The organism is Sphingopyxis yananensis, assembly GCF_020687785.1.
GTDB lineage: Bacteria > Pseudomonadota > Alphaproteobacteria > Sphingomonadales > Sphingomonadaceae > Sphingopyxis > Sphingopyxis yananensis.
On record NZ_JAJEWI010000008.1, the window covers coordinates 169,809 to 610,194 of the forward strand.

Annotated in this window: 415 protein-coding genes, 3 tRNA genes, 1 rRNA gene and 1 pseudogene (1 of these 420 running past the window's edge); 182 read left to right on the top strand and 238 right to left on the bottom strand. The window is 57.0% G+C overall.

Annotated elements, in window-relative coordinates; genetic code table 11:
• Positions 1–324, top strand: partial view of an acetyl-CoA acetyltransferase gene (locus tag LKO31_RS08970; RefSeq protein ID WP_320443488.1) — the end only. It extends 1,185 nt beyond the left edge of the window; 324 of the gene's 1,509 nt are visible here — the last part of the coding sequence; its start codon lies off the left edge, out of view; the stop codon is at positions 322–324.
• 161 nt (positions 325–485) lie between these two features.
• Positions 486–2,465 carry an acetate--CoA ligase gene (acs, locus tag LKO31_RS08975; protein ID WP_407699266.1) on the top strand — a complete coding sequence of 660 codons (1,980 nt, stop codon included), beginning with the start codon at positions 486–488 and terminating at the stop codon, positions 2,463–2,465.
• Positions 2,466–2,542: 77 nt separating this feature from the next.
• Here acs and LKO31_RS08980 read toward each other — a convergent pair whose 3' ends face one another.
• From LKO31_RS08980 to LKO31_RS08995, 4 genes are all read right to left on the bottom strand, one after another.
• Entirely contained in the window at positions 2,543–3,625 is a 1,083-nt protein-coding gene (locus LKO31_RS08980; protein WP_227689952.1) for a calcium:proton antiporter, read from the bottom strand.
• Between the two features lie 193 nt (positions 3,626–3,818).
• Complete coding sequence (locus tag LKO31_RS15085) at positions 3,819–4,748, bottom strand: energy transducer TonB (protein ID WP_227689953.1); 930 nt, start codon at positions 4,746–4,748, stop codon at positions 3,819–3,821.
• Between the two features lie 72 nt (positions 4,749–4,820).
• A complete protein-coding gene (gene secA, locus LKO31_RS08990) occupies positions 4,821–7,556 on the bottom strand; it encodes a preprotein translocase subunit SecA (protein WP_227689954.1) in 2,736 nt (911 codons plus the stop codon).
• Positions 7,557–7,667: 111 nt separating this feature from the next.
• The gene (locus LKO31_RS08995) at positions 7,668–7,937 is read right to left on the bottom strand and encodes a hypothetical protein (RefSeq protein WP_227689955.1); all 270 of its coding nucleotides are present in this window, start codon (positions 7,935–7,937) and stop codon (positions 7,668–7,670) included.
• A 233-nt stretch (positions 7,938–8,170) separates the two neighbouring features.
• Here LKO31_RS08995 and LKO31_RS09000 point away from each other — a divergent pair, with 233 nt between their 5' ends.
• Positions 8,171–8,968, top strand: coding sequence for an SDR family oxidoreductase (locus LKO31_RS09000; RefSeq protein ID WP_227689956.1), 798 nt, complete (start codon positions 8,171–8,173; stop codon positions 8,966–8,968).
• 38 nt (positions 8,969–9,006) lie between these two features.
• On the opposite strand, the gene LKO31_RS09005 is transcribed toward LKO31_RS09000, so the two are convergent.
• Both LKO31_RS09005 and LKO31_RS09010 read right to left on the bottom strand, forming a co-directional pair.
• Complete coding sequence (locus LKO31_RS09005) at positions 9,007–9,798, bottom strand: head GIN domain-containing protein (RefSeq protein ID WP_227689957.1); 792 nt, start codon at positions 9,796–9,798, stop codon at positions 9,007–9,009.
• Positions 9,799–9,820: 22 nt separating this feature from the next.
• Positions 9,821–10,594, bottom strand: coding sequence for a head GIN domain-containing protein (locus tag LKO31_RS09010; RefSeq protein WP_227689959.1), 774 nt, complete (start codon positions 10,592–10,594; stop codon positions 9,821–9,823).
• 263 nt (positions 10,595–10,857) lie between these two features.
• Between LKO31_RS09010 and LKO31_RS09015 the strand changes: the two genes are divergently transcribed.
• From LKO31_RS09015 to LKO31_RS09035, 5 genes are all read left to right on the top strand, one after another.
• Positions 10,858–11,334: a GreA/GreB family elongation factor gene (locus LKO31_RS09015; protein WP_227689961.1), complete on the top strand. Its 477-nt coding sequence runs from the start codon at positions 10,858–10,860 to the stop codon at positions 11,332–11,334.
• The gene (locus tag LKO31_RS09020) at positions 11,331–11,510 is read left to right on the top strand and encodes a hypothetical protein (protein WP_227689963.1); all 180 of its coding nucleotides are present in this window, start codon (positions 11,331–11,333) and stop codon (positions 11,508–11,510) included. The genes LKO31_RS09015 and LKO31_RS09020 overlap by 4 nt, the downstream gene beginning before the upstream one ends.
• 6 nt (positions 11,511–11,516) lie before the next feature.
• Positions 11,517–12,698, top strand: a complete 1,182-nt coding sequence (locus LKO31_RS09025) for a BaiN/RdsA family NAD(P)/FAD-dependent oxidoreductase (protein ID WP_227689965.1) — start codon at positions 11,517–11,519, stop codon at positions 12,696–12,698.
• A 56-nt stretch (positions 12,699–12,754) separates the two neighbouring features.
• The gene (locus tag LKO31_RS09030) at positions 12,755–14,647 is read left to right on the top strand and encodes a DEAD/DEAH box helicase (RefSeq protein WP_227689966.1); all 1,893 of its coding nucleotides are present in this window, start codon (positions 12,755–12,757) and stop codon (positions 14,645–14,647) included.
• A gap of 136 nt (positions 14,648–14,783) precedes the next feature.
• Positions 14,784–15,761: a quinone oxidoreductase family protein gene (locus LKO31_RS09035; RefSeq protein ID WP_227689968.1), complete on the top strand. Its 978-nt coding sequence runs from the start codon at positions 14,784–14,786 to the stop codon at positions 15,759–15,761.
• A gap of 57 nt (positions 15,762–15,818) precedes the next feature.
• On the opposite strand, the gene fghA is transcribed toward LKO31_RS09035, so the two are convergent.
• The 10 genes from fghA to LKO31_RS09085 all read right to left on the bottom strand — a co-directional run bounded on the left by fghA (position 15,819) and on the right by LKO31_RS09085 (position 26,412).
• Entirely contained in the window at positions 15,819–16,682 is an 864-nt protein-coding gene (gene fghA, locus LKO31_RS09040) for an S-formylglutathione hydrolase (protein WP_227689969.1), read from the bottom strand.
• A 32-nt stretch (positions 16,683–16,714) separates the two neighbouring features.
• Positions 16,715–17,218 (bottom strand): prolyl-tRNA synthetase associated domain-containing protein, encoded by a 504-nt coding sequence (locus LKO31_RS09045; protein WP_320443489.1) that lies wholly within the window; start codon positions 17,216–17,218, stop codon positions 16,715–16,717.
• Between the two features lie 8 nt (positions 17,219–17,226).
• Positions 17,227–17,604 carry a VOC family protein gene (locus LKO31_RS09050; protein ID WP_227689971.1) on the bottom strand — a complete coding sequence of 126 codons (378 nt, stop codon included), beginning with the start codon at positions 17,602–17,604 and terminating at the stop codon, positions 17,227–17,229.
• A 42-nt stretch (positions 17,605–17,646) separates the two neighbouring features.
• On the bottom strand, positions 17,647–18,492 hold the full coding sequence (gene purU / locus LKO31_RS09055) for a formyltetrahydrofolate deformylase (protein WP_227690592.1): 846 nt from the start codon (positions 18,490–18,492) through the stop codon (positions 17,647–17,649).
• Positions 18,493–18,583: 91 nt separating this feature from the next.
• Positions 18,584–19,696 (bottom strand): S-(hydroxymethyl)glutathione dehydrogenase/class III alcohol dehydrogenase, encoded by a 1,113-nt coding sequence (locus LKO31_RS09060; protein ID WP_227689973.1) that lies wholly within the window; start codon positions 19,694–19,696, stop codon positions 18,584–18,586.
• A gap of 78 nt (positions 19,697–19,774) precedes the next feature.
• Complete coding sequence (locus LKO31_RS09065; RefSeq protein ID WP_227689975.1) at positions 19,775–21,151, bottom strand: L-serine ammonia-lyase; 1,377 nt, start codon at positions 21,149–21,151, stop codon at positions 19,775–19,777.
• Between the two features lie 72 nt (positions 21,152–21,223).
• Complete coding sequence (locus LKO31_RS09070; RefSeq protein ID WP_227689981.1) at positions 21,224–21,838, bottom strand: superoxide dismutase; 615 nt, start codon at positions 21,836–21,838, stop codon at positions 21,224–21,226.
• Positions 21,839–22,073: 235 nt separating this feature from the next.
• Positions 22,074–23,594, bottom strand: a complete 1,521-nt coding sequence (locus LKO31_RS09075; RefSeq protein ID WP_227689983.1) for a UdgX family uracil-DNA binding protein — start codon at positions 23,592–23,594, stop codon at positions 22,074–22,076.
• Between the two features lie 15 nt (positions 23,595–23,609).
• On the bottom strand, positions 23,610–24,860 hold the full coding sequence (locus LKO31_RS09080) for a putative DNA modification/repair radical SAM protein (RefSeq protein WP_227689985.1): 1,251 nt from the start codon (positions 24,858–24,860) through the stop codon (positions 23,610–23,612).
• A 106-nt stretch (positions 24,861–24,966) separates the two neighbouring features.
• Positions 24,967–26,412 (bottom strand): HWE histidine kinase domain-containing protein, encoded by a 1,446-nt coding sequence (locus LKO31_RS09085; RefSeq protein WP_227689987.1) that lies wholly within the window; start codon positions 26,410–26,412, stop codon positions 24,967–24,969.
• 368 nt (positions 26,413–26,780) lie between these two features.
• Between LKO31_RS09085 and LKO31_RS09090 the strand changes: the two genes are divergently transcribed.
• Positions 26,781–27,572 (top strand): response regulator, encoded by a 792-nt coding sequence (locus LKO31_RS09090; protein ID WP_227689989.1) that lies wholly within the window; start codon positions 26,781–26,783, stop codon positions 27,570–27,572.
• Positions 27,573–27,630: 58 nt separating this feature from the next.
• Here LKO31_RS09090 and LKO31_RS09095 read toward each other — a convergent pair whose 3' ends face one another.
• Positions 27,631–28,224, bottom strand: coding sequence for a sigma-70 family RNA polymerase sigma factor (locus LKO31_RS09095; RefSeq protein WP_227689990.1), 594 nt, complete (start codon positions 28,222–28,224; stop codon positions 27,631–27,633).
• A 288-nt stretch (positions 28,225–28,512) separates the two neighbouring features.
• Between LKO31_RS09095 and LKO31_RS09100 the strand changes: the two genes are divergently transcribed.
• The 3 genes from LKO31_RS09100 to LKO31_RS09110 all read left to right on the top strand — a co-directional run bounded on the left by LKO31_RS09100 (position 28,513) and on the right by LKO31_RS09110 (position 30,829).
• Positions 28,513–28,779, top strand: a complete 267-nt coding sequence (locus LKO31_RS09100) for a NepR family anti-sigma factor (RefSeq protein WP_227689992.1) — start codon at positions 28,513–28,515, stop codon at positions 28,777–28,779.
• A gap of 8 nt (positions 28,780–28,787) precedes the next feature.
• Positions 28,788–29,432 (top strand): sigma-70 family RNA polymerase sigma factor, encoded by a 645-nt coding sequence (locus LKO31_RS09105; RefSeq protein ID WP_227689994.1) that lies wholly within the window; start codon positions 28,788–28,790, stop codon positions 29,430–29,432.
• 179 nt (positions 29,433–29,611) lie between these two features.
• Positions 29,612–30,829 carry a PQQ-dependent sugar dehydrogenase gene (locus LKO31_RS09110; protein WP_227689996.1) on the top strand — a complete coding sequence of 406 codons (1,218 nt, stop codon included), beginning with the start codon at positions 29,612–29,614 and terminating at the stop codon, positions 30,827–30,829.
• 76 nt (positions 30,830–30,905) lie between these two features.
• Here the strand turns inward: LKO31_RS09110 and LKO31_RS09115 are convergent, their stop codons facing one another.
• The 5 genes from LKO31_RS09115 to LKO31_RS09135 all read right to left on the bottom strand — a co-directional run bounded on the left by LKO31_RS09115 (position 30,906) and on the right by LKO31_RS09135 (position 34,439).
• A complete protein-coding gene (locus tag LKO31_RS09115; RefSeq protein WP_227689999.1) occupies positions 30,906–31,436 on the bottom strand; it encodes a GNAT family N-acetyltransferase in 531 nt (176 codons plus the stop codon).
• Between the two features lie 221 nt (positions 31,437–31,657).
• Positions 31,658–32,152 (bottom strand): GNAT family N-acetyltransferase, encoded by a 495-nt coding sequence (locus LKO31_RS09120; protein WP_227690001.1) that lies wholly within the window; start codon positions 32,150–32,152, stop codon positions 31,658–31,660.
• Positions 32,149–32,655: a GNAT family N-acetyltransferase gene (locus LKO31_RS09125; protein WP_227690004.1), complete on the bottom strand. Its 507-nt coding sequence runs from the start codon at positions 32,653–32,655 to the stop codon at positions 32,149–32,151. The genes LKO31_RS09120 and LKO31_RS09125 overlap by 4 nt, the downstream gene beginning before the upstream one ends.
• Positions 32,656–32,700: 45 nt before the next feature.
• Positions 32,701–33,129 (bottom strand): acyl-CoA thioesterase, encoded by a 429-nt coding sequence (locus LKO31_RS09130; protein WP_227690006.1) that lies wholly within the window; start codon positions 33,127–33,129, stop codon positions 32,701–32,703.
• A 62-nt stretch (positions 33,130–33,191) separates the two neighbouring features.
• Positions 33,192–34,439 carry a threonine ammonia-lyase gene (locus LKO31_RS09135; protein ID WP_227690008.1) on the bottom strand — a complete coding sequence of 416 codons (1,248 nt, stop codon included), beginning with the start codon at positions 34,437–34,439 and terminating at the stop codon, positions 33,192–33,194.
• A gap of 59 nt (positions 34,440–34,498) precedes the next feature.
• Here LKO31_RS09135 and LKO31_RS09140 point away from each other — a divergent pair, with 59 nt between their 5' ends.
• The 3 genes from LKO31_RS09140 to LKO31_RS09150 are packed head-to-tail and all read left to right on the top strand — an operon-like array spanning position 34,499 to position 38,321.
• The gene (locus tag LKO31_RS09140) at positions 34,499–35,377 is read left to right on the top strand and encodes an NAD(P)-dependent oxidoreductase (RefSeq protein WP_227690010.1); all 879 of its coding nucleotides are present in this window, start codon (positions 34,499–34,501) and stop codon (positions 35,375–35,377) included.
• Positions 35,374–37,077, top strand: coding sequence for an amidohydrolase (locus LKO31_RS09145; RefSeq protein ID WP_227690011.1), 1,704 nt, complete (start codon positions 35,374–35,376; stop codon positions 37,075–37,077). The genes LKO31_RS09140 and LKO31_RS09145 overlap by 4 nt, the downstream gene beginning before the upstream one ends.
• Complete coding sequence (locus LKO31_RS09150) at positions 37,074–38,321, top strand: NAD(P)/FAD-dependent oxidoreductase (protein WP_227690013.1); 1,248 nt, start codon at positions 37,074–37,076, stop codon at positions 38,319–38,321. The genes LKO31_RS09145 and LKO31_RS09150 overlap by 4 nt, the downstream gene beginning before the upstream one ends.
• Positions 38,322–38,544: 223 nt before the next feature.
• Here LKO31_RS09150 and LKO31_RS09155 read toward each other — a convergent pair whose 3' ends face one another.
• Positions 38,545–39,288, bottom strand: a complete 744-nt coding sequence (locus tag LKO31_RS09155; RefSeq protein WP_227690015.1) for a TorF family putative porin — start codon at positions 39,286–39,288, stop codon at positions 38,545–38,547.
• Between the two features lie 238 nt (positions 39,289–39,526).
• On the bottom strand, positions 39,527–40,291 hold the full coding sequence (locus LKO31_RS09160; protein ID WP_227690016.1) for a TorF family putative porin: 765 nt from the start codon (positions 40,289–40,291) through the stop codon (positions 39,527–39,529).
• A gap of 206 nt (positions 40,292–40,497) precedes the next feature.
• Between LKO31_RS09160 and ispG the strand changes: the two genes are divergently transcribed.
• Both ispG and LKO31_RS09170 read left to right on the top strand, forming a co-directional pair.
• Positions 40,498–41,649 (top strand): flavodoxin-dependent (E)-4-hydroxy-3-methylbut-2-enyl-diphosphate synthase, encoded by a 1,152-nt coding sequence (gene ispG, locus LKO31_RS09165; protein WP_227690018.1) that lies wholly within the window; start codon positions 40,498–40,500, stop codon positions 41,647–41,649.
• A gap of 54 nt (positions 41,650–41,703) precedes the next feature.
• Positions 41,704–42,183: a GNAT family N-acetyltransferase gene (locus LKO31_RS09170; RefSeq protein ID WP_227690020.1), complete on the top strand. Its 480-nt coding sequence runs from the start codon at positions 41,704–41,706 to the stop codon at positions 42,181–42,183.
• Between the two features lie 62 nt (positions 42,184–42,245).
• Here LKO31_RS09170 and LKO31_RS09175 read toward each other — a convergent pair whose 3' ends face one another.
• Complete coding sequence (locus tag LKO31_RS09175) at positions 42,246–44,999, bottom strand: TonB-dependent receptor plug domain-containing protein (protein ID WP_227690022.1); 2,754 nt, start codon at positions 44,997–44,999, stop codon at positions 42,246–42,248.
• Between the two features lie 284 nt (positions 45,000–45,283).
• On the opposite strand from LKO31_RS09175, the gene guaA reads away from it, so the two are divergent.
• The 4 genes from guaA (at position 45,284) to purT (ending at position 50,173) form a co-directional block, all read left to right on the top strand.
• A complete protein-coding gene (gene guaA / locus LKO31_RS09180; protein WP_227690024.1) occupies positions 45,284–46,867 on the top strand; it encodes a glutamine-hydrolyzing GMP synthase in 1,584 nt (527 codons plus the stop codon).
• A 77-nt stretch (positions 46,868–46,944) separates the two neighbouring features.
• Positions 46,945–47,658 (top strand): phosphoribosylaminoimidazolesuccinocarboxamide synthase, encoded by a 714-nt coding sequence (locus LKO31_RS09185; protein ID WP_227690025.1) that lies wholly within the window; start codon positions 46,945–46,947, stop codon positions 47,656–47,658.
• A gap of 237 nt (positions 47,659–47,895) precedes the next feature.
• A complete protein-coding gene (locus LKO31_RS09190) occupies positions 47,896–48,855 on the top strand; it encodes an NAD(P)H-dependent flavin oxidoreductase (RefSeq protein WP_227690027.1) in 960 nt (319 codons plus the stop codon).
• A 136-nt stretch (positions 48,856–48,991) separates the two neighbouring features.
• Entirely contained in the window at positions 48,992–50,173 is a 1,182-nt protein-coding gene (gene purT, locus LKO31_RS09195; protein ID WP_227690029.1) for a formate-dependent phosphoribosylglycinamide formyltransferase, read from the top strand.
• A 2-nt stretch (positions 50,174–50,175) separates the two neighbouring features.
• Here the strand turns inward: purT and LKO31_RS09200 are convergent, their stop codons facing one another.
• On the bottom strand, positions 50,176–50,793 hold the full coding sequence (locus LKO31_RS09200; RefSeq protein WP_227690032.1) for a nucleotidyltransferase family protein: 618 nt from the start codon (positions 50,791–50,793) through the stop codon (positions 50,176–50,178).
• 109 nt (positions 50,794–50,902) lie between these two features.
• Here LKO31_RS09200 and polA point away from each other — a divergent pair, with 109 nt between their 5' ends.
• The 3 genes from polA (at position 50,903) to LKO31_RS09215 (ending at position 55,217) form a co-directional block, all read left to right on the top strand.
• Positions 50,903–53,737, top strand: coding sequence for a DNA polymerase I (polA, locus tag LKO31_RS09205; protein WP_227690034.1), 2,835 nt, complete (start codon positions 50,903–50,905; stop codon positions 53,735–53,737).
• On the top strand, positions 53,737–54,300 hold the full coding sequence (locus LKO31_RS09210; RefSeq protein ID WP_227690036.1) for a hypothetical protein: 564 nt from the start codon (positions 53,737–53,739) through the stop codon (positions 54,298–54,300). Before polA ends, LKO31_RS09210 begins: the two co-directional genes overlap by 1 nt.
• A gap of 239 nt (positions 54,301–54,539) precedes the next feature.
• Complete coding sequence (locus LKO31_RS09215) at positions 54,540–55,217, top strand: CDP-alcohol phosphatidyltransferase family protein (protein WP_407699267.1); 678 nt, start codon at positions 54,540–54,542, stop codon at positions 55,215–55,217.
• 28 nt (positions 55,218–55,245) lie between these two features.
• On the opposite strand, the gene LKO31_RS09220 is transcribed toward LKO31_RS09215, so the two are convergent.
• A complete protein-coding gene (locus LKO31_RS09220) occupies positions 55,246–56,148 on the bottom strand; it encodes a prephenate dehydratase (protein WP_227690038.1) in 903 nt (300 codons plus the stop codon).
• A gap of 213 nt (positions 56,149–56,361) precedes the next feature.
• Between LKO31_RS09220 and LKO31_RS09225 the strand changes: the two genes are divergently transcribed.
• Both LKO31_RS09225 and LKO31_RS09230 read left to right on the top strand, forming a co-directional pair.
• Entirely contained in the window at positions 56,362–56,976 is a 615-nt protein-coding gene (locus LKO31_RS09225) for a c-type cytochrome (protein ID WP_227690040.1), read from the top strand.
• Between the two features lies 1 nt (position 56,977).
• Positions 56,978–57,427, top strand: a complete 450-nt coding sequence (locus tag LKO31_RS09230) for a c-type cytochrome (protein WP_227690041.1) — start codon at positions 56,978–56,980, stop codon at positions 57,425–57,427.
• 89 nt (positions 57,428–57,516) lie between these two features.
• On the opposite strand, the gene LKO31_RS09235 is transcribed toward LKO31_RS09230, so the two are convergent.
• Positions 57,517–58,386: an LOG family protein gene (locus tag LKO31_RS09235; RefSeq protein WP_227690043.1), complete on the bottom strand. Its 870-nt coding sequence runs from the start codon at positions 58,384–58,386 to the stop codon at positions 57,517–57,519.
• 84 nt (positions 58,387–58,470) lie between these two features.
• Positions 58,471–59,172 carry an extensin-like domain-containing protein gene (locus LKO31_RS09240; protein ID WP_227690045.1) on the bottom strand — a complete coding sequence of 234 codons (702 nt, stop codon included), beginning with the start codon at positions 59,170–59,172 and terminating at the stop codon, positions 58,471–58,473.
• Positions 59,173–59,340: 168 nt separating this feature from the next.
• On the opposite strand from LKO31_RS09240, the gene LKO31_RS09245 reads away from it, so the two are divergent.
• The 4 genes from LKO31_RS09245 (at position 59,341) to LKO31_RS09260 (ending at position 64,936) form a co-directional block, all read left to right on the top strand.
• Entirely contained in the window at positions 59,341–60,468 is a 1,128-nt protein-coding gene (locus LKO31_RS09245) for a phosphoserine transaminase (protein WP_227690047.1), read from the top strand.
• A gap of 89 nt (positions 60,469–60,557) precedes the next feature.
• On the top strand, positions 60,558–62,144 hold the full coding sequence (gene serA / locus LKO31_RS09250; protein WP_227690049.1) for a phosphoglycerate dehydrogenase: 1,587 nt from the start codon (positions 60,558–60,560) through the stop codon (positions 62,142–62,144).
• Between the two features lie 158 nt (positions 62,145–62,302).
• Positions 62,303–63,418: an ATP phosphoribosyltransferase regulatory subunit gene (locus LKO31_RS09255; protein WP_227690050.1), complete on the top strand. Its 1,116-nt coding sequence runs from the start codon at positions 62,303–62,305 to the stop codon at positions 63,416–63,418.
• 228 nt (positions 63,419–63,646) lie between these two features.
• Entirely contained in the window at positions 63,647–64,936 is a 1,290-nt protein-coding gene (locus tag LKO31_RS09260) for an adenylosuccinate synthase (RefSeq protein ID WP_227690052.1), read from the top strand.
• Positions 64,937–65,001: 65 nt separating this feature from the next.
• Here the strand turns inward: LKO31_RS09260 and LKO31_RS09265 are convergent, their stop codons facing one another.
• Complete coding sequence (locus tag LKO31_RS09265; RefSeq protein ID WP_227690054.1) at positions 65,002–65,901, bottom strand: haloalkane dehalogenase; 900 nt, start codon at positions 65,899–65,901, stop codon at positions 65,002–65,004.
• A 106-nt stretch (positions 65,902–66,007) separates the two neighbouring features.
• Here LKO31_RS09265 and LKO31_RS09270 point away from each other — a divergent pair, with 106 nt between their 5' ends.
• Positions 66,008–66,583: an NADPH-dependent FMN reductase gene (locus tag LKO31_RS09270; protein ID WP_227690594.1), complete on the top strand. Its 576-nt coding sequence runs from the start codon at positions 66,008–66,010 to the stop codon at positions 66,581–66,583.
• Positions 66,584–66,632: 49 nt separating this feature from the next.
• On the opposite strand, the gene LKO31_RS09275 is transcribed toward LKO31_RS09270, so the two are convergent.
• From LKO31_RS09275 to LKO31_RS09285, 3 genes are all read right to left on the bottom strand, one after another.
• The gene (locus LKO31_RS09275) at positions 66,633–67,949 is read right to left on the bottom strand and encodes a spinster family MFS transporter (RefSeq protein ID WP_227690056.1); all 1,317 of its coding nucleotides are present in this window, start codon (positions 67,947–67,949) and stop codon (positions 66,633–66,635) included.
• A 168-nt stretch (positions 67,950–68,117) separates the two neighbouring features.
• Positions 68,118–68,600 carry a DUF2721 domain-containing protein gene (locus tag LKO31_RS09280; RefSeq protein WP_227690058.1) on the bottom strand — a complete coding sequence of 161 codons (483 nt, stop codon included), beginning with the start codon at positions 68,598–68,600 and terminating at the stop codon, positions 68,118–68,120.
• Position 68,601: 1 nt separating this feature from the next.
• A complete protein-coding gene (locus LKO31_RS09285; RefSeq protein ID WP_227690060.1) occupies positions 68,602–69,822 on the bottom strand; it encodes an LL-diaminopimelate aminotransferase in 1,221 nt (406 codons plus the stop codon).
• 119 nt (positions 69,823–69,941) lie between these two features.
• Between LKO31_RS09285 and LKO31_RS09290 the strand changes: the two genes are divergently transcribed.
• From LKO31_RS09290 to clpS, 3 genes are all read left to right on the top strand, one after another.
• Positions 69,942–71,783 (top strand): PHA/PHB synthase family protein, encoded by a 1,842-nt coding sequence (locus LKO31_RS09290; protein ID WP_407699268.1) that lies wholly within the window; start codon positions 69,942–69,944, stop codon positions 71,781–71,783.
• 135 nt (positions 71,784–71,918) lie between these two features.
• Positions 71,919–72,689, top strand: a complete 771-nt coding sequence (gene phaP / locus LKO31_RS09295; RefSeq protein WP_227690062.1) for a TIGR01841 family phasin — start codon at positions 71,919–71,921, stop codon at positions 72,687–72,689.
• 260 nt (positions 72,690–72,949) lie between these two features.
• Positions 72,950–73,273: an ATP-dependent Clp protease adapter ClpS gene (gene clpS / locus LKO31_RS09300; protein ID WP_227690596.1), complete on the top strand. Its 324-nt coding sequence runs from the start codon at positions 72,950–72,952 to the stop codon at positions 73,271–73,273.
• Positions 73,274–73,333: 60 nt separating this feature from the next.
• Here the strand turns inward: clpS and LKO31_RS09305 are convergent, their stop codons facing one another.
• Positions 73,334–73,828 carry a winged helix-turn-helix transcriptional regulator gene (locus tag LKO31_RS09305; RefSeq protein ID WP_227690064.1) on the bottom strand — a complete coding sequence of 165 codons (495 nt, stop codon included), beginning with the start codon at positions 73,826–73,828 and terminating at the stop codon, positions 73,334–73,336.
• A 74-nt stretch (positions 73,829–73,902) separates the two neighbouring features.
• On the opposite strand from LKO31_RS09305, the gene LKO31_RS09310 reads away from it, so the two are divergent.
• Both LKO31_RS09310 and LKO31_RS09315 read left to right on the top strand, forming a co-directional pair.
• Positions 73,903–74,628, top strand: coding sequence for an SDR family NAD(P)-dependent oxidoreductase (locus LKO31_RS09310; protein WP_227690066.1), 726 nt, complete (start codon positions 73,903–73,905; stop codon positions 74,626–74,628).
• Positions 74,625–75,236: a 2-hydroxychromene-2-carboxylate isomerase gene (locus tag LKO31_RS09315; RefSeq protein WP_227690067.1), complete on the top strand. Its 612-nt coding sequence runs from the start codon at positions 74,625–74,627 to the stop codon at positions 75,234–75,236. Before LKO31_RS09310 ends, LKO31_RS09315 begins: the two co-directional genes overlap by 4 nt.
• Before the next feature lie 7 nt (positions 75,237–75,243).
• Here LKO31_RS09315 and LKO31_RS09320 read toward each other — a convergent pair whose 3' ends face one another.
• On the bottom strand, positions 75,244–76,338 hold the full coding sequence (locus LKO31_RS09320) for a DMT family transporter (protein WP_227690068.1): 1,095 nt from the start codon (positions 76,336–76,338) through the stop codon (positions 75,244–75,246).
• A gap of 171 nt (positions 76,339–76,509) precedes the next feature.
• Here LKO31_RS09320 and murA point away from each other — a divergent pair, with 171 nt between their 5' ends.
• Positions 76,510–77,793 (top strand): UDP-N-acetylglucosamine 1-carboxyvinyltransferase, encoded by a 1,284-nt coding sequence (murA, locus tag LKO31_RS09325; RefSeq protein WP_227690069.1) that lies wholly within the window; start codon positions 76,510–76,512, stop codon positions 77,791–77,793.
• Positions 77,794–77,852: 59 nt separating this feature from the next.
• Here murA and LKO31_RS09330 read toward each other — a convergent pair whose 3' ends face one another.
• The 3 genes from LKO31_RS09330 to LKO31_RS09340 all read right to left on the bottom strand — a co-directional run bounded on the left by LKO31_RS09330 (position 77,853) and on the right by LKO31_RS09340 (position 81,143).
• Complete coding sequence (locus LKO31_RS09330; protein WP_227690070.1) at positions 77,853–78,812, bottom strand: DMT family transporter; 960 nt, start codon at positions 78,810–78,812, stop codon at positions 77,853–77,855.
• Positions 78,809–79,819 (bottom strand): threonine aldolase family protein, encoded by a 1,011-nt coding sequence (locus LKO31_RS09335; RefSeq protein ID WP_227690071.1) that lies wholly within the window; start codon positions 79,817–79,819, stop codon positions 78,809–78,811. The genes LKO31_RS09330 and LKO31_RS09335 overlap by 4 nt, the downstream gene beginning before the upstream one ends.
• Positions 79,820–79,928: 109 nt before the next feature.
• Positions 79,929–81,143 (bottom strand): argininosuccinate synthase, encoded by a 1,215-nt coding sequence (locus LKO31_RS09340; protein WP_227690072.1) that lies wholly within the window; start codon positions 81,141–81,143, stop codon positions 79,929–79,931.
• Between the two features lie 196 nt (positions 81,144–81,339).
• Here LKO31_RS09340 and LKO31_RS09345 point away from each other — a divergent pair, with 196 nt between their 5' ends.
• Positions 81,340–83,412 (top strand): S46 family peptidase, encoded by a 2,073-nt coding sequence (locus tag LKO31_RS09345; RefSeq protein WP_227690074.1) that lies wholly within the window; start codon positions 81,340–81,342, stop codon positions 83,410–83,412.
• A gap of 63 nt (positions 83,413–83,475) precedes the next feature.
• On the opposite strand, the gene LKO31_RS09350 is transcribed toward LKO31_RS09345, so the two are convergent.
• Complete coding sequence (locus LKO31_RS09350) at positions 83,476–84,714, bottom strand: SAM-dependent methyltransferase (RefSeq protein ID WP_227690076.1); 1,239 nt, start codon at positions 84,712–84,714, stop codon at positions 83,476–83,478.
• A gap of 194 nt (positions 84,715–84,908) precedes the next feature.
• The gene (locus LKO31_RS09355; protein ID WP_227690078.1) at positions 84,909–86,615 is read right to left on the bottom strand and encodes a class I adenylate-forming enzyme family protein; all 1,707 of its coding nucleotides are present in this window, start codon (positions 86,613–86,615) and stop codon (positions 84,909–84,911) included.
• Positions 86,616–86,693: 78 nt separating this feature from the next.
• Between LKO31_RS09355 and lgt the strand changes: the two genes are divergently transcribed.
• From lgt to LKO31_RS09380, 5 genes are read left to right on the top strand one after another with little or no spacing between them, the layout of a single operon-like run.
• Positions 86,694–87,569 (top strand): prolipoprotein diacylglyceryl transferase, encoded by an 876-nt coding sequence (gene lgt, locus LKO31_RS09360; protein WP_407699269.1) that lies wholly within the window; start codon positions 86,694–86,696, stop codon positions 87,567–87,569.
• Positions 87,570–87,576: 7 nt separating this feature from the next.
• A complete protein-coding gene (locus LKO31_RS09365; protein ID WP_227690080.1) occupies positions 87,577–88,671 on the top strand; it encodes a class I SAM-dependent methyltransferase in 1,095 nt (364 codons plus the stop codon).
• Entirely contained in the window at positions 88,668–89,189 is a 522-nt protein-coding gene (locus tag LKO31_RS09370) for a GNAT family N-acetyltransferase (protein WP_227690082.1), read from the top strand. Before LKO31_RS09365 ends, LKO31_RS09370 begins: the two co-directional genes overlap by 4 nt.
• Positions 89,186–89,956 (top strand): peptidoglycan editing factor PgeF, encoded by a 771-nt coding sequence (pgeF, locus tag LKO31_RS09375; RefSeq protein ID WP_227690084.1) that lies wholly within the window; start codon positions 89,186–89,188, stop codon positions 89,954–89,956. Before LKO31_RS09370 ends, pgeF begins: the two co-directional genes overlap by 4 nt.
• Positions 89,956–91,362 (top strand): SLC13 family permease, encoded by a 1,407-nt coding sequence (locus LKO31_RS09380; protein ID WP_227690086.1) that lies wholly within the window; start codon positions 89,956–89,958, stop codon positions 91,360–91,362. Before pgeF ends, LKO31_RS09380 begins: the two co-directional genes overlap by 1 nt.
• Positions 91,363–91,430: 68 nt before the next feature.
• Here the strand turns inward: LKO31_RS09380 and LKO31_RS09385 are convergent, their stop codons facing one another.
• Positions 91,431–93,005 (bottom strand): DEAD/DEAH box helicase, encoded by a 1,575-nt coding sequence (locus LKO31_RS09385; RefSeq protein ID WP_227690093.1) that lies wholly within the window; start codon positions 93,003–93,005, stop codon positions 91,431–91,433.
• Positions 93,006–93,348: 343 nt separating this feature from the next.
• Here LKO31_RS09385 and LKO31_RS09390 point away from each other — a divergent pair, with 343 nt between their 5' ends.
• Positions 93,349–94,851, top strand: coding sequence for a glycerol kinase (locus tag LKO31_RS09390; protein WP_227690095.1), 1,503 nt, complete (start codon positions 93,349–93,351; stop codon positions 94,849–94,851).
• Between the two features lie 35 nt (positions 94,852–94,886).
• Here LKO31_RS09390 and rpmE read toward each other — a convergent pair whose 3' ends face one another.
• From rpmE to rpsB, 12 genes are all read right to left on the bottom strand, one after another.
• Positions 94,887–95,114 carry a 50S ribosomal protein L31 gene (gene rpmE, locus LKO31_RS09395; protein ID WP_227690598.1) on the bottom strand — a complete coding sequence of 76 codons (228 nt, stop codon included), beginning with the start codon at positions 95,112–95,114 and terminating at the stop codon, positions 94,887–94,889.
• A 155-nt stretch (positions 95,115–95,269) separates the two neighbouring features.
• Positions 95,270–95,749 (bottom strand): 3-hydroxyacyl-ACP dehydratase FabZ, encoded by a 480-nt coding sequence (fabZ, locus tag LKO31_RS09400; RefSeq protein WP_227690097.1) that lies wholly within the window; start codon positions 95,747–95,749, stop codon positions 95,270–95,272.
• An 8-nt stretch (positions 95,750–95,757) separates the two neighbouring features.
• A complete protein-coding gene (locus LKO31_RS09405) occupies positions 95,758–96,423 on the bottom strand; it encodes an OmpH family outer membrane protein (protein WP_227690098.1) in 666 nt (221 codons plus the stop codon).
• Complete coding sequence (gene bamA / locus LKO31_RS09410) at positions 96,423–99,074, bottom strand: outer membrane protein assembly factor BamA (RefSeq protein ID WP_227690100.1); 2,652 nt, start codon at positions 99,072–99,074, stop codon at positions 96,423–96,425. Before bamA ends, LKO31_RS09405 begins: the two co-directional genes overlap by 1 nt.
• Positions 99,075–99,163: 89 nt before the next feature.
• The gene (rseP, locus tag LKO31_RS09415; protein WP_227690102.1) at positions 99,164–100,297 is read right to left on the bottom strand and encodes an RIP metalloprotease RseP; all 1,134 of its coding nucleotides are present in this window, start codon (positions 100,295–100,297) and stop codon (positions 99,164–99,166) included.
• The gene (locus LKO31_RS09420; protein ID WP_227690599.1) at positions 100,290–101,450 is read right to left on the bottom strand and encodes a 1-deoxy-D-xylulose-5-phosphate reductoisomerase; all 1,161 of its coding nucleotides are present in this window, start codon (positions 101,448–101,450) and stop codon (positions 100,290–100,292) included. The genes rseP and LKO31_RS09420 overlap by 8 nt, the downstream gene beginning before the upstream one ends.
• Positions 101,451–101,452: 2 nt before the next feature.
• Positions 101,453–102,133 carry a phosphatidate cytidylyltransferase gene (locus LKO31_RS09425; RefSeq protein WP_227690104.1) on the bottom strand — a complete coding sequence of 227 codons (681 nt, stop codon included), beginning with the start codon at positions 102,131–102,133 and terminating at the stop codon, positions 101,453–101,455.
• Positions 102,133–102,819: a polyprenyl diphosphate synthase gene (uppS, locus tag LKO31_RS09430; protein WP_227690106.1), complete on the bottom strand. Its 687-nt coding sequence runs from the start codon at positions 102,817–102,819 to the stop codon at positions 102,133–102,135. The genes LKO31_RS09425 and uppS overlap by 1 nt, the downstream gene beginning before the upstream one ends.
• Positions 102,820–102,877: 58 nt before the next feature.
• Entirely contained in the window at positions 102,878–103,432 is a 555-nt protein-coding gene (frr, locus tag LKO31_RS09435; protein ID WP_227690108.1) for a ribosome recycling factor, read from the bottom strand.
• A 23-nt stretch (positions 103,433–103,455) separates the two neighbouring features.
• A complete protein-coding gene (gene pyrH, locus LKO31_RS09440; protein ID WP_227690109.1) occupies positions 103,456–104,178 on the bottom strand; it encodes a UMP kinase in 723 nt (240 codons plus the stop codon).
• Between the two features lie 123 nt (positions 104,179–104,301).
• Entirely contained in the window at positions 104,302–105,228 is a 927-nt protein-coding gene (gene tsf, locus LKO31_RS09445; RefSeq protein WP_227690111.1) for a translation elongation factor Ts, read from the bottom strand.
• A gap of 139 nt (positions 105,229–105,367) precedes the next feature.
• Complete coding sequence (gene rpsB / locus LKO31_RS09450) at positions 105,368–106,123, bottom strand: 30S ribosomal protein S2 (protein ID WP_227690114.1); 756 nt, start codon at positions 106,121–106,123, stop codon at positions 105,368–105,370.
• A 571-nt stretch (positions 106,124–106,694) separates the two neighbouring features.
• Between rpsB and LKO31_RS09455 the strand changes: the two genes are divergently transcribed.
• Positions 106,695–106,946: a hypothetical protein gene (locus tag LKO31_RS09455; RefSeq protein WP_227690117.1), complete on the top strand. Its 252-nt coding sequence runs from the start codon at positions 106,695–106,697 to the stop codon at positions 106,944–106,946.
• A gap of 94 nt (positions 106,947–107,040) precedes the next feature.
• Here the strand turns inward: LKO31_RS09455 and LKO31_RS09460 are convergent, their stop codons facing one another.
• The gene (locus LKO31_RS09460) at positions 107,041–107,838 is read right to left on the bottom strand and encodes a CDP-alcohol phosphatidyltransferase family protein (RefSeq protein WP_227690120.1); all 798 of its coding nucleotides are present in this window, start codon (positions 107,836–107,838) and stop codon (positions 107,041–107,043) included.
• A gap of 1 nt (position 107,839) precedes the next feature.
• Positions 107,840–108,574, bottom strand: a complete 735-nt coding sequence (locus LKO31_RS09465; RefSeq protein WP_227690123.1) for a phosphatidylserine decarboxylase — start codon at positions 108,572–108,574, stop codon at positions 107,840–107,842.
• 235 nt (positions 108,575–108,809) lie between these two features.
• Here LKO31_RS09465 and LKO31_RS09470 point away from each other — a divergent pair, with 235 nt between their 5' ends.
• Entirely contained in the window at positions 108,810–110,024 is a 1,215-nt protein-coding gene (locus tag LKO31_RS09470) for an NADP-dependent isocitrate dehydrogenase (RefSeq protein WP_227690125.1), read from the top strand.
• A 197-nt stretch (positions 110,025–110,221) separates the two neighbouring features.
• On the opposite strand, the gene LKO31_RS09475 is transcribed toward LKO31_RS09470, so the two are convergent.
• Genes LKO31_RS09475 through LKO31_RS09485 form a run of 3 tightly spaced genes read right to left on the bottom strand, consistent with a single transcriptional unit; the run spans position 110,222 to position 111,730 of the window.
• Entirely contained in the window at positions 110,222–110,656 is a 435-nt protein-coding gene (locus LKO31_RS09475; protein WP_227690128.1) for a hypothetical protein, read from the bottom strand.
• 44 nt (positions 110,657–110,700) lie between these two features.
• Positions 110,701–111,078 (bottom strand): hypothetical protein, encoded by a 378-nt coding sequence (locus tag LKO31_RS09480; RefSeq protein ID WP_227690130.1) that lies wholly within the window; start codon positions 111,076–111,078, stop codon positions 110,701–110,703.
• 31 nt (positions 111,079–111,109) lie between these two features.
• Positions 111,110–111,730, bottom strand: a complete 621-nt coding sequence (locus LKO31_RS09485; protein WP_320443490.1) for a helix-turn-helix domain-containing protein — start codon at positions 111,728–111,730, stop codon at positions 111,110–111,112.
• A gap of 343 nt (positions 111,731–112,073) precedes the next feature.
• Here LKO31_RS09485 and LKO31_RS09490 point away from each other — a divergent pair, with 343 nt between their 5' ends.
• The 4 genes from LKO31_RS09490 to LKO31_RS09505 all read left to right on the top strand — a co-directional run bounded on the left by LKO31_RS09490 (position 112,074) and on the right by LKO31_RS09505 (position 115,316).
• Positions 112,074–112,922 carry a metal-dependent hydrolase gene (locus tag LKO31_RS09490; RefSeq protein WP_227690132.1) on the top strand — a complete coding sequence of 283 codons (849 nt, stop codon included), beginning with the start codon at positions 112,074–112,076 and terminating at the stop codon, positions 112,920–112,922.
• A 79-nt stretch (positions 112,923–113,001) separates the two neighbouring features.
• Complete coding sequence (locus LKO31_RS09495) at positions 113,002–113,415, top strand: DUF2147 domain-containing protein (RefSeq protein ID WP_227690134.1); 414 nt, start codon at positions 113,002–113,004, stop codon at positions 113,413–113,415.
• Between the two features lie 199 nt (positions 113,416–113,614).
• Positions 113,615–115,111 (top strand): ABC1 kinase family protein, encoded by a 1,497-nt coding sequence (locus LKO31_RS09500; protein WP_227690136.1) that lies wholly within the window; start codon positions 113,615–113,617, stop codon positions 115,109–115,111.
• Positions 115,112–115,229: 118 nt separating this feature from the next.
• A tRNA-Leu gene (locus LKO31_RS09505) sits at positions 115,230–115,316 on the top strand.
• Between the two features lie 440 nt (positions 115,317–115,756).
• Here LKO31_RS09505 and LKO31_RS09510 read toward each other — a convergent pair.
• A tRNA-Leu gene (locus tag LKO31_RS09510) sits at positions 115,757–115,843 on the bottom strand.
• A 190-nt stretch (positions 115,844–116,033) separates the two neighbouring features.
• On the opposite strand from LKO31_RS09510, the gene LKO31_RS09515 reads away from it, so the two are divergent.
• The 5 genes from LKO31_RS09515 to gltB all read left to right on the top strand — a co-directional run bounded on the left by LKO31_RS09515 (position 116,034) and on the right by gltB (position 125,136).
• The gene (locus tag LKO31_RS09515; protein WP_227690137.1) at positions 116,034–116,948 is read left to right on the top strand and encodes a complex I NDUFA9 subunit family protein; all 915 of its coding nucleotides are present in this window, start codon (positions 116,034–116,036) and stop codon (positions 116,946–116,948) included.
• Positions 116,949–117,058: 110 nt separating this feature from the next.
• Entirely contained in the window at positions 117,059–117,859 is an 801-nt protein-coding gene (locus LKO31_RS09520; RefSeq protein WP_265104607.1) for an undecaprenyl-diphosphate phosphatase, read from the top strand.
• Between the two features lie 165 nt (positions 117,860–118,024).
• On the top strand, positions 118,025–119,467 hold the full coding sequence (locus LKO31_RS09525; RefSeq protein WP_227690140.1) for an NAD(P)-dependent oxidoreductase: 1,443 nt from the start codon (positions 118,025–118,027) through the stop codon (positions 119,465–119,467).
• Positions 119,468–119,480: 13 nt separating this feature from the next.
• Positions 119,481–120,536 carry a DUF2059 domain-containing protein gene (locus LKO31_RS09530; protein WP_227690143.1) on the top strand — a complete coding sequence of 352 codons (1,056 nt, stop codon included), beginning with the start codon at positions 119,481–119,483 and terminating at the stop codon, positions 120,534–120,536.
• Between the two features lie 64 nt (positions 120,537–120,600).
• Positions 120,601–125,136 (top strand): glutamate synthase large subunit, encoded by a 4,536-nt coding sequence (gene gltB, locus LKO31_RS09535; protein ID WP_227690145.1) that lies wholly within the window; start codon positions 120,601–120,603, stop codon positions 125,134–125,136.
• Positions 125,137–125,286: 150 nt separating this feature from the next.
• On the opposite strand, the gene LKO31_RS09540 is transcribed toward gltB, so the two are convergent.
• Complete coding sequence (locus tag LKO31_RS09540; protein WP_227690148.1) at positions 125,287–126,051, bottom strand: enoyl-CoA hydratase/isomerase family protein; 765 nt, start codon at positions 126,049–126,051, stop codon at positions 125,287–125,289.
• Between the two features lie 250 nt (positions 126,052–126,301).
• On the opposite strand from LKO31_RS09540, the gene LKO31_RS09545 reads away from it, so the two are divergent.
• Together LKO31_RS09545 and LKO31_RS09550 are read left to right on the top strand one after the other, a co-directional pair.
• A complete protein-coding gene (locus LKO31_RS09545; RefSeq protein WP_227690150.1) occupies positions 126,302–126,730 on the top strand; it encodes a hypothetical protein in 429 nt (142 codons plus the stop codon).
• A gap of 159 nt (positions 126,731–126,889) precedes the next feature.
• Complete coding sequence (locus LKO31_RS09550; RefSeq protein ID WP_227690602.1) at positions 126,890–127,561, top strand: glutathione S-transferase family protein; 672 nt, start codon at positions 126,890–126,892, stop codon at positions 127,559–127,561.
• Between the two features lie 108 nt (positions 127,562–127,669).
• Here LKO31_RS09550 and ubiG read toward each other — a convergent pair whose 3' ends face one another.
• Positions 127,670–128,392, bottom strand: a complete 723-nt coding sequence (gene ubiG, locus LKO31_RS09555; RefSeq protein ID WP_227690153.1) for a bifunctional 2-polyprenyl-6-hydroxyphenol methylase/3-demethylubiquinol 3-O-methyltransferase UbiG — start codon at positions 128,390–128,392, stop codon at positions 127,670–127,672.
• 155 nt (positions 128,393–128,547) lie between these two features.
• Here ubiG and LKO31_RS09560 point away from each other — a divergent pair, with 155 nt between their 5' ends.
• Positions 128,548–129,795, top strand: a complete 1,248-nt coding sequence (locus LKO31_RS09560) for an aspartate kinase (RefSeq protein WP_227690156.1) — start codon at positions 128,548–128,550, stop codon at positions 129,793–129,795.
• A 143-nt stretch (positions 129,796–129,938) separates the two neighbouring features.
• Here the strand turns inward: LKO31_RS09560 and katG are convergent, their stop codons facing one another.
• From katG to LKO31_RS15090, 3 genes are all read right to left on the bottom strand, one after another.
• Positions 129,939–132,155, bottom strand: a complete 2,217-nt coding sequence (gene katG, locus LKO31_RS09565; RefSeq protein ID WP_227690159.1) for a catalase/peroxidase HPI — start codon at positions 132,153–132,155, stop codon at positions 129,939–129,941.
• A 395-nt stretch (positions 132,156–132,550) separates the two neighbouring features.
• The gene (locus LKO31_RS09570; RefSeq protein ID WP_227690162.1) at positions 132,551–135,133 is read right to left on the bottom strand and encodes a TonB-dependent receptor; all 2,583 of its coding nucleotides are present in this window, start codon (positions 135,131–135,133) and stop codon (positions 132,551–132,553) included.
• 129 nt (positions 135,134–135,262) lie between these two features.
• Positions 135,263–135,559 (bottom strand): YezD family protein, encoded by a 297-nt coding sequence (locus LKO31_RS15090; RefSeq protein WP_320443491.1) that lies wholly within the window; start codon positions 135,557–135,559, stop codon positions 135,263–135,265.
• A 132-nt stretch (positions 135,560–135,691) separates the two neighbouring features.
• Here LKO31_RS15090 and LKO31_RS09580 point away from each other — a divergent pair, with 132 nt between their 5' ends.
• From LKO31_RS09580 to LKO31_RS09595, 4 genes are all read left to right on the top strand, one after another.
• Complete coding sequence (locus LKO31_RS09580) at positions 135,692–136,696, top strand: NAD(P)H-dependent flavin oxidoreductase (RefSeq protein ID WP_227690164.1); 1,005 nt, start codon at positions 135,692–135,694, stop codon at positions 136,694–136,696.
• A gap of 42 nt (positions 136,697–136,738) precedes the next feature.
• Positions 136,739–137,443 (top strand): hypothetical protein, encoded by a 705-nt coding sequence (locus LKO31_RS09585; RefSeq protein WP_227690168.1) that lies wholly within the window; start codon positions 136,739–136,741, stop codon positions 137,441–137,443.
• Between the two features lie 111 nt (positions 137,444–137,554).
• Positions 137,555–139,861 (top strand): phosphoenolpyruvate--protein phosphotransferase, encoded by a 2,307-nt coding sequence (gene ptsP, locus LKO31_RS09590; RefSeq protein WP_227690171.1) that lies wholly within the window; start codon positions 137,555–137,557, stop codon positions 139,859–139,861.
• Positions 139,862–139,941: 80 nt separating this feature from the next.
• Positions 139,942–140,364, top strand: coding sequence for a GFA family protein (locus LKO31_RS09595; protein WP_227690172.1), 423 nt, complete (start codon positions 139,942–139,944; stop codon positions 140,362–140,364).
• Between the two features lie 39 nt (positions 140,365–140,403).
• Here LKO31_RS09595 and LKO31_RS09600 read toward each other — a convergent pair whose 3' ends face one another.
• From LKO31_RS09600 to LKO31_RS09660, 13 genes are all read right to left on the bottom strand, one after another.
• On the bottom strand, positions 140,404–141,738 hold the full coding sequence (locus LKO31_RS09600; protein WP_227690174.1) for a replication-associated recombination protein A: 1,335 nt from the start codon (positions 141,736–141,738) through the stop codon (positions 140,404–140,406).
• A 6-nt stretch (positions 141,739–141,744) separates the two neighbouring features.
• A complete protein-coding gene (locus LKO31_RS09605) occupies positions 141,745–142,917 on the bottom strand; it encodes a glycosyltransferase family 4 protein (protein WP_227690175.1) in 1,173 nt (390 codons plus the stop codon).
• A gap of 79 nt (positions 142,918–142,996) precedes the next feature.
• Positions 142,997–143,941 carry a hemolysin family protein gene (locus tag LKO31_RS09610; RefSeq protein ID WP_227690176.1) on the bottom strand — a complete coding sequence of 315 codons (945 nt, stop codon included), beginning with the start codon at positions 143,939–143,941 and terminating at the stop codon, positions 142,997–142,999.
• Positions 143,942–143,962: 21 nt separating this feature from the next.
• Entirely contained in the window at positions 143,963–144,469 is a 507-nt protein-coding gene (gene ybeY, locus LKO31_RS09615) for an rRNA maturation RNase YbeY (protein WP_227690178.1), read from the bottom strand.
• A gap of 92 nt (positions 144,470–144,561) precedes the next feature.
• Positions 144,562–145,569 (bottom strand): PhoH family protein, encoded by a 1,008-nt coding sequence (locus LKO31_RS09620; protein WP_227690179.1) that lies wholly within the window; start codon positions 145,567–145,569, stop codon positions 144,562–144,564.
• Positions 145,569–146,918, bottom strand: coding sequence for a tRNA (N6-isopentenyl adenosine(37)-C2)-methylthiotransferase MiaB (gene miaB / locus LKO31_RS09625; RefSeq protein WP_227690181.1), 1,350 nt, complete (start codon positions 146,916–146,918; stop codon positions 145,569–145,571). The genes LKO31_RS09620 and miaB overlap by 1 nt, the downstream gene beginning before the upstream one ends.
• A gap of 7 nt (positions 146,919–146,925) precedes the next feature.
• Entirely contained in the window at positions 146,926–147,681 is a 756-nt protein-coding gene (locus LKO31_RS09630; protein WP_227690183.1) for a lysophospholipid acyltransferase family protein, read from the bottom strand.
• A 10-nt stretch (positions 147,682–147,691) separates the two neighbouring features.
• Positions 147,692–148,117, bottom strand: coding sequence for a Fur family transcriptional regulator (locus LKO31_RS09635; RefSeq protein WP_227690185.1), 426 nt, complete (start codon positions 148,115–148,117; stop codon positions 147,692–147,694).
• A 125-nt stretch (positions 148,118–148,242) separates the two neighbouring features.
• Positions 148,243–148,674 carry a MucR family transcriptional regulator gene (locus LKO31_RS09640; RefSeq protein ID WP_227690187.1) on the bottom strand — a complete coding sequence of 144 codons (432 nt, stop codon included), beginning with the start codon at positions 148,672–148,674 and terminating at the stop codon, positions 148,243–148,245.
• A 113-nt stretch (positions 148,675–148,787) separates the two neighbouring features.
• The gene (locus LKO31_RS09645; protein ID WP_227690189.1) at positions 148,788–149,264 is read right to left on the bottom strand and encodes a GNAT family N-acetyltransferase; all 477 of its coding nucleotides are present in this window, start codon (positions 149,262–149,264) and stop codon (positions 148,788–148,790) included.
• Positions 149,261–149,929: a tRNA (adenosine(37)-N6)-threonylcarbamoyltransferase complex dimerization subunit type 1 TsaB gene (gene tsaB, locus LKO31_RS09650; RefSeq protein ID WP_227690191.1), complete on the bottom strand. Its 669-nt coding sequence runs from the start codon at positions 149,927–149,929 to the stop codon at positions 149,261–149,263. Before tsaB ends, LKO31_RS09645 begins: the two co-directional genes overlap by 4 nt.
• 20 nt (positions 149,930–149,949) lie before the next feature.
• Positions 149,950–150,543 (bottom strand): malonic semialdehyde reductase, encoded by a 594-nt coding sequence (locus tag LKO31_RS09655; RefSeq protein WP_227690193.1) that lies wholly within the window; start codon positions 150,541–150,543, stop codon positions 149,950–149,952.
• 53 nt (positions 150,544–150,596) lie between these two features.
• Positions 150,597–151,175 (bottom strand): NifU family protein, encoded by a 579-nt coding sequence (locus LKO31_RS09660; RefSeq protein WP_227690604.1) that lies wholly within the window; start codon positions 151,173–151,175, stop codon positions 150,597–150,599.
• Positions 151,176–151,295: 120 nt separating this feature from the next.
• On the opposite strand from LKO31_RS09660, the gene LKO31_RS09665 reads away from it, so the two are divergent.
• The gene (locus LKO31_RS09665) at positions 151,296–152,174 is read left to right on the top strand and encodes a hypothetical protein (RefSeq protein ID WP_227690195.1); all 879 of its coding nucleotides are present in this window, start codon (positions 151,296–151,298) and stop codon (positions 152,172–152,174) included.
• Between the two features lie 19 nt (positions 152,175–152,193).
• Positions 152,194–152,269, top strand: a tRNA-Thr gene (locus LKO31_RS09670).
• A gap of 57 nt (positions 152,270–152,326) precedes the next feature.
• Here the strand turns inward: LKO31_RS09670 and LKO31_RS09675 are convergent.
• From LKO31_RS09675 to LKO31_RS09705, 7 genes are read right to left on the bottom strand one after another with little or no spacing between them, the layout of a single operon-like run.
• The gene (locus LKO31_RS09675) at positions 152,327–153,388 is read right to left on the bottom strand and encodes a tyrosine-type recombinase/integrase (RefSeq protein ID WP_227690197.1); all 1,062 of its coding nucleotides are present in this window, start codon (positions 153,386–153,388) and stop codon (positions 152,327–152,329) included.
• Entirely contained in the window at positions 153,378–153,563 is a 186-nt protein-coding gene (locus LKO31_RS09680; RefSeq protein ID WP_227690199.1) for a hypothetical protein, read from the bottom strand. The genes LKO31_RS09675 and LKO31_RS09680 overlap by 11 nt, the downstream gene beginning before the upstream one ends.
• Complete coding sequence (locus LKO31_RS09685; protein WP_227690201.1) at positions 153,560–153,751, bottom strand: hypothetical protein; 192 nt, start codon at positions 153,749–153,751, stop codon at positions 153,560–153,562. Before LKO31_RS09685 ends, LKO31_RS09680 begins: the two co-directional genes overlap by 4 nt.
• 2 nt (positions 153,752–153,753) lie before the next feature.
• On the bottom strand, positions 153,754–153,942 hold the full coding sequence (locus LKO31_RS09690) for a hypothetical protein (protein ID WP_227690204.1): 189 nt from the start codon (positions 153,940–153,942) through the stop codon (positions 153,754–153,756).
• An 11-nt stretch (positions 153,943–153,953) separates the two neighbouring features.
• Positions 153,954–154,313, bottom strand: coding sequence for an ogr/Delta-like zinc finger family protein (locus tag LKO31_RS09695; RefSeq protein WP_227690206.1), 360 nt, complete (start codon positions 154,311–154,313; stop codon positions 153,954–153,956).
• Positions 154,310–154,780 (bottom strand): hypothetical protein, encoded by a 471-nt coding sequence (locus tag LKO31_RS09700; protein ID WP_227690209.1) that lies wholly within the window; start codon positions 154,778–154,780, stop codon positions 154,310–154,312. Before LKO31_RS09700 ends, LKO31_RS09695 begins: the two co-directional genes overlap by 4 nt.
• Entirely contained in the window at positions 154,777–155,121 is a 345-nt protein-coding gene (locus LKO31_RS09705; protein WP_227690212.1) for a transcriptional regulator, read from the bottom strand. Before LKO31_RS09705 ends, LKO31_RS09700 begins: the two co-directional genes overlap by 4 nt.
• Positions 155,122–155,204: 83 nt before the next feature.
• Here LKO31_RS09705 and LKO31_RS09710 point away from each other — a divergent pair, with 83 nt between their 5' ends.
• Positions 155,205–155,864, top strand: coding sequence for an XRE family transcriptional regulator (locus LKO31_RS09710; RefSeq protein ID WP_227690214.1), 660 nt, complete (start codon positions 155,205–155,207; stop codon positions 155,862–155,864).
• A 41-nt stretch (positions 155,865–155,905) separates the two neighbouring features.
• Positions 155,906–156,814 (top strand): DUF5677 domain-containing protein, encoded by a 909-nt coding sequence (locus LKO31_RS09715; protein ID WP_227690216.1) that lies wholly within the window; start codon positions 155,906–155,908, stop codon positions 156,812–156,814.
• A gap of 128 nt (positions 156,815–156,942) precedes the next feature.
• On the opposite strand, the gene LKO31_RS09720 is transcribed toward LKO31_RS09715, so the two are convergent.
• The 17 genes from LKO31_RS09720 to LKO31_RS09795 all read right to left on the bottom strand — a co-directional run bounded on the left by LKO31_RS09720 (position 156,943) and on the right by LKO31_RS09795 (position 173,438).
• On the bottom strand, positions 156,943–158,763 hold the full coding sequence (locus LKO31_RS09720; protein WP_227690219.1) for a response regulator receiver domain: 1,821 nt from the start codon (positions 158,761–158,763) through the stop codon (positions 156,943–156,945).
• Positions 158,756–161,731, bottom strand: a complete 2,976-nt coding sequence (locus LKO31_RS09725; protein ID WP_227690221.1) for an ATP-binding protein — start codon at positions 161,729–161,731, stop codon at positions 158,756–158,758. The genes LKO31_RS09720 and LKO31_RS09725 overlap by 8 nt, the downstream gene beginning before the upstream one ends.
• Positions 161,728–162,870: a DNA cytosine methyltransferase gene (locus tag LKO31_RS09730; RefSeq protein ID WP_227690223.1), complete on the bottom strand. Its 1,143-nt coding sequence runs from the start codon at positions 162,868–162,870 to the stop codon at positions 161,728–161,730. The genes LKO31_RS09725 and LKO31_RS09730 overlap by 4 nt, the downstream gene beginning before the upstream one ends.
• A 196-nt stretch (positions 162,871–163,066) precedes the next feature.
• Positions 163,067–164,128, bottom strand: a complete 1,062-nt coding sequence (locus LKO31_RS09735; RefSeq protein WP_227690225.1) for a contractile injection system protein, VgrG/Pvc8 family — start codon at positions 164,126–164,128, stop codon at positions 163,067–163,069.
• The gene (locus LKO31_RS09740) at positions 164,125–164,502 is read right to left on the bottom strand and encodes a phage tail protein (RefSeq protein WP_227690227.1); all 378 of its coding nucleotides are present in this window, start codon (positions 164,500–164,502) and stop codon (positions 164,125–164,127) included. The genes LKO31_RS09735 and LKO31_RS09740 overlap by 4 nt, the downstream gene beginning before the upstream one ends.
• A gap of 12 nt (positions 164,503–164,514) precedes the next feature.
• On the bottom strand, positions 164,515–166,689 hold the full coding sequence (locus LKO31_RS09745) for a phage tail tape measure protein (RefSeq protein ID WP_227690229.1): 2,175 nt from the start codon (positions 166,687–166,689) through the stop codon (positions 164,515–164,517).
• A 10-nt stretch (positions 166,690–166,699) separates the two neighbouring features.
• Positions 166,700–166,906, bottom strand: coding sequence for a GpE family phage tail protein (locus LKO31_RS15095; RefSeq protein ID WP_320443495.1), 207 nt, complete (start codon positions 166,904–166,906; stop codon positions 166,700–166,702).
• The gene (locus LKO31_RS09755; RefSeq protein ID WP_227690231.1) at positions 166,834–167,166 is read right to left on the bottom strand and encodes a phage tail assembly protein; all 333 of its coding nucleotides are present in this window, start codon (positions 167,164–167,166) and stop codon (positions 166,834–166,836) included. The genes LKO31_RS15095 and LKO31_RS09755 overlap by 73 nt, the downstream gene beginning before the upstream one ends.
• Positions 167,167–167,289: 123 nt before the next feature.
• On the bottom strand, positions 167,290–167,796 hold the full coding sequence (locus tag LKO31_RS09760; RefSeq protein WP_227690233.1) for a phage major tail tube protein: 507 nt from the start codon (positions 167,794–167,796) through the stop codon (positions 167,290–167,292).
• 55 nt (positions 167,797–167,851) lie between these two features.
• Positions 167,852–168,988, bottom strand: a complete 1,137-nt coding sequence (locus LKO31_RS09765) for a phage tail sheath C-terminal domain-containing protein (RefSeq protein WP_227690235.1) — start codon at positions 168,986–168,988, stop codon at positions 167,852–167,854.
• Positions 168,989–169,002: 14 nt separating this feature from the next.
• The gene (locus LKO31_RS09770; protein WP_227690237.1) at positions 169,003–169,344 is read right to left on the bottom strand and encodes a GPW/gp25 family protein; all 342 of its coding nucleotides are present in this window, start codon (positions 169,342–169,344) and stop codon (positions 169,003–169,005) included.
• Positions 169,341–169,856: a phage baseplate assembly protein V gene (locus LKO31_RS09775; protein WP_227690239.1), complete on the bottom strand. Its 516-nt coding sequence runs from the start codon at positions 169,854–169,856 to the stop codon at positions 169,341–169,343. Before LKO31_RS09775 ends, LKO31_RS09770 begins: the two co-directional genes overlap by 4 nt.
• Before the next feature lie 128 nt (positions 169,857–169,984).
• Positions 169,985–170,113 (bottom strand): hypothetical protein, encoded by a 129-nt coding sequence (locus LKO31_RS14985; protein WP_265104608.1) that lies wholly within the window; start codon positions 170,111–170,113, stop codon positions 169,985–169,987.
• A 3-nt stretch (positions 170,114–170,116) separates the two neighbouring features.
• Entirely contained in the window at positions 170,117–170,503 is a 387-nt protein-coding gene (locus LKO31_RS09780) for a tail fiber assembly protein (protein ID WP_227690242.1), read from the bottom strand.
• Between the two features lie 4 nt (positions 170,504–170,507).
• The gene (locus tag LKO31_RS09785) at positions 170,508–171,983 is read right to left on the bottom strand and encodes a gp53-like domain-containing protein (RefSeq protein ID WP_227690244.1); all 1,476 of its coding nucleotides are present in this window, start codon (positions 171,981–171,983) and stop codon (positions 170,508–170,510) included.
• A gap of 1 nt (position 171,984) precedes the next feature.
• Entirely contained in the window at positions 171,985–172,551 is a 567-nt protein-coding gene (locus LKO31_RS09790) for a phage tail protein I (RefSeq protein WP_227690246.1), read from the bottom strand.
• A complete protein-coding gene (locus tag LKO31_RS09795) occupies positions 172,548–173,438 on the bottom strand; it encodes a baseplate assembly protein (protein ID WP_227690606.1) in 891 nt (296 codons plus the stop codon). Before LKO31_RS09795 ends, LKO31_RS09790 begins: the two co-directional genes overlap by 4 nt.
• Positions 173,439–173,549: 111 nt before the next feature.
• On the opposite strand from LKO31_RS09795, the gene LKO31_RS09800 reads away from it, so the two are divergent.
• From LKO31_RS09800 to LKO31_RS14995, 5 genes are read left to right on the top strand one after another with little or no spacing between them, the layout of a single operon-like run.
• Positions 173,550–173,894, top strand: a complete 345-nt coding sequence (locus LKO31_RS09800) for a hypothetical protein (protein WP_227690248.1) — start codon at positions 173,550–173,552, stop codon at positions 173,892–173,894.
• Positions 173,891–174,016, top strand: coding sequence for a hypothetical protein (locus tag LKO31_RS14990; protein WP_265104609.1), 126 nt, complete (start codon positions 173,891–173,893; stop codon positions 174,014–174,016). The genes LKO31_RS09800 and LKO31_RS14990 overlap by 4 nt, the downstream gene beginning before the upstream one ends.
• Positions 174,013–174,471: a D-Ala-D-Ala carboxypeptidase family metallohydrolase gene (locus LKO31_RS09805; RefSeq protein ID WP_227690250.1), complete on the top strand. Its 459-nt coding sequence runs from the start codon at positions 174,013–174,015 to the stop codon at positions 174,469–174,471. Before LKO31_RS14990 ends, LKO31_RS09805 begins: the two co-directional genes overlap by 4 nt.
• On the top strand, positions 174,468–174,863 hold the full coding sequence (locus LKO31_RS09810) for a hypothetical protein (RefSeq protein WP_227690252.1): 396 nt from the start codon (positions 174,468–174,470) through the stop codon (positions 174,861–174,863). Before LKO31_RS09805 ends, LKO31_RS09810 begins: the two co-directional genes overlap by 4 nt.
• Before the next feature lie 19 nt (positions 174,864–174,882).
• On the top strand, positions 174,883–175,005 hold the full coding sequence (locus LKO31_RS14995) for a hypothetical protein (RefSeq protein ID WP_265104610.1): 123 nt from the start codon (positions 174,883–174,885) through the stop codon (positions 175,003–175,005).
• On the opposite strand, the gene LKO31_RS09815 is transcribed toward LKO31_RS14995, so the two are convergent.
• The 11 genes from LKO31_RS09815 to LKO31_RS09865 form a co-directional block, all read right to left on the bottom strand.
• Positions 175,002–175,229 carry a hypothetical protein gene (locus LKO31_RS09815; protein WP_227690253.1) on the bottom strand — a complete coding sequence of 76 codons (228 nt, stop codon included), beginning with the start codon at positions 175,227–175,229 and terminating at the stop codon, positions 175,002–175,004. The two genes, LKO31_RS14995 and LKO31_RS09815, sit on opposite strands and share 4 nt — an antisense overlap.
• A 120-nt stretch (positions 175,230–175,349) precedes the next feature.
• Positions 175,350–175,598 (bottom strand): hypothetical protein, encoded by a 249-nt coding sequence (locus tag LKO31_RS09820; protein WP_227690254.1) that lies wholly within the window; start codon positions 175,596–175,598, stop codon positions 175,350–175,352.
• Positions 175,588–176,238: a hypothetical protein gene (locus LKO31_RS09825; protein WP_227690255.1), complete on the bottom strand. Its 651-nt coding sequence runs from the start codon at positions 176,236–176,238 to the stop codon at positions 175,588–175,590. Before LKO31_RS09825 ends, LKO31_RS09820 begins: the two co-directional genes overlap by 11 nt.
• 192 nt (positions 176,239–176,430) lie before the next feature.
• The gene (locus tag LKO31_RS09830) at positions 176,431–176,601 is read right to left on the bottom strand and encodes a hypothetical protein (protein WP_227690256.1); all 171 of its coding nucleotides are present in this window, start codon (positions 176,599–176,601) and stop codon (positions 176,431–176,433) included.
• A gap of 235 nt (positions 176,602–176,836) precedes the next feature.
• A complete protein-coding gene (locus LKO31_RS09835; protein ID WP_227690257.1) occupies positions 176,837–177,511 on the bottom strand; it encodes a phage virion morphogenesis protein in 675 nt (224 codons plus the stop codon).
• Complete coding sequence (locus LKO31_RS09840) at positions 177,511–178,050, bottom strand: phage tail protein (RefSeq protein ID WP_227690260.1); 540 nt, start codon at positions 178,048–178,050, stop codon at positions 177,511–177,513. Before LKO31_RS09840 ends, LKO31_RS09835 begins: the two co-directional genes overlap by 1 nt.
• Before the next feature lie 4 nt (positions 178,051–178,054).
• The gene (locus LKO31_RS09845; RefSeq protein ID WP_227690262.1) at positions 178,055–178,276 is read right to left on the bottom strand and encodes a tail protein X; all 222 of its coding nucleotides are present in this window, start codon (positions 178,274–178,276) and stop codon (positions 178,055–178,057) included.
• A complete protein-coding gene (locus tag LKO31_RS09850; protein ID WP_227690264.1) occupies positions 178,276–178,752 on the bottom strand; it encodes a head completion/stabilization protein in 477 nt (158 codons plus the stop codon). The genes LKO31_RS09845 and LKO31_RS09850 overlap by 1 nt, the downstream gene beginning before the upstream one ends.
• 102 nt (positions 178,753–178,854) lie before the next feature.
• On the bottom strand, positions 178,855–179,883 hold the full coding sequence (gene gpM, locus LKO31_RS09855; protein WP_227690266.1) for a phage terminase small subunit: 1,029 nt from the start codon (positions 179,881–179,883) through the stop codon (positions 178,855–178,857).
• Between the two features lie 89 nt (positions 179,884–179,972).
• Entirely contained in the window at positions 179,973–181,010 is a 1,038-nt protein-coding gene (locus LKO31_RS09860) for a phage major capsid protein, P2 family (RefSeq protein WP_227690267.1), read from the bottom strand.
• Between the two features lie 51 nt (positions 181,011–181,061).
• A complete protein-coding gene (locus LKO31_RS09865) occupies positions 181,062–181,907 on the bottom strand; it encodes a GPO family capsid scaffolding protein (protein WP_227690269.1) in 846 nt (281 codons plus the stop codon).
• Positions 181,908–182,058: 151 nt separating this feature from the next.
• Between LKO31_RS09865 and LKO31_RS09870 the strand changes: the two genes are divergently transcribed.
• The 7 genes from LKO31_RS09870 to LKO31_RS09900 all read left to right on the top strand — a co-directional run bounded on the left by LKO31_RS09870 (position 182,059) and on the right by LKO31_RS09900 (position 187,610).
• Positions 182,059–183,885 carry a terminase large subunit domain-containing protein gene (locus LKO31_RS09870; RefSeq protein WP_227690272.1) on the top strand — a complete coding sequence of 609 codons (1,827 nt, stop codon included), beginning with the start codon at positions 182,059–182,061 and terminating at the stop codon, positions 183,883–183,885.
• A complete protein-coding gene (locus LKO31_RS09875) occupies positions 183,882–184,901 on the top strand; it encodes a phage portal protein (RefSeq protein WP_227690274.1) in 1,020 nt (339 codons plus the stop codon). The genes LKO31_RS09870 and LKO31_RS09875 overlap by 4 nt, the downstream gene beginning before the upstream one ends.
• A gap of 168 nt (positions 184,902–185,069) precedes the next feature.
• Entirely contained in the window at positions 185,070–185,873 is an 804-nt protein-coding gene (locus LKO31_RS09880) for a DNA adenine methylase (protein WP_227690276.1), read from the top strand.
• A gap of 391 nt (positions 185,874–186,264) precedes the next feature.
• Positions 186,265–186,471, top strand: a complete 207-nt coding sequence (locus tag LKO31_RS09885; RefSeq protein WP_227690278.1) for a cold-shock protein — start codon at positions 186,265–186,267, stop codon at positions 186,469–186,471.
• Positions 186,472–186,725: 254 nt separating this feature from the next.
• Positions 186,726–186,992, top strand: coding sequence for a translation initiation factor IF-1 (infA, locus tag LKO31_RS09890; RefSeq protein WP_227690607.1), 267 nt, complete (start codon positions 186,726–186,728; stop codon positions 186,990–186,992).
• A 34-nt stretch (positions 186,993–187,026) separates the two neighbouring features.
• Positions 187,027–187,179 carry a hypothetical protein gene (locus LKO31_RS09895; protein WP_227690280.1) on the top strand — a complete coding sequence of 51 codons (153 nt, stop codon included), beginning with the start codon at positions 187,027–187,029 and terminating at the stop codon, positions 187,177–187,179.
• A gap of 77 nt (positions 187,180–187,256) precedes the next feature.
• The gene (locus LKO31_RS09900) at positions 187,257–187,610 is read left to right on the top strand and encodes a DUF6481 family protein (protein WP_227690281.1); all 354 of its coding nucleotides are present in this window, start codon (positions 187,257–187,259) and stop codon (positions 187,608–187,610) included.
• A gap of 155 nt (positions 187,611–187,765) precedes the next feature.
• Here LKO31_RS09900 and LKO31_RS09905 read toward each other — a convergent pair whose 3' ends face one another.
• Both LKO31_RS09905 and LKO31_RS09910 read right to left on the bottom strand, forming a co-directional pair.
• Positions 187,766–187,996 carry a hypothetical protein gene (locus LKO31_RS09905; RefSeq protein ID WP_227690283.1) on the bottom strand — a complete coding sequence of 77 codons (231 nt, stop codon included), beginning with the start codon at positions 187,994–187,996 and terminating at the stop codon, positions 187,766–187,768.
• 1,080 nt (positions 187,997–189,076) lie between these two features.
• Positions 189,077–189,862: a replication protein A gene (locus tag LKO31_RS09910; RefSeq protein ID WP_227690285.1), complete on the bottom strand. Its 786-nt coding sequence runs from the start codon at positions 189,860–189,862 to the stop codon at positions 189,077–189,079.
• Between the two features lie 638 nt (positions 189,863–190,500).
• Between LKO31_RS09910 and LKO31_RS09915 the strand changes: the two genes are divergently transcribed.
• Positions 190,501–190,812: an EthD domain-containing protein gene (locus LKO31_RS09915; RefSeq protein WP_227690287.1), complete on the top strand. Its 312-nt coding sequence runs from the start codon at positions 190,501–190,503 to the stop codon at positions 190,810–190,812.
• A 150-nt stretch (positions 190,813–190,962) separates the two neighbouring features.
• Here LKO31_RS09915 and LKO31_RS09920 read toward each other — a convergent pair whose 3' ends face one another.
• Complete coding sequence (locus LKO31_RS09920; protein WP_227690289.1) at positions 190,963–191,721, bottom strand: glucose 1-dehydrogenase; 759 nt, start codon at positions 191,719–191,721, stop codon at positions 190,963–190,965.
• A gap of 237 nt (positions 191,722–191,958) precedes the next feature.
• Between LKO31_RS09920 and LKO31_RS09925 the strand changes: the two genes are divergently transcribed.
• From LKO31_RS09925 to LKO31_RS09940, 4 genes are all read left to right on the top strand, one after another.
• Complete coding sequence (locus LKO31_RS09925) at positions 191,959–192,348, top strand: group III truncated hemoglobin (protein ID WP_227690291.1); 390 nt, start codon at positions 191,959–191,961, stop codon at positions 192,346–192,348.
• The gene (locus LKO31_RS09930) at positions 192,345–192,644 is read left to right on the top strand and encodes a DUF1971 domain-containing protein (RefSeq protein WP_227690292.1); all 300 of its coding nucleotides are present in this window, start codon (positions 192,345–192,347) and stop codon (positions 192,642–192,644) included. The genes LKO31_RS09925 and LKO31_RS09930 overlap by 4 nt, the downstream gene beginning before the upstream one ends.
• A 183-nt stretch (positions 192,645–192,827) precedes the next feature.
• Positions 192,828–193,073 (top strand): hypothetical protein, encoded by a 246-nt coding sequence (locus LKO31_RS09935; RefSeq protein WP_227690295.1) that lies wholly within the window; start codon positions 192,828–192,830, stop codon positions 193,071–193,073.
• Positions 193,074–193,116: 43 nt separating this feature from the next.
• Positions 193,117–193,692: a glucosamine inositolphosphorylceramide transferase family protein gene (locus LKO31_RS09940; RefSeq protein WP_227690296.1), complete on the top strand. Its 576-nt coding sequence runs from the start codon at positions 193,117–193,119 to the stop codon at positions 193,690–193,692.
• On the opposite strand, the gene LKO31_RS09945 is transcribed toward LKO31_RS09940, so the two are convergent.
• The 4 genes from LKO31_RS09945 to LKO31_RS09960 all read right to left on the bottom strand — a co-directional run bounded on the left by LKO31_RS09945 (position 193,658) and on the right by LKO31_RS09960 (position 197,614).
• Positions 193,658–194,755, bottom strand: coding sequence for a glycosyltransferase family 4 protein (locus LKO31_RS09945; protein ID WP_227690298.1), 1,098 nt, complete (start codon positions 194,753–194,755; stop codon positions 193,658–193,660). The two genes, LKO31_RS09940 and LKO31_RS09945, sit on opposite strands and share 35 nt — an antisense overlap.
• Before the next feature lie 34 nt (positions 194,756–194,789).
• Complete coding sequence (locus LKO31_RS09950; RefSeq protein ID WP_227690608.1) at positions 194,790–195,986, bottom strand: hypothetical protein; 1,197 nt, start codon at positions 195,984–195,986, stop codon at positions 194,790–194,792.
• A 328-nt stretch (positions 195,987–196,314) separates the two neighbouring features.
• Positions 196,315–197,091, bottom strand: a complete 777-nt coding sequence (locus LKO31_RS09955) for a glycosyltransferase family 2 protein (RefSeq protein ID WP_227690299.1) — start codon at positions 197,089–197,091, stop codon at positions 196,315–196,317.
• 166 nt (positions 197,092–197,257) lie between these two features.
• Positions 197,258–197,614, bottom strand: coding sequence for a hypothetical protein (locus LKO31_RS09960; protein ID WP_227690301.1), 357 nt, complete (start codon positions 197,612–197,614; stop codon positions 197,258–197,260).
• Between the two features lie 256 nt (positions 197,615–197,870).
• Here LKO31_RS09960 and LKO31_RS09965 point away from each other — a divergent pair, with 256 nt between their 5' ends.
• Positions 197,871–198,326 (top strand): Lrp/AsnC ligand binding domain-containing protein, encoded by a 456-nt coding sequence (locus tag LKO31_RS09965; RefSeq protein ID WP_227690304.1) that lies wholly within the window; start codon positions 197,871–197,873, stop codon positions 198,324–198,326.
• A 64-nt stretch (positions 198,327–198,390) separates the two neighbouring features.
• On the opposite strand, the gene LKO31_RS09970 is transcribed toward LKO31_RS09965, so the two are convergent.
• The 3 genes from LKO31_RS09970 to LKO31_RS09980 all read right to left on the bottom strand — a co-directional run bounded on the left by LKO31_RS09970 (position 198,391) and on the right by LKO31_RS09980 (position 204,546).
• Positions 198,391–200,028 carry an amidohydrolase family protein gene (locus tag LKO31_RS09970; RefSeq protein ID WP_227690307.1) on the bottom strand — a complete coding sequence of 546 codons (1,638 nt, stop codon included), beginning with the start codon at positions 200,026–200,028 and terminating at the stop codon, positions 198,391–198,393.
• A gap of 97 nt (positions 200,029–200,125) precedes the next feature.
• Positions 200,126–201,805, bottom strand: coding sequence for an amidohydrolase family protein (locus LKO31_RS09975; protein ID WP_407699278.1), 1,680 nt, complete (start codon positions 201,803–201,805; stop codon positions 200,126–200,128).
• Positions 201,806–202,035: 230 nt separating this feature from the next.
• Complete coding sequence (locus LKO31_RS09980) at positions 202,036–204,546, bottom strand: TonB-dependent receptor (RefSeq protein ID WP_227690310.1); 2,511 nt, start codon at positions 204,544–204,546, stop codon at positions 202,036–202,038.
• 363 nt (positions 204,547–204,909) lie between these two features.
• Between LKO31_RS09980 and LKO31_RS09985 the strand changes: the two genes are divergently transcribed.
• Positions 204,910–206,811, top strand: a complete 1,902-nt coding sequence (locus LKO31_RS09985; protein ID WP_227690312.1) for a M1 family metallopeptidase — start codon at positions 204,910–204,912, stop codon at positions 206,809–206,811.
• 87 nt (positions 206,812–206,898) lie between these two features.
• On the opposite strand, the gene LKO31_RS09990 is transcribed toward LKO31_RS09985, so the two are convergent.
• Positions 206,899–208,551, bottom strand: a complete 1,653-nt coding sequence (locus tag LKO31_RS09990; RefSeq protein ID WP_227690313.1) for a sulfatase-like hydrolase/transferase — start codon at positions 208,549–208,551, stop codon at positions 206,899–206,901.
• A gap of 131 nt (positions 208,552–208,682) precedes the next feature.
• On the opposite strand from LKO31_RS09990, the gene LKO31_RS09995 reads away from it, so the two are divergent.
• Positions 208,683–209,297 (top strand): TetR/AcrR family transcriptional regulator, encoded by a 615-nt coding sequence (locus LKO31_RS09995; RefSeq protein ID WP_227690315.1) that lies wholly within the window; start codon positions 208,683–208,685, stop codon positions 209,295–209,297.
• Positions 209,298–209,362: 65 nt separating this feature from the next.
• On the top strand, positions 209,363–210,316 hold the full coding sequence (locus tag LKO31_RS10000; protein ID WP_227690317.1) for an SUMF1/EgtB/PvdO family nonheme iron enzyme: 954 nt from the start codon (positions 209,363–209,365) through the stop codon (positions 210,314–210,316).
• On the opposite strand, the gene LKO31_RS10005 is transcribed toward LKO31_RS10000, so the two are convergent.
• Positions 210,266–212,263, bottom strand: coding sequence for an arylsulfatase (locus LKO31_RS10005; protein ID WP_227690319.1), 1,998 nt, complete (start codon positions 212,261–212,263; stop codon positions 210,266–210,268). The genes LKO31_RS10000 and LKO31_RS10005 overlap by 51 nt on opposite strands.
• A gap of 128 nt (positions 212,264–212,391) precedes the next feature.
• Here LKO31_RS10005 and LKO31_RS10010 point away from each other — a divergent pair, with 128 nt between their 5' ends.
• Positions 212,392–213,252 carry an FAS1-like dehydratase domain-containing protein gene (locus tag LKO31_RS10010; RefSeq protein WP_227690321.1) on the top strand — a complete coding sequence of 287 codons (861 nt, stop codon included), beginning with the start codon at positions 212,392–212,394 and terminating at the stop codon, positions 213,250–213,252.
• A 12-nt stretch (positions 213,253–213,264) separates the two neighbouring features.
• Here LKO31_RS10010 and LKO31_RS10015 read toward each other — a convergent pair whose 3' ends face one another.
• The 5 genes from LKO31_RS10015 to LKO31_RS10035 form a co-directional block, all read right to left on the bottom strand.
• On the bottom strand, positions 213,265–214,056 hold the full coding sequence (locus tag LKO31_RS10015) for an enoyl-CoA hydratase/isomerase family protein (protein WP_227690323.1): 792 nt from the start codon (positions 214,054–214,056) through the stop codon (positions 213,265–213,267).
• Complete coding sequence (locus LKO31_RS10020) at positions 214,053–214,829, bottom strand: SDR family NAD(P)-dependent oxidoreductase (RefSeq protein WP_227690325.1); 777 nt, start codon at positions 214,827–214,829, stop codon at positions 214,053–214,055. The genes LKO31_RS10015 and LKO31_RS10020 overlap by 4 nt, the downstream gene beginning before the upstream one ends.
• A 5-nt stretch (positions 214,830–214,834) precedes the next feature.
• Complete coding sequence (locus tag LKO31_RS10025) at positions 214,835–215,776, bottom strand: NAD(P)H-dependent flavin oxidoreductase (RefSeq protein ID WP_227690327.1); 942 nt, start codon at positions 215,774–215,776, stop codon at positions 214,835–214,837.
• A gap of 523 nt (positions 215,777–216,299) precedes the next feature.
• Entirely contained in the window at positions 216,300–217,055 is a 756-nt protein-coding gene (locus LKO31_RS10030; protein ID WP_227690329.1) for a CsgG/HfaB family protein, read from the bottom strand.
• A 166-nt stretch (positions 217,056–217,221) separates the two neighbouring features.
• A complete protein-coding gene (locus LKO31_RS10035) occupies positions 217,222–218,130 on the bottom strand; it encodes a LysR family transcriptional regulator (RefSeq protein WP_227690331.1) in 909 nt (302 codons plus the stop codon).
• 117 nt (positions 218,131–218,247) lie between these two features.
• Between LKO31_RS10035 and LKO31_RS10040 the strand changes: the two genes are divergently transcribed.
• The gene (locus tag LKO31_RS10040) at positions 218,248–218,964 is read left to right on the top strand and encodes a CoA transferase subunit A (RefSeq protein WP_227690333.1); all 717 of its coding nucleotides are present in this window, start codon (positions 218,248–218,250) and stop codon (positions 218,962–218,964) included.
• Positions 218,964–219,599: a CoA transferase subunit B gene (locus tag LKO31_RS10045; protein ID WP_227690335.1), complete on the top strand. Its 636-nt coding sequence runs from the start codon at positions 218,964–218,966 to the stop codon at positions 219,597–219,599. Before LKO31_RS10040 ends, LKO31_RS10045 begins: the two co-directional genes overlap by 1 nt.
• Before the next feature lie 78 nt (positions 219,600–219,677).
• On the opposite strand, the gene LKO31_RS10050 is transcribed toward LKO31_RS10045, so the two are convergent.
• Complete coding sequence (locus tag LKO31_RS10050; RefSeq protein ID WP_227690337.1) at positions 219,678–220,196, bottom strand: sterol desaturase family protein; 519 nt, start codon at positions 220,194–220,196, stop codon at positions 219,678–219,680.
• Positions 220,197–220,336: 140 nt separating this feature from the next.
• Here LKO31_RS10050 and leuC point away from each other — a divergent pair, with 140 nt between their 5' ends.
• The 5 genes from leuC (at position 220,337) to LKO31_RS10075 (ending at position 224,067) form a co-directional block, all read left to right on the top strand.
• Complete coding sequence (gene leuC, locus LKO31_RS10055) at positions 220,337–221,767, top strand: 3-isopropylmalate dehydratase large subunit (protein WP_227690609.1); 1,431 nt, start codon at positions 220,337–220,339, stop codon at positions 221,765–221,767.
• Complete coding sequence (leuD, locus tag LKO31_RS10060; protein ID WP_227690338.1) at positions 221,764–222,357, top strand: 3-isopropylmalate dehydratase small subunit; 594 nt, start codon at positions 221,764–221,766, stop codon at positions 222,355–222,357. Before leuC ends, leuD begins: the two co-directional genes overlap by 4 nt.
• Before the next feature lie 47 nt (positions 222,358–222,404).
• Positions 222,405–223,400, top strand: coding sequence for an NADPH:quinone oxidoreductase family protein (locus tag LKO31_RS10065; RefSeq protein WP_227690340.1), 996 nt, complete (start codon positions 222,405–222,407; stop codon positions 223,398–223,400).
• Positions 223,397–223,678: a DUF167 domain-containing protein gene (locus tag LKO31_RS10070; RefSeq protein WP_227690342.1), complete on the top strand. Its 282-nt coding sequence runs from the start codon at positions 223,397–223,399 to the stop codon at positions 223,676–223,678. Before LKO31_RS10065 ends, LKO31_RS10070 begins: the two co-directional genes overlap by 4 nt.
• A gap of 101 nt (positions 223,679–223,779) precedes the next feature.
• Positions 223,780–224,067, top strand: a complete 288-nt coding sequence (locus LKO31_RS10075; RefSeq protein ID WP_227690343.1) for a hypothetical protein — start codon at positions 223,780–223,782, stop codon at positions 224,065–224,067.
• A gap of 119 nt (positions 224,068–224,186) precedes the next feature.
• Here LKO31_RS10075 and sdhA read toward each other — a convergent pair whose 3' ends face one another.
• From sdhA to ald, 5 genes are all read right to left on the bottom strand, one after another.
• On the bottom strand, positions 224,187–225,989 hold the full coding sequence (gene sdhA, locus LKO31_RS10080) for a succinate dehydrogenase flavoprotein subunit (RefSeq protein ID WP_227690345.1): 1,803 nt from the start codon (positions 225,987–225,989) through the stop codon (positions 224,187–224,189).
• Positions 225,986–226,375 carry a succinate dehydrogenase, hydrophobic membrane anchor protein gene (gene sdhD, locus LKO31_RS10085; protein WP_227690347.1) on the bottom strand — a complete coding sequence of 130 codons (390 nt, stop codon included), beginning with the start codon at positions 226,373–226,375 and terminating at the stop codon, positions 225,986–225,988. Before sdhD ends, sdhA begins: the two co-directional genes overlap by 4 nt.
• Positions 226,376–226,377: 2 nt before the next feature.
• Positions 226,378–226,812: a succinate dehydrogenase, cytochrome b556 subunit gene (gene sdhC, locus LKO31_RS10090; protein ID WP_407699270.1), complete on the bottom strand. Its 435-nt coding sequence runs from the start codon at positions 226,810–226,812 to the stop codon at positions 226,378–226,380.
• A gap of 141 nt (positions 226,813–226,953) precedes the next feature.
• A complete protein-coding gene (locus LKO31_RS10095; protein ID WP_227690349.1) occupies positions 226,954–227,181 on the bottom strand; it encodes a hypothetical protein in 228 nt (75 codons plus the stop codon).
• A gap of 84 nt (positions 227,182–227,265) precedes the next feature.
• Entirely contained in the window at positions 227,266–228,381 is a 1,116-nt protein-coding gene (gene ald / locus LKO31_RS10100) for an alanine dehydrogenase (protein ID WP_227690350.1), read from the bottom strand.
• Positions 228,382–228,643: 262 nt separating this feature from the next.
• Here ald and LKO31_RS10105 point away from each other — a divergent pair, with 262 nt between their 5' ends.
• Together LKO31_RS10105 and LKO31_RS10110 are read left to right on the top strand one after the other, a co-directional pair.
• Positions 228,644–229,693 (top strand): MBL fold metallo-hydrolase, encoded by a 1,050-nt coding sequence (locus LKO31_RS10105; RefSeq protein WP_227690351.1) that lies wholly within the window; start codon positions 228,644–228,646, stop codon positions 229,691–229,693.
• The gene (locus tag LKO31_RS10110) at positions 229,690–230,661 is read left to right on the top strand and encodes a 50S ribosomal protein L11 methyltransferase (RefSeq protein WP_227690353.1); all 972 of its coding nucleotides are present in this window, start codon (positions 229,690–229,692) and stop codon (positions 230,659–230,661) included. Before LKO31_RS10105 ends, LKO31_RS10110 begins: the two co-directional genes overlap by 4 nt.
• Before the next feature lie 42 nt (positions 230,662–230,703).
• Here the strand turns inward: LKO31_RS10110 and ligA are convergent, their stop codons facing one another.
• From ligA to LKO31_RS10135, 5 genes are all read right to left on the bottom strand, one after another.
• Entirely contained in the window at positions 230,704–232,848 is a 2,145-nt protein-coding gene (ligA, locus tag LKO31_RS10115) for an NAD-dependent DNA ligase LigA (protein WP_227690355.1), read from the bottom strand.
• Positions 232,845–233,243: an antibiotic biosynthesis monooxygenase gene (locus LKO31_RS10120; protein ID WP_227690357.1), complete on the bottom strand. Its 399-nt coding sequence runs from the start codon at positions 233,241–233,243 to the stop codon at positions 232,845–232,847. The genes ligA and LKO31_RS10120 overlap by 4 nt, the downstream gene beginning before the upstream one ends.
• Positions 233,243–234,928, bottom strand: coding sequence for a DNA repair protein RecN (gene recN / locus LKO31_RS10125; RefSeq protein WP_227690359.1), 1,686 nt, complete (start codon positions 234,926–234,928; stop codon positions 233,243–233,245). The genes LKO31_RS10120 and recN overlap by 1 nt, the downstream gene beginning before the upstream one ends.
• A gap of 108 nt (positions 234,929–235,036) precedes the next feature.
• On the bottom strand, positions 235,037–235,831 hold the full coding sequence (locus LKO31_RS10130) for an outer membrane protein assembly factor BamD (protein WP_227690361.1): 795 nt from the start codon (positions 235,829–235,831) through the stop codon (positions 235,037–235,039).
• A 114-nt stretch (positions 235,832–235,945) separates the two neighbouring features.
• Positions 235,946–236,677, bottom strand: a complete 732-nt coding sequence (locus tag LKO31_RS10135) for a peptidylprolyl isomerase (RefSeq protein ID WP_227690362.1) — start codon at positions 236,675–236,677, stop codon at positions 235,946–235,948.
• 133 nt (positions 236,678–236,810) lie between these two features.
• Here LKO31_RS10135 and LKO31_RS10140 point away from each other — a divergent pair, with 133 nt between their 5' ends.
• Entirely contained in the window at positions 236,811–237,266 is a 456-nt protein-coding gene (locus tag LKO31_RS10140) for a GNAT family N-acetyltransferase (protein ID WP_227690364.1), read from the top strand.
• A 66-nt stretch (positions 237,267–237,332) separates the two neighbouring features.
• Here LKO31_RS10140 and pnp read toward each other — a convergent pair whose 3' ends face one another.
• The 16 genes from pnp to LKO31_RS15000 all read right to left on the bottom strand — a co-directional run bounded on the left by pnp (position 237,333) and on the right by LKO31_RS15000 (position 256,439).
• A complete protein-coding gene (gene pnp / locus LKO31_RS10145) occupies positions 237,333–239,636 on the bottom strand; it encodes a polyribonucleotide nucleotidyltransferase (protein ID WP_227690366.1) in 2,304 nt (767 codons plus the stop codon).
• Positions 239,637–239,843: 207 nt separating this feature from the next.
• Positions 239,844–240,113 carry a 30S ribosomal protein S15 gene (rpsO, locus tag LKO31_RS10150; protein WP_227690368.1) on the bottom strand — a complete coding sequence of 90 codons (270 nt, stop codon included), beginning with the start codon at positions 240,111–240,113 and terminating at the stop codon, positions 239,844–239,846.
• A 24-nt stretch (positions 240,114–240,137) separates the two neighbouring features.
• Entirely contained in the window at positions 240,138–241,046 is a 909-nt protein-coding gene (gene truB, locus LKO31_RS10155) for a tRNA pseudouridine(55) synthase TruB (protein ID WP_227690370.1), read from the bottom strand.
• 51 nt (positions 241,047–241,097) lie between these two features.
• The gene (locus tag LKO31_RS10160; RefSeq protein ID WP_227690372.1) at positions 241,098–242,267 is read right to left on the bottom strand and encodes an acyl-CoA dehydrogenase family protein; all 1,170 of its coding nucleotides are present in this window, start codon (positions 242,265–242,267) and stop codon (positions 241,098–241,100) included.
• Positions 242,268–242,402: 135 nt separating this feature from the next.
• Positions 242,403–243,008 carry a thymidine kinase gene (locus LKO31_RS10165; protein WP_227690374.1) on the bottom strand — a complete coding sequence of 202 codons (606 nt, stop codon included), beginning with the start codon at positions 243,006–243,008 and terminating at the stop codon, positions 242,403–242,405.
• Positions 243,009–243,164: 156 nt separating this feature from the next.
• On the bottom strand, positions 243,165–243,569 hold the full coding sequence (rbfA, locus tag LKO31_RS10170) for a 30S ribosome-binding factor RbfA (protein ID WP_227690611.1): 405 nt from the start codon (positions 243,567–243,569) through the stop codon (positions 243,165–243,167).
• A gap of 142 nt (positions 243,570–243,711) precedes the next feature.
• Complete coding sequence (gene infB / locus LKO31_RS10175; RefSeq protein WP_227690376.1) at positions 243,712–246,603, bottom strand: translation initiation factor IF-2; 2,892 nt, start codon at positions 246,601–246,603, stop codon at positions 243,712–243,714.
• 17 nt (positions 246,604–246,620) lie between these two features.
• Positions 246,621–247,406, bottom strand: coding sequence for a DUF448 domain-containing protein (locus LKO31_RS10180; RefSeq protein WP_227690378.1), 786 nt, complete (start codon positions 247,404–247,406; stop codon positions 246,621–246,623).
• Positions 247,387–249,000, bottom strand: coding sequence for a transcription termination factor NusA (gene nusA / locus LKO31_RS10185; protein ID WP_227690379.1), 1,614 nt, complete (start codon positions 248,998–249,000; stop codon positions 247,387–247,389). Before nusA ends, LKO31_RS10180 begins: the two co-directional genes overlap by 20 nt.
• Positions 249,000–249,548 (bottom strand): ribosome maturation protein RimP, encoded by a 549-nt coding sequence (rimP, locus tag LKO31_RS10190; RefSeq protein ID WP_407699279.1) that lies wholly within the window; start codon positions 249,546–249,548, stop codon positions 249,000–249,002. The genes nusA and rimP overlap by 1 nt, the downstream gene beginning before the upstream one ends.
• A gap of 340 nt (positions 249,549–249,888) precedes the next feature.
• Positions 249,889–251,529, bottom strand: a complete 1,641-nt coding sequence (locus LKO31_RS10195) for an ATP-binding protein (protein WP_407699280.1) — start codon at positions 251,527–251,529, stop codon at positions 249,889–249,891.
• 157 nt (positions 251,530–251,686) lie between these two features.
• The gene (locus LKO31_RS10200) at positions 251,687–252,448 is read right to left on the bottom strand and encodes a TIGR02186 family protein (protein WP_227690382.1); all 762 of its coding nucleotides are present in this window, start codon (positions 252,446–252,448) and stop codon (positions 251,687–251,689) included.
• Between the two features lie 20 nt (positions 252,449–252,468).
• Complete coding sequence (locus LKO31_RS10205; RefSeq protein ID WP_227690384.1) at positions 252,469–253,377, bottom strand: sulfite exporter TauE/SafE family protein; 909 nt, start codon at positions 253,375–253,377, stop codon at positions 252,469–252,471.
• A gap of 149 nt (positions 253,378–253,526) precedes the next feature.
• Positions 253,527–254,744 (bottom strand): hypothetical protein, encoded by a 1,218-nt coding sequence (locus tag LKO31_RS10210; RefSeq protein WP_227690386.1) that lies wholly within the window; start codon positions 254,742–254,744, stop codon positions 253,527–253,529.
• The gene (locus tag LKO31_RS10215; protein WP_227690388.1) at positions 254,741–256,192 is read right to left on the bottom strand and encodes a glycosyl transferase family protein; all 1,452 of its coding nucleotides are present in this window, start codon (positions 256,190–256,192) and stop codon (positions 254,741–254,743) included. Before LKO31_RS10215 ends, LKO31_RS10210 begins: the two co-directional genes overlap by 4 nt.
• Positions 256,193–256,310: 118 nt before the next feature.
• Positions 256,311–256,439 (bottom strand): hypothetical protein, encoded by a 129-nt coding sequence (locus tag LKO31_RS15000; RefSeq protein WP_265104629.1) that lies wholly within the window; start codon positions 256,437–256,439, stop codon positions 256,311–256,313.
• Between LKO31_RS15000 and nhaA the strand changes: the two genes are divergently transcribed.
• Positions 256,390–257,634 carry a Na+/H+ antiporter NhaA gene (nhaA, locus tag LKO31_RS10220; protein WP_227690613.1) on the top strand — a complete coding sequence of 415 codons (1,245 nt, stop codon included), beginning with the start codon at positions 256,390–256,392 and terminating at the stop codon, positions 257,632–257,634. The genes LKO31_RS15000 and nhaA overlap by 50 nt on opposite strands.
• Entirely contained in the window at positions 257,631–258,989 is a 1,359-nt protein-coding gene (locus LKO31_RS10225) for a hypothetical protein (RefSeq protein ID WP_227690390.1), read from the top strand. The genes nhaA and LKO31_RS10225 overlap by 4 nt, the downstream gene beginning before the upstream one ends.
• Positions 258,990–259,089: 100 nt before the next feature.
• Here LKO31_RS10225 and LKO31_RS10230 read toward each other — a convergent pair whose 3' ends face one another.
• A complete protein-coding gene (locus LKO31_RS10230; protein ID WP_227690614.1) occupies positions 259,090–260,100 on the bottom strand; it encodes a zinc-dependent alcohol dehydrogenase family protein in 1,011 nt (336 codons plus the stop codon).
• Positions 260,100–261,839, bottom strand: coding sequence for an N-acyl-D-amino-acid deacylase family protein (locus LKO31_RS10235; RefSeq protein WP_227690392.1), 1,740 nt, complete (start codon positions 261,837–261,839; stop codon positions 260,100–260,102). The genes LKO31_RS10230 and LKO31_RS10235 overlap by 1 nt, the downstream gene beginning before the upstream one ends.
• A gap of 133 nt (positions 261,840–261,972) precedes the next feature.
• Between LKO31_RS10235 and LKO31_RS10240 the strand changes: the two genes are divergently transcribed.
• Positions 261,973–262,284 (top strand): alkylphosphonate utilization protein, encoded by a 312-nt coding sequence (locus LKO31_RS10240; RefSeq protein WP_227690615.1) that lies wholly within the window; start codon positions 261,973–261,975, stop codon positions 262,282–262,284.
• 67 nt (positions 262,285–262,351) lie between these two features.
• Here the strand turns inward: LKO31_RS10240 and LKO31_RS10245 are convergent, their stop codons facing one another.
• The 11 genes from LKO31_RS10245 to pabB all read right to left on the bottom strand — a co-directional run bounded on the left by LKO31_RS10245 (position 262,352) and on the right by pabB (position 276,436).
• Positions 262,352–262,876, bottom strand: coding sequence for a cupin domain-containing protein (locus tag LKO31_RS10245; RefSeq protein WP_227690393.1), 525 nt, complete (start codon positions 262,874–262,876; stop codon positions 262,352–262,354).
• A 51-nt stretch (positions 262,877–262,927) separates the two neighbouring features.
• Positions 262,928–264,223 carry an acyl-CoA dehydrogenase family protein gene (locus tag LKO31_RS10250; RefSeq protein ID WP_227690395.1) on the bottom strand — a complete coding sequence of 432 codons (1,296 nt, stop codon included), beginning with the start codon at positions 264,221–264,223 and terminating at the stop codon, positions 262,928–262,930.
• Positions 264,224–264,253: 30 nt separating this feature from the next.
• A complete protein-coding gene (locus tag LKO31_RS10255) occupies positions 264,254–265,585 on the bottom strand; it encodes a phosphotransferase family protein (RefSeq protein ID WP_227690397.1) in 1,332 nt (443 codons plus the stop codon).
• Between the two features lie 104 nt (positions 265,586–265,689).
• Entirely contained in the window at positions 265,690–266,472 is a 783-nt protein-coding gene (locus tag LKO31_RS10260; protein WP_227690399.1) for an enoyl-CoA hydratase, read from the bottom strand.
• A 129-nt stretch (positions 266,473–266,601) separates the two neighbouring features.
• Positions 266,602–267,963 carry a DUF389 domain-containing protein gene (locus tag LKO31_RS10265; RefSeq protein ID WP_227690401.1) on the bottom strand — a complete coding sequence of 454 codons (1,362 nt, stop codon included), beginning with the start codon at positions 267,961–267,963 and terminating at the stop codon, positions 266,602–266,604.
• A gap of 16 nt (positions 267,964–267,979) precedes the next feature.
• Positions 267,980–268,909 (bottom strand): electron transfer flavoprotein subunit alpha/FixB family protein, encoded by a 930-nt coding sequence (locus LKO31_RS10270; protein ID WP_227690403.1) that lies wholly within the window; start codon positions 268,907–268,909, stop codon positions 267,980–267,982.
• 28 nt (positions 268,910–268,937) lie between these two features.
• Positions 268,938–269,687, bottom strand: coding sequence for an electron transfer flavoprotein subunit beta/FixA family protein (locus LKO31_RS10275; RefSeq protein WP_227690406.1), 750 nt, complete (start codon positions 269,685–269,687; stop codon positions 268,938–268,940).
• A 124-nt stretch (positions 269,688–269,811) separates the two neighbouring features.
• Positions 269,812–271,023, bottom strand: coding sequence for an ADP-forming succinate--CoA ligase subunit beta (gene sucC / locus LKO31_RS10280; protein WP_227690408.1), 1,212 nt, complete (start codon positions 271,021–271,023; stop codon positions 269,812–269,814).
• A gap of 422 nt (positions 271,024–271,445) precedes the next feature.
• Entirely contained in the window at positions 271,446–272,588 is a 1,143-nt protein-coding gene (locus LKO31_RS10285; protein ID WP_227690410.1) for a serine hydrolase, read from the bottom strand.
• Between the two features lie 605 nt (positions 272,589–273,193).
• On the bottom strand, positions 273,194–274,405 hold the full coding sequence (locus tag LKO31_RS10290) for a pyridoxal phosphate-dependent aminotransferase (RefSeq protein WP_227690411.1): 1,212 nt from the start codon (positions 274,403–274,405) through the stop codon (positions 273,194–273,196).
• Between the two features lie 192 nt (positions 274,406–274,597).
• Complete coding sequence (gene pabB / locus LKO31_RS10295) at positions 274,598–276,436, bottom strand: aminodeoxychorismate synthase component I (protein WP_227690413.1); 1,839 nt, start codon at positions 276,434–276,436, stop codon at positions 274,598–274,600.
• Between the two features lie 357 nt (positions 276,437–276,793).
• Here pabB and LKO31_RS10300 point away from each other — a divergent pair, with 357 nt between their 5' ends.
• From LKO31_RS10300 to LKO31_RS10320, 5 genes are all read left to right on the top strand, one after another.
• The gene (locus LKO31_RS10300; protein WP_227690415.1) at positions 276,794–278,461 is read left to right on the top strand and encodes a long-chain-fatty-acid--CoA ligase; all 1,668 of its coding nucleotides are present in this window, start codon (positions 276,794–276,796) and stop codon (positions 278,459–278,461) included.
• A 272-nt stretch (positions 278,462–278,733) separates the two neighbouring features.
• Positions 278,734–279,378, top strand: a complete 645-nt coding sequence (locus tag LKO31_RS10305) for a TetR/AcrR family transcriptional regulator (protein WP_227690417.1) — start codon at positions 278,734–278,736, stop codon at positions 279,376–279,378.
• 150 nt (positions 279,379–279,528) lie between these two features.
• Positions 279,529–279,978 (top strand): MerC domain-containing protein, encoded by a 450-nt coding sequence (locus LKO31_RS10310; protein WP_227690420.1) that lies wholly within the window; start codon positions 279,529–279,531, stop codon positions 279,976–279,978.
• A 145-nt stretch (positions 279,979–280,123) separates the two neighbouring features.
• Positions 280,124–280,606, top strand: coding sequence for a Fur family transcriptional regulator (locus tag LKO31_RS10315; RefSeq protein WP_227690422.1), 483 nt, complete (start codon positions 280,124–280,126; stop codon positions 280,604–280,606).
• A 120-nt stretch (positions 280,607–280,726) separates the two neighbouring features.
• Positions 280,727–282,250 carry a fumarate hydratase gene (locus tag LKO31_RS10320; protein WP_227690424.1) on the top strand — a complete coding sequence of 508 codons (1,524 nt, stop codon included), beginning with the start codon at positions 280,727–280,729 and terminating at the stop codon, positions 282,248–282,250.
• 77 nt (positions 282,251–282,327) lie between these two features.
• On the opposite strand, the gene LKO31_RS10325 is transcribed toward LKO31_RS10320, so the two are convergent.
• Positions 282,328–283,449, bottom strand: a complete 1,122-nt coding sequence (locus LKO31_RS10325) for a DUF481 domain-containing protein (protein WP_227690426.1) — start codon at positions 283,447–283,449, stop codon at positions 282,328–282,330.
• Between the two features lie 139 nt (positions 283,450–283,588).
• Between LKO31_RS10325 and LKO31_RS10330 the strand changes: the two genes are divergently transcribed.
• Positions 283,589–283,858, top strand: coding sequence for a hypothetical protein (locus LKO31_RS10330; protein ID WP_227690429.1), 270 nt, complete (start codon positions 283,589–283,591; stop codon positions 283,856–283,858).
• An 18-nt stretch (positions 283,859–283,876) separates the two neighbouring features.
• Here the strand turns inward: LKO31_RS10330 and LKO31_RS10335 are convergent, their stop codons facing one another.
• From LKO31_RS10335 to LKO31_RS10345, 3 genes are all read right to left on the bottom strand, one after another.
• The gene (locus LKO31_RS10335; protein ID WP_227690430.1) at positions 283,877–285,007 is read right to left on the bottom strand and encodes an MBL fold metallo-hydrolase; all 1,131 of its coding nucleotides are present in this window, start codon (positions 285,005–285,007) and stop codon (positions 283,877–283,879) included.
• Positions 285,008–285,673, bottom strand: a complete 666-nt coding sequence (locus tag LKO31_RS10340; protein ID WP_407699271.1) for a cell cycle transcriptional regulator TrcR — start codon at positions 285,671–285,673, stop codon at positions 285,008–285,010.
• 229 nt (positions 285,674–285,902) lie between these two features.
• Positions 285,903–286,898: an NAD(P)H-quinone oxidoreductase gene (locus LKO31_RS10345; RefSeq protein ID WP_227690432.1), complete on the bottom strand. Its 996-nt coding sequence runs from the start codon at positions 286,896–286,898 to the stop codon at positions 285,903–285,905.
• A gap of 145 nt (positions 286,899–287,043) precedes the next feature.
• On the opposite strand from LKO31_RS10345, the gene LKO31_RS10350 reads away from it, so the two are divergent.
• The 10 genes from LKO31_RS10350 (at position 287,044) to argJ (ending at position 301,439) form a co-directional block, all read left to right on the top strand.
• Positions 287,044–287,241, top strand: coding sequence for a DUF1192 domain-containing protein (locus LKO31_RS10350; protein ID WP_227690433.1), 198 nt, complete (start codon positions 287,044–287,046; stop codon positions 287,239–287,241).
• 300 nt (positions 287,242–287,541) lie between these two features.
• Positions 287,542–288,903: an NADP-specific glutamate dehydrogenase gene (gdhA, locus tag LKO31_RS10355; RefSeq protein WP_227690435.1), complete on the top strand. Its 1,362-nt coding sequence runs from the start codon at positions 287,542–287,544 to the stop codon at positions 288,901–288,903.
• Between the two features lie 349 nt (positions 288,904–289,252).
• Positions 289,253–291,592, top strand: a complete 2,340-nt coding sequence (gene clpA, locus LKO31_RS10360) for an ATP-dependent Clp protease ATP-binding subunit ClpA (protein WP_227690437.1) — start codon at positions 289,253–289,255, stop codon at positions 291,590–291,592.
• A 185-nt stretch (positions 291,593–291,777) separates the two neighbouring features.
• A complete protein-coding gene (gene map, locus LKO31_RS10365; RefSeq protein ID WP_227690438.1) occupies positions 291,778–292,617 on the top strand; it encodes a type I methionyl aminopeptidase in 840 nt (279 codons plus the stop codon).
• Between the two features lie 149 nt (positions 292,618–292,766).
• Positions 292,767–294,938: a PQQ-dependent dehydrogenase, methanol/ethanol family gene (locus LKO31_RS10370; protein ID WP_227690440.1), complete on the top strand. Its 2,172-nt coding sequence runs from the start codon at positions 292,767–292,769 to the stop codon at positions 294,936–294,938.
• Between the two features lie 355 nt (positions 294,939–295,293).
• Positions 295,294–295,632, top strand: coding sequence for a P-II family nitrogen regulator (locus tag LKO31_RS10375; RefSeq protein ID WP_227690442.1), 339 nt, complete (start codon positions 295,294–295,296; stop codon positions 295,630–295,632).
• An 85-nt stretch (positions 295,633–295,717) separates the two neighbouring features.
• Complete coding sequence (gene glnA / locus LKO31_RS10380) at positions 295,718–297,130, top strand: type I glutamate--ammonia ligase (protein ID WP_227690444.1); 1,413 nt, start codon at positions 295,718–295,720, stop codon at positions 297,128–297,130.
• A gap of 158 nt (positions 297,131–297,288) precedes the next feature.
• Positions 297,289–298,599, top strand: coding sequence for a M20/M25/M40 family metallo-hydrolase (locus tag LKO31_RS10385; protein WP_227690445.1), 1,311 nt, complete (start codon positions 297,289–297,291; stop codon positions 298,597–298,599).
• 93 nt (positions 298,600–298,692) lie between these two features.
• Positions 298,693–300,126 (top strand): aldehyde dehydrogenase family protein, encoded by a 1,434-nt coding sequence (locus LKO31_RS10390; protein ID WP_227690447.1) that lies wholly within the window; start codon positions 298,693–298,695, stop codon positions 300,124–300,126.
• A gap of 83 nt (positions 300,127–300,209) precedes the next feature.
• Positions 300,210–301,439: a bifunctional glutamate N-acetyltransferase/amino-acid acetyltransferase ArgJ gene (gene argJ / locus LKO31_RS10395; RefSeq protein WP_407699272.1), complete on the top strand. Its 1,230-nt coding sequence runs from the start codon at positions 300,210–300,212 to the stop codon at positions 301,437–301,439.
• Between the two features lie 79 nt (positions 301,440–301,518).
• Here argJ and trxA read toward each other — a convergent pair whose 3' ends face one another.
• From trxA to ahcY, 8 genes are all read right to left on the bottom strand, one after another.
• Positions 301,519–301,839 (bottom strand): thioredoxin, encoded by a 321-nt coding sequence (trxA, locus tag LKO31_RS10400; RefSeq protein ID WP_227690449.1) that lies wholly within the window; start codon positions 301,837–301,839, stop codon positions 301,519–301,521.
• Between the two features lie 79 nt (positions 301,840–301,918).
• On the bottom strand, positions 301,919–305,437 hold the full coding sequence (locus tag LKO31_RS10405) for a UvrD-helicase domain-containing protein (protein ID WP_227690450.1): 3,519 nt from the start codon (positions 305,435–305,437) through the stop codon (positions 301,919–301,921).
• A complete protein-coding gene (gene addB, locus LKO31_RS10410; protein ID WP_227690452.1) occupies positions 305,434–308,421 on the bottom strand; it encodes a double-strand break repair protein AddB in 2,988 nt (995 codons plus the stop codon). The genes LKO31_RS10405 and addB overlap by 4 nt, the downstream gene beginning before the upstream one ends.
• A gap of 8 nt (positions 308,422–308,429) precedes the next feature.
• The gene (locus tag LKO31_RS10415) at positions 308,430–309,155 is read right to left on the bottom strand and encodes a nucleotidyltransferase family protein (protein WP_227690454.1); all 726 of its coding nucleotides are present in this window, start codon (positions 309,153–309,155) and stop codon (positions 308,430–308,432) included.
• Positions 309,155–310,144 (bottom strand): aminoglycoside phosphotransferase family protein, encoded by a 990-nt coding sequence (locus LKO31_RS10420; protein ID WP_227690456.1) that lies wholly within the window; start codon positions 310,142–310,144, stop codon positions 309,155–309,157. The genes LKO31_RS10415 and LKO31_RS10420 overlap by 1 nt, the downstream gene beginning before the upstream one ends.
• On the bottom strand, positions 310,144–310,593 hold the full coding sequence (gene tsaE, locus LKO31_RS10425; RefSeq protein ID WP_227690458.1) for a tRNA (adenosine(37)-N6)-threonylcarbamoyltransferase complex ATPase subunit type 1 TsaE: 450 nt from the start codon (positions 310,591–310,593) through the stop codon (positions 310,144–310,146). Before tsaE ends, LKO31_RS10420 begins: the two co-directional genes overlap by 1 nt.
• Positions 310,590–312,953 (bottom strand): PAS domain-containing sensor histidine kinase, encoded by a 2,364-nt coding sequence (locus LKO31_RS10430; protein ID WP_227690460.1) that lies wholly within the window; start codon positions 312,951–312,953, stop codon positions 310,590–310,592. The genes tsaE and LKO31_RS10430 overlap by 4 nt, the downstream gene beginning before the upstream one ends.
• Positions 312,954–313,195: 242 nt before the next feature.
• A complete protein-coding gene (gene ahcY, locus LKO31_RS10435; RefSeq protein WP_407699273.1) occupies positions 313,196–314,599 on the bottom strand; it encodes an adenosylhomocysteinase in 1,404 nt (467 codons plus the stop codon).
• Between the two features lie 471 nt (positions 314,600–315,070).
• Here ahcY and LKO31_RS10440 point away from each other — a divergent pair, with 471 nt between their 5' ends.
• On the top strand, positions 315,071–315,481 hold the full coding sequence (locus tag LKO31_RS10440) for a hypothetical protein (RefSeq protein WP_227690462.1): 411 nt from the start codon (positions 315,071–315,073) through the stop codon (positions 315,479–315,481).
• Between the two features lie 56 nt (positions 315,482–315,537).
• On the opposite strand, the gene LKO31_RS10445 is transcribed toward LKO31_RS10440, so the two are convergent.
• The gene (locus tag LKO31_RS10445) at positions 315,538–316,101 is read right to left on the bottom strand and encodes a YqgE/AlgH family protein (RefSeq protein WP_227690463.1); all 564 of its coding nucleotides are present in this window, start codon (positions 316,099–316,101) and stop codon (positions 315,538–315,540) included.
• Positions 316,102–316,280: 179 nt separating this feature from the next.
• On the opposite strand from LKO31_RS10445, the gene LKO31_RS10450 reads away from it, so the two are divergent.
• On the top strand, positions 316,281–316,763 hold the full coding sequence (locus tag LKO31_RS10450) for a peroxiredoxin (protein WP_227690465.1): 483 nt from the start codon (positions 316,281–316,283) through the stop codon (positions 316,761–316,763).
• Positions 316,764–316,970: 207 nt separating this feature from the next.
• The gene (locus LKO31_RS10455; protein ID WP_227690466.1) at positions 316,971–318,452 is read left to right on the top strand and encodes an AMP nucleosidase; all 1,482 of its coding nucleotides are present in this window, start codon (positions 316,971–316,973) and stop codon (positions 318,450–318,452) included.
• Between the two features lie 75 nt (positions 318,453–318,527).
• On the opposite strand, the gene LKO31_RS10460 is transcribed toward LKO31_RS10455, so the two are convergent.
• The 3 genes from LKO31_RS10460 to LKO31_RS10470 form a co-directional block, all read right to left on the bottom strand.
• Complete coding sequence (locus LKO31_RS10460; RefSeq protein WP_227690468.1) at positions 318,528–320,390, bottom strand: M2 family metallopeptidase; 1,863 nt, start codon at positions 320,388–320,390, stop codon at positions 318,528–318,530.
• 74 nt (positions 320,391–320,464) lie between these two features.
• On the bottom strand, positions 320,465–321,223 hold the full coding sequence (locus LKO31_RS10465) for an alpha/beta fold hydrolase (protein WP_227690470.1): 759 nt from the start codon (positions 321,221–321,223) through the stop codon (positions 320,465–320,467).
• A complete protein-coding gene (locus tag LKO31_RS10470) occupies positions 321,220–321,867 on the bottom strand; it encodes a 2-hydroxychromene-2-carboxylate isomerase (RefSeq protein WP_227690471.1) in 648 nt (215 codons plus the stop codon). The genes LKO31_RS10465 and LKO31_RS10470 overlap by 4 nt, the downstream gene beginning before the upstream one ends.
• A 128-nt stretch (positions 321,868–321,995) precedes the next feature.
• Here LKO31_RS10470 and LKO31_RS10475 point away from each other — a divergent pair, with 128 nt between their 5' ends.
• From LKO31_RS10475 to LKO31_RS10485, 3 genes are read left to right on the top strand one after another with little or no spacing between them, the layout of a single operon-like run.
• Positions 321,996–322,439 carry a MarR family winged helix-turn-helix transcriptional regulator gene (locus tag LKO31_RS10475; protein WP_227690472.1) on the top strand — a complete coding sequence of 148 codons (444 nt, stop codon included), beginning with the start codon at positions 321,996–321,998 and terminating at the stop codon, positions 322,437–322,439.
• 20 nt (positions 322,440–322,459) lie between these two features.
• The gene (locus LKO31_RS10480) at positions 322,460–323,536 is read left to right on the top strand and encodes an HlyD family secretion protein (protein ID WP_227690473.1); all 1,077 of its coding nucleotides are present in this window, start codon (positions 322,460–322,462) and stop codon (positions 323,534–323,536) included.
• A gap of 11 nt (positions 323,537–323,547) precedes the next feature.
• Positions 323,548–325,110 carry an MDR family MFS transporter gene (locus tag LKO31_RS10485; protein ID WP_227690474.1) on the top strand — a complete coding sequence of 521 codons (1,563 nt, stop codon included), beginning with the start codon at positions 323,548–323,550 and terminating at the stop codon, positions 325,108–325,110.
• Between the two features lie 62 nt (positions 325,111–325,172).
• Here LKO31_RS10485 and LKO31_RS10490 read toward each other — a convergent pair whose 3' ends face one another.
• From LKO31_RS10490 to ffh, 6 genes are all read right to left on the bottom strand, one after another.
• The gene (locus LKO31_RS10490; RefSeq protein ID WP_227690475.1) at positions 325,173–326,198 is read right to left on the bottom strand and encodes an aspartate-semialdehyde dehydrogenase; all 1,026 of its coding nucleotides are present in this window, start codon (positions 326,196–326,198) and stop codon (positions 325,173–325,175) included.
• A 255-nt stretch (positions 326,199–326,453) separates the two neighbouring features.
• Positions 326,454–326,831, bottom strand: a complete 378-nt coding sequence (gene rplS, locus LKO31_RS10495; protein WP_227690476.1) for a 50S ribosomal protein L19 — start codon at positions 326,829–326,831, stop codon at positions 326,454–326,456.
• Between the two features lie 270 nt (positions 326,832–327,101).
• Positions 327,102–327,863, bottom strand: coding sequence for a tRNA (guanosine(37)-N1)-methyltransferase TrmD (gene trmD / locus LKO31_RS10500; protein WP_227690477.1), 762 nt, complete (start codon positions 327,861–327,863; stop codon positions 327,102–327,104).
• Complete coding sequence (gene rimM / locus LKO31_RS10505) at positions 327,860–328,354, bottom strand: ribosome maturation factor RimM (protein WP_227690478.1); 495 nt, start codon at positions 328,352–328,354, stop codon at positions 327,860–327,862. Before rimM ends, trmD begins: the two co-directional genes overlap by 4 nt.
• A gap of 3 nt (positions 328,355–328,357) precedes the next feature.
• Positions 328,358–328,804: a 30S ribosomal protein S16 gene (gene rpsP / locus LKO31_RS10510; RefSeq protein WP_227690479.1), complete on the bottom strand. Its 447-nt coding sequence runs from the start codon at positions 328,802–328,804 to the stop codon at positions 328,358–328,360.
• Between the two features lie 45 nt (positions 328,805–328,849).
• Positions 328,850–330,331 (bottom strand): signal recognition particle protein, encoded by a 1,482-nt coding sequence (ffh, locus tag LKO31_RS10515; protein WP_227690480.1) that lies wholly within the window; start codon positions 330,329–330,331, stop codon positions 328,850–328,852.
• 334 nt (positions 330,332–330,665) lie between these two features.
• Between ffh and LKO31_RS10520 the strand changes: the two genes are divergently transcribed.
• The 6 genes from LKO31_RS10520 to LKO31_RS10545 all read left to right on the top strand — a co-directional run bounded on the left by LKO31_RS10520 (position 330,666) and on the right by LKO31_RS10545 (position 336,658).
• Positions 330,666–332,282, top strand: coding sequence for a putative bifunctional diguanylate cyclase/phosphodiesterase (locus tag LKO31_RS10520; RefSeq protein ID WP_227690481.1), 1,617 nt, complete (start codon positions 330,666–330,668; stop codon positions 332,280–332,282).
• Positions 332,283–332,347: 65 nt separating this feature from the next.
• On the top strand, positions 332,348–333,154 hold the full coding sequence (gene dapF / locus LKO31_RS10525) for a diaminopimelate epimerase (RefSeq protein WP_227690482.1): 807 nt from the start codon (positions 332,348–332,350) through the stop codon (positions 333,152–333,154).
• Positions 333,151–334,380: a MiaB/RimO family radical SAM methylthiotransferase gene (locus LKO31_RS10530; RefSeq protein WP_227690483.1), complete on the top strand. Its 1,230-nt coding sequence runs from the start codon at positions 333,151–333,153 to the stop codon at positions 334,378–334,380. Before dapF ends, LKO31_RS10530 begins: the two co-directional genes overlap by 4 nt.
• Complete coding sequence (gene ftsY / locus LKO31_RS10535) at positions 334,377–335,303, top strand: signal recognition particle-docking protein FtsY (RefSeq protein WP_227690484.1); 927 nt, start codon at positions 334,377–334,379, stop codon at positions 335,301–335,303. Before LKO31_RS10530 ends, ftsY begins: the two co-directional genes overlap by 4 nt.
• Positions 335,300–335,986, top strand: a complete 687-nt coding sequence (locus LKO31_RS10540; RefSeq protein ID WP_227690485.1) for an inner membrane-spanning protein YciB — start codon at positions 335,300–335,302, stop codon at positions 335,984–335,986. The genes ftsY and LKO31_RS10540 overlap by 4 nt, the downstream gene beginning before the upstream one ends.
• Before the next feature lie 99 nt (positions 335,987–336,085).
• Complete coding sequence (locus LKO31_RS10545) at positions 336,086–336,658, top strand: urate hydroxylase PuuD (protein WP_227690486.1); 573 nt, start codon at positions 336,086–336,088, stop codon at positions 336,656–336,658.
• 85 nt (positions 336,659–336,743) lie between these two features.
• Here LKO31_RS10545 and LKO31_RS10550 read toward each other — a convergent pair whose 3' ends face one another.
• The 4 genes from LKO31_RS10550 to LKO31_RS15100 form a co-directional block, all read right to left on the bottom strand.
• Complete coding sequence (locus LKO31_RS10550; protein WP_227690487.1) at positions 336,744–337,298, bottom strand: gamma carbonic anhydrase family protein; 555 nt, start codon at positions 337,296–337,298, stop codon at positions 336,744–336,746.
• Positions 337,295–339,508, bottom strand: a complete 2,214-nt coding sequence (locus tag LKO31_RS10555; RefSeq protein WP_227690488.1) for a spermidine synthase — start codon at positions 339,506–339,508, stop codon at positions 337,295–337,297. The genes LKO31_RS10550 and LKO31_RS10555 overlap by 4 nt, the downstream gene beginning before the upstream one ends.
• 19 nt (positions 339,509–339,527) lie before the next feature.
• Positions 339,528–340,526: a porphobilinogen synthase gene (gene hemB, locus LKO31_RS10560; protein ID WP_227690489.1), complete on the bottom strand. Its 999-nt coding sequence runs from the start codon at positions 340,524–340,526 to the stop codon at positions 339,528–339,530.
• A gap of 105 nt (positions 340,527–340,631) precedes the next feature.
• Positions 340,632–342,269: a M23 family metallopeptidase gene (locus LKO31_RS15100; RefSeq protein WP_320443492.1), complete on the bottom strand. Its 1,638-nt coding sequence runs from the start codon at positions 342,267–342,269 to the stop codon at positions 340,632–340,634.
• Between the two features lie 314 nt (positions 342,270–342,583).
• Between LKO31_RS15100 and LKO31_RS10570 the strand changes: the two genes are divergently transcribed.
• From LKO31_RS10570 to LKO31_RS10595, 6 genes are all read left to right on the top strand, one after another.
• Positions 342,584–345,739, top strand: coding sequence for a helicase-related protein (locus LKO31_RS10570; RefSeq protein WP_227690490.1), 3,156 nt, complete (start codon positions 342,584–342,586; stop codon positions 345,737–345,739).
• Positions 345,740–345,752: 13 nt separating this feature from the next.
• Positions 345,753–346,094, top strand: a complete 342-nt coding sequence (locus LKO31_RS10575) for an RNA-binding S4 domain-containing protein (RefSeq protein ID WP_227690491.1) — start codon at positions 345,753–345,755, stop codon at positions 346,092–346,094.
• Between the two features lie 186 nt (positions 346,095–346,280).
• Complete coding sequence (gene fdxA, locus LKO31_RS10580; protein WP_227690492.1) at positions 346,281–346,619, top strand: ferredoxin FdxA; 339 nt, start codon at positions 346,281–346,283, stop codon at positions 346,617–346,619.
• Positions 346,620–346,880: 261 nt separating this feature from the next.
• On the top strand, positions 346,881–347,531 hold the full coding sequence (gene clpP, locus LKO31_RS10585) for an ATP-dependent Clp endopeptidase proteolytic subunit ClpP (RefSeq protein ID WP_320443493.1): 651 nt from the start codon (positions 346,881–346,883) through the stop codon (positions 347,529–347,531).
• A 224-nt stretch (positions 347,532–347,755) separates the two neighbouring features.
• Positions 347,756–349,027: an ATP-dependent Clp protease ATP-binding subunit ClpX gene (clpX, locus tag LKO31_RS10590; protein WP_227690493.1), complete on the top strand. Its 1,272-nt coding sequence runs from the start codon at positions 347,756–347,758 to the stop codon at positions 349,025–349,027.
• Positions 349,028–349,397: 370 nt separating this feature from the next.
• Positions 349,398–351,923: a TonB-dependent receptor gene (locus LKO31_RS10595; RefSeq protein WP_227690494.1), complete on the top strand. Its 2,526-nt coding sequence runs from the start codon at positions 349,398–349,400 to the stop codon at positions 351,921–351,923.
• Between the two features lie 134 nt (positions 351,924–352,057).
• Here the strand turns inward: LKO31_RS10595 and LKO31_RS10600 are convergent, their stop codons facing one another.
• The 8 genes from LKO31_RS10600 to LKO31_RS10635 all read right to left on the bottom strand — a co-directional run bounded on the left by LKO31_RS10600 (position 352,058) and on the right by LKO31_RS10635 (position 355,297).
• Entirely contained in the window at positions 352,058–352,468 is a 411-nt protein-coding gene (locus LKO31_RS10600) for a SufE family protein (protein ID WP_227690495.1), read from the bottom strand.
• 118 nt (positions 352,469–352,586) lie between these two features.
• On the bottom strand, positions 352,587–352,907 hold the full coding sequence (locus tag LKO31_RS10605) for a hypothetical protein (RefSeq protein ID WP_227690496.1): 321 nt from the start codon (positions 352,905–352,907) through the stop codon (positions 352,587–352,589).
• A gap of 40 nt (positions 352,908–352,947) precedes the next feature.
• Entirely contained in the window at positions 352,948–353,223 is a 276-nt protein-coding gene (locus tag LKO31_RS10610; RefSeq protein ID WP_227690497.1) for a hypothetical protein, read from the bottom strand.
• Between the two features lie 48 nt (positions 353,224–353,271).
• Positions 353,272–353,577, bottom strand: a complete 306-nt coding sequence (locus LKO31_RS10615; RefSeq protein ID WP_227690498.1) for a hypothetical protein — start codon at positions 353,575–353,577, stop codon at positions 353,272–353,274.
• 63 nt (positions 353,578–353,640) lie between these two features.
• Positions 353,641–354,021 (bottom strand): envelope stress response membrane protein PspC, encoded by a 381-nt coding sequence (gene pspC / locus LKO31_RS10620; RefSeq protein ID WP_227690499.1) that lies wholly within the window; start codon positions 354,019–354,021, stop codon positions 353,641–353,643.
• Between the two features lies 1 nt (position 354,022).
• Positions 354,023–354,307: an envelope stress response membrane protein PspB gene (gene pspB / locus LKO31_RS10625; RefSeq protein WP_227690500.1), complete on the bottom strand. Its 285-nt coding sequence runs from the start codon at positions 354,305–354,307 to the stop codon at positions 354,023–354,025.
• A gap of 20 nt (positions 354,308–354,327) precedes the next feature.
• A complete protein-coding gene (gene pspA / locus LKO31_RS10630) occupies positions 354,328–355,008 on the bottom strand; it encodes a phage shock protein PspA (RefSeq protein ID WP_227690501.1) in 681 nt (226 codons plus the stop codon).
• A 118-nt stretch (positions 355,009–355,126) separates the two neighbouring features.
• Entirely contained in the window at positions 355,127–355,297 is a 171-nt protein-coding gene (locus LKO31_RS10635; protein WP_227690502.1) for a hypothetical protein, read from the bottom strand.
• Between the two features lie 171 nt (positions 355,298–355,468).
• On the opposite strand from LKO31_RS10635, the gene pspF reads away from it, so the two are divergent.
• A complete protein-coding gene (pspF, locus tag LKO31_RS10640; RefSeq protein WP_227690503.1) occupies positions 355,469–356,539 on the top strand; it encodes a phage shock protein operon transcriptional activator in 1,071 nt (356 codons plus the stop codon).
• A gap of 79 nt (positions 356,540–356,618) precedes the next feature.
• Here the strand turns inward: pspF and LKO31_RS10645 are convergent, their stop codons facing one another.
• The gene (locus LKO31_RS10645) at positions 356,619–357,131 is read right to left on the bottom strand and encodes a hypothetical protein (RefSeq protein WP_227690504.1); all 513 of its coding nucleotides are present in this window, start codon (positions 357,129–357,131) and stop codon (positions 356,619–356,621) included.
• 221 nt (positions 357,132–357,352) lie between these two features.
• Between LKO31_RS10645 and rplU the strand changes: the two genes are divergently transcribed.
• The 3 genes from rplU to LKO31_RS10660 all read left to right on the top strand — a co-directional run bounded on the left by rplU (position 357,353) and on the right by LKO31_RS10660 (position 358,832).
• Complete coding sequence (gene rplU / locus LKO31_RS10650) at positions 357,353–357,649, top strand: 50S ribosomal protein L21 (protein ID WP_227690505.1); 297 nt, start codon at positions 357,353–357,355, stop codon at positions 357,647–357,649.
• Between the two features lie 67 nt (positions 357,650–357,716).
• The gene (gene rpmA, locus LKO31_RS10655) at positions 357,717–357,986 is read left to right on the top strand and encodes a 50S ribosomal protein L27 (protein WP_227690506.1); all 270 of its coding nucleotides are present in this window, start codon (positions 357,717–357,719) and stop codon (positions 357,984–357,986) included.
• A 237-nt stretch (positions 357,987–358,223) separates the two neighbouring features.
• On the top strand, positions 358,224–358,832 hold the full coding sequence (locus tag LKO31_RS10660; RefSeq protein ID WP_227690507.1) for a GNAT family N-acetyltransferase: 609 nt from the start codon (positions 358,224–358,226) through the stop codon (positions 358,830–358,832).
• 109 nt (positions 358,833–358,941) lie between these two features.
• Here the strand turns inward: LKO31_RS10660 and LKO31_RS10665 are convergent, their stop codons facing one another.
• Positions 358,942–359,514 carry a DUF937 domain-containing protein gene (locus tag LKO31_RS10665; protein ID WP_227690508.1) on the bottom strand — a complete coding sequence of 191 codons (573 nt, stop codon included), beginning with the start codon at positions 359,512–359,514 and terminating at the stop codon, positions 358,942–358,944.
• A 151-nt stretch (positions 359,515–359,665) separates the two neighbouring features.
• Here LKO31_RS10665 and LKO31_RS10670 point away from each other — a divergent pair, with 151 nt between their 5' ends.
• On the top strand, positions 359,666–360,058 hold the full coding sequence (locus LKO31_RS10670; protein ID WP_227690509.1) for a DUF3597 domain-containing protein: 393 nt from the start codon (positions 359,666–359,668) through the stop codon (positions 360,056–360,058).
• 97 nt (positions 360,059–360,155) lie between these two features.
• Here the strand turns inward: LKO31_RS10670 and LKO31_RS10675 are convergent, their stop codons facing one another.
• Positions 360,156–361,757, bottom strand: a complete 1,602-nt coding sequence (locus LKO31_RS10675; protein WP_227690510.1) for a phosphoenolpyruvate carboxykinase — start codon at positions 361,755–361,757, stop codon at positions 360,156–360,158.
• A gap of 358 nt (positions 361,758–362,115) precedes the next feature.
• Here LKO31_RS10675 and LKO31_RS10680 point away from each other — a divergent pair, with 358 nt between their 5' ends.
• From LKO31_RS10680 to LKO31_RS10720, 9 genes are all read left to right on the top strand, one after another.
• A complete protein-coding gene (locus tag LKO31_RS10680; protein WP_227690511.1) occupies positions 362,116–362,844 on the top strand; it encodes a response regulator transcription factor in 729 nt (242 codons plus the stop codon).
• Positions 362,810–364,426, top strand: a complete 1,617-nt coding sequence (locus LKO31_RS10685) for a sensor histidine kinase (protein ID WP_407699274.1) — start codon at positions 362,810–362,812, stop codon at positions 364,424–364,426. Before LKO31_RS10680 ends, LKO31_RS10685 begins: the two co-directional genes overlap by 35 nt.
• A 3-nt stretch (positions 364,427–364,429) precedes the next feature.
• The gene (locus LKO31_RS10690; RefSeq protein ID WP_227690513.1) at positions 364,430–364,915 is read left to right on the top strand and encodes an HPr kinase/phosphorylase; all 486 of its coding nucleotides are present in this window, start codon (positions 364,430–364,432) and stop codon (positions 364,913–364,915) included.
• A complete protein-coding gene (gene rapZ, locus LKO31_RS10695) occupies positions 364,912–365,880 on the top strand; it encodes an RNase adapter RapZ (protein WP_227690514.1) in 969 nt (322 codons plus the stop codon). Before LKO31_RS10690 ends, rapZ begins: the two co-directional genes overlap by 4 nt.
• Positions 365,867–366,292: a PTS sugar transporter subunit IIA gene (locus LKO31_RS10700; RefSeq protein ID WP_227690515.1), complete on the top strand. Its 426-nt coding sequence runs from the start codon at positions 365,867–365,869 to the stop codon at positions 366,290–366,292. Before rapZ ends, LKO31_RS10700 begins: the two co-directional genes overlap by 14 nt.
• The gene (locus tag LKO31_RS10705) at positions 366,292–366,570 is read left to right on the top strand and encodes an HPr family phosphocarrier protein (RefSeq protein WP_227690516.1); all 279 of its coding nucleotides are present in this window, start codon (positions 366,292–366,294) and stop codon (positions 366,568–366,570) included. Before LKO31_RS10700 ends, LKO31_RS10705 begins: the two co-directional genes overlap by 1 nt.
• Positions 366,571–366,577: 7 nt before the next feature.
• Positions 366,578–367,444, top strand: a complete 867-nt coding sequence (locus tag LKO31_RS10710; protein WP_407699275.1) for a TrmH family RNA methyltransferase — start codon at positions 366,578–366,580, stop codon at positions 367,442–367,444.
• 212 nt (positions 367,445–367,656) lie between these two features.
• On the top strand, positions 367,657–368,391 hold the full coding sequence (locus LKO31_RS10715) for an META domain-containing protein (protein ID WP_227690517.1): 735 nt from the start codon (positions 367,657–367,659) through the stop codon (positions 368,389–368,391).
• Between the two features lie 107 nt (positions 368,392–368,498).
• Positions 368,499–368,933, top strand: a complete 435-nt coding sequence (locus LKO31_RS10720) for an META domain-containing protein (protein WP_227690518.1) — start codon at positions 368,499–368,501, stop codon at positions 368,931–368,933.
• Between the two features lie 147 nt (positions 368,934–369,080).
• Here LKO31_RS10720 and rmuC read toward each other — a convergent pair whose 3' ends face one another.
• The 4 genes from rmuC to LKO31_RS10740 all read right to left on the bottom strand — a co-directional run bounded on the left by rmuC (position 369,081) and on the right by LKO31_RS10740 (position 372,398).
• Positions 369,081–370,589 (bottom strand): DNA recombination protein RmuC, encoded by a 1,509-nt coding sequence (rmuC, locus tag LKO31_RS10725; protein ID WP_227690519.1) that lies wholly within the window; start codon positions 370,587–370,589, stop codon positions 369,081–369,083.
• Between the two features lie 119 nt (positions 370,590–370,708).
• Positions 370,709–371,335: a hypothetical protein gene (locus LKO31_RS10730; protein WP_227690520.1), complete on the bottom strand. Its 627-nt coding sequence runs from the start codon at positions 371,333–371,335 to the stop codon at positions 370,709–370,711.
• A 61-nt stretch (positions 371,336–371,396) separates the two neighbouring features.
• Positions 371,397–371,876: a vgr related protein gene (locus LKO31_RS10735; protein WP_227690521.1), complete on the bottom strand. Its 480-nt coding sequence runs from the start codon at positions 371,874–371,876 to the stop codon at positions 371,397–371,399.
• A gap of 15 nt (positions 371,877–371,891) precedes the next feature.
• Positions 371,892–372,398, bottom strand: coding sequence for a copper chaperone PCu(A)C (locus LKO31_RS10740; RefSeq protein WP_227690522.1), 507 nt, complete (start codon positions 372,396–372,398; stop codon positions 371,892–371,894).
• Between the two features lie 167 nt (positions 372,399–372,565).
• Here LKO31_RS10740 and dnaK point away from each other — a divergent pair, with 167 nt between their 5' ends.
• Both dnaK and dnaJ read left to right on the top strand, forming a co-directional pair.
• Positions 372,566–374,464: a molecular chaperone DnaK gene (gene dnaK, locus LKO31_RS10745; RefSeq protein WP_227690523.1), complete on the top strand. Its 1,899-nt coding sequence runs from the start codon at positions 372,566–372,568 to the stop codon at positions 374,462–374,464.
• A gap of 64 nt (positions 374,465–374,528) precedes the next feature.
• The gene (gene dnaJ / locus LKO31_RS10750) at positions 374,529–375,659 is read left to right on the top strand and encodes a molecular chaperone DnaJ (protein ID WP_227690524.1); all 1,131 of its coding nucleotides are present in this window, start codon (positions 374,529–374,531) and stop codon (positions 375,657–375,659) included.
• 135 nt (positions 375,660–375,794) lie between these two features.
• On the opposite strand, the gene LKO31_RS10755 is transcribed toward dnaJ, so the two are convergent.
• Positions 375,795–378,131 (bottom strand): patatin-like protein, encoded by a 2,337-nt coding sequence (locus LKO31_RS10755; protein ID WP_227690525.1) that lies wholly within the window; start codon positions 378,129–378,131, stop codon positions 375,795–375,797.
• A 54-nt stretch (positions 378,132–378,185) separates the two neighbouring features.
• Between LKO31_RS10755 and LKO31_RS10760 the strand changes: the two genes are divergently transcribed.
• Positions 378,186–380,354 carry a primosomal protein N' gene (locus LKO31_RS10760; protein WP_227690526.1) on the top strand — a complete coding sequence of 723 codons (2,169 nt, stop codon included), beginning with the start codon at positions 378,186–378,188 and terminating at the stop codon, positions 380,352–380,354.
• 46 nt (positions 380,355–380,400) lie between these two features.
• Here LKO31_RS10760 and LKO31_RS15105 read toward each other — a convergent pair whose 3' ends face one another.
• A complete protein-coding gene (locus LKO31_RS15105) occupies positions 380,401–380,964 on the bottom strand; it encodes a methylated-DNA--[protein]-cysteine S-methyltransferase (protein ID WP_320443494.1) in 564 nt (187 codons plus the stop codon).
• 134 nt (positions 380,965–381,098) lie between these two features.
• On the opposite strand from LKO31_RS15105, the gene LKO31_RS10770 reads away from it, so the two are divergent.
• Positions 381,099–382,655, top strand: a complete 1,557-nt coding sequence (locus LKO31_RS10770) for a S1C family serine protease (RefSeq protein WP_227690527.1) — start codon at positions 381,099–381,101, stop codon at positions 382,653–382,655.
• Positions 382,656–382,704: 49 nt separating this feature from the next.
• On the opposite strand, the gene LKO31_RS10775 is transcribed toward LKO31_RS10770, so the two are convergent.
• Positions 382,705–383,436 (bottom strand): dienelactone hydrolase family protein, encoded by a 732-nt coding sequence (locus LKO31_RS10775; protein ID WP_227690528.1) that lies wholly within the window; start codon positions 383,434–383,436, stop codon positions 382,705–382,707.
• A gap of 276 nt (positions 383,437–383,712) precedes the next feature.
• On the opposite strand from LKO31_RS10775, the gene LKO31_RS10780 reads away from it, so the two are divergent.
• From LKO31_RS10780 to LKO31_RS10805, 6 genes are all read left to right on the top strand, one after another.
• Positions 383,713–384,279, top strand: coding sequence for a F0F1 ATP synthase subunit delta (locus tag LKO31_RS10780; protein WP_227690529.1), 567 nt, complete (start codon positions 383,713–383,715; stop codon positions 384,277–384,279).
• 3 nt (positions 384,280–384,282) lie between these two features.
• Positions 384,283–385,812 (top strand): F0F1 ATP synthase subunit alpha, encoded by a 1,530-nt coding sequence (gene atpA / locus LKO31_RS10785; RefSeq protein WP_227690530.1) that lies wholly within the window; start codon positions 384,283–384,285, stop codon positions 385,810–385,812.
• A 55-nt stretch (positions 385,813–385,867) separates the two neighbouring features.
• Positions 385,868–386,743: a F0F1 ATP synthase subunit gamma gene (locus tag LKO31_RS10790; protein ID WP_227690531.1), complete on the top strand. Its 876-nt coding sequence runs from the start codon at positions 385,868–385,870 to the stop codon at positions 386,741–386,743.
• 14 nt (positions 386,744–386,757) lie between these two features.
• The gene (gene atpD, locus LKO31_RS10795) at positions 386,758–388,224 is read left to right on the top strand and encodes a F0F1 ATP synthase subunit beta (protein ID WP_227690532.1); all 1,467 of its coding nucleotides are present in this window, start codon (positions 386,758–386,760) and stop codon (positions 388,222–388,224) included.
• Positions 388,225–388,278: 54 nt separating this feature from the next.
• Positions 388,279–388,536, top strand: coding sequence for an ATP synthase F1 subunit epsilon (locus LKO31_RS10800; RefSeq protein WP_227690533.1), 258 nt, complete (start codon positions 388,279–388,281; stop codon positions 388,534–388,536).
• Between the two features lie 249 nt (positions 388,537–388,785).
• Positions 388,786–390,258 (top strand): CpaF family protein, encoded by a 1,473-nt coding sequence (locus LKO31_RS10805; protein ID WP_227690534.1) that lies wholly within the window; start codon positions 388,786–388,788, stop codon positions 390,256–390,258.
• Between the two features lie 6 nt (positions 390,259–390,264).
• On the opposite strand, the gene LKO31_RS10810 is transcribed toward LKO31_RS10805, so the two are convergent.
• Positions 390,265–390,471 (bottom strand): hypothetical protein, encoded by a 207-nt coding sequence (locus tag LKO31_RS10810; RefSeq protein WP_227690535.1) that lies wholly within the window; start codon positions 390,469–390,471, stop codon positions 390,265–390,267.
• A 113-nt stretch (positions 390,472–390,584) separates the two neighbouring features.
• Between LKO31_RS10810 and LKO31_RS10815 the strand changes: the two genes are divergently transcribed.
• The gene (locus LKO31_RS10815; RefSeq protein WP_227690536.1) at positions 390,585–391,400 is read left to right on the top strand and encodes a class I SAM-dependent methyltransferase; all 816 of its coding nucleotides are present in this window, start codon (positions 390,585–390,587) and stop codon (positions 391,398–391,400) included.
• Between the two features lie 11 nt (positions 391,401–391,411).
• A complete protein-coding gene (gene aat, locus LKO31_RS10820) occupies positions 391,412–392,236 on the top strand; it encodes a leucyl/phenylalanyl-tRNA--protein transferase (protein WP_227690537.1) in 825 nt (274 codons plus the stop codon).
• A 35-nt stretch (positions 392,237–392,271) separates the two neighbouring features.
• Here the strand turns inward: aat and LKO31_RS15110 are convergent.
• From LKO31_RS15110 to LKO31_RS10835, 3 genes and pseudogenes are all read right to left on the bottom strand, one after another.
• A pseudogene (locus LKO31_RS15110) lies at positions 392,272–392,625 on the bottom strand (DUF2155 domain-containing protein); the annotation flags it as partial.
• A 56-nt stretch (positions 392,626–392,681) separates the two neighbouring features.
• The gene (locus tag LKO31_RS10830) at positions 392,682–393,068 is read right to left on the bottom strand and encodes an NADH:ubiquinone oxidoreductase subunit NDUFA12 (RefSeq protein ID WP_227690621.1); all 387 of its coding nucleotides are present in this window, start codon (positions 393,066–393,068) and stop codon (positions 392,682–392,684) included.
• Positions 393,069–393,231: 163 nt separating this feature from the next.
• Complete coding sequence (locus LKO31_RS10835; protein ID WP_227690538.1) at positions 393,232–393,849, bottom strand: regulatory protein RecX; 618 nt, start codon at positions 393,847–393,849, stop codon at positions 393,232–393,234.
• 192 nt (positions 393,850–394,041) lie between these two features.
• Here LKO31_RS10835 and LKO31_RS10840 point away from each other — a divergent pair, with 192 nt between their 5' ends.
• The 3 genes from LKO31_RS10840 to LKO31_RS10850 all read left to right on the top strand — a co-directional run bounded on the left by LKO31_RS10840 (position 394,042) and on the right by LKO31_RS10850 (position 399,073).
• A complete protein-coding gene (locus tag LKO31_RS10840) occupies positions 394,042–395,793 on the top strand; it encodes a fatty acyl-AMP ligase (RefSeq protein ID WP_227690622.1) in 1,752 nt (583 codons plus the stop codon).
• 300 nt (positions 395,794–396,093) lie between these two features.
• Entirely contained in the window at positions 396,094–398,301 is a 2,208-nt protein-coding gene (locus tag LKO31_RS10845; protein ID WP_227690539.1) for a putative bifunctional diguanylate cyclase/phosphodiesterase, read from the top strand.
• Positions 398,302–398,500: 199 nt separating this feature from the next.
• Positions 398,501–399,073, top strand: a complete 573-nt coding sequence (locus tag LKO31_RS10850) for a CHAP domain-containing protein (protein ID WP_407699281.1) — start codon at positions 398,501–398,503, stop codon at positions 399,071–399,073.
• A gap of 202 nt (positions 399,074–399,275) precedes the next feature.
• Here the strand turns inward: LKO31_RS10850 and LKO31_RS10855 are convergent, their stop codons facing one another.
• The 4 genes from LKO31_RS10855 to LKO31_RS10870 all read right to left on the bottom strand — a co-directional run bounded on the left by LKO31_RS10855 (position 399,276) and on the right by LKO31_RS10870 (position 403,234).
• A complete protein-coding gene (locus LKO31_RS10855; protein WP_227690540.1) occupies positions 399,276–399,566 on the bottom strand; it encodes a DUF3297 family protein in 291 nt (96 codons plus the stop codon).
• Positions 399,567–399,596: 30 nt separating this feature from the next.
• Entirely contained in the window at positions 399,597–400,172 is a 576-nt protein-coding gene (locus LKO31_RS10860) for a hemerythrin domain-containing protein (protein ID WP_227690541.1), read from the bottom strand.
• Between the two features lie 221 nt (positions 400,173–400,393).
• A complete protein-coding gene (gene typA, locus LKO31_RS10865) occupies positions 400,394–402,223 on the bottom strand; it encodes a translational GTPase TypA (protein ID WP_227690542.1) in 1,830 nt (609 codons plus the stop codon).
• A gap of 348 nt (positions 402,224–402,571) precedes the next feature.
• A complete protein-coding gene (locus LKO31_RS10870) occupies positions 402,572–403,234 on the bottom strand; it encodes a 5'-methylthioadenosine/S-adenosylhomocysteine nucleosidase family protein (protein WP_227690543.1) in 663 nt (220 codons plus the stop codon).
• 64 nt (positions 403,235–403,298) lie between these two features.
• Here LKO31_RS10870 and LKO31_RS10875 point away from each other — a divergent pair, with 64 nt between their 5' ends.
• The 4 genes from LKO31_RS10875 (at position 403,299) to LKO31_RS10890 (ending at position 407,097) form a co-directional block, all read left to right on the top strand.
• On the top strand, positions 403,299–404,255 hold the full coding sequence (locus tag LKO31_RS10875; protein WP_227690544.1) for a bile acid:sodium symporter family protein: 957 nt from the start codon (positions 403,299–403,301) through the stop codon (positions 404,253–404,255).
• A gap of 75 nt (positions 404,256–404,330) precedes the next feature.
• Entirely contained in the window at positions 404,331–405,548 is a 1,218-nt protein-coding gene (locus tag LKO31_RS10880; protein WP_227690545.1) for a toxic anion resistance protein, read from the top strand.
• Positions 405,549–405,556: 8 nt separating this feature from the next.
• A complete protein-coding gene (locus tag LKO31_RS10885) occupies positions 405,557–406,267 on the top strand; it encodes a hypothetical protein (RefSeq protein WP_227690546.1) in 711 nt (236 codons plus the stop codon).
• 134 nt (positions 406,268–406,401) lie between these two features.
• Positions 406,402–407,097 carry a hypothetical protein gene (locus LKO31_RS10890; protein ID WP_227690547.1) on the top strand — a complete coding sequence of 232 codons (696 nt, stop codon included), beginning with the start codon at positions 406,402–406,404 and terminating at the stop codon, positions 407,095–407,097.
• Here LKO31_RS10890 and LKO31_RS10895 read toward each other — a convergent pair whose 3' ends face one another.
• From LKO31_RS10895 to LKO31_RS10905, 3 genes are read right to left on the bottom strand one after another with little or no spacing between them, the layout of a single operon-like run.
• Positions 407,098–408,297 (bottom strand): HlyD family type I secretion periplasmic adaptor subunit, encoded by a 1,200-nt coding sequence (locus LKO31_RS10895; RefSeq protein WP_227690548.1) that lies wholly within the window; start codon positions 408,295–408,297, stop codon positions 407,098–407,100. It abuts the gene before it with no gap.
• Positions 408,294–410,456, bottom strand: a complete 2,163-nt coding sequence (locus LKO31_RS10900) for a type I secretion system permease/ATPase (protein ID WP_227690549.1) — start codon at positions 410,454–410,456, stop codon at positions 408,294–408,296. The genes LKO31_RS10895 and LKO31_RS10900 overlap by 4 nt, the downstream gene beginning before the upstream one ends.
• Positions 410,453–411,781: a TolC family protein gene (locus LKO31_RS10905; protein ID WP_227690550.1), complete on the bottom strand. Its 1,329-nt coding sequence runs from the start codon at positions 411,779–411,781 to the stop codon at positions 410,453–410,455. Before LKO31_RS10905 ends, LKO31_RS10900 begins: the two co-directional genes overlap by 4 nt.
• Positions 411,782–412,194: 413 nt before the next feature.
• On the opposite strand from LKO31_RS10905, the gene LKO31_RS10910 reads away from it, so the two are divergent.
• A complete protein-coding gene (locus tag LKO31_RS10910; protein WP_227690551.1) occupies positions 412,195–414,291 on the top strand; it encodes a transglycosylase domain-containing protein in 2,097 nt (698 codons plus the stop codon).
• A gap of 129 nt (positions 414,292–414,420) precedes the next feature.
• Here LKO31_RS10910 and LKO31_RS10915 read toward each other — a convergent pair whose 3' ends face one another.
• Positions 414,421–414,720: a hypothetical protein gene (locus LKO31_RS10915; protein ID WP_227690552.1), complete on the bottom strand. Its 300-nt coding sequence runs from the start codon at positions 414,718–414,720 to the stop codon at positions 414,421–414,423.
• Positions 414,721–414,802: 82 nt separating this feature from the next.
• Between LKO31_RS10915 and LKO31_RS10920 the strand changes: the two genes are divergently transcribed.
• Both LKO31_RS10920 and LKO31_RS10925 read left to right on the top strand, forming a co-directional pair.
• Positions 414,803–415,741: a LysR family transcriptional regulator gene (locus tag LKO31_RS10920; protein WP_227690553.1), complete on the top strand. Its 939-nt coding sequence runs from the start codon at positions 414,803–414,805 to the stop codon at positions 415,739–415,741.
• A gap of 181 nt (positions 415,742–415,922) precedes the next feature.
• A complete protein-coding gene (locus LKO31_RS10925; RefSeq protein ID WP_227690554.1) occupies positions 415,923–416,690 on the top strand; it encodes a sulfite exporter TauE/SafE family protein in 768 nt (255 codons plus the stop codon).
• Between the two features lie 97 nt (positions 416,691–416,787).
• Here LKO31_RS10925 and LKO31_RS10930 read toward each other — a convergent pair whose 3' ends face one another.
• Positions 416,788–417,348, bottom strand: a complete 561-nt coding sequence (locus LKO31_RS10930; protein ID WP_227690555.1) for a hypothetical protein — start codon at positions 417,346–417,348, stop codon at positions 416,788–416,790.
• A gap of 327 nt (positions 417,349–417,675) precedes the next feature.
• On the opposite strand from LKO31_RS10930, the gene LKO31_RS10935 reads away from it, so the two are divergent.
• The gene (locus LKO31_RS10935) at positions 417,676–418,815 is read left to right on the top strand and encodes a beta-ketoacyl-ACP synthase III (RefSeq protein ID WP_227690556.1); all 1,140 of its coding nucleotides are present in this window, start codon (positions 417,676–417,678) and stop codon (positions 418,813–418,815) included.
• A 57-nt stretch (positions 418,816–418,872) separates the two neighbouring features.
• Here LKO31_RS10935 and hisF read toward each other — a convergent pair whose 3' ends face one another.
• From hisF to hisB, 4 genes are read right to left on the bottom strand one after another with little or no spacing between them, the layout of a single operon-like run.
• A complete protein-coding gene (gene hisF, locus LKO31_RS10940) occupies positions 418,873–419,637 on the bottom strand; it encodes an imidazole glycerol phosphate synthase subunit HisF (RefSeq protein ID WP_227690557.1) in 765 nt (254 codons plus the stop codon).
• On the bottom strand, positions 419,634–420,368 hold the full coding sequence (gene hisA, locus LKO31_RS10945) for a 1-(5-phosphoribosyl)-5-[(5-phosphoribosylamino)methylideneamino]imidazole-4-carboxamide isomerase (RefSeq protein ID WP_227690558.1): 735 nt from the start codon (positions 420,366–420,368) through the stop codon (positions 419,634–419,636). Before hisA ends, hisF begins: the two co-directional genes overlap by 4 nt.
• Complete coding sequence (hisH, locus tag LKO31_RS10950; protein WP_227690559.1) at positions 420,356–420,964, bottom strand: imidazole glycerol phosphate synthase subunit HisH; 609 nt, start codon at positions 420,962–420,964, stop codon at positions 420,356–420,358. The genes hisA and hisH overlap by 13 nt, the downstream gene beginning before the upstream one ends.
• 8 nt (positions 420,965–420,972) lie before the next feature.
• Positions 420,973–421,560 carry an imidazoleglycerol-phosphate dehydratase HisB gene (hisB, locus tag LKO31_RS10955; protein WP_227690560.1) on the bottom strand — a complete coding sequence of 196 codons (588 nt, stop codon included), beginning with the start codon at positions 421,558–421,560 and terminating at the stop codon, positions 420,973–420,975.
• A gap of 86 nt (positions 421,561–421,646) precedes the next feature.
• Between hisB and LKO31_RS10960 the strand changes: the two genes are divergently transcribed.
• The 5 genes from LKO31_RS10960 (at position 421,647) to gmk (ending at position 425,087) form a co-directional block, all read left to right on the top strand.
• Positions 421,647–422,138: an SspB family protein gene (locus LKO31_RS10960; protein ID WP_227690561.1), complete on the top strand. Its 492-nt coding sequence runs from the start codon at positions 421,647–421,649 to the stop codon at positions 422,136–422,138.
• Between the two features lies 1 nt (position 422,139).
• The gene (locus tag LKO31_RS10965) at positions 422,140–422,469 is read left to right on the top strand and encodes a hypothetical protein (protein ID WP_227690562.1); all 330 of its coding nucleotides are present in this window, start codon (positions 422,140–422,142) and stop codon (positions 422,467–422,469) included.
• Positions 422,470–422,546: 77 nt separating this feature from the next.
• Positions 422,547–423,977: a class II fumarate hydratase gene (fumC, locus tag LKO31_RS10970; protein WP_227690563.1), complete on the top strand. Its 1,431-nt coding sequence runs from the start codon at positions 422,547–422,549 to the stop codon at positions 423,975–423,977.
• Between the two features lie 23 nt (positions 423,978–424,000).
• Positions 424,001–424,309, top strand: coding sequence for a hypothetical protein (locus LKO31_RS10975; RefSeq protein WP_227690564.1), 309 nt, complete (start codon positions 424,001–424,003; stop codon positions 424,307–424,309).
• A 121-nt stretch (positions 424,310–424,430) separates the two neighbouring features.
• Positions 424,431–425,087, top strand: a complete 657-nt coding sequence (gene gmk / locus LKO31_RS10980; protein ID WP_227690565.1) for a guanylate kinase — start codon at positions 424,431–424,433, stop codon at positions 425,085–425,087.
• Between the two features lie 74 nt (positions 425,088–425,161).
• Here gmk and LKO31_RS10985 read toward each other — a convergent pair whose 3' ends face one another.
• The 5 genes from LKO31_RS10985 to LKO31_RS11005 all read right to left on the bottom strand — a co-directional run bounded on the left by LKO31_RS10985 (position 425,162) and on the right by LKO31_RS11005 (position 429,665).
• Entirely contained in the window at positions 425,162–425,716 is a 555-nt protein-coding gene (locus LKO31_RS10985; protein WP_227690566.1) for a DUF1993 domain-containing protein, read from the bottom strand.
• 15 nt (positions 425,717–425,731) lie between these two features.
• On the bottom strand, positions 425,732–426,175 hold the full coding sequence (locus LKO31_RS10990) for an acyl-CoA thioesterase (protein WP_227690567.1): 444 nt from the start codon (positions 426,173–426,175) through the stop codon (positions 425,732–425,734).
• A gap of 190 nt (positions 426,176–426,365) precedes the next feature.
• Positions 426,366–427,148, bottom strand: a complete 783-nt coding sequence (locus LKO31_RS10995; RefSeq protein ID WP_227690568.1) for an SDR family NAD(P)-dependent oxidoreductase — start codon at positions 427,146–427,148, stop codon at positions 426,366–426,368.
• 130 nt (positions 427,149–427,278) lie between these two features.
• Positions 427,279–428,448 (bottom strand): acetyl-CoA C-acetyltransferase, encoded by a 1,170-nt coding sequence (locus LKO31_RS11000; RefSeq protein ID WP_227690569.1) that lies wholly within the window; start codon positions 428,446–428,448, stop codon positions 427,279–427,281.
• 62 nt (positions 428,449–428,510) lie between these two features.
• Complete coding sequence (locus tag LKO31_RS11005) at positions 428,511–429,665, bottom strand: acyl-CoA dehydrogenase family protein (protein ID WP_227690570.1); 1,155 nt, start codon at positions 429,663–429,665, stop codon at positions 428,511–428,513.
• Between the two features lie 200 nt (positions 429,666–429,865).
• On the opposite strand from LKO31_RS11005, the gene LKO31_RS11010 reads away from it, so the two are divergent.
• The 5 genes from LKO31_RS11010 to purH all read left to right on the top strand — a co-directional run bounded on the left by LKO31_RS11010 (position 429,866) and on the right by purH (position 437,481).
• Positions 429,866–430,750 (top strand): SMP-30/gluconolactonase/LRE family protein, encoded by an 885-nt coding sequence (locus LKO31_RS11010; RefSeq protein ID WP_227690571.1) that lies wholly within the window; start codon positions 429,866–429,868, stop codon positions 430,748–430,750.
• 232 nt (positions 430,751–430,982) lie between these two features.
• The gene (locus LKO31_RS11015; RefSeq protein WP_227690572.1) at positions 430,983–433,097 is read left to right on the top strand and encodes a M3 family metallopeptidase; all 2,115 of its coding nucleotides are present in this window, start codon (positions 430,983–430,985) and stop codon (positions 433,095–433,097) included.
• Positions 433,098–433,285: 188 nt separating this feature from the next.
• Positions 433,286–433,957 carry a ribulose-phosphate 3-epimerase gene (gene rpe, locus LKO31_RS11020; RefSeq protein ID WP_227690573.1) on the top strand — a complete coding sequence of 224 codons (672 nt, stop codon included), beginning with the start codon at positions 433,286–433,288 and terminating at the stop codon, positions 433,955–433,957.
• Positions 433,958–433,972: 15 nt separating this feature from the next.
• Positions 433,973–435,739, top strand: a complete 1,767-nt coding sequence (locus tag LKO31_RS11025) for a heparinase II/III family protein (protein ID WP_227690574.1) — start codon at positions 433,973–433,975, stop codon at positions 435,737–435,739.
• Positions 435,740–435,888: 149 nt separating this feature from the next.
• The gene (purH, locus tag LKO31_RS11030) at positions 435,889–437,481 is read left to right on the top strand and encodes a bifunctional phosphoribosylaminoimidazolecarboxamide formyltransferase/IMP cyclohydrolase (RefSeq protein WP_227690575.1); all 1,593 of its coding nucleotides are present in this window, start codon (positions 435,889–435,891) and stop codon (positions 437,479–437,481) included.
• 132 nt (positions 437,482–437,613) lie between these two features.
• Here purH and LKO31_RS11035 read toward each other — a convergent pair whose 3' ends face one another.
• The 3 genes from LKO31_RS11035 to rrf form a co-directional block, all read right to left on the bottom strand.
• A complete protein-coding gene (locus LKO31_RS11035; RefSeq protein WP_227690576.1) occupies positions 437,614–437,991 on the bottom strand; it encodes a hypothetical protein in 378 nt (125 codons plus the stop codon).
• Between the two features lie 246 nt (positions 437,992–438,237).
• Positions 438,238–440,127: an ABC-F family ATP-binding cassette domain-containing protein gene (locus tag LKO31_RS11040; RefSeq protein WP_227690577.1), complete on the bottom strand. Its 1,890-nt coding sequence runs from the start codon at positions 440,125–440,127 to the stop codon at positions 438,238–438,240.
• Positions 440,128–440,294: 167 nt separating this feature from the next.
• Positions 440,295–440,386 (bottom strand): 5S ribosomal RNA (rrf, locus tag LKO31_RS11045); the annotation flags it as partial.

A 440,386-nucleotide genomic window follows, 5' to 3' on the forward strand; every position in this document is an offset into this window, starting at 1 on the left:
CCCATTGCCGCAGCCAGCTTCCCGCAAGATTTCGACTATCAGGCCGAGGCCGAAGAAAAACGTGGCCCCGTCCCCCCGTTAAACAAAGGCTATACCGGACCAGCCACCATCGAAAGCTATACCATCTTTTATGGCCGCGACGGAGCGCCGCGTGCCGGCGTGGTGGTGGCCCGCACCCCAGCGGATGAGCGCAGCTTGGCCCATGTCGATATCACGGATGCCGCGATGTTGGATTTCCTCACCAGCGCCAGCGCCAATCCGGTCGGCACCACGGGCCAGATCATCAGCATGGGTGAAAAAGGGAGTTTGTGGCAAGCCGCATAGACACAGCATCATTGCCATCTGTCATGGCGCGAAACGCCATCGCGCCATGACCAACTCGGCCGTTGCCATTCCACAGGGCAACGCCTTATATCCCTTTGCAATTTTCGGCTTCAGCGATAGGCTGTTGCCCTGAGTTTTCTGGTGCGTTTCATTTTCGCACCATGGGGAGAGAATATTTGTCCGACGTTCCTGTGTCTGAACCCTTTGTTTCCATTCCCGAATCGGCTGCGGCCCAAACCCATTGCAGCGCGGGGGACTATGATCGACTCTATGCCCAAAGCATAGATGACCCAGATGTATTTTGGGCGGAACAAGCCAAACGTCTGGACTGGGTGAAAGCGCCAACGAAAATCGCGGGTTGGTCCTTTGACCCCGTCGATATCAAATGGTTTGAAGATGGTCAGTTGAACCTGTGCCACAATGCCGTCGACCGGCATGTTGCGGCGGGGCACGGCGATCGCACCGCCATTATCTTTGAACCAGATTCACCGGACACGCCGTCGCGCATCATCAGCTATGCCCAATTGCAGGCCGACGTCATTCGCTTTGCCAACACGCTCAAGAAAATGGGCGTCAAAAAGGGCGACCGCGTCACCATCTATATGCCCATGGTGCCCGAAGGGGCCTTTGCCATGCTTGCCTGCGCCCGTATCGGTGCGGTGCATAGCGTCATTTTCGGCGGATTTTCGCCCGACGCGATTTTGGGCCGCATTCAGGATTGCGGCAGCGATTGGGTAATTTGCGCCGACGAGGGCAAGCGCGGCGGCAAGGTTATTCCGCTGAAAGCCAATGTCGACAAGGCTTTGGAACGGGTGGATGTCAAGGCCGTGTTGGTTGTCGCCCACACCGGCGGCGCAGTCGCGATGGAAGATGGCCGAGATCATTATTATCACGATATCAGCCAAGATGTGGGGACCGACTGCCCCTGCGAGCCGATGAGTGCCGAAGACCCGCTGTTCATCCTCTATACGTCCGGATCGACCGGCACCCCCAAGGGTGTATTGCACAGTGTCGGCGGCTATGCCGTCTGGACCGCCACCACTTTCCATTATGCGTTTGATTATCGCGCTGGTGAAATTTTCTGGTGTACCGCCGATATCGGCTGGGTTACCGGCCACAGCTATGTTGTTTACGGGCCGCTACAAAATGGCGCGACAAGCTTGATGTTCGAAGGCGTGCCCAACTATCCCGATCATGATCGTTTCTGGCAGATTGTGGATAAATATGGGGTCAACATCCTCTATACCGCCCCCACCGCCATCCGTGCCTTGATGCGCGAGGGCGATGATTATGTGAGGCGGCATGACCTGTCCTCCATCCGCTTGCTGGGCAGCGTGGGCGAACCGATCAACCCCGAAGCGTGGCGCTGGTATCATGACGTCGTCGGCAAAGGCCGCGTGCCGGTGATCGACACATGGTGGCAAACCGAAACGGGCGGCATTATGATGACCACCCTGCCCGGCGCGCATAAAATGCAGCCGGGCAGCGCGGGCAAACCTTTCTTTGGTATCCGCCCGCAATTGGTTGATGCCGAAGGCGCAGTGTTGGTCGATGAACAAACGGGCGGCGCGTCCGAAGGTAATTTGGTCATCACCCACAGTTGGCCGGGTCAAGCCCGCACGGTTTACGGCGATCATGACCGCTTCATCCAAACCTATTTCGCCACATATAAGGGCAAATATTTCACCGGCGACGGGTGCCGCCGCGATGCGAATGGCTATTGGCGCATCACCGGCCGCGTCGATGATGTGATCAACGTATCGGGCCACCGCATGGGCACCGCCGAAGTGGAAAGCGCGCTGGTTCTGCATGATCTGGTCGCCGAGGCGGCGGTCGTCGGCTTCCCGCATGATATCAAAGGCCAGGGCATTTACAGCTATGTTACGCTGAATGCGGGCGTTGAGCCAACGGACGAAATCCTTGCCGCGCTCAAGCAGCAAGTCCGCAAGGAAATCGGCCCCATTGCCACACCCGACCATATCCAATTCACCCCCGCTTTGCCCAAGACGCGTTCGGGCAAAATCATGCGCCGCATTTTGCGCAAGATTGCGGAAAATGATTTTGGGTCCTTGGGTGATACCAGCACCTTGGCTGACCCCAGCTTGGTCGATGGCTTGATCGAGGGTCGCCAAAACCGTTGATCGCGGCGTCCTGACAAAAAAGGGGGGAGCATGGCACCTTGCGCCTGCTCCCCTTTCTCTTGCCCTTCGCCGCGCGTTTATGGGCTGAAACTGAAAAATAAATAGGCCGCGAACAGCAGCAAATGAATGATCCCCGGCTGCATATTGGTCTTGCCGGTCCGCAACGACAGCGCGACAACAAATAAAGACAGCGCCAATAGCAGGATGGATTTGCTATCCAGCCCCAATTCCAGCGGCCAGCCCATCACCACCGCCAAAACCGCAACCGTGGGAATGACCAAACCGATGCTGGCAATGGCGGAACCAATGGCCAAGTTCAGGCTGGCCTGAATGCGATTTTGCGCCGCCGCCCGCATCGCCGCCCCAAATTCCGGCATCAAGACGATGGTCGCAATCACAATCCCCAACACGGACGCGGGTGCCCCCAGCCGGTTCAAGATGACCTCTAGGGACGGCGAAATCCCCTTGGCGCTCAGCACGACAACCACCAAGGACAAGAGCAGCATCATCAAACTGGCCATCGCCGTGCCACTATCGGGGCGTGGACCGTTATCCTGCCCATCCTCCCCAACAACCGCTGCGGCGAAATATTCGCGGTGCCGCATCGTCTGAAACAAGGTGAAGGCCGCAAACATCAACAAGGTCATCGCCGCCACAAATAGCAATTGCGGCGGGCTGAAAGTCGGGCCAGCAGAACTGGTCAGGAAATTTGGCAACACCAACGCGATGACGACGATCACCGCCATGGTTCCCAGCGCATCCGTCATGCCTTCGACATGAAATATCTGTTCCCGATGCTTCAACCCACCGACAATCAAGCTGCACCCAATGATGGCGTTCAAGATGATCATCACGGCGGCAAACACCGTATCACGCGGCAAGCCCATCGCCTCTGGCCCGCCCGACAGCATCATCGATATAATCAGCGCCACTTCGATGATCGTCACCGATAGCGCCAGAACCAAGGTGCCAAATGGCTCCCCCACCTTATGAGCGATCACCTCGGCATGGTGAACGGCAGCCACCACAGCCCCGATTAACCCGAAACAAAGCGCAGCGACCGTCAATGGCGAGGGTGCTAGCCAATATAGCAACAATATGGCCACGCTTGCTGCTGGTACCATGAACACCCAGCGCGGATTCCATTCTGCCACCAACATCCCATCTCCCTTCTTTCAAGGGTGGATACGCCCCAACGGTCCGGACGGTTCACAAATTGGTGTAATATTTTGAATGAATCTGCGGTCGATTCTGCAGCCAACCATACCGCTGCAACACAGCACGCAGAAAAGCATGATTTTATTCCAAAACCATATCCCCAACGGGGCAATTTCCGCCCGTCCCCGCGCGCCGCTAGTCCGGTATTTGCCAGCGTATGCGGTTATAATATTGGCTGCGCACCGCTTCTCCTTTGGCATTTTTAGCGGGATGAAATTTCGCCCGCTCCATGGTCAAGGCACATGTTGCGGTGTCCAAATCATCATTATGGGATGTGCCAACAATGTGACAGTCTGTCACACTGCCGTCGTCCGCGATCATCAGCAAAAATGACGCCGTCCCCTCCGCTCCGTTATATAATGCCTGCGACGGATAATCATCATTCGTCGCCCACTGCCCTGGATTGATAACCGGTTTCGGTTTTTGCACCACCGCCTCATTCCACCCAAGCGCCCCGCGCTGGCGCAGCGCACATTTCGCCAGTTCCGCGCTCCCTTGGGCCAATTTCCCACGGTCCAACACAAAGGGCGGCAAATGCGCAGCTTCAATTTCCAACGCGTCTATGCCATCAAGGTTTGGCGGTATGGCCTCATCATCCCAGCGCCACTCCGCTGTTCCATACCAATCGGTCCACGCCGCCTTGGCGGTGAATATCTTGCCCTTTTGCGATGCAGGCCGCTTTGTGACGCGCAGCATCAAATCAGCGGGCGCATCCCCCATTGGCTTGCCAACCACGCTCCAATTCGCGTGGCCCATCACAACAGATTGGTTCAGATGCAACGTGATCGTCTGATCACCAGCGCCATAAACTTGGCTTAACTGGCACGAAAGGCGGTCTGATTGGATCGTCCAAGGTTGAGCGCGCAGCATCCGGCTCTGTTGCACCGACGCCGCCAGCGTTCCCGTTTGATCTGGCACCATCGCTTTGGCTGGCTCCACCAGCCCGCCGATGGCTACACAGATGCGCACGCCAAACAGCACCGCCATTTTCCCCTGTCGCCGCATAATATCCCTTATCTTGGGTGCACCAAAGCCATCCACCAAACCCATGCTCCGGCCAGCCACGAAAAACCCCGCGCTATCACGGTTGGATAGCGCGGGGTCTGATCGCTGTCACGCGGTGTCGGCTGGCCTATATTACACGGCGCCGTGGCAATGTTTATATTTGCGGCCCGACCCACAAGGGCATGGATCGTTGCGGCTGATCTCCATCCCCGCATAGGGGTTGTCGCCCGCACCCGCAGGGGCATGGGCTACCTGACGCGGCGGCAAGCTGTCAGAAATCAATCCGCGCGTGCCCGCGTCAATATCCGCGCTATTATCCTCGCCCGTGAACGGGTCGATGTGGGTGGTCAAGAAATCGGGCAGTTCCGGCAACGGCATCGGCTCCGGCTCTTCGGTGCGGAATTCGATGCGCGCTATGGTGCGGGTCACGTCTTCGCGAATATGTGTCAACATCCGCTCAAACAGGCCGAACGCTTCTTGCTTATATTCGTTAATCGGCTGTTTCTGGGCATAAGCGCGCAGGAACACAGCCTGACGCAGCGCATCCAGCGTCGCCAAATGCTCTTTCCAATGATGATCCAGCGTTTGCAGCAGCACCGATTTCTGCACGCTGCGCCATGTCTCAGCCTCAACGCTGCCAGCCTTGGCGGCGACATGTTCTTCGGCCAAGGCTTGCAGACGCTCTTCAAAGATTTCCGGCTCAACCGCATCTTCTTGCATCCACGCGTCAATCGGCGGGGTCAGGTCGAGGACATTTTCAACCCGCGCCTTCAGCCCTTCGATATCCCATTGCTCAGGATAGCTTCCCGGCGGGCAGGCTTCGCCCACCAAAGCATTGACGGTTTCGATCCGCATATCGTCCATCACTTCGGCAACGGTTTCGCTGTCGATGATTTCGCCGCGCTGTTCATAAACAACCTTACGCTGGTCGTTCATGACGTTATCATATTCGACGACCTGCTTACGCACGTCATAGTTGCGGGCTTCGACCTTGCGCTGGGCTTGCTCAATTGCTTTCGACAACCATTTGGACCCAATGGCTTCGCCTTCATCCAGCGTCTTGTTCATCATCTTGCTGAACAAGGTTTCTGGACCAAAGATGCGCAGCAGATCATCGTCCAAGCACAGATAGAATTTCGACAGGCCAGGGTCACCCTGACGGCCCGAACGACCGCGCAGCTGGTTATCGATGCGGCGGCTTTCATGGCGTTCAGTAGCCAACACGAACAAACCGCCCGCCGCGCGAACCTTTTCACGCTCTTCGCTCACTTCGGCGCGAATACGGGCGATACCGGCATCACGTTCCGGCCCCTCGGGCAGGTCAGCCAATTCCGCGTCGATGCGGAATTCTTCGTTACCGCCCAGCTTAATGTCCGTGCCGCGGCCCGCCATATTGGTGGCGATGGTCACCGCGCCCAACCGGCCCGCCTGCGCGACAATGCCCGCTTCGCTTTCGTGGAAACGCGCGTTCAAAACGCTGTGCGCCACGCCTTCTTTTTCCAAATAGGACGACAGCAATTCCGACTTTTCAATCGACACCGTGCCGACCAGCACGGGCTGACCACGCTCATTGGCATCGCGGATGGTGCGCGCAATGGCGATGAATTTGTCGGTGATATTGCGGTAAAATTCATCCTCATCATCGCGGCGCGCAATCGGGCGATTGGTGGGGATGGTGACGACATTCATCTTGTAAATGTCAAAAAATTCCGCCGCTTCGGTCGCCGCGGTGCCGGTCATGCCCGACAATTTGGGGTACATGCGGAAATAATTTTGGAAGGTGATCGACGCCAATGTCTGGTTTTCCGGCTCGATCTTCACGCCTTCTTTGGCTTCAACGGCTTGGTGCAAGCCATCGGACCAACGGCGGCCATCCATCATACGGCCCGTAAATTCGTCGATAATCACGACCTTGCCGTCTTTCACGATATAATCCGTGTCGGCGCGGAACATGATGATCGCCTTCAGCGCCTGATTGACATGATGAACAACCTGCGTGTTCTCAATGTCATACAGGTTTCCGCCATGCAGCAAACCAGCCTCGGCCAGCAATTGCTCGACATGTTCGGTGCCGTCCTCGGTCAGGTTGATCGATTTGGACTTTTCGTCCTTTTCATAATCATCCTCACCCAATTTCAGCACGACGTCGTTGACGCGAATATACATTTCCGTCTTGTCGTCGGTCGGGCCAGAAATGATCAGCGGGGTGCGCGCTTCGTCGATCAAAATCGAGTCGACTTCGTCCACGATGCCAAAGTTAAATTGGCGGTGGACCATTTGTTCCCGATCAAACTTCATATTATCGCGCAGATAATCAAAGCCCAATTCATTGTTTGTGGCATAGGTGATGTCGCAATTATAGGCGGCGCGGCGTTCCATCTCGTTCATATTGGGAACGATGATGCCGGTGGTCAGCCCCAAAAAGCTGTAGAGTAGGCCCATCTGCTCCGCGTCGCGGCGGGCCAGATAGTCGTTCACCGTCACAACATGAACGCCCTTGCCCTCAATCGCGTTCAAATAACAGGCCAGCGTCGCCATCAAGGTTTTGCCTTCGCCGGTCGCCATTTCGGCAATTTCCCCGCGATGCAGCACCACGCCGCCGATCAACTGAACGTCGAAATGGCGCATCCCCAAGACGCGCTGCGCCCCTTCGCGCACGGTCGCAAAGGCTTCGGGCAAAATTTGCTCTAATGTTTCACCAGCCTGCAAACGGTCGCGGAACAATATGGTCTGCCCCTGCAACGCTTCATCACTGAGCGCTTGCATTTGCGGTTCCAACGCGTTGATTTTATCCACAATCTTGCGGATGCCAGCGACATAACGTTCGTTGGATGAACCAAAAAGATTCTTCACCAAGCCAGAAAACATTCGGATATCCTTGGAAATAATATTCAGTTTATGCGGACATGCCGCGCACGGCCAATCGGCCAAATTTCGATGAAAAAAGCACCGCCCGATGGGGCAGTGCGCAAGCCGCAGCTATTCGATCGCGCGGTCAACACCGGGCAACAGGCCAGGCAAATGCATGGGGGCCGCGCTGCGGCCAGAACGGGGCGAAACACTCGCCTTGCGTCGGTCCGCTTTGACATCGGGCGCGCGGCGGCGTGCGGCTTGATTTTCGGCTTGCCCTGCGGTGTCGGCCAGCAACACCATCGCACCCATTGTTGCGGGTGACACCGGCGCAGCAACAGCACGGTCCGATACACTCAGACCGGACAGCAATGCCAACAGGGTTAACAAAAACCGCAAGAATCGCCCCTCTCGATAGCCATAAAATTCAGCTTATGGCATGATCGTCGATGAATATAGGGTGAAACCACCATCAGTGTCCAGTGCCACGCCCATTTCGCGGCCACGCTTCCATCGCCTCGCCCCCTCATTTCTTGGGCCTTCATGCCGCAGCGAGCGACAATAAAGGTTGATTGACAGCCATCACCCGCCGATTCAATATACAAATATGTCAGTAGCGGGGGAGCAGGGTCATGACAGCCAAAGCCATTTTCATCACCGGTGCGGGGTCCGGCATTGGCCAAGCCACGGCGCGCTATTTTGCGCAGCGGGGTTGGTTTGTCGGCTTGGCGGACATTAACGCCGCATCCTTGGATGATACCGCATCATCGTTGCAACTGGGGCAATTTTCCCGCCATGTCATGGATGTGCGCGACCGCGATCAATGGGCGCTGGCGCTGCGCGATTTCCATTCGGCATCAGGCGGACGCTTTGACGCTTTGTTCAACAATGCAGGCATTGGCACAGGCGGACAATTTGCGGATATGCCCGCCGAAGAAGCGGACCGCTTGATCGCCATCAACTTTAACGGGGTGGTCAATGGCGTCATCATGGCCCTGCCCTATTTGCGGGCTAGCAAGGGCGTGATTTTGAACACCGGTTCGGCATCCGGATTTTATGGCACCGCTGGCCTCGCACTTTATTCCGCCACAAAATTTGCAGTGCGCGGCCTAACTGAGGCGCTGAATGTCGAATTCGCCAAATATGATGTGCATGTCTGCTCGCTCATGCCCGGCTTTATCGACACGCCCTTGCTCGATCAGGTGACGGGCGACAGCAACGAAACCGCATCGGAAAAATTACGGTCCAGCGGCATGGAAATCAGCCCCGTCAGCTCGGTCGCCGAAGCCGCGTGGAAGGCCGTGCACAGCAACAAAGTCTACACCCCTGTCGGCAAATTGGCCAAGCGCCTGAACCTGCTTTCGCGTTTCTTCCCATCCTTGCTGGTCCGTAAATCCAAACAGATGGACGCCGCGTCAAACGCCCTTTGAAATACGCTCATCATCCACGAAACGGGCAAACCGCCGCATCATTTGCGGCCGCAAATCACGCTGCCTATGCCCATATTTTCCACAGCGCAGCTAGGCCGTCCGTCGATTGCGATGCGCCCTGCGCCGCGTGACGTGATTTTGGCGCGTTTCAGGACCGTCAAATGATGATCGCCCGCGCCTTCATTTTGCAAGGTCACATCGTCCACCAGCAAAGCCGCGCCCTGTAACTGGCTGGCCCCTGCCAAATTCATCTGGGCTTGCTTCACCTTGCCCGCCGCGCGAATACGGCCATTGCCAACCATGTTCAGCGCCAACTGATCGGCCGTAATATCGGCCACATCAATGCTGCCCGGCCCTTGCAGCGCAATCATCACCCGCTGGCCGCGCAATCGGCCCACCCGCACCGTCCCTGCGCCCACCACCGATATGGAACGCAAGCTTGGCGCATAAAGGCGTAGATGCAGCGGCCCCGAACGCGCCACCCGCTTGTCATCACCCGCATAGCGCCGCATGGAAATGACCAATCGGCCATCCCGCGTCTCCATCACCAAACGGTCCAAGGCGTCTTGATCGCCGGTCGCCAGCGCTGACACTGGGGCCTCGGGGATAATCTCAACATTCGCATCGACCAGCAATTCGACCCGTTCAAAACTGGTCAAGCCAAAGCGTTTTTCGGCGGCGACACTGGGCACCGCCAAGCCCGCCGCCAGCAACGCCGCAGCGCCCAACGTCCAGCGCGCCAGCCCCGCCCCGCCTATCTTAGCGTTGCCCAGCGCAGCAGGTCGGGCGACATAGGAAAGCAAGCCGCCCGCTGTCACATGCTGCGTCATATATGTCATTTTTAACAATGGTTTAACAACGAACTGTGCCAACCCCTTGCTTCGTGGTCTGGCATTTGGCGCCGCCTGTCACGGTTACGTCCCCAACGCCCAGCAAGCTGACCTTGGCCGCACCGCTCGCATGGGCCGTCACGGAACCGACACCCGATGAGGTCACGGCTATTTGCTTGGCTTGCAATTTTTCGGCGTCCAAATTCCCCGCGCCCGTCAGGCGGTAATCACCCGTGTCGATAGTGCCAGCGTCAATTTCCAAATCCCCGGCGCCGCTGATCGACAGAGCGGCACTTTTGGCGGTGACGCGGTCAATGCTAATTTCGCCGGCCCCAGCCAAAAGCGCCGACACCGTGTCACCCGACAAAATGTCCACATCCACATCCCCCGTACCGCGCAGCGCGATGCTGCTCAGCTTGGGCATGGTCACCAATATGTCGACACCCTTGCCATTGGTGGTCAGCTTGGATTTGCGCGCTACGATCAACTTGCCGTTTTCCACCCGCAAATCCAGCAGGTCCAAATCTTGCTGCCGCCCCTTGGCCTGCACCGCAAAATTGGCCCCTTGGCGCACCTTCACCTCGTCAATTCCCAATTGTTCAATATGGGTAAAATTGCTCAGGCTGAAATCACGCACAATGTCATCGCCGCTGGCCATTGGGCCTGATGAGCTGGCGCCATTTTGGTTCGCCGTGTCTTGATTGGCCGCCTTGTTGGGCGCATCGGGCTGACAGGCTGTCAAAGTCACCACCGCCAAAGCGCCGGTCATCAGCGCGCGTGCAAAATATCTGCTCATAACTGCTCCTCGCTATGGCCACCCTATGGACCGATACTCAGCGAACCTGCCGATCATAGACATGGTTCCCTTTGGGGGCACCATAGAAATTAGCGTGAGGAAATTATAGGCGCGGAAAATCGCGGACACAGGCCAGCGTTGCGCATTGGGCGCAGCCTTTATATATACAGCCTGTCCACGGCGCGCGCCGCGTGTCGGCGATGAACGCCGCCGCAATTTGGCCGCGCTGTCCCCCCGACGACCAAGATGGCAGAGTATAAACCATGAGCGTAGCCTTTCGCCGCGAAAGCGACGATGAACATATGGAACCCCAATATGAGCTGCCCATTCCGGTCGGCCCCAATTTGGTGACTCCGCGCGGACTGCGCTTGATTGTTGAGAAACTGGCGGCCCTCAAAGCATCGGCCGAAGCGGAAACGGATGAGGAAGCGCGCAAGAAAATTCTGCGCAGCATCCGCTATTTCGCCACGCGCCAGTCCACCGCCGATGTTCAGCCCACGCCCAAGGACGGCCATGTCGGCATCGGCAGCCGCGTCACCTTTGTGCTGGATGGGCGCGAGCGCAGCCTGACCATCGTTGGGCATGACGAATCCGAACCCAATCAAGGCTTGATCGCCTTCAGCGCGCCGCTAGGACGGGCGCTGATGAATGCGGAGGCAGGGGATTTTATGTCCTTCCAAGGCCGCGACGATGTGATTGAAATTTTGTCGGTACAGGCCGACCCAAAGGTGCAGGCATGAAAGAAAAATTCGAACGCCATAAACAGCCGTGGACCACGGCGGAAATCCAGAAACTGCATATGCTGGCCAAAAAAGGGGCATCCTTAAAAGCCATTGCCAAGGCGCTGACCCGCAGCGAAGAAAGCGTGAAAAATCGAGCAAAGGATGATGGCCTGCCCATCGCCAAGCTACGCTGAGATTTTATGACCCCTGCCAATCATTATGACGCCATCGTGCTGGGCGCTGGCGCAGCAGGCTTGATGTGCGCCGCCACCGCTGGCCAGCGCGGCAAGCGTGTGCTGCTGCTGGACCATGCCGATCAAGTGGGGAAGAAAATCCTCATTTCCGGTGGTGGTCGGTGCAATTTCACCAACATCCATGCGCGGCCTGAAAATTATATCAGCGCCAATCCGCATTTCGTCAAAAGCGCATTGGCCCGCTATACGCCCGCCGACTTTATCGAAATGGTCGATGCCTATGGCATCGCTTATAATGAAAAAACGCTGGGTCAGCTATTCTGCGATGGCAGCGCCAAGCAAATCGTCGCCATGCTGATGGAAGAATGCGCCAAGGGTCAGGTGGATATCCGCTTGGGCCATGACGTACGCGATGTGCAGTACGCCGACGAAATTTACTGCCTGACCTTCGGTCCCAGCCGCTTCACCGCCGACGCCCTTGTTATTGCCACGGGCGGGCCGAGCATTCCCAAAATGGGCGCAACGGGTTTCGCTTATGATCTGGCCCGTCAATTTGGGGTCAAAATCGTCGAACCGCGTCCCGCCTTGGTTCCCCTGACCTTGGGCGGCGATGATGTGTTGTTCCGCGACATCAGCGGCGTCGCCGCCCCTGTCGAAGCATCATCCGGCAAAACCAGTTTCCGCGAAGCCGCCCTGTTCACCCATCGCGGCTTGTCCGGTCCAGTGATTCTTCAAATCAGTAGCTATTGGAAATCGGGCGAATCTATTGCCATTAACTTCCTGCCCGATACGGAAAAAGACTGGCTGGTCGCGGCAAAACAGGCCCGACCACGTGCCCAATTCTCCACCATCATGGGGCAAATGTGGCCCGATCGACTGGCCCAAATCTTGGTCCAGCGTTTGGGCCTAAACGGCGAATTATCCACGATAACCGACGCAAAATTGCGCGATGCCGAAGCAAAGTTACGCCGCTGGACCTTCCACCCGAATGGCACCGAAGGCTATGCGAAAGCAGAGGTCACCGTGGGCGGAATTGCGACGGCTGCATTATCTTCGCAAACAATGATGGTAAAAGCTGTAAAAAACCTCTATGCGGTCGGGGAAGCCGTGGACGTCACCGGGTGGCTGGGCGGCTATAATTTTCAATGGGCCTGGGCCAGCGGATACGCGGCAGGCCAGGCGATATAACCTCTCCCCCAGCGTTTTCCGCCAATTTCGGTGGAGCGCCACTATTTGGAACGACCATGTCATTCGATCATCTTCCGCCCCTGCTCGCAGAGGCCGTCACGGCTCGCGGCTATGAGGCGCTTACCCCCGTTCAACAACAGATCAGCGAGCTTGAAACCGCAGGACGTGACCTGTTGGTATCGGCACAAACCGGTTCTGGCAAGACCGTCGCATTCGGCTTGGCGATGGCCAATGAATTGCTCGAAGACGGCAAATTGCCTTTCGCAGCTTCGCCGCTGGCTCTGGTTATTGCGCCAACCCGTGAACTGGCCCTGCAAGTCAGCCGGGAGTTGACATGGCTTTATGCCAAAGCCGGTGCGCGCATCGCCACCTGCGTTGGCGGTATGGACGCCAGCCGTGAACGCCGCAGCCTGAACCAAGGTGTGCACATTGTTGTCGGCACCCCGGGCCGTTTGCGTGACCATTATGAACGCGGCGCTTTGGACCTCAAGACTTTGCGCGTGGCCGTGCTGGACGAAGCCGACGAAATGCTGGACATGGGCTTCCGCGAAGATTTGGAAGAATTGCTGGATGGCACGCCCGAAACGCGCCGCACTTTGCTGTTCTCGGCCACCATGCCCAAGCAGATCGCCCAGCTTGCCAAGCGTTACCAAAAGGATGCCCTGCGCATTTCGACCGTTGGTGACGACCGTGGCCATGGCGACATCAGCTATCAATGCATCACGGTTGCCCCTTCGGACATCGAAGGCGCGGTGATTAACCTGCTGCGTCTGCACGAAGCCGAAACCGCTATCTTGTTCTGCGCCACGCGCGACAATGTTCGCCGCCTGCACAGCAGCCTGATCGAACGCGGCTTTGCTGCCGTGGCTTTGTCGGGTGAGCATAGCCAGTCGGAACGCAACCATGCGCTGCAAGCCCTGCGCGACCGCCGCGCCCGTGTTTGCGTTGCGACCGACGTTGCCGCACGCGGCATCGACTTGCCATCGCTGACGCTGGTTGTGCATGTGGAAATCCCCCGTGACGCCGAAACCCTGCAACACCGTTCGGGCCGCACGGGCCGTGCCGGTAAGAAGGGCACCGCCGCAATCATCGTGCCTTACCCACGTCGTCGCCGCGTTGACGGCTTGCTGCGCGGTGCACGCATCGAAGCAGAATGGATGAACGCCCCGACCGCCGAAGAAGTGCGCGAAAAGGACCGTGAACGCCTGCTCGAAAAGCTGCTGACGCCGGTAGAGCATGAAGAAGCCGATCTGGAACTGGGCAAGAAGCTGCTGGCGGAACGCACCCCAGAAGATATCGCCGCCGCTTTGGTTGCTGCGGCACGCGGCACCATGCCCCCGCCCGAAGAATTGATCGACGGCGGCAAGCGCGGCGAACGCCCAGAGCGCGGCGAGCGTCCTGAGCGCCGCGAACAATTTGAAGATAGCGTCTGGTTCCGTATGGACATTGGCCGCCGTCAGAATGCCGACCCACGTTGGTTGCTGCCTTTGCTGTGCCGCCGTGGTCATGTCACCAAGAATGAAATTGGCGCCATTCGCATTGGCCCCAATGAAACAATGTTCAACATCCCCATCGCCATTGCCGACCGTTTCGCCGAAGCGATTCAGCGCACCGCCAATGTCGATGGTGACGAAGAAAGCGGCGTCAACATCGCCCCAGCCCCCGAAGGCCCCACCTATCCCCCGCGCCGTGATAATGGCCCACGCGGCGGTGATCGTGGTGATCGCGGCGGCTATGCAGGCCGTGGCGGCGACCGTGATCGCGGTCCGCGTCCGCCGCTGCGCGCGCGCGAAGGTGGCCGTGGTGAAGGTCGTGATTTCGGTGCCCGCGAACGCAGTGATCGTGCCCCCCGTGGTGATCGCCCCAGCTTTGGCGGCAAGCCCGGCGGCTTCAAGGGCGGCCGTGCCCCCTTTGGCGGCAAGGGCAAGCCTGCACGCGGTCGTGGCTAAGGCTTAACATTTTACGCTTAGCACGTAACACCGCGCTTGCCGCTTATCCGGCAAGTGAACGATAAATTGGAACAGGCAGCCCAGCTTTTTGCTCGGCTGCCTTTTCTTTTGGGTTTGGCATCGGCAGGATGGGCAAATGCAAATTCAACAAGCCATTGTCGCCGCCCCCGGTGGGCCAGATGTCATCCAATGGCACAGCGTCGACCTGCCGCCGCTCAAAAGCGGCGAGGTGCGCGTGCGCCATCAGGCGGTGGGGGTCAATTATATCGACACCTATCACCGCGACGGCACCTATCCGATGCGCATGCCGACCGGCCTTGGCCGTGAAGCAGCGGGGGTCATCACCGACATCGGCCCCGATGTCACAGGCTTTGCGGTGGGCGATGCGGTCGCCAGTTTTGCTTATGCGGGCGGGTCTTATGCCAGCGGGGCCAACCTGCCCGCCAACACATTGTTCAAATTGCCTGCCAGCATCAGCCCCGATATTGCCGCCGCTAGCTTGCTAAAAGCCTGTACCACCGAAGCCTTGGTGGACCGCTGTGCCAAGGTCCAAGCGGGCTGGACGGTGCTAGTCCACGCTGCGGCGGGCGGTGTCGGCCTGATCATGGTGCAATGGCTGAAAGCGATTGGCGCGGTGATGATCGGCACGGTCAGCACCCTTGAAAAAGCCGCCGCCGCCAAAGCAGCGGGTTGCGACCATGTGATCCTGTACCGCGACGAAGATGTCGCCGCCCGCGTGCGCGAAATCACCCATGGCAAGGGCGTGCCGGTGGTGTTCGACGGCATCGGCAGGGCCACATGGGACATTTCGTTAAAATCACTGGCGCGGCGCGGCTTGCTGGTCAGCTATGGCAACGCGGGCGGCGTGGTGACGGGCGTTAATTTGGGCAGTTTGGCGGCCCATGGTTCCTTGTTTGTGACACGGCCATCCTTCTTTGACTATTATCTGGAACCGGATGATCGCGCCCTTGGCTCAGCCCGCGTGTTCGACATGATCGGCAGCGGCAAGGTGCAGATCCACATCAACCATCGCTATGCCCTGACCGACGCCGCACAAGCACATGCGGATTTGGAAGCAGGCCGAACCAGCGGTTCGATCATATTGGTCCCATGAAAGGCGAAAGCGGGCGCGCCGAAAGGCCGCCCGCTTTTATATCAAACTGCCCGAAATTTATGCGTTCAAGCGTTCGCCATGCCAAGCGACATGGTCGGCCATAAAGGTCGAAATGAAATAATAGCTATGGTCATAGCCAGCCTGCATCCGAATGGTGGCATCCATCCCCGCATCACGGCAGGCATCAACCAGCAAATGGGTTTTCAACTGATTTTCCAGAAAATTATCGGCGTCCCCCTGATCGACCAACAGATGGTTCAGCCGCGCGCCCGCCGCAATCAGCGCACAGGCATCATATTCCACCCATGCGGCGCGATCTGGCCCCAAATAGCCCCCCAATGCCTTGTCCCCCCATGGGCAATTCAGCGGCGATACAATGGGGGAGAAAGCCGACACAGACCGAAAGCGTGATGGATTGCGCAGGCCCATGGTCAGCGCGCCATGCCCGCCCATGCTATGCCCCATGATCGACTGACGCCCCATATCCGCTGCGGCAAATTCTGCGCCGATCAAGGCTGGCAGTTCATCCTCAATATAATGGCGCATCTGATAATGTTTGGCCCATGGCTGCTGGGTCGCATTGACATAAAATCCGGCACCAAGGCCGAAATCCCATGCCCCTTCGGCATCGTCAGCAACATCGGCGCCGTCCACATCGGGTCCGCGCGGGCTGGTGTCTGGCGCAATAAAAATCACGCGTTGCAGGGCGCAAGCCGCGCGATATTCCCCCTTTTCCATCACATTGGCATGGGTGCAGGTCAGCCCCGACAAATACCATAGCACGGGCAATTCTTCGCCCTCGGCGTGATCTGGAATGAAGATGGCAAAGGTCATCGGTGTGTGCGTTGCATCGCTGTTATGGCGATAGACCGCCTGCACGCCGCCATGGCTGCGGTTGGACGAAAGCAATTCGATGGTCATGACAGGCCCTATTTTGGCGAAATGGCCGCTGCTTAAGCTGCGGCAGGAATGGCGATAATTTGGGGATCATGGCCCCAATGGCGCAGCAATTGCAAGATCGACGAACCAGACAAAGCCAGCGTCCCCGTGTTGCGCAGCGGGTGAACATTCACCACATCTGCCACCGCTAAGGACTGGTCCAGCACAATGTTGATACGGCCCACCGTTGCATTGATCGCTGCCAAGGGCGTGACGGACCCCGGCTCTACGCCAAGCAAAGCGTGCATATCCGCCGCTTTGCCAAAGCTGACTCGCTTGCTGCCCATGGCGGCGGGCAAGGCCTTCAGGTCCACACGCTTGTTGGCGGGCACCGTGACCAACCAAAAAGCACCGACCTGATCTTTTAAAAACAGATTTTTGCTATGTTCGCCCATAAGGTCGGCGTTCACCAATTCGCTTTGTGCGACCGTAAACACCGCCTCATGCTCATGCGCGGTAAAGGGGATGGACAGGCTGTGTAAATCCGCCAGCAACCCAGCCTCACCGCGCATCATCATCTTATATCTTACATCCGGTGCAAAGCGCACAGCTTGTTGCCAGCGGGATCACGCAGATAGGCCAAATACATGGACATACCGCCGCCATCGCGCACGCCCGGCGGATCTTCGATCGCCGTGCCGCCATTTTCCAGACCCGCCCGGTGCCAAGCATCCGCCTGTTCCGGATTTTCCATGGCAAAACCGATGGTGCAGCCATTGCCAGCCGTCGCGGGCTGGCCGTCGATGGGGGCGGTTACCAGAAACAATCCACCATTGTGCATGTAAATCACGCGGCCCTTGGGATCTACGATACCTGGCTTGCCGCCAATGGCGGTAAATAGCGCGTCATAGAATTTCTTCGACGCGTCGATGTTATTCGCACCGACCATATTATGACTATACATTGTCGATCTTCTCCCACCTAATATTGGGGTTTATTCCCCAATTTAACGAAATACGACGGTCTTGCGGCCATCAATCAGCACGCGCTGTTCCGAAACCCAGCGCACCGCGCGGGCCAGAACCTGTGCCTCAATATCGCGGCCCGTGCGGATCAAATCCTCGATGCTGCTACGATGGTCCACACGGTCCACAGCCTGCTCGATAATCGGTCCTTCGTCCAGATCGCTGGTAACGAAATGCGCGGTGGCACCGATCAGCTTTACGCCGCGCTCATGCGCGCGGTGATAGGGCTTGGCACCCTTGAATCCGGGCAAGAAGCTGTGATGGATATTAATACAGCGCCCCGCCAATTGTTGCGACAGGTCCGCCGACAACACCTGCATATAACGCGCCAATACCAAATATTCCGCGCCGCCCCGTGCCATCAAATCCAAAATCGCCGCTTCTTGTGCTTCGCGATTGTCGTTGTTCACCGGCAAATAATGGAAGGGAACACCATGCCATTCAGACAGGCGGCGCTGGGTTTCATGGTTGGACACCACGCCCACAATATCAATCGCCAAATTACCGGTCGACCAGCGGTGCAGCAAATCGTTCAAGCAATGGCTACCCTGCGACACGGCAATCACAAAGCGCGGCTTTGTTTTGCCATCGCTGATCCGTGCGTCCATAGCAAAGCGCCCGATGATGGGAGCAAACGCCGCCTCGACGCCCGCCAAATCGGCTGGAAATTTGTCGCCCGCCCCGCGAAATTCGACGCGCATAAAGAAACGACCGCTGTCCAGATCGGCATATTGCTGGCTGTCCAAAATAAAGCCGTCACGCTCTGCGAGCAGGCCGGTGACAGCCGAAACAATACCCACCGCATCGACGCAGCTAAAGGTCAGCACATATGCCAAAATCAATATCCCCAAATTCTATTTTGGCGGGGCATCCCATGGCCCCGCACATTATAACGTCCCCGATGCGGTTGGTGATGCCCTAGAACACCACCACGCTACGGATGCTTTCGCCCGCATGCATCAGGTCAAAACCCTTGTTGATTTCGTCCAAGGTCAGCACATGGGTAATCATCGGGTCAATCTCGATCTTGCCGTTCATATACCAATCGACAATTTTCGGCACATCGGTGCGGCCCTTGGCCCCGCCAAAGGCTGTGCCTTTCCACACACGGCCCGTCACCAGTTGGAACGGGCGGGTGGCAATTTCCTTGCCGGCTTCGGCGACGCCGATGATGATGCTTTCGCCCCACCCACGGTGGCAACATTCCAGGGCGGTGCGCATCACTTCGGTGTTGCCCGTCGCGTCAAAGCTATAATCCGCGCCGCCATCAGTAATCTTCAGGATCTCGGCCACGGTTTCGTCGCGTGACAGGCCTTTGCTGTTGACGAAATGGGTCATGCCGAACTTGCGGCCCCATTCTTCGCGGTCGCCGTTGATGTCGATGCCGATAATCTTGTCCGCGCCGACCATCTTCGCGCCTTGAATGACGTTCAGACCAATACCGCCCAGACCAAAGACAACAACATTTTCGCCCGCCTGCACCTTGGCGGTATTAACCACCGCGCCAACACCCGTGGTGACACCGCAACCAATATAGCAGCTCGTTTGGAATGGCGCGTCTTCGCGGATTTTCGCCACCGCAATTTCGGGCAAAACCGTGAAGTTCGAAAAGGTCGAGCAGCCCATATAATGGAAAATCGGCTGACCCTTATAGCTGAAACGCGTCGTTCCATCGGGCATCAAGCCCTTGCCCTGTGTTGCACGAATGGCGGTGCACAGGTTGGTTTTGCCCGACAAGCAGCTTTTGCATTGGCGGCATTCGGGCGTGTAGAGCGGGATCACATGGTCGCCCGGCTTGACGCTGGTCACGCCCGCGCCCACTTCGCGCACAATGCCCGCGCCTTCATGGCCCAAAACGCTGGGGAATATGCCCTCGCTGTCAAAGCCGTCGAGCGTATAAGCATCAGTGTGGCAAATGCCGGTGGCCATAATTTCCACCAACACTTCGCCAGCCTTGGGGCCTTCCAAGTCCAGTTCCACAATTTCCAATGGCTTTTTGGCTTCAAATGCCACGGCGGCGCGCGTTTTCATGGGCGTCTTCCTTGTTGAAAAAAACTCTTACCCCAGCCTCTACACACAAGCGTCACGGGATAAAATCTTTATTCACCCTCAACATTCCACCACATTGACGGCCAAACCGCCTTTGGATGTTTCTTTATATTTATCGCGCATATCGCGGCCCGTTTGCAGCATTGTCGCGATCACATTGTCCAAACTGACAAAATGTTCGCCGTCGCCAATTAAGGCGATGCGGCTGGCGTCAATCGCCTTGACCGCGCCCATCGCATTGCGTTCAATACACGGGATTTGCACCAAACCGCCGATCGGGTCACAGGTCAGGCCCAAATTATGCTCCATGCCAATTTCGGCGGCATTTTCAATCTGGGCATTGCTGCCGCCCAGCGCCGCCGTCAAACCCGCCGCCGCCATGGAACAGGCCACGCCCACTTCGCCTTGGCAGCCCACTTCTGCGCCCGAAATCGACGCATTGCGTTTATATAAGGTGCCAATCGCCGCCGCCGTCAGCAAGAAAGTGCGCACCCCCGCCGCATCACCGCGATAACAGCGGCGATAATATCGGATCACAGCCGGAATAATGCCCGCCGCGCCATTGGTCGGGGCGGTCACGACGCGGCCGCCCGCGGCATTTTCCTCATTCACCGCCATGGCCCATAGGTTGATCCAGTCCAGCATCACCATCGGATCGGCCAAGTCATTTTCTTGCCGCGCCCGAATGCCCGCCGCAATTTGCGGAGCGCGGCGTTTGACCTTTAAGCCGCCCGGCAAAATCCCCTCGGATGAACAGCCTGCCTGAATGCTCTCATCCATCGCCGCAGCAACAGCGTCAATCCCCGCCTCCACCGCATCAAGACTTTGAAAGGACAGTTCATTTTCCAGCATCATCTGCGCGATGCTCAGGCCCGACGCCTGCCCCATGGCCAGCAGGTCCTTCCCGCTGGTAAAAGCATAAGGCACGGGACGACCAGCGTCCGCCAAACTATTGCGCCCAGCCTCATCTTCATCGACGACAAAGCCGCCGCCGACCGAAAAATACATGCGCTTGGCCAAAATCTCGCCATCATCACCGCGCGCGGTAAAGCTGAGGGCATTGCTGTGAAAGGGTTGGCGCTGGCGCATTTGAAAATGCAAATCGCGTTGGGGCTGAAACAACACATCCTGCCCACCCGCCAAAGTCAGACGCCCTTCATCCTCGGCGCGCTGCCAATGGGATAGGATCGCGGACAGGCTGGTTTCCGCCGGAATTTCGCCCGCCAATCCGGCCACGGCCGCGGTATCCGCCGCATGGCCTTTGCCAGTCAGGGCCAGTGACCCATAAAGGTCAATTTCAATATGATGGGTCTGGCGCAGCCAATGCTGATCATCCAGCCACAAAGCGAAACGCCGCGCTGCCACCATCGGTCCCACCGTGTGGGAACTGGATGGGCCAACGCCAATTTTAAACAGGTCAAATAGGCTGATCGTCATGGCGGCGCTATATCCCAAGCGCCGCCGATAACCTAGGACAACAGTCCCTTATGTTTAGCAAATTTCGCTAAATTATGCAGGATAAGCCCAAACGCCATCACGGGCGTAATTTTCGGCTGCGAAATCCCAGTTCAACAGTTGGTCAACAACCGCATTCACATAGTCCGGACGCACATTCTTGCGGTCGATATAATAAGCATGTTCCCACACGTCGATCACGACCAACGGCTTTCCACCATCAACCGCTTCGGTGCCAGCGTCGTGGCTGTCGGTGACTTCCAGCTTGCCGTCCTTGGAAACCAACCAAGCCCAGCCCGATGCGAAGTGATTGACGGCTGCGTCCTTCAGCTTGGTGTTCAGCGCGTCGAGCGAACCGAAATCACGCTCAATTGCCGCCAACAGGTCGCCCTTGGGCTCGGTCTTCGAAGGCGACAGGCTTTCCCAATAAAAAGCGTGGTTCCACGATTGCGCAGCATTGTTGAACAGGCCCTTGTTGCCAGTTTCTTGCGCGTGACGAATCAGTTCTTCTACCGATTTGTCGGCCAGATCGGTGCCGTCAATGGCGGCATTGGCCTTGTCGACATAGGTTTTGTGATGCTTGCCGTGGTGCGTCGCCAGCGTTTCCGCCGAAATATGCGGGGCCAAGGCGTCCTGAGCATAAGGCAAAGGGGGATGAGCAATGGTCATGGCAGTCTCCTGTTATTGTTGAATTCCTTGTGTAACTCGGCATCTAGCGGCTCAGTTGCAAGCCCTTTGGCACGCAATTTTTCCTTATACCGCCCAAATCTGGGTAAATTCGGGCAAACTGCGCTGATAAATATCGTTATTCTGGTCAGCCATTGCCGATACAGACGGGCAAAAAAGATCGGCAGCGCTGTTTTCGTCCCGATCAGGGCGGGATCGCAAACGCCGCAAGCCATGATCACCCTACTCCCGCCGCGGCCAAATGCTGGGCCGCCCGCCGCAAATCAGCGGCGAACATCGCGCGTTCTTCCGCCGCTTTTTCTTTGTCCGGCAGGCGAAGCAAATAGGATGGGTGAATGGTTGGAAACAGCACGGCCCCATCGGATAAGGGGATGACCTGCCCGCGCAGGTCCGCCAATTTACCCTTGGGGCCCAGCACGCCGCGCAGCGCCGTCGCGCCCAATGTGATAATGAATTTCGGGCGCACCATCTGCCGTTCCAAATCCAACCACCAACGGCACTTATCAATTTCCCCCGCCGTCGGGCGTTGATGCAAACGCATTTTTCCGCGCGGCTGGAATTTGAAATGTTTAACGGCGTTGGTCATATAAATATCGCTGCGGGTCAGGCCATTTTGGGCCATCATCTCAGTCAGCAATTGCCCCGCTGGCCCCACAAAGGGTCGCCCCGCCAAATCTTCCTGATCGCCCGGTTGCTCGCCGACCATCATCAAGGCCGCATCCACCGGCCCCTCCCCCCGCACCGCCTGTGTGGCCGCACAATGCAAGGAACAGCGTCGGCATTGGTCCAAGCTGCGCCCCAATTGCTCTAAATTTTCCGGCGCATCCAGCCCATCCCCCGCCCCGCCCAATACATCGGCCAAGGCAGCTTGCGCATTTTTCTGCCATTTCTCGGTCCGCTTGTTCGGCGTTTGATGTTCGGCGGCCTGCATCATCGCTACCCGCTGCTCTGCGCCCGCCAACAAGGATGCGATATCCTGTGCCTCTGGCAGATTATGCCAATATTTCTTGGGCATCTCCGACCGCATGGCACTGATCTTGACCCGCGCCGGATTGAATATCGCGCCATAATAAGCGCGCCATTGCTGTTCCACCACATCATGGTCCGGCACATCGTCCCGCTGGCCGCCCTCCCCCATGACCAGCCGTTGCCCGTCCCAAATGGCCCGCGCATCCGGCGTGATAATGGCCCAATTCATGCCCGAAAAGCGCCGCTGGAAAAAAGGCGCACCCAACCGCAAGGTCAAATGTTCCGGTTCAAACCATGCAGCGTAATTTTCCCGCCCATCATCACCCACACCCAAATGGCGAAAGCGCACAAAGGCGTGCATTTTGTGAATATCGCGGCTGATGTTTTTGACCATCTTCCGCGCCCAATGGACATCATCGTCCGTCTTGCGGCCCAGCAAATATCGGTCTGCTTGCACCCGCCAGAACAGACGATAGAGACGCGCTGGAACATCGGCGCTGCGGTGGCAGATAATATGATCCGCCATATCGACCAACTCACGGGGCAAGGAGATGGTGGGCGCGCGCCCTTCCGCTTTCTCCTGCCTTATCGGCGCCGCCCCAAGTTGATCACCGAACAAGCTCATATCATTATCCGGCCCGCGCCAATCCACTTGGTGCGGGGGAATATGCTGCGCCAACAGGTGCCGCGCTGCCGCCCGCCACTCGGCAAAATCTCCCTTTTTATCCAAACGAACAACCGTCATCGCAGCGGGCTCAAGGTCGGTCATATCTCTGCCCTCCGCTTATAATGCCAAAGATAATTGCTCGGGCGGCGGAGCAAAGCGGGCGCGCAGATGTTCGCTGTCCGTCAAGCCGCCCGGCCGCCAATCCCCCGCAACGATAAAGGGCAGCAATTTTTTAACCGATGTCGTGACCCGCGCCAAATCCGCCAAGCGCAAACGGGTTCCGCGCCGCGCCGCCAATATTCGCTCCACTGCTCTTGTGCCAAGGCCCGGTACGCGCAACAGCAATTCCTTCGGCGCACGGTTCACATCAACGGGAAACAAGTCGCGCCGTTGCAGCGCCCATGCCAATTTGGGGTCAATCGCCAAATCCAGCATCTCGTCGGACGCCCCTTCCATAATCTCGGTCTGATCAAAGCCGTAAAAGCGCATCAACCAATCCGCCTGATAGAGTCGATGTTCGCGCATCAAGGGTGGGCGCACCAACGGCAGATCCTGACTGCTATCGGCAATCGGGCTGAAGGCGGAATAATAAACCCGCTTCAAACGATAGCCGGAATATAAATGACTGGATGTTTTCAAAATATCACCGTCCCGCGCATCATCCGCGCCGACGATCATCTGGGTTGATTGCCCAGCGGGGGCAAAGCGCGGCGGCTTGGCCTTGGTGAGCAACCGCCCTTTGCGGGCCTCCTTTGCGTCCTCTTGGCGCAAGCGCACTTCCGCCATGGTTTTGCGGATCACTTCTGGCCGTTTTTCGGGCGCGAAATTTTGCAAGCCGCGTTCGGTGGGCAATTCCACATTGGTGGACAAGCGATCGGCATAAAGGCCCGCCAACGCCAGCAATTGTGGGTCAGCCCCAGCAATGGTTTTCAAATGAATATAACCGCGAAAGCCATGATCCTCACGCAGGCTGCGCGCCACCGCGATCATTTGTTCCATCGTATAATCTTCGGACCTGATGATGCCCGACGACAAAAACAGACCCTCAATATAATTGCGCTTGTAAAAATCCAATGTGATTTGAACAACTTCAGCGGGTGAAAATCGCGCCCGTTCCACATTGCTGGACGCCCGATTGATACAAAAGCGGCAGTCGTAAATACAAAAATTGGTCAGCAAAATCTTCAGCAAAGACACACATCGGCCGTCGGGGGTATAGCTGTGACAAATGCCCATCCCTTCCGTGGACCCAATACCGCCCGATGCAAGCGAATTGCGCTTGGATGTGCCCGACGATGAGCAACTGGCGTCATATTTGGCGGCGTCGGCAAGCAATTTCAGCTTTTGTAAGATCGTCTGTTGGGCCATGAAATGACCTCAGCACAAGTCGAACAAAAAGTGAACATATTTTATAATCGGCTCATCGCATCGTCAGGCTTCTGCGCCGAAAACCATGCTGCGAGCTAGGCCATTCCTAAGCCGTTTCCCGCCAACGGGCTGGCAAATATACGTCGCAAATCAAACCGCCACTGTCCCAGCTTCGTTCAATCCGGCCACCCAGATTGTTGCGGACGCTGCGCTCCATCAGCAATGTTCCAAATCGCGTGCGCTCCGGTGGACCGATCGGATTGCCCAAACCGCTCTCCGTCCATCGCAAATGGAACATTCGCTCACCATCCGCATCATTTTCATGCCCCCAATGGACCGTCACCTCCCCGCTGTCATACATAAGGGCGCCATGCTTGACCGCATTGGTCGCCAATTCATTGATCAGCAACGCCATTGAAACCAAGGCATTTTCTGGCAAATCCAAATCAAGGCCCGACCATTTAATGCGTGGAAATCCGGCCTCTACTTCGCGCATAAGAGCATGCATCGAACCGGTCATGAAATTCGCGCTCAACAACACATTTTGGGCCCGGTTCAACGCTTCTAAACGGTGTGTAATCCGTTCATAATAATCATCAATATTTTCCGCAGACTGGCGGGTTAATGATACGATAGCGCCGACGGTCGCGAACAAATTGCGCATACGATGATGCAATTCGCGCATCAATAAAGTGGAATGTTCCTGCCGATTCTTTTGATCCGTGATATCCGCGTTGATGCCGATCAAAAAATCTTGGTTGTTCAGCACATCCCAGTCGCTTTTCGCTGCCAACCAGCGCACCCCGCGTTCTGGGTTGACCACCCGAAACTCGATCTGAAGCGGGGTTTTATGTTGGGTGGCATATAATAAAGCGGCACGCACATTTTCTTGGTCTTCGGGGTGAATACGCTGGATGACATCCGCGCTGGTCTGTAATTCCTCGACCGCGCCCGCCCCCCATATTTCCTCAACCGCGCCGCTCAGCAGCGCACGGTCGTTGACAGGGTCCAATTGCCACATCACCATTTCGGAAAAATCCACCGCCCGTTCCAAGAATAGACGGGATTCATCGCGCTGTCTGGCCATGCGATGCAAATTGGCTTCGTTGATGATAATGGCGGCGAAATCTTTCAGCCGGTCAACCTCGCGTTCCGTCAACGGAGCCCGCGGTTCAGCGCTGAGGATGCACAAGGTGCCAAGAATGATACCCTCGCTGGTGCGCAGCGGAACACCCGCATAGAAACGAACCGCCTGTGGATCATCGCCAGCCAAACTCGCGAATCGGGGGTCCTGTCGAATGTCCGGCACGACCAAGGCGCTATCGCTCTCGACAATATGGTTGCAAATCGCCGCTTCCCGCGCGGCGACGGGCGATGCTAGGCCGGTTTCATCGTGAAACCATTGATATTCTGCATCGATCAAAGAGATAAAGGCTTTGGGAACGTCAAATATTTCAGCGACCAATCTGGTAATCCGCCCATAGCTGGGTTCGGACGATGGGGACAAAAAGCCATAGTCGCGCAAGGCCTCAGCTCGCGCGGCACTTTTCACCTCAACCTGTCCAAAATGGCCGAACACCAATTCTCCAACCTTCCGTCGCAACCTGCCGCTAAACTTTGCCTATGCGCCGAATTGCGCGAAACATGATGGTCATTTTGATGTCATATTAAGCAGCAAATCCTATCATTCCACTTCAAATATTTTGCATTTCTATATTCGCTATATTCATCAACTGCGGTGGCCCTTTTATAAGGACCAAACTCCAAGCTGCTCCCTTGGTGATCCCACATGTGCCGCGCCGCCGTTCCTCTAACGCTTCAAACGGCGCGATGTTTCCGCAAAACAAATGTTTTTTTACATGGCGCGAATGCGGAACAAAAAATCGCGTTTAATCGTTGCTACAAGGACGGGAGGGTCAGATGTCTTTGAGCGAACAAATCCGACAATATTTGCCGTTGCTGCGGCGCTATGCGCGGGCGCTGACCGGCAGCCAAAGCCATGGCGACGCCATTGTGCGTATGACCCTTGAAGCCATTGTGGCGGCCCCCAACGAATTTTCCAGCCATTATGGAACGCGGGTCAGCCTCTATCGCTATTTCCATCGCATTTGGAGCAGCGCCAATTTGCCCGATATCGATCTGGATATGGAAGAAGACCCCTATGTGCGCGATGCGCATCGCCGCTTATCCATCGCAACATCATCCGGACGGCAGGTTTTGCTGTTGAATGCGCTGGAAGGTTTTACCTTAAGCGAAACGGCGATGATCATGGACTGCGCGCGTGATGATGTCGAAATGTGGCTGCGCGAAACTATTGCCGAGGTGGATCGGGAATCCCGCACATCGGTGTTGATCATCGAAGACGAACCATTAATTGCCATGGAATTGGAACGCATCGTGACCAGCTTGGGCCATCATGTGTCTGGTATCGCAACCACATTGAGCGATGCTGTCACCGCCTTTGCCCGGTCCGATGCCTCTTTGGTCTTGGCTGATATACAATTGGCCGATGGGTCCTCGGGTATTGACGCGGTTCAGGAAATTTTGGCGATCGCGCCGGTTCCGATTGTCTTTATCACGGCATATCCCGAACAATTGCTGACGGGCAGCCGCACAGAGCCGTCTTTTCTGATCGCCAAACCTTTTCATGAAAATAGCGTTCGGGCCGCCATCAGCCAAAGCCTATATTTCGACACATTGCTGGCAGCTTGAGCTAGGCCTGCGCAAACATAAGCCAGCCCGAAACCCCATTCATGGGATGTAATGCAGGTTATTTGCGCGCCATTTGCGCGCCGCCGGTCAATTCGTTCACACTGTCCATAATGGCACCAAAGGCTTCGCTTGACGCCAGTTGGTCTTCGCTACGTAGCGGCATTGCGCCGCCTTCCAAAATCGCCTGCAATGCTGTCCGCGCCCGCGACACGCGGCTTTTCATCGTTCCCACGGCGCAATCGCAAATCTCTGCGGCTTCCTCATAGGATAATTGCCCCGCGCCAATCAGCACCAACGCCTCGCGCTGGTCGATGGGCAGCATCAGCAAGGCCCGCTGCACATCGCCCAAATGCAAGCTATCATCCTGATCATCCGGTGCGACCAACAACCGTTCGGCGGCTTGCTCGTCATATTCGCCCGTGAATTTCCGGCGCCGAACCTGTGATAAAAAGCAATTGCGCAAAATCACAAAGGCCCAGCTTTTCATGGTCGCGGGCCCGGGAATATAGGTTTCACGGGCATTCCATGCTTTCAACATGGTTTCTTGCACCAAATCGTCAGCCATGTCGGGATTACCGCATAGGCTTCGCCCAAAAGCGCGCAAATGTGGCAGCATCGCCGCCAATTGGCGTTTGAATTCTTGGCTATCCATTGGCTGGCCCGTTACGTTGCTGATAAAATACCCTTTGCAGATTTCCGATCAACCTACCGTAGAAGTAACGCGGCCCATCGAAACTGCAAGCGATAAGCCAAATTAACCGGAACAGCGGTTGGCCATCAGCATGCCTGCCCATGCGCCACCATGCGCCTGCGGCGATTTAACAATTTATTCCCAACATGATCCATCTGCTGTGCAACTGGTCGCAACAGCTACTGCGGCAGGGAACCACCGCCCTCGCTTGTCGTTGAAGAAGGCATGACTATGTGCGGCGACAGCGAAATGAAGATGAAATCCCTGCAAGACCAAATCCACAACGGCATGATCCAAAATCAGCCCAACCGCGCGCTTTCGCCGCGTCGGTCGGCCAATTTTGGCGAAATTAATCCGTCGTCGCAAATGGGGGACCATTGGCATCGCAGCCTGACGGGGCGGCAATCCCCCGAACCCGTCAGCGAAAAACTCAAGCTGATCTATGGCCGCGTGATTTCTGAAAAGCTGCCGCAAGACATGCTGGACTTATTGTCCGAACTCGAAACGAAAAGTTAAGAAAACTAATGCCAAATGACACAGCCGAACAAACGGGCGATCCTGAAAACACCCAATTGTCGGATGATGAATTCCGGCATTTGCTGGGCAGCGTCATTCCGCATCTGCGCGCTTATGGCCGCAGCTTGTCGGGAAATCCTGATTTGGCGGATGATCTGACACAAGACACGATGGTGAAAGCATGGGCATCTCGTGATCGCTTCGAACGCGGCACCTCGATCAAGGCATGGACCTTTGTCATTTTACGCAACACATTCCTGTCCCAAATGCGGCGTAACAAGTTTCGCGGCGAATATGATGAAGCATCGGTGGAGCGCACCTTATCATCGCCCGCTTCCCAAGAAGGGACCAGCGAAATGGCCGATTTGCAGCGCGCCCTGATGGAATTGCCACAGGACCAGCGCGAGGCGCTGATTCTCGTTGGCGCAGGGGGCATGTCCTATGATGACGCCGCGATTATCTGCAATTGCGCGTTGGGCACCATGAAAAGCCGTGTATCACGAGCGCGCACGGCGTTGGAGCAAATCATGGAACGGGGCGAGTTTAAACAAACCCGCGCCGAGTCCATTCCCGCGACCGAGGCGCTGGACGCCATTATGGACAGCGTAGAAACCATCACCGCGCGGCGCGAAGCGGATAATCTGCCCCGTTAACCCATTGACCCAGCGGGAACGCACTGTCCCAGCATTAACGTATGGCTTGGCGCCATCATGCGGTCACTTCTGTCAATCCTGATCTGTGCCTTGTTCTGGGCAGGGGTCGACAGAATGTGACCAAACAGACAAAGTCATGCGCCAAATCGCCCTCAATTCCGATGTTGAAAAGGCCCTGTATGACCCCGGCTCAAACCCTGCGCGCCCTTGCCCCCATCCTTTCCCTTGCCATGCTATTTTCGGCCTGTTCCGCCGCGCCTGTCCAAGCCGGCCCGAGCCCGTGGGACCATAAAGGCGAACATCCCGCCGCGCCGCTGGCCGATGCGCCCTTCACCTTAACCGAAATAGCATCGCTGAATGAACCATGGGCGATGGTCTTTCTGCCCGCTACGCCTTATGCGCTGATCACCGAAAAAAGCGGCCAATTGAAATTGTGGCAAGATGGTGGCCCCGTTCAGACGGTCCAAGGCGTTCCAGCCGTCAAATATGCGGGCCAAGGCGGTTTGGGCGATGTCATTTTGGCACCCGATTTCGCCGCCACCGGCACCATTTACCTTAGCTGGGCGGAAGCAGGCGACAATGAATCCGGCGGGGCTGATGTCGCAGGGGCCGTCGTAGCCAAGGCCAAATTGGTGCTGGGCGACAGGCCCGCCCTTGAAAATCTGGACATCATCTGGCGGCAAACACCCAAGGTCAGCGGCGGCGGCCATTTCAGCCATCGTTTGGCCTTTTCCCCCGACGGGAAATATTTGTTCATCGGTTCGGGTGATCGCCAGAAAATGGAACCTGCCCAAGATTTGAACAGCCAGTTGGGAAAAATCCTGCGCCTATACCCCGATGGGTCGGTGCCCGCCGACAATCCTTATACGGACCAAGGCGATGTCTCTGCGCTCATCTGGTCGCTGGGCCACCGCAATATTTTGGGCCTGACCTTTGACGCCAATGGCCAGCTATGGAACCAAGAAATGGGCCCAAAGCATGGGGATGAGGTGAATTTGGTTACCCCCCGCGCCAATCATGGCTGGCCGATTGTGTCCAACGGCGATCATTATGATGGCCCCAACATCCCCGACCATGCCACCCGCCCCGACTTTGCCGCGCCGAAACTCTGGTGGAACCCCGCTGTGTCGCCTGGTGGCTTGGCCTATTATGGCGGCAATCTCTATCCGAACTGGCACGGCAGCCTGTTGATGGGGGCCTTATCCGGTCAGGGGCTCGTCCGCATGGCGATCAACGGCGACCAACTCAGCAAGGCCGACCGTTGGGATTTGGGTATGCGCATCCGCGAGGTTGAAGTGCGCGATGATGGCAGCGTCTGGTTACTGAGCGACGGCAAAGACGGCAAATTGTGGAAATTGACGCCCAAAAATACAGCCCCATCGCCGGCCAAATCTTAAACCTTAAACCGAAAGCAAAAGCCTATCTGCCGCCGCGCCCCTTGCCATTTAGTGGTGATGGGGCGCGGTCATGGCATCAGCATACATCAATACGCTGACTTGCATTGGCGGACCACATCAACAAACGGCGTCCCGCACGGCGGCCATCCAAGCCCATGGGCGCAAAACCAATGCGTCGAAGCAAGGCCCATGACCGTGTGTTGGCGGGCGCACATTCGGCCACCACCGCACATCCGGCGGCGGCCCCGACCAAATGGCGCACCACCGCTGACACACTGCGTCCGGCAAGGCCGCGTCCCCGCGCTTTTTGTGCAAACCAATATCCGGTTTCAAAGGCTGGCCCATCCCCGCCATCTTGAACATGCACGCCAATCACGCCAACCAAAGCCCCATCGCTGGTGCACCGCACGGCATGAAATATATGCTGGTCATTCATATCGGCGATCAACCGCTGAGCATCGGCCAGGTCAAATGTCTCGGGCAAGAAATCGACACGCTGGGTCACCGACGCATCCGTAATCTGGGCCAATTCAGCCGCATCGGCCATAGTCATACGCCGAATATGCGCGTCTGGCGTGGTCAGGGAAATTACAGGCACTTTCATCATCGCATCTTTCAATAAAGGCCGCGCATGACAGAAAAGTGATGATGGGTTTATATATATCCGATCGCCTTCCAGTCATGGCGGCGATGGGCATAAATACTGGCCAAGCCGCTCCTATCTAAAGGAGCGCCAATATAATGTAGACCCCGAAATGGTCTGGACAGGCAAAGCTTGCTTGGTCATCGAAGCGGCCATTACCATAGCATGTGCTTATGGGCAATGGGTCACAGCGTTTGATACAGCAGCAAGGCGTCCACAGGGCCATGGCTGGGATGGTCAAAGGCCGCAGGCATCCGGCCCATAATCTCGAAACCCATCCCCTGCCACAGGGCGATAGCGCGTTCGTTGGTGCTGATCACAAAGTTAAATTGCATGGCGCGAAATCCGCGTGTGCGCGCATGGTCCAGCGAATGGGCGCACATTTGCCGCGCCACGCCTTTGCCCGTGGCATGGGCCGCCGTCATATATCCGCAATTGCAAACATGGCGTCCGCCGCCCCCTTGATTGGCCCGAATATAATAGGTCCCCAAAATAGCCCCATCATATTCGGCGACAAAGGTTTCGCGGTCATCGCCCATCCAATAGGCCAAGGCGGCATCGTGGCCCATGTCCCGGTCCAGCGCATAGGTTTCGCCGGCCGAAATGGTCGGACCAATGATGGACCAAATCGCTGCCGCATCATCGCCGCGGGCAGGACGAATGGTTAAAGCCTGTGTCACATATCCCCCAAAATATATTCCATCACCATGGTGCCTTCGCCATATGGCGCATCATCCCCCACGCGGTGAAACGCTTTTTGCGCCCAATAACGGTCTGCGCCGTCCACCGCCGTCAACCAAATGCGGGAAAAACCGCCGCGCCGTGCCAAATCCATCAAATGGCGCAATGCCGCCCCGCCTGCTCCGCTGCCGCGCGCATCAGCCAAAATCGCCACATCATGCAAATAAAGCGCGTCGCTGTCTGGCATTTGGTCCACCAAAGCGCCCAAAGCGGGCGGTTCGCACTCCATCGGCCAAGGATGCGCGATCATATAACCCAGCGCGCGCGGGCCATCATCGCCCGCTTGTTCCAAGATCATGCACCCATCGGGATATTGCGCCTGCCGATTGGCGAACACAGCTTTGGGTTCGGGGAAATTCACATGGACCACCGCCGCAATCGCATCGACACTATCCACATCATCTGGGCGCATCGCCCGCCATTGCATGGGATTTTCCGTCATATCATATTGTCTTTCGGTAACCGTTCTCGCCGCACCACAACGCTTTCAGGCGGACGGATTGGATGGAATATCGCCCATAAAGGGCTGTGCAAATGGTGCCAAAATCGCCTCCGTCACCCGCAAGGGACGGCCGCTATTTTTGTCCAGCAAGGCCCAACTGGTTTTGGCGCGCACATGAATACGGCCATCGGCATCGACAAATTCGACAAAGCGGTCCGACTTTGCGCCGCTGGGTGTCAGAGACACCCACGTCCGGCCCGTCACCGATGCATCGGGTCCCAAGGCGCGCAAATAATCAATTTCATGCCGCACCACGACCCAAATATGCGCGGCCTTATGCGCATTGGGGGCCACGGCATCCCAATGGTCGGTCGATATTTTCTGAATCCACTGAACCCAAACGGCATTGTTCACATGACCCAATTCGTCAATGCTGTCCGGCACCGCGACAAATTTCTGCGTAAAGACCGTCATCTTTGCGCTTCCTTTCATCCCCCCCAAAAAACACCCCGAGAGCAGTGTTGTCGCCTCAAAGGTCAGGCCAGTTCCACCGCCGTGACCATATAGCCATTGTCCCGCAGCGACTGCACCAGCGCATCCAAATGTTCACGGTCGCGCGCTTCGCATTCAATGTCTGTGATCAGCCCCTTGGCGGGCAAGGTGGTGAAAATGCGCTGATGGTAAATTTCGATGATATTCACCTGATGCGCGTTAAACACTTCCATCACTTTGAACAAAGCGCCGGGGCGGTCCTGCAAACGAATACGCAGGCGCGCAATGCGGCCTGACCGCGCCAAATCGCGCAGCAACACATTGGCCAGCAAACGGGTGTCAATATTGCCGCCCGTCAGAACCAAACCAATTTTGCGGCCCGAAAATTGTTCCGGATGGGCTAGCAAAGCTGCCAAACCCGCAGCACCTGCCCCTTCGACCACCGTTTTTTCAATTTGCAGCAACAGGCTGACGGCGCGTTCCAAATGGCGTTCGGCGACCAGAACAATATCATCCTGCAAATCACGCACCAGTCGGCGGGTATATTCGCCCGGCTGCTTCACCGCGATCCCTTCGGCCAATGTATCGCCCTCGCACGCCATATCGACGCCGTTCAATTCGGCATACATGCTGGGGTATAATTCCGCTTGCACACCCACCAAGCGAATGTCGTTTTTCACGCCGCGCGCCGCTGTGCCCATACCGCTCAACAAGCCGCCGCCGCCAATTGGAACGATCAGCGTGTCGATTTCCGGCACATCTTCCAACATTTCCAAGGCCACCGTGCCCTGCCCCGCCGCCACATGCGGATGGTCAAAGGGGTGGACAAATACCAAATTGCGCTTTTCGGCCAATTCCAGCGCATGGGCCTGTGCATCGTCGAATTTTTCGCCAAACAACACAATTTGCGCGCCATGTCCGGCGGTTTGCGTAACCTTCACCTGCGGCGTGGTTTTCGGCATGACGATGGTGACAGGCACACCCAAACGCTTGCCATGATAGGCCAAGCCCTGTGCATGATTGCCCGCCGACGCCGCAATCACGCCGCGCTTTTTGGCATCATCGTCCAGCAACAACAGCGCGTTCAGCGCGCCCCGTTCTTTATAAGCCGCCGTAAATTGATGATTTTCAAACTTAATCCAAACATCCGCGCCCACCAATTGCGATAGGGTCTTGCTGTGCAAGGTCGGCGTGCGCACCACCGCGCCCTGAATTCGCTCAGCAGCAGCCTGAACGTCGGTCAAGGTGATGGCCGGCAATGCGGCCGCGGGCGTATTTTGTTGATCTGTCATATGAACAAGCGCCCTAGCCTATCTGGCGTCATGTGAAAACAATGCTTATGATTTAATCTATGCGTGATCATCCTTACCACATTAGCTTCATCGGAATGGGCGTCATGGGCGCCCCGATGGCCCGTCATTTGGCCCAAGCTGGGCACAAATTGTTCGTCTATAACCGCTCCCCCGAAAAGGCCGCCGCATGGGTCGCCGGCCATGGCGGGCGGCAGATTTTTAGTCCCGCCGAGGCAGGCGACGGCGCGGATGTCGTGATTAGCTGTGTTGGCAATGACGATGATCTGGCCGCCGTCACCATTGGTCCCGACGGGGCCTTTCACCATATGAAATCTGGCGCTTTGTTCATTGACCACACCACGGTTTCCGCCAAAATCGCACGGCAATTGGCACTGGACGCGGCCCAGCGCGGCATATTGGCACTGGACGCCCCCGTATCAGGCGGGCAAGCGGGCGCGGAAAATGGCGCCTTGTCGATCATGTGCGGCGGCGATGTTGCGGCCTTTCAGGCGGCGGAACCCATCATGCAGGCCTATGCCGCGCGCATGGTGCATATTGGCGAAGCGGGTGCGGGCCAGACCGCCAAAATGGTCAACCAAATTGCCATTGCCGGCGTGTTACAAGGCCTGTCCGAAGCCGTAAAATTTGCCGAAGCCGCCAATCTTGACAGCGGTAAAGTGTTTGATGCTGTCTCCGGCGGCGCAGCGTCCAGTTGGCAAATGCTCAATCGCTGGCACAGCATGGCCGAAGGGCGCTTTGATTTCGGCTTTGCCATTGACTGGATGCGCAAAGATTTGGGGCTGGCACTGGACGAGGCACGCAACAATGGGGCCAGTTTGCCCGTTACCGCCTTGGTGGACCAATTTTATGCAGAGGCGCAGGCGATGGGACACGGCCGTTCCGACACCTCTGCCCTGATCGAAAGGCTGGGTCGATGAGCTTTTCACGTCGCGGGCAGAACCGCTCTGCCCTCGGCTGGACGGGGATGGTGGCTGCACTATCCGTGACCATCGCCCCCGCCGCCCGTGCCGACACATTGATTGACAATGTGAACGGCATCACGCTGGACGATCATGGCAAAATGCTCCGTTTTACCGGTCTGCTGATCGGCAAGGACGGTCATGTCAAACAAGTGCTGGAACGCGGCGACAAGCGTCCCGAACGCCCTGATTACCGCGAAGATGGCAAGGGCCGCACGATGATCCCCGGCCTTATTGACAGCCATGGCCATATGATGGGGCTGGGCTTTCAACTCATGCTGCTGGACCTTAGCGAGACAAAATCCTTGGCCGAGGCACAGGCCGCCATCCGCGCCTATGCCGCCGAAAATCCGGAAATGCCGTGGATTGTCGGCCGCGGCTGGAATCAAGAAAAATGGGGTTTGGGCCGTTTTCCCACAGCCAATGATTTGGACGCCGCGGTGCCCGACCGCCCCGTCTGGTTGGCGCGGGTGGACGGTCATGCGGGCTGGGCCAACAGCGCCGCCATGCGCGCCGCAGGGGTGACAGCAACCAGCCAGTCGCCCGCTGGCGGACGTATAGAAATGGCCGGTGGCCAGCCCAGCGGTGTGTTTGTCGACAGCGCCATGGCGCTGGTTGAACGGGCCAAACCCCGCCCGCTAGCCCGCGACTTGGACCGCGCCTTTTTGCTGGCCCAGCGCCATTTGCTGGCGCAAGGCATCACCACCTTAACCGATATGGGAACCACCATCGAAGAATGGCAGGCCTATCGCCGCGCTGGGGACCGTGGGCAACTGGCAATGCGGATCATCAGCTATGCCGGCGACGTCGACAATATGGCGATCATCGGCGGCCCCGGCCCCACGCCATGGCTTTATGATGACCGTCTGCGGATGGTCGGCGTCAAATTGATGCTGGACGGGGCCTTGGGGTCACGCGGTGCATGGATGAAGCAAGCCTATTCCGACTTGCCCGCCAATGCGGCGAATAACAAAGGCTTGGCACTACTCAGCCCCGCGCAACTCCGCAACAAAATGGTCCGCGCATCCATGGACAAATTCCAAGTGGCGATTCACGCCATTGGCGATGCCGCGAACAGCGAAGCGATGGGCGCGATTGCCGATTTGAATGGCGATTTGCCCGGTGAACGCCGCTGGCGCATTGAACATGCACAGGTCATCGACCCCAGCGAAATCGCGCGCTTTGGCCAATTGAACATTATCGCGTCGATGCAGCCCATCCACCAACCCAGCGACCGCCAAATGGCCGACCTGCGCCTTGGGCCAGTGCGCGTGGCGGGGGCCTATGCATGGAACAGCTTGAAACAAGCGGGCGCGCGCTTGGCCTTTGGGTCGGACACGCCGGTCGAAAGCCCCAATCCCTTCGCGGGCCTAGCCGCCGCCATGTCGCGCACCGACGCCGATGGTCAGCCCTTTGGCGGCTGGCAACCCCAAGAAGTGGTGGACCGCGAAACGGCGCTGGACGGCTTCACCCGCAGCGCCGCTTATGCTGCATTTGCCGAAGATCGGCTGGGCAGCTTGACGGTCGGCAAGCGCGCCGATTTTCTGCTGATCGACATCGACCCCTTCATGGCCAATCCATCGGACATTTATTCGATCAAGCCGTTGGAAACATGGGTCAATGGCGCACGCCTGTATAAACAGGGGGATGGCCGTTGACCCTTGACCGCCGCCAATGGATGACCGGCCTCAGCGCGCTGGGCATCACCGCCGCCGCCCATGCGGCATCCCCCCTTTGGGCCGCAACCAGCAGCAAAAAACGCGAATCGCGCAAGCGCAGGGACGCCAAATCCCCCGATACCCATGTCGATGTGGCGATTATTGGTGCCGGTGCCTTGGGTGCGTGGACGGCGTGGCATTTGGTGCGGCGCGGGCAGAATGTGCGGATATTTGATGCTTATGGCGCGGGCAATGGCCGTGCCGCATCCAATTTGCAGACCATGTTCTTGGACCCGACACAAGGCGGCGACGCGCTTTATGCCAGCATGGCCCAACGCGCCTTGGATGGGTGGCAAAATCTGTCCAACAGCGCCAGCCTGCCGATTGTGACGCCCTGCAGCGTGCTGACCGGCCTTGGGGCCAGCGAAGCCGCCACCATCGCAGCCGCAGCCAATTCGTCCGCCCAGTCGGCGGACATGCTGCGCCGTTCCTATCCGCAAATGCTGTGGCAGGACGGCGAATATGCCATTGCCAACAGCGGCGGCGGGATGATTGCGGGACGCCGTGCGATATTGGAAACCTTGGCCGACGCGCGGCTGAGCGTGGAAGACATTGTGATGCCTGCCCCGCTGCAGGACAAGCGCCAGCAGCGCTATACTTTGCCGGATGGCGGCACCGCTACGCATTTACTCTATGCTTGCGGCGCTTGGTTGACCGAGGTTTTCCCCCAACTCATCACCCCCGCCAAATTATCCGCCGTGCGGCATCAGCTCTTTCATTTCGGTGCGGGCCAAGGCGATGTGCAATATCGCATGCCCGCCATGCCCGCCGTGGTTGACCGGCATTTCGGCTTTACCGCATTGCCCGACCTCGAAGGTCGCGGGGTCAGGGTGTGGAGCCACCGCCCGGATGCCAGCATCGACCCCGACAGTTTCGACCGCCGCAGCGACGACCGCGCTTTGGCCGCCTGTCGCCAATGGCTGGCGGCGCGCCTGCCACGGCTGGCCAATGCTCCGGTCGTCAACAGCCAAGCCGCCCATGATTGCCGCACCAACAGCGGGGATTTGTTGATGGATCGCTTCCCCAATCACAATCGCGTCTGGATGCTGAGTGGGGGTGCGGGGCGCGCATTTGGTCTGGCCCCCGCCATTGGCGAACGCATGGCCGATCATATTTTGGACGCCAACCGCGCGGTGGAACCGCGCTGGTCCCTGCCCAGCCTGACGGGCAGCATCATCAGCTAGGGTCAGGACCTATGTATTTCGCGATCGAGGTTTGAGGCGATATGCCGCAGGGCGAGGAGGAAAGACGAAGGAATATGATAATATTTCAAGGATTTTCGACGAAGCCATGGGGCCTATCGGTCAAATCCCTACGGGACGCCGAAATACATAGGTCCGGACCCTAGGGTCAATTGGGCAGGCCGTAACCAGACCTGCCCCCCCGACTTGTCGGTTACTTCCCCCGTTAAAATGACGCACCCAAGGAAAAAAGCACGGCGCCATCCGCGCCAACGCCTTCCTTAAACCCAAAGGCTCGCGGCGCATCGGTGTTCACATAAGAAACGCCCAAGGTCAGCATTTTATAGCTGAAATCGACCCCAACGGAATAATCCAAAACATCGCCGTCCAAGCCGCCCAAGGCGCTGTCGCTCTTGGAATAGCCAACATGGCCTTTCAGCGTCAGCGGCGTGTTGGTGATGCCCACACCCACATCGCTATAGACATAAACCGCGCTATAATCGCCCAGTGCCGTCTGGCCGCTGGGAGCCCATGCCACACCAGCCTTTACCGACGCAGGGCCAACATCCCCCGACAAAGAGAAATAGGGTTCCAGAATATTGGTGCCCGAACCACCACCAGGATAGAAATAGCTGGTCAGGCCAATATCAGCGGTCAAGCCCGACGTCACTTCGCGGGCATAGCCAGCAAAGACGTCAATTTCGGTGCCATTGGCAAATCCAATGCTGCTGCCCCATGTACCGATATATAATCCGCTGTCGTGGCTGACCGTCAAGCCACCCTGAATTGCGGCCTTTTCATTGCTTTGTGAAAATCCGCGAAAGCGGTAATCGCTGACCACCGTGGCGCTGCCCGAAATGGTGATGCCGTCACTATCGTCAGCCCCTGCACCATCTTGGGCCAAGGCGGCGACCGGAAAAGCGGCGACGGCCGCGAAAACAGCCAAGGCTGCATGTGCAATTTTTTTCATGGATGATCCTTTTAATCAAAAAGTGGATCGTCCCTGCCTGCTGCAAACCGGCCAGCCTCTTGTTGGGCTGAATCCTTGCCTGCCCGTTCATCTTGTCCAAAATTATTGCAGCGCACAATTTAAAAAAGTGCGGTTCCGAATTTGGAACATTGCGCTGCGATAAATATACAACAATGCGGTGCTGCTGGCGATGCTGCAAACCCATCAGCCGCAGCATCGCTATACTGGCCTTGTACGGTCAGAAAAATAATCCAAGCGACAAGATGATCTGCCCATCATAATATTTGTCCAGCGCCTTCACGCCCGTAGTGCGGACATTGGTGTCCACATAGCTCAGCCCTGCGGTGACTGGCCCAATATTGGCCGATGCCCCCAACGACCAATCCCAAACATGATCCTTGGGACCAAAACGGGCCAAGGCGCCGTCCGTATAGCCCGTCTGTGCCTTGATGGTCACGGGCGTATTGGGGATGCCCGCCGACACAGCAAAGGACGCATAAAGATTGTCGGATCCCAACGCCGACTGGTTCCACGCATAATCCAGCGATGCCTTGGCCTCGACCGGCCCAATCAAATAGCCGATCTGGCTGTTCAATTCGGCATAATCGCTATTGCCCATCGCCTGTTTTCCATCGGGATATAGATAATAGGTCAGGCCGACATCCAAGGTCGTTCCCGATGCAATTTCGCGGGCATAGCCGCCATATAATTGCGTTTCCAAGCCCCCCAGAATCGCCGTATCTTTGATGTTACTGGCCCAAGCCCCCGCATAGATGCCGCTATAATGTTGGACAGTGATTTGGGGCTGAAAGGCGATATCGCCGCCGGTTTGCGACAATCCACGATAGCGATAATCGCTGACCAGCACGGCCCCGCCCGTCACGCTGATATCGCCAGGGGCATCCGTCTGTGCGGACGCCGACGGCGCAGCAGACAGACCCACCGCCATGGCCAGCAGCAATTTCGCTGCCACTGGGAGTGATATATTTTTGCCCGCCATCATGCCTTCACCTCATTCTTGCACCACTTTTATCGCGTCATATGGCGGTTGCGGCACTAGGGATAATTTGGGCGTTTCTTAACCCGCAAATTCGACATATTCCACCCTATCCGCGTCAACTAACGTCCACGCCCTTTGCCATTTCATGGGGGCATTGCTACATAAGGCGGCGACATACCTCCCCTTCTGCATCACCGAGTTGAGCAAATATGAGCGATCACAACCCCAGCCTGCGTCCTTGGCGTGATATTGCGCGGCGCGAATGTCGCCAGATCATGGTTGGCAATGTCCCCGTGGGTGGCGGCGCACCGATCAGCGTGCAAACCATGACGAACACGCTGACCAGCGACGTAAACGCCACCATCAACCAAATCCGCCGATGCGAAGATGCGGGGGCCGATTTGATTCGGGTTTCCTGCCCCGACACCGATTCCACCGCCGCCTTGGGCGCGATTGTGAAGGCATCGAATATCCCAATCATCGCCGATATTCATTTTCACTATAAACGCGCCCTCGAAGCCGCAGACGCAGGTGCCGCCTGTTTGCGCATCAACCCCGGCAATATCGGGTCATCGCAGCGCGTGGCCGAAGTCGTGCGCGCCGCCAAAGCCAATGGCTGTGCCATTCGCATCGGCGTGAATGCAGGCAGCTTGGAATCCGACCTGCTGGAAAAATATGGCGAGCCGTGCCCCGATGCCTTGGTGGAAAGCGCGCTGGACCATATCAAGCTGCTGCAAGACCATGATTTTCATGAATATAAGGTCGCCGTAAAGGCCAGCGACGTGTTCTTGGCTGTCGCTTCTTATATGCAATTGGCGGAAGCGGTGGATTGCCCGCTGCATTTGGGCATCACCGAAGCGGGCGGCTTGATTGGCGGCACAGTGAAATCCGCGCTGGGCATTGGCAATATGCTGTGGGGCGGCGTGGGCGACACCATTCGTGTCAGCCTGTCGGCGGAACCAGAAGAAGAAATTCGTGTTGGCTATGAAATCCTAAAATCGCTTGGCCTACGCACGCGCGGTGTCCGCGTTGTGTCCTGCCCCAGCTGCGCCCGCCAAGGCTTTGACGTCATCCGCACGGTGCAAGCCTTGGAAGACGCGCTGCAACATATCAAAACCCCTATGTCACTGTCGGTGCTGGGATGCGTGGTCAATGGCCCCGGCGAAGCGCGCGAAACCGACATTGGCATTACCGGCGGCGGCAATGGCAAGCATATGGTCTATTTGTCCGGCGTCACCGACCATCATGTGCAGGACGATGATATGATTGCCCATATCGTCAAGCTGGTCGAATCCAAAGCCGCCGAAATTGATGCGGGCACAGCCATCAGCATGGACACCAAACATGGCAAGGCCGCCTGAACGGTGATGCGTCCCATAGGGTGGAAGGGCCATAGGGTGGAAGGGGCTGACCGGATGAGCGTGTCACTGCGCCCCGCCCACCGCGATGATTTGCCGCTGATCGCCAACTTCATTCGCGAATTGGCCGAATATGAAAAGCTGGCCCATGCGGTGCGCTTTTCCGATGCTGATTTGGACCATAACCTGTTCGGCCCACGCCCTTATGCCGAAGTGGTGATCGGTGAAGTGAACGGACAGGCACAAGGCTTTGCCTTGTTCTTCCACAATTTCTCGACCTTTGAAGGCAAAGCGGGAATCCACCTCGAGGATTTATATGTGCGCCCAAGCGCGCGCGGCCATGGTTTGGGTCTCGCGTTGCTGCGCCATTTGGCGACCGTCGCCGAGCAGCGCGATTGCGCAAGGCTGGAATGGAATGTGCTGGATTGGAACAGCCCCGCCATCGGCTTTTACGAAAGCCTTGGCGCGCAAATGATGACGGACTGGTCGGCCATGCGCGTCGATGGTCCCGCCTTGGCGGCGCTGGCGCGGCGCTAGGTCCTCAACCAACAACATTAAAAAGGGCCGCTTGCGACATCGCAAGCGGCCCTTTTTATGCCTTAGAAAGATTTGCGCCAGCTCAGCTCCACATAGCGGCCCAGCGGGTCGATATAGCCGGGCTGATAGTTCAGTGGCACCAGCCCGCTACCATCCGTCACCTTGCGCTGCGCATCAAAAATATTATTGAACGAGAAGCGCATACGGGAATTTTTCAAAAACGGCAGACTCTCCGTCACCTTGGGCATTTGGTTGAATTCCGCAAAGACGCGCAGATTAAAGGTCGCCAAATCATGGAATTTCAAATCCCCATTGGCCCCGCCAACAATCCGGCTGCCGCCATCATATTTGGCCGACAAACGCGTACCGATACCCTTGTAGAAAAAGCCACCGTTCAATTCGACCAAATGACGCGTACTGCCGCCGCCGCTGCCCGTGGCGTCGCCGTTCAGCAAATCCAATTCTGGCACGCCTTGCCCGATATTCACCGTATCGGTCAGCTTGATGGTATGGTTCAAATCGACATTCCAGCGGCCACCGCCGCCGCCGCCGCCCATCATACCACCTGGGCCGCGCGGCCCGCCGCCCATCATGCCCATGCCGCGCCCGCCGCTGCCGCCGCCAGCCATACGCTCAGGTGGCGGACCATCCATCGGCGGCCGGCCATCCATAGGCGGCACCGCATTGCCCTCACCCATCGGACGAGCAGGTGTCGTTCCATCCGCTGCCGCTTCGGGGTTGGGAATGAAACGCAGGCTCAGGCCATCGGGGCAGGTCAAACGTGGACGTTCGCCTTCTGCGCTTGGCGCGCCGCGCTGCGGCGCGACCGATCCGGCTATTTGTCCCTCCACAATGGGGCTGGTCATTTGGTCGGGCGTTACGCAAACCGGACGGCCCCTGCCCATACGCCGTTCGCCAGCTTCGCGCGGCGGCGCAACGCCGTCACCGCGCGTCCGCGCGCCTTCGGCTACGCCGCCCCCTGACGTAGCAGCACCAGCGCCAGCATTCTGCCCACGCCCCGACGTCGCGGCGCTGTTCGCCGCAATCTTGCCCGACATGCTAATGCCCCAGCGCAGCTGCGAGCTTTCGGAGCGTGCAAAATTCACTGGCCGCTGGTCAAAGCTCAGCAACGTGCCATCCGGCGCGCGGGTCACCCGATCAGGGAAAGCGGCCTCAATGGCCTCGGTCAGCAATGGAAAGCTGCTGGGCGTATCGCTGCTGCGCTTGCGATTATATTCGGCGGAAAAACGCATGCCTTCCACAAAGGGAACCTGCCAGTTCATGCCAAATTTCAACTGGCGGCGGGTTTCGGCCAGCAAGTCCGGATTACCGCCCGTAATGCTGGTGATTTCCACCGTTTCGCCCTGCTTCAAATCATAATAGGTCACATTCTCTGTCACCAATTGCGTCGCGCCCAATTGCGACATGGTTGGCGCTGCTTCGTCGACTTGATAGCTGGCGATGAAGGACAAGCGATCGGTCACGCCCCAATTCAGCGAGGAGCCCCAACTGGTCAGCCCCGAAAAATCGCTGGGCTTTTCCGCATTGCCATTCAGGGTCAACGACAAACGGCCAATTTTGCCAATATCATAATCGGGGTCCAATAATGGGATCGTCACCGACCCCAAAATGGACGGCGTATCGCGCGCCAAATCATTGCTACTTATGCCGGTGACATCTTCGGTCCGGCTATCAAAGCGTTGTCCGGCATAGCCTGCGGTCACCGATGCCCTAATGGGTCCGGCCCATCCCTCGACAATCGTGCCGGTGGCATTGGCATTGGCCCCAAATGTCTGCTGGCTGCTATCCACGCGGCTGCGCTGCGCGGCGTCTTGATCGGTCAAGGTGCGGGTGTCATCATCGGCATAATTGCCAGTCAGCGCCCATGTCCACGACCCCAGCATCCCGTTCACCGCCGCCGATGTGGAAAAATTCTGGTTGCGGCTGTTGCGGCGGCGCGCGGACACGCCGTCACCGGCGAGACCCAATAACCCCAGACTGTCTGTTTGTTCAAAGCTGCCGCTTAACGTCAAATCGGTCACACGGTCCAAGTTGCGAACAACCGTTCCCTCAACGACATAAGCATCGCTTTGCGACAATAAGCTGCGCGCTTCCGTGCTGGCCGATATGCCGTTGGTTGGGGTCAGGTCGCGTTCGCTTTCCAGCAACAATCCCTTATGTTCCCAGCCCGCCTTCATATTCAGGCGGCCATTTTCGCGGATGGCAATGAAATTGCCTTCCAATTCCGACTGCAAACGTCCGCCTTGGGTCGGCGTACCGCCCTCTATTTCGCCAGAAAATTGCTTGAAATTCGGCTTCAGAACAAAGTTCACCACGCGCTGGGTGGCGGCATAGCCATATTGCAAGGCCACTTCTTCTGGGAAAATTTCCATCTTCGCAATGGCTTCGGGCGGGATCGAACGGATACCGTTAAATCCGCTGATGCGCCGTCCATTGACCAGCATCACCGGCCGTCCGCTGCCGCCCCCCGAACGGGTTTGCGGTTCCAACGCCTCTAATAATTCTTCGATGCTGGATGCGCCATAGCTGCTGATGTCCGCCTCATCCAATTCGGCCAAGGCGCGCACATCGGTTTTCAACTGCCCTTGCAGGCGGGGGGCTGTGACAACAATGTCGGTATCATAAACCTCATCCTCATCGGACGTTTCACTCTGATTTTGATATTCCGCTTCCGCCGGATTTTCCAATTGTGCTTCCGCATAGGCCTGCGCAGGCACAATCCACAATGCGGCGCCAACCAACAAAGCAGTACGGGTGCTTCGGCCAAAAATAGGATCGGATACAAAAGGGGGCATGACGGGGAAAGCCTTTATTTATCTATATTCTTTCATCGCCATATGACCAAGCTTTGCTGAACAAAGCCTGTCCCATAGTGACGCTATTCACGCCAACTATGGGCTAATTGTCGCAACAATATGTCATTCACCCCCTTATGACACCACAAAGGCCATATCGTTCCTTCCACACCCAATAGCGCCCAGAGCCGAGGCAAAATCAGTCCCCAAACCAGACATAGAAAAGCTGGAAATTCAGCCTTGGGTCACTGGACATTTCGGGCCCCTTTCCTTATCGGCCAGCCATGGCGACTCCAGACAGCACTCAACCACCCGAATCCATCTTGATTGTCGATTTCGGCAGTCAGGTGACCCAGCTTATTGCTCGCCGCGTGCGCGAAGCTGGTGTTTACAGTGAAATCGTTCCTTTCAATGCAGCCGAGGCCGCTGTCGAACGGATGAAACCCAAGGGAATCATCCTGTCCGGCTCCCCCGCCTCTGTGCCTGCCGAAGGCAGCCCGCGCGCACCCCAAGCGGTGTTCGACAGCGGCGTTCCGATTTTGGGCATTTGCTATGGCCAACAGGTGATGACCCACCAATTGGGCGGCGAAGTGCGGCCTGGCCACGAAACCGGCGAAGGCGGCGAATTTGGCCGCGCCTTTTTGACCGTCACCAAGCAATGCAGCTTGTTCGATGGGCTATGGAATGTCGGCGACCGCCACCAAGTGTGGATGAGCCATGGCGACAAGGTCACCAAATTCGCCGACGGTTTTGAAATTGTCGCCACCAGCGATGGCGCACCTTTTGCCATTATCGCCGACGAAGCCCGCCAATATTATGGCGTGCAATTCCACCCCGAAGTGGTCCACACGCTGGACGGTGCCAAGCTGATTGCCAATTTTGTCACCAAAGTGGCGAAATGCTCTGGCGACTGGACGATGGCCGAATTTCGCGCCACCAAAATTGCGGAAATCCGCGCACAAGTAGGCGACCAGCGCGTGCTGTGCGGCCTGTCCGGCGGCGTCGACAGCGCGGTTGCCGCCGTCTTGATTCACGAAGCCATTGGGGAACAACTGACCTGCGTTTTCGTCGATCACGGCTTGCTGCGCATGAACGAGCGCCAACAGGTCGAAACCCTGTTCCGCGACCATTATAATATTCCTTTGGTGGTCGTTGATGCCGAAGCCCGCTTCATGGCAGGGCTGGAAGGCGTGACGGACCCTGAAAAGAAGCGCAAATTCATCGGTGCAGAATTTATCAATGTGTTCGAAGAAGAAGCGAAGAAAATCGGCGGCGCTGATTTCTTGGCCCAAGGCACGCTTTATCCCGACGTGATTGAATCGGTGTCCTTTACGGGCGGCCCCAGTGTCACGATCAAAAGCCACCATAATGTGGGCGGCTTGCCCGAACGCATGAATATGAAGCTGGTCGAACCCTTACGCGAACTCTTCAAGGATGAAGTGCGCTTGCTGGGCAAGGAATTGGGCCTGCCTGACGTGTTCGTTGGCCGCCACCCCTTCCCTGGGCCGGGTCTTGCCATCCGCATTCCGGGCGAAGTGAACAAGGAACGCTGCGACATTCTTCGCAAGGCTGACGCCATTTATCTCGAAGAAATCCGCAATGCGGGCCTGTATGACGAAATCTGGCAAGCCTTTGCCGTGTTGCTGCCCGTGAAAACCGTGGGCGTCATGGGCGACAGCCGCACCTATGACAGCGTGTGCGCCCTGCGCGCCGTGACATCGACAGACGGCATGACAGCGGATATTTATCCCTTTGAGGCGGCCTTTCTGTCGCGTTGCTCAACCCGCATCATCAACGAGGTACAGGGCATCAACCGCGTCGTTTACGACTATACCTCCAAGCCTCCCGGCACCATCGAGTGGGAATAAGGTGACGGACGGAACCTGCAACAAACTTCCGTCCTGCCACCATCCCCGACCTTGAGAAATCACCAGAAAGTCGATCCATGAGCATCAGTGAAAAAATCTATTCCGGCAAGACCAAAGACTTATACGCCCTAGAAAATGGCAATATACGTCTGATCTTCAAGGATGATGTCACGGGTGCTGATGGCGTTATCGATCCCGGTGCCAATAGCGTGATTGGTCAGGTTGCTGGCAAAGGCAATAAGTCGCTGGCGATGACGCAATATTTCTTCAAACTGCTGCATGTCGCCAATGTGCCAACCCATTTGGTGCAGATCAACCTTGAAGACAATGCGATGGAAGTGCGCCGCGCTGAGCCTTTGGGCAAGGATGTCGACGGCAAAGGCGGCTTTGAATTCATTTGCCGCACCCGTCCTTGGGGCAGCTTCGTTCGCCGTTTCCAAAAATATATCCGCGACACCCAAGCATCGCTCAACTATCTGGTGGAAATCACCGCCAAGGACGACGAGCGTGGCGATCCGTTGATGAACGACGACACCATCTTGACCCTTGGCCTGCTCAGCCCAGCCCATCTGACCGAAGCCAAGGACATGACCCGCAATGTCTGCCGCATCGTCGAAGCCAATCTCAAGGAAAAAGGCTTGGTCTTGATCGATATGAAGATCGAAATCGGTCTGGTGGACGATCAGGTCGTGGTTATCGATGAAATTTCTGCCGATGCCATGCGCGTGGCCGATACTGCTGGCAATGTGCTGGAGCATGGCATGGTTTATGAAAAGCTGATTAACGGATAAGCCTTTCTGATCCAAATGACATTCGCGGCAGCATGTCGGGAAAATATATCAAAACACCCCTTTGGCGGACGAAGCCGCCGGAGGGGTGTTTTTTTGTCCCACATCATCAGCGCATATCGCCGCCCCATATCAGCCACTCCAAACAGTCACCATGATATGGACATAAGCGCACAAAGGCCCAATCATAGCAGCCCCAGCCAGCACCCAAGCGGCAAGCGAGATTGACAAGGAACGCCGATGGCCATTCACACGCAATTGACGACTTTGCTGGATATCGATGCCCCGATAATCCTCGCCCCCATGGCTGGCGTGGCGGGCGGAGCCTTGGCAGCGGCGGTGACCCGCGCAGGCGGTTTGGGATTGATTGGTGGCGGCTATGGCGACCCAGCTTGGGTCGAGCGCCAGTGGGAATTGGCCGACGGCGCGGACGTGGGCATTGGTTTTATCAATTGGAAACTGAGCGAAGATGACCGCGCCTTGCGAAGCTGTTTGGAGCGCGGCGTCAAAGCGGTCCTGCTGTCCTTCGGCGATATCACCCCCTTTGCTAGCGCCGTGAAATCCAGCGGCGCAAAGCTGATCGCACAGGTGCAAACATTGGAAGACGCCAAGCGCGCCGCCGATGCGGGCGCAGATGTGATCGTCGCTCAAGGCACAGAGGCAGGCGGCCATAGCGGCCAGCGCGCCACCCTGCCCTTGGTTCCGGCCGTGGTCGATGCAGTAGGCAATATTCCGGTGGTCGCAGCGGGCGGTATTGCCGATGGGCGCGGACTGGCGGCGGCACTGATGCTGGGCGCGGCGGGCGTGATGTGCGGCTCGGCATTTTATCCCTGCGACGAAGCATTAAGCCATGATCATGCGAAAGACAGCGCCATCAGTGGCAAGGGCGACGACACTATTTACAGTGGGTTATTTGATATGGTGCGTGGGTTAAATTGGCCCAGCGAATGGAAAATCCGCACTTTGTCCAATAATTTTTCACGGCGTTGGGCCGATCAAGATCGGGCTTTGGCGGAACATCTGTCTAGCATTGCCGCAGAATATCGTGCGGCAGCCCCAGGCGACATGCAAACGGTTCCGACCATCGTCGGTGAAGCGGCAGATTTGTTAACGCAGCGGCGCAGCGCGGCGGACACCATGGCTGATATTTTGCTCACAGCCCAAGCCTTGCTTGGGCACCCGCCTGCGGCCTTGACGTAACAGCTTTGCAGTTCCGGCCCGCAAGTTCCGCAGCATCCATCACGGCGTTCCCAGCACCGATCACGCACCACATTGAAGATTGCATAGGCCGCGACTAAGGCTGGCATGATCTTCTCTTGAACAAAGGCCCGCTGCCATGACCCCCACTGCGAAAATCCTGTTGCTCGGTTCCGGCGAATTGGGCCGCGAATTTGTGATTTCCGCTAAGCGTTTGGGTTGTCAGCTGATTGCGTGCGACAGCTATGCTGGCGCGCCCGCCATGCAAGTGGCCGACGGGTTTGAAGTATTTTCGATGCTGGACGCCGATGCGCTGAAGGCCGCGATCATCAAGCATCAGCCCGACCATATCGTTCCCGAAGTCGAAGCCATTCGCACCGAAATTTTGGCCGAGGTAGAGGCTGAGGGTTTCCACGTTGTGCCGTCCGCCCGCGCGGCCCAACTGACGATGAATCGCGATGCCATTCGTGATGTGGCGGCGAGCGAACTGGGCCTCACCACCTCGCGTTTCGAATATGCGACCAGCCGCGAAGAATTGGCGGATGCGGCATCGCGCATAGGTTTCCCGCTGGTGGTCAAACCCGTCATGTCGTCGTCGGGCAAAGGCCAAAGCACCGTCAAGGATGCGGACGGCATCGACGCCGCATGGGATTATGCCGCTACTGGGATGCGCGGCGACCGATTGCGCGTGATTGCGGAGGCTTTCATTGATTTTGACTATGAAATCACGCTGCTGACCGTGCGCCACAAAGATGGCATCAGTTTTTGCCCGCCCATCGGCCACCGCCAAGAACGCGGCGATTATCGCGAAAGCTGGCAGCCAACCGCGATGTCCGACGCCGCCATTGCCAACGCGCAAGACATGGCCGCCAAGGTTGTGGATAATTTGGGCGGATATGGCCTGTTCGGCGTCGAGTTTTTCGTCAAGGGCGATCAGGTTATCTTCTCCGAGCTTAGCCCGCGCCCGCATGACACGGGCATGGTGACGCTGATTTCGCAAAGCCTGTCAGAATTTGACCTGCACGCCCGCGCCATTTTGGGCCTGCCCGTCCCCGCCGCCATCGCCGTGCCGCACGCCAGCGCATCCTCGGTGTTATTGGCGGACCGCGACGCCGAAGATTTTACCATCACCGGATTGGCCGAGGCCCTAAGCCCGCCAAACGCCGAAACCCATGTAGACGCCCGCCTATTTGGCAAGCCCATCACGCGCCCCTATCGCCGCATGGGCGTGACACTGGCCCGCGTCGACCATGGCACCACCGATGATGCGCGCCAAATCGCCAATGCAGCGGCGGCAAAACTTGGCATCTTATACCGCTAATTCTACGGCTGATCAGGATCACATATGATCAGCTTGGGCCAGTGATACAGCCAATTTTTGCTGGCCACTCGGGCATCGAACAGGCTGCGCTTATCACCCGTAAAAGACGGCGTGGGGCGCAGCAGCAAAGCCAATAAATCGCCCAAGCCAAAGGGTGCAGTAATATCGAGTTCGGCGTCCGGCGCGCGCATTCCATCGCCGCGCCGGACGGCAATAGCGGTGGCGGTTTCTGGCCAAAATCGCATGGCATCCACCGCGCTGGCATAAGGCGCATCGCCATTGCGGCCATGCATGCGTGCCTGATTTTTCACCGACCAGTGAATATGCGGCTCGCGCAGATGCAAAGCCTGTTCCACGGCGCGGTCGGCGCTGGGGTCGGTACGCAGCGGATCAAAATAAATCACATCCACATCCGTGCTCAGCGGTGTGGGATGCCGCCCATGCAATGCATCCCACACCGCGTTTCGCACAAAGCCCGCCGCAATCCAGCAATCGGGCAGGTTCAAGCCTTGGATTACGCCCAACAGATGCCAACGCAGCGGGTCGGTGCGCAGCAACCTAGCCAGCCACATTCCAAGCTCAGACCCCGCCCATTCCCCTGTCCCATCCCTCACCATCATTCTTCATCCTTTGGCGCATAGTTGGACCAGACAAAGCCCAGACTGGGCAAAGGCAAAATGAACGGAGCCCCACTCGCATGGCTGGCTTCCCCCTGCTACAGCATGGCCCATGTCCACCAAGAATCATCTCTATCTGGTCGATGGGTCCAGCTATATTTTCCGCGCCTATCACCGTCTCCCGCCGCTCACCAACCCGCAAGGTGTGCCTGTTGGCGCGGTATATGGCTACACCACCATGTTGTGGAAGCTGGCAAAAGACCTGAATGACGCCGAAGAACCCACCCATTTGGCGGTGATTCTGGATCATAGTGGTAAAAGCTTCCGCAACGATATTTACCCCGAATATAAAGCCAATCGCCCCGAAGCGCCGGAGGATTTGAAACCGCAATTCCCCCTGATCCGTGACGCGACCCGCGCCTTTTCCTTGCCCTGCATCGAGATGGAAGGTTTTGAGGCGGACGATCTGATCGCGACCTATACCGAATCCGCCGTCGCGGCGGGGTGGGATGTGACCATTGTGTCGTCCGACAAGGATCTGATGCAGTTGATCCGCAAGCCAGATAATGGCCCCTGCGTCGACATGCTGGACACGATGAAGAATATTCATCTTGGCCCTGATGAAGTGATGGAAAAATTTGGCGTCACCCCCGATCTGGTCGGTGATGTTTTGGCGCTGATGGGGGATAGCGTCGATAATGTCCCCGGCGTGCGCGGTGTTGGCCCCAAAACAGCGACCAAGCTGATCGTCGAATATGGCGATTTGGACGGCGTCTTGGCGGGCGCTGAGACGATGAAAAAGTCGAAGCTGCGCGAAAATCTGATCGAACATGCCGAAATGGCGCGCCTGTCGCGAATATTGGTCGACTTAAAGCGCGATATCCCCCTGCCCCAGCCCTTGGACGAACTGACGCTGGGCGATATTCCGCCCGACCCGCTGCGTGATTTTCTCGATCATCATGGTTTTCGTTCACTGGCGGCCAAGGTCAATAATGGCACCACGCCAGCTGGCCCCAAATTGCCCAGCCGCGCTGACAGCGCCGCCGCCATCACGGCGGCGGCCGGCCGCGCTGCGGCGACGCCATCGGCGGGCACGCCTTCCCTGCCCGCCATGCCGCCCATCGACCGCAGCCAATACGAATGCGTCACCACCATCGATGCCCTGCACCGCTGGATCGCGGCGGCGAAGGACAAGCATGTCGTGGCGGTCGATACGGAAACCGCGACGCTGGACAGCGTCACCGGCGAATTGGTGGGCTTCAGCCTTGCCACCGATGTGGGCAAGGCTTGCTATGTCCCGCTGGGGCATGGCGGCACCGATATGTTTGCCGAACGCCCCGTGCAGATTGAAAAATCGGCTGCGCTGGCGGCGTTGGGCGAATTGCTGGCCGACGACAGCGTGCTAAAAGTCGGTCATAATCTGAAATATGACATGAGCGTTTTGGCCCAGCATGGCCTGACCATCACGCCTTATGACGACACTTTGGTCATGAGTTTTGCGCTGGATGCTGGCAAACATGGTCATGGTATGGATGAACTGGCGAAAACCCATCTCGATCATATTTGCCTGTCCTTCAAGGATCTGTGCGGCACGGGCAAATCGCAGATCAGCTTTGCCGAGGTTCCGCTGGACCGCGCCACCGAATATGCAGCCGAGGATGCGGACGTCACGCTGCGCCTGTGGAAACTGGCGAAACTGCGTCTGCCCTTGGAAGGCGGCACGCGTATTTACGAAATGGTGGACCGCCCATTGGTCGCCACCCTTGAGGCGATGGAGCGCACCGGCATTTTGGTGAACCGCGATTATTTGGCGCGCCTGTCCAGCGAATTTGCCACCGAAATGGTGCGCATAGAAAGCGAGATTCACGACCTTGCCGGACAGCCCTTTGCGATAGGCAGTCCCAAACAATTGGGCGAAATTTTGTTCGACAAATTGGGCTATAAGGGCGGACGCAAGGGCAAGTCAGGCACATGGTCCACCGACCAGAGCGAGCTGGAGCGTTTGGAACGGGGAGGCGTACCGATTGCGCGCAAAATCTTGGAATGGCGCCAGCTTGCCAAGCTGAAATCCACCTATACCGATGCGCTGCAAGAACAAATTAACGCCAAAACGGGCCGCGTTCATACCAGCTACAGCCTGTCTGGCGCGCAGACGGGCCGCTTGTCGTCCACCGATCCCAATCTGCAAAACATCCCCATTCGCACCGAAACGGGCCGCCAAATCCGCGATGCCTTTATCGCACCAGCGGGCCGCGTACTGATCGCGGCGGACTATAGCCAGATCGAACTGCGCCTTGCCGCGCATATGGCCGATGTGCCGGAACTGAAGCAAGCCTTTGCCAATGGCGAAGACATTCACGCCGCCACCGCCAAAGAATTGTTCGGCGAAGTCACGCGCGACACGCGCGCCAAGGCCAAAACGGTAAATTTCTCCATCCTCTATGGCATTTCACGCTGGGGCCTTGCGGGCCGATTGGAAATATCGTCGGATGAAGCCCAAGCGTTGATCAGCCGTTATTTTGAACGCTTCCCTGGCATCAATAATTATATCCGTGAAACGCTCGAGGCGGTTCGGGAAAAAAGCTATACGGAAACGCTCTTTGGCCGCAAAACATGGTTCCCGCGCATCAAGGCCGCCAATGCCGCCGAACGTCAGGGGGCCGAACGCGCCGCGATTAACGCCCCCATCCAAGGCACCAGCGCCGACTTGATCAAACGCGCCATGGTGCGGATGCCAGGGGCCTTGGCCGAAGCGGGCTTGGCGGATGTCAAAATGCTGCTTCAGGTCCATGACGAACTGGTGTTCGAAGCCGCCGAAGATCAAGCACAGGCAGCAGGTGCGGTCATTCGCCGCGTGATGGCCGATGCAGCCCAGCCCTTGCTGGCATTAAGCGTTCCGCTGGATGTCGAAATTGGTGTCGGCAAAAGCTGGGGCGAAGCTCACTGATGATGACACTGGCTGTCATATGGGCCGCGTTAACGGCGGCAGCGCTGGTGCCGCCCGATGGCGCTGCGTCGGACCGTGCTGCCCCAGTGGTGGTGAACGGTCCGACGCTGGACCTTCCTGTGCCCATATCACCCACACCGCCGATAGCGCCGCCATCTGTCGCCGACAGTGACGTTCGCGAATTCATTGCCGTCGCCGCCCGCAAGCAAGTGGGCAAGCCCGCCTTTGGCGGCATCGGCCCTGTGGATAAGTTAATGGTCATCGCCCGTGGTCGCGCTGATTTTCCCGAAGTCATCGGCAGCGCCGGTGTCCCCGAACGCCAACAATTGATGCCGCCGCCAGAGGGCAGCGTCGCCTTGGTGCGTTTTCGCCAAAGCCGCGATGCCGTTCGGCCCGGTCCCACCGCCCAAGATTTAGCCTATGTCGCTGCCCATAAACTTCCGCTATTTGTGATTGGGGAATGGACCCGCGCCGCGCCCATGTGGGAAGTCGCATGGACCGGCGCGCATGTCCAATATCGCAGCATAGGCGATGTCGGTGAAATCGGTCCATGGCACGATTGACGCTTGCGCTTTGTCGGAGGCAGCCCTGTTCCGCACCATAGCCCAGCTATTGGGCGTATCGCACATCGCCACCCATTGGCGTGAATTCGGCACATTTCATCCCATCGCCTGCCTTGTACCGGCCAAGCAGACAAACACATGTCTATCGCAATCCATATGACAATATTATGATGTAAGTTTAACGCCGAAATTGCTGGCCACTCTCGCTGCAATAAAGCCAACAAAGGATATGCGTCACCATGGGCCATATGCCAAATAATCCGGTGACGCCGCCGCAGCGGATACAGCAAAATTTGCTGGCCCGAAAAGAACGACAATTGTTAAATTATTTATGCGCCCATATGCCCGCATGGGTCACACCGGATAAATTAACCAGCCTCGGCTTTGTGGGCGCGGCCATGGTGGCGGCAGGATATATCCTCAGTTGGCAAACCCCGCATTGGCTGACGCTCAGCGTGCTGGGATATTTTGTGAATTGGTTCGGCGACAGCTTGGACGGCAGCCTTGCCCGATGGCGGCGCATTGAACGGCCCGCCTATGGTTATTTTTTGGACCATAGCGTCGATGGCTTGGCGATTTTCTTGATGGTCGGCGGACTGGGCCTGACGCCCTATATGCGATTTGACGTCGCGTTAATTTGTGTCATTTGCTATTTATTATTGGCCATTCACACATTTTTGGCGGCCAAGGTTTTGGGAGAATTTCGCTTATCTTATATGGCGGGCGGCCCAACAGAGTTGCGGATCATGTTGATTGTGATGACCATGTTGATGCCCCTTGTCGGTGGGCGCGATATTGGCAGCAGCAACATGTCCGGCTTTGACATTTTCGCTTTGGGGGTTGCCGCTATCTTGCTGACATTATTTTTGTTCCAAAGCTTTGCCACCGCGCGGCATCTGCGCGCACGCGGTGGTTAAAGATATTTTCCAAAATCAGGTCCCAAAATCAGGTCGCGGTGGCTGGCCGCGCCCGTGCTTGGCGATAGCTGCCCAGCAAGGCGACAGATTTGGTCTGGAAATCCAATTCTTCCAAGGCCCTGTCCACCGCTGGCTCACCAGGGGCACCCACAATATCGGCAAAAAATTTGGTCGCCGAAAAACTGCCGCCCATTTGATAGCTTTCCAGCTTGGTCATATTGACTCCATTGGTCGCAAAACCGCCCAAGGCCTTGTACAGCGCCGCGGGAATATTCTTCACCTCAAAGACCAGCGTGGTCATCAGCGGTCCGTCACTGGGCAATTGCGCCAAGGGTTCACGAGCCAACACTACAAAGCGGGTCATATTATGGTCGGCGTCCTCGATGCCCGACTGGTGCAGCGTCAGCCCGTATAAATCCGCCGCATGGGGCGGCGCAATGGCCGCAAGGCCCACTTCGTCACTATCCGCAACCCATGCCGCCGCGCCCGCCGTATCGCTGTGCGCAACCGGCGCAATGCCATTGGCGCGCAGCCATTTGCGGCACTGCCCCAAGGCTTGCTCATGGCTCATCGCGCGCGTGATCGGGCCCAAATCCCGGCTCATCAGCCCGTGGCGAATCCGCAAGAAATGCTCACCAACAATCGACAGGCCAGATTCGGGCAATAGAAAGTGAATGTCGGCCACACGGCCATGCAGGCTGTTTTCGATCGGAATAATCGCACGGGCCACGCTGCCGTCCCGCACAGCTTCTATTGCATCTTCAAAGCTATAGCATGGCATGGCCAGGGCGCTTGGATCAAATTCCCGTGCGGCCAAGTCGCTGTTGGCGCCCGGTGCGCCTTGAAAGGCCAACCCCTGCGCTGGCTGTGCCAAAGCGGCGCGGCGCATTTTTTCCACCAAAACTTCTGCGGATGCTGAATAACTGCCCATTTCGACCCTCTCACGCACAGAATTGGTGCGTCTATGCGGCTCTAGCAATCGAAGCTAACATTGCAAGATAGAGTGAATATCACGGCCAATCCCGCAAAAGCATGACAGGAAGATGCTGCTTCCCCTTGCGCCTTCTCATGTCGCTCAGTAAGGGATCGACAAAATGTTTCGGGAGCGTCCACTACAGGGCGAAAAATAACGGGGCTGCAAAGCATGGACAATCGCTTCAATACTATCGCTGGCTGGGGCTTATTTGCTATGGCTTGTGCGTTGGGACTTTCCATCGGGTCGGGCATGATCTTTTCCAGCCACGCCCCAGAAACACCAGGCTATCCCATTGAAGATGCCGAAGCAGGCGGCGGCGGCGAATCCGCAGTCCCCTTGGCCAATCTGTTGGCCGCAGCCGACCCTGCAAAGGGTGAAACCATCTTTGCAAAATGTTCTGCCTGCCACACGATCAACCAAGGCGGTGCCAATGGAATCGGCCCCAATTTGTGGGGCGCATTGGGCAAAACCCATGGCCATGTTGCGGGCTTTGCTTATTCGGATGCTTTGAAATCGGTTCCAGGCAACTGGACGTTCGAGGGTATGGACGCTTGGCTGGCCAGCCCACGTAAATATGCCAATGGCACGAAAATGTCCTTTGCGGGCTTAAGCAACCCCGAAGACCGTGCAGCCGTGATCGTCTATATGAACAATCAAGGTTCGAACCTGCCTCTGCCCGCGCCTGAAGCGGTGCCTGCTGCGGGCGAAGCGCCAGCGGCTGATGCCCCTGCAACCGATGCAGCAGGCACAGATGCAGCCCCCGCTGACGCAGCAGCGAAATAAGATGAACAGGCGCGCTCCCGCCCTGTTTGCGGCGGGATTGATGCTGGCCGGATGCGGTTCGCCAGACACGGGGAACCAAACATCCGCTGCCAGCAACAGCGCGCCAACATCCACCGTCGCCGCACCAGCCCCCAATGTGGAGCCCAGCGTAAAAATCGGCCAAATGATCTTTCGCCGTTGCATGTCCTGCCACACAATTGAGGCGGGCGGCCGCAATGGCATTGGGCCCAATTTGCACGGTATTGTAAACCGCCCCGTCGGCAGCGTGGCCGGTTTTGCGTATAGCGGCGCGATGCGCGCCAAGGGCGGCATTTGGGACGAAGCTGCCCTCGATCATTATCTGGAACAGCCCATGAAGGCGCTGCCCGGCACGCGCATGGCCTTTGCCGGCATCATTGATCCCATTGATCGCAAATCTCTATATTTATATCTGCAAACGAACGGCGAATAAGCCCGTTCAACGGATTATGAAAAAGGGCTGGGAACACCGCGTCCCCAGCCCTTTTATATTATCTGGGCCAATGCCCGATCAACCGCCGATCATTCTGGGTCTTGATCGTAGAATTTTTCAAAAATGTCCCACGCCTCTTCGGCCGTTTCCACAAATTGGAACAGATTAAGATCGGGCGCGCTAATCACACCTTCGTCCACCAACGCGTCAAAATTGACCACGCGGTTCCAAAATTCCTTGCCGAACAACACAATCGGAATCGGCTTGACCTTGCCGGTTTGAATCAAGGTCAGCAGTTCAAACATTTCATCGAATGTACCGAAACCGCCGGGAAACACTGCGACGGCGCGGGCGCGCAGCAAGAAGTGCATCTTGCGCAGCGCGAAATAGTGGAATTGGAAGCTTAATTCCGGCGTCACATAACGGTTGGGCGCTTGTTCATGCGGCAAGACAATGTTCAAACCGATGGATTCGCAGCCCTTGTCACTGGCCCCGCGATTGGCGGCTTCCATGATCGAAGGACCGCCGCCGGAACACACAACAAAATGGCGCTGGCCTTTGTCGTCGGCGGGGTAACAACTTGCCATATTGGCCAGTTTGCGCGCTTCGTCATAATATCGCGCTTTGGCCTTGAGGTTGCGGGCAATGGTCCGCGACCGATCATCGCCTGCCGCAGCCTCCAGCCCTTCGGCGTCCTGCGGTTCGGGAATACGGGCAGAGCCATAAATCACCATGGTCGATGCGATTTTCGCTTCGTCCAGCAGTAGTTCCGGCTTCAGCAATTCCAACTGAAAGCGAACAGGACGCAAATCGTCGCGCAGCAGAAATTCTTTGTCCTGAAACGCTAGCTTATAGGCTTCGCTGGACGTTTGCGGCGTCGAACTGGCTTGTTTTGCAAATTGGGCGTCTTCCTTGGCTTTGTGGAAGCGCGTGGGATGTTTCGTCTTATCTTTTGTCATTCGACAATAGCTAATCACCGCTTGCCAATTTGCAAGGCCGCCTTGGCCCATCTCTTATCTATTTCCTTCAACCCCAAGCCTTTATTATCGGCAAAACCCATTTCCGTTCATTTCAAAATGAAAATGATCATGATGGGCGCGGTTATAATCCGGCCCCAGCACCGTGCCAAAGCGGCGACAGGCGGATTTATGCAAGGCCCGCAGAAAATCCTGCGCTTTACGATCCCCCTGCCAATCCTTCGTCACCGTAATCCGCCGCCCATCGCTCAGCACAAAGGCCGACACATCAATCGCATTGGCAGAGGCATGTTGCGACAAGCGACCGCTGGATGCCCCATTGATATTTCGGCAAGCATAGGTGCCCATGGTTTCAATCTTGACCACTTCCGCCCCGAAAAATTGTCGGGCCGCCGGACGAACGGCATATTGCGCCCATGCCGAAAAATTGCGCGCCAACGGGCAAGTCATCGCCCCCAAATTGGACACCGGCACGCCGATATCCAGCAGTTTCACCGAATCAATGGCCGAGCATCCGCCGCCAAAATATTGGTTATCCAGCGCGTCATAACGCACCGATGCTTGTTGCAACGAAACCAGACAGGCGCGCGAATCTTGCGTGCTGAACGCAGGCACGGCGCCGCGCGGTGGCGGAGCCTTTTGCGTCGTCGATGGCCGATCCTGCTTTTTGTTGCGCTTGACGTCTGGCTGACCAAAACAAGCCGACAACAACAGGGCCGATACACCCGCCATCGCTATCTGTGCGGTGAATTTCAGTCGCTTATTCATCGTTCTGAATATCACTTTCTTTCAAAACCATAGAATGACCCTATCGGAACAATTTGAAAATTTCACCCACCCCATTCATTTTATTTGACAGTTGCGCCCACTCCTCTACATGCAGCGACGGGCCACGCGGTCCCAACGCCGCGCGAGCTCTCTGTAAGGAGAGTCTATATGACTAATGTAGTGAAACCGCAGAATATTCCTGCGCGTCCGTTCTTCTCTTCCGGTCCATGCGCCAAGGCGCCGACTTGGGCACCCGAAAAATTAGCAACCGAATCGCTTGGCCGCTCGCATCGCGCCAAGATCGGCAAGAATCGCCTCGCTTATTGCATTGATTTGATGCGCGAGCTGCTGAATCTGCCAGACACGCATCGCATTGGTATTGTGCCCGGTTCGGATACCGGCGCCTTCGAAATGGCCATGTGGACCATGCTGGGCGCGCGTCCAGTAACGGCAATGGCTTGGGAAAGCTTCGGTGATGGTTGGGTCACCGATGCTGCCAAGCAATTGAAGCTGGACCCTACGGTCATCCGCGCAGATTATGGCCAATTGCCTGATCTGACCCAAGTGGACTGGTCGAATGACGTGCTGTTCACATGGAACGGCACCACCAGCGGCGTTCGCGTGCCGAATGGCGACTGGATTCCCGACGACCGCGAAGGCCTGACCTTCGCTGACTCGACCAGCGCTGTCTTCGCTTATGACATGCCTTGGGACAAAATCGACGTTGCCACCTTCTCTTGGCAGAAGGTTCTCGGCGGCGAAGGCGGCCATGGCGTCTTGATCCTCGGCCCCCGCGCTGTGGAACGTCTGGAAAGCTATACCCCCGCATGGCCTTTGCCGAAGGTTTTCCGCCTCACCAAGGGCGGCAAGCTGGTCGAAGGCGTGTTCAAGGGCGAAACCATCAACACCCCGTCGATGCTGGCTGTCGAAGACGCCATCTTCAATCTGGAATGGGCCAAGGAAGTTGGCGGCGCAGAAGGCCTTATGGCCCGCAGCAACGCAAACGCCGCAGCGCTGAACAAGATTGTGGAAGAGCGCGATTGGCTGGGCCACCTCGCCATCGACGAAGCCAGCCGTTCGACCACCTCGGTTTGCTTGACGGTTGAAGGCGCAGACGCAGACTTCATCAAGAAGTTCGCAGGCCTGCTGGAAGCCGAAGGCGCAGCTTATGACATCGCTGGTTACCGCGATGCCCCTGCTGGCCTGCGCATCTGGTGCGGCGCGACCGTCGACACCGCCGATATTGAAGCGCTCGGCCCGTGGCTCGATTGGGCCTACGCCTCGCTCAACGCCTGATTTTTTGCTCCGGCCTGATCTGGGCCGGAGCCATTTCCCCAGTTTCTGACCCGATCTGTGCCAAAGTGCCAGATTAAGGAGTTCGTAAAATGACTGCACCTAAAGTCCTTATCAGCGACAAGATGGACCCCAAAGCCGCGGAAATTTTCCGCGAGCGCGGCATCGACGTTGACGTCATCACCGGCAAGACCAAAGAAGAATTGATCGCCATGATCGGCGATTATCATGGCCTCGCCATCCGTTCGTCCACGAAAGTCACCGCAGATGTTTTGGCTGCTGCAACGAACCTGAAGGTTGTTGGCCGCGCCGGTATCGGTGTGGATAATGTCGACATTCCCGAAGCATCCAAGAAGGGTGTGATCGTGATGAACACGCCGTTCGGCAACAGCATCACCACCGCTGAACATGCCATTGCGATGATGTTCGCCCTCGCCCGCCAAATCCCCGAAGCTGATGTTTCGACGCAAGCTGGCAAGTGGGAAAAGAACCGCTTCATGGGCGTCGAACTGACATCCAAGACGTTGGGCCTGATTGGCTGCGGCAATATCGGCAGCATCGTTGCCGAACGCGCCATCGGCCTGCGCATGAAGGTTGTGGCTTTCGACCCGTTCCTGACGCCAGAGCGCGCCATTGAATTGGGCGTTGAAAAGGCTGATCTGGAAACCTTGCTCGCCAAGGCGGATTTCATCACCCTGCACACCCCGCTGACCGACCAGACCCGCAACATCCTGAGCAAGGAAAATCTGGCCAAGGCCAAGAAGGGCGTTCGCATCATCAATTGCGCACGCGGCGGATTGATCGACGAAGCCGCTTTGAAGGAAGCGTTGGAATCGGGCCATGTCGCTGGCGCAGCGCTCGACGTATTTGTCCAAGAACCACCCGCAGCCGATCACCCATTGTTCGGCACGCCCAACTTCATCTGCACCCCGCATCTTGGCGCGTCGACCGACGAAGCGCAGGTCAACGTGGCCATCCAAGTTGCGGAACAATTGTCGGATTATCTGCTGACCGGCGGCATCACCAACGCGCTGAACGTGCCCAGCCTGTCGGCTGACGAAGCACCAAAGCTGCGCCCCTATATGAGCCTTGCCGAAAAGCTGGGCAGCTTGATTGGCCAATTGGCCCATGACAACCTCACCACCATTTCGATCGAAGTCGAAGGGGCTGCGGCGGAACTGAACATCAAGCCGATCACCGCTGCGGTGCTGACGGGCCTGATGCGCCGTTATTCCGAATCGGTGAATATGGTCAACGCGCCGCATCTGGCCCGCGAACGCGGCCTTGATATCCGCGAAGTGCGTCATGACCGCGAAGGCGATTACCAGACCCTTGTTCGCGTGACCGTTGCGACGGAACAAGGCGATCGTTCGGTGGCTGGCACCTTGTTCGGCAATAATGAACCGCGCCTTGTCGAAATGTTTGGCATCAAGGTCGAAGCCGACCTCGACGGCAACATGCTCTATATTGTCAACGAAGACGCACCGGGCTTTATTGGCCGTATCGGTTCGGCTTTGGGCGACGCCGGTTTGAACATTGGCACCTTCCACCTTGGCCGCCGTGCGGCTGGCGGTGAAGCCGTGCTGTTGCTGTCCATCGACTCGGCTCTGCCCGAACCCATGCTGTGGCAGTTGTGCCAGCTTCCTGGCGTAAAAACCGTGAAGGGCCTGAAATTCTAAGGCCTTTCGCATAACCCCATCCGGCTGTTTGCGCCGACAGTTTGGCCCTTGGCTCTCCCGTCACGCCGCCTGCTTCGCAAACAGCCGCGATTCTTTTCCTATCGCTGGTTGAACAATGCTGGTTGAACAGCGCTTCCCATCCGCCTAAGGCAATCGCCATGATCAAGGCCCCAGCATTATTGCCCGAAGGCCTGCGCGACCGGCTTCCGGCGCAGGCAGAAGCTTCCTCGCGCGTGACCCGTGCATTGGTGGATGCTATGCGCGCCCACGGATATCAGCGTGTGTCCCCGCCGCTGGCCGAATTTCGCGAAACATTGGGCGGCGATGACGAACAGACCGCCCGTGAATTGTTGCGCTTCACCGATCCTGTATCCCAGCGCACCTTGGCTTTGCGCCCCGACATCACCCGTCAGGTTGGCCGTATCGCCAAATCCTTATTGGCCCATGCCCCCCGTCCGCTTCGCCTCTGCTATGCGGGCCAAGTCGTCAAATTAAAGGCCAGCCAATTGCGCCCCGCCCGCGAAATGCTGCAGGTCGGTGCGGAAATTATTGGCGTGGACAGCGTGGCTGCGGCCCGCGAAATCGTGCTGGTCGCCATTCAAGCCTTGGAAGCGGCGGGCATTGGTCCCGTAACCATTGACTTCACCCTGCCCGACGCGATTGATTTGCTGGCCGCGGGTCCCTTGCCGCTGGATGCCGATATTGTCGCCGTGCGCGAAGAATTGGACGCCAAGGATGCAGGCGCGCTGACGCGGCTTGGGGCATCGGCCTATTTGCCGCTGCTGAACGCGACCGGCCCCTTTGACGATGCTTTGGCCAAGCTGCGCGCTTTTGACACCAGCGGCGTGCTGGCCGAGCGGATTGCCGCACTCGAAGAAATTGCTGCGCCCATTCGCGGCCGCGCGACCTTAACGCTAGACCCCACCGAACGTCATGGCTTTGTTTACCATAGCTGGTTCGGCTTCTCGATCTTCGTTCCCGGTTTCGGCGACGCAGTGGGACGCGGCGGCAGCTATTCCATTCCCGTTGGCGAAACCAGCGAAGAAGCCGCAATGGGCTTCAGCCTCTATCCCGATCCGCTGATCGACGAGGGCTTGGGCCATATGTCGGACAAGGAACGCCGCTTATTCCTGCCGCTGGGCCATGACGAAGATGTCGCCGCTGGTTTGCGCATGGACGGTTGGCGCACAGTGGCCGCTTTGTCCGCGAGCGACGATGGCGCTTTGCTGGGCTGTGGTTATAGCCTGTCGGCGGACGGCCCCGTTCCGATCTGATTTGCAAACCAAGAATATCCTTCGCAGGAGCGAAACCGCCCCAGGGACGCCCCATTTTATGGGCGTCACCTGTCACTTTCATCTTTTGTCGGCTGGCGCATAATAATGTGTAACATTCCAACGCTTAGCCGCCAAATATGGTAAAAATCTGCCCTTTTGCTTGCCTCTTTTGTCAAATAGGCTAAGGCCGCGCGGGGCGAAATACCACCCATATAGCAGGACAGCATCATGGCAAATGTTACCGTCATCGGGTCGCAGTGGGGCGACGAAGGCAAAGGCAAAATCGTAGATTGGCTGGCAAACCGTGCCGACGCCGTTGTGCGTTTTCAAGGCGGGCATAACGCAGGCCATACGTTGGTTGTTGGCGACCAAGTTTATAAATTGTCGCTGTTGCCGTCGGGCATCGTCACTGGCACTTTGTCGATCATCGGCAATGGCGTGGTTTTGGACCCATGGGCTTTGCGCGCCGAAATGGAAAAGCTGCGAGCCCAAGGCGTTGAAATTAACGCAGAGAATTTCGCGATTGCCGACAATTGCCCGCTGATCCTGCCGTTCCACCGCGATCTGGACGCTTTGCGCGAACAAGCCGCTGGCGCCGGCAAAATCGGCACCACGGGACGCGGCATCGGCCCTGCATATGAAGATAAGGTTGGCCGCCGCGCGATTCGCGTTTGCGATTTGGCGCACCTTGATCTGCTCGATCCGCAAATCGACCGCCTGACCGCCCATCATGACGCCCTGCGCGCTGGCTTTGGACAGCCGCCGATTGACCGTGATCGCCTCAAGGCTGATCTGGCTGAAATCGCCGACTTCGTTTTGGAATATGCGCAGCCCGTATGGAAGCGCCTGAACAAAGTCCGCAAAGCCGGTGCCCGCATCTTGTTCGAAGGCGCGCAAGGCGTGCTGCTGGACGTCGATCATGGCACCTATCCCTTTGTCACCAGTAGCAACACCGTCAGCGGTACCGCCGCCAGCGGTTCGGGCCTTGGTCCTTCGGCTGTGGGATTTGTACTGGGCATCACCAAAGCCTATACCACCCGCGTTGGCAGCGGCCCCTTCCCCACTGAGTTGGACGATGAAACCGGCCAACGCCTGGGTGAACGCGGCCATGAATTTGGTACCGTCACGGGCCGCAAGCGCCGCTGTGGTTGGTTCGACGCCGTTTTGGTCCGCCAAAGCTGCGCGGTATCGGGCGTCACCGGCATCGCGCTGACCAAGCTCGACGTGTTGGACGGCTTTGACAAAATCCGTATCTGCACCGGCTATCGCCTGCGCGGCAAGGTATTGGATTATTTCCCCAGCCACGCCGCCGACCAAGCGGCTGTTGAACCGATTTACGAAGAAATCGACGGCTGGCAGGAAACCACGGCGGGGGCCCGCAGCTATGCGGAACTGCCAGCCCAAGCGATTAAATATATTCAGCGCGTGCAAGAATTGATCGAAACACCAATTGCCTTGGTGTCGACCAGCCCCGAACGCGAAGACACGATTTTGATCCGCGATCCCTTTACGGATTAATCCAACGCAAGATCACCCAATGATCACAAAAAGGCGGGGCATCAAACCCCGCCTTTTTTCATGCCCTAAGTGGAGCGATGGCGTCCGGCCTCTGCGACCATGGAAATGGCTTGCGCAAAGCCTGTAGGGTCGTCTTCTTGGATGAAATGCCCACCGTGCAGGGCGTGGTGCGGCATATCTTTGGTGCCCGGAACACGGCCAATAAAGGCCCGCTCGCCGCCGCGCGTGATGGGGTCACCGTCCGAAAAACAACATAAAAATGGCTTTTCATATTGTTCCAGCACGCGCCACGCGGCCTGCTGGTCCGGCACGGCAATATTCGGGCCCAAGGGAACCAACGCCGGATAGGCTCGTGGTCCGACCTTGGATGCACGGGTGGGAAATGGGGCGTCATAGGCCGCGATTTCCGCCGCGCTAAGGGTGCGTTTACAGCCTTGATTGACAATGCCGCCAATCGGGAAAATCGGGCTGTAACGCGCAAAATTTCGCCATATCGCAAAGGCGCGCGGCGCCGCCTGCCCTTCGGGCAGCCCACCATTGGCCAAGGCAACACCGGCGAAGCGATCGGGCATTAAGGCCAGCAAGCGCAGCCCAATCAACGACCCCCAATCTTGACACACCAAGATGATATTGCGCAGATCCAGTGCTTCCACCCATTGGCTCATCCACGCCACTTGCCCGGCATAGCTGTGAGCCCCCCGTCCCAAGGGTTTGTCAGATCGACCAAAGCCAATTAAATCTGGCACCAATACGCGAAATCCGGCGTCCGACACCGGACGAATCATATGACGATATAAATAACCCCATGTCGGCTCGCCATGCAGCATCAGCACAATTTGCCCGTCCGATGGCCCCTCATCCACATAATGCACCCGCAAGCCTGCGGGTAATGCTGTGTAATGCGGTGCAAAATCCCAACCCGCTAGGCCGTCGAAAACTGAATCGGGCGTGCGATAAATACGCATCTCCCTCTCTCCCCCTATGACATCATCCGTCCCGCGGCGGATCATGACGGGCTTTGCGTCGCTGCCAACCCTTTTGTTTCTGCGCGGTTCGTGGCAGCACAGCATGATGAGCAGACATATTCTTATCTTTTACGGCAGCTATCGTCAGAATCGCCAAGGCATTCACTTGGCGCAGTGGTTGGTTGATCAACTTCAAACATCGGGGGACACCGCCGAATTGGTCGACGCCAAGGCGGTCAACCTGCCCATGCTAGACCAGCGATATAGCGATTATGCCGAGGGGACAGCCCCGCCCGCCATGGCCGATCTTGCCAGCAAGATCAGCGCAGCAGATGCTTTTGTCTTTGTTGTCGGCGAATATAATGGCGGCATTCAAGCGGGTTTGAAAAATCTGGTGGACCATTATCTGCCCGAATTTCGGCGCCGTCCGACGGCCATTGCATCCTATTCCGCTGGGCCATTTTCCGGTCTGCGTTCGGCACAGGATTGGCGCATCATATTGGGCGCGCTGGGCATGGTGGTCACGCCCAACAGCTTGGGCCTTGCCCGTATCAACCAAGCCTTTGACGGCGATGGCACCCCGATTGGCGAAGATGGTGCCCGCTTGGAACGCGCCTTTGCTGCCTTTGCGGATGATCTCCATTTCTGGAGCGACGCCGCCAAGATGAAATCCGGTTCATAGCGGATGAGGAATTGGGGCGCATCATGGCATGCGCCCCGCCTATTCTTACTCAGCCCGCCTTCATTTCCGCGGACAAACGCAAGCTGGCCCGCCAGAAAAATAAAGCGGGGATTAAGCCCAAAAAGGCCGCGCCATACAGGACATAGCGCACGCTTTCTTGTCCAAAGCTGGGCATCAAGCTGTCGGACAAAACGCCAAACAAAAATGGCCCCATGCCCAGACCAATAAGATTTTGCGAAAATAACATGATCGATGCGGCAACGGCGCGGGCTTGGGGACGCACCAACCCCTGAACGCAAGCAAATGATGGGCCATAATAAGCAGAGTTCAGCACCGTGGGGAGGACCAGCAATGCTATCGCGATGCGCCAATCCTCCATATAATAACCCAAGAATAAAATGGGGGCCGCAATCGCCATGCCGACGGCTGGCAGTGTGAGCATATGACGCTTATCCCGCGCGCCATAACGGTCGGCCACTTTTCCGCCCAGCCATGTTCCCAAGGCACCAGCCACACCCAGAACCACGGCCATGGCCAAGCCCGCCTCAGTCGTCGACAAGCCATGGCTGCGAATGAAGAAGCTGATGGTCCATAATGATTTGCCATAACCAAGGAAGGCCGTGACCGACGTGGCGATCAGCAAATAAATATACGCCCGCGACGTGAATATTTCCCGCGCCGCTTCTTTGACGCTAAGCGATTGGACCGCATTATGCGTGTCTTGCTCTGCTTGGCTGCGGCGCAGGCGCGGTTCCTTCATCAGCGCCAGCAACACAATCGCCAATATCAATCCTGGCAGACCCACCAACATCAAGGCCACGCGCCAGCCATAAATGTCATTGACGACGCCGCCGATCACCAAGCCCAATAGCGACCCAATCGGCACGCCCATGCCATAGAAAGCGATGGCAGAGGCCCGTTTTTCGGGCTTTACGCTGTCACTAATCAGGCTGTGTGCCGCTGGCGTGCAACCAGCTTCCCCCACGCCCACACCGATGCGAGCCAAAGCAAGCTGCCAGAAATTCTGGGCCAATCCGCACACCGCCGTCATCGCCGACCAAATCGCCAAAGAAAGCGAAATGAGGCGGACGCGGTTGGCATTCGGCCTATCGGCGTATCGCGCAATCGGGATGCCCAAAACAGCATAGAAAACGGCAAAAGCAGGGCCGGCCAACAAGCCCAATTGTGTATCGCTCAGCGATAAATCAGCCTTTATTGGCTCGGCCAAAATATTAACGATCTGGCGATCCAGAAAGTTAAAAATATAAACGATCAACAGCAACCACAACATTGTACGGTTTTGCCGAGATATCAAAGCGGTATCATTTGCGTACACCGGTGGTGCCGCGCCGATTGCGTGTGTCATTATGCTCTCCCAGCTGAATGGTGACAGAGACTTATCCGGCGTGTCAACGCTCTCAGATGTGACAGTTTTGGGGTTCAGGACGCCGACGCTAGGGCTCGCGGGGATTTCTTATTCTATTTTTCTGACGCGCACCGCATAACAAGGTGCATCGATCCGGCGCTCACGCGCCTAGCCGCGTTTTTGCCGCCGCAGCCAGCCCAATTCTTCGGTTTCCAGCAATTCCATGGGCACCTGAATCGCCCGAATTGCCAAGCGCACTTCATAGAGGAACAGCAATAAGGATATCAGCAACAACAGCATCGCCACCGCAAAAGCACAGGATGTCGCGACCGCCAAGTTCATGCCGGTAAATGTCTGTGTGAACAGCAAGGCCACACAGACACATACCACAATGCCGCAGCCCACCGCCGCGCCAATGCTGTTGTTAATCACCTGCATCCGCCGATCCGCCAGCCCCAGTTCGTCGACCACCTTTTTATGGTCGATCCCTTCGGTCTTGGGCCACAAATCCATCAAGGTACGACTACGGTCCACGACGCGCGACAAACGCCCCATCAACACGTTCAGCAAACTGCCGGTCGCCACCAATAAAAATACAGGTGTGACCGACAATTGGATCGTTTGCGCGATGGCGCTGGCGCTCAGCGACAAATTAGGCTCCGTGCGTTCCAGTAGCGGCGGGGGCGTTTACCCCATGCATCGCCAGAAATTTGCGAATATTGCGGGCGGCTTGCCGGATGCGTTGTTCATTTTCGACCATCGCAATCCGTACAAAACCTTCGCCATCCTCACCATAGCCCACACCTGGGGCCACCGCGACTTTGGCGTGGGTCAGCAATTGCTTGGAAAATTCCAAGCTGCCCATGTCTTTCAACGCGGGTGGCAAGGGCGCCCATGCGAACATCGATGCCTTGGGGCTTGGGATGTCCCAACCTGCGCGGGCAAAGCTTTCGACCATCACGTCGCGGCGCTTTTGATATAATTCGCGGTTCTTCTCAACAATGTCTTGCGGACCATTCAGCGCCGCACAAGCCGCCGCCTGAATGGGGGTATAAGCCCCATAATCGAGATAGGATTTCACGCGGGTCATCGCGGCGATCAACCGCTTGTTGCCCACTGCAAAGCCCATGCGCCAGCCCGCCATGCTATATGTTTTGGACATAGAGGTGAATTCAATCGCCACATCCTTGGCACCGGGAACTTGCAAAATCGACGGCGTAGGGTTGCCGTCATAATAAAGTTCAGAATAGGCCAGATCGCTGATCACCCAGACCTTATTTTCCTTGGCCCACGCCACCAGCCGTTCATAAAATGCCAGATCGACAGATTCTGCCGTGGGATTGGATGGATAGTTCACGACCAAAATCGACGGACGAGGCACGGTGAACGCCATCGCCTTGTCCAGCGAACGCCAATAATTTTCATCGGGCGTGGTCGGCACGCTGCGGATGGTCGCACCAGCGATGATAAAACCAAAAGTATGGATAGGATAGCTGGGGTTCGGGGCCAGCACCACATCACCGGGACCAGTGATGGCGGTCGCAAGGCTGGCCAAACCTTCCTTGGACCCCATGGTCACCACAACCTCCGTTTCCGGGTCCAATTCCACATTGAATCGGCGTGCATAATAATTGGCTTGCGCACGGCGCAGGCCGGGAATGCCCTTGGACTGGCTGTAACCATGGGCGTCGGGCTTTTGTGCAACCTCGACCAGCTTTTCGATTACATGCGACGGCGGCGGCAAATCCGGATTGCCCATGCCCAAATCAATGATATCCTCGCCCGCGGCTCGCGCGGCCGCTCGCATCGCATTAACTTCGGCGATGACATAAGGCGGCAGACGCTTGATGCGGTAGAATTCATCTTCTGACATGGGAAACTAGTACAACCCCTTTGCGTTGGGAATTTTCGACATGACGACGGCGGACCCTCGCCAGCCGCGTCGTGGCTTGTTATAAAGACCGCATCACCGACTGACCAGCAGGAACAAGCATGAACAGCGCGGCTAGTGGTATCAATAATGGCAATTTTGGTGACTGGAGCGCATTCATGCCAGCCGCCGGTGATATGCAGGCATGGACAGAGGTGCTGCACAAGGCACAATCGATGATGCTGAGCTTTGCCGTGGGTCCCGATAGCCCTGCCTCTGCGTCCGAGTCGCACGACAGCGGGGCCGCCCTTTCCCCCTTATTTGACCCTGCCCAATGGATGACCACAGCCGCCGCCCAGCTATGGGCCGATCAAATGCAGAAAATGTGGCAACAGGGCATGGATTTCTGGTCCCAATTTTCGGGGGTCAATCCATCCGCCTTTCCGTCTTTTTCCATGACGACGAATGCTGAGGCGGCACCCACAAATAACGGCACGACCGATCGCCGCTTTGGCCATCCCGACTGGCACAATCACCCCGCTTTTATATTGCTGCGCGAAACCTATGGTTTTCTGTCAGACCAACTGATGAAAGCGGCCATGGACGTCAAAGGGGTGGACGACGCCACCAAGGTCAAATTGCAATTTGCCGCCCGCGCGGTGACCGATGCCATGTCCCCCAGCAACATCGCCATGATGAACCCCGAAGTGATAAAGCGCGCGGTGGAAACGCGCGGCGAAAGCCTGCTAAAGGGTCTACACAATATGCTGAACGACCTGTCGCGTGGGCAATTGACCCATGTGGACCGCAGCGCATTTAAAATTGGGGAAAATATCGCCGCGACGCCTGGCAAGGTCGTGCATGAAACCGACCTTTATCAGCTTATTCAATATAGCCCGACCACCAAAAATCTGCGCGCCATCCCCCTGCTTATCTTTCCGCCATGGATCAACCGTTTTTATATTTTGGACTTAAACCCCCAAAAAAGCTTTGTTCAATGGGCCGTGGAACAGGGGCTGAGTGTCTTCATCGTGTCGTGGAAGTCGGCGGACGAAAGCATGGCCCATATGGTTTGGGACGATTATGTCAGCGCGCAGGTCGACGCCATTCATATTGTCCGCGACCTATTATCCGTCCCCGCCGTTCACACCATTGGATATTGTGTCGCTGGCACCACTTTGGCCGCAACGCTGGCCATGTTGGCCGCGCGGGGTGAGGCGGATATTGTTCAATCCGTTACCTTTTTTACCGCCCAGGTCGATTTCGAACTGGCAGGCGATCTGAAAGTCTTTGTCGACGAAACCAGCCTTGCCTTGCTGCAACAGCTCAGCAGCAAAGGATATTTGGATGGCCGCTATATGGCCGCGACATTCAATGCCCTGCGTGGCCGCGACCTGATTTGGAATTATGTCGTGAACAATTATTTGCTGGGGCAGGATTATCCAGCCTTTGATTTGCTATATTGGAACGGCGACACCACCAATTTGCCAGCCAAATGGCATCAGCAATATTTAACCGACCTTTATCACCACAATCATTTGGTGGTGCCCAATGCGCTGACCATTTGCGGCACAGCGATTGACCTGCGCTTGATCCAAACCCCCGCTTTCATTCAAGCGGGCCGAGAAGATCATATCGCGCCATTGGCCAGCGTGTGGCGGATCATGGACCATTTGTCTGGTCCCAAGGAATTTATGATTGCTGGGTCCGGGCATATTGCGGGGGTGGTAAACCCCCCTGCGGCTGGAAAATATCAATATTGGACTGGCGACAGCCATGCCCCCTCGCTGGATGCATTTGAGGCGAGCGCACAAGAAACCAAGGGAAGCTGGTGGCCCTATTGGCTGGAATGGCTGGGCACCTATGACGACCAGATGGTGCCGGCCAAAGGGGCGCGCATTCCAGGCAAGGGAAAGCGTAAAGCCATAGAAGATGCGCCGGGACGCTATGTTCAAATGCCCTGAGGCGCAAATAATTTCCTTTATATTACTGATCACTACATTCAACGTTCGTCATTTTATGTTGCATCGCACAATTTTGACTTGAAACGCCGCAAATCACCCTATATTGTGCAGTGCGACATAAGGGAGTCGTCTTCTATGGCTAGCAAGCAAAATGATGCAGATCAGACATATGAAGCGGCTGCACCGGCTGTGCTTTCGGGCGCTTCGGTAACGGCAGCCCCATCGCCCGAGGTTCCGCCTGCGGCGAAAACTGCTGACACAGACGCATCCAAAGCCGCAGCGCCAGTCGACACGACCCGCGCCGCCAAAACCGCCAAGTCACCGGCCGCCAAGCCTGCGACAAAAGCGGCCAAGCGCCGGACCGCGTCCCCCAAGAATATATCTTCCAAAAGCCCATTCACGGCGGCTGCAGCCAAGCCTAAATTTCAGGCAGCTTCCGTCAGCAAAGGACAGTTGAACATGAAAGACATGGTCACAAAATTCGCTGAACAAGCCAAAGCCAATGCCGAAGCCTTTTCTGCTGAATTTGGTGCGCGCGCCCAAGACGCCATGGCTAAAAGCAGCAAATTGGCAGAAGAAGCCGCTGCCTTTAACAAGAGCAATGTTGAGGCCGTGGTGGAATCTGGCAAAATTGCCGTGAAAAACTTTGAAACGCTGCGCGACGAAAGCATCAGCTTTGCCCGCAAAAGCTTTGAAGATGGCAGCAACGCGATCAAGAGCCTGACCAGCGTCACCTCGCCAGCAGAATTTTTTAAGCTTTATGCCGAAAACAGCAAAAAAGCTTTTGATGCAGCGGCGGCACAGGCATCGAAAAACAGCGAGCTGCTGGTCAAAATGACCAATGAAAGCTTTGCCCCAATTTCCAACCGCATGTCGGTGATCAGTTCGCAACTGAAAGTCGCCTAAGCGATATCATTGCATAGGACAGTCGGGGTAACTTCTCCTCTCCCTCCCATCCTGACTGTCTGGACAAGACCGCCCGCCCCTTGCAATTGGCGGGCGGTTTTTCCATTTTCGGACCCATGCCTTGGCCTAGGCCAGAATAATCGCATCAAGATTTAGTCAAATCGGGCAAAATCATCCCGATCCCCTCTTGCGCAATGCGACCAGCCTACGATATCCTATCTATTATGCACCCCGCAATTTCTTCCGATCCCGTTCGCTTGATGGCGAATAAGGATGATGACATCGGCGCGCCAGGTGTTGGCGTTGCCACACGCACCCGCGCGAAGCCAAAAAAACCATCTATGTACAAGGTGTTGTTGCTGAACGACGACTATACACCGATGGAATTTGTCGTGATGGTGCTTCAGCGCTTTTTCAATATGGATATTGAACATGCGACACAGGTCATGCTGCATGTGCACCAGCAAGGCGTCGGCGTGTGCGGTATTTTCAGCTATGAAGTCGCGGAAACCAAGGTCGGTCAAGTGATGGACGCCGCGCGCCAACACCAACACCCCTTGCAATGCACGCTGGAAAAAGCCTGACAATTTCTAGCGGCGACTGGCGGCCCCTCAATCAATAATCTCTGAATCAATAATCTGGGGTCACACCGCTTGCTTGGCCAAGCGTTCCCGCGCCAAAGCGGGGGATAAAACAGCCTTGACGGTGCCAAATCCCAAACGCTCGCCGCACTGGGGGCAATGTATCTCGGTTCCCACATCCGCCCCGCAGCCACGGTGCAAATATTGCACCGCATAGTCCGCCTCCACCTCTTGCGGGGCATAGGCCCATTTTTCGGCCCAATTGCGCATCACATATAAAATATCGAATAAATCCTGCCCCTTGGGCGTCAGATGATAGGCATAGCGCAAAGGTCGCTGCTGATAGGGGCGGCGTTCCACCACATCATGCTGCTCCAGCATTTTTAGGCGCGCCGATACCAGTTGCGGCCCCAATCCCGTCCCACGGGTGATGGCGTCAAACCGCGCCGACTTAAAGAATAATTCCCGCAAAATCAGAATGACCGCGCGGTCCCCCAAAAACTCGGCCGTGCGGCCCAAGGGACAGAAAGTATCGGACAATTTGGTACGTGCCGGCATCAACGCTCATTTCATCATTTTGCTTGATACTATGATTATCATAGTTACGATGATTGCACTAGGGAGAGAAACGCATGAGCGCAGCCATGATCATCGGGGCAGGTGATGCCACAGGGGCCGCCATTGCCCGCGCCTTTGCCGCACAGGGCCTAACCGCCTGCATTAGCCGCCGCCCCCGCAGCCATGCGGCGCTAGAGACCCTAGCCGCCGACATTTGCGCTACAGGGCATCAGGCCCTACCCTTTCCCTGCGACGCGCGGGACGAAGCCAGTGTCGTGCAATTGTTTGAAACGGTGGAACGCGATGTCGGACCTATTGAGGCTTGCGTGTTCAACATCGGCGCCAATGTGCAATTTCCCATCATCGAAACCACGGCCCGCGTGTATCAAAAAGTATGGGAAATGGCGTGCTTCGCGGGTTTTCTAACGGGCCGAGAGGCAGCACGCCATATGACCCCCCGCGGCCGTGGCACCATCATTTTCACGGGCGCCACCGCCTCTTTGCGCGGCAGGGCAGGATTTTCCGCTTTTTCCGGTGCCAAAGCCGCCCTGCGGATGCTGGCGCAATCCATGTCGCGGGAATTGGGACCACAGGGCATCCACGTCGCCCATGCCGTCATTGATGGCCCAATTGATACCGATTTCATCCGGCAGCGGCACCCTGATTTCGACGCCGCCAAAGCGGAGCAATTGTTGCTGTCGCCAGACGCCATCGCCGCCAATTATGTGATGCTGCACCAACAAGAAAAAAGCGCATGGACCCACGAATTGGACCTGCGCCCTTGGGGAGAGAAATTTTGACCAAAGCCTTGGAACTCATCTTTGATTTCGGCAGCCCTAACGCCTATTTGATTATGGATATGGCCGCCGAATTGGCAGCGCGGCAAGGTGCCGAATTGCGTATTACGCCTTGCTTGCTGGGCGGCATATTCAAGGCAACGGGCAATAAAGCGCCCTTCATTCGCTATGCCGACGCCCCCGCCCGCATGGCCTATGAACAGCTAGAGATGCAACGATTTATTCAGCGTCACCATTTGACGAAATTTCGCATGAATCCGCATTTTCCGCTGAACAGCTTATTGGTGATGCGCGGCGCGATTGTTGCCCAGCAAGACGGGCGCTTGATGGACTATATTCACATAGTGAACCGCGCAATCTGGGAAGATGGCGCAAAGATGGATGACCCCGCAATCGTGCAACAAGTGTTGGACGCGGGCGGTTTTGACGGCACAGAAATATTGGCGCGCACCCAAGATGACAGCGTTAAAAATCAGTTGGCGCAAAACACCCAAGACGCCGTGCAACGGGGTGTATTTGGTATTCCAACCTTCTTTGTTGGCGATGATATCTTCTTTGGCAAAGAGCGGTTGACCCAAGTCGAAGAGGCACTGGCTAAGCTAGCGGGCTAACCGCCCATCATGGCTGTGGGCGGCGGGCACCAACCCCTTGCCCCGCCACCCCAATACCCAGCAAAGCCAGCAGCAATCCCGCCAGATGAAAGGGACGAAAACTCTCCCCCAAAAATAAGATCGCCAATCCTGCGCCCATCACTGGCATGATATTGACGAACAGTCCCGCTTGGGCCGAACCCAATAATTCAACCCCGCGATTGAAACATAAATAAGAGATAACCGACGGGAAAATACCGACATAGACGATGGCCAGCGCGCTGCCGACGCTGGCCTCGATCCGCGCACCGGATGCTAGTTCCATCATATATATCGGGAATATGCCGCACAGCCCCAGCCCAATCACCGCGATCAGGAAACTGAGGGGATGCACTATGGGGCGCTTGCGCAGCAAAACAGAATAAGTCCCCCAAGCCAGCAAAGCGGCCGCGATCAACGCATCCCCCGCATTCAAACGCAGGTTCAGCACATCCCCCAAATGGCCGCCCGTCAAAATGACCATCACACCCAATATCGACAAGCATAGGCCCAGCCACTGCCGCCAGCCAACCTGATCGCCCATGAACAAAATGCCCAGCCCCATGATCACGGCGGGTTGCGCCGATTGAATCAACAGGCCGTTCATCGCCGTCGTATGGTTCAGCCCCGTATAAAGCATCAGGTTAAAGGTGCAGATGCCCAGCAAGGCCATGGGTAGCATCAGCCGCCATGCGCGTATAATCGGCCGCCAATCGTAGCGCAAATGCGGCCATGCAAAGGGCAGCAGAACAGCAAAGGCCAGCGTCCAGCGCCAAAAAGCCAAAGCGGTGGGCGGAACCGCCCCATGGGCGGCGCGGCCGACAATCGAATTTCCGGCCCAAAATAACGCCGTAATGGTCAACAAAATATAGGCCCGCGACCACAGGCTGGAAATCAGCGCGGACAAGGCAAAAGGTCGGCCAACTGCGTTCTTATCATGCGGCGCGTCTATTGCGGGAATATTGGGCATTGTTGCATTGGCTGGCGCAGCGAGCATTTGCGTGTCCGTGGCGGGGTTATCAATCCCGCTCCTGCTTCCACTCTCGCCTTCCCCCTTTGCGCCCATGTTCAACGGCTTATCCATATCAACCAGCCTATCTCCCGTCCCTATCCCCATTCTGAACCAGCCCATGGTTGGGACTATGGCTGGTCACCCGCCATGCCTATTGGCTCCGTGCAACTTAACCGCGCTTTCTGGTTATCAAAGTGGCGATCACAATTGCAGCGTGAAAATCTTCGGTGTAAGGCCCAGACTATGGATCAAATCGTTATTCGCGGCGGCAATCGCCTCTCGGGCCGCATTCCCATCTCTGGTGCCAAAAATGCGGCACTGACCCTGCTGCCCTGTGCTTTGTTGACGGACGAACCGTTAACATTGCGCAATCTGCCCCGCTTGGCGGACGTCGACGGTTTTGGTCATTTGCTGAACCAATTGGGCTGTTCGACCACCATCGAAGGGTCGCGTCCCGAAGATTTTGGCCGCGTGATGACGGCGCGTGCCACGACGCTGAGCAGCACCGTCGCCCCATATGACATTGTCCGCAAAATGCGGGCCTCTATTTTGGTGCTGGGCCCATTGCTCGCCCGCGCAGGCGAAGCCACAGTGTCGCTGCCTGGCGGCTGCGCCATTGGCAACCGTCCCATTGACCTCCACCTCAAGGCGCTCGAAGCCTTTGGCGCCGAAATTGAACTGGCATCGGGCTATGTCAAGGCCGTGGCCCCCGGTGGCCGCCTAAAGGGCGGCAGCTATAGCTTCCCCGTCGTGTCGGTTGGCGCGACGGAAAATGCGCTGATGGCGGCGGTGCTCGCCAAGGGCACCTGTGTGCTGGAAAATGCGGCGCGCGAGCCGGAAATCGTTGATCTGTGCAACTGCCTTGTGGCGATGGGCGCGGAAATTAACGGCATCGGTACCGACCGCTTGGTCATCGAAGGCGTCGACCGTCTGCACGGCGCAACCTATGCCGTGATGCCCGACCGTATCGAAGCGGGCAGCTATGCCTGCGCCGCGGTCATCACACAGGGCGATGTCGAACTGGTCGGCGCAAACCCCGATGATATGGTCGCCACCCTTGCCGCGCTGCGCGAAGCGGGCGCGACGGTGGAAACCACCAAAAAGGGTATCCGCGTGGCGATGTCAGGCCGCCCACAGCCCATCACTTTGTCAACCGCACCGCACCCCGCCTTCCCCACCGACATGCAAGCCCAGATGATGGCGATGGCAACACTCGGTTCAGGGGCTTCGGTGTTCACCGAAACCATTTTTGAAAACCGCTATATGCATGTGCCGGAACTCACCCGCATGGGCTGTGACATTCAGGTCAAGGGCCGCACCGCCGTGGTGCGCGGTGTCGACAAATTGGTCGGTGCCCAAGTGATGGCAACCGATTTGCGCGCGTCGATGAGCCTGATAATCGCGGGTCTTGCTGCCGAAGGCGAAACGCAGGTCAACCGCATCTATCACTTGGATCGCGGCTATGAGCGTTTGGAAGAAAAGTTCCAAGCGGTCGGCGCGGATATTGAGCGTATCAGCGCAGACTGATTGCTCCATGGCCACAAAAAGAAAAGCGCCCGATTTTCGGGCGCTTTTCTTTTGGATCATCAGCCTTGCGGATCAACCGGCACAGACACCATATTGCCGTTAAGGCTGGGCTTTGCGGGCCGTTTGATCACCGCAATGATCAGGCCCACCATCGCCAGCGCGCCGCCATAGATGGAAAGGCTGGACCAGACATAGCCTTCCATCAGCGTCGAAATGCCCATGGCTATCACAGGGATTAACACGCCCGACCATGCTGCCTGCCCCGGCCCAACTTCGCGAATGATGTTGAAATACATCGGGAAGCTAATCGCGCTGCCGATAACCCCAAGATAAAAGACGCCCGCAATATAGCCCGCATTCACATGCAGCGTCGGCGCGCCCACGGTCACCAGCGCGAACAATGCATTGATAAGAGCGCCAATCAGCATCGCCCATGCCAGCATCACCACCATCGACTGACGGCGCGCAAATTGCGTCCCCTGCATGATATTAGCCGTAGAGGCGGACATTAATCCGGCCAGTGTCAGCGCAATGCCGATGATCACCGCCGAGGAACCCATCGATGCGGCGCGATATTCATGGATCAGCATCAAGGCCACCCCGACGATCGCCACGCCCGCCCCCATTAAAAATCGCCGTTCGAGCGGGGTTTTCAAAAATGCACGGCCCATGATGCTGTTTGGCACAATCATCAGCGCATAGATGACCGCAACCAAGCCAGAGGTAATGAAAGCCTCCGCCCGATAGACGAAATTAAAGTTCAACACGAACTGCGCCAAGCCAAGCAGTGCCGCAAAACCCAAGGCTTTACGTCCGACGATCAGCTTTTCCCCGCGCAGCGCGCCGTAAAGAAACATCGCAGCCGCAGCAATGAAGAAGCGGTAAGCGACCGACCAGGTCGGCGGAACAACACCTAGCTGGTCCTTAATGACAATCCATGTCGAACCCCAAATCAGGGTGATGATGATGAACGGAATGAGGACGCGGGGCGTCAACAATGTCGCCTGAGGCTGGTTCATAGCGCCGCAATCGCCGCAGCCAATTCGGCCACTGCCCTTTCATCTTGATCCCAGCTGGTCACCAAACGCGCCAAATCTTGCCCCCAATCATAAAAATCAAAACCCTGCGTCCGCAGAATCGCCGCTTCCTGTGCGGTTAACCGCAGAAATATCTCATTTGCTTCAACAGGATAGTACAAACGGTCGCCCGCTGCTGCTGCGATACACGCCGCTCCGCGATTGGATGCACGGGCATTTTGCAGCCACAGATCGTCTTCCAACATCGCCTGAATTTGCGCTGCGACGAACCGTCCTTTGCTGAGCAAATGACCGCCGCGTTTTTTCAATTCACGCACACCGGCCCCGCCGCTGTCGCCAAAAAAGACCATCGCCTCCGCTGTCATCGCACCATTTTTGGTGAAACCAAAGGACAGCGCATCCACACCGGCCCGCCATGTGACATCCGCAGGCGAACAACCCTGATGCGCCACCGCATTGGCAAAGCGCGCCCCATCCATATGCAATTTCAGACGATGCCTGCGCGCCACTTCGGCAATTGCGCCGACTTCGCTGGGCGACCAGCTTTGGCCATATTCGCTCGCATTGGTAATGCTGATCGCGGCGGGTTGGATTTGATGCACATCTTGGCGAATGCCCGCTAATTTGGCCTGCAACCCCTCGGCGCTGATCTTGGCCCCCGCCCCGCCCAAGGTCATCAGCTTGGCACCGCCCGCATAAAAAGCAGGCGCACCGCATTCATCCACCTCGATATGCGCTTCTTCGTGGCACAATACCGCCTGCCATGGCCGCACAAAATGGGCGAGAATGATGGAATTTGCCACCGTACCTGTCGCCACCCACACCACTTCTGCGGGGGTTTCAAACAGGTCGGAAAAGGCCGCGTCCAAAGACTGGCTGATCGCGTCACCATCATAAGCCGTGTCGACATGATTGGCGGCCATCATCGCCTCCATCACCTTGGGATGAACAGCGGCGGCATTGTCGGAGAAATAGCGTTTCGAAACCATATGCGCTCTGTAGCGCGAGCCGCCGCCCAGCGCACCCGCTTTTCCACACGAAAAAAGGGCGGCCAGACCAACGCCTGACCGCCCTTTTCAATGTCGCTGATTGCGCCTATTAAGCTTGCTTCGCCAACAATTTCAGGCGCAGAGCGTTCAGCTTGATAAAGCCTGCGGCGTCCTTTTGATCATAAGCGCCCGCATCATCTTCGAACGTCACATGGCGTTCGCTATACAGGCTGTGCGGCGACTTGCGGCCCACCACATTGGCATTGCCCTTATACAGCTTCAGACGAACCGTGCCCGAAACCTTGGCTTGGCTGTGGTCGATGGCCGCTTGCAGCATCTCGCGTTCGGGTGAGAACCAGAAACCATTATAGATCAGCTCGGCATATTTCGGCATCAGCTCATCCTTCAGATGGGCCGCGCCGCGATCCAGCGTGATGCTTTCGATGCCGCGATGCGCGCGAGCATAGATTTCGCCGCCGGGCGTTTCATACATACCGCGCGATTTCATGCCGACATAGCGGTTTTCCACCAAGTCCAAGCGGCCAATGCCATGTTTGCGGCCCAGATCATTGAGCGCGGCCAGCAAAGTTGCAGGCGACATGGCTTCACCGTTCAGCGCAACGCCATCGCCCTTTTCAAAGTCGATGGTGATATATTCCGGCGTATCCGGCGCGTCTTCGGGGTTTACCGTGCGCGAATAAACATAATCGGGGGTTTCTTCCCACGGATCTTCCAGCACTTTGCCTTCTGACGAGGTGTGCAGCAGATTGGCGTCGGTCGAAAATGGGCTTTCGCCGCGTTTGTCCTTGGGCACCGGAATCTGATGCTCTTCGGCAAAAGCGATCAAGGCCGTGCGGCTGGCCAAGTCCCACTCACGCCAAGGTGCAATCACCTTGATGTCGGGGTTCAGCGCATAGGCCGACAGTTCGAAACGCACTTGGTCATTGCCCTTGCCGGTCGCGCCATGCGACACGGCGTCCGCGCCCACTTCCTTGGCGATTTCAATCAAGCGCTTGCTAATCAGCGGACGCGCAATCGAGGTGCCGAGCAGATAATCCCCCTCATAACGCGCATTGGCGCGCATCATTGGGAAAACGAAATCGCGGACAAATTCTTCGCGCAGATCGTCGATATAAATATGCTCGGGCTTAATGCCCATCAATTCGGCCTTGGCACGGGCTGGTTCCAGCTCTTCGCCTTGGCCAAGGTCCGCCGTGAAGGTCACGACTTCGCAATTATAGGTGACTTGCAGCCACTTCAGGATAACGCTGGTATCAAGGCCGCCAGAGTAGGCGAGCACAACGCGCTTGATAGAATCGGACATTTCGACACCTTTTTGGTGGAATAGATAAAGTCGCGCGGCTAGCAGCATAGCCTGTTTCGCGCAACCTTATCGACAATAGAAACGGCCCAATTCGACCTTTCTGAATAAGATAACATGTATTTTAAGATAGAAATGCGTTTGCCCACAGCAAATTTTGAAATAGGGCTTATCGCAACCAACCTTCCAAGGATATTTTATGCGTAGAGCATTATTTTTGGCGGCTGCGGCTGCCGCTCCTTTTATCATCACCCTGTCCACCCCTGCCGCCGCTGAAGAAGGCATGTGGACCTTTGACGCCGTACCAACCCAGCAAATGACCAAAGAATATGGCTGGGCACCGGACCAAAAATGGTTGGACGACCGCCGCGCCGCTGCGCTGCGCCTGACCAATGGTTGCTCGGCCTCCTTTGTATCCGCCGAAGGTCTGATCCTGACCAACCATCATTGCATCGTGTCCTGCCTGCAAGACCTGTCCTCGGCCGATCAAGACTATGTCGCCGCCGGTTTTAATGCCGCCACCCGCGCCGAAGAAAAGGCTTGCCCTGGCCAACAGGCGGAAACCGTCACCAGCATCACCGACGTTACCAAAGATGTGCAGGGCGCGATTGGCACGCTGACCGGCGCTGCCTTGGTCAAGGCCCGCGATGCCCGCATTGCCGACATTGAAAAGGCCAATTGCACGGATTTGAACACCACGCGCTGCCAAGTCGTCACTTTGTTCGGCGGCGGCCAATATAAGCTGTATCAATATCGCAAATATAGCGATGTGCGCATTGCTTGGGCCCCCGAATTCCAAGCCGCTTTCTTTGGCGGCGACCCCGATAATTTCAACTTCCCGCGCTATGCGATGGATGCGGCTTTCTTGCGCGCCTATGACAGTGGCAAGCCCGTGGCATCGCCCCAGCATTTGCAATGGAGCCCCCGCGCGCCGCAGGCCGGCGAAATCACCTTTGTCATCGGCAACCCTGGCAGCACCCAGCGCCTGTGGACAGAAAGCCAGCGGGAATTTCAACGCAGCCAAGCCCTGCCGATGCGCCTGATCTTGATGAGCGAATATCGCGGCCAATTGCTGCGCGCCATGAAGGAAAGCGCCGACAAAAACCGCGAAGCGGGCGACACATTGTTCGGCATTGAAAATAGTTTCAAAGTGTTCAACGGACAATTGCGCGCACTAAACGACAGCGCTTTCAAAGCCAAGCTGGCAGCCGGTGAGGCGGACCTTCGCGCCCGCGTCAATGGCGACGCCAGCATTGGCGACCCTTGGGCCGATATTCAGGCCGCCGTCGACCAGCGCTTGCCCACCTATTTGGACGCCAATTTCCTGTCGAGCGGCCCCGCCAGCTATAGCAGCACCGCTGGTTTTGCCCGCACCTTGGTGCGCGCCGCCAAGGAACGCGCCAAGCGCAACGCCGACCGCAAGCCCGGCTATACGGACAGCGCCCTGCCCTTGACCGAAAAACGCTTGCTGGCCGACACCCCCAGCTATGGTTGGCTCGAAGAATTGGGCGTGGAATTTTGGGCCAGCAAAGCCCGCGAATATCTGGGCAACGACAATGCGCATATCGCCGCCCTGCTCAAGGGCCAAAGCCCCGCAGCCTTTGCCAAGGCCTTGGCCGCCAGCAAACTGAGCGACCCTGCCGTTCGCAAGCAATTATGGGATGGCGGCGCCGCGGCCATTGCCGCGTCCAACGACCCGATGATCGCATTTTATCGCACGCTCGACCCGATCAGCGAGCAGATTGAGGCCGATTTCGACCAAAATTACGATGCCCCCGTCACGGCGGCGCAGTCGAAATTGGCACAGGCGCGTTTCGCGGCCTATGGCGATACCAATTATCCCGACGCCACCTTTACGCTGCGCTTATCCTATGGCCGCGTAGCAGGATGGAAAGAACGTGGCGCGGACGTTACCCCTGTCACCCATATGGGCGGCACCTATGACCGTGCAACGGGCCAATTCCCCTATAATATGGCCAAAGCCTTTGAAGCGAAAAAGGGCAAGTTCGACGCCAACACCGTCTATGACTTTGTCACCACCAATGACATTATTGGTGGCAACAGCGGTTCACCCGTCATCGCCAAGGATGGCAGCGTCATCGGCGCAGCTTTTGACGGCAATATCCATTCGCTGGGCGGCAGCTTTGGCTATGATGGCGCGCTGAACCGCACCGTTGCGGTGTCCACCGCCGCCATTCAAGTGGGTCTGGACACGCTGTGGCCTGCCCCTGCCCTGTCGCGGGAACTGAACGCCAAGCGCAAGAAACGCTAAACATTTGGTCGGGCGGGTTCGCTGCTACAGGCTCCCGCCCGATCCCCATTTCAAAATCGGGGTTTAGCCCAAATAAGCAGCCTCATGCGCCGCCATATAATCACGGATCAGCGGCAAGGCATGGCGGCTGCGGGCATATTGGATTTGATAATTGCCCATGCCCCCGCTTTCAAAAGCAGCGGTCGCGCCCGCCAAATAAAATGTCCACATGCGATAGAATTTCGCGCCCATCATCGCCTCAATCTCCGCCCGTTTTTCAACGCAGCGCGCATACCACTGACGCAGCGTCAGCGCATAATGCAGGCGTAGCGTTTCGACATCGGTCACAATCAAGCGGCTGCGCTCCGATGCCGCCACGGTTTCACTCAGCGCCGGAATATAACCGCCAGGGAATATATATTTGCGGGTGAACGCATCGGTCGCCCCCGGTCTGCCAAAGCGGCCGATGGTGTGAATTAACATCACCCCGTCGGCGGTCAGCAAATTGGCGGTGCAGCGGAAAAATTCTTCGAAATTGCGTGCGCCCACATGTTCAAACATGCCGACCGATACGATGCGGTCATATTGCCCCACATCGCGCACGGCCAAATCCCGATAATCGATCAATTCAAATGTCACGCGGTCCGCCAGCCCTTCGGCCTGTGCGCGTTGCTGCGCCATCGCCAACTGTTCTTCGGACAAGGTGATGCCATGCACACGGACATTGGCAAATTTGGCCAAGCTTATGGCCATCCCGCCCCAGCCACAGCCAATGTCCAACACCCGCTGCCCGTCTTGCAGCGCCAATTTCGCGGCAATATGCGCCTTTTTCGCCTGCTGCGCTTCGTCCAAACTGATGTCGGGGCGCGGCCAGTAAGCGCAGCTATATTGCATGTCGCTGTCCAGAAACAGGCGATACAGGTCATTACCAATGTCATAATGATGCGCAACATTGGCCTTGGATTCCCGCCGCCGATTGATGCTGTTCAGCCGCGTCTTAACCCAATCCAGCGCCTCTCCCACCGCTGTTAAGTCTTTTAACTTTTCGCCCCTATCCCATGGCGTATTGGCGCGCAGCAAATGGATTAAATCCATAATATCGCCATTTTCGATGATCAGATCGCCGTCCATAAAGGCTTCGGCTGCGCCAAGGCGTGGGTCCAGCACCACATGGCGCATCGCCCGCTTGCTGGTAAAGCGCACCGTCAAATTGGCATATCCCGCTGTAGGGACGCCGAAAACCTCTTCGCCGCCGTTTGGTGCCAATATGGTCAATTGCCCATAGCGAATAACGCGCGATAAAAATGGGCGAAGAATGGACATGCTTGCTCCCTTGCCAAAGAATTTTTCGGCATGGGCGCGCGGTCAATTGGCCCTGATGACACGCCCCCACCCTTTCAAATAATCGATGGTCTGCGCTACGGTTCCCCCACCATCATATTCGGCACGATTATGTCGCCATATATGATGGACGCGTCAGGCGGCATTACAACCGGCTGCGCGTCCATGATCCTGTCTTATGCGGCGGTTTCCAAGGCATATTGCCCACGATAGAAATTTCGCAGCGACACTTTGTCGATTTTCTCACTGCCCAATTTGGGCAGCGCCGATGGCGCCAGCCAAATTTTCAGCGGCACCTTAAAGGCAGCCAAACGCTCGCTCAGAAAGGCGGTCAAAGCTTCGGCATCCACGCGGCTGTCGGGTGTCATCCACACCACCGCGCCGACCACTTCGCCCAAACGTTCGTCCGGCAAACCAAAGACCGCGCATTCCTTGGCGTCAGGATGCTCGTAAATTGCGGCTTCCACTTCTTGGCAGCTAATATTTTCACCGCCGCGAATGATGATGTCTTTTTTGCGATCAACGATGAACAAATATCCATCCTCGTCCAAATATCCCAAGTCACCGGTGCGGAAATAATGGTCTTTGGTAAAGGCATCGCGCGTGGCGTCGGGCCGGTTCCAATATCCTTCGAAATTGGCGATGGAGCGGATACACACTTCGCCAATTTGTCCTTGGGGCAAGGCATCCCCCGCATCATCCATAATCGCCAAATCGACCAATGGCTTGGACGCGGGGCCAGTGGACAAGGGCTTTTCCAGATAATTGTCACCCAAATTGCCGCAGCCAACCCCATTGGTTTCGGTCAGGCCATAGCCCAGCAATGGCTGGCCGCCGCCCATGCCGTCCGCGATGCGTTTGACATGTTCGGGTGGTCGCGGTGCGCCGCCCGCCGCATAGCTGGCGCAGGTCGACAAATCATATTTTGAACGGTTCGGGTGCACCAGCATTTCATAGCTCATCAGCGGAACGCCAACGAAATAGCTGATTTTCTCCTGTTCAATCAGGCGCATGGCTTCTTCGGCGTCCCATTTGGGCATCAACACCAATTTCCGGCCAATCGCAAAGCTTTGCAGGAACACCGGAACTTCGGCCGTCACATGGAACAAGGGCGTGCAAATCAATGTCGCGGGCTGAAGGTCCGACGTGATGCCATCTTGCGCCATTAAATAAGCCATGGATACGGACTGGGCGACATAGTTGAATGTCCCCTGCGTCACGGCCCGATGACGCGAATAGGCCCCCTTGGACTGTCCGGTGGACCCCGATGTGAACAAAATCGTTGCCAGATCATCGCCCGTCAATTTGGGCAGCGCCGTATCGGGATTGGCACCTGCCGCCAGCAAGGGCGATATGGCCTGATCAATATCCAAGCTGATATCGAGTTCGATCACCGGTACCTTGTGCCCCGCCTCTGCTAGCCGAGCGGCGCGGGGGCTGTCGGCAATCACCAGCGACACTTCGGTTTCGTCAATCGCCGCGACCAATTCACCGCCCTGCCACCATCCATTCAGCAAGGTGGCGCATCCGCCCGCCATTAAAATGCCAATATAGGCCACACACCAAGCATTGGCGTTGCGCATTGCCAAACCGACGCGGTCACCCCGCTGGACCCCATGCCCATCCACCAAACCAATGGCGACTTGGCGGGCGGTGGCATAGAGTTCAGCAAAGCTCAGCCGCTTGTCACCTTCGACCAAAAAGGTGGCGTCCCCGTGCTGTGCACAGAAAAAAGCGACATAATCCACCAGATTGTCGGGCGCATTGCTGATATAAGGAAAGCTGCGGCCGTCGCTATCAATGGTGCCAAGCTGGATCGGCCCGCCCGCTGCGGTAATGGCTTGATAGGCCGCGTCTATGCGCAAATCGAGCGCTGATGGCATCTTTCATCTCTCCTCTTGGTCTCTTGGCCCGAAACCCTTATGGGTTATGTCCTCTCCCCGGGAAGGACAGAGACTTTCATGTTATTCACAGATATACTAGCCCAAGCTTCATCCTATGTGAATTTTCACGACCTGATGGGGTCGAACAGCGAAGTGGCGTTCAGCATTTTCGGCCTGCCAATCCGTTGGTATGCCTTGGCCTATCTGGCTGGAATCTTTATCGGTTACTGGTATTTGCTGCGCCTTATCGCCCAGCCCGGTGCGCCTATGGCCCGACGCCACGCCGATGATATGATTTTTTACGCGATGCTGGGCATCATCATTGGTGGCCGCATTGGCTATGTGCTGTTTTACAATTTGGGGGCCTATTTGGACAATCCGCTGGCGGTATTCCGCCTGTGGGATGGCGGTATGTCCTTCCACGGCGGTTTAGTCGGGGTGTTGGTCGCCATTTATTATGTCACGCGCAAGGAAAAGCTCAGTTTTCTGCGCTTTGCCGATTATGTCGCCTGTGTTGCGCCCTTTGGCTTGCTTTTTGGTCGCTTGGCCAATTTCGTCAATGGCGAGCTTTGGGGCCGTGCCACGACGGTTCCTTGGGCGGTGATTTTCCCAGACAGCGGCAGTATGGACCCACGCCACCCCAGCCAATTATATGAAGCCGGCCTCGAAGGCCTGTTGATGCTGCTGGTGTTGGCCTATTTATTCTGGCGCACCAAGGCCCGTTACAAGCCCGGCCTGATGACCGGAACGGCATCCCTCATTTATGGCCTCAGCCGCTTTTTCGTCGAATTTTTCCGCGAGCCCGATGCCCAATTGGGAACCTTGGGTTGGGGGTTGACCATGGGCCAAACCTTGACCTTGCCGATGATCATCATCGGATTGTGGTTGATCATGACCGCCAATGGCCGCCGCCAGCGGATTGAACCGATTGCGGGGCCAGATAGCATTGCCTGATAATCCCATGTCTGACGGCCAAAATTTTGACGCCCCGCCACTGTCCGGCGCGCTGCCCACTCCCCAAGAATTGGCCGCGCAAATCGCGGCCCAGCGGGTCACTAGCATCGCCGATTATATGGGCGCGATGAACGCCCATTATTACGCCACCCGCGACCCCTTGGGCGCGGCGGGGGATTTTACCACCGCGCCGGAAATCAGCCAATTGTTCGGCGAAATGATCGGCATTTGGATAGCCGACATCTGGACCCGCGCGGGCCGTCCCGAATTTCGCTATGTCGAATTGGGGCCAGGGCGCGGCACCTTGGCGGTAGATGCCTTGCGCGTCATGGCACGGTTTCAAGCGGTTCCGCAATCGGTGCATTTGGTGGAAACCAGCCCGACCTTGGCCGCCGCCCAATTGGCGCGCATCCCCCATGCCCAGCATCATGATGATGTCGACGCCTTGCCCGATGACCTGCCGCTGATCATCATCGCCAATGAATTTTTCGATGCCCTGCCCATCCACCAATATATTCGCACGGAAAATGGTTGGCGCGAACGGGTGGTGGTGCGCCAAGATGATCGCCTGCAAGCCGCAGCGGGCGATACCGCTGCCGATGAATTGGTGCCGCCATCGCTGCGCCAGCATGACGTGGGCACCATTGTTGAAACCACGCCCCTGTCCGCCATGATTATGCACAAATGCGCCGCCCGTCTGGTGCGCGGCGGCGGGGCTATGTTGGCGATTGATTATGGTTATAGCGGCCCAGCAGCGGGGGACAGTTTGCAAGCGCTCCACCGCCACCAATTTGTCGATGTCTTTGCCCAGCCAGGCGAAGTCGACGTCACCGCTCACGTGGATTTCACCTGCCTGCGCGATGCCGCTGCCCATGCTGGAGCGCGGGCCACCGGCCCCGTTCCGCAGGGCCAATGGTTACAACATATGGGCATTGATACCCGCCTAGGCAGCTTGCTGCGCGCCGCCCCTGACCGCCAGACAGAGTTGATCAGCGGGCGCAACCGCTTGGTCGAAGACAAAGAAATGGGCCAATTATTCAAAATTTTGGGCGTCACCGCCCCCCATTGGCCCGCCCCCGAAGGATTTATAATTACCCCATGACCATCGCTATAACCCCCGCCACGCCGCAGGATGCCGACGCCCTGTCCGCCTTTGCGATTGCATCGTTTAAACACACATTCGCCCATTTATATGACCCCAAAGATTTGGCGATGTTTCTGGACGAGTGGAACCGTCCCGATGATCTAGCGGCGCAAATTAACGCAGCGGATTGGGCCGTGGCTTTGGTGCGCGATGATGCGGGCGACATTTTGGGTTTTGTGAAAACCGGCCCTGCCGACCTGCCCTTGCCGGACGACCAACCCCGCGACCATATTACGGAATTACACCAGCTTTATGTTCATGAACGCGCCAAAGGCCAAGGCGTAGCAGCTGCCTTGATGGACTTTGCCATTCACTGGGCCCGCCAACGCGCCCAGACTTTTTATCTGTCCGTATTCAGCGAAAACCCCCGCGCCCAGCGTTTTTACAGCCGCTATGGATTTTACGATGTGGGCCGCAACCCGTTTCGCGTCGGCAACCATATTGACGAAGACCGTATCTGGAGGCTGGATCTGTGACATCCCATCCCCCCTTTGTGACCGCCCCGACATTGGCAGGCGTCGCCCATGGTTTTTTTGGTCGCCAAGGCGGCGTGTCGACCGGCGATTTGGCATCGCTCAACACCGGTATCGGGTCCGATGACGACCCCGCCCTGATCCAAGAAAACCGCCACCGTGTGATCGCCAGTCTGTCGCCCCAAGCGGCACTGGCGGGCCTATATCAGGTGCACGGCGCCGACTGTGTGATCATCGACGAACAAAGCGACCTTGGCCAGCGGCCACAGGCCGACGCCATGGCCACGCGCACAGCGGGTATCATGCTGGGCATATTAACCGCCGATTGTGTGCCCGTCTTGTTTTGGGATGCCAAAGCCGGTGTGATTGCCGCCGCCCATGCGGGGTGGAAGGGCGCGCTGGCCGGTGTGACGGACAACAGCATAGCCGCCATGCAAAGCCTTGGCGCATCGCCCGACAATATCTGCGCCGCCATCGGGCCGTGCATTGGCCGCGCATCCTATGAAGTGGATGACAGCTTTGTCGCCCGCTTCACCGCTGCCGACCCCGCCAATGAACGGTTTTTCGTGGCCCATAAACAAGGCCATGCAATGTTCGATATTGCGGCCTATGTCGCGGCACGGCTGGCGCAAGCGGGCATCAAACGCATTGCCATGACCGGCCAAGATACTTACGCTGCGCCCACAGAATATTTCAGTTACCGCCGTGCGTGCCACCAAAATGAAAATAGCTATGGCCGCCAATTATCGGTGATCGTTTTGGAGAGTTAATGGATAAAACACGCCTGTTCGGCCTTGGCGGCGGATTGATAGCCTTTATCATCATGCTGATCCTGCCACCGCCGACAGGCATGGAGCCCATGGCATGGCGCATTGCCGCCATGACCATGTTGATGGCTATTTGGTGGATGACCGAGGCTTTGCCCCTGACGGTCACCGCGCTCATCCCCTTTTTGCTGGTCCCGATATTTGGCGTGATGAGCGCCAACGACATCGCGCAAGAATATTACAGCCCCATTTTATTCCTGATTTTGGGCGGGGCCTTTTTGGCGCTGACCATCGAACGGGTCGGCCTGCACCGCCGTATTGCGCTGGCGCTGCTAAACCGCGCTCGGCCCACGCCCACGGGCCTGTTATTCGCTTTTATATCTGCAACCACCACCATTGGCCTGTTGGTATCCAACACCTCTACCGCGCTGATCATGCTGCCCATCGCCTTGGCGGTCATCCAAGCCGCCGGCATCAAAGAGGGAGAGACAGAGGGCTTTGCTGGCGCAGTGGTGATGGGCACCGCCTTTGCCGCCACCATCAGCGGCTTTGGCACATTGGTGGCCAGCCCCACCAACGCCATTGCGGTCGGCCTGATCAACAAAAGTCTGGGCACCGACATCGGATTTTTGGACTGGTTGAAATTTGGTATGCCGATTGTGCTGATTTCTGTGCCGCTGGCGACATGGGTGTTGGCCCGCGTCCACCGGCTGGATCAACATGATTTCGATCCCAATGCCGCCCGCGCGGCCTTGGGCCATGCCGAACCATGGTCGGCGGCGGAAAAGCGGGTGGTGCCCATTGCTGTCGCCGTCGTCGCGACATGGATCGCCCAGCCGTGGATCGCGCCCTATTTCCCCAATGGTTCGCTGACCGACGGCACCATTGCCATTGCGTTCAGCATATTACTGTTTCTGGTGCCCGATGGCACGGGCCGCCCGCTGCTGAATTGGCGCGAGGCCGACAAAGCCCCTTGGGCGGTCATCATGCTATTCGGCGGCGGCTTGGCCTTGGCCGCCGCGATCAGCGACAGCGGGCTGGCGGCATGGCTGGGCGTGGTGCTGGCCCCGCTAACCAGCATGCCGCTCTTCCTATTGGCACTCATCATTGTGGCGCTGACCATCTTGGTCACAGAATTTGCCAGCAATGTCGCCACGGCCAGCGGCATTATGCCGGTGTTAACCGCGCTGATCGCGGCCACAGGGGCGGACCCGATATTGATGGCGATGCCCGTCGCCATGGCCGCCAGTTGGGGCTTTATGATGCCCGCTGGCACCGGTCCCAATGCCTTGGCATGGTCAACCGGTCATATCGCCCTGCCCCGCATCTTAAAAGCAGGGTTTATCTTGGACCTGATGGGCGCGCCCTTGTTGGTCGGCGTGATTTGGGCGGTCGCCAGCATCGGCTAAGTTCGCCATGAAAAAAGGCGCAGCCCCTTGGGTGCTGCGCCTTTTTTCATAAAGGTTTATAGGACAGATTAGCCCAAACGCGTCACCGCGCCCTTATGCTTGCCCACGCCGCCATTGCGGGGGCGGAAGCGGCGTTGTTCGCCCTGTCCTTCGCCACCACGCGGAGCGCCACCACGATTGTCGCGGTGTTGCGCGGGACGGCCTGCGCCTTGGCCTGCACCGTGGCGGGGATCTTGTCCGCCATCACGGCCTTGGCCTTCAACGCTCTGATCGCGCCACTTGCCATCGCGGCCCTGACCGCCCCGGCCCTGACCACCGCGACCCTGACCGCCATTACCACGGCCGCCGCTTTCGCTGCGCTGTCCACCATCACGGCGCTGGCCCCCGTCACGGCGTTCACCGCCGCCCGACTTGCCGCGCAGCGCATCGTCGCGCTGACGCTGCGGGTCGCGGCCACGGCTGCCGGTATCGCGGGGCGGAGCCGCAGGCTTGGGCAGATTGCGCACCATTTCGCCAAAATTATCTGGCAGCTTTTCGGGTTCAGCGCGGGTGCGGGTTACACGCTCAATATCGCGCAAATAGGCCTTTTCATCCGGCGCAACAAAGCTGATCGCCTGACCCTCGGCCCCAGCTCGTGCAGTGCGGCCAATGCGGTGAACATATTGTTCTGGCACATTGGGAATTTCAAAATTGATCACATGGCTGACGCCCGACACGTCAATGCCGCGTGCCGCAATGTCGGTGGCCACCAGCAATTTCACTTGGCCGGCGCGAAACGCCTGCAAAGCGGTGGTGCGCTGCGCTTGGCTCTTGTTGCCATGAATCGCAAAGGCTTGGATGCCCGCGCCCGCCAAATGGCGCACAACACGGTCCGCGCCATGTTTGGTGCGGGTAAAGATCAACGCACGGTCAATATCTTCGGTGCGGACGATATGGTGCAACAGCGCTTGCTTTTCCTTTTGTTCGACAAAGGTAATGCGCTGTTTAATCTTTTCGGCGGTGGTGGCTTGCGGCGCGACAGACACGGTTACCGGATCGTTCAAAAACTGGTTGGCCAGCGCCGCAATTTCCTTGGGCATGGTGGCCGAAAAGAACAGATTCTGACGCTCGGCAGGCAGGATTTTTGCCACGCGGCGCAGGCTGTGGATAAAGCCCATGTCCATCATTTGGTCGGCTTCGTCCAAGACGAAAATTTCCACATCATCCAAACGCAAGGCGCGCTGGTCGATCAGGTCGAGCAAACGGCCTGGGGTGGCGACCAAAATATCGACACCGCCCGCCAAATCCTTGATCTGGCGATTGATCGGCACGCCGCCGAACACAGTCGACACGGCCAATTTCGCAAAGCGCGCATAATCGCGGCAATTTTGCGCAATTTGGGCGGCCAATTCGCGGGTCGGCGACAGCACCAACATACGGGTTCCGCGCGGCGAGCGCGGCTTGGGGTTGCTCAGCAGATAATGCAGCGACGGCAGCGAGAAAGCCGCCGTTTTACCCGTGCCGGTTTGCGCAATACCGCACAAATCACGACCTTGCAGCAACACCGGAATGGCTTGCGCCTGAATGGGGGTGGGTTCGCTATAGCGTTTGGCAACCAACGCACGCTCAATATCAGCGTGCAGGCCAAAGTCTTTAAATTCCATTTTTCATTTTTCCACAACTGGCCGCGCAGCACGTTCGGATCGACCAAACGCACCAAAGCGGGTTCGAAACGACCCGCGTGAAAGGGTGCCTCAAGAGACATGCACAGCCGGCTAGCCCATATGCTTGTGGATATGGATATCACGCTGCCACGAAATTTAAGCGGATCTGTGCCGCTCATCTGCGCTGGCGGTGCCTATGGCAGAAAATGCGGTGAATTGCAAATCTGATAGCCAATGGTGCCGCATGGCTCCATTCCCTCCCTCTTGCCCCCATTGCATTTTCAGCACATCCTTTCCGCACAGCGGCAGCCCATCATATGGGCGTCGATGGTGGAGGATTGGCATGGCCCAGAAAATCATCGTCATTGACGAAGGCACAACATCGACCCGAACTTTGCTATTTTCCGCCAAAGGAAAGGTCTTGGCCGCCAGCCAGCGCGAACTGACCCAGCATTATCCCGCCCGCGGTTTGGTGGAACATGATGCCGACGAAATATGGAAAGCCACGCTGGCGACCACCAAAGACATGGTCAAAAAGGCAGGCGGCGCCGCCAAAATCGCGGGCATCGGCATTACCAATCAACGCGAAACCATTATATTCTGGGATCGCAAAACCGGAAAACCCCTCGCCCCCGCTATCGTCTGGCAAGACCGCCGCACCGCCGATATCTGTGATGCTTTGCGGGCGGATGGCCATGAAGATATGGTCCAAAGCAAAAGCGGTTTGATCTTGGACCCATATTTTTCCGGCAGCAAAATCGGCTGGGCGCTGAAACATTGGCCCGAACTGCGCAAGGCGGGTGATCGCTTGGCGGTCGGCACCGTGGAATCTTATTTGATCTATCGCCTGACGGGCGGTCTACATGTCACCGACGCCACCAATGCCGCCCGCACCCAATTGATGGATATTCGCACCAGCAAAAACGGCCAAGGCGGCTGGGACACTGACTTATGCGATTTGTTCGGCGTCCCCCCATCCATCTTGCCGGAAATTGTTGGCTGCACCGAAAATATCGGCGTGACGGACAGCAAGCTATTCGGCGCGCCCATCCCCATTTGCGGCATGGCGGGCGACCAACAGGCCGCTACCATTGGCCAAGCCTGCCTGAAAAAGGGGCAAAGCAAAGCAACCTTTGGCACTGGCGCCTTCATCCTAACCGCCACCGAGGGGCAGCAGATCCGGTCAAAAAATCGCCTGCTATCCACCATTTTGGTGCAGGACGGCGACACCCGCCATTATGCGATGGAAGGGTCGGTCTTTGCTGCGGGCAGCTTGATTAAGTGGCTGCGCGACGGATTGGGCTTGCTGGCCAATGCCGCAGAGAGCGAGGCATTGGCCCGTTCCGTTCCCGACAATGGCGGTGTCTATTTGGTCCCCGCGCTGTCCGGCCTTGGCGCGCCCCATTGGCGGCCCACCGCGCAAGGCGCTATTTCCGGCCTCAGCTTTTCCACCAGCAAAGCCCATGTGGCGCGGGCGGCGCTGGAATCCATGGCCTATCAGATGCGCGACCTAAAAGACGCCTTTGCCGCCGACGGCATGAAATGGAAGGAATTGCGGATTGACGGCGGCATGGCAGCCAATGATTGGATGGCGCAAGATCTGGCCGATATATTGAACCTGACGGTCGAACGGCCTGATATGATCGAAAGCACCGCTTTGGGCGCGGCCATGTTGGCGGCGACGGGCGCGCGACTTTACCTCAATTTGGCCAGCGCGGTCGATGCCATGCACGGGGGCGGTAGCCGCTTTACTGCCAATATCACGCCCCAGATACGCAAAACGCGCCTTGCCGGTTGGCAAAGCGCGCTTGCAAAGATTTTGGATGATGCGGCCTCTAGCGGCTGAAATGTCCTTCAAGCGCGAAGCCGCAATAGTCCAAATTAACGCTTCAGCGACAGGCCGCCGAAACGCTTGTTGAACTTGGCAACCTGACCACCTGCGTCCAACATACGGCCCGTGCCGCCGGTCCATGCGGGGTGAGCGGTGGGGTCGATTTCCAGCGCCATCACGTCGCCTTCTTTGCCCCAAGTCGAACGGGTCTGATATTCCGTGCCATCGGTCATCTTGACGGTGATGGTGTGATAGTCGGGGTGAATGCCAGCTTTCATTTTATTCGCTCCAATACCACTGGTTTCCGACCAGCAGCGTAGGTTTAAGTCCGAAGACATGAAGATCGGCCCTGTAATGGCCAAATCCAGAAAATGCAACCATCCTTCCCCGTCCCACCATCAGGCGGGGCGGGAAAGATATGGCCGAGATCAGATTATTCGCTTGGCGGGTCCGCGATCATGGCGGTGAAGGTGCATTCCGTGGCCAATTGACCATTGAGCATCGCCTTGCCTTCGAATTTGCAGATATTGCGTTTTGCCTGCAAAATCGTGACATGCAGGTCCAGCAAACAGCCTGGCTCCACGGGTTTACGGAATTTTACGCCGTCAATCCCCATGAAATAGACCAGCTTGCCTGTGCCCGCCAAACCCAGCGATTCAATCGCCAACACACCGCCAGCCTGTGCCAAAGCCTCGACAATCAGGACGCCCGGCATAATCGGGCGACCGGGAAAATGGCCTTGAAAGAAAGGCTCATTCATCGTCACGGCTTTGATCGCGTGAATCGTGTGATCTTTGACCATCGATTCGACACGGTCCACCAACAACATCGGATAACGATGCGGCAGCAAAGAAAGGATCCGGCGGATATCCACCGGACCCAATGCTTCACCCTTTACGTCAGCTGCGCTCATCGTCCGGCTTAGCGGCTAGCGGGCTGATTGGCTTGTGGCTGGGCGGCTGCGGCGCCAGCTTGCAATTGTTGGTTGCGTTCTTGCACCAGCTGACCGGGCTGATAGCCAGCCGGCGGCGTGATCGTCACGTTGGGCAGAATGCGGTTCAATTCGGTCACAACCGAATCCGTGATATCTACGTTATTTTCACGTGCCAAAACAGCATCGGGCTGCAGCAACAGGTCAATTTTCTTGGCGGTCATCGCGGCGCGGATCGCTTCGTTCATACGAATGCTGATCTGGTCTTCGACATAGGCCAGAGCCAGTTCAACCGGCGCGCCAATGCGCTGCAATTCTTCGCCTGCCGACTGACGCTTGGTTTGCACAGCCTGTGCAGCCGCCTGAAGCGCGGTCGCATTTTGCGGCGTCTTGCGGGCTTCTTCGTTATATTTCGCAATCAGAACATTCATTTCTGCTTGCAAGGTCTGGCCGCGCGATTGCTGCTGATCGATCGACGCCTTGTGGGTCGTCTGGATTTGCTGCGAAGCAACGGTGAAGGCATTGGAACGAGCCGCAGCGACGCGAACGTCAGCAACCGCAATCGCTTTAGCCTGTGCAATGGCCGGCGTGGCCAGCATGGGCGAGGCCGACAGCGTGGCAATGGCCAGTGCCGAAGCAACAAGAAGTTTCTTCATTAGAATTGGGTTCCTACGTTGAATGAAAAGCGTTTCGGATCATCGCCATCTTCTTTGCGGAGGGCGTATGCGAAGTCGATCCGGAACGGACCGAAGGGAGAATTCCAGTTGACGCCCGCGCCAATAGCGACGCGGGGTTTCCATGTATCACCAAAATATTGCTCGTCGAACGGTGCCATCGCCGTACCCGTGGTACACTTTTGATACACTCCGGAGCCTACCTCAGTTTCCTCTGCGAAAGAGCGACCACTCGTCGCGGCATCACGGCAGATAAATTTCAGCTGACCATCGGATGGATCGATGAAGTCATTCAGCTTTGTCAGCGTTGGCCGCTTCACACCCCAAACCGACCCCACATCAAGGAAGATCGATGGTCGTAAACCCAGTTCTTTGGCACCGGAACCCAAGGGAATGTCAACTTCCGCGCGCGCCATATAATAAGCCCGACCGCCCAGAGCATCGTCGTAACTGTTGTTACGGTCGGTGTTCAACTTCGCCAATGCGGGATCAGCATTATAGCTTTCCAAACCATATCGGATTACACGCGGACCAACGCCGCGAATATCAAAACCGCGCATTTGAGGTTCGCCTAAAAAGAAGCGATCCGTCAACCGAACCTTGTCAGATCCGGTGTTGCTGTTGTTTCCAAGGGCGTGAATATAACCGCCTTCGGCCGTCAGGTTCAAAATGAACTGGCCGGTCAGACGCATGTGCTTCGACGCGTTCAAGCGCGTGCGCACATAACGCACATTCCCGCCCAGACCCGCAAAATCTTGGCTGATCGATGCGGACTGGCCGCGCGTCGGACGCATGCGATTGTCGCGGTTATCAAAGGCCAGTGTATAACCGATCAAGGATGTCGTGCGCTTGCCAATAGCGTCGCACAAATAACGACCCGCCACCAACGGATCACACTGATCGCCAAAATAATAGAGGCCCTTGTCGAGCGACACATCGTCAAAGTTCAGGCTGTAGCGCGCGAAGAATTGCATGAACTCGGTCAGCGGAACGCCAGCGTTCAACTGGAATCCGGTCGTCACCTGTTCAAAGGTCGTGCGGCGTTCGTTGTTCAAACCAAATTGGAAGCTGTTCAAATCGCGGCGATAGACACTGCCGCCGACCGAGATGTTGCGGTCGAACAAATAAGGCTCTGTAAAGCCCAATTCGATGGATTTCGAATAGCTGCTATAGTTGACCGAAGCGGACAATTGTTGGCCCAAACCACGGAAGTTGCGCTGGCGGATCGACCCTTGGACCAAGAAATTCTCGATGGACGAGAAACCTGCCGACAGTGACAATTCGCCCGTCGGCTTTTCTTGTACATTGGTTTCCAAAATGATCCGGTCCGGCGTGCTGCCTTCCTTGCGATCAATCGTCATATTTTCTTGGAAATAGCCCAAGCTATTGAGGCGGTTTTCCGTCCGCTTGACGCCAAAGCTGTTAAACGCATCCCCTTCGTTCAAACGGAATTCGCGGCGGACGACCTTGTCATGCGTCAGCGTATTGCCGTTGACGTCAATCCGCTCGACATAGGTGCGCGGGCTTTCGCTGACGTTAAAGGTAATCCCCATGGTGCGGGTTTCAGCATTGCGCGTAAATTCGGGGTTGATATTGGCAAAGGCATAGCCGAACAAACCCGCCGTTTCGCTCAGGCTTTCGACGGTATCTTCGACCAATTTGGCGTCATACCAATCGTCCTTCTTCATCGGCAGCATGGCCTTCAGCGTTTCCGGTTGGAAATCGCGCAACTCGCTTTCGACATTAATGTCGCCAAATTTGTACCGCTCACCTTCTTCCACCACATAGGTAATGATGAAATCTTGGTTGTTGCTGGTCAGTTCGGCCACCGCCGAAATCACGCGGAAATCGGCATAACCATTTTGCAGATAAAATAGGCGCAGCTTTTGCTGGTCATAGGCCAGACGGTCGGGGTCATAGCTGGTGTTGGACGACAACATGGTCATCAGGCCTGTTTGCTTGGTGGCCATTTCGCCTTTCAACTGGCCGTCCTTGAACTTCTCGTTCCCGACGATGTTAATCTGGCGAACCTTGGACTTTGGCCCTTCGGTAATTTCAAACACCACGTCGACACGGTTTTGGTCCAATTGAACCATTTTGGGTTCAACGGTCGCCGCAAAACGGCCCTGACGCTTATAGAGTTCGATAATACGGGCCACGTCGGCGCGTACCTTGCTACGGGTATAAATTTGGCGCGGAGCCAATTTAATTTCCGGACGCAGCTTGTCTTCTTTCAGGCGCTTATTGCCTTCCAAGATGATGCGGTTGACGACGGGGTTTTCCGCAACTTCGATCACCAAGGCTCCCGCATTGTCGGTGATCTGATAATCTTTGAACAATTCGGTGGCGGCCAAATCCTTCAATGCCTGATCCAGCATCGAGCGGTCATAAGGCTGACCCACGCGCAGGCGCAGATAGGACAAGATCGTCTGCGCTTCCAAACGCTGATTACCTGTGACCGTGATCGACTGAATGGTCGACGCGGCAGCAGGAGGAACGACCGCTACCGAAGGAGGCGAAGCAGGCCGTGACGCCGTTGGCGCAGCCGTTTGTGCCATCACCGGCGCTGCGGGCCAGGTCATCATCGTTCCTGCCAACAGCAGGATCGACAATTGCTTTGGGGCCGTTTTCATATGTGCTGCCACGCTTGGTCTTCCCGCAAAATTTTTCATCAAACACGCCCCGTCACATGACGCGCCGTGCATCTCCTGCCCCAGTCGGGCTATCCAATCAAGTCGCTGATCCGATCCCACAGACCGAAAGAGCCCAAATCGTTAAAAGTCACGACGACCATCAGCGTGATAATCGCAACGAAGCCAACGCGAAAGGCCCATTCCTGTGCCTGTGCAGGAACGGGACGCCGCCTTATGGCTTCATAGCTGTAAAATAACAAATGGCCGCCATCAAGCATTGGCAATGGCAACAGGTTGATGAACCCCAGATTGATGGAAATCAGCGCCGCCAGAAAAACCAGCGAAGCCGCGCCCATGGTGGCCGCTTCGCCCGATGTCTTGGCGATTTTCAACGGACCGCTCATATCCTTGACGGATCGATTACCGGTCAGCAACTGCCCCAAAACTTCCACCGTCTGGCGGACAATTTGGCTTGTCTGGCGGACCGCCACCACAGGCGCTTGCAGCAAAGAGACTTTCTCAAACACCACGCGGCCCGCGCTGATGCCAATCACCCCGCGTTCAAATTCATTGCCAAATTGATCCTTGGATTTCACCAATTTCGGGGTCAGCAACAAACTTTGTTCCGCGCCGCCGCGCCGCACGCGAACATCCACAGTTTCACCGGGGCGGTGCGCCACCGCCATGGGAATGTCGGTGAACAATTCCATCTTGCGGCCATCAATCGACAAAATGACATCGCCTTCGCGAATGCCCGCCTCTGCCGCCGCAGACCCTTCCAATACCGCGCCTGCGACCGCTGGCGTGGTGGGCGTGCCGCTGAGCCACGCAAAGCCCGCCAAGATCACAATCGCAAAGAGGAAGTTTGTAACTGGTCCCGCCGCAACAATCGCCGCGCGCTTCCATACTGGCTGTGCAGGGAAGCTGTCGGTCCATTGTTCCGGTGGCAATTGCTGCCACTGTGCATCAGGACGGCTGGCGGCATCGCGGTCGCCCTTAAATTGCACATAACCGCCCAAGGGCAACCAGCCCAATTTCCATTCGGTGCCGCGCTTGTCCCGCCAACTGAGGATTTTTCGGCCAAAGCCGATGGAAAAGGTTTCGGCTTTTACCCCGCACCAGCGGCCAACAATATAATGGCCATATTCATGAACAAAAACCAACGGCCCCAGCACCACCAAAAAGGCAATGACTGTTAACAAGGCTCCGGGGGCTTCAACCATGGGCATGGGCATCCATTAAAATTTGCGCGTGTTGCCGCGATGCGGCGTCAACCATGAATATGTCGTGAAGGCTTGTCGGCGCAACAGGCGATTCATGGTCCATCACATGCTTCACCAAATCTACGATGGCGGTGAAGCCAATCTTGCCCGCCAAAAAGGCCGCGACCGCGATTTCATTGGCGGCATTCAATTGGGCAGGGCGGCCACCGCCTTCGGATATGGCGGCGCGGCACAGGGCCGTGGCGGGAAAACGCTGTTCATCCGGCGCTTCAAAATCCAGACGCCCGATGCGGGTCAAATCCAGCGGCTGACAGGGGGCGTGCATGCGGCGCGGCCATGCCATGGCGCTGGCGATGGGAATGCGCATATCGGGCGAGCCAAGCTGCGCCAAGGTCGAGCGATCCCGATATTCCACAAGGCTGTGGATAACGGATTGGGGATGCACCAAAATCTCGATCTTCTCTAGGCCGATCGGAAACAGATGATGCGCCTCGATCAGTTCCAGCCCCTTGTTCATCATGGTCGCACTATCGACACTGATTTTGGCGCCCATTGACCAATTGGGATGGGCCACCGCTTGGGCCGGCGTCATCACCGCCATCTCTGCCGCGCTTTTGGTGCGAAATGGTCCGCCCGAGGCGGTCAGAATAATCCGCCGCACATCCTCTAGGCTGCTGCCCGTCAGACATTGGAAAATGGCATTATGTTCCGAATCAATCGGCAAGATGGTCGCGCCCGACGCACGGGCCGCCTGCATCATCAATGCACCCGATGACACCAAGCTTTCTTTATTGGCCAAGGCCACATTATGCCCAGCCTCCAACGCCGCCATGGTTGGGGCCAGCCCTGCGATGCCAACAATCGCCGCGACCACCAAATCAACAGGATGTTTTGCGGCGTCTACCAAGGCGTCAGGTCCGGCGGCAACCTCTATGCCCGTTCCCGCCAAGGCAGCTACCAATTCATCATAGCGGCTGGGGTCCGCAATCACGGCCAATTTCACCTGAAATTCCCGCGCCAACGCCGCCAAACCCGCCACATCGCTATGGGCTGTCAACACGCTGACCTGCCACGACGCCGCATCATGGCGCACCAAATCTAGGGTGGATTGCCCCACACTGCCCGTTGCACCGAATAAGGACAGGCTGCGCATCATCAGCCCCCGACCCGCGCCGACAAAATGCCCGCAAAGGCCAACAAGCCCATCAAAAAGGCCACCGGAATCAGCCCATCCACACGGTCAAAGGCCCCGCCATGTCCGGGAATGAGCTTGCCGCTGTCCTTGACGCCGGCTTTACGCTTCATCCAGCTTTGGCCCAAATCGCCCAATTGGGCCAACAAGCCCATAAACAAACCAATCCACAAGGGAACACCGGCTATGCCCGCACGGTCCCCAATGGTGGCGCTGGCAACCAAGGCCGCCAACATGCCGCCAATCAGGCCCGACCATGTTTTGCTGGGGCTGATACGCGGGGCCAGCCGCGCACCACCAAAGGCACGGCCCGCAAAATAAGCGCCAATATCTGTCGCCCAAACCATGCCCAGCACCCATAAGGCCGCCGTCATGCCCAGCGCATCGCGAATATACCACAGCCCCGCTACGGCCACACCGACCAATATTGGTCCCGCCACGCGCAGCAGATTGGCCTTGCCAGAACGCAGCTGCATTTTCCGCAGCAAGGTGAACCATTCGACCAAGACAAACGCAGCCACAATCAGCAACAACAGGCCAAAGGCAAAGCCACCGAACCACAGGGCCGTGCCTGCAATGGCAAACATCACCAATGCCGACGCTGCCCTGACCATCAGGTCCGACTTCCCTGCCCCGCTGCTCATTATAATCCTCCGTATCGGCGGTCGCGCCGCGCAAAATGGTCCAGCGCCAATTTCAAATCAGCGGCGGTAAAATCCGGCCACAAACGGTCGGTGAAATAAAGTTCAGCATAAGCGCATTGCCACAAAAGGAAATTGGACAAGCGCACTTCGCCCGATGTGCGGATTAACAAATCCAAAGGCGGCAGTTCGGCGGTATCCAAATGGGCGGCGATGCTATCGGCGTTAATCTCGCCCGCCTCTGCAGCAGCTTTGGCTGCGCGGACCAATTCATCCTGCCCGCCATAATTTAACGCCACCGCCAAGGTGGTGCGCTTATTTCCGCTGGTGCGGTCCAATGCATCTTCCAGCAATGCCACCACATCGGGGGCCAGCCCGCGCCAATCGCCGATAATTTTCAGCCGAATATCATTGGCGACAAATTCGTCCAAATCGCTGAGCAAGAATTTTTTCATCAACCCCATCAGGTCATTGACCTCGCCCGCTGGGCGTTTCCAATTTTCCGATGAAAAGGCATAAAGCGTCAGGGCCTCAAGGCCCATCTCGCCTGCGGCGCGCACTATTTTGCGCACCGCCTCAACACCCGCACGGTGGCCCGCGACGCGTGGAAGAAAGCGCTTTTGCGCCCAGCGCCCATTGCCATCCATGATGATCGCAACGTGGCGCGCCAATTTTTGGGTATCACTCATCGCGAGTGTCCGGAAATCGGCCCCGTCATGTGCTTGGTCATAACGGAGCCAGAACCCATTAACCCAAGATTTCCTTTTCCTTGGCGGCGGCAGCGCCGTCGATATCGGCAATCACCCCATCGGTGATCTTTTGCACTTCGGTTTCCGAACGCTTGCGATCATCTTCGCTGATTTCTTTCTTATTTTCGTCCTGCTTCAGCGCATCCATGCCATCGCGGCGCACGTTGCGCACGGCCACGCGGGCCTTTTCGGCATATTGGCCAGCCAGCTTGCTCAATTCCTTACGGCGTTCCTGCGTCATTTCAGGAATGGGCAAGCGCAGTAATTGGCCGTCCGTGATCGGGTTCAGGCCCAATCCAGCCGAACGAATGGCTTTTTCCACAGCATTCACGCTGCCCTTGTCCCACACCTGAACCGCCAACATGCGTGGTTCGGGGGCCGACACCGACGCCACTTGGTTCAGCGGCATGTGCGAACCATAAACGTCAACGACAATCGGGTCCAACAGTGCGGTGTGGGCGCGGCCTGTGCGCAGGCCAGCAAGATCCGATTTCAGCGATTCCAACGCGCCGGTCATGCGGCGTTCCAAATCGGCCTTGTCATATTTCGCCATGAAAATTTCCTCTCTTAATCGGGTCAAGCGTTGCCATGAACGACGGTGGCCACACCATCGCCGGTCAAAACGCGGGCAAGATTGCCGGGTTCACGAATATTGAACACCACAATCGGAATTTGATTATCGCGGCACAAAGCCACGGCGCTGGCGTCCATTACCTTAAGGTTATCGGCCAAAACGCGGTCGAAGCTGAGCGTTTCATAACGCACGGCGGCGGGGTCTTTTTTGGGGTCGGCATTATACACGCCGTCCACGCTGGTGCCTTTCAGCAAGGCATCACATTTCATTTCTGCGGCGCGCAAAGCGGCACCGCTGTCGGTGGTAAAATAAGGCGCGCCGACACCGGCGGCGAAAATGACCACACGGCCTTTTTCCAAATGGCGTTCGGCGCGGCGGCGGATCACAGGCTCGCAAACCTTGTCCATTTCAATGGCGGATTGCACGCGGGTTTCGACACCCAATTGCTCCAGCGCATTTTGCATGGCCAACGCGTTCATCACCGTCGCCAACATGCCCATATAATCGGCCTGTGCGCGGTCCATCCCCTTGGCGGCGCCCGCCATGCCGCGGAAAATATTGCCGCCGCCGATAACGAGGCAGATTTCCAGACCGCGATCCTTCGCTTCCTTCACCTCTGCCGCCATATCGGCCACGGTTTGCGGATCAATCCCAAAAGGCGTCGCCCCCATCAGCGCCTCCCCTGACAGCTTCAGCAAAATGCGTTTCATGTCGGGCAAAGCCATGATGGTGATGAGTCCTTCCAAGGGTATTAAACATGCGAATGGCGCGCACCCTAAAGCGGGCGCGCGCCATTGCCAAGCGGACTGAAGCGCATAAAATGCTGCGCATCAGTCCATATTCGTTAATTAGGCGCCAGCGACCTTAGCGACTTCTGCCGCGAAATCGCTTTCTTCCTTTTCAATGCCGTCGCCCAGCTGGAAGCGTACGAACTGCTTCAAGGTGATGGTCGCGCCAACATCCTTACCAGCAGCGGCAATGACTTCAGCTACAGGGGTCTTGCCGTCCATGACGAACAGCTGCGACAGCAGAGCATTTTCCTTACGGAACTTGGCGATTGCACCGTCAACCATCTTGGCGACGATTTCAGCAGGCTTGCCCGATTCAGCAGCCTTTTCTTCAGCGATCGCACGTTCACGAGCAACCATGTCGGCGTCCAGATCGTCGCCATTCAGGGCCAGCGGGTTAGCCGCTGCGACGTGCATCGCGATTTGCTTTGCCAAAGGTTCCAGAACATCTGCACCAGCGGTCGATTCCAGAGCGATCAGCACGCCGATCTTGCCCATGCCAGCCGCAGCAGCATTGTGAACATAACCCGAAACAACGCCCGATTCGACCGTAACAACAGCCGAACGACGCAGCGATTGGTTTTCGCCGATCGTTGCAATATTCTGGGTCAGAGCTTCCGCAACCGTGCCGCCCGTTGGGTAAGCCGCAGCTGCCAGCGCGTCGATGTCGGTGATGCCGCCATCCAAAGCAACCTTGGTTACGTCGCGAACGAAAGCTTGGAACTGATCATTCTTGGCAACGAAGTCGGTTTCCGAGTTGATTTCAACAACAGCACCGCGGGTGCCATCGGTAGCAACGCCAACCAGACCTTCAGCAGCAACGCGGCCAGCCTTTTTAGCGGCAGCAGCGAGACCCTTGGTGCGGAGCCAGTCGATCGATGCTTCGATGTCGCCGCCATTTTCAACGAGCGCCTTCTTGCAGTCCATCATGCCTGCGCCAGTACGATCGCGCAGTTCCTTGACGAGAGCAGCCGTAATCTCAGCCATGAACCAGTCCTTTCCAAAAAAAGGCGGAACGTTAAAACCGTCCGCCATCTGCACCGCCCATGGCGGTACGATAAGTCAAAACAATGACCGAGGCGATTCAGCGCCCATGCGCCAAATCGCCTCGCCATAAACTTAAAGCTTAAGCTTCCGCAGCAACTTCTGCTTCTGGCTCAACAGCTGCACCGAGGTCTTCGCCGCTGTTTGCACGAGCTTGCTGACCACCGCGCGTTGCAGCTTGTGCAATCGCATCGCAGTACAAACGGATGGCGCGTGCTGCGTCGTCGTTTGCAGGAACTGGGAACGCAATGCCTTCTGGCGAAACGTTCGAGTCGAGGATCGCAACGACGGGAATACCCAATACGTTGGCTTCCTTGATAGCCAGTTCTTCTTTGTTGGCGTCGATCACGAACATGACATCCGGAATGCCGCCCATGTCGCGGATACCGCCCAGGCTCATTTCCAGCTTATCGCGTTCGCGAGTCTTGTTCAGAACTTCCTTCTTGGTGAGACCCGAAGTGTCACCCGACAGTTGTTCTTCCAAGGTCTTCAGACGCTTGATCGAGTTCGAAATGGTCTTCCAGTTGGTGAGCATGCCGCCCAACCAGCGATGGTTGACGAAGTGCTGACCCGAAGCGCGGGCTGCATCAGCCACAGGGCCCTGAGCTTGACGCTTGGTACCAACGAACAGCACCTTACCGCCAGCAGCAGCCGTAGCCGACACGAAGTCGAGCGCGCGAGCGAACAAAGGAACCGTCTGGGACAGGTCAAGAATGTGGATTCCGTTGCGTGCGCCGAAGATATACGGCTTCATACGCGGGTTCCAACGGTGGGTCTGGTGGCCGAAGTGGGCGCCAGCTTCGATAAGATTCTGCATCGTGACGACAGGAGCCGCCATAGTCTTTCTCCTTCCGGTTGATCCTCTGGAAAGCAAGAACCTGAGTTGCTGCTAAAAGCCGCACCCGGGCACCGGTATGTGCGCTTTCCATGTGGAATGGACGCGCCGTTACAGCCAATGGGTCAATATTGCAAGCCCTTCCCGTCTGGCAAACGGCGCAGCACTGCATGGCGGGCCGACCAATAAATGCCCCCATCCGGCCCCGATCACGAGCGTACACCTAAAGGCATAACCGAAGAGCCGTTCGATGATGCGCCTCCCCCTTGCCCAGAACAGCATATCACTATCCGATAGACCGTTCCTCAGACGGCGCCCCCTGCCCAACACCCCACTCCGAGTCGCGTAAGCAGCGCCCTAGCCGGATGAAAAAACAGGCTGTAGCGCGCCAAAATATAGAGCGCGGCCATCATTATTGGCAAAATTGATCCGCATGGAATCAAAGATTTAACGTAAAATCCGCCCAATTGAGCGAAAAGAGCTTGAGAACAAATCAAGAACATGGAACAAATGCAGGACAGCAACCGTCCCTTGTTGGTGAGATGTTGCACGCTGAGACCGGAAGGACAAGTCCATGATTCAGATCATCGCCACATTGCTCACCCTCGCCATCGCCATCCTATCGGTGACGATCAGTTGGGCGATAATTGCGCAAAATCAGGCAGCGATCCTGTCGGCTTTGGCTGGTCGCGGCGCTTTTCCAGACATGATTTCGCCGGACGCGGGTCCAGCGGCCCTTGTACCCTTTATTCCACGCAGCCAAAAACGCACGGTTCGCCGCCAAGCTCACACACGCCGCGCGGAAAATTGGAGCCGCGCAGCCTAAACGCTGCAAAGCGCAGGACATGAAAAGCTGCCGTCCGCACAAAGGAACGGTCGCCTCGGAAAAAATATATGAACAATCCGATGTTGCGGAAATATCAGGCACTGCGCCGTTTTGCCTTGGCATAGCTGATCGGCCCCAACGGCAGGCTGATGCCATATAGCACGCAAATGACCAACAATGTGGGCCAAGGCGCGGTAACCAAGGCCGCGCCCAGCAAGCCTATACCTGCCAAGGCAAACATGCGCCATGACGAACGCAAACGAATGGAACCCCAGCTATAGGTCGGAATGGCCGAGATCATCAGCGCAGCAATGCCCAGCCCCCATGGCATCACCACATACCATTCCCGGAACAGATCATTGTCGGTGATCAACCACAGATACAAAGGAACAAAAGCCATTCCTGCCCCAGCGGGTGCAGGAATGCCAGTCATGAAGCCAGCGGACTTATGCGGTTGGAAATCGCTGTCCATCCGGCTATTGAAACGCGCCAAGCGAAGGGCACAGCACACCGCCAAAGCCAAAGCCGCCACCCAGCCAAATTTGGGCGCATATTGCAGCGACCATAAAAACAACACCATCGCTGGCGCGACGCCAAAAGCGATCACGTCGGACAGGCTGTCCAACTCCGCACCGAAACGGCTTTGCGCCCGTAGCAATCGAGCGATACGCCCATCCAGCCCATCCAAGACGCCAGCAAAAATAATGGCCGCCAGCGCCTTTTCCCATTCTTCGCCAATGGCAAAGCGCACACCCGTCAGACCAAAACACAAAGCCAAGGCCGTAATGGCATTGGGTGCAAAGGCGCGCAGAGACAGACTATTGGCCCGCCGAGAACCAGCGCCACGCGGTTCGATGGTCGCAGAAGAGGAATCGGACGGGTCGTGCGTCATATTATTGGCCTACACCTTCAATGGTCGGCGCTTGGCCAACGCGGGCGATAATGGTTTCCCCCGCCAAAGTGCGCTGACCCAACAGGACCTGCGGCGTGGTGCCAGCGGGCAAATAAACGTCCACTCGGCTGCCAAAACGAATCAAACCGACCCGTTCACCGCTGCTCAGCACGCGGCCATTTTGAACCAAGGGCAAAATGCGGCGCGCTACCAAACCAGCAATTTGCGTGAAACCAACGCGAACACCGTCCGCCCGTTCCACAACGAAATGTTGCCGTTCATTTTCCTCGCTGGCTTTATCCAAATCGGCATTCAGGAATTTGCCGCGCATATAAACCAGCTTAATCAATGTTCCGGCCACCGGCGCGCGATTGATATGAACGTCAAAAACGCTCATAAAAATGGAAACACGCACCATTTTCGCATCGGTCAGACCATCGGGTCCGGCGATCTCCGCTGGCGGCGCCACATCGGATATTTGGGTAATCAGACCATCGGCAGGTGCAATGATCAGATCATCGCCCAATGGCGTAATACGCTTGGGATCTCGGAAAAAACTACCGATCCAAATGGTGACACCCAATGCCAGCCAACCCGCAATTTCCCAGCCCAACAGCCAGAAAACCAAGGTGATCACTCCGGCAATCACCAGAAATTTGCGGCCTTCGGGATGAATGGCTGGCCACTGCCACTTGATACCGCCACCCGGACGGTTTGATGATAATGATGTCGACATGCGCGGCAGTAGTAAGCAGACGATTCGCCTGTGACAATGGATAAGGAAGATTATCGCTACGCTTTTCTTTGTCCTTGCCGCACAGTAACCGCGATAATTGCCGTATTTCTTGTGCTTCTTCATAGCATCCCGCAAATGCCCGCCGAATTGCGCACGTCACGACAGTTGATAAATCGCCTAGCTTTCCGTAAGGCCCCAACAACTTCACTCCCCAACGGAAAAAGGCGCATTTGAAATGGGCAAAATTAAGGTAGTCAATCCCGTCGTCGAGCTTGATGGCGATGAAATGACCCGCATCATTTGGCAGTGGATCCGTGAACGTCTGATCCTGCCCTATCTCGACATCGACCTGAAATATTATGATCTGAGCATCGAAAAGCGCGACGAAACCGATGACAAGATCACCGTTGATGCGGCCAATGCGATCAAGCAATATGGCGTTGGCGTTAAATGCGCCACCATCACCCCAGACGAAGCCCGCGTCGAAGAATTCGGCCTGAAGAAGATGTGGAAGTCGCCAAACGGCACCATCCGCAACATCTTGGGCGGCGTTGTATTCCGCGAACCCATCGTCATTTCGAACGTTCCGCGCTTGGTACCAGGCTGGACCGACCCCATCGTGGTTGGCCGTCACGCCTTTGGTGACCAATATCGCGCCACCGACTTCCGCGTACCTGGCCCAGGCAAGCTGCGCTTGGTCTTCGAAGGCGAAAATGGCGAACGCATCGACGAAGAAGTGTTCCAATTCCCATCTTCGGGCGTGGCCATGGCCATGTACAACCTCGACGATTCGATCCGTGACTTTGCCCGCGCCAGCTTCAACTATGGCATCGCGCGCCAATGGCCGGTTTACCTGTCGACCAAGAACACCATCCTCAAGGCCTATGACGGCCGCTTCAAGGACCTGTTCCAAGAAGTGTTCGACGCCGAGTTTAAGGAAAAGTTCGCAGAACTGGGTATCGTATACGAACACCGCCTGATCGACGACATGGTGGCTTCGGCGCTGAAATGGTCGGGTAAGTTTGTATGGGCTTGCAAAAACTATGACGGCGACGTGCAGTCGGATACGGTTGCGCAAGGCTTTGGTTCGCTTGGCCTGATGACGAGCGCGCTGATGACCCCAGATGGCCAGACCGTGGAAGCAGAAGCAGCGCACGGCACCGTGACCCGTCACTATCGTATGCATCAACAGGGGAAGGCCACATCGACCAACCCCATCGCATCGATCTTTGCTTGGACTGGCGGCCTGAAGCATCGCGGCAAGCTGGACGGCACGCCTGAAGTGACCAGCTTTGCTGAAACGCTGGAACGCGTCTGCATCGAAACCGTGGAAAGCGGCAAGATGACCAAGGACTTGGCCTTGCTGATCGGTCCCGATCAGAACTGGCTGACCACCGAAGGCTTCTTTGAAGCCATCGTGGAAAATCTGGAAAAGGCGATGGCGGCTTAATCACCCCATCTTCGAAACAAAAAAGCGTCCCTTTGGCCACAGCCGAAGGGACGCTTTTTTTTATGGTCGAATCGATTCACCCAAGCCAATGATGTTGGCCGTAATTGGCCAGTCTGCACCGCACAAACGACCATTGTCACTTAGGTGAAATCACATCTGCATCTCATATCGCGCCCGCACGTAGCATAGCGAAGTAGTTATTTCCGGATTGCGGCGTTCAGCATCGCCTTTTCATGGGCGCGCCCCCACCATATCGCCAGAAATATGACGATAATCTGCAAATAGGCCCAAAAGCCTTGGCTCGCTTCATAGACATGCGGCACAATATTTGGTGCAGCAAATTTCGCCAAATGGGTCATGCATGTAATCAATTGGAAGGCCGGAAGGCACAAGGTCCAATATCGTGTGCTGGTCAAGGCCAGCACCACAAAAATGCCCAAAACAGCAAAATCTAGCATGGTGAGCAACATACTTGCGGTTGCGAAGTCCACGCCAGACAGCACCGCTACCAAGGTCAACACCGATGCGACAGCAAGGGTGCGGATAGCGGTGCGAGTCTCGGCTATTTTGCTGCGCTCAGCATAAAAAGACAGCGAGATCAGCAAAGTCAGATAGAATAGTCCCCAAATCATGGCCGCCTAAATCATCCTTTTAACCAACCATGGTACGCTGGGGCTTAGGCCGCAGCGGCAGTGGACGCATGATCCGTTACCATCACGTCTGCTTCCGCAATCATGACGTTCTTGGGAACCAATTTGCCCAAATCGCCTGTACCAACCACAATATTGCGCAAGCCAACCTTGTCCTTGATGCTAGCCAGTTCATTGTGCAAAGCCACCATATTGGTGCGGCTTACCATCATCGCTGACACCGCCGCGCTGAGATGCGAGAAGGCTTGATCGCTGGACACGGCCGAAAGTTTCGCGCTTGCTTGGGCATGTGGCATCGCCGTCATCAAGGTGCCAATTTTCATGATCGCTTCGTCAATCGCGGCTTCTGCAGCGTGCAGATCTGATGCCAATTGGTTTGCGACGGCCAGACGTTCTTTCAACATAGTTGGTCTCCCCCAGCCCCACGGGCTGCCCTTACGGCGGAGATGAAAGCAACTGTGACAGACCGATCAGACTGTTGACCACAGCAGTAAATGCCATGGCTGTGCCAATCGCAATGCCCATGATCAGCAACAATCGCCGACCAACAGAAAGCTTGTTCTCACCGCCGAAAAATTTGGCGAACGGATGTGAAGGCTTCAACCAGACCGGATGCAGGGATGGAACATCATCCCTGTTATCAAATAGCGGATCTGACCGAAGATCGACAGGGTCGTTGCCATCCCCTGCCGGTCCATCCATCTTGGTCGCCGGATCATTTTCGGGAAGGCTCAAATCTTCATATATCAAATTTGAGATCGGCTGAGACGACGAATTTCCGCCATTTTTAAGAAATTCGTTCAAGATCTGGGCGGCGACAAAACGATTGCGCGCACCCAATTTTCGGGCAGCCACACGCAGACGAGCATCGACTGTATGGGGTGACACATCCAATGAGCGGGCAATTTCCTTGGACACCATGCCGCTGGCGACCAATTCCAGACATTGTCTCTCGCCGACCGTCAGTTGTCCGATCGCGCCCGCCGTGCCCGTCAGATCACTCTCAATTTCTTTTGATTGATCCGACTTGACCATCGTCCACCACCAACGCCCCATATGAGGATTTGCTGCATAACATAGCCCCGATTGAGGGCAACATCCAAAGGCGTGGATGGTAACTTTTATCCCTTTGAAAATAACTTAAAACTTTCATCACGCCACAAATTTCTTTTTATCAAATCCATTCAGCAACCTGCCCCGTCGCGAGGATATTGTTCGTCGGCATCCATCATATTCTCCGCCCGACGAACCCTTCATATGCTGGCCATGAGTCGACTTTGTTCCACAAACATCATCAGAAATTCCCAACATCCTGAAATAAGGCTTTTTATAAAAATTGATTTGTAATTAACATCAATGTATAAACAAAGAAATTGCATCAATTTCTGGGAATGGGACCATGAAACTGTCCGTGGAAAATGCCGTCGATGTATCCATTCAAAAGCGCGATTTTAAATTTGGCCGCACTCATGCACCACCCCGCTGGTGGCACAGCCAAGACGCCGGCCGGACAGCCTATTTCAACGCTTTGTCCGCAACATTTCCGCAAGGCGAAAAATTCTTCATGACGGCTGTCCGCCATTACCGCAACAGCACATCGGAACCATTGCGCAGCCAGATTGACAATTTTCTCTATCAAGAAGCAACCCACAGCCGCGAGCATATTATATTCAATCGTCAAGCCGCTGACGCGGGCTATAATCTGCGCCCGCTCGAGGATCGGGTTCGGGCCACGATCGGTTGGGCACGACGCCGGTCGCCCATCCAGCAATTGGCCGCCACCTGTGCGTTGGAACATTATACAGCGGCATTGGCCCAGCACGCCCTAGCCGTGCCCAGCGCCTTGAACGGAGCGGTCGGTGAAGCGGGTGATCTTTGGCGCTGGCATGCCATTGAAGAAATTGAACATAAGGGTGTTGCCTTTGACACCTATTTGCATGCCACCCAAAATTTGTCCCCCTTTCGACGCTGGCTGAAACGGACGGTCGTGATGCTGGCAACAACGGTTCGCTTTCACTATATCCTCTATCGCAATACCGCCGATCTATTGCGGCAGGATGGACGCCATGATTGGGCGACATGGAAAGCCTTGTTGATCTATCTTTATGGACGGGACGGCGCGATGCGCCACCTGATCAGCAGCATTGGTCGCTATCTACGCCCCGGCTTTCATCCATGGGACGAGGATGATCGCGCTTTATTACACGAGGCGCTAAACCATTTCCCACATCATAATCGGGAGAGATAAATTCATGCCAGCCCCTTTTGCTCCGCATAGCGCATTCTGGCGTTCCACGCGGCCTATACACCTCTTCGGCCTATCCCTGTTGGCCGCAGTCCCAAGCCTCATCCTGTCTGGCGCGGCATTCGCAAGCGGTGGCACCCAAAGCATTGCCGGCATCTGGCACACCGGACAAGAAGATGGCACGGTTGAAATCTATCGTTGCGGCACGTCCTATTGCGGAAAAATTATTGACGCAGCAACCCTGCGCCGCGATCCGAATTTGCGCGACATCCACAATCGCGACGCCAAATTGCGCGACCGGCGGCTTCGGGGCCTTGTCGTCCTGCACGGTTTTTCCGGCGGCCCCACCCAGTTTAAGGGCGGCCCCCTCTACGACCCCGAAACAGGCGTCACGGCCACGCGCGGCGACTTAAAGCTTTTACCATCTGGAAAATTAGAGGTGAAGGGCTGCGTATCGATTTTCTGCCGCACAAAAACTTGGACACGCGTAAACTGAACCTCTCTGCCTTGGGCAATTGCGCCTTGTCCAAGGCATTTTTTCAACGCCAATCTCTACTGCTCCGTTCGGCATTTCTCGGCTGCTTGCCCCTTCATCATCACATTATTCGCCATCATGGCGCATGGATGCGGCCATCAGCCGGAACCTCTTTGCCCAAATTCTCGTTTCATCAGGGCAAGCCGCAAAAAGGATGGGCATGTTTGAAACATTGATGGTCGCCAGCCGCGACCGTGATCGTTTGACAGAAATATTCACCATAGCGGCAGGTTTCGGCCTCAGCGGCCTGTTATCCCGCATGGGGTTAAGTGCCAAAGCATTGGATCCAGACACCCCCGACTTACCCAATCGCGCGCGCCAAGCGCTCGAGAAGCTGGGCCCGACCTATATGAAATTGGGTCAAATTTTGGCAACACGGCGCGACTTGTTGAATGACGAATGGGTCGCGGCCTTTGAACAATTGCAAAGCAGCGCACCGCAACTGCCCTTTTCCGACTTGAAAGCACAGGTCGAAACCAGTCTGGGTGAGCCGATTGAAACGGCATTTTCCTTTTTCGACACACAGCCGCTAGCCGCCGCATCCATCGCGCAGGTGCACCGCGCCCGCTTGACGGATGGCCGCGATGTTGCGGTCAAAATTCGCCGCCCAGATATTCGTCCCCGCATGGAAGCCGACCTGCGCATTTTACGGCACCTTGCCAGCCTCGCAGAAGCGAATAGCGCCGAAGCACGCCGCTTCCGTCCCATATCCTTGGTCGACCAATTGGCACGGGACACATTGGACGAACTGGACTTCACCCATGAAGGCCACAACGCCGATTTACTGCGCGTCGATTATGCCGACAATGACCATATCATCATTCCCAAAATTCACTGGCAATGGTCGTCAGAGGCCGTGCTGGTGATGGATTATATAGACGGCGTCCCGCCCCGCGACCCGGATATCTTGCGCGCGCGTCACATCAACCCCGACGCTATCGCAGCATTGGGCGCGGAATTGGTGCTCAATATGGTATTGATATATGGTCGCTTTCACGGCGACCCTCACCCAGGCAACCTTTTGTGCCTCGCTGGCAATCGACTGGCCTTGCTCGACCTCGGTTCGGTCGGCACCGTCAGTTCACGCCGACAACATGAATTTCTGACTTTCATCATGGGTCTGCAATCTGGTTCCGCCAGCGCCGTGACGGACATGTTGCTGCATTGGTCGAAAGATGTACCGCTATCCCGCGAGCAACTGCTGATCGCGTGCGAAAGACTGGTTGCGCGCCACAGCAACGGCCCCTTGGTCCTAAGCGCCGTCATCGCAGATTTTTTCCCGATGCTACGCCAGCAAGGTTTGGTCTTACCGCCCGATTTACTGCTGGTCTTCAAGGCCTTGATCACCATCGATGGCGTCTTATCCCGTATCGCGCCGGAATTTGACCTCTCTGCCGCGTTACAAAATATGCGTCGGCCCCTATTCGCGGCGCGCTTCGCTGACATTGCTAGGGGAGAACGCACGCAAGCGATGATGCTGGAACTGATGCGTATCGGCGAAGATGCCCCTCACTTGCTACGCCGCTTGTCCAATTGGCTGGACCACCAACCCAATCCGTCCCCCAAATTGCCGACAGATCGGGCTATTCTGCGCGCCGCAGCGATGATCAGCGTCGCCATATTGTTGCATGCGGCGGTAATATTTTGGGCATCCTAGCCATGCGACATCAGCCATCACCCTAGAAATTACTGAACTATAAAGTTTTTTCACCAATTTCCGCATTGGTCGATTGACAGAATCCACGCCCCTGCGTAGAGGCGGCGTCCTACCCCGTGCCCAGATGGCGGAATTGGTAGACGCACCAGCTTCAGGTGCTGGCGATCGCAAGGTCGTGGAGGTTCGAGTCCTCTTCTGGGCACCATTTACATATCCCTTAAACACCACAATTCCATTGATACCGCGGCAAAAAACTGCCGTTTTGTCACGGAATTCGTGCGCGACGTTCCAGCGGATTGACGGCCATATCATGAGATATTGGGGGCAGCGTTTGAGCTATTACCCCAGAGAACTTCCTGATCTCATAGGCCGTAACCGCAGTTATAAGACATATTACGGGACGCCGAAAATTTCCGATAGTTTGGAATCAACCCAAAAAGAAAAGCGTGATTGGCTGGATCTAGTTCCTGCCACGCCAATAATGTTGATAGGCCCCCGGCTAGTTGTTCGCCAAAATCCATTGGCTACGCGGCCACCAAGTCAGGAAACGCCTACTCATTGGGGCATATCGAGGCAAGGCAAAGCACAGATTGGCATATCTTTGACGCTCTGCCCACGGCTGTGGGATGTTTTGGGAAGTGTAAATGGTGCCCAGAAGAGGACTCGAACCTCCACGACCTTGCGATCGCCAGCACCTGAAGCTGGTGCGTCTACCAATTCCGCCATCTGGGCACGGGGTAGGAGGGCGCCAATATGGGGCATCGCGCGGGCTGTCAACAAAGCTTTTCAAATGAAGGCATTTTTTACGCACAACCCGCAGAAATCCGTATCCATTTTCTTGTCACCCTTGTTCCCCCTCGCTGTTCACGGCATGACAAAGCATTCCAGCGTCGCTGGCGCACAGAATCGGATGGAGAAAATCATGCTCAAGCTTGATGGCCAATTGATTAGCATTTTAGGCGGCGGGGGTTTTGTTGGACGCTATGTCACCGAGCGATTGCTGGCGCTGGGCGCGCGCGTTCGGGTGGCACAGCGCAACCCACAACAAGCCAATTTCTTGCGCCCGCTCGCAAATTTGGGACAAATCCAATTTGTTCGCGCCGATGTGCGAGATCCCGCCGGCGTGGCTCGTGCCATAGGCGGCAGCCACGCCGTGATCAATCTGGTCGGCAGTTTCACCGAAATGCAGGCCGTTCAAGCCGATGGCGCTGGCCATGTAGCCCAAGCCGCCGCACAGGCTGGCGCTTCGATGTTGGTTCACCTGTCGGCAATTGGGGCCGACCCCAACAGCCCGTCCCTTTATGGCCGCACCAAAGCAAGTGGTGAAGCGGCAGTACGCGGCGCATTTCCCCAAGCTGCCATATTACGGCCGTCGGTGATCTTCGGACGCGAAGATCAATTTGTGAACCGATTGGGCCGCATGGTTCAGCATAAATTGGTGCCCGTGGTGGCAGGATCGGCGCGCTTCCAACCCGTATATGTTGGCGATGTCGCAGCCGCTGTTGTCGCGGCGCTCGCTCCCCAACATGCGGGCCGCACATATGAACTGGCTGGCCCAACCGCCTATACGATGGACGGCCTGCTGCACTGGCTGGCCCATTATACAGGCCATCGTCCGCGCTTTTTTCCGGTATCTGGCCGTCTGATTGCGTCCCTGCCCTTCAGCCCGATCAGTAAAGATCAATTGGCGATGCTGCGCGTGGATAATGTCCCAGCGGACGGAGCCTTGGGTCTTGTGGATTTGAATATCACACCCACCCCCTTAGAAAATGTGGCGCATGACTGGCTGGTGCTATATCGGGAACAGGGCCGCTTCGCGGACAAGAAAGCCGTTTAAACTCGGTTACTTGTAAACCTTGTTGATCAAGGCTGCGCGGCCATTCCTTTTCTGCTGCTTATCTGACATTTATCCCATACCCCTTTCCCCGCCCTGTTCGAGAAATCAGAATGAACGACCTTTTCACCATCATCCTTTTGGGCATCATCGAAGGATTGACGGAATTTTTGCCCGTATCATCCACCGGTCATTTGATCTTAGCCAGCGAACTATTGGGCTTTACGGGCGAAGGGTCTGCGGCCTTTAAAATCGCCATTCAATTGGGCGCGATTATGGCGGTTCTGGTGGCCTATCGCCAACGCTTTTGGAATGTCGGCACCGGCCTGCTGCGCAAAGACGCCGACAGCATCGCCTTCACACGCAATATAATCGTCGCATTTTTCCCCGCCATGCTGATCGGTGCGCTGGCCTATGAAGGTGTCCGGCAATTGCTGCAATCGCCGATGACTGTCGCCGTGGCGCTGGTATTGGGCGGTATCGTCATTTTGGCCATTGAACGCATGGTCAAAACCGTCAAGGTCAACAGCGTCGAGGCCATGCCGCTACGCACCGCCTTGGCGATTGGCGTCGTTCAATGCATCGCGATGATCCCCGGCGTCAGCCGTTCCGGCGCGACTATCATGGGTGCGTTACTGATGGGCGTCGAGCGCAAAACGGCTGCGGAGTTCAGCTTCTTTCTGGCAGTCCCGACCATGGCCGGCGCAACGGTTTATGCGCTGTGGAAAGATCGCGCGTTGCTGACTTTTGATGATCTCAGCGCCATTAGCATCGGATTGGTCACGGCTTTTGTCGTGGCGCTGGTCGTGGTGAAAGCCTTTGTGGCGATTGTCGCTCGCTATGGCTTCGCCCCCTTTGCTTGGTATCGGATCATCATTGGCAGCATCGCCATGATTTGGCTTTCCATCACATAGGGCCGAAACGGACCTATGTGATGGCGCAAAATTGGCATATTTCAAAGACCACGCAATTTATGGGCGAAAATTAAGTCAATAATACTGACCTATTGGCCATAAATTGCGTGACACCACCCCTTTTCCTGTGCTTGTTGCGCCGCAGCAGGAACAAAGGGACTCCCGATGGCAACCGAACGCATGCTCCGCTTCGTCGAGCGGAACCAATATTATCCGGAAAAGCGCACCGCAGAGGAACGCGCCCAAGATTTTCGGGAAATATCGCAAAAATATAATCCGCAAGACGCCGATGATCAGGCATCACGCTGTTCGCAATGCGGCGTCCCATATTGTTCGGTGCATTGCCCGCTGAACAACCATATTCCCGACTGGTTGCGCTTGACCGCTGAAGGGCGGCTGCGTGAAGCGTTTGAATTATCCAACGCCACATCGACCATGCCCGAAATTTGTGGCCGCATTTGCCCACAGGACCGCTTGTGCGAAGGCAATTGTGTGATTGAAAATAGCGGCCACGGAGCCGTCACCATCGGCAGCGTCGAAAAATATATCACGGATACCGCATGGGCCGAAGGTTGGGTCGAACCCGTGTCGGTGGGCCCCGCAACTGGCCAATCGGTTGGCATCATCGGAGCAGGCCCCGCTGGCCTGACCGCCGCCGAATATCTGCGCGAGGCGGGCCATGATGTGCATGTCTATGAACGGTCGGACCGCGCGGGCGGCTTGCTGACCTATGGCATTCCCGGTTTCAAACTGGAAAAGCCCGTGGTGATGCGCCGTGTCGATCGTTTGGTGGATTCGGGCATTCACTTCCATCTGGGCTTTGAGGTCGGCAAACATGCCAGCTTGGACGAACTGCGCGCCAAGCATGACGCTATTTTGATCGCAACCGGCGTTTACAAGCCGCGCGAAATCAAGGTCGATGGCAATCGCTTGGATGCCGTGCTGCCCGCCTTGGATTATTTGATCGCGTCCAACCGCAAAAGCTTTGGCGATGATGTCCCAGCCTTTGACGATGGCCGCTTGAATGCCGAAGGCAAGGATGTTGTCGTAATTGGCGGCGGCGACACGGCGATGGACTGTGTTCGCACGGCGGTTCGTCAAGGCGCAAAGTCCGTCAAATGCCTATATCGCCGCGACCGCGACAATATGCCCGGGTCCCAGCGCGAAGTCGCCAATGCCGAAGAAGAAGGCGTAGAATTTATCTGGCTGTCCGCCCCCGAAGCGTTTCTGGGGACGGACAAAGTGACTTCTGTGTCGGTGGCGGGCATGCGCCTTGGTGCGCCCGATGCCAGCGGTCGCCGCAGCCCAGAGCCGGACCCCAGCCGCAATTGCGAGGTTCCTGCCGATATGGTCATCAAGGCTTTGGGTTTTGACCCCGAAGAATTGCCGCACCTCTTTGGTTCACCCGATCTGTCCGTCACCCGTTGGGGCACGTTGCGGATCGATCATCAAAGCATGATGTCCAGCCTGAACGGCGTCTTTGCTGCGGGCGATATTGTGCGCGGGGCCAGTTTGGTGGTGTGGGGCATCCGCGACGGGCGCGATGTCGCCGTCCAGATGGGTAAATTTTTGAACAACAAAGCGGCGTTAGCCAAAGCAGCAGCATAAGGGTCATATTATCATGTCATATTGGAAAGCTTCATTGGCCGTCAGCGCCGCTTGGTTCATGGCCGTTCCCGCCTTGGCGACACCGCCCAACGCCGAAACCACTGTGACGGACATCCAGACAGACGCCCCTGCCGGCCCAAATTCGTCGATGCAAAAGGAATTGGCCGCCGTCACCAAGCTGGTTGAAGATTGGATGGGCGTGAAAAACCTGCCGCCTGTCGATGAATCGCGTCTGGCCACCGCCCGCACCTTGGTCGCGCCCATGACCCAGCGCGCCAGTTTGGAAAAGGCCTTTGAATCCCTATATGGCCGCATGTTCACCGCCTTTGGCGACATGAGCACCGAAGCCGATCGCGCCAAGCTGCTGCGCATCATCGGCGTGCCGCAAGAGCAAATTGAGCATATCAGCGACGCCGACCTCAAGCGCGTTTCGGACATTTTGAACCCGCATCGCGCGGCGCAGGAACAGCATTTGCGCGCCGCCGTGCGCCCGATTGCGGACGAAGTCTATACCGTGTTACAGCCTGCCATGCAGGAAGGTCTGGCCCGCGCCTATTCGCGACGCTTTACGAATGCCGAAATGGCGGAAATTCAAAAATTCTTCCAAACATCTACCGGCGGCGCCTTTGCGTCGGACCTGCTGGCGTTGCAATCAAATCCCGAAGTTGTCGTCAGCATGTTGCGCGCGGCCCCCGATCTGATCACGCGTATTCAAAAACTGGCTCCGCAACTCGAGTCCAGTTTTAAAGACATGCCGCAACCACGCGACATTCATCAATTGTCGGACCGCGAATTAAAGCAAATTGCCGATATTTTGAAAATCAACGTCAAGCAGGTGAAAACCGCTCTGGCTGCGGAAAAGGCCGACGAAGAGACGCGCAAAGCCGCCATCGCCAGCGATGACACCGCCTATGAAGCCTATGATCGGGCCAATTGGTCGGACGCACATAAAGCCGCCGTCACCGCCGCAGAGGCCGCATCGGAAGCCGCCCAAAGCGCCGCCGCCGAAGCCCAAATGGCGGCGATTAAAGACGCCAGCACGCGATTGGGCCGAACGCCCAAACCCTAAAGCATAAAGCCTGCGACGCGCCGAATTGGTTGCTGGCGCAGCACCTATCATCAGGAACAAGAAAATGACGCATTACCCCACCCCTGAACATGAAATGCTGGCGCAGCATGGCATGTATCGTCCCGATCTGGAATCCGACGCATGCGGCGTCGGCATGGTGGCCGCGACCAATGGCAAGGCATCTCGCCGCGTTGTCGAGGCCGCGATCGAAGCCTTGCGTGCCGTATGGCATCGCGGCGCTGTCGATGCCGATGGGAAAACAGGGGATGGGGCTGGCATTCACGTCGACCTGCCGGTGCGTTTCTTTGATGATGCCATTGCTGCGTCGGGCCATAAAGTGCGCCCCAACCGTCTGGCTGTGGGGATGATTTTTCTGCCGCGCGCCGACTTGAACGCCCAAGAAGATTGCCGCACCATTGTAGAATCGGAAATCATCGATGCGGGTTTCAGCATCTATGGCTGGCGTCAGGTTCCGGTCGATGTATCGGTGATTGGCGACAAGGCCCAGCGCACACGCCCCGAAATTGAACAGATCATGATCTATGGCCCCATGCCCGACGAACAATCGGTCGCGGAGTTTGAAAAGCAGCTCTATCTGGTACGCCGCCGCATCGAAAAGAAAGTGGTCGCTGCCCAGATCGCAGATTTTTACATCTGTTCCTTGTCGGCGCGTTCGATCATCTACAAGGGCCTGTTTTTGGCCGAAAGCTTGTCGGATTTTTACCCTGACTTGAACAACAAATCATTCGAAAGCCGCGTGGCGATTTTCCACCAACGCTATTCGACCAACACCTTCCCCCAATGGTGGTTGGCCCAGCCCTTCCGCTGTCTGGCGCATAATGGCGAAATCAACACCATTCGCGGCAACCGCAATTGGATGAAGAGCCACGAAATCAAGATGGCCAGCCTCGCATTTGGAGAAAATTCCGAAGATATTAAGCCGGTTATCCCCGCAGGCGCGTCGGATACGGCGGCATTGGACGCGGTGTTTGAAACTTTGTGCCGTGCGGGCCGCGATGCCCCAACCGCCAAGCTGATCTTGGTTCCCCAAGCGTGGATCAATGACAAGGAAATGCCCGCCGCCCACCGCGCCATGTACAGCTATTTGGCCAGCGTGATGGAACCATGGGACGGTCCGGCCGCCTTAGCCATGACCGATGGCCGCTGGGCTGTGGCGGGTATGGACCGCAACGCGCTGCGTCCGCTGCGCTATACGCTGACCGCCGACAATCTGCTGGTGGTGGGTTCCGAAGCCGGCATGGTGGTGCTGCCCGAAGCCAGCATCCGCAAAAAGGGCCGCTTGGGCCCCGGTGAAATGATCGCCGTCGATTTGGACGAAGGCGTATTTTACACCGACCGCGAGATCAAAGACAAAATCGCCGGACAGCAAGATTATAGCAGCAGCGTGCAAGGTTTCCGCACCATGGCGGACCTGCCCAAGGGCGGCAAAGCCAGCCTCGATGCGTGGGATCGCAAGGAATTGCTGCGCCGTCAGGTCGCCGCTGGCCTGACCATGGAGGATATGGAGTTAATCCTCAGCCCGATGGTCGAAGACGCCAAGGAAGCCTTGGGCTCGATGGGCGATGACACGCCGCTGGCCGTCATTTCGGACAAGCCGCGCCATGTGTCGCAGTTTTTCCGTCAAAACTTCAGCCAAGTCACCAATCCGCCCATCGACAGTTTGCGCGAACGCCATGTCATGAGCTTGAAAACGCGCTTTTCCAACCTTGCCAATATTTTGGACAAGCAAGGGCAAAATGCGCATGTTCTGGCCATCGACAGCCCCGTGTTGGTCGGCGAAGATTGGGACCGTTTGCGCGCCTATTTCGGCGATGCGGTGGCGGATATTGATTGCACCCTGCCCGCTGGCGGTGATCATCACGACATGCGCGAAGCCATCACCCGCATTCGCCGCGAAGCCGAAGATGCCGTGCGTGCCGGACGCAGTGAATTGTTCCTGACCGACCAAAATATCAACGCCCAACGTATCGGTGTGCCGATGGTGCTGGCGGCGGCGGCTGTGCACACCCATTTGGTGCGCAAGGGCCTGCGCAGCTATGCGTCGGTCAACGTCCGGTCCGCCGAAGCGATGGACACCCACAGCTTTGCGGTGCTGATCGGCGTGGGTGCCACCACGGTTCAGGCCTATTTGGCCGAAGCCGCCATCGCCGACCGCCATGCGCGCGGCCTGTTTGGCGAACTGGACCTGAATGACGCCCAAACCCGTTTCCGCAAGGCGATTGACGAAGGCCTCCTCAAGATCATGGCGAAGATGGGCATTTCGGTCATCTCCTCCTATCGCGGCGGCTATAATTTCGAAGCCGTGGGCCTGTCCCGCGCCTTGGTGAATGATCTGTTCCCCGGTATGCCAGCCAAAATTTCGGGTGAAGGCTATCAATCGCTGTATATCAGCGCGGCGGACAAGCATAAGGCGGCCTTTGACGCCCGCGTCACCACCCTGCCCATTGGCGGTTTCTATCGTCAGCGCGCCGGCGGCGAAACCCATGCTTATTCGGCCCAGTTGATGCACTTGCTGCAAACCTCTGTGGCGACCGACAGCTATTCCACCTATCTGCAATTCTCGCGCGGCGTCGCCGACTTGCCGCCCGTTTATTTGCGCGACCTGATGGAGTTTAACTATCCCGCCCAAGGCGTGTCGCTGGACAGCGTCGAAGCGATCACGGAAATCCGTAAGCGTTTCGTCACCCCCGGCATGAGCCTTGGCGCCTTGTCGCCCGAAGCGCATGAAACGCTGGCCATCGCCATGAACCGTATCGGTGCAAAGGCTGTGTCGGGCGAAGGCGGCGAAGATAGCAGCCGCTATTCGCCTTATGCGAACGGCGACAATGCCAACAGCAACATCAAACAAATTGCATCGGGCCGCTTTGGCGTCACCGCAGAATATCTGGGTGCCTGCGATGAGATTGAGATCAAGGTCGCTCAGGGCGCAAAGCCTGGTGAAGGTGGCCAGTTGCCGGGCTTTAAGGTCACGGAATTCATTGCGCGCCTGCGTCACTCGACACCCGGCGTGATGCTGATCAGTCCGCCGCCGCACCATGATATTTACTCGATCGAAGATTTGGCGCAGTTGATTTACGACTGCAAGCAAATCAACCCCAAGGCCCGTGTTTGCGTCAAGCTGGTGTCCAGCGCCGGTATCGGCACGGTGGCAGCGGGTGTAGCCAAGGCCCATGCCGACGTCATCTTGGTGGCGGGCAATACCGGCGGCACGGGCGCATCGCCCTTCACCAGCATCAAATATGCGGGCACGCCATGGGAAATGGGATTGTCCGAAGTCAATCAGGTCTTGGCCTTGAACGGTCTGCGTCACCGCATCCGTCTGCGTACTGACGGCGGCCTCAAGACCGGCCGCGACATTGTGATCGCCGCCATCTTGGGCGCAGAAGAATTTGGCATCGGCACATTATCGCTGGTTGCCATGGGCTGCATCATGGTGCGTCAGTGCCACAGCAACACCTGCCCCGTGGGTGTCTGCACCCAAGACGAGCGCCTGCGCCAGAAGTTCACCGGAACGCCTGAAAAGGTCATCAATTTGATGAGCTTTATCGCCGAAGAAGTGCGCGAGATTCTGGCCCGTCTTGGCTATCGTTCCTTGGACGAAGTGATCGGTCGCACCGAATTGCTGCGTCAGGTTAATCGTGGTGCCGAGCATCTGGATGACCTTGACCTCAACCCGCTGCTGGCCAAGGTCGATATTCCAGACGAAGAACGCCGTTCGGTCAGCGCGACTTTCCGCAATCCGGTTCCAGACAGTCTGGACGCCCAAATATTGGTCGACGCCAAGCCTTTATTTGATCGCGGCGAACGAATGCAGCTGACCTATAATGTCCGCAACACGCACCGCGCGGTCGGCACGCGTTTGTCGGCCGAGGTTACCAGCCGCTTTGGAATGAAAACGCTGGCCGACAATCACGTCCAAATCCGTTTGCGCGGCACGGCCGGTCAGTCGCTAGGTGCATTTTTGTGCCAAGGCATCACGCTAGAAGTCTTTGGCGATGCCAATGACTATGTCGGCAAGGGTCTGTCGGGTGGCCGCATTGTGGTGCGCCCCACCGTGTCCAGCCCGCTGGTCAGCCGCCACAACAGCATCATCGGCAACACCGTGCTTTATGGGGCGACGGCGGGCACTTTGCTGGCCGCTGGCCAAGCGGGTGAACGCTTTGCGGTTCGCAACAGCGGGGCCACAGTGGTGGTCGAAGGCTGCGGCGCCAATGGCTGTGAATATATGACTGGCGGCACGGCGGTGATCTTGGGCCCTGTGGGTTCCAACTTCGGCGCCGGTATGACCGGCGGCATGGCCTTCATCTTGGACACGGATGATAATTTCGAACGTCGCGCCAACCCCGAATCCATCGTCTGGCAACGCCTGAACAGCGCGCATTGGGAAGCCGAGCTGAAAGCAATGGTGACCGACCATGCACAAGCCACCGCCAGCCAATGGGCAGCAGAGATTCTGACCGACTGGGATATGTGGAAAGATCGTTTCTGGCACGTCTGCCCCAAGGAAATGATCAACCGCCTGCCACATCCTTTGAACGATGATGAACAGTCGCTGGCAGAGGTTGTCGCCGCCGAATAAAGGCCGCAGCCCAACAACATCCTATCCACCCAAATAGGGGGAGCCCAACATAGGCTTCCCCTATTTTCTAATAGCCACGGTAAATCCGCGCTAAACACGCCGATGTTCCAGCGCGGTGATCAACCGATCACCACCAGCCAATACCGGCCCCTAGTGGAATTTGGCCGGACGCTTTTCTAGAAATGCGGCGACACCCTCGGGATAATCAGGCCCGATAAAGGCATCAGCGAATAAGGCACTGCTATGGGCATCATCATCACTTTGTCCGTCCAATATCGCCCGAATGATGGCTTTGCTGTTGCCAATGCTATGCTGGGAACAACTCGCCATCTGATGGGCCAGCGCAGCCGCCTCGGCCAACACATCATCCGCCATCATATCGACCAGCCCGATGCGCGCCGCTTCTTCGGCGCTCAGCAATTGGGCGGTGAATAAAATACGCTTGGCCTGCGATGGCCCCACCAAATCGACCAGCAATTTCGTGTCGTGCAAGGAGTAGACCAGACCCAAACGCGCCGGCGTGATGCCCAACCGCGACCGCGGCGATGCAATGCGTATATCGCAGGCTATTGCCAAACCGCAGCCCCCGCCCACACAGTCGCCATCAATAGCCGCGATGACCGGCTTTGGGGCGCGGGCCAGTTGGTGCTGGGCCGCCGCAATGGCGGCATGATTGGCCGCACGCCATTGTGCATCCTGAACATGGGCAGCCGATTCCGCGATATCCGCCCCCGCGCAAAAAACACCCGCCTGTGCAGAGCGCAGAATGACGCTTTTCACCTGTGGGTCCGCCATCGCTTCGTTCAGCAAAGACGGCAAGGCCTGCCACATATCCAAGGTAAAAGCATTGCGTTTTGCTGCGCGGTCGATCACCAAATGGGCGACATCCGCATGGCGTTCCAGCCGCAGATTCATTCCTTATCCTTTTTCCTGCCTTGGCCCAAATATGCGAGTAGCTTGGTCGGTCTGGGTGCCAAATGGCATAGGGCCACTGTCATTGTCTGGGCCACCTTATCGCGTTTTTTCCGCCAGATGCCAGCCATAGCTTTTGTTCACCCGCCACTCATCCAACAGCGCCTATAAGACCGGCTCGTGGACGATGGGCGATCATTTTCAGCCCCCGTCCTTCATCCGTGCGCAAACCGATGCAAAAAGGGTTAAGCATATGAAAACAGCACCATCATGGGCCATTTTGGCCGCCGCGATGCTGGCCAGCATCGGTTCAACCAGCGCAAGCGCCCAGCAACGTCCCGTCGATATATTGAACGACCCTGCCCAGCAGGAACGTTTGGCCAGCACGATTTCCGCCATGATGGCAGCCTTGATGAAAGTGAATGTGGGCCCCTTGGCCGATGTTATCGCCAAAGCCGACCCGCAAAGCCGCGCGCGCGACCTGCCACGCGATGCGACATTGGGCGAAGTGATGGGGCGCGACGAACAAGACGCCGAGCATTTGGGTCATCAAGTGCAAAACAGCGCCGCCATGGTTGGTGCAGCAGCCTCCACCATCGAGGCTTATCTGCCCGTATTAAAGAATATCGCCCGTGACATGGCGACACAGGTGGAACAAAACGCCCGCACCCCCACAAAATAAGCGCGCGCAGGCACAAAATCATCACGGGCGGAATTCCGCCCCATAGAGGCCGGTATTTTTGCCGATTCAGGTCAAAATATCGGCCCATTGCACCCGCCATTGCACCCAATGATGTCATAGACATTGCACCCCAACAGCACATGCCGCTATGCGGGTATTATGTGGCAACTTTATCAATTCCCCTTATGTCCTTTTTCCCGAAAAGTCCGGCTTTTGCTGGGCGAAAAAGGCATTGGCTATGAATTGGTGCGCGAATCGCCATGGGAACGGCGTGACGATTTCATCACGCTGAATCCAGCGGGCCGGACCCCCGTCATGGTCGACCAAAATCGCGGCCAGACCCTGATCGACAGCAGCGCCATCACCGAATATTTTGAAGAAACGGTCGAAGGCAAATCGATGATCAACGGCACCGCTGCCTATCGCGCAGAAATTCGCCGTCTGGTCGCTTGGTTTGATCAGGAATTTTATTATGCGGTCACGGGACCATTGCTGTTTGAACGGATGCAAAAACGCATCGTTCACCGCATGTCGCCCGACGGCGGCGCCCTGCGCGAGGCGATGAAGGCCGCCAATCATCATTTGGATTATGTCGATTATCTGATCGACCATCGCACATGGCTGGCCGGTGCAACCATGAGCTTGGCCGATTTGGCCGCTGCCGCCCATATTTCGGTCGCGGATTATTTGGGCGGCATTGACTGGACCGGCCATGAATTGACCAAAGGTTGGTACAGCGGGCTGAAATCACGCCCTAGCTTCCGTCCCTTGCTCAGCGAACGGATGGAAACCATCCAGCCGCCGCCTTATTATGAAAATGTCGATTTTTAATCCAACAGGGCGCAGATACGAACATCCGCGCCCTTTTTCATTTCTGCCTGCACATTTTAGCGGCCAGCGGACAAATTCACCCCCGCCGACAAAGGCATATGGTCGCCATCATTTGTGCCGCGCAGACAAGAGATAATTCAGCGTTTCATTGTCGCCCAATTGAAAACCCCGCGCCAAGGATGGCGACAGGCCGGTCCGGTCCGTCACCACCAAGCCCGCATCCTCCAACAAAATCGTCAATTCTTCGGGCGTCAAAAACTGGTTCCAGTCATGGGTGCCGCGCGGAACTGCGCCGATACGCTCTGCCGCTTCGACCAATAATAGTTTCGACAGGGCGGTGCGGTTGGGCGTGGACAAGATCATCAAACCATCGGGCGCCAAACGCGCTGCCAATTCCCGCACAAAGGCGGCCGGATCGGTCACATGTTCGATCACCTCCATCGATGTGACCAAATCAAATTGCTGTGGCGGCAGACTGGCCAACTCGCCCGCATGATAGCGGATATCCAACCCCTGCCCTTGGGCGTGTGCACGCGCAGCCGCGATATTTTCGGGCGCGGCGTCAACACCCGTTGCCTGTGCGCCCATGCGCGCCATCGGTTCCACCAACAAACCCGCGCCGCATCCAACGTCCAGCGTCTGCTTGCCAGCCAATGGGAATCGGGCACGCGCATCGCCGTGCCAATGGCCGTCCAGCTGTGCGCGAATATAAGATAAGCGCACGGGGTTCAGCTTGTGCAGCATCGCCGATGAGCCGTTGGGGTCCCACCATTCTGCTGCCAAGGCCCCAAAATGGGCCGCTTCTTGTGGATTGATTGTCGTAGCGTTCATAATATTTTCTGTGCCAACTAAGCCATTTGACGTAATTTTTTTACGCCGACCTATGCCCTTACCCTTGCCAATTTCCTTCCCTTTGCCTAACAGCGCCACGCCGCAAAGTCACAAATTTTGTTGCGGCAGTGACGAGATAGGAAAAGGGTTAGCAAATGGCGCGAATTGTGATGAAATTCGGTGGCACGTCCATGGCGGGCACCGAACGAATTCGCACTGTCGCGCGCCTTGTCGCGCGCGAAGCTGCCGCTGGCAATGAAGTAGCGGTGGTCGTATCCGCTATGGCTGGCGAAACCGACCGGTTGGTGAATTTCTGCCGCGAAGCCAACCCCCGCTATGACCCCGCCGAATATGATGTGGTGGTCGCGGCTGGCGAACAGATTACATCCGGCTTGCTGGCGCTGACGCTGCAGGCCATGGGTGTGCCTGCCCGCAGTTGGCTGGGGTGGCAACTGCCCATCCAGACCGAAGAAGCCCATAGCCGCGCCCGTATTCACAAGATCGAAACTGACGCCCTGCGCGCTTCCATGGCCGCGGGCCATGTTGCTGTCATCCCCGGTTTTCAGGGGTTGATGGAAGATGGCCGCGTGGCGACATTGGGACGTGGTGGTTCAGACACCAGCGCGGTGGCCGTTGCCGCCGCCATCGGGGCGGACCGCTGTGATATTTATACCGACGTGGACGGGGTTTATACCACCGACCCACGTATCGTTTCACGCGCCCGCAAATTGGATTATGTCACCTATGAAGAAATGCTGGAACTGGCCAGCGTGGGCGCAAAGGTGCTGCAAACCCGCTCGGTCGGTCTGGCCATGAAGAGCGGCGTGCGTGTTCAAGTGTTGTCGAGCTTTGTAGAAGGCGATGGCGCGCCGAAAAAAGGCACGATGATCATCAGCGACAAAGAAATAGAGGAAATGAAGATGGAACGGCAGCTGATCACCGGCATCGCCCACGACAAGAATGAAGCAAAAATCATCGTCACGCGGGTGCCGGACCGCCCCGGTGCCGTTGCGACCATCTTCACGCCGCTGGCCGATGCTGGCATCAATGTGGATATGATCATTCAAAACGTTGGCCGTGATAAGGGCGAAACGGACGTCACCTTCACCGTTCCCCAAGCCGATTTGTTGCGCTCTATCGACCTGCTAGAAGCCAATAAGGACAAAATCGGCTTCAACCGCATCATTTCCGACGAAAAAGTTGCCAAGGTCAGCGTTGTTGGCGTTGGCATGAAAAGCCATGCAGGCGTGGCCAGCACCATGTTCAGCGCGCTGGCAGAACGTGCGATTAACATTCAGGCGATTTCGACCAGCGAAATCAAGGTCAGCGTCCTGATCGACAGCGACGAAACCGAATTGGCGGTTCGCATCTTGCACACCGCTTATGGTCTGGACGCCGAATAAGGCGCCAAATCACAGAAACAAAAAAGGCTCCGGAGCAATCCGGAGCCTTTTTTTATGGTCCCAAAAATAGGGGTTACGGGCCAGCATTCCAGCCCGCAACATATGGGATCGTCCCGCCGCCCAGCGGAACAACCCCATGTCCATCAATCCAACAAGTCGAAACGGTCGGCGTCCATCACCTTGGCCCATGCTTTGGCAAAGTCATTCACAAATTTCTGTGCATGACCATTTTCGGCATAGACTTCTGCCAAGGCCCGAAGCTGGCTGTTGGAACCGAAGACCAAGTCGGTGCGCGTTGCGGTCCATTTCTTTTCGCCTGTCGCACGGTCAGTGCCAACGAATAATTGGTCACTATCGTCGCTGACCTTCTTCCAAACCGTGCCCATGTCCAGCAGGTTGACGAAAAAGTCCGTGGTCAACTGACCCACACGGTCCGTCAACACGCCATCCTTGCTGTCGCCCGCATTGGCACCCAGTACGCGCATACCGCCAACCAACACGGTCATTTCCGGTGCGCTCAGGCCCAGCAATTGCGCGCGGTCGATCAACAGTTCCTCGGTCGGGACAGTATAAGCGACTTCCAAATAATTGCGGAAACCGTCAGCGCGCGGGCGCAGCACGTCAAAGCTTTCAGCGTCCGTCTGCTCGGCGCTGGCGTCAACACGTCCGGTGGTCAAGGGTACGATCAGGTCGAAACCAGCGTCCCGCGCCGCCTTTTCAATGGCCGCATTGCCGCCAATAACGATCAAGTCGGCAATACTCACGTCACCAGCGTGACTGGCTTTAATGCCTTCCAGCACCGACAAGACTTTGCCCAGATCCGCCGGATCGTTGACCGCCCAATTGCGTTGGGGTTCCAAACGCACACGTGCGCCATTGGCCCCGCCGCGATAATCGGACCCGCGATAGGTGCTGGCCGATGCCCATGCGGCCTTGACCAATTGCGATATCGTCAGGCCGCTGGCCATGATTTTACTTTTCAGCGCCGTCACATCAGCGTCGGACAGGCTGCGATAGCTGGCCTTAGGCAGCGGGTCTTGCCACAGCAAATCTTCCTGCGGCACCTCGGGACCCAGATAACGCGTCTTTGGCCCCATATCGCGGTGGGTCAGCTTGAACCATGCACGGGCGAAAGCATCGGCGAATTGATCCGGATTGTCGCGGAAACGCAGACTGATTTCGCGATAAATCGGGTCTTCGCGCATCGCCATATCGGCGGTGGTCATCATGGTGGGAACCTTGCGTTCGGGGCTGTGGGCACCCGGCGCTTTATCGTCCTCGGTCGCGTTCACGGGTTGCCATTGCTTGGCCCCCGCGGGACTGCGGACCAGTTCATAATCATAATCGAACAGCATGTGGAAAAAGCTGTGATCCCAAGTGGTGGGTGTGGGCGTCCATGCCCCTTCAATCCCGCTGGTGATCGCATCGTCGCCAAAACCTGCACCATGGGTGCTGATCCAGCCTAGGCCCATTTGCGTGATGTCGCCGCTCTCTGGTTCCGCACCAACCAGCGATGCATCGCCCGCGCCATGCGCTTTACCAAAAGTATGGCCACCCGCCGTCAAAGCCACGGTTTCTTCGTCGTCCATGCCCATGCGGGCAAAGGTTTCGCGAATATCGCGGCCCGATTGAATCGGGTCAGGATTACCGCCAGGCCCCTCGGGGTTTACATAAATCAGGCCCATTTGGATCGCGGCCAATGGATTTTCCAAATCCATCTGCTTTTCGGGCTGGATACGGGTTTCATTGCCTTCTTGGCCAACCCATTGTTCCTCGCTGCCCCAATAAACATCCTTTTCCGGCTCGAACACGTCGGCGCGGCCGCCGCCAAAGCCAAAGGTTGGGCCGCCCATCGACTCAATCGCGACATTGCCCGTCAAGATGAACAAATCGGCCCAGCTCAGATTGGCGCCATATTTCTTTTTAATGGGCCACAACAAGCGGCGTGCCTTGTCCAAATTGCCATTGTCAGGCCAGCTATTGAGCGGGGCAAAGCGTTGCTGGCCGCTGCTGGCACCACCACGGCCATCGCCCGTGCGATAGGTACCGGCCGCATGCCACGCCATACGAATGAAAAACGGCCCATAATGGCCATAGTCGGCGGGCCACCACGGCTGGCTGTCGGTCATTAAAGCGCGCAAATCGGCCTTAACGGCTTGATAATCCAGCGCCTTAAATGCTGCGCGATAATCAAAGTCATCGCCCAATGGGCTTGGGCTTTTCCCGCCCTGTTGCAGAATTTCCAGCGACAATTGATTGGGCCACCAGTCACGATTGGTGCGTCCCAGCAAGCTGTTGCGTCCGTCCGCATGGGCAACGGGGCATTTCTGACCGGTGGTGGGTGATTGATTGTCCGACATGGCAGTCTCTCCTATGGCTTCTTCCTTGGTGTCAAAGCTTGGCGGCGGGTCCTTCATTTTCAGAATCTAGGCCCACAGAATAACATTGTTGTGACATCTGCAAACCCAAATCCGTTCCCGCGCTGGCTCGAAAACCAATTCATAAGCTCAAGCTAAATCCAGAACATTCATTGTGACAAACGATTAAATAGTCATCAGTCATCGTCAAATGCGATTATTATGAGATAATAATCCTGTCATTTCAATATGGCGTCAGCGCCGCGATGACGCGCTGCATTCGTAACGGCGGACGTCGCCCGTCCCGACGCTCATCATCCATGTGAAAAAAGGGGCCGCCCAACGGACGACCCCATGACCCTATGGGTCAAATTTAGGCAGTTTCATGGGCCGTAGGCTTAGAATCGGCCTTTAATCGTCCCGCCCCATGTGCGCGGGTCCCCTGGCAGGCCGGTAATCAAGCCTGTATTGCCTGGGCCGACGAATAATTGCTCCATATAATCTTTGGCGAAGGCGTTGCGTACCCAAGCATAAGCTTCGAACCCACGGTCCGCACGGAAACCAGCACGGAAGTTCGACAGTGCATAACCGTCGATCCATGTATAGGCCGATGGCGTGGGGTTGGACGAATATTTGGAACGATAGCTGCCGTCATATCCCAAATAAAACTGCCCATCTTCACCAAATAATTGGCTGGGAATATTCACTTCCGCGCCAAAGGACAGCGCCCATTTGGATACGCCGGGCAAACGCGTTCCGCTGATATCGCAATTGGCGGGGCTGAATCCATTGGGAACCCCCGGCCCACTAATCACATCATTAGCACCCGGCGTCCGGCCGCCCGAATATTCTGGCGCACATGGGGCATCGACGAATTTCTTATATTTGGCATCCGTATAAGCAAGATTGGAATAAGCGTTGAAACGCTCACTGGGCCGGATCGAAAAATCTGCCTCTATGCCCTGTGTGCGGACCTTGCCCGCATTTGCCAAATATCCACGCAGCACCCCAAATTGGCCATTGTTCACATTGGCCTGATAATCCTGAATATCGGTACGGAATGCCGTGACATTCAATGTGGCGCGGCGATCCCAAAATTGCGATTTGACGCCCAATTCAAAATGCTGAACCGATTCAGGCTTGATCGTCGCGGCTGCCAAAATGGGGGCACCACTGGCATCTGCTGGCACACCATTTTGGTTGATGCCGCCCGATTTAAACGTCTTGGCGTAGCTGCCATAAAGCAGGATATCGCGCGACAGCTTGTAATGCGCCGTCAAATCATAGCTGAAATTCCAGTCGCTGAAACTGGGCGAAATCTCTTGCGGCGCAAAGACGCCCAAACGCGCATCATTGATCGTCTTGGCATCACCGGTCAAAGCGCTGTTCCGCACCACTGGCGTTCCATCAGCCAGATAGACAAGACGCTGATAAAATCCGTCTTTTTTATCATAGTTCAAGCGAACACCCGGCTGAATGGTAAGCCGATCATTCACTTTCCAGCTCAATTGGCCAAAGGCCGCAAGGCTGGTGTTTTTCAGATATTGTGTATTGATCGCGGTCAATCCGTTCAGCACCGACGCGGTGTCGACCAATAAGCTGCCATCGCTTAGCGTGGCAGATGGGCTGAGTGTCCAACGGCTGCTGTCTGCGCCATGTTGTTCGGTCCCTTGCGTATCGATGCGCTGGTAAAAGGCAAAACCACCCAACACAAAGTCAAAGCGGTCGCCGCTGTAATTATAGCGCAATTCTTGGGTATATTGATTTTGCTGTGATGGGTTTTGGGACTTGCTGACAATCGAAAGGCCCGTGAAATCACGGTCATTTTCTGGTCGCCAATCCCAATAGCGCCATGCAGTGACCGATGTCAGCGTCCCTGCGCCCAAATCCCATTTCACGCGCAGCGCCACACCGCCCAAATCATTGCCCGCATTCAATGTTGCGTCCACATCGGACAAACGATCATAGGGATTGGTGCTGGGCACGACATATCCCGCCCCGCCACGTGCGGCCGCAGCCAAGGCTTCAAATTGTCGGTTCAACGGCCGCTGCGTTGCGCCAGTCCGCACAAAAACGGATCCGCAACAAATCGCTTCTTGGCGGTTCCAATCCCCCGCCAACGTGATCGACAAGGCATCGGTCGGCTTCCACAGCAATTGGCCGCGAATACCGATATTGTCCTGACTTTGGATATATTGATCACTGGTCACATTATAAATTGTGCCACGCCGACTGGTGGACGAAATCGCAACGCGCGCCGCCAGATTTTCCGTCAAAGGCCCCGATATCGCCGCCTTGGCTTGTTTGAAGTTCAAATTACCAAGGCTCAGTTCCGCTTTGCCTTCGAAATCAAAGGTCGGCTGGTTGGTGGTGATATTCACCGCGCCAGCCGTGGTGTTTTTGCCATATAAGGTGCCCTGCGGCCCGCGGAGCACCTCGATTTGCGATACGTCCAAAAAGTCCAAGGTCGCGGATGCGACGCGGGCATAATATACATCGTCGACATATATGCCGACGCCTTGCTCTATCCCATCATTGGTCAAGCCAAAGGGCGCGCCAATGCCCCGAATATTGACGGAGGAATTGCGCGGGTTGGACGAATAAAATTGCAATGCTGGGGCCAATTGCTGCAATCGGCCGACGTTAAACGCACCCGTATTGTCAATTTGGTCACCGCCCACCACCGAAATAGCAATCGGCACATCTTGGGCTGTTTCTGCGCGGCGGCGCGCCGTGACGACAATATCATTGCCATAGCTGGCCTGTGCGCTTTGGCCCGCCCGCCCAGCCTGATCGCCCTGCTCTGCCGTGCTATCCAGCCCATCATCCGCGCCCACGCCATAATCGCCGTCTATTTCAGCGGCATAGGCTGGCGCGGCCAATGCCAGCGAGGCCCATAACAGCCCGCCCAATGAAAGGGCCAAAGACGCCGATGAGCGGCGCCGTGTTTGGCTGTGCGACAAACCCAAATATTTGGACATAAAATTCCCCATTTTTTGTGTGTCGTGGCAGGGACTCCGTTGGTGCGGTCATCATGCTCACATAGCATTTGGCTGGCCTGACGTTCCATTGATTTGACCAACCGTTTGCGTCCATTGCGCAGGCCGGTTTCAACTCGCGTTGGTGAACCGGCTGCGTTCCGTTACATCCACCTGCACCAGTCGGCCTTCGTGGATGGTCATTTGAATGGAACCAAAGCGCAGCTTTTGCAGCGCATCCAAAACCGTCTGTATGGCGCGAGAGGCCTGATCATGATCGGACCTTTCGTCTTCTTTGATAGAGCGCATGACGCATTTGAACCTTTCGCGTTTCCAATACGCAAAACGTATATCAAGTAAAATAGTAGACAATGACATTTTTGCTTTTTGCGGCAAAAGCTGAAGTTGCGCCCCCTCTGTTGAAATCATTGCGCCCAGCATCACTGTGTGGAAGAAATCCGCCGCGTCACCATAGCTGATGCGATGAATAGCGCGGCACAATGGGTCAAAAGGGAAGTGCAGCGTTGCACGCAGGCAAAAGGGCTGGCAAAGGCGCAAGGGATGACAAAATTAAACCAATATATGGCACGGGGCATAGAGTTGCTGGGCAGCGACTATGCGATTTTGTGCGGCGCGATGAGCTGGGTTTCCGAACGCAATCTGGTGAGCGCCATCAGCAATGCTGGTGGGTTCGGCGTCATTGCGTGCGGCGCGATGACCCCCGAATTACTCGATCAGGAAATCACCGCCACCAAGGCGCTGACTCAGCGAAATTTCGGCGTCAATCTGATCACCATGCATCCACAATTGTTCGACCTGATCGACATTTGCGCCAAACATCAGGTGACGCATGTCGTGCTGGCAGGCGGCATCCCCCCCAAGGGCAGCTTGGAAGCCATTAAGGCATCGGGCGCCAAGGTCATTTGCTTTGCCCCAACGCTGGCGATGGGCAAGAAATTTGTGCGTTCCGGTGTCGATGCCTTGGTTATCGAAGGGTCCGAAGCTGGCGGCCATATTGGCCCCGTTGCAACCAGCATTTTGGCCCAAGAAATTCTGCCGCATTTGGCCAATGACGTGCCCATCTTTGTTGCGGGCGGCATCGGTCGGGGCGAAGCGATTGCGGCCTATTTGGAAATGGGTGCGGCGGGCGTACAATTGGGCACACGTTTTGTCTGTGCGCATGAAAGCATTGCCCATCCGGCATTTAAAAAAGCCTTTATGCGTGCATCGGCCCGCGACGCTATAACCAGCGTTCAGGTCGACCCGCGCCTGCCCGTCATTCCCGTCCGTGCGTTGAAAAATACCGGAACCGAAGCTTTTACCGCAAAACAAATTGAGGTCGCCAAGCTTTTGGATTCAGGGGCTGTTGACATGATGGCCGCGCAATTAGAGATTGAGCATTATTGGGCAGGTGCTTTGCGCCGCGCTGTGATTGATGGCGACGTCGAAAACGGCTCGCTCATGGCTGGCCAATCGGTGTCCATGGTAACGCAGGAAGAAAGCGTTGCGGATATTATCGCTTCGCTGGCGCAGCAGGCCGAAGCCGCGCTGCAAAGCCGAAATTAAAAGACAGCTTGCCGCCTTTTCGACGGTCCGGGAGTGAAGAATATGAAGTTATCGCGCAAAATTATTTTGGCTGGGCTTTTGACGACAGTCGCCGCCTGTTCGCAAAAAGCACCGCCCCCGCCCCCGCCTCCACCGCCACCGCCACCGCCCGTGGTTGTCATTCCGCCGCGCCCATTGCCCCCAGGCAATGCGTCGCTAACCCAGATTTTGCCAGGACGCGCGGCGGATGGTCGTTTTGCGACGGCAAACAGCAACCATGTCGGCGACCGCGCTTTTTGGCAGATGAAAATTGCGCTGAACGTGGCCGCCATTGGTTGCCGTGGTCCCGAAGAAGCACCGCTGGTTGCCGCCTATAACCAAATCATCAAAAACCACACGCGGACCATTCAATCCACGGAACGGGCGGTGATTGCCCAGCTCAACCGCGAACAAAATTCCAAGGGCAATAGTGCGCGCGATAAATTGTCCACGCAATTGTTCAACTATTTCGCCCAGCCCCCTGCCCAGCGCGCTTTTTGCACCAAAGCCAATGAAATCGCCCAGCTTGTCGCTGCGACGCCATCCAAGGATTTGGTGACCAATTCCGGCGCACAATTGGCGGCGCTTGACCAGCCATTTGTCGATTTTTACGAAGCTTATGCACGCTATCAGGTGGAAGTGCGCGCATGGGACGAAAAATATGGCACGCCCAGTCCCTTTACCGCCCCTGCGGTTCCGGCAGCAGCCCCTATCAGCACCACCAATTAAGCGCACTGACGCCTTTGGCCGCGCGGTGACATCCATCATCGCGCGGCAAATTTTATGAAATTTCACCGACAGTCATAGCGCCGCGCCCGCGCATCTGTTAGCTAAGGTGCAATGACCAACGCACCGCCGCCTCCCACGTCAGCAGCGCAGTCAGCGCGCACCATCCTCACCCGCCTGCACGAGGTGATGCCGTCGCGCACCAACGCCCAAAGCAAATTAAACCAAGTCGTTCATATCATCGGCGAATGTCTGAACAGCGAGGTATGCTCTATTTATTTGCTGCGTGACGGGGCGCTGGAACTTTTTGCGACACGCGGCCTGAAACAAGAAGCGGTGCATGTGACGCGTCTGGGCTTGGGCGAAGGGCTGGTTGGCACCATTGCCGACCATATCGAAACGCTGAACCTTGACGAGGCCGCCGCCCATCCAGACTTTAGCTATCGCCCCGAAACAGGCGAAGAATTATTCCACAGCTTTGCGGGCGTGCCGATCATTCAGCATGAACGGGCGGTTGGCGTCTTGTGCGTGCAACATTCGGAATCGCGCCGCTATGACGAAATTGAAATCGAAGCGCTGCAAACCGTGGCCATGGTGCTGTCTGAACTAATCGCCAACGCCGATTTGGTGGACAGCGAAGCGCAAAGCCATGCGACATCCACCGACCAATCGTCCATGCGCCTCAGCGGCCAGAAATTGGTGGACGGAATGGGCGCAGGCGTGGCGGTTTTTCACCAGCCCCGCATCACCATTGAACATACCGTCGCGGAGGATATTGAGGCCGAACGTCACCGCGTTTATGCGGCGTTCGACAAAATGCGCGAACAAATCGACCGCATGGCCAGCCAAACTGATTTCGGCGCAGCGGGTGAACATGATGAGGTTTTGGAAACCTATAAAATGTTCGCCTATGACGAGGGATGGTCGCGGCGGATTAACGAAGCGATTGACAGCGGCCTGACCGCCGAAGCCGCCATTGAACGGGTGCAGCAACGCACGCGGATGCGGATGCGCCAGATTGACGACCCCTTGCTGCGCGACCGGATGCACGATCTGGAAGATTTGTCGAACCGGCTCATCCGTATAGTGTCCGGCCAAATGGGCACAGCCGCGCGCATGGGCTTGCGCCAAGATTCGATCCTCATTGCGCGCAACCTTGGCCCTGCCGAATTGCTGGAATATGATCGCCGCCGCCTGAAAGGCGTGGTGCTGGAGGAAGGGTCCCCCACCGCCCATGTGATCATTGTCGCACGGGCGATGGACATTCCCGTGCTGGGCCGTGTAAAAAAGGTCCGCACATCCATCCGTGATGGCGATTTGATGTTGCTGGATGCCAATAATGGCACGCTGGACATTCGGCCCCCGCAAATTGCCCAAGATGCTTTTCATGCCAAATTGCAAGCATCGCAAAAACGGCGCGCCAGCTTGGCGACGCTGCGCGACATGCCCGCCATCACCAAAGATGGTGTGCCGATCGATTTGATGATCAACGCGGGTCTGCGCGAAGATGTCACCGCGATGGACCTGACGGGCGCGGCGGGCATCGGACTGTTCCGCACCGAATTTCAATTTCTGGTCTCCGCCACCCTGCCCCAACGGGAACGCCAGCAGCGTCTGTACCGCGACGTTTTGGATGCCGCAGGCGACCGTCCGGTAATTTTCCGCACCGTGGACATCGGTGGGGACAAGCCGCTGCCCTATATGAATATGCGCGACGAGGCGCTGTCCGAAGAAAATCCGGCCATGGGGTGGCGCGCCCTGCGCCTTTCGCTGGACCGCGAAGGCTTGCTCAAGGTGCAAGCCCGCGCATTGCTGGAAGGGGCAGCAGGCCGCACGTTGAACGTCATGTTCCCGATGGTGTCCGAACCATGGGAATATGAAGAAGCGCGAAATCTGTTCATCAGCCAACGGGCTTGGCTGAAAGAGCGCGGTAAAAAACTGCCCAATGCCGTGCGCTATGGCGCGATGTTGGAGGTTCCAGGCCTGATCGAAACGCTGGACCTGATGTTGCCGCATCTCGACTTTCTGTCCATCGGCACCAATGACCTGACGCAATTCCTGTTTGCCGCCGACCGCGCCCATCCGCGACTGGCCGAACGCTATGATTGGCTGTCGCCCATTGTCATGCGTTATATCAACCGCGTGGTCAAAATTTGCGAAGGCAGCCGTGTTACGTTGGGCGTATGCGGCGAAATGGGTGGTCGCCCGCTTGAGGCCATGGCTTTGCTAGGACTGGGCATCAAGCGCCTGTCCATTACGCCAGCTGGCGTTGGGCCGGTCAAAGCCATGATCCGGTCACTGGATTTGGGGGCACTGCAGGCTGCTATGCCGTCAATCCTGCAATCACCGACCAGTAACCCGCGCGGCCAATATCAAAGCTGGGCCGAACGCCATGACGTGGATTTGGGTATAACCGACTGACGCATTTTCCTCGCAACTTCCCCTTGCCTCCGCTTTTGTAATCGACTGGAATAACAAAGTTTGAGGCAAGGGATATGATTATGGGCGAGACCAGCAAAGACGTTATCACGGGTGGCTGCCACTGCGGCGCCATTCAATATCATATGCCGTCCACCCCCGCCCATCACGCGGTGTGCCATTGCACCGATTGTCGCCGACATGCAGGCGCGCCGATGGTCAATTGGGCCTTGGTCAGCAGCAATGATATCCAAATCAAAGGCTCACCCAAATTATATGCATCATCCGAAAATGGGCGTCGCCATTTTTGCGGCGATTGCGGCACGGGCCTATTTTACACCAATGACCAGATTTTCCCCGGAATGATTGACGTTCAGGCCAGCACCCTGCACGACCCCAGCGCGATATTGCCGGTGCAGTGCCAAATTCAAACGGCGGAACGAATGGATTGGGTGCGCGATCTGGCCGATTTGCCCAGCTTTGAACGCTATCCCCCTATGGAATAAGAGCGATCAGGACAGGTGCGCTGCCCAGCTAGGCAGCCTTCAAGCCATTCGTGCTTCGGCACGGCGGGCATTCCACCATGCAATGCGCTCCGCGATGCGCCGTTCAAAGCCTCGGTCCACGGGCTGATAAAATTCCACCGGCCTCATGCCATCGGGCCAATAATTGTCCCCCGAAAATCCATCGGGGGCATCATGGTCATATTGATATCCCGACCCATAGCCCAAATTTTTCATCAATTTGGTCGGTGCATTCAAGATATTTTGCGGCGGCATTAAGGAACCAGTTTCCCGTGCGCTTTTCCACGCGGCCTTGTGCGCGGCATAGGCCGCATTGGATTTAGGGGCTGTCGCGCAATAAATGCAGGCCTGCACAATCGCCAATTCCCCCTCTGGCGAACCCAGAAATTGATAAGCATCCTTAGCCGCCATACATTGTACCAAGGCTTGCGGGTCCGCCAAACCAATATCTTCGGCCGCAAAGCGGACAATGCGGCGCAGCACATAAAGTGGCTCTTCGCCCGCGACCAACATACGCGCCAACCAATAAAGCGCGGCTTGCGGGTCCGACCCGCGCAAACTTTTATGCAGCGCCGAAATCAGATTATAATGCCCGTCCCGATCCTTGTCATAAACCGGCATCCGGCGGTGCAAAAACTGGCTGAGCTGCGCAGCATCCAATGTCTGCGACAGACCCGCCGAAAATAAAGTTTCCACCTGATTCAGCAAAAAGCGGCCATCTCCATCCGCGCTGCTCATCAGCGCCGACCGCGCATCCGCCGTCACAGGCAGGGCGCGGCCTACCAATGCTTCGGCGCGCTCCACCAGCGAATTTAGCGCGGCCTCGTCCAAACGGTTTAGCACCAGCACCTGTGCGCGGCTTAACAATGCGGCATTTAATGCAAAGCTGGGGTTTTCGGTTGTTGCCCCCACCAAAACCACCGTGCCCCGTTCCACAAAGGGCAAAAATCCGTCTTGCTGGGCGCGGTTGAAGCGGTGAATTTCGTCCACAAACAACAAGGTACGCTGACCCATGCGCGCCGCGGCCTTGGCTTCGGCAAATGCTTTTTTCAGATCCGCCACCCCCGAAAAAACAGCGGACAGAGGCGCAAAGCGCATGCCCACAGCCTCGGCCAACAAGCGCGCAATAGTGGTTTTTCCGGTCCCCGGTGGACCCCAGAAAATGATCGACGACAAATTTCCCGCCGCCACCATGCGGCCAATGGTTCCGTCTGGTCCCGTCAGATGATCCTGCCCCACAACATCCGCCAGATTTTTGGGGCGTAGCTGTTCCGCCAAGGGCGTGGTGCCATGCGGCCCCTGACCTTGGTTCTGGTTGGCTTGGTCGCCATCGGATGCGAACAAATCGTCGGTCATAAGCCCTTAGCGCCGCTGCCCGTCTTGGGGGGCCGCGCTTTTTTGCCGGATCAAGCGCATATATGTATCCACCACCGTCTGGTTAATGGCGTCCCATTGATAGGATTGGCTTTCTTCCAACGCGGCGGCCCCGTGACGGGCGCGCAGCGCGCTGTTCGTGCAATAACGTTCCAGATCATCCGCAAACAGCGAAATCGCGCCGGGTTCGACCAAATAGCCCGTCACCTGATGCTTGACGATGCTGGCGCTGCCGGTCGCGCGCGCAGCGACGACTGGCAAACCACAAGCCATCGCTTCCAATGTCACATTGCCAAAGGCCTCGGTCACCGACGGATTAAACAGCATTTCGCTAGATGCAATGGCGCGGGCCAAGTCGGTTCCGCCTTGAAAACCGACAAATTTCGCATTGGGCAAACGCGATTGGAACCAGTCACCCGCCGGACCTTCGCCAATCACCACCACATCATGCTTCACGCCGCGCCGACGCAGCAAATCAATGCTGTCGGCAAAGACGTCCAGCCCCTTTTCCATCACCAACCGCCCCAAATAGGCGATGACGGGCGTGTCATCTGCAATGCCCAAATCGCGCCGCCACGCCATATCCCGCCGCGATGGCCGCAAGACTTCGCGGTCCACACCGCGCGTCCAAATGCCAATGTCATAATTCATACGCTGATCACGCAGCACTTGCGCAAAGCTTTCGCTGGGCGCGATCAGCGCGTCGCAACGGCGATATAAACGCCGCAGCCACGCCACCATCAACGGTTCGACAAACGACAGATTATAATAGCGGAAATAGGTTTCAAACCGCGTATGCACCGAACAGGCCACCGGAATATGGCGATCCCGCGCCCATGCCGCCGCTTGGCGCGACACTTGATCGGGGCTGCTGATGTGCAAAATATTGGGATTAAATGCCTTCAAATCCGCCTTGACGCGGGGCGAAAGCCATAAAGGGATACGATATTCGCTGCGGCCCGGAATGGCCATGGAAGGCACGCTGATCAAATCGCCCGTTGGTTCAAAATCCGGATCATCCACCGTCGGGGAATAGACACGGACATCCGCGCCCTGTGCCAATAAATAGCCAACCAGTCGGTTCAACGCTTTGTTCGCGCCATCGACGGTCATATTATAATTACCGCTGAACAAAGCGATACGAAGATCGGAAGTTTCCATTCCGTTTGCGCTAGCCCGAACACCCGTCAAACGCAATCTTCCAGCGTCGACGGGTGCGGGATGATCCGCGATATAATGTCTAATATTCGGTGGTTTTGCTGTTCGACGGGGCTTCATATTCGCCCTCAACAGGTGGGTGAAGGCGCAGACGGTGAACGCGGCGCTCATCGGCTTCCATCACTTCGATCCGCCACCCGCTGTCGTGCACCAAAATCGTGCCAACCTCGGGCATATGATGGGCCATGACCACCGACAAGCCGCCAATCGTGTCAATATCTTCGTCCACCACCGCAAGCCGCGGGTCGATCAATTCACCAATATCGTCCAATTCGGCCCGGGCGTCCAATTCCCAGCATCCGTCGATACCCGGAACAATCAACGGTTCCGGTTCATCGTCATGCTCGTCTTCGACTTCGCCGACAATTTCTTCGACCAAATCCTCGAACGTCACCAAACCTTCGGTGCCGGAATATTCGTCGATGACAATAGCCAAATGGGTCCGCTTGGCGCGCATTTCGGCCAATAAAGCCAAGGCGTCCATGGATTGGGGCACATATAGCGGTTGGCGAATCAATTCGATCAACGGCGGCGGTTCGCGCCCGTCAGCCAAAACGGCGAACACATCTTTGATCAGGATCATCCCGATCACTTCGTCCAGCGTTTCCCGATAAACGGGAATACGGCTGTGTCCCGCTTCGGCAAAAATTGCCACCAGATCGGAGAAGGACGCCGTTTCCGGCACGGCAATAATCTCACCGCGCGGCACAGCCACATCGTCGACGCTCTGTTCCCCGAAGTGCAACAAATTGCGCATCATTTTGCGCTCTATGGCCGACAGGTCGCCATTGCCTGTCTGTGCTGCCATCCCTGCGTCATCTTCCTCGGCTTCGTCGATCACATCTTCGATCTGCTCGCGAAGGGTGGGTTCATTGCTCCCACCAAATAACAATGTTTTCAATCCAGCGAATAAGCCAGATTTACTACTGTCCTCTTCCGATCTGGAATGACCTTGGTCGTCGGCCATGATATTTGTCGTTTCCTTTATCTATTGCGTGTCATCATATGGATTGCGGATGCCCAGCGATGCAAGCGCTTTCACTTCCAACGCCTCCATCGCAGCGGCGCTACGGTCGTCCATATGATCATATCCGACCAAATGCAGCGCGCCATGCACCATCAAATGGGTGGCATGATCGACCAGCGAAATGCCTTTTTCCTCGGCTTCGCGGGCGCAAGTTTCGCGCGCCAGCACGATATCACCGATCAATATTTCGCCGTCATCGCTGTTGGTCAGGCCGTGAAAATCTTCGGGTGCATATTGGGGGAAAGACAGGACATTGGTCGGCTTGTCCTTGCCCCGAAAATCACGGTTCAACTGATGTACTTCGGCATCATCCGTCAACCGCACCGAGATTTCGACGATTGGCGCAGCATCGCCCAGCCCCGCATGGGGCGTTAATTCCAGCGCGGCATGGACGGCTTTTGCCGCGCGCTCTTCCCAGTCCAATTGGTCGGGCCATGGTTGGGCTTCATAGGTTTCAATGGATAACATGATGCGCCTCCTTCAGCGCAAAGCCCGAAAAACACAAGATCAGTTCCACAAAAGCATGGACCCAGACAGACCCCATGCCCGCGCCGCTATGGTCAACTGCCCGGCCCTTCATAAGCCTCGACAATGCGGCCCACGATGGGGTGACGCACCACATCTTTGCTGGTGAAGCGGCTGACGTTAATCCCCTCCAGCCCCTCCAACCGACCAACGGCGTCCGCCAATCCGCTGGTGATGGGAATGGGCAGATCGACCTGATTGGGATCGCCGCAAATCACCATCCGGCTGTTCATGCCAAAGCGGGTCAGAAACATCTTCATCTGGGGAATGGTGGTATTTTGCGCTTCGTCCAAAATGATAAAAGCATCCGCCAAGGTGCGACCGCGCATAAAGGCCAAGGGTGCAATTTCAATTTCCCCGCTGGCGATGCGCCGTTCCACCTGCTCGGCGGGCAAGCAATCATGCAGCGCATCATAGAGCGGGCGCAAATAAGGATCGACCTTTTCCTTCATATCCCCAGGCAAAAATCCCAGCTTTTCCCCCGCTTCCACCGCAGGGCGTGACAGAATAAGCCGCTGCACGCTGCCCGTAATCAACTGCGAAACCGCCTGTGCCACCGCCAAATAGGTTTTGCCGGTTCCCGCCGGACCCAAGGCAAAAATCACATCATCACGGCCCAATGCTTGCATATAGGGCACCTGCGATGGGGCGCGCGGCACAATGGTTTTCTTGCGCGTGCGGATCATCACCGTGGGGGCTTTGTCGCTGGGTTCATGGCGGATGATGCCATCCAAGGTCGGCTGGGCCGACATCGCAATCACCGCGTCGACCATGCCATTGTCAAAATCTTCGCCGCGTTCAATACGTCCATATAGGTCGGTCAAAACATCGCGTGCACGCGCGGCGGCTTCGGCCTCCCCCTCAATTTGCACACGGTTGCCACGCGCCGAAATATAGACGCCCAGTCGATTTTCGATGGCCACCAAATTGCGATCAAACTCTCCGAACAAGATGCCCAATAACGCTGTTCGTTCAAACTCTGCCGTAATGCGAACACGATCACCGGCTTCGGCGGGTGTTGCGGCGAGTGGGCGTTTTGTCATCAAGCCTCCTGATATTGGCGCAAGGTCGCGCCCAAACTATTCGGTCCAGCCGAGATAATATCCACATCAACCATATCGCCAATGCTAAGTTCCGGTGCGATCAGATGCACCGACTGCAACCATGGCGATTTTCCGATAAATTGACCGTCAAGCTTGCCCTTGCGTTCCAACAAAATATTGGTGGGGAGGCCCACGGTGGCGGCGTTGAACGCCTGTTGCTGCTCATTCAGCAGGCTTTGCAAGCGTTGCAGGCGATCATTCATGACGGCATCGTCAATTTGATCGTCCATCGTCGCGGCGGGCGTTCCGGCCCGCTTGCTATATTTAAAGCTATAGGCCATCGCAAAATTGGTATCGCGAACAATGTCCAGCGTCGCCTGAAAATCATCCTCAGTCTCGCCCGGAAAACCAACGATGAAATCGCCCGAAACCGCCACATCGGGGCGAACAGCGCGCATTTTTTCGATGATATCCAAATAGGACCGCGCCGTATGGCTGCGGTTCATGGCCGCCAAAATGCGGTCGCTGCCTGCCTGCACCGGCAAATGTAGGAACGGCATTAATTTTTCGACATCGCCATGCGCCGCAATCAGCCCATCGGTCATGTCATTGGGGTGGCTGGTCATATAGCGAAGTCGGGCCAGACCATCTTCCTTGGCCAAAGCGCGGATCAGGCCGTCCAAGCCAATGTCCCGTCCCTTGTCATCTTCGCCGGTCCATGCGTTCACATTTTGACCCAGCAGGGTGATTTCGCGCACGCCAGCCTCGATCAGCGAACGGGCTTCGGCGATCAAATCCGCGAACGGACGGCTGATTTCCGCGCCCCGTGTATAGGGCACGACGCAATAGGTGCAAAATTTGTCGCAGCCTTCTTGGACGGTCAAAAAGGCGGTCGCGCGCTGGTTCGCCGACCGTTTTGGCAGCGCGCCAAATTTCGATTCCAGCGGCATATCCAAATCAATGGCCCGCTTGCCGCCCTGCGCCTGTGCAATCAGTTCCGGTAAACGATGATAGGCTTGCGGCCCGACCACCACATCCACGCTGGGGGCGCGGCGGGCGATTTCCGCGCCTTCGGCCTGTGCCACGCATCCGGCCACCGCAATCACGGGCTTGCTGCCATTCGCACGGCGCAAACGACCAATGTCGGAATAGACTTTTTCTGCGGCTTTTTCACGGATGTGACAGGTGTTCAGCACCACCAGATCCGCGTCTACACCGTCCTCAGCGGGGACATAGCCTTGGGCGCCCAGCATTTCGCTCATGCGTTCGCCATCATAGACATTCATTTGACAGCCAAAGGATTTGACGTGGAATGTCTTGGCGGCGGAAGGATTGGAATCGGAGCTCATGCGCGCCCTATAGGCGATCCGGCGCGTCGGCGGAAGAGTGGGAAAAACGCGTCATCGCATCCAAGATACTGGCCCGCGCGGCATCGGCCAATTGCTTGCGATCCGCCTCCACCGCATCATCCAACGGCTCCAGATAATGGATGGTCAACGCAATGGGTTTCAGGCGCGACAAGATGCGGCGGAAATTGTCCAATCCATTTTCCCCAGGCAGCCAAGCAATGTCGGTGGCCGATGCGCCATAATCCAGAAACACTGGCTGCACCTGCAGATTGGGAGGGGTGGGAATGACCGCCTGAAACAAAGCGGGGCGAAATGGCAATAAGCCCTGCCCATTTCCCGTCGTTCCTTCTGCGAACAATGTCACGGGACGACCGCTGGCCAACGCATCGCGCAATTGCTGTGTTTGGTGCCCAATTTCGCGGCGCGCTTCACGCTCGACGTAAAGGGTATGATTTTGATCCGCGAGCCAGCCGACCAAGGGTGCCCGTCCAATTTCGGCCTTGGACACAAAGGCCGAACGTGCCGCACCCCCAAGGCTGAGAATATCCAGCCAGCTAATGTGATTGGCGATGAACAACACGTCGCGCCGCAAGCGCGTGCCTGTTGTGCGGATCCGCAGACCCGCCAACCAACCCACCATATTTAAAAAGGCCATCACCATAGGTGACGGCCTTTTTGCCAAACGGAATAAGAGATGCGGAACAATTACCAGCACCAGCGCCGCCGCCATCAGCAACAGGCGCAGAACAAAAACCAGCGTCAAAAAAGGTTTCTCAACCTTTGTCGCGATCGATTGCGACACCATAAAGCTCCATGCGATGATCAACCAAGCGATAACCGAGACGTTCGGCGATCACACGTTGCAGGGCCTCTAGCTCAGGGTCAACAAATTCAATCACACGGCCAGATTCCACATCGATCAAATGATCATGATGCGCCTCTGGCGCCGCTTCATAACGGGAACGGCCATCACCAAAATCGTGGCGATCCAAAATACCCGCTTCTTCGAACAGACGCACCGTGCGGTACACGGTGGCAATCGAAATTCCGCTGTCTAGCTTGGATGCGCGCTCATATAATGTTTCCACGTCGGGATGATCGGTGGAATCAGAAATCACCCGTGCGATAACACGTCGCTGTTCGGTAATGCGCAGGCCTTTTTCTTGGCACAATGTTTCGAGATCGATCGATCCGGTCATATCTTCTTTCCTGCAAATACGCAGTCAGCCATTATGTCTGACGCCAGCTATAGGCGCGCTTCGCCCATAGAACAAGGGCGCCCCCCATTGGTGACGCCCTTATTTGGTTGGATTGTGGGGGAAGCTTATGCTTCGCGGCGCTTGCGCCCACCACCACGGCCCTTTGTGCCCAAACCAATTTCCTTGGCCAATGCACGGCGTTTCTCAGCATAGCTTGGTGCAACCATCGGATAATCCGCGGGCAGACCCCATTTGGCGCGATAGTCATCCGGGGTCATATCATAATGCGTCATCAAATGGCGGCGCAGCATTTTCAGCTTCTTACCATCTTCCAGACAAATGATATAATCCGGCTTTACCGACGAACGAATGGACACCGCAGGAACCAGTTTTTCTTCTTCGACTGGCTCACTGCCCAGACCCGTCAAGGCCATATGGACATTGTTAATCAAAACGGACAGGTCGGAGATTGCCACACTGTTGTTGCTGACATGCGCTGCGACAATATCCGCGGTCAAGGTGACAAGCAGATCGTTGCTGTCGGCCTGTGCAGACATAATATTTTCCTAATATAAGATAACCCAGGGAAGCGAGTTTGTTATTGGAGCAAGCAATTGCGCTCGCCAAAACGCATGGCATCAATTAGTTTTTGAAGCAACGCCTTTATTAGCTATTCAGATACAGAAATATTACGGCGCATGGTAATGGCATCGCGCTTTATACCATCCCCGCCTGAATAATAGGATGGACGGCGTCCACATTCAAAAAATCCCGCTGCATTATACATAGAAATGGCGGGGTTATCCGCGCGCATTTCCAGAAAATAGTCTTCGACACCTTTGCTATTGGCCCATGCTTGCCAATCGCCCATTAACAAACGGCCAATACCCGATGATCTATGCTGGGGATGAACTGCGATTAACAGCAATTCTGTTTCCGGTCCCGCCACCCGTGCAGCGTAAAATCCGCAGATTTCCTTATCTACATGGGCATAAGCGACCCGCGACCCCGGCAAAGCGAACAGGGTCATCAACTGGGCCCCGCTCCATGCTTCACCATAAATGGGATCAAATGCCGCATCCATGACGCGCATGATCGCGGGCACATCGGGGGCATATCCGACCATCACTTGCGCCGCGACAGTCATGCGCGACCCTGCGCCGCCGATTGGTCCAGCTTCTCCTGCCGCGCGGCGGCGACCTCTGCCATGGATTTGGCATCCGGAGCGCGGCCATAAATAGGCGTCACGTCATCGAAAAACAGACTATCAGGAATATTGATCGCCGATCGCGCGTCCGGCAACACAGCCATGGCTCGGCCCGACCCGCACAGCGCCACAAAGGGTTCGGCGCGATTCCCAATCACCAAATCCATCGATTCGCGGATCGCATCTTGCGGCAACAACGACCGCACATCGGCTTGGGGCATTAAATCCGGACCAAATGGCTGAACAAACCATTGGCCATGACCACCTTCCATCACCACCAATCCGCCGCCAGCGACGCGAATATCGGATGCCGCACTGGCCGCGACCAACGCCATCGTGCTAAATCCGCGCACCGGAACGTTCCAACCCAGCGCCAATGCCCGCCCTGCCGCAACACCAATGCGCACACCCGCAAAGCTGCCAGGGCCGCAACCGACCCAAATCTGGTCCGCACGCCCCCCATTTGGCAATTCCGCAATCAACGGAACCAAGCGTTCCGCATGGCCGCGCCCAATCACCGCGTGGCGATGGTCCGTCACCACCGCCCCGTCGGTCACCGCGACCGTGCAGGCTTCGGTTGCAGAATCCAAAATCAATATGGACATAAAAAGCGCGGCTCGCTCGATCAAATTACAGTGTTAAAACGCCCAAAATCCGGACGCGGACTGCGGTCAAAAATGGTGGATACATCACCATAACCAAGGGTGGTGATGAAATTGCTTTTCACATGGGGCGTGTCGCCAAAAAAGGCCGCATCCACAGCCGCATTATCAAAGCCGGACATCGGGCCTGTATCCAGCCCCAAAGCCCGCGCCGCCAAAATCAAATAAGCGCCTTGCAAGCTGCTGTTCCGAAACGCAGTCGTCTTGGCCAAATCTTCATTGCCCACAAACCAGCTGCGTGCGTCGGCATGTGGGAATAAATCGGGCAAATGGTCGTAAAATTGTTCGTCCATGCCAATGATGGCGGTGACAGGCGCTTGGCGGATTTTGTCCGCATTGCCCGGCGACGACAGCCCCGCCAGCTTGTCCTTGGCTTCGGCGGACCGCACCCAAATGATACGAGCAGGCAAGGCATTTGCGCTGGTCGGACCATATTTCATCACATCCCAAATGGCCTGAAGCTGATCGTCTGAAACCGGCTTATCCAAATATCCATTGAACGTACGCGCCGTGCGAAACAATTGGTCCAATGCGGCATCGGATAAAGGCTGGCTCATAAACTTCGTCCTCTTTTATGGGGTAATGGATCGGATTTGGTGAAATGTCGGCGTTAAACGGCGTGCACCGCTGTCACTTCTGGAACATAATGTTTCAGCAGCGATTCAATGCCATTTTTCAACGTGGCGGACGATGATGGGCAGCCCGCACAGGCACCCTGCAATTTCAAATAGACATTGCCTTTGTCAAACCCGCGATACACGATGTCGCCGCCGTCATTGGCCACGGCGGGACGCACACGGGTTTCGATCAATTCCTTAATCTGTTCGACAATATCCGCATCCGCAGGATCATCGACAAAAGCATCCTCGCTGTCCGCAGGAACCGTAAACCCAGCCGCACTCGCCGCATTAAACAGCGGCAAATTGCCCATGAAATGGTCCATGATGATGCCCAGCACATCTGGCTTATTGTCTGACCATTCCGCACCGGGAGCAATGGTGACGGACACAAAATCCCGTCCGAAAAACACGCCTGTGACATCGCCCAGCGTAAACAAGGCCTGCGCCAGCGGCGATGCTTCGGCATCTTCGTCGCTGGCAAAGTCACGGGTTCCGCTTTCCATCACCAGACGGCCAGGCAGGAATTTCAGAGTCGCCGGATTGGGCGTTGATTCGGTTTCAATCAGCATAGGCTGCATGTGGGGAACGCCCTCGCGTTGTGCAAGCATCAACCCTTCATGAATGCGCTTATATTCTGTCCCCTTCTGTCCTAATTTGGTTTTCACATAATATTGATTGGGAATTTCCTGTTGCTGACACGCAGATTTGATCATTTCGTCGCCATCGACTGGTCCGGCGCGCGCGGCACACGGCACAAGGGTATCGCGCTGGCCGTTGCCAGCGGCGCAGCTGCCCCCACTCTCCTTCGGCCCAGCCATATCTGGTCGCGGCAAGAGGTGTTGGATTGGCTGTTCCAGCAATGCAATCAACAAGCCAACATGCTGATCGGTTTTGATTTTTCTTCCGGTTTCGCCTTCCTTGATCAAGGGGCCTATTTCCCGCAGTGGGACGCTAGCCCGCGGGGTATCCGCAACCTGTGGGCGATGGTGGATAGCATGTGCCAATCCGATGCGGACCTCTCCGCCGCATCCTTTCTCGCTCATCCCGATGCTCATCGTCATTTCCGCCATGGCGGCGGCGTGGTTGGCGATTTGTTCGGTCAAGGCGGCGGACGTCTGCGCCGCGTCGAACATCATCAACGCGCCACCGGACAAGCCGCCAGCGTCAGCAGTTTCAACCTTGTCGGCGCCGCGCAGGTGGGCAAAGCCAGCCTGAGCGGTATGCGCGTTTTGCACCATATTCACCCGCACATCCCGCTATGGCCGCTCGACCCCATGCCGGCATCCGGCCCCATGTTGGTTGAAATCTACACCAGCCTCGCGGCCCGCGCCGCCCTATTACCCAAAGGCCGCAGTAAAATTCGCGACATCGGCTTGCTGCAACAGGCCCTCTCGAATCTCGGCAGCCCCGCAGTGAAGCATATCGGAGCACTAACCGACCATCAAAGTGATGCAATTTTAACCGCCGCGTGGATGCGAAAAATGGCGGAAAACGAACAATATTGGTCCCCGGCCCCGCTGACAAATGAAATTGCTGCACAAGAGGGCTGGACCTTTGGCATAATTTAAAGCAAAGGCGTCTCGAAGAGCCGGCTTAGCTCAGTTGGTAGAGCACCTGATTTGTAATCAGGGGGTCACGAGTTCGAATCTTGTAGCCGGCACCATTGATTTATAATCGTTTTTTCTGAAAAATTGATGAGTTTCAAACCGCGTTTGGGAGCTTATTTGGGAGTTTCTTGGCTCCGCTCCAGCTTTCGGATCGCGCTATCGGCCAGTCGCGAATCTCTGTGCAGATAATGCGCATCCAAGATGCTTCCGACGTCTTTCAGGCTATGCCCCGTGATCGTCGCAATCTCTGCTTCCGTGCATTCTGCGATAGCCAAGCGCGTTACAGCCGTTCCACGCAAATCATGAAATGTCAGACCAATCACACCAGCCGCAGCGCAGGCACGTTTCCATGAAGTGTTAAAGCCATAGATGGTCCACGGCGTACCCAAGCTGGTCAGCAAGATATGATGGGATCGGCCCGCTGCCTGATCCGCATGGTTGCGTTCTCGCTGTTCTTCCAAGGCTCTGCGCAACGGCGCGCCCACGGGGACGATCACACGCTTGCCCGTCTTGTGCTGGGTTAGCCGAATATGCTTTCCGTCATAATTCGCCCAAGTCAGCGACAGCAGGTCGCCTTTGCGTTGGCCGGTCCACAAAGCCAAGGTCAGCGCCAGATGCAGATGCGCCGGCGCTTTGTCGTAAAAAGCGGCCTCATCTTCGGCCTGCCAGATCTTATCTTTGCGGCTTGCACGATATAGTTTTCCGGGACGCTCGCACGGGTTGCATGGCACAAGGCCACGATTGAAACCCCATGACATGATGCGCGCCAACACCGCGAAGCGATAATCCGCGCTGCGGCGCGACTTAATCGCCATCCGATCCCGCCACGCGAGAAACTCCCCGCGCGCACGGCGATCGGCCAGCAATTTGATCGGCATGTCGCCAAATTCCGCATCGATATGGCGCGCATGGACCGCATAATCTTTGCGGCTTCGCTCGGCCAACGCCTTAAAGTCTGCGGAATCCAGATAATCTTCGATTACCCAGCGCACCGTTTCTTTGCGGTGGCGGCCGCGACGATCTTCGACCGCGCGGTTATAGCTCGCCATAAATTCCGGCGAACCAGGCTTGCCATCCAACCGAGGGCCGCCTTTCCACGCATAATAATATGTGACGGTCGAGCCATCGGTCAATTTGGCCTTTACGCGGTTCAGCCCCTTTAGTTTAATTCTCATTGCGGCTTGCCTTCCAGCTGGTCCAGCTATCTTGCACCTGCGCCGCTTCGCTATGCGTCAGTCGGATGGTGCCATCGGGGGCGATTTCGGTTTTCACCACGTCCAACCCCAAAGCCTGCACCGCCTTGATCGCGCGCGAGACATTGGCTTGGGTGATGCGATGGAGTGTGGTCATAACAAGGCCTTTCCTGCACCGTAGATCAGGCTGGCGACGATGACGGCGACCAGCGATGCGGCGGTGGAGATGCAAGCCGCTTGCATATGTTCACGGCGGCGTGCGGTGTGGCAGCATTCGCAGCTGCAACGAACGGACGGAGCAGCGGATGCGCGGCGCACATTGGCCCAGCTTGATTTAGCGCCCATGATCATGCCCCCATATCCGGCGCTGACATGATCAACAGCACAACGGGGACCAGCGTCAGGCATGTCGCGGCAATCGCCATCGCCTTCAGCGTTTCCATGATGGTCAATGTGGCAAAGACTTCCTCAACGCGGTCGGCAGTGTGGTTCGCGGCGATTTCGTTGCTGGAGAAGAAATTCAAAAGTCGGCGCATGATATTCTCCCTTAATTTTCAATGCTGGGCGGCAGCAGATCGAGCATCGACATCTGGCCAAAGTCATGACCAGGGGCTTTGCTTTCCTTGATGCGGGCGGGACGAAATTCGGCGCTGACGCCGCTGGGCGACAGCACATGTTCAAAGGCCAGACTGGCCGTGAAGGTCATCGCGCAGCGCAGCTGTGTGCAAGCCAGATAGAGGCGGCGGAAGGTCGGCGTGATTTCCTCGCTGCTGCGCGTCAGCGCCTTGGCACCGCAAGCGGGGCAATTGACGGCTGGCGCTTTGCCATAAGGGCGCGTGACGGCGGCGCTGAACGGCACCGCAGGGTTGCTGGGTTGCGACATAATGGTTCCCGTATGCATGTTCATGAGCGGTGATTTCCTTGAGCGATGGAGGTGCCGATTTTCGTGGCGATCCGCGTAAGATGGGTGATGGCTTCTTCCGTCTCGCGCAGCGCATCGGCTTGCGATTTCGGATCGTGGAGGTTGCGGGCCAATGAAATGATGGCGGCAACGGCTTCGCCGCTTTCCTTCGCGACCGCCTGCGCACCGTTCAGCATCGTGTCCGCACTGGGGGCTTCGCCGGTCACCTGCAAATCCAGTTTCAGCGCATAGCATTCCAGCAAAGGCGCACCCTCGCCCCCTGCCCGCCGATAAGCCGCATCCAGCCGCACGGCATCGCGCATCGACAATTCGCGGTCCGTATCCGGCGTGCCCATTTTACGGATGTGCGATTCTGATTTCGCCAGCACATCGGCGCAGCCATCCCAGCCCAACCGATCCGCAATGACCGACAGCGCGCGTTCAAAGGTTGCAGGCCCACGAACAATCGTCATGCCGCACCGCCGCTGGCGAGAATATCCGACCGATTGCCGTGTCGGGCCTGTGCGCGGACCGATAGGATAGGGCCACATTCATAATAGGGTTCACCAACAGCGGAGGGTGATGGTGCCAGTTCAATCTCTCGCGGGTAAATATCGGGGCGCAAAGCGTGGCGCGACACGCCATATAAAGCCTCGGCCTTCAGCACATATTGCGCCGGCATTTTCCGCGACGATTGCAACCAGCGCCAAACGGTCGGCTGAGCGACACCTAGCGCGCGAGCAAGAGCGCTCTGACTGCCAGCGGAACGTTCGCAGGCCACGAGAGCTTCATAGGGAGTGGGTTCGTTGGTCATAGACGCACCTATAGACGCATCTATAACATCGTCAATAGACAAATCTAACTACCCACCTATAGCCAGTTCTATAGGGTAGCTTCATGAAACTTGGAATTCGTATAGCCACGCGCCTTGAAGAATTGGGAATGTCTCAGGCCGAACTGGCACGTCAGGTTGGGATTAAGCAGCCAAGCATAAATCACCTTATCAACAAAGGCGCTCAGGGCTCCAAGCATGTCCTCGAGATTGCAAAGGCACTGCAAACCACGCCGGCCTATATCTTGGGTGAAACTGACGATCCGAGTGAAGGCTACGTTCCCCTACCCTCAACCGCAGCGGTAGCGGCAGAACTCGGCCTAGTACCTGTGCGAGAAATCGACCTCTCATTCGGCATGGGCTCAACCTATCTCGACATCCCAGTCACCGAGACAATTCGTCACTTTTCCGAGGACTGGATTAAGCAATACACCCGCGCAGATCCTGACCAATTACTATTTGCCCAAGGGGCTGGCGATTCCATGTTCCCGACATTGCTAGACAGTGACCTGATGCTGATCGACTGCTCTCAGCGAAACTTAAACATGGCCGACAAAATCTGGGTCGCGGCCTATGCCGGCTGCGGCATGATCAAACGCCTGCGCCAAATGCCAGACGGCGGCGTAAAGATCCTAAGCGACAATCCGTCCGTATCCGACGAGATCGCCTATGACGGCGAACTCAGCTTAATTGGCCGTGTGGTGGCGATTGTTCGCAAGATATAATCTATCCTGAAAATCAAACGCCCTACGCGTGAGGTGGTGCTTTGACCGACGACCCCAATCAACCGCATATCGATGCTAACTTAAAGTTGTCTATCCTCCAAGAGGAGACCCTTTCAGTGCTCACGCTCATTCGCGACGAAATAGAAGGTTTATTCGAGCGTCGAGCGAACACGCCCAGTGAAGCGGACAGTACCCTACGGAACCTATTTTTCTACATGGGTGAACGTGGGCAGTCAGTGAACTTCTTACTCAGCTGGGGCTACAGTTGGGATGCCGAGATAATTTTACGTTCTTATTATGAAGTTTCTGTACGCATAGCTCTACTTTGCTTTTCGGACGAGATCGAAAGAAAGGAACTGTTGCAGGAGTTTTGGACCGACCTGGGAGCCATCGGAGACCGTCGACGAGCTATTAAAGCCGGGTTAGCTGGTAAAGTGATGAAGCTTAAAAATGGAAACGATGACCCGATCTTTTCCGCCCTGGAAGATCCCCAAATTTTCCGTACCCTGCCCAAGGGCAATAAAGCCGAAAGAAAAAGACTCGAGCAAAAATGGTCTTTTACTCAGATAATCGACACGTTGAGCAAAAAGCGTATTTCAGGCAAAAACCTGGAATTAATTTCAGGTCTCCTCCATTACTATGGAATGGCTAGCCACTTACTCCATGCTGACCAAATGGCCCTTGACTTAATGTACGATCGCGCAACACGCGATCCTTCTGAAGCGTTAATTCTTGCAAGGGCCCATGCAGCTAGGATCATGAACGATCTCGCTAGCCTTAGCCTATTCTGTGCGGATGCATTGCGAATAATGTTCGAACTTGAATTCGAAAACGAGGCTCTACTCTATGCCACCTTCGATAAGATGAGCACCATCTCCGACGAAATCCTTACAGAGTTCCGTCATTCCCAAGAACAATTTTACGCGGACATTGCTAACGGTGGCAAGTAGGACCTGCTAGCAGAAGCGTTAGCAGGCCCCTTACAACTATTCTGATGCCACGTGTGACTTACCAGCTACTTCGCGCAGCCTACAAAAACTCCAAACAATGAGAAAGCGTGATCCCGGCACTTATATGGCTATGATCTGGGGGACGAAAAATCCAGGCCAACTCTAATAAGTGCAGCTCCTAGCTTCTGCATCAAATTCAGCGCGTACTCATACCTTAGCTGACCGACGATGCGTGCATCGACAGAATGCACCCTAAATCCGTCAGCATCTCCGCGCATGTGATGAACCTTAAAACTATTCACATACCCGTCGGTTACAATGAATTTCCCATGATCAGACGCCGTAAACAATCGCCAAATCGGTGAAGCGTTTGTATCACCGCCAGGAAACAGACTGTAGGCTTTGACATCTCCGTCTTGCCGTAGAAAAATTAATGAGTTCGACTTAAAGTCCTTGGATCTGTATCCTGGCTTCTCATCAAGCCTAGCTGCTAAAAAGGGCATCATCGAAACAGCCGATGAATTTTCCATACCAAGTTCAGACTTTTGCAGAGGAACTAGGTCGCAGGACGGCGACAAACAAATCCAAAGCGCTTTCTCAACTTCGAAAATATGCCCCGGCTGCAAGTGCCAACCAGATACCGGCTTTGTTGATATATGGGCATTATAATGCGCGCGTGCCCGCTTCCGTCCATTATCGTCTTTGATCTTGATGCCGTAGTGATCAGCAAAGCTTGCGGCGTTCCTGCCGCCGCTAACCGGATCAGCATCCAACACCCTCACTCCAAAATCGACAGATCTTCTACTTATTTGATCAAAAATTCGTTCAATATGGCGGGCAGCGTGACCTTCCAGCATCGTTCGCCGATGACTATTTATCGAGACCGGGGCAGTGTCTTTCGGTGGACTCCGAAGTTCCTGATAATAATGCCAATAAGCGTATTTATCGCTGAGAGCATTGTCTTCTGCTCCTACGCCCTTTTTGCTAATCTCCGCTCGAAGGCGCGCCGACATGAGACGAGATGGCGACGGCTTCCAGTCTTCAATCGCCACCTGAATTACATTTAATAGATCGGTAGTCGCCTTAACGGCAAAGGCAACAAAGCCGCCACTAGATCTAATCCACGGTGACCCTTCAGCCTGAGGTAATCGCCACTTTAAATCTCTGGGACTGTTCTTATCGCCCCCTACGCGATTATCATGGAGCGACATACCCCACTGAAATACGGCTAGCCGCTGGGCTTCGTCCCAGCCTATATTGTCTGAAATTGCCCGAAATGCATCAAGTTCGACGGCATCCTTCACAAATCCATCAACTTCACCTCCAGCGAAATCATGCTCTCGAAACGCCACGTAAGCCGCGAGCGAGATCGCGCCCTGAACTGAATTTATGACATTTCCATCTTCCGCAACTCGCTCGTCGAGATACTCATCTCCGGCGGCGATGCTACCCTCATCAAACCCAAACGGGGAAAGAAGTGACATCAATATTTTGTAGAACGGGATGCTCAAATCGTCGATCATCGTATGAACGACGACCAAATTAAATTGTTCATTGTTCATCAGGTGTTGAATAATCTCAACACACTTGTCGCCCGCATCAACCTCAGGCTTAATCTGATAATCCAGAACCAGTAGGTCAGATTGATGCAGGTAACTTTCAATCTGCTGGTTATTTTTTCCATCGTGAATATCAACTGTTAGCGCAGGTGAAAGCTGACGAAATTGACGAATAACCTTTAAGATATCATCCTTATGTATCCAGCGCCTTTCCTCGCCATTAGCAGTTTCATCCTCGGAAGGATTGTAACCTTCATCTCCAAAAATTTGCTCCCAGGTCGGATATTGGTCGTCAATGATCAATACTGACCGGAGCGGGTCGATGAACGCTTCCTTGACCAAATCAGAAAAACTAACATCCTGCGGCTCAGCTAATGCCACGTCACTCATCAAAAGTTGCCCCCCGGAACTTTAAAACAAAATTTGCACCGGACAGCAGTTTTTTATCACCGTCCTGTTCATACCTAATAGTGTGCCCACCAGCGGCGAGATTGGCTTGCGAAAGATACAAACCCACCCCGCGCCCGCCGTCGACTTTGCGCGTAAATAGAAGCGTGAAGAGCCGCTTCACATCAATCTCGTCAACGCCAGGGCCGTTATCGGCCACAACCACTTCTCCATCCCGCACATCGAAAATAATGCGCGGTTCGGGCGTACGGCTATTTACCAGCCAATAGAGGCTGTTGTTCACAAGGTTCACAAAGACCGGCAGCAATCTTGATGGCTGGTCATAAACGGTGAACCGCTTGAACGCCTCGGTCGCAGAAAATTCAATCTCACTTGAAGTGATTGCGCGCTCGAAAAACTGCGCGACATATTGAAATATATATTCGCCTGACATGTTCCTCGGCTGAGGACGACCAGCCATTCTTAGCGGGCCGAGGAAGTCCAAGATTTGCTTGAGGCCCTGATATCCGGTTTCAATCTGGTCCAAAGTCTCATCATGCGCCAGCTTGTTCCGCAGACGCTTGAGCCCACTGTTGATGACCGCATCATGCGAATGCAGCTCATGATCCAGAAACTCAACCGTGATGCCGAGCTGGGCAAGTCCATTCAGACGGTCAACTTCACCACGCAGCTCGGCATTTTCATCCCCGCTCAATATCGCGACAGCCTGAATATCGATACTATCCCGCATGTTTTCGAGAGCAGATTTATAGTTCTCGAAAAGAAGCTCATTCTCCGCATCGATCCGGCTTTTCGCCTCACCGATCGCTTTAGAAGCCCCGCTGACAGAGATACGATCGGAAGCAGCAAGATCAATCAAATGCGCGGTTTCTTCACGGAATAGCTTATTACGCTCCCCGACAAGGCTTTCGATGCGAGCACGCTCGCTATCTTGCAGCGAACCAATTTCTTTCGCCCATTTTTTGGTTCGCGAAGTCAGTTGAGCTTCATTACGCTGTATTTGCTTGAGAACGATGTCCGCAGAGGACTGCGGATTAATTCGGTCGCTCGCCGCTGCAACATCGATAGCAAAGTCCGAAACGAGTTGATTTAGCTCGGCCATGGAACGACGATATACGCGATAATCATCTTCCAACGTGCCGAGTGGCGATGGCGCTCCTGGTAGACGCATCTCAGCAATTCGCGTCTGCGCTTCTTCCAGCCGCTCTTGCGCGACTGCAATATCGTCAGCAACATCTATACTGGTTGATGAAATGCTAGCGCGAACCTCTTCAGCAACCAGAGGCAGGCTGCTGAGGCGGGCCTTAAGATTATTACGGAATGACTTACGGTTTTTTTGCCTTAACTTTGCCTGAGCGGCCTTAGCCTGAGCTTCAACATAATTACGCTGTAAATCCACAATCGTGTCTTTTCGTACATCAGACCGACTGCCAAAATAATCCTCCGCCGCAGATTCCAGAATATTTATTATCAGTTCCTTGAGCGTCTTTGCGGCTTTATTTACGATAAACCCTTCTCGACCCGCCTTATCTTTAAGATTTGGGTTATTCTCTCGACTGATTGCGAGACGGCCAAAAATTCGTCGAGCATTCCAATAGTGCCGCCCAGCGTTCTTAGATCTACGAGATTCAATTTCAAAGAAATCATTGTCCACGCGTCCATAGGGCAATACCCGCAACCCATTACGATAAATCATCAAGCCAGCGTATTGGGCGCTATGGGTTCTCAAATATTCAATTTCTTGCGGCGTGTGCGTGGTATTTTTTAATTCTTGCTCAAATGTTGCGAAGTACACATCTACGGGGCCTAGGAATGACCCCTTAGAGGTTGGCAGAACAAACTGCTTCGGCGGCCTTATTTCATAGTCGTCACCAACCTTACGCCATTGCCCGAAAGATTTCACTTGTCCGCGAAACACTCCGTATTCGTCGATACGCCCATCGACGATATGCTCCATCCTATCCGTGAACGACCTGTTATATTCATTATCTGTGCCAACAACGGAGATAAGCTTTTCATCTGATGCAACAAAAACACCATATTCAAAATCGACGGCAGTGCCATTGATATCGGGTCGCGCAGGATCGTAGAGGGGATCAACAAACCCTCCCAAGGTGGTAACAAATCGTTTCTTATCTGATTTCGCGGTCTCCAACTCCGAGTTTACTGGCAACAGAGAGCGAAATTCTTCATTCGCGCCAGACACGACCATGACCGTGCCTTTGCTTACGGAGCCAGACCAAACGCCCCAGGGCTCTAGATACCGACCATCTAATTTGAACGACCTGCAGCCTGACAGGATGATTTGAGACGGAGCAACTGCTTCTGCATCTTTGACTTCCTGTGCCGTGGCATGATCATAGCTAGCCCAAGCGGCCCGTAGTCTATTTGACCGCTCGTCATCTTGGCTAGAGCCCAGAATATTCTCGAGCAGGGCTTCCGCCATCAGAGGCAAAAATTGTTCAATTTCTGACAGATCATCAAGCTCAACGACTGGCACCTCTACGTCTGAAAGAATGAGGAATGGGTTTTCAAACAAACGCCAGTCGATCAAAACAGCCGCGAGCTTTTGATCCTGCCGTTTAGAAACCATCAGCATCAGGGGTCCGAGATGGGCGGAGGAAAGCCGACCTATCCCTTTTTGCCCTTGCCGTGTACGCGGTGCCAATCCGTCGCGGTCTTTATCGGACCGGGCATCGCCGAACAGCTTAGATTCCGTGCCGACTATCAGCCAGCGATCGATCAACTCGTCCACACTCATCCCATGCCCATCGTCAGCGATGGTAACGATCATGGGATCTTCATCAAAAATCGTCAGCGACACCTTTCGCGCGTAAGCGTCGTATGCGTTTTTCCAAAGTTCCGAGATAGCTGTCGGGACGTCAGCAATCTGCTCGCGACCGAGGTGATCGACCGTGCGAGCCCTCGTTTTAAAACTTACTGTTTTCATGCGCAGACTAACTCAGCAGATTGAGCGGACGAACAGGACACTACAATTTCCTGTTCGTCCGAATACATGCGAAGGCCTAATAATGTTTTAATATGCTCAATCAATACCTGCCCGAAGTCCACCGGCACAGCATTACCAATTTGCTTGCCAGCAGCGATCAAACCACCAGTGAAGGTGAAGTCATCGGGAAATGTTTGTATTCGCGCGGCCTGCCGAGCTGTAATCCCATGGTTCAGGACCGGATGCACAAACCGTCCTTTGGACGGATTAATGCAAGAGGCTGTCATAGTGGGAGCTGGCTGGCTTGGATCAATGCGCCCATAAACATCTTGATGACCTCGATGCTTTTCGTGACAAGGCAACACGCGCCCAGAATCACGCCGGCTACCACCATTTGGCGGCGTTCGAGAGAAAACTTCGACCAGTTCCGGTCCATGATTCATATGGACATCATTCACATCATTGTTTTCAGCAGGGGAAAACGCTGACGCACATGAGTTCCACGGCATCAACCCAGTTTTTTCAGCCAGCTCTGGCGAGCAATGGCTGGGCTTAGGTGGCCATTCAAATCCTTCCGTAGAAATGTCGTTGCGCACACCCAGTATGAACACGCGCTGCCGCCGTTGGGGTATCCCATAGTCGCGCGCATCAAGCTTCTGCGGCACATAAACCGTGTAGCCACTATCGCCCGCCTGACGGTAGAATTCGTCTACATAGCTTTTGTGTCGCTGCCAGAGCATGCCAGGCACGTTTTCCATTAAAAACACTTTGGGTTGTAGGTTACGCACGAAATCAAAATAGACATGAATTAATGCGTTTCGTGGGTCATCGACCCCAGCATTTTTTATGCGATGCGTCGAAAACCCTTGGCACGGAGGGCCACCGAGCAAAAGGTCACAGTCATTTCCATTGAAATGCTTTTGAGCGAGACCTGCGGCGCTGAGCGACGTGATATCTTTGTCATAAACTACAACGTTTTTGCTACGTTCTGGGGTTGCTATATTGTCCCGATAAGTGGTCGCTGCGTGCGTATCGAACTCTACTGCAAATGCTATTTCAAATCCTGATTGAACAGCGGCCAGCGAAAAACCGCCAGCACCCGCGAACAAATCCGCTGCTCTGAATTTAAAATCCGTCAATCTACAAATGCCCAATCGTCTTGGCTACTCGCCAGCACTGGCAGCCCATCGGAGTTCTATAGCGAGGTGTCCCACAAAACAGAATAGCTTTCACAATAGTTCGCAAAGCAAATCTCCTTTCGCATTCGCACGTCGTTCAAGAATAGGAAAGACAGAGAACGAACAGCACCCAACCACTCAAATTATCGAAATCACGTCACCCCGTCGCTTCCAGCACCAAGCTGCTCTGCAAACCGCCGCTGCCGTCCATGCTGTGCGTGCATTCGGCCACTATCCATGTGCTGGCATCAATTTCTGCCTTGAACCCTTCCAGCATGATCGGGCGTTCGGGGAAGATATCGGGGCGGCCATAGGCCAGTTTGATGGAGCATTTGGCTTTGGCACGGGCGAGGCGGCTGTTTTCGGCGGCGACGGCTTGTTTGGCCGCTTCTTCGCTGGCATAGACTTTGCGCAGCTTCTTGGGCCGTCCTGCCTTTTTGCCGTCCTTGCCCTGTGCGCCCGCCACGACTTTGACCGTTTTCTGCTTGCCCGTTTTGGCGTCGTGATAGCTGGCGGTCACGCCGCTGCGGTCATTCTGGTCGATACGGCTGTAATCGGCGTCAATCGTCTGGCGGCGGGCGATGGTTTCGGATGGCAGGTCGCTGCCGCTGGCCGTCTTGCCGCTGCCAATCGGCGCGAAGATTAGCGTTGCTTCCTTGACCGTGGCCACCGCGTCAAACCGCTTGCCCAGCATGCGCAGCAAGGCCGCGTCGGACTTTGCGCCATTGCCCAAGGCAGGAATGATCTTGGCCCCCAACGCGGCGTCCACCTTGGGTGTCAGGCCATTGTCGGTGGCAATCGCCCCGATGATAGTCTCCACCGTTTCGCCCACAAAGCTGCGCTGGCGCCGTACGCGCCAGCCATCGCCCATATCGACCGAGCGCGCGCGGATGGTGATTTGATCGGGCGGGCCGCGCCAATTCGCCTCATCCACTTTGAAGCTGCCCTTGTCGATCAATCCGACCGGCAAGTCACTGCCCTGCCGCCAGCCCATTTGCAGCTTCAGCACCGCGCCCTTGGGCGGGATGTCGAGCAAGCCGTCCGTGTCGTGCATCACCAGATCGAGCTGGTCCGCTTCATCGCCCCGCTTTTCCGCAATGGAGAGGGAGATTAGGCGCGGCGCGATGGTGTCCGTCAGGTCTTTGCCGTCCAGCACCACCTTCCAAATGGCGATGGGCATTTTCATGGCTTCGCGCCCATTGGCCGCTGCGCCGGTCATGCTGCGCGCTCCAGCTCTAGCGTGAAGTCACCGCGCCGTGCCACGCCGTCGATGAAAAATAGGTCTTGGTTGATGTCCAACTTGCGGATGAAGAAATCGCCCATCACTTCGCCCGCCCCGCTGGTCAGCGTATAGGCATCGCCCGCGTCGGCCATGTCGCGAATAGTGGAAATTTCCGACCATCTGCCAATGCCATGATCAGGATGGAGCGCACCGGACAGGCTGATCTTTTCCGTACCCACGCCGATAAATTGCGAAGCTGGCCGCGCGCCAAAGCGTTCCGCCTGCGCAAAGCGCCATTCCAAGCCCTGTTGCAATTTTTGATAAGGCAAAGTGCCAATTTCAAAGACGAACATGTCCAGCGCCATCATCATCCACCAGTCTCCTCAATCATCCTTGAACGACGAACGGCGCGCTGCGCTGGCCTGCGCTTCACGCTCGCGCAGTTTCAGATCGACCAGCCGCGCAATCTCTTCCGCGCTTTGTCCAGGCGCGCCGTGAACATGGATTGTCACCGGACCAAGGCCGCCGCTGCCCATTCCCCTGCCCATACCGCCGCCCGCTGGCGCAAAGCCGCCATGCACCATGCTGGCCCCGCCAACATTGGCCGCCATGCGCTGCGCCGCCGCGACGGGCGATCCGCTGCCGCCATCGATGCCGCGCGCCAGCCCTTCGGTCAGATAGCCGCCCATGCCCATCATCAGGCGCGATGGTGATTTGATGCCAAAATAATTTTTAAAGGCCGTGACGCCTCGCTTCGCGACCTCGGTCAATCGGCTGGCCAGCGCGGTTGGGCTGATCATCAGCAGCAAGCCTTGCATCGCCATGGAGCCAAGGTTCTTCAGCCAATCGGGCAAGCCAGACAGCAGGCTTTTTACCTTGGCCACGCCGGTCATAAAGGCCGCGCTGATGCTGTCCCAATGGGTGTAGGCTTGATAAGCAAGATAGGCGATGCCAGCCGCCAGCGCGATACCCGCAATGATGGGCCAACTGAGCGCCCCCGCCACCGCCATCGCCGCACCTTTGATCATGGTGAAGGCGCTCACCAGCATCGGGCCATTGGTCATCACCAATCGGAACACGCTGCCAAATGGCCCCAGCAGCAGGCCCAGCCCCAGCTTGAGCGCCCCAATGCCCGCGACCAGCCCAATGGCCGCGCCATAGATCATCATCAGCCCATTGGAGAGTTCGGGGTTTTCCTTGATCCAGCTGCGCACGCTGCCCGCAATTTCCACAAAGCGCCGTGAGCCTTCGGTGATCAAGGGCAAGAGCATATTGCCCAGTTCAATATTCACCGCCGTAAAGGCATTTTTGGCGAGGCCCAGCGCGCCCTCTGTCTTGTTGATGGCGGCCAGAAATTCCTTGTTCATCGACCCCGCATATTGGCTTTCATCGCCAATCAGCGCGAAATTCTTTTGCAGCTGTTCAAGGTTGCTCAGCATGGGAGAGATCGCGCTCACGCTTTCCGAACCGAACAGCGCCGTCAACTGAGCAGTCCGCTGGGCTTTAGGCAGCTTGGCGATACGCCGCAAAATATCGTCAATCGCGCCGCCCGCATCTTTGTGCATCGCTTCAGCGACCTTAGTGGAATCAAGGCCCAGCTCCGCAAAGGCTTGTTTTTGCGCTTTCGTTGCCTTTTCGCCCTTGGTCATCGCCAACATGAAGTTTTTGATGCCGGTCGCCGCGACTTCCTCTTCCACGCCCACCGCAGACATGACTTGGCCCATGGCGGCGATTTCATCAGCGGCAACACCCGAAACACCGCCCAGCGCGCCAATGCGGGTCACAATGCCCGACACACCCGCGACATTGCCGCCATAGGTGTTGGTCAGCGCGTTAATCTTGTCCGACAGGCCGCGCACATCCTCTTGCCCCATTCCAAAGGCGGTGCGCCATTTGGCCATCATCGCGCCCGCTTCCTCTGCGGTGGTGTCAAAAGCCACGCCCATTTTTGCCGCATCTTCGGCAAAGGTCAGCAGATCAGCGCGCGCCACGCCTGCCCTGCCCGCCTCGGCCACAATCTGGGCCAGCCCTTCGGCGGACATGGGGATCTTCATCGACAGATCGACCAGATCATCAGACATTTGCTGGAAAGCAGCGGGGCTTTCAAAATCCACCACTTTGCGCACATCGGCCATGGCGCTTTCTAGTGAAATGGCGGATTTGGCGGCATAGACCAAAGGCGCAGCCATCGCGCCAGCGGCCAGCATATTGCCGGTCCCCGATGAGCGCAAATCCGCGCCTGCGCTTTGCATGGCATCGGCGCGGGCATTGATATTGTTCAGCCGTTCACGTTCACGCAGGCGGCGGTTGGTTTCTTCCACGCGGTCCCGCAATTCCCGTTCGCGGGCGACCAGCACATCAAGCCTGCCGCCTTCTTGCATCGCACGGCGAATGCGCTGTTGCTGGGTTGCCAGTTCACGATTGGCGTCACGCGCTTCGCGATTGAGCGCCGCCTGCTGCTGCGAGGCGCTTTGGCCCAGCCCGACGATATTGCGCAGCGGGCCGGATAGCTGATCGCGCGCGCCAATCATCACCCGCAGCAGGAGGTCTTTGCTCATTTGTCACTACCTATTTATGGGGAGGCGGCGCGTTCACTTGGTTCCAGCGATCAATGGCGAGGCCGCGCCACATCAGCAGTTCTTCCCATTCCATCGCCAGCAGGTCGGCCAAGCGCCAATGAAAAACAAAGGCGATGTCCGCGATTATCTGTTCAATGCTCGCTCGATCTGGCTGCGCGTGCTGGCCGTCATAAAAAAACCGATGATGATGCCCGATGCATTGGCGGCGTCTTCGACTTCCAGATTATCGGCTTCTTCTTGCGTGATCGGCGGCACGGTGATGCGCGGCAAAATGTCGAGGGTCGAGGACACGCGCGCGTTCATCAATTCCTGCATCGACAAGCCGCGCAGCTCGCCCGCCTTGGGCTTGCGCAGGGTGAGTTCATTGATGACTTGTTCGCCGCGAATGATCGGCGTCGAAAGACGCAGCTTTTCCGTCTTGGGCTGCGCAGCGGCGGGCGCGGAGACTTCGGTCATGATGTTCGTCCTTCAGAGCGGAGATAGTCCCCGCCCCAGCGCGTCCGCTCAATTGCACGCTGGGGCGAAGCTCGGGGTCAGCCTGTCCAGTTCAACAGGCTGAAGAAAAGTTGAGAGGGGAAATTACAGGCCGATGGCGGCGCGCTGCTCGGCCAAGCGGTCGACGCCATTGACGATGAAGACGAGGTTCATCTCATCCTTTTCAATCAAGGTGCGGCCATCGACGGTCAGCTTGTAATAGACGCAGACCGTCTTGACGCTTTCCTCGGTGTCATCGCCCGGCTTGCCGCTGCCCGGATCGATCTCACCGTGGCGGCCCCGCACTACAATCTCGACCGTTTTATAGCGGCCCGTCTGATCATCCTGATAGCCACCGACCCAGCGCAGCTGCACACCGTCAATGGTGGTCATGCCGAACTGGCCATAGATTTGTTCAATCAGGCCGCTCGCCTTCCATTCAAATTCAATCGGCTCGCCGCCCATATCGATGGGAATTTCCGCATCAAAGTTACCGCGATAGCCTTCCATCTTGCGGGCGAGCTTGGGGATCGACACTTCAGGCACAAGGCCCAGATAGCTGACGCCATCATTATACAGATTCATATTTTTGAGTTTGTGCGGCAAAGCCATGGCGGGTCACTCCGATAAATTACAAAGAAAGGCGAGCGGTCGGGGCGCCCCCGCGTCAGAGGCTGTCCGCCAAATTGGCGTAATATTTGTCGGTGATCCGCTGATTGCCCTTGATATTCTCGGCGGGCGCGCAGGCGGTATAATCCCAATCAATCTCCACCTTGCCAGCGGCCAGCGCCTCGGCAGGGTTGCTGGCGGGGTCGAACCACGCCTCGGCCCCGATGATGCGGTCCTGCGCCTTCAGGCTGCGGAATTTGGCGTTGATGCTTTCGACAATATCGCGGACCAGCCCCGCCGTGATCGGCTTATCAATCGCCCATCTCAGGCCATCGGCAATCATATCTTGCAGCACTTGGCCGGTGCGCACCACGCTTTCAAAGGCGAACAAAGGCTCATCGCTGCATGTCCGATTGCCCCAGAAACGAAAACCGTCCAGCCGCACCAAGGCGGTGACATCGGCGTCATTCAAAATGCTGACATCCGTCACATCATTGGCCAGCGTGGAAAAGCTGCGCGGATGGTCGATGCCGGTCACCCCATTGATAGCGACATTGCTGATCGTCTTGTGCCAGCCGATTTGCTGATCGAGCTTGGCGCGCAGGCCCAGCGCGCGGGCAATGGCCGATCCGGCAAAGTCGCTGGCCTCGCCATCAATCAACATCAGCTCGCGCGCGCTAAAGTCACCGCGATAGGTTGATGCCTCGGTCACGCCCGCGCCGATGCTTTTGGCATAGGCAAAGCCGCGCAGCTTTTTCGCGGCAACCTCCAGCGCATTCGCCACCAGCTTGTTGTCATAGCCCGGCACGCCAAGGATGCGCGGCTTGATGCCATTGACGGTTTCCGCCGTCAGCAGCGCCTGCAATCCGGTGCGCGAACCATCGGCCAGACTGGTACCGATGATATTGCTGTCCGTTTCGTCATCGTCCGCGCCTTCTTCGACGCGCACGATGGTGACGGGCGCAATCACTTGATCGCTGATCGCCGTCAGGATTTGCGCCAGATTGCCGCTGTCCCCCGCCTTGCCAACCGCGCCAGCGGCATCGGTCAGCAGCACCGGCTTATTGAGCGGGAATAGGGCGGCGTCAGCGTCGGCCGACACAGCGACAAGGCCGATGCTGGCGGTCGAAATATCGGTCAGCGGGCGCGCCCCGCTGGTCTGTTCGACAATATGAATGCCGTGATGATAAGCCATGCTTAGCCTTTCGCTTAGGTCGGTATGGTCAAGGAAATGGGCGGCTTGCCCGGAATGTCGGTGCGGTGCCCGTCGATGGAGAGGGTTAAGCGGCCTGATGCGCCATCCTGCATGGACAAGCGCACACGCTCTACGCGGATGCGGTCTTCCCAGCGGCGAAGCGCGCCAGCCGTGGCGGCAATCCACAAAATAGCATTGCGCGGCGTCAGCGGCGTGTCCTGCAATTCGGGCAGGCGCGAGCCAAAGGAACGGCGATGCACGCGGGTGCCGATGCGCGTCGACAAAATGCGGCCAATCGATTGGATGATGTCGTCGGCTTCGCTGATCGCCTCGCCCGTATATTGGTTCATGCTCATTCCGGCGCGCCCGTCTTGGCGGGGCCGGACTGGACGTTGCCGTGGATATGATCCTTCAGGCTGATGCCCGCACCCACAACATCGCTGTCGCCGGTCACCATGCCTGTGGCGCTTATGTCGCCGGTCACAGAAACATTGCCGCTGACCGCCATATCCCCTTCCACCACCACGCCAGCGGGCGCGGTGATGACCAGCCCGTCGCCGGTCAGGGTCATAATCAGGCCATCGGCCCCATGGATGCTGTGGGAATGTGCCTGTGACGGCGCGGGATATTGGGTGGACGGCAGGCCGCGCAGGATGAAGCCGCCCTCTATATCCCCTTCGGGACAGATCAACACGACTTGTTCGTTAACGCTCGGCGGGGTCCATGTGCGAAACAGGCCTGCTGCGGCCTCGATCCACGGCAAGGGCGGTGACACAGTCTCGCCCGCTTCAAAGACCGCAAGGCCAGCGAGTAAATCCACCGAGCGGATCGTTCCGCGCCGGATCAGGTCGCCTATCAGGCCGTGCATGTCGTCATCTTCTTCCATGGCCGCAAATTGCCGCCATGGATGCTTATTTTATACAGCCGCTATTTGTGGCGCGGCGCACCACAAATCATCTTTATGACTGGTCAGCCGTGATCGCCCCGCACGCAATTTTATGCGCCACGCCATTTGCCACATCGGCCACGCGGGCGGCGGTGGACAATCGCCCCGCTGGTGAAGGTGACGGACACGGTGCGGGTTTCGGGGTTATATTTGCCGATCTTGGTTTGAACGTCGGACATAGTTTATGCTCCTGTAGGGGCGACCGGCCATATGATGTCAGCCGGATCGGTGATGGTTTCGGGAAGGTCGCGCAATTGCTGGCGATAATCGGCCCATGCCGTGCGCTGTTCGCTGGTCAGCGGATAATCGGGCATTTGCGTGTGATCCGATTGACTGAGCAGATTGTCACGGCGGCTGCGCATGGATGCGAGCAGTTCATCCATGTTGATGATCGGTGTGCGCACAGTGGGGCGGCCATCTGGTCCAGCACAGATTTCAAAGCCATTCATCTGCTGCGTGAACAGGTTTTCATGCTCGGCATCGCTGATCGGCACAGCATCATCCGGCATATGGCTGTGCAGGCCGCTGTGATAAAATCCGATGGTCGAGGCGCTGAAAAAGAACGTCATGATATTATCCAATGGTACCAATAGCGAAAATAACGGGAGTGGAGGCGACGGCACCGGTATTGCCGGAATAGCCGCGCATAGCGGTGCAACGATTGGTGGCTGGCAAACCGACCAGCTGAAACCAACTGTCGGCACCGCCCGCCGCACTGGGGATGGACGTAGTGACGAAAGCGTCAAAAACCTGTGTGAACGTCAGTGGAAAGTTCACAAACTGGCTGGTTTCTGTGTTGCCGCTGGCACCGCGCACCCATTGGATGCACAAGCCGCTGGGCAAAATCTGATAACCGCCCGCCGCCAAATTATGCGTGAAGTCCGTTTTCTTCACCAGCTCGGCCAAATGCGCGCCATCGACAGTATCCGCATCCAGTCCGCTGCCGCTGCCATCGACGCTCAACAGTTTAGCCAACACATCAGCAGCGGTATAGGTCGCGGCATTCAGCGGCGTATAGCCCAGCTTTGATATGATCTGTGCGCCGGTGAACAGCGAGGCTTGCAAGAATGCCGTCGCCTGATAGCCGTCGAGCAAATCGGCATCCAAGCCGCTGCCCGCGCCGTCCAGCCCCAGCACTTTGGCGAAGACATCAGCGGCGGTGTAGGCCGTGCTGTTTAGCGGGGTATAACCCAACCGTGCTACGATGTTGGCGTAATAGCTGCCATCCTGCCCATCGAGCAGATCGGCATCCAGCCCGCTGCCTGCCCCGTCGACGCTCAAAAGCCGCGACAGCATTTGCGCGCCGGTGAATAGCGAGGCTTGCAGAAAATCGCTGGCATGTTGCCCATCCAGCAGGTCCGCGTCCAAACCGCTGCCCGCCCCGTCTGCGCTCAGCAGCCGCGACAAGATTTGCGTGCCCGTATACAGCGATGCTTGCAAAAAGGCGCTGGCATGTTGGCCGTCCAGCAGATCGGCGTCCAAGCCGCTGCCCGCCCCGTCTTGCGCCAACAGCCATGCCATCAAGGCCAAGCGCGCTTTTTTGGGCGTCAGGGCGCGCTGATCATCCACCCCGCTGGTCGCCTCTGGCTGGGTCGCAATCTCGATCACGCCTTGCACGGTTTCGGTGGCTGGTGGGTTCAGGAAATTGGTGTCACCAAAGCTGATCAGGCTGGCGTCAACATCGACAAATTTGGCATCAATCGTCAGCAGCAACATCGCGCCCGCTGATTTTTGCATGATGATGCCCGCCTGCCCATAAATGGCAAATAAGGTGCCATCATCGGTGTACAGCGCCAAAGATCGCAGCGAATAGCTGGCGCTGCTTTCATCCCGCACAATGACATGGATGGTATCGGGCGCGGCAATGCCGCCAGACAGAGTGCTGATCCGCTTAATCTCGCCGGGTAAAACGGTTGCATCCACGCTGGGGACCACCGCCGTTGCCGATACGCCGCAATGGCTGATGATGACCGGATCGGTGCCGGTGTTGGCGGCGTTGACCAAGGCCGCTGCGCCTGCCGCCGTCAAAATGAAGTTCACGTCCGCCATATTAGGATCCTCGGCTATTCAGTCGGGCATAGATGGCGGGCCGACCGCGCGTGCAAAGGCCCACGCTGGCGCGGCCCGTCAGCCCTTGGGTAAAAGTGAAATGACTGCGCACCGGCTTGGCGCGGTGGACTTCCCCAATCACCGCATCGACAAAGGCGGCGGTGACCGGCAAGCCGCCCGCGCCGGAAAGGTTCAGCACCAGATCAAAGGTGAAGGGCGCCGCGCGGGGTTCTTGCTGGTGCCATTCGCGAATGGCGACGCCGCCGCCAAAGCTTTCGACCACGCCGCGCACACTTTCCGCCGTCCCCTTGCGGCGCGCGATCTGAATGGCGCGGCGCACGCGATTGCGCTTGATCGCCACTGGCCAATCGCTGGACCAGCCATCCAACGACAATTGCCACGCCAGCCATGGCAAATGGCCTTCGGGGCAATCGCTGGGCGACCAGAGGCTGCGCAAATGCGTTTCGATGTCGAGCAAGCGCGCGCTCGCCAGCTCCACCGCCCGTTCCAGTAGCGGGGCGTTAGGAGGCGACAGGCCCGCGCGAGAGGGGTCGGCCAGTGTGTTCATTCACCAATGCCCACATGGCGGATGGTGGTGCCGGTGCAATAGGCCGCCTGTGTCCGGTCAATAACCAGATCGGCGGCAGGGCTGATCAAGCGGACATTTTGCACGCCCGCCACATGCAAGGCGCGGTGCAGGCCCGATATGGTGATATCGCGGCCCATGCGAAAACTGGAGCTGATATAATCCGCAAGGCTGCGCGCAGCCTCTGCCAACACCACATCGCTGTCAGGACCAGAGAAGGTGGTGAGTTCCGCCTCCACGGCATAGGTGATGATTTGGGCCGACTGGACGCGGACATAGTCGGTCAAGGGTCGCCGCGTCTCGGCCGACAAATAGGCCAGCACCGCCGCCACCAAATCGGGCGCAGCCGTGCCATTGCCGTCGCGTGACAAGATGGTGACCAAGACTTCCCCCGGATCAGGCGAAATGGCGCTGGCGTCCAGCACGCGGGCATCCGCCGATAGGGCGTGATAGATATAGGCCCCTTCTGGTCCCGCCACCGAATAGCCTTCGGGGGCCAACACGATGCGGCGGCGAAAATCTTCGTCGCTTTCCCAAACCGCCGCAATGCCCTGATCGGGCACCGCTTCGCTGATCAAGAAGCGCGCCACGCCAAACACAGCCGCCAGATTGTCCAGATCGCTGCCCATCGCATGGGCCACCATCACGGCGCGCGCGGCATCATTGATCCGCTGGCGCAAGTGCTGCTCGCGATAGGAAAAGGCTTGTAACACCGCCGTTATGGGGCCGCTTTCGCGCGGGAAAAAGTCCGGTATGATGGCGCGCACCGCCGCGATATTGGCGGTCAATATCTCTTCGAAGCTCAGCTGCTCGATCAGATCGGGCGATGGCAGCTTGCTGATATCAATGGCGGTGAAACTGTCGGTCATGGGGGCATCTGGCCCCATCTGCCCCGCCCGCGCACCCGCGCGCCCTTGTGGTAGCCAGCACCACAAATGGCATGGCTGGGATGTTGGCGCGCCGCCCGCAAAGCTGAGGCCATGTACCAGCATCTCGATACAGCCATCGCTTGGGTGGCCTGCCTTTTCGCCGCGCTTTGCGCTGTCTGCGCGCGGCTAGCGCGTGATCTGTGGAATGTGTCCATCACCATTCCAACCGACCCGATGGAGCTAAGCCTGTGGCAACGCAGGCGGCGCTGGATGATCTGGTCGGAAGTCGCCGCCCTGCCCTGTTTTGCCACCATCAGCCTTGCCGCCGCTCTTTATTGGGACGTGCCCATTGTTGCCGCGATCCTGATGTCCATCGCGCTGGGCGGCTTGGGCTTTGGGTTCCTGCTGAATGGATTGCAGGCCGTTATCCGCAAGAAAATGGGGATTGAGCCATGAATGATTGGATGATCATCGCCGCCGTCGTCAGCATCTTGGCTGCCGCCATTTGTTTCATCTTTTCCGGCCATGCCGCGCTGTGCCTGATCAAATGCGAGCATCAGGAGGGCAAGAGCCAATGACCGGCAAACTTTCCCCCCATTTTAGCTTGGCCGAATTTACCAAGTCCGACACGGCGCAGCGCCAAAACATTGCCAATGTGCCCAGCACCGTCCAGATCGCGGCCATGTCTTTGCTGTGCCACCGCGTGCTGGAGCCGGTGCGAGCGCATTTTGGCAAGCCAGTGCGCATCACGTCTGGTTTCCGCAGCCCCAAGCTGTGCGTAGCCGTTGGGTCCAGCATGAACAGCCAGCATGCCAAGGGCGAGGCGGCCGATTTTGAAATTAGCGGCGTCGACAATCTGACGGTCGCCCGCTGGATGCGCGATCATCTGCCCTTTGATCAGCTGATCTTGGAAAATTATGTCCAAGGCCAGCCGAACAGCGGCTGGATCCATGTGAGCTACCGCGAAAGCCGCCTGCGCAAAGAGGTGCTGACCTATACGCGCCGCGCCTATTTTAAGGGGCTGCTGGCATGAGCCGCTGGCAGATCGGCCTGCTGATCGCCGCCGCCCTGATTTTGGGCGCGTTCAAAATCTATGACAAAGGCAAGGATGCGGGCCGTGATCAGGCCAATGCCGCCTATGCCAAGCTGTTGAAGGAAGCGCAGGACAAGGTCGAAGCCAAAAACGCCGCCATCGAGCAAATCGCCCTTCATCAATTGGCCGCTGACCAGCAGCGCCAATCCACGCATCAGGAGATTGTCCGTGAAAGCACCAAATTTATTGACCGGCCTGTTTACCGCAACCGCTGCATGGATGCTGACGGGCTGCGCATCCTCGACGATATCGCCGCCAACGCCCATGGCCAAAATTCCGCCGCACCTGATGATCGCCCCGCCGCCCCTGCCCAAGCTGCAACGCGGCCTTGATGAGCAAGGCGCAGAGGTGATGACCGGCGAGCAAGCGCTGAACAATATCGCCATGCTATATGGCGCTTATGGCGATGTGCGGGCGACGTTGATCACACTGCAGGAAGTGGTGAGGACAGCGAGCGATCTAGGAAGAATTTAACGCGCTTCTTCAACTGTCGTATCCGCTGATCGATTTCGACCCATCGTCCAATTATCTGCAATGCGAACCTTCGGATTAGGTGCACACCATATTTCGCCGGTATCGTTAATGGCCGTCACCCAAATGAGGTTATGTTCTTGTCCATAATCGATAACGGCAAAGGCATATCCAGAACCTTTATCGACAACATAAATTGGTATCGTGGGATTGAGTTGTACAAACATATGTCACTCCAGTCGTTTAGAAAACGACTGGAGTGACATATGGTTCATCCTTATGCCGATGCTCAGAAACAGCCGTGGAGATAAGCCTTAGATATGTTCCCTAGAAACATTCTGGATGGTTCATGGCGTCACTTTTGCAATGTCTCCCTGTGACTTTTTTGGGCCGGGTGCCTCCCAGAAGGGAGGCAGAAGGATATCCATCAAGGCCATCTTGGAAAGTGCAGAATCCCAAATATAGGTAGCCTCAACATTCCGATCGCGGATTGCCTTTTTCTTCTGAATTTCGGCAAAAACTCGACCATCATGCCGAGCGCAGCCATCAGCAAAAAGAATGGCTTCGTTGACGAGATATTCTTTATTAGTCGTCATTGGAGGGATCCATTATATTACGGATGTTGATCTTATCCCGCAAAGCCTGCGCTCTGATATCGTGGACATTCCTCTCAACCGTCATTGCTAAGTGGCTTTTCGGCGGAATTGAAGTTTTCAACAAAGGGGGCCGAGGTTTGACAGCTTGAGCGCCACCCTCATTCTCCCACTCATCCAGTTGAGAAGTAAGAAGGCCGTTGCCGTTCACAAGCACCTTATCCTCATCTTGGTTCAGTCGATCCATGAGAAGCAAAGTGATCGCTTGAGCCTTGCCTTGCATATCTGAAATCATTTGAATGATATCGCCAACGAACGGCGCTGGGGTAGATGATAGCATTGAGCTAGTTGGCGCTTTACTGGCCAGACTTTCAGCAATCATTAAGTCTGCTACAAACGCTGCCTGCATCGAGATAGCTATCGCCGGACCAAATTCTTGGCCGCAAGCTTTGGTATTATTAGGGGAATGGGACGCCCAACTCACGAAACCAGGAGATAATCCCTTGTCTACACGGTAAGCATTAATTCGCTTTGTGTAATATCGCACCATGTCGAAGTTTGGCGCAATGCGTCCTGCTTTTTCAGCATTTAGCGCATTCATGATGGCAATTTGATGATGATATAATAATTGATTGAGGTCCATGATATCCTCCCTCCTGCGGGAGAACACACATTGCTCTCGTTTGCAGAGTGCAATAAAAATATATTACTTAGACAAAATGAACTAAAATACAAAAAAGTCAATTTTTATTTTGATTTACCCAAATAAAAAGTCGGGCCGCGCTTGTAACACGGTCCGGCTTGATTTTACAGATAGATACCAAAAAATTGGATATTACTTATTTTTTTCCATTTTTTCTTTGGCTAGACGCTCCGCTTCTTCTTCCTTACCGGAAGTTCGCTTTTCAGAGGCTTGCCCCTGATCTTTAGTCCGCTCATCAGATTGGCCCTGTGGGCGATTTCCAGACTGGCTGTCGCCAAAGCGTTTTGAATCATTATTCGACATGATATACATCCTCTCAAGTAAAGGGCCTCATAGCCCACAACTTAAATACTCCCATATGCATTAAAGGTTGCAGTAAAATACATTAAATAATCGGCATGCTTAAATTATTTTTTCGATTATTGCTTCAATAAATCTTGAATTACTCAATTTATTGTAAGAATACATACAATAATTACATAAATACTAATTTATAATATTGATTTATGTCATCATGAATTATTAAAATTCATTCCACTCACCCCATCAAATGCTTTTCCACCGCGTCCATCAAGTCGGCGCGGTCTTTTTCTGTGAGGCCCAGCAATTCGCGCTGGGGATAGTCGACGGCATCGACAAGCGGGTGCGGCCTGTCCTTGCGGCCAAATTGGTGGACGCTGGCGATATCGCCAATCATGCCGACAAAGCCGATCCATGCTTCATTGGCCGTCTGCCCTGCCTTGAGGTAGCGCGCGGTGCGGATTTTGCGGAACATCGCTTGTTGCCGGATGCGGCGGCGCGATAGCTTGCCGTCGCGGCCCATGCCGTCGCGCGGGTCAGGGTCTAGCTTGGCGATGATATGTTTGCGAATGAAGGTGCGAATGCCGCCTGCGCGCCGGTCATAACCAATAAATTTATCCTCCCCCATCTTCTTCCAGCTGCGCATGATGACAATGCGGGGACGGCCCACGCCGCCAGCGGGATAGAGGAATTTCAGCGGCGTGGCCGATGGCTGATCATCAGCGGGCGGTTTGCGCTTGGCGAATTTGGACCCATCGGGGTTTTTCTGGGCCGCAATGCGTTTTTGCGTGCTGCGGCGCATGGTCTGGGCGATCACGCCCATCAAGCGGCGCTGTTCGGCCCCGTCCAAGGCCGAGAGCATGGAGGTGAGATATTCCTCTAGCGCCTCAAATCCCGTACCGAGATCGGCCATTATGCATTGCCTTGGTCTGTGTTTGGATCGGGCACAGGGGCATCATGGCCCGCCCAAAATTCTGGGGGCTGATCATAGCATTGGCCCCACAGCTGGCGCAGCAGCGCGGCGGGGTCGGCCAGATCCTCTAGGCCATAAACGGGCGGTTCGGCGCGCCAATCCATATCATAGCCGCCTGATCCATTGGGCAGCACGTCTAGCGCCTCGGTAAGGGGCAAGCTGAGGTCTAGGTCCACCGCGTGAATATCGACAGGGTCGACCTTGAAGCGGATTTGTTCGGTGCCGCTTTGGTGGTTTTGCAGCACATCGCGTTGATGGTCGCGCAGCCAAATGATGACGGGCAAAAAGATTTGGGCGGGCGCATATTGGCAATCGAGAAAGGTCAGCGTGGCATTATAGCGCATTTCAAAGCCAAGATTTGCGCCGTCGCGCACCGCGATGGTGCCGCTGTCCGCATAGATTTGCAGGGCATCGGGGTTGCGCGCCAATTCGGGCAGCGCCGCCGCCAAATGGCGGCGCAGGCTGTTTAATTTGCGCATCGGATCAGCTCCACAATTGCACGATTTTTTGTTGGGGCACGGGCTTGGGCAATTGGACGGGCAGAAGTATCACCTGCCCCTCGGTCAGGAAAATATCTTGATCGGCCAGCCCGCGATTAAGCTCTAGCGCCTGATCGACGACATTCTCCGTCTGGCCCAAGACGCGCCAGCACAAGGCATCCAAAGTTTCGCCCTGAAGCGCGGTCGCGGTGAAAGTGTCGGCCATCAGATCAGCTCCACCGCTGTGCGCTTTACGCCCTTGATGGCGCGAATGGCGTGGATGGCGGTGCGGCGATGGTCTTCGGCGCGGTCGTCCAAGGCATCGCCGCGCGATTGGCCGGTGCCGGTGGCGGTTACGTCGCGGTGCGTTTCGATCAATTCCGCCGTGGCCAAGGCATAGATGGCCTGACGCCATAGTAGCGCCAAGCGCGCCTTCCCGCCGATCATGGCGGATGGCACATCGGCCAAGCGGACAGCCCCTGCCCGTTCCGCTGCCCCGCGCCATGCACCAAGGTCGCCGTCCGCCGTCAGCACCGCATTTTGCAGGGCCATTTCAACACGCGGATCAGCGATCAACGTGCCGCCGATCCGCTGGGTATCGCGAAAGTGATTAATATCGAGATCAGGCCAAAACGGCCCGCAAGCGAGCATCTTGCCTGCGGGCGTGACTTGCGGTGCGGGTGAGCTGACAAAGCCGGACATGGTCTTCGCTTTCAAAAAGTGGGGGGTGAGGATCTGGCGAGCAGGCAAAGGGCAAAGCCCCGTCTGGTCCCTGAACCGCCCCCCGGCGCCGGGGGCGATCTGTTAATCCTTGGGGCTGTCGTCCGCCGCGTTACCGGCATCAGCGGCGGCATCGGTATCCGCTTTGCTGTCAGCATCCAGCGTGATGACATGCTTTTTCAGCCAGCTTTCGACGCGTTCAATATTCTTTTTGACGCCGCTATTCTTGTCCAATTCCAAGGCGCGGCGCAGCAGATCGAGCGCGGTGCGGCGCGCGGCGGCGGGCTTGCCGGCCTTGACCGCTTCGTCGTCGCTGTCCGCCGCCTCGGCACCGCGCAGCAGATGCAGCGCGGTCGCCTTGGCCATTTTGGCGCGGACCTGATCCGGCATATCAAAATCGGCGGTCAGCTGGGCCGCGCGGTGCAGGATGGCGACATCAAAATCCTTGGAGACCCCATCGGCCCGCAAGCCTGCCTCGGCCACATTTTCGCAAATGATGGTGGCGGGGGTGCGGACGAAATTCTTGATGGCTGGCAGGCGCAGGCCGTGGCGCAGCATATGTTCGGCAATATCCAACCCGCGTTCAAAATCGCCAATATCAAAGCGCCAGATCATCATCATGGCGACGATTTCATCTTGCACCGCTTTGCCGCTGTCCACCGATGCTTCGAGCGTGGCGTCGACATGGGCGTCATATTTGCTGATCATATGGCGCTTGGCTTCTTCCTTGCGCTCGGTGCCTTGCAGGCTTTTCAGCGCGGCTTCATCTTCGCCCAGCGCGGCGAGCAGCAATTCATATTCGGTTGCGCCTTCGCCGCTGCGGCTGCGGTCGGGCGCGAGGCCCTGTGCGCCATGTTCGTCAATTTCTAGCCGCGCCAATTTGCGCTGGCGCAAGCTGGTAGCGGGCGAAACGTCGGCGCTGGCGGCGTTGGCATTGGCGGGATCAATGCTGGCAACTGGCGCGAGCGTGTCTTGGTCAAAGGGCTGGGCCAAACGTTCGGCGCGGCGCGCTTGTTCGGCGGCATCGGCTTGTTCCCGCGCGGCGACGGCGACCGCTGATGCGGCCTGTAGGGTGGCCAGCTTTCGCAGCCGGATTTTCGCAGCAATGGACATGGTGCGGACCTTTCAAAATGGGGGAAAAATGGGGCGGCGCGGATCACCATGCCGCCCCCCAAAATCAGGAAAGCGTTGGGGGAACGTCGTTAGCCGCCGCCGCCGCCAGCGGGCGCGGCGCGATATTCGATATTTTCGATCAGCATCGCGAAGTCATAATCTTCGATGACATAGGCATCGTTGGACGATTGATAGTCTTCGATACGGTCGCGTTCTGGCTTGTCCTTGATATGGCGGCGGCGCTTGCCCGCCTGTTCATAGATGGACAGATTGTCATAACGGGTGATGAAAATCTTGCCGTTCGGCATGAAAGGCAGCTGCTCGGCTGGCAGATTGCCCAGACGCTTGGTCGACATGATGGTATCACGCGCCACCTGTTCGGTGGGATCGCGATCCGCATTGATCAGCGGGAAATATTTATCATGCAGCAAATCCGCGCTGACAAAGGCGCGCAGCATGGTGTCGCCGCGTGCCCAGCTGGGCAAATGCGTCTGCATGGCATCATAGACCAAGGCGTCCAGCGTGGCGAAGTCGCCCCCGGGGCCATAGGTGACCTTGTCCGCCACCGCGACGCCTTCGTCCAGCACATGGTCGGGCTTGTCGGTGCGCAATTTTTGCAGCCAGCCGATATTCACATCTTGGCGCAACGGATTGGCAACCGAATTGCTGGTCGCGGCATAGCTGGTCCCGTTGAGGCCGATCAGAATATTATCGAGCGCCTGACGTTTGATGATCTGATTTTGAATGCGCGTCTGAAAATCGGGGAATTTGGCCCACGCATCGAGCAGCGCATAAGTGATATGGGTGTCGCTGTTATTTTTGCGGCATTCATATCCATAGGCGTCCATATTGGTGGGCGACACGGTGGTGCGGGTGCCATTGCCGCTGGTGTCGGTGTTGGACGCCAAGGGGCCGCCAATGCCAAGGCCCAGCAAGCCGCCCTTCATTTCATCGACAGGGATGATGTTGATGCGGCCGAGAAACTCGCTCGATTCTTGGCGCTTGTCGATCAGCTTTTGTTGGATGCTGGGGTCCACGCTAAATTTATGGGCTGGGTCCGTGATGCTGTTCAATTCAGCCTGACGGTCCAGAAATTCATTATAGAGAATGCGGGTTTGTTCCTGCATGACGTCGATCCTTGATATTGTTTTTTGGCGGATGAAGGGGGCAGCGGCGCGTCAGCAATCCGCCAAGATACGGTCGCCGCCGCCAGTGGCAGCAGGACGGGCGGTGAATTTGCGGACCGGCGCTTTTTCCAAATCGCCCTTCAGTCCGCTCAATTCCTGCGACAGCGCGGCAATGCGGGCGTCTTGCTTGGCGGCAACAGATGCCTGAAGCTCGGTCAATTTGGTGAAGCCTTGTTCCATGGCCGAGGCCAATTGAGCGAATTGATCGACAGGCACAGGCGGCGCAGCGGGTGCGGGTGCAGGCGTGATGACCGTTTCGCTGCCACCCGCCATCATGCCGCTGAACAGCTTTTTCAGGAACGAACCGGCTTGCTTCAGTTCCTCATCGCTGCTGCCCGCGTCGGCAAATTCCATGATGAAGCCCGCATCATCCACGGCCAGCAGATGATCTTTCTTCGCATCATCGCGCGCCGAGAATTTGAGCGCCTCGGTCGCCAGACTGGCGGGGCTATCGGTCAGCGCAAGGCCGACCAGATAGGCTTTGTTGGTCTGGGCAAAATTGGGCTGAATTTCGACGCTGGAGAAAATCTTTTGATCGTCTGCGGTCAGCTGCTTGGCCTGATCATTCACGTCAAAGCTGGCATAAAGCGCCAGCTTCTTTTGGTCCTTGCCGCCAATGTTCAGCGTGATTTCTTCGGTCTTCACCTCGGCAATGCTGCCATAAGCGTTGAACGGGGGATTGGGCGAATAGCCGCGCAGATGCTCGACATTCAGGCGCGCCGTATAGGTGGCGGGGTCATAGCTGGCGGCCATCTGTTCCAGATGCTTACGCTCGATATTGCGGCCATCAATGGTCGGCCCCTCGACCGCCACACGGAAAAACTTGGTACGTGCCATGAAGGCGGCTCCTGTTCAGATATTCAGACTGAGCGAATGAAAGCCCAATAAGCCGCGCGCGCGTTCCTTTCTCAACGGCCCCCTTTTGTGGTTCTGCGCACCACAAATGCGCGGGCGGGATTGATGCCACGCGCGCGCGCAAAATGCGGGCATGACCCAATCCGCCGACACTTCATCTATGCCCATTCCCGCCGCCATCCCCTATGATGCGCGGCGCGTGGCGCGCGCCTATTATTGGCGCGGCTGGGGCGTGTCAGACATTGCGGACGAGCTGGGCCTGTCCGCCAACACCGTCGGCGCGTGGAAGACGCGGGACAAATGGGATGATGATCCGGTTATCCGCCGCGTCGAAGATAGCTGCGAGATGCGGCTTAATCAGCTGATCTTCAAAGAAAAGAAAACGGGCAGCGATTTTAAGGAGATCGACCTGCTGGGCCGCCAGATCGAGCGTATGGCCCGCGTCCGCCGCTATGGCGAGGACGGCGGCCATGAAGGCGACCTCAACCCCAATGTGGCGAACCGCAACGCCAAGCCCAAGCGCACACCCAAGCGCAACCTGATCACGCCCGATCAGGCGGAAAAGCTGCGCGCGGCCATGGCCGATCTGGCCTTTGGTTATCAAGAAACATGGTGGACCAACATCAATCGCAAGACGCGGTTCTTGCTGAAGTCCCGCCAGATTGGCGCGACATTTTGGTTTGCGCTGGAGGCCCTGCTGCGCGGGCTGGAGACCGGCAACAATCAAATCTTCATCTCCGCCAGCCGCGCCCAAGCCAATAACTTCCGGTCCTATATCTGGCAGTTTGTCCAGAAGGTGCTGGAGATCGACCTGAAGGGCGAGCATCTGGTTATCAGCCGGGGTGAAGATGCGGACGGCAACCGGCTCGAACCCTTTACCATGTATTTTCTGGGCACCAATTACCGGACGGCCCAAAGCTATCATGGCGATGTCTATATCGACGAGGTGTTCTGGATACACGGCTTTGACCAGATCGACACCGTCGCCTCGGCCATGGCGGCGCAGAAATTTTACCACATCACCTATTTCTCGACGCCCAGCACGATCAACCATGAAGCCTATAAAAAATGGTCGGGCGAGTGGTTCAACGAGGGGCGGCCCAAGAATGAACAGGTCAAAATTGACACCAGCCCTGCCGCGCTGAAGGACGGCGTGCTGGGCGAGGACCGTATCTTCCGCCATGTCGTGACCATCCATGATGCCGAGGCGGCGGGATGCAATTTGTTCGATCTGGACGATCTGAAATTCCGTTATTCGGTCGACCAGTTTAACAATTTGTTCGGCTGTGATTTTATCGATGACAGCGCCAGCGCCTTCCCGCTCGCCATGGTGCGCCCCGCCATGATCGATAGCTGGGAAGTCTGGAAAGATTTTAAGCCCTATGGCCTGCACCCTTACGGCGATGGCGCGGTGTGGATTGGCTATGACCCCGCCGAAAGCGAGGATGGCGACAGCGCCAGCTTGGTGGTCGTCGCGCCGCCGATGAAGGCAGGCGGCAAGTTCCGTGTGCTGGAAAAGCATAGCTGGCGCGGCAAGGATTATGAGGCGCAGGCCGCAGAAATTAAGAAGCTGACGCGCAAATATCATGTCACCGAGATCGCCATTGATGGCACCGGCATGGGCAGCGCGGTCTATCAGCTGGTGGTCAAATTCTTCCCGCTGGCGCGGCGCATCAATTATTCGCCGCACGTCAAATCGGAAATGGTGCTGAAGGGCAAGAATGTCTTTTCGCGCAGTCGCATCGAATTTGACGCGGGCTGGACCGACTTGGCGCAGGCGCTGATGTCCATTCACCCCCAGCTGACCAAAGGCCAAAAGACGCTGACCTATGTCGCCCGCCGATCCGCCGCGACCGGCCATGGCGATTTGGGTTGGGCGCTGCTCCATGCGCTGAGCTGTGAACCCTTGGACGCCAATGATGGCGGCCACAAAAAATCCACTGTGGAGATTAACCGATGACCGAAGCCGCCGCCGCCACTTCCTCTGGCCGCGCCACGGGCGTCAGCGCCTTTGCCATTGATGATGCGGTCAGTGTGGTCAATCGGCGCGAATTGCTGGGCTATGTGGAATGCAGCTGGACGGGCCGCTGGTATGAACCGCCCATCGCGCCCAAGACGCTGGCGCAGCTGCTGCAAGCCAGCGCCCATCATGGCAGCGCGATCCGCGTCAAACGCAATTTGCTGGTCAAGCATTTCATCGCGCATCCCAAATTGAGCGCGGCGGAGTTTGGCAAGTTCGCGCTCGACTTTCTGGTGATGGGCAATGGCTTTCTGGAAGATGTGCCCAACGCCTTTGGCCGCACCGCCCATTATGCCAACAGCTTGGCGGTGGGCACCCGCCGCGCGCGGGACGGGGAATATTATTTTATCGAGAAATTTCGGGAACCGCACAAGTTTAGTGCTGGCAGCATCTTTCATTTGATGGAGCATGATGTGGCGCAGGAACTTTATGGCAAGCCGGAATATCTGGCGGCGCTGCAAAGCTTACTGCTCAACGAAAATGCCACGCTGTTTCGGCGGCGCTATTATCTGAACGGCGCACATGCGGGGTTCATCTTTTACCTCAGCGAAACCGCGATGAACGACGAAGATGTCGACCAAATCCGCGAGGCGATGCGCGAGAGCCGAGGCCAAGGCAATTTTAAGAACCTGTTTCTGCATGTGCCCAATGGCAAGAAAGACGGCGTGCAAGTGATCCACCTGTCCGAGGTTGCGGCCAAGGATGAATTTCTGAACATCAAAAATGTGACCCGCGATGACGTGCTGGCCGCGCACCGTGTGCCGCCCCAGCTTTTGGGCGTGATCCCGCAAAATAATGGCGGCTTTGGTGATGTGCGCACGGCGGCGGAGATTTTCTTTCAAAATGAGATTGAGCCGCTGATGGCCCGCATGGCCGAGGTTAATGATTGGGCGGGCGATAGCATCATCGCTTTTGCCCCTTATCAGGTCAGCAGCGCCAGCGCGCCGTCCGCCTGATCGTCCACCCTGCCCGATCTGGGCGGGGGGAAAGGGCGTAGCACCGCCCTTCCCCCGGCAAAGCTTCCTTGCCGCAATCCGGCGCGCGATCTGCCGCGCCGAATCGTCCCGCCCTGCTCAGCTGAGCGCGGGAACGTTTAGTGAACAAAGCCAAGGAAGCAAGATATTATGAACAGCCTTGAGGCGGTCTCCCCCGCTCTGCCAGTTGCGCCATATTTGGGCGGAAAGCGCAATCTATCCAAGCATTTGGTTAACCGAATTAACGCGGTCGACCATCAAAGCTATGCCGAAGTGTTTGTCGGCATGGGCGGTGTGTTTCTGCGCCGGACCATGCGGCCCAAATGCGAAGTCATCAACGATATTAGCGAAGATGTGACCACGCTGTTTCGCGTGCTTCAGCATCATTATTTGCCCTTCATCGATATGATCCGTTGGCAGATCAGCAGCCGTGCCAATTTTGAAAAGCTGACGCGGCAAGACCCGTCGACACTTACCGACATGCAGCGCGCGGCCCGCTTCCTCTATCTTCAGCGGCTGGCCTTTGGCGGCAAGGTCGCGGGGCCGCGCACCTTTGGCGTTGCGCCGGAACGTGCCGGTCGTTTCGATGTCAGCAAATTGGTGCCGATGCTGGAGGATCTGCACGAGCGGATGACCGGCGTGATCATCGAACGGCTGGACTGGCGACAGTTCATCGCAAGGTGGGACCGGCCGCACACCCTCTTTTACCTCGACCCGCCCTATTATGGGAATGAAAAGGATTATGGTCCGGGCATCTTCAGCCGCGACGACTTTGCGGAAATGGCCGAGCTGCTGGGCGGCATCAAGGGCCAGTTCATCCTATCGATCAACGATCATCCAGACGTGCGCGACATCTTCGCCGCCTTTGACCAAGAAAAAGTCCGCGTCCGATACACGGTCGGCGGCGGCGCATCGGCCAAAGATGCGGGGGAATTGGTGATTAGCCGTATCTGACATCGCCAATAAGATCGCGGGGCCGCTGAAAAATTCAGCGACCCCGCTTGCCCAATATGGTCTTTACCATCAGCCTTCAGCGCAAAAAACTTCAAAAAAGTCACATTTTTTTGTCAGTTTAATAATAAAAATTATGCAATCATTCAGAATTTCTTCTTAAATCAACGATCAACAAACCAGCGAAGTGCACTGTTGATTACAGCATTTATAATTTAATCTGATTAACCCTATCAATTTTAGGATAAGCTGCTATAACGTTTTTGCTGACGTCGCATTTGACGGATATCGGGCAGCTTAATGCCCCCCCTTTGTCCCTTTTATAGCACTACAGAAGCTGGGGTGTGCCGCTGTTGGCTCACGCCCATCACACTATGGGATAAAGGATATTCTCATGATCACTGGTACAGTAAAGTTTTTCAACGTCGATAAGGGTTTTGGTTTTATTGAGCCAGAAGATGGCAGTGGCGACGCGTTCGTACATATCACAGCCGTTCAAAACGCCGGTATGGCCACGCTGAATAAAGATCAACGCGTTTCCTATGAATTGGAGACTGACCGTCGCGGGAAAACCTCGGCCGTAAATCTGCAAGCTGCATAAAATCGAGCGCGGCGAGGCGGAACACCACTTCGCCGCTTTCAAACAAGTGGGCATGCGCGGGATCTCCGATAAGTCCATCTATCACATCGATGGATCGTCTGCCAATCAGTGGCGCGCCCCATTCACGCCAATGAGCGCGGTCCAATATAGCGATTTACCGCATCCTATTCAGGCGGCGCGAACAGCAAAATCTTCGCCTCATCCCTTCGCGTATTTCCGCGAACGAGACCGGTGAACATCTTTCGGAAATAATGATGGCTAAAGAAGAATTGTTGACGATGGAAGGGTTCGTTGAAGAACTCCTGCCAGACGGCCGCTTCGCCGTTCTCCTTGATAATGAGCACAAAATTATCGCGTATACTGCGGGTAAGATGCGGAAATTCCGCATTCGAACAGTTGTCGGCGACCGTGTTCATGTAGAAATGACGCCTTACGACCTGACAAAAGGTCGTGTCGTCTTTCGTGAGAAAACGCAAGGTCCAAGTGGCGGACCAAAACGCCGCAGCCAATTTAAAAGATAGAATGTTGCGGCATAGGCCGCGACCCAAGGAAAATATGAACTATAATAATCCAGCCGCTACACATGATTATACGGCTGAAACCGATGCCGCCCCAAGTGGGAGCATGAACGTTGACACCCAGCAAGCACGCTTTGGCGAACTTACGCGCGGTGACTTACGCCAATTAGTGGCGGCGATGGTCGATTAACCAGCCGTTTAGAGGGTGCGGGCGCCAAGAAACAGCCCGCCCAACACATCATGTCAGCGGAAAAAGAGGATATATATATGCACGGCTATAAAGAACCCACCCTTCAAGATCGTCAGGCCATTGCACGCAGTGCAAAAGACAAGGCTCTGGCCCAATTGCGCGCACGCCCTGCCATTGATCCGGCAGAAAAGGCACTACGCATGGAGCGCCAAGCTCAAAAGGATGAAGCGTTGGCCGCGAAACGCGCTGATGCGCAATTTGCCAAAGCAGCACAAAGTGAAGCCAGGAAAGAAGCGGCGGCCGTAAAAGCTGAAGCGACGAAGCAGCAAATGGCACGCGAAATACAGAAGATCGCGCCGCGCACCCCATTAGAACTCAAAGCAGCACGCGATTTGCGCTATGCGGCGCGGCAAGCTCGTAAGGGCAAATAAACCTACTTCTCGATGATGCCAAACCTTCCCATGGGTTGGGAGCTAGTTCACGAATGATTGAACAGGTTTGGCACGACGAGCTGGACATTCCAAGACGCATGAAGAGGGCATCCCACTTCAGCTAGAAGGCTACCCTCATTGGATCAGCTATCGGATCAAGCGCGGGCCAGCTCCGCCTCCTCCATCGCAAACTCCATCATAATCGCGATGTCCACCTTGTCGCGTGGTCTGGATTTCGCTTCTCTCTTCTCAGATAGAACTGCTTCAGCCTCCCACGCGGTGGCCGCTTTAATCGCGATTTTCCGACGATTTTCGAGAGGTTCGTTCAGAGCTTTGGCACGTTGCAGTTCGGCCTGCTCGCGGCACTGGGTTGGAGACATTCGCATAAGCTACCCTCTTATCGTTGCATATTATCCAAGCCCGGTACGATGCCGGGTTTTTGTGAAGGCTTTGATGCGTTCGATTTAACCTTCTCCGCTTTTGGCTTACGGATTTCACGGTTAGATTTTTTCTGTGATTTAGCCATAAATCTTCTCTCTCATTGATGAGCGAGCTACAGCGATTCATTCTTTAAGCAGCCACGGCGATGTGAAACTTCTTGGAATGCAGCGCAAACGCTGACTGGTAGCTCGAAGAATTTGACCATAAAGATGGTCGGGATATGCGTCGTAGACGGAGCAGCCGCTACAATCTGTGCTCAATATCGAGCATGTCCTGCCTCAGAAAAATCAACCAAATGTATTTTTGACTGTGAAGAGACAATGCGTACATATCCGCGCCTTGTAGGGCGCAGAGGGCATATAAATAATATGGCTGTTCAGGCGTCCAATTACAAGGGCACTCATCCCTAAATATCAAATATAATGTTTAAGCAAATAGTTTAGAAACATGTCGATCTAAACTATTATGGAATAGTCTGTTTAATTGTAATCTAGTCAATGGTGGGCTCAAATCACGAATGATTTACAGAGCCACTCAAGCGCACATCTTAACTGACTTGGTACGATATCAGCGCCGGTGATCCGAAACGAACGGCCCTGCCACTAAACTTCCTCTCCCACCTCGTGCCAAGGCTGCGGCCGCAGGTTCTCCCCCGCCCTACCCCTAACTATCACCGCACCCAACTGAAAGGGCGACCTGTGCGTCGGTAACCTCTCCGCCTTCAAACCCCACGCGCCGCAATCAGCTCCCCTCCTCGCCTGCACGCTTTTGGTGTCGGTTTTCGTGCATTCGCCCACGTGCCGTGCGCCTTAGAGCCGCCTAGCTTTGCGTCACATTCACATTGAAATGTGAGCCGTGCATTTCCGTGCACCCACGGCGACCTTTCACCCCTCGCTGTTGCCCGCGTTCCACGCGAGCTTTCGCCATGCGCCCATTGGGGAGCATATGCGGCATCAACGATGCCGCTTCTGAGCTGTCCGCTGGACGCCATATCTGCTGGTCTGCGACCAGTTTCGGCCCAATCCCTATAATGGCGCACGGCGAAGCCGTTCATTATTAATAACTATGTCAGGATTCTGACCGCTTGGTGAACTCGCGTTATCCTCAATCAAGCGCCCTATGCGAGCAAGCGTTTCCGCCAGCGGATTTTGACCGACTATCACCGCCATGCGCTCTTCCATTGGCAGGCTTTCCAGCATTTCTTGTTCTTGCGCCGCTGCTTGCTCACGGCGATGCGCGTCATCAGCGGGCAGTGGGCGCTTCTTGCCGGTGATGAAGTCGACGACCTTCTGCGCCGCTTTGGGCACACACAAGCGATAGGCGTTGGAAATCTGGCGGACCTGTGGCCCCCATCCTTCATTTCCCGTTGGTTCGGTGCGCCGCATCCACTCGATAAAGCCATGTTCGCGCAGACGCGCCAAGGCCGCACAAATGGCGGCGCGCGAGCGTTGCAGTTTGCCCATCAAAAAGTCGATCGAAGGCTCAAGGCGACCGGTCTTATAATCGACGATCCGGTACATCTCGCGCACGATTTCAAGCGCGACATGGCCCAGCGGACCATTGCGCTTCCCTACTTCTTTATTTTGCCGGTCATAAGTTTCAGCCGCGCGAATGCGAGCCCATTTCGTTTTGGGATCAACAGGACGCCAGAAACGCCCCTCCCTCTCGCCAGCGTTGAAGCTATTCCGGCGAACAGGTTGAAAGGTCCGACGCGCTTTCGACTTTGACTGGATACCCGTTGCAATTTCATAGAGCGAACGGGCACTTTTTGCATTTGGCAAATCACCCGTAAGTGATTGAAATTGCGTCATGCGACTTCTCCGCATTGGGAGAAAAACCGATTATATACAAAAGCCTAGATCAGCTTTGTAATCAGGGGGTCACGAGTTCGAATCTTGTAGCCGGCAACATTATTTTATATGGTTTTTTCTTGAGTTAAGATAAACTTACGAGCGGCATTGTGGCGCTTAGCCGGCCGCTTCCATACTCTGCTCAAGCTTTTCCGTGGCGCTTTCTGCGAGCTTTCAACCATTGTGCAGAAAGCGGGCGCAGAGGATATTTCTGACGCTCTTCACACTGGACAGGTGATCCTGATAGCTATGCTTGGCCCGTCCATGCGGTGCGCCCATTGGACTGTAACCTATGTGTGGGCATGAATCCCCGTCTGCGTGACGGGGCGTTCGGGCATGAACTGGGTACGCACTGTCCAGCTTGAGGCTGCACCCGCCGATAGATTCGACCAGCACCCAGGGCCCTACCGCCAGCCCATCTGCACCTTCGGCGTTGCATCTTTGGCCGGAATGGCCAGCACGCTAAACTGCCTCGTACAGTTTTCATCTTCAAAGGGAGACTGATAAGCTTTACTAAGCAATCTCATCATGAAAACGATAAATATTTGGGACGAACAATCATGTTAAAGGCAATAGCACTTTTAAAACGGAAAAACGGCATGTCGCATGATGATTTTGTCGAATATTATGAAAATAAACATGCCGTTCTGATCCGTAAACTTCTCCCCAATATCGTCGATTATCGCCGAAACTTCGTCGAACATGAAACGGCATTTGTGAACGCCGCCGTTGCGCCTATCGATTTTGACGTGGTCACGGAGATCTTTTTTGCCAACCGTGCGGACTATAATGCGTTTCTAGCCAAAGCCGCAGAAGCTGAGATTGCTCAGGCGATTGCGGACGACGAAGAAAATCTGTTCGACCGAAGCGCAACCCGTATGTTCGTCGTGGATCAGCCCAGCGGAACGTAACGCAAGAACAGCCTACGCACCCCGCCGCTCACGATAATTTTGCCAAGCGCCGATCAAGGACGCGGGCTAGGATCGGCAGATATTCAGACCGAAAAAACGCCGAGGCTATTCACCACGGCGCTTTTTCATGAACATAGCATTCAGCAGAGCTTACCAACTGGTGAAACCGCCATCAATGCTCAGCGCTTGGCCGGTAATGAAGTCAGACTTATCCGAGCACAGCCAAATCACGGCTTCTGAGATATTACGCGGCTTGCCCAGATGCCCCATCGGCGTCATTTGGGCCAACTGATCCATATCCTGTTGATTTTCGGGCGCGCTGGTAATGGCTGTCTCGCCAATCCCACCCGGACAAACAGCATTCACCCTTATGCCGCTGCGCGCGTAATCAATAGCCACAGCCTTGGTCAGGCCAATCACTCCAAATTTGGATGCAGAATAAGCTGCCAAGCCAGGGCCGCTGACGACGCCCATCGTGGACGACGTATTAACAATAGCCCCGCCATGTCCTTGGCGCATCATTTGCGCACATTCATATTTCAAGCAGGCCCACACACCTTTCAGATTAATGGCAATGGTGCGATCCCAATCGGCTTCACCCATATCAGCAATGGCGGCCCCGCGCGGTGCGATACCAGCATTGTTAAAGGCGCAGTCCAGTTTACCAAAATGACCAACCACAAGATCGACAAGGCGCGCGACATCCTCTGTTTTCGATACATCTGTCTTTATAAAAACAGCCGCTCCGCCCAACCGGATAATTTCTTGCGCTAGTTCCTCACCCGCTTCGACAGCAATATCTGCCAGCGCGACGCGCGCACCCGCTGCCGCAAAATCCAAAGCAGTGCGGCGACCAATCCCAGTCGAAGCTCCTGTTACAATCGACACCTTAGCTTCTAACAGCGACATATTTACCTTGTCTCCTACGGCCCAATCCGCATTTTCAACGCATCAGAAGGAGAAGTACATCAACCGCGCCGCAAGTCACCTTCCATCAATGCTGGGTAAGCCCTATATCATCGCCGACCGATGCTCCCCCAAATTCTTGGCGTCGCGTCGTCTCGACTAACTTTTCCTATCACAGCTAAATTCTGCTATAGAGTGTGCGCTAGCATGAATGATGAATAGGCGGAGCAAGCGGTTTCTATGACCCCACCCACCCCCATAAGCGAGAGCGATATCGATCGGCTAATCCCTGAGTTTTACAGCCGCATTCGTGTTGAGCCCGTGCTTGGGCCAATTTTCAATGCCGCCATTTCAGATTGGCCAGAACATTTGGAAACGCTGAAATCCTTTTGGTCGTCCATCATCTTGGGCAGTGGGCGCTATAAAGGACAACCGATGGTTCAACATCTGCTGCACCATGATAAAATGACCATAGCAAATTTTGAACGCTGGCTGGCCTTGTGGCAGCAGACGACCAATGAATTATTGCACGCCGATCAAGCCACCGCCCTGCAAGCCAAAGCAGAGCGTATTGCCGAGAGTTTGCGGCTGGGCGTAGAATTTCGCCGTGATAAAGCGTCACTCTCATGATCACCGAGCTGCCAACTGAGCTGCAGGCCTATAAACGAACCCCCACCTTCACGCAGGCCACCGTCCCGACCGGACTATTATCAGACCATCATACAAAAGATGGGGTATGGGGTTTGATTCATGTCGAAGAAGGCTCCTTACGCTATCGCGTGACGGACCCTCGGCGGTGCAGCAGCGACACGATCTTAACGGCAGATCAGCCACCCGCTGTGGTCGAACCAACGATCCGTCACCATGTCGAACCCATTGGGAATGTGCGTTTCTATGTAGAGTTTTTGAAAGCACCCCCAGCTTAATATCCCCCGTTTTCAGCCCCCTGCCTATCCATTGTATCGATGACCGGCCTTGGCGGGCATCAACGTTTCGCGATCTCGCGTTCACGCATAATTTCCCCTATACGCCCCAATTCAGCCGCCTCCCCTAACCCGAAAAAAGGATGCCACGACATGCCACGCCGAAAGGATATATGGAGATGTGGTTTGGTCATGGAGCCTATCGAAGCGGTGCTATCCAAGGGCGGCATCACCGATCCGGTTCACTGGCTTCCCGAAGAACCAGCTTTTCAATTTATCGCCGACCCCTTTGGGTGGCGCGGAGCGGATGGGTTGCTGCATATTTTTGCAGAACATTATGATTATCGCACGCGGCATGGCACCATTGAACTGCTCAGCCTAGACGATCAGTTGCAATTGCAATCACGGCGTCCCTGCTTAACAGAGGCTTGATCTTTCTTACCCACAAGTTTTCGCGGGTGAGGGTGGCTTGTGGATGCTGCCCGAAGCCCATCGGTCGGGAACGCTAACCCTATATCGAGATTTTGGCGGGCTGGCAGACTGGCGCGCCGAATGTGAAATTCGGCTGGATTGCGTGCCGGTGGACGCCAGTATTTTCTATCATCAAGATCGCTGGTGGCTGTTTTACTCACCCGCAACCAGCAAGATCACAAAACAATCGCATTTGCACGTCGCATGGGCATCCGATTTATGCGGGCCTTGGGTGACGCATCCTGCCAATCCCGTCCGAATTGATCGGCAATCAGCACGCCCAGGTGGCCAGCCTGTCATCATCAACGGACGCATCATGTTGCCCGTACAAGATTGCAGCGACACTTATGGCGGGGCCTGTCGGCCGCTGTGGATCGACCGATTAAATGACAGGGAATTTCAAGCCGAAATGGGCGACCCTCTATCCCTCCCCTCCTCCGCCGCTCCCTATGTGGAGGGAATGCACACATTGTCCGGCTGCGGCGATATCACCCTATTTGATGTGAAGCGGATCGACCGCTCCCTCAAGGGACTAGCGCTCGACCTTAGGCGGTCTCTCGGCGGATATGATCGAGAATAGCCGTTCCGGTCGCGGCAAATTTTTCCTGTGAATATCGCTTCAACATGACATTGCGCGCAGTTTGGCCCATGGCCGCCAACTGGTTGGGGTCGCGCAGCATGTCCTGCAATGCGCTGGCCAATTGCTGTGCGTCATTAGGGGGAACTAAGGCCCCTGTCCGCCCAGTGTCGATGGACCATGGCAATTCCCCCACCGACGACGCAATCACGGGCAACCCCGCCGCCATCGCTTCATGGGCCCCAATGCAAAACCCCTCGGATCGGGAGGGTTGCAAATAAAGGTGCAGCGACGCCAAAAACGCGCGGGGCTGATCCACATAGCCGATGAAATGGATATTGGTGATTCCGGCCTGTTCGGCTTGGGCCTGTAGGGCCGCCCGCTCTGCGCCATCCCCCGCAATCGATATCTCGAACGGAATGGGCGAGGCAAAGCCCGATGCCTTCATCAGCGCCAAAGCTTCGATCAGCACATCATATCCCTTCACAGGATGCAGACGGCCCAAGGACCCGATGCGCAAAACCTCCCCTTCCCGCCAACTGCTGGCTTGCGGCATATCGGGGTCGGCGGCAAAAATCGGCCAACAGGTCAAGCGGTCATCGCTCACCTTCAATCGCTCTTTGGTCAACTGAGTGACGGAATAGGAATCCCCCACCCACAATAAGGCGCGGCTCGACAAGAGACGCAACAAACGGCGGTTCCATGGCTTTAGAAAAGCCGCGTGCTGCCAACTGATGACTGGCAGACCCAATTTTGGACCCAACAACAGACCCAAAATAGTGGCGCGGGACAAGGACGTCCAAATATGGGTCGCGCCCCATTCGGTCAGTTGATGGCGCAGCCACCGACTGGCTGCAAAATGGTCGCCTTTTCCACTTTCGCGGACCAACGGGTTCAGCCCTGCTTCAACCATCGCAGGTAATCCGCGCCGGTCCTGCGGCGTTAACGCAAATACGCGAACTTCCGCGCCATAGTCGCGCATAACCTGTGTGATAGCGGGAACTGGCTGCGCAGCCCCGCCGCCTTCCACCGAATTGATCACATAAGCGATCCGCATTTGTGTCATTCAGCAAAGCTCCGCTGGTGCCGATGGATATTGTTCACGCCGTCACCTCACCCGCGGGCCTCTTGATCCCAGTCCGCTTCCGGTCTGCCAGCATCGCAATGACGTCCGCTGCGCGCTGGGACGACGCGCGGGCATCTAAGTCAAAACTATCGGCGAAAATCTGTTGCTGGATCGGCAAATAGCGGTTGGCATGCAATTCCTCGGCACGGTCCAGCGCAGCGCCCAGTTCGGATGGATGCGAAATGACCTCTCCCGCTTGCCAATGAGTATAGTTCAGATCACCTTCCCATTTCACTCCATGGCTGTTCAAAAAAATACAGGGCCGCGGACGATATAAAAATTCATAAATCTGACTGCTGGCATCCCCCAAATAGAGGTCTGACGCCATCGTATAGCTCATGTCTGTCGACGCTTTGCTGCCCAGATCGATATGAATATTGTCCCCGCGCAGATAATGGTTGCTGATCGTGCCCGCGCGATCCAGCGACAATTTATCGATGGTCAACACATAGGGGCGCTCAAATAGCATGATATGCGGCGCAAAAATCAGCTTGCGTCCATCATCCTTGCGAAAATGGTCCAGCACTGCCCGGCCATGTTTATACCAAGATGACAGATGGGGTGCGGGATGGGGATTGTACATGATGATGGGCCGTTCAGTGGCCCCGCGCTCGCGAACAGGCTGTCCTATCAACGCGTCAAATTTGGGATAACCCACAATGCTAATGGCGTTCGGGTCAACTTTCGCTTCCTCGATCAAGCGCCGCCGAATTTTGTCACCGGAACAAAGCACATGGTCGAAATCTGCACTGGATTTATCAAAACCAATCGCCCGATCACCTGCCCCGTGCCGCGTGTGCACCATGACCAAATCATGCAGCCCATAGTGAGACTTCAGCAGCAACGATGTTTTTTCCGAAACCACCAAAATGTCGAGGCTTTGAAAAAAAGCTATATTATCACGGTATACCAGCAATTTAGACGCTGGAATCACCTTGCCCAATATCCCGCTCCACCGCTTGGACCGAGGGGCTAGTTCCAACGCAACATGCTGGATGGATGTCCCCAAAAAGGCACCCGCTAGTCGCTGTACCTCTGCGGCCATACGATCATTGGTGGTCGCGACAATGATCTCGCCTGCAAACCCGCCTTGCGCCAAGGCCATCGCAATAGGCAAGCTATGCGCAACTTGGTGGATTTGATCATGGTTAAATAGAAACCCTATGCGCATCGTCATGATCGCCCCATCCATGTCCGATTTCGACCAGATTCCATCTTTTCCGCACCTTGTAGGCCCACGCCCGCCAAATACCCAAGCTGTTCTACCGGAAAATGGCCGTGCTTATAAGACAGCAGATCGTCTACTCTCCGTCACTACAGACGGGTCTACCAACGTTTCATTTTCTCACTATCGGCGGTATTTATGGCTCCAGCGAGAAAATATCAACTCGCCGAGCAAAAGGAACGCCAAGACAGCGGTGGTTCCATGAATAGAGTGCCATACTCGCTTTCATACCGATACGCCCCGTATCAGTCACTCTGCCTTTCCGGCTATCACCCTACTCCCAGCTTTTTTCCCTCAACGCTTTTGCGTAACATCCTCTCTTTCTCAACTTTGGGCCTAAAAAGTCGTAAAAGAACCAATCCATTCCGCGCTGGGGCATATAGCGATATAATAAGCGCTCAAAGCCTGTCCAAGAAACGGACGTTCGGCATGTTCGTCGTTCGGATGGAAAACAAAAATGTTCGCGATGATATATGGATTGCCCATGCGGGCTAAGCCGATGAACAATTTCATGATCTCCAAGGGTATAAGGCCAGATTCCGATATCGAAGCCGCCAATTTTTTTGACGATATCGGTCCGATACGCCTGCGCATAGCCACCCGCATGGCATTTGGATGCAAATTTTTCGCTTTTTCGCAGCACAAAATCCTTACGCTTTTCATGCGCCGCCGCATCTTTCCCGTAAAGATCAACCGCCATAACCGACGCAGCAGATGGATTTTCTTGAAATAACCTAATAATATTACCTACATAATCTTGTGGGTAAATGGTATCTGCATCACAGATTGCAACATAAGGTGTTTCCACCATATTCAGTGCATGTTGCATAGCATGATTTTTTCCTGCCACGTCGCAATGCGTTGCAATGAATCGTGCTCCAAGAATGGAACCGGCCAGTTCCGCTTCTGCACCACTGTCATCCGTGGAGCCATTATCCACGACTAATAGCCTAAAATTCTGATTGCTCTGACCAACTATAGTTTCAACCGTTTTCCCTACCCATCCTTTTTCGTTAAAAAATGGGATAATAATGGTCAACAATTCGGACATTATTCTTGACTTTCAAGACGGCAGCAAAAAGCTACACCCTAGCTAAATAGGGATACCGTCAAAGTCTACAGAAAATGTCCGGATGGCGGGGCAGCGACAAGGGCGTCAAGGTCGTCCCATCCGCACCACAGGGCTGCCCCGCCCCATGTGACACCGCCGCCCCTGATCAGCCAGCTAGCGCATATTGCTTTGCCGCCTGCGCCGTATCAGCGGCACGATCGCAAATCACTTGATCAGGACGCACAATAAACGCCCGATCAAAGGCCGCGTGATCCAGCCCCCCCTCGGCGGCAGGAAAGACCGCAACGAAGCTTTCCGTTTCCAGCGCAATCTTACCGATACGTTCCCGAAAACGTTCCGCCATCGATATCCGGATCGGACGCGCCGCCAAGATTTTGTTCCAACTGTTCCAGCTAATGCCAACACGCAGCATGATTTCTGACTGGCTCCCCACAAAGGGGGCGATCAGGGGCACCAGCGCGGGGTTGATCACGCACATATTCTGTCGGGGGGTTGTCGTCATTTTCTACCTCGGTCCAATAAACGGGAATGTTCCTGCGGGGGGCAGGCGATCTGTTTTTTTGGGCTCGGCTAGACCGGCCATCGACCCACTTCGCACTCAGAAAATTCGCACCCAGCGCCACGCCGGAAAACTTTCTTGAGCGAAGCGAAATTATGAAATTGCAAATTCTCCGCATTGCTGAAACAGCATAAAGTCTAACTCCAAGAGATTCTAATAACCTTCTTATCTCTAAAACTATCGGGACGTAGGACATCAGATGCTCACAGAAGCTGACCGGCGGATATTGCGGTTGATCCAGCGCGAAGGACGCATCACGAATCAAGAATTATCCAGCCGTTGTGGCCTCTCTGCCTCGGCCTGTTTTGACCGCTTAAAGCGGCTAAGGGACCAAGGTTATATTCGTGGCTTCAGCGCGGACCTCGATCCGGCAAAACTTGACCGATCCTTGCTGATCTTCATCGAAGTTTTGATGGACCGCACCACAGGTGAAATATTCCAAGACTTTGCCGAAGCCGTCAAAGTGATGCCGGAAATATTGGAATGTCACATGGTCGGCGGCGGCTTCGACTTTTTGCTAAAAGTTCGCGTGCGGGACATGGCCGCATACCGCGCCTTTTTGGTCGAGACCTTGGTTCGTATTCCCGGTGTCCGTGAAACCCGTACCTATGCGGTGTTGGACGAAGTCAAAAACTCCACGCATTTGCCCATTTGACCATCACCACAAAGGCTCAAAAAAGGCGCTGGGCGACAAACCCAGCGCCTTTTTCGTCAGGGAATTATTGTCCTACGCGTGCCTTTTCAGACGACACCATCGAACGAACTTCTGCCAACATCTTTTGCGCGTCGTAAACGATACCGTCCTTGATGGTATATTTCACACCGCCAACGCGCTCCAGCTTGCCGGTTTCGTCGCTCAGGCGCTGGAAGCCCGTGCCGTACAACGTCTTCAGGTTCTGCATCGGATTTTCCGGTACAATCACCAAGTCAGCCAACATACCATTGCGGATGGCACCCATTGGGGCGTCTTGGCCCTTGGGTTCATACAAGGTCTGTGCGCCATGCGTGGTCGCTGCACGGAAGATTTCCAGCGGCGAGAAGCCAGCTTCACGCAGCAATTCCAATTCTTCGACATAAGCGAAGCCATAGGTTTTGAAGATGAAGCCGCTGTCCGTGCCCACGGTCACGCGGCCACCGATATTCTTATAGTCATTCACCAGACGCAGGAACAGGCCATAGAATTTCTTCCATGCGAATTCATTGTCGCTGGTCCAATCAAAGAAATAGCTGCCATGATTGTCGCGGGTCGATTGGAAATATTTCCACATTTGCGGCGTGGTATATTCGCTGTGCCAATCCGCATTGCGGGCGCGCATCAAATCGCGCGACGCAGCATAGATGTTAAAGGTCGGGTCAAAAGTAACCTTATTGGCCTTTTGTGCTTCCAGATAATCCTGCCATTCTTTGCTGCCAGGCTGATGCACTTGGTTCCAGATTTCAGCGACTTCGCCAAAGCGATGCTGTTCGTTGTTATAATCATAGCCAGATGGGAAATGCTGGATCGCACGATCTTTCAGCAAGGATTCCAAATGACCATAATAATGGGTGATGGTGTGAAGGCCATTTTCGCCAGCCTGACGGCCGTTGAAATTTGCTACGCCCGTTTGCGCCAAATGCGCCGTTGTGCCGAGGCCCAATTTGCGGGCTTCGTCGATGGCAGCGGTAAACACATCCGGTGTTTCATTCGGACGGTTAAAGAATTTGATGCCGTCGATGTTATTCTTGGCGGCCCAGCGCACCCATTCACGCGCCTTCAGCGGCGTGTTTACTTCGCCGCCGGCCCAACCAGCACCCAGTGTTTGATAGTTAAAGATACGCGGAGCCGCGATTTCATTGCGGGCCGAACGATTTTTTTCCGCCGATGCCGTCACAGGGTCGGCCAATGGCACACCGCGAACGGTGGTCACGCCATGCGCCAACCACAGCTTATACGCATAGCTGGCGTTGGGTGCCTTGTCGCTGCCGGGCAGGTGGACGTGCATGTCCGTGAAACCGGGCAGCACATACATGCCGGTCGCATCCAATTCATAATCCGCATCGCTAGGCGCACGGTTGGCCTTGGATGGCAGACCCGGCCACCCCGATTGGTTGATCGAAGTGATACGGTTGTTTTCAATCACAATGTCATAGCGTCCACGCGGCGGCGCGCCCGTGCCGTCGATGACCGTAACGTTGCGAATCACCATCTTGCGGAACGGACCAACGCCGTCGCCTGCACCGCGCGCGGGTGCGCCGATGTTGACGGCCTTCGCCAGTTCTTCATGCTTTTTCTGGTCGTCCCAATGAGCCGATGCAGGAACCGCAAGCAACGACCCCACCAAGGCTACCGACGCCACTTTGGCAAATAAACTTTTCATATCACATTTCCCAAACACATATTTTCGCCAATGTTATTTTTTCGCTGATGTCACAGAGCGGGCATGCCCCATATGCGCCATGCCCGCCCCCTGTTCATCAGGGCATGGTCACGCCTTCTTCTGGGCGGCCCATGCGCCGTTTTTCGGATTTCACCATTTCGGCTACGTCGGCCAACAAAGCCTTGGCATCATAAACAATGCCGTCCTTGATGGTATAGCTGACGCCGCCGACCCGTTCCAATTGCTGCGTTTGCTCATTCAGACGCAAGGCACCCGTGCCATAAAGCGTCTTGAAGTTTTGCAGTGGGTTTTCCTTGACCAGCACCATGTCCGCCAATTTGCCAACCCGTACCGTGCCAATCGGCGGCGCATCATTGCCCTTGGTTTCATACAAGGTCAGCGCACCGTTCAGCGTGGCGGCCTGAATCACCTGGCTAGGGTTAAAGCCAGCCTCTTGCAGCAATTCCAATTCTTCGACGAAACCAAAGCCATAGGTTTTGAAGATAAAGCCACTGTCCGAACCCGTAGTGACACGGCCACCAATGCGCTTGTAATCATTAATCAAGGCCATGAATTTCTTGTAGAAATTACCCCAGCGAACTTCTTTTTCGGTGTTCCAGTCAAAGAAATAGCTGCCGTGGTTGATGCGCGACGATTGGAAGAAGTCCCACATTTGCGGCATCGTATATTTGCCATGCCAGTCGGCATTGCGCGCGCGCATCAAATCGCGCGACGCCGCGTAAATGGTCATGGTGGGATCGAAGGTCACACCATTGGCCTTTTGCGCCTGCAAATATTCGTTCCATTCCTTGGTGCCGGGTGCAAAGCTTTCGCGCGCCAAATTGGCAACATCAGCGAAACGCCATTGTTCGTCGTTGAAATTATAGTCGGGATGCCAATCCTGCACCGCGCCATTTTCCAACAGGCTTTCCATATGGCCATAAAAATGGGTGATCGTCCCAAGGCCAGCTTCACCCGCTTCACGGCCGCTCATACGCGCGACACCAATTTGCGACAAATGGGCGACGGTGCCGATTTGCTGCTTCTTGGCTTCGTCAAAAATGGCGCGCAATGTTTCAGGCGGCTGGTCAGGATTTGCCAGCAATTTGATGCCGTCAATGCCATCCTTGGCAGCCCAGCGCACCCATGCGCGGGCTTTTTCCGGCGTGTTGGTCAGACCGCCGGTCCAGCCCTTGCCCGACCCCATGGCGACATAGTTAAAAATGCGCGGGGCAACAATTTCATTGCGGGCCGAACGCACTTGTTCGCTCTTGGCAAATTCATAAGATCCAAGGCCCACGCCGCGAACAGTTGTCACACCATGGGCCAGCCATAGCTTGTAAGAATAGCTGGCGTCAGGCGCCTTATCCGCGCCAGCCGCGTGAACATGCATGTCCACAAAGCCAGGCAGCATGAACATGCCCGTGGCGTCCAGCTCATAATCCGCATCACGTGGTCCGCGCTGGGCGGCCAAGGGCAGGCCCGGTGTACCTGCGTTGCGAATTTCGGTAATGATGTTGTTTTCAACAACCACGTCCACGGGACCACGCGGCGCGGCGCCGCTGCCGTCGATCAGGGTCACACCGCGAATAACCATCTTGCGGAACGGACCCGCGCCCTCACCCGCCTTACGGGCTGGTGCCGGAATATTTTCTGCTGCTGGTGCAACAGTCACACCATTTGAGGGTGCTTCTGCGACATGGGCTGATACGCTGCCACTCATGCCGAAAATCGCCGCGCCGCTCAACAGCAGCGCGCGGGTAGCCATAGTCTTCATCCCCATCATTCCACGCCCCTTGATAGAACCGATTCACCCTGACCGGCCTTGTATATCGAAAGAATGAAAGGGGCCGATGGCCACCGGCCCCCTCTTTGTCATGACGCCATGGTCATGCCGAACATCACGCCCATGCAGCCGGGCCCAACCCCGCCCGCCGTCACGATTTTATGATCTGCCCTCAAAAGCAGGATGCGCTGCCACCCGTGGGCGCAGCGCATCCTTTTTTATCAGCGGAAGTGCTTGGTGAAGTTCAAGCCATAGGTGCGCGGAGGCGCGGTATAGGCCAGCGTATAAGCACCATTGTTGCTCGACGCGCTCTTGGTCGTGATGGCCAATGCGTCAAACACATTGTTGACATAGGCGCTCAGGCTCCAATTGCCATCGTCACCCTGCACGCCAGCGCGCAGGTTGAACAAGGCATAGCTGTCGACCTTGCGGCGGTATTGGTCCGAAGGCGCAAGAGCGGTATAGGACGAACCAACGAACGAACCGTCGACACGAACCGTGCCTTCCAACGCATCGCTCAGCGACCAGACATAGTCAGCCGATCCGCTCAGGTTCCACTTGGGAACATGGGCCAGACGATCGCCCTTACGGCCCGCGGCCACAACAACCGTGCTCACCTGATCTTCGGTCAACTTTGCATCGGTGTAGCCAAGGTTCGCACCCAGCGACAGGCCCGAATAAGGACGCGCCGTCAATTCGACTTCCAAACCACGAACGCGAGCAGCGCCGACGTTGGAAATCAGACCGAACGAGCTGCTGGCACCGGCCGTTCGGCCCGAAACCTGCATATTGTCCCAATCAATTTGGTAACCGGTGACGTTGAAGTAAACGCCGCGCAGCGGCTGGCTCTTCACGCCCAGCTCATAGTTCCACAGGCTGTCCGAAGTATAGGCAGCCAAAGCGGCATCCAGACCAACAGCTTGGTTCACGCCGCCCGGACGGAAGCCCTGCGCAGCCTGAGCATAGATCATCAAGTCGCGGCTGAATTCATAGGACAAGTTGAACTTGTGAACAAAGCCGTCTTCTTGGGTCGACGATTCAACAAAAGGCGATGCCACCGATGCATAGTGCATCTGACCTTGGGTCACGATGCCGCCAACGGTTTTGTCATAATCATACCAACGAACGCCATAGGTCGCCGTCAGCTTGTCGAAGAACTTATAGTTCAGTTCAGCGAACAATGCCTTTTGCTTCTGACGGTCGTTCACGACGCGATCATAATAGATGTTTTCGGCTTCAAATGGCAGCAATTCGCCCGTCAAAGGATCGCCAGCCAACAAGGTCGAGCGCACGGTCGATTTGCGATCTTCCAAGAAGCCGCCAACGGTCCAGCCGAAGGGACCGTTGCCGGTCGAGCTGATGCGGATTTCGTTGGTCCAGTTCTTCACGCTTTGCGGCTGATACAGGCTAGACGTTTGAATCGCTGTAAATGGCAGCAATTCGCCCGTCAAAGGATCGCCAGCCAACAAGGTCGAGCGCACGGTCGATTTGCGATCTTCCAAGAAGCCGCCAACGGTCCAGCCGAAGGGACCGTTGCCGGTCGAGCTGATGCGGATTTCGTTGGTCCAGTTCTTCACGCTTTGCGGCTGATACAGGCTAGACGTTTGAATCGCTGTCGTTTCCGTCAGATAGTCACTGTAACCAATGGGGGTTCCGCAAAGGGCGGGATCCGCACCGGGATCGAGTTTGTCCAAGCATTTATTATAAGGGTCGGTTACATATTTTTGGTAGCCAGCTGCATCAGCACGACCATCGAAATTGTTCGACACGTCGTTTACGACGATACGATCACGATCGAAATAGGTCGAAACAGCGGTAACCGACACGGTGTCGAAATCATAACGCAGCGTACCGCTATAGATACGGTTTTTGTCATAGTTGCCCGATGCCGAGCGACCATTGGAAACATGCTGCTTGCCCGCTTCCACCAAATTGCCAGCGCCGTCAAAGCGACCGAAGTTCCAGCGCGAGCTGTCGGTTGCAACTTTGGTGAAATAAGCACCCAGATCCAGCGTCAAACGATCGGTTGGGGTAAAGCGCAGCAGCGCACGGCCGCTATAGCTATAACCATCGTTGATGTTCTTGGTGTTATAAACTTCATTGTCGATATAACCAGCAAATTGCTGATAACCGCCAACCACGCGCAGCGCCAACACATCCTTGACGATCGGCAGGTTGATCATGCCGTCCGCCGATGCGCCCAGCGAACCACCTTCGACCGCCGAAACGCCCATCGCGACAGCGCCTTCAACGCGGTCGGCCTTGGGCTTTTCATAGATGATGCGAACGGTGCCGCCCATCGAACCCGAACCATAAAGCGTGCCTTGCGGACCACGCAGAATTTCCGCGCGCTCTACGTCAAAGATACGAAAATCTGGGGTGCTGCCAGCGGCGTCACTGGTTGTGCCAACCGAACCCGAAACCGGCGATTCGTCATAATACATGCCAACGGTTGGTTCACCTGCGCCAACGATACCACGCAAAATCACGCGGCGGTTACCCGGGCCGCTGTCCACGATACGCAGGCTAGGTGTGTTGCTGGTCAGGTCGGTAAAGCTGGTCGTACCAGCTTTGGTCAGCGAGTCACCGGTTACGGCAGAAATGGCCAGCGGTGTATCCTGAAGGCGCGTGTCGCGCTTCAATGCTGTAACAACAATTTCGCCATCATCTTGGGCCATGGCGGGCACGGCCATAACCATAGACACTGCCGATGCCAGCAATGCTGCACGCATAGTCGCCCCAGTGCGCCCAGCTCGAAACTTCATGCTCATCTAAATAAGCTCCCCTTGTTAACTGATGTTCCCCACGAACGTCATTTCTTTATTTTTTTCAAAGCTATCATCGCCGCACTCGAAGGTGTTTGGTAATTTTTGGCTTTTCAGAAATGTTGTTCGGAGAATTGGGAGCTTTCCCGAATTTTATTCGGGCATTCCATGATCATCAAATTATTTGATGAATGAACAATTGTGGCCGGTAATTATATTAGCCGTTAAATCACAAATATTTACTGGAATAGAGAATCAGCATTCATGGCATGAACCCTTTTTGTTGCAACATCGTTGCATCTCCTCACTTTGCGCCGTAAAGTTTTGGCTATGCGCCATAAAATCATCACGCTCCTGCTTTCCAGCACGCTTTCGCTCAGTGCCCCTGTTTTGGCGGCACCCTCATCCGAATCGCCTGCACCCGAAGAAATTGCGCCGGTTCTGATCGGTGCGGATGCCATTGATATATGGACCCATGCCCAGCCGCATGTCGCCCGCGTGACCCATATTTCTTTGGATTTGGATGTGGATTTTACGGCTCAAAATGTTGGCGGGAAAGCGGTGCTGGATCTGTGGACAGCGCCAGGTGCCCAGCAGATTATTCTGGACTCGGAAAATCTGGCCATATCGTCGATTACCGACGACAAAGGCCGCGCCTTGCCCTTTGCGATTGGCGCATCCGACCCGCGCCTCGGCGCCCCCGTCACGGTTACCCTAAACGGGGCGAAGCGCATCATCATTCATTATCGCTCTGCGGCCGGCGCATCCGCGCTGCAATGGTTGCCGCCTGCTATGACCGCAGGCAAAAGCAAACCCTATTTGTTCAGCCAAGGTCAGGCGATCCACAATCGCAGTTGGGTTCCCACCCAAGACAGCCCCGGCATTCGCCAAACATGGGATGCCAAATTAACGGTTCCGGCGGATCTGGTCGCCGTGATGAGCGCCGAAAAGCTGAGCGGCGACAAAGGCGAACGGCTGAAGGACGGCCGCCGCCGCTTTGCGTTCAAAATGGACAAAGCCGTTCCGCCTTATCTGATCGCTTTTGCGGTTGGCGATCTGCATTTCCAATCCTTGGGCCCGCGTTCTGGCGTTTGGGCGGAGGCGGAAATGCTACAAGCCTCCGCCTATGAATTTGCGGATATTGAGGCGATGATTGACGCCGCATCCGCGCTTTATGGCCCCTATCGCTGGGGCCGCTATGACATGTTGGTCCTGCCGCCCGCCTTTCCTTATGGCGGCATGGAAAATCCCATGCTGACCTTCTTGACGCCGACCTTGATTACCGGCGATCGGTCCAACACCGATGTGGTCGCCCATGAATTGGCACATAGCTGGTCCGGCAATTTGGTGACCAATGCCACATGGTCCGACGGGTGGCTGAACGAAGGCTTCACCACTTACTTCGAAAACCGCATTATGGAGGCGCTTTATGGCAAGGAACGCGCCGCCTTATATACGGATTTGGATTGGGACGATATGTCCCGTGTCATCGCCGCCAATGGCGGACAAACTGGCCCCAAAACCCGCCTGAACGGCACGCCCGGTGATGGCTTGGTAGATTATACCAAGGGCAGCAATTTCCTGCGGATGCTCGAGGTCAAATTGGGCCGTGCGCGCTGGGATGCTTATTTAAAATCCTATTTCGACCGCTATGCCTTCCAACCCCAAACCACCGCCGGATTCTTGGCCGATTTGCGGCAGCAGGTCCTGCAAAATGACCCTGCCTTGGAACTGTCCTTGCAACTCGATCGCTGGGCCTATGGTGCTGGCCTGCCCGACAATGCCGTCCATGTAAAAAGCAGCACCTTGGCCGCCGTCGACCAACAATTGGCCGCCTTCGCGGCCGGTGGGCCCGCCAGCGCGGTGAATGTCAAGGGTTGGAACACCCAGCAATGGCAGCGTTTCCTAAACGGTCTGCCCCGCCAATTGCCCGCCGCCCGTCTGGCAGAATTGGACAACGCCTTGCACCTGTCCACATCCAACAATGCCTATGCGCGTTCGGCATGGCTGCAATTGGCCATCAACAATCGCTATGATGCCGCGCTGCCATCCTTGCGGCAATTTACCACCAGCGTCGGGCGCGGCCTGTTCATCAAGCCATTGTTCACCGGATTGATGGCGCAAGGCGACTGGGGCAAAGCTATTGCGGCAGACCTGTTCCGCGAAGCACGGCCCACCTATCACCCATCGGTGGCCAACAGCGTCGAAGCCATCATCGCGGGCGAAGAATAAGCCATTGCCGGCATCAAGGACGCGAAAAACGAACCTTGATGCCCACATTCATCACAAAATGGATACAGCCTCCACGCCTCCCGTGGCTCAGTTGGTCCAGTAAATATAATCCTGCCCATCTTGCCACGGCGCATTGGATGGAACATCCAGCCGCACCGGTGCTTCGATCAAGCCGGGCCACAAGGGCTGGGCCATGTCGCGGTTCTGCTGATCGATCATGGCCTGCAGCGCCGCCACCTTATCAGGCTGGGCCTGCGCCAAATTCCGCCTTTCCTGCGGATCATCCGCCAGATTATAGAGGCGCTGCGATACAGGGCGTTTGGTGACATGCAATTTCCAATCCCCCTGACGCACAGCCCGATAATCGCCGGACCGCCAGAACATCGCCTGCCGCTTGGGCGGCCCAGCCAGCACATTCTCGCTGTCCATCACGCGGTCCGTGGGCAGTTTTGCCCCCGCCGCCCCCGCAATCACAGCGAACAGATCCAGATGACCTGCCAAATCTGACCGCCGCGTGCCTGCGGCAATTTGCGCGGGCCAGCGCATGAACAAGGGGGTGCGGATACCGCCATCATAAAATGTGGCCTTCCACCCGCGATAGGGCATATTCAGCCCCTCTATGCCCGTATACCAAGCGCCGCCATTGTCGCTGGTAAAAATAATCAGCGTATTATCGTCCAATCCCAATTGCTTCACCTTGGCCATAAGGTCGCCGATACGCCGATCCATTTGGGCAATCATCGCCCCATAAACGCGGGTCTTATGGTCCTTTATATCCGACAAAGCGTCATAATCCGCCTTGGTCGCCTGCAAGGGCGTATGCGGGGCATTAAACGCCAGATATAGGAAAAATGGTCGATTGCGATTCGCCTCAATCGCCTTCATCGCTTCCTCGGCCAGATAATCGGTCATATGTCCCCGCGCCGCGAAACGGGCGCTGCCATTAAAACTGACCGCGTGCCGCAAATTGGGCCATAAATAGCGATCAATAGGATCCCACGGCAGTCTGGCGTTCACCGCCTGTGGATCATCCACCGGCAGGAACATCGCGGCCCCCGCCAAAACCGCCAAGCTTTCGTCAAATCCTTGGGAATGGGGCTGCAAGGCTTGTGCCTCTCCTAGATGCCATTTTCCGATATGCACATTATGATAGCCTGCGGGTTTTAACGCCTCGGCAATCGTTACTTCGGATGCCGGCACCCCCATGTCGGCATAATCCAGCATGTCATCGGTCACGCGCTCGCCATGGTAAATGGTTTTCAGCGGTCCGACACCCGTGCCATGGCCCACCGCCCGGGCAAAGCTGACGGGAACCGCCGTAAATTCAAACCCAAAGCGTGTGGGGTATCGCCCCGTCATCATGGCCGCACGGGATGGCGAACAAGTGCCATTGGCAGCATAGGCGCTGGTAAAATTCACGCCTTCTTGGGCGATACGGTCAATATTCGGGGTCTGGACGCGGCCCCCCGCCACACCGCCGCCGTTCAAACTAATGTCATTCCATCCCAAATCATCCGCCACGATCAAGATGATATTGGGCCGTCGCTTGCCATCTTGGCGCGCGTCACCTTGACTGGGTGTTGCAGGCCCCGTCTGCCACGCAATGTCGCGGTTTGGCCCAACGGGGTCGCGCCAATCGCTGATCCAGCCCGGAATTTTATGTTTATTCTGATCAAAGGCCACATAGCCCCCACCCAGCAGCAGCAAAACTGCTGCCAACCATATGGATTTTTGTCCCATATCTGTCCCCTCCTGCCCCAAAAAAGGATTTTTTAATTTTTATTGGCACTATATGTGCCACTATATTATTAAACACGCAAGATGACCTACTAGCCATTGACCAGCAGGGCCTGCTACGCCAGCAGGGCGGGATGACAAGCATGACGACCACGCCACCATTGGACCCAGCACTCACCGACGGTCGGCGTCAGCGCAGTCGGTCCAGCCGTCAACGCATTATCGATGCTATGATGTCCTTGATGGCCAATGGGGAAATGAGCCCCAGCGCCGCCCGTGTCGCCGAAGAAGCAAAGGTTGGCTTGCGCACGGTCTTTCGGCATTTTGACGATATGGATGCCATTTATGCGGAAATATCCGCCATTTTGGCGAAACAATTGCTGCCCATCGCCATGGCCCCTTATCGTCACAGCGATTGGCGCGACAATGTGCGCGAATTGGCCCAGCGGCGCGTTCAAATCTTTGAAACGATGCTGCCCTTTCGCTTGGCAGCCAATGTTCGGCGTTATTCCTCGCCTTTTCTGATGGGCCAATATGCACAAATTGTGAATTTGGAACGCGAGCTTTTGTTGCGACAAATCCCCGATCATGTGCGCAGTCATCGCCTGCGGACCGAAGCCATTTGCGCCGCACTGGCCTTTCAAAATTGGTCGTTGCTGCGCCATGATCAACAATTGACAGCCGAAGATGCCAGCACAACAACCATGTTGATGGTGGATTGCTTGATGCAATCCATATCGGAACCATAAATAGCCAAAAATTCGTCGGGGGAGGCGCATCAATGTCTTGGGGGCAGAACAGAAAAACATGGCTGATGATGGGGACCGCCCTTTGTTTTGGGCTGACGGCCTGTAGCGGCGGCGACACATCAGAATCACAAGCCGACACACGCCGCACAGCGACCAACGATGCAGCCCCGTGCCCTGCCCTAGACCCTGTGGAATTTCGCTGGATCGCGGGCGGCACCTTGACCAAAGGCGATGACGCCCAATTGCCCGAAGAAAGCGGCCCCGCACGGGTCAAGCTGGCCGGTTTTTGGCTGGGCACCCATGAAGTCACACATAGCGAATTTTCCGAATTCATCCGCGCCACAGGCTATATCACCGTCGCGGAACGCAGCCCACCGCCCATGGCCGACGCCGCTGCCGACATGCAACAGCCCGGTTCAGCGGTGTTTACCATACCCGTCGATGGCAACCCCAATTGGTGGCGCTGGGTGGTGGGGGCGAATTGGCGGCAACCTAGCGGCCCCGCCGACAATCACCAGCCAGACCCCCGCGAACCCGTGGTTCAAATCGCTTATGACGATGCCTTGGCTTATGCAAAATGGCGCGGCATGGCGCTGCCCAGCGAAGATCAATGGGAATGGGCGGCGCGCAGCGGCGGGGCCAACCCCGACGCCCCGCCCAGCAAAGCCGCCAATGTCTATCAAGGCAGCTTTCCATTTAACGACAAAGGCAGCGACGGCTTCACCGGCCGCGCGCCCGTCGGATGCTTTCCCGCCGATAAAAATGGCATTTACGATCTGATTGGCAATGTCTGGGAATGGACGGTGGATGTTGCAGATCGGGCAGATGCGGCATCCCCAGCGGCGGAACGACAAAATGTCATCAAGGGAGGCAGCTTTCTATGCGCGTCCAATTATTGCGCCCGATACCGCCCCGCAGCGCGGCAATTTCAGGAACGTAGCTTGGGCACCGACCATATTGGTTTCCGTTTAATCGACCCGACGCGCCCGCCCCCGCCCCAGTCGCCGCCGACGCCGTAAGACCAGAACCGTCGCAGCCCCCGCCGCAATCAACAGCAGCAGCGCCCCCGCAAAAATCCATGGCCGCGCACCCTGCCGCCGCATGGCATATAGGTTGATCTGGTCGTCGGCATTATAGCCCTCCGGCATATCCAACACGCCATTGACTTTGGCATAAGCACGATAATCAGCCAGCATGGCTTGGTAGATATGCGGTTCTTTGGCGATCAAATTTTGGGTTTCACCGGGGTCCTGCATCAAATTATACAAGGCCCACATCCCGTTTCCGGTGGGCGGCAAATTGCGGACCAGCTTATAATCCCCGCGAAACAATGCGCTGTTCCCCGACAATTCATATCCCAATGGATTATCGCCATGGACGCTGGATGTGCCGCCTTGCAGCATCGGGACCAATGTGCGGCCGGTGACCGCTTCGACGCTGCGCCCCTGCCACGCGCCGCCATGCACGGGCACGCCGGCCAAGTCCGCGATCGTCGGCAACAGGTCGGTCACATGGGCAAAGCCTTTGGCAATGACCCCCTGCCCCATCGACGCGCGCTGGGCCGCGCCCGCCCAATGCACAATCAAAGGCACGCGCAACCCGCCCTCTGCCGCGCTAAACTTATACCCCCGCAGCGGTGACGCCGCCGCCGATGCCCAGCTTGGCCCAATGGCGATCATACTGCCGCGCCGCCCAATATTGTTCAGGCTATTGTCCAATTGGGCATTTAAAAACAGGCGGTTTCGCAGGCGGCTATAAGGGTCTGTCGGCTCTGCCCCATTGTCCGACAGGAAAATGATGATGCTATTGTCATATTCGCCAATCGCCTTCAAATGCGCGATTAAACGGCCAATTTCACGGTCCATCGCCGTGGCCATGGCGGCATAGGCTTGCATTTCCCGCGATGCTCGATCCCGCTGCGAATCGCTCAGCTGCGCCCAATTGCGCGTCGTCGCCATATGCACGGGGGTGATATTCGCTGGCACCAAGCCCAATTCCGCCGCCCGTTTGGCCCGCGCCGCGCGTAGCTTGTCCCACCCGTCCAGATAATGCCCGCGATAACGGGCCAAGTCAGCATCGGGGGCCTGTATCGGTATATGGTTCGCCAGAAAATTGACCGACGCGAAAAATGGCTTGGCGGGCCCGTCTTGGCGACCTTGGTCAATATATTCGATCATCTTGTCGACCAAAAATCGCGAGGAATAATAATTTTTCGGCAAGGTCGCAGGACGGCCATTTTCCAACCACGCCGCATGGCGCGACAGGCCGGTGATCGGTTTTTGTTCAAAATTATCAGCGCCCGCATCATCCAGCGAAAAGGCCCGATCATATCCGCGTGCATGGGGCAAGCGTTTCGCGTCGCTGCCCAAATGCCATTTTCCGGTGAAATAGGTTCGATATCCCGACGCCCGCAACATATCCGCCAGCGTCACCACCCGCAGGTTCATCACCGTGTCATAACCGGCCTTGCCCACATGTTCGTCGGGAATGGTTTCCGCCATATTCCCCAAACCATTGCGGTGGTTCATCACGCCTGTTTGCAGCATGGCGCGCGTCGGGGCGCAGGATCCCGCCACATGGAAATTGGAAAAACGCACGCCATTATAGGCCAATTGATCAAGATTGGGGGTAGCGATTTCCGCGCCAAAGGCCCCGACATCGCTATAGCCCCAATCATCGGCCACCAACAAAATGACATTGGGTGCGCGCGCGCTTCCTGTCCGGCTCTGCCCGTCAGTCTTGATTTGGGCGGTGACCGCGATGGGCAAGACCAAATATAGGCCCAGCACAAGCGCGACTATCCGTCGCATCATCGCCAAAATATATTGCTGCATCATAGACAAGCGGGAGGCAGCGCGCTGATCCGCCCTTCGGACCTGATCTGCCCGATAGCATTGATCTGCATTGCGGTGTAGATCTGCGTTATGGCGCAGATCATATTCGCTCGGCTTTGCGCGCGCTGCCATCACCATTCCCCCCTCCGTCGGGAATCAATTGACACTTGCTATGCCATATCATTCCGTCAAGCAATGTCTTTCCGCCATAATGCAAGTGGCAGGTGACAAAGGCTTGGGGAACGTGCTTATTCCAACGCATGACATGGGAGAATTGGATCGGGCGCAGCGCACAATTTCGTGACCTGTTGACCCCTGCCGCACTGGCGCGCTTTTGCGCGACCTTGGATCATCTTTGGGACATGCAAGGCAACGCGCCTGCCGCACCACAAGGCATTCATTGGTGCCTATGCCTGCCGGACGCGCCAACCGCGCAATTGGGCACAGACGGCCACCCTCGCCGCGATGACAGCCCCGACAGCTTCATGCCGCCGCTGCCCCTGCCGCGCCGCATGTGGGCGGCCAGCAACGTGCATTTTCACGCCCCCATTTCGGCGGGCGCAGCCATTGACCGCACATCCACCATTGCATCGATCACCGAAAAAAATGGTTCCACCGGCCAGCTATTCTTTGTCGAGGTCGCGAATGACACGATGGCCGATGGCGCCTTGGCCGTACGGGAAACCCAAAGCATCGTGTTCCGCGCTCCGGCCCCGATCATCAAGCCTGTGCCGACCATTCCGGCTGCCCCAGCCTCAGCCCCCGACCTGTCATCATGGCAGTGGCAGCGCAAAGTGACGCCCTATGCCGCCATGCTGTTCCGTTACAGCGCGCTGACCTTCAACAGCCACCGCATTCATTATGACACGCCCTATGCCCAGCACGAGGAAGGCTATCCCGATTTGGTGGTGCATGGCCCGTTAACGGCGACCTTGTTGCTGGACCTTGCCCAGCGCCAATTGGGCATTAACGCGCTGAAGCATTTTCAAATGCGCGCCATATCGCCAGCCTTTGTAAACCAAGACCTATATTTGGTTGGCAAGCCAGCAGAGGACGGCGGCTGGACGCTCGCCGCCCTCGGCCCCGATGGCCGCACCATTATGACAGCCAAAGCAGGATAGGTTGTTGCCGGATCAACGCTCGCTGTAATGCGGCGGGCGTTTTTCCAAAAAGGCGGTGATTGCTTCCTTATAATCCTCGGTCGCGGACAAGATCACCTGCTGCCGATCCTCTATGGCCATCGCCGCGTCCAAACTTTGCGCATCAATATTCAGCGACAAAGCCTGTTTCGACAAGCGCAGTCCATAAGGGCTGGTGGCCAGCATTTCCGCCGCCAGTTCCAATCCGCGATCAAGCAGCGCCTCCGGCTCGACAATCTCACTAATCAAGCCAGCCGACAGCGCACGCGGCGCGACAACAAACCGCCCTGTCAGGATCATTTCCGACGCCAGACTAGCGCCAACAAGGCGCGGCAGAAAATAGCTGGACGCCATATCACAGCCACCAAGGCCGATGCGGATATAAGCAGCGTTGCAGCGGAAATCCGGCGTGCCATATCGTACGTCCGATGCCAGCAACAACGACAAACCACCCCCCGCTGCCGCCCCTTGGGCCAAGGCGATGATGGGCTGGGGACAGGCGCGCATTTTGCGGTAAATATTGCCGATCTGCGTCTGGGTTCGCAAGGTGCGCAGCACAGGCGTTTCGTCGCTGTCACGGTCTTCTTGAATATCCAGCCCCGCGCAAAAACCGCGGCCCTCGCCCCGCAAAATGACCACGCGCACGTCGGGTCGGTCCACCAGGCCGCCGAAATAATCGTTCAATTCCGCGACCAAGCCGGTGTTCAGCGCATTCATCCGCTGGGGCCGATTCAGCGTGGCAATTTCAATATCGCCGCGCCGCTCGATGATCAGTTCGCCGCTCATAGGCTTTGTCCATCATCCACGGTGATGACCGCGCCCGTTACGCCAGCGGCGGCATCCGAACATAGGAAGAGCAAGGGCGCATGCAGGTCGCTGGGTGGACGCAAACGCTGACGTGGGAAGCCGGATACCATTTTGCGGCCTGCTTCGCTTTCAAACAGGTCAGACGTCATTTCCGATTCAAAATAGCCAGGCTGAATGACATTGACGTTAATGCCGCGCCGCGCCCATTCGCGGGCCAAGGCTTTGCCCAAATGGCGCGCGGCTGCCTTGGTCGCCCCATAGACGGAAGTTGCGGGAAACACCTTTTCCGCCGTAATCGACCCGATGATGACAATGCGGCCATGTTGTTTCTTGCGGCTGCCATCGGCGTCCAGACGCTTGGCCCCTTCATTGACGGTCAAGAACACGCCGCGCACATTGGCGCTCAACAAATGGTCCACATCATCGCCTGTTAAGGCCATCGCCAGCTTTTCCGTGGCCACGCCCGCATTGGCGACAATCGTGTCCACCGTGCCGAAATGCGCCTCTGCCGCTGCATAGGCCGCGATGGTCGATGCCTCATCGGTGACGTCCATGCTGACCGCCAAAGCTTGGCCGCCCGCCGCCGCAATTTCCGCCACTTGCTCGGCCAATTTGTCGGCGCGGCGTGCCGCCAACACCACCTTGGCCCCCGCAGCGGCCAACGCCTTGGCAAATCCGGCGCCCAACCCCGATGATGCACCCGTCACCAAAGCCACACGGCCTGTCAGGTCAAAATTCGCTTGTCCGGTCATGCTGTTCATCCTGCATCCTCTGTCATAATATCTTCAAATCGCGCCAATCGTGCGCGCCAATCGCATCGGAAATCCAAGGCTTCAAATTCGCTGGTCAAGCGCCGAACCAATTGGTCCACCTCTTCAACTTCGTCGATCAAGCCGACACTTTGCCCCGCGCTCCATATGTCGCGCCACGCCTGCACCCCGTCGGGCATGGCGGTGCGCTCTTTGGGCAATTTGCGATGGTCCAGCCCGACGGCGGCAATCGAAGGCTCCATCCAATTGGCGGGAACCCCGTTCATCGCCGATGCAATCACAATATCATCGACGCCGCTTTGCGCGATCATGTCTCGGTGTCCCGCGACCACCCCCGATTCTGGTGTGGCGATAAAGCGCGTGCCCATACAGGCAATGTCCCCGCCCAGCGCCAAGGCCGCCGCGATGCCCGATGCATCCGCAATGCCGCCTGCGACAATGATCGGCCCGTCATACATCCGCCGCACAGCGGGAACAAAGGCCATGGGCGTTAAAAACCCCGTATGCCCGCCCGCCCCCGCACAGGTCAGCATCAAACCGTCAACGCCCGCTTCCAACGCCTTTTCGGCGTGGCGCATGGTGGTGACATCCTGAATCAATTTGCCGCCCCAACCATGCACACGCTTGATCAGTTCGGTCGGCGCGCCAAGGCTGCACAGCACCAAAGGCGCATGATGTTTTTCCAGCAATGCCAGCTTGGCAGGCCCTATATCCTCTGTGGCAATACGCGCGGGCAAATTCACAATCGGCGGTGCACCGGCTATGTCCGCCAGCCGGTCCATATAACGCTCGAATTCCGCCATATTGGTATAGGTTCCGCCCTGCCATCCCGCGACGACACCCGCGCGCGAACAGGCGGCTGCCAGTTCGGGGGATGACGCAAAGCTCATGGGGGCGCACATCAGCGGCAATGCCAGATTGGCAAACATAGGCGGCTCTCCTCATCCTGCTGCGACGCGTCGAAAGCGCATCTATTGCCTGCGATAAAGACCTTTACGTTTACGTCAACTGAAAGCCGATATTTTTCAGCGGATAAACGGCACAGCGCAACTTTTCACCGCCATCCTGCGGAACTTTGGGCGCTTTTCGGGATTGAAGGGGGCGCAAGGAGTTTGAAATGACCAAGAAAAGCACATGCCTTTGCGCGGACCCCCGCACGCAACCGCAGCCATGCCAGCCAGACTCTGCTCGTCCATCGTCAGATCGGAAAATCGACGCGGGCACGGATAGCAAGTCCAGCCCCGCATTTTTTGGCGGCGCCCATCGCCCCCTGCCATCGGATGGCCAAAGCCCCCGCAAAATTGACGCACAAGAATTTTGGCGTCGCTTGGACCTCTAGCCCCCTAGACCTTTCCCCTCTCCCCATAAAAAAGAGCGCACCCCAAATAGGGCGCACTCTTTTTTGTTTCTGTCGTTGCCGCGCACAGGCTGCGCGGCAAAAATGCTGTTATATCAGCGAGCGCGCGGCGCGGCCGCCGCTGCATTGGCTGGCAATCCGCCCATTTGGGTGACCAGCTTGGTATAAGCGTCCAAATAAGCCAGCACGATCACCTGACCAATTTCAGTATTTTCATAACCGCCACCAGCAACGCCAGCAAATGCACCAAAGAAACCGCCAGCACCGCCGCCAAAGCTCAGGTCGCTCTTGCGGCTATAGCCTTCGGTCAGAGCTTCTTCTTCGGTGGTGCGGGCATTGACGATGGACAGCGTGACATTCGCTTCCTTTTTCTTGACGTTAATACCGCCAGCCAAAGCACCAAAGGTTCCGCCGACCAAACCGCCCAGCGCGCCGCCAAGGCCGCGGCCACCGCTGTTGCGGTTGGAACTAATCAGGTCAGGCTGCAAGAAATAATCCGCTGCACGAACCTGTCCCTTGCCCAGATTCGAACCGCTTTGCAATTCACCGCTATCGGCCATTGCGCGTTCCAAATTGCGGCTTTGCATGCTGCGGCCACGGTTGACGATGGTAAAGCAACCCGATTGTTGCACCATCACGCGCAGCAAGGCTTCGGGGCTGCCCAATTCATACGCGCGCCACCATTGATTGTCGGGTTCGACAATCGCAATGCTGCCCAATTTGCGGGTGCATTTCGGAATTTCAGCGGTCGCGCGTTCTTGGGCTTTGCGGCCCGACGATTGCGCCATGCTGGGCGTGGCTGTAGCGCACAAAGAAGCTGCCAAAGCAGCGAAAAAGAATTTGCTTTTCATATCCAAAATCCAAAATCCCCCCACGCCTTTCCGAATTATTTTGGAAAGCATTCTCGCTCGCGGGGCCGTGCCAAACAAGGTTACGACCTATAAGCCACAAGCTATAGGGTGCAGTTTTGCCATTATCAATTTCTTTTAAGACTGTTTTTATTGTGACAATTTTATGTCATCGTTGGGGGATATCAGACATATTCAATTGCTTCGCTTCGCTATAAATTCGTTGCAATATCGGGTCTGTCTCTGCCGCGCGGGTTAGCGCCAAAAAATTCACAGGCTCCAAATCAGGCATGTCGGGCAGGACGACCAATTCACCCCTGCTCACTTCTGATCGGACCATAGGTTCCGGAAACACCCCCACACCGCCGCCCGCTTTGGCAATATCCACCATCATACGTGCATTGTTCGACAGATTTAACAGTGCGTCGGACATGCGAAGCTGGGCCAGGCCCGCACGCATTCGCTGATATATGGGGGAATGGCTGGCCAGCGACCAAAAGGGCACCGCCGCCCCCGTTCCAGCGCGATAGGCCGCGAAATCCTGTACCACATCCGCCCGCGCCAACCACAGCAATTTCACCGCCCCGATGGGATGGGACATCAACGCCGGATGGGCCACCGGACCCACCGCGAAAACCAAATCCGTATGGCCAGCCAGCAATTGCTGAATCAACCGCGCCGTCAGATCAATCTCCACCTCCAGTCCAACCAAAGGCATATCCTGTTTCACACGGACGATGAAGGACGGCAAAATGGTGGCGGCCGCAATTTCGCCCGCACCGATCCGCACCACGCCCCGCGCCTCACCAAATCCGCCGCTGCCCAGCAAAGCGGCCTCCATTTGGCGCAGCAAGGGTTCGCATTCGCGCACCAATTTGCGTGCGGCGGGTGTCAGGGACATCAGGCGCCCATCGCGCCGAAACAAAGCGGTTCCAACCCGCGCTTCCAATTCGCGCATCCGCGCCGAAACCGCTGGCTGTGTCGCATGCAACCGCTCCGCCGCCGCCGCGAATGTTCCCAAACGGTCAATCCAGAACAATGTTTCCAAATGATAAAGCGCGATACGATTAATAGACATTATTTATGAATAAATGAAAAAATACCAAATTGGAATTGATCTATCATTCCTCACACAGTGGCTACCAATAGGATGACAACAAACAGCCCGAAAGATTTTGGGAGAGGAGCTACAGGCATGGCCAATAAGGAATTTCCTAATGCAGCAGCCGCCCTTGACGGGCTGCTGTTTGACGGCATGCAGATTTGCGCTGGCGGCTTTGGCCTGTGCGGCATTCCCGAACGCTTGATCGACGCCATTCAGGCATCGGGCGTGAAAGACCTCACCATTGCCAGCAACAATGCGGGCATTGATGGCGAAGGGCTGGGCAAGCTGCTGCGCACCCGCCAAGTGAAGAAAATGATTTCATCTTATGTCGGCGAGAATAAAGAATTTGAACGGCAATATCTGTCCGGCGAGCTGGAAGTCGAATTCTGTCCGCAAGGCACGCTCGCCGAACGTTGCCGCGCTGGCGGCGCTGGCATCCCCGGTTTTTACACCAAAACCGGTGTTGGCACCTTGGTGGCCGAGGACAAGGAAGTGAAGGAGTTCGACGGTCAGGATTATATATTGGAACGCGGTATCTTCGCGGACATTGCCATTATCAAAGGCTGGAAAGCCGACACCAGCGGCAACCTCATTTTCCGCAAGACAGCACGAAACTTCAACCAACCGATGGCCACCGCCGCGAAAATCTGTATCGCCGAAGTGGAAGAAATCGTGCCCGTCGGCAGCTTAGACCCCGATAACATCCATTTGCCCGGCATCTATGTGAAGCGCCTGATCCTTGGCGCGCCATATGACAAGAAAATCGAATTCCGCACCGTGCGAGCACAAGAGCAGGAGAGCGCATAATGGCTTGGACCCGCGATGAAATGGCCGCCCGCGCCGCACAGGAATTGCAAGATGGCTATTATGTCAATCTTGGCATCGGCATCCCGACCTTGGTGGCCAACCATATTCCCGCTGGCATGGATGTCACCCTGCAATCGGAAAATGGCATGTTGGGCATCGGCCCCTTCCCCCTTGAGGGCGAGGAAGACCCCGACTTGATCAACGCTGGCAAGCAAACAATCAGCGAATTGCCCCAGTCCGTTTATTTCAGCTCATCCGACAGCTTCGCGATGATTCGCGGCGGTCATATCGACCTGACCGTCTTGGGCGCGATGGAAGTCGCCGAAAATGGCGACATCGCGAACTGGATGATCCCCGGCAAGATGATTAAAGGCATGGGCGGCGCGATGGACCTTGTCGCTGGCGTGAAAAAAATCATCGTCGTGATGGATCATAACGCCAAGGATGGCAGCCCGAAATTCATTCCCGCCTGCACCCTGCCGCTGACCGGCAAAAATGTGGTGGATATGATTGTGACCGATCTTGCGGTGTTCAAGCGCGACGATCATAATTCGCCCTTCCGCCTCGTCGAAACCGCGCCGAGCGTGAGCGCCAAGGAAGTCGCGGAAAAGACCACGGCGCATTATATCGTCTAAGCCAACAAGCTCAACGGTACAAAAAAGGCGGCATGGATTTCCCCAGCCGCCTTTTTTCGTGCCCGCCCACTTGGCGGTTTAATCCGCAATCGCATCCCGCACGACGGCAATGCCCGCCTCGCGCTGCTTCTTTAATTCCGCTTTCAATTTGGCGGGATCACGGGCGAAGACGAAACCAAAGCTAACCCCGCCTTCCTTGCCAATGGTCGCATGATGCAGCTTATGGGCTTGCACCAACCTTTTGGCATAGCCTTTGCGCGGCACCCATTTGAAATAGCGTTGATGCACCAACCCATCATGCACCAGCGTGTATATGATACCGTAAAACAGGATACCAAGGCCAATCCATGTCGCAGGCTCCCACGCCGATGCGCCCATGATCATCGGGCTGCCCACCACAAAGGCCGAAATGCTCATCCCCGCTCCAAAAATGGCGAATAGGTCATTCTTTTCCAACAGCTTGTCATGCGGCTCATGATGGTCGCGGTGCCACCCCCAACCAAAGCCATGCATGATATATTTGTGGCTGGACCAAGCGACAAATTCCATAGCGATGGTGGACGCCAGCACGGTGAGGATGATGGAAAGCAAAGACATGCCGACAGTTTAGCCGATATCGCCGATGCTGCGAAGAAAAAGCACAGCCCTTCGAAAATTCCGACGAACCGACGAACAATTATTACATAGTTGCCAACAGAAAGGGTTGAAAAGTTGTGCAGCAAGCGTAAGTGGACGGCATGACAAAAGCCCGCACTTTATATGAGAAAATCTGGGATGCGCATGTTGTTGAACAGCGCCCAGACGGAACATGCCTGATCTTTATCGACCGTCATCTGGTCCATGAAGTCACCAGTCCGCAAGCCTTTGCTGGCCTACGCGCGGCTGGCCGCAAAGTGCGCCGCCCCGATCTAACGCTGGCGGTGCCCGATCATAATGTGCCTACCACCGCCCGCCGCGATGCGGCTGGCAATAAATTGCCGATCACCGACGCCGAAAGCGCCGCGCAATTGGCCGCATTGGCCAAAAATGCGCCAGATTTCGGCATCCGCTATATCGAAGAAACCGCCTTGGAACAGGGCATCGTTCATGTGGTCGGGCCGGAACAAGGCTTTTCCCTGCCGGGTGCGACGATTGTGTGCGGCGATAGCCACACCGCCTGTCATGGCGGCATCGGCGCGCTGGCCTTTGGTATCGGCACATCCGAAGTGGAACATGTGCTGGCCACGCAAACCTTGTTGCTGCAACCCGCCAAAACGATGGAAGTGCGCGTCGAAGGCGAAGTCGGCCCCGCCGTGTCGGCCAAGGACATCATCTTGCACATTACCGGCGTCATTGGCGCGGCTGGCGGCACCGGCCATGTCATTGAATATACCGGCAGCGCGATCCGCAGCCTGTCGATCGAAGGCCGCCTGACCATCAGCAATATGGCCATCGAAGGCGGCGCGCGCGCTGGCCTGATTGCGCCGGACGATGTGACCTTTGCCTATCTCAAGGATCGCCCCTATGCACCAAAGGGTGATGATTGGGACGCAGCGGTGGCCTATTGGAAAAGCTTGGCGACCGACGCCGGCGCAACTTATGACAAGACCGTCATCATCAACGCCGCGGACATTGCGCCCAGCGTCACTTGGGGCACCAGCCCCGAAGATGTGGTGCCCATTACGGGCATGGTGCCTGACCCCGCCAGCTTTGCCGATCCGTCCAAACAGATCGCCGCTGCCAAGTCGTTGGAATATATGGGCCTGACCCCCGGCACCAAATTGTCGGACGTCGAAGTGCAAAATATCTTCATCGGCAGCTGCACCAACAGCCGCATCGAAGATATGCGCGCCGCCGCCGCTATTTTGAAAGGCCGTAAAAAGGCGGACAATGTCAAATGGGCGATTGTCGTCCCCGGTTCAGGCCTTGTAAAAGCACAGGCCGAAGCCGAAGGGCTGGACAAAATCTTTATCGACGCGGGGCTGGAATGGCGCGAACCGGGCTGTTCGGCCTGCCTTGCCATGAACCCTGACAAGGTGCCCGCTGGCGAACGCTGCGCATCGACCAGCAACCGCAATTTCGTGGGCCGCCAAGGTCCGGGTGCCCGCACCCACCTCGTCAGCCCTGCCATGGCCGCTGCCGCCGCCGTTACCGGCAAATTGACTGATGTTCGGGAGTTGATGGCATGAATCCGCTGAATCAAGTCGAAGGCCGCGCCATTCCGCTAGGCCTCAAAAACTGCGACACCGATGTCATCATTCCGGCACATTGGCTCAAAACCGTCAGCCGCGAGGGGTTGGGCAAGGGCGCGTTTGAAACCCTGCGCACCGACCCTGACAATCTGTTCGACAGCGCGGAATTTCAAGGTTCGCCCATTTTGATCGGCGGCGACAATTTTGGTTGCGGCTCCAGCCGCGAACATGCTGCTTGGGCCATTGGCGACCTTGGCATTCGCGTGGTCATTGCACCCAGCTATTCGGACATTTTCTCCGGCAACGCCGTTAAGAATGGTATTTTGCCGCTGGTCTTGCCCCAAGAAGCGGTGGACCGTTTGATGGAGGTCGCGCAGACCGACCCGATTTCCGTCGATTTGGAAGCGCAAACGGTAACCACGCCGTTCCAAGATCGTTTCCGCTTTGAAATCGACCCGTTCCGCAAAATGTGCCTGCTCGGCGGATTGGATGAAATTTCCATCACCGAGCAAAGCGATGCCGCCATTGCAGCACATGAAGAAAAAATATCATCAAATCAGCCGTGGATGATTCCCGCCGCGCAATAAATGGCCTAGTCTCTCCTCAGTTGCATAATAAAACTGAGGAGAGACAGATGAAGGCCCTATTATCCACCGCCACTGGCGGACCAGATACGCTGGTTTTGGGCGACCTGCCCCGCCCCACTGCTGGCAAGGGCCAGATCGTCATCGACACCAAAGCCTGTGCGGTGAATTTTCCTGACGTCTTGATTATCGAAGACAAATATCAATTTCGTCCCGAACGGCCCTTTGCCCCCGGCGGCGAAGTGGCGGGCATTGTTAGCGAAATTGGCGAAGGCGTGACCGAATTTCAGGTCGGCGACCGCGTCATTGCGGCGTGCGGCAATGGCGGCATGTCCGAAGCCGTGGCGGTGTCGGTCCATGGGGCCTATCATTTGCCCGATGGCCGTGACTTTGCCGAGGGGGCATCGCTGCTGATGACCTATGGCACCAGCTATCACGCGCTGGTGGATCGCGGCCATATCAAGGCTGGTGACACATTATTGGTGCTGGGCGCATCGGGCGGCGTTGGTATCGCCGCCGTCGAAATTGGCAAAGCGCTGGGCGCACGCGTGATCGCGGGCGTATCCAGCGAAGCCAAAGCGCAAATTGCACGCGATGCTGGCGCCGATGATGTTATTGTCTATGGCAGCGCCCCTGTCGACAAAGCGGCCTCAAAGGCGCTGTCTGACGCGTTTAAGGCCGCCGTCGGCCCCAATGGGGCCAATGTCATTTATGACGCGGTGGGCGGTGCTTATGCCGAACCGGCACTGCGCAGCATCGCGTGGGAAGGGCGCTATTTGGTTGTCGGCTTCCCCGCTGGCATCCCCAGCCTGCCGCTAAACCTGACTTTGCTGAAAAGCTGTGATGTCGCTGGCGTTTTCTGGGGCGCTTTCGCCGCCCGCGAGCCTGTTCGCAACCGTGCCAATATCGCCAAGCTGTTCGACATGTGGGCCGCCGGAAAAATCAGCCCCCGCGTCACCGAACGTTTTGCGCTGGCCGATGGCGGCAAAGCCATTGCCAAATTGGGCGACCGAACATCGGTCGGAAAATTGGTCGTTCTGCCTTGAAATATCGTCCGGCCCCCGAACTGACCACCGCATTGCTGGCCATCGCCCGTGACACTCGGCGGATGGAGGTGCGCGTCACGCCGGGGGCGGGACGAGACGAAGTGAAATTGGTGGATGGGGCGGTGCATGTGCGCGTGACCGCCCCGCCCGCTGATGGCGCGGCCAATGAAGCCGTCATCAAATTATTGGCGGCGGCGCTGGGCCGCCCTAAACGGGACATCAGCCTGCTGCGCGGTGACACGGCCCGCATCAAATTAATCGGTATCGCCGCGCCGTAAATCTGCGCTCCGCATATAATCATCATAGCCCTGTTAACCATATCCGCTTATGCTTTTCGGACCGTAAGTTTTCGGTTATTCTCATGCTTTGGGGGGAAGCTATGACGAAACGCAATCCAAAGCGCCGCGCCGCGCCCAATCCCTTGGCGGGATCGCGCACCCGCCGTGCGCGCCTGGTTTCGGAATTTGAACAGGAACTAGGCGTCGATCATGATGAACGCGCCGATGCGGCCTATCGCGCGCGCCGCTGGTTGATCATCAAGACCATCATTGTATGGGCGGTGGCGCTGATCCTATTCGCCATTGCCTGTTTCAAATTATATGAGATGGGCCAAAATGTCGAAAAGCCCTTTACCAATATCGACCCCGTGGGTGACATCATGAGGTGAGCACCGCTTTTCATGATCGGTCAAACACCGCGTTTTTTTAAAGATAGATCCCCATGAAAAAGGGCGCTTCGAAACCGAAACGCCCTTTTTTTTATAGTATAGAGCCAATTGGCCGATGCTTAATATACGCGGGCCTTTGGCTTCACATATTCCGCCTCGTCGGTCATCGTATATTCGTGAACCGGACGGTAATCGAGGCGAACGCCGCCGCCCTTGCCGCCCCAGCCGTCGAACCAGCTAACCGTGTGTTTCATCCAGTCAGCATCATTCCGGTTCGGGAAGTCTTCATGGGCGTGCGCACCACGGCTTTCCTTGCGGTTATAGGCCGAATGCATGGTTACCGATGCCTGCGAGATCAGGTTGTCGAGTTCCAGCGTTTCCACCAGATCGGTATTCCAGATCAAGCTACGGTCGGTAATGCCGATGTCTTGCATACGCTCATAGGTTGCGGCCAGTTTGACCTTGCCTTCTGCCATCAGCTCGTCCGTGCGGAACACAGCGGCGTGCTGCGACATAGCGCGCTGCATTTCGGTGCGCACTTCGGCGGTGGGCGAGCCACCCTTGGCGTTGCGGAAATGGTCCAAACGGGTCAGGGCCAGATCGGCGCTATCCTTGGGCAGCGGACGCTGCGCACCGTTCGGCGTCAAAATTTCCTTCAGGCGATGACCGGTTGCGCGGCCAAATACCACCAAGTCGATCAGGCTGTTGGAACCCAAACGGTTTGCACCATGAACCGATACGCAAGCTGCTTCGCCAACCGCGAACAGACCTGGGATCACATGCTCAGGGTTGCCATCCTTCAACGTCACGACTTCGCCATGATAGTTACAAGGAATGCCGCCCATATTATAGTGAACGGTCGGAACCACGGGCAGCGGTTGACGGGTCAGGTCCACCCCGGCGAAAATCTTGCCGCTTTCGGTGATACCGGGCAGACGTTCTGCCAATACCGCCGGATCAATATGATCGAGGTGCAGATAGATATGGTCCTTGTGCGGGCCAACGCCGCGACCTTCGCGAATTTCCAACGCCATCGAACGCGACACAACGTCACGCGATGCCAAGTCCTTGGCCGAAGGAGCATAGCGTTCCATGAAACGCTCGCCTTCCGAGTTGGTCAAATAACCACCTTCGCCGCGTGCGCCTTCGGTGATCAGCACGCCCGCGCCGTAAATGCCGGTCGGGTGGAACTGAACAAATTCCATGTCCTGCAAAGGCAGGCCAGCCCGCAGCACCATGCCGCCGCCGTCGCCGGTGCAGGTATGGGCCGAAGTGGCGGTGTAGTAAGAACGGCCATAGCCGCCCGTTGCCAGCACCACAGCTTGGCTGCGGAAACGGTGGATCGAACCATCTTCCATGCACAGCGCAATCACGCCGCGGCATTCCCCATCTTCCATAATCAGGTCGAGGGCGAAATATTCGATGAAGAAGTCCGACTGATATTTCAGCGACTGCTGATACAAAGCATGCAGCATGGCATGACCGGTACGGTCAGCCGCGGCGCAGGTGCGCTGTACCGGCGGGCCTTCGCCCATATTTTGCATATGGCCGCCGAAGGGACGCTGATAAATGGTGCCGTCTTGGTTACGGCTGAACGGAACGCCAGCATGTTCCAGTTCGTAAACAGCATTGGGGGCTTCGCGCACCATATATTCAATGGCGTCTTGGTCACCCAACCAGTCCGACCCCTTCACGGTGTCGTACATATGCCATTTCCAATGGTCTGGCGAATTGTTGCCCAGCGATGCCGCAATGCCGCCCTGCGCCGCAACGGTGTGGCTGCGGGTTGGGAATACTTTGGTGATGCAAGCGGTCTTGAGGCCAGCTTCGGCGCTACCCATGGTAGCGCGCAAGCCGGAACCACCAGCGCCTACGACAACAGTGTCATAGATATGGTCGATAATTTTATAGGATTCGGTCATGCCGCGGGACCCCCAGCGAATACGATACGTGCAATGGCAAACAAGCCATAAGCCGCGCCGCCAAACACAAAGAAGTTCAATGCAACCAGCGCCAAAATGCGCGTTGCACCATGGACATAGTCTTCAATCAAAACTTGAAGACCCGAACGAGCGTGCCAGAATACACTGACCACCATCAATGCCAGCGCCAGCGCGACCAGCGGGGTCGAAGCCCAGCGATGCACCGCGCCAAATTCGCCCAGCGGCAAACGCACAAGAGAGATGACCAAAAATCCGACAAGGAAAATATTGCCCAGCGCAGTAACACGCTGTTGCAGCCAATGATGCGCGCCGTGATGAGCCGAACCCAAACCACGAACGCGGCCAAGACCTGTTCCGTTACCCATGATTATGCTCCCAGCAACAAATAGGCCCAAGTTGCGGCGGTTGCGGCAGCGCCAGCAAACAACACCACAGTGGACCACAGCTTGTTGGTTTTCAGTTCATAACCCGCGCCGGTGTCCAGCAACAGGTGACGCAAACCCGAAAACAGGTGCTGAAAAAATGCCCAAGTCAGGCCCACCAAAACAATCTTACCCAAGATGTTGGTGATCGGGCTAAGGCCCGCGCCTGTGGGGTCGTGCCAAACGCAAGCCACAAAGGCTGCATAAGCATCGGGGCCAGCCGCAATCGCGCCAAGCCATGTCAGGAACATTATCGTTCCAACGATTGCAAGCCCATCACCCGTAATGCGGTGAAGGATCGAGACCGTCATATGCGGTCCCCATTTATATACTTGCATGTGCGGAGAGCGCGGGCGCGCACCCATTTCCTTGCCAGCCATATCAGCCCCGTCTTCTTTTACTATCCGGTCTATGGGGGTCGGTTTAGCGCCAAACGCGGGATATGCAATTGCCAAGGGGCAAGAATCTTGGCCTATCGGGCATGGCGGCAACACAGGAAGCCGCCATGCAAGCCCATGTCTTTATTTCTTCGAGCGGTTGGCAAACAACAGCGCCGCCAGCACGGCGGCCGAACCGACGCCGATTCCAGCAGCCGCTTTCCAGCCCAAAGCCCGCTTATTCCCGTCATTTTTCAGGGCTTCTTCGCTGGCGTCTGCTGCTTCTTTCTGGGCACGAGATTCGCGGGCTGCGCGCAGCACCTCATTTTCCTCGACCTCTGTACCAGCCTGATTTTTCTGAACGTCCGACATGTTAATTTTTCATCCCAAATACACGAGACCAATACCCAAGCTTCCTATAGCCTGTCTGATTTCGGCCTGATGAACAAAGACTTTTTACGCCAATGCCGATTCCATCGGCACATATTCCATGCCCAAAGCATCCGCGACTGCGCGATAGGTGATATGGCCATTCCACACATTCAACCCGTCCGCCAAATGGCTGTTGCGGCGCATGGCTTCTTGCCAACCCAGTTCGGCGATGCGCAGAGCATGGGGCAAGGTCACATTGTTCAGCGCATAGGTGCTGGTTCGCGCCACCGCGCCGGGCATATTGCCCACGCAATAATGAACAATATCGTCGACGATATAGGTTGGGTCCGCATGGGTGGTCGCATGGCTGGTTTCAAAACAGCCGCCTTGGTCAATGGCCACGTCGACCAGCACCGATCCCGCGCGCATCGTTTTCAACATAGCCCGTGTGACCAATTTGGGGGCCGCGCCGCCGGGAATCAGCACCGCGCCAATGACCAAATCCGCTTCGGCGACACATTCCGCCAAATTTGCTTGATCGGAAAAACGAGTTTTCGCGCGCCCTTCAAAATGATTGGCGACCCGTTCCAATACATCAGGGTCACGATCCAAAATCGACACATCGGCGCCCAAGCCGACGGCCATTTGGGCCGCATTAAAGCCCACCACGCCGCCGCCGATCACACAGACTTTGGCCGGCGCAACACCGGGCACGCCGCCCAGCAACACACCGCGCCCACCATGCACCTTTTGCAAGGCGGTCGCACCCGCCTGAATAGACATACGTCCGGCCACTTGGCTCATGGGTTTCAACAATGGCAATCCGCCATGCTCACCCGTTACCGTTTCATAGGCAATGGCCACCACGCCCGCCGCCAGCAAGTCCCGCACCTGATCTGGATCGGGTGCCAGATGCAAATAAGCGTAAAGAATCTGACCCTGCCGCAACATGGCGCGTTCGCTGGCCTGCGGTTCCTTGACCTTGACCACCATATCCGCCGCGCCATAAACATCAGCGGCGGAGGCGACGATTTTCGCCCCAGCGGCAACATAATGATCATCAACCGCGCCAATGCCCGCGCCTGCGCCGCTTTCCACCAAGACAATATGACCACGGACCGTCAATTCGCGGACACTTTCGGGCGTCAAACCGACACGATGTTCATGATTCTTAACTTCTCGCGGCGTACCGATGATCATATTGAAACTCCTCACTCTGGCCTGTGCCACGGGGTTTTCCGCCCTTACGTCCCTATTCAGAACATATTGTCACGACGAAAATAAATGCGTCGGCCAAAGACCTGTGTGACGAAAGCAACCGTCTGGCGAATTTTTCAAGGATAATCGCATGGCCACCATCCCTGTCATGCACAAATATATCCGATTTCCCGAACCGATCATCCAGCTTTGCACCTTGGGTGAATATCGGTAAACCGACAGGCCCCAGCGCAAGGCATGTCCAATGACCATCAAAAACCCTGTTTATCTTAGTTTGTTACCGCCCGTTCTGCCGTCGCCCCCAATGGCTCGCAAGGCCCCTTCCCGCCAAGCGTGGCGGGATGCCATGCTATTCGCGGCTGCCATGTCTATGCTCGCCCCGTCCCCGAGCCATGCCAGCGAAGCCCCTGCGGCCACCGGACAAAATATCGCCACGCTCACCGACATGACGCGCCTCGCGCAACGCTGCGCGGGTCAAGACGGCGTGGAAAGCTGGGACATGGCTGTCCATCCCGCGAAGATTCATGGCCGCACCTATTATGTCGGCACTTGCGGTATTGCCGCCATCTTGATCGACACTGACGACGGATTGGTATTGATCGACGCCGCCACCCAAAAAGGCGGCCCCGCTGTCGCGGCCAGCATCCGGGCCTTAGGTTTTGACCCCGCGAACATCCGCCTGCTGCTCACCACCCATGAACATATGGACCATGCGGGCGGACTGGCTTTGATACAAAAGCTCAGCGGCGCGCCCATGCTCGCCATGGCCGACGCCCATAGCGCCTTGTCCACCGGAAAGCCCGACACCGACGATCCCCAACATGACATGCTGCCGGATATGGATGCCCTGCGTGTCGACGGGGCGTTGCAAGACGGCGTGCCGCTGACCTTTGGCCAGATTGGCCTGACCCCTTATTCCACGCCGGTTCACACCAAGGGCAGCACAAGCTATGTCTGGCAAAGCTGCGTTGGGGAGGATGACGCAGTTGCCGCCAACACCCCCGACGCCCGCAACAACTGCGTCACCATCGCCTTTATGGACAGCCTGTCGACGCCCGCCCCTGCTGGCTATTCCTTCCGCCAAAAACCAGACCAGCGCCGCCGTATCGAAGCGGGCCTAGCCAAGGCCGCGCAAATATCTTGTACCCTCTTGATTACACCGCACCCTTCTGCCAGCGCGCTGATGGAACGAATGGCGGGGCAGAATGCTTTGGTGCAAGAGGGCGCCTGCGCGCATTATGTTGCCACCGCCAAAGTCAATTTTGAAAACCGCCTCGCGAAAGAACCCGAATGAGCTGGATCATCTCCCTTCCCTGCACCCGCCAAGAGGCAGAGGCGCTCAGCGGTGAAATTCCCGAACTGGAAATGCTAGACAATGCGCCGGTCATTGTGACCCGCGAAATCGACGAAGATGCCGATGAATGGCAAGTCGACGCCTATGTCGATGACAAGCCATCGGTGTTACTGGTCCGCACCCTACAAGCGCTGATTCCCAGCGCGAAAAAGGCCAAGGCCAGCGTTGAACAATTGCCCGAGGAAGATTGGGTCACTCTGTCCCAACAAGGGTTGGAGCCTGTGCAGGCGGGCCGCTTTTATGTCCACACCAGCAGCTATGCCGACACGGTGCCCTATGGCGCGACCGCCTTTTTGATCGACGCCAGCGAAGCCTTTGGAACGGGCGGCCACGACACCACCGCTGGTTGTCTGGCGATGCTCGACCGTCATTACGAATCCAGCCACCGCCCGCGCAACATCATCGATATCGGCACTGGCACCGGATTACTGGCTTTTGCCGCGCACAGTCTGTGGAACCGCGCGCGCATTATGGCGTCGGATATCGACCCTGCCAGCATCCGCGTGACGCGCGACAATGCCAAAATCAACCATATGCCGCTGGGCAGCGGTGCGGGTTATATTTCGCTGGCCGTGGCCGCTGGCACCAACCACCCCGGCATCATGCGCCGCGCACCCTATGATTTGGTGATCGCCAATATTTTGGCGGGCCCGCTGATCAATTTGGCGGCCGATATTGCCGCCATCACCGCGCCGGGTGGCCATGTCATTTTGGCGGGTTTAATTGCGCGGCAAATGAAGGATGTTGTGGCCGCTTATCATGGCCATGGCTTCCGCCTTGTTGCGCGGGGCGGCAGCGAAGAATGGCCCTGCCTGATGCTGGTGAAGCGCCGCCGCTATGGCTATCGCCGCAAGGAACGGGCGTTTCATCGCCCCAGCCCATCCGACGCCAGCTTCGGCAGTTGGTAATCAAAATGGCCCGCGCTGTGACGACATAGCGCGGGCTGACTTTTATCCAGCGGCCTTTACGATTTCCGCCCATTCCGCTTCGTCGATAACGCGAATATTCAGCACCGCCGCTTGTTTCAGCTTGCTGCCCGCGCCCGGTCCCGCGACCAGCAAATCGGTTTTCGCGCTGACCGACCCTGCCGCCTTCGCCCCCAAGCTTTCCGCCTGCGCCTTGGCTTCATCGCGGCTCATCGTTTCCAGCTTGCCGCTGAAAACAATGGTCATGCCCGAGACTTCGCTGTCGCGGCTTTCCACCACATAAAGCGGCGGCGATACTTCGCTCAGCAAATCATTCCACAGCGCCTGATTATGCGGTTCGTGGAAGAAATCAACCAAAGCCTCGCCAACCGCAGGGCCGATACCGTCAGTCTGAACCTCCAAGATACGCTTAATTGCCTCAACCTTGCGGGCGGTATATTTGCCATCCGACTCGCCCAGCACACGCGGGTGGTCCGCCATCCACTGGCCCAATTCATGGGCTTTTTCGGGCAAGATGCGAATATCGCTTAGCCCCTTTAACAAATCCCGCGCCGTCACCGCGCCAATATGCCGGATACCCAAAGCAAACAGTAACCGCCCCGCATCCGGCGCTCGCTTGGCTTCGATGGCGGCCAGCATTTTATCCACCGACACATCCTTCCAGCCATCGCGGCGGGTCAGTTCCTCGCGGTGCTGGTGCAGCCGGAAAATATCCGCCGGGCCTTTGTCCAGCCAGCCCAGTTCCAGAAACTCGGCAATGCTCTTTTCGCCCAGCCCCTCAATATCCAGCGCTGGTCGGCTGACAAAATGGCGCAGCCGTTCAAATTTCTGCGCACCGCAGATCAGGCCGCCCGTGCAGCGCACATCGACTTCGCCGTCCTCGGCCACGGCTTCGCTGCCGCACACGGGGCAATGATCGGGAAAGATAAAAGCGGGCCGTTCCACATCGCGGGTAAGATTTTCAACCACCTGCGGGATCACATCCCCCGCCCGCTGCACCACCACACGGTCATTGATCCGCACACCCAGACGCGCAATTTCATCGCGGTTGTGCAACGTGACGTTCGACACCACCACACCGCCAACGGTGACGGGCGTCAAACGGCCCACGGGCGTCAGCTTGCCCGTGCGGCCCACCTGAATATCAATGCCCAATAATGTCGTCTCGGCCCGCTCGGCGGGGAATTTATGGGCAATGGCCCAGCGCGGAGCCTTGGCAACAAAGCCCAAACGATGCTGCCAATCCAGCCGATCAACCTTATAGACCACGCCATCGATGTCATAATCCAGCTCGGCACGGCGCGCCTCTATGCTGCTATAATGGGCCAGCAAGTCATCCATCGTTTCAAAGCGCGTCAAAAGAGGCGACACCGGCACGCCCCATGATGCGATCGCCTGCATCACGCCAAATTGCGTATCGGCGGGAACATCGCTTGCCTCGCCCCAACCATGCGCCCAAAAACGCAGCTTTCGCGATGCCGTGACGCTGGCATCCTTTTGTCGCAGCGACCCCGCCGCCGCATTGCGTGGGTTGGCAAATTGCCGCGCCTTTTCAGGGTCATCTGCCTCGGCCAATAATCGCTCGTTCAGCGCCGCAAAATCCGCCTTGGCCATATAAATTTCGCCGCGAATTTCAAACACGTCCGGCACATCGCCGCGCAAAGTCTGGGGAATATCCGCAATGGTCCGCACATTGGCCGTCACATCTTCGCCAACACTGCCATCACCGCGCGTCGCCGCCTGCACCAGCACGCCGCCCTCATAGCGCAGCGAACAGGACAGGCCGTCAATCTTATCCTCGGCGGTTAAGGCCACGATGTCGCTGCTGCCAAGGCTCAGGAACCGCCGCACACGGCCTATAAATTCCTGCACATCTTCCGACGAAAAGGCATTGTCCAAGCTCATCATGCGCTGGGCATGGGTAATCTTGCTCAGCGCCGTGCCATCCACTGGCGCGCCCACATCATTCAGCGGGCTATTTTTGGGCGCGGCGCTGGGATAGGCCGCCTCCAACCCCTTATATTGCGCAACCAGCGCATCATAATCCGCATCGCTGATGTCCGGTGCGTCATCGCCATGGTATTTTTTATTGGCGTGCCGAATTTGGCGCGCCAATCGCATCATTTTATTGGCGGCATCCGCATCAGAAAAATTAAAAAGATCGGTCATGATTCCATCGGGGTCGGAATTTTCAAAATCGCGCTGCTTTTAATGTTGGCGATCAACATTCGCTGCTTGGTGACCAAATCGCTTAGCTCGGCTTTTTGCAATTCGGCATCATAATCTTCACGCGACCGCCAAAAATCCAATATCCAAAGGCTATTGTCATCGTCCGCATCTTCAAAAATCGTAAATCCACCAACCCGTCCCACATATGGACGAATGGCTTCGAAATTGGCGATGAGCGCGGCCCGCTGGCCCTGCTGCGCCTCTATCTGCCGGATAGAGCAGAAGGCTGCGATCAATTCTTCCATTTGCCTCTCCAGCGCTTGCAATTGCGATAAGGGCGCGCTCACCGCGATAGTCGCCAGCACCGCCCGCAAAAAGGCGCGGCGCTGCATCATCAAGCCGCAACCTCAAGCAATCGTTCCGCCTGCGCACGCGCTTCCACTGTCACTTCCGTGCCCGAAAGCATCCGCGCAATTTCCTCACGCCGATCCGCGTCGCTGAGGCGGCGCACGCTTGTGCGTGTCACCGTGCCTTGGCTGGATTTCGCAATCATATAATGGGTGCCGCCCTTGGCCGCGACTTGCGGGCTGTGCGTCACCGCCAGCAATTGTGTGTTGCCCGTCGCCAGCCGCGCCAAACGATCGCCAATCGCGCTCGCCACCGCGCCGCCAACACCGCGATCAATTTCATCAAAAATAATCGTTTCCGCGCCGCCTTGCTGGGCCAACGATACCTTTAACGCCAAAATAAAGCGCGACAATTCACCGCCCGACGCAATCTTGCCCAGCGGCCCAAAGGGTGCACCGGGGTTGGTCGAAATCAAAAATTCCACACGGTCGATACCCTCGGCGCTCCACCGATCGGCGTTTTGTTGTTCAACCAAGGTTTTGATTCGCGCCGCATCCAATTTCAGCGGTTTCAACTCCGCCTCCACGGATTTATCCAATCGCGCAGCAGCCTTGGCGCGCTGGGCGGACAATTTGGTCGCGGCATGGGTATAGGCCGCCGCCGTGCGCGCCAATTCTTCTTCCAAGCGTTGCAGTCCCGCATTGCCGCCATCAATGGCGTCCAGCTTGGCGATTTGCTGTTCCAACAAATCGGCCAAATCATCCGGCTGCACATGATGTTTGCGCGCCGCCGCGCGCAATTCAAACAAGCGCCCTTCGGTTTCTTCGAGGCGGGCGGGTTCAAATTCGCTGGCCAATGCTGCGGCGTGCAATTTCGATTCCGCTTCATCGACGTCAATGATGGCGCGGTCCAGGCAAGCCAAAGCCTCCGCCAGCAAATGATGGTCGCCAGCCAGTCGGTCCAGCCGCCGCGCCGCATCGCGCAATTGGGCGGGCGCCCCTTTATAGGCGTCAAAACTCTTCATAATATCGCCCAGATCACCGGCGATTTTTTCACCCTTTTGCATAGCGGACCGCTCTTCGGCCAATTCCGCTTCTTCGCCCGCCTGTGGGTTCAGCGCCCGCAATTCCTCAACGCTATGTTCCAACCACTCGCGGTCGCGCTCGGCGCTTTCCAGCGCAGCCCGCGCCTCTTGCAATTGGGCTTCCGCCTTGCGCCATGCCGCAAAGGCCTTGGCGACCGGCGCGACATCGGCTGTGGCATAAGCGTCCAGCAAAGCCCGATGGCCCGACGGGGCCAGCAAACCCCGATCATCATGCTGGCCATGAATTTCCACCAATTGCGCGCCCACTTCGCGCAGCAAAGCCGCCGAACAAGGTTGGTCATTGATGAAAGCACGGCTGCCACCGTCCAATTTCAACGACCGGCGAATGATCAGCGGTTCACTATCGGGGGCTTCGGGGCCATCGAACTGAAAATCATGGTCGGCCAGCAATTGCGCCAGCGCCGTGCCCGCACGGGGTGGGTCAAAGCTGGCGATGACTTGGGCCGCATCCGTACCTTGGCGCACCAAGCCCATGTCGGCGCGGTTGCCCAGCACCAAGCCCAGCGCATCCAGCAAAATGGATTTACCGGCCCCTGTTTCGCCGGTCAAAACGCCCAAACCCGCCTCAAACTCCAAGTCTAGGCGGTCGATCAGGACAATATTGGCGATGGATAGCGCCTTTAACATGTCCGGTCCCTAACAAAGAACAAAACAGGAATCTATTATTCTTTACAACTCATTTGAAAAGGCGAGAGACCAACCCCGCCTCATCAAGCCTTCACGCCATATTGCCGACTAGGCCGAAGGCGCGTGCTTTTTCATCAGATCAAAAGCGCGCTTATACCAATCGCTACCCGGATAATTGGCACCCAATACGGCCGCCGATTTCTTGGCTTCGTCTGGAACGCCCAGCGCCAGATAGGATTCGGTCAAGCGATACAAAGCCTCTGGCGTGTGGCTAGTGGTCTGGAACTTGTCCACCACTTCGCGAAAGCGGATGGATGCCGCCAGCCAGTTGGACGACCGCTGGTAAAAACGGCCAATTTCCATTTCCTTGCCAGCCAAATGGTCTTGCACCAAATCCACCTTCAACCGTGCATCCGCTGCATAGCGGGTGTCGGGATAGCGGCGGATCACTTCGCCCAGCGCATTGCTGGCTTGTTCGGTGATTTTCTGGTCACGGGTCACGTCGCTGATCTGCTCATAATAGCTGAGCGCGATCAGATAATAAGCATAAGGCGCGTCTTTATTGCCGGGGTGAATCGACAAGAAGCGCTGCGCCGATTCAATGGCCGGCGTATATTCGCGGTCCATATAATAAGAAAAGCTGCTCATCAGCTGCGCACGGCGCGCCCATGGCGAATAAGGGTGCTGACGCTCCACTTCATCGAACAAAGCGGCAGCCAGACGGTAATTGCCTTGATCCAATCGGTCCTGCGCGGCGCGGTACAGCGTGTTCACATCGCGGGCGACATAGCGCGTGTCGCGCTTCACACTGGCACCCCCGCCACATGCAGCCACAAGCGGCGTAATCACGAGAGTCGCGGCGAGCAGGCGCGTCACGGCGCGCGATGAAAGACGATTGGTCATGCGCGCGGTATAGCCACAGTCGGGATGAACGCAAAATAAATGATGCAGCTTTGCGCACCATAATCATCATGATTTTTCAGGCTTGGGCCAACCGGCGTCATTTCCAATTCCCTTTTATGCGTCATCATCATCGCCCTCATCGCCATTTTCCGCAGAAACCGGCACATCTGCGGGCTTCACCACACAGCCAAGGGGCGCATCGGCGGGGGCCGCTATGCGCTTGGCGCTGCGGATCGCAATTTTGGGGGCCAACATCTGCCCCTGCATCACGCCCACACCGTCGGTAGGCGAAACGGGGGCTTGGAAAATCGCCTCTGCCACCGCAGAACCTTCGATCAATTCCCCGAAAACCGCAAAGCCCGCCGTGTCGCCATTGGTCCGCGCTGGGTCGGCGTCAAAGCCTTTAATGGACGATAATAAAATGAAAAAATCTGTCGTCGCGTCGCCGGGGTTCAGCCGCGCCATCGACAAAGCGCCCTTGCAATGGGTCAGCCCCGTTTCATTGGTGGGCTCATGCGCAATGGCGGGATAGTTCAGCCGCGCATCGCCGCGATTGCCCGCCTGAATAATTTGGTTGTGATCGCCCCAATTGCGGGTGGCACGATAAAATTGAAAGCCGTTCATGCGCTTCGAATCGACATAGCGCAGGAAATTGCCCGCCGTGATCGGCGCGCGCTGCGTTTCCAGCCGCACCACCATGCGCCCTGCATCGGTCAACAGTTCCACATAAATGCGGTTATCGGGAACAACAGCGGGTGCCTCTGGCACGGTCTGCGGCGCGGATGACGCAACGGGCTGCACAGCGGCAGCGGCCAGAGCGAGCATGGAAGCAAATGTCGTCAGCATCTTGGCAACATAAACGCAATTTCCATCCGATTGAAATGGGGCAAATGACCTGTGCCAACAGAATTTGCCATGGCGCTGTTGCCATAGGTCCCCCGAGCCCTATTCCTATCGCGAAAATCAGGAGAATATGTTGATGGAAATTCGCCCCGCCACCTATGATGATATCGACGCTTTGGCTGTGCTATTCGATGCCTACCGCCAATTTTATGGACAGCCGTGTGATATGGCAGGCGCGGCAACCTTTCTGCGTGCGCGTTTGGACCATCAGCAATCGACGATTTTCGTGGCAGCAGTGGGGGCAGCGGCATCAGAAACACTCATCGGCTTTACCCAACTCTATCCCAGCTTTTCTTCCACCCGCATGGCCCCGATCTTCATCCTGAATGATTTGTTCGTGACACCAGATGCCCGCCAACAAGGCACCGCCTCGGCCCTTCTTCGCGCCGCAGCAGATTTCGCCCGCACCCAAGGCGCGCTGCGCCTCACCCTATCCACAGCGCATGACAATCTGGCCGCACAGGCTCTCTATGAGCGTGAGGGCTGGACCCGCGACACAGCATTTCGCACCTACAACCTCCCCCTCGCCTGAACCACCGAGCAACCAAAAAGGGCCCCGCAATCGCGAGGCCCTTCTTATTCATCCGTATCGGAAGGATTAGTCCTTCAGGAAATCAGGCACATGGCCTTGATCGTCCGGACCGTCATTGCGTTCGCGGCGTGGGCCACGATCGCCGCCTTCACGGCGCGGGCCACGACCACGGTCGCCACCACGGCCACCACGGCCACCATCGCCATCACGGCGTGGGCCACGGTCGCCGCGCGGTTCGCGGGGTTCGCGCGCCGGACGGGTGTCTTCCAATTCTTCGCCGGTTTCTTGGTCAACAACGCGCATGGACAGGCGAACCTTGCCACGCTGGTCGATTTCCAAAACCTTGACCTTCACGTCTTGGCCTTCGGTCAGAACGTCCGCGACCTTTTCGACGCGCTCATTCTTGATTTCCGACACATGAACCAAGCCGTCCTTGCCGCCCATGAAGTTCACAAAAGCGCCGAAATCAACGAGGTTTACAACCTTACCGTCGTAAATCTTGCCAACTTCTGCTTCTTCGACGATGCCCGAAATCCACTTACGAGCCGCTTCAATTTGGCTGAGATCGCTCGACGAGATTTTGATCAAACCTTCGTCATCGATATCAACCTTGGCGCCGGTGGTTGCCACGATTTCGCGGATGACCTTACCGCCCGTGCCGATGATGTCGCGGATCTTAGACTTGTCGATCTGCATCGTTTCGATGCGCGGTGCGTGAGCCGACAGTTCTTGGCGGGTTTCGCCCAAAGCCTTGTTCATTTCACCAAGGATGTGCGCGCGGCCTTCCTTGGCTTGGTTCAGCGCCTTTTCGAAGATTTCGCGGGTGATGCCAGCGATCTTAATGTCCATCTGCATCGTGGTGATGCCTTCGGACGTACCGGCTACCTTGAAGTCCATGTCGCCGAGGTGATCTTCATCGCCCAAGATGTCCGACAGGATGGCATATTCGCCGCCTTCGAGGATCAGACCCATGGCGATACCCGAAACCGGACGCTTAATGGGAACGCCCGCATCCATCAGCGACAGCGAACCGCCGCAAACCGTCGCCATCGACGACGAGCCGTTCGACTCGGTGATGTCGCTGGTCAAACGGATGGTGTAAGGGAATTCATCCTTGGTTGGCAGCACAGGGTGCAGCGCACGCCATGCCAGCTTACCATGGCCGATTTCACGGCGGCCAGGCGCACCGAAGCGGCCCACTTCACCCACCGAATAGGGGGGGAAGTTATAGTGCAGCATGAAGTTTTCGTAACGCAGACCGCCCAAACCGTCGATCATTTGCTCTGCGTCCTTGGTGCCCAAGGTGCAGGTCGAGATCGATTGGGTTTCACCGCGCGTGAACAGCGACGAACCATGGGCGCGTGGCAGGAAGTGCGTTTCTGCTACGATCGGACGGATTTGCGTGGTGGTACGACCGTCGATGCGGGTGCCATCCTTCAAGATCGCACGGCGAACGATTTCCGATTCCAGCTTCTTGGTCAGCTTGATGCCAGCCATCACGTCTTGTGGCGACAGGCCATCAGCGGTGAACTGGGCCTTGGCCTTGTCACGAGCAGCGTTCAGCGCGTTCGAACGGGCCGATTTGTCGGTCAGCTTATAAGCCGCTGCGATATCCGCGCCGATCAAATCCTTCAGCTTGGCCTTCAGGTCAGCGTTGCCATCGCTAGCCGCCATTTCCCAAGGTTCCTTGGCGGCTTGTTCGGCCAGATTGATGATCGCCTTGATCACATCACGGCAAGCGTCATGCGCGAACAGGACCGCGCCCAGCATGATGTCTTCGGACAACTCATTGGCTTCCGATTCCACCATCATCACCGCGTCATGCGTTGCGGCCACAACCAAGTCCAGATCGCCAGCAGCAACCTGTTCATCGGTCGGGTTCAGCACATATTCGCCGTCCACATAACCGACACGGGCTGCCCCGATGGGGCCCATGAACGGTACGCCCGAAATGGTCAAAGCAGCGGACGCCGCAACCAAAGCCAGAATATCCGGCTCATTATGACCGTCATAGCTCAGCACATGAGCAATGGTGTTGATTTCGTTATAGAAACCTTCTGGGAACAGCGGGCGGATCGGACGGTCGATCAAACGCGATACCAGCGTTTCCTTTTCCGTCGCGCCGCGTTCGCGCTTGAAGAAGCCACCGGGGATGCGGCCCGCAGCCGAATATTTTTCCTGATAGTGTACGGTCAGCGGGAAGAAATCTTGGCCGTCTTTCACCGATTTCGCTGCGGTCACGGCGCACAATACCACCGTTTCGCCCAGCGTTGCCATCACAGCACCATCGGCTTGACGAGCAACCTTGCCCGTTTCGAGGGTCAGCGTTTCGCCGCCCCATTCGATCGACACTTTCTTTACATCGAACATATATTTTCCTTCGCCCGCTCAGCCCTATGCTGGGCGGGGCCTCTGTTCCGGGCAATCCGGCCCGGGCGGGTCGGGGCGCAAATTCCGCCCCTTAAATTGTTGGAAAACTGACGCCGAATTGCAGCAGTTCTCCAGCCGATATGCCCCATGAAATTCACATAGGGGTAAAACAAAAGCGGCCCCGAAACGGAGCCGCCTTCGCTTGAATTACTTACGAAGACCAAGCTTCGCAATCAGGTCTTGATAGCGACCCAGATCCTTCTTCTTCAGATAGTCCAGCAAGCTACGACGCTTGTTGACCATCATCAGCAGACCACGGCGGCTATGGTTATCCTTGTGGTGCGACTTGAAGTGACCGGTCAGGGTGTTGATACGGTCGGTCAAGATAGCAACTTGGACTTCAGGCGAACCGGTGTCACCAGCTTCGCGGGCGAATTCGGTGATCAGTTCGGCTTTACGTTCTGCAGTAATCGACATGGATAACTTTCCTCGACATCCATTTTACAAGTTAAACCCCCGCACGACTTTCAGCGAACCCGCTGTGGCTTCTATCAAGGCGATGGGGCAATTTTCATCGTCCCGACCCCAATAAAGCCCATCATCCGTGGGAACTCCGGTCCAGATGCGACCCTGTCGGATCGCCATTACCGCCTCCGGAGAGAGGTCAAGAGCCGGGATGTCGACCAGCCCAACCTCCAGCGGTAATATCACATCTGATGGGTCTGCGCCTTGGCCCAAAGCGTTCAATTTGTCCAGCGAAATCGCTTGTTTTACGGTGAAAGGCCCCGCTTTCACGCGGCGTAACATGGTCACATGTCCCACGCTGCCCACGGCCAGCGCGATGTCGCGAGCCAGACTGCGAATATAGGTTCCCTTGGACACATGGGCGATAAAGCTGGCATATGTCAGCGGCTTATCCATATGTTCCAGCGTGCCATCATCCAGAAAATCCAGCGCATAGACTGTAACATCCCGCGCTTTCATTTCCACCACTTCGCCCTTGCGCGCCAAATCATAGGCCCGCTCGCCATCAATTTTGATGGCGGAATACATGGGTGGAATTTGCGCAATCGGGCCACGAAACTGGTCCAAAACAGCCGCAATCTGATGATGCGTGGGCCGAACATCGCTGGTCGCGACCACCGCCCCTTCGGCATCCAGCCCATCCGTCTGGGTACCGAATTCCACCGTGAAATGGTAAATTTTGCTGGCATCCAGCATATGGCCGGTCAGCTTGGTTGCCTCGCCCAGCGCAATCGGCAACACGCCGGTTGCCAGCGGGTCCAGCGTGCCGCCATGCCCGACCTTGACCTTGCCCAGCCCCGCCTCGCGGCAATTGCGCTTGACCGCCGCCACGGCTTGCGTTGACCCTAGCCCCAAGGGCTTGTCCAATATGATCCAACCATTCATGGATTCGCCGCTAGGGCCTCATCCCCCCAACTGTCAAATCAGCGCCAATTGTCAAACTAGGGGATGCGCGACCGGCAGGCCCAATTTCATCCGCCCCGTCATTTCGCGGGCCACGTCCCAATCCCAAAATGTGTGGGTACTGACGGTGTTCAAATCCCGCCAAATCCGCTGCAACGCTTGGCTTTCATGAAAGCTCGACGCCCCCGATGCCGCCATCATGCCGTTCACCGTGTCGCGGCACAGCTTGGAAATAAAGGCCGTCTGCCCCTTTACGAACAAGCGATCTTCTTGGGTAAAGCGGTGCTCCCCCACCCGCTCGTCAATCCAGCTATATAGATCGCGGGCTAGGCGCGACGCTGCATCTGCCGCAATGCTATATTCGCCCAAGGTCAGATGGGCGACTGGCTGTTCCTTGACCACCGTTCCGGTAAAATTGCGCACCCGCCGCGTCATAATATCTGCAAAAGCATCATAGGCTCCGCGCAGCGTTCCGGTCAGCACAGGCAGGATGGTGCAATAGGCCGACATTAAAAAAGGAATATGAAATAATGAATTATCATGATGGGATGACCCTTCGGTCCGTCCAGCGTGCATTTCCAGCGACGGCAAGCTGCGGTGGTCCGGCACGAATAATTTATCGGCCTGATAATCATTGCTGCCTGTCCCCGCCATGCCCGCAAAATGCCACACGTCCAATATTTCAACGTCTGAAGCGGGCATCAAAAAGCCACGCGGGCCATCAGCTGTCATGCCGCTCATCATCACCCAATCGGCGTGCATGATGCCTGATCCCCATGTCGCCCGTCCGCTCACTTCCCAACCGCCATCGACTTTGCGGGCCTGCATATTGGGGGCTGTTGCGCCGGGCATCAGCACAAAGCCTCGGGGGCCCAGCAATTCTTCCTGCGTTTGCAGCGGGAATTTGCTGACATAAATATTATGGCTGATGTAAAATGCAGTAATCCAACCCGTCGACGGACAAGCCGCGCTAATGGTCTCCACCACATCCATCATGGTGGCCAGTGGCGCTTCTAAACCACCCCAACGCTTGGGTGCCAGCATTTGGAAAATTTGCGCGTCGATCAATTCCTGAATGGACTCATCGGCAGGACGCCGATTTTCCGCTGTGGCGGCGGCCCGCTCTTTGATTTTGGGCGCCAATTGCTGGGCGCGTTCGATCAAGATTTTCTGGTCTGGCGATATCTGCTGATTTCCGGACATTTGTCTCTCCCTCTCCCCAGCAAGGCTAGGGATGAAGAGCGGCCTGTGTCCAGAAAAACCGTAAACTTAATTGACGATTTTCGTCAAAAACGCCCAGTGCAGAACCTCATTCCATCAAATTTTGCCAAGACGGCATCACCCGTTATCGGATTGCGCCAAGGCGGCATCGCGGCGGCGCTCGACAAAATGGCGGCGGCACAATGCGATATAGCGATCATTCCCGCCAATTTCCGTTTGCGCTCCATCGACCACTGCACGGCCCACTGCATCGACGCGCATATTCATTGTGGCTTTGCGGCCACATTCGCACACCGCCTTTAATTCCACCAACGCATCCGCCAAGCCCAACAGCGCCGCAGACCCTTCGAACAGTTGTCCGGCAAAATCGGTCCGCAAACCATAGCAAAGCACGGGAATATTGGCATCATCGGCCAGTCGCGCCAATTGCCACACCTGCGCACGCGACAAAAATTGCGCTTCGTCGACCAAAATGCACGCAATCATACGGCTGGCCAATTGGCCTTGCACATCGGCCCATAAATCCGTGGCCGCATCAAATTGGTGCGCATCCGCACATAAGCCAATTCGGCTGCTGATTTGGCCCACGCCATAGCGATCATCAACCGCCGCCGTCCACAAGATCGTATCCATGCCGCGCTCGCGGTAATTAAAATCCGCCTGCAACAAGGTTGTCGATTTGCCAGCGTTCATACTGGCATAATAGAAATAAAGCTTGGCCATAACGCCCTGTGACGGCTTTGCCGCCGCCGCGCAACGGGTCGCAGCGGGGGCCCAATGAAAAAGACGCCCCGCAGGGCGTCTCAGTCATGCCGCATCATATGGCCAATATTCACCCGCCCTTGCCCGTCAGCAGCGGCGTAGCATCGCTATCAGCCTTCAGCCTTCTTCGTCTTCGCGGGCCAGATCGCGCGCCACCTTGGGATCGCGCAGCAATTTCTCGATATGGCTGGCTTCGTCAAAGCTCTCGTCCACCAAAAATTTCAGCTTGGCGGCATATTTCATACGAATACGGCTGGCGACTTCGCGCTGCAAATAAGCCGTATTGGTGCGCAGTGATTTTAAGACCGCCTCTTCGTCGCGGCCCAGCAAGGATTTCACAAAAACGGTCGCATGACGCAAGTCAGGGGACATCCGCACTTCGGTGATGCTGACAGGATGCTTTGCCAGCACATCGTCATGCACATCGCCGCGCTGAATAATCTCGCTCAGAATATGGCGCACCTGTTCACCCACGCGCAACACGCGAACCGATGGGCCTTGGTTTTGATCCTGATTTTTCATCATCTATCTCGCTTCCGCTAAACGGAAGGGGCCAGCCGTGGTCGCTGACAAATCCATTGATGTTCGCCGAACCCACTTTCGGCAAGCAAGGCCGCGCCCATAATAGGCGCGGCCCTTTTGCTCATCCTGTTGGGATGATAATTTACAGCGTGCGGGCGCGTTCTTCGACCTCGAACACTTCCAGATGATCGCCTGGTTTGATGTCGTTGGTATCGGCCAACACCACACCACATTCCAGACCGGCGCGCACTTCGGCAACATCGTCCTTGAAACGGCGTAGCGACGAAATGGTCGTGGCCGAAACAATCACATCGTTGCGGGTCAGACGGGCATGCAGACCCTTGCGGATCGAACCTTCCAAGACCAGCAAACCAGCGGCCTTGTCGCGCTTGCCCGCTGGGAAGACGTCCTTGACTTCGGCGCGGCCCACCACGGTTTCGATACGTTCTGGCCCCAGTTCGCCCGCCATTTCCTTCGCGACTTCTTCGGTCAGGTGATAAATGACGTCATAATACATGAAGCGCACTTTTTCGCGATTTGCGATTTCACGCGCCTTGGCATTGGGACGAACGTTAAAGCCAATGATGGGCGCGTTGGATGCAGCCGCCAGCGACACGTCGCTTTCGGTAATCGCACCAGCACCTGAATTCAACACACGAACGCGGATTTCGTCGGTCGACAAACGGTTCAATGCATTGACGATGGCTTCCACCGACCCTTGCACGTCGCCCTTGATCACCACCGGATATTCGATCAGCTTTTGCTTATCAGCCAAGGCCGAGAACATGCCTTCCAAGCTGACAGGCGCCTGCGCCGTGCGCTTACGCAAGGCTTGTTCCTGACGATAAGCGGCTACTTCACGTGCGCGGGCTTCATTTTCAACAACCGTCAGCGTGTCACCGGCCATCGGCACACCGCCAAGGCCCAACACTTCGACTGGCATCGAAGGTCCAGCGGCTTTGATCTGCTTGCCCTTGTCGTCAATCAGCGCACGAACACGGCCACTTTCCGCACCGCAAACAAAGATGTCGCCAACCTTCAACGTACCACGGCGAACCAAGATGGTCGCCACAGGGCCGCGACCCTTGTCCAGCTTGGCTTCCACAACCGTACCTTCGGCGGCGCGGTCAGGATTGGCCTTCAATTCCATGATTTCGGCTTGCAGCGCAATGGCTTCCAACAGCTTATCAAGGCCGGTTTTCTTCAGAGCCGATACTTCGACATTCTGAATGTCGCCGCCCATTTCTTCGACAACCAATTCATGTTCTAACAGACGTTCACGAACGCGCTGCGGATTGGCTTCGGGCTTGTCGACCTTGTTGATCGCAACAATGATCGGCACACCAGCGGCCTTGGCATGGTTGATGGCTTCAATCGACTGAGGCTTCAGGCCATCATCAGCAGCCACCACCAAAATCACAATGTCGGTCACATTCGCACCGCGTTGGCGCATTTCCGTGAACGCTTCGTGGCCCGGTGTATCAAGGAAGGTCACGATGCTGCCATCGGGTGTTTTCACCTGATAAGCACCAATATGCTGGGTGATACCACCCGCTTCACCCGATTGCACATTGGCACCGCGCAAAGCGTCGAGCAGCGAGGTTTTGCCGTGGTCGACGTGGCCCATGATGGTCACAACCGGCGCACGGGCCTTCAACGCGTCATTGGCATCAACGTCTTCGTCCACACGAATATCCACGTCAGCTTCGCTCACGCGCTTGAATTCGTGGCCGAATTCCGTGACCAGCAATTCTGCCGTGTCCTGATCAATATCTTGGTTGATGGTCACCATCACGCCCATTTTGAACAGGGCCTTGACCAGATCCGCACCCTTTTCGGCCATACGGTTGGCAAGTTCCTGAACAGTGATGGTGTCTGGCACAACCACTTCACGCACTTGCTTTTCACGCGGGCCAGTCGGCGCACGATGCGAACGCTTTTCCTTTTCGCGGGCGCGCTTCAGCGCGGCCAAGCTGCGTGCCCGTGCACCCTCATCGTCGTTCAACGCACGGGTTACGGTCAGCTTGCCCGACTGGCGGCGATTGTCACCAGCGCGGTTTTTGGGTTCAGCCCGCTTTGGTTCTGGGCGCTTCGGCGCTTCGACAGGCGTAAAGCGGCGGGGCGCTGGGCTGGATGTCGTGCTGGCTGGACGCGCAGCGCCCTTGGCTTCGCCGCCAGCCGCAGGTGCCTTGGCAGCAGCCTTGTCCGCCGCAGCGGCCGCCTTGGCCGCAGCCTTGGCAACTTCTGCTTCGGCCGCAGCAGCCTTTGCAGCCGCCGCTTCGGCTTCGGCTTGCGCCTGTGCTTCTTCGGCATTGGCCTTGCGGGCTTCGGAACGCGCGCGCTCTTCTTCTTGGGCGCGCAAACGGTCCGCTTCTTCGCGGCGACGAGCGTCTTCCAAGGCGGCCAAACGGGCTTCTTCTGCTTCGCGCAGGAATTTGGCTTGCAGTTCCTGACGGGTCATCAGGCTGTCTTGCGGACGTGCAGCGCGGGGTTGGTTCTGCGACCGACCAGCATTGCCACGCGAACCAGGGCCCTTATTGGCGGCTACGCGCGGCGCGGGAGCATTGGCCTTGGCGGCTGGCTTGGCGGGCGCAGTCTTGGGCGCAGCAACCGGTGCTGGCGCTTCCACTGGTGCCGGTGCAGGCTCAGCGACCTCTGCTTTTGCGGCAGGTGCTGGCGCAGCTTCTGCGGCGGGGGCCGGTGCAGGCTGCGCGGGTGCTTCAACCGCCGCTTCGACGACAGGCGTCGGTGCAGGTTGCGGCGCGACCGGTGCGGGTGCGGGTTCCGGAGCGGCTGGCGCGGCCACGGGCGCTGCGACTTCCGCAGGCGTAGCCACTGGTGCTTCCGCTTCGGCTGGCGCGTCAACAGGGGCAGCCTCACCCGGGCGGACGATGACACGGCGGCGCTTCACCTCCACTTCCACCGTGTTACGGCGGCCATGGCTGAATTGTTGCTGCACCTGTCCGGCCTCGACCGTCCGCTTCAGGCCCAGGGGCTTGCGGCTAAGAGTCGGCTTGTCCTGTTCGTCACTCATCGAAACTATATTATCCTTCAATTTGCGTCCAAAACGGCAGTATCCGTCGTTATGGACGCCACCCCTGCCCCTGCTTCGCGAGATTCTGACCCCGCTAGGTGGGAATCGTCGATCGGGCCACGGCTTGCCGCGTCCCTACTCCATCCGGTAAAAAACTGCCAGCGGTTCAAATGCGCTGACACCCGCTCTGCGGCCCGGGCATTGGTCACGGCGATATGTACCGCATTTTCACGCCCTAATGCCATAGATAGTGCACCTCGGTCCACAGGCAAGGACTGACCAGCAAGATCACTGCCCTCTGCATCCGAACCGACGCGCCATGCTTGCGCCAATTTGCGGCGACCATCTTCACCCGCATCCGCGGCATGAAGCAGCAAAGAAACCTGACCGCGCCGTGCCGCTTCCTCGATCCGGTCATTGCCCGTGATCAAAGTTCCAGCCCGTGACTCCAGCCCCAAACGGTCCAAGGTCGCCCGCTGAAGCTGGGCTTCGATACGGGCTACAATATCCTCTGGGATCGTAATCTGGCTGTCTTGCAAAGCGCGGATAATGCCGCCCTTCAGCTTGCCCTTAACGCGCGCGGCTTCCAGATCAGCGCCGTTCACGCCAATCCATGCCCCGCGCCCAGGCGCTTTCCCATGAACATCAGCGGCAATGACGCCGTCCGGCCCGAGCGCAAGGCGCACGAGCCGGTCCGCTGGCGCCACTTCGCCAGTCACCACACAACGCCGTTCAGGCTGCGGCTTGCCGCGCCCCTTTGCGCGGTCTGTCTGGCTTAACGGGTCATTGTGCGGGGTCCGCATCGGCGGCCTCCCCGGAATTTGCAGCATCGGCTTCATCTTCGAACCAATGCGCACGAGCGGCCATGATGATTTCATTGCCTTGTTCGTCAGTCAGACCATATTCGCCCAATACACCGCCACGATCATCCACGCGGTCACGTGGACCACGGCGGTTGTCGGTGCGCTTCTTGGCGATCAGTTCGTCGGTCGCAAGGTCAGCCAAATCGTCCAGCGTCTTGATACCCGCTTTGCCCAGCACAACCAGCATGCCTTCGGTCAAGTGCGGCAGGTCGGCCAGCGCGTCTTCGACGCCCAAGGCACGGCGTTCTTCACGCGATGCATCTTCGCGGCGTTCCAACGCTTCGCTGGCGCGGCTTTGCAATTCCTGCGCCAATTCGTCGTCAAAGCCTTCAATCGACGCCAATTCTTCCAAAGCCACATAGGCGACTTCGTCCAGCTCGCTAAAGCCTTCGGCGACCAACAATTGGGCCAGCGTTTCGTCAACGTCCAGTTCCTCTTGGAACATGGTCGAACGTTCAACAAATTCCTTCTGACGCTTTTCGCTGGCGTCTGCTTCGGTCATGATGTCGATCTGCTTGCCGGTCAATTGGCTGGCCAGACGGACGTTTTGACCACGGCGGCCAATGGCCAATGACAATTGGTCATCCGGCACCACCACTTCGATGCGGCCATCATCTTCGTCGATCACAACGCGCTGAACGGTTGCGGGCTGAAGCGCGTTCACCACAAAGGTTGCCGTATCTTCCGACCAAGGAATGATGTCGATCTTTTCGCCCTGCATTTCTTGAACAACAGCCTGAACGCGGCTGCCCTTCATACCAACGCAGGCACCAACCGGATCGATCGAGCCATCATAGCTGATCACACCAATTTTGGCACGCGAACCAGGGTCACGCGCAGCCGCCTTGATTTCGATGATACCATCGTAAATTTCGGGCACTTCTTGCGCGAATAATTTGCGCATGAAATCGGGGTGCGCACGGCTCAGGAAAATTTGCGGCCCGCGTGCTTCGCTGCGCACCGACAAGATCAAGGCGCGAACACGGTCACCGACGCGCATCAATTCACGGGGAATTTGCTGGTCGCGGCGGATCACGCCTTCGGCGCGGCCCAAGTTCACCACAATATGGCCGAACTCTACCGACTTCACCACGCCAGTGATGATTTCACCGGTGCGGTCCTTAAATTCGGCAAATTGACGCTGACGGTCTGCTTCGCGAACCTTTTGGAAAATCACTTGCTTGGCGGATTGGGCGTCAATGCGGCCCAAATCAACGGGCGGCAGCGGGTCGACGATATAGTCGCCAATGGCCGCACCCTTTTGCAGCTTTTGCGCTGCACTCAGGTCCACCTGTTTAAAATAATCGTCAACCTGCTCAACCACTTCCACGACGCGCCACAAGCGCAGGTCGCCGGATGCGGGATCCAGTTTCGCACGAATATCATTTTCTGCGCCATAACGGGCACGCGCAGCGCGCTGAATGGCTTCCTCGATCGCCTCGATGACGATCGCTTTGTCGATCATCTTCTCGCTGGCAACCGAATTAGCAATGGCAAGCAACTCGGCCTTATTGGCGGAAATGGCAGTGGCCATCAGTCCTGTCCTTCTTCTTCCATTTCGTCGGCGCCTTCTGCGGAAAGCGGGACGGTTGCGGCAATTAACTTATCCGTCAGCACCAGTTTCGCGGTGTCGATCGCATCAAATTCCAAATGATGCAAAACGCCGTCACGGTCGATCACCGTCACCACATTATCATCATCAATACCAACCAGTTCGCCGTTAAAACGCTGACGTCCGTTCAGCTTTTCTTTCAACGCAATTTTGGCCTCAAACCCAGCCCATTCGGAAAAATCCACATGGCGCGTCAGCGGGCGGTCAATACCGGGGGACGACACTTCCAAACGGTAATTGCCCTCTATCGGGTCATTGCCCGCTTCTTCCAGCGCATCCAAATGCACCGAAATGCGGCGCGACAATTCGGCACATTGTTCAATGTGCAATTGGCGCGTTGCGGGGTCTTCCGCCATAATTTGCAGGGTCGGTTCGCTATCACCGCCAAAAAATGCCACGCGCACCAAGGACAAGCCCATGCTGTCAACTTCAGGGGCGATAACCGCATTCAGGGTTTCAAAATCGACCAACAAATCCATTCCCTATCGCAAGACGGAACCAAAATAGGCTTTTGCCCACCGTGGCAGTCACCGCGGCGTCCCATCTGGATAACCATGTCTAGGAGTGAGGTTGCTATAGAGACTTTCCCCGCAATCATCAAGCCAAAAGCAAAAGCTTATCAACCCACGCATTTCGGCGCGCTGCGGCGCGGGCTGCCACTTATCCGGCCGCCCCTCCGCCTCCACTACCGTTCGCGCACGCTTCTGATACTCCGACTCAGCCCGTCGTTCATCGCACCCCATTTTTGCGACTAAAAAAGGGGGCTGCATCGTCCAACGCACCCCCCGTTTATCCGGCTCAGAACAATGTTTAGCGGCCTTGGCTGCGCCAACGCTTGACCACTCGTTCCAGCATATTCGCCTCTCCGCCGCTATGCGTCCACAATTGCGAGAATAGCGGATCGCTGGAGGCTGGACGTTTATCTTCTTCCAGATCGTCAAAATTAACGCGCACCGGAATGGACACACCCTCGCCGCACACAATGGCTTCGCGGTTGCGCAGCGCCGGAATGCTGTCGACAAATCCGCGCGCCCCTTCGGGCATCGCCGCCTTGACGAACAATTGGTCGCGCTCGTTGTTCAAACGCATGGTCAATATCGTGCCGCATTGCGACAATACGCCTTCGGCCAAATCGGATGGACGCTGGGTAATCAACCCCAAGGACACGCCATATTTCCGGCCTTCCTTGGCGATACGCTCCAATATTTTCCGGACCGCCTGCCCCTGCCCCACATCTTTCGCGGGAATATAGCGATGGGCTTCTTCGCAAACCAACAAAATGGGGTGCTGCTGTTCCCCGCGCGACCAAATGGCATAGTCAAATGTCAAGCGCGACAAGACCGCCACCACCACCGACGTAATATCGCTGGGCACACCTGACACGTCGATAATCGAAATGGGTCGCCCTTCGGCGGGCAGGCGGAAAATTTTGCCGATAAAATTCGACATCGTATCCGCCACCAACATGCCCGAAAACATGAAATTATAACGCGGATCCGCCCGCATTTCTTCGATCTTGCTTTTAATCCGCATATAAGGCGTGCTGTTGGTCGCCTTGTCCAGCTTGCCCATTTCATTGGTCAAAATGGCCAACAAGTCGGACAGCAAATAAGGGATCGGGCTGTCGACCGTGATTTTGGTCATGCCTTGCGCCAAGCGGCTTTTCTGGCGCGCTTGCAGCAAACATTTGGCCAAGACGTCGCAATCGCTCTGCCGCTCTTCGCCCTGAACGGTGACGAACACTTCGCAATGTTCTTCGAAATTCATCAACCAATATGGCATCGCCAAATTGTCGACGTCGAACAAAGCGCCGGTGCCCTTAAAGGCCGAGGCATATTCACCGTGCGGATCGATCATCACGATATGCCCTTGGGGGGCCAGTTCGCATATGCGGTGTAGCACCAAGGCCGCACTGGTCGATTTCCCCGTACCGGTCGACCCGAGCAGCGCGAAATGCTTGCCCAGCATGGCGTCGATATAGAGCGATGCTCTAATGTCCTTGGTCGGGAATACGGTGCCAATTTCCACATGGGCGCGTTCATCGGCGGCATAGATTTGCTTTAAGTCTTGGCTGGTCGCCGCATAAACCTTGGTGCCCGGAATGGGGAAACGCGTCACCCCGCGCCGGAATTTGTTAATCACGCCAGTTTCCCGATTTTCGTCCCCCTCGCCCAGAAAATCCATCAGGGCGATGACCTTGCCGTTCACACCATCCTTAATTTCCTGATCCCTGATAGTGCCCAGCAACAAAAAGGCCCCAACGCGCAATTTCACTTGCGACCCCACTTGGCCCGCCATGGCGAGCGCCTGATCGGGATCATTCATGAAGGGTGCCATCAAGGCCGCATCCATCAACAAACGGGCTGACGATCCGGAAACCGCAATCACTTCGCCCACCAACAGACGTTCCATCACATCATCGTTGGACGACCCCGCATCTTGCACAGCCATCGACTGTCCGCCGAAATTTTCCATAATCGCCCCGCCTTCATATGTTGCTGGCAGGCCCCACGGGTCATACCAAAATCACCACCCACATAACCCCATAGGGTAAACAAAGGGTTGGCCCCAGCCACCACAGGAGCCACCATAGGATAAAATCTATGCCCTATCGCCGCCGAAACAAGGCCGACGCCCCAAAGCCCATGACCAACGACAAAGCGACCGCGCTGAGCCCATATAGAAAGCCATTTTCTTCGGCCGATTCAGCAACAAATCGTTCAAAGCCCGCTTTACGAATTTCGACATCGCGCGATGCAACGGCCAACACGCGCCCCTTGCTGATCAAGAAAGTTTCGGCGCGGTACGTCCCTTCGGGCACGCGTGCGGGCACGGCCAAACGAGCGCGATAAAGGACCCCCTCGCTGATCTCTACGGCCGAGGAATTTTCATAATAAAGGCCCAGCCTTTTATACAGGTCGATCAAGCCCGCTTCCATACGGCCCAAATTCTCTGCTTCGCCAAATCCGGTCGGCGACATGGACAGGTTGCTAAGGCCCAATTCAAAAATCGCCGCCGTTCGCTCATCGACCAATTTGTCGATGGGCCGCGACGAACCAATCGCATAATAAGCAGGGGCACTGCGCAAACGCAGGCTTTGGGCATTCACCCAAATACCCGCGACCCGGCTTTTTTCGCGCAGCACCATGGGTCGCACAGGCCCTTTCAGTACCACCACAATATCGGCGCGGTCGTCTGGCAAACGCTGATCGGGATAAAGAATCGCCCCGAACAACAGCAACTCTTCGCCAGTAAAACTATATTGAATTTCAATGTTGCGGCTGGATACATCGGGCACCAAGCGCGGGTCTTGCTGGTCAGCCGCCACGGGGGCCGCTGCACATAGCGCCGCCATCATGGCCCCTGCCATGCCGATGCCCCGCCACATCATCATTGCACCGTGTAAATTTCAGCAGGGCGAATGAACAAACCCACCGCCATTTGCAGCGCCACCAGCAACACCACCGCCGCCAAGGCCATGCGCAAATATTCTGGCTTGGCCCGCTGGGCAAAACGCGCGCCAATTTGGGCACCGACCACACTGCCCAGCAGCAACAATCCCGCCAGCACAATGTCCACGGCGCCCGTGGTCATGCTGTGGACCATGGTGGTGGCAATAGTCACAAACAAGATTTGATATAAGGATGTGCCAACCACCACTTGGGTGCTCATGCCCAGCAAATAGAGCATGGCTGGCACCATGATGAACCCGCCGCCGACGCCCAATAACATGGTCAAAATACCAACCACCGCGCCCAAAATCAGCGGAGCGAGCGGAGATATATACAGACCCGACCGGTAAAAACGCCACCGCAGCGGCAGGCTGGCCACCAAGGGGTGATGCCGCCGTTTGCGTGCTGGCGGAGGAACGCCCGCCTTGTTGGCACGAAACACACCCCATGCTTCTTTGGCCATCAAGCTGCCAACCGAACCAAGCAACACGACATATAAGATCGCAATAGCGGTATCGATCTGACCCACGCTGGCCAATAACTCGAAAATCAGCGCCCCCAGCATCGACCCTATGATTCCGCCGACGACCAAAATGCCGCCCATGCGCAAATCCACGCCGCCGCGTTCCAAATGCGCCATCACGCCCGAAACACTGGCGCCCGTCACCTGCGTCGCAGCCGATGCCGCCGCGACCGTTGGGGGAATGCCATAGAAAATCAGCAAAGGCGTGGTCAGAAAACCGCCGCCCACCCCAAACATGCCCGACAGCAAGCCGACGCCGCCGCCCAGCATGATGATCACCAAGGCATTAACCGATAAATTGGCAACGGGAAGGTAAAGGTCCATGAGCCTCTATCGCTGAACGACACCCCAAATCAGGGGCCATTTGCTGCTAATAGCCCATAAATATCATCGGGGGAACGCACCGCGCCGTTGCCCAACGAATATATTTGCACCTCTGGTACAAATTTCCGTCGCCGAACAAACCGCACTCCCTAAAAATCAGCGCCTAGGGTCAAGGCCGCCCCATTTTTCGGCTGGGCATTGCCCGCCACGCGGTGCCGCCAATCCAAGGACACTCGCATTCCTTTACCGAATTTCGGCAGCGGCAGCGTGATGCGCGGCCCTATGTCCAGCCGCGATACATCGGGCTGGGAGGCCCCCGCCACCACCACACCCAAGCGCAGCGACTGGGCCTCATTCCGCAGACGGACGGCCCGATCAACCACCACCGCGCCGTCCACAAAAGCGTCGCGTTTCTGCACCCCAACGACGCCCGCCTGACCATAAGTATCAAGCCGGAACTTCGCAGGCAGCGATTGCCCACTGACGCCCCCGACGATCATAGCCGCCATCGCAGAGCGTCCTTCACGCCCCAATTTCTGTCGCCGTTCTATCGCCAAGCGGACCGGAAGCGCCGCGACGGGCTTGGCGCTAATGCCAATCGCCGCCTCGCTTTGGGCCACATGGCCCAAGGCCACGCTGCCCCGACCATAAAGCTGCCATATCTGCGCCCCGTCCAGTTCATAAGCGACGCGCAGTCCCGCCTGACTTCCCCCCAATTCCCCAGCCACTGGCAAATTGTTGGGGCGGTTCGCCAAATTGTCGCGCAAGAAAACCCATGCTGACGCCGAAAGCCGATCCACCTTGAACGCCGCGCCGTCCCCATCGGCAGGCACAGAGCGGACCGGCGGCGGTATCATCATTGCGGGCGGCGCAGCGGCGTTCGCAGGGCGGGACGTCAAAGACATTCCATGCGCCTGTGTCGGCTTTGCCGCGACAGGTTGTGCCAAAACCATCGCGGGTGCAGCGTCCATTACGGCTCCGGCCTTCCCAGCGGCGTCACCGCCGCTCCCCACTTCCAACAGGCCAAAGCGCTCGACCACGGCAGCTTGTCGGCCCCTAGCGTGCACAAAAGGCCCCAGCGCCCGCTGACCGCCATAGCTAGCCGCCCAATTTCTGGCGTCGTAACGCGGCACACCCGTCGCATGGGCGGGCGGCACGGTATGCGGCGCTGGCAGCGTCCTTTGGTGGGGCACTTGCTCCAATGGCCGCTCAGCCAGCGCCCGCGCACTGACATCGTCGAACCAAAAAGCCGGAACCAATGGGAATAAAGCCCGCAACCCCACCCAGCCCAGCAAGAATATCGCCAAAAACCGCAAGGCTGGCGCTTGCCGCCACCACGACCCGCGTGAACCATAAGTCGGGGTCATATATGCTCACCCATCGGGGCCAGCCCAGATTTTTTGCCATGATGGGTCTTGGCCCACACCACCTGACCCGACCGGATCATGCGGATGTAATTGCGCACCGCCTGCCATGACGCGCTGATCGCCACCATATTGGCCACCAAAGCGCGCGGCAGGGCGCACAGCCCTTGGCGCCAGCCATGTACTTGCGCCGTAAAAATCATCCGCCACGCCAACCGCCACACCAATAACACAGCGTTCACCGTCAACAAGGCCGTCATGGCGCTCCCCCATCCCGCATCGTTCCACGCCAGAAATTCGCGGCCCGCCAAATGCAGCAGCAACAAAGCCAAGGCGACATATCCCGCCAAAATAACCACCGCTGCCAACGGCCCCCGCCGATCACGCCACAGCATCCAATGCCCCAGCAGCGTCGCCAATTTTCCCGATCGCGCGGTTACGGCGGGCAAAGGCGGCCAGCCCAAATGCCCCCACCCCGCCAAGGCAATGCCAGTGACCCAGCGCGCCTTTTGCCGCACCGACGCTTTTAATTGATTGGGAAATTCGCCCCGCGACACGATGGGTGATCCATCCGGCCCCCGCGCATCGACAAAGGCGGCGGACAAGCCATAGGTGCCAATTAAAATGCCAATCTCATAATCCTCGGTCAGGCTGTCGGGCCGAAACGGCAGGCCATCCCGCTCCATCGCCAGCAAAGTCACCGCGTCGCGGGACAAAGCACAGCCCACACCAGCGGACGGAATGGGCAGGCCCAAGGCCGAACGCAGGGGCAATTCCTTGCGGTGCGCCTCGGCAAATTCATCGGCATAATGGCCCGACACCCACAGACCGCCATCCGGAATAATCGCCTGAACGGGAATTTGCACCATCGAATGCGCCGCCAACATACGGCGGTAAACGGCCAATTCCAACGGGTGAACAATGTCCTCGGCATCATGCAAAATCACCCCAGCATATCGCTGACCCGTGGTCCGTTCATCAACGCCCAAAGCCGTCCACATTTGGTTTAAATTATGACCCTTGGTTGTCGGCCCGTCGCGGTCGGCCACCACCAGACGCAGGCGCGAGTCGGCAGACACCAAATGCGACACCGACAAAATCGTCCGTTCATCATTGGGGTAGCAGCCCAGATAAATGCAAAAATCTTCGCCGTCCCACGCAGCCAACATACGCGCCAAGGTGTCGGCCAGAATCTCATGCTCATCCCATGCAGGTAAGAAAATCGCCAAGGCACCATCCGGTACGCCGCGTCCGCTGAGCAAGCCACCGGGAAGATCATCCGTCCCGACATGAACCGCCATCGCCCGCCGTTTCCGGCGCGTGCCCAGCCACATAAGATCGAACAGCAAATCGTCCAAGCCGATCAGCAAAATTCCGATGGCCGCAAACAACAATAGCTCCCGCGCTGTCATCCAGACGAGACTGTCCATCGCCGTGGATATATATTCCACTGCTTGCCCCTCCCCCCATATTCGGCTTTATAAAACCGGATAAGCGAACAGGATGTGACCTATCAACATGATTGTAAAGATCATGTCACCCGTTACAAAATGATCCGAATTCGCGTCATTATACGAAAATAGAGACAGGATATATGGTCAGCATTTCAGCACCTCGCTCGGCGCTCAGGTCGTTTCTTGCCAGCGAAATGGCCAGCGGGATGATTTTGATAATCGCTGCCATTTTGGCCATAATCATGGCCAATTCTGCCTTCAGCGAATCCTATCTGGCCTTTGTTCATGCCGACATTGGACCCATGCTGTCGGACAAGCTGGGCAGCATGTCCTTATTGCTGTGGGTCAATGATGGGCTGATGGCGATTTTCTTTTTGCTGGTCGGGCTGGAGATTAAGCGCGAATTTGTCGATGGCCGCTTGGCGAGTTGGGACAGGCGCCGTTTGCCAATGATGGCCGCCGCCGCTGGTATGGCGGTTCCGGCGATCATATACACGCTGATCGCCGGTCAAAACCCTGCGCTTATTCAAGGTTGGGCTATTCCTGCGGCGACGGATATCGCCTTTGCTATGGGGGTATTGGCGTTGCTGGGGTCCCGCGCGCCGACATCCTTGAAACTGTTTCTGGTCACGGTCGCGATTGTGGACGATATGGGCGCCGTTGCCATTATCGCAATATTTTACACCGCCAAAATGAATATGATGGCCTTGGCGGCGGCAGCGATGATTTGGGCGGTCATGCTGGTGCTGGGCAAATGCCGGGTCAAAAGCCTGACCGTTTATCTGCTTCTCTTTGCTTGCCTATGGTATGCCACCTTGCTGTCGGGGGTTCATGCCACCATCGCAGGCGTCTTGGCGGCCATGGCGGTACCCGTGGAAACCACCCCAGGCGCACCAGACAGCAGCACGTCGCCCTTGCACCGTCTGGAACATGGCTTGCACGCGTTGGTCGGCTTTTTCATCGTGCCCCTTTTTGGCTTTACCAATGCGGGCGTTTCGCTGGGCGGCTTGACCATGGACCATATCCTATCCCCCTTGCCATTGGGCATCGCAGCGGGTCTGTTTTTCGGCAAGCAAATTGGGATTTTTGGGGCCATCTGGCTGAGTGTGAAGTGCGGCATTGCAGGGATGTTGCGCGGCGCGACATGGTTGCAAATCTATGGGATTGCGGCCCTGTGCGGCATCGGTTTCACGATGAGCCTGTTTATCAGCGGCCTTGCCTTTGCCCATAATGCCTTGTTTCAAGACGAAGCCAAAGTCGGCATTTTGATGGGTTCGGTCCTATCGGCGCTGGTCGGTTTCTTGGTCTTGCGCTTTGCCCCATTGGCCGATGACCATCATCAAGAAGAAGCTGAAGCCGACGCCGAAATCACATTGGACGGCGATGTCGCTGACATTTCGGACAGGCTGGCGATGACATATAAAGGAGCCAGCGCATGATCCGTCCCGCCATGCTTTCCATCCTGTGTAGCAGCGCCTTGTGGATATCCGGCTGCGCCAACACCCCCGTCCCAAGCGCCAGCGTGAGTAACAACGATGGTGCAAACATGACGGGGACAGCAGCGGCGTCATCGGTCAACGCACAGGCGGTCAACCAATTGGCCGCTGATTTTGTGCGCCTGTCCCTTGAAGCGGGGGCCCATGAAGCGGGCTATATCGACGCCTATTATGGCGACCCCGCCTTACGCCAAGCGGCCGAAGCGGCCCCGCGTAGCAAGGCAGAGCTCACCCAAGCCGCCATCCATTTGCGCCGTACGGCGCAGCAATTACAACAGCAAAGCCGAGACAGCATGGAACAGCGCCGCTTGGCCGCGCTGTCCGCGCAAATTTACGCCGCAGAGACGCGCCTGCGCATGATGCAAGGCGAAACATTTCGCTTTGCGGATGAGGCAGAGCGGTTGTTCGGCGTCCGCCCCATTTTGCACCCGCTCAGCGATTATGAGGCCCCCTTGGCGGCGCTGGACAAAATGTTGGCTGGCGGCGGGCCACTGCCCCAGCGTGTCGAGGAATTTTCGGCCCGTTTCACCATTGCTAAAGACCGGCTGCAAAGCGTTTTTGACAAAGCCATTGCCTTGTGCCGCGCCAAAAGCATGGCTCATATTGCGATGCCGGACGGCGAAAGCTTCCTACTTAACTTTGTGACCGACAAAAGCTGGAGCGGATATAATTATTACCAAGGCAATTTTCACAGCAAGATAGAGGTCAACACGGATTTCCCCATCCGCCTGCCACGTGCCATCGATCTGGGGTGCCACGAAGGTTATCCGGGCCATCATTTGCTGAACATGAAATTGGAAGAAAAGCTGGTACGCGGACAAGGCTGGCAGGAATTTAGCGTCTATCCGCTCTACAGCCCGCTCAGCCTGATTGCCGAAGGATCAGCCAATTATGGCATAGACTTGGCATTTCCCGCCAAACAACAGGTCGAGCGGGATGTGCTGATGCCGCTGGCGGGTTTGCCGCCCGCACATGATGATCTTTATTGGCGGGTCCAAGATGCCATGACCGCGATCAGCGGTGCGCGTCTGACCATTGCCCAGCTATATTTGGACGGCGAAATTGATCGCGCCACCGCCGTCGCGCTCAGCCAGAAATATTTGCTGCTAACGCCCCAGCGGGCCGACCAATCCATTCGCTTTACCGAACAATATCGCAGCTATGTCATCAACTATGGTTTGGGCGAAGCCATGGTGCGCGCCTTTGTCGAGGCCGATGGTGCGGATGAAAAAACGCGCTGGCATCGTATGGAAAAATTGATCAGCGAACCGACCCTGCCGTCCGACTTGCTCCGCTGAACAAAATGGGGCGGAAAGACGACCCAGATCGTCTTTCCGCCCTCCCCCTCCCGTCCGAGAACAAGTCCGCGTGCGGGTTTTTCGGTTCATTATTGGCGCGTTATGCGATATCCACCACAATCTTGCCGAAATGGCGGCCCGATATTTGATGGGAAAATGCCCCCGCCAAATCTGCCAAGGCGAAATGGCAGTCCACCACCGGCTTCAAGCCATTGGCGTTAATCGCGGCGATCATGTCCAATTGATGCTGGCGGCTGCCAACTGTTAACCCTTGAACGCGCAAATTTTTGGCCATCAGCATGGCCGTCTGAACGGGTCCAGCGAACCCAGCCAGCACGCCGATCAGGGCGATATGCCCCCCAACCCGCGTTGCCACCATGCTTTGGTCCAATGTGCCCGCGCCGCCAATTTCCACAACATGGTCGACGCCGCGACCGCCCGTATAGTCCAACGCCTTGACGCCCCACGCCGCCTGCTCGCGATAGTTGATCAGATGGTCCGCCCCCATAGCGCGCAAACGTTCCAGCTTTTCATCCGACGAGCTGGTCGCAATGACCGTAGCGCCCGCCATCTTGGCCAATTGCAACGCAAATATCGATACGCCGCCGCTGCCTTGTATCAACACCGTTGACCCCGGCCGCACATTGCCATCCACAAAGAGCGCGCGCCACGCCGTGACTCCAGCACAGGTCAATGTGGCGGCCTGCGCTGCATTATATCCTGTCGGGGCATGGGTGAAATAATGGGCCGGAACGGTCACGGATTGGCGGGCATAGCCATCCATCCCATCCCCCGGAACGCGGGTGAAGGCGCTGCTGGACGCGGCCCCATCATGCCAATCCGGAAAGAAGAGCGAGACGACCAAATCACCGACTTGAAAGTCGACAACTCCCTCGCCCACCGCCTCTACCACGCCGGCACCATCTGACATGGGGATGCGCCCATCTTGGGTTGGGATCATGCCCGCCACAACCGCATAGTCATGATAATTCAGCGATGAAGCCATCAACTTCACCCGAATCTCCCCTGCCTTGGGTTCCCCCGCGTCCGGCAATTCGACATAGGTCAAATTGTCCAGCGACGCAGGGGCGCGCAGCCTGATGCCTTTCATCATTCCGCCGCCAAAGCATAGTCCGCGCGCTGCGGCCCACGGATGACTCCGCCAGGGAAAACGCCTTGCAACGCACCATCACGAAATGTGACCTGACCCGATTTGATGGTTGCGACATAGCCATCCGCTTTTTGCAGCAAACGCTTGCCGCCCGCTGGCAAGTCAAAGGCCATCCACGGCTTGCCCAATTTCAGGCCATCCATGTCAATGACGTTCAGATCCGCCAGATATCCCGCCGCCAACAAGCCGCGATCTTCCAGTCCATAGAGCAGCGCCGTATCGCGGCACTGACGCTTCACCGCAACTTCGAGGGAAATACGGGCTTTTTTCCGGTCACGAACCCAATGTTGCAACATGAAGGTCGGCGAAGCCGCATCGCAAATGGTGCCGCAATGCGCGCCGCCGTCCGACAGGCTGTTCACCGTATCATCGGCGGCCTGCAAATCTTCCAAAAAGTCCAAATTGCCATCGCGATAGTTCAAAATCGGGAAATAAATAAATCCTTTGCCATCATCCTTCATCAACAGATCATAAGCATATTCGGCGGGCGTGACGCCTGTCTTGACGCTGCGCGATGCAACGCTTTCTTCGGCTGTTGGCTCATAGTTAAAGTCAGGGTCCATTTCGAACTGCATCGGCCAACCTTCCGCTACCGATTGCAGAAATTCCAAAATGTCGCTTTTCGGCCAAATGCTGGCTTCGCTGGTCATGCGGCGGCGTACCTCGGGGTCGCGCAAACGCTCTAGCTTTTGCGCCCAGTCCAAATGCGCCAATTCCCGCCACGCTGGTTTATACAAGAAGGGATGAACGGTGCCCTGCCATGCCATGACAACACCATTTCCGCGCAGCGCAATTTGCGCCACAATATTGGCGCCATTATCATTTTGCGCCCGCATTTCGGAAATTTGTTCTTCCAGCGGCAATTCTTTGACATTGGATTGTAGCGCAGCAAAGGTCACCGGCAAGCCCGTTTCACGGCTAAGGTCGCCCATCCATTGAAACTCATTCCACTCGCGCTTCATATCGCTGGCCATTTCAAATACGCCATATCCCACACGGCCCATACCGCGCCCAATGGCGACCAACTCTTCGGCGGTGGCGGTGGTGCCCGGTACCAATTCGCCATCAATGGATTTGTGCAGCACTGTGCGGCTGGTTGAAAAGCCCAGCGCCCCTGCCCGCACGCCTTCTTCGACAATGCGCGACATTTCCGCAATATCTTCGTCGGTCGGAATGGCCCCCGGTTTTTCACGGTCGCCCAGCACATAGGCCCGCACCGCGCCATGTGGCACATGGCAAGCCACGTCGACCGTGCGCGGCAGACGTTCCAGCGCATCCATATATTCGGGAAAACTTTCCCAATCCCACTTCATCCCTTCGGCCAAGGCCGTGCCGGGGATATCCTCTACGCCTTCCATCAGGCTGATCAGCCATTCGTGGCGATCAGGCCGAGCGGGGGCAAAGCCGACACCGCAGTTGCCCATCACCACTGTTGTCACGCCATGCCATGACGAAGGGGCCATTTCCTGATCCCATGTGGCCTGACCATCATAATGGGTATGCACGTCCACAAAGCCGGGGGTCACAATCTTGCCCTGCGCGTTCAGCTCTTGGGTGCCATTACCAATATTTCCGCCAATGGCCGTGATACGATCACCATCAATCGCAATATCCGCAACAAAGGGCGCGCCGCCCGTGCCGTCGACAATCGTGCCGCCACGAATCACCAGATCATGCATCCAGATTCTCCCATTTTTTTCGTTTTCTAATGAAACTTATCAAATGATAGATATTTGCCAAGCGCCTTTCGTCACCAGCGATGTTTTCCGGCCATCATTGACCCCGCCCCCCGTTCCGGTGCAGAGCATCGGCATGAGCAGCAATGATGAAGACTATGTCTATGACGAGGCCAGCGGCGAATGGTTGCCGGCCAGTGAAGTTCAGGCACGCCAAGACGCCGCCGCCGCAGGCCCTGTGGTGCGCGATGCCGTGGGCAATATTTTGCAAGACGGCGACAGCGTTTCGTTGATCAAAGATTTAACGGTCAAAGGCGCAGGGCAAACCCTGAAGGTCGGCACGGTGATCAAGTCCATTCGTTTGACCGGCGACGATCAGGAAATCGACTGCCGCCACGATGGAATCAAGGGCTTGGTCCTGCGCGCTGAATTTGTGCGCAAACGCTGAACCAGTGCGTTATCTTTCCTTGTGGCTCTAGCTTCATTTCGCTGGTGGCCACAAGAAAGGTGGTAATTCAGGACGGACGCGGGCTAGAGGGCGGGTTTTCACTGCCCCATTTTGGTCGCGCGGCATCCATACCACCGACGATCTTGTCCCAATAGGCGCTGGTTGCGCCCTTCATTTTCATATCAAAATGGTCAACGGTGCGAAATTCCAATACCTCCACCCCTTCCGCGCCGGGGCGATAGCTATAGGGCACATCTTTGCCGACAAAAAATCCGTCGCCAGCCTGCAAAATCTCGTTGCCCAATTTCAGCGACCCGGCCAAAATATAATATAAGCAATCGGCATCATGGCTGTGGATCGGCAACGGAAAGTCGCTTTTGAACCAAGCATAGGTCAGGCTCATATGCGGGGTGGAAAATAACACCCGCGTTTCATTGCCTTCGTGCAATCCCGCCTCTACCCAGCGGCCCACCCCTTCGGCGACCACAGGCGTCATCGCCGCCAGCACCATCGCCCCCGTTTCATGCAAATGCGGTGCGTCCCCTTTGCGGAACACGCGAAATGTTTCGTTCGCTTGCGGTTCGGCTGTCATTGTCCATCTCCCATATAAAAAGGGCCGCAACATCGTGCGGCCCCCTTAAGATCAGATTTTACCCAAGGTCTCGCGGCGCGGACCCAAATAGCCGAACAGATAAGCACCAACTTTGCGCATCTGAATTTCCTCCGCCCCTTCGGTGATCCGGTAACGGCGGTGGTGGCGATAAATATGTTCAAATGGCTTGTGGCGGGAATAACCCATGCCGCCATGCACTTGCATGGCGCGGTCCGCCGCTTCGCAGCACAAGCGGTTCGCCCAATAATTGCACATGCTGACCTTGTCCGACAAATTCCGCTCCACTTCCTTGTGCGGCATATTGTCCATATCCCACGCGGTTTTGCGGATCAGCAAGCGCAGCATTTCGGCCTGTGTCGCCAATTCCACCAGCGGGAATTGAATGGCCTGATTGCGGGCCAGTGCCTCACCAAATGGTTTGCGTTCACGGGCATAGCGCACGCTTTCCTCGATGCAATAAACCGCCGCGCCCAGCGACGATGCCGCCTGACGAATGCGGTTTTGATGCACAAAGCTTTGGGCAATCGACAAGCCGCCATCCACCGGCCCCAAACGCGCGCTGTCCGGCACCCAGACATTGGTAAAGCTGACGCGCGGATGGTCCGTGGGCATGTTAAACGTCCACAGATATTCTTCGATCTGCAACCCTTCGCTGGGGTTTGGAACCAGCAAGCAGGTGATCCCTTTGGCGTCGCCATCCTTGCCGCTGGTGCGGCAGAATGTGGCGCAATGCGTCGCCACATGCATACCCGTGGTCCACATCTTCTCGCCATTGATCAGCCAGCCATCAACCCCATCGCGCGTTTCGCGCACCGCGTGGGTTTCCATATGGGTGGCATCCGACCCATGATTGGGTTCGGTCAGGCCAAAGGCGGTGCGGCGTGTGCCTTCAAATCCGCCCAAGATGAACTCGCTCTTTTGTTCATCGCTGGTGGCAAATTGCTCGAACATTTCCACAAAGGGGAAATTGCCGACAATGCTATGCTCATTTTGTAGATCATTGTGGAGGCCTAAGCCCTTGGCGGCAAAATGTTCGCGGATCACCGCCATCCACAAATTGCTGCCGTCCTTGCCGCCATATTTCTTGGGGGCAGAAAAACGAAAATGCCCTGCAGCATCGGCCTTTTTACGAGCTTGGCGCAGCAAATCTTCCCATTCATGGCGTGGCAGGCCCTGATTGTCCCAGTCCGTCCGCGCATGTTCACGGCGGTGGTCAAAGAAGCGTATATTATCGTCCGCTTCTTCCAATGGCTTAATCTCGGCTGCGATAAACGCATCCAATTCGTTCAAATAGGCCTGTAAATCGGCTGGTATCGAAAAATCCACGACGAACCTCTCCTCTTTATTTTTCTTTTATTATTGTTCCCATTTGGCGCGGGCAGCGGCCAAGGCGGGGTATTTCGCGCTGTCCACGCTACATTTGTCGATCACCTGTCGGCGTAGCTGCGCCAAAAGCCCCGCTTCACTTAAATCGCGGGTGCCGTCCAAAATCGCGTCTGCCAATCCCTTGTCTTCCGCGCGGATGCCCGCATCCAAATCGCGCATCAAAATACCCAGCGCATTCATGGCGACCACGGCTTGAAATTTGTCATGGCCTTGGGCTTTGGGCTTGATGTCCATTTCAATCCATTCCCGCACAGCCTCGATCATTTCGCGGTTGCTGGGTTCGCCATGCGGCGCGGGCGTTGTCGGCGCACTGGCGGGCATGGCGCGGGCGCGTTCTGCATCCGGTGCGCCGCCTTCCAGCAGCATCAGCAAATCCAGTTCCTGTTCGGCGGTGCGGCGACCAATCACCACCCGTTCGACCGTGCGGTCCGCGCCATTGCGCCATACACGGCCCATATCCAAGCAGCCCAGCGCCCACCACAAGGTGCGATACACCAACCAAAAATGAAACCGTTTGGGGTCGACCTTTTCGCCGCCTGCGGCTTCATAGGCCGCGAAATAATCATCCAAACTGCCCACACCAAAGGCAGGCTTGTCCAACATGCCAAAGCGCCACACCGTCATACAGCCAAAGGCCAAATCTTCATGGCCATCGCCCAAATGGCATAATTCCCAGTCCAGCACGGCGGCCAGCCCTTGGTCATCGACCATCACATTGCCCATGCGATAATCGCCGTGCACCAAGACAGGCGGAACGGCGGCGGGCAGATTATCCTCGCACCATTTAATCGCCAGCGCGATCACGGGACGGTCCCCGCCATAGCTAATGAAATTGGCTTTTAGCGCGGCCAATCCGTCTGCCGCCCGCATCTCTGGAATATCTTGCGGTATCGCATCGCGGGGCAAGGCGTGAATATGCGCCAATTCGCGCCCCAAATCGGCGATCAACGATGGTGGCGGGGCTGGCAAAATTTTTGCTGGCGAAACCTCGGCCATCACGCGGCGCATGACATAGCCGGTGCCCATTTGGTCGCTGTCAGCCAAGACCGCCACCACTTCGGGGGCCATCACCCCATGGTCATAAGCGGCGCGAACCAAAGCCGCCTCGGTGGGATGTTTATAGGGGCGGTTGGCCATATATTCGGCCGACGGAGCGCGGCGCAAAACATAGTCGCCGCCCGCCCAAGAAAAGGCCCAACTCTCCATATTCGCGCCGCCCGACAAGCGCGCCAACCCGTCTACTTGCCCCGCACCCACATGGCGGGCCATCACTTGGCTCAAGGATTCTGTCCATTCAGCCATGCTGCTGACCCATCTGATGAAAAGCCACGAATCGTCTCCCTTATATAATCCTAAGCACCCTAAGTAATTTTTATATGAAGCGATACGGATGTCCGTCCGCTCTCTCAGGATTTTTGTTCTCGGCCTCTTTCCATCACGGCGCGGCGGCGCTGTTCGACATCCTCGGCGCTGACCGCACTGTTGCGGGCAGCGGATATGCGGCGCTCATATTCCATGGCCTCATTCAGGCTCATCCCATATCCGTCATTGATCAATTTCTTATAATCTTGGGCCATGGCGGGGTCGATGCTGGCGGCGTCCCGCGCCAATTGCTGGGCACGCGCCACCAACTGATCCGCTGGCACCACTTCGCTGACCAACCCCCAGTCACAGGCCGTTTCGGCGTCCAAAAAATTACCGGTCAGGGACAATTGCTTGGCCCGGCCAATGCCAATGATACGGGACAATCGGGCCGACAAACCCCAGCCTGGCAAAATGCCAACACGGCCATGCGTATCGGCAAAACGGGCATTGGGGGATGCGATCAGAAAATCACAAGCCAAGGCCACTTCAAAGCCGCCCGTTATCGCCACGCCGTTAATCGCCCCAATAACAGGCTGTGGGCAGGCTTCTATGGCTTTGGCCGGATTGTCACTTTTGGTTGCAGCATTGGCTGCGGACAATTGGCTGGAATCCGAACCCAATTCCTTCAGGTCCAATCCGGCAGTAAAAGCGCGGGTTCCTGCACCCGTCACCACAATGGCGCGTACATCAACGTCCGCAGCCAATTCGTCCATCGTCTGACAAAATTCATCGCGTAGCGCCCGCGACAAAGCGTTCATAGCCTCGGGTCTGTTCAGCGTTACCGTGGCAACGCCATCTTGTTTCTCGACCAGCACAAGCGTCATATTTTCCCTCTCCCCATCTTGTCGTGCCGCGCCCATATTTTGGGTCTACGGCTGTATACGGTGATCCACCGCTATGTTTTCGCATCCACCGTGCCGATGCTCTCGCACGGCGTCACGGCATAGGCATTTCTATTCTTGTGCCGAAGACCGTGGCTTTATGGGCGGCGGTGATGTGAATTGCCCATTTTGAATCAACCATTCCGGATAACCAGCCTGCACCGACGCCATAATGCGATCAATCGCAGCGGCGACCTGCTCTCCTTCGGCTTCGCGATCACGCTGCACGATCACGCGGCGCGCCTGCGCATCAAGGAATAATTGGTCGCGTGGGATTAATTCGCCCACCGTTAGCCCCGCCAAAATGGCACGGCTGCTATCCTCGCGCTCTTCCAACATCGCCAAGCGGCGATTAATTTGCGCTTCGCCCTCAACCGCAGCGTTATTTTGCTGGCGCAATTGAGCAATGCTCACCCGCACATCCGCCTGCAACTCACCATCCAAAGCCTTGGTCAGTTTTTGGGCGAGTTGCGGGTCATAATCATTCACCAACACCACCCCATCGACCGCGATGGTTTGGCCCTCAACCCGCACATTCATGCTATCGACGCGGTCACCGCGCCCCAATAAATCGGTCAACTGCGCCTGCACCGCATGGCGGGCGCGCACTTCGCGGGCGATATTGTTAAACGAAATGCCCAGCGGAATGGTCAGCACACTAAGCGCGACCAAAATCCCCGCGATTTGCATCATCGTATGTTGCGCCGTCAGCGATGGACCAAATTTGTTCAACCGTGCCACCGCCGTTGCCGCCATGGCAATCGCAATGGTGTTGGTGATAAACAGCAGCCCCGCCCCCATGGCAAAGTCAAACCGTCCGGTGGTGATACCAAAGGCCACCGTCGACAGTGGCGGCACCAGCGCCGTTGCAATGGCGACACCCACCATCACGCCCGATAATTTGCGTAAAATGGCATATACGCCAGCAATGCCGCCGACCACAGCCACGCCCAAATCAATCAACGTCGGTTGGGTTCTGGCCCGAATTTCCGGCGTCACATCCTTGATCGGGGACAGCCAAATAATCAGTGCAGCCACCGCAATGGCCAGCAATGCACCCACCAGTAAGGTCACGAGCGACCGTTTGATCAGGCCTGGGTCAATGACCGCCAAACCAAATCCAATGCCCATAATCGGGCCGAGCAAGGGCGACACCAACATCGCACCAATCACCACAGGCGCACTGCTTTGCAGCAACCCCAGCGTTGCAATGGCGGTCGCCAAAATGATCAACAGCAAATATTTGCTGTCCAACCGCGCATCGCGGGCCACGCTGGCAAGAATAAGGGAGCGATCAGCAATATCGCTGTCCGCTCCCTCTACAAAATTGGGATCATCCAAGGATCCATCAGAAAGGCGTGCCGCCGTACGTCCACCGGCGCTAAATCCGGTCTTATCGATACCAGCCACGCCGGGATGGTTACCTTGGGTCAAGCACGCTCTCCGCTATTTAGATTTTCGCCGTCAGTTCTGGCACAGCCGTGAACAGGTCTGCGACCAAGCCATAATCCGCGATTTGGAAAATCGGTGCGTCTTCATCTTTGTTGATGGCGACGATAGTCTTGGAATCTTTCATACCGGCCAAATGCTGGATCGCACCCGAAATACCGATAGCGAAATAAACTTCCGGTGCGACGATCTTGCCAGTTTGACCGACCTGATAATCATTGGGAACATAGCCAGCGTCAACAGCCGCGCGCGAAGCACCCAGTCCTGCGCCCAGCTTGTCAGCCAATGGCGTGATGGTGGCTTCAAACGCTTCGCTGCTGCCCAGCGCACGGCCACCCGATACGATGATCTTGGCCGATGTCAGTTCCGGACGTTCCGATGCAGCAATTTCCGAACCAACAAAGCTGGACAAACCAGCGTCACCGCCAGCCGAAACCGCTTCGATGCTGGCCGAACCACCGGTGGTCGCAGCCTTTTCAAAAGCCGTGCCACGAACCGTCAAGACCAGCTTGCTGTCCGAGCTTTCGACCGTCGCAATGGCGTTTCCGGCATAGATTGGGCGGGTGAAGGTCTTGGGACCTTCGACCGACAAAATTTCCGAAATCTGCATGACGTCCAGCAACGCAGCAACGCGCGGCGCGACATTCTTGCCGGTCGTGGTCGCAGGAACCACAAAGGCGTCATGGCTGCCCATCAGATCCACGATCATCGGTGCCAGATTTTCCGGTAACGCATTCGCAAATGCTGCATTGTCCGCCACATGCACGGTGGCCACACCAGCAATAGCCGCAGCAGCCGAAGCCACGCCGTCTACGCCAGCACCAGCCACCAGCAGATGCACTTCACCCAGCTTCGATGCAGCGGTTACTGCTGCCAGCGTGGCGTCCTTTACCGCCGAACCATCATGTTCGACCCAAACCAGAGTTTTCATATCTCTTAATCCCTTAGTTCAGTGCGGATCAGCTATGCACGCCAATGGCTTTGAGCTTGGCGACCAGTTCGTCCACATCCGCCACCTTGATGCCAGCCGAACGAACGGCAGGCTCGCTAACCTTGACGGTCTTGACGCGCAGTGCGGTGTCGACGCCATAATCAGCAGGGGTTTTGTTTTCGAGCGGCTTCGATTTTGCCTTCATGATGTTGGGCAGCGAAGCATAGCGCGGTTCGTTCAAACGCAGGTCGGTGGTGACGATGGCGGGAAGCTTCAGCTTCACCGTTTCCAGACCGCCGTCCACTTCGCGGGTCACGTTCACGCTGTCACCGTCGACATTGACGGCGCTAGCGAAGGTACCTTGCGCATAGCCGGTCAACGCAGCCAGCATTTGGCCGGTTTGGTTATTGTCGCCGTCAATGGCTTGCTTGCCCAAGATGACCAGCGAAGGCGTTTCGCCGTCCACAATGGCCTTGAGGATTTTGGCAATGGCCAAAGGCTCAACTTCATCGTCGGTTTGCACCAAAATCGCGCGGTCAGCGCCCATGGCCAACGCCGTACGCAGCGTTTCTTGGGCCTTTGCAGGACCGATAGAAGCGACGATGACTTCGGTTGCCACGCCCTTTTCCTTCAGACGGATCGCTTCTTCAACAGCGATTTCGTCAAAGGGGTTCATGGACATTTTCACATTGGCAAGATCAACGCCAGTGCCGTCGGCCTTAACGCGCGGCTTCACATTATAATCGAGCACCCGCTTTACGGGGACGAGGATTTTCATGGTGTACCAACTCCTCTCAGCAAATCATGCATCGCGCCATAATTGGCGTTTACGTAAACGTCAATCCAATAACAAAGCCCTCCCCCTCAGCCGAAACTGAGAGAAAGGGCCTTGAATCAGTTAATTATGCAGCCTTGTTTGCAACTTCGGCAACAATTTTCTTGGCAGCGTCACCCAAATCATTCGCTGGAACGATGGGCAGACCGCTGTTGGCAAGGATGTCCTTACCTTCTTGTACGTTGGTGCCTTCCAGACGGACAACCAAAGGAACCGACAGGTTCACTTCCTTCGCAGCGGCAACGATACCGTCTGCGATGATGTCGCACTTCATGATACCACCAAAGATATTCACGAGGATGCCTTCAACGGCGGGGTCCTTCAGAATGATCTTGAACGCAGCCGTTACCTTTTCCTTGGTAGCGCCGCCACCAACGTCCAGGAAGTTGGCAGGGAATGCGCCGTTCAGCTTGATGATGTCCATGGTGGCCATGGCCAGACCAGCGCCGTTCACCATGCAGCCGATGTTGCCGTCCAGCTTGATGTAAGCCAGATCATATTCGCTAGCTTCAACTTCGGCGGGATCTTCTTCGGTCAGATCGCGCAGTTCGGCCAAATCCTTGTGGCGGAACATGGCGTTGCCGTCGAAGGCCACCTTGGCGTCCAAAACGAACAGCTTGTCGCCTTCTGCGGTTGGGCAAACAGCCAGCGGGTTGATTTCAATTTGCTCTGCATCGGTGCCGAGGAACGCGGCATAAAGACCCGACAGAATTTTCGAAGCTTGCTTGGCGAGGTCGCCCTTGAGGCCGAGTGCGCTGGCGACCGAGCGGCCATGGTGCGGCTGGAGGCCCGTTGCAGGATCAACGGTGAAAGTGTGGATCTTTTCGGGCGTGTTGTGCGCCACGTCTTCGATGTCCATACCGCCTTCGGTCGACGCAACAATCGCCACGCGGCTGGTTGCGCGGTCGACCAGCAGAGCCAGATAAAATTCGCTGCCGATATCAACACCATCGGTGATGTACAGACGGTTGACCTGCTTGCCAGCTTCGCCGGTTTGAATGGTGACCAGCGTGTTGCCCAGCATTTCCTTGGCATGGGCTTCGACTTCTTCCAACGACTTGGCAAGACGAACACCGCCCTTTGCGTCTGGGCCTAATTCCTTGAACTTGCCCTTGCCGCGGCCACCAGCATGGATCTGGGCCTTGACGACATAAAGCGGTCCGGGAAGCTGCTTGGCAGCCGCAACGGCTTCTTCAACGGTGAGTGCAGCAATACCTGCGGGCACGGCAACGCCATATTTCGCAAGCAGTTCTTTAGCTTGATACTCGTGGATGTTCATAAACTCTACCCCGGCCTTTCGACTCTGTCTGACGAAAATAATCGCGGTCGCCTAAGCACAACTTAGCTGCCAAGGCTACCCCTTGGGTCACGCGACTTTTGCTCCTGCACCCTATATCACCAATCACCATATGATGACTGCATTTTGCTGCACCTGCGTAAAGAAAATTTTATTTGAATATAAAACATAAACTTAAGTGTCATTTTTAACAATAAAAACGTCGCTCAAACCCATGTTTTGGGCCATATAGACTGGTCCTATGGCCATGATCATCACGCAGAAAAAATAGAAAATTTTGACAGCAGCGCCCCACCCCTGCGCACAACAAGTTGCGCCGCCAAAGAGTTGAACCGTAACAAAATTGCTTGTCGGCCCGCCGCTAAGCAGCGGGCCATATGCTAGGGAAACGCCCCCAATCGCGCTTATCGCCCGTGATATTCTGCGGTCGTGCGCGATACCGCCTGCATCAAGGCCATACGATCGGGGATCGGGGACGTCGTCTGACCCAAATAAACAGCAAAGGCATAGCGTGTGCCGTCCGGCGCCGTGCCAATACCAATATCATTATAGCCAGCGGTAAAACCGCCAAAATTCTGGCCCGTTCCGGTCTTGTGGCCAAAACGCCACCCCGCGGGAAAACCCGCTTTCAGACGCTGAGGACCGCTTTTCGTACGCTCCATGACGCTGAGAATATATTGCGTCGATTCTGGCGACAACAGGTTACCGCGCGCCAAACGGGTTAATGCCCGCACCGTCGCCAGTGGACTGGCCCCATCCATGGGATCTGCCAGATAGCGATTCATGGCTTCCCGGCGCACATCCATTGGCAAAGCTGAACGAGCAGCCTCAAAATTACGGCCAACCGACATATTTTGTTGCCATGACACGCCCGCAATGCGCGATTGCAGCAGCCGTTCACCCGGACCAAAACGAATGGCCCCCAAACCCTTGTTGGCAATAAACGCCCGAACCGATTCTGGGCCACCCACTGTCCGCAACAGGCTATCGTTGGCGCTATTATCGCTGCCGGTAATCGCCATTTCAATCAGTTCGCGCACGGTCATCGTCACGCTGCCCTGCGCCCGCACACGCGCCGCAAGGGGTTGATAAAATAATGTCAAATCATTGGGCGTGATCTGCACCGGTTGATCCATCCGCAACCGGCCACGGTCCACGGCGTCCAGCACGCTGAGCGTCACCCATAATTTGGATACGCTTTGTTGGGGAAATAAATCGTCCCCGCGCCGCGACAAAGTCCATTCTCCGTCGATGCGCTGCACCGCGATGCCAGCCTTGCCCGGAAAGGCGGTCCACAACGCGCCGATGCGTTCATCCAGTCCAGCAGGCGGACGACGAAACCCTGGGTCGACGGGCGGAGTAGAGGCTGGCCGACGGGCATCCGCATGATCATGCGGCGTTGGTGCGGGTATATGGCTGCGAACAGGATGGTGGGACTGCGCCTCCCTTGCCGGAGGGACAATTGCCGCGCTGCTGACGCATCCACCAAGAATAACGGCGATCGTTGCAACAGCGAGCAGTGGTTGACTGCTGCCCTTAATCCTCATGTGAACCCAATTTCCCTCTGTCAAAATCCCTTTGACGGCGAACCCGACCGCTGATCCTCTTCATTTGCCAGCACGGGCCTGATCGCCATAGCTTTGCGGCAGATGATTCCGTTCCTGCGACAAGCAGCATCCTTGTCATGCAACCACCCCAACAAAGGCGCAAGGCGTTTGGGCCATATTTTCGGAAACAAAAGCGCTTTTCGGAATCAGCAGCGCACTGAATGTTCAGAATTTCGGGTGATCAGAATAAGGTCGCAAAAAGCGGATTGGTACCAAAGACAAATAGGCCGCCGATGGCAAAGCCGCCCATCATGGGCAAAAACCAATCCGAAGAGAAAAGAGCACGCATCAGTAAACCGTTCGTAACGTCAAAAAACCCAAGCAACGAGCGAAGCAAGGGAAGCACCGCTTGCTCATGGCCGATAAGATGGTGCCAGATCTGGCACCATGTTCAGGCGATTAAGCGTGCGCGGCTTAGCTGGAAATGAACCATAAACTTGGCCATTGTTCAGAAATATCCTGATCCAAGGCCGCCCCGCTCGCTATGCCCTGCCAGTCCACGCTATTCGCGGACTGGCAGAATGACAGGCGATGTTGTAGAAAACTTAAACCAGCGCCGCGCAAGCCTTTTGAATGCGCAGGCAGGCTTCCTTGAGCACGGCTTCCGATGTCGCATAGCTGATGCGGAAAGCGGGGGCCAAACCAAAGGCCGTCCCCGGAACCGCCGCGACGCGGGCGCTGTCCAAGAAATAGTCGATCAAATCTTCGTCGGTTTCGATCAGCTTTCCTTCTGGCGTCTTCTTGCCCATGCAGCCGCTGGCGTCGGGATAAACATAAAAAGCACCATCCGGCACGGGGCAGTTCAGGCCCGGCGCATCGTTCAGCATCGCCACAACCATGTCGCGGCGCTTTTTGAAGGCAGCGTTACGCTCTTCCAAAAATTGTTGTGGACCAGTCAGCGCAGCGGTGGCCGCAGCCTGAGCGATAGAGCAAGGGTTGGACGTCGACTGCGATTGCAGCTTGCCAATCGCCTTGATCAACCAAGCCGGACCACCCGCAAAACCAATGCGCAGTCCGGTCATCGAATAAGCCTTGGAACAACCGTTCACCGTCAAAATACGGTCGGTCAGATCTGGGCAACGCTCTGCCAGGGTCGAAAATTTGAAATCGGCGTACCAGACATGTTCATACATATCGTCGCACATCACCATCACATGCGGGTGCTTGCGAACGACTTCGCCAATCGCGTCCAATTCTTCGGGGGCATAGGCCGCGCCCGATGGGTTGGATGGCGAATTAAAGATGATCCAACGGGTCGCTGGCGTGATCGCCGCGTCCAATTGTTCCGGTGTGATCTTGTAATTCTGGGCCGCCGATGCTGCAACGAACACTGGCTTACCACCGCAAAATTCCACGATGTCGGGATAGCTAACCCAATATGGCGCAGGGATGATCACTTCGTCGCCCGCATCCACGGTCGCGACCAAGGCGTTGAACAATGTATGCTTGCCGCCGACATTGACGGTGATCTGGTCCAAAGCATAATCCAGACCATTGTCGCGCTTGAACTTGGCGCGGATCGCTTCCTTCAAAGCGACGGTGCCGTCGACCAGCGTATATTTGGTTTGGCCAGCGCGAATGGCTTCGATCATCGCGTCCTTGACGAAATCGGGGGTATCGAAATCCGGCTCGCCCGCGCTCAATCCAATAACGTCGACGCCCTCAGCTTTGAGTTTGGTCACACGCGCGGTCATAGCCAAAGTGGCCGACGGCTGAATGCGGTTCAAAGAGGCGGACGTATGCGGCTTCAGCGACATGATGGGGCGTTCCTCAGAAATGCGGATAATCGGCAATAAAGATGATCCATGATCATCAGAATATTGCGCAAACGCGCCTAGAACGTCCCATCATATTTCGCAAGCACAGCATCGCCCCATGCGCCAGTTTTCTCGCCCACGCGGGGCCTTCGGGCAAAAAGATACGGACGAATGCTCGATGCATCCCTATTTTCAATCCAATATAGGTTCCAACCGTGCCGGAATCAGCCCCCGCATGGAATTGCCGATGAAAAACCCATCTTGCAAATCACGGACTCGCAGCGATGATTCGCGCGCCCGCCCGTTCGCCAGCAATTCAGCGCGCAGCACCCCCGCCAGCAAGCCCTGTTCCAAAGGCGGCGTCAGCAACTGTCCATCACGCTCGACAAAGACATTGGTAAAGCTGCCCTCTGTCACAAAGCCATGGGCATCGACAAACAGCACCTCTGCCGCGCCGCTGGCGATGCGCGCTTGGTCATAGGCGTTTCGCAGGCTGGTTTTGTGGCGCAAACGAAAATCCTCTGCCGCCATCGGCGCGTCACATAAAGCGATGGTCAACGGCACGTCCGACAAGCGCGGAAAGGGTGTTACTTCCACGGCCAAAGCACCACTGCGGCCCAAGCGCATCCGCACCCGCGCCTGTGTTTGCGTGCGGAACGTCGCCGCCTGCAATCGGTTGCGGGCGTCATGGCGGTTAAAGCGAAAGCCTAATTCTTCGGCGCTGGTGGCCAAGCGCGACAGATGACGGTCCAACCGCACCAAGCCTTCGACAGGGTCAAAGGACATGGTTTCCAACAAATCAAAATTTTCGCCAGCCGCCGTCACAAAATCCCCCTTGGCCAAACATTCTCGCCACTCATCCTCGCCCTTGCTGTCCGCCACAATACCGGACCCCAGACCCATGCTTGCATAGGCTGCCCCATCTTGCTGGCGCTGCCCATGGGGAAAAACTAGCGTTCTGATAGCAACATTAAAGGCCGCGTCGCCGCTGGGTTCCAAAAAGCCGATGGACCCCGTGTAAAGGCCGCGTTGCCCCTGTTCCAACGCGTCGATAATCTCCATGGCCCGAATTTTGGGTGCGCCCGTTATCGACCCACAAGGAAAAGCCGCGCGCAGCACATCCACCGCCCCAACGCCGTCCGGCAAATGCGCCGTCACATCCGACACCAATTGGTGAATTGTCGGAAAAGTTTCGACACGAAACAGGTCGGGCACGCGCACTGTTCCGGCCGCAGCCACGCGCGACAGGTCGTTGCGAATCAAATCGACGATCATCAAATTTTCGGCGCGCTGCTTGGGGTCGCTTTTCAACTGCTCGGCAGCCCGCTTATCCGCCGCTTCGTCCTGCAAGCGCGGGGCCGTGCCCTTCATCGGACGCGCCATAACCTGCCCCGCCCGCAAAGAGAAAAACAGTTCGGGCGACAAAGACGCAACCGCCTGTTTCCCCGTCCAGATAAAGCCACCATAGCCAGCGCGGGCGGTGCGGCGCAGGCGCGCATAAACGGCCAGCGGGTCCCCGCAATAAGGGACATCCGCCTGAAAGGTGTAATTGGCCTGATAAATATCGCCTGCCTTAATATAGGCCAGCAATTGATCAATCGCGCTCAGATAATCGGCTCGTGCCATATGGGGTTGCGGCTGACCCACCCATGCGCCATCGGCATCAGGCAAGCGCGCCGCCACATCGTCCACATTGATCAGCTCAATCGTGCGAAAGACACCGAACCACGCCAAAGGCGTATGGGGCGGCGCATCGGGCCGCGCACCATCCGCGCTGTCGACGCCATCCGCCCCGCGCCATGCGGAATCCAGCCCCTTGCCCGCTTCATAATGCAGATAGCCCGCAACATAATAACCGTCACGCTGCGCCTGTTCGATGCCGTCCAGCACTCCAGCGACCTCGGCAGCGGTCCAAGCCTGATGCACCATGATCGGGTCCGAAAATAGGCGCGCTGGAACCGCCCCGTGACGGCGCACATCATCCAACAGAACAAAAGGCGGCGTATCGCTGCCCAGTTTCATGACCGCCATAATCTGAATTTATACCCTATTTCGATATCGCGCACATCATCACCGCGCCAGACCCCCAGCCTAACAGCAAATGCCGCCGTTCAATAGCCCAGCGCGCCGCCAATTTCCGACTTATCCACAGGCGATTTTCAAGGCTGTCAGGCCATTATGATTTCATCAAAGCTTTATTTTTGCGTCTATTTCTAAATAGAATTCAGCATCATGGGCGCTGCAAAAGACGGGGCAGCAACGCCGTCACAATAATGGCTGGCCAGCAACGAAGTATAAGAAGACATCATCGCACACCCTACTTGCAGGGCGGCCATATTTACCATAATGTCAAAATATAAAAACGAACAATATAGGATGGGTAGGCAGATGGAAAAGCTGTTTGATTGGACACAATCTTATCAACACCCCACAAAATGGGACCAGATTTTCCAGCCGCTCAGCCTGCCCGACATGCTGCAAAACAGCATCAATACCGCGCCCGACCAAGTCATGCTGCAATTCATGGGCCGTGATTATAGCTATCACGAGGTGGGCGAAGCCGTGCGACAATTCGCCAAGGGGCTCCAGCAATTGGGCATCGGCAAAGATTGCCGTGTCGGCCTGTTTCTGCCCAACGTCCCCCATTATGTCGCCGCCTATTATGGTGCGATGCTGGCGGGGGCGACGGTGGTCAACTTCTCACCGCTTTATACCGTCGCCGAACTCGCCGCCCAAGTCGAAGACAGCGGAACCGACACGCTCGTCACCGTCAGCGCCCAAGCCTTGCTGCCGACCGCGCTGAAAGTGCTGGATCAATCGAGCTTGAAACGGCTGGTCGTCGGGTCCATCGCAGGGGCGTTGCCTCCCACAAAATCCTTCCTTTACCGCCTGTTCAAACAATCCGAAGTCACGAAGATCCCGAATGATCCGCGCATCATTCGCTTTTCAACCTTGATCGACAATGATGGCAGTCCTGCCCCCGTTTCCATTGACCCAGAACGCGACATCGCCCTGATCCAATATACCGGCGGCACCACCGGCCTGCCCAAGGGGGCGATGCTGACGCACCAAAATCTGTCCGCCAATGCACGGCAAGTTCACGCGATCGACCCCGACCCATTGGAAGAGGATCGGATTTTGGGTGTCCTGCCCTTCTTCCATGTCTTTGCGAACACCTGCGTTCTGAACCGCACGGTCTTAAAAGGCGGAACGATCACTATGTTGCCGCGCTTTGATGCGGGACAGGCCTTGGCGGCGCTGAACAAATATCGCTCCACCGCCCTGCCCGGTGTGCCGACCATGTACCAAGCCTTGCTCGACCACCCCGCAGCAGCACACACCGACTTTTCCTCTTTGCGCATTTGTATTTCTGGCGGCGCGCCCATGGCGGCTGAACTTCGCGAAAAATTCATCGCCCGCACAGGGGCCTCCTTGGTGGAAGGCTATGGCTTGACCGAAAGTTCGGGCGTGGTCTCCGTCAATCCATATGATGGCCCCGTCAAAGCGGGCACCATCGGACAGCCCATCCCCGCCACGCATGTGCGACTGGTGGATAAAAGCGATTGCACCAAGGACGCGCCCGCTGGCGAACCCGGTGAACTGGTCGTCAAAGGGCCGCAAATCATGCAGGGCTATTGGAACCGTCCCGACGCCGACCTAGACAGCTTTACCCCCGACGGTTGGCTGCGCACCGGCGACGTCGCGGTGATTGATGCCGACGGCTATCTTCGCATCGTCGACCGCATCAAGGACATGATCTCGGTCGGTGGATTCAAAGTCTATCCCAGCGTGATCGAAGCGGTCATCTATGAACATCCCGCCATTAAAGAAGCCATCGCGCTGGGCGTACCAGACCCGTATCGCGGGGAAGCGCCCAAAATATTCGTGACATTAGAACCAAATTCCCATGCCACCGAAAGCGACTTGACCGAATGGGTGAACGCGCGGCTTGGCAAGCATGAACGGGTGGTCGGCGTGTCCATTCGGGCCGAACTGCCCAAAACAATGATTGGAAAGCTGGACCGTAAGGCCCTACGCGCCGAAGAAAATGTCTAGGTCTCCGCGGTGTTTTCATGAGCATTGCGTTATAAGTTCATCGTCTTGGGCTTGCGATTTTCTATCACAATTGCTTTACCCGAAACGCCTATTGGGGGCGACACAATGGAATGACGACTAGATTTTGCGCAGCAACGCCCTAGTGATTGGTCGAAAGTGATGGATCCAACTATTGTGAACACCCCAGTCATCATGACGGGGAATCATGATCGACATTGGGCAACCGGGGCGGCAGTGGCGATATAGGCCGCGCGCGAAGACAGGACGATGATATGTTTAAGCCAGCCGTTGTGAAGCCGAAAAGACGCAAACGCTTGGGCAGCGAAGTGCGCGAAGAAGGGCTGGCGGCGGCGCGGCAATTGCTGTTGCAGGGCGGCCCCGCCGAGGTGACATTGGCCAAAATCGGCAAAGCTATTGGCATGAGCCACGCGAATGTCCTGCACCATTTCGGCTCGGCGGCTCAGTTGCAAGCCGCCCTGATGGAATCCATGATCAACGATCTAACGGTCGCGCTGAATGATGTCGTAACCTTGCTGAAAAGTGATGCTGCCGCCCCGCGCACCGTCACCGACATGGTCTTTGATGCCTTTGACAAAGGCGGGGCCGGACCGCTGGCGGCCTGGATCATCTTGTCCGGCGATGTGCAACATTTGGAACCGGTACGCGCCGCTGTCGTGTCTTTGGTCAAAGCCATTGGCGGCCAAGACGCCGACGAACAAAGCGATGCCCAGGTGCAATCCGCCGTCACCATGATGGCGATTGCCGCCTTTGGGGATGCCCTGCTTGGCCCCTATATCCGCGACATGTTGAACCAACCGTATGATGCGATGCGCGATGTTTTCTCGCGCATCCTGCCGTTATTTTTGATGGCGGGCGGCATCCCGCCAGCCCCGCCCCACACAACGCCAACCGCTTAAGATCAGGGCATAACAACCGAATATCACACACGGAAATCCCTGTGCCGCGGAAAGCCGACAAAAGTCGCAGCACCCATTTAAATATCATAAAGCTGCAATGTTATATTGTATCCTTGGATGAATCATGCCATAGACTGGCGCGCACATCCTATGGAGAATGATTTGCCCTCTGCCCTCGGCCCTGCTCAAGAGCCTGCGCGTTCGTCGCGCTGGACTTTGCGCGCGCTAGGCAACCGTTTTGTGAACGGCGGCGGCGATCGTTTGGCCATTTGGCTGTCTGGCTTGTGCGTTCTGCACTGCATTGCCAGCGGTTTCATTTTAGCATCCATGTTGTCGGCCAGCACCGCCTTATTAAATCCTGCTTTTCACGAAGTCGGCTTGATTTTGGCCATTATTTTGGGCCTTGCCGTTTTGGTTACGGGTGCGCGCAAGCACCGCAGCCTGACACCTGTTGCGGTCGGCAGCACGGGGCTTGCCATCATGGCCTATGCCCTGACTTTGCCGCATGATTACCGCGAAGTGACGGCGACGATTATCGGCCTTAGCTTTGTTGCGGTCGGGCATGAACTCAATCGCCGCGCTCGCCGCCGCACCGCTTAAGCAACACGCCCCAAGCCCCTTCGCCGCTGGAACCCCACATCATCGCTCGTGCCGTATAGTGGCTGTCGCTTGCGGCTTTTCGCGGAACCCCCTACATCGGTCAAACACCATCGCGGGACTTCCCCGTTTGATCCAGAGGGAGCATATGACGCAGCACGGACACAGCCACGCCAATCACCACCACCATATCGAGGCGGGCGGCGAATCCTTGGCGGCGGAAGCACGGCTTGTTATGGAAAAAGCAGGCGAAGCTTGGACCGACATGCGCGCCCAAATTTTCGACGCCGTGGCCGAAATTGGTAAACCAGCCAGCGCCTATGACATTGCCGATATTGTGTCCCAAAAACGCGGAAAGCGTGTAGCCCCTAACAGCGTCTATCGCATTTTGGACCTGTTCGTATCCAAGAATCTTGTCCGGCGGGTCGAAAGCGCCAATGCCTTTGTTGCCAATAGCCACCCCGGCTGTTTCCACGACTGCATCTTTTTAATCTGCGACCAATGTGGTCAGGCGGTGCATATCGACAATGATCGCTTGTCCCACGACGTGCGCGCTGCCGCCGAAGCGACGGGATTTTTCCCGGAACGACCGATCATCGAAGTGCGCGGAAAATGTTCCAAATGCCAATAAAGCGGTAATCGATACAATCGATCAACCCTATCGACAGCGGCCATAGCCTCTTTCCCCCTGCGGCTTTGCGGTCTAGGGAGGCCCAGATTCCGAACCAACGGGAAGAAGGGCTGCACCCATATGAACACCGTGATCATCCGCGAAGACGATCTGATCGAAACCGTCGCCGACGCACTGCAATATATCAGCTATTTTCACCCCATGGATTATATCCGTGCGCTTGGCGCGGCCTATGAGCGTGAAGTATCGCCAGCCGCCAAAGATGCGATGGCGCAGATTTTGTCCAACAGCCGGATGTGCGCCGAAGGGCACCGCCCGATCTGCCAAGACACCGGCATCGTTACCGTGTTCATCAAATGGGGCATGGACTGCCGCCTCGACAGCCCGCGCAGCCTGCAACAGGTTGTCGACGAAGGCGTTCGCCGTGCCTATTTGCACCCCGAAAACAAGCTGCGGGCCTCGATTCTGGCCGACCCAGCGTTCAGCCGCGTCAACACCAAGGACAACACACCTTCGGTGCTGAACGTCGAAATGGTCCCCGGCAATAAGGTGCAAATTGATGTCGCAGCCAAGGGCGGCGGCAGCGAAAATAAATCGAAATTCAAGATGATGAACCCCAGCGATAGCATCGTCGATTGGGTGCTCGAAATGGTTCCCCAAATGGGCGCTGGCTGGTGCCCCCCCGGTATGCTGGGCATCGGTATTGGCGGCACCGCCGAAAAGGCGATGTTGCTGGCCAAGCAATCGCTGATGGACCCCATCGACATGACCGAGCTGCTGGCACGCGGCCCATCCAGCCCGATCGAAGAATTGCGTATCGAGCTGTATGAAAAGGTCAATGCGCTGGGCATCGGTGCACAAGGCCTTGGGGGCCTCGCCACCGTGCTGGATATCAAGATCAACGATTGGCCGACCCATGCGGCATCCAAGCCTGTCGCCATGATCCCCAACTGCGCCGCCACCCGTCACGCCCATGTGACGCTGGACGGCAGCGGCCCCGCTTTCTTGGAACCGCCCGTATTGGCCGATTTCCCCAAGATCGACTGGGCACCCGACAGCGCGGCCAAGCGCGTCAATCTGGATGAACTAACCCCCGAAGTGGTGGCAAGCTGGAAACAAGGCGACCGCATCTTGCTGAACGGCAAGATGCTGACGGGCCGCGATGCCGCGCACAAGCGCATTGCTGACATGCTCGCCAAAGGCGAAGAACTGCCCGTAGATTTCAAAGGCCGCGTCATTTATTATGTCGGACCCGTTGACCCTGTTGGCGAAGAAATCGTCGGCCCTGCTGGCCCGACCACCGCAACGCGCATGGACAAGTTCATGGACATGATGCTGGACCAAGGCCTGCTGGCCTGCGTCGGCAAGGCCGAACGCGGCCCTGCGGCCACCAACGCCATTGCGAAGCACAAGAGCGCCTATTTGATGGCGGTTGGCGGCGCCGCTTATTTGGTGTCGCGCGCCATTAAGGAAAGCAAGGTTGTGGGCTTCCACGATCTGGGCATGGAAGCCATTTACGAATTTGAGGTGCAGGACTTCCCCGTGACCGTGGCCGTCGACAGCGAAGGCCAAAATGTGCACGTTAACGCGCCGAAAATCTGGCAAAAGCGCATCCAAGAAGAAGGCCTGCTGGAACGCAGCTAAGCCTTTTGCCTGACACAAAAAGGGCTGCAGCATGACGTCATGCTGCGGCCCTTTTTTATATCCAATATCGTTTGTACCTAGAAACCATAAACCAGCGTTAAACGGGTCAGCGTATCCAAACTCTTCACGCCAGGCGGCGGGTTGCTCGCCAGTTCTGCCGAATAGGCAATGCGGGCCGACAAGGCGCCGCTCAGCTTGGCATTTAAAGCCGTCTGCGCGCTAGTTTGGCTGTTGGCGGCGCCCACCACCGTTGATGCAATTTGGGTCAGTTTCAGGGTCGGCGTCATTTGCCACGCAAAGTCCAACCCCGCGAGGCCGGTTATTTCCTTTTCCGTCAATCCGGTGATCAAATCTGTTTGCCGCCACGCCGGCCCGCCCTTCAGGCTGAGCGTCAGGGCGTCTTCGTTGATCAGCTTATACCCCAAACCGCCGGAAATGTTCAGACGTTGGTCAAAACCCAAAATCTCGTCTTTTTCCCAGCGAACCAGACCATAGCCAAAGGTCCGCTCATTCAGTTGATATTGCGGCTCTGCTTCCACCAAATATCGTTCCACCGATGTCACATCATTGGTGCGCTGATAATCGGTTTTTGCTCGCAATTTGGCTGTCCAATCCAGCCCCTGACGCGCCAAAGACAGTCCCGCGCTAAATCCACGCGTGTCATTATTGCCAGTGGCAATATTGGCACCAATTTGCCCCTCGCCCTTCCAATTTTGCCACAAACGCGCTTCAGCCAATTTGCGCCGCGCATCCAGCGCAGCCTTGGCTTTTTCAGCCGTGCGGCGCGTGCGATAGCGCGCCAGCATGGCATCATAGGTTTCCGCCTCGGCAGGATATGCGGTTTTCGCCAGCTTTCCAATCGCCTCCACCTCATTGTCTTTGCCGCCCTTCATCGCGGTTTCCAACAAAGCACGGGCGGGTTCCGGTTCGGGTTCCGGTATCGGTTCGACTGGCGGCGGCGGCAATTCTTGTTCGGGCGGGGTTTGCAAATGCGCCAGATGATAAGCCAGCAATTCGTCAATTTCCGCGACATCTTCGGGATTGGTCATGCGGGCCAGACTGGCGACCATATCCAAATCGGACGCTTGTCCCCGCGCCGCCGCGGCATCCAACATCGCGCGAACTGGGTCTGGCAGCGCCGCCATGGCAGGCGCCGCAATCATCAACGGCAGGGTGGCCACAGCCAGCCTTAAATTCATAATCGTCACTTTCCGGCACCATCCGCAAGAGGGGGGCAGCAAAAGGGGAAGGAAGGATTCGCTGTGCATTGGATCATGCAAACCAAGCCTAACAGAAAAATAGCTGGAATTTCCACCCCCAGTCGGCCAACACCCACGCATGAATGCGATCATTGTCCTCATTTTTCTGGCGGGCGTCGTCAATTTTGCGATGAACCGCGCTATGGTGGACAGCAAAGACCCGCTGATGCAGCAAGCTGTTCAGGGCTTTCAACGTCATCTTGGCCCCTATAGCACTTATATTTTGGAATTTTTGTTTTTGGTCGCTGCGCTGTCATGGTCTACGCGCAGCAGCAGCGCGCTATTCTTTTATGGCATTTATACGGCGATGAACGCCATGTCGCTCTATTTGCTGAAACAGCGCCGCTAATCCCCCCCGCTAATCTCCCTATGTTGCGGGGTGATACCAACACACATCGTCGGCCATTTCGCGGCGCACGCGCCCCTCAACCTCCAGCCGCTTCAAATGGGCCAAGGCTTCGCCGGTCGCCAAACCCAAATGTTCATCGGTGATAGTTCGGTTGAACAAATAAGAAAAGCTGTCGACGGCGCGCATCGGCTTGTCCGCAATGGCTTCGGCCAAATTATAAAGACGCATCCGATGTTCATCGCGCAGCGCCCGCAACCGCACATGCAGACCTTTAAACGGTTCGCCATGGGCGGGACAGGTGATAACATCCGCCGGAATGACGTTCAGCAATTTGTCGATGGAATCCAGCCATTCCCCAAGCGGGTCCGCGTCCGGTTCTTGCACCGACACGGACACATTGGAACTGATGCGCGGTAACACTTGATCGCCGGACACCAGCACGCCCTGTTTCTCATTCCACAAACAGGCATGTTCGGGGCTGTGCCCAGACCCGGTGACGACGCGCCATTGATGTTGGCCCATGTCCAGAACATCGCCGTCAACCATTCGCACATAGCCACGCGGCAAGGGATATACGCTGGCTTGAAACCGCCGCCATCCGGCCTTTTTCGCTTGGTCGACCTGCTCGGTGGACCAACCGGCCGACCGCCACTGCATGATCACTTCGTCGGGCACGGCTTCGGCCATATCACCCAACAACATGCGCGCGGTCAGCATTTCACCGCGTGTCATCCAGATTTTGGCGTCATATTTTTTGGCCAGCCAACCAGCCAGACCAATATGGTCGGGGTGCAAATGGGTGCAAATAATGCGGCTGGCCTGCTGACCCGCCAAATCTTCCGCCATCAAGGCTTTCCAGCCGTCAGAGCATAAACGCAGGCATAAACCGGTGTCGACAATGGCGAAATCGTTATGGTCGTCCAGCAACCATGTGTTCACATGGCCCAGCGAACCGGGCATCGGAACACGCGCCCATCTTATGCCGGGCGCAATGGCGATAGTTTGGCCGCCCACTGGCCCAGCATCACCCCACGGATAGACAAGCCCCGCCCGCGATGTGGCCAAAAAGCTGTCGTCCTGCGTCAAGGATGCGTCCGGCGACCTGCTGGTCACCGGAATATCATCATCCTGCGGGACGCGCCCAGCCAATTATTCTTTGCCTTTGAACAATTCAGCCAGTTCGTCCGCCGCCGAAGCCGAAGCCGCTGCGCGCTGCGCCCGCAGTTCCTCCAGAAACGCTTCACGGTCGCCTTCCAAACGGCTGTCGATGGGTGCGTCAATGCCAGCTTTCTTGGCAGCCTTGGACACAATGGCGTCCAATTCGCGCTGCGAGCACAGGCCCAAGGTCACAGGGTCCTTGGGAACTATATTCGCGCTGTTCCAGTGGGTGCGATCACGAATAGCGCCAATGGTGGTGCGCGTCGTGCCGATCAACTTGCCAATTGCGCCGTCCGACACTTCGGGATGGTTTTTGACAATCCAAGCGATGCCATCGGGCTTGTCCTGACGCTTGCTGACCGGCGTATAACGCGGGCCCTTGGTCCGGCGGCTGGTGTCTTGGGCGGTGACCGTCATTTTGACGCGATATTCGGGGTCGTTTTGACCCTTTTCAATTTCAGCCAACGACAGTTCATTGGCGCGCACAGGGTCACGGCCCGTATAACGGGTTGCGGCGGTTTCGTCCGCAATGGCCTGCACTTCCAGAACGTGAATTCCACAGAAATCCGCGATCTGAGCGAAAGTCAGACCCGTGTTGTCGACCATCCACGAAGCGGTCGCATGGGGCATCAACGGCGTAGGATTGGCATTGGCCATGACGGCAATCTCCAGAGCGCAAATAATAAGGGCCGCCCCTTGCGGAGCGGCCAATCTTTGCGGATTACTTATACCGTCTTGGGCTGTCCGGCAAGGCTTATGCAATTTCCGAAGCGTTTTCTGCTATTTTCTTTCACCCCGCCGCCGACAGCATTCCCACGACGCCACGCCCGCGACTGGCATTCGGTCTCGCGCCGCACAGTCGTCTAGCTCAATTTATATAGCCAATTTATGACGCAAAGGACAGGATGATTTTGCCTACATGCGCACCGTCTTGCATATGACGATGCGCGGCGGGGGCGTCGGTATAAGCGAAAATCCGATCCATCGCGGGGGCCCATTCCCCCGCTTCCAATTTCGGCCAGACCATGGCTTCAATTTCTTGGGCCAGCCCTGCCTTAAATTCCGCGCTGCGGGCGCGCAGCGTCGACCCCGTCATGGTTTGGCGGCGGATCATCAATTGCGAAATATTGATTTCGGCCTTTGCCCCACGTTGAAAGGCGATGGTGACATGGCGTCCTTCTTCGGCCAAGCAAGCCAAGTTGCGCGGCACATAATCGCCGCCCACCATATCCAAAATCACATTAGCGCCCGCCCCATCCGTAAAGGCTTTGACCGCCTCAACATAATCTTCGTTGCGATAATTAATCGCCAAATCTGCGCCCAAGGCCCGCACCGCCGCACATTTTTCATCGCTGCCACAGGTCACAATCACGCGCACACCAAATAGTTTGCACAAGCCAATGGCGGTGGTGCCAATGCCGCTGGTGCCGCCATGGATCAGTGCGGTTTCCCCTTCGGCAACATAGCCTCGCTCAAAGAGATTATGCCACACGGTGAAGATGGTTTCTGGCAAAGCGGCGGCCTGTTCCATCGAAAAACCGTCGGGCACCGGCAAGCAACTGCCCACCGGCGCGGCGCAATATTCCGCATAGCCGCCGCCCGCCACCAAAGCGCAAACATCGCGCCCAATCAGGCTGGCCTCCACGCCATCCCCCACCCCGACAATGGTGCCAGATACTTCCAACCCCGGAATATCTGTCACGCCAGCGGGCGGCGGATAATGGCCCATGCGCTGCAAAACATCAGGCCGATTAACCCCAGCGGCCGCGACTTTGATCAAAACTTCACCGACACCAAGGCTGGGAATAGGGCGATCCTCGACCACCAGATTTTCCGGCCCACCGGCCGCCTGAATCGCAATCGCATTCATCATCTGTGTCATAGACCTACCCTAAACCTGAATTTTCGCCCCAATATGTGCATTTATTGACAGAGGTGTGTCACGGGTCAACCACCCGCGCACATGGACTTGACAGATGTCACCGTCGCAGCATGAATATAGGCCCATTTTATGTGTGAGGATCGCTATGGATGACGACTTGCCTCGGCTCAAAAATGATGTGCTGCAAGCGCTTATTCTCCAACCCCTCGAGCCGCTCTCCGTTTCTGAATTGACCCAGCGTATTGCGCATCTGCAAGCAGAAATTGAGCGGACGCAAAACCAACTCGCCCGCGCAGACCATGTCAAAGCCGATGCCGAGGCTCTGTTTCGCAAATCAATATAGTGGGCTCGCTGTCGCCGCCCAATGCGCTTCGGATATGGGAAGTGTAGCAGCATCAAAAATCGGCGGGCTATCAAATGCCGCGCCGCGCCCGCGCAGCATCATGCTGGCACCCTCTGGTATAAAATATAGCCCAATGGCCGTTTTCGCCACGCCAAAACCATGGGCTGATGGCCGAGAATGATCAGAAAAAACAATTAATCGATGATATAAAGTTACAACTTACCCATAATATATTGCAACATTCCATCCCTTGGTTCACAGGCCCCCCACAAAAGCAGAAAACTGCAGCAGGAGGAACATGTGAGTCACATTGACGAGAAACTCCAGCCTGTGCTGGAAGAAGTGCTTCGTCGCAACGCAGGTGAAGCCGAATTTCACCAAGCCGTGCGCGAAGTGCTGGAAAGCCTAGGCCGCGTTGTCGCCAAAAATCCAGATTATGCCGACCATGCGTTGATCGAGCGTATTTGCGAGCCCGAACGTCAAATCATCTTCCGCGTGCCTTGGGTGGACGACAGCGGTCAAGTCCAAATCAACCGTGGTTTCCGCGTCCAATTTAACTCGGCGCTTGGCCCCTATAAGGGCGGCCTGCGTTTCCACCCTTCGGTCAATCTCGGCATCATCAAGTTTCTGGGCTTTGAACAGATTTTCAAAAACGCCCTGACCGGTATGCCCATTGGCGGCGGCAAGGGCGGGTCGGACTTTAACCCACGCGGCCGTTCGGACGGTGAAATCATGCGCTTCTGCCAAGCGTTCATGACCGAACTTTATCGTCACATTGGCGAATATACCGACGTTCCGGCTGGCGACATCGGCGTGGGCGGACGCGAAATTGGCTATATGTTTGGCCAATATAAGCGCCTGACCAACCGCTATGAAGCGGGCGTGTTGACCGGCAAGGGCTTGGTCTATGGCGGTTCGCGCGCGCGCACCGAAGCGACCGGCTATGGCTTGGTATATTTTGTGGAAAATATGCTGAAGGCCAGCGCGCTCAACACCAGCTTTGAAGGCAAGAAAGTCGTAGTTTCGGGCAGCGGCAACGTCGCCGTTTACGCCATCGAAAAGGTCCAGCAATTTGGCGGCACGGTTGTCGCTTGCTCCGACTCGGCGGGCTATGTGGTCGACGAACAGGGTATTGATTTGGCCTTGCTGCGCGAAGTCAAAGAAGTACGGCGCGACCGCGTTTCGGAATATGTTCGCCTGAAGGGTGAAGGCAAGGGTGCCCATTATGTTGAGGGCGGCTCGATCTGGGATGTGGCTTGCGACATCGCTTTGCCCTGCGCCACACAGAATGAATTGACCGCCAAGGATGCGCGCACGCTGATTAAGAACGGCGTGATTGCGGTGGGCGAAGGCGCCAACATGCCATCGACCCCGGAAGCCGTGCAATTGTTCCAAGGCGCAAACATCCTGTTCGCACCGGGCAAGGCGGCCAATGCTGGCGGCGTGTCGACATCGGCCTTGGAAATGCAGCAAAACGCATCGCGTGACAGCTGGTCGTTCCAACAAACCGAAGAACGCTTGGCCAAGATTATGCAAGGCATTCACGACAATTGCGCGGCGACGGCCGAGGAATATTCCTCGCCAGGCAATTATGTTGTCGGCGCGAATATCGCAGGCTTTGTGCGCGTGGCCGAAGCCATGCGTTCGCTGGGCGTCATCTAAGACAGCGGGCGTGACACCAATTGCGCGGTTGTGATCGTCAAGGCCATGCCCCTGACCATCCGAAACCCCCGCGGCCATTGGTGATCGCCCCACCCGACACGCCCTAACCCAAGATCAGGGCCGAGTCGTTGAAATCAGGGCCTGTTTGCAACCCGCAAGCAGGCCCTTTTCACGTCCGCAGCCAGACAAACAAGCACGCCAAAGGGCTTGGCACGCGCTGCCACGCCATGGATTGCAAGAATATTACAGTTCAGATTTGTTTTTCCCTTGCGGTCCCCGCGGTGCATCGCCACCTTATCCATCTAAGGGGGCCCCTCTCCCCGATGGGTCCCGCTAATGGAGATCGCCCATGCCGTCCTTTTCGGAATCCCTCGAAAAGACCCTGCACAACGCCCTGAAGGCCGCGTCGGAGCGTTCGCATGAATATGCGACGCTGGAACATTTGCTGTTCGCCTTGATCGACGATCAACATGCGGCCGAAGTGATGCGCGCTTGCGGCGCGTCCTTGTCCGAATTGCAATCGATGGTGGTCAAATATCTGGACACCGAACTCGACAGCCTGAAAGTCGAGGGACATAGCGACCCCAGCCCCACCAGCGGGTTTCAACGCGTTGTCCAACGCGCCATTTTGCATGTCCAATCGTCTGGCAAAGACGAAGTGACGGGCGGCAATGTCTTGGTCGCCCTATTTTCCGAACGGGAATCCTATGCCGTTTATTTCCTGCAACAACAGGATTTGAACCGTCTGGACGTGGTATCCTATCTGTCCCACGGCATTGGCAAGGGCGGCAAACCGTCCATCCAAGCCGAGCCAGAGGAAAAGGAAGAAGCCAAGGACAAAGACAGCGCCAAAAACAAAAAAGAAACCGCGCTGGACCAGTTCACGGTCAACCTGAACGAAAAGGCTAAAAAGGGCAAAGTCGACCCGCTGATTGGCCGCACGGCAGAGGTAGAGCGGACGATTCAAATCCTGTGCCGCCGTTCCAAAAACAACCCGCTTTATGTCGGCGACCCCGGTGTTGGTAAAACTGCCATTGCCGAAGGCTTGGCCCGCAAAATCATCGAAGGCGATGTGCCAGAGGTGCTGTTGAACGCCGTCATCTATTCGCTCGACATGGGCGCATTGTTGGCGGGCACCCGTTATCGCGGCGACTTTGAAGAACGGCTGAAGCAGGTGGTGTCCGAATTGGAACAAATGCCCGAAGCGGTGCTGTTCATCGACGAGATTCACACCGTCATCGGCGCTGGTGCGACCAGCGGCGGCGCGATGGATGCGTCCAACCTGCTCAAACCCGCCTTGTCCGGCGGTGCCATTCGCTGCATCGGTTCGACGACCTACAAGGAATTCCGCAATCATTTTGAAAAGGACCGCGCTTTGCTGCGCCGGTTCCAGAAAATTGATGTGGTCGAACCGACGTTGGAAGACACCAAGAAAATCTTGGCCGGCCTGCGCGAGGCGTTTGAAACGCATCATGGCGTTAAATATACCAGCGACGCGATTAACGCCGCCGTGGACTTGTCCGCTCGCTATATCAATGATCGCAAATTGCCCGACAAGGCGATTGACGTGATCGACGAAGTGGGCGCGATGCAAATGTTGGTGCCGCCATCCAAGCGCCGTAAAACCATCACTGCCAAAGATATTGAGGCGGTGATCGCGACCATGGCGCGCATCCCGCCCAAATCTGTGTCCAGCGACGATAAGAAAGTTTTGGAAACGCTGGAAACCGACCTGAAGCGCGTGGTGTTCGGCCAGAATACCGCCATTGAGGTGCTGGCCAGCGCTATCAAATTGAGCCGTGCTGGCCTGCGTGATGCCGAAAAGCCCATTGGTAACTATCTGTTTTCCGGCCCCACCGGCGTTGGCAAAACTGAAGTGGCCAAGCAATTGGCCAGCTTGCTTGGTATTCCGCTGCAACGCTTTGACATGTCGGAATATATGGAACGCCACTCGGTCAGCCGCCTGATCGGTGCGCCTCCGGGCTATGTCGGCTATGATCAGGGCGGTTTGCTGACCGATGCCATTGATCAAAACCCACATTGCGTCTTGCTGCTCGATGAAATTGAAAAGGCCCATCCGGACCTGTTCAACATATTGCTGCAAGTGATGGATAATGGCCGTTTGACCGACCATCATGGCAAGACCGTCGATTTCCGCAATGTGGTGTTGATCATGACCACCAATGCGGGGGCCAGCGACATGGCACGCGAGTCGATTGGCTTTGGCCAACAAACCCGCGAAGATGTGCAGGAAGAAGCGGTGAAGCGCATGTTCACCCCCGAATTCCGCAACCGTTTGGATGCCATTGTACCCTTCAGCTATCTGCCGCCTGATGTGGTGGCGCGGGTAGTGGACAAGTTCATCCTGCAATTGGAACTGCAATTGGCAGATCGCGGCGTTCACATTGATCTGGACGAGGGCGCGCGCAAATGGCTGACCGCCAAAGGCTATGACAAGCTTTATGGCGCCCGCCCGATGAGCCGCTTGATTCAAGAAAAGATCAAGCAACCGCTGGCCGAGGAATTGCTGTTCGGCAAATTGGTCAACGGCGGTGAGGTCAAGGTGAAAATGAAAGAAGGCGACGACGCCAATATTGGCAATCCGCTTGCCTTTGAAATCACGCCTGCCGCGCCCAAGCCCCCCAAGGGCAAAGCGAAAAACAAAGCGGAAAAATCTGTCGAGGATTAACCGCCCGCTGATACCCAACAAAAAACGCCGCCAAAGCCGCACGGGTTTTGGCGGCGTTCTGTTGTGCGGCATTCTTTATCCGCCCTCTTCCGCTGCAAAGTCGGGCTGGTGGCGGCATGATGTCAAAACGCGCAGCTTGTCGCTGCCCCCTCGCTTTTTTGGTGATCTGGGGCTATGATGCCAGCATGTATCAATATGTTTCCGTGACCGCCGCCGATGCGGCAACCCCCAGCCGTGTTCGTGACGGCACCATCAAATTGCACGACGAGTCGGGCTTTGCGGGTATGCGCAAGGCGGGCCGCTTGTCTGCCGAGATTTTGGACGCGCTGGTCAGCTTCATTCAGCCGGGTGTCACCACGGCGGCGATTGACGAACTGGTCTGCACCATGTTGCTGGACGGCGGCGCGGTTCCTGCGACCTTGGGCTATCGCGGCTTTACCCACAGCTGCTGCACCAGCATCAATCATGTGATCTGCCACGGCATCCCTGATGACAAGCCTTTGAAGGACGGCGATATCATCAATGTCGACGTCACCAGCTGGCTGGACGGTTGGCACGGTGACACCAGCCGTATGTATGTGGTGGGCGAAGCCCCGATCAAGGCACGCCGTTTGGTAGAGGTCACCTATGAATGTTTGATGCTGGGCATTGAACAAGCCAAGCCCGGCAACACCATTGGTGATATCAGCAACGCTATTCAAAAATATGCGGAAAAGCATCGCTATTCGGTGGTCCGCGATTTTTGCGGCCATGGGCTGGGCCAATTATTCCATGACGCGCCAGAGGTGGTTCATGCGGGCAAGGCAGGCACGGGTCCAGAACTGCGCCCCGGCATGTTCTTCACCATCGAACCGATGATTAACATCGGCAAGCCGCAAGTGAAAATCTTGGGCGACGGTTGGACTGCTGTAACCAAAGACCGGACGTTGACCGCGCAATTTGAACATAGCATCGGCATCACCGAAACTGGGTGCGAGATTTTCACCCTCAGCCCCAAAGGGCTTCACTGCCCACCTTGGGCCTAAGCCGCTTTCAGCTGAAAGGCGGCAACCTTTGCTTGTCGCCTTTCAGCGCTCAATGGTTGCTTTTCAGGCTTGCGCCCGTCCTCCAACCCGCGCAGATTTGTTCCAGACGTTCGACAAAGAACGCAATTGGGCAAATGGGAGAGTGACGGATGGGGATGCACATCACGCGAAAATATTGGTGGGCCCTTGCCCCCTTGTTGCTGACGGCCTGCAACACAAACAGCGGGTCGGGCGCCTTAGACTCAGCGGAACAGGCCAGCGAAGCCTTGCTGAAAAATGGCGGCAACGGTGACGAATGGGTGGCTGTTGGCTATGGCTATGACGAACAACGCTACAGCCCGCTCACCCAAATTAACGACAAAAATGTTGGCGATCTTGGCATTGCATGGTTCGCAGACCTAGAGGATGCACGCGGCCAAGAAGCGACGCCAGTGATGGTCGATGGCACGCTATATGTCAGCCATGCTTGGTCCAAGGTATCGGCATGGGACGCCGCAACGGGCAAACCCTTATGGTCCTTCGACCCCAAGGTGGCGGGCGAACGCGCGGTCAACGCATGCTGCGACGTGGTCAATCGCGGCGTCGCGGTGTGGGGCGATAAATTGTTCGTCGCAACCTTGGATGGCCGTTTGATCGCGCTGGACCGCAAGACCGGCAAAGAAATTTGGTCCGAAGTGACGGTGGACCAAGACAAACCCTATACGATTACAGGTGCGCCGCGCGTGGTGCGCGACATGGTGATCATCGGCAATGCGGGCGCAGAATTTGGCGTGCGCGGCTATGCCAGCGCCTATGACGCCGACACCGGAAAATTGCGCTGGCGTTTCTACACCGCCCCCAACCCAGACAAGAAAAAAGACGGCGCAGCCAGCGATGCGATTTTCGCATCCAAGGGCAATGCAACATGGTCCGACAAGGGCGAATGGAAGGAATCCGGCGGCGGCGGCACCGTGTGGGACGCCATTGTGTATGACAAGGATTTGGACCAAATTTATCTGGGCGTCGGCAATGGCAACCCATGGAACCATGGCACCCGTTCCAATGGCGAAGGTGACAATTGGTTCTTGTCCTCCATTGTCGCGCTGGACGCCAAAACGGGTGCCTATAAATGGCATTATCAAGAAACACCGGCGGAAAGCTGGGATTATACCGCCACCCAACCGATTATTTTGGCCGAGCAAGATGTGGGCGGCAAGCTGACCAAGGTTCTGTATCACGCCCCGAAAAATGGCTTTTTCTTTACGATCAACCGCGCCAACGGCAAATTGATCGACGCCAAACCCTTTGTCGACGGCATCAACTGGGCCAGCGGCTATGACCTAGCCACAGGTCGCCCCATCGAAAATCCCGAAGCCCGTTTCTATAAAACCGGCAAGCCCTTTGTGGCCATTCCCGGTGCCTTGGGCGCGCATAGCTGGCACCCCATGAGTTTCAACCCCAACACCGGTTTGGTCTACATCCCCGCCCAGCAGGTGCCACAAGGATATTTAAACGACATGAGCGAGCTCGACCGCCGCAAAGTGCTGGGCTTTAACGTCGGATCATCGCTGACCGAAACCGGATTGCCCGACAACCCAGCTGCCTATCGCGCCGCCGCCGCCGCCAGCACGGGGCGTCTGGTGGCCTTTGACCCGCGCAAAGGCACAGTGGCATGGGCCGTTGACTATCCCGCCGCATGGAATGGCGGCACCATGACGACCGCTGGCAATTTGGTGTTTCAGGGCACTAGCACTGGCCGCTTCCGCGCCTATAGCGCCGACAGCGGAAAGACCTTGCTGGACCTAGATATGCAGTCCGGTATCCTCAGCGGACCATCGACCTACAGCATCGACGGGACGCAATATGTCGCCTTCATGACCAGCAAAGGCGGGGCCTTTCCATTGGCTGCGGGTATCGCGGGCAGCCAAAGCCGCAAAACGCCCAATATCCCGCGCCTGATTGTCATGAAATTGGGCGGCACCGCCAAATTGCCACCGCTGCCCGTCAGCACGGCCTTGGCGTGGAATCCCCCAGCCCAAATCGGCACAGCGCAAGATATTGCGTCGGGTAAGGCGCTGTTTGGTCGATATTGCGCGGTCTGTCATGGCGGCAGTGCGATTGGCAACGGCTTTACGCCAGACCTGCGCGTATCCGCCACTTTGACCAATGCGGATGCATGGAAAGGCGTGCTGATCGACGGAATCTTGCAAGACCGTGGTATGGTCAGTTTCGCCAAGGTTCTGACGCCCAAGGACGCCGAAAACCTGCGGGCTTATATCATCGAACGCTCGCATTGGACCAAGGCCAATTTGGCCACCGACGCGGCCCCTTTGGGCCGCTGAGGCTGATTACTCTTTCCAAGCGATAGCAGAATAGAAAAGCGCCGGCTCGTTCGGCGCTTTTTTTATCCCTCCATGCCGCCCCGCCGGTCAGTGCATAGCCGTACAGCTTGTCACGCAAACCCCCTGCCCAATAAATAGGCAGAGTTTCGTGCATATTGCCCAAATAACAGGCATGACCGCGTCGTGGCGGTAAAAATAGTCCGCTTTTCTGCCGATTCGGCAATTGGCACGGGTCTTGATTGGTGCAAGATGGCAGGGCGCTGCGGCGACTCAAGCATAGCCACGCCGGACCGACGGATATGGCTAAAGATGAGCAGACGGATACAGCGGCAGACGGCCCAAAGGGGAATAAAGCGTGAAAAAGATTGAGGCGATCATCAAACCCTTCAAGCTCGATGAAGTGAAAGAAGCCCTGCACGAAGTCGGCGTCAGTGGCATCACGGTTACCGAAGCCAAAGGATTTGGCCGCCAAAAAGGCCATACGGAACTATATCGCGGCGCAGAATATGTCGTCGACTTTCTGCCCAAGGTAAAATTGGAAGTGGTTGTCGAAGATGGTCTGGCCGATCGCGTGGTCGAAGCCATTGCCGCAGCGGCCCAAACCGGCCGTATTGGCGATGGCAAAATCTTTGTCATTCCTGTGGAATCCGCCTTGCGTATTCGCACCGGCGAACAGAATGAAGATGCCCTTTAATTCCCGTTAATTCACGAATTTATCACTCACATACCCATCATCAGGGCCGGCGTTCCGGACCATTCGTAAAAAGGAATATGTAAACATGGCTACGACGCCGCAAGATATCCTGAAACGTATCGAAGAAAATGATATCGAGTGGGTGGATCTGCGTTTCACCGATCCCCGTGGCAAATGGCACCATTTGACAATGTGCGCCAGCGCCATTGACGAAGACTCGCTGGAAGACGGCCTGATGTTCGACGGATCGTCGATCCATGGTTGGAAAGCCATCAACGAATCCGACATGATCCTGAAGCCCGATCTGGACGCCGTTTATGACGATCCTTTCTCGGCCACCCCGATGATCGTCATGTTCTGCGACGTATTGGAACCCGCGACCGGCGAAGGTTACACCCGCGACCCACGCACCACCGCCAAGCGCGCAGAAGCCTTCCTCGGCACCACTGGCATTGGCGACACCGTCTATGTTGGGCCCGAAGCCGAATTCTTCATGTTCGACGACGTTCGCTTTGAAACCGGCTACAACAAGTCGGGCTTTGAAATCAATGATATCGAACTGCCAACCAACACCGGTCGCCGCTATGAAGGTGGCAACTTGGCTCACCGTCCCCGCGTTAAGGGCGGCTACTTCCCCGTAGCGCCTGTGGACAGCGCCGTCGACATCCGCGCCGAAATGGTGTCGACCATGTTGGAACTGGGCCTGCCTTGCGACAAGCACCACCATGAAGTGGCGGCTGCTCAGCACGAACTCGGCCTAACCTTTGGGACGCTGACCCAAACCGCCGACCGTATGCAGATATACAAATATGTCGTGCATCAGGTCGCCCATGCTTATGGCAAAACCGCAACCTTCATGCCCAAGCCTATCAAGGACGATAACGGCTCGGGCATGCACACCCACTTCTCGATCTGGGAAAAGGGCAACCCGCTGTTCGCTGGCAATGGCTATGCTGGCCTGTCCGACATGTGCCTGTACTTCATCGGCGGCGTTGTGAAGCATGCCAAGGCGCTGAACGCTTTCACCAACCCATCGACCAACAGCTACAAGCGTCTGGTCCCCGGTTTCGAAGCACCTGTGCTGCTGGCTTATTCGTCGCGCAACCGTTCGGCATCGTGCCGTATTCCTTATGGCACGGGTGCCAAGGCAAAGCGCGTGGAGTTCCGTTTCCCCGACGCAATGGCGAACCCTTATCTTTGCTATGCAGCTCTGCTGATGGCTGGCCTCGACGGCATTCAGAACAAGATTCACCCCGGCGAAGCCATGGACAAGAATCTCTATGATCTGCCGCCCGAAGAGTTGAAAGAAGTGCCCACCGTTTGCGGTAGCCTGCGCGAAGCTTTGGACTCGCTGGCCGCAGATTATGAGTTCCTGCTGAAGGGCGACGTGTTCACCAAGGACCAGATCGACGCCTATGCCGAACTGCTGTGGGACGATGTGTATCGTTTCGAACAGACGCCAAGCCCTGTCGAATATGACATGTATTACAGCGCCTAACATCGCTGCACTGGCTTTTTAAGCTTATCAAAAAGGTCCGGCTGGCAACAGTCGGGCCTTTTTCTTGGTGCCATGCTTTTTTTAGTTGGGCCTCAGCACTGGCGCTTGCACCCCCGCGGCCATCGCTTAAGCTTGCGCAAACAGGAGCATCCGTCCCTATGAAATTGCCTGCCTTTGGTGCCTTTGTCGCCCTTCAATTCCTGACCCTATCCCCTGCCCATGCGCAATTGTCCGCCGCCGAACAAAAAATGGTCCGCACCGTCGACACACAGGCCCAGCAGCATGTCGATTTGCTGGAACGCTTGGTGAACCAAAATAGCGGCACGCTCAATTTGGCGGGCGTGGAAAAGGTCGCTGATATGGTGCGTGCAGAATTGGAACCATTGGGTTTTAGCGTCCAGTGGAAAGCCATGCCGCAAACCCAGCGTGCGGGTCACTTGATCGCCACGCATCAAGGCAAAGCGGGCCGAAAAAAGCTGTTGCTGATCGCGCATCTGGACACGGTTTTTGAACCATCCTCCCCCTTCCAACGCTTCATTCGCAAGGGTGACAGTGCCGAAGGGCCTGGGGTCGGCGACAATAAAGGCGGCATCGTCGTAATATTATCTGCTCTGCGCGCCATGCAGGCCGCTGGAACCTTGAAAGACGCCAATATCGAAATTCATATGACCGGCGATGAAGAAGATGCTGGCAACCCCACCAACCTGCCCCGCGCTGATTTGATCGATGCCGGGAAACGCGCCGATGTGGCCTTGGATTTCGAAGGCCTATCCCGCGAAAATGGCCAAGATATGGGCAGCATCGCACGGCGCAGCAGCGAAAGCTGGACCCTGACCACCAGCGGCGAAAGCGGCCATAGCTCGGCAATTTTCAGCGCAGATCGCGGGGACGGGGCAATTTTTGAAATGGCCCGCATCCTTCACCGTTTTCGCACCGAATTGCCCGAACCCTATTTAACCTTTAACATCGGCTTGATCCTTGGGGGCGAACAAGCGGCGATGGACTCCAGCGCAACACACGGAACGGCACAAGGAAAATCCAACATCATACCACCCACAGCCATAGCCCAAGGCGATTTGCGCACCTTGTCCGCCGAACAATCCGCCCGCGTAAAAGCCAAAATGCAGGCTATTTTGACCGATCATGCGCCGCGCACCAGCGCGGTTTTGCGCTTTGACCCTGTGGCCTATCCCCCGATGGCCCCAACCGACGGCAATCGCGCGTTGCTGGCGCAGCTCAATGGCGTGAATCGGGACTTGGGCCTGCCCGACATGGCCCCCTTGGACCCAATGAAGCGCGGCGCAGGGGATATCAGCTTTGTCGCGGCGGATGTGGACGGATTGGTTGGCCTTGGTGCGGCATCCCATGGCGACCATGCACCGGGGGAAACGGTCGATTTGGCCAGCATCCCGCGCCAAGCCAAACGCGCGGCCATTTTAATGTCGCGCCTTGCCGCAGAAAAACGTTAAGCTTGAACCTTTCGAGCCAATCGCGCGCTTGATTCATTGAGCGGAAGCACTAGGTATCAATTCGATACCTATAATATCCACGGGAGAATTTTGATGAGCACCGAACAGCATCTGAAACAGCATTTCATTGGCGGCCAATGGGTCGACAGCATCGGCGGCAAGGAACATCAGGTCATCAATCCGGCGACCGAAGAAGCAGCCAGCACCGTGATTATGGGTACCGCCGCTGACGTCGACGCCGCCGTGGCGGCAGCCCGCAAAGCCTTTACAAGCTTCAGCCAAACCAGCCGCGAAGAGCGGCTTGCTTTGATGGGCCGAATTGTCGAAGAATTTAAAAAGCGTGGCGCAGATTTGGCAAAATCGATGGCCGCCGAAATGGGTGCGCCGGTCAGCTTCGCAGGAACCGCACAGGTGGGCGCTGCTATTGGCGGCTTCCTTGGCACCATCGAAGCGCTGAAAAATTTCACCTTCACCGAAAAAATGGGCCCAAACACCGTGGTGTATGAACCCATAGGCGTCGTCGGCATGATTACGCCTTGGAACTGGCCGCTCAACCAAATCGCCCTGAAAGTCGCCCCTGCCTTGGCGGGCGGCAACACCATGGTATTGAAACCATCCGAAGAATGCCCTGGCAATGCCGTGATTTTTGCTGAAATCTTGGAAGCAGCAGGCGTTCCAGCGGGCGTGTTCAACTTGGTACAAGGCGACGGCCCCACGGTTGGCAATGCCATTAGTGCCCACAAGGATGTTGAAATGGTCAGCTTCACCGGCTCGACCCGCGCCGGTATTTTGGTCGCCAAGGCCGCTGCCGACACCGTCAAGCGCGTCCACCAAGAATTGGGCGGCAAGTCGCCGAACATCGTCCTGCCCGACGCCAAGCTGGAAGATGTTCTGCCAGCCACCGCATCGGGCGTGTTGGTCAACACGGGCCAAAGCTGCATCGCACCGACCCGCATCTTGGTGCAAAAAGACCGCAAGGCCGAAGCTGTTGGTATTATCAAGGCGATGTTCGACGGCACACAGGTTGGCGACCCAATGCAGGAAGGTGCGCATATCGGCCCCGTCGTCAACAAGGCCCAGTTCGACAAAATTCAAGAACTCATTCAATCTGCTATCGACGAAGGCGCAACGCTGGAAACGGGCGGAACGGGTCTGCCCAGCAACGTCAACCGTGGCTATTATATCAAGCCGACCGTCTTTTCGGGCGTCACCCCTGACATGCGCATCGCCAAAGAAGAAACCTTTGGCCCTGTCGCCACGGTCATGGATTATGACACGCTGGAAGACGCGATCACGGTGGCCAATGACACGGAATATGGCCTGTCCGCCGTCATCACTGGCGATCCTGCAAAGGCAGCGGATGTCGCCCCGCGCCTGCGCGCTGGTATGGTCGCCATCAACAGTTGGGGCCCCGCCCCCGGCGCGCCTTTTGGCGGTTATAAGCAATCGGGCAATGGCCGCGAAGGCGGCTTGTTCGGCCTGAAAGATTTCATGGAAATCAAGGCAATCAGCGGCCTGCCCGCTTAATTTTCGCGCAAGCTTTTGAAACACCCCTTCCGCCAAGTGCGGGAGGGGTTTTTCTTTGCCGCACAGCGCGCTATGCCGCTGGCATGACCATGACCAAATCCCCGCTCGCTCCTGACCATTTTCCCAATCTACCTATGATTGGGGGCGTGACGCTGCGCACCGCGCGCGCGCAGTATAAAACATGGGACCGCTGCGACCTGACCTATGTGGAATTGTCCGAAGGCACCAATGTCGCGGGCGTGTTCACCCGCAATGTCTGCTGTTCATCCGAAGTGGAATTGGGCCGCGAGCAAGTGCGCTTGGGACGCGCGCGGGCCTTGATCGTTAACGCTGGCAACAGCAACGCCTTTACCGGATATCGCGGGCGCGAGGCGGTAGAACAAATTATGGGCCAAGTGGCCCAAGCCTTGGATTGCCAGCCCAGCGACGTCTTCGTCAGTTCAACTGGCGTGATCGGCGTCCCGCTACCCAAAGACAAAGCCAAAGCCGGCGTTGAGGCCGCACTGAACGCCCAGCCCGTATCGTGGGAAGACGCCGCCGACGCCATTTGCACCACCGACACCTTTGCAAAAGGGGCCAGCGCCAGCGCGGTGATTGGCGACAAGACCGTGCAAGTAGCGGGCATCGTCAAGGGATCGGGCATGATCGCGCCCGATATGGCCACCATGCTCGGCTATATCTTTACCGACGCCGCCGTCAGCCCGCAATTGCTGCAAGACATGCTAAGCGAAGCGACCGACACCAGCTTTAACAACATTACCGTCGACAGCGATACGTCGACCAGCGACACGGTGTTGTTGTTCGCCACAGGCGCTGCTGGCAACGCCATGCTGATCAGCCGCGATGATGATGGGGCCGATGCCTTATTTTCCGCCATTCGCGCCGTGGCGCTGGAATTGGCGCAATTGGTGGTGCGTGACGGCGAAGGCGCAACCAAATTTATCGAAATCGAGGTGACCAGCGCCGCCAATGACGCCAGCGCCAAGAAAATCGCACTGGCCATTGCCAACAGCCCGCTGGTCAAAACCGCTGTGGCGGGCGAGGACGCCAATTGGGGCCGTGTGGTAATGGCCGTTGGCAAGGCCGGCGAACCTGCGGACCGCGACCGCCTGGCCATTCGTTTTGGTGACCATTGGGTCGCCCGCGACGGTTTACCCGTCGATGGATATGACGAAGCGCCCGTCGCAGCCCATCTTCGCGAGAAGAATATTCGTATCGGCACAGACTTGGGCATTGGCACAGGCCGCGCCACTGTGTGGACCTGCGACCTGACGCATGGCTATATCAACATTAACGCCAATTATCGCAGCTAAACCAACACGCTTTCGGTCCATAAAAAAGCCCGCCTTTCCAACCGAAAGGCGGGCTTTTTTGGTCGCGAATTGCGGCTGATTACAGCGCGCCTTCCAACCAATTTTTCAGGGCGCTTTTCGGGGCAGCGCCAACCTTGGTTTCGACGATCTCACCATTTTTGAACAAGATCATGGTGGGAATGCCGCGCACGCCATATTTCGAGGGTGCATCGGGATGATCGTCAATATTCAGCTTGGCGATCACCACCTTTTCCCCAAGCTCGTCCGAAATTTCTTCCAATGCAGGGCCGATCATTTTGCATGGGCCGCACCATTCTGCCCAAAAATCAACCAAGACGGGGGTGTCGCTATCCAACACGTCAGCCTGAAAGCTGGCGTCGCTGATCGCTTTGGTAGCCATATTCTATCTCCTGAATCCAATGGCCCTATAGCTAGGGTCTGCGGCAGCGTCTCTCAAGGGCTGAAATCAGGAAATTCGCCTATACCCCCATGAAGCCCGGCTTGTGCGGCGCCAAAAGTTGATCGTCCAATTTCACCAACTTGGCCGCCGAGCTGTAAATCAAGGCAGCATGAACCCTGCGCCCTGGGAAAATCACCGCCAAGGCGGCGACATAGGCCGCCATTTGCCGCAGATAAGCTGGCGCGACATCCTGCGGCGTGGCTGGCACATGGCGGCCCGTTTTATAATCCACCACCAACACGCGGTCCGGCGTGACCAACAATCGGTCGACGATGCCCGCCACCACCAAACCGTCCACCACCGCAGAAAAGGGCACTTCGGCCAAGCTATTCGGCCCGAAAATGTCGGCATATTCGGGGTCATTCACAATCGCCAACACTTCCTTGGCCATTGCTTGGCGTTCCGTTTCGCTGGCCGATGGCAGTTGCGCCGCTAACCAGCGCAGCGCGGCGGCGGAACGCTGGTCGGGCGCAGCCTCGGGCAAGCGTTCGAACAATTGGTGCAGCAACAAACCGCGCGACACAGCGGCGCTGCGGTCCACGCCCATCGGCGGGCTGGCGACATCATCCGCCCCCAATTGCGACGGAGCCAAGGGACGCGGGGGCCGCGCTTCTTCGGGGGCGGGACGCACCGCCCAATCGGGCACCACTAACGCCGCAGCGGGCGCGGATTTCGCTTTTCCCTTGCGGCCCCATATGCGCGACGATGTGCGATAAACGCTGCGCAGGCCCCAACGCGGCCCTGCATCTTCCCAGCCGCAGTCCAAATCTTCCAACACTTGCTGCGCGGCGGCGTGCCAGCTGCCCTCCGCGACGCTGCCGTCCGGCTTTTTCGTGGTGCCCGCGATCACCAATATTTCTTCGGCCCGCGTCATCGCCACATAGAATAAGCGCCAATCTTCTTGGCGCGCCGCATCGACGGCTTGGTCATAGGCCGCCGCAATACGGCCATATCTCTCATCCTTGGCGAGGGGGAAGACCGGCAATTTCTGCCATGCTTCCAAATCCATATGGAAAGGACGATAGCCCAGCCCCGCTTCTTCGGTGGCGTCAGCCAAAATCACAATCGGGGCCTGCAACCCCTTGGACCCATGCACCGTCATCACGCGCACAGCCTCGCTGCGCGCTTCGGTCTGGCGTTTAATATCAATGGCGCTGGCGTCCATCCGGCTGAGGAAGCTGAGCAGCGAGACATTGTCCGTCTGTTCAAAATTCAGCGCCTGATTCAGCAATTCGTCAATCGGGTCCCGCGCCTCGCGCCCCAAGCGCGCATATAATTTGCGCCGTCCATCTAAGGGGCCGGACAACATATGGTCCAAAAAGCGAAAGGGCGTAGTCATGTCCGCCATGCCCAGCAATTGGCGCAATGCCGTCATGGCTTCGGCGGGCACGCCTGCCTCTGCCTCCGTGGCGCGCAAATAGGGCCAAATGGGCGTGCGGCCCCGCCCGCCTATCCAGCGATAAAGCTGGTCCTGCGTCCAACCAATCAGCGGGGACACCAGCAGGCTGGCCAAATTCAGATCATCTTCGGGCTGAACGGCAAAGCGCATGGCCGACACCAAATCCTGCACCGCCAAGGGCTGGGTGAGCGCAAAACGATCCACACCCGCCACATCGACGTCCAACGCCTGAAGCCGCGCGACAATGCGCGCCGCCAAATCGCGACGTTTACGCACCAACACCATGATGTCGCCGGGCACCACGGGGCGGCCATCCTTGCCGTGCAAAATCCATTGCTGAATTTCATCGGCAATCGCATTGGCCAAGCGCATGGATGCGGGGTCGCTAGCTGGTGCGCCGCTGTCGGCGCTGGGGCTATCCGCGCTCCATTCGCTGTCGGCGCCATTGCTAGCATCGTCGCCATCATCTGCACCGACGGCAGCCGCGGCGGACGGCACGCCTGTGCCATCTTCGGCGTCCAGCGCGCTCAGCGCCTTGCCAACCCGCAGCGGTTGCCACAATTCCACTTGGCCCGCTTGGCCCTTGCGGAACGGGTGGTGCGGCGGCTCCTGCCCCTCCAGCCCCATGGCCGCCGTGCCGCCGCTCGCCAACCAGCGGTCCACCACTTGCAAGATGGCGGGCGTCGAGCGGTAATTGCTTTCCAAATTCACCTGATGCAGCGGCTGCCCCGCCCGTTCGCCCAACACGTCAAACAAAGTACGCGCCGTTTCAAAGGCCGCTGGTTCGGTGCCCTGAAACCCGTAAATGCTCTGCTTGCGGTCGCCCACCGTGAATAGGGTCGGGCTGCGCTCGCCGCCATCCTCGGGGCTCACCGCAAAATATTCCTCAGCCAAGGAATGGATAATGCCCCATTGGCGCAAATTGGTATCCTGCGCTTCGTCGACCAAAATATGGTCGGTGCGCTGGTCCAGTTTGAACCGCACCCATTCGCCAAAATTGCTGGTCCGCAGCAAGCTACCCGCCAGACTGATCAGATCATCAAAGTCGGCGAAGCCGCGTTCGCGCTTGGCCAGCGCATAAGCTTCGGCAAAGCGGCTGCCCAGCATCCACGCGGACGCCAATTCATCGGCCACCCGCATCGCCGCCGCCGTATCGCGAATATTTTGCAGGGCGGCCACAATGCGCTGCGCCGCGTCAAAGCAGCCGTTCATCTTGCCTTTTTCGCCGCTGAAATCTTTGCGATATTCATTTTTATCGGTCAGAAAACAGCTCAGCACCCCCTCCAGCAAGGCGGTGCGCGCTTCCGGCGATGCGGACAGCCAATCGACCATTTTATCCGCATATTTCAGGCCCGTTTTGGTGCCCCACGCCGCGCCCAATGTGGCCACCGCCTGCATATCATCATCCGCCACCAAGCCGCTGGCCATCACGCTTGCCAGATAATCCGCCACATCGCTGGTGGGCAGGTTCAACGACAAACGCAAATGATGGCGCGTGGGCGGCAAAACAGCAGGCGGCCCGCCAAAGCTGGCGGCGCATAGCGACAAATATTGCAGCGCCGCATCGGGGTTCATCCGCCGTGCCAGCGTCACGGCGGCAGCGCGCAGCCTGTCCCCATCATCGCCTTCTTCGGCCAGCAACTTGATCAACACCTGCCGTTTCAACAAAGCGGCTTCGTCATCCTCAATCGGACGGAAACCGGGCAACAGCTTGGCTTCCAGCGGGAAACTGGCCAGCAAAGTTTGGCAAAAGCTGTGGATCGTCTGCACCCGCACCGACCCACCGGGGCTGTCAATCACCATAGCAAACAGCGAACGGGCACGGTCCATCAAGCCATGCTCGGCCCAATCCAGCCCCAAGGCCTGTAGATCCAGCCGCAATTCGGCGTCAGCCACGCGCACCCATGTCGCCAAGCGTTCATGAATGCGGTGCGCCATTTCGGCGGCCCCAGCCTTGGTAAAGGTGATGCACAAAATGGCGTCCGGCCGCACGCCTTGCAGCATCAAACGCAGCACACGGGCGGACAAAACCTGCGTCTTGCCCGTGCCCGCCGACGCCCCCAGCCACACATGATGGGCGGGGTCAGCGGCGGCGCCTTGCCGTTCGTCCAATGACGCAAGGGGGGACAGGCTGCTCATGGTTTTACATCCTCGCGGCCGAACCATTCATCGCGGCGCATCAATTGGTCATATTCGCCATATTTGGCATTTGCCCCCGGCTCAAAAGCTTGGCCGCCCAGCAAATAGCGCGCCGCCAAATCGCTGAGCCGGTCCGCCGCAAAATCCACCGCTTGTTCCGCCGACTTCAATTCCGAACGCGACCCATAAGGCGTCGTGACCTTGCCCGCCCCGCCCAATTTTCGTTGCGGGCTGAGCGACCAATATTCCAGCGCCGCCACATCATGGGCATCGACGCCCTCCATATGGCCTTCGCGCGCCATCAGGCCCAGTAAGCCCAATTGATTGTCCAGCCCAGCCGCCGCCGCCGCGCCCGACGGGGCGGCACCGCTTTTATAATCGACAATGCTAATTCGGCCTTCGGCGTCGCGGTCTACGCGGTCCGCTTTGCCGTGCAGTTCGATGCCGTCGGTTTGCATCGAACCGCGCAGTTCGACGCCCGCTGCCTTGCGGTCAGCATCCGCCATCACTTGCCCCGCCGCCCAGCGCAGCGCCGGTTCCATGCGCGGTAACCAAAAACGAGCGGCCAACGGGTCCAGCGCCGGATCGGCGCGAAGCGCGTCCATTTCCTGTTCGAAACCCGCAGCACTGGCCCCGCCCCGCACCCAATTTTCAAACAGGCTGTGCAGCCTTGTGCCCCGCCAACGCGGGTCGGGAAGCGCGCTCAATGGGTCCAGCGCCGACAGGCCCAATATTTGGTTGGCATAATATCCAAAGGGATCGCGCGCCAAACGATCGACAGCGGTCACGCTGATTTTACGCGGGCGAACGTCGGCGGGTGGCGATGGCGCAGGGCGCAGCGCGGGTTGAGCCCGCCCGTCCGGCACATCCAATTCGGCGGCCAAGCGGGTGATCGCGCTGCCATCCGGCATGGGTTCGGGCAAATCGCCGCCTAGCGCCGCCAAACGCAACCAGAAACGCGACGCGACCATCGGGTCGCCGCCGCTGCGCTGGGCGCGGGTGATGATGACATGGCGTGCTGCAAAAGCGCCCGCAAAGTCATGCGCCGCGGCGCCTTGTTGCCGCTCCAACGCGCCCAGCCCCAGCAAGCGCCGCACACCGGGGGCCAGCCATGCATCAGGGCTTTGGCGCGGCGGCCAGCGCCCTTCGTCAAGACCGCCCAAAATCATCACATCGGCGCGTTGCAAGCGCGCCTCGAGCAGGCCCCAAATGAACAAGCGCGGGTGCCCACCAAAGGGGGCGCGCACGCTTTCACCGGCCATTAACTCCGCCAACATTTGCGGGAAATCATCGCGCCTCACCGTCGCAGGGCCATATTGGCGCGACACGGCCCACCGGTCGAACAAAGCCGACAAAGCGCGGCCCGCAGGCCCCGTCCATGCATCATCGCCGCTCAGCCATTCCAGCCCCTGTTGCAGGGCGTCCAAAAAGGCGGCAGGCGGCGACGCCGCACCGCTATGGAATATGGTGAGCAGCGGATACAGCCCGGCCATCACATCATCCCACCATGGCCGCAGTTGCACAGCGGCGGCATGGCCCCGTGCCTTGGGGTCATCGGCGCGCTGGGCAATGCGGTCGCTGATGCCATGCCAACCGGGCAACAAACCCGGCCCCCGCAGCAACAAATCCAAGGCGCGGACATGGTCCAGCCAAATCAACCGCCCCTCGCCCTTGCGGACCAGCGGATGGCTCAGCATGCCGATGAGGCGCACTGGATCAAATTCTGCGCCCAATTCCGCCAGCAACGCCAATAAAGCACCGGGCGGGGTCTGGGACAAAGGCTGGCCCGCGCTGTCATCCACCCCAATGCCCCAACGCGCCAAAGCCGACGCCACCCGCCGCGCCAAATTGCGGTCGGGCGTCACCAAGGCTGCGGTGCGGGCAGGTGTTTCCAGCGCATGGCGCATCAACAGGGCAATGGCCTGCGCTTCTTGATTGTCGTCGGCAAAACTAGCGGCTTGCACATGCGTCAAGGCTGGGGCCAAATCCCCTTCATTTTGCCAGCGATGGGTGAAGGCCGCTGGCGCGAACATCAGCGACAGGAACGAGCCGCGCTGTTCGGGTCCATCAAAATCCGACACGCCGTCCCATGTCATCACATCATCACGGGCGATGCCCATGCGTCCCAACAGCAATTTCAAATGATATTGCGGGTGCGTTTCCAAGGGCCGCATGCCCATATGGTCAGCGGGGACCGGCGCGGGGCCCAGCGCGTCCCATTCCTCGGCCGACATCGTCAAATCCAAGCCCGGAATGACCAACATGCCGCCATCCAATTCGGAAATGACGCGCAGCAACCGCGTAATGGCGGGGGCCGCCGTGGTGATACCGGCCGCCACCACAAAGGATGCGGGGGATTGCGCCGCCCAATTTTCGGCTACACGGTTCAGCAATTGGTTGCGGCGGTCGGCGCGGTCCATCAACCCCGTTTTCGCCAGTTCGGCGGGCCATTTTTCGACCAACAAACGCAGCCTAGCCCAAGACAATTGCCAGTGATTGGCCAGATCGCCCAATTGCGATTCAATATCGGCCAAATGGGCGTGCGGAATTTCTTCATAATGCAATTGGTCCAGCACCCGTGCCAGCCCCTCCGCCAACACAAAGGCCGCCGCGCCTTCAATCCGTTCTTCGCCTTGCGGATTATGGCTTTCGATCAATTGCGCCAGCATCAACCGGCGTTGCAGGGCATCAATGGCAGGCGGCAACACTACGCCTGCATCCAGCCCATCCAGTGCCAAGCCGACATTTTCGTCCAGATCAGCGTCGCCGACCACCGCCAAGCGCGGCATCAACAGCCCCGCCCCGCCAGCGCGCACAAAGGCTGCCTGCACCGCCATGCGCGCTCGGTTGCTGGGCAGCAGAATGACGCCGCGCGCCAAGCCCAGATCATCCCCCGCAAAGCGTGTGATCAGCCCATCGGCCAAGGCATCCGCAAAAGCGCGGTGAACGGGAATCGTGAAAACACAAGGGCGCGCGCCAGCCATGTCGGCGCTTATCCGCGCGCCAGCATGGCTTCGGTCGGCGCAATGGCGGCGGGGGTGCCGACATCAAACCATTGCCCCATATGCGACACGCCAAATAACCGTCCTGCCGCTATGGCACGGTCCCAGAAAATATTGGTCGAAAAGGGCCCTTCGGGCGGGTCCACCAATAAACGCGGGGATATCAACTGGATGCCGGTATAAACAAAGGGCGCGACATGCCCGCCTTTGCGGCGCGACAATTGCCCGCCCGCATCCATATGAAAATCGCCCTGCCCCTTATTCCCTGTGGCGCCGGATTGACGGATGAGCAGCAACAAAGCGTCCATTCGGTCACCGTCCCAGTGGCGAGCCAAATGACGAATGCTGTCTTCCGGCCCATCGGTCCAAATATTATCACTGTTGGCGACCAATATCGGATCACCGCTCAGCATCGGCAAAGCCTTGACCAAGCCCGCCCCTGTTTCCAGCAATTGGCTGCGTTCATCGGAAATGGCGATGTTCATCGGGCCTTTGCGGGCCGCCAAATGCGCTTCCAATGCGTCCGCCAGATAATGGACATTGACCACGGCCTTGCGGATGCCCGCCGCCTCGATACGGTCCAAACTATGGTCGATTAACGCCTTGCCCGCCACGCGGATCAGCGGCTTGGGACGGGTCGCGGTTAGGGGGCGCATACGCTTGCCCAGGCCCGCCGCCATCACCATCGCGGATTCAATCTGCACCCCGTCCGCCATCAGATTGCGTCCTGCCAAGCGGCGGCGCGTTTTTCGGGCGGTATATTGTCATCAAACCACGCACGAACGGGGGCCAAGGCGGGATGCGCCAAATCGCGTTCGACCAAGCCCCACATGCGCGGCTGAAACCGACGATAGCCTTGCTTGCCATCCCGTTTCCACAAACGCACAAACACACCCAAAATGCGGGTATTGCGCTGCGCCGCCAAGGCCCAATAGCTGGCCTCGAAGGACCGCGCATCCACCCCGCTCGCAGCGATATAGCGGTCGATCATCTGCCGTTCGATAGCGGGCGTCACATCGCGCCGTGCATCTTCCAGCACCGACGCCAGATCATAGGCCGGATGCCCCAACAGCGCGTCTTGGAAATCCAGCAAGCCATAATGGTGAAGGCCGCTTTGCCCATCGATCAGCATGATATTTTCAGCGTGAAAATCGCGCAGCACGGTGACACGCGGCAAGCCGTCTTCGGCGACCGGCGTCAACACTTGCTGCCATGCGGCACGAAAAGCGTCGCGGTCGACCGTCAAATCCAAGGCGGGGCAATACCAGTCGGTCAGCAACATGACCTCGTCCAACCATTGCTCCAGCCTGTGCACGGGCAAATCCGCCATGGCGGGGCGTTGATGCAAATGGGCCAGCAAGTCGGTCAGCGCGCCATAATGGTCCGCCTCTGTTTGCGGGGCCGCATCCAAGGCTTCGCGCAGGCGGTCGTCACCGAAATCCTCGATCAACAACAGGCCCTGATCCAAATCCCGCGCCAAAATGGCGGGGGCGCAAAGACCTTGTGCGCGCAGATATTCGGCCATAGCAATGAAGGGACGCGGGTCCTCGTGGGGCGGCGGGGCGTCCATCAACACCGCGCGCCGCACGCCGTCCACCACACGGAAATAGCGCCGAAAACTGGCGTCCCCTGCCAAAGGCAATATCTGTGCATCCGCCCAGCCATGCGCCGCCAAAAAGGCCGGTGCATATGTCGGTGCTGTCATCAAAGCGGCCATCTTTTTTCCCAATGCATCGGCACATCCGCCGTCAAAATACGCTGATCCCCCTCGCCGCTTATGTGCAAGCCAAGGGCCCCCGGCCACCCCTGATCGCCCAGCCTTTCCGGCCATTCGATCAGCAAGGCACCATCATATAAATAATCATCCAGCCCCAGTTCGACCAATTCACGCGCATCCTCGATCCGATACAGGTCGACATGGCCGATCGGCATATCTACCTCTGGCGGCGCATAGGGTTGGATGATCGCAAAGGTGGGGCTGGGGGCCTCGCCAGCAAGGCCGCGCGCTTGCAGGATGCCGCGCGCAAGGGTGGTTTTTCCGGCCCCCAAATCGCCCGACAGCAAAATCACATCCCCCGCGCCCAGCACCGCGCCCAGCGCAGCCCCAATGCGGGCCGCGTCCGCAAGACCATAATGCACCACAAATTGCGTCATTCGCCGCGCGGCAGGTTGATACGCACCAACGTCCCCTGCCCCTTTTCGGTTACCACATCCATCACCCCTCCATGGGCCGATACCAATTGCCGGGCCAAGGCCAAGCCAATGCCCCCCGCTGCGGTGGCCGCCTGACGCCCGCTGGTGACGGCGGCGACATCATCCGGCAATCCTGGGCCATTGTCCGACACAATGATTATGACCGCCTGATCATCGCCCATCGCATGCACCAAGACACGGCCATCGCTGCGCCGCGTGGGCGCGGTAAAGCGAATGGCATTGTCGATCATGCTGCCCAGCAAGCGGCCCAGCCGCGCCGCATCGCCCGCAATCTCGCCCAAATCCGGCGCGATTTCGCGCACAAGCTCAATCTGTTCCTGCGCCGCAAAGGCCGCGCAATCATCCATGGCGCGGTCCAACAAAGCCGCGACATCGACGGACGCATGTTCAATCGCCAGCGTTCCCGCCTCCGCCTGCGCCAAGTCCAATACATTGTCGATATGACGGCCCAGCACGCCGACACTGTCCATAATCGCGCCGACATAGCTGGTCTGACGGTCGTTCAATCCGCCTGCATAGCCACCTTGCAGCATTTCGCTAAACCCAGCGATGCTGGTCAAGGGTGTGCGCAATTCGTAACTCATCCGCGACAAAAAGGCCGTCTTGACCTTGTCCGCCGCTTCCAAGGCTTCGTTGCGTTCGCGCAAAGCCCCTTCGATGCGGCGGCTATCGCTGATATCCAGCATGATCAACAGCGCATTGCCGTCGGGCAGGGGAATGGAGGCAAAGTCAAAATGCCGCCCGTCGGCAAAGCGAATTTCGCCAATGCGCTGCACCCGTTCCAAGGTGGCGGCACGGATCACCTCTTGCACCACATTAATTTGTTCGGGCTTGGCCAAACGGTCCGCCAATCCGGCCATCAGCACATCTACGCGGGGGTGCGCCGCTAGTTGAAATTCATCAATGGCCCACAAGCGGCGGAAGCGCTGGTTCCACAAATGCAAGCGGCCATCGGGAGCAAAGACCGCGATCGCTTCGAATAAATTATCAAAAGTCGCGGTGCGCACCCGCAGCAAAGTGTCGCGCGCACCCGCCAATTGGATATGCTCGGTTCGGTCCTCGACGATCAGCAACAAACCGCCTTCGGGCGTGGGCTGGGCGACGACGCGCAAATGGGTGCCATCACGCAGCAACCAATCTTCCTCCGCCGCATCGGGGCGGGCGAACCATTGTTCATGCGCTTCGCGCCATGCTGGAAAATCGCGCACTTCGGGCGTCCGTCCTGCGTCGCGCAATCGGTCGAGCAAGCGGGCAAAAGGCGGCGCTTCGTTCAAGGTTTCGGCGTCAATGTTGAACATGCGGCGAAACGGCAAATTGGCATAAACCAAATGGCGGTCCGGCCCAAATTGCACCACCGCCGCGGACAAACGGTCCAACAATTCGCGCTGCGCCTCTGCAAAGCGGCGATGACCGCTGCGTTCCAGCTCCAATTCCTGAATATCCACAGCATAGCCCGCAATGCCGATGGTCCGGCCGCCTGCTGGGGCCAAAGGCACATCGACCACGCGCATAATCCGCCGCTCACCCTTGACCGTGACCGGAATGGCGCGCAGCTGGGCCTCCCCGCTTTTGCGGCTGGCGGCGGCGGCATCAATGGCGCGGACACCCGCCACCGGTTCGCATAATTCAATGCCATCTTGAATCACCGCAGCGGCGCTTGGTGCCTCTACGGCTTCGACATAGGCGTGGTTGACAAGCGACAATTGCAAATTCATGTCGCGGAACCACATGGGGAAGGGCGCGGTGTCGATAAGGCCGGACAAGGCTTCGAACGCACCCATTGCATCGTCGCGTTCGCGCCGCGCTTCGGCCAAGGCTTGCTGCCCTTCGGTAGCGTCGCTCATCCACAATAAGACGGTGCCAGCCCCGCCAATCGCTGCTGGGGCGGCCCCGCCTTGAATCACAATGGTGCGCGCCCCGCCTTGCGGACGCAGGCTGAGTGTAAAGGCTTTGGCCCCGCGCTGGGCCCCCAATATGGCCTGACGCAATTGCTCATGCCCCGCAGCCGGAAAGCCAGTGTCTGGGCCGCGCATATCATCAAAATGGCGAATCCCGCCGTCCACGCCCAACCAGCGGTCCAGTCGGTCGCTGGCCTCGATGCGCCAATCGGGGCGAATAATCACCGGCATTTGCGGCGCGGCGGCCAGCAAGGCCGACAAACGCTCGGATTGGGCGGCCACAAAGGCGGAACCTCGCTGCATCGAAATGCCGCGCACCAAGGCCCATATCGCGGCGGCCAACCACAGGACCGCCATCAAACCCAGCAAAAAAGACATGACGGGGGACAGAGGCTCGCTCATCCCCAATGGATTCCAAAAATGTTGGGAAAACGCCCTGTGTGCATGATGCATCTGCCCTACTGCTGATGGGGCGATGTTTCAATCATCTGTGCAGGGGGAAATCACATTCACCCACAGCAATTTTCCACCATATGGCCGTAGATCTGCCTGTCCTGCACGATGACCAGAAAAAAGGCCCAACTCCAACAGGGACTTGGGCCTTTTTCCTTCACCATTGCGCCCCCAAATATGGGCGTTCCACCTTAATAGCGGTAATGATCGGGCTTGAAGGGACCATCGACGCTGACGCCGATATAATCGGCCTGCTTTTGGGTCAGCTTGCTCAGCTTCACGCCCAGCTTTTCAAGGTGCAGCGCGGCAACCTTTTCGTCCAAATGCTTGGGCAGCACATAGACTTCATTCTTATAATTCTCACCCTTAGTGAAGAGTTCGATTTGGGCCAGCACCTGATTAGTAAAGCTGGACGACATCACAAAGCTGGGGTGGCCGGTGGCACAGCCCAGATTGACCAAGCGGCCCTTGGCCAGCACGATGATTTCCTTGCCATCGGGGAATTCCACCAAATCGGTGCCGGGCTTCACTTCGGTCCACTTATAATTGGCCAGACCAGCGATCTGAATTTCGCTGTCAAAGTGACCAATGTTGCACACGATGCTCATGGGTTTCATCGCCGCCATATGTTCAGCGGTGATGACATCGGCGTTGCCGGTCGCGGTCACGAAAATGTCGGCGCGGGTCGCCGCTTCTTCCATAGTGACGACTTCATAGCCTTCCATCGCGGCTTGCAGCGCGCAAATCGGATCAACTTCGGTCACCAACACGCGGGCCCCGCCGTTGCGAAGGCTGGCCGCCGATCCTTTGCCCACATCGCCGAAACCGCAAACAGTGGCCACCTTGCCAGCCAACATCACATCGGTGGCGCGGCGGATGGCGTCGACCAAGCTTTCCTTGCAACCATAAAGATTGTCGAACTTCGACTTGGTGACGCTGTCGTTCACATTGATCGCGGGGAAAGGCAATTCGCCCTTTTTCGCCAATTCATACAAGCGGTGCACACCCGTGGTCGTTTCTTCCGACACGCCCGTCAACGCCTTGACCGTCTTGGTCAAATAGCCGGGGTTCGCCGCAACAAAGGCCTTCACGGCGCGCTGAAATTCGATTTCTTCTTCATTTTCTGGCGCGGGCAAGGTTGCGCCTGCTTCCAGCTTCGCGCCCCACAGCGCGAACATGGTGGCGTCGCCGCCATCGTCCAAAATGATATTGGCGGTGGTGTTACCCCAATCAAAGATACGGCCCACATAATCCCAATAATCCGCAAGGCTTTCGCCCTTTACCGCGAACACAGGGATATTTTGCGCCGCAATGGCTGCCGCCGCATGGTCTTGGGTAGAAAAGATGTTGCAGGTTGCCCAGCGAACTTCTGCGCCCAGCGCCACCAAAGTTTCAATCAGCACCGCCGTTTGAATGGTCATGTGCAGCGAACCGGTGATGCGCGCTCCCTTCAATGGTTGTGCTGCGCCAAATTCAGCGCGCAGCGCCATCAGGCCAGGCATTTCGGTTTCGGCAATGGCAATTTCTTTGCGGCCAAAATCAGCCAGACCAATATCGGCAATCACATAATCGAGGGTATTAGCGGCGGTGGCCACAAGCCATTCTCCTATTTCAACATTCCTGCGGGTGGTGGCGACTGACCAGCGGCCACAAGCCCGTAGCAGCGCAATTAAGTTACGCGCTTTAGCGGATTATCCCGCCCCCATCAAATATAAACTTTTCTTTATATCCCACTCCATTCTTATCCGGCGGGACGCAATAGGGTGGCCGCGATTTCCGGCCCAATTCCCCCCAACCCAACCAAGGTCGCCGTTACCAAGCGCATAGGAGGGGCGCAGCGGAGGGGCACATGTCAAAACAGCAGAAAAATGAGATTTTTCCGCGCAGGGTTAAAAATAAATTTTTCCAGCGCATGGCCTGTCACATTTCCAAGCCCAATAAACGCCTTTGCGATAAGGCTAATTTATATTTGTTACAATATTGTGACAACAGGCTGAAATATTTGACATTTCTTCTGACAATATGGACAATCAGAACCAGAATTTCATCTATTGGGGAGAGAGAATATGAAAATTTCCGCCATCCTAATTGGCATACTCGCCGCCTATTCCGTGCCCGCAGCCGCGCAATCCATCGTCGTGGTGACCGCGCCGCAACCAAGCCTGGAACAATTGCCAGTGGCCTATGCCGAATTGTCTTCGGGCCAAAATATGCGTGCCGTGGAAAAATTATCCATGGACGAAGTCAATGCCCAGCACCCCGCCCATTTAATCAATCTGGGAACAGCACTGGCCCGCACAGGCCAAATTGATGCAGCGAAATCCGCCTATCTGGCGGCCCTAAACAGCCCCGATCGTTATGATCTGGAAATGGCGAATGGCCGCTATCGGGATTCGCGATGGGCCGCACGGGAGGCCTTGGTCCAACTCAACAGCCGCCAGCCGGTGTCCAGCGCCCAGCTTGCGCTGGTCCGCTAACCGCCACTTTATGGCAAAAGGTGGGCGTCATTCCGTACCAAAGGACGCCCCCACCGTCAGGCCTCGCCGCCCGTGATGGTCAATAAGCGCGTATCTATGCCCCCGTCTAAAAAGGCGCGGTGCCATTTCTTATGCGGTTTCTCGCCAAATAACAGGGCGTCGCTGCCGGATGTCACATGCCAGCCATGATGCACTAGCTCATCTTCTAACTGGCCACCCTCCCAGCCTGCATAGCCAAGCGCGACCAACCATTGGCTGGGTCCGCGCCCTTCCGCAATGGCACGCAAAATATCATGGGAACTGGACAGCATCCAACGATCAGCGACTTGCACCGCATCCGCCCCCGCCCAATCCATGCTATGCAACACAAAACCACGGGTCGGTTCCACAGGTCCGCCAAAATAGACTGGCACGTCCAGCGGGTCTTCATGGGCGATGTTCAATTGGTCCATGACAGACCCAACCGTCAGGCCATCCAGCAATTTGGCGACACCAATGCCCATTGCGCCATCATCGTCATGGCTGACCATAGCGATAACAGCCTGTTCAAACCGACGATCCCCCATTCCGGGCAGGGCCAACAATAGCTGACCCGTAAACCAAGGATTTCTTTCATTCATATATTCATCATGGCGATGCTCTGTCCGTGGGTCCAGCCCCATGGGCAAATTTCCTGATCGCTTATCTTGGCCGATACACGCGTCAAAGGGCAACGAAATCGGGCCATCACCTTGACTTGGCCTGTCCGCCGCACAATGTCTGCGGTGAAAATGATACCCAAGTTCAGAAAGGATGCCCCATGACAATTCAAACTGGCGAAAAACTGCCTGAAACCACCTTGGTCAAAATGACCCAAAATGGCCCCGAACAGGTCAAGAGCAGCGAATATTTCGCTGGCCGCAAAGTTGCCCTTTTCTCGGTTCCTGGCGCATTTACACCGACCTGCTCGGCCAAGCATTTGCCCGGCTATGTGGACAAGGCCGCAGAACTCAAGGCCAAGGGCATTGACGAAATTGCTTGCACCGCCGTCAACGACGCCTTTGTGCTGGGCGCATGGGCCAAGCAAGGCGAAGCCACCGACAGCGTCACCATGTTGGCCGATGGCAATGGCGCTTTGGTCGAATCCATGGGCTTGACCATGGATGGCACGGCTTTTGGCATGGGCCAGCGCGGCCAGCGTTTCTCGATGGTCGTCAATGACGGTGTCGTCGAACAATTGTTCGTCGAAGCACCGGGCGAATTTCGGGTTTCCAGCGCAGAACATATGCTCGAAAATCTGTAAAATATTTATTTTGGCGATGGCGCACGGCGGCAAATCCGCTGTGCGCCATCGCCCTATATGGTGGCCCAACACCATCATGGTAATTTTCTTATAATGTCTGGCGGCATGCCGCGCCTTTCATGCCCGCATATTTTGCCAATTCAGCAATTTTCGATGGATTAACCACGGCATATTTCTTTGGTCATAAAAGCATGTCACTATAGCGACATGACCATCAGAACTTCGAAGATTGAGACCGATACTGACACGCTGGTTGAAACGATTATCAGCGAACTTCAGACCCAATTTAAAACCGCCGTTGGCGCGCTGAAATCCGCGATTTCAGATTATGTGAAGCATCGCACATTGCCGCCCGCCGATGCCCGCGAAACGGGCCTGTTCGACTATCCCGCGTTGCGGATTGTCACCGACGGCGAATATCGCGGTACAGCGGACCGCCACAGCGTTGCCTTCGGCCATTTTGAACGCGCCGGCGAATTTGTCACCACCATCACCCGCCCCGATTTATTCGCCGATTATTTGCGCGAACAATTGTCGCTATTGGTGGAAAATTACGATGTCACCATCGAGGTTACGCGCACGGGCCAGCAAATCCCCTTCCCTTATGTTTTGGATGCCAGCGATGGGTCGGACATGGGCAGCGTGACACCGCTGGAACTGGCCCGCCATTTCCCAACCACCGATTTGGCGGATATTGGCGACGAATTGGCCGATGGCCTATTTGGGGCCGACACAGAAAAATCCCAACCACTGGCGCTGTTTGACGCGCTGCGCACTGATTTTTCTTTGGCGCGCCTGCGTCACTATACGGGCACCGCGCCGGAACATTTTCAACGCTATATCTTGTTCACCAACTATCACCGCTATGTCGATGAATTTGTTTCGTGGGCCGGCGAGCAAATTGGCAAGGGCCGCTACACAGCATTGGCCGGTGCTGGCGGCCTTTATGTCAACGAAGCAGGCGTAAACGCCGGCGCATTGGTGGCCGACAGCGCGTGGCGGCGGCATCAAATGCCCGCCTATCACTTAATCACACCCAGCGGCGACGGCATCACCTTGGTCAATATCGGCGTCGGCCCGTCGAACGCCAAAACCATCTGCGACCATTTGGCGGTGCTGCGCCCAGAAGCATGGCTGATGATCGGCCACTGCGGCGGGCTGCGTCCCACCCAGCGCATTGGCGATTATGTGTTGGCCCATGCCTATTTGCGCGACGACCATATTTTGGACAGCGTCCTGCCGCCCGAAATCCCCATCCCCCCGATCGCCGAAGTGCAAATGGCGCTGGCCAGCGCGGCCGAAGCGATTTCCGGAACGCGGGGCGCCGATTTAAAAAAGCGCCTGCGGACCGGCACGCTGGTCACCACCGACGATCGCAATTGGGAATTGCGCTACAGCGACAGCGCGCTGCGCTTTTCGCAATCGCGGGCGATTGGCATTGATATGGAATCCGCCACCATCGCGGCCCAAGGCTATCGCTTTCGCGTGCCCTATGGCACTTTGCTGTGCGTCAGCGACAAGCCGCTGCATGGCGAATTAAAACTGCCTGGCCAAGCCAATCGTTTCTACGAAGAAGCCATCGCCGCCCATTTGAAAATCGGCATTTTGACATGCGAGATTTTGCGCGACGAAGGGGCGAAATTGCACAGCCGCAAATTGCGCGCCTTCAACGAACCCCCTTTCCGTTAAGCGTAAAACCCACAAATAAGGGGCCGGAACAAAGGATGTTCCGGCCCCTTATTTCATGACGCGCGCCGCGCCAAATTACCAGCCAACGCGCTGGCCCTTATTTTGTTCGTCCAACCATGTTTTTAATGGCGCGAAATAGCCCATCATCGCCTTGCCCGACATTTTGCGCTCACCCGTAAAGGCTTCCAGCGCGTCCGGCCACGGCTTGGACATGCCCATTTCCAACATAGTGTTCAAGCGCGCGCCCACCTCTTTATTGCCATAGAAGGAACAACGGTGCAGCGGCCCCGTCCATCCGGCTTGCTTGCAGGCGGCTTCATAAAATTGGAACTGTAAAATCCGCGCTAGGAAATAGCGCGCATAAGGCGTGTTGCCGGGAATATGATATTTCGCGCCCGCATCAAAAGCATCCGCCGGACGGTCAACCGGTGGGACAATCCCCTGATATTGCAGACGAAGCTGGTTCCACGCCTGATTATATCCAGCGGGCTTGATCGTACCGTTAAACACACCCCAACGCCATTTGTCGATCAACAGGCCAAATGGTAAAAAGGCAACCTTGTCCATAGCTTGACGCAGCAATAGACCAATATCTTTGTCTGCGCTCGGCACATTTTTCGGGTCCAACAACTGAATATCCACCAAATATTGTGGGGTGATGGACAAGGCCACAAAGTCGCCAATGGCTTCGTGGAAACCGTCATTTGCGCCGTTCAAATAGAGGAAGGACTGATCCTTATAGGCGCGCTGATAATAGTTATGGCCCAATTCATGATGCACGGTGATAAAGTCGGTCGCGTTGACTTTGGTGCACATTTTGATGCGAATATCGTCTTTATTATCAATATCCCACGCCGACGCATGGCACACCACTTCACGGTCCGCAGGCTTGGTGATCATGCTGCGGGTCCAAAATGTCTCTGGTAAAGGCGCCAGCCCCAAAGAGCTGTAAAATGCTTCGCCAATTTTGACCATTTGTACAGGGTCTTTTTTCTGCGCCGTCAGCAAATCGCCAATATCATAGCCCAAATCGCCAGCCCCAGCGGGCGCCACCAAGGGGTAAATTCCGCCCCATTCCTGCGCCCACATATTGCCCAGCAAATCGGCGCGGATCGGACCCGTTTTGGGCTGAACCGCATCGCCATATTTCGCATTCAGCTTGCCGCGAACATAGGTGTGCAGCGCCAGATATAGCGGCTCAACCTCTTTCCACAATTCGTCGGTCAGCTTGGCAAATTCCTCTGGCGGCATGTCATAACCCGACCGCCACATGGCACCCACATCGCTATAACCCAATTCCTTGGCACCCTGATTGGCGATGTCGACCATGCGGCTGTAATCATCGCGCATCGGTTTGCCGACATTATCGTGCCAACTGGTCCACATTTCCTGATATTGGGCGGGGGTCAGCGACAAATTGGCCATTTCCGCCTCAATATCCGACCCATTGATCGGCTTGCCATTCAGCGTACCGCGACCCTTGCCATATTGCGATTGAAGGTCGGTGGAAATCCGGCTGAGCTCTTGCGCGGCGCCCGCCGTGGTGGGGGCTGGCAACACAATACCGCTGCGCAAGATATTGAGCTTGCGCGCCGTATCGCTGCTCAAATTGGGCACGTCCAAATAACGGGCCGCTTCTAGGGCATATTTCACCGATTTTTCGGTGCCAATCGCATTGATGCGGGCCGCCATCGCGTCTGTATCTTCGGTGATATAGGTGCTGTTTACCCAATTCACCTGCGATGCTTCGACCGTATAATCGAACAAATCTTGCTCAACCGCCGCCACAAACGCATCGGCATCCGCCGCCGTTACTTTGGTTTGGGCGGCGGCGGACGTTGACGTTTTTTTGGGCTTCGCCGCCGGTTCGGCGGCCACCGCTGGTCCGGCAAGGGCCAATGACACTGCCAGCGACAGGCTGGAAATCATCATCTTCATCACACTGCGTCCTCTGTTATTTCAATACCTTATACGGCATTCTCGTGACAGATTGCGCTTTGGATGGCCTGCGGTCAAGCGGTCGTTTGCTCCAAATACCGTACCATCTCTGCGCCCAATTCCGGCATTGTCACGCTGGACATATGGGTGCCGGGAATGGTCGCCAAAACGCCTTGCGCCAACACATCGGCCAATTCCTGTGCCGATCCATTGTCCTGATCTTGATCGCCGCACACCACCAAGGTCGGCATGGTGATGGCCGACAACGCAGCGGGGTCTGTATCCGCAAAGCTTTGCAGCAACAGGCTGGCGGCGGTGCGGTCCACCTTCATCGTCTTCATAAACTGAATGGACAACCATGTGGCATCGCCGCGTTTGGCAGTGTCAAATTCAGCAATCACGCGCTGGAAAAAGGCGCTGCGCTTTGTCCAGCCAGCCAAACCGCCCAGCCCCATGCCGCCCAAGATCAAACGGCGCGGCCGCATACCGCGCACCACCGCGCGCACACTGGTGCGCGACCCCAACGAAAAACCGCCCAGATCAAAATCATTCAACCCCAAATGCTGAATCAGATCTTCCAAATCCTCCGCCAATACATCGGGTCCATAAAATTCGGCGCTTTGCGGGGCTTCGCTAGCGCCATGGGCGCGCAGATCCGGCATGATGACGCGGTAACCCGCATCCACCAACTGACCCGCCGTGCCAAATTTCACCCAATTCATTTCCGCATTGGAAAATAAGCCATGCACCAAAATCAGCGGTGCCCCCTCGCCCATCTGGCGATAAGCCAGCTTTACACCATCGCGGGCAGCGAAAAATTCTACGTCAGTCATCGTGGCTTCAGGCCTTTCTGTTCCATCCGCCACTTAGCAAGGTCGAACCGATCCTGTCCAAAAAAAGGTTCACCATCAAAGACCAAGGTCGGTACGCCCCAATGACCCGATGCATCAAGGACGGCTTGATTGGCGCCAATTTCACGGTCCAAACTGTCCGCCTCGGCGCGAACCTCGGCGTCCAACTCCGCCAAATCCAATCCCGCCCGCTCGGCCGCTTCGGCCAGATGCCCCCCCAAATGCCAATCGCGCGCGCCGCCCCAAATCAAGCTTCCCACCTCGTGGCAAAAGGCCAGACTTTTCCCGCGCCGCGCCGCCGCCTGTCCCAATCGCGTCAGGCGGTAAATATAGGGCTGATCCTCCGCGATCTTGCGGGTGATCACATCTTGCACGATCGGGTCGGGGCGCGGCGGGCCAAAGGGGATGGCGTAAAATTGGGCCACGCGAACCATGTCCCGCATCGTATAGCCCAACCAATTGGGGTGGTTGCGTTCAAAAAAATCCGCTTGGCGAATGGCCAACGGATAGACAGGCCGAACGGTGATATCGACATCATGGCTATCCGCCAAAGCGCGGTATCGGCCAATCGCCAAATAGCTGTAGGGGGACCGAAAGGACCAGAAAAGCTGAGCAGATAAAGTCATGACACACAGAATGCCAATTTATCGAAATGACGCAAGCCCCCTATGATTTTTGGGTGCCCGACCAAAAAATATAATGTCGGCCCCAACCCAGCTTGCCGATAGTAGCTATTGCTATTATAATAATAGCCATGTCTGAGCATATTGGGTTTTTGTTGAACGACACAGCGCGGCTGTATCGACGCGCTTTTAATGCGCGTAGCCGCGAGGATGGCTGCACGGCGCTGCAATGGCGCTTGATGATGTATATCCGGCGCGAACCTGGAATTCGGCAAGGTCCCGTGGCGGAACTGATCGAGGTGGAGCCCATCACACTCAGCCGCATGGTCGACCGGCTGCAAGAATCAGGGCTGGTCGAACGCCGCCATGACCCATCAGATCGCCGCGCATGGTTGCTGTATCTGACGCCGCAAGCCGAAAAATTGATGCAAGGCATCCGCCATATGATCGACGATCTGGAATCCATGGCGATGGACGGGCTCACTGCGCCCGAACAAGCCGAACTGAAGCGCTTAGTGGCCAAGGTTCAGTCCAACTTATCCAACCGCACCGCCTGCCCAGCCCAAGAGAAATAATAGAATTAAAGGAATAATCCGTGTCCGACGCCGTCAACGCGAACCAGCCCGCCGCTTCGCCGATCACCCCATCATCCGACCAGCCGCCTGTCCAAAAGCGAACATGGAAACAATCATTGGTCATGTTCAGCGTGCCGGTCATCCTGATTGCGGCGGGATTGGCCTATTGGTTGCTCAGCGGTGGGTCGGTCAGCACGGATAATGCCTATGTCAAAATGGACAAAGTATCCGTCGCGGCGGAAATCGGCGGACGCATCACCGAAGTGGGCGTGAAGGACGGCCAATTGGTCAAAGCTGGTGACCTGTTGTTTCGCATTGATCCCGAACCCTATCAACTCAGCGTCGCCGAAGCCAATGCCGCGCTGGATGCCGCCAAGGTTGATTTGGGAAATTTGTCGGCCAGCGCCCACACATCGGACATTGAAATTGCCGCTGCCAAAGAAGCCTTGGCTTTTGCCCAAATCAATTTTGACCGTCAGGCCGCGTTGATGGAGAAAGGCTTTACCACCAAGGCCGCCTATGACGCATCCAGCCATGCCGTGGCCCAAGCCCGCGAGAAAATCCGTCAAGCGCAGGCATCTGCTGCCGAGGCACGTAGCAAATTGGCGTCAGGCCCCTCTAGCGGGCTGAACCCCGCCGTAGAGAACGCACAAGTCAAGCGCGAGCAAGCCAATGTTCAATTAAAACGTACCGAAGTCCGCGCGCCGAATGGCGGGCGGGTTGCCCAGACGACACGTTTGCTGATTGGCCAAATGATGGTCGCTGGCGTTCCGGCGGTCACCTTGGTGGATACGGCGCACCCATGGATTGAAGCGAATTTCAAGGAAACCGATCTTGCCAATATGCAGATTGGTCAGCCAGCCCATATTCGTTTTGACGCCTATCCCAATCTGGTTGTGCGCGGGCATGTCGCCACCATTGGCGCCGGCACCGGCAGCGAATTTTCCGTGCTGCCCGCCCAAAATGCGACGGGCAATTGGGTCAAAATCACGCAGCGTGTTCCTGTTCGCATTGCATTGGACGAAGCCCCTGCACGCGAACTGATTGCGGGCCTGTCTGCCAAGGTCGAGGTGATCACCGCCTCCAAGCCGCGCTGAGATAGAAGTCCATGGCTCGTAAGCCCACGCGCCTAAGCGGCGACATTCCCATTCACGCACAAGTCCAGCATCGCGGATTGCTGATGATCGCGGTGATGGGTGCGTCGATCATGCAAATTTTGGATACGACCATTGCCAATGTCGCTATTCCGCATATGCAAAGTTCGCTTGGCGCGACCAGTGAATCCGTAAATTGGGTTCTCACCAGCTATATTGTGGCGACCGCCGTCGCTATGCCGCTCACGGGCTGGCTGGCCGATCGCATTGGTCGGCGTCAATTATTCTTAATCTCTGTGTGCGGATTCATTCTGGCATCTATGGCATGCGGCGCGGCGCAATCTTTGGAACAGATGGTCTTATTCCGCATATTCCAGGGATTATTCGCGGCCTTCATCGGGCCGCTGTCCCAGTCGGTGATGCTCGATATCCATCCACCCGAGCAACATTCCCGTGCCATGTCCATTTGGGGCATGGGAATTATGGTCGGTCCGATCTTGGGACCTTTTCTGGGCGGATGGCTGACCGAAGCGGTGAACTGGCGCTGGGTTTTTTATGTCAACGTCCCTGTTGGCATTCTGACTTTGTTCATGCTGTGGCTCTTGCTGCCTGACCGCGCTGCTACGCCGCGACGATTTGATCTATTTGGATTTTCCATTTTGGCCTTGGGCCTTGCTGCACTGCAGTTGCTGCTGGATCGCGGAGCCCATGAAGATTGGTTTTCCAGTGTCGAAATATGGATTGAAGCGGGCCTAGCGCTGGCCTGTTTGTGGATATTCCTTGTTCATATGTTCACGGCGCGCGAACCGCTGTTTCCCAAATCCATGCTGCGTGATCGCAATATGATTACCGCGCTTGGCTTTATGATCATTTTAGGCCTCGCGATGTTTGCTCCCATGGCCTTGCTTCCGCCTATGCTGCAAAAATTATTTGGTTGGCCCATCATCGACACGGGCATGGTGCTGGCGACGCGCGGTATCGGCATTTTGCTGAGCATGGCGCTGGCGGGCCGTCTGGTGGGCCGCGTTGATGCGCGCTGGTTGGTTGGCACCGGCTTTGCCATTGGTGCTTTTTCCATGTGGATGATGAGCCATTGGACGTTGGACATGGGCATGAGCCCCGTGGTGATCAGCGGGTTGGTTCAGGGGCTGGGCATGGGCTTGGTGTTCATTCCGCTGAACAGCTTGGCCTTTGCCACCATCCCACCCCAATATCGTACCGACGCCTCCAGCCTACTGAATTTGTTCCGCAGCTTGGGCGCATCCTTTGGCATCTCCATTGTCGTGACCATGTTGGCGTCCAGCGGTCAGCGCAGCCACGAAGAATTGGGCGGCCATATTACCAACAGCGCCGTCAGCATGCTGGACGCCAGCACACTCGATCGTTTTGGACAATTGGGGGATGGGGCCTTGGCGATGGTCAATGCCGAGATCACGCGCCAAGCCACGATGATCGCTTATTTAAACGATTTCTGGTTTATCATGTGGGCGATGCTGGCGGTGGTTCCGATGGCGCTATTTCTTCGTCCACCAGCAAAAAATGCCGCCAAAGTGGATATGGCGGACATGGGCCACTAGGCTCAATCCGCCAAAATCACCCACAGCCATGCTGACAGGGCGGTGGGTGACCGACTGTTCGCTTAGCCCTTCTTCAGGTGACGGCGGCCCAGCAATTCTGCGATTTGCACCGCGTTGAGCGCCGCGCCCTTGCGCAAGTTATCCGACACGCACCACAGGTTGATGCCGTTATCGAGGGTGCTGTCATCACGCACGCGGCTGATGAAAGTGGCATAATCGCCCACGCATTCCACCGGGGTCACATAACCGCCATCTTCGCGCTTATCGACCAGCATCACGCCGGGGGCTTCGCGCAAAATATCCTGCGCTTGTTCCGCCGAAAGCTCATTTTCAAATTCGATGTTGATCGATTCCGAATGGCCCACGAACACCGGAACGCGCACGCAGGTGGCCGTCACCTTGATCTTGGGGTCCATGATCTTCTTGGTTTCGACCACCATCTTCCACTCTTCTTTGGTCGAGCCATCGTCGAGGAAGCTGTCGATATGCGGGATCACGTTAAACGCGATCTGCTTGGTGAATTTTTGCACATCCTTTTCGTCGCCGACAAAGATCTGGCGCGTTTGGTTCCACAGCTCGTCCATGCCAGCCTTGCCAGCGCCCGAAACCGACTGATAGGTCGATACGACAACGCGCTTGATGGTGGCGGCATCGTGCAGCGGCTTCAACGCCACAACCATTTGCGCGGTCGAGCAGTTGGGATTGGCGATGATGTTACGCGCCGTATAGCCGTCAATGGCTTCAGGGTTCACTTCGGGCACAACCAACGGCACATCAGGATCCATGCGATAAAGCGAGCTATTGTCGATCACCACACAACCTGCTGCGGCGGCCTTGGGCGCATAAATGGCGGTCGCATCGCTGCCGATAGCGAAAATCGCCATGTCCCAGCCAGCCCAATCGAAATTCTCGATATTCTGGCACTTATAGGTTTTGCCGGTGTCACCAAATTCTACGGGATCACCTTGGCTGCGCGACGATGCGACCGCTGCCAATTCGTCGATGGGAAATTGACGCTCAGCGAGGATAGCGAGCACTTCACGCCCGACATTACCCGTCGCCCCTGCGACAACGATACGATAACCCATGATGCCACTCCTTAAACGATAAATTCTTGAACTTGTTACGTTCAGCCCCCCAAGCATCGCTGCGAAGCTGGCCCAGCATCCAAACAGGCCCTGCTGTGCAAAAGCGGCCACGGCCCAAGGCGCGGCACGGCTGTAACGATGCACAGGCGGGGATTCTTGATTTCAAATGCCGAAAATGAAAACGACCGGTCCTGCCTGTTGGCGGAACCGGTCGAATTGGAAAGCTTTTTTGGCTTTAGTGGAGAGAAGCTCTCCTTAGGCCTTGCCGGCTTCCGACCGGTAATCGCGGCGTTCCGCAATACGTGCCGATTTACCTGTACGACCACGCAGATAGTACAGCTTCGCACGGCGCACAGCACCACGGCGAACAACGGTAATCGAATCGATGTTGGGCGAGTAAAGCGGGAATACGCGCTCCACGCCTTCACCGAAGGACATTTTACGAACGGTGAAGTTCGAACCCATGCCTTTGTTCGAGCGCGCAATGCACACGCCTTCGAAGTTCTGAACGCGCTTACGTTCGCCTTCGACGACCTTCACACCGATGCGAACGGTGTCACCAGGACGGAATTCAGGAATGGTCTTGTCAGCTTTGACAATTTCTTCAGCTTCGATCGTTTGGATGAGGTTCATGCCCATCGTCCTTTTTCAGTTCGCTGCGCGTCAGAGGCAAAACGGCCCGAGCATCGACATGATGCTCACAAAGGTCCGGCTTGCATAACCGTATGAATTTCAGCCAAATTCCCCGATCACAGCACTTCGGAAATTCAGCCCTCGATCGCCAATGGCAAAAGAGATGGCGGCGATGATCCGCAAAACATCGTAAAAATGATTCGCAAATCAACCCAATATGGCGCGCCGATTACGCTGAACCCCGCGAAAAAGCAAGGGGTTGCGGCGGGCTTATTCCGCCTGTTCAGCCTTGGGCTTCTTGCGTTTACGCTTGGGCTTCAACGCCTCTGCCGCCGCCTTGGCTTCGGCATAAGGCACCCACAAATCTGGTCGACGTTCCGCCGTGTCGGCCTCTGCCTGTTCGCGCCGCCATGCGCCGATTTTGGCATGGTCACCGCTGCGCAGCACATCGGGGATGGTCAAGCCTTCCCACGCGGCCGGCTTGGTATAATGGGGATATTCGAGCAAGCCGTTTTCAAAGCTTTCCTCATCGCCGCTGGCCGACGCGCCCATAACACCGGGCAGCAACCGCACACAGGCATCCAGCAACAATAAGGCGCCCATCTCTCCGCCCGACAGGATAATATCGCCCATCGACACTTGTTCAATGTCGCGGGCCGCAAAAATCCGTTCGTCAAAGCCTTCGAAGCGGCCACATAAAATTATCGCCCCTGCCCCCGCCGCCAATTCCCGCACGCGGGCCTGCGTGATGGGGCGGCCGCGCGGGGTCATCGCCAGCACCGGCAAATTGGGGTGTTTGGCCTGTGCATGGTCAACGGCGGCAGCCAGCACATCGACCTTTAACACCATGCCTGCCCCGCCGCCTGCGGGCGTATCATCCACCGTACGGTGCTTGTCGGTTGCAAAATCGCGAATTTGCACCGGATCACACGCCCACCGCCCAGCCTCAAGGGACCGGCCCGCCATGCTATGGCCCAATGGCCCTGGAAACATGTCGGGGTACAGCGTCACAGGAACGGCGGTAAAGGTCATTCGATATAGGCCGCGCTAATGGTGACAGCATCGTCGTCCCATGCCGGAACAGCGGCCGCATTCATCGGCACCATGAAGCGTTTGCCATCAGGGCGTTCGATTTCCAAAATATCACCAGCGCCGAAATTTTCGACGGTATGCACCACGCCCACATCAACCCCATCCGTGGATTTGCACGGCAGGCCGATCAGGTCATGATGATAATATTCCCCCTCTGCCAAATCCGGCAGAGCAGAACGCGGAACCGTTAACACCGTGCCGCGCATCGCTTCTGCCGCGTTGCGGTCGGTGATTTCCGCAAAAGATGCGACCGCGCCTTGGTTGGCGGGCCGGATGGTTTTCAAGGTGAGTTGGCGGGTTCCGGCATCAAAAATGGGAAAGGCGCGGAGGGTATCCGCGCCTTCACCAAATAGCTTGAGCCGAACCTCGCCCCGCACCCCATGCGCGCCAGCGATGGCGGCCAAGGTGACGGGTCGGTCCAGACGCGCCAAAGCTTAAGCTTCGGTTGCTTCGCCAGCTTCTTCAGCCGGTGCTTCTTCAGCAGCAGGAGCGGCAGCAGCTTCAGCAGCAGCGGCTTCTGCAGCCTTCTTTGCTTCTTCAGCTTCTGCGATCTTCGCAGCCTTTTCTTCAGCGCGCTCGGTGGCCTTTTCGCCTGGTTTTGCTTTGTTCGGGTTGTTGCGAGCAGCGCGTTCTTTCACACCAGCAACGTCGAGGAAGCGAGCGACGCGGTCGGTAGGTTGCGCACCAACCGAAACCCAGTGCTTCGCACGGTCGAGGTCCAGCTTAACGCGCTCTGGATTGTCCTTCGACAGCAGTGGGTTATAGCTGCCGATACGTTCGATGAAGCGGCCATCGCGTGGGCTGCGCGAGTCAGCAACAACGATCTTGTAGTAAGGGCGCTTTTTCGAACCGCCACGTGCGAGGCGAATGCTGGTTGCCATGATGTTATTCCTTCTTTGATAATTCGTTAAATGTCTAAAAACTGATTATTTCTTTTTGTTCAGCAGGTTCGCAAGGTCCGGCGGAATATTGCCGCCACCCATGCCGGGCAGGCCGCCAAGGCCGCCTCCCGCACCGCCGCCCAAACCACCAAGTCCGCCGCCAAGGCCACCCAAACCGGGAATGCCGCCGCCGCGTCCGAACAACGCGCCGAGGCCCTTCAGGCCGCCCATCTTGCGGAGTTTCTTCATAGCGGTGGACATTTCTTGGTGCATTTTCAGCACCTTGTTCACCTGCTGCACCGAAGTACCCGAACCATTGGCAATGCGGATTTTGCGCTTTGCGTTGATCAGTTCCGGCTTCGCCCGTTCCTTGGGCGTCATCGATCCCATAATCGCGTCCATATGGATGAGCAGCTTGTCGTCCATGTTGGACTGGGCCACCGCTGCCTGCGCCTTTTTCAGGCCCGGAATCATACCGGCCAGCGCGCCGAGACCGCCCATATTGCGCATCTGTGTCAATTGCATCCGCAGATCGTTCAGGTCGAACTGGCCCTTGGCGAGCTTGGCCGCCATCGCCTCAGCATCTTCGGCCTTAATGGTTTCAGCGGCCTTTTCGACCAAGCTGACCACATCGCCCATGCCCAAAATGCGGCCCGCGATGCGCGATGGTTGGAACACTTCCAAACCATCCAGCTTTTCGCCAACGCCTGCGAATTTAATGGGCTTGCCAGTAACCGCACGCATCGACAGCGCCGCACCGCCGCGCGCATCACCGTCCATACGGGTGAGCACAACACCGGTCAGCGGCACTTGTTCGGTAAAGCGCTGCGCCACTTGCACGGCGTCTTGGCCGGTCAAACTATCGACAACGAGCAGCGTTTCGGCGGGCGATGCCGTGCGCGACACCGCCTGCATTTCGTCCATCAACTGCTGATCGACGTGCAAACGGCCCGCCGTATCGAGCATCAATACGTCAAAGCCTTGCAGCTTGGCGGCTTGCAAAGCGCGCTGCGCGATTTCAACAGGCTGTTGGCCGGTGATGATCGGCAGGGTGGCCACGTCAATCTGGCTACCCAATACCGCGAGCTGTTCTTGCGCCGCTGGACGATTAACGTCCAGCGATGCCATCATCACCTTTTTGCCTTCTTTTTCTTTCAGGCGCTTAGCGATTTTGGCGGTCGAAGTGGTTTTACCCGAACCCTGCAAACCAACCATCATGATGACGGCGGGAGGTGTTACGGCCAAATTCAGGTCGGATGTTTCCGAACCCAACATTTCGGTCAGCGCGTCGTTGACAATCTTAACAACTTGCTGGCCGGGGGTCACCGAGCGGATCACATTATGGCCAATGGCCAATTCGGTGACTTGATCGATAAAGCTGCGAACAACAGGCAAGGCCACATCGGCCTCGAGCAAGGCAATGCGTACTTCGCGCATCGCGGCGCGAACGTCATCCTCGGTCAAAGCCCCGCGACCGCGCAGCTTGCCGAAAACATCGCCCAACCGGTTCGTCAGACTATCGAACATTCGTCTTCAAATCCCTTCTTCCGACATCATAGCGGCGGCGAATCCCATCGATTCGGGCCAACGCAAAACACGCCGGTGAGCGAAACCTCGCCAACCAGCGGTATCCGTAGACAGGAGCTTTTCCGTCGCGGATGTCGATATGCCTAGCAACCTTATGCTGTCAGACACGGCTGCTCCTAGAGGAAAAGGCGTAAAAACGCAAGCGCCCCTAATCGTCCAGCAGCCACGACGGAAATATTAGGTTCAGTTTAAACTTAACCATTATTTCACCCGTTCCCGCCTATCCCTACAAGCTAGGGGTATGGATATAGTGTCTAAATCAGAAGAAATGGCAATGAAACATCCGCGCCGCGCTGTTCGGGAAGAGGTCCTGACTGGCGGCGTTGTTGCGGCCGCCATTATCTTGTTTGTCGGGACGGGCAGCGAAGTGCTGAGCGGCGCCGTTCAAGCCTTTATTGGCTTAAATGGCGGGCCTGATCGCGCTGTAACGGTCGCCCTTATTCTAAATGTCGCCCTGATCCTGTTCGGATGGCAACATCATAAAAAGCTAACGATGAAAATATCAGAACGCACCCAAGCCGCTGAGCAAGCCCAATTTCTAGCCGACACAGACATGCTGACCGGCCTGTTTAATCGGCGTGCCTTGATGATTCGCGGACAGAAAATGCTGGACGACGCCGCACAGGCGAACCGCGACGTGGCGCTAATGCTACTCGATCTGGATCATTTTAAGTCGGTGAACGACAATCATGGCCATAGTGGCGGCGATAAAATTTTACAGCAGGCCGCAGAGCATCTGACCCGCAGCCTGCCCGATGATTCCTTAAAAGCGAGACTCGGCGGCGACGAATTTGTCGCGATGCTGAACATTCCACGCGGTGCGCGGGCCGCCGTAGATGTCCTGTCCTACGATCTGCTGGTCGGACTGCGCGAACAATTGCGCTATGACGGAAAGCCCGTGCATGTCGGGGCCTCCTTGGGTGTAGCCTTGGCGCAAAGCGCCGACACGTCGATGGACACATTGATTCGCCAAGCCGACATCGCAATGTATCATTGCAAAGACAGCGGGCGCGGACGACAAATTTGGTATGAAAGCGGCATGGAAATGGCCGCTCAGGCGCGCAGCAAATGGGAAAATGCGATCAGCGCCGGCATGCAGAACGGCGAGTTTACGCCCCATTTCGAACCACAGGTTGAACTTGGCACAGGCCGCATCTTGGGGTTTGAGATGCTGATGCGCTGGGAATCGGCAGAATTGGGGCATGTGCCGCCCGAACGCTTCATTCCTTTGGCGGAACATGCGGGCCTGATCAGCGATCTGTCGTTTCAGGTCGCCCGCGATGCGATGATCTTGGCCCGCCAATGGTCGCCGAGCATCAGCCTGTCGCTCAACATCTCTCCGCTGCAACTAAAGGACCCATGGTTCAGCCAAAAGCTAACCAAGCTGATTGTGGAAACCGGCCTGCCCGCCCATCAATTGGAAGTGGAAATTACAGAAACCGCGTTGATCGAGGATAAAGCCTTGATTCACGCCATTATCACTAGCCTGAAAAACCAAGGCGTTCGCTTGACGCTGGACAGTTTCGGCACAGGCTATGCGTCTTTGTCGCACTTGCGCACCTTGCCATTTGACCGCATCAAAATTGACCGCAGCTTCATTGCCGCCATGGGCCACAGCCCCGATGCCAAGGCGATTGTCATGGCCGTGCTGCGCCTTGGCGAAAGCTTGGGCACCTCCATCGTCGCCAAAGGGGTCGAGGATGGTGCCACCGCCGACGCACTGATGGCGCTGGGCTGCAAAGAAGCCCAAGGCTGGCACTTTGGGCAGACATTATCGCCGTCGGAATTGCTGTCTTTGTTGCAAGAGCGCGGCCTGATGCGCGACACCAGCCTCCCGTCCAACCAAGACACCTCCGAAACGCCAGCCAGCGATTATAAACAAGCCATATAAAGCAACGGCCACGCGCCGTCTTGGGTCACTAGACTTAGGGCGCGTGCATCCCTAAATGCGCTGATATGGCCCATCGCTTCACCAAAATGCACGGTCTTGGCAATGATTTCGTTGTCATTGACGCCCGAGAAACGCCCGTCGACATGACGGCAGCCCGCGCGGCCGCCATTGCCGATCGTCAGCGGGGCATTGGTTGTGACCAATTGGTGTTGCTGGAACACAGCGTCGCTGCCGATATCAAAATGCGCATTTTCAACAGCGATGGCAGCGAGGTAGAAGCCTGCGGCAACGCCACACGCTGTGTTGCCAGCCTGTTGGGCGTGCCCGCCACCATCGAAACATTGGGCGGTATGCTAAATGTCACGCCCGCCGATGGCGGCGCGAAAGTCGTGCTGGTCGAACCACGCTTTGACTGGGACCAAATCCCCCTTGCCTATCCGATGGACAGCCGCGACTTGCCCTTGGCTTGGGATGAATTGGAACATGGTGCGGTGGTCAATGTTGGCAATCCGCATGTCATATTTTTTGTACCCGATAGTGACGCCGTGCCGCTGCATGACCTTGGCCCGCGCATTGAAACGGACAGCGTGTTCCCGCAAAAAATCAATGTGAATGTCGCCAGCCTTGTTGGGGATAATCATTTAAAACTGCGCGTGTGGGAACGCGGCGTTGGCTTGACGCAAGCTTGCGGCACGGGGGCCTGTGCCACAGCGGTTGCGGGCATTCGCGCGGGACTGGTACAATCGCCGGTCACCATATCTCTGCCCGGCGGCGATCTGACCATTGAATGGGCCCACGGCTCGCCGATCATCATGACCGGCCCCGCGACCCGCGTGTTCGAGGGTGAAACCGATTGGGCGCATTTCGGATGACCCAGCCGCCTGCCAGCGCGGTCGATGTCCGAAATTTCGGCTGCCGCCTGAATATTGCAGAGGGGGAAAATATTCGCATCGCCGCTGGCGAAGCTGGCGTGAGCGATGCTGTCATCTTTAACAGCTGCGCCGTGACGGATGAGGCCGTGCGCCAAACCCGCCAAGCGGTGCGCCGCGCACTGCGCGAAAATCCTGAACGGCCTGTGTTTGTGACGGGCTGCGCCGCAGAATTGGAAGCCGATAAATTCGCCGCCATGGGCGCGGTGGTGGTCAAGAATGACGCCAAGGGTGATATCGCCTCTTATAATGGCGGTCATGCGGCCCATAAGATTGCCGCCCCCTATCAGCCAGCCTTATCGGGCGCCGATCATGCGCGGGCTTTTTTGGGCGTGCAGACGGGCTGCTCGCACAGCTGCACCTTTTGCGCGACCGTATTGGCACGCGGCAGTGCCAATAGCGCGACCGGAGCGTCGGTCATCGCCGCCGCCCGCACGGCGCTGAAGCGCGGGCAAAAGGAAATCATCTTAACCGGCGTCGATCTCGCCAGCTTTGGCGATGATAGCCAATCGAGCCTTGCGTCATTGGTCGAAAATTTGCTCGCCCTTGATGGGCTGCACCGTCTGCGCCTGTCATCGCTGGACCCCGACCGTATTGACGACGCTTTGTTTGCGCTGATCACCCAAGAAACCCGCATCATGCCCCATGTGCATCTGTCGTTGCAGGCTGGTGACGACATGATCTTGAAACGCATGAAGCGCCGTCACAATCGCGCTGAAGCCGTCGATCTGGTGGCGCGCCTGAAACAGGCCCGCCCCGAAATCGCCATTGGTGCAGACCTGATCGCAGGCTTCCCGACCGAAGATGACGCGATGTTCGCCAATAGTCTGGCCCTGATCGACGATTGCGACATCATCTTTGGCCATATTTTCCCCTACAGCCCCCGCGCTGGCACGCCCGCTGCGCGCATGCCGCAAGTGGGCCGCGCCTTGGCCAAGGAACGCGCCGCCATGATGCGCGCCGCCAATGAACGCCGCCGCCATGCGTGGATGGACGCCCAAATCGGCCAGTCCGCCTCGATGCTGGTGGAACGCGACGGGATGACTGGCCATGCCGCCAATTTCGCGGCATTGACCCTAACGACCCCTGCTCCGGCAGGAACCATCCAAGCCGTGCATTTGCGGACGCGGGATGGAGATAGAATGATCGCTGAAAGGATAGCTGCATGAGCGGGACGAGCTGGAGCGACAAACTGCTGAGCGGTTTTCGCCGGACCTCGGAACGGCTGGGGGAAAATTTGTCGGGCCTGACCGGCAAAGGTCGGCTGGATGATGATGATCTGGACCGGATTGAAGAAGCCCTGATCACCGCCGACCTTGGCCCCGCTATGGCCGCGCGTATCCGCGACCGCCTGTCGGAACGCCGCGATGCTGTGGGCGATAGTGTGGAGGAATTGCGCCGCATCGTGGCCGATGAAATCGCCGTCGTGCTGCGCCCTGTCGCCGAACCCTTGGAAATTGATGCCTTTCCCCGTCCCCATGTGATTTTGGTGATTGGCGTCAACGGGTCCGGCAAAACCACGACCATCGCCAAGCTGGCGAATCTGTTCCAAGAACAGGATTATGGCGTGATGCTGGTGGCGGGCGATACCTTCCGCGCCGCCGCCATTGGTCAGTTGAAGATATGGGCCGATCGTTTGGACGTGCCGATTGTGTCTGGTCCCGAAGGCGGCGACGCCGCAGGCATTGTCTATGACGCGGTCAAGCAAGCCACCGCGACGGGCATTGACGTGTTGATCGTCGACACCGCAGGCCGCTTGCAAAATAAGCGCGAGTTGATGGACGAACTGGCCAAAATCAAACGCGTGTTGGGCCGCCTGAATGTCGCCAGCCCGCATGATGTGGTGTTGGTTCTGGACGCGACCACGGGCCAAAATGCCCTGTCGCAACTGGACGCGTTTCGCGAAGTGGCGGGCGTGACCGGCCTTGTGATGACCAAGCTGGACGGCACCGCGCGCGGCGGTGTGCTGGTGGCCGCGGCCGAACGTCACGGCCTGCCCATTCACGCCATTGGCATTGGGGAAACCATCGGCGATCTTCGTCCCTTTGATGCTGACGAAATTGCCGCGATTATTGCAGGGAATATTCGATGACCCACCAACCCGAAATTTTGCCCACTGGTCCCGAACCCATCCCCGCACCGCCCAAGGCCAAGCATGGTGCCTTGAATTTCATATTGGATTTCGGCCCGCTGCTGATTTTCTTTCTGGTGTTTAAATTCACCAGCGATGGCGACGGCGCTTTGGCCGCCACCACCGGCGCGATTAAGGCAACCGGCGCGTTCATGGTGGCGATTGTCGCCGCGCTGATCGTGTCAAAATGGAAATTGGGCAAAATCAGCCCGATGCTGTGGCTGTCCAGCATTTTGGTGTTGGGCTTTGGCGCGCTGACCGTTTATTTTCACGACGAAAAATTCATCGTGATGAAACCGACGATTATCTATGCCGCCTTTGCGCTACTGCTGCTGGGCGGCTGGCTGACGGGCCGTGCTTTGCTGAAAGTCCTGCTGCAATCCGCCCTAGACGGCATCACGGATAAAGGCTGGTTGGTCCTGTCCCGCAATTGGGGGTTGTTCTTTGCGCTATTGGGCATCGCCAACCACATCATGTATATGATGATCCAGCAAGGCAGCCTGTCCTTTGATACATGGCTGACGGCAAAAGTATGGGGCTTTACGGCAGTGTCGTTCCTTTTCACCCTCAGCCAATTGCCGGTTATGATTAAATATGGACTGGCCGTAGCCGGCGAGGAAGACGCAGCCAACAAGCAAGGTTGAGCCGCTCCCCCATCACTGACATAAGCATAAGGCGCGCCCCAACAGGCGCGCCTTTCGCATAAGAGGCTGGCATAAAAGCTGGTGAGGAGGGGAAAGATAATGGGTAAATTTTTCGAGAATTTACACGCCGTTCTGTTGGCGGGCGTGGTGCTGTCGATCATTTTGATGCTGCGCCTGAATGGCCAAAATTTCGAAGATGGCGGAACCGCCGCTGTCGCCGTCATGCGCTGGCTGCACACATTTTTCGGCATTTTGTGGATCGGTTTGCTCTATTATTTCAATTTTGTGCAAATCCCGACCATGCCAAAGATTCCGGCCGAATTGAAACCCGGCGTGTCAAAACATATCGCCCCTGCCGCGCTCTTCTGGTTCCGCTGGGCGGCGCTGATTACGGTGGTGCTGGGTCTGGCGATTGCTGGTCACAGCCGGTATCTGGCCCCCGCTTTGGCGCTGGAAGCGCCCTTTGCCTTGATCGGCGTTGGTATGTGGCTGGGTCTGATCATGGCCTTTAACGTGTGGTTCGTCATTTGGCCGAACCAGAAAAAGGCGCTGGGCTTGGTCCAAGCAGATGACGCCACGAAAGCCAAATCGGCGCGCACCGCGATGATCTTTTCGCGCACCAACACCTTGCTGTCCATTCCCATGCTCTATGCGATGGTTAGCTTTTCCTGATCAAAAAAAGGCGCGGGGGGATATCCGCCCGCGCTTTTTCATGCCCCCTAAACCACCCAGCCATTTCGGGCGGGTAGTGCGGCCCTTAACCGTCGATAGCCGCTTTGTGCATCCGGCCATTCAGCACATAATGGGCGACACCAACCTGCATTCCCGCAGCCTGTGCATCGTCAATGTCGCGTACACGGCGTGCAGGCGATCCGGCCCATAATTCGCGGCTGGGGATATGTTTATTTTCTGTCAGCAAAGCCCCCGCCGCCAACATGGCGTCGCTGCCAATAGTACAGCCGTTCATCACCGTGGCTTTCAACCCAACAAAGGCGCGGTCCGCCAATTCACAGCCATGCACCATCGCCATATGCCCAATCAGCACATCTTCACCGATAATGGTCGGATATCCTTGGGGGCGTGATGGCATGGGGCCGTCACAGTGAATCACGCTGCCGTCCTGAATATTGCTGCGAGCCCCGACAATGATTTGGCTGACATCCGCGCGCAGCACGCAATTATACCAAATGCTGACATCCTCGCCGATCACCACATCGCCAATGATCCGACAACCGGGCGCGATAAAGGCGCTGGGGTGAATGCGCGGGCTTTTGCCGTTCACGCTGACAAGGGTCACATCTTTATAGGTCATGGCTTAGTCCCCAAAATATTCTGCCACATCAATATCGGCAAAGTAGACGCATAATCATCTGTCCAGCGCCGGAAAGCTGGTGTTTTTTCCAGTCCCTGCCACGGCGTTCCCGTTGGGTCATCATAGGTCAGCATCGCCAATCGATTGGCCGATGGTGCCATGGCAACCCAGCTTGACCCCGTCAAATATCCTGCGTCGTCATCCGGTTCATCCACCCGCATAGCCACGGGCCAGCCCCGCGCTGCGGCATCAGCCGCCAACACGGGTTCCAGATCAAAAAAGCGGTTGGAAATATGCAGCAGCAACAGCCCATCATCCTTGAGCGCGCGGGCGTAAATATCAATCGCTTCTTTGGTCAATAAATGCAGCGGTATCGCGTCCGATGAAAAGGCGTCGATGACCAAAATATCAAATGTCTTGGCGGGCACTTGTTCCAGCATCAACCGCGCGTCGCCCAACACCACAGGGGCATCGGGCGCACAGTCAGACAGAAAGGTAAAGCGAGCGGGATCACGGGCAATTTGCATCATCACCGGATCAATTTCAAAAAATGTCCAAGTTTGGCTGGGCTGGCGATAACACGCCAATGTCCCTGCCCCCAAACCAACAATAGCAATGGACGCGGTGGGCGATGCCTGTTGCAAGACCAAGCCAACGCCCGATGTGCGGCCATAATAGGTGGTCGGCTCCAACCGTTCCGCCGCACCCATGCGCTGCAAACCATGCAAGGTCGTGCCATGGGCCAAGCGACGTTGGTCGGCGGCAACGTCGTCGGTCACGCTATAGACGCCGAAATAGCTGCGCACGCGGTCACCGCTCAGGCTTTGACCGATATTGCTGACCCCGCCCATCGCCAACATCAACGCCAGCAGCACCAGCACATAGACCCAGCGCCAGCCAATGCACAGCACACCAATCAGGAACATCAACCCAACAAACAGGCCAATATCCCCTTCGAACACGCCATTCCATTCGCCCGCGACATGAAAAGCCATGGCGGCCACACAGCCCAACAGCACCGTCACGACACGTCCGGCATTGCGCGCCGAGACACCCAGCATCTGCTGCCAAGGAATCAGCACGGGCAAGGGCAGCAACAGCGCCGCCGCCACCATCAAAATCGGATGTTCATAAACCCAGTCGAACAAAATGGGCGCCACCAAGGCGGCAAATAAACCACCCAGCACACCGCCCGCCGACATGATCAGATAGAAAAGCGTCAAATGCTGGGGCGCGGGGCGTAGATGATAGAGATAGCCGTGCAGCGACACCGATAGGATGAACAGCAAAGCAAGGCTGGCCAAGGCCACCGTCATCGACCCGCCGCTGTTGATCATCGACAAGCCGCCAATCAGCAACAAAGCGGCGGGAGCAACCGTGGTCAGCACCGATTTTATGACGCTATTTTCGGTAAAAGCAAAAACATAGCTGAGCAGATATAAACCCAGCGGCAGCACCCACAGCAGCGGCATGGCGACAATATCGGTCGTCAAATGGGTGGTGGTCGACAGCATCAACCCCGATGGAACCGCCGCGATGGCCAGCCAATGCAATTTGCGGCGCAGGCTGGGCGCAGGCTGGGCCGCATCATTGGTTCCAAGACTGGCTGGCCCATTTTGGCTATGCCAGCGCGCGGCGGCGGCACCAGCCACCAGCAAGAACAACAGACCATAGCCGAAGGTCCATCCCCACGCCTGCTGCGCCAACAGAAAATTGGGTTCGACCAACAAAGGGTAAGAAATCAGCCCCGCAAAACTACCCAAATTGGATGCGGCATAAAGATAATATGGGTCTCCTGCCGCGCTGTCGGCGGCGAACCAACGCTGCATCAGTGGGGCCTGCGCGGACACCGCAAAAAACACCGGACCGATGGATGCCAGCAGCAATAATGGCACCCACAACGCCTCTTGCCCCGACGCGGGCGCGCCGATGGAGGCGATGCCAATGGGCAGCCACGCCGCCGCGACCAGCAACAAACCGCCATGCACCAAGGCTTGGCGTTTCAGGGAAAAGCGGCCCAGCCAATGCGCATAGGCATAGCCGCCGAGCAGCAAGGCCTGATAGACCAGCATCGCGCTGTTCCACACAGCGGGCGCACCGCCCAGCTTAGGCAACACCATACGGGCCACCATGGGCTGCACCAAAAACAGCAAAAAGCTGCCGACCAAAATGGTGGCGACGAAAATCCACCGCCGTGCTGTGCCCATCATGCGCCCCTGCCCCAAGCGGTTATTGGTTTAACAATCGCGCCGCGTGCAGCGCGTGATAGGTCAGCACGCCCGACGCCCCCGCCCGCCGGAACGCCAGCAAGGTTTCCAGCACCAACGCATCACGGTCGCCCGCACCGGCCGCCACCGCAGCCTCGATCATCGCATATTCGCCGGACACCTGATAGGCATAGGTCGGCACAGCGAAAGCGTCTTTGACCGCGCGGACCATATCCAAATAAGGCAAGCCCGGCTTGACCATCACGCTGTCCGCGCCTTCCAGCAAATCTTGCTCCACTTCGCGCAAAGCCTCTTCGGCGTTGGCAGGGTCCATCTGATAGCTTTTCTTGTCACCCTTCAGCAGGCCGCGCGACCCAACAGCATCGCGGAACGGACCATAAAAGGCCGACGCATATTTGACGGCATAGCTCATGATTTGAACATGGCTGAAACCTTCGTCTTCCAACACATCGCGGATTGCACCGATGCGGCCATCCATCATGTCGCTAGGCGCAATAATATCCGCGCCCGCCCGCGCTTGATTCAGCGCCTGCCCCACCAGTTGCTCGACGGTTTCATCATTCAGCACATAGCCACTATCGTCGATGATGCCGTCTTGCCCATGGCTGGTATAAGGGTCCAGCGCCACATCGGTCAGCAAACCGATATCATCGCCCAACGCGTCTTTGATCGCCATCGTGGCGCGGCACATCAGATTGTCGGCATTGAGCGCCTCTTCGGCCATCATGCTGCGGCGTTCACTTTGCGTATAGGGGAAGAGCGCCAGACAAGGGATACCCTCTGCCACCGCTTCGCGGGCGCGTTCCACGATCAAATCCACCGACCAGCGCGATACGCCCGGCAGGCTGGAAATCGCTTCTTGCTGCTGCTGTCCATCACAGACAAACAGAGGCCAGATCAAATTGGCCGGTGTGACATGATTTTCGCGCACCATGGCGCGGCTCCATGCGGTTCGGCGGCTGCGGCGCAAACGAAGCGCCGGAAAAGATGCACTGCTCATGCGCGTTGCATAGACCCGCTGGGCGTGTGGGCCAATCGATAATGGCAATCAGCGACCAACGAAAGATCAATAAATCGCGCTTCAGTCGGGCTTGGGGTCAGGACCCTATGGCGCGGGTTCGGCTGCGCGCTTGGCCGCGACATCGGCCAATGACCCCAAAGTTGGCGCATTTTGTTCCATCTGACCCAAGGGCCGCAGCGCCGCCCCCGGTGCCACCGCCGTCAAAGCCGATATGCGCGAACGAAAGGCCGACAATTCACGCCCTTCCAATTGCGCGCGCTGGACAAAATTGGCCCCACTGGGGTTCACCGCGCGGCCACCGCGATACAGTTCAAAATGCAAATGTGGTCCGGTGGACAGACCGGTCGAGCCAATATAGCCGATCACTTGCCCTTGCTTCACTCGCTGGCCATTCCGCACGGCGATCCGGCTCATATGACCATATCCTGTGCCGACACCGCCGCCGTGGTTCAGGCGCACAAAATTGCCATATCCGCCATTGCGGCCCGCCATATTAACCACGCCGTCGCTGACCGCGAAAATCGGTGCGCCATATCCGCCGCCATAATCGGTGCCCGCGTGCATCCGTTGATAGCCCAAAATCGGGTGACGCCGCATACCATAGTTAGACGTGACACGGCCCGCTGTGGGACGCGCCATGCCGCCGCGTTTTTGTCCGACTCCCGATGCCTCAAACCATTGAGCGCGACCGTCTTTATTCCATTGCAGCATCGACAAGCGCGGCTTACCTCCGCGAATCAGGCCCGCATAGAGCAGCTTGCCGACCTCGCTTTCGCCCGTCGCGGCGCGGCGATATTCCACGATGATATCAAATTCGTCGCTGGCGCGCATATCACGGCTCACCGAAATCTGGCTGCCGATGACGCGTAAATAGCTTTGGATCGCGTCTGGCGGGGCACCGGCCGCGCGGGCTGATTGATACAGGCCCGCCCCCACGCGCCCGCGAATGCGCAGCGGCGTATTGTCGACGGCAATGGGAATGGCCCGCATGATCAATTCACCGCCCGCGCGTTCCATTTCAATGCGCATGTCAAAACGCGCGCGCATAGACAAAGAATCGACGGGTCGGGGCTGTGTCCGCTCCGTGCGGCGGCCCAGAATCAAATGCACCTGTGTGCCAGCCGGAATATCAGCCAGCGGCACTTTGGCGGATATTTGCTGGCCAATCGCCTGCGCCTGTGCGCGGGACACGCCTGATCGTTCCAACACGCGCTGAAAACTGTCGCCGCGTCCCAAATTGGCGGTCAGTTCAATTTGCGGTCGTTCGGGCGTTTCCGCCAAAGGTCGTACCGCATCGGTCGCGCCCATATGACGCCCCGTATCGCCGCCAAACGCCAGCGGCATGATCGTTTGCGCCCGACTTTCGTTAAAATCGGCGGCGTCCCACACCGTCCCACCGCGTTCCGGCAAGGGCTTGATACCGGGATAGGTTGCAATCGCCGCGCCGCACAGCAAGGTCAGCGTCGCCAGACCGCGCCACCAAATGGGGCTGCCGATTTGGTCGGCCAAGTCAGGGGCCCACTCCATCGCAACCCATTTGCTGCGCCAGCGCGAATGCACCTTACCGCTAGCGGGCGCTATAATGTGCTGGGTGGGTTGCTGGGGACCAAAGACATGGGCCGGTGACAATGATGACGACAGGGCCTGCGACATCGCAAGGGCGGCTGTATTGCCCGACACCACCCCCGCCGAGCCTGTCACTTGGTCCTGACTTTGAAACACGAATGACTTCCCCGCATGGCGCGCCCCGCAACATCATTTGCCGCGCCCAGACGAAAACCGTAACAAAAAATCGGTCCTCGCCGTGGCTTTGTCTGTAAATAAAGCCGGTTAAAGTCAATTTAACGCCTGGTCACGCGCCCAGCTTCTGCGGCCAGTTGTTGCCATGGCGCGATATAATGCAGCGAATTTTGGCATGATGTCACCGATTTTACGCCCCCCAATTGCACCATCCATAGCCGCGCCCTTGCGGTGGCGCGCCGATCGCCTTAGTGCAGCAGCATACCGGACCGTTGATCCGGATTTTTAGAAAGACCATGGCGAAAGCGTCCTCTCCCCCCATCAAAGCGGTGCTTGGCCCAACCAATACGGGCAAAACCCATTTGGCCGTCGAGCGTTTATGCGCCCATGCCAGCGGGATGATCGGCTTTCCGCTGCGCTTGTTGGCGCGCGAGATTTATGAACGTGTGGTCAAAATCAAGGGACCGGAACAGGTCGGCTTGATGACCGGCGAAGAACGTATCCTGCCGCCCAGCGCCCGCTATATTTTGGGCACGATGGAGGCCCTGCCGGTTGAACGGGATGTCGCCTTTGTCGCCATTGACGAAGTGCAATTGGGCGGCGACCCCGAGCGCGGCCATGTCTTCACCGACCGTTTGCTGCGCGCACGGGGCCGCAACGAAACCATGGTGCTGGGGTCTGCCGCAATGGGCAATGTGGTGCGCGCCATATTCCCCGATGCCGACATCACCAGCCGCCCGCGCTTTTCCACCCTCAGCTATGCAGGCAGTTGCAAATTATCCCGCCTGCCAAAACGATCGGCCATTGTCGCTTTTTCGGCCGAAGAAGTCTATGCCATCGCCGAAATGCTGCGCCGTTTTTCAGGCGGCGCGGCGGTGGTGATGGGGGCCTTGTCCCCCAAAACCCGCAACGCCCAAGTCGCGATGTTTGAACGGGGCGAGGTCGACTATCTGGTCGCCACAGACGCCATAGGTATGGGGCTGAATCTGAATGTTCAGCATGTTGCCTTTGCGTCGCTTCAGAAATTTGATGGCCGCCATGTCCGCCGCCTGACCATCGCGGAAATGGCACAAATTGCAGGTCGTGCGGGCCGCCACCAACGCGATGGCACATTTGGCACCATTGGGATGCCGCAGGGCGGCTTCACCCCCGAAGAAGTACACGCCATCGAAGGGCATCACTTCCCGCCCATGTCCAGCATTTTTTGGCGCGACCCCTTGCCCAGCATGGCCTCGCTTGATCGCCTGATTCTGGACCTGACCCGCCCGCCAGCCCATGCCAGTCTGCGCCCCGCCCCCGAAGCGGTGGACCTGAAAGTATTAAAACATCTGGTCGGCGACCCCGACGTTCAGGCAAAAGCCACCAACGAAGATCATATCGCCCGTTTGTGGGATGTTTGCGGCCTGCCCGATTTCGAACAATTGGGCAGCGAACATCACAGCCGCACGGTGCTGAAACTGTGGCAATGGCGCATCAGTGGGGACGGCATGATCGACCCCGACTGGTTTGCGCGCCGTCTGGCCCGCCTCGACAAGACCGAAGGCGACATTGATCAAATCGCCAGCCGTATCGCGGCTGTGCGCACATTATGCTTCATTGCCCAGCGCGGGGATTGGCTTGCCGATGCCACCGGATGGACGATGCAAACACAAATGCTGGAATCGCGCCTATCAGATGCGCTACATACAGCATTGTCACAGCGTTTTGTTGACCGACGCCTTGCGCTGTTGCTACGCGATGCTGGACAAAAAAATACATCACTGCCTGTCGCCATCGCAGATGACGGCACGGTAGCGGTGGATGGAGAAGCCATTGGGACTTTGCGCGGCTTTCAATTTAAGGTTGATCCGATTGCCCGTGCAAGCGACCATCGTTTATTATTAGCTGCGGCGGAAAAACATTTGCGTACAGAATTAAATAACCGCGCTGAGGCGCTGGCCCAAGGAACCGAAGGCACATTGTCTCTGGCGAGTGATGCAGGCGAAGCGCCGCGTTTGATCTGGGAAGATCATGTCGTGGCGACCTTGTCCAAGGGCACGTCCCTTGTTCAGCCTGTCATTCAGTTGGATGCGTCGCTGCGCGCGCTGGATGCCGCACAAGTGGACGCGATTTCTGCGCGCCTGCAACAATTTGTGACGGACGAAATCGCCCGCCACGCAGCCCCGCTGGTCGCCATGGCGACCGCCGCCAGCGCCGAAGACACCCCAGCTCAGATTCGCGCCTTGTTGGCGGTTGTGCTGGATGGTGCCGGTGCCGCCAGCCGTCAATCTGTCGAAAATGCTTTGGCTGCGATCAGCGCCGAAGAACGGCCGATGCTGCGCAAATTGGGTCTGACCATTGGCTCTTTGGATATTTTCCACGGCCTGCTGCTGAAACCAGAAGCCGTGCGTTGGCGCGCTGCTTTGCTGGCCGCGCAAAAGGATGCGCCCGTCCCTGCCCTGCCACCCCATGGCGCGGTGCTGCAAAAGGAAGGCGATGAAGAAGGCCTCGCCATCGCTGGTTTCCGCCGCGGCGCGTCGGCATGGCTGCGCATTGATATGGCCGAAAAGCTGGCCCGTCAGGCGCATGCCGCCCGTTTGCAAGCCCAAGCCCCCACGCCCGCTGCCGCCCCCGCAGAGGCACAGGACGGCAGCACGGCACAGGCAGAAGTGGCCGCTGAAACAGACACTGCAGAAGCCGCAGATGCAGCCGTAGAGGCCGCGCCCGCCGAAACCGCTCCTGCCACTGACGCAGCCGAAGAAACCGTTGTCGAAGCCACCGAAACCGCCGAAGCGAACGAAGTGACGGAAGCCGCTGTTGAGGCAGAAGCCCCAGCAGCGAACGGCGATGTGGCAGAAGGGTCCGAATCGGCAGAAACGACAGAGGCCGCTGAACCCGCCGAAGCGGCTGCTGCAACAGTAGCCACAGAAAATAGCGAAGGCAGCAGCGAAACCGCCGCGTCCGACGAACCGCTTCCCGGCTTTACCATCGACAATGCGCTGGCAACCTCGTTGGGTCTGGATGACGAAGCCCGCCGTGCTTTGTTGCAAAGCCTTGGCTTCCGTTCCGCTGGTGAACCCGAGCTGGACCGCTGGCGCTGGATTGGCCTGAAGCGCAAGGATCAGCGCCGCGACCGTGGCAACCGCCGTTTTGGCGGCCAAAACCGTGGTCCGCGCGGCCAAGCGGGTCAAGACGGCGAAAATCAGGATCGGTTCCGCAAGGGACGCGGCGCGAATCGCGATGGTGAACAAGGCCAACGCAGCCCCCGCAGCGATCGTGGCGATCGTCAGGATCGGGGCGACCGCGCACCGCGTCATTATGACGACCGCAAAGGTCGCCCACAAAATCGCGACCAAAATCGTGATCAAAACCGCACTGGACGCTCACAAGATCGTCCCGACCGTGGCCCTTCACCCAACAGCCCCTTTGCCGGTCTCGCCGCTCTGATGGAAAAGGGACGCAACGACGGATGACCGAGCCTGCCGCGTGACCAAAGCAAAAGGGGCAGAGCCCGAAGCATCGCAGCCGATTCGTATCGACAAATTGCTGTGGTATTTGCGCTTTGTCCGGTCCCGCGCTTTGGCTCAGGCCCTTGTCGAACATGGCCATATTCGATTGGAAGGACGGCGCATCAGCCGTTCTTCCACCATGGTCCAAGCCGGACAACATTTGGTCCTTCCGCTGGAAAGCGGCATTTGGGTCATAAGATTATTATCCATCCCAACACGGCGCGGCCCCGCCCCAGAGGCACAAAGCTGTTATGAGCGGCTTGATTCGCCAGCCCCAGCGCCGACAAATTCCCCAGATTTCGTACAGCCTAGGCTGTAACGGCGCCGGAAATAGCCATGTAAACAAAAACTATCCGGCAAATCGGCGGCAGTTTACAGTGAATTCCCGATGAAAGTGCCTCCGAGCAGGCAACAAGCGTTGACGGGTTGCCTCCGTGCGGAATAGAGGCGTCCCGAATGAATGTTGATGGCCACGGGGCCGATATTTTTGTGGAGCCGTAATCCTATGACCTATGTTGTCACCGACGCCTGCATCCGGTGCAAATATATGGACTGTGTCGAAGTATGCCCCGTCGACTGTTTCTATGAGGGCGAGAATATGCTCGTCATCAACCCCAATGAATGTATCGACTGCGGCGTATGCGAACCCGAATGCCCTGCCGAAGCCATTTTGCCTGACACCGAAAGCGGCTTGGAAAAATGGCTGGAAGTGAACACCACCTATAGCGCGGAATGGCCCAATATCACCGTCAAGCGCGACGCGCCCGAAGACGCCGACGAAATGAAGGGTGTCGAGGGCAAGTTTGAGAAATTCTTCTCTGCTGAGCCAGGCCAAGGCGACTAATCCCGCGCGTCTGCTCAGCGGATGCAACATATTGCACACTGCCCGCCGGACCTGTTCGGCGGGCAGTGTTGATTCGGGCTCGCGCGTTAAACCGCGCGGCCCAAGATCAAAAGCACCCGCTGTGCGGTTCAAAACAAGAATAGCGCGATTCCCGTTTCTTTTCCCCTTGAAACGCTTTCCAACCGCGCCGATGTAGGGAGAAAGAGGAGCTAGCCGGTCGATTACCGATGCGGCATCCCATGATATGAGGACATAAGACTGATGATGGATCCGCTGAGCGCATTGGTGCCTGTGGTCGTTGAACAGACCAGTCGGGGCGAACGCAGCTTCGACATTTTCTCCCGCTTGCTGCGCGAACGGATCGTCTTTGTAACCGGTCAAGTTGAAGACAATATGGCGTCGCTGATCGTCGCCCAATTGCTGTTCCTCGAATCGGAAAATCCGAAAAAAGACATTTATATGTATATCAACTCGCCCGGCGGCGTGGTGACGGCTGGTATGGCGATCCATGACACCATGCAATATATTCGCCCCCGCGTTGGCACGGTGTGCATCGGCCAAGCGGCTTCGATGGGCAGCTTCCTGCTGGCCGCTGGCGAACCCGGCATGCGGGTTGCCCTGTCCAACGCTCGTATCATGGTTCACCAGCCATCGGGCGGTGCGCGCGGCATGGCATCGGATATTGAAATTCAGGCCAAAGAAATCCTGCGCATTCGCCGCCGGATGAACGACCTTTATGCAAAATATACCGGCAAGCCATTGGAAGAAATTGAAAAAGCGATGGACCGCGACACTTTCTTGGAAGCGGACGAAGCCAAGGCTTTTGGCATTGTCGACCAGGTGTTCGACCGTCGCCCCGGCCTGCCCGCCGACGACGCGCCCAGCGAAGTGAGCGAAGGCCCAACGCCTTAATCGCGCCGCAGTCAGACTTTTCAGCGCCCGCCTGTCGCGGGTGGGCGCAGATTTCCATGACACCACTTGATATGCCTATTTGTTCACGCCACATTCGGCGAGCATGCGGTCAGTAGATCAAGTTTATTGGAACGTCCTGCCAGCAATTGCATATTGTAATTGGCCGGACGTGGGCTAGGAAGAAGGCAGGCGGTGTCCCTTTGATGCCTGCCAGAGGAAATTTTATGACGAAGTTGAGCGGCTCGGACAGCAAGAGCACTCTTTATTGCTCCTTTTGCGGAAAGTCGCAGCACGAAGTTCGCAAGCTGATTGCTGGTCCCACGGTTTTCATTTGCGACGAATGCGTTGAACTGTGCAACGACATCATCCGCGAAGAAATTAAGGGCGCCGTGTCGGCTCGCAAGGATGGCGCTGTTCCCACGCCGTTGGAAATTTGCCAGCATCTCGACAATTATGTGATCGGCCAAAACAAAGCGAAGCGCGTTTTGTCGGTGGCGGTGCATAATCATTACAAGCGCTTGGCCAACAGCGGCCGCGGTGATGATGTCGAATTGGCGAAATCGAACATCCTGCTCGTCGGCCCAACCGGCAGCGGCAAAACATTGCTAGCGCAAACGCTGGCACGCTTCCTCGATGTGCCCTTCACCATGGCCGACGCCACGACATTGACCGAAGCCGGTTATGTTGGCGAAGACGTCGAAAATATCATTCTCAAGCTGTTGCAAGCCAGCGATTATAATGTCGAAAAGGCCCAGCGCGGCATTGTCTATATCGACGAAATCGACAAGATCAGCCGCAAGGCCGAAAACCCATCCATCACCCGCGATGTATCGGGCGAAGGCGTGCAGCAAGCCTTGCTGAAACTGATGGAAGGCACGACAGCCAGCGTCCCGCCACAAGGCGGCCGCAAGCATCCGCAGCAGGAGTTTCTGCAAGTCGACACGACGAACATCCTGTTCATCGCGGGCGGTGCTTTTGCGGGTCTCGACAAGATCATTGGCGATCGTATGCAGCGCAAGTCCATCGGCTTTGGGGCGCATGTTGCGGGGCCGGACGAGCGTAGGACTGGCGAAGTGTTAAAGCAAATCGAACCCGAAGATTTGCTGAAATTCGGCCTGATCCCCGAATTTATCGGCCGTCTGCCCGTCATCGCGACGTTGGAAGATTTGGACATCGACGCCTTGGTCCAGATTTTGGGTGAACCGAAAAACGCCTTGGTCAAACAATATAAGAAACTGTTCGACCTAGAAGATGTCGCCTTGACCTTCACCGATGACGCGTTGGTCGCCATTGCGAAAAAGGCCATCGAACGCAAAACCGGTGCGCGCGGTCTGCGCTCGATTGTCGAGGGCATATTGCTCGACACCATGTTCGACCTGCCAGATTTGGCGGATGTCGTCGAAATTGTGGTCGACAAGGATGTCATCGACGGCCGCAAGGAACCTATTCGCGTTCACGCCGAAAAGGGCAAGGAAGCCGCGGGCGACGCCGCTTAACCCCTTCCCCGCCGCTCCGCCGACACACAGCGAGGCGAGCGGGCATATTATGATCTTATTTGATTCGGCCCAGCGCAGCCATGCGCTGGGCCGAATGCTATTTGGGAAACCGTTTCATCGGTAAATATGTTGCATTGCAGCAACACAATAGTAGGAAAATACATTTCATATATATTACATATAAATGTAAAATTCAGCCTTGAGCGCTGATAAATCGCGCAAATCCGTTCCTTTTATATATTTACAACCTTTTTCCTTGGGTTGCCCTGTCACAATCTTGCCATACAGGGGCAGCACGGCCACCACCATGGATCAGCGGGCACCTCTGCTCGTGGGCCGTCAAACCTCCTCCTAAGGGAACATGATTGTCATGAAACTCCGTCATTCGCTTGCTGCCAGCGCTGCCCTGCTGCCAGTCGCAATGCTGTCTACGCCTGCCTTTGCTCAGTCGACCGGCTCGGTCGATTTCCAGAACGAAATCATTGTTACCGGCTCCGCCAACAAGGGCGTTGCTGGCTTCCAATCGCCCGACACGTCCAAAGCGAAGTCGGTTTTGGGTCAAGAAGTGATCGAACGCGCCAACCCTGGCCAGACCATTTTGGACACGATCAACCTTGTTCCCGGCGTGACCTTCACCAACAACGACGCTTATGGCTCGGCTGGTGGTCAGCTCTCGATCCGTGGTTTCTCGTCGGACCGCATCAGCTTGACGATGGACGGTGTTCCCCTGAATGACTCGGGCGGCTATTCGATCTACTCGAACCAGCAAATGGACCCCGAATTGATCGAACAGGTCAACGTCAACTTGGGTTCAACCGACGTCGACAGCCCAACGGCAGCGGCCACCGGTTCGACCGTGAACTATCGCACGCGTTTGCCCAACGAAGAATTTGGCGTTCATGTGTCGGGTTCGGCTGGCGAATTTAACTTCATGCGCATCTTTGGCGCTGTGGACACCGGCGTGTTCACCGGCATCGGTACGCGTGCCTTTGTGTCGGCATCGACCACCTCGAACGACAATCCGTTCAACAATTATGGCCGCGTCAAAAAATCGCAGTTCAACGCCCGTCTGTATCAGCCCATCGGCGCGGACGGCGACTTTGTGTCGATCGCAGGTCATTATAACGAAAACCGCAACAACTTCTTTGGCTCGGTTCCCCTGCGCACCGACCTGAAGCGCCTTGTGGGCGGCGTTGAAGTCGACCGCAATGTTGGCTCCGGTTCGAATGATCGTTTCCCGCTGCATAACGGTGAGCGCGAATATGACATCAACTGGCCTTGCAGCACGGAAGTCGCAGCGACTCCCGGCGCAACGGACAAAGCCTCGTCGTGTGGAACCGAATTTGATCGTCGCTTCAATCCTTCCAACACCGGCAACATCCGTGGTTCGTCGCGCTTCACGCTGAACGACAGCTTGGTGCTGACCGTTGACCCTAGCTATCAATATGTGAAGGCCAATGGCGGTGGCACTGTAACGGCGATGGAAGGCATGAAAGATGGCATGACCGGCTACATCGGCGGTCGTCCTTACTTTGGCATGGACCTGAACGGCGACGGCGATATGCTGGACGAAGTTTCTATGCTCGCCCCCAGCCAGACCCGCACCGACCGTTACGGGGTGATTGCCAACCTGCGTTGGAACATCAACGATAATCACACCCTGCGTTTGGGCTATACGTGGGACAGCGCCCGCCACCGCCAGACCGGTGAAGTTGGCTTGTTGCAAGCCAATGGAACGCCATTTGACGTCTTCCCTATGAATGACCCACAAGTCGACGCCAGCGGCCATGTGCTGCAAAAGCGTGACCGCCTGTCCTATGCGATCCTGCATCAGGTTTCGGGTGAATATCGCGGCGAATTTTTGGACGGCGCATTGGTCGCAAACGTCGGTATCCGCGCACCGTTCATGAAGCGTAATCTGAACAATTATTGCTTCACCACCAGCGTTTCGGGCTTTGTTGATTGCTTCGCACAAGACGCCGAACGCAACGACGCTTATGCTGAAGCCAACCCGAATGTTCAGGGTCCGCAAAAGCGCGTGAAGAAGTATGACGACATCCTGCCAAACCTCGGCTTGGTGTATAAGATCGACCAAAATACTTCTGTGTTCGCGAACTATTCGAAGGGTCTGCAGGTTCCGGGCACCGACAATCTGTATAATGCCTTCTATTATGCCGATAACACCGCTGGTGCGAACCCACGCCCTGAAATGACCGATAACTTCGACTTGGGTGCGCGTTACCGTTCGAGCAAGATCCAAGCCCAAGCTTCGGTTTGGTACACCCGTTATCAGGATCGTCTGGCTTCGGCTTATGACCCTGAACTGGACCGCAACGTCTATCGCAACCTTGGCCGCGTAGACAAATATGGCATCGATGGCAGCATCAGCTATCAGCCGATCCCAGAACTGGCCCTCTATGCCTTTGGTTCGTACATGAAGTCCGACATCAAGGACAATGTCCTGATCGACGTGGATAGCAACGGCAACAATGTCTATGAGCTTACCGCTGGCAAGCGTGAAGGCGGCGCGCCTGCTTACACCTTCGGTGGTTCGGCTCGCGCTCTGCTGGGTCATGTTGATCTGGGTGTGACGGCGAAGCGCACTGGTGGTCGCTATCTGTATGACAACAACATGCCCTTCGTGGATGGTGCAGGTAATGTTGCCTATGGTGCCAAGACCAATGCTTATTGGCTGGTAAACCTTGATGCGCGCGTCAATCTGGAATTCTTGGGCTTGAACGACAAGACCTTCTTCCAGTTGAACGTCTATAACCTGTTCGATGCGCTCTATGTTGGTAACTACAACAGCTCGCTCGCGCCAACCGCTGACAAGGCCCTGAACGCCCAAATCGGCGCACCGCGCACGATCAGCGGCACGATCAGCGTTCAGTTCTAAGCCGAACTCGCAAAATTAAAAAAGGGCGCGGAGGGAAACTTCCGCGCCCTTTTTCATGCGCGATTTCCGCTGGCCCAGCGGACACAAAAAAGGGCGGGAAAGCCCGCCCTATCTTGCCACGACTTTGATCGGGATTATTCCGCGATCAACCGCCGCGCCGTGTCTTGCACCAGTGCAATCATATTGGGCACGCCCTGCGTGCGATTGGACGATAATTGGCGGGTTAAATCGAAACGCGCCAAGGCTCCTGTCACATCCATTGCCGCGACATCGGCGGCTGGCTGGTCTTGTACCGCCGCCAGCACCAGCGCGACAATGCCCTTGGTGATGGCGGCATTGCTGTCGGCCAGAAAATGCAATCGGCCATTATCTTGGGATACAGGATAAACCCAGACGCTGGCCGAACAACCGCGCACCAATGTGGCGTCTGTTTTCAGCGCATCGGGCATGGGCTCCAATTCTCGGCCCAAGTCGATCAGCAAGCGATAGCGATCGTCACCGTCCAGAAAATCATATTCTTCGAAAATATCATCAAGGCTGCGCATATCCGCGCCCTTGCATGTTTGTCCCTGTTTCGCAAGCATCGGGCCGTAAGGCACGTCTACAAAGGCCTGCTTTGGCGGAGGCGGACCAAGCGGCCTTGGCCGCCCGCCCTCCGCCAAATTATAAATCGACGCCCGCCGCAATCGCTTCCAATTTGCGCAGCCGTTCGCGCATATCCGCCAAGTCAATCCGCGTGGCCGCTGACATGGTAGTCAGATCATCGGCATGAACCGCCGATGGCCCATTATCAGGCAGCGCAGGCCCACGACCTGCGCTTTGGTGCCATAGCCCTGCTTCACGGGCTGCGGCCAGTTCGTCGCGTTTCAGGCTGATCCAGTCACGCCATCCCGCCAACACGGCACGGCTCAATATCGCCAATCCGCCCATCAACGCAGCAATGATGACCAAGGGCATCGACGCTGCTGTCATGATGTCCGCCATATAATTGCTCCCTCACTTCATTGGCCTTGGCCAGCGGCGCTTAATTCAGCGGCTGGTCGCGCAGGCTTTCAATCTCTGCAGCCAAATCGCTGCCTTTGTCGGTCGCAATGCGTTCCAAGACCCGCACACGCTGTTCCAGACGCTCGATCTGCGCGGCATATTGCGCCGCTTTCTCGGCCGTTTCATGGCTCAACATTTCCAACTGCTTTTCCTTCAAGCGCGTCTGGCGCTTGTACATGTCGTTGATTGCCCCAAAAATGACGGGCAACCCCACCACGATGAAGAAAAAGCCAATAATCATCCAACCGCGGTCCATGTCCCATTCTCCTCTTTGCCGCATCAACGGCCGGCCCAGCACCAAGCATCATGCTTGATCGGATGATCCCCCGTCTGTTTCAGATGGGGCCTGTTTTCCAGATGGGGCCGGCTCGATGATCAATCGTTCCAGCACCGCTATCCGTTGTTCCAGATCATCCTTTTTCTGGCGCAACATGGCCAATTTCTGCTGTTCTTCCGTTATACTTCGTTCAATCGCCAATGCGGGTCGATCAACGGTTTGACGTCGCCAATCCGCGCTGGTCCGCCGCAGCCAAAACCATAGGAACCGAATAGCGCGCTGGATGAGGAAGGCCGCCAATAACAAGCCCATCAACAGCATCACTTGCGCCATTCACCACCCCCATCGTTCGGCATTCATCCTGCGGTGTTCGACCTGATATTGCGCCAGTTGCCCTTAGCGCAGCGCCTCAATTTCATCGGCCAGACGGCGATTATCGCTGGTGTAGAAATTCTCGATATCGCCCAAGCGGCGGTCCATATCGCGAAAGCGTGACCGGATATCGCGGGCGCTGGTGCTGGGGTTTTTGCGCACACCTTGCCAGAATTTCTGTTCATCCGCTGAATGATATAGTTCCACCGGCTTGTTCTGGCCCATCCATGCGATCATCATATAAGCGATGACCGTCCACGGAAAACCGCCCATCAACGTCAGCAAGATCGCACCAATGCGAACCCACAAAACATCAACGCCGCTATAATCAGCAATGCCTGCACAGACACCGCTCATCTTGCCATTGGCGCGATCAAGGTAAAATTTCGTACGACGCGCAGTCATGTCAGTTTCTCCGATTGTTGATGCGCTGTTCAAATTGATCCAGCATGGCCGAGCTATGGTCTTCCGATGGCTGGAAATGCGGATTGTCTGCTTTGACGATGCGCTCGACCGTGTGCAGGCGGGCTTCCAAACGGCGGGCTGTTTCGTACAGGTCATCCAGCAAGCGTTCGTCTTCGCCCGTCAGGGTCTGCGTCTGACGCCATTTGGTCAGATAATGCAGGATCAGCCACGGCAGACCCAGAAACAAGGTGCCCATCACCACAGGGACGATGATAATTTCTGACATAATCTCTATCCCTACTTTCTCTATTCGCCGGTGCCCGTTTGGCTGTGATTCTGGGCGGCTTTCAATTCGGCCAATTCATCAGCGACGCGCTCGGCAGCTTGTAATTCCGCCAATTCTTCTTCCAACGACTTGCCGCGTCCCATCGACATGGCGTCCGCACGGCCCTGCGCAGCGTCAACACGGCGTTCCAATTCCTCGAAGCGCGAAAAAGCATCTTCGACACGGTCGCCATTGGTCATTTCCCGCATGCGATACAGATTTTCTGCGCTTTCCATGCGATTGGCAATATGGCTTTGACGGCTGCGGGCGTCGCTCAGCTTTTGTTGCAGCTTGGCAATGTCGGCTTCATATCCGCCCAACACTTCGTCAAGCTGTGCTACCTCGGTCCGCAGGCGATCCGCCATATCGCTGGCCTTGCGCTTTTCGATCAAGGCTGCGGTGGCCAAATCTTCACGATTCTTGGACAAAGCCAATTCGGCTTTTTCTTTCCAATCCGTCTGTAGCGCATCCAATTTGGCGATGTGACGGCGCATTTCCTTTTGATCGGCAATGGCCCGTGCCGCCGAAGAGCGCACTTCGACCAAGGTTTCGTTCATTTCAAAAATAATCTGGCGGATCATCCGCGCCGGATCTTCCGACCGATCCAACAGATCGGAGAAGTTGGCAGCGATAATATCGCGGGTCCGGGAAAAAATACCCATTCATCTGCTCCAATAACTATCATCAGCAAGAGAAACCCTGTTCAGGGAAAAACCATGGTGCCGAAGCATGCAAGGGGGAAGAGGGCCCCGGCACCATGGACGGTTCGACATCAGCCCATCAAATAATATGGCCTGCCGTCAAAGTGGATGTGACGGGAATGATGCCCAAATCTGGTAGATCAACTTGGCTATTGGCCCATTGAGTCGGGCTTAATGCGCCAACCAAAATGGTCATGGCACCCAAGGCCGTCAGCAACGAACCGCTCAGCGAAGCTATCATCATACCCATCGTCTTACCCTTCCTGATCTTTTCATGGTCTGTCCCGACCATTTGCCAACAGCATTGCAGGAGGCGTGCCAAATGAAAAATTTCCCGGTTTTTCGCGCATTTTTTTCTTGCGACGCGCCGTGGCAAAAAAGAATTGTTGCTATTTAACGGGAAATATTCCCAATATTTGGCATGGAACATGAAACGCAGTTCATCGGCCAATCTGCCACCTTCCAAGATATGGTGGACCGCACCAGCTTGGCGTCGGTGCTGGACCGCCCCGTTTTGGTGATTGGGGAACGCGGCACCGGCAAGGAACTGATTGCCGAACGCTTGCACCGCCTGTCCCAGCGGTGGGACAAGCCCTATATTATCATGAACTGCGCCGCCCTGCCCGAAACCCTGATCGAGGCAGAATTATTTGGCCATGAAGCAGGCGCCTTCACCGGTGCCACCAAAAGCCGCGCTGGCCGATTTGAAGAAGCGGACGGCGGCACCTTATTTCTGGACGAATTGGCCACCTTGTCCACAGCGGCGCAAGAAAGGCTGCTGCGCGCCATCGAATATGGCGAAGTAACCCGCGTCGGCGCATCCCGCCCCATTCGCGTCGATGTTCGCATTGTCGCGGCCACTAACGAACATTTGCCCGCCTTGGTCGAGCAAAATCGATTCCGTGCCGATTTGCTGGACCGTTTATCCTTTGAGGTGATCACCCTGCCGCCGCTGCGGGCGCGGGAGGGGGATATAGAGGTGCTCGCCAATTATTTTGGCGGACGCATGGCCGCGGAATTGGGGTGGCACGACTGGCCCGGATACAGCCCCCGCGTCATGGCCCAATTCGAAGGCTATGACTGGCCGGGCAATGTGCGGGAATTGCGCAACGTCGTGGAACGCGCCGTTTACCGTTGGGACAATGCGCGCCAGCCGATTGACCAAATCACCTTCGACCCCTTTGCCAGCCCATGGCAACCCCGAACCAGCAAGCCTCCGTTCGATAGCGCGCCATCTGGCACCATCAGCCCCGCTACAGCCACGTCCGCCGCCAGCGAGTCAACCGCAACCACGCCGCTACTTCCGCCCGCTGCGCCGCCGCCGTCCACCGACGGACGCATTGATTTGCGCGCCATCGTCGATGCTTATGAAAAAAATATTCTGGCAGAAGCCATGGCACGGTGCCGCTACAATCAAAAAATCGCCGCCGAGGCACTTGGCCTCAGCTATGATCAGATTCGCCACGCCTTGAAAAAACATGGACTAAACTAGCCCCGCGCTATTGCTCCGCCCCCAGCCCTAACCGCAATCTTTTTACAGGCGCACAATAAGGCCGCAACGAACCCCTATGCTATTTCAAACTCGCATTCAGCGATTCTAGGATCGCTTGCTGGGCGCTATCCGCCTCCAACATCCGCTCCCGCAGGGCGTAAACTTCGGGCATACCGTCAAATTCTTCAGCAGCGCTGCGTTCCAAATATAATTTATCCAGCTCGGCTATCGCGTCGGTCAAGGGGGCACGCGCCGCCATCAAGCGCGAAATCGCCTGCTGGGCCACCACCCACGCCTCGCTGGCCTGTGCCGCCCCATTGGCTGCACCAACCAAGCGTACAGCATCGCCCCGCTGCGCGGAAAATTGGCTCTGCGCCTTGATTAACGCCGCATCCCAGCGCGCCAACCGCTCCCCCAATGCCGCAGGCAACGCACCGGGCGGCGCGACTGGTACCGGCTGCACCGGAACATCGAATCGCCCTTCATAAGGACGCTTCGCCAAAGACGGTGCCACGGCGCTTTGGGTGCTGCCACAGGCTGTCAACGGTAAAACCGCCAACAAAGTGATAAGAAAAGGGGCGCGCTTCATCATGACTCCTGATATGGGACGGCATCGAAGGCAACAAGCCCCGAATCGGCATAGCTGGAAATGCACGCGATGAAGCGATTGTTCGCTTGATATCGCGGGCATATGCGGTTGACAGCATCACTTCCAGCAGGTAGTGGCGCGGTCTTTCCCGTAGGCTGGAAGAATCAACTGCTTCGGCGGCTGGCTGGTAACGCGGGCAACTAGTTTTGATTGGATGGAAGACCATGTTCGCAATCGTGCGCACGGGCGGCAAACAGTATCGCGTCGCCGCTGGAGACAAGATCGCTGTTGAAAAGATCAACGGTGAAGCTGGCGACACTGTGTCGCTTGGCGATATTCTGCTGGCCGGTGACGGCGGTGAAGTGAAAGACGCAAGCGGCATCGCCGTTTCGGCTGAAATCATCGCTCAAACGCGCGGCGAAAAGGTCATCGTTTTCAAAAAGCGTCGCCGCCACAATTACCGTCGCCGCAACGGCCATCGTCAGTCGCTGACGCTGCTGCGCATCGTTTCGGTTGGCTAAAACGCGTTTGAGGGCCCCAGCGCGGCAACGCAGCTCGGCCTTCTGAACAAATTTAAGGAGTATAGTCATGGCACATAAAAAAGCAGGCGGTTCATCGCGTAACGGTCGCGACTCAGCCGGTCGTCGCCTTGGCGTTAAGAAGTTTGGTGGCCAAGAAGTCATTGGCGGTAACATTATCGTGCGTCAACGTGGCACCCGCGTATATCCGGGCGTCAATGTTGGCATTGGCAAGGACCACACGCTGTTCGCCGTCGCTGATGGCCGCGTGCGCTTCCATGACGGTAAACTCGGCCGCAAATATGTGTCGGTCGACGTGATGGCCGAAGCCGCCGAATAAGGACGATTCACTTGGGTCGTCCTATCAAGGGATGACCCGGAATTATCCTTTTCGCATCAGGCGAAAAATAGTTCGAAAGAGGGAGACGGGTCACCCCCAGTCTCCCTTTTTTCTTGTCAAAATTCCTGACCACAGGTTGTCCGGCGCGAAGAAAGGCATTTCCTCTCCCTCCATCTTGATTGTCGTCAAAGCGTCATCTGTTGGCGCCAAGGGGACTTTCCATTGGGAGTTATGATTATGTTTGCGCGTACCGAAAGATTGTTGCTGCGGCCCGGTTGGGCCGAAGATGCCGCCGCTTTGCACCAAGTGATTTCTGACGAGATGATCGTCCGCAATCTCGCCACCGCTCCTTGGCCTTATCAGCCATCGGATGCCGACATGTTTTTGCAACGCTGGACCGAAGGCGTCGACAGCCGATTCGTGATGGTTCAACGGACCGCGTCCACGCCGCGGCTGATTGGCTGCATCTCGCTGGACCCGCAAGCGGATGGCACACCAGAACTTGGCTATTGGATTGCCCGTCCCTATTGGGGGCTGGGCTTTGCGACCGAGGCTGGCCGTCACATGGTGGAATTGGCCAAAACATTAGGCCATCGCCAGATCAAAGCGTCGCATTTTGTGGACAACCCTGCATCGGGCGCTGTTCTGCGCAAATTGGGCTTCCGCGCCACCGGCCAGCGCAGCCAACGCTATAGCGCGGCGCGGGGCACATATGTCGCTGCGGTCGATTATATTCATGATCTGGGCCACGGCCCCGTGGATGCTGACCCCAATCTTCCATCGGCCATGCGATGCACCCGCTGGCCCCATGATAAACGCGAAGGGTGGCGCTTGCACGCAGCCTAGGTCCGGCCCTGCCTAGCCTAACTGCGCAACCATAGCCGCCGCTCCCACAAAAAAGACCGTGCCACCGGATGGCGCGGTCTTTTTTTTGCGCAGGGCGTTCCGCCCAATGTTATTTGCGGAATTTCGCGGCCATGCCCAAAATATCATCCAAGGGGTTGCCGTCGCCATTGCGGTCCAGCATCTTGCCCAGCCCGCCCAAGGCCCCGCCGCCGGACGAAGCACCACTAGCGCCGCCCATCAGGCCCCCAAGCAAGCCGCCCAAACCGCCCGCACTGCTACCGCCCGCTGCGCCGCCTTGCTTGGCCAAATATCCCGCCACCATCATGCTGAGAATCGGTAACATTTTCTTGAGCAGGCCGCTATCCAGTCCCGTCGAAGTGGCCGCATTGCCTGCCACTTGGCGGCTGACGTCTTTGCTGCCGAAAATCTCCCCCAAAATATCATTGCCCTTGTCGACGGGTGTGGGGCCAGAACCCAAAACCGAATCCAGCAAGCCGCCGCCGCCTAATTGGCCGATTAAACCGCCCAGTGCACCCCCGCCGGTGCCGCCCTTTTGAAAACCCTCCAAAATCGAAGGAAGAAGCGCGGCTGCGCCCTGCTTGGCCGTATCGGGCGACACACCCAATTGCTGGGCCAAAGCATCAATGCCGCCCACTTGGGTCAAAATATCCGTCGGGTTCATAGCTATATTCCTTCCACGCGTGATTCTGGGGAGCGAATGGTCTGCACAGGCATTGTACAGAAGCAAGACGGCAAAGACGCATGAAAATGCGACCAATGCCGTCCCTCACCCCATGCCAAGCTTTATGGCATCCAGTGAACGGGAGATGAAAATGGGAATTTTCAGTTCGATCAAGGAAAAAATCTTCGGCAAAAAGGACGCTGCACCCGCCGCAGCCAGCCCCGCACCTACGGCACCAGTTGCACCCGCAGCCTCCGCCCCGGCCGCGCCATCCACCCCTGCTTCGGTCAGCACAGTCGATGTCGAAGAAAATCTAAAGCATATGGCCGCCGGGAAAGATTTGAACTGGCGTACATCGATTGTCGATCTGATGAAGCTGCTGGGCATCGACCCCAGCCTCGACAATCGCAAGGAACTGGCCCGCGAACTGGGTTATACGGGCGAATTAAACGGCAGCGCGGAAATGAACATCTGGCTGCACAAGGCAGTGATGCGCGAATTGGCCGCTAATGGCGGCGTTGTGCCCGCCGACCTGATCGACTGACCTTCGAACTATAAATTGGGTTCACAAAAGCGGTGGACATGAAAAAGGGGGCGCAGTCACTGCGCCCCCTTTTCTATTTCGAAACCCTGTGCAGGGATTAAGCGGTTTGCGCCACGCGCGGAGCCGATTGGCGAACTCCTTCGTCAACATGTTCTTCGAACTGCGCGAAATTATCCACAAATTGCTGAGCCAGCGTTTGCGCGGTGCGGTCATAGGCCGCGCCATCAGCCCATGCAGCGCGTGGATCGAGGATCTTGCTGTCCACACCGGCAACGGCCGTGGGATATTCAAAGCCAAAGTTCGGGTCGGTCTTGAATTCCGCATTGTTCAGGCTGCCGTCGAGTGCGGCATTGAGCAAAGCGCGGGTTGCCTTGATGGGCATACGACTGATGCCGTCCATCGTCGCCATGCCGCCGGTCCAACCAGTGTTGACCAACCAGCATTGCACGCCGCCCTTGGCGATGCGTTCCTTCAGCAAATTGCCGTAAACCGATGGGTGGCGCGGCATGAACGGCGCACCAAAGCAGGTCGAGAAGGTCGCTTCGGGTTCGGTCACGCCAATTTCCGTACCCGCCACACGCGCGGTATAGCCCGACAAGAAGTGATACATCGCCTGATCTGGCGTCAGCTTGGCGATCGGAGGCAAAACGCCATAAGCGTCAGCGGTCAGGAAAATGATCGTCTGGGGCACAGGGCCCAGATTCTGTTCCGACGTGTTCGGAATGAAGTCGATGGGATAAGAACCACGGCTGTTTTCAGCCAGACTATTATCGTCAAAGTCCAATTCGCGGGTCGCAGGGTCGATCACCACATTTTCCAGCACCGTGCCGAAACGCTTGGTGGTGGCGAAAATTTCAGGCTCTGCTTCTGGCGACAGACGGATCATCTTCGCATAGCAGCCGCCTTCGAAGTTGAACACGGCGGTATCCGACCAGCCATGTTCATCATCACCGATCAACGTGCGCGACGCATCAGCCGACAATGTGGTCTTGCCCGTGCCGGACAGGCCAAAGAAGACAGCCGTGTCGCCCTTGGGACCAATATTGGCCGAGCAGTGCATGGGCATCACGCCCTTGACGGGCAGCAGATAGTTCAAGATGCCAAACACCGACTTCTTCATTTCGCCAGCATAAGCCGTGCCGCCAATCAGAACCAGTTTTTCGCTGAAGTTCACAGCCACAACGGTTTCGCTGCGCGTACCATGCTTGGCAGGATCGGCGCGGAAGCTTGGCAGATCGATGATGGTATATTCCGCCGCAAAGGCTGCCAGTTCTTCCGCCGTTGGGCGGCACAGCAGCGTGCGGATGAATTGGCTGTGCCATGCAAATTCGGTGACAACCTGCACCGACACGCGATGCTCAGGCTGCGAACCGCCGAACAATTGCTGGCGATACAGACGTTCACGGCCCTGAAGATGGGCATAGAAATCCGCCTTCAGCGCAGCGAAATGCTCTGGCGTCATGGGAACATTGGTCTTGCCCCACCAAATGGTGTCACGGGTTTCATCGTCCTGAACGATGAACTTGTCTTTGGCGCTGCGGCCCGTATGCTTGCCGGTCGAAACCACCAGTGGGCCGTCCTTGGCCAACAGGCCTTCACCGTTGCGAATAGCGTCTTCGACCAATTGCGATGTGCCCAGATTTTCTGCGACAGTGGCGGATGTTTCCACTGTATCCGAGCCGATGATAATCTGTGTCATGCGTTTGACTTTCCCTATCCCGTGCGGCCACCGCATACCTATGCAATAGATTATGTCGTAATCCAATCCGCATATGGGCGCGAAAAAGATGGGTGGCGGCGATTCCGAAATCTTGGCCGCGTTAGCGGCGGCGGGCAGATAGGTCAAAAGCTATTCCACCATTTTGTCATCAAATTGACGCTTAGCCTTCAATAAAGCGACGCCATCAGCAAACAACGCCGCTGCGCCTACGCAGTTGCCGCCATGCTTTTGTCAGGTTAAACACGTCAATATTGCAACTCTTGCGCTCGATATAGTTAGGTAGCTAAGGATTTTTGTGCCAATTGGCCTTTCATCCATGCGTCAAATCAGGATTTCTATGGCATCGACAATCGACCGACAGGCCAGCATCGCATTGGTGGATGACGACCGGAATATCCTTCAATCCCTTTCCATCGCCCTGCAAGCCGAAGGATTTGCGACGCGTGTCTATTCCGACGGGGAAGCCGCGCTGAAACCCTTAATCGACAATCCGCCGGATTTGGCGATTTTCGACGTCAAAATGCCGCGCATGGATGGACTGGAATTGCTGCGCCGCCTGCGCGAAAAAAGCCAATTGCCGGTCATTTTCCTGACCAGCAAAGATGATGAGATTGACGAGGCGCTGGGGCTGGCGATGGGCGCGGATGATTATATCGCCAAACCCTTTTCCCAGCGATTGGTCATCGCCCGCATCCGTGCCATTTTACGGCGTGTCGACCTGAACCGCACCGAACAAAATCCGGACGATGAACCTGTCGCGGACCCCATCACGCGCGGCCGCCTGACGATGGACCCCGCGCGGCACAAGGTGACATGGGACGGCAAAGACGTGACCTTGACCGTCACCGAATTTTTGATTTTGGAATCCTTGGCCGCTCGCCCCGGTGTGGTGCGCAGCCGCAATCAATTGATGGACGCCGCCTATCAAGACGATGTCTATATCGATGATCGCACCATCGACAGTCACATCAAAAGATTGCGCCGCAAATTCCGCGAGGTCGACCCCGAATTTGACGGCATAGCTACTCTTTATGGCGCAGGATATCGTTTCTCCGATGAAAACTAAGATTCGCTCCATCGAGCCACTGAACATCCGGCCCAATTGGTCGCTGCGCTGGTCGCTGACATCGCGCATTTTGGCGGTCAATATTTTGGCTTTGGCGCTGTTGCTGGGCGGATTTTATTATCTGGACGGCTACCGCGCCCGCATGGTGGACAGCAGCATCATCACCATGGAAAGCCAGTTGCATTTGCTGGAAAAGGCGCTGGAATCCGCGCGGCCCGAAGAAGTAGACAAGCTGGTCAGCGAATTTACGCAGGAAACCCGATCTCGGCTCCGCCTTTATGACACCAATGGCGACCTTAGCTATGACAGTTTTCGCCATGCCCCGCCGACCTACACGCTGCGCGACCCCGATTTGCAGGCTTGGCAGCGGGATGCCGCGCGGGCGATGGATCGCGGCATAGACTGGATTGTTGGCGCAAAAATCTATCCTGATTTTTCAGAACCAGCCACCGACAAAGCGCAAAGCTGGCCAGAAGTGATGGAGGTGTTGCACGGCGCGAAATATGCCACCCGTGTCCGCTATGCCCCAGAACGCACCCCGATCATCAGCACCGTTCGCATGTTAAATGCCGAGGTTCCGCAGGTTATGTTGATGACCATCAACGACCGCGAAATCACCCGCACGGTGCGCGCAGAACGATTCCGCGCGGGCTTGGTGCTGGCGTTGGTGCTGATCAGCTCCATTGGCCTGTCGCTGTTTTTGGCACGCCGCATTGTGCATCCACTGCGCCAATTGGCCCGCGCCGCCGTGGCAGTGCGGTTGGGCCGTGAACGCGGCGTAGAGGTTCCGCGCCTGCCCGACCGCAAGGACGAAATTGGCACCTTGGCCCGCGCCATTTCCGACATGACGCACACGCTGCGCGAACGCATTGACGCTGGCGAACATTTTGCCGCCGATGTGACACATGAATTGAAAAACCCCATCGCGTCCTTGCGGTCGGCCATCGAAGGCCTAGGCAATGTCAAAACCGACGAACATCGCGCCCAATTGCTGTCCATCGCCGAAGAAGATGTGCTGCGCCTCGATCGCTTGGTAACGGATATCAGTGACGCCAGCCGCATTGACGCCCAATTGTCGCGCACGCATTTTGAACCCATTGATCTGGGCTTGATGATCGAACAAATGCTCGCCAGCCGCAGCTTGCGCAAGGACGACAGCGTCCCCCATCCGCGCATTGCCTTTGCCCGCCCGCGCAAGGAAACCACCATTGTTATGGGCGATGGTCATCGTCTGGAACGGGCCTTGGACAATATCATCGACAATGCGGTCAGCTTTTCCCCCAATGATGGCTTGGTTTGCATTGCCGCCACCTTGGTGGGGCGCGAAGTGCAAATTCGGGTCGAAGATGACGGGCCCGGCATTGACCCCGCGCAGCGCGAAGAAGTCTTCCGCCGTTTCCACAGCGTGCGCGGCGATGATGCTGATTTTGGCCGGCACAGCGGCCTTGGCCTGGCGATTGCGCGGACCATCATCGAAGGCCATGGCGGCACCATCAGCGTGCAAGACCGCGAAGATGGCGCACGCGGGGCCTGCCTATTGATCGGCTTGCCCGCCCGCGCCCCTGCTGTTACCAGCGCATGACACGTGCCCGATAATCCCGACACCAATATTTTCCACACGCCGCCGCTGGCCAATATTCACGCGAGCTGCGTGGCCATGCCCGCGCCGAGCGGCGCATGGCTGGGTATATTGCTGCTGGGGCCATCGGGCGTAGGAAAATCAGATCTTGCCTTGCGGCTGATCGATCGGGGAGCGATGCTGGTGGCGGACGACCGCTGTGATATTTGGCATGATGGGGACAATTTATGGGCCAGCGCGCCCAAAATATTGGCCGGAATGCTGGAAGTGCGCGGGCTGGGCGTTCTGCCCCACGCCTTTTTGCCGTCGGTCTCGCTTTCCCTCGCGGTTTCGTTACAATCGGGTTATGATCGATTTCCTATGGACCGTATGCACAGCCTTGTTGCGGGTCATCCCCTGCCGTCCATGACCCTTGATCCTTTTGAAATATCGGCACCGATCAAGGTCGCCTTGGCGTTGCAACATCACGCCAGCTTGGGGGCTCAGCCATGATACAGCAATGCCCCAATTCGCGTTTCCTGTTGGTCAGCGGCTTGTCGGGTGCAGGCAAATCCACCGCGCTCAAGGCATTGGAAGATTTGGGCTGGGAAGTGGTCGACAACCTGCCCCTGCCGCTGCTGCGCGCCCTGATCGATTCCCCTGTCAAAGCCAGCGATGCCGACCGCCCCATTGCTGTCGGCATCGACAGCCGCAGCCGTGGTTTCGACCCGCAATTGCTGGTCAAACAAATCCAAGAATTAAACGCCGCTGGCCGCCGCAATGTCGAAACCTTATTTGTTGATTGCGCGGGCGCCGAATTGGAACGGCGTTTTTCGGAAACCCGCCGCCGCCATCCCTTGGCGGATGATCGCCCCGCCGCTGATGGAATCGCCCGCGAATGGGACTTGATGGAACCGCTGCGCCGCTGGGCCGAACATAAAATCGACACCACCAATTTCAGCAGCAACGACCTGCAACAGGAAATCCGCCATCGTTTTGCCGACAGCGCGCAGCACGAACCTGTGCTGAATGTCATGAGCTTTGGCTTTGCGCGCGGCCTGCCCCGCAATGCCGATTTGGTATTTGATATGCGCTATTTGCAAAACCCGCATTGGGTTCCGGCGCTTCGTCCAGGCAGCGGGCTGGACCCCTCGGTCGCGGCCTATGTAGCGGCAGACCCCGCCTATGACAGCACCGTGTCCCAAATCGAGCATTTGCTGCTGGAATTGCTCCCCCGCTATCAGGCCGAAGGCAAAAGCTATGTCACCATTGCTGTTGGTTGCACCGGCGGGCGGCACCGTTCGGTCCATGTGGCCGACCGCCTCACAAAAACTCTACGCGCAGCGGGCCATGACCCATTGTTAACACACCGCGATCTTGACTCCTCCCCGCAAGATGCGCTTGAGGGCAAACCCCCTTCCGCATCCCCTGTTATGAACAAGAAAGACATAAGGTCTGCACAGCATGCCCAACGATAAGAGCCTGCCCCTTCTTGGTTTGGTCCTCGTGACCCATGGTCAATTGGCCGCTGAAATGGTGACAGCGATGGAGCATGTGGTGGGGCCACAACGATCCATCGCGACCGTCTGCATCGGCCCCAACGACAATATGGAAACGCGCCGCAATGAAATTGCGCAGGCCATTCGCAATGTCGATGGCGGGCGCGGTGTCATCATGCTGACGGACTTATTTGGCGGCACCCCGTCCAATTTGGCGATCAGCCTGTTGGATGCCGGCAAAACCGAAGTCATCGCGGGCGTGAATCTACCCATGTTGATTCGCTTGGAATCCGCCCGCAAGACATTGGACCTTCATGCCGCCGCTTTGGCGGCCAAAGAAGCGGGCCAAAAATATATATCTGTCGCGTCTGAAATGTTGGGAATGGGTTGATGAACATATGCAGTGAAACCGTTGAAATCACCAATCAGCGCGGTCTGCACGCGCGCGCCAGTGCAAAATTCGTTACCTTTGTCAGCCGCCTGCCCGACGGTGTCGCCGTCGAAGTGGAAAAAGGCGGCACCAGCGTTTCCGGTACGTCCATCATGGGCCTGATGATGCTCGGCGCTGCCAAAGGCGACAGTATCACCATCCACACCAAGGGCGACGGCGCCGAAGAAGCCATGCTGAAATTGGTCGGCTTGGTAAAGGACAGCTTCGGCGAAGACTGAGTATCTGATGAATTTTTCTTCCGACAAACATGCTGACACACACGCAGACAAACACAGGGGCCAGCGGTCGCTGATCGAAAGCCTGTCCAACCCATTGGTTAAGCGCATGCGCTTGCTGCGGGAAAAGCGACATCGCAAGGCCGAAGGCTTGTTCTTGGCCGAAGGGTTGCGCATCGCGACCGAAGCCCGCGAAGCTGGCATTTTGCCGCACTGGCTGTTCTTGTCCGAGGACAGCATGGGCCACCCCTTGGTTCAAGCCATGGTGGACGCTGTCCTACGCAATGGCGGCGAGGTCATCGACACCACGCCTGCCGTCTTGTCGAAATTGTCGGGCAAGGACAATCCGCAAACCATCGTCGGCATTTATCCCGAACCGCGCCCCAAATTGTCGGATATTGACCGCACATCGGCCCCCATTTGGCTGGTCGCAGAACGTCTGCGCGACCCCGGAAATTTGGGCACCATCTTGCGCACCGGCGACGCGGTGGGCGCAGGCGGCTTGATTTTGCTGGACGAATCCACCGACCCATATGCCGTCGAAACCGTCCGGGCCAGCATGGGCGCCATTTTCACCCAGCAATTGGTACAGGCCCGCTGGGACGAGTTTTTACCATGGCTGCGCCAAGGCGAAGGCCAGTTAGTGGCGACATGGCTGGGCGATGATACTGTCGATTATCAGGCCGTTTCCTATCAAGCGCCGACCTTCATCCTGATCGGCAATGAATCGCAGGGAATGCCCGCAGACTATGCCGCCGCCGCCGATGTGCGCGTGAAAATGCCGATGATGGGCAAGGCTGACAGCTTAAACGCCGCCGTCGCTGCCGCCGTCATGGCCTATGAAGTGCTAAACCAAAATCGCCGCACGGAGGCGTAAATTCTTCACGCCTTGCGGTGTCTTCACGCATCGCTGTGAACACCACAATCTTGGTCTGACCGCTGGCCCTTTGGTTCATTTGGTCAGGCCAAAACCCATACCAATATGGACCATGTCCGTTCATCCCCCTGCCATCACCGACCCTTCATAAGGGGGATTGAACCGCTATAGTCTGGCGGCAAACGCATTTCCTGTGACGGACGGAGGGTGATATGTCCAAACTCTATGCGGCAACAACAGCCGCAGCACTTTCGTTGATATTGTCAGGCTGCGCGTCCACCGATAGCGCGCTCAGGGGCCCCAGCACGCCAAACACGCCGGCGGCCCCCAGCACCGACTATCAAGCATCCGGCAATGAACCCGGCTGGCGGCTGGCGATCAGCGACAATCAGATTCACTATATTGGCGATTATGGCGAAACGGACATTCGCCAAGCCATTGACAACAAACGCGAACAAGCGGGCCGCACATCCTATGACACAGCGCGTCTATCCATTGTTATCGACCATAAAATTTGCAGCGATTCGATGGTCGAGCGCCAATATCAGGACAGCGTGAGCGTGACGGCAGACGGAAAAACCGTGACGGGCTGCGGCGGCGCGGTGATAGCTCCGACAAGCTTGAACGGCACGTCGTGGCAGATTGAACATATATCGGGGGCCGCCGTCCTGCCCGATATCCCGACCCATATCGCCTTTGCCGACGGACGCATCAGCGGAACGGCAGGCTGCAACCGCCTGATGGGCAGCTTCACCCAGTCCGCCGACAATTTGGCCTTTGGCAGCGTGGCCTCCACCCGTATGGCCTGTCCGCCAGCGCAAATGGAACAGGAACACAGCTTGATCGCCGCCTTGGAACAGGTCCGCCGATGGGACTTTTCCACCGATGGGCGGTTGCTGCTGCGCGGTGATGCGGGCGAATTGGTACGGCTGCGCCAAACCTTCTGATCGGCTTCCAGTGCCGGAACACGCCATTCACCGCTGATTTCGGGCACGGAACCAACTTTGGCCGTGCCCGTTAAACGGCACAGTTGGGGGACATTTGGAGAATGATTTTGAAAAAATATCTTCCTGTCATCGCTGGCGCGTCGGCCCTGTTGTTGGGCGCCTGTTCGGCCATGGACAATGGTGACGTCGAAACCACCCCACCAGCGGCATATCAGGTCGAGGGCGGAACCTTTAAGATATTGTCGGTCAACGGCAAGCCAGCCATCCGGGGCGTGGACGCCGATATCCGCTTTGAAGGCGGCCGAATCAGCGGCACCGCCGGTTGTAACCGTTTGAACGGTGGCTTCAGCCAGTCGGGCAATGTGTTGACCATTTCCGGCGTAGCCGTGACCATGATGGCCTGCCCGCCAGCGCAAATGGCGCAAGAACGTGACAGCCTAGCCATACTGGAAAGCGGCGCGACGGTGATGCGTCACAGCGACGGCCGCGTGGAAATTCGCGGTCCCAAGGGCGGGGTTTTGGAACTGAGCCGGAAATTCTAATCCATCCCATTCCGTTGATCAGCCAGATCGACAAGAAGGCGGGCCGTGTTATCACGCCCGCCTTCTTCTTTTTTCGCTCTTATCGTCGTACCGTTTGAAACACAGCCCCGACTTACATTCGCCGTAAACAGGTGGGCCTTTGCCGCCTCACTCCCCCGATGGCTGCTCTGCCTCAACCATTAATTTTGTTAGCGGACGGCTTTGCTGATCCACCGTGGCCAGCGCGGCAATATCTTTGTCCCCCGTTTCAATGTCCAATGCTTCAAAACGGCGCGCCTGTGTCAGGACCTGACTCTCAAAGCTGCCGACAAAGCTATTATATCCGTTAATCGCGCCTTCCAGCCCCTTGCCAACCTTGGCGACATGATTGCCCATCGTCACCATACGGGCGTATAATTCCTTGCCCAGCGCGGCAATTTCGCGCGCCTGACCCGCCAGCTTTTCCTGCCGCCAAACCGCCGCTACGGTGCGGGCAATAGCGATTAAGTTTGTCGGCGTCGCCAACAACACTTTGCGGTCAAAGGCATAATCCCACAGGCTGGGGTCTTGGTCCAAAGCGGCCGCCAGAAAATGTTCGCCCGGCACGAACATCACCACATAATCCGGCGTGTCAGCAAATTGGTTCCAATAGCTTTTCCCACCCAACCCGTTGACATGCGCCTTCATCGCCGCAGCATGGGCCGCCAAGTGGACTGATTTTTCACCATCATCCACCGCGCCAAAGGCGTCTTGATAGGCGTTGAGCGAGACCTTGGCATCAATCACCAGATTCTGGCCACCCGGCACCCGCACGATGACATCCGGCCGCAAACGCCCGCCCTCCCCGTCATTCACGCTGACTTCGGTTTGGAAATCGGCATGTTCCGACAAGCCGCAGCTTTCCAAAACATTGCGCAATTGCTGTTCGCCCCAACGCCCCCGTGCTTTGGGTGCGTTGCGCAGGGCGTTGACCAATTTCGCCGCCTCGCTCGACACACGTTCGGTGCCCTCGCGCATCGATTGGATTTGGCCTTGCAACAAACCAAAAGCATCGCGCCGTTCGGCCTCCACCTTTTGCACGGCTTCTTCATATTTGGTCAGTCGGTCGTTGACGGGGGCCAATAAGGCTTTCAGATTCTGACCCGAATGTTCCTCGCTTTGACGAAAGCGTTCGTCCGCCCGTTCCAGAAAATCTTTCTGCGCCTTTTCCAACAAAACTTGCCCGACCTGCTGAAACTGGGTGGTGAGCGCCGCCTGCGCGTCCTGCAATTGCTGGACCTGCGCGGCATGGGCTTTGTCCCGTTCGCTTTGTTCGGCATGAAAGGCCGCAAGCTGTCGTTCGGCCCGTTCCCGCGCTTCGGCTTGTTGCTGGCTTTCGTGGGTGGCCAATTGCAAGCGCGCGATCAACTCTTCGCGCTGCTGGGCCATCCCCTGATTCGCCGCCAAATATTTTTCTGCTTCCAACCGCGCATCGACCGCCGCCGTGCGTTCGCTCGTCAGTTGCGATTCGGCCTGCGACACCGCATCGGATTTGGCCGCCAAATCGGCAATCGCACTGCGAAAACGTTCATTCAGCGCATCTTTCTGCGCCTTTAACGCCCCCATTTGTCGACCCGCGACCAACCAACCGAGCAACGCGCCCATAACCAATGCGACAAAAGATATGATCCATTCCATGATCAGAACATAGTATGAACATCATCCCATTGCATAGGATATATTTTCAAACGGGGGCATCGCATGAACGCCCCCGCAGATTTTCGGATGATATAAGCCCTTGGCGGGCCACAGCAGCTTTATTGGGCGGATGGTGCCGCCGCCGCTGGCGCTGCGGCCGGAACCACAGGATCAGCGTTGATGACATCAGCAGGGCGATTGGCCAGACGATAGCTAATATCTTCGTCCAAAAATGCCTTTACGCCCGACCCCGCTGGAATCGTTGCACTGGTGCCAGTGGTCAAAAACCCAGCAATAGGCAGCAAAGCCACCGCCGCAACGACGCCGCCAGTTCCGGTCACGCCTTTGTCGTCAAAGGTGCCAGTCAGGCGGATATGCCGGTCGCCCACGCGCACCGACAAGATGCGTGCCGCAATATAGCCCGATTTGCCCCACATGCCTTTGTTGCGAACTTCCGTAATTTCGCCAATTGCCGGTGATCCAACGGGAATGACGGTCACACCATTGGCCGAAATATTGCTCGCCACTTCCAGTTGCACACGTTGTCCAACCCGAAGCTGTTTTTTCTTGGTGGTCAATTCCTCGCGGACCGACAATGGAATTTCGGTGCCCGACCGCAAAATACCGACATTGTTTTCGGCAACTGGCGCAGCAACCAGAACGGCTGGCGCAGGTGACTGTAAAAGCTGTGCATCGTCGCCCCCTGCGACAGACGCAACAAGAGCCAGCATAGAAATAAGTGACATGATTCCCCCTGTGTCAAAATGACACCACAGGAATTAGTCAGGCTTTTTCAAAAATCCACATCTAAATGACGGGATGAAACGGAAGTATTTTACTATAGGACGCAAGACTTGGCGCACCCGCAATAACAATGCCTTGTTTTAGCAACCAATAGTGGCGCACAATTTCCGCCTGCTGCTCCAAACCATAGCGGGACAGGGGCCAACCCGGCTTTAGACTGTAATGATAACGCGCCCATGGGTGGCGCATCAGCACCAAATACCAGCGGCCCCGTGTCTGGGTCTGCCAAATATGCACCATTTCATGGATGAACAGGCCTTGGAAAGACTGGGACGCCATGGAAAAATCATCACAATATATTCCGCCATGGGGGTGAAAATGCATCCACCCCATGGGGGCCATAACCACGCGTTTGGGTTGAAAAAATATCCATTTATGATGGCATATCCGCACCCGTGTATAATCAATGGCATCGCCAAAGACGCTGCGGGCCAAGGCGATTTCGCCTTGGGTTAGGTGACGCGGCAGTGGTTTCTGGGCCAAATCAATTGGCCCAGATCAATGTTTCATGCCCTCATGCGATGGCGGCAAGGGCACGTCACCCTCTCCAGCTTCTGCGCCCGCAGCCGGTTTGATCACCATATCAAACAAAATACGGTCATTATTATTGTTGGTGAATAAAAATTGCATGGGCAATTTGCCAGCGCGCACGGCTGCGCCATTTATGCCCCAAATCATCAGATGCTTACCGCCTTGCTTGAACACCAACTCGCCCTTGGCGGGCACATCGGCGGCATCCAATTCTTCCATCGTCAGCACACCATTTTCTTTTTTGGTTTCATGCATTTCCACGCGCTGCGCCAAATCGGCGGTCACCGCCACCAATTGCACCGGCTGTGGCCCGCCTTGAACCCGGAAATATCCCACCGCCGGACCATCGGGCGCAGCGGGCATAACGATATGGCCACTGACAACATTCAGTGGTTTTTCAGCGACTTTTGCTTCGTTGCAACCGGTCAGCATCGCCGCCGAAGCGACCACAGCGAACAGGGGAAGATATTTCATATCGCGATGCTCCGTCCATCAAGCAGGGTGTAATGGAAACTAGATAAGCGGTTAAAACCCTTGTGCCAAGGCAAAGCGCACCTATATCGCGCCCATCAACCCCAGGTTGGGGCCCATGACCGGCGTGCCTGTTCAGGGCGCCATGTGAATATGAGGACTTTTGGAATATGGCTAAAGTGATCGGGATTGACCTCGGCACCACGAACAGCTGCGTCGCGGTGATGGAAGGCGGCAAACCCAAGGTTATTGAGAATGTCGAAGGCACGCGTACCACGCCTTCGACCGTTGCCTTTGCCAAGGACGGCGAGCGCCTGATCGGCCAGCCTGCCAAACGCCAGGCGGTAACCAATCCCGAAAATACAATTTTTGCTGTGAAGCGCCTGATTGGTCGCCGTTTCGACGATGCCTTGACCAAGAAGGATATGGAACTGGTTCCCTATAACATCGTCAAAGGCAATAATGGCGATGCGTGGGTGAAGGCTGGCGGCGAAGATTATTCGCCCAGCCAGATCAGCGCGTTCATCCTGCAAAAGATGAAGGAAACGGCCGAAGCCTATTTGGGTGAAACCGTGACCCAAGCCGTGATCACCGTTCCCGCTTATTTCAACGACGCCCAGCGTCAGGCCACCAAGGACGCCGGCAAAATTGCGGGTCTGGAAGTGCTGCGTATCATCAACGAGCCCACCGCTGCGGCGCTGAGCTATGGCCTTGATAAGTCGGAAAATAAGACCATCGCCGTCTATGACCTTGGCGGCGGCACCTTTGACATCTCGATCCTGGAAGTGGGTGACGGCGTCTTTGAAGTGAAGTCAACCAACGGCGACACTTTCTTGGGCGGTGAAGATTTCGACACCAAGGTTGTGGAATTTTTGGCCGACACCTTCAAGAAAGACGAAGGCATTGACCTGCGCGGTGACAAGCTGGCGCTGCAACGTCTGAAGGAAGCGGCGGAAAAGGCCAAGATCGAACTGTCGACGGCCCAATCGACCGAAGTCAACCTGCCATTCATCACCGCCGACGCCAGCGGTCCAAAGCATTTGGTGAAAACCATCACCCGTGCGGACTTGGAAAAGCTGGTCGAAGATTTGGTGAAGCGCACGCTGGAACCTTGCCGCAAGGCGATCAAGGACGCCGGCGTATCGCAAAGCGAAATCGACGAAGTGGTGCTGGTTGGCGGCATGACCCGTATGCCCCGCGTTCGCGAAGTCGTGAAAGAATTTTTCGGCAAGGAACCACATACCGGTGTGAACCCTGACGAAGTGGTGGCCATTGGTGCAGCCATTCAGGCTGGCGTATTGCAGGGCGACGTCAAGGATGTTCTCCTTCTCGACGTGACCCCGCTGTCGCTGGGTATTGAAACGCTGGGCGGTATCATGACCAAGATGATCGACCGCAACACGACCATCCCGACCAAAAAGAGCCAAGTCTATTCGACCGCTGATGACAATCAGTCGGCTGTGACCATCCGCGTGTTCCAAGGTGAACGCGAAATGGCACAGGATAACAAGATGCTGGGCCAATTTGATCTGGTTGGTATTCCGCCCGCACCGCGCGGCGTGCCACAAATTGAAGTGACCTTTGACATTGATGCCAACGGCATTGTGTCGGTTCATGCCAAGGATAAGGGCACGGGCAAGGAACAGCAGATCAAAATCCAAGCGTCGGGCGGTCTGAACGATGATGACATCGAACAGATGGTCAAGGATGCCGAGCGTTTCGCTGAAGAAGATAAGCAGCGCCGCGAAGCCGCCGAAGCCAAGAATAACGCCGAAAGCTTGATCCACAGCACCGAAAACCAATTGCGCGAGCATGGGGACAAGGTGGACGCTGGTCTGAAGTCGGAAATCGAAGCGGCTGTTGCCGAAGCGAAAACCGCGGTCGAAGGCGGCGATGTGGCAGCCATGAATGACAAGTCCCAAGCCTTGGCACAGGTGGCCATGAAGCTGGGTCAGGCCATTTATGAAAAGGAACAGCAAGCGGCTGCGTCGCCAGAAGGCGATGCACCCAAGGCTGACGAAGACGTCGTCGACGCCGAATTCTCGGAAGTCGAAGACGACAAGAAGTAAGACTGAAAAACTCGGACCGCTGCCCTGACCTCGGGGCAGCGGGCACGAGGGGGCTTTTGATCCTATGTCGCTCGACATCGATTTTTATGAACTGCTCGAAGTAGAGCGAACCGCTGACGATAAGGTGCTGAAATCCGCCTATCGGAAATTGGCGATGCAATACCACCCTGATCGCAACCCCGGCTGCCAAGACAGTGAAGCGCGGTTCAAGGCGATCAGCGAAGCCTATGATTGCTTGAAAGACCCGCAAAAGCGCGCCGCCTATGACCGTTATGGCAAGGCCGCATTCCAAGGCGGCGCTGGCGGCGGCCATGCTGGCGGCGGCGATTTTGGCGACATTGGCGATATTTTCGAATCGATTTTCGGTTCGGCCTTTGGTGGCGGTGGCCGCCAACAACGCGGACCCGCGCGCGGTGCAGACCTGCGCTATGACATGGAAATCAAGCTGGAAGACGCCTTCACCGGCTGCACCCGCGAGATTGAAGTCGATGTCGCTGCGCCTTGCGAGCCATGCGATGGCACGGGCGCGAAACCGGGAACCGACCGCAAACATTGCGGCACCTGCGGCGGACACGGCAAAGTGCGCGCCCAGCAAGGTTTCTTCATGGTGGAGCGTATCTGCCCCACCTGCCAAGGCGCAGGCGAGGTGATTTCCGACCCTTGCAACCATTGCCGCGGCGAAGGCCGCGTCGACAAGCGCAAGACGCTGACCGTCAATATTCCGGCGGGCGTGGATGAAGGCACGCGTATTCGCCTGTCGGGCGAAGGCGAAAGCGGCGCACGCGGTGCGGGCGCAGGCGACTTGTACATCTTCTTGCACTTGGCCCGTCACAAATTGTTTGAGCGCGAGGGCAGCACCTTGTTCACCCGCGCCCCAATCAGTTTTACGACGGCAGCGCTGGGCGGTAGCATCACCATCCCTGGATTGGATGGCAAACGCCATGAAATCAACATTCCGGCGGGCATTCAGTCGGGCAAGCAATTGCGCCAACGCGGCGCGGGTATGCCCGTACTGAACAGCCGTGGCCATGGTGATTTGGTGGTGCAAATTGACGTGGAAACACCCACGAAATTGTCGTCGAAGCAGAAAGAATTGCTGCAAGCCTTCCGCGAAACGGAAACAGGCGAGGAATGCCCCGCCAGCCAAGGCTTTTTTGGCAAGCTGAAGGATATGTGGGAAGAATTAACGGACTAAAGATCCGCAGACCTGCCCCATTGGGGCGCAGGAGTTTCCATATCAAAAGCGGCGGGGCATCATGCACCGCCGCTTTTTTTATGCCCCATATTTGCTCGCCTCGCTTCGCACCCGTGGCACCGTCATCCCCTAGCTCTACTCTTCACGCCCTTCGTCATCAGGGATAGGCCCGATTTCGGCGCGTAATTCGGAAATTAGGGCGGCAATATGGGGCAGGCGCGATTCTTCTTCGTCCAAGATTGCGTGAAAAGCGCGGCGTTTCATCGTCAATAAATCGGCCGCGCTCAGGCCCTTGTCTCCCGTCATGTCGCCGGTCACGCTGCTGGCGACAATGTCCATCAATCGATCCGCGCCATGCAAGCGCCCCCACAGATAGTCATTTTCGCGGTAGGCGCGGCTGAAAAATGCGCCAAAGCTGTTAAACTCAATCCCCTTGAGCATCGCCGCCGCGCCGCCCGTACGAATGCCCACCGCGTCAGATGGCGAAATGCGATCAACCTTAATGGGGTCAAATTCGTCAAACCCCTCCCCCTGCAACAAGGTTAATGTGGCGATGTCGTAAAAAGGATAGCCGACATAAGCCAATAACAGCTTGCGCCGTTCCTGCTTGGGCAGCGCGGCGAGTGCTGGGGCGATGACGGCATCGGCCAGCATATCCGCGCTCATCAAATCCCGCGCATGGCCCACCGCGTCGAGCCAATCGCCCAATTTCGCGTCGTCCGGCGGCGGCAAATCTTCGACCCATTTATCGGCTTCGCGTTCGCGGTACAGGCCAATGGCTTGGAAAATGGCGCTGCGCATGGCGTCACAGTCGGGGTCTTGTTCGTGGCGGTTGGCCTCCACCTCGCTCTGCAATTCCCGCGCTAAGAAACGCAGACGTCGCACGCGAAAGCCCACGTCAAATATCCGAAAGAAATCGACCGCATCGTCGCTGGCGCCGGACCCACGACGTCCCGAAATACGGTCCAGCCCACGCCGCCGCACTTCGTCCCACAAGGCACGGCGGCGCATTTCGCGGTGACCATGCCCCTCGGCTGGCGACAGGCGTTCCATCAGCATGGCCAAATCTTCAACCACCGCCGATAATTTCAAATGACCATAAGGCGCATAAGCAAAACCAGCCCGTTCCGCCGCCTGATCTTGCGCCTTGGCCCGCCATTTCGCCAAGCGCCCCTCGGACGGGGTATCCAGAAAGAAGGTCGATCCGAATAAATTGGCGACCTGCTCCTCCACTTCGACGCGCATATTGTCGATGATATGCTGCATCCGGCGGATACGGCGGCTCATATCCTCCAGCATTTCGACGCTATCACGGATGGGCTGCTCGCGCGGAATTTCGGACAATGCGCCCAAGATGGTGGACAGGAAACTGGGGCCGCTGACGTCCGAATGACGGGCCAGACTGATAGCGCGGCTGTCGGGGTGGGGTTCAATATAAACAAAACGCCGGTCCACCTCTCGCCGCGCAGGGCGTTGGCGCAGCGCATGAATGGCAGGCTTGAAGGGCGCGTTGACCAGCACCGACCCGTCAATCAACACACGGTCCGCCGCATCTTCGCCCACCACTTGGGGCAATTGCACACGCAAGAAATCGTCCCGCTCAGGCCATGACATATCTCGTTCGCTCAGGCTCTGGTCCAATTCACGAACGGTAAAAGGCGGAAAAGCCCCGGGAAAGCTGGCGGTGGCCCGCGCCGCCGCCACCAAGCCAATCACATCATCCAGCCGCCCGCCCTGTTTGGCGTCGTTGCGGAAATTTAAAATCAACCGATGGTCCCGTTCGGTGACGCTCGGCGGGCTGTTCAGTGTCAGCGGCACAGCATAGCCCACGAAATCGGTGACAGAGATCATCAGGTCCATCGGTTGACCATCGGGCAGCAAGGGAGGCCCCGACGGCGCTTCGTCCATCGCCTGAAAAGCATCCAGCAGCATATGGTTAAAGCTGTTGCCGCCAAAGGGCGGTTCAAACCAACGCGCCCGCACGAACCGCGACAATTTCTCTCGCACTTCGCTTTGCGCCGAAACGCCGACGGTCTGGTCAATCACATTGCCTTGGCGCTGCATCGCCCAGCGCGCCAAAGGGGCGGCCCAAAATTTCGTCGCGGCGGATAAGGGCCGCGCATCAGGGTCCAGCAATCGGTCAACATCGGCGCTGTCCAGCCACAAATCCGTCAGCGGTTCCAAAGATTGTCCGGTGGTCAAGGCGCGGGCTAGAAAGACACCATTGATGCCGCCTGCACTGGCCCCAGCAATAATGTCGGTAATCACCCGCAGGCGGACGCCGCTTTTGCGGAAAATTTCGTCCAGCAAATCGCCATAAACAGCGGCGGCGCCGCCCAGCCCATGACGGTCCAAGCTGGCCCGCGATGCCGACGCCATTCGCCACACTTCCTTGGTCACACCATGCATATAAACGGCCAGACTGATGCCGCCGTAACAAATCAGGGCAAATCTTAATTCTTTCTCCCGCATTTCGCTACGATAGCGCGCTTCCTTATTTCGTCCACCATCCTATATCGAAATTCCATGACCCGCGCCCGCGTTCTTCTCCTTACCGCTGCCCTTGGCCCGCTGGATTATCGCGTGCCCCAAGGCAGCGAAGCGCCAATTGGCAGCATCGTTGTTGCCCCCTTAGGTCCGCGCCGTTTGGGCGGGGTGGTGTGGGACGATGACAGTTTTGGCGCGCCGCCGCCCGTGGGCGATAACCGCCTGCGAAACCTCTATGAAATTTTGGACGTAGCGCCCATTGCCGCGCCGTTGCGCCGCTTGGTGGAATGGACCAGCCATTATTATTTAGCGCACCCCGGTTCGGTGCTGCGCATGGTTTTGCCGGGCGTCGCCTTTCAAGATGCCAAGAAACCGATCACCGAATATCGCGCATCGGGCCAATTTCCCCAGCGCATGACCGCCCAGCGCACCGCTGCGTTAGAGGCGATTGATGATCGGCAAGGCAATATCAAAGAATTGGCCGCGCTGGCCGATGTCAGCGAAGCGGTGATTCGCGGCCTTGTTCAACATGGCGCGCTGGAAGCCGCACAGGTCAGCGCCAATATAGCCTATCCCGTGCCCGACCCTGAATTTGCGCCGCCTATCCTTTCCGACCTACAGATGGCGGCGGCAGAACAATTGCGCGGCGCGGTACAAGCGCGCAAATTTGCTACGCTGTTGCTGGACGGTGTGACCGGCAGCGGAAAAACCGAAGTCTATATGGAGGCTGTCGCTGCCGCCATCGAAGACGGCCGCCAAGCCTTGGTCTTGCTGCCCGAAATCGCGCTGACCGAGCCAATGCTGACCCGTTTTACGGCGCGCTTTGGCTGCGAACCAGTGGCGTGGCACAGTGGGCTTCGGCAAAGCGAGCGCCGCCGCGCATGGCACGCCATTGCCAGCGGAGAAGCGAAAATCATCATGGGCGCACGCTCCGCCCTATATCTGCCCTATCGCAATTTGGGCACGATCATCGTCGATGAAGCCCATGAAACCAGCTTCAAACAAGAAGATGGTGTCCATTATCACGCCCGCGATGTGGCGGTGATGCGCGGTCATTTTGAAGGCATTGCGGTGGTATTGGCCAGCGCCACCCCTGCGCTGGAAAGTCTGGCACAGGTGGAGGCTGGACGGTATCAGCATATCCAATTGCCGAGCCGATTTGGCGGGGCCACCATGCCCGCACTAACCGCCATTGATATGCGCAAAGACCCGCCCGATCGCGGGACATGGATTGCCCCCCCGCTGGTCGATGCCTTGGCAGACCGACTGAAAAAGGGCGAGCAAAGCTTGCTCTTCCTCAATAGGCGGGGTTTTGCGCCGCTCACCTTGTGCCGCACCTGTGGTCATCGCATCCAATGCCCCAATTGCACGGCGTGGATGGTCGAACATCGCTTGGTGCATCGCCTGTCCTGTCATCATTGCGGCCACACCATGCCGCCGCCGCGCCTGTGCCCCGAATGCGACAATGAAGACACGCTGGTGGCTTGCGGCCCCGGCGTCGAGCGCGTGGCCGACGAAGTGAAATTGCGATTCCCGCAGGCCCGCACCGCCATTGTTACGTCGGACACCCTATGGTCGCCCGCCAAAGCGGCGGAATTTGTCGAAGAGGTAGAGGCCGGCATGGTCGACATCATTGTCGGCACCCAGCTTGTCACCAAAGGCTATCATTTCCCCAATCTGACGCTGGTTGGCGTCGTCGATGCCGATCTGGGGCTGGACGGCGGCGATTTGCGCGCCGCAGAGCGGACCTTTCAACAAATTGCACAGGTTGCGGGGCGCGCTGGTCGCGGGGTGAAAGCGGGCACGGTGATGGTGCAAACCCGTATGCCCGAGGCCCCCGTCATGGCTGCCTTGGTGGCCGGTGACCGCGATGGATTTTACGCCGCCGAAGCCGATGCCCGCAAATTTGCAGGCGCGCCGCCCTATGGCCGTTTTGCCGCGCTGATTATTTCGTCCGAAGATCAGGATTTGGGCCGCATCACCGCCAAAAAATTAAGCGACAAAGCGCCATCTGCCGAAGGACTGGCCGTCTATGGCCCCGCTCCTGCCCCGCTGGCCATGCTGCGCGGACGGCATCGTTTCCGCTTGCTGTTGCACGCCCCGCGCAGTTTCGACCTGCAAGGGGCCATTCGGGATTGGCTTAGCCGTGTCGACATCCCCAACAAAGTGCGGCTGGCCGTGGATATTGACCCTTATAGTTTCGTTTAGTGGATATTGGCTTCAGCCGAACAAGTCGGCTGAGCCTTAATCTGCTTCAACCGAACAAGTCGGCTTGAAGGGCCCCTTCGCGTTTCAACAGTGCCTGTTTGACATCCAATCCCCATGCATAGCCGCCCAAGCTGCCATCGCTGCGGATCACGCGGTGGCAAGGCACGATAATCGCCACCGGATTCGCCCCATTGGCGCTGCCCACCGCGCGGTCACCGCCGCTGATGTCCAAAGCGCGACTGATGTCGGCATAGCTGCGGGTCTGTCCACGCGGGATGGTCAACAAATAATCCCATACGCGGCGCTGAAAATCCGTGCCCCGCAGGTCCAGCTTGAATGACAAGGGCTGATCATGTTCCAGAATAAAATCGCCCGCGACAATCGCCGCGATCAAGGGCGCGATATCGGCAGCCCATGCACCGCCCGCTACCAGTTGCGCACTGGGAAAGCGGGCCGCCAATTGCTCCTCCCCCTCATCCCATGACAAACGGCACAGACCCTTGGCGCTGACCGCGATCAGCATCGACCCGAAAATAGTGGGGATCACCAACCAATGAATCGGTTCTGGCGATGGGGCGGAAGATATGGGGGCAGATGGGGTAAGCGACATGCGGCCAACATAGACGCCTCGCTGCGCGGCGTCCATGCGCAGGCGTAAGCGAAGGCGTAAGCTTTAGTAAAAAGCACGGCTTGTCACAGCGATGAACGCTTGCGTTCCCAAAGCAGCGCGATAGTTTGCGCCGCATGTCACGCATCATCCTGTCTCGCATCACTGCCTTGATCGTCGCTGTCATCAGCCTGTTTTCACCCACCTATGCCGCCGACGATATCAGCGCCGCGTCGCGCAGCGTGGTGCGCGTGGTCACCGTCGCGACGATGGAGGGTGAGATCGTCGGCTTTGGTCATGGCAGCGGCATCGCCATTGCGCCCAACCGCATTTTGACCAACGCCCATGTGGTCGAATCGGTGGCGCAATATCCCGGCAATGTGGCCTTGGGTGTTGTCCCGTCCGAAGGGGATAAAAGCTATCCCGCGCGGCTGATCTCTTTGGATAAGAAACGCGATCTGGCGCTGCTGGAACTGCAATCTGGCAAATTGCCAGCGGCGGTTATCTATACTGGTCCGCTGGCCGCCGGCGCGGATATTGTTGCCTTGGGCTATCCCGGCAATGTCGATCTGGCGACAGCACGCAGCGCCACAGATTATATCATTCCGCGCAGCCCCGTGCGCAGCGAAGGCAGCGTTTCGAACATGCAGGCCATTGATGGCATTGCCGCCTTGGTTCACACCGCCAAAATCTCGCGCGGAAACAGCGGCGGCCCCCTGGTAGATGAATGCGGGCGTATTGTGGGCATTAACACCTTCATCACCCGCGCCGATGATGGCGATTCGCCCTTTGGCTTTGCTATTTCGGTACGGGAATTGACGCGCTTTTTGGGCGAATCCCGCCAAGAATTTACATCGGTGGGGGCGTCCTGCTTGTCGATGGCCGACGCCGATGCCCGCGAACGCCAATTGATGGACGCGGAATCACGCGCACAGGCGGACGCCGAAAACGCCCGCTTGGCCAAGGAAGAAAGCGTTCGGAACCGCCAATTGGCCGAATTGGAGCAAGAGGCCCGCACCACACGCGAGAATCGCATGGCGATGGCTGGCGTGCTGTTCGTGCTAGGGGCCTTGGGTGCTGGCGCAGCCTTGATTTTCTATGGCCAGAAAAACCAACGCAATATGCGGATAGCAGGCGGCATTGGCGCGGCTTTGATGCTGATCGCCTTGGTCGTTTTCTTGACCCGCCCTGACGCCACGGCCGATGAATCCGATTTGCCCGCCGCGCCAGTTCAAACCAGCGAAGCCCCCAAATTGCCGAGCGGTAATTTGCTGTGCACCATTCAACCCGACCGCAGCCGCATTACCGTATCCGCCACCAATGACGTTCCCGTCCGCATCAGCGGCACAGGCTGCGTAAATGGCCGCACCCAATATACCGAGGGCAGCGATGGCCGTTGGCAGCGCATTTTGGTGCCCAACGAAGAAGCGACCGTCACCGTTGCCAGCTTTGATAGCAGCGGCAAAAATTACCGTGTCGACCGCTATTTGCTCAGCGCCGAGGAAATGGCGCAGGCCCGCACCGTGCGCAGTGGCTTGTCCGTCAACGGCTGCACCGCCAATGCAGACAATCTGGCGTCCTTGACCCTGCAGCAAGAAGCCATCCGTTCCGTCCTGCCACCCTCGCCCAATGAACGTCTGGTCTATCGCTGTCAGGCAGCATCGGACGCAGCATTGAAAGCCGCCGCGCAATAAGGCGGCGGCCTCAGCCTCTTCATCATCCAGCCGTGGGGGACCAGCGCTCTTATCCCCCACAGGCCTGAAACAGCATCAATGTGCGCTGTAACGCCAGATCGGCGCTGTTGGCGTGATAATCTTTGCGCCGATCACTGTTAAAGCCGTGCCCCGCCTCATAGACAAAAATTTGCGCGGTGGGGTGATCGCGCTGCGCCAAGGCCTCGACGCCCGTGTCGCCGTCCATCGCGATGCCGCCATCAAAGCGGCCAAAATGGGCAATGGTGGCGCATAAGGGCGCGTCCGCCGCAAAATCTTTGGGAATCAAACTGCCATAATAGCAGGATGCCGCCGCCAAATTGGGGCTGGTCTGGGCCAGCCGCCAAGCCACCGACCCGCCATAGCAATAACCGACCACAAAAACGGGTCCGGCGTCGGCCAGTCGGTCCACACAGCTTTGGGCGTCGCGCACGCTTTGTTCAAAGGGATGCAGGTCGCGGGCCAAATGCATCGCTCGTTCAAAATTTGGCCCGCTATAATCGCTTTCGAATCCGGGATGCTCGCGGTCGAACAGCGCGGGGGCCAGCACCTCATAGCCCGCTTCGGCAAATTCATCGGCCAATTCGCGGATATGTTCCGTAACCCCGAATATTTCCTGCAACAGAATCAGTCCGCCTCGGCGCCCCGTGGCGCTCGCGCCCCCTCCATTTTTCTCGCCATCTGGCGCATCCCATGGCTGAACATGATAAACCGCAATTTCGGCTCCATCGCCCATGCGGATTTTTTCTATCTGCCCCTTCATTTCCTGCTCCCATCCTCACTTCCCCGCGCAACCGCTTATGATTGCTACAGCGACTGATCTTTATGACGATGGATGCTAGCGATTATGACGCTGCCCAACAGTCCAAATTCCGTCCCAACTGGTCGTGCTTTCCACCCCAAGTTGCTGTGCCGCCTTGCATTGCTTTTGAATCATTGCTAGGCGCGCCGCGACTTCGCTGCGGGGGGATATTCTCGACGTGTCCGACTAACCCGAGCGACCAATCCCCACCCGGGATCGTAGAAAAGGACTTCGCGCGTGGAGAATTCCGGCGGCATTCAAGGCAGTATCACAGCAGGACTCGCGGGTCGTTATGCCAGCGCCCTGTTCGATCTGGCCAAAGAATCCAATGAAATCGATAATGTCCAGAACAGCTTGTCTGTTTTGGCACAGGCTTTGACCGACTCTGCTGATCTACAGGCGCTGGTTTCCAGCCCTGTGGTTGGCCGCGACCAAGCTGGCGCTGCCATTGCAGCGGTGGCGAACTCGCTCGGTCTTGATTCGCTGACGAGCAAATTTTTGGGCGTGCTGGCGGCGAATCGTCGTTTGGCCGATGTCGGCGGCATGATGGACGCCTATCGCGCCATTGTGGCGGCCCATAAGGGCGAAGTGACCGCCAAGGTCACCAGCGCTCACCCGCTCAGCGATGCCCAGCTCGCCGAGCTGGCAGCCAATTTGAAAACCCGCGTTGGCCGTGATGTTCAAATCGCGACCCACGTTGACCCCGCCATTCTCGGCGGCCTCGTCGTACAGTTGGGCAGCCAACTGATCGATGGCAGCATCCGTACCCGTCTCAACAGCTTCGCGCAGGCGATGAAAGGCTAAACAATGGAAATCCGCGCCGCTGAAATCAGCAAGGTCATTAAGGACCAAATCGCCAATTTCGGAACCGACGCCACGGTCAGCGAGATCGGCTCGGTGCTCTCCGTCGGTGACGGTATCGCCCGCGTTCATGGTCTGGACAATGTTCAGGCTGGTGAAATGGTCGAATTCGCCAATGGCGTAAAGGGCATGGCTCTGAACCTCGAAGCCGATAACGTTGGTATCGTGATCTTCGGTTCGGACAGCGAAATTAAAGAAGGTGACGTTGTAAAGCGCACCGGCACCATCGTGGACGTTCCCGTTGGCAAGGGCCTGCTGGGCCGCGTGGTTGACGGTCTGGGCAACCCGATCGACGGCAAGGGTCCCATCGTCGCTGACAAGCGCATGCGCGTTGAAGTCAAGGCCCCCGGCATTATCCCACGCACCTCGGTTCACGAACCTGTGCAGACCGGCCTCAAGGCCTTGGACGCCTTGGTTCCTGTTGGCCGCGGCCAGCGCGAATTGATCATCGGTGACCGTCAAACCGGTAAGACCGCTGTCGCCATCGACACGTTCATCAACCAAAAAGACGCCAATGCTGGCGACGACGAATCGAAGAAGCTGTACTGCATCTACGTCGCCGTTGGTCAAAAGCGTTCGACGGTTGCGCAGATCGTGCGTCAGCTCGAAGAAAATGGCGCGATGGAATATTCGATCGTGGTTGCTGCAACCGCTTCGGAACCCGCTCCTCTGCAATATCTCGCACCTTACACCGGTGTGACGATGGGCGAATTCTTCCGCGACAATGGCATGCACGCTGTGATCGTTTATGACGATCTTTCCAAGCAAGCTGTGGCTTATCGCCAAATGTCGCTGTTGCTGCGTCGTCCTCCAGGACGTGAAGCTTATCCTGGTGACGTTTTCTATCTCCACAGCCGCCTGTTGGAACGCGCTGCAAAGATGAACGAAGCCAATGGCTCGGGTTCGCTGACTGCTCTGCCGATCATTGAAACCCAAGCTGGTGACGTTTCGGCTTATATTCCAACCAACGTGATTTCGATCACCGACGGTCAGATCTTCCTTGAAACCAACCTTTTCTATCAGGGCATCCGTCCTGCCATTAACGTTGGTCTGTCGGTTAGCCGCGTTGGCTCGGCCGCACAAACCAAGGCGATGAAGAAGGTTTCGGGCTCGATTAAGCTGGAACTGGCTCAGTACCGCGAAATGGAAGCTTTCGCTCAGTTCGGTTCGGATCTGGACGCGTCGACGCAAAAGCTGCTGAACCGTGGTGCACGCCTCACGCAGCTGTTGAAGCAGGCTCAGTTCAGCCCGATGCCGTTCGAAGAACAAACGGCTTCGATCTTCGCTGGCACCAACGGCTATCTGGATAGCGTGGGCGTTAACGACGTGAACCGTTATGAAGGCGCGATGCTCGCTTATCTGCGCAGCGACCACGCCGACGTGCTGAAGACCATTCGCGACACCAAGGATCTTGGTGACGAAGCGAAGAAGGGCCTTGTTGCGGCTCTTGACGCTTTCGCAAAAATCTTCGCGTAATTCTGTCGCTCTCAGCCCGATGGCAACATCGGGCTGACGAATAAGAGGGGCCGGAATGGCATCGCTTAAGGAACTCAAAGGGCGGATCACCTCGGTCAAATCGACCCAGAAGATCACCAAGGCCAAGAAAATGGTCGCCGCCGCCAAGCTGCGTAAGGCGCAGGCCGCCGCAGAAGCTGCGCGTCCCTATGCCGAGCGTCTCGAAGGCGTTGTGGCCAGCTTGGCAACCAAAGTGGGTACAGCGGACAGCGCACCACGTTTGCTTTCGGGCACGGGCAAAGATGATCATCATCTGCTCGTCGTCTTGAACAGCGACCGTGGTCTGGCCGGTGCGTTCAACGCGAACATCGTTAAGGCTGCTCGCGACAAAGCCTATGAACTGCAAGCCGCTGGCAAGAAGGTTAGCTTCTTCTTGGTAGGCCGCAAGGGTCGTCCGGTTATCAACCGTTTGTTCCCTGGGCAGATCATCGAACATTATGAAACCACTGGCATTCGCAACGTGGGCTTTGACGAAGCCCGCGACGTGAGCGCACAGGTTTCGGACATGTATGAGGCCGGCGCCTTTGACGTCGCGCATCTTTTCTATTCGAAATTCCGTTCGGCTTTGTTGCAAGAAGCCACCGGTCAACAAATCATCCCCGTGCCCGCTCCGGCTGCGGTGGAAGAGATTGGCGGCGCAACGGTCGAATATGAACCCGACGAGGAAGCGATCCTGGCGGATCTGCTCCCCCGCAACGTGACCATCCAGATCTTCAAGGGTCTGTTGGAAAATGCGGCATCGGAACAAGGCGCGTCGATGACCGCCATGGACAATGCCACACGCAACGCGGGTGATCTGATCAACCGGCTCACCGTCGAATATAACCGCAGCCGTCAGGCCGCGATTACCACCGAACTCGTCGAAATCATCTCCGGCGCCGAAGCGCTGTAAGCAGGAAGAAGCACATGGCCACCGCTCCAACAGCAGAAAACCATATCGCAGCCACAGGCCGCGTCGCACAGGTTATCGGTGCCGTCGTCGACGTACAGTTCGACGGCCCGCTGCCCGCTATTTTGAATGCTCTGGAAACGCAGAACGGTGAAACCCGTCTCGTTCTGGAAGTTGCCCAGCATCTGGGTGAAAACACCGTTCGCACCATCGCCATGGACGCCACCGACGGTTTGACCCGTGGTCAAGCGGTTCGCGATACGGGCGCACAGATCAGCGTTCCTGTTGGTCCGCAAACGCTGGGCCGCATCATGAACGTGATCGGTGAACCCATCGACGAACGTGGCCCTGTCGGCAGCACCATGTCGGCTCCGATTCACGCCAAGGCGCCTGAGTTCATCGAACAATCGACAGACGCCGCGATCCTCGTCACCGGTATTAAGGTTATCGACCTTCTCGCGCCTTATGCGCGTGGTGGTAAGATCGGCCTGTTCGGCGGCGCTGGCGTGGGCAAAACCGTTCTGATTCAGGAACTGATCAACAATATCGCAAAGGGCCACGGCGGCGTGTCCGTGTTCGCTGGTGTTGGTGAACGGACCCGTGAAGGTAACGATCTGTACCACGAATTCTTGGATGCAGGCGTTATCGCCAAGGACGCCGACGGCAACCCAACCCCCGATGGTTCGAAGGTTGCGCTGGTGTTTGGCCAAATGAACGAACCTCCAGGTGCGCGTGCTCGCGTTGCTCTGTCGGGTCTGACCATGGCAGAATATTTCCGTGACCAAGAAGGTCAGGACGTGTTGTTCTTCGTCGACAACATCTTCCGCTTCACGCAAGCTGGTTCGGAAGTGTCGGCTCTGCTCGGCCGTATTCCTTCGGCTGTGGGCTATCAGCCAACCCTGTCGACCGACATGGGTCAGCTGCAAGAACGTATTACGTCGACGACCAAGGGTTCGATTACCTCGGTTCAAGCCATTTACGTTCCCGCCGACGACTTGACCGACCCTGCACCTGCTGCTTCATTTGCTCACTTGGACGCAACCACGGTGTTGAACCGTGCGATTTCGGAACTCGGCATCTATCCTGCGGTTGACCCGCTGGATTCGACCAGCCGCGTATTGGAACCACGCATCGTTGGCCAAGAACATTATGAAACCGCTCGCCGCGTCCAAGAAACGCTGCAAAAATATAAGTCGCTGCAAGACATCATCGCGATTCTGGGCATGGACGAACTGAGCGAAGAAGATAAGCTGACGGTTGCTCGCGCTCGTAAGATCCAGCGCTTCTTGTCGCAGCCTTTCCACGTTGCGGAAGTCTTCACCGGCATCAGCGGTAAGTTCGTTCAGATCGAAGACACCATTAAGTCGTTTAAGGCTGTGGTTGACGGCGAATATGACCACTTGCCAGAAGCAGCCTTCTACATGGTTGGCGGCATCGAAGAAGTGGTTGCCAAGGCTGCGAAACTGGCTGCTGACGCTGCTTAATTTTCCTTTTTCCCCTTCTGCCTTATCGGCAGAGGGGGAATTGAAAGAACTGATATGGCTCTGAAATTCGAACTCGTCACCCCAGCCCGCCTCGAGCGGGCGAGCGATGTCTATATGGTCACCGTTCCCGGCAGCGAAGGCGACTTTTCGGTGCTCGAAGGCCATGCGCCTTTCATGGCGACGCTGCGCAACGGCGCGATCACCGTCTATGCAACCCAAGGTTCAGAAGGCGAAGCGATCAACGTTGAAGGCGGCTTTGCCGAAGTCAACGAAGCGGGCCTGACCATTTTGGCGGAACGCATCGCCGACTGATTGGCACCGAATATTAACGGTATAAAAAGGCCCGCTTTCGCATTGGAAGCGGGCCTTTTTCGTTCAAATCAGGACAATCGGCCGGGGCCCTTTTGATTGGCCAAATGAATAAATATGGTTAAGATGATTCAATATTGGGGGGCATTAGGGGAATCTCAAAACTTTACCCCTAATCATTCCCCGTTGGGACGGGGATGCGAATCACCCACACCCCAACCCGCGATATGATTTAGGAAACGGGAAGTAGCGATGAGTGCATTCGGACGCCGACCTGGAACCACTGGACGCCCAGCCTTTGGTGTTGCCAAGCCTATGCAAGGCGGAATGCCAGCTTCCACCACCGCTATCCATTCGGAACCCAAGCTGAACCCCGAAAATCTGTCGCCGGAAATGGAGGTCATGGCCCGCCTCGACCAGCGCAGCAGCGCAGAGGCTATGATCCCTGAAAAAGCCCAGGGATTTGAAGCCAGTGTCCACAAAATCAAGGAACAAGTCCTTCCGCGCTTGCTGGAACGCGTCGACCCTGAAGCGGCTGCGACCCTGTCCAAAGACGAACTGACCGAAGAATTCCGCCCGATCATCCTCGAGGTGCTGGCCGAACTGCGCATCACACTAAACCGCCGCGAACAATTTGCGCTGGAAAAGGTGCTGGTCGACGAATTGCTGGGCTTTGGTCCGCTAGAAGAATTGCTGGCCGATCCGGACATTTCCGACATCATGGTCAACGGGCCCTATCAAACCTATATTGAACGCAAGGGCCAGTTGGTGCTGGCCCCTATCCAGTTCCGCGACGAACAACATTTGTTCCAAATCGCCCAGCGTATCTGCAACATGGTGGGCCGCCGTGTGGACCAAACCACCCCGCTGGCCGACGCCCGCCTCAAGGACGGCAGCCGTGTGAACGTCATCGTGCCACCGCTGTCCTTGCGCGGCACCGCTATCTCCATTCGTAAATTCTCGGCCAAGCCGATCACGCTGGATATGCTGTGCCAATGGGGCGCGATGAATCAGAAAATGTGCACCGCGCTGAAAATCGCAGGGGCCAGCCGATTCAATATTGTGATTTCCGGCGGCACGGGTTCGGGTAAAACCACCATGCTCAATGCTTTGTCGAAAATGATCGATCCGGGCGAGCGGGTGCTAACCATCGAAGACGCCGCCGAACTTCGCTTGCAACAGCCGCACTGGCTGCCGCTCGAAACCCGTCCAGCGAACCTAGAAGGTAATGGCGCGATCACCATGGGCGACTTGGTGAAAAACGCCCTGCGTATGCGCCCTGACCGCATCATCATGGGCGAGGTTCGTGGTCAGGAATGTTTCGATTTGCTCGCCGCCATGAACACCGGTCACGATGGGTCGATGTGTACGCTGCACAGCAACAGCCCACGCGAATGCCTTGGCCGTATGGAAAATATGGTGATGATGGGGGATATTAAAATCCCCAAAGAAGCCATTTCCAAACAGATCGCCGATTCCGTCGACATGATCGTTCAGATCAAGCGTCTGCGCGATGGGTCGCGCCGCGTCACCAATGTCACCGAAGTGATCGGCATGGAAGGCGATGTGATTGTGACCCAAGAATTGTTCAAATTTGAATATTTGGACGAAGATAAGGACGGCAAGATCATTGGCGAATATCGCTCGCTGGGTCTGCGTCCCTATACGTTGGAAAAGGCCCGCCAATATGGCTTCGACCAACCCTTTCTAGAGGCGTGCCTGTAACGCCATTTATAGGACATCCACCAATCCACCGCCGCTGATCCACAGGGCGGTGGCGAAAATGGCCACCGCAATCGACAATAAAGATATGGCGCGCCACGGCATAAAGCCCACCTTGTCGACGTCCTTGCGGTTGCGCCGCCGCCAGTCCGCCAATTCGGACCATGCAAAAAGGCTGGCCGCGGCCACCGCAATCGACGCCATCGACACTTGCATATCAACCCAACCCTTCGCACAACAGACCAAAGCGTGGTCACAAAATCCGAGGTGCCGATATGCGTAAATTTTTATCTGTTACAAGGGCCCTAGGCCTAGTTTCACTCTTCCCCATGGCGGCTAGCGCGCAACATGCCGAACATGATCATGCCCATCACCCCGCGCCCGCTGCCGCAGCCCATGCTGTGGAGGCCGTGCCTGCGGTGGACGCCGCGATTGTCGCAGCGGTCGCATCATCGCATCGCAGCCCCGCCAACGTCGCCCGCGACACCTATCGTCACCCGGCCGAAACCTTGGCCTTTTTTGGCGTCGGTGCAGCCGACACGGTGGTGGAACTCTATCCCGGTGGCGGCTGGTATACGGAAATTCTGGCCCCGCTCACCAAAGCCTCTGGCAGGTTTTACGCCGCCGCGCCTTGGAAATCGCTGGCGGGCATTCAGCAAAAAGCCAGCGAAACACCCGATATTTATGGTGCGATTCAATTCGCCGAATTTCCCGCCACGGGCGCAAACCCCAGCGTAACCCCCGACAGCGCCGATGTCGTGCTGACATTCCGCAACGTCCATAATTGGCGCTTTGGTCCAGCGGCCAATCCCGCCAAAGCCTTTGAAGATATATACGCCATGCTCAAGCCGGGCGGCGTCTTGGGCGTGGTGGAGCATCGCTTGAACGAAGACGCGGACAGCGCGCTGGAACAAAGCAGCGGCTATATGAAAGAAAGCAGCGTCATCGCTTATGCCGTGGCCGCCGGATTCAAATTGGACGCGCGCAGCGAGATAAACGCCAACCCACGCGATACCAAAAACCACCCCAAGGGCGTTTGGACCCTGCCCCCCTCGCTCAGCCTGAAAGACGTCGACCGCGACAAATATCTGGCGATTGGCGAGTCCGACCGCATGACGCTGCGTTTCATCAAGCCTGCGCAATAAGATAGGCGGTTATGGACGCGATGGACGCGATGGACGTCATTGACCCTGCGTTGCTGCTCAGTGCTTATGCGCAGGGTATATTCCCCATGTCCGATGGTGCGGACGATCCCGATATTCACTGGGTCGAGCCGCATCTGCGTGCCATTTTGCCGCTGGACGGATTTCATTTGTCCCGCAGTTTGAAAAAGACACTGCTATCCGATCATTTCACGGTCACAACGGATCAATGTTTTTCTCGCATGATGGCGCTGTGCGCGGCGGCGGCGGATGACCGACCCAGCACATGGATTAACCAGACCATCCACCAAAGCTATGCCCAACTGCATGAACTGGGTTACGCCCATAGCGTCGAATGTTGGCAGGGCGGCGAATTGGTCGGCGGCCTTTATGGCGTCAGCTTGGGCCGCGCCTTTTTCGGCGAATCGATGGTCAGCCGCCGCACCAATGCCAGCAAGGTAGCGCTGGCCCATTTGGTGGCGCGCTTGCGGGTTGGCGGGTGGCAAATGCTGGACTGTCAATTTATGACGCCGCACCTCGCCAGCCTAGGCGCGATCGAAATTCCACAGCAAAGCTATGTGGAACTGCTTTATTCGTTATTGGCAGGGTCGCTGGACGGCGTTGTCGGCGCAGCGGCAGTGGCCGCCGCCGCTGGGGCCGAGGCTGCTGCTGCCGTTGCCGGCGCAGCGGCGGATGTCGCCGCCCCATTGCCGTCACCGCCATTTCCGGCAGGCGACTGGGGCGCATTGGATACATTGGCCGCATCACTGGGCACCGCGCGCTCCACCGCTTCACCGCCCGGATATGTCATTGCACAGCTTTTGACGAAAACATCATAAATGGGGTGCTGAATCACATTACGTTCGGGACGTTCGCGAAACACCCACCCCGAAAAGACCCGATACCATTTGCTGTCGCGCTGATTTTTGACCACCAGCTGCACAAAAGCACCCGTTTCCGGCGTGTTTTCCCATGGCGCGGTGGTTTCACAGGCGCGCAAGCGCACCAAGACATTGCCGACACGCTGCTCCGTGCCCGGCTTCATGGTCAAATCGGTCACCAACCCATTGCGTTTATTGAGCAAGCCCAATTGTGCAATGCGTTGGTCCATTGGCGTTACGCCATCAATATTTTGCAAATTTTCCGGCAGCGCATCCGCTTTTTTCAGTTCCACCGGAACGGTTTGCGCGGCCTTTTTATCATCGCTCTGGCCGCAAGCAGACAGCATAGAGGCCGCGATGAACGCGGCCCATGTGCCACCACGGCGCAGCAGCTTGACCCCGCTCACTCGGCGCCGGGCTGCCAAGCCTGATAATCGCCGGTTGCATGGGCCCGCACCCCGCCACGTTCCAACGAACCAGCGGGACGGTGCGCGTCCTTGCTGCCGGTCAAATTGCGGGTGGGTTCCGCCTGCCATGCACGACGCGCAGCATGTTTTTCCGATGGTAATTCATCATAGGTGCGGTGCAGCCAGCCGTGCCATTCTGGCGGAACGCGGCTTGCGTCATTCGCACCATTATAGATGACCCAGCGGCGTTCGCCCTTGCGCGCACGATAATAGCGGTTGCCGAGATGATCCTCGCCCACCAGCTCGCCGTTTTTCCAGCTGTTCAGCAGTGTTCCGACAGTCGCGCCGTTCCACCAAGTGAAAATCTTACCCAAGATGCTCATAGCAGGGGCGTTTACAGCCAAGCGTCATCGCTTCGCAAGCGTGAAACGGGATTTTCATCACTTTCCGCATCAAATATCGTCCCATCTTGCCGCCCAGCAACCAAAATTTGGGTATTTTTATGCGCAAGGCGCATTGCCTGCGCGTCCAGCTTCGTCACCCTGCCTAGGCTTGGTTCGCCAGAATCGCAGCCACCTCGTCGGGGTGGGGATGGTCCATGGGGGGCAAAGCCAATATCCGCCGCGCCAAATTCATCGCATGTCCTGCACGGATAAACGCAGCCACCTGCTTTTCCCGAACCGCACGATCCTCGGTTGCGGTCGCCGCAAAAGGCCCAAAGCGGCGGCGCTGCGCGAATCGGATCGCGGCCTGTGTTGCACCATCGGCACCGGCCTGCCCCCAATCATCATCTGACCCGCCATCACCGCGCAGTTCATCCAACGCTTCTTCGCTGTTTTCCGCCGAAATACCATCGAATCGCAATTGAGCCCGCACCCGCGCTGGTCCCAAGCCGCGCCGCATCATGGCGCCGCCCCGCATGCGCGCATATTGGCCATCATCCAAATAGCGCATCTCTTCCATCCGATTCACCGCCGTCTGAATGGCTTCTTCAGGGCTTTGATCATCAATCCACTTGGATTCCGCGACTTTCCGTGACAAATAGCGCGCCAACTTGCCACTGGATGTCGCGTAACGCGCAACATAGGCAAGCGCCAGTTCGTCAAGCTTGGCCGCATTGAGTGGCCGCTTGGTTCGATCCGTTGGAGTGCGTTCATGGTTCATATGCCACGTTTGTGCCACACTCCTGTCAGATTGAGAACGATCTGAACCGCCATATCGGGAATTCTCGATAAGGACGTCATTGTTCAAACCTTTTAAGGATCGCGCGCGTCGCCCATGACCAACACCGTTGATAGCAGCACCGTTGACATGAAGGCCGCCCCGCGCTCGCCTGCGCCGGATCAAGCTACGCCTATGACCCAAAATACCGAAACCATGGTGGACGCGCTGCGCCCCACCCCCACGCTGTGCACGCAGCCACGCCGCTTTTCTGACTTTGCCACGGTTGGCGAAGCTTTGGATTATGCCGCATCGGGTTCACGCGGCCTGAATTTCCACGATCCGCGCGGCAAATTGGTCAGAGCCTATCCCTATAGCGAATTAAAACAGGACAGCCTGCGCGCCGCTTATCGGTTGTTGGCAGCCGGTATCAAGGCTGGCGACCGCGTGGCCCTGGTGGCCGAAACCGGTCCCGAATTTGCGGCTTTATTCTTTGGCACCATTTATGCCGGTGCCTGGCCTGTTCCGCTGCCCTTGCCCACCAGCTTTGGCGGACGCGAATCCTATGTCGGCCAATTGATGGTCCAGCTGGAAAGCTGTGACCCCGTCATGCTGTTCTTCCCGTCGGAAATCGCCGCTATGGCCGTGGAAGCAGCCAACGCCAAAAATGTCACCCCCATGGACTGGAGCGAGTTTGAACAGCGCGCCGCCGTGGAAACCGCCTTGCCGGAACAGCATTCGAATGAGACCTGCTATTTGCAATATAGCAGTGGATCGACACGCTTCCCGCACGGCGTGGCGGTCACGCATAAGGCTTTGCTCAACAATTTGGCGGCTCACTCCCATGGCATGAAGCTGGTCGACAGCGACCGCTGTGTATCATGGCTGCCATGGTATCATGACATGGGCTTGGTCGGCTGCTTATTGTCACCCGTCGCCAATCAAGTGTCGGTCGATTATCTGAAAACCGAAGATTTTGCGCGCCGTCCGCTGGCTTGGCTGGACTTGATCAGCCGCAACACTGGCACCACGCTCAGCTATTCGCCGACCTTTGGCTATGATATTTGCGCCCGCCGCGTGTCCAGCCAAACGAATGTCGCGGAACGTTTCGACCTGTCGCGCTGGCGCGTGGCGGGCAATGGCGCGGATATGATTCGTCCCGACGTCATGCAGAAATTCATCGATGTTTATGCCGCGGCTGGATTCAAGCCCAGCGCCTTTCTGCCCAGCTATGGCTTGGCCGAAGCGACGCTGGCGGTGTCGATCATGCCGCCGGGCGAAGGCATTGTCGTGGAACTGGTCGAAGAAACCGAATTGTCCGGCGTATCCGGTGATGCTGACCGTCCCACACGCTATCGCTCGATCGTCAATTGCGGCCGCGCGGTTCGTGACATGACCATCGAAGTGCGCGACGAAGCGGGTCAAATTTTGCCCGACAAAACCGTCGGCAAAGTGTGGTGCACCGGCCCGTCGCTGATGACCGGATATTATCGTGACCCAGAATCCACCGAGGCCTGTATGGCAGACGGCTGGCTCGACACCGGCGATATGGGTTATATGTCAGACGGCTATATTTACATCGTTGGCCGCGCCAAGGACATGATCATCATCAACGGCAAAAATCATTGGCCACAGGATATTGAATGGGCGGTGGAACAATTGCCCGGCTTTAAATCCGGTGACATTGCTGCTTTTGCTATCACCACGCAAAATGGCGAGGAAACACCCGCCGTCTTGGTCCAGTGCCGCACCAGCGACCCCCATGAGCGCGCCAAGCTGCTCGAGGATATTCGCGACCGCGTTCGCGCCATCACGGGCATGAACTGCCTGATCGAATTGGTACCACCACGCAGCCTACCGCGCACCAGTTCTGGTAAACTCAGCCGATCCAAGGCACGGGCCCAATATTTGTCGGGTGAAATTCAACCCTTCAAAATTGCAGCCTGAAAATAGAAAGGGGAAGCTGGTCCCATCTTCCCCCTTTTAACCGGCACTCTATTCTATCCAAAATGACCGTCATATAATATAAAACCATTTTGAATGTTTTTACTTATCGTGCCGTAACTTTCTTATGATAACCCTTGGCATGTGTCAGATCGACGTCGCCTTTTTTCGACACTTCGAAATGTCTCGCCGCTTAGTATTTTGGGGCTTGCTCAGCGCGACCAACATTGGTTGGAACTAGACAAGCTTCAACGCTCGTCCCTGCGCCATCAAACGCGTTTCAGTCTGTTCATCAGTTTTATCATGGCCATCACCGCTGGCTATTTAATGCTGGCGCATGTGACGCTGGCCATGGCGGGCGTGTGGCTTTCCGCCCTGTTTGTCCTCGGCTTATGGGCTGGGCTGGCAATCAACCAAAGCAAAGCGGCAAAAGTCGCGCTGCATGATGGGCCAAAACGGCTGTCCATCAACATCGCGGCGGTGTTGGCGTCCATCACTTGGGCAGCGCCTTTTTGGTTTATGGGCCCCGCCCCGCCTTTATCCCATAGCTTGGCGCATTGGGCGGTCACGCTGTTCGTGATGATGACCTTTACCATCTTGGCCCACAGCCTTCCGTTGGCGTGCATCTTGTTCGTCTTGCCCATCAGCCTATCGGCAACGCTCACCATGATGTCGGGCGGTCATTGGGGGCTGGCGCTTGTCGCCTTATGTTCGGGCCTGTTGCTGTGCGTTTTTCATTTCCATCTGGCCCAAAATCAACTGCGTATGCGTGTCGCGGATGCGCGATTGCGCGAAAAACTGGAAACCGTCGCCCTTTTGATGCGGGAAACGGAAGCCTTGGCAGATTGGATGTGGCAAACAGACGCCCAACATCGCCTCGAAAAAATATCTGCAACTTGGGCGGCGGCATGGCAAAGCACGCCCGCCGCCCTAGAAGGAAAAGGCCTGCTAGACTTGATATCCCAAGGCATGACGGATGAGCAAAGCCCGTCCGCAGCCTTGATGAAATTGCGAAAAAAAATGCAAAAGCAGGACAAATTCGCCAGTCTTGTTATACCCGTCACCGTCCGTTCGCAAAAACGCTGGTGGCGGCTGTCGGCCGTGCCCCGCTTTGATCCCGATGGGAAATTTTTGGGCTATCGCGGCATTGGGTCGGATGTGACCGACCAACATAGCAGCGCCGAACATATCGCCCGCTTGGCCCGTATAGATATCCTCACGGATTTGCCCAACCGCCTGAGCGTCTATGAAGAGCTTGCCGAGGCGTTGAACGAAGCACGGAGCCAATATAGCCGCTGTGCGATGCTGATCATCAATCTGGACCGTTTCAAGATTGTGAATGATACGCTTAGCCACGCTGTGGGGGATCAATTGCTGGCCCAAGTTGCCCATCGGCTGCGCAGCGTGATGGAAGCCGGCTGTTCCTGCGGACGGCTGGGCAGCGATGAATTTGCGATCATCATCCGCCGCCCCGACAGCCACACCTCCATCAAAGCCTATGCCCGGCACGTCATCGCGGCACTCAGCCGTCCCTATCAGGTCGACGGGCATAAAATATTCATTGGTGCCAGCGCGGGATATGCCTTGGGCCCCGCAGACGGAGAAAATGTCGAAACCCTGTCTCGGAACGCAGATCTTGCTTTGTACAAATGCAAATCAAAAGGTGGAAATTCTGTCGAAGCTTTTGCCCCGATTTTGCTGGCCCAAGCCGAAGAACGCAGCCTGTTGGAACAGGAGCTACGCAGCGCGCTGGAAAAGCGGGAACTGCAAATTTACTACCAACCCGTGGTCAGCGCCCATTCCGAACAACTGGTCAGTTTTGAAGCATTGCTTCGCTGGAACAGCGCGAAATTGGGTCCGGTTGCGCCGTCCCGCTTTGTGCCCATCGCCGAAGAATCGCGTTTAATTCACGCCATTGGTGAATGGGTCCTGCGCACCGCTTGCCACGAAGCCATGAGCTGGCCCGCACCAATAAAAGTTGCGGTCAATGTTTCGTCAGAGCAACTGACCAATGCCCAATTCCCATCCATTATTATGTCCGCGCTGACCCAAAGTGGCTTACCACCCCATCGCTTGGAAATAGAGGTCACCGAAAGCCTGTTCCTGCATGATGGCGGCGGCGCAGTTCAAATATTGGACCAATTATTGGCAATTGGTGTGCGCTTGTCTCTGGACGATTTTGGCACGGGCTATTCATCCTTTGGCTATTTACGCAAAGCCCGCTTTTCCGCGGTCAAAGTCGACCGAAGCTTTGTATCAAGCGCGGCTAAAGGATCGGTGGAATCCATCGCTATCATTCGGGCCGTGGTCGCGCTGGCCGATGGTTTGGGCATGACCACCATCGCCGAAGGGGCCGAAACAGCCGAAGAAGTCGCCACGGTTCGTGACTTGGGTTGCCGCCATGTCCAAGGATATTATTTTGGTCGTCCGATGACACCCGCGTCGATCCGGCAATATTTTCCCGCCGCCCCCGCTCCCATCCTTGAACGGAACAAACAGATTTCGCGTTAATTGATGCTCATTCGCGTTCGTCTGATGCGATGGAGACAAAGGGAAAACAGCATTGCGGCAAAGGATGCACTGCTCATCGCACGACCAATGCAGTTCGTCGCGAAGGGGATGGCAGATTTTCTGAAATCACGCACTAACCAACCCGCACAACGGCCCTGCATCATGCGGTGGCCGCGAAACAGGGGTCGCACCAGTGGGCATCATCGGAAAATTCGGCAAAGCTTGTGCCGCACTGACCATGGCTGCTGGCATGTTGGTTGCGACGCCCGCCGTATCCAGCGACTATCTACAATGCGCTCCTTTTGCTCGCGCAGAATCGGGTGTGCAATTGTTCGGCAATGCCAAAAGCTGGTGGGGTCAGGCCGCTGGCACCTATGCGCGCGGCAATGAACCGCGTCAGGGCGCTGTTCTGGCCTTTGCCAGCACATCATCCATGCCGATGGGCCATGTTGCGGTGGTCCGCAAAGTGCTGAACGACCGCGAAATCATGATCGATCATGCCAATTGGTCGCCCATTGGTGGTCGCCGTGGTCAGGTGGAACGCAATGTCCGCGTCAAGGATGTTAGTTCGGCCAATGACTGGAGCGTGGTGCGCGTATGGTATGCCCCTATTGGTGATCTGGGCCTTCGTCCCAATCCGGTTCAGGGCTTTATCTATCCCGAAGGCAATGCTGCCCACGGCCTACAAGGTTCCGGTCGCAGCCCATCTTGGACCCAAGACGGCTGGAAACCAGGCCATGGTCTGGACGCTGTCATTTCGTCGCTGCGTTAAATAATTCAGCAGGCCCAACAGGCCGCCTCAAAACCACCTCACAAAAATCCGAAATTCCCCATCCGAAATTCCGGTGGTCGCTATGCCTCGTGGGGGGCGTAATATGCTTCGGTGCGCTCGTGCGTCATATGACGGCTAAATGGCCAATCATAAGCAAAGCATAACCCCTAGGCACATCATGCGCCCAGGGGTTGTAACAGAATTATTCCGCGCTGCTGTTGTCGGCTTCTTCGGCGGAGGCGCTGTCAGCGCCAGCCACATCTTCAAACCAAGCTTCGACTTCGCCGGACAATTTGATGGTCATCGAATTGCCGAAACGATCCTTAGACTTGCCAGCCGCCACGCGGATCCAGCCTTCAGAGAGGCTATATTCCTCAACATCGTTGCGCACTTTGCCCTTGAAACGGATGCCAATGCCGCGTTGCAAAGCCTCCAGATCAAAATGGGGCGAACGCGGGTTGATCGACATGCGATCGGGAGGGGTATCGGTCATTTCATTATCTCCGGAATATAACCGAAGCCGCTAAGCGAGGCGGGGCATCAAATCAAGCCCAAGCGACATTCCATCTCCGTGCGGACCGCCCCCATAATGGGCACCCCCACGCCGGCTAACGCCATTCCGACCCATGACATCCTTGGCCGCACTGTCCCTGCTGGTCGCCATTTTGCCGGCGGCATCGGCATTTGCCGCCATCGGGAACAGCTTTTGCTCCTCATGCTCCGTGCGATGATCAACCTGCGCCAATATGGCCTGCATGTCGCGTAAATAGGCCTGCATATCATGCTGGCGGGCCGTCGCCGTCCATTGCGTGTCAAACTGCTCGAGCTGCGCCGCCAGACCGCCAAGCTCGCGGAACATATGGGTTGCCGTCGCGGATAACTCATGATCCATGCTAGACTGTAATCGGGGATATAAAACCCAATCTTCGCATTTCAAATGACGGATCAGGACGGTCCGAAATTCCTGCCAATATGGCTGCAAACGCTCCGCAGCGTCGGCAGATGGTTGCGCGATTTTGGCCAGAATAGCGTCCGACAAGCAACGAAGCTGATGATGCTCCGCCCGCAGCCGCCGCAACTCTATGCCGATTCCGCCCACTTCCCGTCCTTTCCGCCTGCCTTTTTTGGCCTGGGTGCCGTTATGTTATGATTAACGACAAGATTCCCCTCGAAATTAAAGGGAAATATCTTTCAATCTGAAACCAATCTTGTCCCCCGTCACCCGACCAAAGCACTGGCCGCGCCCCAGCGGAACATAGGCATGAAAAAGGGCGGCAGGACCAAAGTCCGCCGCCCTGAATTTCCTAAGGCTAAAAAAGCTTAAGCGCTTTTTTTGCGCGATGCCTTTTTACGATCATTGGGATCAAGGATCGCCTTACGCAGACGGATGTTTTCTGGCGTGACTTCCACCATTTCATCATCGTCAATATAGGCAATAGCCTGTTCCAGCGTCATTTTCTTTGGCGGGGTCAGGCGGATGGCGTCGTCCTTGCCGGTCGAACGGAAGTTCGTCAGCTGTTTCGACTTCATCGGGTTCACTTCCAAATCGTCTGGCTTGGCGTTTTCGCCGATGATCATGCCTTCATACAATGCTTCACCTGGCGAAACAAACAGGATGCCGCGATCTTCGAGTGGGCCGAGGGCATAAGCAACCGCTTCGCCATTGCCGTTCGAAATCAAGACGCCGTTCTTACGGCCTTCGATATTGCCCTTATGCGGGCCATATTTTTCGAACAGACGGTTCATGATGCCCGTGCCGCGCGTGTCGGACAGAAATTCACCATGATAGCCGATCAAGCCGCGCGAAGGAGCCGAGAAGACCACACGAGTCTTACCGCCGCCCGAAGGACGCATATCGGTCAGTTCCGCCTTACGGATCTGCATCTTTTCCACCACGGTGCCGGTGAATTCATCATCCACGTCGATCATCACGGTTTCATAAGGTTCGGTGCGTTGGCCGTTTTCGTCTTCACGGAACAGCACGCGAGGGCGGCTGATGCCGAGTTCAAAGCCTTCGCGGCGCATTTCTTCAATGAGAACGCCCAATTGCAATTCGCCGCGGCCTGCCACGTCGAAGCTATCCTTATCCGCCGATTCGGTGATACGGATCGCCACGTTGGTTTCCGCTTCGCGCATCAGGCGGTCACGGATCATACGGCTGGTTACCTTGCTGCCTTCACGGCCCGCCATCGGCGAATCATTCACCGCAAAGAGCATCGACAGGGTCGGAGGATCGATCGGCTGAGCCGCAATGGCTTCCGTCACGCTGGTGTCAGCGATGGTGTTGGCCACAGTTGCCACGGTCATGCCGGCGATGGCAACAATGTCACCCGCCTTGGCTTCTTCCACAGGAACACGTTCCAAACCACGGAAAGCCAGCAGCTTCGATACGCGGCCGGTTTCGATCACCTTACCGGTGGCGTCCAGAGCGTGGATCTGCTGGTTCAGCTTCACCGTGCCGGATTGTACGCGGCCAGTCAGCACACGACCGATGAAATTATCGCGGTCAAGCAGCGTGGCGAGGAAGCTGAAAGGACCATCTGTGTTCAGACCCGGAGCGGGTACATGTTCAACGATCTTTTCAAACAATGGCTGGAAGGTGCCGTCACGGGCTTCCGGATCATAGCTTACATAGCCTGAACGACCCGAAGCATAGAGGATTGGGAAGTCGAGCTGTTCATCGTTCGCGTCAAGCGACAGGAACAGTTCGAACACTTCGTCGAGAACTTCAGTAGGACGCGCATCGCTGCGGTCGATCTTGTTCACCACCACGATCGGACGCAGGCCCAAAGCCAAGGCTTTGCCGGTCACGAACTTAGTTTGTGGCATCGGGCCTTCGGCCGCGTCAACGAGCAAGATCACGCCGTCAACCATCGAGAGGATGCGTTCTACTTCGCCGCCAAAGTCGGCGTGACCAGGCGTATCAACGATGTTGATACGGGTCTTTTCTTCGCCTTCGCCCCACTCTACCGAGGTGCATTTAGCAAGAATGGTAATGCCGCGTTCTTTTTCGATATCGCCGCTATCCATCGAACGTTCATCGACGCGCTGATTGTCTCGGAATGTACCGGACTGGCGAAATAGCTGGTCGACAAGGGTAGTTTTGCCATGATCGACGTGCGCGATGATGGCGATATTGCGCAAAGACATGCGTTAGGGCCTTGTTTGGAATGGACGGCACCTAAAAGCACCGCGAAACGCCGGCCCCCTAACAGATGACAGCATATCGAGCAACAAAATTGCCGCAGTGCGCAAATGTAATTCGTCGCGGCAATCCACCTTATGGGCAGCATTGCCGCTCGGAACATTCATGGAATGACGAGAAAGAGGATGTTTTTGCTGGCTAAACTATCGCAAACAATCGCCCTGCCTGCCATGGGCCGCCGCTTATGCTACACCGTGCAGACGATATCGTGCCAGCAAGGCCCCAATCGCCCGCGGCATCACATGGTTCATGTCGCTTAGCCGCCGCACATCTGAGTTGTGTAGCTTGGTGGTTCAGCGAAAGCTTGCCACCAATTGCTCAATCTTCACGGCAGATTGCCGCGCCGCACGCTGCAAATTGTTACGGAAATCACCGCTGCTGTCGCCATTGGCATCATCGGTCACTGATTTAATCGCAGCCCAAGGCTTGCCCATTTTCACTGCCGCCTGTGCCATGGCCGCCACTTCCATATCGACCAATTGCACATTCAAAGCATCGCGCATTTCCGCCGCAGCGACGGGGTCGGCCACAAAAGAATCCCCGCTTGCGATATGCGCATGGGGCAGGCCCAATTTGGGATCGGCCATGGCGGTGAAGCTGAGCGTCTTGGGCTGGCCCATCGGCCAATCACCGGCCCGATAGCGTTGGAAACCACTGGCATGCGCGGTGCCATAATCATGCTGCACAGCCTTGGCGATCCAATATGCGCCCGCCTTGGCGTTCAGCGCGCCGCAGGTTCCGCTCATGAGAATCACATCCGCATCGACACCGAACAAGCCAGCGGCCAAGCCCGCATTGACCTTGCCGATACCGGTGGTGACAATGGCGATATCGGTATCGCCCACCGTCACACAGCGGCAATCAAACCCAAGAAATTCTTCGTTGGTGGCCGGTTCGCGGGAATATAGGGCGGCGGCTTCTTCCGCTAAGGCGGCAAGAATCAATATATGAGACATAGCCGCCTCATAACCCACGATACGCTCTTGCCAAGCACGGACTGGCTGGGCATCGATAATCGCTATGCTAGCCAAAATCTTTCCCGACCGTCTGGTCCCGATTTTGCTGTTGGTCTTGTTGGCCGCCAGCCTCTTTCCGGTTCATGGCGCGGGCTTGCCGATCGCGGCGGCCGTTTCGACCATCGCCTTCATCATTTTGTTTTTCATGAATGGCGTGCGCTTGCCGCGCCATGAAGTGATCGCTGGCATTCGCAATATTCGGTTGCAGGGCGGGATTTTCTTCTTTTGCTTTGGGGTGATGGCGGCCGCCGGCGTCGCGGCACAGGCGGTGGCGCAGCCATGGTTGCCGCCCGCCGTGGCGCTGGGCTTTCTTTATATGGGCGTACTGCCATCAACCGTACAGTCCGCCACCGCAGCGACCAGCTTGGCGGGCGGCAATGTCGCGGCCAGCGTGGTGGCGGCGGGTATATTGAACATCAGCGGGGTGTTTGTGTCGCCCTTATTGTTCGCGGCCCTAGCGGGCAGCGCGGGCGATATTCATGCTGATGGTGTGATGCGCATTGTATCCATCCTGTTATTGCCCTTCATTGCGGGGCAGTTCGCACAAAAATGGCTGCGTCCTTGGGCTTTGGCGAATAAACCCATTGTCACCTTCATGGACCGCACCACCATTTGCATCGCCGTCTATGTCGCTTTTTCTGCCGCCGTCATGGCGGGTATTTGGGACAAGCTACAAGCCCAAGAATTGTTGATTATCGGCGGGATGATCTGCGCGTTGATGGTCTTTGCCTTTGGTGGCGGATGGTGGCTGGGCCAGCGCCTTCGTCTGCCCCGCGAAGACCGGATTTCCATGCTTTTTGCCTGCGGCCAAAAAAGCATCGCTTTTGGCGCGCCGCTGGCCGCGACCCTATTTTCCCCTGCGGTTGCGGGCATGGTGCTGGTCCCCATCCTGATTTATCACACGCTGCAATTGGTCATTTCGGCATGGATCGCCCCGCAACTGGCGCGCACATCAGCATAATCTGTCGGTGTGATGGTTGAATAATACAGATTGTCTTGCCATATTCGCAAACAATATGGGTTTTAAGGACGAGTTATGAGCGACCAAGGATTGACCGCAACAGCCACCACCACGGATGCGCTGAATTTGACCCCGCCCGACCCCTTGCCCACCGTCACACCCGAAAAGGCGGCGGGCCTTGTTCCGCTGTCGACCGAACAGCGCAGCCAATTGGAAACCCGCGTCGACGGTTTTATCGACGATCTGATCGCCCAAGACGAAAATTCGCCCGAATTTGGCAAGCGCATTGACCAAATCACCAATATGGGCCGCAAAGAAATGCTGGACGCCGCCAGCCACAGCAACCGCTTTTTGGACCGGCCAATCAAGGCGATGGACCGCGACACCGACATTGGTCAAAACCTGATCGAACTGCGCACCACCGTTGAAAAACTGGACCCGTCCGCCAATGGCAAGCTAGTCAGCAAAAGCAGCTTTTTCAGCAAATTATTTGGCAATAAAGTGGGCAATTATTTCGCCCAATATAAAAGCGCGCAAAGCCATATTGGCGCGATTTTGACCGCGCTGGCCAATGGCAAAGACGAATTGTTGATGGACAATGCCGCCATTGACGTGGAACGCCGCAAAATGTGGGAATCCATGGGCAAGCTGGAACAGATGATCCACATCGCCCGCACATTGGACGAAAAGCTGGAAGCCAAAGCGGACGAACTGGACCATAGCAACCCCGCCAAGGCCAAGCTGCTGCGCGAAAATGCGCTTTTTTATGCCCGCCAGCGCACCCAAGATTTGCTGACCCAAATGGCGGTGACGGTTCAGGGCTATTTGGCGCTGGATTTGGTCAAGAAAAACAATGTCGAATTGGTAAAGGGCGTGGACCGCGCCAGCACCACCACCGTCGGCGCGCTGAAAACCGCGATCACTGTGGCACAGGCGATGACCAACCAAAAATTGGTGTTGGAACAGATCACCGCGCTGAACAGCACCACCGCCAATATCATTGATGGCACATCGAAAATGCTGAAGGACAATAGCGCCCGCATCCATGAACAGGCGGCATCCAGCACCATTCCGATGGAAACATTGTCGCGCGCTTTCCAAAATATTTACGACACGATGGATGCCATCGACACGTTCAAGCTGAAGGCGCTGGACACGATGAAAACCACCGTCACCACATTGGAAGGCGAAGTGGCCAAGTCCAAGGGCTATATCGCCCGCGCCGAGGGGGCATCACAGGCGCAAAATAGCGTTGGCGGTGCCGACAGCCCATTGGCCGCACTAGAAGGCTGACCCGGTTGATGAGCGAAACGGATAAAATCATCCAATTGAGCGAAAAAGCAATTGAACGGTCGCGCGAGCGGCTGCGGCCCGTCGGCACGAAAAGCAAAGCGCTGCGCTATCAACATGTGGCCAAAAAAGTGGGCCGGATGTTGATAGCCATGGGCGCGTTGCTGGTGGCGGGTGTGTTATTCGGCACCTTTGTCCAGCCGCTGGGCATAATGGGATTTTTGTCGCTGTTGCTGTTGATGGCGGCGGCGGCCTTTGTCTTTGGCAAATATCCCGCCTTTCCGGAACCGCGCCGCGAAGACCTGCCGCGCACGGATTTGAAGCAATTGGCTGGCCGCACCGAAATTTGGTTGGAGGCCCAGCGCCCTGCCCTGCCGCCACCGGCGCGGCAGTTGATCGACAATATCGGCGTGCAGCTCGACCTGCTGGCGCCGCAGTTGCAAAGCTTGGAAGCCAACAGCCCCGCCGCCAGCCATATTCGCAAATTGGTCGGCGATGATTTGCCGGAATTGGTGTCGGGTTATCAGCGCATTCCGGCGGGCTTGCGCAAAGAAGCCCATGCGGGCCGCACCCCCGACGATACATTGGTCGGCGGACTGCAAATGCTGGAACGCGAAATCGGCGATGCCGCGCGCAATTTGGCGGCTGGCGAGATGGACAAGCTGGCGACGCGTGAACGCTATCTGCAACTGAAATATCAGGGCATCGACACCGAAGATTAAACGGCGCAGCAATCCGTCGACAGCAACGTCCAGTGGTGGCCGTGATCGCCGCCACTGTTGGCGCGCAGCCTAGGCGCTATAGGCCACGCACTACGGATATAGGCCGTAATTCTATCGACAAAGGAACGCATGATTTGACGCAGCCTATCTCGGTCGGCCCAGCCAACAGCCACCCAGCGCGCCAAAGCCGTTCCGCCTGTGCCATGGCCGCCAGCCTTGCCTTGGCTTTCGCTGTGGCCAGCATCGCGCCCATGGCTGCCGCGACGCAAAGCACCAACGATCCCCAGCCCATGGTGGTGATCGTGCCCGACGGCCCCCCACCGGCCCGTATCACCTCATCATTGCCCACCAAGCCGGAAATTCTGGGCATTCGCATCGAAAGCAATGGGGCGCTGATCACCGGCCCGATGAATGCACGGCGAACCTATATCCCACTGGACCGCATATTGATCCCGCCCGCTATGCGGGGTCATTGGGCCAAGGATCAGGCCGGCTGTCTGGCACCCCAATATTGGGACGACAGCAGCGGCCAATCCGCCGCGAAAGATAATTTTCTGGTCACCGATCAAGCGATTATCGCCAAGCAAAAGCTGACGGCTGTCCAAATTTTCGTTCCACCGCCACCCAGCATTACCTTGGCGATGCTGCAATCGGGCAAGCCGATGATGTTACCAGCGCGGCGGCACCAAAATGCCACGGAAATATTGACCATTTTCACGCTGCCGGACGGTCAGAAAATCTATGGCATCATGCGCCTGTCGCCATCGGGTGATAGCATCCAGTTGCAAAGCCATGGCAGCAATGAAAGCGCGATACGCTGCTCGTCCTAATCATCGTTCGCGCAAGGCTTCGCGCGCCCGATTGAACGGTTTTAACAGATATTGCATCACGGTTTTGGAACCCGTGTGCACATCGACGCTGGCCACCATGCCGGGGGTGATCGGAAAGCTTTTGCCCGCTTTGTTGACCAATGCGTCTTTGTTGGTGCGAATATAAGCGCGGTAATAGACGATTTCGCGTTGCACTTCGTCGCGGATGGTATCGGGTGACAGGCTGACCACCTTGCCCTCTAGCCCGCCATAGATGGCATAGTCATAGGCCGTGACCTTGACCGTGGCGCGCTGGCCAGGGTGAATGAAGGCAATGTCGCGCGGTGCAATGCGCGCTTCGACCAGCAAGCGGTCATCCAGCGGAATAATGTCCATAATCCGGCCGTTGGGTGGCACCACCCCGCCCACCGTCGACACTTCGATATTGCGGACGATACCGCGCACCGGCGAACGCACGGTCAAGCGATTCAGCGTGTCCGTGCGGCCCCGCACCACAGGGGCCAATGATTCCACCTGCTCATCCATCTTGGCCAGCGACTCCCGCGATTCCACCATATATTGCGACTGCACATCCGCCTTGCGCAGTTCCAATTCCGCTTGTTGTCGCTTCAGGCGCAGCACCTCGACATTGCTGGCGGCCCCCACATCAATCAGGGATTGCCCAATATCCACTTCGCGGCGCAGCAGCACCAGCGCCTCGTCGATCAAGGTCATGCTGCTGGCCAAGGAACGGCGACGGGTTTCATACAGACGCATTTCCTCGGCCTTCAACTCGGGGAAATCATCCAGTTCCGGCGAAAAACGCACGGGCGCACCGCTTACCTCGGCGCGCAGGCGGGCCGATGCCGCCAAGGCAGCGCGATATTTGGCCGCGCTTTCATCCGCTGTCGACCCCGCTTGGGTCGGGTCCAATTGGGCCAGCACTTCGCCTGCCTCGACAATTTGATCCTCTTTCACGCGCATTTCGGCGACGATGCCGCCTTCCAGCGACTGGATCACCTGTTCGCGCGAACTGGGGACGATCTTGGCCTCGCCCGTTGCCACTTCGTCCAAGTCCGCAAAAACAGCCCATAGGATGAACGCCAAAATCAGCGCACCGATGGTCCACAGCAAAATCAGGGCATGGCGCAAAGGCTGGCTGGCGGACGTAGCGCTGGGCGCGTCCGATACAGAAAACCACTGATTCATTGCGGTTTTCATGGCATTGCCCCCCGCATCCGTTCCAAGGCAGACTCCTTTTTGTCATCCATGACAATCTCGCCATTTTGCAGCATGATGATGCGGTCCACCATGTCCAGCACACGTGGCCTATGGGTGGCGACCACCACCGTCCGGTTGGTGGCCCAGCGCTGAAAATGACGAATGAACTGGCGTTCGGCCATATCGTCCATCGACGCGGTCGGTTCGTCCAACAAGACGATATTGGGTTGGCGAATGATCATACGGGCCAGCAGCAAGGCCTGTATTTGTCCGCCCGACAGGCCCTTGCCCCCCTCCATCACGGGATAGGACAGGCCATTGGGCAATTTGCGAATAAAGGCATCGGCCCCCACCATACTCAGTGCAGCCAATATGTCCTGATCGCTGGCGCGGGGCGCACCCATGACCAAATTGTCGCGGATGCTACCGTGGAACAATGCGCTGCCTTGCGACAAATAGCCCGTCCCATGGCGCACATCAGCAGGGTCAATTTGATGCATCGCCAGATCATCCAACAAGGCTTCGCCGGATACCGGCGTAATCAGGCCCGACAAGGCTTGCAGCAAGGTGGATTTCCCCGCCCCATTGCGGCCCAGCAGCGCGATTTTCTCCCCCGGCCGGATGTGTAAATGGCGGACCGACAAAGCGATGGGCATCATTTCATCGCCATAACGGTAACGCGCGCCGCGCAATTGATATTCCCCGCGCAATATGGGCAAGGCGATGCGCTGTTCCTGATCGGGGGAATCAACTGGCAATTGCATAATGCTGTTCAAGCTGTTGATTCCAACCTTGGCATGTTGCAAGCGGCTGAAAACCTGCGTCAATTGGGCCAAGGGGGCCAACATCCGCGATCCCAAAATCGACGCCCCGACCAACGCGCCCGTGGTCATATCCGCCTTCATCACCATCGGCGCACCAAAGAGGATGATGACCGTAAAGGTTCCGGTTTGTACCGTCTGGGTCCACACCGTCAGTATATTGGTCAATTGCCGCAGCTTCAACGAAACCTGCGATGTGGTTTCGTTGGTCATATTCCATTGCTGTTCAAATTTCGCTTCGGCTTGCAGCATCTTAATATCATCAATGCGCTGCACCGCTTCGACCAACATCGCATTGCGAAGCGAGCTTTCCCGCATCCCTTCGCTGGCATAGCCATGCAAGCGGCGCTGCATCAGCACCCCCGGCAGCACCAGCAAAATCAGCGCGCCCAGCGGCACCAGCACCAGCCACCCCGCAATGACCCAAAAGAGCAACAGGAACAGCAAGAAAAATGGCAAATCCGCGATGGCCGCGACCGTGGTCGACGTCAGCATTTCGCGGACCTGTTCCATATCGCGCAATTGCGAAATAAAGGTGCCGGTGGATTTGGGCCGTGCTTCGCTGCGGATGCGCAGCGCCCGCCCAAACACGCGATCGGACATGATCAAATCGGCCCGCTTGCCCAAAACGTCGATGATCGTCATGCGCAAGCGGCGCAGCATGAATTCGAAAAACAGCGCCAACATGACGCCGGAAAACAAAATATATAAGGTCGGGAATGATTGGGCCGGAACCACCCGATCATAAACCTGCATCGAAAAAACCACGCTGCCAAAGGCCAGCAAATTGGCCAGCAACGACGCAATCAACACATTGGCGTAAAAGCGGATATCCTGCATCAAAATGCGGCGGAGCCAATGTTGTTGATAGGGCCGAATATAAGCATCCACCCGTGCATCGGGCGCCGACCGTGTGGGCCGCGCCGCGCCGAAACGGCGAATGCGCGGGAATAGCTGGTCCATCGGCATTTGATTTTGCGGGGCCGCGCGGCCTTGTGGGTCCAGCAATGGCATTTGGAACAGCACATCGCCATCGCTGTTCAAACTGGTCAGCAATATGACCGAACCGTCGTCCAATTCCGCAATCAATGGCAATTTGTTAAATTCGGGAAATTGCGCATCCGGCGGGCGATATTCCAACGTCAGCCCCATGCGCTGGGCCGTTTGCATCACGTCATGATCGCCCGCATCGCCCGCACTGGCACCCATTTGCGCGCTATATTGCCGAATGGTTTCGCGGGGGATGGCCAGATGATAATGGCGCGCGGCCTCGGCCAAGGCGGCAATCCAGGAATGATGCAAGCTTTGCGGCGCTGCGTCAGCCAAAATGGCGGTCATAAGATTACCCCCCGCAACCGCTTACCGGTCAGTGAAAAACGGTCCCGCGACGCGCCCGAATAAAAAAGACACTCGGTCTGGGTCCGGCGAATATCATGCTGTGTGTTGACGATGCTGAATCGCAATTGATGCAATTCCTGTTGGGCGTTCAACAAATCGACCAACGACCTTGTGCCCATCTCCAAATATTGCAGGCGATACAGGCTACCGGTTTCTCGCATATCGGCTTCGCGAATTTTCAACGTTTCCAGCACATTTTGGCGGCCGATCATATCTTCCTGCAATTCACCAAAAACGCGCTGAATTTCCAACCTAATCCGGCTTTCAGCCGCGCTGGCGGCGCTCAGGGCATGGCTCGCCCCGCGCGCCCGCGCCGTGGATGCACCGCCGCTAAACAGGCTGGAATTAACGCGAATGCCGATATTATAATCGGCACGGTTGGACCAAGGTTCATGCACATCCCCCGTCGCGCCAGCCTCTAGGGATATGGTCGGCATACGGTCAGCCTTGCTGCGGTCAAATCCTGCCAAGGCACGGTCGCGTTCCGCCTGCGCTTCTTGGATGGCGGGTACATCTTCCCATACAGGCACCCCAGCGGCGCAGACAGGCGTCAACCAAGCCGGAACATCGGGGTCGACCCCATCCACAGTCTGGCCGACCAAATTGCTCAATGTGCCCCGCCACCGCAAAACCTCGCTGTCGATGCGCTGTATATCAGCCTCTGCGCCGCCCACGCGGCCCTTGGCTTGCAAAGCATCAGACTTGGTGGCCGCCCCGCGCCTATAGCGGTGGTCGACCATTTCCTCGATCATCCGCAGGTCGGCAAGCTGGTCCTCGGCAACGCGGCGCAGCATGGCGGCGCGTTGATTCTCGATCAGCGCCTGCGCCGTTTCGCGCGACAGATCATCCACCGCATATAATAGCCGCGCCTGATAAACACGGTCCCCTGCTTCGGCGGCGCGGACATCGCTTCCCACCTTGCCAAAATCATGAATCATCTGCGAAGCATTGATATTGGCACGCGGCCGCCAGCGATTATCTTGCCCGCCGCGTGCGACGTCCGAACCAACGCCTGCGGTAATACGCGGTTGATAACCGGCCTTCGCGATATTTCGTTCTTCGGCTTGGGCGGCCAAACGGCCAACCGCTTCCTCGACGCTGGGGTGCCAGTCAATCGCCCGCTGGACCGCCTGTTCCATTCCCAAAACCGGTGCAGAAACCATTTGGGCCGCCACATGGGGCGGCAGAACGCCAATAGACGCCAACATAGTCATCAATATGATACGGCTCGACAGGTTCCGGCCGGTTGGTTGCAACGTCTTCATCCTACTGCTGCCCGCCAGAATGACATTAGCGTCGTTCCGGACATCAAAGGAGATTGCGAAAAAATGTCCAATGAAATCAATCGCGCAATTTTATGCCAAAGATTTTAATATTATTCTATAAATCCACAAAAATCAGGGAATTACTTACCGATATTCAACGATATTTTTTGATAATTAAGCGCGTTTACCATCCAATATGGACCTAATACCCGCATCCCAGCCAGTCCCATGGTCCATCACAACCGGTCCTGATATCACCTCTTTGTTCCAGTTCGGCTGCCCAATATTTTGTGGGTGAAAAGCGGCTGAATTTTATATCCGGCGATCTTGCGTCCTTGCGACACGGGTCCCGCGTGGCGCCTCCCCCACCGCATTGCAAATGCTGTATTGCCGATATAAGACGCTAGAGACTCATGAACGCGCATCCCCCTTCCCACTCATCCCAGCATGATTTTGCTGTGTCGCCTCTGCCCTTTGCGGACGAAGCCGAACTGAACGCCCCCATCAGCCGCCGTCGGCGGCTCTTAAAACTGGCCAAGCCCATGGCGTGGGTGCTGTTTTTCATCCTTTTGGCGCTTCTGGCGTGGCTCACCATCACCGCTCCGCTGTCGAAATCGCTCGAGCCTATTGCCCCGCCACAAATCACCTTGCTGGCCAGCGACGGCACCCCCATCGCTCGCAGCGGTGCCGTGGTGGACAAGCCCGTCAAGGCGGCGGAACTGCCCGACCATGTCAAACAAGCGTTCATGGCCATTGAGGATCGCCGTTTCTACTCCCATTGGGGCATTGACCCGCGCAGCATCGCCCGCGCCCTATGGAGCAATGTGACCACCGGCCGCACCCAAGGCGGCAGCACGATCACCCAGCAATTGGCGAAATTCACCTTTTTGTCGCCGGAGCGCAGCATGACCCGCAAAGCGCGGGAGGCGCTGATTGCCTTTTGGTTGGAAGCATGGCTGACCAAGGATGAAATCCTCGAACGCTATTTATCCAACGCCTATTTTGGCGACAATACTTATGGTTTGCGCGCGGCATCGCTGCATTATTTCTATCGCCAACCGGAAAATCTGACCAAGGCCCAAGCGGCCATGTTGGCGGGTTTGGTGCAAGCACCATCGCGGCTTGCCCCCACCCGCAATTATGACTTGGCCGCAAAACGCATGGAATTGGTCGTGCGCGCCATGGTCGCATCGGGATATTTAACACAGGCCGAAGCCGATAATATCCGCCCCCCTGCGGTTGACGTCCGCGCCCGTGGCAGCCTGCCCACCGGCACCTATTTCGCCGACTGGGCCTTGCCCGAGGCGCGCAAGCTGAGCGATGTCGGCTATGCACGGCAAACCATTACCACCACCTTGGATGCCCGTCTGCAATCCATCGCCCGCCGCGCCACCGCACAGGCGCGCCAAGGCGGGGCCCAAGTGGCGCTGGTCGCCATGCGTCCCAATGGCGAAGTGGTCGCCATGATCGGCGGCCATGATTATAATAAATCGCCGTTTAACCGCGCGACACAGGCCCGACGACAGCCGGGGTCTACGTTCAAGCTGTTCGTTTATCTGGCCGCCCTGCGCGCTGGATGGCGGCCCGACGATCGCATTTCCAACGCCGAGTTCAGCGACGGGGATTATCGCCCCAAAAATGCCAGCGGCACCTATTCCGGCGATATCACGCTGGAAGAAGCCTTTGCGCGGTCCAGCAATGTCGCCGCTGTGCGCTTGATGGAACAAGTGGGCGACGGCGCTGTCATCCGCACCGCGCGCGATTTGGGCGTGACATCGCCATTGGCGGAAAATGACCCCAGCTTGGCTTTGGGGACTTCGGCCATGACCTTGATGGAATTGACGGCGGCTTATGCCGGCGTGGCGGCCAACGCCCACCCTGTCATCCCCCGCGCCTTTCCCAGCGAGCGGCTCAATTGGTTTGAACAATTGATTTGGGGTCCCGATCGTTTTGGCGCACGCGTGCATGATGATATGGAACAATTGCTGCGAGCGGCTGTCAATCGCGGCACGGGCCGTGCAGCCCGCCTTAGCGTTGCCAATTATGGCAAAACTGGCACCAGTCAGGAAAACCGCGATGCGCTGTTCATCGGCTATGCCAATGATCTGGTGGTTGGCGTGTGGGTTGGCCGCGATGATAATCAACCGCTGCGCGGCATCAGCGGCGGCGGCTTGCCAGCCCATATCTGGCGCGATTTCATGAATGGCGCGGCTGGAAAATCCGCTGTGCGTCAGCCCAAGAAAGACAGCGATGGACCGATTTCGCCGCTGGATTCATCGGATCTGCCGCCTTTGCCTAGCCTTTCCATTCCGCCCAGCGTTGGCATGCCCAATGTGTCGATCGAAAATGGAGAGGCGGTGATCAGCACCGAAATTCAGGGCAATCAGGTCGACGTGCGGCTGAACGGCCAAGGCGTGTCCGGCGTGGCAATCAACCCTGCTGCGCCGAAGCAAACAGCCGCACCCAAACAAACCGCGCCCCCGCCGCCCAGCAACAACGCCAGACCCTAGGGTCCTGACCCTAGCGGCGCGAAGAATCACAAGATTGCGGCCCGCATGGCAGCATCGGGCTGAAGCCATTAAAAAAGGCGTCATCTTCGGGGATGACGCCTTTTTTAATGGGTTGCTGAGAAGCGCAGCTTATTCAGCAGGCGCAGCCTCTGCTACGCCCAAGCTGCGCAGCGCCGAACGATATTGCTTGGCGGCATCGCGGCCATTGCCCGCTTCGCACAGCTTGTTACCGATGGTCACAAAACGCTTGGCAACCTTTTGCTTATCAGCGTCTGCGGAATCGGCAGCGGCACTGGCTTGTTCGGCCAAGGCACCACAGCGATAGTCTTTTGCATTTGCAAACGCAGGGGTGGCGACAACCGCCGACAATGCCAAAGCACCAGCGGCGAAAGCGGAAATATTCTTTCCATTCAAAAACTTATTCAGCATGAGGAGAGCCCTATCAGTTTCATTCGAAAACCAATTAGCAAGGCTTGCCCCACCTGTTAAGCGCATATATTATTTAAGAGCTTTGAAGAAAAACTTAACAATAGAATCAAACCTGTTCGACGGTATTGAAGAATTTCTGCAAGTTGCGGAAATGCGAAGCTTTTCTCTTGCCGCCAAGGCACTGAGCGTGTCTCCATCTGCGATCAGCCAAAGCATTAAAAATTTGGAACATCGCGTCGGCGCTCCTTTATTCATGCGCACCACACGCAGTGTCGGCCTCACCCAAGCTGGCGAGTCCTTTTTGGAACGGGTCGGCCCAACCTATAGCAATGTCTATGATGCCTATGAATTTGTTCGAAATTTAGGAAATAGGCCAACCGGACGTCTGCGAATCAACCTGATGCGCGGCGCAGTCGAACCTTTATTCGCACCGATTATTGCCGGATTTTGCGAAACCTATCCCGACATCGAACTGGAAATTTATGCCGATGATGCGCTGTCAGATTTAAACTTGGGCGGTTTTGACGCGGGTGTGCGCCTTGGCGAAGCATTGGAAGCGGACATGATCGCTATCCGGCTGAGCACCCCTTTTCGCTTTTTGGCGGCGGCTGCGCCGTCGTACCTCGAACGATATGGCCGTCCGCAAACCCCCAAAGATTTGGCCCATCACCGCTGCATCAGATATCGTGCGGCCTCTTTGGGCATGACACCTTGGAACTTCCAAGCCGACAATCGCTTTTTTGAAGTGAATGTCACGGGACCCGTCATCGTCAATGATATGAATAGCATGGTAGTGGCGATGAAAGCGGGCGTCGCTATTGGATTCGTCGGAGAACCAGTGGTCAAATCATTGGTCGCAGCAGGAGAGTTGGAATTTCTGTTAACCGAATTTGCCACCAGTACCAGCGGCCTGTTCCTATATTATCCGTCACGCAAGCAAGTGATGCCGAAACTACGAGCCTTCATCGACTATATGCAGGAAAACCTGCCGAAACAGTGGGAATCTATGGGTCTTCGCTGATCTAAAAGCCCAATCCCCCCGTCACGCGCAAGGGATGACACCGTCATGATGCCATTTTCTATGCCAACCGCCTATGTCAGGGTGATGCCCTGCTACCTTCACCCCCCCCAAAAAAAATTTACTGGCAATGTTGCGGCTCAAGCGGCTAGCTGTTCTCTACTAAAAAAGTTGGGATGAAAATATGATCGATTTGGCCGCCTTTGACTTTACGGCATTATTACCCTTCATCCTGATAGGATTTGCCGCCCAATTGGTAGACGGTGCATTGGGCATGGCTTTTGGCGTCATTTGTAACACGCTGTTGGTTGGCGTGTTGGGTGTCCCCCCCGCAACGGCATCTGCGCGTGTTCATGTGGTGGAAATTTTCACGACCGCGGCCTCTGGCCTCAGCCATCTTTATCACAAAAATATCGACTGGCCGCTGTTCCGGCGCTTGGTAATTCCCGGCGTGATCGGCGGCGTTGCTGGTGCGACGATCCTGTCGTCGTTGGACGGCAATGTCGTCAAGCCCTTCATCCTGACCTATTTGATCGCGATCGGCCTGTGGCTGCTGGTGCGCGGTTTCTTTTACCCACCTAAATTCGCCAAGCCCAAGGTCGTGGCTCCGCTGGGTCTGCTGGGCGGCTTTTTGGACGCCGCTGGCGGCGGCGGCTGGGGTCCGGTCGTGACCTCAAATCTGTTGGTCCAAGGCGGCGAGCCCCGCAAAGTCATCGGCACCGTGAACACGGCGGAATTTATTCTAGCCGTTTCCGTGTCCGCCACCTTCATCTATCATCTGGGTATTGATGATATTTTGGGCGCCACATTGGGCCTGATTATCGGCGGCGTGGCAGCGGCGCCTTTGGGGGCCTTGCTGGCCAAGCGCTTCAACCCGAAAACCCTGCTTGTTCTGGTGGGTATTATCCTGACCGCCACCAGCAGCTTTGGCCTATATAAGGTGCTGACCTAAGCCCCGCCGCAAGACGGGGGACCTCCCCCGTCACATGGCGGCGCTGCCCGTCGGCGGAGGTCTATGACCATCCGCAATTCCGTCGCTTGTCTGGGGCTTATAATCCGTCGGTTGCGGACCGCGCTTCGTCCACTTTGTCCACCCACTGCGGGAAAAAGCTGGGCTCACGCCCAGACCAACCTGTTGCGGTCGCCGCCGCTTCGCTAATGGACTGAAGCAGGCGGCGGCGCAGATCTGGGTGAAGATGCGGCAAACAAGCCGCCCCGCAAAAGGCCGCCGGCAACCATGGCCGTGCCCGTGCGCCCAGCAAACGCTCGTATAAAAAACGATAAGCCGCAAAATCATTCAGCCGCCCTTGCGCCAGATCAAAGGCCGATACGCTGATCAAGGGGGCCAAAAACAGCTCCAGCACATCAATGCCATTGTCTTTTGGGGCATGGGCGCGGATCAGATCCAATCGTTCATACAGCCTAGCCTGTGCGCGAATATTGGCTTCTTCCATCACATCGCGCGACCAACGCACCACTGCGTCATGCCGATCCAACCCAATATCCAACGCGCGGCGAATATAACGCTGGGTCCCTGCCGGAAAGGAAGCAAATTCCTGAATCTCCGTCAAAGAACCCTGTCCTGGGGTTGGTGCGGTTGCTTTGCCCATCTGCCTACTCCATCGCGAACCTTCTACGGCAACACCCTATGCGGTCATCCTGTTGCGCCGAACCATGGCTTGTTGTGCATTGCGCCGCGCATAAAATTCGAACGCTTTCCTTTTCCTTTGCACACGCAAGCCACCAATTCGTTCCGACAGGTTAACATGCTCGGCATAATCAGCAATAAAATTGGGTGGAATTTCCTGGTCCCAGTCGCCGCCCAGACCAACATAGATTTTATGATAGATTGGCCCGCACAGATCGCCTAACTATCATCTTACGCTTATGGCGATAAAACTCCCTTTAATTTGAACGTGACACAGAAAAGAACGCGCATGTCTGCACCTATTCTTAATCCTGTCATTTCCGCGACGGGTTTATTTACGCCTGACCAATCCATTGATAACAAAGAATTGGTCGCCAGCTTCAACGCCTATGTGGCGCTGTATAATCAAGATCATGCCGACCAGATCGCATCGGGCACGATGGAGGCTTTGGCCCCGTCCAGCGTCGAATTTATCGAAAAGGCCAGCGGCATCCACAGCCGCTTTGTTGTTGATAAAGACGGCATATTGGACCCCGCCCACATGGCCCCGCGCCTTGCCGAACGCAGCAACGAGGAATTGTCGGTGTTGGCCGAAATCGGTGTCATCGCCGCCCAAGATGCGCTGGCCCGCGCCGGACGCGATGCAGCCGATGTCGATGCCGTGTTGTGCGCCGCATCCAATATGCAGCGCCCCTATCCGGCCATGGCGATCGAGATTCAACACGCGCTGGGCATCGAAGGCTTTGCCTTTGACATGAACGTTGCTTGTTCGTCGGCCACGTTTGGCATTCAAACCGCCGCCGACTATATCCGCGCGAGCCATGCCAAAAGCGTGTTGGTGGTGAACCCCGAAATTTGCTCTGGCCACCTGAATTGGCGCGACCGCGACAGCCATTTCATCTTTGGCGATGTCGCCACCGCCATATTGGTAGAGGAAAAAAGCATCGCGCCCGCAGGCCATTGGGACATTTTGGGCACCAAGCTGAAAACCGTTTTTTCCAACAATATTCGCAACAATTTCGGCTTTCTCAACCGCGCCCATGGGGCGATTGATCAAGACGGACCAAAGACGGACAAATTATTCGTCCAAGAAGGCCGCAAGGTTTTTAAGGAAGTTGTGCCGATGGTCAGCGCGCTAATCGTCGAGGAAATGGAGAAATTGGGCCTGCAAGGCCGCGATATGCGCCGCCTGTGGTTGCACCAAGCCAATAGCAATATGAATCGCCTGATCGCGCAGCGCGTACTGGGCCATGACGCCACGCCCGAAGAAAGCCCAACCGTGCTGGAAACCTATGCTAACACCAGCAGCGCAGGGTCGATCATCGCGTTCCATTTGCATCAAGATGGTATCAACAGCGGTGACACTGGCCTCATCTGCTCATTCGGCGCAGGCTATTCGGTGGGCAGCGTGTTTATTCGCAAAAGCTGAAACAAAATGGGCGGCGTGATAAGATGCCGCCCATTTTTGAATTTCCTGTCGCGCCGTTTAGTGTGACCGGACGGGCAACCCCGCCGCAGCCAAACGCGCATGGGCTTCCTCAACAGTCGCTTCCCCAAAATGGAAAATGCTGGCCGCCAGCACGGCGCTGGCTTTGCCGTCGACGACGCCTGCAACCAAATGGTCCAGATTGCCCACCCCGCCACTGGCGATGATCGGGATATTCACCGCTTCGGCGATGGTGCGCGTCAAGGCCAGATCATAGCCGTCTTTGGTGCCATCACGGTCCATGCTGGTCACCAGCAATTCTCCCGCACCAAGCTGTGCCAGACGAATGGCATGCTCCACCGCGTCAATGCCCGTGGGCTTGCGCCCGCCATGGGTGAAAATTTCCCAGCGGCCATCCTCGACGCGGCGGGCATCAATGCTGCCCACGGCGCATTGGCTGCCAAAACGGTCGGCAATATCCGACACCAGTTCCGGCCGCGCCACAGCAGCGCTGTTGACCGCCACCTTGTCCGCGCCCGCCAGCAGCAGCGCCCGCGCATCCTCTGCGCTGCGGACACCGCCGCCGACGGTCAGTGGCATGAAGCAAACCTCTGCGGTGCGGCTGACCATATCCAGCAAGGTTCCGCGCCCTTGGTGGGTGGCGCTAATATCCAAAAAGCATAGTTCGTCTGCGCCTGCCGCATCATAAGCCCGCGCGCATTCCACAGGGTCGCCCGCATCGCGCAGGTCAACGAAATTTACGCCCTTCACCACGCGGCCATCGGCCACGTCCAGACAAGGGATGACGCGGACCCGCACGCTCATGCGCGGCCTGCCGCAATCGCTTGCGCCAAATCAAGGCGGCCATCATAAAGGGCGCGGCCCGTAATCACGCCTTCGATGCCGTTCGCCACATGGGGGCGCAGAGCATATATGTCGTTGATGTCGGCCACGCCGCCGCTGGCGATCACCGGAATATTCACTGCCTTGGCCAAAGCCACAGTGGCATCGACATTGCAGCCCTTCAGCAAACCATCACGGCCCACATCGGTGAACAGCAAAGCGGCCACGCCCGCATCCTCGAACCGGCGGGCCAAATCTTCAACGGTTACGTCCGATACATCGGCCCAGCCCTCGGTCGCCACCATGCCGTCACGGGCATCGACGCCCACCACGATACGCTCCGGCAAATCACGAGCTGCCGATTTGACAAATTCCGGGTCTTTCAGCGCCGCCGTGCCGATAATCACGCGGTCCACGCCAAGGCCCAACCAACGGTCCACAGCAGCGCGGTCACGAATGCCGCCGCCCACTTGCACCTTGCCGCCAAAGGCCTTGATGATCGATTCCACCGCCGCGCCATTGACGCTTTCACCCGCAAAAGCGCCGTCCAAATCGACAACATGCAAATGCTGACTGCCAGCCTTGGCAAAGAGTTCGGCTTGGGCCGCAGGATTATCACCATAGATGGTCGCACGGTCCATATCGCCTTCGGCCAGACGCACGACTTGACCGCCCTTCAGGTCAATGGCGGGAAAAATCGTCAGGGCTGCCATGCGAGAAACCTTTTCAATGTGGCCAAACCATAGGCTTGGCTTTTTTCAGGGTGGAATTGAACGCCAATAATATTGTCACGCGCCACAACGGCGGTGAAATCCGCGCCATGATGGCTGGTCGCCGCAACATCATGCACGTCGGCAAAATGATAGCTGTGCAGGAAATAAGCCTCGCCCGCTTCAATCACGGGATGGTCAACGCAAGGCACCACATCATTCCAGCCCATATGCGGCACGCGCAAATCGGCGGCGGGAAGGAAGGGGGTGACGCGGCCTTTGATCCAGCCAAGGCCCGCATGATCTCCATATTCCTCACCCACATCGGCCAGCAATTGCATGCCGACGCAGATACCAAGAAATGGCGTGCCATCTTGTCGCACGCGGGCGGACAGTGCTTCGACCAATCCGTCAATCGCGGTCAAGCCGTTCATGCAGGATGCAAAAGCGCCCACACCAGGAAGAACGATGCGATCCGCCTTGGCGACGACATCTGGGTCAGCGGTGACGCAGACATGGCCTGCGCCCGCCGCTGTCAAAGCATTGTGCACGGAACGGAGATTGCCCGCTCCATAATCGATCAGGGCAATCTTCGGCATAAAGCTGCTTACAGCACTCCCTTGGTCGACGGGATCATATCACCCTTGCGCGGGTCAATTTCGATGGCCTGTCGCAAAGCGCGCGCCAAGGCCTTGTACATGCTTTCCGCAATATGATGATTATTCTCACCATAGATGGTTTCGATATGCAGGGTGATACCCGCTGCTTGCGAAAAGCTTTGGAACCAGTGCGAAAATAATTCGGTATCCATTTCGCCAAGACGGGGTTGGCTGAAGCTGGATTTCCATACGCAGTGCGGGCGGCCCGAAATATCCAAAACGCAGCGCGTCAGCGTTTCATCCATCGGCGAATGGGCATCACCATAGCGCGTAATCCCGCGCTTATCGCCCAGCGCCTTGGCCATCGCTTCACCCAAGGCCAAGGCCGAATCTTCGACCGTATGATGTTGGTCGATATGCAAATCGCCCTTCACATCCATGCGGATGTCGATCAACGAGTGACGGGATAGCTGCTCCACCATATGGTCGAGGAAGCCGATACCAGTGGACACATGATATTCGCCCGATCCATCCAAATTAATGGTGATGGCAATATCTGTTTCTTTGGTGGTTCTTTGGACAGTGGCTGTACGCATAACTAGCCCCATAGCATCGACAATTTGCAAGGCAAGATCACTTGCCGCTTGACCATCACAGTTCACGAGTTCATCCCCCTGAAATTATGACTGATGATGTTCGCGACAGCCTGATCCCTTATGATGAAATTGTGCAGGAAGCCCTGCGCGCTGTGGTGGGCCGTGTGCTTGGCCAAATTGGCAGCACCGACGGGCTCCCCGGTGATCACCATTTCTACATAACTTTTAAAACTCAGTCGGTTGGCGTGGTTATCCCGCCCCATTTATTGGCAAAATTTCCCGACGAAATGACCATCGTCTTGCAAAATCGCTATTGGGATTTGCAGGTTGCGGACGATCATTTCAGCGTCGGCCTGTCGTTCAACCAAATTCCGTCCACATTGGTTATTCCTTATTCGGCCATTACCGCTTTTGTGGACCCTTCGGTGGACTTCGGCCTGCAATTCCATGTCGATGACAGCGAATGGGACGATATTTTGTCAGACGACGACGAATCTTCCGCTGCCGACCATCGCCCTGAAATCACCACCGAAGACGGGTCGAACGTCGTAACCGTGGATTTCGGCAAGAAGCGTTAAGATGGCTGGCGGCTCCTTCCGCCCGCCCAGCAGCTTTTGGCAATATTGGGCGCTCGCTGGAATGCTGGTGTTGACCGCCGCTTTCTGGTGGGGCGTTCATGGCCTGACCTTATTCCATACCCAGCGCCCGACCAACCAAGTGGCGGATGGACTGCTGCGATTCTCGCTGCTGTTCCTGACCCCCGCCTTCATTGTGACATGGGCTGCGGCAGCGTGGCTACGGCGGCGCGTCGGCGACAGCGGATATTGGCAGATGCTGGGGCTGGTCGCGGTGATGTGGGGCGCCGCAATCTTGGTCACATGGATCCTAACCAACCCGTCGGGGGTATGATAAGAAGGGTCCCAACATACCGCCTTGTGCGCCCAATTTCGGTCACATAGCGCATCAGGCGGCCTAGCGGAGGCAGCATGACAGAAGCTCACCAAGAAAAACTGCGCCAAGAAAGTGACAGCATCGGCCCCATATCCGTGCCCGCGGCGGCCTATTGGGGGGCACAAACACAGCGCAGTCTGGAAAATTTCTCCTTCTCTGCCGCCGAACATATGCCGATGCCGATCATCCGTGCACTGGCCCATATCAAGGCGGCGGCCGCCGATTTGCACCGCCAACATGGCTTGGAAGACAGGCTGGCCAATGCCATCGCGGCCGCCGCGGACGATATTATTGCGGGCCAATTTGACGACCAGTTCCCGCTGGCCATTTGGCAAACGGGCAGCGGCACCCAAAGCAATATGAATGTAAACGAAGTGATCGCTGGCATCGCCAATGAACGTCTGGCTGGCACGCGCGGCGGAAAACAGCCGGTTCACCCCAATGACCATGTGAATCAAAGCCAAAGCAGCAACGACAGCTTTCCCACCGCTCTGCATATTGCCGCCGCGCTGGCCTGCCGCGACGCCTTATTGCCCTCACTGGACCAGATGCACGCCGAACTGACCGACAAAGCCCAACGCTGGGCCGCCATTATCAAAATTGGCCGCACCCATTTGCAAGACGCTACCCCCCTGACGCTGGGACAGGAATTTTCCGGCTATGCGGACCAATTGGCACAGTGCCGCGCGCGGTTGGAATACAGCCTGACGCACGACATCGCGCCCTTGGCCCAAGGCGGCACAGCGGTGGGAACGGGCCTGAATGCGCCTGCCGATTTTGGCCCGGCCATGGCCAAGGCTTTGCATCAGCGCACCGGTTTCCCCTTTACCAGCGCGCCCAATAAATTTTCCGCACTGGCGGCGCATGATGGGTTAATGGCCTTATCGGGCAGCTTGGCAGTACTGGCGGCAGCCCTGATGAAAATCGCCAATGATATCCGCTTGCTGGGCTCTGGTCCCCGCGCCGGATTGGGCGAATTGGACCTGCCCGCCAATGAACCGGGCAGCTCAATCATGCCGGGCAAGGTCAACCCCACCCAATGCGAAATGCTGACGATGGTCGCCGCGCAAGTGATCGGAAATCATCAAGCTGTGACCGTCGGCGCGATGCAAGGCCATTTGGAACTGAATGTGTTCAAACCGATGATCGGGGCGAATATTTTGCGCTCCATTGATTTGATGGCACGCGGCATGGCGGGCTTCACTCAACATTGTTTATCCGGCCTTGCCCCCAATGAAGCGCGTATCGCGGAATTGATGAAGCGCAGCTTGATGCTGGTCACGGCGCTTGCCCCCGCCATTGGTTATGATCAAGCCGCGAAAATTGCCAAATATGCCCATGACCATAACCTCAGTTTAAAACAGGCCGCACTGGACCTGAAGGCCATGGATGCGGAGACATTTGATAAATGGGTGGTGCCCGCCCATATGCTGGGGCCGGAACCGAACAGCCCTGTTACGAATTGATAGGGTAAAGGAGCGAAACAGGCATGATGGGACGCATTATCGGCGGTGTGATTGGTACCGCTATCAGCCGCCAGAAACGAAATAACCCCGTCGCCGGTGCGGTGATTGGCGCTGGCGCGATGTTTGTTGCGCGGCGTATTTTTCCGGCCCGTTATGCGGCCTTGGCGGCCACGGCAGCGGCCGCCTATGTCACCAAAAAATGGGCGGACCGTAATTTGACCGATCCGCGCACCGACACCGCGACCCCTGCTGCTCCTGCGGGCACAGCCACCCCTGCGACACCGGCAAAACCGCCCATCGCGCCCAGTTCGCCGGCGACGCCAACCCCCTAAGCACCAGCGGACGCACCGCCACGGTGACTGCGCGGCGTCACGCCGCAACTGGCGTCCGCACGCAGCCCGCGCGGGATCGCTAAAGTCTTGACCGCGTCCGTGCATCGCGCAATGAGCGGCCATGGCCGAAAGCAGCATCATTGATCGTCGCGGACTTTTATTTGTCCTCTCTTCCCCGTCTGGCGCGGGGAAAACCACCATTTCGCGCAAATTATTGGCGGCAGACAGCGACATTGGCCTGTCGATATCGGCAACCACCCGCCCCATGCGCCCCGGCGAAGTGGACGGAAAAGATTATCACTTCATCGACGTCCCCAAATTCAAAGATATGGTCGCCAATGGCGAGTTTTTGGAATGGGCCCATGTGTTTGACAATCGCTACGGAACGCCGCGCGCCCCCGTTGACGCGATGCTAGAAGCCGGCAAAGACGTGTTGTTCGACGTCGATTGGCAAGGCGCGCAGCAATTATACCAAGAAGCTGGCCCCGATGTGGTGCGTGTCTTCATTCTGCCCCCCAGCATGGACGAATTGGAACGCCGCCTACGTGGTCGCGGCACCGACAGTGACGCTGTGATCAATGGACGGATGGAACGCGCCGCCAATGAAATCAGCCATTGGGATGCATATGATTATGTGTTGGTGAATGATGATGTCGAAAGCTGTTTCGACAAAGTCGTCGCCATTTTAAAGGCCGAACGCATGAAGCGCCGCCGCCAAACCGGCCTCATCGGTTTTTGCCGCGATTTGATCCGCGCGGTACCCGACGCAAAAATTTAACGCATATCATTCATCTTGATGACCCCATCATCGCAATTCCCCGAAAGGGTTCGCGGCGATGGGGTGAATGTTTTTCAGCCAGATTTGCGTAAATAACCAATGGCATGGCCGATATAGTCTGCCTTGCCCAATTCCACGCCTTGCGCCCGCAAAATATTATAGGCCGCACAAATGTGGAAATAAAATTGGGGCAAGGACCAGTCACGGCCAAATTGCAGCGCCGTCATGTCAAAGGTCATCCCCATCGGCAGGCTATGGGCAATTTCGGTATTGCCTGCCAGCTCATCCGCCTGCCCTGCGGCTTGTTCGATCAGCGCAATCGCCGCATCAATGCGGCCAATCGCCTCCGCCATCGTTCCAGGCTGTTCCCCCGCCGCGCGTCCTTCATCCAAATATTCCGAAACCATGGGCGGCAGGTCGCGGCCTTGCAGACGATAGACGCCCTCTATGGCTTGAACGCAGGTAAAACGAATTTGGGTGGATAAAGGGAACATGTCGCTAACCAAACGCGCAGAAAGCAAAGGCTCTGCCCCGCCATTTGGGCGCTGATCTTCGGCCTTTTTCAGCCAATTTTTAAGGCCTGTCAGCATCTGAACATAGGTTGGCACCAAAAATTCTGTTAGCATCATTTTGTTCCTTCGCCTCTATCGCAAGGTGCGCAAGCGCAGTGTTTCCAACTTGGCCCGCAATATATCACTGATCGCCGATTTGCCTTGCGATGATTGATAAACCAGCGTGCTATCGCACAGCCCTACCGGCCGATCATTTTGAAAGGCCACCGACAAAATCTGCCAACTGCGATTGCCAATCTGGCCGATTGCATTGCCGATCAGAATCGGGGCGGGAAAATGCGCTTCCGCTAGATAATTCACCTCGACGCGCGCAACCAGCCAACGCTCACCCGCACTGGGCCGTGCGGTGCTATGGGTCATTTCATGATTGAAACGCACGCGGCCATTTTCAAAAATCCCAGCCAGCGCCACATTGTTAATATGGCCCAGCGGATCCAAATCCTGAAAACGCGTTTCCACAAATATCTGGTGAGCATAATTGGCCAAATCCAGTCGCGCCGGATCAAAAGAGGGCATAGCCAAACTCCCTAGCCCCGAAAATAGGGGTGAATGAAAAAGAAAAGGGGCGCGGAGAAACTCCGCATCCCCTTGCAAGTTCGGGCCTGCGCCAAAGGCTTGCCCAAGTCATTCTGGACCGATGATGATCACGGATCCAGAAATTTGGGGTCTGCGATGAACACAGACCCATGAATGGCAAGACCCGTTGTTAACGGGGGCCCATGCGAATGCCGCCATCAAGACGCACGTCTTCGCCGTTGAAATAGCCATTTTCAATCATGGTCATAGCCAGATTGGCATATTCCGCAGGGTTGCCCAAACGCTTGGGGTTCAATACCGACGCACCCAAAGCATCGCGCACATTTTGCGGCGCACCCGCCAGCAATGGCGTGTCAAAAATACCCGGCAAAATGGTGTTCACGCGGATATTTTCCGATGCCAAATCGCGGGCGATAGGCAAGGTCATGCCAACAACGCCGCCCTTAGATGCCGAATAAGCGGCTTGACCAATTTGACCGTCCTCCGCAGCGACCGACGCCGTGTTCACAATTGCGCCGCGCTCGCCGTCCGCCATGGGTTCCAGTGTCATCATGCCAGCGGCCGATTTCGCGATGCAGCGGAAGGTGCCCAGCAGGTTAATCTGAATGATCCAGTTAAATGCATCCAGCGGGAAATGCTTAATGCTGCCATCTTCCTTGGAACGGCTGGCGGTTTTGATCGCATTGCCGGTGCCAGCGCAGTTCACCAAAATCCGTTCTTGACCAATGGCGGCGCGAGACTTGGCAAAAGCCGCATCCACGGACGCATCGTCGGTCACATTGCATTCGCAAAATACGCCGCCCAATTCGTCGGCCAAGGCTTTGCCTTTTTCTTCTTGCAGGTCGAAAATCGCAACCTTGACGCCCTTGGCGGCCAAGGCACGGGCCGTAGCGGCACCCAGACCCGATGCACCGCCCGTGATGACGGCGGAAACGCTGGAATCAAGTTTCATAATTTTTCCTCTCTCATTTGGGGTTCCGCAGCCCTGCCCACTCCCATCATCGTCACCCCCGATCGGATGATTACAAGGCAAGGCTGCGGTAGCTAAATTTCGATATTCATCATGCTATATATAGCGGCTGTTACAGGCGCTCGATGATGGTGACATTGGCCTGACCACCGCCTTCGCACATGGTTTGCAGACCATATTTTCCGCCCTTGGCATCCAATACGCCCATCAGGGTCGCCAATAATTTGGTGCCCGATGCGCCCAGCGGGTGGCCCAGCGAAATGGCGCCGCCATGCACGTTCAAACGATTATAATCCGCGCCCAAATATTTCATCCATGCCATCGGCACCGATGCAAAGGCTTCGTTCACTTCATAAGCATCAATGTCGTTCAACGACAGGCCAGCCTTTTTCAGCGCCTTTTCCGTGGCGAACAGCGGTTCTTCCAGCATGATCACCGGATCGCCGCCAGTCACCGACATATGGTGAATACGCGCGCGCGGCGTCAGGCCATGGGCCTTGAGCGCAGCTTCGGATACGATCAGCGCCGCCGACGCCCCATCGCAAATCTGGCTGGACGACGCCGCCGTCAATGCGCCACCTTCTTGCAGCAATTTCACGCCCGCAATGCCTTCCAACGACGCATCGAAACGAATGCCTTCGTCAATCTTGTGCCATTGCTTGCCTTCGGGCGTGTCAATTTCCACTGGAACGATTTCGCGGTCGAACAGGCCAGCTTCGGTCGCAGCCTTGGCGCGCACATGGCTTTCCAGCGCATAAGCGTCCAACTGGTCCTTGGTGAAACCATGTTTTTTGACGATCATTTCCGCGCCAGCAAATTGGCTGAACATGATGCCAGGGAATTTTTCTTCGAGGCGGGGCGATTTATAATGGCCCATGCCTTCTTTCATATGGAACATCGCGTTGCTGCCCATCGGCACGCGGGTCATGCTTTCGATGCCGCTGGCGATGACCATATCTTGCGTGCCCGACATAACCGCCTGCGCCGCGAACATCACGGCTTGCTGCGACGAACCGCATTGACGGTCGATGGTCACCGCAGGAATGCTATCGGGCAGGTTCGACGCCAGCACCGCGTTGCGGCCCAAATCCATCGCCTGTTGGCCAGCTTGGGTCACACAACCGGTGATCACATCGTCAATCGCCGACGGGTCAAAATCATTGCGCGCTGCAATTGCGTCCAACACTGCTGCGCCCAGATCCACGGGGTGAACCCCCGCCAAACGACCGCCACGACGCCCACCGGCCGTGCGAACCGCATCCACAATATATGCCGTAGCCATGATATTTCCTTTATCTTAGGCCCGCTTCAACAAAAAGCGGGCCTTCCAAATAGTTGATGGGATCAGAGCTTGCGCCCGATCAGTTCCTTCATAATTTCGTTGGTGCCGCCAAAAATGCGGGTCACACGGGCCGAACGCCATGCGCGGGCGATGGGATATTCATTCATATAACCAGCGCCGCCGAACAATTGCAGGCACTTGTCCATCACTTCCCATTGCAGGTCGGTGTGCCACAGCTTGGCCGCCGCGCCTTCTTCGGGGGTCAGTTCTTTTTTGATGTGACGGTTCAGCGCCCAATCCAAATGCGCCCAGCCCACTTGCAATTTGGCCTTCAGGTCGGCCAGCACAAAGCGGCTGTTTTGGAAATCCAAAATCGGCTTGCCAAAAGCTTTGCGGTCCCGCGTATATTCGACCGTATCATCAAAAGCGCGCTGCGAAGCCGCCATCGCGCTGACCGCAATCGACAGACGTTCTTGGGGCAGCTCGCTCATCAGATAAATAAAGCCTTGGCCTTCTTCGCCAAGGCAGTTGGTGATCGGCACGCGCACATCGTTGAAGAATAATTCCGACGTGTCGGCTTCGTCCTGACCAATTTTATCCAAATTGCGGCCCCGCTCAAACCCTTCACGATGCGCCTCGACCAGCACAATCGACACGCCCTTCCAAGCGGGCTGCACTTCGGTGTCGGTTTTCACGCAAACCAAGATCAGGTCGGCATTTTGGCCGTTGGTGATATAGGTTTTCGATCCGTTAATGACATAATGATTGCCATCTTTTTTGGCCGTGGTGCGCATGCCTTGCAAGTCGCTGCCGGTGCCCGGTTCCGTCATCGCAATGGCGGTCACCACTTCGCCAGACACCATTTTAGGCAACCAATGTTTCTTCTGCTCTTCGCTGCCATAGCGCACGATATAGCTGGTGACGATATCGCTTTGCAGCGAGAAACCCGTGGTGACGCGGCCATAATAGGCGCTTTCTTCGTCAACAATGGCATTATAGCCAAAGTCCAGACCAAGGCCGCCATATTCTTCGGGAACAGTGGGGCAAAGCATGCCCAATTCACCAGCCTTGGGCCACAGGTCGCGCGGGACAATGCCGTCTTCGGCCCATTTTGCTTGGTTCGGGGCCACTTCCTTTTCCAAGAATTGGCGCACGGTGGCGCGGAACGCCTCATGCTCTTCGCCATATACCGAGCGCGAAAGCTGATCGAGCGACATTTTCTTCCTCTCTAACGTTCAAGCATCGGCTACACCGACCCTTGCTGTTCCCTATGCGATCACAAATGCCCTTACGTTTACGTCCACGTCAAGCTAAATTCGCGCATCCTGTTATCAACATCAGCCTTTACGAGCGGCGCGGCAAAACACCGACTGAAACGAGGGTGGAACATCCCCCGCCACAATGGCATCGAGGGTCCATGCTGAGCTTATTTTTAGACGCCGCCGCCACGCTAGGCGAATCGCCGCGATGGAGCGAGGCTGATCATTGCCTCTATTGGGTGGATATCGACGCCAAGCGCGTTCACCGCAGCCGCATTGGGGCAGATGCAATGATCTGCACGGATGATACGTATATGGCCTTTGACCAGCAAGTCGGCTGTATCGCGCTTTGCCGTTCGGGCGGGCTGCTGATCGCCTTGGAAGATGGCCTGCGTCATTTACCCGCATGGGGCGCAGCAACTGTGCCCTTTGGCGATGCGATTTTGGCCGACAAACCCCATCAACGCTTTAACGATGGCTGTGTCGACCCCCAAGGCCGTTTGTGGGTTGGCGCGGTGACCAGCGACAAAGCCAGTCCCGATGCCAGCCTATATCGTGTCGATGCCGATGGACGCATCACGGAAATGTTGACGGGGCTGACGACCAGCAATGGCGCGGGCTTTTCGCCGGACGGCAGCCTTTTTTATCACACCGACACGCCAACCCATGCCATACGCAAATTTGCCTTTGATGGCCGCACCGGCACCATCCACAGCCCCGCCGTCCTGCACCAATTTCCATTCGGCCATGGCCGCCCCGATGGATGCGCCGTCGATGAAGCAGGCTATATTTGGTCTGCCCTGTTTGACGGCGGCCGCGTGGTACGGATTTCCCCTGCGGGGGACCTTGTTCAGACGGTTGAATTACCCACCGCGCGCCCGACCATGATCGCATTGGGTGGCCCGGATCGCAAAACCGCCTATGTCACCACCGCGGCCAAAGGATTGGACCCCATTGCGCGGGCCGAGCAACCCAATGCAGGCGGCCTTTTCACCTTTCGCGTCGATGTGCCGGGAATGAAACAAGGCTTATTTGCCCTATGACCGACGTTGCCGGTGATCAGCACGCCAGATCGGCGTGGCCACAACGCCACATCCGCAAAGAAACGCGATGATGGGTTGCGAAACCCGCAATTGCTGGAGTAATCGCCAGCCATCGTGGTTTCATTCGAAACCTTTCTGATCGGAGAATCTATCTATGCTGCGCCAAGCACCCCCACTTGCACGCCGCCTTGCCCTTTTGCTGGCATCCACTGCGATGCTGTCAGGATGTTCCATGACCGAGAATGAAGTGAACAGTGCGTCTGCCGCTCCGGTTGCCGCCGAAGCGCCCGCATCGGACAACCCATTGCTGGCGAAATGGACTGGCCCTTATGAAGGCGTGCCGCCATGGGATCAGATGACCCCCGATCAATTCCCCGCCGCATTCCAAGCGGCGATGGATGAATATCAAAATGAAGTGAACGCCATTTTGCGCACGCGCGCCGTGCCAACGTTTGAAAACACCTTCATTCCTTTGATGGAAGCGGGTGAAACGATGGACCGCGTGATGTCCATGTGGGGCGTGCAAAGCTCGAACAAAAGCGATGACCGCGTCCAGGCCATCGACAAGGAATGGAGCCCCAAGCTCACCAAATTCTATACCGAAATGAATTTGCGTCCCGAATTATTCGCCCGTTACAAAACCATCTATGACAATCGCCACAAGGCGGGGCTTAATGCCCAGCAGTTACGCATTGTCGAACGCGCCTATGAACAATTGGTGCGCAATGGCGCGAATTTGTCGGACGAGAATAAGGCCAAGCTGGTCGATATCAACAGCGACCTCGAAGGCCTGTTTTCGACCTTCTCTGCCAATTTGCTGGCCGAAGAACGCGGCCATATTTTCGTGACGGACAAGGCTCAATTGGACGGCCTGCCCGACGGATTTGTCGCATCCTTGGCATCAGCGGCCGCCGCGCAGGGCAAGACCGGCCAATGGGCGATTAAAAACACCCGTTCGTCCGCCCAGCCTGTGCTGCAAAATGCAAACAACCGTGCGCTGCGCGAGCAAACATGGCGTGCGTTCGTGAGCCGCGGCGACAATGGCAATGCCAATGATAATAAGGCGACGATCGAACAGATCCTCAAGCTGCGCCAAGACCGCGCTAGCTTGCTGGGCTTTGAAACCCACGCTCATTACCGCATGGCCGACACCATGGCCAAAACGCCCGAAAAGGCGATGGAATTGATGATGCGCGTGTGGCCAGCCGCCACCGCCCGCGTGCGCGAAGAAGTGGCCGACATGCAGGCCATTGCTGACAAGGAAATGAAGGCCGCTGGCAAGCCAAGCTTCACCATCGCGCCATGGGATTATTATTATTACGCCGAAAAGGTGCGCAAGGCGAAATATGACCTGAATGAAGCCGAGGTGAAGCCCTATCTGCAACTGGACAAGCTGGTCGACGGCATGTTCTGGGCCGCAGGCCAGCTTTATGACATGGGTTTCCGCGAAAACACCGGCACCATCCCCGTGTTCGACCCCAAGGTCCGCACTTTTGAGGTATATGACCTCAAGACCAACGAGAATATCGGTGTTTTCTACCTCGATAATTTTGCCCGCGAAGGCAAGCGTTCGGGCGCGTGGATGACCACCTATCGCAGCCAGCACAAGATTGGCGGCGATCACAATGTATTGGCATCGAACAATAATAATTTCACCGAAGCCGCCAATGGCCAGCCGACCTTGATCAGCTTGGATGACGCGTCCACGCTGTTCCACGAATTTGGCCATGCGATCCATTATCTCAGCTCGGACATCACCTATCCGATGCTGGGCGGTGTGCCGCGTGACTTTGTGGAATTCCCCAGCCAAGTGAATGAAAATTGGTTGTTGACCCCCGAAGTGCTCAGCAAATTCGCGGTCCATGTCGAAACGGGCCAACCCATGCCGGCATCCCTGCTGAAGAAGATCAACGATTCGTCGAAATTCAATCAGGGTTTCTCGACAGTGGAATATCTGTCCAGCGCGATCATCGACATGAAGCTGCATCACCGCACGACGCCCGTGACCGATGTTGCCGCCTTTGAAAAGCAGACGCTGGACGCCCTTGGCATGCCAAAGGAAATCGTCATGCGTCACCGCATGCCGCAATTCAGCCATTTGTTCAGCTCGGACGCCTACTCGGCTGGCTATTACAGCTATTTATGGTCGGAAACGATGGATGCCGACACATGGGCAGCCTTTGAAGAAGCAGGCAGCCCGTGGGACCGCAAGGTCGCGGATGCGTTCAAGAATATCTTGCTGAAAACCGGCAATGAAACCGACCGTGCCGAGGCGTATCGCGTGTTCCGTGGCCGTGACCCAGATGTGCGCGCTTTGCTGAAAAAGCGCGGCTTCCCTGCGGAATAATATCCGCTGCTTTGAAACAAAGCAGCAGCGGCGCGGGTGGCAACATCCGCGCCGTTTTGCGTTGCGGGGAACGCGGCTTTGTCCGCATCCTACGCGCCCGCGAATTTTCCACAGCTTAGCGGCCCCATCCCCCGAAAAATGCTGCGCGCTGCCTTGCCGATGGGGGCGACTATGGTTAAGGCCGATTCATGACCGATCAACGCCCCCCCGTCCGCATTTCCCCGTCTATCCTCAGCGCCGACTTTGCGCGTCTGGGCGAAGAAGTGCGCGCCATTGAGGAAGCGGGCGCAGACTGGGTGCATATCGATGTGATGGACGGCCATTTTGTGCCCAATCTGACCATCGGCCCCATGGTGGTGAAGGCGCTGCGTCCCCATTCGACGCTGCCGTTCGACGTGCATTTGATGATTTCGCCCGTCGACCATTTCATCGACGCTTTTGCCGAAGCAGGCGCGGACATCATCACCATCCACCCCGAGGCTGGCCCACACAGCCACCGCACGGTTCAACATATCAAATCGCTGGGCAAGCAAGCGGGCATTTCGCTGAACCCCGCGACACCCGCTAAGATGCTAGATTATCTGATCGACGATATTGATCTGGTTTTAATCATGAGCGTGAACCCCGGTTTCGGCGGCCAAAGCTTTATCAGCAACCAGCTACGTAAAATCGAAGCGGTGCGCAAAATGATCGAAAAGTCGGGCCGCGATATCCGTTTGGAAGTGGACGGCGGCATTGACACGGTGACCGCGCCCCAAGCCATTGCTGCTGGGGCCGACGTATTGGTCGCTGGCACCGCCACCTTCCGTGGCGGCCCCACCGCTTATGCCGACAATATTCGGCGTCTTCGCGGACTTTGATGGATGAAGGGGAGGATGTCGAACGCAGCTCCCAACGACCCAGTCCCGCCGATCAGCGACGATCTGGCCACCATCAATGACGCCATTGAACCGGGCAAACGGCTCATCCGTCTGCCCCAAGACACCGGCCTGAGCATCAGCGAGAGAATCGCCAACCAAATCACCCGTTTGACGTGGCGAACGCCGCTCCATGCGTTGCGGTTAAAGGGTCGTTTCCCGCTGAAATTGCTGGGCGTGCCCAAAGACCCTGTGCCGGGTGACGCGGTCGCGGGCCGTGCCATTCGATCGGGATATTTTCTACATCGCGGCATTCGCCTGCCACTTAACCAGTTGAACTTTGCGCATTTGGGCGTGCCGAGCAGCTTTGGCGGATATCTGCACAGCTTTGCATGGCTGCGGGATTTGGGCACCGTGTCCACCCGCGCCGAAGCCGCCCCCATCGCCGAAGCGGTGGTGCGGCAATGGCTGGCGGTACATGGCGAAACGGTCAGCGAGCCCGCTTGGTCGCCGGAAAACAGCGCATGGCGTATCTTATTTTGGGCATCCCATGCGCCGCTGATCTTGTCGTCCAGCGACTTGGTCTATCGCTCGGCGGTGCTCAACCATTTGGCGCGCGCGGCGCGGCATTTGGACCGTATCGCCGACAAGGGCCGCCCCGGCACGGGCCAGATGATCGCATGGGCCGGCGTGGTCGCGGCGTCCTTGCTGTTGCCCCGCGGCGAACCGCGACAGATTTTTGGCGAAGCGGGCCTGCGCCGAATTTTGGCGACCAGCTTCTATGCCGACGGCGGCAATATCGCTCGCAGCCCACAAGACCAGCTTCACGCCATTATGGCGCTGGCGATGCTGGGCCAAATTTATGACATGCGCCGCATGGAATTGCCCGCCTTTATCAAAGAGGTGCTGGCCCGCGCTGTGCCCGCTTTGCTGGGGCTGGTGCATAGCGACGGCAGCATGGGCAATTGGCAAGGCAGCGGCGCGACCTCGGCGGATCGGATCGGTGCCATTGTGGCGGCCAGCGGCATTCGCACCCGCCCGCTGAAACAAGCCCGCGACTGGGGCTATCAACGCTTGGTCGCCAATAAATTGGTGCTGATTGCCGACGCCGCTCCGCCGCCCGTATCCCGCGTGATCGAGGCGGGCTGTGCCTCCACCTTGGCCTTTGAACTGAGTGATGGCGACGAACGTTTAATCGTGAATTGCGGCGGTGCGGGCTTGGCGGGGGCGACCATCCCCACCGGACTGGCACAGGGCTTGCGCACCACCGCCGCGCACAGCACCTTGACGCTGGAAGACAGCAACAGCACCGCCATTTTGCCCAATGGCGCGCTGGGCAAGGGCGTGACCGAGGTGGAATTGGACCGCCGCGAAACCCCGCAAGGCAGCCGGTTGGAAATGAGCCATGACGGCTATGTCCGCCGCCACGGTCTGATCCACCGCCGCCTGCTGATCTTGGCCCCCAATGCACGCGAATTGCGCGGCGAGGATATGCTCATCCCCGCGCCGAACAGCCGCCATCGCGGGGAAAAAGCCTATACGCTGCGTTTCCACTTGGGCGCGCAGGTTACGGCCAATCTGACCAGCGATAAATTGGGCGCATTGCTTCGTCTGGGCAATGGTACTTTGTGGCAATTTCGGGCATCCGAAGGGTCATTGTTGCTGGACGACAGCCTGTGGGTCGACGGTGACGGCCGCCCCCACCCCACCCAGCAATTGGTCATTTCCGGCGCTTCGCCAGCGGGCGGGGCCAGTATTGGGTGGATTTTCAAACACATCGGTTAATATTTACGGCGCACCCCGCTCTTTCCGCTGTTTGTCAGGCGCAAAAAGGCGGGCGGTTTCTGCGCCCGCGCCTATCCCTCCCCTTGCGATAGGGGGCGCAGGGGCCTAGGGGGTGCAGCAACTTTCCACCCACCATCGCAGGGCCTCCCATGACCGATCTCGTTCCCGTCCGCCGCGCTTTATTGTCCGTCAGCGACAAAGCGGGCCTCACCGACCTTGCCGCCGCTCTTGTTCGTCACGGCGTTGAACTGGTCTCCACCGGCGGCACCGCCAAGGCGCTGCGCGATGCGGGCCACACCGTCCTCGACGTTGCCGACCTGACCGGCTTCCCCGAAATGATGGATGGCCGCGTCAAGACGCTGCACCCCACCGTTCATGGCGGCATTTTGGCCGTGCGCGACGACGCCGCCCATGTGGCGTCGATGAACGAACATGGCATTGGCGCGATTGATCTGGTGGTGGTGAACCTCTATCCCTTCGCTCAAACCGTGGCGCGCGGTGCAGAGCGTGACGATGTGATCGAAAATATCGACATCGGCGGCCCCGCCATGGTGCGTTCGGCAGCGAAGAACCACGCTTTCGTCAACATCGTGACCGAACCCGAAGATTATGCCGCCGTCATCGCGGAAATGGACGCCAATGAAGGCGCGACCAGCTATGGTCTGCGAAAGCGCTTGGCCGCCACGGCCTTTGCCCACACCGCAAAATATGACGGCATGATCGCTAGCTGGTTCGGCCATGTCGACCAAGGCGCGGAATTCCCGACGACCCTGCCGATCACCGGCACTTTGGCGAACGAACTGCGTTACGGCGAAAATCCGCACCAAAAGGCGGCACTGTATATCCCCACCGGTAATCAGGTTCGCGGAATTGCCCAAGCCGTCCAGATTCAGGGCAAGGAACTCAGCTACAATAATATCAACGACGCCGATGCTGCGCTGGAACTGGTCGCGGAATTCCGCGATGCCGAACCGACCTGCGTTATCGTCAAGCACGCCAACCCGTGCGGCGTGGCATCGGCCGCGACCTTGATCGAAGCCTATGAAGCCGCGCTGAAGTGCGACGATGTGTCGGCCTTCGGCGGCATCATTGCCGTCAACCGCCCATTGGACGGCCCAACCGCCGAAGCCATCAGCGGTATCTTCACCGAAGTCGTCTGCGCGCCGGACGCCGATGACGCGGCCAAGGCGATCTTTGCCAAGAAAAAGAATCTGCGCCTGCTGCTGACTGGCGACCTGCCCGATCCCAAGCGCGGCGGCTTGATGCTGAAGACCATCGCTGGCGGCATCCTCGCGCAGAGCCGCGACAATGGCCATATCGCCAAGGAAGATTTGAAGGTCGTGACCGAACGCGCCCCGACCGAAGAAGAACTGAACGATGCTCTGTTCGCATGGACGATCGCCAAGCATGTGAAGTCGAACGCCATCGTTTACGCCAAGGGCGGCTCGACCGCTGGCGTTGGCGCTGGCCAGATGAACCGCCGCGACAGCGCCCGCATCGCCGCTGCCAAAGCCAAGGAAGCCGCAGAAAGCCATGGTTGGGATCAGCCCCGCACCGTTGGCAGCACGGTTGCCAGTGACGCCTTCTTCCCCTTTGCAGACGGCCTGTTGGCTGCCGTGGAAGCTGGCGCGACCTGCGTGATCCAACCCGGTGGTTCGATCCGCGACGAAGACGTCATCAAGGCGGCGAATGAAGCTGGACTCGCGATGGTCTTCACAGGCATGCGTCACTTCCGCCACTAAGGCTGGCGCGCCCTGACCGGCCAAAAAATGACCCCGCGACCATCCATGATGATCGCGGGGTTTTTCATGCCTTCTGGCGGCTCTCCCAGGCTTCCACCAAATCAACACCGTTCTAACTAAATTGGTTGCGTGTTACTTATTAAGTGTTGCGCCAAGTCCCACGATTTCCAGATCGGATGCATCGTTCAACCGCATCTGAACCTGATAATAATATTTACCGCTTGGTTTCCCATCGTCTTTCATGAAATCAATCCGCACACGCCGTGCTACACCGCGCGCAAAAATATCGCGGCCCATCAGCCATCGCCCTATCTCATTAGGGTCCATATCCGGCAGAAAAGAGCGCATATTTTCTGCACTGATCGTAACGGTTAAATTGTTGCGGTCTCGATAATCTTGCTCGCTGTTCAAATAATAAATGCCCCTCTCAAGCCCGACATTTTGAACTTGCATATACACGGCACCAACGATGCCAGCACGCGGAGCCACATAAGAAGCATAAGTCACCATCGTCGCGGGCAAAATACAGCCGTTTGGACAGGCTATTGCCGCGCGATAGTCAAGGCTGTGATCAACCGCTTTCGGAACTGGCGGGGGCGTGAAGGAGGCAGAACGCGTGTTTTGCGCTATGGATAGTTGCGGCACCGCGAACAGGACGCACGCTACAATAAGCTGTTTCATAAAAGACCCCTTCCTTCTGCCAACAGTGCAAGGCTGCCACAGAAGGACGGGGCCTGATAGTTTTTTACGTCAATTTTATTCCGCCGTTTCCAGCACTTCCAACGCCGCCATCCATGCTGTTTCCGCTTCTTCCAATTCGCTGGCCATCTTGCCGCGCTTCGCGGCCAAGTCGCCCATCTTCATCTTGGCATAAGCAGGCGCCGCTTTGGACGGATCAAACATCGCCAAATCAATGGCGCTGATTTCCTTGGTCAGCTTTTTGGCGCGATCTTCATGGGCTTTGGCTGCTTTACGCAATTCGCCCTGCGCCTCGCGGGCCTTTGCGGCTTCCTTGCGGGCGGCTTTTCCGTCCTTGGGCTTGCTGCCACCACCAGACTTTCCGCCCTGTTCCGAAGGCCCGCCTTTGCCCAAGATAAAGGCAACATAATCATCCATGCTGCCATCAAATTCGCTCGCCGTGCCATCGTCCACCAGCACCAAACGGTCGGCGGTTAATTCCAGCATATGGCGGTCATGGCTGACGATTACCACAGCGCCTTCAAAACCGTTCAGCGCCTGCACCAAGGCTTCGCGGGCATCGACGTCCAAGTGGTTGGTCGGTTCGTCAAGAATCAGCATATGCGGCGCATCGCGCGTGATCAGCGCCAAGGCCAAACGCGCCCGCTCACCGCCCGACAATTTCTTAATCTCGGTCGTGGCTTTGGGGCCGGAAAAGCCAAAGCGGCCCAATTGCGCCCGCACAGCCGCAGGTGTTTTGCCCTGCATCACACGGGTCATATGGCCAACAGGCGTGTCATTGCCGTCCAGCTCTTCCACCTGATATTGGGTGAAATAGCCCACGCGCATCTTGCCCGACATGGCGGCATCGCCTTCCATCGGCTTCAACTGTGCCGCCAGCAAACGCGCCAGCGTGGTCTTACCATTGCCGTTCCGGCCCAGCAGCGCGATACGGTCATCAGGGTCGATACGCAGATTGAGCCGCTTTAGGATCGGCGCACCTTCGGTGTAACCAACGCTGGCATAATCCAGCGTAATCAGCGGCGGGCGCAGTTCGTCGGGTGGGCTTGGAAAGTCAAAGCTCATGCTGGGGTCTTCGACCACCGAAGCAATCGGCTGCATCCGTGCCAGCATCTTGGCGCGTGACTGGGCCTGCTTCGCCGTCGAGGCCCGCGCACTGTTGCGCGCCACATAGTCTTGCAGCTTGGCGCGCTGTGCATCTTGGGCGGCCTGTGCGGCGGCCAATTGCGCCAAACGCTCGGCGCGCTGGCGTTCAAAATCATCATAGCTGCCGGGATAGAGCGTCACTTTGCCGCCCTCCAAATGCAGGATATGGTCGACGACTTTGTTTAGCAAATCGCGTTCATGGCTGATGACCACCAACTGCCCCGGATAGCTGCGCAGGAAATTCTCCAGCCACATCGTCGCTTCCAAGTCCAAATGGTTGGAAGGTTCGTCAAGCAACAATAGATCGGGATTGGAAAACAGCAACGCCGCCAGTGCGACCCGCATTTTCCAGCCGCCCGAAAAACTGTCCAGCGGGCGTCCCTGCATTTCCTCATCAAAGCCAAGGCCGATCAAGATACGGGCCGCGCGGGCGGGCGCGGTATAGGCATCAATGGCAATCAGCCGCTCGTGAATGTCACCCAAGCGATCTGGGTCCGTGACGGTTTCCGATTGCTCCAGCAATTCGGCCCGTTCCGTATCCGCAGCCAACACCGTATCAAATGGCGTCGCCGTGCCAGCGGGCGCTTCCTGTGCAATATAGCCAATGCGGGCCTTACGCGGAATTTCAATCGCCCCTTCATCGGCTTCCAAGGTGCCGATCATGGTTTTCATCAGCGTCGACTTGCCTGCGCCATTGCGTCCAATCAGGCCGGTGCGGCTTTTGCCAGGAAGAGTCGCGCTTGCGCGGTCGAGAATCGTGCGTCCGCCAAGGCGAACCGTCAGGCCATTGATTGTTAACATCGCGCGCGCCTAGCATGGTCCGCGCAAAAGCCCAAGCCAAGCATGGCCGCTTGCCCACAAATCCATCGCAAAATATCGCAAAATTTGAACACAAAAAAAGCGTCCCAAAGGACGCTTTCTTGTTTATCATTATGAATGGGTTTTTATCTTTGAACGCTGTCGACAATGCCTGGCGACGCCCTACTCTTCCAGTGCTTAAGCAATAGTACCATCGGCGCAGTCAGGTTTCACGTCCGAGTTCGAGATGGGATCGGGTGGG

Bases quoted from the DNA above. Each gene is read 5' to 3' on its own strand.
- rapZ (WP_227690514.1), top strand. From the start codon at position 364,912: ATGATACAGCAATGCCCCAATTCGCGTTTCCTGTTGGTCAGCGGCTTG.
- LKO31_RS09115 (WP_227689999.1), bottom strand. From the start codon at position 31,436: ATGATGAAAGTGCCTGTAATTTCCCTGACCACGCCAGACGCGCATATT.
- LKO31_RS09540 (WP_227690148.1), bottom strand. From the start codon at position 126,051: ATGAATCTGCGGCTGGAACGCCATGCGGATGTCGCCCATTTGGTGATC.
- LKO31_RS09140 (WP_227690010.1), top strand. From the start codon at position 34,499: ATGCGTGATCATCCTTACCACATTAGCTTCATCGGAATGGGCGTCATG.
- LKO31_RS09980 (WP_227690310.1), bottom strand. From the start codon at position 204,546: ATGCGTGCAGCATTGCTGGCATCGGCAGTGTCTATGGTTATGGCCGTG.
- LKO31_RS09820 (WP_227690254.1), bottom strand. From the start codon at position 175,598: ATGACGACTAATAAAGAATATCTCGTCAACGAAGCCATTCTTTTTGCT.
- LKO31_RS10960 (WP_227690561.1), top strand. From the start codon at position 421,647: ATGACTGATGATGTTCGCGACAGCCTGATCCCTTATGATGAAATTGTG.
- LKO31_RS09915 (WP_227690287.1), top strand. From the start codon at position 190,501: ATGTCGCATGATGATTTTGTCGAATATTATGAAAATAAACATGCCGTT.
- LKO31_RS09310 (WP_227690066.1), top strand. From the start codon at position 73,903: ATGAGCGCAGCCATGATCATCGGGGCAGGTGATGCCACAGGGGCCGCC.
- pnp (WP_227690366.1), bottom strand. From the start codon at position 239,636: ATGTTCGATGTAAAGAAAGTGTCGATCGAATGGGGCGGCGAAACGCTG.
- rmuC (WP_227690519.1), bottom strand. From the start codon at position 370,589: ATGGAATGGATCATATCTTTTGTCGCATTGGTTATGGGCGCGTTGCTC.
- LKO31_RS10885 (WP_227690546.1), top strand. From the start codon at position 405,557: ATGAGCGAAACGGATAAAATCATCCAATTGAGCGAAAAAGCAATTGAA.
- LKO31_RS11000 (WP_227690569.1), bottom strand. From the start codon at position 428,448: ATGGCTACGGCATATATTGTGGATGCGGTTCGCACGGCCGGTGGGCGT.
- LKO31_RS09090 (WP_227689989.1), top strand. From the start codon at position 26,781: ATGTCTTTGAGCGAACAAATCCGACAATATTTGCCGTTGCTGCGGCGC.
- LKO31_RS10485 (WP_227690474.1), top strand. From the start codon at position 323,548: ATGGCTCGTAAGCCCACGCGCCTAAGCGGCGACATTCCCATTCACGCA.
- infB (WP_227690376.1), bottom strand. From the start codon at position 246,603: ATGAGTGACGAACAGGACAAGCCGACTCTTAGCCGCAAGCCCCTGGGC.
- LKO31_RS09255 (WP_227690050.1), top strand. From the start codon at position 62,303: ATGATCAAGGCCCCAGCATTATTGCCCGAAGGCCTGCGCGACCGGCTT.
- LKO31_RS10015 (WP_227690323.1), bottom strand. From the start codon at position 214,056: ATGAGCGGCGAACTGATCATCGAGCGGCGCGGCGATATTGAAATTGCC.
- leuD (WP_227690338.1), top strand. From the start codon at position 221,764: ATGAATCCGCTGAATCAAGTCGAAGGCCGCGCCATTCCGCTAGGCCTC.
- LKO31_RS10710 (WP_407699275.1), top strand. From the start codon at position 366,578: ATGAATTTTTCTTCCGACAAACATGCTGACACACACGCAGACAAACAC.
- LKO31_RS09965 (WP_227690304.1), top strand. From the start codon at position 197,871: ATGCTCACAGAAGCTGACCGGCGGATATTGCGGTTGATCCAGCGCGAA.
- LKO31_RS10385 (WP_227690445.1), top strand. From the start codon at position 297,289: ATGAAATTGCCTGCCTTTGGTGCCTTTGTCGCCCTTCAATTCCTGACC.
- LKO31_RS10685 (WP_407699274.1), top strand. From the start codon at position 362,810: ATGGCGCAGGATATCGTTTCTCCGATGAAAACTAAGATTCGCTCCATC.
- sucC (WP_227690408.1), bottom strand. From the start codon at position 271,023: ATGAACATCCACGAGTATCAAGCTAAAGAACTGCTTGCGAAATATGGC.
- purH (WP_227690575.1), top strand. From the start codon at position 435,889: ATGACCGATCTCGTTCCCGTCCGCCGCGCTTTATTGTCCGTCAGCGAC.
- LKO31_RS09225 (WP_227690040.1), top strand. From the start codon at position 56,362: ATGGACAATCGCTTCAATACTATCGCTGGCTGGGGCTTATTTGCTATG.
- LKO31_RS09095 (WP_227689990.1), bottom strand. From the start codon at position 28,224: ATGGATAGCCAAGAATTCAAACGCCAATTGGCGGCGATGCTGCCACAT.
- rplU (WP_227690505.1), top strand. From the start codon at position 357,353: ATGTTCGCAATCGTGCGCACGGGCGGCAAACAGTATCGCGTCGCCGCT.
- LKO31_RS10230 (WP_227690614.1), bottom strand. From the start codon at position 260,100: ATGAAAGGCATCAGGCTGCGCGCCCCTGCGTCGCTGGACAATTTGACC.
- gpM (WP_227690266.1), bottom strand. From the start codon at position 179,883: ATGTCCATTGCTGCGAAAATCCGGCTGCGAAAGCTGGCCACCCTACAG.
- glnA (WP_227690444.1), top strand. From the start codon at position 295,718: ATGGCTACGACGCCGCAAGATATCCTGAAACGTATCGAAGAAAATGAT.
- LKO31_RS09030 (WP_227689966.1), top strand. From the start codon at position 12,755: ATGTCATTCGATCATCTTCCGCCCCTGCTCGCAGAGGCCGTCACGGCT.
- lgt (WP_407699269.1), top strand. From the start codon at position 86,694: ATGTTATTCACAGATATACTAGCCCAAGCTTCATCCTATGTGAATTTT.
- typA (WP_227690542.1), bottom strand. From the start codon at position 402,223: ATGTCTTTGCGCAATATCGCCATCATCGCGCACGTCGATCATGGCAAA.
- LKO31_RS09560 (WP_227690156.1), top strand. From the start codon at position 128,548: ATGGCGCGAATTGTGATGAAATTCGGTGGCACGTCCATGGCGGGCACC.
- LKO31_RS10915 (WP_227690552.1), bottom strand. From the start codon at position 414,720: ATGCTGAATAAGTTTTTGAATGGAAAGAATATTTCCGCTTTCGCCGCT.
- LKO31_RS10550 (WP_227690487.1), bottom strand. From the start codon at position 337,298: ATGACCTATAAAGATGTGACCCTTGTCAGCGTGAACGGCAAAAGCCCG.
- LKO31_RS09025 (WP_227689965.1), top strand. From the start codon at position 11,517: ATGACCCCTGCCAATCATTATGACGCCATCGTGCTGGGCGCTGGCGCA.
- LKO31_RS10195 (WP_407699280.1), bottom strand. From the start codon at position 251,529: ATGGCTGTGCAAGATGCGGGGTCGTCCAACGATGATGTGATGGAACGT.
- LKO31_RS10790 (WP_227690531.1), top strand. From the start codon at position 385,868: ATGGCATCGCTTAAGGAACTCAAAGGGCGGATCACCTCGGTCAAATCG.
- LKO31_RS09545 (WP_227690150.1), top strand. From the start codon at position 126,302: ATGAAAACAGCACCATCATGGGCCATTTTGGCCGCCGCGATGCTGGCC.
- LKO31_RS09015 (WP_227689961.1), top strand. From the start codon at position 10,858: ATGAGCGTAGCCTTTCGCCGCGAAAGCGACGATGAACATATGGAACCC.
- LKO31_RS09910 (WP_227690285.1), bottom strand. From the start codon at position 189,862: ATGACGCAATTTCAATCACTTACGGGTGATTTGCCAAATGCAAAAAGT.
- LKO31_RS09895 (WP_227690280.1), top strand. From the start codon at position 187,027: ATGAACTATAATAATCCAGCCGCTACACATGATTATACGGCTGAAACC.
- LKO31_RS09830 (WP_227690256.1), bottom strand. From the start codon at position 176,601: ATGTCGAATAATGATTCAAAACGCTTTGGCGACAGCCAGTCTGGAAAT.
- LKO31_RS10615 (WP_227690498.1), bottom strand. From the start codon at position 353,577: ATGGCGCAAGTGATGCTGTTGATGGGCTTGTTATTGGCGGCCTTCCTC.
- LKO31_RS10260 (WP_227690399.1), bottom strand. From the start codon at position 266,472: ATGACGCTTGTGCTGGTCGAGAAACAAGATGGCGTTGCCACGGTAACG.
- LKO31_RS09735 (WP_227690225.1), bottom strand. From the start codon at position 164,128: ATGACCGGCGCAGCGGCCAATGGGCGCGAAGCCATGAAAATGCCCATC.
- LKO31_RS10990 (WP_227690567.1), bottom strand. From the start codon at position 426,175: ATGCCCTCTTTTGATCCGGCGCGACTGGATTTGGCCAATTATGCTCAC.
- LKO31_RS09345 (WP_227690074.1), top strand. From the start codon at position 81,340: ATGCGTAGAGCATTATTTTTGGCGGCTGCGGCTGCCGCTCCTTTTATC.
- LKO31_RS10985 (WP_227690566.1), bottom strand. From the start codon at position 425,716: ATGATGCTAACAGAATTTTTGGTGCCAACCTATGTTCAGATGCTGACA.
- LKO31_RS09045 (WP_320443489.1), bottom strand. From the start codon at position 17,218: ATGATGATGCGCGGTGAGGCTGGGTTGCTGGCGGATTTACACAGCCTG.
- LKO31_RS09190 (WP_227690027.1), top strand. From the start codon at position 47,896: ATGGCCATTCACACGCAATTGACGACTTTGCTGGATATCGATGCCCCG.
- LKO31_RS09885 (WP_227690278.1), top strand. From the start codon at position 186,265: ATGATCACTGGTACAGTAAAGTTTTTCAACGTCGATAAGGGTTTTGGT.
- LKO31_RS14985 (WP_265104608.1), bottom strand. From the start codon at position 170,113: ATGTCCGACGTTCAAACCAAGATCGGCAAATATAACCCCGAAACCCGC.
- murA (WP_227690069.1), top strand. From the start codon at position 76,510: ATGGATCAAATCGTTATTCGCGGCGGCAATCGCCTCTCGGGCCGCATT.
- LKO31_RS10005 (WP_227690319.1), bottom strand. From the start codon at position 212,263: ATGGCAGCGCGCGCAAAGCCGAGCGAATATGATCTGCGCCATAACGCA.
- hisF (WP_227690557.1), bottom strand. From the start codon at position 419,637: ATGAGCGTGCGGGTCCGCGTCATCCCTTGTCTGGACGTGGCCGATGGC.
- LKO31_RS09840 (WP_227690260.1), bottom strand. From the start codon at position 178,050: ATGCGCAAATTAAACAGCCTGCGCCGCCATTTGGCGGCGGCGCTGCCC.
- serA (WP_227690049.1), top strand. From the start codon at position 60,558: ATGACTGCACCTAAAGTCCTTATCAGCGACAAGATGGACCCCAAAGCC.
- LKO31_RS09155 (WP_227690015.1), bottom strand. From the start codon at position 39,288: ATGAAAAAAATTGCACATGCAGCCTTGGCTGTTTTCGCGGCCGTCGCC.
- LKO31_RS10255 (WP_227690397.1), bottom strand. From the start codon at position 265,585: ATGGCTGAATGGACAGAATCCTTGAGCCAAGTGATGGCCCGCCATGTG.
- LKO31_RS10275 (WP_227690406.1), bottom strand. From the start codon at position 269,687: ATGAAAATCCTCGTCCCCGTAAAGCGGGTGCTCGATTATAATGTGAAG.
- LKO31_RS10345 (WP_227690432.1), bottom strand. From the start codon at position 286,898: ATGACACAGATGATGAATGCGATTGCGATTCAGGCGGCCGGTGGGCCG.
- LKO31_RS09390 (WP_227690095.1), top strand. From the start codon at position 93,349: ATGGCCCAGAAAATCATCGTCATTGACGAAGGCACAACATCGACCCGA.
- LKO31_RS09865 (WP_227690269.1), bottom strand. From the start codon at position 181,907: ATGGCACGTACCAAGTTTTTCCGTGTGGCGGTCGAGGGGCCGACCATT.
- addB (WP_227690452.1), bottom strand. From the start codon at position 308,421: ATGGCTGGCGCGCGCCCTTGTGTTTTCACGATTCCCGTTCACCGCGCT.
- LKO31_RS09990 (WP_227690313.1), bottom strand. From the start codon at position 208,551: ATGGGACAAAAATCCATATGGTTGGCAGCAGTTTTGCTGCTGCTGGGT.
- LKO31_RS09570 (WP_227690162.1), bottom strand. From the start codon at position 135,133: ATGTCCAAATATTTGGGTTTGTCGCACAGCCAAACACGGCGCCGCTCA.
- LKO31_RS14990 (WP_265104609.1), top strand. From the start codon at position 173,891: ATGAATGATTGGATGATCATCGCCGCCGTCGTCAGCATCTTGGCTGCC.
- LKO31_RS09815 (WP_227690253.1), bottom strand. From the start codon at position 175,229: ATGTTTGTACAACTCAATCCCACGATACCAATTTATGTTGTCGATAAA.
- LKO31_RS10645 (WP_227690504.1), bottom strand. From the start codon at position 357,131: ATGATGAAGCGCGCCCCTTTTCTTATCACTTTGTTGGCGGTTTTACCG.
- fumC (WP_227690563.1), top strand. From the start codon at position 422,547: ATGACAGAAGCTCACCAAGAAAAACTGCGCCAAGAAAGTGACAGCATC.
- LKO31_RS09995 (WP_227690315.1), top strand. From the start codon at position 208,683: ATGACAAGCATGACGACCACGCCACCATTGGACCCAGCACTCACCGAC.
- LKO31_RS10300 (WP_227690415.1), top strand. From the start codon at position 276,794: ATGGAAAAGCTGTTTGATTGGACACAATCTTATCAACACCCCACAAAA.
- LKO31_RS09125 (WP_227690004.1), bottom strand. From the start codon at position 32,655: ATGACGGAAAATCCCATGCAATGGCGGGCGATGCGCCCAGATGATGTG.
- LKO31_RS09290 (WP_407699268.1), top strand. From the start codon at position 69,942: ATGAACAGCGCGGCTAGTGGTATCAATAATGGCAATTTTGGTGACTGG.
- LKO31_RS09800 (WP_227690248.1), top strand. From the start codon at position 173,550: ATGTACCAGCATCTCGATACAGCCATCGCTTGGGTGGCCTGCCTTTTC.
- miaB (WP_227690181.1), bottom strand. From the start codon at position 146,918: ATGAGCTCCGATTCCAATCCTTCCGCCGCCAAGACATTCCACGTCAAA.
- LKO31_RS10235 (WP_227690392.1), bottom strand. From the start codon at position 261,839: ATGCATGATCTGGTGATTCGTGGCGGCACGATTGTCGACGGCACGGGC.
- LKO31_RS10545 (WP_227690486.1), top strand. From the start codon at position 336,086: ATGGGTAAATTTTTCGAGAATTTACACGCCGTTCTGTTGGCGGGCGTG.
- hisH (WP_227690559.1), bottom strand. From the start codon at position 420,964: ATGCCGAAGATTGCCCTGATCGATTATGGAGCGGGCAATCTCCGTTCC.
- LKO31_RS10430 (WP_227690460.1), bottom strand. From the start codon at position 312,953: ATGAGCGAGCCTCTGTCCCCCGTCATGTCTTTTTTGCTGGGTTTGATG.
- fghA (WP_227689969.1), bottom strand. From the start codon at position 16,682: ATGACCATCGAATTGCTTTCGTCCAACCGCAGCCATGGCGGCGTGCAG.
- LKO31_RS09660 (WP_227690604.1), bottom strand. From the start codon at position 151,175: ATGCTGATTGAAACCGAATCAACGCCCAATCCGGCGACTCTGAAATTC.
- LKO31_RS09305 (WP_227690064.1), bottom strand. From the start codon at position 73,828: ATGCCGGCACGTACCAAATTGTCCGATACTTTCTGTCCCTTGGGCCGC.
- LKO31_RS09745 (WP_227690229.1), bottom strand. From the start codon at position 166,689: ATGAGCAAAGACCTCCTGCTGCGGGTGATGATTGGCGCGCGCGATCAG.
- hemB (WP_227690489.1), bottom strand. From the start codon at position 340,526: ATGAGCAGTGCATCTTTTCCGGCGCTTCGTTTGCGCCGCAGCCGCCGA.
- LKO31_RS10520 (WP_227690481.1), top strand. From the start codon at position 330,666: ATGAAACATCCGCGCCGCGCTGTTCGGGAAGAGGTCCTGACTGGCGGC.
- LKO31_RS09105 (WP_227689994.1), top strand. From the start codon at position 28,788: ATGCCAAATGACACAGCCGAACAAACGGGCGATCCTGAAAACACCCAA.
- LKO31_RS10330 (WP_227690429.1), top strand. From the start codon at position 283,589: ATGAATGCGATCATTGTCCTCATTTTTCTGGCGGGCGTCGTCAATTTT.
- LKO31_RS10595 (WP_227690494.1), top strand. From the start codon at position 349,398: ATGAAACTCCGTCATTCGCTTGCTGCCAGCGCTGCCCTGCTGCCAGTC.
- LKO31_RS10835 (WP_227690538.1), bottom strand. From the start codon at position 393,849: ATGAACCATGAACGCACTCCAACGGATCGAACCAAGCGGCCACTCAAT.
- LKO31_RS09945 (WP_227690298.1), bottom strand. From the start codon at position 194,755: ATGACACAAATGCGGATCGCTTATGTGATCAATTCGGTGGAAGGCGGC.
- LKO31_RS09530 (WP_227690143.1), top strand. From the start codon at position 119,481: ATGTCATATTGGAAAGCTTCATTGGCCGTCAGCGCCGCTTGGTTCATG.
- LKO31_RS10445 (WP_227690463.1), bottom strand. From the start codon at position 316,101: ATGAATGAAAGAAATCCTTGGTTTACGGGTCAGCTATTGTTGGCCCTG.
- LKO31_RS09470 (WP_227690125.1), top strand. From the start codon at position 108,810: ATGGGCAAAATTAAGGTAGTCAATCCCGTCGTCGAGCTTGATGGCGAT.
- LKO31_RS10065 (WP_227690340.1), top strand. From the start codon at position 222,405: ATGAAGGCCCTATTATCCACCGCCACTGGCGGACCAGATACGCTGGTT.
- LKO31_RS10660 (WP_227690507.1), top strand. From the start codon at position 358,224: ATGTTTGCGCGTACCGAAAGATTGTTGCTGCGGCCCGGTTGGGCCGAA.
- LKO31_RS09500 (WP_227690136.1), top strand. From the start codon at position 113,615: ATGTTTGAAACATTGATGGTCGCCAGCCGCGACCGTGATCGTTTGACA.
- tsf (WP_227690111.1), bottom strand. From the start codon at position 105,228: ATGGCTGAGATTACGGCTGCTCTCGTCAAGGAACTGCGCGATCGTACT.
- LKO31_RS09950 (WP_227690608.1), bottom strand. From the start codon at position 195,986: ATGCGCATAGGGTTTCTATTTAACCATGATCAAATCCACCAAGTTGCG.
- rpmE (WP_227690598.1), bottom strand. From the start codon at position 95,114: ATGAAAGCTGGCATTCACCCCGACTATCACACCATCACCGTCAAGATG.
- LKO31_RS10340 (WP_407699271.1), bottom strand. From the start codon at position 285,673: ATGGCCAATGCCAATCCTACGCCGTTGATGCCCCATGCGACCGCTTCG.
- LKO31_RS10965 (WP_227690562.1), top strand. From the start codon at position 422,140: ATGGCTGGCGGCTCCTTCCGCCCGCCCAGCAGCTTTTGGCAATATTGG.
- LKO31_RS10450 (WP_227690465.1), top strand. From the start codon at position 316,281: ATGACAATTCAAACTGGCGAAAAACTGCCTGAAACCACCTTGGTCAAA.
- LKO31_RS10880 (WP_227690545.1), top strand. From the start codon at position 404,331: ATGAGCGACCAAGGATTGACCGCAACAGCCACCACCACGGATGCGCTG.
- LKO31_RS09110 (WP_227689996.1), top strand. From the start codon at position 29,612: ATGACCCCGGCTCAAACCCTGCGCGCCCTTGCCCCCATCCTTTCCCTT.
- LKO31_RS11035 (WP_227690576.1), bottom strand. From the start codon at position 437,991: ATGGTGACTTATGCTTCTTATGTGGCTCCGCGTGCTGGCATCGTTGGT.
- LKO31_RS09705 (WP_227690212.1), bottom strand. From the start codon at position 155,121: ATGACCAACGAACCCACTCCCTATGAAGCTCTCGTGGCCTGCGAACGT.
- rpsP (WP_227690479.1), bottom strand. From the start codon at position 328,804: ATGGCAACCAGCATTCGCCTCGCACGTGGCGGTTCGAAAAAGCGCCCT.
- LKO31_RS09240 (WP_227690045.1), bottom strand. From the start codon at position 59,172: ATGAATAAGCGACTGAAATTCACCGCACAGATAGCGATGGCGGGTGTA.
- LKO31_RS10465 (WP_227690470.1), bottom strand. From the start codon at position 321,223: ATGACTGACGTAGAATTTTTCGCTGCCCGCGATGGTGTAAAGCTGGCT.
- LKO31_RS09380 (WP_227690086.1), top strand. From the start codon at position 89,956: ATGGATAAAACACGCCTGTTCGGCCTTGGCGGCGGATTGATAGCCTTT.
- LKO31_RS10405 (WP_227690450.1), bottom strand. From the start codon at position 305,437: ATGAGCAGCCTGTCCCCCCTTGCGTCATTGGACGAACGGCAAGGCGCC.
- LKO31_RS09000 (WP_227689956.1), top strand. From the start codon at position 8,171: ATGACAGCCAAAGCCATTTTCATCACCGGTGCGGGGTCCGGCATTGGC.
- infA (WP_227690607.1), top strand. From the start codon at position 186,726: ATGGCTAAAGAAGAATTGTTGACGATGGAAGGGTTCGTTGAAGAACTC.
- LKO31_RS09805 (WP_227690250.1), top strand. From the start codon at position 174,013: ATGACCGGCAAACTTTCCCCCCATTTTAGCTTGGCCGAATTTACCAAG.
- LKO31_RS09385 (WP_227690093.1), bottom strand. From the start codon at position 93,005: ATGGAATTTAAAGACTTTGGCCTGCACGCTGATATTGAGCGTGCGTTG.
- LKO31_RS10715 (WP_227690517.1), top strand. From the start codon at position 367,657: ATGTCCAAACTCTATGCGGCAACAACAGCCGCAGCACTTTCGTTGATA.
- LKO31_RS10610 (WP_227690497.1), bottom strand. From the start codon at position 353,223: ATGGACCGCGGTTGGATGATTATTGGCTTTTTCTTCATCGTGGTGGGG.
- LKO31_RS10160 (WP_227690372.1), bottom strand. From the start codon at position 242,267: ATGTCCGGAAATCAGCAGATATCGCCAGACCAGAAAATCTTGATCGAA.
- LKO31_RS10415 (WP_227690454.1), bottom strand. From the start codon at position 309,155: ATGGCGGACGGGGTGCAGATTGAATCCGCGATGGTGATGGCGGCGGGC.
- atpD (WP_227690532.1), top strand. From the start codon at position 386,758: ATGGCCACCGCTCCAACAGCAGAAAACCATATCGCAGCCACAGGCCGC.
- LKO31_RS10290 (WP_227690411.1), bottom strand. From the start codon at position 274,405: ATGTCGCTGAAGCCGCATACGTCCGCCTCTTTGAACCGCATTCAGCCG.
- LKO31_RS11040 (WP_227690577.1), bottom strand. From the start codon at position 440,127: ATGTTAACAATCAATGGCCTGACGGTTCGCCTTGGCGGACGCACGATT.
- LKO31_RS09210 (WP_227690036.1), top strand. From the start codon at position 53,737: ATGATGACACTGGCTGTCATATGGGCCGCGTTAACGGCGGCAGCGCTG.
- LKO31_RS10135 (WP_227690362.1), bottom strand. From the start codon at position 236,677: ATGCTGACGACATTTGCTTCCATGCTCGCTCTGGCCGCTGCCGCTGTG.
- LKO31_RS09130 (WP_227690006.1), bottom strand. From the start codon at position 33,129: ATGACGGTCTTTACGCAGAAATTTGTCGCGGTGCCGGACAGCATTGAC.
- LKO31_RS09370 (WP_227690082.1), top strand. From the start codon at position 88,668: ATGACCATCGCTATAACCCCCGCCACGCCGCAGGATGCCGACGCCCTG.
- LKO31_RS09275 (WP_227690056.1), bottom strand. From the start codon at position 67,949: ATGACACACGCAATCGGCGCGGCACCACCGGTGTACGCAAATGATACC.
- LKO31_RS09320 (WP_227690068.1), bottom strand. From the start codon at position 76,338: ATGGATAAGCCGTTGAACATGGGCGCAAAGGGGGAAGGCGAGAGTGGA.
- LKO31_RS09585 (WP_227690168.1), top strand. From the start codon at position 136,739: ATGAAGTTATCGCGCAAAATTATTTTGGCTGGGCTTTTGACGACAGTC.
- nusA (WP_227690379.1), bottom strand. From the start codon at position 249,000: ATGGCCACTGCCATTTCCGCCAATAAGGCCGAGTTGCTTGCCATTGCT.
- LKO31_RS09230 (WP_227690041.1), top strand. From the start codon at position 56,978: ATGAACAGGCGCGCTCCCGCCCTGTTTGCGGCGGGATTGATGCTGGCC.
- LKO31_RS10390 (WP_227690447.1), top strand. From the start codon at position 298,693: ATGAGCACCGAACAGCATCTGAAACAGCATTTCATTGGCGGCCAATGG.
- polA (WP_227690034.1), top strand. From the start codon at position 50,903: ATGTCCACCAAGAATCATCTCTATCTGGTCGATGGGTCCAGCTATATT.
- LKO31_RS10675 (WP_227690510.1), bottom strand. From the start codon at position 361,757: ATGACACAGATTATCATCGGCTCGGATACAGTGGAAACATCCGCCACT.
- clpA (WP_227690437.1), top strand. From the start codon at position 289,253: ATGCCGTCCTTTTCGGAATCCCTCGAAAAGACCCTGCACAACGCCCTG.
- LKO31_RS10320 (WP_227690424.1), top strand. From the start codon at position 280,727: ATGAACACCGTGATCATCCGCGAAGACGATCTGATCGAAACCGTCGCC.
- LKO31_RS09005 (WP_227689957.1), bottom strand. From the start codon at position 9,798: ATGACGCAGCATGTGACAGCGGGCGGCTTGCTTTCCTATGTCGCCCGA.
- LKO31_RS09420 (WP_227690599.1), bottom strand. From the start codon at position 101,450: ATGCGCAGCCTGTCCTTATTCGGTGCAACGGGCAGTGTGGGGCAATCC.
- LKO31_RS09580 (WP_227690164.1), top strand. From the start codon at position 135,692: ATGACAAAATTAAACCAATATATGGCACGGGGCATAGAGTTGCTGGGC.
- LKO31_RS09985 (WP_227690312.1), top strand. From the start codon at position 204,910: ATGCGCCATAAAATCATCACGCTCCTGCTTTCCAGCACGCTTTCGCTC.
- dnaK (WP_227690523.1), top strand. From the start codon at position 372,566: ATGGCTAAAGTGATCGGGATTGACCTCGGCACCACGAACAGCTGCGTC.
- LKO31_RS09285 (WP_227690060.1), bottom strand. From the start codon at position 69,822: ATGTCAGAAGATGAATTCTACCGCATCAAGCGTCTGCCGCCTTATGTC.
- LKO31_RS10440 (WP_227690462.1), top strand. From the start codon at position 315,071: ATGAAAATTTCCGCCATCCTAATTGGCATACTCGCCGCCTATTCCGTG.
- LKO31_RS11005 (WP_227690570.1), bottom strand. From the start codon at position 429,665: ATGTCGCTCGATCAGCTTTCGCGCTCGGTATATGGCGAAGAGCATGAG.
- LKO31_RS10325 (WP_227690426.1), bottom strand. From the start codon at position 283,449: ATGAATTTAAGGCTGGCTGTGGCCACCCTGCCGTTGATGATTGCGGCG.
- LKO31_RS10995 (WP_227690568.1), bottom strand. From the start codon at position 427,148: ATGAAACTTGATTCCAGCGTTTCCGCCGTCATCACGGGCGGTGCATCG.
- bamA (WP_227690100.1), bottom strand. From the start codon at position 99,074: ATGAAAACGGCCCCAAAGCAATTGTCGATCCTGCTGTTGGCAGGAACG.
- rpsB (WP_227690114.1), bottom strand. From the start codon at position 106,123: ATGGCGGCTCCTGTCGTCACGATGCAGAATCTTATCGAAGCTGGCGCC.
- frr (WP_227690108.1), bottom strand. From the start codon at position 103,432: ATGGCGAAATATGACAAGGCCGATTTGGAACGCCGCATGACCGGCGCG.
- katG (WP_227690159.1), bottom strand. From the start codon at position 132,155: ATGTCGGACAATCAATCACCCACCACCGGTCAGAAATGCCCCGTTGCC.
- clpS (WP_227690596.1), top strand. From the start codon at position 72,950: ATGGCGAATAAGGATGATGACATCGGCGCGCCAGGTGTTGGCGTTGCC.
- LKO31_RS10490 (WP_227690475.1), bottom strand. From the start codon at position 326,198: ATGGGTTATCGTATCGTTGTCGCAGGGGCGACGGGTAATGTCGGGCGT.
- LKO31_RS11025 (WP_227690574.1), top strand. From the start codon at position 433,973: ATGTCGAACGCAGCTCCCAACGACCCAGTCCCGCCGATCAGCGACGAT.
- LKO31_RS10035 (WP_227690331.1), bottom strand. From the start codon at position 218,130: ATGTCTATTAATCGTATCGCGCTTTATCATTTGGAAACATTGTTCTGG.
- LKO31_RS09920 (WP_227690289.1), bottom strand. From the start codon at position 191,721: ATGTCGCTGTTAGAAGCTAAGGTGTCGATTGTAACAGGAGCTTCGACT.
- LKO31_RS09680 (WP_227690199.1), bottom strand. From the start codon at position 153,563: ATGACCACACTCCATCGCATCACCCAAGCCAATGTCTCGCGCGCGATC.
- fdxA (WP_227690492.1), top strand. From the start codon at position 346,281: ATGACCTATGTTGTCACCGACGCCTGCATCCGGTGCAAATATATGGAC.
- LKO31_RS09770 (WP_227690237.1), bottom strand. From the start codon at position 169,344: ATGAGCATGAACCAATATACGGGCGAGGCGATCAGCGAAGCCGACGAC.
- LKO31_RS09700 (WP_227690209.1), bottom strand. From the start codon at position 154,780: ATGACGATTGTTCGTGGGCCTGCAACCTTTGAACGCGCGCTGTCGGTC.
- LKO31_RS10840 (WP_227690622.1), top strand. From the start codon at position 394,042: ATGACCCAAAATACCGAAACCATGGTGGACGCGCTGCGCCCCACCCCC.
- LKO31_RS09760 (WP_227690233.1), bottom strand. From the start codon at position 167,796: ATGGCTTTGCCGCACAAACTCAAAAATATGAATCTGTATAATGATGGC.
- LKO31_RS10800 (WP_227690533.1), top strand. From the start codon at position 388,279: ATGGCTCTGAAATTCGAACTCGTCACCCCAGCCCGCCTCGAGCGGGCG.
- LKO31_RS10200 (WP_227690382.1), bottom strand. From the start codon at position 252,448: ATGGCAGGGGCCATGATGGCGGCGCTATGTGCAGCGGCCCCCGTGGCG.
- LKO31_RS10245 (WP_227690393.1), bottom strand. From the start codon at position 262,876: ATGACAGCCGAACCGCAAGCGAACGAAACATTTCGCGTGTTCCGCAAA.
- LKO31_RS09215 (WP_407699267.1), top strand. From the start codon at position 54,540: ATGGGCCATATGCCAAATAATCCGGTGACGCCGCCGCAGCGGATACAG.
- map (WP_227690438.1), top strand. From the start codon at position 291,778: ATGTATCAATATGTTTCCGTGACCGCCGCCGATGCGGCAACCCCCAGC.
- trxA (WP_227690449.1), bottom strand. From the start codon at position 301,839: ATGGCTACCAAAGCGATCAGCGACGCCAGCTTTCAGGCTGACGTGTTG.
- LKO31_RS10855 (WP_227690540.1), bottom strand. From the start codon at position 399,566: ATGACCGATACCCCTCCCGATCGCATGTCGATCAACCCGCGTTCGCCC.
- LKO31_RS10105 (WP_227690351.1), top strand. From the start codon at position 228,644: ATGACCATCAAAAACCCTGTTTATCTTAGTTTGTTACCGCCCGTTCTG.
- LKO31_RS09940 (WP_227690296.1), top strand. From the start codon at position 193,117: ATGCTGCCCGAAGCCCATCGGTCGGGAACGCTAACCCTATATCGAGAT.
- LKO31_RS10530 (WP_227690483.1), top strand. From the start codon at position 333,151: ATGACCCAGCCGCCTGCCAGCGCGGTCGATGTCCGAAATTTCGGCTGC.
- tsaB (WP_227690191.1), bottom strand. From the start codon at position 149,929: ATGTCCATATTGATTTTGGATTCTGCAACCGAAGCCTGCACGGTCGCG.
- LKO31_RS10475 (WP_227690472.1), top strand. From the start codon at position 321,996: ATGTCTGAGCATATTGGGTTTTTGTTGAACGACACAGCGCGGCTGTAT.
- LKO31_RS10020 (WP_227690325.1), bottom strand. From the start codon at position 214,829: ATGACCGGACAAGCGAATTTTGACCTGACAGGCCGTGTGGCTTTGGTG.
- LKO31_RS09520 (WP_265104607.1), top strand. From the start codon at position 117,059: ATGAACGACCTTTTCACCATCATCCTTTTGGGCATCATCGAAGGATTG.
- leuC (WP_227690609.1), top strand. From the start codon at position 220,337: ATGACAAAAGCCCGCACTTTATATGAGAAAATCTGGGATGCGCATGTT.
- LKO31_RS10870 (WP_227690543.1), bottom strand. From the start codon at position 403,234: ATGTCTCATATATTGATTCTTGCCGCCTTAGCGGAAGAAGCCGCCGCC.
- LKO31_RS15000 (WP_265104629.1), bottom strand. From the start codon at position 256,439: ATGATTATGGCCAAAATGGCAGCGATTATCAAAATCATCCCGCTGGCC.
- LKO31_RS10075 (WP_227690343.1), top strand. From the start codon at position 223,780: ATGACGAAACGCAATCCAAAGCGCCGCGCCGCGCCCAATCCCTTGGCG.
- LKO31_RS09675 (WP_227690197.1), bottom strand. From the start codon at position 153,388: ATGAGAATTAAACTAAAGGGGCTGAACCGCGTAAAGGCCAAATTGACC.
- LKO31_RS09640 (WP_227690187.1), bottom strand. From the start codon at position 148,674: ATGTCTGCACAGGCCGACAGCAACGATCTGCTTGTCACCTTGACCGCG.
- rpsO (WP_227690368.1), bottom strand. From the start codon at position 240,113: ATGTCGATTACTGCAGAACGTAAAGCCGAACTGATCACCGAATTCGCC.
- LKO31_RS09065 (WP_227689975.1), bottom strand. From the start codon at position 21,151: ATGACGATCAGCCTATTTGACCTGTTTAAAATTGGCGTTGGCCCATCC.
- LKO31_RS09050 (WP_227689971.1), bottom strand. From the start codon at position 17,604: ATGTATAGTCATAATATGGTCGGTGCGAATAACATCGACGCGTCGAAG.
- LKO31_RS09235 (WP_227690043.1), bottom strand. From the start codon at position 58,386: ATGACAAAAGATAAGACGAAACATCCCACGCGCTTCCACAAAGCCAAG.
- LKO31_RS09860 (WP_227690267.1), bottom strand. From the start codon at position 181,010: ATGCAGGAACAAACCCGCATTCTCTATAATGAATTTCTGGACCGTCAG.
- LKO31_RS09690 (WP_227690204.1), bottom strand. From the start codon at position 153,942: ATGCGCCGACTTTTGAATTTCTTCTCCAGCAACGAAATCGCCGCGAAC.
- LKO31_RS10670 (WP_227690509.1), top strand. From the start codon at position 359,666: ATGGGAATTTTCAGTTCGATCAAGGAAAAAATCTTCGGCAAAAAGGAC.
- LKO31_RS09975 (WP_407699278.1), bottom strand. From the start codon at position 201,805: ATGAAGACTATGGCTACCCGCGCGCTGCTGTTGAGCGGCGCGGCGATT.
- LKO31_RS10805 (WP_227690534.1), top strand. From the start codon at position 388,786: ATGAGTGCATTCGGACGCCGACCTGGAACCACTGGACGCCCAGCCTTT.
- ybeY (WP_227690178.1), bottom strand. From the start codon at position 144,469: ATGTTATCCATTGAAACCTATGAAGCCCAACCATGGCCCGACCAATTG.
- ald (WP_227690350.1), bottom strand. From the start codon at position 228,381: ATGATCATCGGTACGCCGCGAGAAGTTAAGAATCATGAACATCGTGTC.
- LKO31_RS09880 (WP_227690276.1), top strand. From the start codon at position 185,070: ATGAACAGCCTTGAGGCGGTCTCCCCCGCTCTGCCAGTTGCGCCATAT.
- hisB (WP_227690560.1), bottom strand. From the start codon at position 421,560: ATGCGTACAGCCACTGTCCAAAGAACCACCAAAGAAACAGATATTGCC.
- LKO31_RS09455 (WP_227690117.1), top strand. From the start codon at position 106,695: ATGATTCAGATCATCGCCACATTGCTCACCCTCGCCATCGCCATCCTA.
- LKO31_RS09270 (WP_227690594.1), top strand. From the start codon at position 66,008: ATGAGCAGACATATTCTTATCTTTTACGGCAGCTATCGTCAGAATCGC.
- LKO31_RS09875 (WP_227690274.1), top strand. From the start codon at position 183,882: ATGACCGAAGCCGCCGCCGCCACTTCCTCTGGCCGCGCCACGGGCGTC.
- LKO31_RS09475 (WP_227690128.1), bottom strand. From the start codon at position 110,656: ATGATTTGGGGACTATTCTATCTGACTTTGCTGATCTCGCTGTCTTTT.
- LKO31_RS09145 (WP_227690011.1), top strand. From the start codon at position 35,374: ATGAGCTTTTCACGTCGCGGGCAGAACCGCTCTGCCCTCGGCTGGACG.
- LKO31_RS09845 (WP_227690262.1), bottom strand. From the start codon at position 178,276: ATGGCCGACACTTTCACCGCGACCGCGCTTCAGGGCGAAACTTTGGAT.
- sdhA (WP_227690345.1), bottom strand. From the start codon at position 225,989: ATGACCGAATCCTATAAAATTATCGACCATATCTATGACACTGTTGTC.
- secA (WP_227689954.1), bottom strand. From the start codon at position 7,556: ATGTTTTCTGGCTTGGTGAAGAATCTTTTTGGTTCATCCAACGAACGT.
- LKO31_RS09490 (WP_227690132.1), top strand. From the start codon at position 112,074: ATGAAACTGTCCGTGGAAAATGCCGTCGATGTATCCATTCAAAAGCGC.
- LKO31_RS10460 (WP_227690468.1), bottom strand. From the start codon at position 320,390: ATGAAGATGATGATTTCCAGCCTGTCGCTGGCAGTGTCATTGGCCCTT.
- LKO31_RS10285 (WP_227690410.1), bottom strand. From the start codon at position 272,588: ATGAGGATTAAGGGCAGCAGTCAACCACTGCTCGCTGTTGCAACGATC.
- LKO31_RS09825 (WP_227690255.1), bottom strand. From the start codon at position 176,238: ATGGACCTCAATCAATTATTATATCATCATCAAATTGCCATCATGAAT.
- aat (WP_227690537.1), top strand. From the start codon at position 391,412: ATGGACGCGATGGACGCGATGGACGTCATTGACCCTGCGTTGCTGCTC.
- LKO31_RS09060 (WP_227689973.1), bottom strand. From the start codon at position 19,696: ATGAAAACGCGCGCCGCCGTGGCATTTGAAGCCAAAAAGCCATTGGAA.
- LKO31_RS10740 (WP_227690522.1), bottom strand. From the start codon at position 372,398: ATGAAATATCTTCCCCTGTTCGCTGTGGTCGCTTCGGCGGCGATGCTG.
- clpP (WP_320443493.1), top strand. From the start codon at position 346,881: ATGATGGATCCGCTGAGCGCATTGGTGCCTGTGGTCGTTGAACAGACC.
- LKO31_RS09900 (WP_227690281.1), top strand. From the start codon at position 187,257: ATGCACGGCTATAAAGAACCCACCCTTCAAGATCGTCAGGCCATTGCA.
- LKO31_RS09610 (WP_227690176.1), bottom strand. From the start codon at position 143,941: ATGGCCGACGACCAAGGTCATTCCAGATCGGAAGAGGACAGTAGTAAA.
- LKO31_RS08980 (WP_227689952.1), bottom strand. From the start codon at position 3,625: ATGTTGGTGGCAGAATGGAATCCGCGCTGGGTGTTCATGGTACCAGCA.
- LKO31_RS10775 (WP_227690528.1), bottom strand. From the start codon at position 383,436: ATGAAGGGGCAGATAGAAAAAATCCGCATGGGCGATGGAGCCGAAATT.
- LKO31_RS09405 (WP_227690098.1), bottom strand. From the start codon at position 96,423: ATGAAGAAACTTCTTGTTGCTTCGGCACTGGCCATTGCCACGCTGTCG.
- LKO31_RS09425 (WP_227690104.1), bottom strand. From the start codon at position 102,133: ATGAGCAGCGGGGCAGGGAAGTCGGACCTGATGGTCAGGGCAGCGTCG.
- LKO31_RS10225 (WP_227690390.1), top strand. From the start codon at position 257,631: ATGATCCGTCCCGCCATGCTTTCCATCCTGTGTAGCAGCGCCTTGTGG.
- dnaJ (WP_227690524.1), top strand. From the start codon at position 374,529: ATGTCGCTCGACATCGATTTTTATGAACTGCTCGAAGTAGAGCGAACC.
- LKO31_RS11015 (WP_227690572.1), top strand. From the start codon at position 430,983: ATGACCGAGAATGAAGTGAACAGTGCGTCTGCCGCTCCGGTTGCCGCC.
- LKO31_RS09170 (WP_227690020.1), top strand. From the start codon at position 41,704: ATGAGCGTGTCACTGCGCCCCGCCCACCGCGATGATTTGCCGCTGATC.
- LKO31_RS09780 (WP_227690242.1), bottom strand. From the start codon at position 170,503: ATGACGTTCTTTTTCAGCGCCTCGACCATCGGATTTTATCACAGCGGC.
- clpX (WP_227690493.1), top strand. From the start codon at position 347,756: ATGACGAAGTTGAGCGGCTCGGACAGCAAGAGCACTCTTTATTGCTCC.
- LKO31_RS09635 (WP_227690185.1), bottom strand. From the start codon at position 148,117: ATGACCGGATCGATCGATCTCGAAACATTGTGCCAAGAAAAAGGCCTG.
- LKO31_RS09785 (WP_227690244.1), bottom strand. From the start codon at position 171,983: ATGGCGGACGTGAACTTCATTTTGACGGCGGCAGGCGCAGCGGCCTTG.
- LKO31_RS10315 (WP_227690422.1), top strand. From the start codon at position 280,124: ATGACGCAGCACGGACACAGCCACGCCAATCACCACCACCATATCGAG.
- LKO31_RS10570 (WP_227690490.1), top strand. From the start codon at position 342,584: ATGGCGAAAGCGTCCTCTCCCCCCATCAAAGCGGTGCTTGGCCCAACC.
- LKO31_RS09930 (WP_227690292.1), top strand. From the start codon at position 192,345: ATGATCACCGAGCTGCCAACTGAGCTGCAGGCCTATAAACGAACCCCC.
- gmk (WP_227690565.1), top strand. From the start codon at position 424,431: ATGGCCGAAAGCAGCATCATTGATCGTCGCGGACTTTTATTTGTCCTC.
- LKO31_RS09600 (WP_227690174.1), bottom strand. From the start codon at position 141,738: ATGACCGACGATTTGTTCGCATCCGATGGCGACCAAGCCAACCAGAAC.
- LKO31_RS09035 (WP_227689968.1), top strand. From the start codon at position 14,784: ATGCAAATTCAACAAGCCATTGTCGCCGCCCCCGGTGGGCCAGATGTC.
- LKO31_RS10705 (WP_227690516.1), top strand. From the start codon at position 366,292: ATGAACATATGCAGTGAAACCGTTGAAATCACCAATCAGCGCGGTCTG.
- LKO31_RS10045 (WP_227690335.1), top strand. From the start codon at position 218,964: ATGGCTTGGACCCGCGATGAAATGGCCGCCCGCGCCGCACAGGAATTG.
- ligA (WP_227690355.1), bottom strand. From the start codon at position 232,848: ATGACCGATCTTTTTAATTTTTCTGATGCGGATGCCGCCAATAAAATG.
- LKO31_RS10770 (WP_227690527.1), top strand. From the start codon at position 381,099: ATGTCACGCATCATCCTGTCTCGCATCACTGCCTTGATCGTCGCTGTC.
- LKO31_RS09870 (WP_227690272.1), top strand. From the start codon at position 182,059: ATGACCCAATCCGCCGACACTTCATCTATGCCCATTCCCGCCGCCATC.
- LKO31_RS10130 (WP_227690361.1), bottom strand. From the start codon at position 235,831: ATGACCAATCGTCTTTCATCGCGCGCCGTGACGCGCCTGCTCGCCGCG.
- fabZ (WP_227690097.1), bottom strand. From the start codon at position 95,749: ATGAGCGCAGCTGACGTAAAGGGTGAAGCATTGGGTCCGGTGGATATC.
- LKO31_RS09485 (WP_320443490.1), bottom strand. From the start codon at position 111,730: ATGGGGCGTTGGTGGTGGACGATGGTCAAGTCGGATCAATCAAAAGAA.
- LKO31_RS09365 (WP_227690080.1), top strand. From the start codon at position 87,577: ATGTCTGACGGCCAAAATTTTGACGCCCCGCCACTGTCCGGCGCGCTG.
- LKO31_RS10470 (WP_227690471.1), bottom strand. From the start codon at position 321,867: ATGACTTTATCTGCTCAGCTTTTCTGGTCCTTTCGGTCCCCCTACAGC.
- LKO31_RS10305 (WP_227690417.1), top strand. From the start codon at position 278,734: ATGTTTAAGCCAGCCGTTGTGAAGCCGAAAAGACGCAAACGCTTGGGC.
- LKO31_RS09525 (WP_227690140.1), top strand. From the start codon at position 118,025: ATGGCAACCGAACGCATGCTCCGCTTCGTCGAGCGGAACCAATATTAT.
- LKO31_RS09955 (WP_227690299.1), bottom strand. From the start codon at position 197,091: ATGTCCGAATTGTTGACCATTATTATCCCATTTTTTAACGAAAAAGGA.
- LKO31_RS09200 (WP_227690032.1), bottom strand. From the start codon at position 50,793: ATGATGGTGAGGGATGGGACAGGGGAATGGGCGGGGTCTGAGCTTGGA.
- rplS (WP_227690476.1), bottom strand. From the start codon at position 326,831: ATGAACCTCATCCAAACGATCGAAGCTGAAGAAATTGTCAAAGCTGAC.
- LKO31_RS09925 (WP_227690291.1), top strand. From the start codon at position 191,959: ATGACCCCACCCACCCCCATAAGCGAGAGCGATATCGATCGGCTAATC.
- LKO31_RS09765 (WP_227690235.1), bottom strand. From the start codon at position 168,988: ATGGCTTATCATCACGGCATTCATATTGTCGAACAGACCAGCGGGGCG.
- gltB (WP_227690145.1), top strand. From the start codon at position 120,601: ATGACGCATTACCCCACCCCTGAACATGAAATGCTGGCGCAGCATGGC.
- LKO31_RS09655 (WP_227690193.1), bottom strand. From the start codon at position 150,543: ATGAGCCAGCCTTTATCCGATGCCGCATTGGACCAATTGTTTCGCACG.
- LKO31_RS09620 (WP_227690179.1), bottom strand. From the start codon at position 145,569: ATGACAAAACGCCCACTCGCCGCAACACCCGCCGAAGCCGGTGATCGT.
- LKO31_RS10370 (WP_227690440.1), top strand. From the start codon at position 292,767: ATGGGGATGCACATCACGCGAAAATATTGGTGGGCCCTTGCCCCCTTG.
- LKO31_RS09720 (WP_227690219.1), bottom strand. From the start codon at position 158,763: ATGAGTGACGTGGCATTAGCTGAGCCGCAGGATGTTAGTTTTTCTGAT.
- rpmA (WP_227690506.1), top strand. From the start codon at position 357,717: ATGGCACATAAAAAAGCAGGCGGTTCATCGCGTAACGGTCGCGACTCA.
- LKO31_RS10555 (WP_227690488.1), bottom strand. From the start codon at position 339,508: ATGATGGGCACAGCACGGCGGTGGATTTTCGTCGCCACCATTTTGGTC.
- pspC (WP_227690499.1), bottom strand. From the start codon at position 354,021: ATGACTGCGCGTCGTACGAAATTTTACCTTGATCGCGCCAATGGCAAG.
- LKO31_RS09460 (WP_227690120.1), bottom strand. From the start codon at position 107,838: ATGACGCACGACCCGTCCGATTCCTCTTCTGCGACCATCGAACCGCGT.
- LKO31_RS09335 (WP_227690071.1), bottom strand. From the start codon at position 79,819: ATGGTTTCGAAACGCTATTTCTCCGACAATGCCGCCGCTGTTCATCCC.
- guaA (WP_227690024.1), top strand. From the start codon at position 45,284: ATGGCGACTCCAGACAGCACTCAACCACCCGAATCCATCTTGATTGTC.
- LKO31_RS10350 (WP_227690433.1), top strand. From the start codon at position 287,044: ATGGATGACGACTTGCCTCGGCTCAAAAATGATGTGCTGCAAGCGCTT.
- LKO31_RS10605 (WP_227690496.1), bottom strand. From the start codon at position 352,907: ATGGCGGACATCATGACAGCAGCGTCGATGCCCTTGGTCATCATTGCT.
- LKO31_RS09695 (WP_227690206.1), bottom strand. From the start codon at position 154,313: ATGAACATGCATACGGGAACCATTATGTCGCAACCCAGCAACCCTGCG.
- LKO31_RS10165 (WP_227690374.1), bottom strand. From the start codon at position 243,008: ATGGCCAAGCTTTATTTCTATTATGCCAGTATGAACGCTGGCAAATCG.
- recN (WP_227690359.1), bottom strand. From the start codon at position 234,928: ATGTTAAAGGCGCTATCCATCGCCAATATTGTCCTGATCGACCGCCTA.
- LKO31_RS09265 (WP_227690054.1), bottom strand. From the start codon at position 65,901: ATGCGTATTTATCGCACGCCCGATTCAGTTTTCGACGGCCTAGCGGGT.
- LKO31_RS10040 (WP_227690333.1), top strand. From the start codon at position 218,248: ATGGCCAATAAGGAATTTCCTAATGCAGCAGCCGCCCTTGACGGGCTG.
- LKO31_RS10895 (WP_227690548.1), bottom strand. From the start codon at position 408,297: ATGAAAACCGCAATGAATCAGTGGTTTTCTGTATCGGACGCGCCCAGC.
- tsaE (WP_227690458.1), bottom strand. From the start codon at position 310,593: ATGACGCAATTTGTGGTGCATTATGGTCTTGCGGACGCGGCCCGCATT.
- truB (WP_227690370.1), bottom strand. From the start codon at position 241,046: ATGAATGGTTGGATCATATTGGACAAGCCCTTGGGGCTAGGGTCAACG.
- LKO31_RS11010 (WP_227690571.1), top strand. From the start codon at position 429,866: ATGCTGAGCTTATTTTTAGACGCCGCCGCCACGCTAGGCGAATCGCCG.
- trmD (WP_227690477.1), bottom strand. From the start codon at position 327,863: ATGACCTTTACCGCCGTTCCTGTGACGCTGTACCCCGACATGTTTCCA.
- LKO31_RS09645 (WP_227690189.1), bottom strand. From the start codon at position 149,264: ATGACTGTCGCGGCGCAAGTGATGGTCGGATATGCCCCCGATGTGCCC.
- rpe (WP_227690573.1), top strand. From the start codon at position 433,286: ATGACCGATCAACGCCCCCCCGTCCGCATTTCCCCGTCTATCCTCAGC.
- LKO31_RS09795 (WP_227690606.1), bottom strand. From the start codon at position 173,438: ATGACCGACAGTTTCACCGCCATTGATATCAGCAAGCTGCCATCGCCC.
- LKO31_RS09905 (WP_227690283.1), bottom strand. From the start codon at position 187,996: ATGCGAATGTCTCCAACCCAGTGCCGCGAGCAGGCCGAACTGCAACGT.
- pspF (WP_227690503.1), top strand. From the start codon at position 355,469: ATGGAACATGAAACGCAGTTCATCGGCCAATCTGCCACCTTCCAAGAT.
- LKO31_RS09710 (WP_227690214.1), top strand. From the start codon at position 155,205: ATGAAACTTGGAATTCGTATAGCCACGCGCCTTGAAGAATTGGGAATG.
- LKO31_RS09160 (WP_227690016.1), bottom strand. From the start codon at position 40,291: ATGATGGCGGGCAAAAATATATCACTCCCAGTGGCAGCGAAATTGCTG.
- LKO31_RS10205 (WP_227690384.1), bottom strand. From the start codon at position 253,377: ATGGACCTTTACCTTCCCGTTGCCAATTTATCGGTTAATGCCTTGGTG.
- LKO31_RS09355 (WP_227690078.1), bottom strand. From the start codon at position 86,615: ATGCCATCAGCGCTCGATTTGCGCATAGACGCGGCCTATCAAGCCATT.
- LKO31_RS15090 (WP_320443491.1), bottom strand. From the start codon at position 135,559: ATGATTTCAACAGAGGGGGCGCAACTTCAGCTTTTGCCGCAAAAAGCA.
- LKO31_RS10600 (WP_227690495.1), bottom strand. From the start codon at position 352,468: ATGCGCAGCCTTGATGATATTTTCGAAGAATATGATTTTCTGGACGGT.
- LKO31_RS09605 (WP_227690175.1), bottom strand. From the start codon at position 142,917: ATGGAAACTTCCGATCTTCGTATCGCTTTGTTCAGCGGTAATTATAAT.
- LKO31_RS09515 (WP_227690137.1), top strand. From the start codon at position 116,034: ATGCTCAAGCTTGATGGCCAATTGATTAGCATTTTAGGCGGCGGGGGT.
- LKO31_RS10815 (WP_227690536.1), top strand. From the start codon at position 390,585: ATGGCGGCTAGCGCGCAACATGCCGAACATGATCATGCCCATCACCCC.
- LKO31_RS09185 (WP_227690025.1), top strand. From the start codon at position 46,945: ATGAGCATCAGTGAAAAAATCTATTCCGGCAAGACCAAAGACTTATAC.
- LKO31_RS10270 (WP_227690403.1), bottom strand. From the start codon at position 268,909: ATGAAAACTCTGGTTTGGGTCGAACATGATGGTTCGGCGGTAAAGGAC.
- hisA (WP_227690558.1), bottom strand. From the start codon at position 420,368: ATGGCAGCCCTGACGATTTTTCCCGCCATTGACCTGAAGGGCGGTCAA.
- LKO31_RS09835 (WP_227690257.1), bottom strand. From the start codon at position 177,511: ATGGCCGATCTCGGTACGGGATTTGAGGCGCTAGAGGAATATCTCACC.
- acs (WP_407699266.1), top strand. From the start codon at position 486: ATGGGGAGAGAATATTTGTCCGACGTTCCTGTGTCTGAACCCTTTGTT.
- LKO31_RS10845 (WP_227690539.1), top strand. From the start codon at position 396,094: ATGGCCATCACCGCTGGCTATTTAATGCTGGCGCATGTGACGCTGGCC.
- LKO31_RS10110 (WP_227690353.1), top strand. From the start codon at position 229,690: ATGAGCTGGATCATCTCCCTTCCCTGCACCCGCCAAGAGGCAGAGGCG.
- LKO31_RS09755 (WP_227690231.1), bottom strand. From the start codon at position 167,166: ATGACCGAAGTCTCCGCGCCCGCCGCTGCGCAGCCCAAGACGGAAAAG.
- LKO31_RS10050 (WP_227690337.1), bottom strand. From the start codon at position 220,196: ATGTCTTTGCTTTCCATCATCCTCACCGTGCTGGCGTCCACCATCGCT.
- LKO31_RS10935 (WP_227690556.1), top strand. From the start codon at position 417,676: ATGTCTGCACCTATTCTTAATCCTGTCATTTCCGCGACGGGTTTATTT.
- LKO31_RS09135 (WP_227690008.1), bottom strand. From the start codon at position 34,439: ATGACAGATCAACAAAATACGCCCGCGGCCGCATTGCCGGCCATCACC.
- ispG (WP_227690018.1), top strand. From the start codon at position 40,498: ATGAGCGATCACAACCCCAGCCTGCGTCCTTGGCGTGATATTGCGCGG.
- dapF (WP_227690482.1), top strand. From the start codon at position 332,348: ATGGCCCATCGCTTCACCAAAATGCACGGTCTTGGCAATGATTTCGTT.
- LKO31_RS15105 (WP_320443494.1), bottom strand. From the start codon at position 380,964: ATGTCGCTTACCCCATCTGCCCCCATATCTTCCGCCCCATCGCCAGAA.
- nhaA (WP_227690613.1), top strand. From the start codon at position 256,390: ATGGCCAGCGGGATGATTTTGATAATCGCTGCCATTTTGGCCATAATC.
- LKO31_RS10310 (WP_227690420.1), top strand. From the start codon at position 279,529: ATGGAGAATGATTTGCCCTCTGCCCTCGGCCCTGCTCAAGAGCCTGCG.
- LKO31_RS10680 (WP_227690511.1), top strand. From the start codon at position 362,116: ATGGCATCGACAATCGACCGACAGGCCAGCATCGCATTGGTGGATGAC.
- LKO31_RS09100 (WP_227689992.1), top strand. From the start codon at position 28,513: ATGAAGATGAAATCCCTGCAAGACCAAATCCACAACGGCATGATCCAA.
- ffh (WP_227690480.1), bottom strand. From the start codon at position 330,331: ATGTTCGATAGTCTGACGAACCGGTTGGGCGATGTTTTCGGCAAGCTG.
- LKO31_RS09220 (WP_227690038.1), bottom strand. From the start codon at position 56,148: ATGGGCAGTTATTCAGCATCCGCAGAAGTTTTGGTGGAAAAAATGCGC.
- LKO31_RS10665 (WP_227690508.1), bottom strand. From the start codon at position 359,514: ATGAACCCGACGGATATTTTGACCCAAGTGGGCGGCATTGATGCTTTG.
- purT (WP_227690029.1), top strand. From the start codon at position 48,992: ATGACCCCCACTGCGAAAATCCTGTTGCTCGGTTCCGGCGAATTGGGC.
- LKO31_RS09350 (WP_227690076.1), bottom strand. From the start codon at position 84,714: ATGTCCATTCTTCGCCCATTTTTATCGCGCGTTATTCGCTATGGGCAA.
- LKO31_RS09010 (WP_227689959.1), bottom strand. From the start codon at position 10,594: ATGAGCAGATATTTTGCACGCGCGCTGATGACCGGCGCTTTGGCGGTG.
- LKO31_RS10010 (WP_227690321.1), top strand. From the start codon at position 212,392: ATGACATGGGAGAATTGGATCGGGCGCAGCGCACAATTTCGTGACCTG.
- LKO31_RS09245 (WP_227690047.1), top strand. From the start codon at position 59,341: ATGACTAATGTAGTGAAACCGCAGAATATTCCTGCGCGTCCGTTCTTC.
- LKO31_RS09960 (WP_227690301.1), bottom strand. From the start codon at position 197,614: ATGACGACAACCCCCCGACAGAATATGTGCGTGATCAACCCCGCGCTG.
- LKO31_RS10925 (WP_227690554.1), top strand. From the start codon at position 415,923: ATGATCGATTTGGCCGCCTTTGACTTTACGGCATTATTACCCTTCATC.
- LKO31_RS09740 (WP_227690227.1), bottom strand. From the start codon at position 164,502: ATGATGATGGCGCTGGACATGTTCGTCTTTGAAATTGGCACTTTGCCT.
- LKO31_RS09480 (WP_227690130.1), bottom strand. From the start codon at position 111,078: ATGTTGAAAGAACGTCTGGCCGTCGCAAACCAATTGGCATCAGATCTG.
- argJ (WP_407699272.1), top strand. From the start codon at position 300,210: ATGACCATGACCAAATCCCCGCTCGCTCCTGACCATTTTCCCAATCTA.
- LKO31_RS09340 (WP_227690072.1), bottom strand. From the start codon at position 81,143: ATGTCCGATTCTATCAAGCGCGTTGTGCTCGCCTACTCTGGCGGCCTT.
- LKO31_RS09175 (WP_227690022.1), bottom strand. From the start codon at position 44,999: ATGCCCCCTTTTGTATCCGATCCTATTTTTGGCCGAAGCACCCGTACT.
- pyrH (WP_227690109.1), bottom strand. From the start codon at position 104,178: ATGGCTTTGCCCGACATGAAACGCATTTTGCTGAAGCTGTCAGGGGAG.
- atpA (WP_227690530.1), top strand. From the start codon at position 384,283: ATGGAAATCCGCGCCGCTGAAATCAGCAAGGTCATTAAGGACCAAATC.
- LKO31_RS10830 (WP_227690621.1), bottom strand. From the start codon at position 393,068: ATGAGCATCTTGGGTAAGATTTTCACTTGGTGGAACGGCGCGACTGTC.
- ftsY (WP_227690484.1), top strand. From the start codon at position 334,377: ATGAGCGGGACGAGCTGGAGCGACAAACTGCTGAGCGGTTTTCGCCGG.
- LKO31_RS09260 (WP_227690052.1), top strand. From the start codon at position 63,647: ATGGCAAATGTTACCGTCATCGGGTCGCAGTGGGGCGACGAAGGCAAA.
- ptsP (WP_227690171.1), top strand. From the start codon at position 137,555: ATGACCAACGCACCGCCGCCTCCCACGTCAGCAGCGCAGTCAGCGCGC.
- rseP (WP_227690102.1), bottom strand. From the start codon at position 100,297: ATGGTTGAAGCCCCCGGAGCCTTGTTAACAGTCATTGCCTTTTTGGTG.
- LKO31_RS09550 (WP_227690602.1), top strand. From the start codon at position 126,890: ATGTGGCAACTTTATCAATTCCCCTTATGTCCTTTTTCCCGAAAAGTC.
- LKO31_RS09465 (WP_227690123.1), bottom strand. From the start codon at position 108,574: ATGTCGACATCATTATCATCAAACCGTCCGGGTGGCGGTATCAAGTGG.
- LKO31_RS09775 (WP_227690239.1), bottom strand. From the start codon at position 169,856: ATGCACGGCCTGATAGGCGACCTGATCCGGCGCGGAACGATCCGCTCG.
- LKO31_RS10095 (WP_227690349.1), bottom strand. From the start codon at position 227,181: ATGTCGGACGTTCAGAAAAATCAGGCTGGTACAGAGGTCGAGGAAAAT.
- LKO31_RS09685 (WP_227690201.1), bottom strand. From the start codon at position 153,751: ATGGGCGCTAAATCAAGCTGGGCCAATGTGCGCCGCGCATCCGCTGCT.
- LKO31_RS10000 (WP_227690317.1), top strand. From the start codon at position 209,363: ATGATGGGGACCGCCCTTTGTTTTGGGCTGACGGCCTGTAGCGGCGGC.
- LKO31_RS10180 (WP_227690378.1), bottom strand. From the start codon at position 247,406: ATGCGGACCCCGCACAATGACCCGTTAAGCCAGACAGACCGCGCAAAG.
- LKO31_RS10905 (WP_227690550.1), bottom strand. From the start codon at position 411,781: ATGAAGACGTTGCAACCAACCGGCCGGAACCTGTCGAGCCGTATCATA.
- LKO31_RS10810 (WP_227690535.1), bottom strand. From the start codon at position 390,471: ATGCAAGTGTCGATGGCGTCGATTGCGGTGGCCGCGGCCAGCCTTTTT.
- LKO31_RS09020 (WP_227689963.1), top strand. From the start codon at position 11,331: ATGAAAGAAAAATTCGAACGCCATAAACAGCCGTGGACCACGGCGGAA.
- LKO31_RS10760 (WP_227690526.1), top strand. From the start codon at position 378,186: ATGACCCGCGCCCGCGTTCTTCTCCTTACCGCTGCCCTTGGCCCGCTG.
- LKO31_RS10420 (WP_227690456.1), bottom strand. From the start codon at position 310,144: ATGACAGCACCGACATATGCACCGGCCTTTTTGGCGGCGCATGGCTGG.
- LKO31_RS09080 (WP_227689985.1), bottom strand. From the start codon at position 24,860: ATGGCCCAACAGACGATCTTACAAAAGCTGAAATTGCTTGCCGACGCC.
- phaP (WP_227690062.1), top strand. From the start codon at position 71,919: ATGGCTAGCAAGCAAAATGATGCAGATCAGACATATGAAGCGGCTGCA.
- LKO31_RS10875 (WP_227690544.1), top strand. From the start codon at position 403,299: ATGCTAGCCAAAATCTTTCCCGACCGTCTGGTCCCGATTTTGCTGTTG.
- LKO31_RS10930 (WP_227690555.1), bottom strand. From the start codon at position 417,348: ATGGGCAAAGCAACCGCACCAACCCCAGGACAGGGTTCTTTGACGGAG.
- LKO31_RS10025 (WP_227690327.1), bottom strand. From the start codon at position 215,776: ATGTTTGCCAATCTGGCATTGCCGCTGATGTGCGCCCCCATGAGCTTT.
- ubiG (WP_227690153.1), bottom strand. From the start codon at position 128,392: ATGAACGCTACGACAATCAATCCACAAGAAGCGGCCCATTTTGGGGCC.
- LKO31_RS10030 (WP_227690329.1), bottom strand. From the start codon at position 217,055: ATGAAAAGCAAATTCTTTTTCGCTGCTTTGGCAGCTTCTTTGTGCGCT.
- LKO31_RS14995 (WP_265104610.1), top strand. From the start codon at position 174,883: ATGACCGGCGAGCAAGCGCTGAACAATATCGCCATGCTATATGGCGCT.
- LKO31_RS09810 (WP_227690252.1), top strand. From the start codon at position 174,468: ATGAGCCGCTGGCAGATCGGCCTGCTGATCGCCGCCGCCCTGATTTTG.
- LKO31_RS10240 (WP_227690615.1), top strand. From the start codon at position 261,973: ATGAGCAGCAATGATGAAGACTATGTCTATGACGAGGCCAGCGGCGAA.
- LKO31_RS10540 (WP_227690485.1), top strand. From the start codon at position 335,300: ATGACCCACCAACCCGAAATTTTGCCCACTGGTCCCGAACCCATCCCC.
- LKO31_RS09970 (WP_227690307.1), bottom strand. From the start codon at position 200,028: ATGAAAAGTTTATTTGCCAAAGTGGCGTCGGTAGCCTTGGTGGGGTCG.
- LKO31_RS10120 (WP_227690357.1), bottom strand. From the start codon at position 233,243: ATGATGCAGCGCCGCGCCTTTTTGCGGGCGGTGCTGGCGACTATCGCG.
- LKO31_RS10975 (WP_227690564.1), top strand. From the start codon at position 424,001: ATGATGGGACGCATTATCGGCGGTGTGATTGGTACCGCTATCAGCCGC.
- pabB (WP_227690413.1), bottom strand. From the start codon at position 276,436: ATGGCGGTCATGAAACTGGGCAGCGATACGCCGCCTTTTGTTCTGTTG.
- LKO31_RS10455 (WP_227690466.1), top strand. From the start codon at position 316,971: ATGACCATCAGAACTTCGAAGATTGAGACCGATACTGACACGCTGGTT.
- LKO31_RS09790 (WP_227690246.1), bottom strand. From the start codon at position 172,551: ATGAACACACTGGCCGACCCCTCTCGCGCGGGCCTGTCGCCTCCTAAC.
- LKO31_RS09075 (WP_227689983.1), bottom strand. From the start codon at position 23,594: ATGACCGACCTTGAGCCCGCTGCGATGACGGTTGTTCGTTTGGATAAA.
- LKO31_RS09330 (WP_227690070.1), bottom strand. From the start codon at position 78,812: ATGAACCAGCCTCAGGCGACATTGTTGACGCCCCGCGTCCTCATTCCG.
- LKO31_RS10730 (WP_227690520.1), bottom strand. From the start codon at position 371,335: ATGTCACTTATTTCTATGCTGGCTCTTGTTGCGTCTGTCGCAGGGGGC.
- LKO31_RS09595 (WP_227690172.1), top strand. From the start codon at position 139,942: ATGGGCGAGACCAGCAAAGACGTTATCACGGGTGGCTGCCACTGCGGC.
- LKO31_RS09725 (WP_227690221.1), bottom strand. From the start codon at position 161,731: ATGAAAACAGTAAGTTTTAAAACGAGGGCTCGCACGGTCGATCACCTC.
- LKO31_RS09850 (WP_227690264.1), bottom strand. From the start codon at position 178,752: ATGTCCGGCTTTGTCAGCTCACCCGCACCGCAAGTCACGCCCGCAGGC.
- LKO31_RS09070 (WP_227689981.1), bottom strand. From the start codon at position 21,838: ATGACCATTGCTCATCCCCCTTTGCCTTATGCTCAGGACGCCTTGGCC.
- pspA (WP_227690501.1), bottom strand. From the start codon at position 355,008: ATGGGTATTTTTTCCCGGACCCGCGATATTATCGCTGCCAACTTCTCC.
- LKO31_RS10635 (WP_227690502.1), bottom strand. From the start codon at position 355,297: ATGGGTATGATGATAGCTTCGCTGAGCGGTTCGTTGCTGACGGCCTTG.
- pspB (WP_227690500.1), bottom strand. From the start codon at position 354,307: ATGTCAGAAATTATCATCGTCCCTGTGGTGATGGGCACCTTGTTTCTG.
- LKO31_RS10140 (WP_227690364.1), top strand. From the start codon at position 236,811: ATGGAAATTCGCCCCGCCACCTATGATGATATCGACGCTTTGGCTGTG.
- LKO31_RS10700 (WP_227690515.1), top strand. From the start codon at position 365,867: ATGCCCAACGATAAGAGCCTGCCCCTTCTTGGTTTGGTCCTCGTGACC.
- uppS (WP_227690106.1), bottom strand. From the start codon at position 102,819: ATGAGTGATACCCAAAAATTGGCGCGCCACGTTGCGATCATCATGGAT.
- LKO31_RS10755 (WP_227690525.1), bottom strand. From the start codon at position 378,131: ATGCGGGAGAAAGAATTAAGATTTGCCCTGATTTGTTACGGCGGCATC.
- LKO31_RS10910 (WP_227690551.1), top strand. From the start codon at position 412,195: ATGAACGCGCATCCCCCTTCCCACTCATCCCAGCATGATTTTGCTGTG.
- LKO31_RS10900 (WP_227690549.1), bottom strand. From the start codon at position 410,456: ATGACCGCCATTTTGGCTGACGCAGCGCCGCAAAGCTTGCATCATTCC.
- sdhD (WP_227690347.1), bottom strand. From the start codon at position 226,375: ATGGGTAACGGAACAGGTCTTGGCCGCGTTCGTGGTTTGGGTTCGGCT.
- sdhC (WP_407699270.1), bottom strand. From the start codon at position 226,812: ATGGCTGGCAAGGAAATGGGTGCGCGCCCGCGCTCTCCGCACATGCAA.
- LKO31_RS10210 (WP_227690386.1), bottom strand. From the start codon at position 254,744: ATGACCCCGACTTATGGTTCACGCGGGTCGTGGTGGCGGCAAGCGCCA.
- rbfA (WP_227690611.1), bottom strand. From the start codon at position 243,569: ATGAAAAATCAGGATCAAAACCAAGGCCCATCGGTTCGCGTGTTGCGC.